The sequence below is a fragment of the Halobacillus dabanensis genome, from assembly GCF_900114165.1.
GTDB lineage: Bacteria > Bacillota > Bacilli > Bacillales > Halobacillaceae > Halobacillus > Halobacillus dabanensis.
The window spans coordinates 230,687-612,782 of the sequence record NZ_FOSB01000001.1; the positions used below are offsets into that span (position 1 = coordinate 230,687).

402 protein-coding genes, 5 tRNA genes, 1 rRNA gene, 3 pseudogenes, 4 riboswitches and 1 other annotated feature (1 of these 416 only partly in view) are annotated in these 382,096 nt (G+C 41.2%); of the genes and pseudogenes, 320 read left to right on the plus strand and 91 right to left on the minus strand.

Annotated features, from left to right (window positions below):
* The 9 genes from ruvX to BMZ58_RS01145 form a co-directional block, all read left to right on the plus strand.
* Positions 1-309: the 3' portion of a Holliday junction resolvase RuvX gene (gene ruvX / locus BMZ58_RS01105; RefSeq protein WP_075034716.1), read on the plus strand. The gene continues 108 nt to the left of window position 1, outside the view; only the last 309 of its 417 coding nucleotides appear in the window; its start codon lies off the left edge, out of view; its stop codon occupies positions 307-309.
* Positions 310-323: 14 nt separating this feature from the next.
* Positions 324-608: a DUF1292 domain-containing protein gene (locus BMZ58_RS01110; protein ID WP_075034717.1), complete on the plus strand. Its 285-nt coding sequence runs from the start codon at positions 324-326 to the stop codon at positions 606-608.
* An 859-nt stretch (positions 609-1,467) separates the two neighbouring features.
* Positions 1,468-2,592 (plus strand): endolytic transglycosylase MltG, encoded by a 1,125-nt coding sequence (gene mltG, locus BMZ58_RS01115; RefSeq protein WP_075034718.1) that lies wholly within the window; start codon positions 1,468-1,470, stop codon positions 2,590-2,592.
* Positions 2,593-2,700: 108 nt separating this feature from the next.
* A complete protein-coding gene (locus BMZ58_RS01120) occupies positions 2,701-3,330 on the plus strand; it encodes an O-methyltransferase (protein WP_075034719.1) in 630 nt (209 codons plus the stop codon).
* 57 nt (positions 3,331-3,387) lie between these two features.
* Positions 3,388-4,041: a uridine kinase gene (udk, locus tag BMZ58_RS01125; RefSeq protein WP_075034720.1), complete on the plus strand. Its 654-nt coding sequence runs from the start codon at positions 3,388-3,390 to the stop codon at positions 4,039-4,041.
* A 161-nt stretch (positions 4,042-4,202) separates the two neighbouring features.
* Positions 4,203-4,679: a transcription elongation factor GreA gene (gene greA, locus BMZ58_RS01130; RefSeq protein ID WP_075034721.1), complete on the plus strand. Its 477-nt coding sequence runs from the start codon at positions 4,203-4,205 to the stop codon at positions 4,677-4,679.
* Positions 4,680-5,003: 324 nt separating this feature from the next.
* A complete protein-coding gene (locus tag BMZ58_RS01135; RefSeq protein WP_075034722.1) occupies positions 5,004-5,696 on the plus strand; it encodes a YrrS family protein in 693 nt (230 codons plus the stop codon).
* A gap of 14 nt (positions 5,697-5,710) precedes the next feature.
* Positions 5,711-6,400 (plus strand): 5'-methylthioadenosine/S-adenosylhomocysteine nucleosidase, encoded by a 690-nt coding sequence (mtnN, locus tag BMZ58_RS01140; protein WP_075034723.1) that lies wholly within the window; start codon positions 5,711-5,713, stop codon positions 6,398-6,400.
* A gap of 68 nt (positions 6,401-6,468) precedes the next feature.
* Complete coding sequence (locus BMZ58_RS01145; protein ID WP_075034724.1) at positions 6,469-6,681, plus strand: YrhC family protein; 213 nt, start codon at positions 6,469-6,471, stop codon at positions 6,679-6,681.
* Positions 6,682-6,740: 59 nt separating this feature from the next.
* Here BMZ58_RS01145 and sigK read toward each other — a convergent pair whose 3' ends face one another.
* The 8 genes from sigK to sda form a co-directional block, all read right to left on the minus strand.
* The gene (gene sigK, locus BMZ58_RS01150; protein WP_075034725.1) at positions 6,741-7,454 is read right to left on the minus strand and encodes an RNA polymerase sporulation sigma factor SigK; all 714 of its coding nucleotides are present in this window, start codon (positions 7,452-7,454) and stop codon (positions 6,741-6,743) included.
* Between the two features lie 136 nt (positions 7,455-7,590).
* Positions 7,591-7,977: a monovalent cation/H(+) antiporter subunit G gene (gene mnhG / locus BMZ58_RS01155; protein ID WP_075034726.1), complete on the minus strand. Its 387-nt coding sequence runs from the start codon at positions 7,975-7,977 to the stop codon at positions 7,591-7,593.
* Positions 7,958-8,269 carry a Na(+)/H(+) antiporter subunit F1 gene (locus tag BMZ58_RS01160; RefSeq protein WP_075034727.1) on the minus strand — a complete coding sequence of 104 codons (312 nt, stop codon included), beginning with the start codon at positions 8,267-8,269 and terminating at the stop codon, positions 7,958-7,960. The genes mnhG and BMZ58_RS01160 overlap by 20 nt, the downstream gene beginning before the upstream one ends.
* Complete coding sequence (locus tag BMZ58_RS01165) at positions 8,270-8,746, minus strand: Na+/H+ antiporter subunit E (RefSeq protein ID WP_075034728.1); 477 nt, start codon at positions 8,744-8,746, stop codon at positions 8,270-8,272.
* A gap of 6 nt (positions 8,747-8,752) precedes the next feature.
* Positions 8,753-10,237, minus strand: a complete 1,485-nt coding sequence (locus tag BMZ58_RS01170; protein ID WP_075034729.1) for a Na+/H+ antiporter subunit D — start codon at positions 10,235-10,237, stop codon at positions 8,753-8,755.
* Positions 10,230-10,568 (minus strand): Na(+)/H(+) antiporter subunit C, encoded by a 339-nt coding sequence (locus BMZ58_RS01175; protein ID WP_075034730.1) that lies wholly within the window; start codon positions 10,566-10,568, stop codon positions 10,230-10,232. Before BMZ58_RS01175 ends, BMZ58_RS01170 begins: the two co-directional genes overlap by 8 nt.
* 3 nt (positions 10,569-10,571) lie before the next feature.
* The gene (locus BMZ58_RS01180; protein ID WP_075034731.1) at positions 10,572-12,908 is read right to left on the minus strand and encodes a Na+/H+ antiporter subunit A; all 2,337 of its coding nucleotides are present in this window, start codon (positions 12,906-12,908) and stop codon (positions 10,572-10,574) included.
* 278 nt (positions 12,909-13,186) lie between these two features.
* On the minus strand, positions 13,187-13,354 hold the full coding sequence (gene sda / locus BMZ58_RS01185; RefSeq protein WP_425268628.1) for a sporulation histidine kinase inhibitor Sda: 168 nt from the start codon (positions 13,352-13,354) through the stop codon (positions 13,187-13,189).
* 323 nt (positions 13,355-13,677) lie between these two features.
* Between sda and BMZ58_RS01195 the strand changes: the two genes are divergently transcribed.
* The 8 genes from BMZ58_RS01195 to BMZ58_RS01230 are packed head-to-tail and all read left to right on the plus strand — an operon-like array spanning position 13,678 to position 18,699.
* A complete protein-coding gene (locus BMZ58_RS01195; protein ID WP_075034733.1) occupies positions 13,678-14,202 on the plus strand; it encodes a YqeG family HAD IIIA-type phosphatase in 525 nt (174 codons plus the stop codon).
* The gene (gene yqeH / locus BMZ58_RS01200; RefSeq protein WP_208601383.1) at positions 14,202-15,302 is read left to right on the plus strand and encodes a ribosome biogenesis GTPase YqeH; all 1,101 of its coding nucleotides are present in this window, start codon (positions 14,202-14,204) and stop codon (positions 15,300-15,302) included. Before BMZ58_RS01195 ends, yqeH begins: the two co-directional genes overlap by 1 nt.
* A gap of 11 nt (positions 15,303-15,313) precedes the next feature.
* Positions 15,314-16,150, plus strand: a complete 837-nt coding sequence (aroE, locus tag BMZ58_RS01205) for a shikimate dehydrogenase (protein ID WP_075034735.1) — start codon at positions 15,314-15,316, stop codon at positions 16,148-16,150.
* 1 nt (position 16,151) lies between these two features.
* On the plus strand, positions 16,152-16,442 hold the full coding sequence (gene yhbY, locus BMZ58_RS01210) for a ribosome assembly RNA-binding protein YhbY (RefSeq protein ID WP_075034736.1): 291 nt from the start codon (positions 16,152-16,154) through the stop codon (positions 16,440-16,442).
* Between the two features lie 12 nt (positions 16,443-16,454).
* Positions 16,455-17,027: a nicotinate-nucleotide adenylyltransferase gene (locus BMZ58_RS01215; RefSeq protein ID WP_075034737.1), complete on the plus strand. Its 573-nt coding sequence runs from the start codon at positions 16,455-16,457 to the stop codon at positions 17,025-17,027.
* On the plus strand, positions 17,011-17,571 hold the full coding sequence (gene yqeK, locus BMZ58_RS01220) for a bis(5'-nucleosyl)-tetraphosphatase (symmetrical) YqeK (protein WP_208601384.1): 561 nt from the start codon (positions 17,011-17,013) through the stop codon (positions 17,569-17,571). Before BMZ58_RS01215 ends, yqeK begins: the two co-directional genes overlap by 17 nt.
* 44 nt (positions 17,572-17,615) lie before the next feature.
* Positions 17,616-17,969: a ribosome silencing factor gene (rsfS, locus tag BMZ58_RS01225; RefSeq protein WP_075034738.1), complete on the plus strand. Its 354-nt coding sequence runs from the start codon at positions 17,616-17,618 to the stop codon at positions 17,967-17,969.
* 16 nt (positions 17,970-17,985) lie between these two features.
* Positions 17,986-18,699 (plus strand): class I SAM-dependent DNA methyltransferase, encoded by a 714-nt coding sequence (locus BMZ58_RS01230; RefSeq protein WP_083412494.1) that lies wholly within the window; start codon positions 17,986-17,988, stop codon positions 18,697-18,699.
* A gap of 116 nt (positions 18,700-18,815) precedes the next feature.
* On the opposite strand, the gene comER is transcribed toward BMZ58_RS01230, so the two are convergent.
* Positions 18,816-19,625 carry a late competence protein ComER gene (gene comER, locus BMZ58_RS01235; protein ID WP_075034740.1) on the minus strand — a complete coding sequence of 270 codons (810 nt, stop codon included), beginning with the start codon at positions 19,623-19,625 and terminating at the stop codon, positions 18,816-18,818.
* A 165-nt stretch (positions 19,626-19,790) separates the two neighbouring features.
* On the opposite strand from comER, the gene BMZ58_RS01240 reads away from it, so the two are divergent.
* The 3 genes from BMZ58_RS01240 to BMZ58_RS01250 are packed head-to-tail and all read left to right on the plus strand — an operon-like array spanning position 19,791 to position 23,243.
* A complete protein-coding gene (locus tag BMZ58_RS01240; protein WP_075034741.1) occupies positions 19,791-20,369 on the plus strand; it encodes a ComEA family DNA-binding protein in 579 nt (192 codons plus the stop codon).
* 55 nt (positions 20,370-20,424) lie between these two features.
* Positions 20,425-20,988, plus strand: a complete 564-nt coding sequence (locus BMZ58_RS01245) for a ComE operon protein 2 (protein ID WP_075034742.1) — start codon at positions 20,425-20,427, stop codon at positions 20,986-20,988.
* Positions 20,988-23,243, plus strand: coding sequence for a DNA internalization-related competence protein ComEC/Rec2 (locus tag BMZ58_RS01250; RefSeq protein ID WP_075034743.1), 2,256 nt, complete (start codon positions 20,988-20,990; stop codon positions 23,241-23,243). The genes BMZ58_RS01245 and BMZ58_RS01250 overlap by 1 nt, the downstream gene beginning before the upstream one ends.
* A gap of 43 nt (positions 23,244-23,286) precedes the next feature.
* Here the strand turns inward: BMZ58_RS01250 and BMZ58_RS01255 are convergent, their stop codons facing one another.
* On the minus strand, positions 23,287-23,421 hold the full coding sequence (locus BMZ58_RS01255; RefSeq protein ID WP_075034744.1) for a YqzM family protein: 135 nt from the start codon (positions 23,419-23,421) through the stop codon (positions 23,287-23,289).
* A 347-nt stretch (positions 23,422-23,768) separates the two neighbouring features.
* Between BMZ58_RS01255 and holA the strand changes: the two genes are divergently transcribed.
* Positions 23,769-24,788: a DNA polymerase III subunit delta gene (gene holA, locus BMZ58_RS01260; protein ID WP_075034745.1), complete on the plus strand. Its 1,020-nt coding sequence runs from the start codon at positions 23,769-23,771 to the stop codon at positions 24,786-24,788.
* A 356-nt stretch (positions 24,789-25,144) separates the two neighbouring features.
* Here the strand turns inward: holA and rpsT are convergent, their stop codons facing one another.
* The gene (rpsT, locus tag BMZ58_RS01265) at positions 25,145-25,405 is read right to left on the minus strand and encodes a 30S ribosomal protein S20 (protein ID WP_075034746.1); all 261 of its coding nucleotides are present in this window, start codon (positions 25,403-25,405) and stop codon (positions 25,145-25,147) included.
* Between the two features lie 161 nt (positions 25,406-25,566).
* Here rpsT and gpr point away from each other — a divergent pair, with 161 nt between their 5' ends.
* From gpr to BMZ58_RS01445, 36 genes are all read left to right on the plus strand, one after another.
* A complete protein-coding gene (gpr, locus tag BMZ58_RS01270; protein ID WP_075034747.1) occupies positions 25,567-26,658 on the plus strand; it encodes a GPR endopeptidase in 1,092 nt (363 codons plus the stop codon).
* A gap of 79 nt (positions 26,659-26,737) precedes the next feature.
* Positions 26,738-27,889, plus strand: coding sequence for a stage II sporulation protein P (gene spoIIP, locus BMZ58_RS01275; RefSeq protein WP_083412466.1), 1,152 nt, complete (start codon positions 26,738-26,740; stop codon positions 27,887-27,889).
* 16 nt (positions 27,890-27,905) lie between these two features.
* Positions 27,906-28,223 carry a hypothetical protein gene (locus BMZ58_RS01280; RefSeq protein WP_075034748.1) on the plus strand — a complete coding sequence of 106 codons (318 nt, stop codon included), beginning with the start codon at positions 27,906-27,908 and terminating at the stop codon, positions 28,221-28,223.
* Positions 28,224-28,320: 97 nt separating this feature from the next.
* A complete protein-coding gene (gene lepA, locus BMZ58_RS01285) occupies positions 28,321-30,135 on the plus strand; it encodes a translation elongation factor 4 (RefSeq protein ID WP_075034749.1) in 1,815 nt (604 codons plus the stop codon).
* A 72-nt stretch (positions 30,136-30,207) separates the two neighbouring features.
* Positions 30,208-31,347: a radical SAM family heme chaperone HemW gene (gene hemW, locus BMZ58_RS01290; RefSeq protein WP_075035083.1), complete on the plus strand. Its 1,140-nt coding sequence runs from the start codon at positions 30,208-30,210 to the stop codon at positions 31,345-31,347.
* Between the two features lie 300 nt (positions 31,348-31,647).
* On the plus strand, positions 31,648-32,670 hold the full coding sequence (gene hrcA / locus BMZ58_RS01295; RefSeq protein WP_075034750.1) for a heat-inducible transcriptional repressor HrcA: 1,023 nt from the start codon (positions 31,648-31,650) through the stop codon (positions 32,668-32,670).
* 120 nt (positions 32,671-32,790) lie between these two features.
* Positions 32,791-33,321, plus strand: coding sequence for a nucleotide exchange factor GrpE (grpE, locus tag BMZ58_RS01300; protein WP_075034751.1), 531 nt, complete (start codon positions 32,791-32,793; stop codon positions 33,319-33,321).
* Between the two features lie 41 nt (positions 33,322-33,362).
* Positions 33,363-35,195 carry a molecular chaperone DnaK gene (dnaK, locus tag BMZ58_RS01305; RefSeq protein WP_075034752.1) on the plus strand — a complete coding sequence of 611 codons (1,833 nt, stop codon included), beginning with the start codon at positions 33,363-33,365 and terminating at the stop codon, positions 35,193-35,195.
* Positions 35,196-35,368: 173 nt separating this feature from the next.
* Positions 35,369-36,499 (plus strand): molecular chaperone DnaJ, encoded by a 1,131-nt coding sequence (dnaJ, locus tag BMZ58_RS01310; protein WP_075034753.1) that lies wholly within the window; start codon positions 35,369-35,371, stop codon positions 36,497-36,499.
* 187 nt (positions 36,500-36,686) lie between these two features.
* A complete protein-coding gene (locus BMZ58_RS20915) occupies positions 36,687-36,836 on the plus strand; it encodes a hypothetical protein (RefSeq protein WP_167360001.1) in 150 nt (49 codons plus the stop codon).
* Positions 36,823-37,761, plus strand: coding sequence for a 50S ribosomal protein L11 methyltransferase (gene prmA / locus BMZ58_RS01315; RefSeq protein ID WP_075034754.1), 939 nt, complete (start codon positions 36,823-36,825; stop codon positions 37,759-37,761). The genes BMZ58_RS20915 and prmA overlap by 14 nt, the downstream gene beginning before the upstream one ends.
* A 4-nt stretch (positions 37,762-37,765) precedes the next feature.
* On the plus strand, positions 37,766-38,515 hold the full coding sequence (locus BMZ58_RS01320) for a 16S rRNA (uracil(1498)-N(3))-methyltransferase (RefSeq protein ID WP_075034755.1): 750 nt from the start codon (positions 37,766-37,768) through the stop codon (positions 38,513-38,515).
* A gap of 91 nt (positions 38,516-38,606) precedes the next feature.
* Positions 38,607-39,278: a deoxyribose-phosphate aldolase gene (gene deoC, locus BMZ58_RS01325; RefSeq protein WP_075034756.1), complete on the plus strand. Its 672-nt coding sequence runs from the start codon at positions 38,607-38,609 to the stop codon at positions 39,276-39,278.
* A 198-nt stretch (positions 39,279-39,476) separates the two neighbouring features.
* Positions 39,477-39,650 carry a 30S ribosomal protein S21 gene (rpsU, locus tag BMZ58_RS01330; RefSeq protein ID WP_008638284.1) on the plus strand — a complete coding sequence of 58 codons (174 nt, stop codon included), beginning with the start codon at positions 39,477-39,479 and terminating at the stop codon, positions 39,648-39,650.
* A gap of 20 nt (positions 39,651-39,670) precedes the next feature.
* Positions 39,671-40,117, plus strand: a complete 447-nt coding sequence (locus BMZ58_RS01335; RefSeq protein WP_075034757.1) for a GatB/YqeY domain-containing protein — start codon at positions 39,671-39,673, stop codon at positions 40,115-40,117.
* 277 nt (positions 40,118-40,394) lie between these two features.
* Entirely contained in the window at positions 40,395-41,726 is a 1,332-nt protein-coding gene (locus BMZ58_RS01340; RefSeq protein WP_075034758.1) for an NfeD family protein, read from the plus strand.
* A 37-nt stretch (positions 41,727-41,763) separates the two neighbouring features.
* Positions 41,764-42,738, plus strand: a complete 975-nt coding sequence (floA, locus tag BMZ58_RS01345) for a flotillin-like protein FloA (protein WP_167360016.1) — start codon at positions 41,764-41,766, stop codon at positions 42,736-42,738.
* 28 nt (positions 42,739-42,766) lie between these two features.
* Entirely contained in the window at positions 42,767-43,261 is a 495-nt protein-coding gene (locus tag BMZ58_RS01350; protein WP_075034760.1) for a hypothetical protein, read from the plus strand.
* A gap of 71 nt (positions 43,262-43,332) precedes the next feature.
* Positions 43,333-43,626, plus strand: a complete 294-nt coding sequence (gene yqfC / locus BMZ58_RS01355) for a sporulation protein YqfC (protein ID WP_075034761.1) — start codon at positions 43,333-43,335, stop codon at positions 43,624-43,626.
* Between the two features lie 4 nt (positions 43,627-43,630).
* Entirely contained in the window at positions 43,631-44,812 is a 1,182-nt protein-coding gene (yqfD, locus tag BMZ58_RS01360) for a sporulation protein YqfD (RefSeq protein WP_075035084.1), read from the plus strand.
* Between the two features lie 2 nt (positions 44,813-44,814).
* A complete protein-coding gene (locus BMZ58_RS01365; RefSeq protein WP_075034762.1) occupies positions 44,815-45,777 on the plus strand; it encodes a PhoH family protein in 963 nt (320 codons plus the stop codon).
* 403 nt (positions 45,778-46,180) lie between these two features.
* Positions 46,181-46,654 carry an rRNA maturation RNase YbeY gene (gene ybeY / locus BMZ58_RS01370; protein ID WP_075034763.1) on the plus strand — a complete coding sequence of 158 codons (474 nt, stop codon included), beginning with the start codon at positions 46,181-46,183 and terminating at the stop codon, positions 46,652-46,654.
* Positions 46,629-47,009, plus strand: coding sequence for a diacylglycerol kinase family protein (locus tag BMZ58_RS01375; protein WP_075034764.1), 381 nt, complete (start codon positions 46,629-46,631; stop codon positions 47,007-47,009). Before ybeY ends, BMZ58_RS01375 begins: the two co-directional genes overlap by 26 nt.
* A gap of 71 nt (positions 47,010-47,080) precedes the next feature.
* On the plus strand, positions 47,081-47,986 hold the full coding sequence (gene era / locus BMZ58_RS01380) for a GTPase Era (RefSeq protein ID WP_075035085.1): 906 nt from the start codon (positions 47,081-47,083) through the stop codon (positions 47,984-47,986).
* A 69-nt stretch (positions 47,987-48,055) separates the two neighbouring features.
* Positions 48,056-48,232: a YqzL family protein gene (locus BMZ58_RS01385; RefSeq protein WP_167360002.1), complete on the plus strand. Its 177-nt coding sequence runs from the start codon at positions 48,056-48,058 to the stop codon at positions 48,230-48,232.
* Positions 48,233-48,251: 19 nt separating this feature from the next.
* Positions 48,252-48,998, plus strand: coding sequence for a DNA repair protein RecO (gene recO / locus BMZ58_RS01390; protein WP_075034765.1), 747 nt, complete (start codon positions 48,252-48,254; stop codon positions 48,996-48,998).
* A 332-nt stretch (positions 48,999-49,330) separates the two neighbouring features.
* Positions 49,331-50,218, plus strand: coding sequence for a glycine--tRNA ligase subunit alpha (gene glyQ, locus BMZ58_RS01395; RefSeq protein WP_075034766.1), 888 nt, complete (start codon positions 49,331-49,333; stop codon positions 50,216-50,218).
* Positions 50,211-52,295 (plus strand): glycine--tRNA ligase subunit beta, encoded by a 2,085-nt coding sequence (gene glyS / locus BMZ58_RS01400; RefSeq protein ID WP_075034767.1) that lies wholly within the window; start codon positions 50,211-50,213, stop codon positions 52,293-52,295. The genes glyQ and glyS overlap by 8 nt, the downstream gene beginning before the upstream one ends.
* An 82-nt stretch (positions 52,296-52,377) precedes the next feature.
* A complete protein-coding gene (ccpN, locus tag BMZ58_RS01405) occupies positions 52,378-53,007 on the plus strand; it encodes a transcriptional regulator CcpN (RefSeq protein WP_075034768.1) in 630 nt (209 codons plus the stop codon).
* Between the two features lie 20 nt (positions 53,008-53,027).
* Positions 53,028-53,840 (plus strand): pyruvate, water dikinase regulatory protein, encoded by an 813-nt coding sequence (locus tag BMZ58_RS01410; RefSeq protein ID WP_075034769.1) that lies wholly within the window; start codon positions 53,028-53,030, stop codon positions 53,838-53,840.
* Between the two features lie 256 nt (positions 53,841-54,096).
* On the plus strand, positions 54,097-54,552 hold the full coding sequence (locus BMZ58_RS01415) for a YaiI/YqxD family protein (protein WP_075034770.1): 456 nt from the start codon (positions 54,097-54,099) through the stop codon (positions 54,550-54,552).
* 38 nt (positions 54,553-54,590) lie between these two features.
* Positions 54,591-56,402 carry a DNA primase gene (gene dnaG / locus BMZ58_RS01420; RefSeq protein WP_075034771.1) on the plus strand — a complete coding sequence of 604 codons (1,812 nt, stop codon included), beginning with the start codon at positions 54,591-54,593 and terminating at the stop codon, positions 56,400-56,402.
* A 37-nt stretch (positions 56,403-56,439) separates the two neighbouring features.
* Positions 56,440-57,573: an RNA polymerase sigma factor RpoD gene (rpoD, locus tag BMZ58_RS01425; RefSeq protein ID WP_075034772.1), complete on the plus strand. Its 1,134-nt coding sequence runs from the start codon at positions 56,440-56,442 to the stop codon at positions 57,571-57,573.
* 723 nt (positions 57,574-58,296) lie between these two features.
* Positions 58,297-58,662 (plus strand): cytochrome c550, encoded by a 366-nt coding sequence (gene cccA / locus BMZ58_RS01435; RefSeq protein WP_075034774.1) that lies wholly within the window; start codon positions 58,297-58,299, stop codon positions 58,660-58,662.
* A gap of 67 nt (positions 58,663-58,729) precedes the next feature.
* Positions 58,730-59,440, plus strand: coding sequence for a tRNA (adenine(22)-N(1))-methyltransferase (locus BMZ58_RS01440; protein ID WP_075034775.1), 711 nt, complete (start codon positions 58,730-58,732; stop codon positions 59,438-59,440).
* The gene (locus tag BMZ58_RS01445) at positions 59,433-60,551 is read left to right on the plus strand and encodes a Nif3-like dinuclear metal center hexameric protein (protein ID WP_075034776.1); all 1,119 of its coding nucleotides are present in this window, start codon (positions 59,433-59,435) and stop codon (positions 60,549-60,551) included. The genes BMZ58_RS01440 and BMZ58_RS01445 overlap by 8 nt, the downstream gene beginning before the upstream one ends.
* A 74-nt stretch (positions 60,552-60,625) precedes the next feature.
* Here the strand turns inward: BMZ58_RS01445 and BMZ58_RS01450 are convergent, their stop codons facing one another.
* The gene (locus BMZ58_RS01450) at positions 60,626-61,582 is read right to left on the minus strand and encodes a 4-hydroxy-3-methylbut-2-enyl diphosphate reductase (protein ID WP_075034777.1); all 957 of its coding nucleotides are present in this window, start codon (positions 61,580-61,582) and stop codon (positions 60,626-60,628) included.
* 277 nt (positions 61,583-61,859) lie between these two features.
* Here BMZ58_RS01450 and BMZ58_RS01455 point away from each other — a divergent pair, with 277 nt between their 5' ends.
* Positions 61,860-63,179 (plus strand): DEAD/DEAH box helicase, encoded by a 1,320-nt coding sequence (locus tag BMZ58_RS01455; protein ID WP_075034778.1) that lies wholly within the window; start codon positions 61,860-61,862, stop codon positions 63,177-63,179.
* 16 nt (positions 63,180-63,195) lie between these two features.
* A complete protein-coding gene (locus BMZ58_RS01460; RefSeq protein WP_075034779.1) occupies positions 63,196-64,089 on the plus strand; it encodes a deoxyribonuclease IV in 894 nt (297 codons plus the stop codon).
* Between the two features lie 115 nt (positions 64,090-64,204).
* Here the strand turns inward: BMZ58_RS01460 and BMZ58_RS01465 are convergent, their stop codons facing one another.
* Positions 64,205-64,489 carry a DUF2624 domain-containing protein gene (locus tag BMZ58_RS01465; RefSeq protein ID WP_075034780.1) on the minus strand — a complete coding sequence of 95 codons (285 nt, stop codon included), beginning with the start codon at positions 64,487-64,489 and terminating at the stop codon, positions 64,205-64,207.
* 190 nt (positions 64,490-64,679) lie between these two features.
* Between BMZ58_RS01465 and BMZ58_RS01470 the strand changes: the two genes are divergently transcribed.
* Together BMZ58_RS01470 and BMZ58_RS01475 are read left to right on the plus strand one after the other, a co-directional pair.
* Entirely contained in the window at positions 64,680-65,408 is a 729-nt protein-coding gene (locus BMZ58_RS01470) for a transglycosylase SLT domain-containing protein (protein WP_075034781.1), read from the plus strand.
* Between the two features lie 119 nt (positions 65,409-65,527).
* On the plus strand, positions 65,528-66,103 hold the full coding sequence (locus BMZ58_RS01475) for a hypothetical protein (protein WP_075034782.1): 576 nt from the start codon (positions 65,528-65,530) through the stop codon (positions 66,101-66,103).
* Positions 66,104-66,138: 35 nt separating this feature from the next.
* Here the strand turns inward: BMZ58_RS01475 and ispG are convergent, their stop codons facing one another.
* Positions 66,139-67,263 carry a flavodoxin-dependent (E)-4-hydroxy-3-methylbut-2-enyl-diphosphate synthase gene (gene ispG, locus BMZ58_RS01480; RefSeq protein ID WP_075034783.1) on the minus strand — a complete coding sequence of 375 codons (1,125 nt, stop codon included), beginning with the start codon at positions 67,261-67,263 and terminating at the stop codon, positions 66,139-66,141.
* A 245-nt stretch (positions 67,264-67,508) separates the two neighbouring features.
* Here ispG and BMZ58_RS01485 point away from each other — a divergent pair, with 245 nt between their 5' ends.
* From BMZ58_RS01485 to phoU, 15 genes are all read left to right on the plus strand, one after another.
* The gene (locus BMZ58_RS01485; RefSeq protein WP_075034784.1) at positions 67,509-68,129 is read left to right on the plus strand and encodes an NfeD family protein; all 621 of its coding nucleotides are present in this window, start codon (positions 67,509-67,511) and stop codon (positions 68,127-68,129) included.
* 421 nt (positions 68,130-68,550) lie between these two features.
* Positions 68,551-70,188 (plus strand): Na/Pi cotransporter family protein, encoded by a 1,638-nt coding sequence (locus BMZ58_RS01490; RefSeq protein ID WP_075035087.1) that lies wholly within the window; start codon positions 68,551-68,553, stop codon positions 70,186-70,188.
* A 1,160-nt stretch (positions 70,189-71,348) separates the two neighbouring features.
* Positions 71,349-71,425 (plus strand) — tRNA-Met (locus BMZ58_RS01495).
* 25 nt (positions 71,426-71,450) lie between these two features.
* A tRNA-His gene (locus tag BMZ58_RS01500) sits at positions 71,451-71,526 on the plus strand.
* A gap of 3 nt (positions 71,527-71,529) precedes the next feature.
* Positions 71,530-71,606, plus strand: a tRNA-Ile gene (locus BMZ58_RS01505).
* Between the two features lie 13 nt (positions 71,607-71,619).
* A tRNA-Ser gene (locus BMZ58_RS01510) sits at positions 71,620-71,712 on the plus strand.
* Positions 71,713-71,756: 44 nt separating this feature from the next.
* Positions 71,757-71,829: transfer RNA gene (locus BMZ58_RS01515), tRNA-Phe, on the plus strand.
* Between the two features lie 172 nt (positions 71,830-72,001).
* Complete coding sequence (locus BMZ58_RS01520; RefSeq protein WP_075034785.1) at positions 72,002-72,616, plus strand: superoxide dismutase; 615 nt, start codon at positions 72,002-72,004, stop codon at positions 72,614-72,616.
* Between the two features lie 98 nt (positions 72,617-72,714).
* A complete protein-coding gene (locus BMZ58_RS01525) occupies positions 72,715-73,950 on the plus strand; it encodes an MFS transporter (protein WP_075034786.1) in 1,236 nt (411 codons plus the stop codon).
* An 87-nt stretch (positions 73,951-74,037) separates the two neighbouring features.
* The gene (locus BMZ58_RS01530) at positions 74,038-76,182 is read left to right on the plus strand and encodes a peptidoglycan D,D-transpeptidase FtsI family protein (protein ID WP_075034787.1); all 2,145 of its coding nucleotides are present in this window, start codon (positions 74,038-74,040) and stop codon (positions 76,180-76,182) included.
* 200 nt (positions 76,183-76,382) lie between these two features.
* Positions 76,383-77,378: a PstS family phosphate ABC transporter substrate-binding protein gene (locus BMZ58_RS01535; protein ID WP_075034788.1), complete on the plus strand. Its 996-nt coding sequence runs from the start codon at positions 76,383-76,385 to the stop codon at positions 77,376-77,378.
* A gap of 77 nt (positions 77,379-77,455) precedes the next feature.
* On the plus strand, positions 77,456-78,403 hold the full coding sequence (gene pstC / locus BMZ58_RS01540; RefSeq protein WP_075034789.1) for a phosphate ABC transporter permease subunit PstC: 948 nt from the start codon (positions 77,456-77,458) through the stop codon (positions 78,401-78,403).
* Positions 78,403-79,281 (plus strand): phosphate ABC transporter permease PstA, encoded by an 879-nt coding sequence (gene pstA / locus BMZ58_RS01545; protein WP_075034790.1) that lies wholly within the window; start codon positions 78,403-78,405, stop codon positions 79,279-79,281. Before pstC ends, pstA begins: the two co-directional genes overlap by 1 nt.
* 22 nt (positions 79,282-79,303) lie before the next feature.
* Entirely contained in the window at positions 79,304-80,152 is an 849-nt protein-coding gene (gene pstB, locus BMZ58_RS01550) for a phosphate ABC transporter ATP-binding protein PstB (RefSeq protein WP_244151465.1), read from the plus strand.
* Positions 80,153-80,174: 22 nt separating this feature from the next.
* Complete coding sequence (phoU, locus tag BMZ58_RS01555; RefSeq protein WP_075034791.1) at positions 80,175-80,831, plus strand: phosphate signaling complex protein PhoU; 657 nt, start codon at positions 80,175-80,177, stop codon at positions 80,829-80,831.
* A 165-nt stretch (positions 80,832-80,996) separates the two neighbouring features.
* Here the strand turns inward: phoU and BMZ58_RS20630 are convergent, their stop codons facing one another.
* Together BMZ58_RS20630 and BMZ58_RS21395 are read right to left on the minus strand one after the other, a co-directional pair.
* Positions 80,997-81,443, minus strand: coding sequence for an endolytic transglycosylase MltG (locus BMZ58_RS20630; protein WP_083412467.1), 447 nt, complete (start codon positions 81,441-81,443; stop codon positions 80,997-80,999).
* Entirely contained in the window at positions 81,440-81,817 is a 378-nt protein-coding gene (locus BMZ58_RS21395; RefSeq protein WP_075034792.1) for a hypothetical protein, read from the minus strand. Before BMZ58_RS21395 ends, BMZ58_RS20630 begins: the two co-directional genes overlap by 4 nt.
* Positions 81,818-81,999: 182 nt before the next feature.
* On the opposite strand from BMZ58_RS21395, the gene rpmG reads away from it, so the two are divergent.
* The 5 genes from rpmG (at position 82,000) to BMZ58_RS01590 (ending at position 86,026) form a co-directional block, all read left to right on the plus strand.
* A complete protein-coding gene (gene rpmG / locus BMZ58_RS01570) occupies positions 82,000-82,149 on the plus strand; it encodes a 50S ribosomal protein L33 (RefSeq protein ID WP_035509116.1) in 150 nt (49 codons plus the stop codon).
* 283 nt (positions 82,150-82,432) lie between these two features.
* Complete coding sequence (locus BMZ58_RS01575; protein ID WP_075035090.1) at positions 82,433-83,002, plus strand: 5-formyltetrahydrofolate cyclo-ligase; 570 nt, start codon at positions 82,433-82,435, stop codon at positions 83,000-83,002.
* Between the two features lie 88 nt (positions 83,003-83,090).
* Positions 83,091-84,074, plus strand: coding sequence for an L-lactate dehydrogenase (locus BMZ58_RS01580; protein ID WP_075034793.1), 984 nt, complete (start codon positions 83,091-83,093; stop codon positions 84,072-84,074).
* A gap of 30 nt (positions 84,075-84,104) precedes the next feature.
* The gene (locus tag BMZ58_RS01585) at positions 84,105-84,290 is read left to right on the plus strand and encodes a hypothetical protein (RefSeq protein WP_075034794.1); all 186 of its coding nucleotides are present in this window, start codon (positions 84,105-84,107) and stop codon (positions 84,288-84,290) included.
* A 203-nt stretch (positions 84,291-84,493) separates the two neighbouring features.
* The gene (locus tag BMZ58_RS01590) at positions 84,494-86,026 is read left to right on the plus strand and encodes a rhomboid family intramembrane serine protease (RefSeq protein ID WP_075034795.1); all 1,533 of its coding nucleotides are present in this window, start codon (positions 84,494-84,496) and stop codon (positions 86,024-86,026) included.
* On the opposite strand, the gene BMZ58_RS01595 is transcribed toward BMZ58_RS01590, so the two are convergent.
* Positions 86,020-86,880: a hypothetical protein gene (locus BMZ58_RS01595; RefSeq protein ID WP_075034796.1), complete on the minus strand. Its 861-nt coding sequence runs from the start codon at positions 86,878-86,880 to the stop codon at positions 86,020-86,022. The genes BMZ58_RS01590 and BMZ58_RS01595 overlap by 7 nt on opposite strands.
* Positions 86,881-87,043: 163 nt before the next feature.
* Between BMZ58_RS01595 and BMZ58_RS01600 the strand changes: the two genes are divergently transcribed.
* From BMZ58_RS01600 to BMZ58_RS01625, 6 genes are all read left to right on the plus strand, one after another.
* Entirely contained in the window at positions 87,044-88,495 is a 1,452-nt protein-coding gene (locus BMZ58_RS01600; RefSeq protein WP_075034797.1) for a spore germination protein, read from the plus strand.
* 67 nt (positions 88,496-88,562) lie between these two features.
* Positions 88,563-88,778: a YqgQ family protein gene (locus tag BMZ58_RS01605; protein ID WP_075034798.1), complete on the plus strand. Its 216-nt coding sequence runs from the start codon at positions 88,563-88,565 to the stop codon at positions 88,776-88,778.
* A complete protein-coding gene (locus BMZ58_RS01610) occupies positions 88,775-89,734 on the plus strand; it encodes an ROK family glucokinase (protein WP_075035091.1) in 960 nt (319 codons plus the stop codon). The genes BMZ58_RS01605 and BMZ58_RS01610 overlap by 4 nt, the downstream gene beginning before the upstream one ends.
* Before the next feature lie 463 nt (positions 89,735-90,197).
* Positions 90,198-92,078: an LTA synthase family protein gene (locus tag BMZ58_RS01615; protein WP_075034799.1), complete on the plus strand. Its 1,881-nt coding sequence runs from the start codon at positions 90,198-90,200 to the stop codon at positions 92,076-92,078.
* A gap of 267 nt (positions 92,079-92,345) precedes the next feature.
* Positions 92,346-93,032, plus strand: coding sequence for an ABC transporter ATP-binding protein (locus tag BMZ58_RS01620; RefSeq protein ID WP_075034800.1), 687 nt, complete (start codon positions 92,346-92,348; stop codon positions 93,030-93,032).
* Positions 93,033-93,046: 14 nt separating this feature from the next.
* Positions 93,047-93,835 (plus strand): ABC transporter permease, encoded by a 789-nt coding sequence (locus tag BMZ58_RS01625; RefSeq protein WP_083412468.1) that lies wholly within the window; start codon positions 93,047-93,049, stop codon positions 93,833-93,835.
* A 106-nt stretch (positions 93,836-93,941) separates the two neighbouring features.
* On the opposite strand, the gene BMZ58_RS01630 is transcribed toward BMZ58_RS01625, so the two are convergent.
* Positions 93,942-94,115 carry a DUF2759 domain-containing protein gene (locus BMZ58_RS01630; protein WP_341864763.1) on the minus strand — a complete coding sequence of 58 codons (174 nt, stop codon included), beginning with the start codon at positions 94,113-94,115 and terminating at the stop codon, positions 93,942-93,944.
* A 153-nt stretch (positions 94,116-94,268) separates the two neighbouring features.
* Here BMZ58_RS01630 and BMZ58_RS01635 point away from each other — a divergent pair, with 153 nt between their 5' ends.
* Entirely contained in the window at positions 94,269-94,892 is a 624-nt protein-coding gene (locus BMZ58_RS01635) for an MBL fold metallo-hydrolase (RefSeq protein WP_083412469.1), read from the plus strand.
* A gap of 49 nt (positions 94,893-94,941) precedes the next feature.
* On the opposite strand, the gene BMZ58_RS01640 is transcribed toward BMZ58_RS01635, so the two are convergent.
* Positions 94,942-95,187, minus strand: a complete 246-nt coding sequence (locus BMZ58_RS01640; RefSeq protein WP_075034802.1) for a DUF2626 domain-containing protein — start codon at positions 95,185-95,187, stop codon at positions 94,942-94,944.
* 244 nt (positions 95,188-95,431) lie between these two features.
* On the opposite strand from BMZ58_RS01640, the gene BMZ58_RS01645 reads away from it, so the two are divergent.
* Positions 95,432-95,815 (plus strand): Spx/MgsR family RNA polymerase-binding regulatory protein, encoded by a 384-nt coding sequence (locus BMZ58_RS01645; protein ID WP_075034803.1) that lies wholly within the window; start codon positions 95,432-95,434, stop codon positions 95,813-95,815.
* Positions 95,816-95,850: 35 nt separating this feature from the next.
* Here BMZ58_RS01645 and BMZ58_RS01650 read toward each other — a convergent pair whose 3' ends face one another.
* The 6 genes from BMZ58_RS01650 to comGA all read right to left on the minus strand — a co-directional run bounded on the left by BMZ58_RS01650 (position 95,851) and on the right by comGA (position 99,676).
* The gene (locus tag BMZ58_RS01650; protein ID WP_075034804.1) at positions 95,851-96,240 is read right to left on the minus strand and encodes a hypothetical protein; all 390 of its coding nucleotides are present in this window, start codon (positions 96,238-96,240) and stop codon (positions 95,851-95,853) included.
* Complete coding sequence (gene comGF, locus BMZ58_RS01655) at positions 96,200-96,607, minus strand: competence type IV pilus minor pilin ComGF (protein ID WP_075034805.1); 408 nt, start codon at positions 96,605-96,607, stop codon at positions 96,200-96,202. The genes BMZ58_RS01650 and comGF overlap by 41 nt, the downstream gene beginning before the upstream one ends.
* A gap of 302 nt (positions 96,608-96,909) precedes the next feature.
* Positions 96,910-97,392, minus strand: a complete 483-nt coding sequence (gene comGD / locus BMZ58_RS01665) for a competence type IV pilus minor pilin ComGD (RefSeq protein ID WP_244151466.1) — start codon at positions 97,390-97,392, stop codon at positions 96,910-96,912.
* A complete protein-coding gene (comGC, locus tag BMZ58_RS01670; protein ID WP_279626112.1) occupies positions 97,334-97,642 on the minus strand; it encodes a competence type IV pilus major pilin ComGC in 309 nt (102 codons plus the stop codon). Before comGC ends, comGD begins: the two co-directional genes overlap by 59 nt.
* A gap of 17 nt (positions 97,643-97,659) precedes the next feature.
* The gene (locus BMZ58_RS01675; protein WP_244151467.1) at positions 97,660-98,688 is read right to left on the minus strand and encodes a type II secretion system F family protein; all 1,029 of its coding nucleotides are present in this window, start codon (positions 98,686-98,688) and stop codon (positions 97,660-97,662) included.
* A complete protein-coding gene (gene comGA / locus BMZ58_RS01680; protein ID WP_075034809.1) occupies positions 98,666-99,676 on the minus strand; it encodes a competence type IV pilus ATPase ComGA in 1,011 nt (336 codons plus the stop codon). The genes BMZ58_RS01675 and comGA overlap by 23 nt, the downstream gene beginning before the upstream one ends.
* Positions 99,677-99,862: 186 nt before the next feature.
* Between comGA and BMZ58_RS01685 the strand changes: the two genes are divergently transcribed.
* Positions 99,863-100,345: a shikimate kinase gene (locus tag BMZ58_RS01685; protein WP_075034810.1), complete on the plus strand. Its 483-nt coding sequence runs from the start codon at positions 99,863-99,865 to the stop codon at positions 100,343-100,345.
* A 52-nt stretch (positions 100,346-100,397) separates the two neighbouring features.
* Positions 100,398-100,583 (plus strand): YqzE family protein, encoded by a 186-nt coding sequence (locus BMZ58_RS01690; protein WP_075034811.1) that lies wholly within the window; start codon positions 100,398-100,400, stop codon positions 100,581-100,583.
* A 110-nt stretch (positions 100,584-100,693) separates the two neighbouring features.
* Here BMZ58_RS01690 and BMZ58_RS01695 read toward each other — a convergent pair whose 3' ends face one another.
* Together BMZ58_RS01695 and BMZ58_RS01700 are read right to left on the minus strand one after the other, a co-directional pair.
* Positions 100,694-101,500: a YqhG family protein gene (locus BMZ58_RS01695; protein WP_075034812.1), complete on the minus strand. Its 807-nt coding sequence runs from the start codon at positions 101,498-101,500 to the stop codon at positions 100,694-100,696.
* Positions 101,497-103,140, minus strand: coding sequence for a DEAD/DEAH box helicase (locus BMZ58_RS01700; RefSeq protein ID WP_075034813.1), 1,644 nt, complete (start codon positions 103,138-103,140; stop codon positions 101,497-101,499). The genes BMZ58_RS01695 and BMZ58_RS01700 overlap by 4 nt, the downstream gene beginning before the upstream one ends.
* A 167-nt stretch (positions 103,141-103,307) precedes the next feature.
* Positions 103,308-103,397, plus strand: a riboswitch (glycine riboswitch).
* 3 nt (positions 103,398-103,400) lie between these two features.
* A riboswitch (glycine riboswitch) is annotated at positions 103,401-103,493 on the plus strand.
* 63 nt (positions 103,494-103,556) lie between these two features.
* On the opposite strand from BMZ58_RS01700, the gene gcvT reads away from it, so the two are divergent.
* The 3 genes from gcvT to gcvPB are packed head-to-tail and all read left to right on the plus strand — an operon-like array spanning position 103,557 to position 107,482.
* Positions 103,557-104,657: a glycine cleavage system aminomethyltransferase GcvT gene (gcvT, locus tag BMZ58_RS01705; RefSeq protein WP_075034814.1), complete on the plus strand. Its 1,101-nt coding sequence runs from the start codon at positions 103,557-103,559 to the stop codon at positions 104,655-104,657.
* A 19-nt stretch (positions 104,658-104,676) separates the two neighbouring features.
* Complete coding sequence (gcvPA, locus tag BMZ58_RS01710) at positions 104,677-106,026, plus strand: aminomethyl-transferring glycine dehydrogenase subunit GcvPA (protein WP_075034815.1); 1,350 nt, start codon at positions 104,677-104,679, stop codon at positions 106,024-106,026.
* Entirely contained in the window at positions 106,019-107,482 is a 1,464-nt protein-coding gene (gene gcvPB, locus BMZ58_RS01715; RefSeq protein ID WP_075034816.1) for an aminomethyl-transferring glycine dehydrogenase subunit GcvPB, read from the plus strand. Before gcvPA ends, gcvPB begins: the two co-directional genes overlap by 8 nt.
* A 568-nt stretch (positions 107,483-108,050) precedes the next feature.
* Here the strand turns inward: gcvPB and BMZ58_RS01720 are convergent.
* Positions 108,051-108,431, minus strand: a complete 381-nt coding sequence (locus BMZ58_RS01720; protein ID WP_075034817.1) for a rhodanese-like domain-containing protein — start codon at positions 108,429-108,431, stop codon at positions 108,051-108,053.
* Between the two features lie 373 nt (positions 108,432-108,804).
* On the opposite strand from BMZ58_RS01720, the gene BMZ58_RS01725 reads away from it, so the two are divergent.
* The 3 genes from BMZ58_RS01725 to BMZ58_RS01740 all read left to right on the plus strand — a co-directional run bounded on the left by BMZ58_RS01725 (position 108,805) and on the right by BMZ58_RS01740 (position 113,485).
* Positions 108,805-111,378, plus strand: coding sequence for a vitamin B12-dependent ribonucleotide reductase (locus tag BMZ58_RS01725; RefSeq protein WP_075034818.1), 2,574 nt, complete (start codon positions 108,805-108,807; stop codon positions 111,376-111,378).
* A 647-nt stretch (positions 111,379-112,025) separates the two neighbouring features.
* Complete coding sequence (gene mntR / locus BMZ58_RS01735) at positions 112,026-112,457, plus strand: transcriptional regulator MntR (RefSeq protein ID WP_075034820.1); 432 nt, start codon at positions 112,026-112,028, stop codon at positions 112,455-112,457.
* Between the two features lie 140 nt (positions 112,458-112,597).
* Entirely contained in the window at positions 112,598-113,485 is an 888-nt protein-coding gene (locus BMZ58_RS01740; RefSeq protein ID WP_075034821.1) for a patatin-like phospholipase family protein, read from the plus strand.
* 165 nt (positions 113,486-113,650) lie between these two features.
* Here the strand turns inward: BMZ58_RS01740 and BMZ58_RS01745 are convergent, their stop codons facing one another.
* A complete protein-coding gene (locus BMZ58_RS01745) occupies positions 113,651-114,055 on the minus strand; it encodes an SA1362 family protein (RefSeq protein ID WP_075034822.1) in 405 nt (134 codons plus the stop codon).
* 349 nt (positions 114,056-114,404) lie between these two features.
* Between BMZ58_RS01745 and BMZ58_RS01750 the strand changes: the two genes are divergently transcribed.
* From BMZ58_RS01750 to BMZ58_RS01890, 28 genes are all read left to right on the plus strand, one after another.
* Complete coding sequence (locus tag BMZ58_RS01750; protein ID WP_075034823.1) at positions 114,405-114,920, plus strand: YqhR family membrane protein; 516 nt, start codon at positions 114,405-114,407, stop codon at positions 114,918-114,920.
* 45 nt (positions 114,921-114,965) lie between these two features.
* Positions 114,966-115,427, plus strand: coding sequence for a type II 3-dehydroquinate dehydratase (aroQ, locus tag BMZ58_RS01755; RefSeq protein ID WP_075034824.1), 462 nt, complete (start codon positions 114,966-114,968; stop codon positions 115,425-115,427).
* Complete coding sequence (locus BMZ58_RS01760; protein ID WP_075034825.1) at positions 115,424-116,485, plus strand: M24 family metallopeptidase; 1,062 nt, start codon at positions 115,424-115,426, stop codon at positions 116,483-116,485. The genes aroQ and BMZ58_RS01760 overlap by 4 nt, the downstream gene beginning before the upstream one ends.
* A gap of 18 nt (positions 116,486-116,503) precedes the next feature.
* Positions 116,504-117,061 carry an elongation factor P gene (efp, locus tag BMZ58_RS01765; protein ID WP_075034826.1) on the plus strand — a complete coding sequence of 186 codons (558 nt, stop codon included), beginning with the start codon at positions 116,504-116,506 and terminating at the stop codon, positions 117,059-117,061.
* 338 nt (positions 117,062-117,399) lie between these two features.
* Positions 117,400-118,377 (plus strand): stage III sporulation protein AA, encoded by a 978-nt coding sequence (gene spoIIIAA / locus BMZ58_RS01770; RefSeq protein WP_075034827.1) that lies wholly within the window; start codon positions 117,400-117,402, stop codon positions 118,375-118,377.
* The gene (gene spoIIIAB, locus BMZ58_RS01775; RefSeq protein ID WP_075034828.1) at positions 118,322-118,831 is read left to right on the plus strand and encodes a stage III sporulation protein SpoIIIAB; all 510 of its coding nucleotides are present in this window, start codon (positions 118,322-118,324) and stop codon (positions 118,829-118,831) included. Before spoIIIAA ends, spoIIIAB begins: the two co-directional genes overlap by 56 nt.
* A gap of 16 nt (positions 118,832-118,847) precedes the next feature.
* Positions 118,848-119,054, plus strand: a complete 207-nt coding sequence (gene spoIIIAC / locus BMZ58_RS01780) for a stage III sporulation protein AC (protein ID WP_008637060.1) — start codon at positions 118,848-118,850, stop codon at positions 119,052-119,054.
* Positions 119,055-119,057: 3 nt separating this feature from the next.
* Positions 119,058-119,450 (plus strand): stage III sporulation protein AD, encoded by a 393-nt coding sequence (gene spoIIIAD, locus BMZ58_RS01785; protein ID WP_083412471.1) that lies wholly within the window; start codon positions 119,058-119,060, stop codon positions 119,448-119,450.
* A gap of 22 nt (positions 119,451-119,472) precedes the next feature.
* Positions 119,473-120,642, plus strand: a complete 1,170-nt coding sequence (gene spoIIIAE, locus BMZ58_RS01790; protein ID WP_075034829.1) for a stage III sporulation protein AE — start codon at positions 119,473-119,475, stop codon at positions 120,640-120,642.
* Positions 120,643-120,647: 5 nt separating this feature from the next.
* Positions 120,648-121,256, plus strand: coding sequence for a stage III sporulation protein AF (spoIIIAF, locus tag BMZ58_RS01795; RefSeq protein ID WP_244151468.1), 609 nt, complete (start codon positions 120,648-120,650; stop codon positions 121,254-121,256).
* A complete protein-coding gene (gene spoIIIAG / locus BMZ58_RS01800; protein WP_075034831.1) occupies positions 121,249-121,878 on the plus strand; it encodes a stage III sporulation protein AG in 630 nt (209 codons plus the stop codon). The genes spoIIIAF and spoIIIAG overlap by 8 nt, the downstream gene beginning before the upstream one ends.
* Before the next feature lie 12 nt (positions 121,879-121,890).
* Positions 121,891-122,442 carry a SpoIIIAH-like family protein gene (locus BMZ58_RS01805; protein ID WP_075034832.1) on the plus strand — a complete coding sequence of 184 codons (552 nt, stop codon included), beginning with the start codon at positions 121,891-121,893 and terminating at the stop codon, positions 122,440-122,442.
* Positions 122,443-122,796: 354 nt separating this feature from the next.
* Positions 122,797-123,303 carry an acetyl-CoA carboxylase biotin carboxyl carrier protein gene (accB, locus tag BMZ58_RS01810; protein WP_075034833.1) on the plus strand — a complete coding sequence of 169 codons (507 nt, stop codon included), beginning with the start codon at positions 122,797-122,799 and terminating at the stop codon, positions 123,301-123,303.
* A gap of 16 nt (positions 123,304-123,319) precedes the next feature.
* Positions 123,320-124,678 (plus strand): acetyl-CoA carboxylase biotin carboxylase subunit, encoded by a 1,359-nt coding sequence (accC, locus tag BMZ58_RS01815; protein ID WP_075034834.1) that lies wholly within the window; start codon positions 123,320-123,322, stop codon positions 124,676-124,678.
* A gap of 15 nt (positions 124,679-124,693) precedes the next feature.
* Positions 124,694-125,098 carry an Asp23/Gls24 family envelope stress response protein gene (locus BMZ58_RS01820; RefSeq protein WP_075034835.1) on the plus strand — a complete coding sequence of 135 codons (405 nt, stop codon included), beginning with the start codon at positions 124,694-124,696 and terminating at the stop codon, positions 125,096-125,098.
* Between the two features lie 184 nt (positions 125,099-125,282).
* Entirely contained in the window at positions 125,283-125,660 is a 378-nt protein-coding gene (nusB, locus tag BMZ58_RS01825; protein ID WP_075034836.1) for a transcription antitermination factor NusB, read from the plus strand.
* Positions 125,661-125,683: 23 nt separating this feature from the next.
* Complete coding sequence (folD, locus tag BMZ58_RS01830; RefSeq protein WP_075034837.1) at positions 125,684-126,535, plus strand: bifunctional methylenetetrahydrofolate dehydrogenase/methenyltetrahydrofolate cyclohydrolase FolD; 852 nt, start codon at positions 125,684-125,686, stop codon at positions 126,533-126,535.
* A 12-nt stretch (positions 126,536-126,547) separates the two neighbouring features.
* The gene (gene xseA / locus BMZ58_RS01835) at positions 126,548-127,900 is read left to right on the plus strand and encodes an exodeoxyribonuclease VII large subunit (RefSeq protein ID WP_075034838.1); all 1,353 of its coding nucleotides are present in this window, start codon (positions 126,548-126,550) and stop codon (positions 127,898-127,900) included.
* Positions 127,884-128,126 (plus strand): exodeoxyribonuclease VII small subunit, encoded by a 243-nt coding sequence (locus tag BMZ58_RS01840; protein WP_075034839.1) that lies wholly within the window; start codon positions 127,884-127,886, stop codon positions 128,124-128,126. The genes xseA and BMZ58_RS01840 overlap by 17 nt, the downstream gene beginning before the upstream one ends.
* A gap of 3 nt (positions 128,127-128,129) precedes the next feature.
* On the plus strand, positions 128,130-129,008 hold the full coding sequence (locus tag BMZ58_RS01845) for a polyprenyl synthetase family protein (RefSeq protein ID WP_075034840.1): 879 nt from the start codon (positions 128,130-128,132) through the stop codon (positions 129,006-129,008).
* A gap of 704 nt (positions 129,009-129,712) precedes the next feature.
* Positions 129,713-130,312, plus strand: a complete 600-nt coding sequence (locus BMZ58_RS01850; RefSeq protein ID WP_075034841.1) for a CNNM metal transporter family protein — start codon at positions 129,713-129,715, stop codon at positions 130,310-130,312.
* 18 nt (positions 130,313-130,330) lie between these two features.
* On the plus strand, positions 130,331-132,223 hold the full coding sequence (gene dxs, locus BMZ58_RS01855; protein WP_075034842.1) for a 1-deoxy-D-xylulose-5-phosphate synthase: 1,893 nt from the start codon (positions 130,331-130,333) through the stop codon (positions 132,221-132,223).
* A gap of 5 nt (positions 132,224-132,228) precedes the next feature.
* Entirely contained in the window at positions 132,229-133,053 is an 825-nt protein-coding gene (locus BMZ58_RS01860) for a TlyA family RNA methyltransferase (RefSeq protein ID WP_075034843.1), read from the plus strand.
* Between the two features lie 62 nt (positions 133,054-133,115).
* A complete protein-coding gene (ahrC, locus tag BMZ58_RS01865) occupies positions 133,116-133,565 on the plus strand; it encodes a transcriptional regulator AhrC/ArgR (RefSeq protein ID WP_075035096.1) in 450 nt (149 codons plus the stop codon).
* Positions 133,566-133,582: 17 nt separating this feature from the next.
* Positions 133,583-135,304: a DNA repair protein RecN gene (gene recN, locus BMZ58_RS01870; RefSeq protein ID WP_075034844.1), complete on the plus strand. Its 1,722-nt coding sequence runs from the start codon at positions 133,583-133,585 to the stop codon at positions 135,302-135,304.
* Positions 135,305-135,652: 348 nt separating this feature from the next.
* Positions 135,653-136,900, plus strand: coding sequence for a SpoIVB peptidase (gene spoIVB, locus BMZ58_RS01875; RefSeq protein ID WP_075034845.1), 1,248 nt, complete (start codon positions 135,653-135,655; stop codon positions 136,898-136,900).
* A gap of 276 nt (positions 136,901-137,176) precedes the next feature.
* Positions 137,177-137,956 carry a sporulation transcription factor Spo0A gene (spo0A, locus tag BMZ58_RS01880; protein ID WP_075034846.1) on the plus strand — a complete coding sequence of 260 codons (780 nt, stop codon included), beginning with the start codon at positions 137,177-137,179 and terminating at the stop codon, positions 137,954-137,956.
* A 588-nt stretch (positions 137,957-138,544) separates the two neighbouring features.
* Positions 138,545-139,894, plus strand: coding sequence for an aspartate kinase (locus BMZ58_RS01890; RefSeq protein ID WP_075034848.1), 1,350 nt, complete (start codon positions 138,545-138,547; stop codon positions 139,892-139,894).
* A 150-nt stretch (positions 139,895-140,044) separates the two neighbouring features.
* Here BMZ58_RS01890 and BMZ58_RS01895 read toward each other — a convergent pair whose 3' ends face one another.
* Genes BMZ58_RS01895 through BMZ58_RS01905 form a run of 3 tightly spaced genes read right to left on the minus strand, consistent with a single transcriptional unit; the run spans position 140,045 to position 142,955 of the window.
* On the minus strand, positions 140,045-140,788 hold the full coding sequence (locus tag BMZ58_RS01895; RefSeq protein ID WP_075034849.1) for a 3'-5' exonuclease: 744 nt from the start codon (positions 140,786-140,788) through the stop codon (positions 140,045-140,047).
* Positions 140,788-142,695, minus strand: coding sequence for a DUF294 nucleotidyltransferase-like domain-containing protein (locus tag BMZ58_RS01900; protein WP_075034850.1), 1,908 nt, complete (start codon positions 142,693-142,695; stop codon positions 140,788-140,790). Before BMZ58_RS01900 ends, BMZ58_RS01895 begins: the two co-directional genes overlap by 1 nt.
* A gap of 14 nt (positions 142,696-142,709) precedes the next feature.
* Positions 142,710-142,955 carry a DUF2627 domain-containing protein gene (locus tag BMZ58_RS01905; RefSeq protein WP_083412473.1) on the minus strand — a complete coding sequence of 82 codons (246 nt, stop codon included), beginning with the start codon at positions 142,953-142,955 and terminating at the stop codon, positions 142,710-142,712.
* 134 nt (positions 142,956-143,089) lie between these two features.
* Between BMZ58_RS01905 and BMZ58_RS01910 the strand changes: the two genes are divergently transcribed.
* From BMZ58_RS01910 to BMZ58_RS01960, 11 genes are all read left to right on the plus strand, one after another.
* On the plus strand, positions 143,090-145,165 hold the full coding sequence (locus BMZ58_RS01910) for a sigma-54 interaction domain-containing protein (protein ID WP_075034852.1): 2,076 nt from the start codon (positions 143,090-143,092) through the stop codon (positions 145,163-145,165).
* Between the two features lie 101 nt (positions 145,166-145,266).
* Entirely contained in the window at positions 145,267-146,169 is a 903-nt protein-coding gene (gene yqiS, locus BMZ58_RS01915; RefSeq protein WP_075034853.1) for a phosphate butyryltransferase, read from the plus strand.
* Positions 146,170-146,180: 11 nt separating this feature from the next.
* On the plus strand, positions 146,181-147,284 hold the full coding sequence (bcd, locus tag BMZ58_RS01920) for a branched-chain amino acid dehydrogenase (protein ID WP_075034854.1): 1,104 nt from the start codon (positions 146,181-146,183) through the stop codon (positions 147,282-147,284).
* Between the two features lie 15 nt (positions 147,285-147,299).
* Entirely contained in the window at positions 147,300-148,385 is a 1,086-nt protein-coding gene (gene buk / locus BMZ58_RS01925) for a butyrate kinase (RefSeq protein WP_075034855.1), read from the plus strand.
* Positions 148,386-148,400: 15 nt separating this feature from the next.
* Positions 148,401-149,822: a dihydrolipoyl dehydrogenase gene (gene lpdA, locus BMZ58_RS01930; protein ID WP_075034856.1), complete on the plus strand. Its 1,422-nt coding sequence runs from the start codon at positions 148,401-148,403 to the stop codon at positions 149,820-149,822.
* Between the two features lie 19 nt (positions 149,823-149,841).
* A complete protein-coding gene (locus BMZ58_RS01935; RefSeq protein ID WP_075034857.1) occupies positions 149,842-150,834 on the plus strand; it encodes a thiamine pyrophosphate-dependent dehydrogenase E1 component subunit alpha in 993 nt (330 codons plus the stop codon).
* A gap of 15 nt (positions 150,835-150,849) precedes the next feature.
* Complete coding sequence (locus BMZ58_RS01940) at positions 150,850-151,833, plus strand: alpha-ketoacid dehydrogenase subunit beta (RefSeq protein WP_075034858.1); 984 nt, start codon at positions 150,850-150,852, stop codon at positions 151,831-151,833.
* Between the two features lie 18 nt (positions 151,834-151,851).
* On the plus strand, positions 151,852-153,162 hold the full coding sequence (locus tag BMZ58_RS01945) for a dihydrolipoamide acetyltransferase family protein (protein ID WP_075034859.1): 1,311 nt from the start codon (positions 151,852-151,854) through the stop codon (positions 153,160-153,162).
* 203 nt (positions 153,163-153,365) lie between these two features.
* The gene (locus BMZ58_RS01950; RefSeq protein WP_075034860.1) at positions 153,366-153,797 is read left to right on the plus strand and encodes a BrxA/BrxB family bacilliredoxin; all 432 of its coding nucleotides are present in this window, start codon (positions 153,366-153,368) and stop codon (positions 153,795-153,797) included.
* 158 nt (positions 153,798-153,955) lie between these two features.
* Positions 153,956-154,906: an aromatic acid exporter family protein gene (locus BMZ58_RS01955; RefSeq protein WP_075035097.1), complete on the plus strand. Its 951-nt coding sequence runs from the start codon at positions 153,956-153,958 to the stop codon at positions 154,904-154,906.
* Positions 154,907-154,951: 45 nt separating this feature from the next.
* Positions 154,952-155,461 (plus strand): L,D-transpeptidase, encoded by a 510-nt coding sequence (locus tag BMZ58_RS01960; RefSeq protein ID WP_075034861.1) that lies wholly within the window; start codon positions 154,952-154,954, stop codon positions 155,459-155,461.
* Between the two features lie 460 nt (positions 155,462-155,921).
* Here BMZ58_RS01960 and prli42 read toward each other — a convergent pair whose 3' ends face one another.
* Positions 155,922-156,035 (minus strand): stressosome-associated protein Prli42, encoded by a 114-nt coding sequence (gene prli42 / locus BMZ58_RS20920; RefSeq protein WP_237417008.1) that lies wholly within the window; start codon positions 156,033-156,035, stop codon positions 155,922-155,924.
* 177 nt (positions 156,036-156,212) lie between these two features.
* On the opposite strand from prli42, the gene BMZ58_RS01970 reads away from it, so the two are divergent.
* The 11 genes from BMZ58_RS01970 (at position 156,213) to BMZ58_RS02020 (ending at position 166,816) form a co-directional block, all read left to right on the plus strand.
* The gene (locus BMZ58_RS01970) at positions 156,213-157,868 is read left to right on the plus strand and encodes an acyl-CoA mutase large subunit family protein (protein ID WP_075034863.1); all 1,656 of its coding nucleotides are present in this window, start codon (positions 156,213-156,215) and stop codon (positions 157,866-157,868) included.
* Between the two features lie 15 nt (positions 157,869-157,883).
* Entirely contained in the window at positions 157,884-158,696 is an 813-nt protein-coding gene (gene mce, locus BMZ58_RS01975; RefSeq protein ID WP_075034864.1) for a methylmalonyl-CoA epimerase, read from the plus strand.
* A 2-nt stretch (positions 158,697-158,698) separates the two neighbouring features.
* Positions 158,699-160,246 carry an acyl-CoA carboxylase subunit beta gene (locus BMZ58_RS01980; RefSeq protein WP_075034865.1) on the plus strand — a complete coding sequence of 516 codons (1,548 nt, stop codon included), beginning with the start codon at positions 158,699-158,701 and terminating at the stop codon, positions 160,244-160,246.
* A 71-nt stretch (positions 160,247-160,317) separates the two neighbouring features.
* Positions 160,318-161,442 carry a M20/M25/M40 family metallo-hydrolase gene (locus BMZ58_RS01985; protein WP_075034866.1) on the plus strand — a complete coding sequence of 375 codons (1,125 nt, stop codon included), beginning with the start codon at positions 160,318-160,320 and terminating at the stop codon, positions 161,440-161,442.
* Positions 161,443-161,623: 181 nt separating this feature from the next.
* Entirely contained in the window at positions 161,624-162,871 is a 1,248-nt protein-coding gene (locus tag BMZ58_RS01990; RefSeq protein WP_075034867.1) for a DNA polymerase IV, read from the plus strand.
* A 59-nt stretch (positions 162,872-162,930) separates the two neighbouring features.
* Positions 162,931-163,059 carry a YpzI family protein gene (locus BMZ58_RS01995; protein ID WP_075034868.1) on the plus strand — a complete coding sequence of 43 codons (129 nt, stop codon included), beginning with the start codon at positions 162,931-162,933 and terminating at the stop codon, positions 163,057-163,059.
* A 21-nt stretch (positions 163,060-163,080) separates the two neighbouring features.
* The gene (locus BMZ58_RS02000; protein WP_075034869.1) at positions 163,081-163,230 is read left to right on the plus strand and encodes a small acid-soluble spore protein P; all 150 of its coding nucleotides are present in this window, start codon (positions 163,081-163,083) and stop codon (positions 163,228-163,230) included.
* A gap of 172 nt (positions 163,231-163,402) precedes the next feature.
* The gene (locus tag BMZ58_RS02005; RefSeq protein ID WP_208601386.1) at positions 163,403-163,627 is read left to right on the plus strand and encodes a DUF3892 domain-containing protein; all 225 of its coding nucleotides are present in this window, start codon (positions 163,403-163,405) and stop codon (positions 163,625-163,627) included.
* Between the two features lie 196 nt (positions 163,628-163,823).
* Complete coding sequence (locus tag BMZ58_RS02010) at positions 163,824-164,576, plus strand: ABC transporter ATP-binding protein (RefSeq protein ID WP_244151469.1); 753 nt, start codon at positions 163,824-163,826, stop codon at positions 164,574-164,576.
* Complete coding sequence (locus tag BMZ58_RS02015; RefSeq protein WP_075034871.1) at positions 164,573-165,070, plus strand: hypothetical protein; 498 nt, start codon at positions 164,573-164,575, stop codon at positions 165,068-165,070. The genes BMZ58_RS02010 and BMZ58_RS02015 overlap by 4 nt, the downstream gene beginning before the upstream one ends.
* Positions 165,071-165,415: 345 nt before the next feature.
* On the plus strand, positions 165,416-166,816 hold the full coding sequence (locus BMZ58_RS02020) for an ABC transporter permease (protein ID WP_208601387.1): 1,401 nt from the start codon (positions 165,416-165,418) through the stop codon (positions 166,814-166,816).
* A gap of 109 nt (positions 166,817-166,925) precedes the next feature.
* Here the strand turns inward: BMZ58_RS02020 and BMZ58_RS02025 are convergent, their stop codons facing one another.
* The 4 genes from BMZ58_RS02025 to BMZ58_RS02040 form a co-directional block, all read right to left on the minus strand.
* The gene (locus BMZ58_RS02025) at positions 166,926-168,287 is read right to left on the minus strand and encodes an aldehyde dehydrogenase (RefSeq protein WP_075034873.1); all 1,362 of its coding nucleotides are present in this window, start codon (positions 168,285-168,287) and stop codon (positions 166,926-166,928) included.
* Between the two features lie 12 nt (positions 168,288-168,299).
* Positions 168,300-169,226 carry a ribonuclease Z gene (gene rnz, locus BMZ58_RS02030; protein ID WP_075034874.1) on the minus strand — a complete coding sequence of 309 codons (927 nt, stop codon included), beginning with the start codon at positions 169,224-169,226 and terminating at the stop codon, positions 168,300-168,302.
* A gap of 312 nt (positions 169,227-169,538) precedes the next feature.
* The gene (gene namA, locus BMZ58_RS02035; RefSeq protein ID WP_075034875.1) at positions 169,539-170,555 is read right to left on the minus strand and encodes an NADPH dehydrogenase NamA; all 1,017 of its coding nucleotides are present in this window, start codon (positions 170,553-170,555) and stop codon (positions 169,539-169,541) included.
* 400 nt (positions 170,556-170,955) lie between these two features.
* On the minus strand, positions 170,956-171,702 hold the full coding sequence (locus tag BMZ58_RS02040) for a glycerophosphodiester phosphodiesterase (RefSeq protein WP_075035099.1): 747 nt from the start codon (positions 171,700-171,702) through the stop codon (positions 170,956-170,958).
* 84 nt (positions 171,703-171,786) lie between these two features.
* Here BMZ58_RS02040 and BMZ58_RS02045 point away from each other — a divergent pair, with 84 nt between their 5' ends.
* A complete protein-coding gene (locus BMZ58_RS02045; protein WP_075034876.1) occupies positions 171,787-173,400 on the plus strand; it encodes a M20/M25/M40 family metallo-hydrolase in 1,614 nt (537 codons plus the stop codon).
* A gap of 172 nt (positions 173,401-173,572) precedes the next feature.
* Here BMZ58_RS02045 and BMZ58_RS02050 read toward each other — a convergent pair whose 3' ends face one another.
* Positions 173,573-175,099: an AbgT family transporter gene (locus BMZ58_RS02050; RefSeq protein ID WP_075034877.1), complete on the minus strand. Its 1,527-nt coding sequence runs from the start codon at positions 175,097-175,099 to the stop codon at positions 173,573-173,575.
* 220 nt (positions 175,100-175,319) lie between these two features.
* Between BMZ58_RS02050 and BMZ58_RS02055 the strand changes: the two genes are divergently transcribed.
* The 10 genes and pseudogenes from BMZ58_RS02055 to BMZ58_RS02090 all read left to right on the plus strand — a co-directional run bounded on the left by BMZ58_RS02055 (position 175,320) and on the right by BMZ58_RS02090 (position 182,207).
* Entirely contained in the window at positions 175,320-176,282 is a 963-nt protein-coding gene (locus BMZ58_RS02055; protein WP_075034878.1) for an MBL fold metallo-hydrolase, read from the plus strand.
* Between the two features lie 9 nt (positions 176,283-176,291).
* Entirely contained in the window at positions 176,292-177,086 is a 795-nt protein-coding gene (locus tag BMZ58_RS02060; protein ID WP_075034879.1) for an SDR family NAD(P)-dependent oxidoreductase, read from the plus strand.
* A gap of 211 nt (positions 177,087-177,297) precedes the next feature.
* Complete coding sequence (locus tag BMZ58_RS02065; protein WP_075034880.1) at positions 177,298-178,572, plus strand: Y-family DNA polymerase; 1,275 nt, start codon at positions 177,298-177,300, stop codon at positions 178,570-178,572.
* A gap of 66 nt (positions 178,573-178,638) precedes the next feature.
* A complete protein-coding gene (locus tag BMZ58_RS02070) occupies positions 178,639-178,971 on the plus strand; it encodes an iron-sulfur cluster biosynthesis family protein (RefSeq protein WP_075034881.1) in 333 nt (110 codons plus the stop codon).
* Entirely contained in the window at positions 178,968-179,192 is a 225-nt protein-coding gene (locus BMZ58_RS02075; protein WP_075034882.1) for a YqkE family protein, read from the plus strand. The genes BMZ58_RS02070 and BMZ58_RS02075 overlap by 4 nt, the downstream gene beginning before the upstream one ends.
* 822 nt (positions 179,193-180,014) lie before the next feature.
* Positions 180,015-180,254: a hypothetical protein gene (locus tag BMZ58_RS20925; protein WP_167360004.1), complete on the plus strand. Its 240-nt coding sequence runs from the start codon at positions 180,015-180,017 to the stop codon at positions 180,252-180,254.
* Positions 180,255-180,330: 76 nt separating this feature from the next.
* On the plus strand, positions 180,331-180,780 hold the full coding sequence (locus tag BMZ58_RS02080) for a hypothetical protein (protein ID WP_075034883.1): 450 nt from the start codon (positions 180,331-180,333) through the stop codon (positions 180,778-180,780).
* A gap of 79 nt (positions 180,781-180,859) precedes the next feature.
* Positions 180,860-181,621: pseudogene (locus BMZ58_RS02085) on the plus strand (class I SAM-dependent methyltransferase).
* Between the two features lie 14 nt (positions 181,622-181,635).
* The gene (locus tag BMZ58_RS20930; RefSeq protein WP_167360005.1) at positions 181,636-181,809 is read left to right on the plus strand and encodes a hypothetical protein; all 174 of its coding nucleotides are present in this window, start codon (positions 181,636-181,638) and stop codon (positions 181,807-181,809) included.
* On the plus strand, positions 181,806-182,207 hold the full coding sequence (locus tag BMZ58_RS02090; protein WP_075034884.1) for a VOC family protein: 402 nt from the start codon (positions 181,806-181,808) through the stop codon (positions 182,205-182,207). The genes BMZ58_RS20930 and BMZ58_RS02090 overlap by 4 nt, the downstream gene beginning before the upstream one ends.
* A 118-nt stretch (positions 182,208-182,325) precedes the next feature.
* On the opposite strand, the gene BMZ58_RS02095 is transcribed toward BMZ58_RS02090, so the two are convergent.
* A complete protein-coding gene (locus BMZ58_RS02095) occupies positions 182,326-183,435 on the minus strand; it encodes a DUF2515 family protein (RefSeq protein ID WP_075034885.1) in 1,110 nt (369 codons plus the stop codon).
* Between the two features lie 140 nt (positions 183,436-183,575).
* Between BMZ58_RS02095 and BMZ58_RS02100 the strand changes: the two genes are divergently transcribed.
* The 10 genes from BMZ58_RS02100 (at position 183,576) to BMZ58_RS20935 (ending at position 192,874) form a co-directional block, all read left to right on the plus strand.
* Complete coding sequence (locus tag BMZ58_RS02100) at positions 183,576-184,034, plus strand: helix-hairpin-helix domain-containing protein (protein ID WP_075034886.1); 459 nt, start codon at positions 183,576-183,578, stop codon at positions 184,032-184,034.
* Entirely contained in the window at positions 184,035-184,511 is a 477-nt protein-coding gene (locus BMZ58_RS02105) for a GNAT family N-acetyltransferase (RefSeq protein ID WP_075034887.1), read from the plus strand.
* Between the two features lie 12 nt (positions 184,512-184,523).
* A complete protein-coding gene (locus tag BMZ58_RS02110) occupies positions 184,524-185,153 on the plus strand; it encodes a putative glycolipid-binding domain-containing protein (RefSeq protein WP_075034888.1) in 630 nt (209 codons plus the stop codon).
* Between the two features lie 271 nt (positions 185,154-185,424).
* Positions 185,425-186,414, plus strand: coding sequence for a biotin synthase BioB (bioB, locus tag BMZ58_RS02115; RefSeq protein ID WP_075034889.1), 990 nt, complete (start codon positions 185,425-185,427; stop codon positions 186,412-186,414).
* A 173-nt stretch (positions 186,415-186,587) separates the two neighbouring features.
* A complete protein-coding gene (locus tag BMZ58_RS02120; RefSeq protein ID WP_075034890.1) occupies positions 186,588-188,162 on the plus strand; it encodes a long-chain-fatty-acid--CoA ligase in 1,575 nt (524 codons plus the stop codon).
* Positions 188,163-188,357: 195 nt separating this feature from the next.
* Positions 188,358-189,113 (plus strand): polysaccharide deacetylase family protein, encoded by a 756-nt coding sequence (locus tag BMZ58_RS02125; RefSeq protein ID WP_075034891.1) that lies wholly within the window; start codon positions 188,358-188,360, stop codon positions 189,111-189,113.
* Positions 189,114-189,761: 648 nt separating this feature from the next.
* Positions 189,762-191,024 (plus strand): ammonium transporter, encoded by a 1,263-nt coding sequence (locus BMZ58_RS02130; RefSeq protein ID WP_075035100.1) that lies wholly within the window; start codon positions 189,762-189,764, stop codon positions 191,022-191,024.
* A 25-nt stretch (positions 191,025-191,049) separates the two neighbouring features.
* The gene (locus tag BMZ58_RS02135; RefSeq protein WP_075034892.1) at positions 191,050-192,018 is read left to right on the plus strand and encodes a DUF294 nucleotidyltransferase-like domain-containing protein; all 969 of its coding nucleotides are present in this window, start codon (positions 191,050-191,052) and stop codon (positions 192,016-192,018) included.
* A complete protein-coding gene (locus tag BMZ58_RS02140) occupies positions 192,015-192,737 on the plus strand; it encodes an exonuclease domain-containing protein (protein ID WP_083412474.1) in 723 nt (240 codons plus the stop codon). The genes BMZ58_RS02135 and BMZ58_RS02140 overlap by 4 nt, the downstream gene beginning before the upstream one ends.
* Positions 192,734-192,874 (plus strand): hypothetical protein, encoded by a 141-nt coding sequence (locus tag BMZ58_RS20935; protein ID WP_167360006.1) that lies wholly within the window; start codon positions 192,734-192,736, stop codon positions 192,872-192,874. Before BMZ58_RS02140 ends, BMZ58_RS20935 begins: the two co-directional genes overlap by 4 nt.
* A 51-nt stretch (positions 192,875-192,925) precedes the next feature.
* Here the strand turns inward: BMZ58_RS20935 and BMZ58_RS20940 are convergent, their stop codons facing one another.
* On the minus strand, positions 192,926-193,063 hold the full coding sequence (locus BMZ58_RS20940; protein ID WP_167360007.1) for a hypothetical protein: 138 nt from the start codon (positions 193,061-193,063) through the stop codon (positions 192,926-192,928).
* Between the two features lie 134 nt (positions 193,064-193,197).
* Here BMZ58_RS20940 and BMZ58_RS02145 point away from each other — a divergent pair, with 134 nt between their 5' ends.
* On the plus strand, positions 193,198-193,392 hold the full coding sequence (locus BMZ58_RS02145) for a hypothetical protein (protein WP_075034894.1): 195 nt from the start codon (positions 193,198-193,200) through the stop codon (positions 193,390-193,392).
* 19 nt (positions 193,393-193,411) lie between these two features.
* Entirely contained in the window at positions 193,412-193,903 is a 492-nt protein-coding gene (locus BMZ58_RS02150; RefSeq protein ID WP_075034895.1) for an HIT family protein, read from the plus strand.
* A 73-nt stretch (positions 193,904-193,976) separates the two neighbouring features.
* Here the strand turns inward: BMZ58_RS02150 and BMZ58_RS02155 are convergent, their stop codons facing one another.
* Positions 193,977-194,975, minus strand: a complete 999-nt coding sequence (locus BMZ58_RS02155; RefSeq protein ID WP_075034896.1) for an LLM class flavin-dependent oxidoreductase — start codon at positions 194,973-194,975, stop codon at positions 193,977-193,979.
* 131 nt (positions 194,976-195,106) lie between these two features.
* On the opposite strand from BMZ58_RS02155, the gene BMZ58_RS02160 reads away from it, so the two are divergent.
* The 9 genes from BMZ58_RS02160 to BMZ58_RS02195 all read left to right on the plus strand — a co-directional run bounded on the left by BMZ58_RS02160 (position 195,107) and on the right by BMZ58_RS02195 (position 201,583).
* Positions 195,107-195,601, plus strand: a complete 495-nt coding sequence (locus BMZ58_RS02160) for a hypothetical protein (RefSeq protein ID WP_075034897.1) — start codon at positions 195,107-195,109, stop codon at positions 195,599-195,601.
* A gap of 70 nt (positions 195,602-195,671) precedes the next feature.
* A complete protein-coding gene (locus tag BMZ58_RS20945) occupies positions 195,672-195,833 on the plus strand; it encodes a hypothetical protein (protein WP_167360008.1) in 162 nt (53 codons plus the stop codon).
* Positions 195,834-196,134: 301 nt separating this feature from the next.
* Entirely contained in the window at positions 196,135-196,827 is a 693-nt protein-coding gene (locus tag BMZ58_RS02165) for a DUF1538 domain-containing protein (protein WP_075034898.1), read from the plus strand.
* On the plus strand, positions 196,824-197,594 hold the full coding sequence (locus tag BMZ58_RS02170; RefSeq protein WP_075034899.1) for a DUF1538 domain-containing protein: 771 nt from the start codon (positions 196,824-196,826) through the stop codon (positions 197,592-197,594). The genes BMZ58_RS02165 and BMZ58_RS02170 overlap by 4 nt, the downstream gene beginning before the upstream one ends.
* The gene (locus BMZ58_RS02175; protein ID WP_075034900.1) at positions 197,548-198,276 is read left to right on the plus strand and encodes a P-II family nitrogen regulator; all 729 of its coding nucleotides are present in this window, start codon (positions 197,548-197,550) and stop codon (positions 198,274-198,276) included. The genes BMZ58_RS02170 and BMZ58_RS02175 overlap by 47 nt, the downstream gene beginning before the upstream one ends.
* Positions 198,277-198,280: 4 nt before the next feature.
* The gene (locus BMZ58_RS02180; protein ID WP_075034901.1) at positions 198,281-198,802 is read left to right on the plus strand and encodes a GNAT family N-acetyltransferase; all 522 of its coding nucleotides are present in this window, start codon (positions 198,281-198,283) and stop codon (positions 198,800-198,802) included.
* Between the two features lie 74 nt (positions 198,803-198,876).
* Positions 198,877-199,083 (plus strand): DUF6199 family natural product biosynthesis protein, encoded by a 207-nt coding sequence (locus BMZ58_RS02185; protein ID WP_075034902.1) that lies wholly within the window; start codon positions 198,877-198,879, stop codon positions 199,081-199,083.
* 29 nt (positions 199,084-199,112) lie between these two features.
* Complete coding sequence (locus tag BMZ58_RS02190) at positions 199,113-199,484, plus strand: hypothetical protein (protein WP_075034903.1); 372 nt, start codon at positions 199,113-199,115, stop codon at positions 199,482-199,484.
* 74 nt (positions 199,485-199,558) lie between these two features.
* Positions 199,559-201,583, plus strand: coding sequence for an ABC transporter permease subunit (locus tag BMZ58_RS02195; protein ID WP_075034904.1), 2,025 nt, complete (start codon positions 199,559-199,561; stop codon positions 201,581-201,583).
* Between the two features lie 89 nt (positions 201,584-201,672).
* On the opposite strand, the gene BMZ58_RS02200 is transcribed toward BMZ58_RS02195, so the two are convergent.
* Positions 201,673-201,858, minus strand: coding sequence for a hypothetical protein (locus tag BMZ58_RS02200; RefSeq protein WP_075034905.1), 186 nt, complete (start codon positions 201,856-201,858; stop codon positions 201,673-201,675).
* 316 nt (positions 201,859-202,174) lie between these two features.
* Here BMZ58_RS02200 and BMZ58_RS02205 point away from each other — a divergent pair, with 316 nt between their 5' ends.
* The gene (locus tag BMZ58_RS02205) at positions 202,175-202,420 is read left to right on the plus strand and encodes a hypothetical protein (protein WP_075034906.1); all 246 of its coding nucleotides are present in this window, start codon (positions 202,175-202,177) and stop codon (positions 202,418-202,420) included.
* A 143-nt stretch (positions 202,421-202,563) separates the two neighbouring features.
* Positions 202,564-202,878, plus strand: a complete 315-nt coding sequence (locus BMZ58_RS02210; RefSeq protein WP_075034907.1) for a hypothetical protein — start codon at positions 202,564-202,566, stop codon at positions 202,876-202,878.
* Between the two features lie 110 nt (positions 202,879-202,988).
* On the opposite strand, the gene BMZ58_RS02215 is transcribed toward BMZ58_RS02210, so the two are convergent.
* Positions 202,989-203,495 carry a GNAT family N-acetyltransferase gene (locus BMZ58_RS02215; RefSeq protein ID WP_075034908.1) on the minus strand — a complete coding sequence of 169 codons (507 nt, stop codon included), beginning with the start codon at positions 203,493-203,495 and terminating at the stop codon, positions 202,989-202,991.
* A 12-nt stretch (positions 203,496-203,507) separates the two neighbouring features.
* A complete protein-coding gene (locus BMZ58_RS02220) occupies positions 203,508-204,482 on the minus strand; it encodes a glutathione S-transferase family protein (RefSeq protein WP_075034909.1) in 975 nt (324 codons plus the stop codon).
* 479 nt (positions 204,483-204,961) lie between these two features.
* Between BMZ58_RS02220 and BMZ58_RS02225 the strand changes: the two genes are divergently transcribed.
* The 6 genes from BMZ58_RS02225 (at position 204,962) to BMZ58_RS02250 (ending at position 210,888) form a co-directional block, all read left to right on the plus strand.
* Complete coding sequence (locus BMZ58_RS02225; protein ID WP_425268634.1) at positions 204,962-205,411, plus strand: P-loop NTPase family protein; 450 nt, start codon at positions 204,962-204,964, stop codon at positions 205,409-205,411.
* Positions 205,412-205,465: 54 nt separating this feature from the next.
* The gene (locus BMZ58_RS02230; protein WP_075035101.1) at positions 205,466-206,227 is read left to right on the plus strand and encodes a putative hydro-lyase; all 762 of its coding nucleotides are present in this window, start codon (positions 205,466-205,468) and stop codon (positions 206,225-206,227) included.
* A gap of 297 nt (positions 206,228-206,524) precedes the next feature.
* Positions 206,525-207,469 (plus strand): ribose-phosphate diphosphokinase, encoded by a 945-nt coding sequence (locus tag BMZ58_RS02235; RefSeq protein ID WP_075034910.1) that lies wholly within the window; start codon positions 206,525-206,527, stop codon positions 207,467-207,469.
* Positions 207,470-207,867: 398 nt separating this feature from the next.
* Entirely contained in the window at positions 207,868-209,448 is a 1,581-nt protein-coding gene (locus tag BMZ58_RS02240; protein ID WP_075034911.1) for a BCCT family transporter, read from the plus strand.
* A 451-nt stretch (positions 209,449-209,899) separates the two neighbouring features.
* Positions 209,900-210,418 carry a DUF6241 domain-containing protein gene (locus BMZ58_RS02245; RefSeq protein WP_208601389.1) on the plus strand — a complete coding sequence of 173 codons (519 nt, stop codon included), beginning with the start codon at positions 209,900-209,902 and terminating at the stop codon, positions 210,416-210,418.
* Positions 210,419-210,543: 125 nt separating this feature from the next.
* Positions 210,544-210,888: a hypothetical protein gene (locus BMZ58_RS02250; protein ID WP_075034912.1), complete on the plus strand. Its 345-nt coding sequence runs from the start codon at positions 210,544-210,546 to the stop codon at positions 210,886-210,888.
* A 48-nt stretch (positions 210,889-210,936) separates the two neighbouring features.
* Here the strand turns inward: BMZ58_RS02250 and BMZ58_RS02255 are convergent, their stop codons facing one another.
* Positions 210,937-211,506 carry a DJ-1/PfpI family protein gene (locus tag BMZ58_RS02255; RefSeq protein WP_075034913.1) on the minus strand — a complete coding sequence of 190 codons (570 nt, stop codon included), beginning with the start codon at positions 211,504-211,506 and terminating at the stop codon, positions 210,937-210,939.
* A gap of 207 nt (positions 211,507-211,713) precedes the next feature.
* Between BMZ58_RS02255 and BMZ58_RS02260 the strand changes: the two genes are divergently transcribed.
* The 9 genes from BMZ58_RS02260 (at position 211,714) to BMZ58_RS02300 (ending at position 217,351) form a co-directional block, all read left to right on the plus strand.
* Positions 211,714-212,574, plus strand: a complete 861-nt coding sequence (locus tag BMZ58_RS02260) for an AraC family transcriptional regulator (protein WP_075034914.1) — start codon at positions 211,714-211,716, stop codon at positions 212,572-212,574.
* 196 nt (positions 212,575-212,770) lie between these two features.
* Entirely contained in the window at positions 212,771-213,142 is a 372-nt protein-coding gene (locus BMZ58_RS02265; RefSeq protein WP_208601390.1) for a VOC family protein, read from the plus strand.
* Positions 213,143-213,165: 23 nt separating this feature from the next.
* The gene (locus tag BMZ58_RS02270) at positions 213,166-213,672 is read left to right on the plus strand and encodes a GNAT family N-acetyltransferase (RefSeq protein ID WP_075034916.1); all 507 of its coding nucleotides are present in this window, start codon (positions 213,166-213,168) and stop codon (positions 213,670-213,672) included.
* Positions 213,665-214,093 carry an NUDIX hydrolase gene (locus BMZ58_RS02275; RefSeq protein ID WP_075035103.1) on the plus strand — a complete coding sequence of 143 codons (429 nt, stop codon included), beginning with the start codon at positions 213,665-213,667 and terminating at the stop codon, positions 214,091-214,093. The genes BMZ58_RS02270 and BMZ58_RS02275 overlap by 8 nt, the downstream gene beginning before the upstream one ends.
* A complete protein-coding gene (locus BMZ58_RS02280; protein WP_075034917.1) occupies positions 214,090-215,121 on the plus strand; it encodes an SDR family oxidoreductase in 1,032 nt (343 codons plus the stop codon). The genes BMZ58_RS02275 and BMZ58_RS02280 overlap by 4 nt, the downstream gene beginning before the upstream one ends.
* Before the next feature lie 195 nt (positions 215,122-215,316).
* Positions 215,317-215,481: an isochorismatase family protein gene (locus BMZ58_RS21400; RefSeq protein WP_244151470.1), complete on the plus strand. Its 165-nt coding sequence runs from the start codon at positions 215,317-215,319 to the stop codon at positions 215,479-215,481.
* A 225-nt stretch (positions 215,482-215,706) separates the two neighbouring features.
* Positions 215,707-216,060 carry a VOC family protein gene (locus tag BMZ58_RS02290; protein WP_075034918.1) on the plus strand — a complete coding sequence of 118 codons (354 nt, stop codon included), beginning with the start codon at positions 215,707-215,709 and terminating at the stop codon, positions 216,058-216,060.
* Between the two features lie 10 nt (positions 216,061-216,070).
* The gene (locus BMZ58_RS02295; protein ID WP_075034919.1) at positions 216,071-216,784 is read left to right on the plus strand and encodes an alpha/beta fold hydrolase; all 714 of its coding nucleotides are present in this window, start codon (positions 216,071-216,073) and stop codon (positions 216,782-216,784) included.
* A gap of 159 nt (positions 216,785-216,943) precedes the next feature.
* Positions 216,944-217,351: an NUDIX hydrolase gene (locus BMZ58_RS02300; RefSeq protein WP_075034920.1), complete on the plus strand. Its 408-nt coding sequence runs from the start codon at positions 216,944-216,946 to the stop codon at positions 217,349-217,351.
* Between the two features lie 318 nt (positions 217,352-217,669).
* Here BMZ58_RS02300 and BMZ58_RS02305 read toward each other — a convergent pair whose 3' ends face one another.
* A complete protein-coding gene (locus BMZ58_RS02305) occupies positions 217,670-218,308 on the minus strand; it encodes a YczE/YyaS/YitT family protein (RefSeq protein WP_075034921.1) in 639 nt (212 codons plus the stop codon).
* Between the two features lie 397 nt (positions 218,309-218,705).
* Positions 218,706-220,262 (minus strand): ABC-F family ATP-binding cassette domain-containing protein, encoded by a 1,557-nt coding sequence (locus tag BMZ58_RS02310; RefSeq protein WP_075034922.1) that lies wholly within the window; start codon positions 220,260-220,262, stop codon positions 218,706-218,708.
* Positions 220,263-220,555: 293 nt separating this feature from the next.
* Between BMZ58_RS02310 and BMZ58_RS02315 the strand changes: the two genes are divergently transcribed.
* The 5 genes from BMZ58_RS02315 (at position 220,556) to BMZ58_RS02335 (ending at position 224,887) form a co-directional block, all read left to right on the plus strand.
* Positions 220,556-221,440 carry an NAD(P)/FAD-dependent oxidoreductase gene (locus BMZ58_RS02315; RefSeq protein WP_075034923.1) on the plus strand — a complete coding sequence of 295 codons (885 nt, stop codon included), beginning with the start codon at positions 220,556-220,558 and terminating at the stop codon, positions 221,438-221,440.
* A gap of 195 nt (positions 221,441-221,635) precedes the next feature.
* The gene (locus BMZ58_RS02320) at positions 221,636-223,150 is read left to right on the plus strand and encodes a potassium/proton antiporter (protein WP_075034924.1); all 1,515 of its coding nucleotides are present in this window, start codon (positions 221,636-221,638) and stop codon (positions 223,148-223,150) included.
* 111 nt (positions 223,151-223,261) lie between these two features.
* On the plus strand, positions 223,262-223,687 hold the full coding sequence (locus tag BMZ58_RS02325; RefSeq protein ID WP_075034925.1) for a DMT family transporter: 426 nt from the start codon (positions 223,262-223,264) through the stop codon (positions 223,685-223,687).
* Between the two features lie 15 nt (positions 223,688-223,702).
* Positions 223,703-224,398, plus strand: a complete 696-nt coding sequence (locus tag BMZ58_RS02330; RefSeq protein ID WP_075034926.1) for a Crp/Fnr family transcriptional regulator — start codon at positions 223,703-223,705, stop codon at positions 224,396-224,398.
* A gap of 12 nt (positions 224,399-224,410) precedes the next feature.
* Positions 224,411-224,887, plus strand: coding sequence for a DMT family transporter (locus tag BMZ58_RS02335; protein WP_075034927.1), 477 nt, complete (start codon positions 224,411-224,413; stop codon positions 224,885-224,887).
* Between the two features lie 87 nt (positions 224,888-224,974).
* Here BMZ58_RS02335 and BMZ58_RS02340 read toward each other — a convergent pair whose 3' ends face one another.
* The 3 genes from BMZ58_RS02340 to BMZ58_RS02350 all read right to left on the minus strand — a co-directional run bounded on the left by BMZ58_RS02340 (position 224,975) and on the right by BMZ58_RS02350 (position 227,903).
* Complete coding sequence (locus tag BMZ58_RS02340) at positions 224,975-226,816, minus strand: terpene cyclase/mutase family protein (protein ID WP_075034928.1); 1,842 nt, start codon at positions 226,814-226,816, stop codon at positions 224,975-224,977.
* A 252-nt stretch (positions 226,817-227,068) separates the two neighbouring features.
* The gene (locus BMZ58_RS02345) at positions 227,069-227,569 is read right to left on the minus strand and encodes a peroxiredoxin family protein (protein WP_075034929.1); all 501 of its coding nucleotides are present in this window, start codon (positions 227,567-227,569) and stop codon (positions 227,069-227,071) included.
* 247 nt (positions 227,570-227,816) lie between these two features.
* Complete coding sequence (locus BMZ58_RS02350) at positions 227,817-227,903, minus strand: YjcZ family sporulation protein (RefSeq protein WP_075034930.1); 87 nt, start codon at positions 227,901-227,903, stop codon at positions 227,817-227,819.
* A gap of 145 nt (positions 227,904-228,048) precedes the next feature.
* Between BMZ58_RS02350 and BMZ58_RS02355 the strand changes: the two genes are divergently transcribed.
* The 5 genes from BMZ58_RS02355 (at position 228,049) to BMZ58_RS02375 (ending at position 230,200) form a co-directional block, all read left to right on the plus strand.
* Complete coding sequence (locus BMZ58_RS02355) at positions 228,049-228,657, plus strand: hypothetical protein (protein WP_075034931.1); 609 nt, start codon at positions 228,049-228,051, stop codon at positions 228,655-228,657.
* 157 nt (positions 228,658-228,814) lie between these two features.
* Entirely contained in the window at positions 228,815-229,240 is a 426-nt protein-coding gene (locus tag BMZ58_RS02360; protein WP_075034932.1) for a DUF4871 domain-containing protein, read from the plus strand.
* Positions 229,241-229,252: 12 nt separating this feature from the next.
* Complete coding sequence (locus BMZ58_RS02365; protein WP_075034933.1) at positions 229,253-229,441, plus strand: hypothetical protein; 189 nt, start codon at positions 229,253-229,255, stop codon at positions 229,439-229,441.
* Between the two features lie 13 nt (positions 229,442-229,454).
* The gene (locus BMZ58_RS02370) at positions 229,455-229,754 is read left to right on the plus strand and encodes a hypothetical protein (RefSeq protein ID WP_075034934.1); all 300 of its coding nucleotides are present in this window, start codon (positions 229,455-229,457) and stop codon (positions 229,752-229,754) included.
* Positions 229,755-229,765: 11 nt separating this feature from the next.
* On the plus strand, positions 229,766-230,200 hold the full coding sequence (locus BMZ58_RS02375; RefSeq protein ID WP_075034935.1) for a GNAT family N-acetyltransferase: 435 nt from the start codon (positions 229,766-229,768) through the stop codon (positions 230,198-230,200).
* A 293-nt stretch (positions 230,201-230,493) separates the two neighbouring features.
* On the opposite strand, the gene BMZ58_RS21405 is transcribed toward BMZ58_RS02375, so the two are convergent.
* Positions 230,494-230,721 (minus strand): VOC family protein, encoded by a 228-nt coding sequence (locus BMZ58_RS21405; protein ID WP_244151471.1) that lies wholly within the window; start codon positions 230,719-230,721, stop codon positions 230,494-230,496.
* Between the two features lie 297 nt (positions 230,722-231,018).
* On the opposite strand from BMZ58_RS21405, the gene BMZ58_RS02385 reads away from it, so the two are divergent.
* Complete coding sequence (locus BMZ58_RS02385) at positions 231,019-231,360, plus strand: MerR family transcriptional regulator (RefSeq protein ID WP_075034936.1); 342 nt, start codon at positions 231,019-231,021, stop codon at positions 231,358-231,360.
* A complete protein-coding gene (locus BMZ58_RS02390; RefSeq protein ID WP_075034937.1) occupies positions 231,360-231,818 on the plus strand; it encodes an SRPBCC family protein in 459 nt (152 codons plus the stop codon). The genes BMZ58_RS02385 and BMZ58_RS02390 overlap by 1 nt, the downstream gene beginning before the upstream one ends.
* A 247-nt stretch (positions 231,819-232,065) precedes the next feature.
* Here the strand turns inward: BMZ58_RS02390 and BMZ58_RS02395 are convergent, their stop codons facing one another.
* Positions 232,066-233,313 carry a DUF4153 domain-containing protein gene (locus BMZ58_RS02395; RefSeq protein WP_075034938.1) on the minus strand — a complete coding sequence of 416 codons (1,248 nt, stop codon included), beginning with the start codon at positions 233,311-233,313 and terminating at the stop codon, positions 232,066-232,068.
* 586 nt (positions 233,314-233,899) lie between these two features.
* Between BMZ58_RS02395 and BMZ58_RS02400 the strand changes: the two genes are divergently transcribed.
* Positions 233,900-234,772, plus strand: coding sequence for a cupin domain-containing protein (locus BMZ58_RS02400; protein ID WP_083412477.1), 873 nt, complete (start codon positions 233,900-233,902; stop codon positions 234,770-234,772).
* A 179-nt stretch (positions 234,773-234,951) separates the two neighbouring features.
* Here BMZ58_RS02400 and guaC read toward each other — a convergent pair whose 3' ends face one another.
* Positions 234,952-235,935: a GMP reductase gene (guaC, locus tag BMZ58_RS02405; protein WP_075034939.1), complete on the minus strand. Its 984-nt coding sequence runs from the start codon at positions 235,933-235,935 to the stop codon at positions 234,952-234,954.
* A 132-nt stretch (positions 235,936-236,067) separates the two neighbouring features.
* Between guaC and BMZ58_RS02410 the strand changes: the two genes are divergently transcribed.
* Positions 236,068-236,625, plus strand: coding sequence for a GNAT family N-acetyltransferase (locus BMZ58_RS02410; protein WP_075034940.1), 558 nt, complete (start codon positions 236,068-236,070; stop codon positions 236,623-236,625).
* A 14-nt stretch (positions 236,626-236,639) separates the two neighbouring features.
* Positions 236,640-238,100 (plus strand): MDR family MFS transporter, encoded by a 1,461-nt coding sequence (locus BMZ58_RS02415; protein WP_075034941.1) that lies wholly within the window; start codon positions 236,640-236,642, stop codon positions 238,098-238,100.
* A 112-nt stretch (positions 238,101-238,212) separates the two neighbouring features.
* On the opposite strand, the gene BMZ58_RS02420 is transcribed toward BMZ58_RS02415, so the two are convergent.
* Positions 238,213-238,848, minus strand: coding sequence for a FusB/FusC family EF-G-binding protein (locus BMZ58_RS02420; protein ID WP_075034942.1), 636 nt, complete (start codon positions 238,846-238,848; stop codon positions 238,213-238,215).
* A gap of 177 nt (positions 238,849-239,025) precedes the next feature.
* Here BMZ58_RS02420 and BMZ58_RS02425 point away from each other — a divergent pair, with 177 nt between their 5' ends.
* The 4 genes from BMZ58_RS02425 (at position 239,026) to BMZ58_RS02440 (ending at position 241,464) form a co-directional block, all read left to right on the plus strand.
* The gene (locus BMZ58_RS02425) at positions 239,026-239,862 is read left to right on the plus strand and encodes an alpha/beta fold hydrolase (RefSeq protein WP_075034943.1); all 837 of its coding nucleotides are present in this window, start codon (positions 239,026-239,028) and stop codon (positions 239,860-239,862) included.
* A gap of 60 nt (positions 239,863-239,922) precedes the next feature.
* Entirely contained in the window at positions 239,923-240,210 is a 288-nt protein-coding gene (locus tag BMZ58_RS02430; protein WP_075034944.1) for a hypothetical protein, read from the plus strand.
* 124 nt (positions 240,211-240,334) lie between these two features.
* Entirely contained in the window at positions 240,335-240,601 is a 267-nt protein-coding gene (locus BMZ58_RS02435) for a hypothetical protein (RefSeq protein ID WP_075034945.1), read from the plus strand.
* A 185-nt stretch (positions 240,602-240,786) separates the two neighbouring features.
* Positions 240,787-241,464, plus strand: a complete 678-nt coding sequence (locus BMZ58_RS02440; protein ID WP_083412478.1) for a DUF421 domain-containing protein — start codon at positions 240,787-240,789, stop codon at positions 241,462-241,464.
* A gap of 53 nt (positions 241,465-241,517) precedes the next feature.
* On the opposite strand, the gene BMZ58_RS02445 is transcribed toward BMZ58_RS02440, so the two are convergent.
* Positions 241,518-241,820, minus strand: a complete 303-nt coding sequence (locus BMZ58_RS02445) for a DUF3243 domain-containing protein (RefSeq protein ID WP_075034946.1) — start codon at positions 241,818-241,820, stop codon at positions 241,518-241,520.
* A gap of 446 nt (positions 241,821-242,266) precedes the next feature.
* Here BMZ58_RS02445 and BMZ58_RS02450 point away from each other — a divergent pair, with 446 nt between their 5' ends.
* From BMZ58_RS02450 to BMZ58_RS02465, 4 genes are all read left to right on the plus strand, one after another.
* Positions 242,267-242,782: a hypothetical protein gene (locus BMZ58_RS02450; RefSeq protein WP_075034947.1), complete on the plus strand. Its 516-nt coding sequence runs from the start codon at positions 242,267-242,269 to the stop codon at positions 242,780-242,782.
* 65 nt (positions 242,783-242,847) lie between these two features.
* Complete coding sequence (gene uvsE / locus BMZ58_RS02455) at positions 242,848-243,816, plus strand: UV DNA damage repair endonuclease UvsE (protein ID WP_075034948.1); 969 nt, start codon at positions 242,848-242,850, stop codon at positions 243,814-243,816.
* A gap of 286 nt (positions 243,817-244,102) precedes the next feature.
* Positions 244,103-245,023 carry a DUF6612 family protein gene (locus BMZ58_RS02460; protein WP_075034949.1) on the plus strand — a complete coding sequence of 307 codons (921 nt, stop codon included), beginning with the start codon at positions 244,103-244,105 and terminating at the stop codon, positions 245,021-245,023.
* Between the two features lie 62 nt (positions 245,024-245,085).
* Entirely contained in the window at positions 245,086-245,724 is a 639-nt protein-coding gene (locus BMZ58_RS02465; RefSeq protein ID WP_075034950.1) for a class D sortase, read from the plus strand.
* A 308-nt stretch (positions 245,725-246,032) separates the two neighbouring features.
* Here BMZ58_RS02465 and BMZ58_RS02470 read toward each other — a convergent pair whose 3' ends face one another.
* Both BMZ58_RS02470 and BMZ58_RS02475 read right to left on the minus strand, forming a co-directional pair.
* The gene (locus BMZ58_RS02470; RefSeq protein WP_075034951.1) at positions 246,033-247,220 is read right to left on the minus strand and encodes an acyl-CoA dehydrogenase family protein; all 1,188 of its coding nucleotides are present in this window, start codon (positions 247,218-247,220) and stop codon (positions 246,033-246,035) included.
* Positions 247,221-247,231: 11 nt separating this feature from the next.
* The gene (locus BMZ58_RS02475; RefSeq protein ID WP_075034952.1) at positions 247,232-248,419 is read right to left on the minus strand and encodes a CaiB/BaiF CoA transferase family protein; all 1,188 of its coding nucleotides are present in this window, start codon (positions 248,417-248,419) and stop codon (positions 247,232-247,234) included.
* 260 nt (positions 248,420-248,679) lie between these two features.
* On the opposite strand from BMZ58_RS02475, the gene BMZ58_RS02480 reads away from it, so the two are divergent.
* From BMZ58_RS02480 to BMZ58_RS02525, 10 genes are all read left to right on the plus strand, one after another.
* Complete coding sequence (locus BMZ58_RS02480; protein WP_075034953.1) at positions 248,680-249,846, plus strand: aminotransferase class I/II-fold pyridoxal phosphate-dependent enzyme; 1,167 nt, start codon at positions 248,680-248,682, stop codon at positions 249,844-249,846.
* A 5-nt stretch (positions 249,847-249,851) separates the two neighbouring features.
* Entirely contained in the window at positions 249,852-251,501 is a 1,650-nt protein-coding gene (locus tag BMZ58_RS02485; RefSeq protein WP_075034954.1) for a thiamine pyrophosphate-dependent enzyme, read from the plus strand.
* Positions 251,498-252,994 (plus strand): aldehyde dehydrogenase family protein, encoded by a 1,497-nt coding sequence (locus BMZ58_RS02490; protein WP_425268635.1) that lies wholly within the window; start codon positions 251,498-251,500, stop codon positions 252,992-252,994. Before BMZ58_RS02485 ends, BMZ58_RS02490 begins: the two co-directional genes overlap by 4 nt.
* A gap of 27 nt (positions 252,995-253,021) precedes the next feature.
* Positions 253,022-254,173, plus strand: coding sequence for a saccharopine dehydrogenase family protein (locus BMZ58_RS02495; RefSeq protein ID WP_075034955.1), 1,152 nt, complete (start codon positions 253,022-253,024; stop codon positions 254,171-254,173).
* A 193-nt stretch (positions 254,174-254,366) separates the two neighbouring features.
* Positions 254,367-255,305, plus strand: coding sequence for an Ltp family lipoprotein (locus tag BMZ58_RS02500; protein WP_244151472.1), 939 nt, complete (start codon positions 254,367-254,369; stop codon positions 255,303-255,305).
* A gap of 403 nt (positions 255,306-255,708) precedes the next feature.
* Positions 255,709-256,161, plus strand: coding sequence for a MarR family winged helix-turn-helix transcriptional regulator (locus BMZ58_RS02505; protein WP_075034956.1), 453 nt, complete (start codon positions 255,709-255,711; stop codon positions 256,159-256,161).
* A 25-nt stretch (positions 256,162-256,186) separates the two neighbouring features.
* Entirely contained in the window at positions 256,187-256,708 is a 522-nt protein-coding gene (paiA, locus tag BMZ58_RS02510) for a spermidine/spermine N(1)-acetyltransferase (RefSeq protein WP_075034957.1), read from the plus strand.
* A 16-nt stretch (positions 256,709-256,724) separates the two neighbouring features.
* Complete coding sequence (locus BMZ58_RS02515) at positions 256,725-257,336, plus strand: FMN-binding negative transcriptional regulator (protein WP_075034958.1); 612 nt, start codon at positions 256,725-256,727, stop codon at positions 257,334-257,336.
* A gap of 152 nt (positions 257,337-257,488) precedes the next feature.
* Entirely contained in the window at positions 257,489-257,827 is a 339-nt protein-coding gene (locus BMZ58_RS02520; RefSeq protein ID WP_208601391.1) for an avidin-fold protein, read from the plus strand.
* A 241-nt stretch (positions 257,828-258,068) separates the two neighbouring features.
* The gene (locus tag BMZ58_RS02525) at positions 258,069-258,347 is read left to right on the plus strand and encodes a hypothetical protein (RefSeq protein ID WP_075034959.1); all 279 of its coding nucleotides are present in this window, start codon (positions 258,069-258,071) and stop codon (positions 258,345-258,347) included.
* 321 nt (positions 258,348-258,668) lie between these two features.
* Here BMZ58_RS02525 and BMZ58_RS02530 read toward each other — a convergent pair whose 3' ends face one another.
* A complete protein-coding gene (locus BMZ58_RS02530) occupies positions 258,669-259,598 on the minus strand; it encodes an SDR family oxidoreductase (protein ID WP_075034960.1) in 930 nt (309 codons plus the stop codon).
* A gap of 148 nt (positions 259,599-259,746) precedes the next feature.
* Here BMZ58_RS02530 and BMZ58_RS20950 point away from each other — a divergent pair, with 148 nt between their 5' ends.
* The 3 genes from BMZ58_RS20950 (at position 259,747) to BMZ58_RS02545 (ending at position 261,463) form a co-directional block, all read left to right on the plus strand.
* Positions 259,747-259,920 carry a hypothetical protein gene (locus BMZ58_RS20950; RefSeq protein WP_167360009.1) on the plus strand — a complete coding sequence of 58 codons (174 nt, stop codon included), beginning with the start codon at positions 259,747-259,749 and terminating at the stop codon, positions 259,918-259,920.
* A 709-nt stretch (positions 259,921-260,629) separates the two neighbouring features.
* Positions 260,630-260,908, plus strand: a complete 279-nt coding sequence (locus BMZ58_RS02540; protein WP_075034961.1) for a hypothetical protein — start codon at positions 260,630-260,632, stop codon at positions 260,906-260,908.
* A 225-nt stretch (positions 260,909-261,133) separates the two neighbouring features.
* Positions 261,134-261,463: a DUF4257 domain-containing protein gene (locus tag BMZ58_RS02545; protein WP_075034962.1), complete on the plus strand. Its 330-nt coding sequence runs from the start codon at positions 261,134-261,136 to the stop codon at positions 261,461-261,463.
* Positions 261,464-261,930: 467 nt separating this feature from the next.
* Here the strand turns inward: BMZ58_RS02545 and arr are convergent, their stop codons facing one another.
* The 3 genes from arr to BMZ58_RS20955 form a co-directional block, all read right to left on the minus strand.
* Positions 261,931-262,347 (minus strand): NAD(+)--rifampin ADP-ribosyltransferase, encoded by a 417-nt coding sequence (gene arr / locus BMZ58_RS02550; protein WP_075034963.1) that lies wholly within the window; start codon positions 262,345-262,347, stop codon positions 261,931-261,933.
* A gap of 163 nt (positions 262,348-262,510) precedes the next feature.
* Positions 262,511-263,560 (minus strand): homocysteine S-methyltransferase family protein, encoded by a 1,050-nt coding sequence (locus BMZ58_RS02555; RefSeq protein WP_075034964.1) that lies wholly within the window; start codon positions 263,558-263,560, stop codon positions 262,511-262,513.
* A gap of 172 nt (positions 263,561-263,732) precedes the next feature.
* Positions 263,733-263,837: riboswitch (SAM riboswitch) on the minus strand.
* A 173-nt stretch (positions 263,838-264,010) separates the two neighbouring features.
* Positions 264,011-264,178 carry a hypothetical protein gene (locus tag BMZ58_RS20955; protein ID WP_167360010.1) on the minus strand — a complete coding sequence of 56 codons (168 nt, stop codon included), beginning with the start codon at positions 264,176-264,178 and terminating at the stop codon, positions 264,011-264,013.
* Between the two features lie 206 nt (positions 264,179-264,384).
* On the opposite strand from BMZ58_RS20955, the gene BMZ58_RS02560 reads away from it, so the two are divergent.
* The 8 genes from BMZ58_RS02560 (at position 264,385) to BMZ58_RS02600 (ending at position 270,010) form a co-directional block, all read left to right on the plus strand.
* Entirely contained in the window at positions 264,385-265,059 is a 675-nt protein-coding gene (locus BMZ58_RS02560) for an HAD family hydrolase (protein ID WP_075034965.1), read from the plus strand.
* Between the two features lie 119 nt (positions 265,060-265,178).
* Complete coding sequence (locus tag BMZ58_RS02565) at positions 265,179-265,646, plus strand: GNAT family N-acetyltransferase (RefSeq protein WP_075034966.1); 468 nt, start codon at positions 265,179-265,181, stop codon at positions 265,644-265,646.
* A gap of 724 nt (positions 265,647-266,370) precedes the next feature.
* On the plus strand, positions 266,371-266,556 hold the full coding sequence (locus BMZ58_RS02575; protein ID WP_075034968.1) for a glycine zipper domain-containing protein: 186 nt from the start codon (positions 266,371-266,373) through the stop codon (positions 266,554-266,556).
* 99 nt (positions 266,557-266,655) lie between these two features.
* Positions 266,656-266,934 (plus strand): YesK family protein, encoded by a 279-nt coding sequence (locus BMZ58_RS02580; protein WP_075034969.1) that lies wholly within the window; start codon positions 266,656-266,658, stop codon positions 266,932-266,934.
* A 191-nt stretch (positions 266,935-267,125) separates the two neighbouring features.
* Entirely contained in the window at positions 267,126-267,383 is a 258-nt protein-coding gene (locus tag BMZ58_RS02585; protein ID WP_075034970.1) for a SunI/YnzG family protein, read from the plus strand.
* Between the two features lie 340 nt (positions 267,384-267,723).
* On the plus strand, positions 267,724-268,029 hold the full coding sequence (locus BMZ58_RS02590) for a PadR family transcriptional regulator (RefSeq protein ID WP_075034971.1): 306 nt from the start codon (positions 267,724-267,726) through the stop codon (positions 268,027-268,029).
* Between the two features lie 15 nt (positions 268,030-268,044).
* Positions 268,045-269,244, plus strand: a complete 1,200-nt coding sequence (chrA, locus tag BMZ58_RS02595; RefSeq protein WP_075034972.1) for a chromate efflux transporter — start codon at positions 268,045-268,047, stop codon at positions 269,242-269,244.
* A gap of 397 nt (positions 269,245-269,641) precedes the next feature.
* Positions 269,642-270,010 (plus strand): hypothetical protein, encoded by a 369-nt coding sequence (locus BMZ58_RS02600; RefSeq protein ID WP_083412480.1) that lies wholly within the window; start codon positions 269,642-269,644, stop codon positions 270,008-270,010.
* 164 nt (positions 270,011-270,174) lie between these two features.
* Here the strand turns inward: BMZ58_RS02600 and BMZ58_RS02605 are convergent, their stop codons facing one another.
* The gene (locus BMZ58_RS02605; RefSeq protein ID WP_208601392.1) at positions 270,175-272,373 is read right to left on the minus strand and encodes a YhgE/Pip domain-containing protein; all 2,199 of its coding nucleotides are present in this window, start codon (positions 272,371-272,373) and stop codon (positions 270,175-270,177) included.
* Positions 272,374-272,613: 240 nt separating this feature from the next.
* On the opposite strand from BMZ58_RS02605, the gene BMZ58_RS20960 reads away from it, so the two are divergent.
* Entirely contained in the window at positions 272,614-272,778 is a 165-nt protein-coding gene (locus tag BMZ58_RS20960) for a hypothetical protein (protein WP_167360011.1), read from the plus strand.
* 182 nt (positions 272,779-272,960) lie between these two features.
* On the opposite strand, the gene BMZ58_RS02610 is transcribed toward BMZ58_RS20960, so the two are convergent.
* Together BMZ58_RS02610 and BMZ58_RS02615 are read right to left on the minus strand one after the other, a co-directional pair.
* Positions 272,961-273,620, minus strand: a complete 660-nt coding sequence (locus BMZ58_RS02610; RefSeq protein ID WP_075034973.1) for a hypothetical protein — start codon at positions 273,618-273,620, stop codon at positions 272,961-272,963.
* A 58-nt stretch (positions 273,621-273,678) separates the two neighbouring features.
* The gene (locus tag BMZ58_RS02615; RefSeq protein WP_075034974.1) at positions 273,679-275,094 is read right to left on the minus strand and encodes an alkaline phosphatase; all 1,416 of its coding nucleotides are present in this window, start codon (positions 275,092-275,094) and stop codon (positions 273,679-273,681) included.
* Positions 275,095-275,476: 382 nt separating this feature from the next.
* Between BMZ58_RS02615 and BMZ58_RS02620 the strand changes: the two genes are divergently transcribed.
* Positions 275,477-275,767, plus strand: coding sequence for a hypothetical protein (locus BMZ58_RS02620; protein WP_244151473.1), 291 nt, complete (start codon positions 275,477-275,479; stop codon positions 275,765-275,767).
* Between the two features lie 182 nt (positions 275,768-275,949).
* Positions 275,950-276,654, plus strand: coding sequence for a DUF459 domain-containing protein (locus BMZ58_RS02625; protein WP_075034975.1), 705 nt, complete (start codon positions 275,950-275,952; stop codon positions 276,652-276,654).
* A gap of 142 nt (positions 276,655-276,796) precedes the next feature.
* Here the strand turns inward: BMZ58_RS02625 and BMZ58_RS02630 are convergent, their stop codons facing one another.
* Positions 276,797-277,171 (minus strand): fluoride efflux transporter FluC, encoded by a 375-nt coding sequence (locus BMZ58_RS02630; protein ID WP_075034976.1) that lies wholly within the window; start codon positions 277,169-277,171, stop codon positions 276,797-276,799.
* Positions 277,171-277,548: a fluoride efflux transporter CrcB gene (gene crcB, locus BMZ58_RS02635; RefSeq protein WP_075034977.1), complete on the minus strand. Its 378-nt coding sequence runs from the start codon at positions 277,546-277,548 to the stop codon at positions 277,171-277,173. The genes BMZ58_RS02630 and crcB overlap by 1 nt, the downstream gene beginning before the upstream one ends.
* A gap of 127 nt (positions 277,549-277,675) precedes the next feature.
* Between crcB and BMZ58_RS02640 the strand changes: the two genes are divergently transcribed.
* From BMZ58_RS02640 to BMZ58_RS02655, 3 genes are all read left to right on the plus strand, one after another.
* Complete coding sequence (locus BMZ58_RS02640; protein ID WP_075034978.1) at positions 277,676-278,815, plus strand: FtsW/RodA/SpoVE family cell cycle protein; 1,140 nt, start codon at positions 277,676-277,678, stop codon at positions 278,813-278,815.
* A gap of 628 nt (positions 278,816-279,443) precedes the next feature.
* Positions 279,444-279,902 (plus strand): hypothetical protein, encoded by a 459-nt coding sequence (locus BMZ58_RS02650; protein ID WP_075034980.1) that lies wholly within the window; start codon positions 279,444-279,446, stop codon positions 279,900-279,902.
* A complete protein-coding gene (locus BMZ58_RS02655) occupies positions 279,902-280,402 on the plus strand; it encodes a GNAT family N-acetyltransferase (RefSeq protein WP_075034981.1) in 501 nt (166 codons plus the stop codon). The genes BMZ58_RS02650 and BMZ58_RS02655 overlap by 1 nt, the downstream gene beginning before the upstream one ends.
* Before the next feature lie 193 nt (positions 280,403-280,595).
* Here BMZ58_RS02655 and BMZ58_RS02660 read toward each other — a convergent pair whose 3' ends face one another.
* Positions 280,596-280,991, minus strand: coding sequence for a sporulation protein (locus BMZ58_RS02660; RefSeq protein ID WP_075034982.1), 396 nt, complete (start codon positions 280,989-280,991; stop codon positions 280,596-280,598).
* Between the two features lie 270 nt (positions 280,992-281,261).
* On the opposite strand from BMZ58_RS02660, the gene BMZ58_RS02665 reads away from it, so the two are divergent.
* Both BMZ58_RS02665 and BMZ58_RS02670 read left to right on the plus strand, forming a co-directional pair.
* Positions 281,262-281,516, plus strand: a complete 255-nt coding sequence (locus tag BMZ58_RS02665; RefSeq protein WP_075034983.1) for a hypothetical protein — start codon at positions 281,262-281,264, stop codon at positions 281,514-281,516.
* Between the two features lie 11 nt (positions 281,517-281,527).
* Positions 281,528-281,782 carry a hypothetical protein gene (locus BMZ58_RS02670; protein WP_075034984.1) on the plus strand — a complete coding sequence of 85 codons (255 nt, stop codon included), beginning with the start codon at positions 281,528-281,530 and terminating at the stop codon, positions 281,780-281,782.
* 169 nt (positions 281,783-281,951) lie between these two features.
* Here BMZ58_RS02670 and BMZ58_RS02675 read toward each other — a convergent pair whose 3' ends face one another.
* The 3 genes from BMZ58_RS02675 to BMZ58_RS02685 form a co-directional block, all read right to left on the minus strand.
* A complete protein-coding gene (locus BMZ58_RS02675; RefSeq protein ID WP_075034985.1) occupies positions 281,952-282,722 on the minus strand; it encodes a TerC family protein in 771 nt (256 codons plus the stop codon).
* Positions 282,723-282,743: 21 nt separating this feature from the next.
* Positions 282,744-283,142: a sporulation protein gene (locus tag BMZ58_RS02680; protein WP_083412481.1), complete on the minus strand. Its 399-nt coding sequence runs from the start codon at positions 283,140-283,142 to the stop codon at positions 282,744-282,746.
* A 400-nt stretch (positions 283,143-283,542) separates the two neighbouring features.
* Positions 283,543-284,160, minus strand: a complete 618-nt coding sequence (locus BMZ58_RS02685) for an acetate uptake transporter (RefSeq protein WP_075034986.1) — start codon at positions 284,158-284,160, stop codon at positions 283,543-283,545.
* A 406-nt stretch (positions 284,161-284,566) separates the two neighbouring features.
* Here BMZ58_RS02685 and BMZ58_RS02690 point away from each other — a divergent pair, with 406 nt between their 5' ends.
* Genes BMZ58_RS02690 through BMZ58_RS02700 form a run of 3 tightly spaced genes read left to right on the plus strand, consistent with a single transcriptional unit; the run spans position 284,567 to position 285,734 of the window.
* Positions 284,567-285,115, plus strand: a complete 549-nt coding sequence (locus tag BMZ58_RS02690; RefSeq protein ID WP_075034987.1) for a GNAT family N-acetyltransferase — start codon at positions 284,567-284,569, stop codon at positions 285,113-285,115.
* 4 nt (positions 285,116-285,119) lie between these two features.
* A complete protein-coding gene (locus tag BMZ58_RS02695) occupies positions 285,120-285,302 on the plus strand; it encodes a hypothetical protein (protein WP_075034988.1) in 183 nt (60 codons plus the stop codon).
* Between the two features lie 6 nt (positions 285,303-285,308).
* The gene (locus BMZ58_RS02700; RefSeq protein WP_075034989.1) at positions 285,309-285,734 is read left to right on the plus strand and encodes a hypothetical protein; all 426 of its coding nucleotides are present in this window, start codon (positions 285,309-285,311) and stop codon (positions 285,732-285,734) included.
* 720 nt (positions 285,735-286,454) lie between these two features.
* Here the strand turns inward: BMZ58_RS02700 and BMZ58_RS02705 are convergent.
* Positions 286,455-288,155 carry a GMC family oxidoreductase N-terminal domain-containing protein gene (locus tag BMZ58_RS02705; protein WP_075034990.1) on the minus strand — a complete coding sequence of 567 codons (1,701 nt, stop codon included), beginning with the start codon at positions 288,153-288,155 and terminating at the stop codon, positions 286,455-286,457.
* A gap of 1,268 nt (positions 288,156-289,423) precedes the next feature.
* Here BMZ58_RS02705 and BMZ58_RS02715 point away from each other — a divergent pair.
* Positions 289,424-289,717: a PadR family transcriptional regulator gene (locus tag BMZ58_RS02715; protein WP_075035113.1), complete on the plus strand. Its 294-nt coding sequence runs from the start codon at positions 289,424-289,426 to the stop codon at positions 289,715-289,717.
* Positions 289,714-290,838 (plus strand): DUF2812 domain-containing protein, encoded by a 1,125-nt coding sequence (locus tag BMZ58_RS02720; RefSeq protein ID WP_075034992.1) that lies wholly within the window; start codon positions 289,714-289,716, stop codon positions 290,836-290,838. Before BMZ58_RS02715 ends, BMZ58_RS02720 begins: the two co-directional genes overlap by 4 nt.
* Before the next feature lie 185 nt (positions 290,839-291,023).
* Here BMZ58_RS02720 and BMZ58_RS02725 read toward each other — a convergent pair whose 3' ends face one another.
* Positions 291,024-291,635, minus strand: a complete 612-nt coding sequence (locus BMZ58_RS02725; protein WP_075034993.1) for a class I SAM-dependent methyltransferase — start codon at positions 291,633-291,635, stop codon at positions 291,024-291,026.
* A gap of 329 nt (positions 291,636-291,964) precedes the next feature.
* A complete protein-coding gene (locus BMZ58_RS02730) occupies positions 291,965-293,509 on the minus strand; it encodes an FAD-dependent oxidoreductase (RefSeq protein ID WP_244151474.1) in 1,545 nt (514 codons plus the stop codon).
* 589 nt (positions 293,510-294,098) lie between these two features.
* Here BMZ58_RS02730 and BMZ58_RS02735 point away from each other — a divergent pair.
* The 7 genes from BMZ58_RS02735 to BMZ58_RS02765 all read left to right on the plus strand — a co-directional run bounded on the left by BMZ58_RS02735 (position 294,099) and on the right by BMZ58_RS02765 (position 303,639).
* Positions 294,099-294,704 carry a DedA family protein gene (locus BMZ58_RS02735; RefSeq protein WP_075034995.1) on the plus strand — a complete coding sequence of 202 codons (606 nt, stop codon included), beginning with the start codon at positions 294,099-294,101 and terminating at the stop codon, positions 294,702-294,704.
* 33 nt (positions 294,705-294,737) lie between these two features.
* Entirely contained in the window at positions 294,738-295,562 is an 825-nt protein-coding gene (locus BMZ58_RS02740; protein ID WP_075034996.1) for an undecaprenyl-diphosphate phosphatase, read from the plus strand.
* Between the two features lie 312 nt (positions 295,563-295,874).
* Positions 295,875-297,974 carry a heavy metal translocating P-type ATPase gene (locus tag BMZ58_RS02745; RefSeq protein WP_075034997.1) on the plus strand — a complete coding sequence of 700 codons (2,100 nt, stop codon included), beginning with the start codon at positions 295,875-295,877 and terminating at the stop codon, positions 297,972-297,974.
* Positions 297,975-298,280: 306 nt separating this feature from the next.
* Positions 298,281-298,898 carry a YdhK family protein gene (locus tag BMZ58_RS02750; RefSeq protein WP_075034998.1) on the plus strand — a complete coding sequence of 206 codons (618 nt, stop codon included), beginning with the start codon at positions 298,281-298,283 and terminating at the stop codon, positions 298,896-298,898.
* Positions 298,899-299,186: 288 nt separating this feature from the next.
* Positions 299,187-299,448, plus strand: a binding site (T-box leader).
* 75 nt (positions 299,449-299,523) lie between these two features.
* The gene (locus BMZ58_RS02755) at positions 299,524-300,783 is read left to right on the plus strand and encodes an MFS transporter (RefSeq protein WP_075034999.1); all 1,260 of its coding nucleotides are present in this window, start codon (positions 299,524-299,526) and stop codon (positions 300,781-300,783) included.
* A gap of 164 nt (positions 300,784-300,947) precedes the next feature.
* Positions 300,948-301,724 (plus strand): HAD-IIB family hydrolase, encoded by a 777-nt coding sequence (locus BMZ58_RS02760; protein WP_075035000.1) that lies wholly within the window; start codon positions 300,948-300,950, stop codon positions 301,722-301,724.
* 445 nt (positions 301,725-302,169) lie between these two features.
* On the plus strand, positions 302,170-303,639 hold the full coding sequence (locus BMZ58_RS02765) for a flavin monoamine oxidase family protein (RefSeq protein ID WP_075035001.1): 1,470 nt from the start codon (positions 302,170-302,172) through the stop codon (positions 303,637-303,639).
* A gap of 417 nt (positions 303,640-304,056) precedes the next feature.
* Here BMZ58_RS02765 and BMZ58_RS02770 read toward each other — a convergent pair whose 3' ends face one another.
* Positions 304,057-304,245: a YjzC family protein gene (locus tag BMZ58_RS02770; protein ID WP_075035002.1), complete on the minus strand. Its 189-nt coding sequence runs from the start codon at positions 304,243-304,245 to the stop codon at positions 304,057-304,059.
* A gap of 676 nt (positions 304,246-304,921) precedes the next feature.
* Between BMZ58_RS02770 and BMZ58_RS02775 the strand changes: the two genes are divergently transcribed.
* The 4 genes from BMZ58_RS02775 to BMZ58_RS02790 all read left to right on the plus strand — a co-directional run bounded on the left by BMZ58_RS02775 (position 304,922) and on the right by BMZ58_RS02790 (position 307,777).
* Positions 304,922-305,413: a spore coat protein gene (locus tag BMZ58_RS02775; RefSeq protein ID WP_075035003.1), complete on the plus strand. Its 492-nt coding sequence runs from the start codon at positions 304,922-304,924 to the stop codon at positions 305,411-305,413.
* Positions 305,414-305,654: 241 nt separating this feature from the next.
* Positions 305,655-306,095, plus strand: a complete 441-nt coding sequence (locus BMZ58_RS21560; protein ID WP_279626114.1) for a CBO0543 family protein — start codon at positions 305,655-305,657, stop codon at positions 306,093-306,095.
* Positions 306,096-306,315: 220 nt separating this feature from the next.
* Entirely contained in the window at positions 306,316-306,606 is a 291-nt protein-coding gene (locus tag BMZ58_RS02785; RefSeq protein WP_075035005.1) for a DUF1292 domain-containing protein, read from the plus strand.
* A 538-nt stretch (positions 306,607-307,144) separates the two neighbouring features.
* On the plus strand, positions 307,145-307,777 hold the full coding sequence (locus tag BMZ58_RS02790; protein WP_075035006.1) for a hypothetical protein: 633 nt from the start codon (positions 307,145-307,147) through the stop codon (positions 307,775-307,777).
* A gap of 292 nt (positions 307,778-308,069) precedes the next feature.
* Here BMZ58_RS02790 and BMZ58_RS02795 read toward each other — a convergent pair whose 3' ends face one another.
* Entirely contained in the window at positions 308,070-308,330 is a 261-nt protein-coding gene (locus BMZ58_RS02795; protein ID WP_075035007.1) for a WGxxGxxG family protein, read from the minus strand.
* A gap of 832 nt (positions 308,331-309,162) precedes the next feature.
* On the opposite strand from BMZ58_RS02795, the gene BMZ58_RS02800 reads away from it, so the two are divergent.
* Both BMZ58_RS02800 and BMZ58_RS02805 read left to right on the plus strand, forming a co-directional pair.
* The gene (locus BMZ58_RS02800) at positions 309,163-309,396 is read left to right on the plus strand and encodes a hypothetical protein (RefSeq protein ID WP_244151475.1); all 234 of its coding nucleotides are present in this window, start codon (positions 309,163-309,165) and stop codon (positions 309,394-309,396) included.
* A 120-nt stretch (positions 309,397-309,516) separates the two neighbouring features.
* Positions 309,517-310,242, plus strand: a complete 726-nt coding sequence (locus BMZ58_RS02805; RefSeq protein ID WP_075035008.1) for a sulfite exporter TauE/SafE family protein — start codon at positions 309,517-309,519, stop codon at positions 310,240-310,242.
* 201 nt (positions 310,243-310,443) lie between these two features.
* On the opposite strand, the gene BMZ58_RS02810 is transcribed toward BMZ58_RS02805, so the two are convergent.
* The gene (locus tag BMZ58_RS02810; RefSeq protein WP_075035009.1) at positions 310,444-311,466 is read right to left on the minus strand and encodes a DUF3231 family protein; all 1,023 of its coding nucleotides are present in this window, start codon (positions 311,464-311,466) and stop codon (positions 310,444-310,446) included.
* A gap of 395 nt (positions 311,467-311,861) precedes the next feature.
* Here BMZ58_RS02810 and BMZ58_RS02815 point away from each other — a divergent pair, with 395 nt between their 5' ends.
* The 3 genes from BMZ58_RS02815 (at position 311,862) to BMZ58_RS02830 (ending at position 314,188) form a co-directional block, all read left to right on the plus strand.
* Positions 311,862-312,206, plus strand: coding sequence for a hypothetical protein (locus tag BMZ58_RS02815; RefSeq protein ID WP_075035010.1), 345 nt, complete (start codon positions 311,862-311,864; stop codon positions 312,204-312,206).
* A gap of 497 nt (positions 312,207-312,703) precedes the next feature.
* Positions 312,704-313,558, plus strand: a complete 855-nt coding sequence (locus tag BMZ58_RS02825) for an MBL fold metallo-hydrolase (RefSeq protein ID WP_075035011.1) — start codon at positions 312,704-312,706, stop codon at positions 313,556-313,558.
* 264 nt (positions 313,559-313,822) lie between these two features.
* Positions 313,823-314,188, plus strand: a complete 366-nt coding sequence (locus BMZ58_RS02830; protein ID WP_083412484.1) for a hypothetical protein — start codon at positions 313,823-313,825, stop codon at positions 314,186-314,188.
* Between the two features lie 271 nt (positions 314,189-314,459).
* Here BMZ58_RS02830 and BMZ58_RS02835 read toward each other — a convergent pair whose 3' ends face one another.
* Positions 314,460-315,638, minus strand: a complete 1,179-nt coding sequence (locus BMZ58_RS02835) for a cation:proton antiporter (protein ID WP_075035116.1) — start codon at positions 315,636-315,638, stop codon at positions 314,460-314,462.
* 373 nt (positions 315,639-316,011) lie between these two features.
* Here BMZ58_RS02835 and BMZ58_RS02840 point away from each other — a divergent pair, with 373 nt between their 5' ends.
* Positions 316,012-317,373, plus strand: coding sequence for a DUF2254 domain-containing protein (locus BMZ58_RS02840; RefSeq protein WP_075035013.1), 1,362 nt, complete (start codon positions 316,012-316,014; stop codon positions 317,371-317,373).
* A 70-nt stretch (positions 317,374-317,443) separates the two neighbouring features.
* Here BMZ58_RS02840 and BMZ58_RS02845 read toward each other — a convergent pair whose 3' ends face one another.
* Positions 317,444-317,629 carry a hypothetical protein gene (locus BMZ58_RS02845; RefSeq protein ID WP_075035014.1) on the minus strand — a complete coding sequence of 62 codons (186 nt, stop codon included), beginning with the start codon at positions 317,627-317,629 and terminating at the stop codon, positions 317,444-317,446.
* 361 nt (positions 317,630-317,990) lie between these two features.
* Entirely contained in the window at positions 317,991-318,698 is a 708-nt protein-coding gene (deoD, locus tag BMZ58_RS02850) for a purine-nucleoside phosphorylase (protein WP_075035015.1), read from the minus strand.
* Positions 318,699-318,995: 297 nt separating this feature from the next.
* Between deoD and BMZ58_RS20965 the strand changes: the two genes are divergently transcribed.
* The 20 genes and pseudogenes from BMZ58_RS20965 to BMZ58_RS02950 all read left to right on the plus strand — a co-directional run bounded on the left by BMZ58_RS20965 (position 318,996) and on the right by BMZ58_RS02950 (position 338,468).
* Positions 318,996-319,166 carry a hypothetical protein gene (locus tag BMZ58_RS20965; protein ID WP_167360013.1) on the plus strand — a complete coding sequence of 57 codons (171 nt, stop codon included), beginning with the start codon at positions 318,996-318,998 and terminating at the stop codon, positions 319,164-319,166.
* A 409-nt stretch (positions 319,167-319,575) separates the two neighbouring features.
* Complete coding sequence (locus BMZ58_RS02860; protein ID WP_075035017.1) at positions 319,576-320,415, plus strand: MerR family transcriptional regulator; 840 nt, start codon at positions 319,576-319,578, stop codon at positions 320,413-320,415.
* A gap of 60 nt (positions 320,416-320,475) precedes the next feature.
* Positions 320,476-321,810: an MATE family efflux transporter gene (locus tag BMZ58_RS02865; protein WP_075035018.1), complete on the plus strand. Its 1,335-nt coding sequence runs from the start codon at positions 320,476-320,478 to the stop codon at positions 321,808-321,810.
* Positions 321,811-321,945: 135 nt separating this feature from the next.
* Positions 321,946-322,935 (plus strand): annotated as a pseudogene (locus BMZ58_RS02870) (zinc-dependent alcohol dehydrogenase family protein).
* Between the two features lie 321 nt (positions 322,936-323,256).
* Positions 323,257-323,589 (plus strand): hypothetical protein, encoded by a 333-nt coding sequence (locus BMZ58_RS02875; RefSeq protein WP_075035019.1) that lies wholly within the window; start codon positions 323,257-323,259, stop codon positions 323,587-323,589.
* Positions 323,590-323,627: 38 nt separating this feature from the next.
* Complete coding sequence (locus BMZ58_RS02880) at positions 323,628-324,389, plus strand: class I SAM-dependent methyltransferase (protein ID WP_075035020.1); 762 nt, start codon at positions 323,628-323,630, stop codon at positions 324,387-324,389.
* 210 nt (positions 324,390-324,599) lie between these two features.
* Entirely contained in the window at positions 324,600-325,307 is a 708-nt protein-coding gene (locus tag BMZ58_RS02885; RefSeq protein ID WP_075035021.1) for an SAM-dependent methyltransferase, read from the plus strand.
* Positions 325,308-325,654: 347 nt separating this feature from the next.
* A complete protein-coding gene (locus tag BMZ58_RS02895) occupies positions 325,655-326,905 on the plus strand; it encodes an MFS transporter (RefSeq protein WP_075035023.1) in 1,251 nt (416 codons plus the stop codon).
* Positions 326,906-326,984: 79 nt separating this feature from the next.
* Complete coding sequence (locus BMZ58_RS21410) at positions 326,985-327,245, plus strand: NUDIX domain-containing protein (protein WP_244151476.1); 261 nt, start codon at positions 326,985-326,987, stop codon at positions 327,243-327,245.
* Between the two features lie 48 nt (positions 327,246-327,293).
* A complete protein-coding gene (locus BMZ58_RS21565; RefSeq protein WP_279626113.1) occupies positions 327,294-327,416 on the plus strand; it encodes a hypothetical protein in 123 nt (40 codons plus the stop codon).
* Positions 327,417-327,490: 74 nt separating this feature from the next.
* Positions 327,491-327,802 (plus strand): MazG nucleotide pyrophosphohydrolase domain-containing protein, encoded by a 312-nt coding sequence (locus BMZ58_RS02905; protein ID WP_075035024.1) that lies wholly within the window; start codon positions 327,491-327,493, stop codon positions 327,800-327,802.
* 204 nt (positions 327,803-328,006) lie between these two features.
* On the plus strand, positions 328,007-329,050 hold the full coding sequence (locus tag BMZ58_RS02910; RefSeq protein ID WP_075035025.1) for a DUF2332 domain-containing protein: 1,044 nt from the start codon (positions 328,007-328,009) through the stop codon (positions 329,048-329,050).
* A 261-nt stretch (positions 329,051-329,311) separates the two neighbouring features.
* The gene (locus BMZ58_RS02915) at positions 329,312-331,714 is read left to right on the plus strand and encodes a M14 family zinc carboxypeptidase (protein WP_208601393.1); all 2,403 of its coding nucleotides are present in this window, start codon (positions 329,312-329,314) and stop codon (positions 331,712-331,714) included.
* Positions 331,715-332,071: 357 nt separating this feature from the next.
* Positions 332,072-333,121, plus strand: coding sequence for an ArsR/SmtB family transcription factor (locus tag BMZ58_RS02920; RefSeq protein WP_075035027.1), 1,050 nt, complete (start codon positions 332,072-332,074; stop codon positions 333,119-333,121).
* A 15-nt stretch (positions 333,122-333,136) separates the two neighbouring features.
* Positions 333,137-334,369: an MFS transporter gene (locus BMZ58_RS02925; protein ID WP_075035028.1), complete on the plus strand. Its 1,233-nt coding sequence runs from the start codon at positions 333,137-333,139 to the stop codon at positions 334,367-334,369.
* A gap of 191 nt (positions 334,370-334,560) precedes the next feature.
* Entirely contained in the window at positions 334,561-334,884 is a 324-nt protein-coding gene (locus BMZ58_RS02930) for a hypothetical protein (protein WP_075035029.1), read from the plus strand.
* Positions 334,885-334,906: 22 nt separating this feature from the next.
* Entirely contained in the window at positions 334,907-335,230 is a 324-nt protein-coding gene (locus BMZ58_RS02935) for a hypothetical protein (protein ID WP_083412486.1), read from the plus strand.
* Positions 335,231-335,464: 234 nt separating this feature from the next.
* On the plus strand, positions 335,465-335,728 hold the full coding sequence (locus BMZ58_RS02940) for a hypothetical protein (RefSeq protein ID WP_075035030.1): 264 nt from the start codon (positions 335,465-335,467) through the stop codon (positions 335,726-335,728).
* 1,200 nt (positions 335,729-336,928) lie between these two features.
* Positions 336,929-337,933: a DUF3231 family protein gene (locus tag BMZ58_RS02945; RefSeq protein WP_075035031.1), complete on the plus strand. Its 1,005-nt coding sequence runs from the start codon at positions 336,929-336,931 to the stop codon at positions 337,931-337,933.
* Positions 337,934-337,976: 43 nt separating this feature from the next.
* Positions 337,977-338,468: a hypothetical protein gene (locus BMZ58_RS02950; RefSeq protein WP_075035032.1), complete on the plus strand. Its 492-nt coding sequence runs from the start codon at positions 337,977-337,979 to the stop codon at positions 338,466-338,468.
* 307 nt (positions 338,469-338,775) lie between these two features.
* Here BMZ58_RS02950 and BMZ58_RS02955 read toward each other — a convergent pair whose 3' ends face one another.
* Positions 338,776-339,279, minus strand: coding sequence for a peroxiredoxin family protein (locus BMZ58_RS02955; protein ID WP_075035033.1), 504 nt, complete (start codon positions 339,277-339,279; stop codon positions 338,776-338,778).
* A 384-nt stretch (positions 339,280-339,663) separates the two neighbouring features.
* Here BMZ58_RS02955 and BMZ58_RS02960 point away from each other — a divergent pair, with 384 nt between their 5' ends.
* From BMZ58_RS02960 to BMZ58_RS02990, 7 genes are all read left to right on the plus strand, one after another.
* A complete protein-coding gene (locus BMZ58_RS02960) occupies positions 339,664-340,092 on the plus strand; it encodes a PH domain-containing protein (protein WP_075035034.1) in 429 nt (142 codons plus the stop codon).
* 143 nt (positions 340,093-340,235) lie between these two features.
* Positions 340,236-340,607, plus strand: coding sequence for a hypothetical protein (locus BMZ58_RS02965; RefSeq protein ID WP_075035035.1), 372 nt, complete (start codon positions 340,236-340,238; stop codon positions 340,605-340,607).
* Entirely contained in the window at positions 340,604-341,050 is a 447-nt protein-coding gene (locus BMZ58_RS02970) for a hypothetical protein (RefSeq protein WP_075035036.1), read from the plus strand. Before BMZ58_RS02965 ends, BMZ58_RS02970 begins: the two co-directional genes overlap by 4 nt.
* 345 nt (positions 341,051-341,395) lie before the next feature.
* On the plus strand, positions 341,396-342,481 hold the full coding sequence (locus tag BMZ58_RS02980) for a hypothetical protein (RefSeq protein WP_244151477.1): 1,086 nt from the start codon (positions 341,396-341,398) through the stop codon (positions 342,479-342,481).
* A gap of 25 nt (positions 342,482-342,506) precedes the next feature.
* Positions 342,507-342,809, plus strand: coding sequence for a hypothetical protein (locus BMZ58_RS21725; RefSeq protein ID WP_425268637.1), 303 nt, complete (start codon positions 342,507-342,509; stop codon positions 342,807-342,809).
* The gene (locus BMZ58_RS21730; protein ID WP_425268638.1) at positions 342,806-343,090 is read left to right on the plus strand and encodes a GNAT family N-acetyltransferase; all 285 of its coding nucleotides are present in this window, start codon (positions 342,806-342,808) and stop codon (positions 343,088-343,090) included. The genes BMZ58_RS21725 and BMZ58_RS21730 overlap by 4 nt, the downstream gene beginning before the upstream one ends.
* A gap of 28 nt (positions 343,091-343,118) precedes the next feature.
* On the plus strand, positions 343,119-343,325 hold the full coding sequence (locus BMZ58_RS02990) for a hypothetical protein (RefSeq protein ID WP_083412487.1): 207 nt from the start codon (positions 343,119-343,121) through the stop codon (positions 343,323-343,325).
* Between the two features lie 71 nt (positions 343,326-343,396).
* On the opposite strand, the gene BMZ58_RS02995 is transcribed toward BMZ58_RS02990, so the two are convergent.
* The 5 genes from BMZ58_RS02995 to ectA form a co-directional block, all read right to left on the minus strand.
* Positions 343,397-343,639 (minus strand): hypothetical protein, encoded by a 243-nt coding sequence (locus BMZ58_RS02995; RefSeq protein WP_075035038.1) that lies wholly within the window; start codon positions 343,637-343,639, stop codon positions 343,397-343,399.
* Positions 343,640-343,925: 286 nt separating this feature from the next.
* Positions 343,926-344,474, minus strand: coding sequence for a DUF420 domain-containing protein (locus BMZ58_RS03000; protein WP_244151478.1), 549 nt, complete (start codon positions 344,472-344,474; stop codon positions 343,926-343,928).
* Positions 344,475-344,669: 195 nt separating this feature from the next.
* On the minus strand, positions 344,670-345,062 hold the full coding sequence (locus BMZ58_RS03005) for an ectoine synthase (protein WP_075035039.1): 393 nt from the start codon (positions 345,060-345,062) through the stop codon (positions 344,670-344,672).
* Positions 345,059-346,354 carry a diaminobutyrate--2-oxoglutarate transaminase gene (gene ectB / locus BMZ58_RS03010; RefSeq protein ID WP_425268640.1) on the minus strand — a complete coding sequence of 432 codons (1,296 nt, stop codon included), beginning with the start codon at positions 346,352-346,354 and terminating at the stop codon, positions 345,059-345,061. Before ectB ends, BMZ58_RS03005 begins: the two co-directional genes overlap by 4 nt.
* Before the next feature lie 9 nt (positions 346,355-346,363).
* A complete protein-coding gene (gene ectA / locus BMZ58_RS03015) occupies positions 346,364-346,843 on the minus strand; it encodes a diaminobutyrate acetyltransferase (RefSeq protein ID WP_244151479.1) in 480 nt (159 codons plus the stop codon).
* A 356-nt stretch (positions 346,844-347,199) separates the two neighbouring features.
* Here ectA and BMZ58_RS03020 point away from each other — a divergent pair, with 356 nt between their 5' ends.
* Positions 347,200-347,541, plus strand: coding sequence for a hypothetical protein (locus tag BMZ58_RS03020; protein ID WP_075035041.1), 342 nt, complete (start codon positions 347,200-347,202; stop codon positions 347,539-347,541).
* A 354-nt stretch (positions 347,542-347,895) separates the two neighbouring features.
* Positions 347,896-348,908, plus strand: a pseudogene (locus tag BMZ58_RS03025) (S66 family peptidase).
* 157 nt (positions 348,909-349,065) lie between these two features.
* On the opposite strand, the gene BMZ58_RS03030 reads toward BMZ58_RS03025, so the two are convergent.
* Positions 349,066-349,611: a hypothetical protein gene (locus BMZ58_RS03030; protein ID WP_139207270.1), complete on the minus strand. Its 546-nt coding sequence runs from the start codon at positions 349,609-349,611 to the stop codon at positions 349,066-349,068.
* Between the two features lie 277 nt (positions 349,612-349,888).
* Between BMZ58_RS03030 and BMZ58_RS03035 the strand changes: the two genes are divergently transcribed.
* Positions 349,889-350,308, plus strand: a complete 420-nt coding sequence (locus tag BMZ58_RS03035) for an RDD family protein (protein ID WP_075035043.1) — start codon at positions 349,889-349,891, stop codon at positions 350,306-350,308.
* 127 nt (positions 350,309-350,435) lie between these two features.
* Here the strand turns inward: BMZ58_RS03035 and BMZ58_RS20970 are convergent, their stop codons facing one another.
* Positions 350,436-350,579, minus strand: coding sequence for a hypothetical protein (locus tag BMZ58_RS20970; RefSeq protein WP_167360014.1), 144 nt, complete (start codon positions 350,577-350,579; stop codon positions 350,436-350,438).
* 244 nt (positions 350,580-350,823) lie between these two features.
* Positions 350,824-350,927: riboswitch (purine riboswitch) on the plus strand.
* A gap of 328 nt (positions 350,928-351,255) precedes the next feature.
* Between BMZ58_RS20970 and BMZ58_RS03040 the strand changes: the two genes are divergently transcribed.
* Together BMZ58_RS03040 and BMZ58_RS03045 are read left to right on the plus strand one after the other, a co-directional pair.
* Complete coding sequence (locus BMZ58_RS03040) at positions 351,256-352,455, plus strand: phosphoglycerate dehydrogenase (RefSeq protein WP_075035044.1); 1,200 nt, start codon at positions 351,256-351,258, stop codon at positions 352,453-352,455.
* Between the two features lie 313 nt (positions 352,456-352,768).
* Positions 352,769-353,248, plus strand: coding sequence for a GyrI-like domain-containing protein (locus BMZ58_RS03045; RefSeq protein ID WP_075035045.1), 480 nt, complete (start codon positions 352,769-352,771; stop codon positions 353,246-353,248).
* A 305-nt stretch (positions 353,249-353,553) separates the two neighbouring features.
* Here the strand turns inward: BMZ58_RS03045 and BMZ58_RS03050 are convergent, their stop codons facing one another.
* Entirely contained in the window at positions 353,554-353,736 is a 183-nt protein-coding gene (locus tag BMZ58_RS03050) for a hypothetical protein (protein ID WP_075035046.1), read from the minus strand.
* Positions 353,737-353,887: 151 nt separating this feature from the next.
* Here BMZ58_RS03050 and BMZ58_RS03055 point away from each other — a divergent pair, with 151 nt between their 5' ends.
* Both BMZ58_RS03055 and BMZ58_RS03060 read left to right on the plus strand, forming a co-directional pair.
* A complete protein-coding gene (locus BMZ58_RS03055) occupies positions 353,888-354,187 on the plus strand; it encodes a hypothetical protein (RefSeq protein WP_075035047.1) in 300 nt (99 codons plus the stop codon).
* Between the two features lie 379 nt (positions 354,188-354,566).
* Positions 354,567-354,794 carry a WYL domain-containing protein gene (locus BMZ58_RS03060; protein WP_075035048.1) on the plus strand — a complete coding sequence of 76 codons (228 nt, stop codon included), beginning with the start codon at positions 354,567-354,569 and terminating at the stop codon, positions 354,792-354,794.
* 106 nt (positions 354,795-354,900) lie between these two features.
* Here the strand turns inward: BMZ58_RS03060 and BMZ58_RS03065 are convergent, their stop codons facing one another.
* Entirely contained in the window at positions 354,901-355,080 is a 180-nt protein-coding gene (locus BMZ58_RS03065; protein ID WP_075035049.1) for a hypothetical protein, read from the minus strand.
* Between the two features lie 303 nt (positions 355,081-355,383).
* On the opposite strand from BMZ58_RS03065, the gene BMZ58_RS03070 reads away from it, so the two are divergent.
* The 12 genes from BMZ58_RS03070 (at position 355,384) to dnaB (ending at position 373,519) form a co-directional block, all read left to right on the plus strand.
* On the plus strand, positions 355,384-356,379 hold the full coding sequence (locus tag BMZ58_RS03070) for a LacI family DNA-binding transcriptional regulator (protein WP_075035050.1): 996 nt from the start codon (positions 355,384-355,386) through the stop codon (positions 356,377-356,379).
* A gap of 106 nt (positions 356,380-356,485) precedes the next feature.
* Positions 356,486-357,838: an ABC transporter substrate-binding protein gene (locus BMZ58_RS03075; RefSeq protein WP_075035051.1), complete on the plus strand. Its 1,353-nt coding sequence runs from the start codon at positions 356,486-356,488 to the stop codon at positions 357,836-357,838.
* Positions 357,839-357,930: 92 nt separating this feature from the next.
* Positions 357,931-358,914, plus strand: a complete 984-nt coding sequence (locus BMZ58_RS03080; RefSeq protein WP_083412489.1) for a carbohydrate ABC transporter permease — start codon at positions 357,931-357,933, stop codon at positions 358,912-358,914.
* A 5-nt stretch (positions 358,915-358,919) separates the two neighbouring features.
* Positions 358,920-359,774, plus strand: a complete 855-nt coding sequence (locus tag BMZ58_RS03085) for a carbohydrate ABC transporter permease (protein ID WP_075035052.1) — start codon at positions 358,920-358,922, stop codon at positions 359,772-359,774.
* A gap of 88 nt (positions 359,775-359,862) precedes the next feature.
* Positions 359,863-361,338: a glycoside hydrolase family 32 protein gene (locus BMZ58_RS03090; protein ID WP_075035053.1), complete on the plus strand. Its 1,476-nt coding sequence runs from the start codon at positions 359,863-359,865 to the stop codon at positions 361,336-361,338.
* A 21-nt stretch (positions 361,339-361,359) separates the two neighbouring features.
* On the plus strand, positions 361,360-361,968 hold the full coding sequence (locus BMZ58_RS03095; protein WP_075035054.1) for a YesL family protein: 609 nt from the start codon (positions 361,360-361,362) through the stop codon (positions 361,966-361,968).
* Positions 361,969-362,068: 100 nt separating this feature from the next.
* Positions 362,069-367,732, plus strand: coding sequence for a GH32 C-terminal domain-containing protein (locus BMZ58_RS03100; protein ID WP_244151483.1), 5,664 nt, complete (start codon positions 362,069-362,071; stop codon positions 367,730-367,732).
* Positions 367,733-368,187: 455 nt separating this feature from the next.
* Positions 368,188-369,468 (plus strand): glycoside hydrolase family 68 protein, encoded by a 1,281-nt coding sequence (locus BMZ58_RS03105; RefSeq protein ID WP_075035056.1) that lies wholly within the window; start codon positions 368,188-368,190, stop codon positions 369,466-369,468.
* A gap of 90 nt (positions 369,469-369,558) precedes the next feature.
* On the plus strand, positions 369,559-370,893 hold the full coding sequence (locus tag BMZ58_RS03110) for a glycoside hydrolase family 68 protein (protein ID WP_075035057.1): 1,335 nt from the start codon (positions 369,559-369,561) through the stop codon (positions 370,891-370,893).
* 325 nt (positions 370,894-371,218) lie between these two features.
* The gene (locus BMZ58_RS03120; protein WP_075035059.1) at positions 371,219-371,953 is read left to right on the plus strand and encodes a DnaD domain protein; all 735 of its coding nucleotides are present in this window, start codon (positions 371,219-371,221) and stop codon (positions 371,951-371,953) included.
* Positions 371,950-372,282, plus strand: a complete 333-nt coding sequence (locus BMZ58_RS03125; RefSeq protein ID WP_075035060.1) for a hypothetical protein — start codon at positions 371,950-371,952, stop codon at positions 372,280-372,282. The genes BMZ58_RS03120 and BMZ58_RS03125 overlap by 4 nt, the downstream gene beginning before the upstream one ends.
* Positions 372,272-373,519, plus strand: a complete 1,248-nt coding sequence (gene dnaB / locus BMZ58_RS03130) for a replicative DNA helicase (RefSeq protein ID WP_075035061.1) — start codon at positions 372,272-372,274, stop codon at positions 373,517-373,519. The genes BMZ58_RS03125 and dnaB overlap by 11 nt, the downstream gene beginning before the upstream one ends.
* A 223-nt stretch (positions 373,520-373,742) precedes the next feature.
* On the opposite strand, the gene BMZ58_RS03135 is transcribed toward dnaB, so the two are convergent.
* Together BMZ58_RS03135 and BMZ58_RS03140 are read right to left on the minus strand one after the other, a co-directional pair.
* A complete protein-coding gene (locus BMZ58_RS03135) occupies positions 373,743-376,238 on the minus strand; it encodes a restriction endonuclease-like protein (protein ID WP_075035062.1) in 2,496 nt (831 codons plus the stop codon).
* Between the two features lie 13 nt (positions 376,239-376,251).
* The gene (locus BMZ58_RS03140) at positions 376,252-378,642 is read right to left on the minus strand and encodes an McrB family protein (protein ID WP_075035063.1); all 2,391 of its coding nucleotides are present in this window, start codon (positions 378,640-378,642) and stop codon (positions 376,252-376,254) included.
* A gap of 255 nt (positions 378,643-378,897) precedes the next feature.
* Between BMZ58_RS03140 and BMZ58_RS03145 the strand changes: the two genes are divergently transcribed.
* From BMZ58_RS03145 to BMZ58_RS03160, 4 genes are all read left to right on the plus strand, one after another.
* The gene (locus BMZ58_RS03145) at positions 378,898-380,232 is read left to right on the plus strand and encodes a D-serine ammonia-lyase (protein WP_075035064.1); all 1,335 of its coding nucleotides are present in this window, start codon (positions 378,898-378,900) and stop codon (positions 380,230-380,232) included.
* Positions 380,233-380,548: 316 nt separating this feature from the next.
* The gene (locus BMZ58_RS03150; RefSeq protein ID WP_075035065.1) at positions 380,549-381,061 is read left to right on the plus strand and encodes a DUF1643 domain-containing protein; all 513 of its coding nucleotides are present in this window, start codon (positions 380,549-380,551) and stop codon (positions 381,059-381,061) included.
* Between the two features lie 55 nt (positions 381,062-381,116).
* Entirely contained in the window at positions 381,117-381,464 is a 348-nt protein-coding gene (locus tag BMZ58_RS03155) for a DUF4260 domain-containing protein (protein ID WP_075035066.1), read from the plus strand.
* A gap of 553 nt (positions 381,465-382,017) precedes the next feature.
* A 16S ribosomal RNA gene (locus BMZ58_RS03160) occupies positions 382,018-382,096 on the plus strand; the annotation flags it as partial.

A 382,096-nucleotide genomic window follows, 5' to 3' on the forward strand; every position in this document is an offset into this window, starting at 1 on the left:
GATTACGAGACAGCTAAAAATCCTTTAAAAGAAGTCATCCGTGATCACGATGTTTCGGAAGCAGTAGTCGGATTTCCAAAAAACATGAACGGAACGGTAGGCCCCCGTGGAGAAGCCAGCCAGAAGTTCGCCGCATGGCTCGAAGAAGAATTTCATCTTACAACACACCTGTGGGATGAACGCTTAACTACGATGGCAGCTGAGCGAGTCTTACTTGATGCAGATATCAGTAGAAAGAAGCGGAAAAAAGTAATCGATAAAATGGCTGCTGTAATGATTTTACAGGGTTACTTGGATTCGAAACAATAAGGAGGATGTCACATATGGCATTAGAAAAAGAAGAACGTATCATTATTCCGGATGAAAACGGAGAAGAGCATTTATTTGAGGTTTTGTTCACGTTTGATGTGGAACAAACGGGGCATTCTTACATTGCTGTGATTCCTGCTGAGCAAAAGGAAGGGGAAGAAGTTGAAGTGTTCGCCTTCCGCTATGAAGAAAAAGGTAATGAAGAAGATGACCTGGCGCTGTTCCAAATTGAATCAGATGACGAGTGGGAAATGGTTGAGGAAATGCTCAACACATTGACAGACGAAGATTTGACATAATAAAGAGGCTGCAGCCATACGCTGCAGCCTTTTTTAACTTTAATGCACCCACATCCAAGCCCTTATTGAATTAAATGGCAGTATTCTGGAAGACTCGATTTCGAGACTTTTATTGGGAATAAGGATCGGTGGGGGATAAGTCGCTTTCCGTGGGGAAGACGGCAAGCCTCCTCGGTCACTTCACCTTGATTAGCGGCGTATGGACTGGACATTCAAATGTGGAGGTGTCTTGGTGAGCCTCGACAAGCTTAAGAACAATCATTACAGGGAGTGTTCTTCTTCCTGAAATGAGTAGTAAAGAAGTTCGGTTAAGTTCGCAACGTCCTGTTGCAACACCGAACGACCCCGCTTCCTGTGAGGCCTAAGACCTCGAGAGGCTAGACACCGGAACTAGGCTAGAGCTGGAGGAGATAAAGGAAACACGAGGAGCATAGCGATTCGATGTTGACTTATCGTACAGAAGCGAGGGAAGTCTCACTAGCCGCTAGGCACTGGAGCTGGATAGCACTCGTATGGTTTAAGATTCCAAAATAAGATTTAATCTTAAATGGTTTAAGTGGGATCTGCGGGACAGGTGAGATCCCGCAGAGCTTTAGCTCGAGGAGGCTCAGCGCCCGCACCACGGAAAGTGTTCAAATGTGGAATCACCCTGGGCGATGAAACTGGACGAACCTTTTCCCGCAGCCACTAAACTCCCCCTAAAGTCTCGAAAGTGAGTCTTAAGGAATAGGGAGTTTTTGTGGGATAGAGATATGGAAAAATTAGCTATAACATTGCATCTGTGTAGAAAATTGAGGGAATATGTAGAAAGATTCTCTCATCTTATAGTATAATGTACCGGATGGAAGGGGGAAGTCCGTTGTCTAACTCTGACTTTAAAAAACAATACAAAAAAAGACTGAAAAATAGAATAGAAGAAGCAAGTACAGTGAGAAAAATTGTTGCCACTATTCTCACCGTTTTGGTACTTGTGCTTGTCATCGGGGGCGTTACCGGCTATTTTTATGTGAAATCGGCATTGGAGCCAGTCGATCCTGATAATAACAAACAAAAGAATGTTGAGATCCCTATGGGCTCGTCAACTTCTAATATCGCATCAATATTAGAAGAGAATGATATTATAAAAAATGATTTAATATTTCGGTTTTATACCAAATTTAAAAATGAATCTGGTTTTCAAGCCGGAAATTACCAATTTACACCTTCAATGACTATTAACGAAATAATTGAAACATTGAAGACAGGTAAACTTGTTAAAGAGCCTGTTCTTACCGTCACAGTTCCTGAGGGCCGACATTTGGAACAGATTGCTGATATTTATTCAGAAGAATTTTCTTTTACAAGCGAAGAGTTCATGGAGCGTATAAATGATGAGGAATACGTCCAGGAACTTATGTCCCAATATCCACAGTTACTTGGTGAAGATATCCTAGCTGAGGAGATACGTTATCCGTTGGAAGGTTATTTGTTTGCAGCTACTTATGATGTGTATGTGGAAAACCCGACCATCGAACAATTGATTACGAAAATGCTGGATAAGACACAGGCAGTTGTACTTCCATATTTCAATCAGTTAGGAGATTTGAACGGAATTGAAAATGTCCATGATTTGGTTACGATGGCCTCCTTACTAGAGAATGAGGCTCGTACAGCAGAAAGCCGTCAGAAGATTTCCGGTGTTTTCCAAAATCGTTTGGAAAATGATATGCCACTTCAGACGGACCCCACAGTTTTGTATGCACTGGGAGAACACAAAGATCGTGTCCTTTATGAGGATTTAGAAGTGGAATCTCCTTATAATACGTATTACGTTGAAGGTTTACCAATAGGACCGATCTCCAATTTCAATGAAAACTCATTGCAAGCAGCAGCAGAACCGAGTGAGAATGATTATAAGTACTTTCTTGCTGATGGTGACGGAAATATCTACTATGCAGAAACGTTAGAAGAACACAACCAATTGAAGGAAGAACATATTAACTAAGTTTTTAAGAAGGAATGCGACCATCACTCGCATTTCTTCTTTTTTTTATGTTAAAATAATGGGGTTGTAAAATAGATGTAAATATATATTGTGAAGGGATGAAATTTGATGAAGCAAGAAGACTATTTACAATCATTGCTTCCAGAGCCTTCCACAGCGTTCAGTAAAATGGAATCCTATGCGAAAGCTCAAAAGGTACCCATTATGGAACCCTTGGGGATAGACTTTCTCATGCAACTCATAAGAATCCAAGAACCCCGTAACATTCTGGAAATTGGAACAGCGATTGGTTATTCTGCATTACGCATGCTGGAAGCTTTTCCAGAGTGTAGAATAACAACGGTGGAGCGGGATCAAAGTCGTTATGAGGATGCTTTAAAATATGTAAATCAATTCGGCGCAGAGAAAAGAATACATGCGATCCAAGGTGACGCCCTTGAGGTTGCAGGTGTCGTGGAAAAAGATGGACCTTTCGATCTGTTGTTCATTGATGCAGCCAAGGGAAAATATGAAGAGTTTTTCCATCTTTATGCTCCCATGTTAACGGAAAAAGGTATGATTGTATCCGATAACGTCTTATTTAAAGGGTTTGTAGCTGATGATTCTAATGCTAGTCCAAGAATGGCTAAAATCGCCCGTAAAATTCGCACATTCAATGAATGGCTTGTCCAGCACCCTGATTTTCATACAACTATTGTTCCGGTTGGAGATGGGGTTGCCATAACGAAAAAGAAATAATGCACTTATTAGGTTTATATAGATTAGATCTGAACGATGAAAGGAGCACCTAGAAGCATGAGTGACAAACCAGTAGTAATTGGAGTAGCAGGGGGATCAGGGTCCGGGAAAACGAGTGTTACAAGATCCATTATCCAGCGCTTCACGGATAAAACTTTATTAATGCTAGAACAAGACTATTATTATAAAGATCAAAGCGATCTCCCCTTTGAGGAGAGATTACAGACCAATTATGATCATCCTCTAGCTTTTGATAATGATCTTTTCATAGAACATCTGAAAGATTTACTTGAACAGAAACCTGTTGAGAAACCTGTATATGATTATAAAATGCATACTCGTTCAGATGAAACCATCCACGTCGAGCCGAAAGAAGTTATTATCGTGGAAGGGATTCTTGTATTAGAAGACGAACGTTTACGTGACTTGATGGACATTAAAGTATTTGTAGACACGGATGCTGATGTTAGGATCATTCGTCGGATGATGAGGGATATTAATGAAAGAGGTCGTTCGCTTGATTCTGTTATCGAACAATATATTAATGTAGTCCGTCCTATGCATCTACAATTTGTGGAACCAACGAAACGATATGCAGACATCATTATTCCTGAAGGTGGTCAAAACCACGTAGCGATTGATTTGATGGCTACGAAGATACAAACAGTCCTTCACGAAAAAGGACTATCCATGACGAAAGAAAATAGTTGAAATACTACCAAAAATCTGGCATAGTTTTCAATAGTAGTTCTAAATCAGTATGTCCTCGGGTAAAGTATAGTAAATCATCAACAATGAGCGTACAGGTGTACTGCTCATTTCCTATATAAGGGCATCTCATTTTTTCTTGTACAAAGGAGTGTAATCGGACCATGGCAGAAGAGAAAAGTTATTATATGACAGAAGAAGGTAAACAAAAATTAGAAGAAGAATTGCACCATCTGAAAACAGAAAGACGTAAAGAAGTGGTTGAACGTATAAAAATCGCTCGAGGCTTCGGGGACCTTTCTGAGAACTCTGAATATGATGCAGCTAAAGATGAACAGGCGTTTGTTGAAGCTCGCATTACTCAAGTAGAGAATATGATTCGAAACGCTGTCATTATTGAAAGTGACAATGAGAATCCAGACACCGTTACAATGGGTAAATCGGTTACTTTCCAAGAACTCCCTGATGGAGATGAAGAAACTTACACGATTGTGGGAAGTGCAGAAGCAGATCCTTTTGAAGGTAAAATTTCTAACGATTCTCCGATGGCTCAAAGCTTAATTGGACATGTTGTCGGTGACAAAGTAAAAGTGGCGACACCAGGCGGCGAAATTGATGTTAAAATTATTACAGTAGAATAATACTCAAAAGGCAGGGACACTCCCTGCCTTTTTTAGTTCATTAAACTATTGTTCAACAATCTGGCAGTATTACGGAAGACACGACTGGCATAAGCAGAACAATTTTTATTCCTTTGATGTTCTGCTTATGACGCGAGTGTCTGGGCGATGGAACTGGACGAACCTTTTTCCCGTAGCACTTAAACTCCCACTAAACTCTCGAAACTGAGTCTCCAAGAATAGGGAGCTTTTATGGGATTGGGAAATGAGATAGGTCTAAGAAAGCATTGGTAAGTGCATTAACATGATGTATAATATACGGCGAGTCAAAAGGAGGAAAAAATCATGTCAAACAAAAAATCCCCCCAATCTCGTTCAAGTCGATTTGAAAAGAAGAGACGAAGCACCAAGTGGTTGACTTGGCTTGTCGGGGCCGGCAGTGTTTTCATGGTGTTATTTATTTCTTTATGGGTTTTCGGTGATGATGAACAGACAGGGAAAGCACAAGAAGCAGAGGAAGTAGAGACCGAAACTCATCAAAATGAAGACGAAACACAGGATAACAAAGATAAAAAGAGTGATTCAGAAGCAGCTGATGGAAAAGATGCGGAAAAAGAACAAGAGGAACAGTCTGACAAGCATCAAGTTTCAATCGAAGACTTTGATGAATTGAAGCCGATAGAAGATGAAGAAGGGCTTAAAATACAAAAGAGTGACGATCCTAACGTTGAGAGGGTTATTACTAAAGATTGGCCTGTGATTCCTACAGAAATGGAAACAAATGCGGAACATAGTATAACCTATCAATCAGGCTCTCAAGATTATAAAGAATTACAACAGGCGATCAGAAGTGCTGTGGGCTTGTCTGAGGACAATATTATCTATTGGACTGTTGAGAACCGGGGTGGTCCTCAAAAAGCAATAAGCGTGGTTTCTGACAAAAATAAAACAGGATATTTGAGGGTCCATGTGAATTGGGTTGATGGACAAGGATATAAACCTGTGAAATTAGAAGTATTAAATGATTATAATGGCTAGGAGATGAATTAGAAATGGCAATAGGGATTATCGGAGCAATGGATGAAGAAGTAGAATTACTAAAATCTAATATGGATGCGACTACGGAGAGGGAAGTAGCGGGAAGTCTTTTTGTCGAAGGAATGCTGTATGGACAAAAAGTAGTTTTGCTAAAGTCAGGTATTGGGAAAGTTAATGCTGCTATGTCGACGACGATCCTTCATGAACAGTTCGATATTAATGCAGTCATCAATACTGGATCTGCCGGGGGCTTTGCTAAGGAACTTGAAGTGGGAGATGTGGTGATATCTTCTCTTGTCACCCATCATGATGTCGATGTTACAGCATTTAAGTATGCGTATGGTCAAGTACCTGGAATGCCTGCCATGTATGCAGCTGATCCTCAATTGATCGAAAAAGCAATGGACGCTGTTAAAAAGACAGATGCAAAGGCATCCAAAGGGATCATAGCAACAGGTGATTCCTTCATGCAAGAAGAAACAAAGGTGGATTTTGTAAGAGGAAAATTTCCGGAAATGATAGCAGCAGAAATGGAAGCAGCTGCTATAGCACAAGTTTGTTTTAAATATGGAACACCCTTTGTAGTAATCCGTGCATTATCAGATATTGCAGGTAAAGAATCATCCATTTCATTTGACCAGTTCTTACCGAAGGCAGCAGAAAATGCTGCTAACATGATTATCGAAATGGTCAGAAATTTTTAGTACCAAATATTCCCACCGACACAGTCCTTATGCTATGGTAATATAGCATAAGGCAGGGGGGGAGCTGTATGGAAACTTCCGATTGGCTAAAAGAAAAAATCAGAGATTATCGTAGATTTGTCTCCACTCTATTAATCATTAGCTGTTATCTTTATGCTGGAACATTGATCAGTATATTTGAATACGGAACAAAGGCATATTTATATTTATATCCGATTCTTGGTGTGTTTCTACTAACAGCCTTCATTATGACTTTGAAAATCAGAAAATGGAATCGATAAATAATAGAAGAATAAATGATCCAGCCACTCCATTCTAATGAGATTGTAGTGGCTTCTTTTTATCCTTTTTTACCTTGTTTACTTTGTTTATAGAATTCGTGGAAAATTTTCATCAATGCTCTCTTTTCAATTCTAGAAACGTAACTTCTCGAAATGCCTAATTCTTTTGCGATTTCTCGCTGGGTCTTTTCTTCCGTCTGGTTCAAACCATATCGGAAGATGATCACTTCTTTTTCTCTTTCATCCAATACCGTGATGAAATCTTTGATTTTCTCTAGTTCCATATGCAGTTGGATTTCCTCGACGATATCTGTTACGTCAGCTTGTAGAATGTCTAGGAGATTGAGCTCATTTCCTTCTTTATCATGCCCAATAGGGTCTTGTAAGGAAACATCTTTACTCATTTTTTTGGTCGATCTGAGGTGCATGAGGATCTCATTTTCTATGCAGCGGGCAGCATATGTCGCAAGCTTTGTTCCTTTCCCTGTTGAATAGCTCTCAATTCCTTTAATTAAACCAATCGTTCCTATCGAGATTAAATCCTCGAAGTCTTCTTTCGTATTCTCAAACTTCTTAACAATGTGGGCGACAAGGCGTAGATTGTGCTCGATCAATTTGTTGCGAGCATCATGGCTTCCTTCAGCCATCAACTGAAGTTGTTTGGCTTCCTCTTCAGAAGACAGAGGGTTGGGAAAAGCTTGGTTTTTGACGTAGGACATAAAGAAGAGGGACTCTTTGAAAAAGTAAAGGATGGAAGCGATCAGACTGCTCATAGGACGCACCTCCTCAAGGATTAGGCATTCGCCTACAACATACTTATGTCCTTAAGAAGTTGTCTGTGCTTGTCTTTATATAAAAATAATCTTTAATAATAAAAACATGCCTCCAAATGGATGGAGGCATGTTTTATCAGGAATCTCTAGCCTGGCGTTTTTGTTCTTCTTTTAAAACATCCGCATATTCATCTTTAACACTATTCTCCCAAAGAGGGACTCCGGCACGATAAGCTGCTCTTGAAATCATATGACCGGAAACAGGGGCTGTAAGCAGAACAAAAGCAATGCCTAGTAATAACTTGCCACTGACAATATCATGTTCCACATAGTGAAAAAGGAAAGCGCCAATCATAATTCCTGATACACCCAGGGTAGAACTTTTAGTAGCTGCGTGGAGGCGGGTGTAGACATCTGGAAAGCGCAGAATACCAATGGACCCAGAGATGAGGAAAAAGGCACCAATCAACAGCGACAGACAAATGGTGATGTCGAAAATTAAATTAATCCAAGTCCCGCTCAATGATAACACCCTTTTCTAAGAATTTCGCCAATGCAACGGTACCAATAAACAGAAGGATACCAATTAATAATACAACATCGTTGAATCTGGTAGTGACAAGCAGGATGGCGATCAATCCTGCCAAAGCCATTAAATTAATACCGATAATGTCCAATGCCACAGCCCGGTCAGGATTCGTAGGACCGAGAATCGCTCTGTATAGAAGAACTATAACGGATGCGGCAACGGTTATGACGGCAATGGTTGCTGAAATTTGAATCAATGTTTGTGTGAAGTCAAGGATGGCATCCATTTAACGGGTCACCTCCATGATTCGTTTTTCGAAAGTGTTCTTAATATCGTCCACAGATTCTTGGACATCGGGCATGTCCATAGCGTGAATGTATATTTTCGTATGGTCTTCGCTGACTACAACTGATAAAGTTCCAGGAGTCAGCGAGATTAAGTTCGCGAGTAAGGTGATCTCGAAATTTGTTTTCACATCTATAGGTAATGCGAATATACCTGGCTTCATATCCATTTTCGGTTTATAGACATGTTTAACAATATCAATGTTAGAGAGAATAAGCTCTCTAACGAATAAGAGTATTAGTAAAAAGAACTTCCATGTACGCTTCATATAAAATGAATCAGGGACGAATCGTTGTAATACAAACAGTAGAATAATTCCCAATATATAACCTACAAGAAACGATGTGAAGTTATACGTTTCACTCAGGAACATCCACATGATGGCAATAATAATGTTCAATACGATTTGTAATGGCATCAGCTTCTACTCCTTTAGCACAGAATCAATGTAGATTTCCGGATCCATAATATATTGGGAAATGGATTGGATTGTCGGGAAAAACCACTCGGCTCCGACACCTAGTAAAACAGAGAGTGTTAAAAGGGCGGCGGCGGGAAGAGCCATTTTTTTCCCTTTCTTCTCCCGTTCCGGAACGGGGATCTCGATTTTATCTCCCCAATAACCGCGAATAAAGATACGGATCATAGAGAAGAGGATAAGAAGACTGGACAGCAAAGCCACAAGGACGATCATGATTTCTTCCTCACCTAAACCACCGCGGATCAGTTGAAGTTTTCCAATAAAGCCACTGAAAGGCGGTATGCCTGCCAGTACTAAAGAAGCAAGGAAAAACAACCAACCTAGCACCGGATAATGGTGGATAAGACCACTCATTTTTCGGAGGTCCGAGGTCCCTGCGACATAAGCGGTAGCTCCTACAAGGAGAAAGAGTACACCTTTGATAATCATGTCATGGACGAGATAATAAATGGTCCCACTGATAGAAACCTCTGTAAAAATCCCAATTCCCATCAGCATGAAACCGACAGCAGGAATGATATTATAAGCTACTATCAATTTGATATTGTTAGTGGAAATTGCTCCGATTACTCCGAAGATCATCGTCAATGCTGCTAAATAGATAAATAAGCTATGCGTCAGTCCCACTTCATGATTGAAGATTAATGTGAAAGTACGAAGTATGGAGTATACTCCTACTTTCGTAAGCAATGCTCCGAACAAGGCGGATACCACTGGGTTCGGAGAAATATATGGACGCGGCAACCAATAATACAACGGGAAGACGGCTGCTTTCGTTGCAAAAACAAAAAAGAACAGTATTGCAATTGTCGTTAAGACACCTTGCTGTTCAACCTCTTGTACCCGTTGTGCAGCTTGGGCCATGTTAACAGTTCCCACAACAGAGTATAGAAATGCTATCGTCGTGACAAATAGCATGGAAGAGAATAAGTTGATCAGCACATACTTGATTGATTCGCGGAGCTGTGCTTTTCCATTCCCAAGTACAATTAGTCCATAAGAAGCCATTAAGAGGACTTCAAAAAATACGAATAAGTTGAACAAGTCACCTGTCAAAAAAGCTCCGCTTACGCCGGAAATCAGCATGAAAAAGAAAGTGTAGAAATAAAACGATTCTTCTTTTTCAGTTAAAGATTGGGGGGCGAAAAACACACAAGCAACAGCAATAATATTTGTGGTCAAGACTAATGTCATGGCAAGAAGGTCACCAACAAGGACAATACCGAATGGGGCCTCCCAGCTTCCCATCTCAAGCACGAGCGTTCCTTGATTTTTCACATGCAAGAAGACCCAGCCAACGATTAAGAAGTTTACGACAGCAAAAACTTTGGAAAGGTTTCTGGTGAGTGTCGTTTTTTTGTGAATAAATGCTACGATAATGCCTGCCACTAATGGCAGTAGAATAGGTAGTACGGTTAAATTACTCATAATCGGTTCCCCTTAGTTCCTCCATATTATCAGTTCCATTGATCTTGGCTGCCCGGTATGCTAACACGAGTAAAAGGCTTGTTACACCGAAACTGATGACGATTGATGTCAAAATTAAAGCTTGGGGGAGTGGATCGGTGTAATTTTCGACCCCTTCCGTCAATACTGGTGGGGCTCCTGTTTTCAGCTCACCCATTGTCAGTATGAACAGGTGGGCCCCATGAGAAATGAGGGCAGTTCCAATGATAATGCGTAACAATTGTTTTTGAAGGAGGTTATATACACCAGTTGTAAATAGAATGCCGCCCAATACGGCCATAATCAGTTCCATCTGTTACTCCTCCCCCTTATTCTTTCTATATCGGATCAACCCGAAGATCGCCATGGCTGCAATACCTAATACGACAACTTCAAATAATGTATCAAGACCACGGAAATCGACTAAGATGACGTTAACGATATTATCTCCACCACCCAGTTTGTACGAGTTATCGACGAAGTACTCTGATATGGAGTCGAAAAACTTACTGCTGTGGGAAGAGATTGCAACCATTGTCATCAATGCACCATAACCAATAGAGATAATCCAGTTCAATGTCCTTGTACTTAATGGTTCATCTTTTTTCTGCAGTTTAGGAAAATGGTAGAAAACAAGTAAAAATAGTGCAACCGTAACCGTTTCTACAATTAATTGGGTCAGTGCCAAGTCTGGTGCTCTATATAATACGAAGAGCATGGATAACCCATATCCTACAACTCCTAGAATAAGAATTGCAGCAATCCTGTTATTTGTTAATACTGTTCCAATTGCGGCAATCACCATAGTAATAGCTACAAGTATTTCTGGTATCGTGATTTCAGCTATGTTAGATGTATCAATAGTGAATCCACCTGTGATGGCCATGAAAGCAAATGAAATCACTACGATAGCCGCTAGAATCAAACGGACATAACGGCCGATAGAGCCATTCATATACCCTTTTGTGATGGTAGCCGAATAGCGTTCGACCCTGTCAACTGTTCCATCATAAAATTTATTCATACTTAAACGACCTGGCACGAATCGATAGACAGGTGTCCATACATTCCTGGATATTGCTAGAATACTACCGAATACAACGACTGCAAGTGACATAATAAATGGTGGAATGAATCCATGCCAGAAATAAATGTCTTTCTTTTCAAGTACTGCACCCTTTACGGACTCAGCTGCATGTGCAATGAATGGTTCATTGACGAGACTAGGAAACAGACCGATGATGATTACTCCAGCTACAAGAATAATTGGAGATACAAGCATACCAATTGGCGCTTCGTGTGGTTTTTTTGGAAGTTCCTCTAGATGGGATTTACCGCGGAACGTACCAAAAAAGAAATACATGGAGTATACGAATGTAAAGATACTTCCGAACACGGCTAGATAAGGGATAGCGGTTTGCATGAACCCAGTAAAGCCGGTACTTGCAGCTTCTAAATGCAAGGATGATTCGAAGAATATTTCTTTACTATAGAATCCGTTCAGGAAAGGTAAAGGCAATCCGGCCATCGAAAAGGAAGCCAATACAGCTAACGTAGCTGTCATAGGCATATATGTCATCAAACCGCCGAGTTTTCGTATATCTCTTGTGCCAGCTTCATGGTCTACAATACCAGCGACCATAAACAAACTTCCTTTGAATGTTGCGTGGTTAAGAATGTGGAATACGGCACCAAAAATAGCTGCTTTTGTCCCAAAACCAAGCATGGCCATGATCATTCCGAGTTGACTGATGGTCGAAAAGGCAAGAATCCCTTTCAAGTCTGTTTGTCTGACAGCCATATAAGAACCCCAACATAAAGTTACAATTCCTGCTGTCGACACGATAATGAAAAACCACTCATTTGCTGATAACATTGGAGAATAACGAGCAACTAAATATATTCCCGCTTTTACCATTGTTGCCGAGTGCAAGTAAGCACTGACTGGAGTTGGTGCTTCCATTGCATCAGGTAACCAGATATGAAATGGAAACTGAGCAGACTTTGTAAATGCACCTAATAATACGAGTGTAAGGATCAATGGGAAGTAATCACTGTTCAAAATCAACTGCTGCTGGTCTATCATACCTTGAATACTCGTTGTATTAGTAAGGACACTCATGAATATGAGCGCACCCAACAAACTCAATCCACCAAACACGGTGATTAACATTGATTTTAATGCCCCATAACGCGACTCTTTCTTGTAGTTCCAAAACCCAATTAATAAGAACGAGGATAAAGAGGTGAATTCCCAGAAACTATAGAGAGCGAAGACGTTGTCAGATAAAACAACACCGAGCATCGACCCCATGAAAATTAGGAAATACACATAAAAATGTCCCAGTTGCTCCGACTTATGTAGGTAGTAAATCGAATAAAAAGCAACCAGGGTACCGATCCCGCTAATTAAAAGTACAAATAGTAAACTTAAGCCATCTAAATGGAAAACCATATTTATACCTAGTGATGGAATCCATGAATACTCTTGTACGACGGGTTCAAATCCTGTCCCTAAAAAGCCAGCGAAATATATGAAAATAAGTGCTGGCACGATTGTCACAAAGAAACCAGGGTGTACTTTATCTTTCCATTTACTAAGGAATGGAATGAAAATAGCAATAATAAAAGGCAATAATACAGCCACCAACATGTGGGATGTTCCTCCTTTGACGTAACTTTCCACTACTTTTATAGATTTTTTTACTGGTTGTAATAATGTATCCACTCAATTGTAATCAAAAAAAGGCTGATTATTCAACTGTAGCATACTCCTTATAAGCAAAGATAGATTACATTTAGTCTACCCTTATAAATAAGAAGAAAGACAACAATTCAGCAAATAAAAAATGTCATAAAAAAACTCGCCCTGCAAAATTGGGGCGAGCATTTCTAGTGAATAATTGTAAGTATTTGTCATAATGTGTAAAATCAACCCACTTGAGAGATGTGTTTATCTACTAGATGCTGTATGGATCGTTTTTTGATTTCAAGTTTGATTTGTTCTATGAATTCTTCTGAAAGATTGAGTTCGATCGCTTTGTGGTAAGATTGTAAAAGTAGGGAATCAGATAATTGCTTCATACCGCTGTCACACATGTGACAGTCACCTCCCGCTTAATTTAAATCGAAAGAACGATGCTGAATTAATGTATTCTAACCTTATCATGACCCTTAATTCGCCACAATATGGAAGTTATCTACATAAAAATGTAGATAACTTTTACAAATCTGGCGATTGAATGAGTAATAACAAAGAAGTAACTGTGTGGAAATTGTGTATAAACTTATCCACAACCTGACTTTGTCGGTAATTGTCGAACGATTTTTGTTCTTAGGAAGAGACTTTTTGAAACATGTCTCAATTTTGTATATGATGGTGAAGGAGATTTTGCCGTTGTATGAGGAGATGAATGGAATAGATGCTAAAAAATTTTTTACCAGATGAACATGTAGAGAGCGTTTTTCATATTGACCCAAAAGAATTGAAAGAAAAAGGGATTAAAGGAGTAATCACGGACCTTGATAATACTCTTGTCGCATGGGATGTTCCTGATGCGACTGAAGATATTAGAGAATGGTTTAAAGAGATGAAAGATTACGGCATTCAAGTAACCATTGCTTCAAATAATAATGAAGCAAGAGTGAAGCTTTTCTCTGAACCTTTAGGTGCGACATTCATTTTTAGTGCAAGGAAACCGCTGGCGAACGCCTTTAAGAAAGCACAAAAACAAATGAACCTTAGAAAAGAAGAAGTGGTGGTTGTCGGTGATCAATTACTTACAGACGTCCTAGGAGGTAACGCAGCTGGTTTTCATACCATTTTAGTCGTTCCAATCGTACAGACGGATGGTTTTATAACAAGGTTCAACAGAAAAATTGAGAGAAGGATACTAAATTGGATGAGAAGAAAAGGGAAGATCACATGGCAGAGGAGAGATCAATGATGGCAGAAATACAATGCCAGGGATGCGGAGCTACCATTCAAACTACTGACCCAGAACAGCCTGGCTATGCGCCTGCTTCTGCACTGGAAAGAGAAGATATCATCTGTAAGAGATGTTTTAGACTGAAACACTATAATGAAGTGCAAGATGTTCCATATCAAGATGACGATTTTTTAGAGATGTTGAATCAGATCAGTCATACAAAGGGACTTGTCGTTCAAATCGTTGATATATTTGATTTTAATGGTAGTTTTATTTCAGGTATGAAGCGTTTAACAGGAAATAATCCTGTTATTCTTGTAGGAAATAAAATGGATGTCCTTCCGAAGTCAGTCAACCCTGGAAAAGTGAAACTTTGGCTGAAACGGTCTGCTAAGGAGCATGGATTGGAGGTAGAAGATGTTTATTTGATTTCCGCAGAAAAAAATCAAGGAATTGAAGAATTATCCCGAGCAATCGATCGCTACCGTAACGGTAAGGACGTTTATGTAGTGGGGACTACAAATGTAGGAAAATCAACGTTCATCAATACTCTAATTTCTAATACTTCCGGTGTGAAAGATGCAATCACTACCTCCTATTTCCCAGGGACAACTTTAGGGTTCATCGATATTCCACTTGATGAACAGAGTTCGTTGTTTGATACGCCTGGAGTCATACATCGTCATCAAATGGCTCATTATGTTTCTGATAAAGATTTGAAAATAATTACGCCAAGAAAAGAAGTGAAGCCAAAAGTATACCAACTTAATGAACAGCAGACTCTCTATTTTGGAGGATTAGCTCGTCTTGACTTTGAAGCAGGTGACCGCACTTCATTTGTATGTTACTTTTCCAATGAACTGAATATTCACCGGACGAAGCTCGAAAAGGCAGATGAACTCTATGACCAACACTTGGGTGAGTTGCTTTTCCCACCTGATAAAGAAACGATATCACAGCTTCCTCCATTGAAACGTCAAGAGCTTAAGATTAGGGAAAATAAAACGGACATTGTTTTTTCAGGCCTTGGTTGGGTGACGGTACCTGAAGGCGGCATTTCAGTTACGGTGCATGTGCCTGAAGGTGTAAAAGTGTCCTTAAGGGATTCATTAATATAGGAGGGGATCATTTGTACAAACTAGGGTTAATTGGTCATCCAATTGGTCACTCTCTTTCCCCCTGGATTCATAACCAATTGATGGACCAACAGGGGATTGAGGGAAAATACGAACTGTTAGATATACACCCCGACGAGTTTGATGAAAAAATGAAAGCTTTAAAACAAAAGGATTTACATGGATTCAATGTAACTGTTCCTTATAAGGAAAAAGTCATTCCATACTTGGATGTACTTGATAAGAGTGCTGAGCAATTAGGAGCGGTGAACACAGTAAAGAAGACCGAATCAGGATGGGTCGGTTATAATACGGATGGTCAGGGTTTTGTTCACTCCTTAAGAGCTCGATTCCCAGATTTGTTTGAAAAGGGGAAAAAGGCACTGCTTTTAGGGAGTGGGGGAGCTGCAAGAGGTATTTATGAGGCATTGTCACGTACGGAGTTGGATACCGTTGATGTGGCTAACCGCACAATGATACGGGCAGAAGAGCTCATTAACCAAATCCCTGTAAATTCTCAGGCTGCAGCAATCACACTTGAACAGGCGATGCACTCTGTAGGAGAATATGATTTAGTCGTACAGACGACCACGGTGGGGATGAGCCCTGATATAAACAATACGATTCTTTCCCTCGAACACTTGACAAAAGGCACGGTTGTGAGTGATATTGTTTATCGGCCTATGAAGACAAAGTTCTTGGAAGAAGCCGAAAAAAGAGGCGCCCGTTTACATTACGGACATGAAATGTTATTGCAACAAGCAGTATATGCATTTCAAATTTGGACAGATACAGTACCCGAAGCCTTACCTTTGCTTGAAAAGTTCGAACAAAAATTGAAAGGGGTATAGAATGTTAACAAGCAAACAAAAGAAATACTTGCGTGCGGCCTCACACAATATTCAACCGATTTTTCAGGTTGGTAAAGCTGGCGTAAATGAAAATATGACAACACAAATCAATGAAGCACTAGAAAAAAGGGAATTAATAAAAGTAAGCATCCTGCAAAATTGCTTTGAAGATAATCATACTGTTGCGAACGAAATCGTCGAAGCTACGGATGCTCATATTGTACAAGTGATTGGCAACACGATCATCCTCTATAAAGAATCAGAAGAGAATAAGGAAATAGATTTACCATAAAGGGGTAACGTTATGAAGAAAATCGGCATACTTGGTGGTACGTTCGATCCTCCTCATCTAGGTCATTTGATTATGGCTGAATTTTCCCTAGAAGAAATGAATCTGGATGAGATTTGGTTTATGCCCTCCTATATACCCCCTCATAAACAAGAGTCGTCAACAGATCCCGATACCCGGCTTATGATGGTCAAGGAGGCAATCAACCAGCATCCTGATTTTAAGATGTGCGATGTTGAATTAGTTAGAAAAGGTACTTCGTACACAGTTGATACGATGGCGTTTCTAAAAGGGGAATATCCGGATGTCCACTTTTATTTCATTATAGGAGGGGATATGGTCGAACATTTACCCAAATGGCACAGAATTGAAGACCTGGTAGAAATGGTAGATTTTATAGGTGTTCAACGTCCTGGATTTGGGTGGAATAAAGCGATACCTGTCCAGTTTGTAGATATTCCTTCGATCGAAGTATCTTCGACAATGATTCGAAAACGGATCTATAAAGGGAAGAGCGTACGTTACTTGGTTCCGGAAAATGTAAATTCTTTCATAAAGGAGCGTCACTTGTATGAATATGACTCGTGAACAAGCGCTGGACTATGTTCGTCCTGCATTGAAGACTCCGAGGTATGAGCATACAGTGAGAGTGGTTGATCAAGCTGTTGTACTAGCTGAGCGGTTCGGCGCCGATACAGAAAAAGCAGAATTGTCTGCCGCTTTTCATGATTATGCCAAATGTATGCCATTAAACCTTTTGAAACGTTGGATCGAAAAGGATCGCCGCTTACCGAAGGATTTATTGGATTATCATCATGAATTGTGGCATGGTCCAGTAGGCGCATTAATGCTTGAGCAGGAAATCGGGCTGGAAGATGCGGATATCCTGTCTGCGATTAGCAGTCACACAACAGGAAAGAAACATATGTCGATTTTGGATAAAGTCGTCTTTTTAGCGGATTATATAGAACCTTGTCGGGACTTTCTCGGAGTGGAAGAAGTTCGTGCACTAGCAGAAACCGACTTGGATCATGCCTGTACTTTAGCTTTGAAAAATACCATTGTTTTTCTTGTAGGTAAGGGAAGAACCGTTTATCCGGACACGTTTCATGCATATAATGATTTAATATGATCTTTTGATTTTAGAGAGATAAGGATGAAATAGGGAGGAAACTCATGGAAAGCAAAGAACTTTTAACTCTAGCAGCACAAGCGTGTGATGAAAAGCGAGCAAACGACATTGTCGTTCTCGATATGTCGGAGGTTTCTTTAATTGCTGATTATTTTTTAATCTGTGAAGGATCCAACGAACGCCAGGTGCAAGCAATCGCTAGGGAATTGAAGAATCAAGCAGAAGAACATGGAATTGAAGTGAAGAGAATGGAAGGATTCGAACAGGCGCGATGGGTGCTTGTTGATCTGAATGACATTGTCTGCCACATTTTCCATAAAGATGAGCGTCATTATTATAACTTGGAGAGACTTTGGGGCGATGCAGATACAGTTACCGTTGAAGGGTTAGATAACTAATATGAGCTATGGTCAAATGGCTCAGGTATATGACCTTTTGATGGAGGATGCCCCTTATGGTAAATGGGTGGAATTCACCAAGAAAATGGTTCATAGGTTTAAGCCTGATGCACACACAATGCTTGATGTTGGTTGCGGAACAGGGGAAATCACCCATCGTCTGCAACAGGAAGGTTTTCAAATGACAGGCATTGATTTATCATCTGACATGTTAACAGTTGCCCAACAGAAAGACCCTCGGTCGAATATCAAGTGGATGCACCAAGATATGACCGCATTGGAGGGATTGAAGGGATATGACTGTGTCATTAGTTACTGCGATGTGTTCAATTATCTAATGGAAGATCATCAAGTACAGCGAGCTTTTGACAATATTTATCATTCGTTAGATACTGGTGGGCTATTTATGTTTGATGTGCATTCTTTAGATCATATTCAAGAAGATTTAAGTGGTGCTACTTTCGCTGAAGTAAGGGATGATTTGTCTTACATTTGGTTCTGTGACCAAGGCGAAAAACTAAATAGTGTTGTTCATGATTTGACTTTTTTCGTACAAAACGGGAAAAATTTTCAAAGGTTTGATGAAGTTCATGAACAGCGGGGTTACGAAAGAAAAGTCTTAGAATGTTGGCTGAACCAAACAGGCTTTGAACTTCTTGGACTATATTCTGATTTTAGTGAAAAGCCTTCTTCAGATGGAGAACGTTGGTTGTTCATCTGTAGAAAATGAGTAGAAAGAGTCCGGATTATACGGACTCTTTTTTTATGGCAATAAAATCCAAACATTAGAATAAGGGAGTTTTTTGTATAGAGAAAGGAATTTAGTAACTTTTGTCGAATATAAACCTACAAGTCAATATGCTTCTTATCTTCTTTGTGCTTCGCTTGAGTAGCTTCAAACATTCTATGGAATAACAAACCGATATGGTCTTCCAAAGCTTGTAATCCCTCTCCAGTCACTCCACCTTTTACTGTTACTTTTTCCATCAATTCCTCTAATGTCATTATTTTTTTTGCAAGTAGTTCTCCTAACCCGACCATCATATTTTCTGTTAGTGCTGTTGCTTTTTGCTGAGGAAGCCCTGCAACGTCCCCTGCTGCCGCAATCCACTGGCTAAGTAGATAGCTAATAAAAGCTGGTCCGCAGGATACGATATCGGACGCTACCCGGATATGTTCTTCTTCCACTTCTATGGGAGTAGAAATATGTTGGAAAGTGGTCTTCAATAGTTGCCGGTTTTTTTCATTAATTCTAGAACCAAAAGTAAATAAACTCACCCCTGCCCAGGCATGATTAGTTATTGATGGAACTATCCTCACAACTTGGCAAGGGGTGGCTTCCTCTAATTGATCAACCGCTACTGGACTTGTTATGGAAACCAAGCATTGATTCTCCGACCAAGAACCATCAAGAGTATCAATAATTTCTTTATAGTGGTGAGGTTTAACGCAAATAAAAAGGATGTCACTCTCAGACTGTATAGAGGACAGATTTTCAGCTATGTTAATATTAGGAAATGATTCTTGTAAAACTTCTGCTTTGCTTCTTGTGCGATTGAAAATCGTCAATTTTTCTTCAGCAACAGCCCCACTCTCAATGAGAGAAGTCGTTAGCATACTCCCCATATTTCCAGTCCCGATGATTCCCCACTTCATTGGAATCCCTCCCTTAATGCTTACCTATACATCCTTATTCCTTGTAGGGTTAAGATATACTTTGGTTTTATGAAAAAAATGAATTCTAACTGCTAACTCTCAGGCAGTAAGATCCAATCATTTAGGGCTGGTTTTCTAAAATGGAATAGGAAAGAAGGAACTTATATGCGAAAATTGAAAAAGTACGCTTGGATTGGTTTCATTGTTCTTATTTCAATCATTATCTTTATGCAAAAAACTCCGGAAAATCTTACAGAGCCAATCGTCGAGGAAGGGTCAGTCGTTGAAGCGAAACAAGGTGATAAGGTTCAAGACGATACAATGGCTGAAGTAGTGAAAGTCGATATAAAGGGAGAAGTACAAAAGCCGGGAGTTTACACATTATCCTCAGATAAGAGGGTAGACGATGCGATAAAAGAAGCAGGTGGTATGAAAGATTCTGCAGACAATTCAAGTGTCAATCTAGCTCAGAAACTTCAAGACGAAATGGTCATTCATGTAACAGCCATTCAAGAAGGCGGGCAGGTAGAGATAGCATCCACCTCGGAGGCGATTATTAGCATCAATACTGCCACCCTCAGTGATATTGAATCATTGAAAGGGATAGGTCCGTCAAAAGCAGCGGCTATTATTGCTTATAGAGAGGAGAACGGACCTTTTTCATCCATAGAAGAATTAGTAGAAGTACCTGGAATAGGTGAGAAAACCTTAGAAAATATAAAAGAAACTATTCGTATTCCATAAGATTGACGGAAGTGGATAGTCAGAGTAAACTGAATGAAAAAACAGGGGGAACATCATGGAGCGCATTACATGGAATCAATATTTTATATCACAAAGTTACTTACTTAAATCACGAAGCACTTGCCAAAGATTAGCTGTAGGTGCTGTGGTTGTCCGAGATAAACGAATGATTGCCGGAGGATATAATGGGAGTGTTTCCGGTGGTGTTCATTGTATAGATGAAGGGTGTTATGTAGTGGATGGCCATTGTGTTCGTACCATCCATGCAGAAATGAATGCACTTCTTCAATGCTCCAAGTTTGGAGTGGCTGCAGAGGGTGCGGAGATTTATGTGACCCATTTCCCCTGCCTGCATTGTACAAAAGCCATTATCCAAGCAGGAATAAAGGCTGTTTATTATAGTGAAGATTATAAGAACAATCCCTATGCCATTGAATTATTACAGCAATCAGGTGTAAGGATGCAAAAAGTTCCAATAGAAGTGGAGCCAATGAATGTAGATCAGCATCAATTGGTAACAAAGCTATTGGAAAAGCTTGAGAGTTATAATGATCCGGAAGTTGAACAGTTGAAAGAAGAAGTAGATCTTTCCTTTGCTTACAATGATAGAGGGCAGTGATGAAAGGTTTTTGGCATGCTCCCGCCCTGGCATTTGTCCTTGGCGGGGTGCTATCAAACCAGAGCGGTTTTACATTCTTTATCATCCTTATTTTTCTTTCTTATTGGATCTATTCTTATCGCCTCAATAGAAAATCCCTCCTTTTCATCGCCTCTTTTTTAATAGCGGGATATTTTTATTTACCCCCACTTGATAACGGTTGGGATTCATTCACTCAAAAATCCCCATGGATAGCTACCATTATTTCAAACGTAAAGGAAACGCCTCATGCATACTCGATGACATTACAACATGATAGTGGAGAGAAATTCATTGTTCGCTTTTTTAAAGAAGATAATGATTTTTATCCCTCGGATTGGCGGCATGGGGCAATTTGTACATTAGAGGGTTCAGTAGAATCTTTTGCTGAGGCGAGGAATCATGGACAATTTGATTATCAATCCTATATGGCAAAGGAAGGCATTTATAAACAAGTGATCATTGAAGAAGAGGACAACCTTCATTGTGAAGGCGGTTCATGGTTAAGTTTGTTATATGATGCTCGAAATTTCATGAAAGATAAAGTTGAAAAAAATACTACACCAGAAGCTTTTGCATGGATGAAAGCATTGGTGTTCGGAGAGACGGATCATTTAGATGAGACGACTATTCAGTGGTTTAGGGAGTATAATCTGTCTCATATTCTTGCGATATCCGGATTGCATGTCGGCTTGACTATTGGAGGAATTTATTTTCTGCTCTATCGTACAGGTTTTGCTACAAAAACACAGGTCCAAGTATTCTTGTTGTTATTATTACCCTTTTACACTTTTTTGGCGGGTGCAGCTCCATCGGTAATTCGAGCAGGCCTTATGGCCGTAATCCTGATCCTAACGACTTCCTTGAAGTGGAAGTTCCCACTTACGGATATCCTTTCTATTGCCGCAATAGTTTTACTTCTGACATCTCCTTCTTACTTCCACCACATTGGTTTTCAATTCTCTTTTCTAGTCACATTTAGCCTTGTACTATCTATGCCGATTCTGAAGCGATATAAAAATGCTTGGATACAATCTTTGGTGATTGGTCTAATTAGTCAACTGTCTATACTTAGTCTTCAGGTTCATTATTTCTTTGAATTTCAACCTCTTTCTTTATGGGTGAATTTTATTATGGTCCCTTATTTTTCGTTTATTGTTATTCCATTTTTAATGTTCACTTTATTGCTTGTTTTCCTTATTCCTTCTCTAGCACAAGTTTTGTCCTCTATTTTTATTACTTTTCACGAGCGTTTCTTATCATTCGTCCACTCGTTAACTTTATATATGGATTTTTCGTGGGTTATTGGAAAGCTCCCGCCACTATTTATCATTCTTTATACAATTTTTTTGGTCGTTATGATGAGGTATTGGAGTGAGGGTAAAGATCAAAAGGCGTTTGTCTCCTCAATGATAGCAGTGGGAGTAATCATGGTACACTGCGCCATTCCTTTTATTTCTGACAAAGGTACAGTAACAATGTTAGATGTAGGTCAGGGAGATTCCTTTGTCATTGAGTTGCCGAATCGTAGAGGAGTAATTTTAATCGATGCAGCAGGACCTCCGATTTTTTCTTCAAACAGCAAGAAGACAGCGGAGGATATAATTATTCCTTTTTTGAAATCTCAGGGGATTGGAGCTTTAGATGCCTTATTTATTTCCCATAAGGATTCTGATCATAGTGGAAGTGTGCGGTATTTATTGGAAGAATTCAACATATCTCATGTTATTGTGAGCCCTTATTACAATGAATTTTATAAGGAAGTGGAAGTGAAAAGAGTTATGGGGGGGCAAAAGGTGGTGATAGAAGGGCAGGAGTTCAATGTTCTTCATCCTGCTGAACAAGATTATGGGGAACCGAATGACAATTCTCTCGTCTTAGAAAGTAATATTGGAGGTAAAAAATGGCTATTTACTGGGGATATTTCTACAAATGTTGAAAACCAAATAATCGAATCTTATCCTTCATTAAAAGTAGATATATTAAAAGTAGGTCACCATGGGAGCAATACATCAACTTCAAATGATTTTTTAAATAGTACACAACCTGAGGTAGGGCTAATTTCTGCAGGGGTCGATAATCGTTACGGTCACCCTCATGATGAAGTAGTGCAACGATTCAAAGAGAGGGGGACTCCTTTATTGCAAACAAAAAGGCATGGAGAGGTACAGTACATTTTTTCTGGTCAAAGTGGAACGTTTTCGACGTTTTTACCGTATAATGCGAGCAGAGAATAAAAAAAGACTGCCGATGACAGCAGCCTTCCGGTTTGGTATTCACTTATTGTCCGATAAAAGAAAACACTACGCCGATAAAGAAAATGACGAAGAAGAAAACAAATGAAAATACAAACCCTAATCCAGAGTCGATCACATCATTAGTTTTGGATTGAATATCGTTTTTGAACTCGTTCATTGTTACCCCTCCTATATCAATTACTAAGTATAGTCCATTCTCATTCAAAAATCTACAACCACCAGGCATGAAATCGAATTTCATCGAAGATTCATACCATTCCCACAGCTAGCAAGACTTGTCACCGATAATTCTGACGGAAGCGGTCAAACTAAACGCAAGAGAGGAACAACATCGTCCTCTTCAAAAGCGTCCGGGGCTTTTGGAATGGCGTTTATATAGATGGTTCATACGGCGTTATCAGTACACTATTTTGACAGATATTCCAATCAGACATAAAATAGTGACACTGAGTCCCCGAATCGGGGGCGCCGTATTCTTTTGTATGAAGGAAGGACAACCACTTTATGGTCAATGTAAAACAATCACAGGTATACTTATTATATGGTGAAGAATCCTATCTAATTCAGGAACATAAAAATAAAATTATCCAAAAAACGTTAAAAAAAGAAGATCGGGAGTTCAACGTGTCGCAATATGACTTGGAGGAAATCCCTATTGAGGATGTTGTTACAGATGCAGAAACATTTCCGTTTCTTGGTGATGGGAAAGTAGTCATAGCCCAACATCCAGTCTTTTTGAAAGCAAAGCCAGATAAATTACCGATAGAACATGATGTTGATGCATTATTGGATTATTTGCAAAATCCTGCAGAGTACACGGTTCTTGTATTAATTGCACCATACGAAAAGCTTGATGAAAGAAAAAAAGTGTTTAAGCAATTGAAGAAATATGGAGAAGTAATAAACTGTCAGCCTGTCAAGGAGTGGGATATTGATAAATGGGTTCAGACCCTTGCCAATGACTTACATATCACAGTTCCTCAAGAGATTCACGAATTGTTCACTCAGGAAATTGGAGCCAATTTGATGGCTTTAAGAAAAGAAATGGAAAAACTTGCGTTATATGTTGGGGAAGGTGGAGTGGTCACAAAGGAAATTGCTGAACAATTATTGTCCCACAGTGCAGAAGCCTCAGGGTTGAAGCTTGTAGATGCAGTAATGGAAAAAGACTTAGGGCGTGCGATAACGATTTATAAAGACTTGGAAAAACTTAACGAAGAGCCGATCGCTTTGACGGCACTCCTTGCTTCACAATTCAGGATCATTAGTCAGGCAAAAGTGTTGAAACAAAAGGGGTATGGGCAGAATCAAATGAAAGGTTATATTAAAGCCCATCCTTACGTGATCAAAATGGCGCTCAAGCGAGAACGTTATTTCACTAATCAAGAACTTGATCAAATAATGGACCAATTAGCTGAAACGGATTATTCTCTAAAGCAAGGTAGAATGGAAAAATCACTTGCTTTTGAAATGCTTTTGTATCGATTGATTCATATCAAACAAAATTCCACCGTCACATCTTAATATTTCAATATAGGAGCCTTTTCATGATAGCTCCCTGTCCTTTATGCCAGGCAGTTTCGAGATACAATAAGGTAATGGGGGAAGGGAAGCTGCGAGACTCCTCCTGCGGGAAAGAATAGACTGGCGAGACCCCGCCGAGCTTTAGCACGAGGAGGCTTGCTTCTTCCCCGCGGAAAGCGAGTAGCTTTCAAGACCCCATTCGCACTTCACCAGATATTTCGAAACTGAGTCTTACAGAATAGGGAATTTTTGTGGTAGATACATTAAAGAAGCCCTCCGGCGTCCGGAGGGCTTCTTTAATGTAAAAACGACCCGTTCAGAGAAGGATCGTTTGTTGGTCATAAATTACGAATGAATTATAATGCGTTAACTAATTTAGTTAGGCGGGATTTTTTGCGGTTCCCTGTATTTTTAGGAAGAGCACCACGTTGAACAGCTTTGTCAATCTTTTTAACAGCTGTAGGTAGAGCTTCTTTCGCGCTCTCTACATTTTTGCTATCAACAAGCGTTTCTACACGTTTAACCGCTGTACGCATGTCAGATTTGAAAGCTGCATTCAAAGAACGAGCGTCATCATTCAAACGTACACGTTTTTTCGCTGATTTAATGTTAGGCATAGTTTCACCTCCTAGGTAAAAACAAAAGACTCATTCATATCGAACAAGAGACATTTTACCAGAGCAGTGCACGCTTTTCAATACTTATATCCATCCAGTTTATATGTTTTGCATAGTTTTGTACTGCTTGGGAGAAGATTGTTTTAAGGAGGTTGAAGCGAATGGAGGAAAATATTAACTATACATTAAGAACGGACTTAGCTCTTGAAGCACAGGAAATGAACGTGAAGGATGATCCTAAATCGTCGGATTCCGACGGTGTTGAGGTTCATGAAAACGAAAAGAATGATATAAAAATAACTTATGTGACAGTTGATGAAGCAGGGTCTGAGCGAATCGGAAAAAAAGCTGGGCATTATGTAACGCTTGAATCACTTGCAATCCGTAAGCAGGATAGAGATTTGCAAGTGAATCTGTCCAAAACATTGTCTGGTCAACTGAGGAAGCTTATGAATGAATGTGGGATAAAAGAAATGGATCGTGGTCTTATCGTCGGTCTTGGTAACCAAAATGTCACTCCTGATGCTTTAGGACCTCTGGTTACAGAAGAAGTTTATGTGACGAGCCACTTATTTGAACTTCATCCAGAAACGGTGTCAGAAGGTTATCGTCCGATTTCTGCATTCACCCCTGGAGTTATGGGGGTAACAGGTATTGAAACGAGTGATATGGTGCATGGGATCATTGAAAAGACAAAACCTGACTTCGTATTAGTAATAGATGCACTTGCTTCTCGTTCCATTAACCGTATTAACGCTACCATCCAGTTATCTGATACAGGGATCCACCCTGGTTCAGGAGTCGGTAATAAACGGAAAGAAATTAGTAGAGAGACTTATGGCATTCCAGTTATTTCGATAGGTGTTCCGACAGTGGTCGATGCTGTCACGATCACTAGTGATGCGATTGATTATGTTTTAAAACATTTTGGTCGAGAGTGGCGGGAAAAAGACCGCCCTTCTAATGCTCTATCACCAGCTATGAATCCTTTTGAAAGAAAAACTTTATCAGAAGAAGACCACCCTGATGATGAGCAAAGTAAAGCAGTGATGGGAATGTTTGGTCAGTTAGAAGAGGCAGAAAAGAAACAACTGATTAAGGAAGTCCTTACTCCCCTTGGGCATAACTTAATGGTTACGCCAAAAGAGGTAGACAGCTTTATTAAAGATATGGCCCATGTAATAGCTACCGGTATCAATGGAGCACTTCATCCGGGCGTAGAAGATGGCGAAGCGCAAACATATTTCAAATAATAAAATCAATAGAGGTCGGTTCTATTAAAATCCTCTCTTTCATACCATTTACTAGATAGAGTATGAGGGGAGGATTTTTATGTCTCGTTATCCGATGTTGAAAAAGCAAAAGTCCGGCTTTATGAAACAAGGGACACGGTGGACAATCATCGCTGTCACCGTATTGCTTTTATTATTTATTGGTATTGGAATCCTCACAGGAGCGAAAACAACCTATCGTGTGTATTCCAGCACGATTCAGGAATGGACTACTAAGCTTGAAGGGAGTGCTTTTCTTTATTTGTTTGAAATGGAAAATCGTTCATTTAAGGATGCGCATCCAGAAGGCAACCGCATACCTGGTTTAGGGGCGTTATCTTTTCAGCTTCTCACAAGCTTAACACCCAATGATCCAAGAAGTCTTTTAGGGAGAGAAATTCCGGGATTATCCTCTTATAACAGTCAAATTATTATTGCCGGGGAAGGGACCGATTACTCTACACTCCCCGTAGAATCAGAACCTCCGATGGTAGTGGATGACAGAGGGGAAGTAGGGGAAGTTGAAGAAGAGAAAGAAGATAAAGGTCAAACAGGGGAAAAACCTTTAGGAGAAGAAGATGTTTATATTTTTCATACCCACAATACAGAGTCTTTTTACCCCCACTTGCCGGATAAATCTACTAGTTACGATGGAAAAGTGAATATTACTCTTGTTGGTGAACGATTAAGTGAAAGTTTAGAGGAAAGAGGAATAGGTTCTATCGTGGATAAAACGGATATTGCATCCATTCTGCAAGAAAAAGGGATGAAGCATTATCAATCCTATGATGCGATGAGACCCATAGTAGAAGAAGCTATAAGTCAAAATGACAACCTTAAATATTTCTTTGATTTGCATAGGGATGCACTGTCCAGAGAGCATACGACCAAAACGATAAACGGCAAGGATTATGCCCGCTTTGCATTCGTTATAGGTGCGGAACATCCGCAATACGAACAAAATTTGAAGTTTGCGTCTGAATTGCATCAACGACTCGAAGAGGAATACCCGGGGATCAGTAGAGGGGTTATTACTAAAAAGGGGTCCGGTGTAGATGGTGTTTATAATCAGGACTTGCATCCGAATGCAATCGTTATCGAGTTCGGCGGTGTCTATAACCATCTTGATGAACTATACCGTTCCGCGGATATCATGGCAGAAGTTTTCAGCGACTATTACTTCCAGGATGAAAAAGTTACAACGGAGGAATAGAAGGGAGAGGCTTTGAGTGAAGTGGATGGCAGCTGTTCTGGTAGTTATTATAGTGTTCGTAGCAGGAGCATTGTATGGGATTGAAAAAAACAATGAAAAGTTGAATGATCAACCAATGATAGTGACTCCAGAACAGGACCAACCACCTCGCCCTGAACCTGAAGAAAAGATAAAGCATGGAGGAACAAAAATAGAGGCTTACTGTCCTCCACCTGGACGGGAAGAAAGGGTGCCGTGGATTTCCCAACTAGCTGGTGGTGTAGGGGAAGGAGTAGCTACAAGCTTCAATGGTTTGATTGTAGTTTTTTCAGAAATTATCCAGTCAGGGTCATGATCTTACAGGGGTTCGTATGCTTAACATTGAATAATCCATTCTGTATTGCTATAATCAAGCTAGATATTTGTGTCGAATTCAGTAGGAGTGATTTAAGTTGACAGCACAAAACAAACAAGAAAGGGTCCGCAATTTCTCGATTATTGCCCATATCGACCACGGTAAATCGACACTTGCTGATCGCATATTAGAGAAAACAAAAGCTTTAACCCAAAGAGAAATGAAAGAGCAGTTCCTCGACGCGATGGATCTCGAACGTGAACGTGGAATTACAATTAAATTGAATGCCGTTCAATTAAATTATGAAGCTAATGATGGTCAGGATTATACGTTTCATTTGATCGATACACCAGGACATGTCGATTTTACATATGAGGTTTCCCGAAGTTTAGCTGCCTGTGAAGGGGCGATCCTCGTTGTAGATGCGGCCCAAGGTATTGAAGCCCAAACTTTAGCGAACGTTTATTTAGCATTAGAAAACGATCTGGAAATCATTCCTGTCATCAACAAAATAGATTTGCCTGGAGCAGATCCTGAGCGGATCAAGCAGGAAATTGAAGATGTCATCGGCATTGATGCTTCTGACGCTATCCTCGCTTCGGCTAAAGAAGGGGTGGGAATAGACGAAATTCTAGAAAGAATCGTTACGGACATACCCGCTCCTGAAGGGGATGTCAAAGATCCTACCAAAGCTTTGATCTTTGACTCCCTTTATGATTCGTATCGTGGTGTTATTGCCTATACATGTGTCCGGGAAGGTTCCATCAAACTCGGTGACAAAATTAAGATGATGGCAACGGGTAAGGAATTTGAAGTTAATGAAGTTGGGGTATTCCGTCCGACACCGACCCCTTTAAAAGAATTGACTGTCGGTGATGTTGGTTATCTGACCGCTTCCATAAAAAATATTGGCGATAGCCGTGTTGGTGATACGATAACTTTAGCTAATAACCCTGCTGCAGAGCCGCTTCCAGGGTATAAGAAAATGAATCCAATGGTTTTTTGCGGAATGTACCCCGTAGATGCCAGTAAGTATAATGACTTAAGAGATGCACTTGAGAGGCTAGAGCTTAACGACTCTTCCTTGCAGTTTGAACCAGAAACATCCCAAGCCCTTGGGTTCGGTTTCCGTTGTGGCTTCCTTGGAATGCTGCATATGGAAATCATTCAGGAACGGATTGAGCGTGAATATAGGATAGATTTGATTACGACCGCTCCAAGTGTCATTTACAAAGTAACCATGACGGATGGTACAGAGATTAATGTCGATAACCCATCTATGATGCCCGATAACCAAAAGCTTGAAGAAGTTCAAGAGCCGTTTGTCAAAGCGACCATTATGGTTCCGAACGATTATGTTGGCCCTGTAATGGAAATTTGCCAGCGTAAACGTGGTAATTTCATGGATATGCAGTATCTTGATGACAACAGGGTGAACATCGTATATGAAATCCCGCTTTCCGAAATTGTCTACGATTTCTTTGATTCCTTGAAATCCCAGACTAAAGGATACGCTTCCTTTGATTATGAGCTTATTGGCTACCGTGCTTCTAATTTGGTTAAAATGGATATTTTGTTGAATGGGGATACCATCGATGCCTTATCCTTCATAGTGCACCGCGACTTCGCTTATGAACGCGGGAAGTTGATTTCAGAGAAATTGAAGGAACTGATTCCTAGACAACAATTTGAAGTACCAGTCCAAGCAGCCATTGGTAACAAAATTGTTGCCCGGACGACAATCAAAGCAATGAGGAAGAATGTTTTATCCAAATGTTACGGAGGAGATATTTCCCGTAAGCGGAAATTGCTTGAGAAACAGAAAGAAGGGAAAAAGCGCATGAAGATGGTTGGTTCGGTCGAAGTACCACAAGAGGCCTTCATGTCTGTCCTGGATTTGAACGAAGATTAATTGATAAAGAAGCAAAGTTGAAACCGCAGGAGGACCTCTCTTGCGGTTTTACTTATGAAAGGTGGAACATCCATGAACATCCCATCCGCATATATACACATCCCTTTTTGTCAGCAAATTTGTCACTACTGTGATTTTACAAAGTTTTTTTACAATGAACGTTTAGCTGATGAATATTTAGAAGCTCTGGAAAAGGAGATCCATACCTATATCCCTGATGAGAAAGCAAGAGTTCGGACAATATTCGTCGGTGGAGGGACTCCGACTGCTGTAAATCATCAGCAACTAGAAAAACTTTTGCGCATGATTGATGATCATTTTGATATTGCAAGCTGTGAGGAATATACCTTCGAAGCAAACCCTGGAGATTTAGATATGGAAAAAGTTTGGTTGTTAAGAGACTTTGGTGTGGATAGGATTTCACTCGGAGTGCAGGTTTTCGACGATGAGATGCTTGAAAAGATCGGACGCGTCCATAAAGTGAAGGACGTTTACACCAATATCGATCGTCTTCTACAGGCTGGATTATCAAACATCAGTATTGATTTAATGTATGCACTTCCTGGTCAAACAGTAGAGGACTTTGAAAAGACGATTGATGAGGCTATGCAATTCGGTCTTCCGCATTATTCTTCATACTCTCTACAAATTGAACCAAAGACAGTGTTTTATCAAAGGTATATGAAAGGGAAGCTCACAAAAGCGAAAGAAGATGATGAGGCAGAGATGTATGAGCTTTTGCAGCGGAAATTGACTGCTGCGGGAGCCGTTCAATATGAGATCAGTAACTTCGCGAAACCAGGGTTTGAAAGTAAGCACAATTTGACATACTGGAATAATGAACACTACTACGGCATCGGTGCTGGAGCACACGGGTATCTTCCTGGGAAAAGGACGATTAATATACGTCCGCTTCCTGCTTATGTAAAAAAAGCTGAGGAAGATGGTAAACCCCTCCTCCACGAAGAACCAATAGGTATCAAAGAAGAAATGGAAGAAGAAATGTTCCTTGGATTAAGAAAGACGCAAGGAGTGTCCACAGAAAGGTTTTATCAGAAATATGGAAAAACACTAGTCGATGTTTTCGGCAATAGATTGACTCAATTGAAAGAGCGGTCCTTGATAGATGAAGAAGCAGGCCATATTCGTCTTACTTCCAAAGGGCGGATATTGGGAAATGAGGTCTTTCAAGAATTCCTGTTGGATGATTAGGGACCTTTTACCCGGTGATGAATAGATTCTAGTAATTCTGAAAGGACTGTTTTTTATAAAAGGGGGAGAACTTTTGAGTCTTTACAAAAATAGAGATATCAAGACAACAGAGTGAGGACAACCATTATCCTTTGACCGGATTCTATAAAGAAGATGCCTCCCCCAATTTTAAAAATATGAAATCAGTAAAGAACAGAGAATAAAAAAAGACTTTTTCCGTTGACATCCCTGGTCCCTTTTGATAATTTATTATTAGATTTAGCACTCACTGATAAAGAGTGCTAACAGAGGTGATCATCGATGTTAACAAATAGACAGTTGCTCATATTGCAAGTCATAATTGATGATTTCATTTTGACCGCCCAACCTGTTGGTTCACGGTCTATCGCTAAGAAAGAAGCTGTTACTTTCAGTTCGGCGACTATCAGAAATGAGATGGCCGATTTGGAGGAGATGGGCTTCATTGAGAAGACCCATTCTTCATCGGGAAGGGTACCATCCGAAAAAGGGTATCGCTTTTATGTCGACCATTTACTTTCTCCATTGCGCCTTTCCAGTCAAGAAATCTTAACCATAAGGGATGCGTTTGATGACAAGATGATGGAATTTGAACGTGTCGTTCAGAAGTCGGCAGGAATACTGTCTGATCTGACGAACTATACATCCATCATTCTAGGGCCTGAAGTCTTCGAAACGAAATTGAAGCAATTGCAAATCGTTCCTCTCTCGGAACAATCAGCCATTGCGATTTTGGTTACGGATACAGGTCATGTTGAGCATCGTGCTTTTAATGTCCCTGTGGAAATGAAGGGTGCCGATTTGGAAAAAATGGTAAACATATTAAACAGCCGTCTCCAAGGTGTCCCTTTAGTTAAATTGCATGAAAAACTTTATTCTGAGATTCATGAGCTTTTAAAGACACATACCGACCAGCACGAAGAAGCTTTTCAATATTTGCATGCCGCTCTTGTCGATGACCATCCCACAAAGTTGTATATCGGTGGGAAGACAAACATTCTCATGCAGCCTGAATTCCGTGATCTTGATAAAGTAAGATCATTGTATGCTACCATTGAACAAGAGAGTGAGATGGCTGACCTTCTGAGAACAGATCAAAAAGGCATTCAAGTGAGAATTGGTCAGGAAAACCCATTTGATGCCATGCAAAATTGCAGTCTTATTACAGCGAGTTATCACCTTGGCAATGACCAGGTTGGAACAATAGCTCTTTTAGGACCTACACGCATGGAATATAACCGGATGTTTTCCTTAATGAATGTATTATCCAGGCATATGACAGATACGTTCCGTGGCTGGTATTAACGTGGAAACCAAAGTCGGATGGGGAAAATTACCCGTCGCTTCTTTTTGTCTATTGCTTTTTCAGGATATTGATTCATGTTATAGTCAGTAACGGTGTAATGGAAAGTAGGAGGTGGAGTCATGGAAGAGAACAAGCAAGAAATCATTGATGAAAAAGAGGAAACTCAAAATGAGGACACTCATCAAGACGTAGTGGAAGAACCAAATGAAATGGAGCAGCTACGTCAGGAAAAAGAGGAAATCAATAATCGACTGCTTCGTCTGCAAGCGGATTATGATAATTTCCGCCGCCGAACTCAAAAGGAGAAAGAGGCGGATAGGAAATATAAATCCCAAAGCCTTGTTGAGGAATTAATTCCTGCTTTGGATAATTTCGAAAGAGCCCTTCAAGTCGAAGTGGATGGTGATTCAGCCAAAAACTTCGCTGACGGCATGAAGATGGTTTATGACCAATTCAAAGCTGCTCTTGAAAAAGAAGGTGTCGAAGAAATCCCTTCTCAAGGAGAAGAATTCGACCCTCATATGCACCAGGCAATCATGCAAGTCCAGGACGATAATTATGAAAGTAATATCGTTGTGGAAGAGTTGCAAAAAGGGTATCGATTGAAAGACCGTGTCATTCGACCGGCTATGGTGAAAGTAAATCAATAAAATCTTGAAATGAACGAGTATGTAAAGGAGGACATTTAACCATGGGTAAAATCATTGGTATTGACTTAGGTACAACAAACTCTTGTGTAGCAGTAATGGAAGGTGGGGAAGCGAAAGTAATTCCTAACCCGGAAGGAAACCGCACCACTCCATCTGCTGTAGCATTCAAGAATGGTGAGCGTCAGGTAGGGGAGGTCGCTAAACGTCAGGCGATCACTAACCCGAACACGATTCTTTCCATCAAACGTTACATGGGTACAGATCACAAGGTAGAAGTTGAAGGTAAAGAGTACACACCCCAAGAGGTTTCTGCAATTATCCTGCAATATATCAAAGGCTATGCAGAGGACTATCTTGGTGAAACCGTAGATAAAGCGATTATTACTGTTCCTGCATACTTTAACGATGCGGAACGTCAGGCTACGAAAGACGCTGGTAAAATTGCAGGTCTTGAAGTCGAGCGTATTATTAACGAGCCGACTGCAGCGGCGCTTGCTTACGGTATTGACAAAGAAGACCAGGATCAGACAATCCTTGTATATGACCTTGGTGGCGGTACCTTCGACGTATCCATTCTTGAAATTGGAGATGGCACATTCGAAGTAATTTCTACAGCCGGTGACAACCGCCTTGGTGGAGATGACTTTGACCAAGTTATTATCGATCACATGGTAGCTGAATTCAAAAAAGAAAACGGCATAGACTTGTCCCAAGATAAAATGGCGAAACAGCGCCTGAAAGATGCGGCTGAAAAAGCGAAGAAAGATCTTTCTGGTGTAGCGCAAACTCAAATTTCTCTTCCATTCATCACTGCTGGTGAAGCTGGACCGCTTCACTTGGAAATGAACTTGACTCGTGCGAAATTCGAAGAGCTTGCTTCTGACTTGGTTGAACGTTCTATGAAACCTACACGTCAAGCTCTTAAAGATGCAGGTATGAGTGCTAGTGATATCCACAAAGTCATTCTTGTAGGTGGATCTACCCGTATCCCAGCGGTACAAGATGCAATCAAGAAAGAAACAGGTAAAGAGCCTTCTAAAGGTGTAAACCCTGATGAGGTTGTAGCTCTTGGTGCTTCTATCCAGGGTGGCGTACTACAAGGTGATGTCAAAGATGTTGTATTACTTGACGTAACACCACTATCTCTAGGTATTGAAACAATGGGTGGCGTAACAACGAAACTGATCGAACGTAATACAACGATCCCGACAAGTCACTCTCAAGTATTCTCTACTGCTGCAGACAACCAGACAGCTGTGGATATCCACGTCCTTCAAGGTGAGCGCGAAATGGCTCAAGACAACAAGACACTTGGACGTTTCCAGTTGACTGATATCCCACCAGCACCACGTGGTGTACCACAAATCGAAGTAAGCTTCGATATTGATGCAAACGGAATTGTAAACGTTCGTGCGAAAGATATGGGTACGAACAAAGAACAATCCATTACAATTAAATCTTCTTCCGGCCTTTCTGATGAAGAAGTAGAAGAAATGGTACGCCAAGCGGAAGAAAACGCAGAAGAAGATAAGAAAAAGCGTGAAGCGATTGAACTTCGAAACGAAGCAGATCAGCTGATTTTCACGACTGACAAGACAATCAAAGATCTTGGCGAGCAAGTAAGTGAAGAAGAAAAACAAAAAGCTGAATCAGCTAAAGAAGAACTTCAGACAGCATTAGAAGGTGAGGATCTTGAAGTCATTACAGAGAAGAAAGATGCATTGCAAGAACAAGTGCAGGCACTATCTGTAAAACTTTATGAGCAAGCACAAGCTCAGGCGGAAGCTGCTCAAGGGCAAGAAGCTGGCGGTGCTGAAGATGATGTCGTCGATGCTGACTATGAAGAAGTGAACGAAGACGAGAACAAGAAGTAAGATAAGGTAGAAAAAAAGTCAAAGTCAGGATCTTCTTGACTTTGACTTTTTTCATGAGTTGTAGAGGACCAAGAGAGGAATGGAAGAAGAACGGTTACCTTTCTTGTTGCCTGCCCTCACCTTCAATGTTAATATAAACGTTATGTAATAGCGTCCGGGAGAGTGATTGACAAGTGAGTAAACGTGACTATTATGAAGTCCTTGGTGTGTCTAAGGATGCATCTAAAGATGAAATCAAAAAAGCATATCGTAAGCTGGCACGTAAATATCACCCTGATGTCAGTGAAGAAGAGAATGCTTCAGAGAAATTTAAAGAAGCAAAAGAAGCTTATGAAACATTAAGTGATCAGCAGAAGCGTGCTCAGTATGATCAATTTGGTCATGCCGGCCCTAATCAGGGTGGTTTCGGAGGTTTCGGTGGAGGCGCAGAAGATTTCGGCGGCTTCGGCGATATTTTCGATATGTTCTTTGGCGGCGGTGGTCGCCGACGTGACCCGAATGCTCCGCGGAAAGGGGCAGATCTTCAATACACGATGACCCTTCAGTTCGAAGAGTCCATTTTTGGAAAGTCGACAGATATTGAAATCCCGGTAGAAGAAGATTGCGACACATGTGATGGTTCTGGAGCTAAACCTGGAACTTCTCCAGAGACTTGCCCTCACTGTCAGGGTGCAGGCCAGGTCAATCAGGAACAAAATACACCATTTGGTAGAGTAGTTAACCGACGTGTTTGTCACCACTGTCAAGGAAGCGGAAAAATCATCAAAGATAAATGTAATACTTGTGGTGGCGATGGCCGTGTGAAAAGTCGCAAGAAAATCCACCTGGATATTCCTGCGGGCATCGACGATGGACAACAAATCCGTGTTCAAGGAAAAGGAGAAGATGGTGTGAACGGAGGACCAGCGGGAGATTTATTCGTAGTGATCCGTGTCCAACCGCATGAATTCTTCCAAAGAGAAGGAGATCACATATTCTGTGAAATTCCTTTGACCTTTGCCCAGGCAACACTTGGTGATGAAATCGAGGTGCCGACTGTTCATGGTACGGTTAAATTAAAGATACCAGCAGGAACACAGACAGGAAAGACATTCCGTTTGAAAGAAAAGGGTGCTCCTAATGTTCATGGTCGTGGTCAAGGAGACCAGCATGTGAAGACAAAAGTGATTACACCGACGAATTTGACCGAGCGCCAGAAAGAACTGTTGCGTGAATTTAATGATATCAGTGGCAATGAAGCAACAGATGAACAACATGGAAATTTCTTCGAACGCATGAAACGTGCATTTAAAGGTAATAGCTAAATTTTGAAACAAGTGTCTGTACGAATCGGTTTGCAGGGTTTTTAGCTGAATTCCCGTTCCATCGTGCAGGCACTTTTTATCTTTGCCCTCATCTATCTGTATGAGTGGACAGTTTTATTTACTTAAGAAACTAAAGGGAATGGGAACAGAAGATCAGTGCGTACAGTGGTTCAGTCTTGAAGAATGAATGGCAGATAAACGCTCTTCTTCCCCCATTTACGACTCCATTATTTATGACATAATATCAACACTGGATTTTATTATAGGTAGTATGGTAAAGCCTGGCGTTGTTAGAGAAAATATTTATAGAAGAGGTGGACATAATGAAGTGGTCTGAAGTTTGTATCCATACGACGAGTGAAGCGATTGAGCCAGTATCAAATATTTTTCATGAGTCCGGTGCAAGTGGTGTCGTGATCGAGGACCCAGCCGACATGAAAAAAAAGAAAACGAAGCTTGGAGAAATCTACGAACTGAATCCAGATGATTATCCAGCTGAAGGGGTATATGTAAAAGCGTATTTACCCATGAACAGTTTTCTTGGAGAAACAGTGGATGGAATCAAACACTCGGTAAGCAATTTGCAAGAGTTTGGCATAGACATCGGTCAAAACGAAGTGTCTATTCATGAAATCCACGAAGAAGACTGGGCCACTGCATGGAAGAAATACTATAAACCCGTGAAAATCTCTGAAAAAATAACCATTATCCCCACATGGGAAGATTACAAGCCGGTATCCAGTGATGAAATCATCATCGAGATGGATCCTGGTATGGCGTTTGGGACTGGAACGCACCCAACCACTGTTTTGAGTATTCAAGCATTAGAACAATACCTTGAGAAAGGGGATAAGGTGCTGGATGTTGGGGCAGGATCGGGAATATTAAGTGTAGCTTCTGTCTTATTAGGCGCTGAACATGTCCATGCTTACGATCTGGATGATGTGGCCGTTTCCAGTACGAAAAACAATGCAGCTTTGAATGGTGTCGAAGCGAAAATCACAGCTGAATTAAATGATCTTCTCGATGGAGTGGATTGGGAAACAGATTTGATTGTTTCAAATATTCTTGCAGAAATCATCGTCAAGTTTACAGATGATGCCTTCCGTGTCGTCAAACCTGGTGGTTATTTTATTACGTGTGGAATCATTTCTGGTCGTAAAGAAATGGTCCGTGACCGTTTAATAGAATCAGGGTTTGAAATAATTGAGACAAACCGAATGGAAGATTGGGTAAGCATTATCGCGAAAAAACCGGAGTGATCCTATGCAACGTTATTTTGTAGAAAAGCATTTTTGGGAGAGGAACACTCTTCAGATAATTGGAGAAGATACTCATCATATTTCCCGGGTTATGAGAATGAACGAGGGTGATGAACTGATTGCTATTCATCCCGACAAAGGACCAGCGCAATGTTTTATTACGGAAATAACAGATGGTACGGTACATTGTAAGGTACAGGATTGGTTGCATGAAGATAGAGAGCTGCCTGTTCATGTAACAATTATTGCAAGCCTTGGAAAAGGTGATAAACTGGAGCAAGTCGTTCAAAAAGGGACAGAGTTAGGAGCATCAACAATTATCCCGTACCAGGCTGATCGTTCTGTTGCTAAATGGGACAAGAAAAAAGAGCCGAAAAAAATACAGCGCCTGCAAAAAATTGCAAAAGAGGCCAGTGAGCAATCTGAACGCTCTGTAATCCCTGAGGTTTACCCTGTGTATGGGATAGAGCAACTGCTTCAGTTAGGAGAACAATATGATCATTGCTTCTTTGCTTACGCGAATGAAGCACGTGTCAGTCAATTCGGTACTTTGGGTAAAGCTCTCAAAAATGTCCAAAAAGATGGAAAGGTTCTTGCTGTTTTTGGTCCAGAGGGTGGTTTTTCGGAAAGAGAAGTAGAACGGCTGGAAAGCAAAGGTTTTTCCTCCATACGGCTTGGGCCCCGGATTCTACGTATGGAAACGGCTCCCCTTTATTTTCTCTCCAGTCTATCCTACCTCCTGGAAGAAGCGTGAAAGATCAAGGATGTTATCGATTTTTAATCGCTTTCATGCTATGATGGTAGAGATGTACGAACAACTCAAATTTTGAAAGGACTGTTCAACCATGGAACAAAATTTAGCTAAAATGATTGATCATACACAGTTGAAACCTGATACATTAAAAGAGAAAATCACACAGGTTTGCCAAGAAGCAAAGGAACAAAACTTCGCTTCTGTTTGTGTTAACCCTCATTGGGTTTCTTATTGTGCTGAACTTCTCGATGGGACAGATGTGAAGGTCTGTACTGTTATCGGTTTTCCGCTTGGGGCGACCACAATGGAGACGAAAGCTTTTGAAACAAAACAAGCCATTGAAAAAGGGGCAACGGAAGTTGATATGGTCATAAATATCGGTGAACTGAAGTCTGGGAATAAAGAGTTTGTGCAACAGGATATAGAAGCTGTTGTCCGCGAAGCCCAAGGGAAAGCGATTGTGAAAGTGATCATTGAGACATCTTTATTATCAGAAGATGAAAAAGTAGTTGCTTCAGAGCTTGCAAAAGCCGCTGGTGCAGATTTCGTTAAGACTTCTACAGGCTTCTCAGGTGGCGGGGCTACTGTAGAAGATATAAGCCTTATGCGTAAAACAGTGGGACCAGACATGGGTGTGAAAGCCTCTGGTGGTGTTCGTGATTATGAGGGAGCAAAAGCTATGATCGAAGCAGGTGCCACTCGAATTGGTGCAAGTTCAGGTATTGCCATTGTGAACGGGGAACAAGGATCATCTGATTATTAATATGGTAACTTAAAGCCGCCTCCTCTTTAGGTGGCTTTCCTATATTTTTAATAATAATGCAGATCTACTTTTAGAAGAAGAAACTATCTTTTAAAAAAAGTTGACCATATCTTATGCATATAATATAATTATCAAAGGTATGGGGGGTTCCCATACAAGAGAAACAGTTTTGTTTGCTTCGGAGGGAGGGAAATTAGCATGTCAAAAACAACTCGCGTTCGTAAAAACGAGTCTCTTGAAGATGCTCTTCGTCGCTTTAAGCGTGATGTATCAAAAAGTGGTACATTAGCGGAATATCGTAAGCGTGAATATTACGATAAGCCTAGCGTACGCCGTAAGAAAAAGTCTGAGGCGGCTAGAAAGCGTAAGTAATCTAAGAGGGTGTTGAAAAGATGACAATTACAGACCGTCTGACCCAAGATATGAAAACGGCTATGAAGGCTCGTGATAAAGAAAAATTATCGACGATCCGCATGGTTAAAGCTTCTATGCAAAATGAAGCGATCAAATTGGGGAAAGACTCATTATCTGAAGAAGAAGAATTGACTGTTTTATCTCGTGAGGTAAAGCAGAGAAATGATTCCCTCCATGAATTCAAAGAAGCTGGACGTGAAGATCTTGTAGAAGGACTCGAGCGTGAAATTGAGATTTTACAAGTATATATGCCGAAACAGCTGACAGATGAAGAACTCAAGCAGATCGTGGAAGAAACGGTTCAGGAAGTAGGAGCTACTTCTAAGAGTGACATGGGTAAAGTCATGAGTGCCGTCATGCCTAAGATTAAAGGCAAGGCCGATGGATCCAAAGTCAATAAGGTCGTTCTTCAACAACTATCGTAAATATAAAGACCTCTCTATAATGAGAGGTCTTTTTATATAGGTTTGCTTGAAGGCTCTACAATTATAGGTTGGGGTATTAGAAAATTTGGCATAAAAAAATGGGGGCAGTTCATATATTGCCAATTGCAAGTGGGCTACAAGGTAAGCGGTTTCGCATTGTAATACCTCTCGGGAAATCACTCTTTAAATGGAACGATTTTTTTGAAACCTTTACTTAGCATTGTTCGTAAGGATAATATGCGATGGGAATGCTAATGGCTGAGGAGGTGAAGGATTAATGAAAAAATCTTGGCGCCTGTCTATGTGGATTGCAATTATGTTATTCAGTGTATTACTATCATTGAATCACCTCTATGCTGTCGTTCAAGCGGATGGTGATGGGAAGACGGTTTATGTCATTCCTGTTAAAGATACGGTTGAGAGAGGGATGTCTTCCTTTTTGGAACGCACAACAAGCGAAGCAGAAGAAAATGGTGCGGATCATATCCTATTTGAAGTCGATACTCCAGGTGGGCGGGTGGACGCAGCAGGGGAAATCGGAGAGATTTTTCAGGATTTAGAGATTCCAAATAGTGCTTTTGTGACGAATAGAGCCTATTCTGCAGGTTCCTATATTGCTTTGAATGCAGATGAAATATATATGAAGCCTACAGCAACAATGGGGGCATCAGGGGTCATCAATTCAGATGGAACGGCAGCTGATAAAAAAGCACAGTCTGCTTGGATCTCTTCCATGGTTGCTGCTGCAGAAGCTAATGGGCGTGATCCGTTGTATGCACGTGCCATGGCTGACCCGGATGTTGATTTATCAGATTATGGAGCAGGGAAAGGAGAATTTTTGACCCTTGGACCAACAGAAGCGGAGGAAGTCGGCTATGCGGAAGGAATCGTTGATGACCGTAACGAATTACTTAGTGTGCTTGGCTTGTCAGATGCAACCATAGTAGAAGAGAATCCCACAACTTCTGAAAATATTGCCCGCTTCTTAACAAATCCGGTGGTTATACCGATACTATTATCGATTGCAAGTATTGGATTGGTGGTCGAATTATATTCGCCTGGTTTTGGTATTCCTGGTACAATGGGGCTCCTGGCTCTTGTACTCTTCTTTTATGGACACATAGTTGCAGGACTGGCTGGATATGAAGCAATTATATTGCTCGTTTTAGGGATTGGGCTAGTCATTGCTGAATTTTTCCTGCCAGGCGGGATAGCTGGAATTGCTGGTGTAGTCGCAATTGTGTCTTCATTGATGCTATCCTCCGCTGATTTGGGTCACATGGCTATGAGTATTGGGATTGCCTTAATTGTCACCATTATTGTATCCATTATCCTATTCAAGACGCTTGGTATGGAAAAAGGTTTCTTTCGCCACATTATTTTGAACGACTCCACTTCCTCAGATCTAGGGTATGTATCATCGGTTAATAGACTGGAACTGATCGGTATGGAAGGGACAACATTGACACCTTTGAGGCCAGCCGGCACAGCTGATTTTAATGGGGAACGTTTAGATGTAGTCACTGAAGGTGGGTTTGTCGATCGCGATCAACCAGTCGTAATCAAGAAGACGGAAGGCTCCAGAATTGTTGTAAGAGAAAAAAATTAGAATATGAGGAGGAAACAGAGTGACACTAGAAGAATTAATGCCGATTATTATTATTGGTATCATCATCATCGTTGTTGCTGTATTATTCACATTCATCCCTGTCATGCTATGGATCAGTGCTCTAGCTGCAGGCGTGAAAATCAACATTTTTACACTAGTCGGAATGCGATTAAGGAGGGTAATTCCTTCCCGTGTCATTAATCCGTTGATCAAAGCCCACAAAGCGGGAGTCAACGTCAATACGAACCAATTGGAGAGCCACTATTTAGCAGGTGGTAATGTAGACCGTGTTGTGAATGCCTTAATTGCTGCTCAGAGAGCGAACATTGAATTGAGCTTTGAACGTTGTGCGGCGATTGATTTAGCAGGACGTGACGTCTTAGAAGCCGTACAGATGAGTGTAAACCCTAAAGTCATTGAAACACCATTCATCGCCGGTGTTGCTATGGACGGGATTGAAGTAAAGGCAAAAGCACGTATTACAGTCCGTGCCAATATTGACAGACTCGTCGGTGGTGCAGGGGAAGATACAGTCATTGCCCGTGTAGGGGAAGGTATTGTATCCACTATTGGTTCAAGTGAAAACCATAATAAAGTCTTAGAAAACCCTGATAGGATTTCGCAAAATGTTCTAGGGAAAGGCCTGGATGCTGGAACAGCGTTTGAAATTCTTTCTATTGATATTGCTGATATTGATATTGGTAAAAACATTGGCGCAATTCTGCAGACAGATCAGGCGGAAGCGGATAAAAATATTGCGCAAGCGAAAGCGGAAGAACGTCGTGCTATGGCAATCGCCCAAGAACAAGAAATGCGTGCACGCGTACAGGAAATGCAAGCAAAAGTTGTGGAGGCAGAAGCACAAGTACCTCAAGCACTTGCAGAGGCTTTACGTTCAGGAAAAATGGGAGTCATGGATTATATGAATTATCAAAATATCAATGCAGACACCGATATGAGAAATACACTCGGTAAGATGTCAGATGAAGATGGTGAAGGCGAAGAAAATTAATCCTTGATCAACCAAAAGGAGAATTAATATGGGAGATCTAATAGACCTTATTTTCAGCAATTTTCTTATCATCGCAGCGATTATTGGTGGAATCGTAAGTTGGTTCAGTGGGATGACAAAAGAGAATGAAACGAAACAAAAAAGGTCCGATCGAAGTCAATCTCCTAAACCGTCACCTTATCCAAGTGGGCCTTCCCAGGAACTAGAACAGAAGGAAAGGACAGGAGAAGAGCGGTTGAAAGAGTATTATGAAAATAAGCAACAAAAATTGAAGGAGATGACTGATAGCAATAGTGAGCGTGAAAGAGGTGTATGGGAACCGATGGAACCCAACACTCATTCAGCATTACAGGGACAAAAAAATAAGTCATCGAAAGCAAGTCAGCTTGCTGAAAATGGCCCACTTATTGAAAGCGCAAGAAAGTGGGATAAAAAAAGGTTGGCAGAAGGAATCTTGATGGCTGAAGTGCTGGGTCCGCCCCGTGCTCGTAAGCCTCACAGTTCTCATCCTCGTAAAAGATAAACAAAACGCACGAATTGTAGTGATACAATTCGTGCGTTTTTCGTATAAATGAAAAGAGGGGAGGACGTCTCATGTCAAAATGGCAACAGCATATTCGTACCTGGATCGGTCGTTACTTTGATTTGCCATCTGATGTCATGTTGGATTTGCCGAGAATTACTACGATCGGTTCTATTCACGTGTACATAGAAAATCATACAGGCCTCCTTCATTTTTCAGATCAAGAAGTGAGAATCCAATACAAAAAAGGTCAAGTCCGTATTTTGGGCAAGGATCTTGGTGTGAAGATGATGTTGAAGGAAGAGTTATTGTTAGAAGGCGAATTGAAGTCAGTAGAGTTTTTGCCAGATTCCCAAGGGGGGTGAGATGATGAAAAACCAGCATGATTTCTTCCAGGGAAGCATTACGGTGCAAGTGGAAGGGCCGTTAATTGAACCATTCCTGCAAGCTTGTACAAAACGTGGATGTCAAATAACTGATATGAAAAGAATCGGCGATGCTGTTGTTATTTTGACTATTCGACTTAAGGATTGGAAAGTCTTAAGAGAATTACGGAAAAAGTATCGGTGCAAATTATCGATAAAAGGCGGTAAAGGTGTCCCTTTCATCGTTAGGCACCTAATGAGGAGGGTTTCTGTACTTCTAGCATTCGTTGCTGCTATCGTGGTTATTTTCTTATTGGCAAACACTCTTTGGTCAATTAAAGTGGACGGGCTCTCCCCGGAATTAAAAGCAGATGTTGAAGGGAAATTGAATAGTTATGGGGTATCTCCTGGTAAACTAACGATAGGGATGAAAGACCCTAATGAAATCCAACAACAATTATTAGATGATATTCCTGATCTGCTATGGATTGGTGTAAAAAAACAGGGGACAAGCTATCACTTGTATGGTGTAGAAAAAATCAGGCATGATACAGATAAGAATACACGTCCATCCAATCTGGTAGCTTCTAAAAAAGGAATGATTATCGAAACGTTCATAAAAAAAGGACGTCCGATGGTAGCCGTTTATGATGTGGTGGATAAAGGGCAAATTTTAGCCACAGGCCAGCTTGTTGAAGAAGAAGATACCTTTGTCCATTCGGATGGAGAAGTAATTGCGGAAACTTGGTACCGTGTCGAACAAGATTTGCCGATGAAACAAGTTCTTATGTTAACGGATGGTACAGTAGAAAGTGAATATTCACTTAAGGTTGGAAAACTCACCATCCCATTGTGGGGTTTTTGGAAGGGAAAAGAAGGGAACTTCAGAGAGGAAACGCATTCTTCTAACTGGAGTATATTCGGAATGAAAATTCCATTCCACATAAAGACTGTTGATCACTATTCGATTGATCAAAAAAGTTATGAGTCCTCTAAGGAGGAACTGGAGGATATGGGACTCTCTGCAGCAAGAAGCGGTCTTCTCCAAGAGTTGGATGAGGAGGCTGAAATAAAGGAAGAAAAAGTTTTGCACCTCAGTGAGGAGAATGGTAAAGTAAAATTAATCCTATTGTACAAAGTTTATGAAAATATAGCAGTGACCAAGTATATAAGCCAAGGAGATTGAGTATGCCAGAAGATATGAAAACAATGGACATTCAATTGGATAATACAACCGAAGCATTAGCTTTATTCGGTACTGAAGATCGAAACTTGAAGCAGATTGAAGAGCATTTGCAAGTTACAATCATTTCTCGTGGCGAGCAGGTGCGTGTATCCGGACAAGCGGAACATGTACAATTGGTGGAGGATATCCTTCATAGTGTCCTAGCTCTCATCCGAAAAGGTTTGACGATCACAGAGAGGGATATTGTTTATGCTGTAGAGCTTGCTAAGAAGGGGAAAATCAATCAATTCGAAGCCCTTTTCGAAGATGAGATTACGAAAAATTCCAAAGGGAAATCCATACGTGTGAAAACGCTAGGGCAAAGAAACTATATTGCCGCTATTAAGAATAATGATTTAGTTTTCGGAATTGGACCAGCAGGAACGGGGAAAACCTATTTGGCAGTCATCATGGCTGTAAATGCATTGAAAAACGGGGATGTGAAGAGGATTATTCTGACACGTCCAGCTGTTGAAGCAGGGGAAAGTCTAGGTTTTTTACCTGGTGATTTGAAAGAAAAAGTGGATCCTTATTTGCGCCCACTATACGATTCTTTGCATGATGTTTTCGGTGCAGAGCATACCGCTCGATTAATTGACCGAGGTACGATTGAAATTGCTCCACTCGCTTATATGAGGGGGCGTACGTTAGACGATGCTTTTGCTATTCTTGATGAAGCTCAGAACACAACTCCTGAACAAATGAAAATGTTTCTGACTCGCTTAGGGTTTGGCTCAAAGATGATTATCACGGGTGATATCACACAAGTAGATCTTCCGAAGGGTGTTAAGTCTGGTTTGCGTGTAGCGGAGGACCGGTTGGCTAATGTGAAAGGCTCTGCTTTCATTCACTTGGATCAGTCTGATGTTGTTCGCCATCCACTTGTGCAGCGAATCATTGATGCCTACGAAAGTGAAAAACAATAAGACCCAATTTCTTGGGTCTTATTTCATGTTCATGCATGGAATAAATTGGAAGAGGTATGGGCGGAGGAACAACAGATGGTAAAAACGAGGCAACATGAGAATTTGCTAACTCGACAATTATTTCTAACACACTTACCATCCCCGTTTTTTGCGCTCTCCTTATCGAATGTTTATACTCAAACTTATAGTAAAAAAATATGCAGGCCTTGAAGTCATTCGCTACACTATGAAGATAAAATGTGGAAAATTGAATTTGAAGCGGATATAGTAACGGGCAACTCGTAAATAGCAACCGAAAGTTTAACGAAATGCAAACTTTGGAACATGCTATATATGAGACTTTGCATGGTATTTTTTTCTAAACATTGGAAAAACGAAAAAAGACACTGGTCAAGGAGGCAAAATAATGATTACCATTGATTTTCAAGACGAAACGAATTCAGTGGATGAAGCGTTTATCGATATGATTCACCGCATCATCCGCTTTGCAGGAGAAAAAGAAGATGTGGCTGGGGATGCAGAAGTGTCAATCAGTTTTGTTGATAATAATGAAATCCAGGAAATCAATAGAAACTATCGTCAAAAAGATCAACCAACGGATGTCATCTCGTTTGCTATGCAAGAACTTGGTGATGGAGAAATGAATGTCCTTGATGAAAATATGCCGAAAATGCTTGGTGATATCGTCATATCTGTGGATAAGGCGAAAGAGCAGGCGGATGAGTATAACCACTCGCTAGAGAGGGAGTTCGGTTTTTTGGCATTACACGGTTTTTTACATTTATTAGGTTATGATCATATGAATCAGGACGATGAAAAGAAGATGTTTGCACGACAAGAGGAAATTCTTCATGAATTCGGACTACAACGGTCATAAAAAGAAGAAAGAAATCGGCTTCCGTTATGCGTGGAATGGGATAAAAGAAGTTTATAAATCGGAGAAAAACTTTCGTATTCATTTAGTGTTCGCATTAGTTGTAATAGGTGCAGCTTTTGTTATGGAGTTGTCACCCCTTGAGTGGACATCCGTCATTATGATGATAGTCATCGTTCTGTCACTGGAAATGATCAATACAGCTATTGAGAAATTGCTTGATCATTCTGCGCCTGAGCAACACCCAGTGATCGGAGCTATTAAGGATATAACTGCCGGTGCTGTGCTTGTTGCCAGTATCGGATCTGTTTTCATCGGATTTATTATTTTTCTACCTAAGCTGCTAACATTGTTTTAGTAGTGAAATGGTTGTGGCGATGTAGTAAAATGGGGACTACAACTGTGCAAGAAATCATTGGAGGAACAAATATGACAGAGAATTTTAAATCGGGTTTCGTCACTATTGTAGGACGACCGAACGTTGGTAAGTCGACATTTATGAATCGTGTTATTGGTGAAAAAATCGCGATCATGAGTGATAAACCCCAAACAACCAGAAATAAAATCCAGGGAGTCATGACAGATAAAGAATCCCAAATCATCTTTATAGACACCCCCGGGATTCATAAACCGAAACATAAACTTGGCGATTACATGGTCAATGTAGCAGAAAACACGTTGAATGAAGTGGATGCTGTCTTGTTTATGATCAATGCAGAAGAAGGGTATGGCCGTGGGGACCAATTCATCATTGATCGATTGCAACGGGTAGATCAACCTGTTTTTCTAATTATTAATAAAATTGACCAAGTTCACCCTGATGATTTATTACCATTGATCGATCAGTATAAAGAAATGCTTGATTTTGAAGAAATCATTCCGATTTCAGCTCTCGAGGGTAACAACGTCAATCATTTAATCGGGGTTTTGAAGGACCACCTTCCTGAAGGTCCACAATTTTATCCTGAAGATCAAATAACCGACCACCCGGAACGTTTTGTGATCAGCGAATTTATCCGTGAAAAGGTTTTACACCTTACCCGTGAAGAAATTCCTCATTCCATTGCAGTGGTAATCGAAGGGATAGAACCGCGGAATGAACACGATAAAGTGCAGATTCAGGCGGCTATAATTGTGGAGCGCAAATCTCAAAAAGGCATTATTATCGGGAAACAAGGAAGTATGCTAAAAGAAATCGGAAAAAGGGCAAGAAGAGATATTGAATCCCTTTTAGGTAGCAAAGTGTACTTGGAGCTCTGGGTTAAAGTGCAGAAAGATTGGAGAAATAAACAAATTCAATTAAGCGATTTCGGCTATCGCGAAGACGAATATTGATGTTTGGAAAAATTTAAGCCTTATGTTTTCGGGGAGAGGAAGCATTCTAGTAATGTAACTCGTTTAGCGATGATAAGAAAGGCGGTGTTTCTTGTGCGCGACAAACTTTCATGGAACGTTTTCAGTCAAACAGGTAGTGTGGAAACATATTTATTGATGAAAGAATTGGAGTCTCAAGATCAACAGTCTCAAGAGCAACTCGCTTCCTCTCCTGAGCCAATTTCTACGGATGATCTTCATCCGTAAACGGAGTAGGTGATCCATTTTGATGGACAAAGTGGAAGGGGTCGTCATCCGGACGAATAATTATGGGGAAACACACAAAATCGTCACGATGATGACAAGAGAAAAAGGAAAAATCGGGGTAATGGCTCGCGGTGCAAAAAAACCGAAAAGCCGAATGTCATCCATTACCCAACCATTCATACACGGTACATTTCTTATTCAAATGGGATCCGGTTTAGGATCAATGAGCCAGGGGGAGATGTTATCTTCCCTGAGGTCGATTCGTGAGGATATCGTAAAGACTGCTTACGCCTCCTATATTGCAGAATTGACAGACAAACTCGTTGAGGAAAAACAACCGGATCCTTTTCTTTTTGAGCAATTGCTGCAAACCTTGGTATGGATGAATGAAGGAAAGGACCCGAATATCCTCACATTGATGTATGAATTGAAAATGTACAAAAAAGCAGGTTTTGCTCCAATAGTGGATTATTGTAGCCACTGCGGTAACCAAGATGGACCTTTTTCCTTTTCCATGTCCGAAGGTGGTCTTCTATGTTTCCGCTGTAAGCAAAGAGATCCTGAGGCATACGGTTTGCCAGACCCTTTACCGAAATTACTCCGTGTATTTTTACATATGGATGTAAAGCGTTTGGGGCAAATTACCATGAAAGAAGAAAATAAGAAATTGTTGCGTCAAATCATGGATGAATATTATGATCGTTATGGTGGATATTTCATCAAATCGAAAAAGTTTTTAAAACAACTTGATTTATTTTCAGACTAATGTTTGACATATTTATACGGATTAGAGTATGATTCTATTACCAAATAACGTGTTGTGTCGAAGGAGAGTAGTAACTGGTAGTTGCATCCTGTAGCGAGCTTGTGGTGGTGAGAGACAAGCGGAAGCAGTCCAGTGAAGGCGTTCTGGAGCAATGTTTCAAAGTGGCTTCTTGAAAGATCCAAGAAGCAATTAGGGTGGAACCGCGGAGACCCCGTCCCTATGTCTGTGACCAGACGTAGGGACGGGGTCTTTTTCATTGGCAAAAGATAATACGTAGGTAACTGAAGCTATACTAGTGGACAGGAGCCTATAATTTTTAGAGGAGGGAAATCATGAATATTCAAGAAATGATTTTAACACTGCAGAATCACTGGTCAAACCAAGGCTGCTTACTTATGCAAGCATATGACACTGAAAAGGGGGCAGGAACGATGTCCCCGATGACCTTATTGCGAAGCTTAGGGCCAGAACCCTGGAATGTCGCCTATGTAGAACCATCTCGCCGTCCTGCTGATGGTCGTTATGGCCAAAACCCAAATAGGTTATACCAGCATCACCAATTTCAGGTGATTATGAAGCCTTCTCCAGATAATATTCAAGAGTTATACTTGGAGTCATTAGAAGCACTTGGAATTGATCCAAAAAAACATGACATTCGCTTTGTAGAAGATAATTGGGAAAATCCAACTTTAGGTGCAGCTGGACTTGGTTGGGAAGTATGGCTGGATGGAATGGAGATTACTCAATTCACTTATTTCCAACAAATTGGCGGACTGGAAGCTCGTCCTGTCTCTGCGGAAATCACTTACGGGTTAGAACGTTTGGCTTCTTATATTCAGGATAAAGAAAATGTTTTTGAATTAGAATGGACAGATGGAGTTACTGTTGGGGATATCTTTGCTCAACCGGAATATGAACATTCTGTGTATACATTCGAGGCATCTGATGAAAAGATGCTCTTTGACCTCTTCTCTACTTACGAGCAAGAAGCACAAAGGATTATGGAGCAAGGGCTTGTCTTCCCTGCATATGATTATGTTTTGAAATGTTCACACACTTTCAACCTCCTTGATGCTAAAGGTGTGATCAGTGTGACAGAAAGAACCGGATATATTTCGCGAGTACGAAACCTTGCAAGAAAAATTGCAAAAACTTATGTAGAGGAAAGGGAGCGTCTTGGCTTCCCGATGTTGAAAGAGGAGGAGAGTAACCATGAGTAAATCCGTACTGTTCGAACTTGGTGTTGAAGAATTGCCTGCCCGTTTTATTGACGATGCCTTAGCGCAACTAAAAGCTAAAACAGTTCAATGGATGGCGGACAACCGCATTCCTTATACTGATATCATCGGATATGCTACTCCACGTCGTTTAGCAGTAAAGATAACCGGTGTAGAAGAAAAGCAACCGGATATTGAGGAAGAGGCGAAAGGACCAGCAAAGAAGATTGCTCTGGATGAAGAAGGGAATTGGACAAAAGCAGCTATCGGTTTTTCTAAAGGGCAAGGAAAAGATGTCGATGATATTTATTTTAAAGAAGTAAAAGGAACAGAATATGTTCATGTCAACAAATTTATAGAAGGAGAGGCTACATCTCAGCTACTGCAGAACTTCCGGGAGGTTTTTCTAGCTTTGACTTTCCCGAAAAATATGAGATGGGGAAGTCGTGACCTTCGCTACGCCCGGCCGATACGTTGGATGGTTGGACTTTTTGGTGATGAAGTTATTCCTTTCTCCATTGAAAGTGTAGAAACGGGAAAAAGGACGTTTGGACATCGGTTTCTCGGTGAAGAAATCGTCATAGAGGAAGCGGATCGTTATGAAGATACATTAGTTGACCAATATGTAATTGCCTCTGTAGATAAGCGGAGGACCGAAATACTTAACCAATTGAAACAGCTTGAGAGTGAACAAGGTTGGAAGCTTATTTTGGATGAAGAACTATTAGATGAAGTAACTCATCTGGTGGAGTATCCAACAGTTTTCAGTGGCTCTTTTTCCAAGGAGTTTCTTGAAGTTCCAGAAGAGGCTTTGATTACTTCAATGAAAGAACATCAACGTTACTTCCCTGTTCGGTCGGTCCAGGGAGACCTGATTCCATATTTTGTAGGTGTTCGAAATGGGGATGAACAATACTTGGATGTAGTAGCGAGAGGTAATGAAAAAGTATTGAAAGCTCGTTTGAAAGATGCGCAATTCTTTTATGAGGAAGATCAAAAGGGGAGCATCGATGGAAAATTAGAAAAGCTTTCCCGTATGGTCTATCAAGAAGAATTAGGTACGCTGGCAGATAAGGTGCAGCGTATTATTGCCATTACTGGAAAACTTAGTGAGTGGCTTGGACTGGATGAGGAACAACAGCGTAAAGCTAAAAGAGCTGCAGAAATCTGTAAGTTCGACCTTGTCACCCAGATGGTGGACGAGTTTACTGAACTTCAAGGTGTGATGGGTGAAAAGTATGCCCATATATTCGGTGAAGATGAAGAAGTGGCGAAAGCGATTAACGAGCACTATATGCCAAGACAAGCAAATGGGGCGGTTCCTTCAACTACAATTGGATCTATTGTTAGTATCGCTGATAAACTAGATACAATTGTAGGGAGTGTCTCTATCGGGATTATTCCTACCGGATCCCAAGATCCATATGGCCTAAGAAGACAGGCATTGGGCATACTTCAAACATTGACGGCCCATGGCTATTCCGTTCCAGTTGAAAAACTCATTGACCTTGTTCACCAGTTCTACTTTGAGTTGGATCTCCCTACACGGAATGAAAAAGAAGTGCGGGATGATCTGCACGAATTCTTCCGTGTGCGCGCGGCTTATTTGATGAGAGAAGAACGTATGGATCCAGACATTGTAGAAGCTGTGCTGAATTCAGGGATTGGTATTTTCTCTACCACAAAAGAAAAGGCGTCCCTATTAGTAGAAAAGCGGTTCGATCCCACGTTTAAACATGTCCACGAAGCATTAGGACGTGTTCTGAACCTTGCAGAGAAAGCGGAATCCTCAAATATAGACGAGTCATTATTTGAAAATGAAAAAGAGAGAAAGTTATATGAAGTATATCTAAGTATCCATGAGCCATTTATTAAGGAAATCCAGGAGGGTCGACCATCTTCAGCGTTGTCAACTTTATCAGAGTTGGCTGGACCGATCCATGAATTCTTTGATACCACTATGGTTATGGCAGAGGATGAAAAGGTTCGTCATAATCGCTTAGGTTTACTGAAGCTGATTGCAGATGATGTTTACACCTTCGCTGATTTGAATGCAATTGAGTGGAAACAACAGTTTTGATTCACCTCCTTTTACCCGTGAATAAAAATGGGCTATAATTAATGAATAGTATGTCACAGTCAGTAATCAGGGTGGTGAAAGATTGGAACTATCGAATCGGCAAGAGCAAATCATTCAGATTGTGAAAGACAATGGACCGATTACTGGTGAGAATATCGCAGATCAGTTAAATTTAACGCGGGCAACATTGCGTCCTGATTTAGCCATTTTAACAATGGCAGGGTTCCTGGATGCACGGCCACGTGTAGGGTATTTTTTTACTGGAAAAACGGGTTCAGAGCTTTTTACAGAGAAATTGAAAAAGTTCAAAGTAGATGAATATCAATCCCGTCCAATTGTTGTAGAAGAGAACGTCTCTGTATATGACGCTATTTGTTCAATGTTCCTTGAAGATGTTGGCACGCTTTTTGTGACCGATGAGAGGTCCATGCTGACAGGAGTTGTATCTAGAAAAGACTTATTAAGAGCAAGTATCGGCAATCAGGATTTGACTTCGGTTCCCGTCCATATCATTATGACGAGGATGCCTAACATTACAATTTGCAATCCAGAAGATTTATTGATGGATGCAGCACAAAAGTTAATAGAAAAGCAAATAGACGGCCTTCCTGTCGTCATCCCAAATGAAAATGGACTAGAAGTAGTAGGTCGACTAACAAAGACAAGTATCACAAAAGCACTCGTTGAACTGGCTCGCGATCAACATTTGTGAAATTGAAAGGGGAGGGGAATATGGAGAAACCTTTAATCTACGTACTATCCGATTCAGTAGGCGAAACGGCTGAACTTGTGGTCAAAGCATGTCTTAGTCAATTTGATGATGGACCTTTTGACTTGCAGCGTATCCCTTATGTTGAAGATAGAGGCACAATAAATGAAGCGGTTTTGCAGGCGAAAGAGCACAATGCTATGATTGGTTTCACCCTGGTTATTCCCGAATTCAGACATCATTTATTGAAAGAAGCTGAGAAGCACGAAATTCAATGCGTCGATATCATGGGGCCGATGATGGAAGTCATGGAAAATCACTTGCAAATAAAACCAAGACTCGAACCTGGGCTTGTCCATAAGCTTGATGAGGATTACTTTAAACGAGTGGAAGCGATTGAATTTGCTGTCCGATACGATGATGGTCGTGATCCACGTGGGATATCAAAAGCAGATATCGTTTTGATTGGAGTATCTCGTACCTCCAAGACCCCATTATCACAATATTTAGCCCATAAACGTCTGAAAGTGGCGAATGTTCCGATCGTTCCAGAAGTGCAACCACCATCCGAATTGTTTCGTGTGGATCCTGAAAAATGTGTTGGTCTGAGTATCAGTGCTGAGAAATTGAATGATATCCGGAAAGAAAGGCTGAAGTCTTTGGGACTAGGTGACCAGGCAAGTTATGCAAACCTTAATCGTATCCAACAAGAGATTGACCACTTTAACAGGATCGTCGATCGGATTGGTTGTCCGGTCATAGACGTATCAAATAAGGCGGTTGAAGAAACAGCGAATATCATTATGAATAAATTGCGTCAAGATGCCCAAGAATAGTACAAATTAACGGAAGTCGCGCTATGATTAAGCGCGACTTTTGTTGGGAAGAATGAAATTAGGTAATATTGGACATAGCATTAATGGGAGGAATGTATTATAATATCTATTTGTGGTAAAAATCCTTGTAGTAAAGAGAGTGTGCATATTTCTAAATAAGTTACGAGTTTTATTGGAAATCTCAGAAACTTTTCAGAAAAATAAAACATTCGTTTTTTAGGAGGATTCTACTTCTTATTGTAGAAATATTGATACTATGCCAAATGTAAATGTTTATGTAGATGCAGACAGTTGTCCTGTACAAGATGAAATCTTGGAAGTTTGTCAGCTTTTTGGAGTAAACCCTAACTTCATAGCGACTGTTAATCATTATAGCTCAGAAAAAGCAGAGGCTGGATGGATGTTTGTCGATGATGGTTCACAGTCCGTGGATATTTACATCCTTAATAAAGTCCAGGATGGGGATGTGGTCATCACTCAAGATCTTTCTTTGGCAGTATTGTTGACCTCTAAAGGGGTTTATGTAATGACTCCAAGAGGTAAACTGGTAAAAGAAAATGATGCTGAGCAAATCATGAACCAAAAATTTATCCGTCAACAAGCTATGAAGCGGACGAAAAAGTGGAAAGGTCCTTCAGCGTTCACAGATAAAGATAGGAAAAAGTTTCAAAGTATTTTCCAACATTTGTTGTCAAAACATGAAGGGATTTAATCTTTTGTCGAGAATAATTGAAGTAGAATGGTGATCATATGGCTGGACATATTCCAGAGGAAAAAGTAGATGAGATCAGAAAATCGACAGATATTGTTGAAGTGATCGGGAACTATGTCGATCTAAAAAAGCAGGGTCGAAACCATTTCGGACTTTGTCCTTTCCATGGAGAAAACACTCCTTCTTTTTCCGTTTCTCAAGATAAGCAAATCTTTCATTGCTTTGGTTGTGGAAAGGGAGGGAATGTATACACCTTCCTGATGGAGATGGAAGGCTTTAGTTTTATTCAGGCATTGAAGCAGTTGGCAGAACAAACAGGCATCGATCTTCCTGAACAAATGGGAGATGAGCCCCCTACAGAACGTAGTCAGGAATCTCAGGCGATGCTTGAAGCTCATGAATGGTTGACTAAATTATACCATCATTTGTTAAAGAATTCCAAAGATGGTCGGGAAGCCTATCAATATTTGATTGACCGGGGCTTCACCGATGAGACGATTCAAAAATATCAAATGGGATATTCTCCAGACTCCAAAGACTTTGTAGTCACTTTTCTTGAAAAGAAAGGTTATCATCCGCAGACGATGGTCAAGGCAGGACTGCTAAGCACGAATGACCACGGAGAATATGCGGATCGATTCAGGGGAAGGGTGATCTTCCCGCTTAGAAACCACCTTGGAAAGACTGTAGCATTTGCCGGCAGATCGCTCGGGGCACAAGAACCTAAGTATTTAAACAGTCCTGAGACGGAACTTTTTCATAAAGGAAGGCTTTTGTATAATTTCGACCTCGCCAGATCTTCTATTAGAAAAGAGAAATCGGTCATTCTTTTTGAGGGATTCGGTGATGTTATTTCTGCAAACCAGGCAGGAATTCATCATGCTGTTGGTACGATGGGAACTTCGTTATCGAGTACTCAGGCGAATTTATTGAAAAAGTACGCTGATCAAATCATCATATGCTACGATGGAGATCGTGCCGGTATTGAAGCTGCTGTGAAGGCGGCGAAATTAACGAAGAGTGTTGGGTGTCAAACCTATGTCGCGCGTGTACCAGACGAACTGGATCCTGATGATTTTATACAAAAACACGGCGGAGAAAGATTCAAACGTGAAATCATTGATACGAGTGACACGTACATTTCATTCATGATGAGTTATCTTCGTAGGGGTTATAACCTTCAAGTAGAAGGAGATCGTATCACTTATATAGAAGAGGTATTAAAAGAGATAGCTGGCCTCGACAGAGCGGTAGAACGGGAACATTATCTCAATGAATTGGCTTCTGAGTTTCAACTTTCCACCGCCACCCTCAAAGAAGAAGTACAGAGGTTGAGAAGCCAAAGTGGTCAAAAGGATAAGGAACCGAAGAACCGTTATACTAATGATACAAGACGACCGACAGTTCAGAAGAAGCTCCTTCCTGCTTTTCACAACGCAGAAAGGAAGCTGATTGCATATATGTTGAAAGACCCGTATATTGCTGATAAAGTTCAGGAAGAAATCGGGGGGGCTTTCAATATTGAAGATCATCAGGTCATTGTGACACATCTTTATGCATATTATGAAGACGGCAATGAATCGGATATCAGTCAGTTCGTCGAAATGATCGGAGATCGTTCGATTAAAGATCTTGCCATTGAACTCGCCATGGCCCCTGTTAGTGAAGAAGTTTCTGATCAAGAAATCCATGATTATATCGAAAGGATAAAATCAGAACAATGGGATCGAACAGACATAAAAAATTTAGAGGCTGAGTTAAAGAGAGCGGAGCAACAAAATGAGCCGATCAAAGCAGCTGAAATTGCAATGGAGATCATTAGACGAAAAAAAGAATTGAAACACCATTAGGAAGAGTTTGGATAGATTGTTGGAAGGAGGGGGACTTATGGCAGATAAGCAACAACAGCCATCACGTTCTAAAGAAACTGAGAATCAGACGGAATTGACACTTGAACAAGCGAAAGAGCAAGTAGTAGAGTTAGGGAAAAAACGCGGAATCCTCGCATATGAAGAGGTAGCAGAAAAGTTATCTAGCTACGAATTGGATTCAGATCAAATGGATGAATTTTATGAACACCTCAATGAACAAGGGGTAGAAGTCATCGGTGACTCTGAAACTGATCCTAGTATGAAACAGTTGGATAAAGAAGAGGAATTCGATCTTAACGATTTAAGTGTACCACCAGGGGTGAAAATCAATGACCCTGTACGTATGTATTTGAAAGAAATCGGTCGTGTAAACCTCCTTTCTGCTAAAGATGAAATCAGTTTGGCGCAGCGGATCGAAAATGGTGACGAAGAAGCCAAAAGAGATTTAGCTGAAGCAAACCTGCGACTAGTTGTCAGTATTGCAAAGCGATATGTAGGAAGAGGAATGTTGTTCCTTGACTTGATTCAAGAAGGTAACATGGGCTTGATTAAAGCTGTCGAAAAATTTGATTACCGTAAAGGTTATAAGTTCAGTACGTATGCTACATGGTGGATCAGACAGGCAATTACGCGTGCTATTGCCGATCAGGCTCGTACCATCCGTATTCCGGTCCACATGGTGGAAACAATCAATAAATTGATTCGTGTTCAACGTCAACTGTTACAAGACCTTGGCAGAGAACCTACACCTGAAGAAATTGCGCAAGACATGGATCTAACTCCAGATAAAGTACGTGAAATCCTAAAAATAGCTCAAGAGCCGGTTTCTCTTGAAACCCCTATTGGTGAAGAAGATGACTCCCATTTAGGTGATTTCATTGAAGATCAGGAAGCTACATCTCCTTCTGACCATGCCGCCTACGAACTTCTGAAAGAGCAATTGGAAGATGTACTTGATACATTGACGGATCGTGAAGAAAATGTTCTACGTCTTCGTTTTGGATTGGATGATGGACGTACAAGAACATTGGAAGAAGTAGGGAAAGTTTTCGGAGTTACTCGTGAGAGAATCCGTCAAATCGAAGCTAAGGCTCTTCGGAAACTGCGCCACCCAAGTCGAAGCAAACGATTAAAAGACTTCATGGAATAACAGTCTTCCGACTCAGGGAACCTTTCATATATAATGAAGGGGGACCTGAGTTATCTTTTGCTTTTGGAGGGTGCTATGAAAGAGGAACGTACGAAAACGATCGTAAATGAAATAAGGTATTGGAAACAAAACCGGTTACTCCCCACTGAATATTGCGATTTTTTGTTAGCGCTTTATACACAAGGAGAAAGCCAGGATGGGCATGAAAATCAGTACACTAATAGTTCTTATGGATATCTATTTTACTTATGGCTGGCGTTAAGTTTGTTTTTGATACCCCTTTCATTTCTTGTCATTTATTTTACTGAAATGGGCATCATAATGCAAACAGGGCTTTTGTCGAGTTTTGTAGCAGTCGAATGGATTCATGTAAACTGGTTAAAATATAAGGAGTCCGACTGGTTGTTGATTCCGTTAACCGTCGTTATACTGGTTTTTCTTTTAGCATCGATAACGTTGGTTCAATATTTTTACGGATCTGGGTGGAGTTTATACATAACCCTTACATTAAACTGTACATTATGGGTGGTAGTGGGAAGAGTATGTAGAGTACAAGCTCTCTTCTATTCAGGTATACTAGGTACAATATTACTGTTCATATATATTGTTTTATAAGTTTTCACATGTTATCTCTTTAATAAGTAACGGTTTTCAAGTAAAATAAATATAGTCGAATAGACACGAAAAATTAATAAGAGGGAATACATAAGGAGGTAGCAACAAATGAGAAAAAACCCTGTGATTCCATTCGCAATCATCGCAGCATTAGGTATTGTTGTTATGATCATCGTTTCTGCAGCTGGTCTCAATCAGCAGGAAGCTATCCAAAATGAAGAAGAAGGCGGCGGAGAGCAACAGGAAGAAACGGCAAATGCTGACCCGGAAGAACTCTTCCAGAACCAATGTGCAAGCTGCCACGGTGGCGATCTTAGTGGAGGGGCTGGACCGAACCTTCAAGAAGTAGGTAGTCGTTATTCCGCAGAAGAAATCGAAGAAATCATCCTCAATGGTAAAGGTTCCATGCCGCCTGGACTGTACACCGGAGAGCAAGCAACTCAGGTAGCTGAATGGTTAGCTGAACAAAAATAAGAAGTTTGAAAGAAAAGCTTTCTGTTCCTATCAGAAAGCTTTTCTTTATTATGAGAGGGAAGATATTATGAATGTCAATCAATTATCCCAACGCCTGGCAGTAGTTGCAAATTACTTGCCAGAAGAGGCTTACTTTGCCGATATCGGCTCAGACCATGCTTACTTACCGTGCTACGTTTGTTTAAATGACCCAAAGGCGCGTGCTGTAGCTGGTGAAGTAAATCAAGGCCCCTATGAGAGTGCGTTAAAAGAAGTGAAAAAGCACGCCTTAAACGAGCGTATCGATGTCCGACTTGGCGATGGTCTCGACGTGGTGGAACCAGAAGAAATAAAACAGGTGGTCATTGCTGGCATGGGTGGTCCGTTGATCCGGGATATACTAGAGCAAGGAAGGAATAAACTATTTGCGGTCAATCGTATTATTACACAACCTAACATTGACTCGAGATCTGTTCGCAAGTGGTATTACGACCATGGTTATGCTCTTGTGGATGAAGCGATTGTTGAAGAAGGTGGACATATTTATGAGATTTTGGTAGCAGAAAAGGGTGAGGCCGATTCCGCTTATCAAAAAGATAAATTGGAAAAACAAATGTGGTTGGGACCTTTCCTGATAGAGCGTCGACCGGATGCATTCCTTAATAAATGTAAAGAGGAACATAAAAAGAAAATGTATATTATCAATCAAATGAAACAAGCTTCACTTCCAGATGAAGAAAAGTTGAAGCAACACCAAAAAGAACTCTATTGGTTAGAGGAGGTATTGCACAATGAATGAAACAATGACAGCGCAGGAAGTTATTAATCAGTTTGAAAAATGGGCGCCCAAGCATTTCGCATACGACTGGGATAATGTCGGCCTTCAAGTAGGCACACTCCATAAACCTGTTCATACCATTATGGTTACGTTAGATGTACTGGAAAACGTGGTGGATGAGGCTATCGAAAAGGGGGTCGATCTAATTATTGCTCACCACCCATTGTTATTTGTGAAGCTTAGTCAAATTAACTTGGATACTCCTAAAGGAAGAGTTGTCCAGAAATTAATCAAACATGATATCACCGTATATGCGGCGCACACAAACTTAGATGTTGCAGCAGGCGGAGTAAATGATGTAATGGCAGATCTTTTAGGTGTGAAACAGACGAAGCCATTGATTGAGACAGAAAAAGACTCTCTTGTAAAATTGACTGTATTCGTTCCTGAAAGCCATGCAAACGAATTGCGGGAGGCAATCAGTGAGGCGGGCGCGGGCCACATAGGTAATTACAGTCACTGTACGTACCAATTATCTGGACAAGGGACATTCAAGCCTGAGAGCGGAACCGATCCTTATATAGGCGAACAAGGGAAAATGGAATATGTCGATGAAAAACGCATCGAGACGATTGTACCCAAGACAAAATTACCAGCTGTATTAAAAGCGATGGAAGACACTCACCCTTATGAAGAAGTGGCTTATGATTTATATCCATTACTGAATGAAGGAGAGCAAATGGGGGTCGGTCGAGTTGGTAAGCTGGATGAACCTGTCCTTTTAAGTACGCTAGTGGAAAGAGTGAAGAAAGAATACCAAGTACCTCATGTTCGCGTCTCAGGCAACCTTGATAAAAAAGTGAAGAAAGTAGCCCTCTTAGGAGGGAGCGGAGAAAAATATATTCATGCAGCCAAGCGAAGTGGTGCAGATGTCTATGTAACAGGAGATATGACATTCCATATGACTCAGGATGCGGCAGAAATGGGGCTTTCTGTCATTGACCCAGGTCACCACGTGGAAAAAGTAGTTTGTCCCAAAGTGAAACAATATCTGGAAGACCATTGTAATGGAGTTGGAAATTTAAATATCATTATTTCTGAATCAAATACGGAGCCATTTAAAGTCATATAATGTAATTCAATTTAGGTTTTATTATAATGGTCGACAATAAAAGGGGGTGAAAGCTTTTGCTTCACCCCTTAAATTTATCTTTTTACTTTTTTCTTTGCTCTGACCGGTGGCAGGATCTTTTTCTGTTCTACTTTCGATTCCCGAATCCATGTGTCCTCATTTTCATGGTCAAATTGCTCAATGAACTTAATCACTTCTTTGGTAATCGGTGTCGGAGTGGAAGCACCAGCTGTTACTGCTACTTTTTGGACTCCTTCGAGCCATTCCAATTGAATTTCTGTGACATCGGATATACGATGAGCCGGTGTGCCTGCCTTTTCCATAGAAACCTGTGCAAGGCGATTGGAATTATTGCTCATCGGGTCTCCGACGACAAGTGTCAAATCTGCTTCACTGGCTTGTTCCGATACAGCTTCCTGGCGCACCTGGGTTGCCATGCAGATTTCTTGTTGTTTTTCAAGTTGTGGAAACCTTTCTTTAGCTTTTTCCATCACATCATAAACGTCCCATTGACTCATGGTCGTCTGGTTAGTGATCATCAATTTATCATGATTGAGTTCAAGTTCCTCAACATCTTCCTCTGTTTGGACAAGGTGGACTTTTCCTGGTGCTACACCCATAGCGCCTTCTGGTTCTGGGTGACCTTTTTTCCCAACATAAATGACCTCAAATCCTTCGGCTACTTTTTTTCTAATTAAATTATGAGTATTGGTAACATCAGGACAAGTGGCATCTAAAGCGGTCAATCCTTTAGCTTCCGCACGTTCTTTCACTTGGGGGGATACACCATGGGCAGTGAAAATAACAGTGCCCTCATGAATTCCTTCTAACATGTCATTTCGATTCTTTCCATCTACAGTGATGATTCCTTCTTCTTTGAAGGCTTCTGTTACATGAGAGTTATGAACAATCATGCCTAAAATATATATTGGGCGAGGTAAATTCGGGTCTTTGGCTGCATTTCGAGCAATGACCATTGCATCAACCACACCATAACAATAACCGCGAGGGGCGATTTTAATGACTTCCATTGATTAACGTCCTCCTCTATATCCAATCCAATAACTTTTAAGATACCATTATCATTATAAAGGGTAAAGGGAAAGATGACAAAGAAAGTCATTATAAAACAACGTTATCGTGCATTTTACCTCCTGCTCTATTATAATAGGGAAGGAACATTTTACAATAAGGCAGTAGTTAGTAAATGAAGGGAATTTCCGACTCTCCTATGGGAATGGACTACCAGTTCCGTAGAGGGGAAGTAGTTGTCTTGTTATACAAAGCCTATATTAAAGGAGAAAGTTTATGAGTAAGCATACATTTGATCAATATGCCATCACTACGACGGTCAGTAAAATAGTCGAAGGGTTAGGCTTCAAAAAACCGACACCTATTCAAAAGCAAGTCCTGCCAGCGGCGTTAAGAGGGGAAAGTCTCATTGGACAGTCCCACACGGGTTCTGGAAAGACACACGCTTATTTACTTCCTATGTTTAATGATTTGGATGAAACTTCGGATCATGTTCAATTTGTCATTACGGCACCCACACGAGAATTAGCGATACAGATTCAAGATGAAGTGAAGAAGGCAATTCAACTAGCTGGAAAAGAGCAAGTATGGCGTTCGAAGCTTTTAATCGGCGGAACAGATAAGCACAAGATGGTGGGTAAACTATCTTCCAACACTCCCCATATTGTTGTCGGTACACCGGGTAGAATCCTCGATATGGTAAAGGAAGAAGCCATTGATCTTTACCAGGCAAAAGCGTTCGTTCTTGACGAGGCGGACTTGATGCTCGATCTAGGTTTCATAGAAGATGTCGATCAAATACTGGTTCGCATGGATCAGGATGTCCAGATGCTTGTTTTTTCCGCGACCATTCCTGAGCGTCTCCAGCCTTTTTTGAAAAAATATTTGACGAACCCTACACATATCCAAATTGAAGATGATAAGCCCTCACCCGAAACGATGGAGCATCGTCTAATACCGTTGCGCCATAAAGACCCGGCTGATGTTATAGTTGAAGTCTCTAAATCCATTCAGCCATATTTAGCGATCATTTTTACCAATGGAAAAGAACACGCAAATGAACTCGCAGACAAACTGATGACCCGCGGCTTAGAAACGGGAATCCTTCACGGAGGCCTCTCACCAAGAGAAAGAAAAAGAATGCTAAAAGAGATCCAAAATCTCCGTTATCAGTATATTGTCGCTACAGACCTGGCATCCCGTGGAATAGATATTCAAGGGGTTAGTCACGTTATAAATGCTCAAATGCCTAAGGAAGAAGAGTTCTATATTCACAGGGTTGGGAGGACAGCCAGGGCAGGGTTGCAGGGCACTGCCATCAATCTGTATAAAGAAGCTGATCTACCATTGATACAGAAGCTTGAGAAAAAAGGACTTTCCTTTGAATTTTACGAAGTGAAGAACGGCGAGTGGAAAGAAGTCAATGCTTACAACGAAAGACAAACAAGAGAGCGGAAATCATCTGACGTGGAAAAGAAAGCGAAGCAAATGGTCCGTAAACCTAAAAAGGTCAAACCAGGGTATAAAAAGAAAATGAAACAGGAAGCAGACAAAAACATGAAAAAGATGAAACAAAACAGATACAAGAAGAGGTAAAGAAAGGGTAGATTTGATGTTAAAGATTGGTTCACACGTATCGATGAAAGGGAAGAAAATGCTTCTTGGGGCTAGTGAAGAAGCAGTCTCTTATGGTTCAGGCACATTCATGATTTATACAGGAGCACCCCAAAATACTAGACGTCGCCCAATTGAAGAATTAAATATCGAAGCAGGCACGGCACATATGAAGGAAAATGGAATCGATGATATCGTCGTTCACGCTCCGTACATTATTAATATTGGTAACACGACGAAACCGGAAACTTTCCAGCTTGGAGTGGACTTTCTAAGAAATGAAATCGAAAGGACAGAAGCACTTGGAGCAAAACAAATTGTCCTTCATCCAGGATCTCACGTTGGACAAGGTGTTGATAAAGGATTACCAAAAATAATTGAAGGATTAAATGAAGTGCTCCATAAAGACCAGAATGTTCAAATCGCTTTAGAGACCATGGCAGGAAAAGGATCGGAAATTGGAAGAAGTTTTGATGAGCTTGCCCAAATTATCGATGGGGTCACTTTGAATGAGAAACTGTCTGTATGTATGGATACTTGCCACATCCACGATGCTGGTTATAATGTAGTGGAAGATTTTGATGGAGTTTTAAATGAATTTGATAAAATCGTTGGCATAGACCGCTTAAAGGTCGTGCATGTAAACGATAGTAAAAACACCAAAGGTGCAGGGAAGGACCGTCACGAGAACATCGGATTCGGTCACATTGGTTTTGATGCCCTCCACAAAGTCATTCATCACCCTACATTGAAGGACCTACCAAAAATTTTAGAAACACCTTATGTAGGAGAAGACAAAAAGAACAAAAAGCCACCATATCGTTTTGAGATTGATATGGTCAAAGAAGGAAAGTACGATAAAGAACTTAAAGAAAAAATCATGGCACAGTAAACGAAAGGAAGCATAGAGGCCCTCTCTAAGCTTCCTTTTTTCTTCACAAAAACCTCCTCCTGAACCAAATTGAATCGTCTTCTGCAGCCTACTACTAACTCAAAATTGGAATTGTTTATTTTAACCAGTGTTCTACTCCGTGTTCTTTCGCCATTTTCATAAGTAATTGATAAACAGAACGAGCCGTATCTTTTGAAGTGATGCTGGCAAGCTTTTTGAACATCCGCTTCCTTCCAGCTGGATCGAAGGGATTATCCTCATTTTTTTTCAATGCTTTAACAATGGCAGCAGCTTCATCCCTCGAAATCTGGATTTTGTACTTTTGACTATAAAAAAGAAGGTCTTTGACGGTTAGATGCTTTAATTTTTGGGTAATTAACTGTTGTGCCACATTTTTCATAGGCTTATACTCCCTCTCTCCGTATTTAGTACACCATATGAATGTCGGGGAGGATTTGTGTTTTTAAAAAAATTCCCTTAATGAGTGTTTCTATTGAAATACATATTCTGATCGATTAGTATAAGCCAATGGATTCAGGGCGGCATTGGACAGAAGTACCAATTCGCAGGGAACAAAAGGAGTGAATGAAATGAAGGAACAAAAGCCTTTTTGGACAGCAGGTTTGGCATTGCTGCTAATTGCGTTTACATTCTTTACTGTAAATCAGTGGAACCAGAAGCAAGAAAAAGCCTTAGCTGATGAAAATAAGCATCTACAAAATAAGAATGAAGAAATGGAGAAGGAGATTGACCGACTCACCTCCACAAATGAATACCTGAAAGAAAAACGACTAAAGGAAGTTGAAAAAAACGGCTTTCATACATGGCCCGTAGTCGAAAAAAAGGCCAATCGTCTAGTGGAAGAAAGTAATGGGAAGTTTAAGAAATCATGGGCCATGTATCTTGTGCGTGAAGCTGACCAATATGAGATAAACCCTTATCTTGTTTACGAATTGTTGAAGGTGGAGACTGGGGGGACATTCGACCCAGACCTCGTTGGTCCAGAAACGAAGTATGGACGGGCTTATGGAATGGCTCAGTTCATGAAAAATACTGCCCCGTGGATTGCTGATATGGCTGATTTGCCATACGAAGATGAGCTGCTTTTCGATCCTTATTATTCCATGCAATTATCCTTAGTTTATTTAGATTTCTTAAAACATGAATATAAGAATTGGGACGAAGCTTTAACAGCCTATCACAGAGGGATGGGTGGTCTGAAGGAATACAAAAAAGAAAATGGTCATGCAGAAAGTTGGTATGCCGTGGAAATTCAAGAAAATGCGGAAAACCATAAAACTGTAGCCGTAGCGAATTAGAAAGAGCGCCTGATACTGCATCAGGCGTTTATTTTTTTGCCATCAACTCCCTTAAGTAAAAAAAGAGTGTTTCCCACATAATAATCTTGATTCTCCAAACAGAAAGTGAGGGTATATGTATGAATGATCCGAAGGATACTGTTGAGAATCAAAGGACAGAGAAAGCTCCACAACATGGGGATGAATTAGAACAAGTCCATGCGGAAGCTGCTGAAGAACAGACTCGCGCAGAACCGTCGACAGAGCAAGTAATTAATGAAGCTTTTGATGAAATACAAGACCAGGATTTACGAAATGAAGCAGGGAATAGTGAAGCAGGTGCTTCCGATTTTGATGATCCGGTCGAGGCTGATGATCATGGACGTGGACCAAACCAACCAGTCTATGGAGATAGTTATGAGGAAGAGTTTGCTCAGGAAGCTGCAGTAGGACCAATGGACCAACCAATGAACAACACGGAAAAGGAAACGACCATGGAAGATGATGATGTGAAAGTCGGTATGGGGTGGCTAGGTTTGTCTGCTGCTATCTTATCCTTCTTCTTTGCTCCGTTAATTCTTGGAGCGGCAGGAATAATCCTGGGCATCATCGGAAAAAGACGAGGCGCGGATACTTTAGGAAATATGGCGATTATCATCAGTATTGTATCCATTGCATTTTCCATGTTCTTCGCACCCTTTTTCAACGTGATATAGCAAATAAAAAGTGGACCCTTTTTGGGGTCCACTTTTTATGATTGAGATTGCTCTTGTTTTAATTTTTCTTTTTCCAAACGTTCTTTTTCATAATGTTCTTCTGCAAGCTTATCCACTTCTTTTTTCAATTCTTCAACCATGATGTCTTCTGGTACTTTTCGGATAATTTCGCCGTGACGGAACAATAGTCCTTCTCCACGTGCCCCTGCGATTCCAATATCTGCTTCACGGGCTTCACCAGGCCCGTTTACTGCACAACCAAGTACTGCCACTTTAATTGGAGCTTTTATTGTCTGAATATACTCTTCCACTTCATTTGCTATGGAAATTAAGTCGATTTCAATCCGGCCACAGGTAGGGCAGGAAATCAAAGTAGCTGCATTGGAAGCGAGACCGAATGATTTAAGCAGTTCCTTTGCTACCTTCACTTCTTCTACAGGGTCGGCACTTAAACTGATTCTAACTGTGCTTCCGATTCCTTTGCTAAGAATAGCACCAAGGCCGGCTGCACTTTTGACGGTACCTGCAAATAGTGTTCCTGATTCAGTAATCCCAAGGTGAATAGGGTAATTGAAGGCAGCTGCTGCTTTTTCATATGCTTCAATAGCCAATTTCACATCAGAAGCTTTTAGGGAAACGATAATATCGTGAAAGTCTAGATCTTCTAAAATCTTGATATGGTGGAGGGCACTCTCAACCATTCCATCAGCTGTTGGATAACCATATTTTTCTAAGATATGGCGTTCTAGAGAACCGGCGTTAACTCCTATGCGAATAGGGATTCCTTTTTCTTTCGCCGCCTTGACGACAGCTTCTACTTTTTCGCGTTTACCAATGTTACCAGGGTTAATACGTATCTTGTCTGCTCCACCTTCGATAGCCTTAAGTGCTTTTTTATAGTCAAAATGAATGTCCACGACAAGCGGTATATTAATACGTTTTTTAATTTCAGGAATCGCATCAGCAGCACGGTCATCTGGACAAGCAACACGGACGACTTGACAGCCTGCCTCTTCTAAGCGCTTGATTTCTGCCACCGTTGCTTCTACATCGTGCGTTTTCGTTGTTGTCATGGATTGGATGACGACTTGATCCGATCCACCTATTGTAATGTCCCCGACTTTGACAGGACGTGTATCTTTTCTGTGCGTAATTGCCATTAATATCGCTCCTTTATATATTCAAAAAAAGGTATGCAAGATGAATTTCCAACCTTCATTATAAGGGCTTATGCTTTAAATGAGAAGTCAAGACCCTTAATAATTGAAGACATCACGTTAAAATTTTGTAAACCTCAGTTAATTTCCTTTATATCATGGGAAGCAGGGGAATAAAATTATTGGCACTTGAAACAAATCGCCCCTTTTGTTCGTATACATATTAATCATGGAAGGGTGTGACTAAAATGTTTACTTATGATTGGATTGTTTTGTTCATAACATTCCTCGGAACAATGTTTTTAATTGGAGAACTACTCGTAAACATGCGTGGAATTTTTGCGATTATCGGTTTTGGTTTTATTACTGTTTATTTTTCGCGTTTTTTAGAGACGGAAATGTTCATTGTTATGATGCTTGTTTATTTTCTAGGCATTCTCTTGATGATTATAGATGGAAAATTAATTAATGATGGTACACTTGCCACCATTGGAGCGGTGACAATGATTATAGCTGTAGGATTCAGTGCGCCTAATTGGGTGGCTGGTTTGTATAGTGTAATCGGTGTTATTTTAGGTGGAGCCGCCTCTCTATTGTTTTTAAAAGTATTCAAACGGCGGAAAATGTGGTCGAAGATGGCGCTGAACGATCAATTGTCTACAGAGATGGGGTATAACTCAATGAATGAAAAATACCAGTTCCTTCTGGATAGGGAAGGGGAGGCTGCTACCGATATGAGACCGGTCGGCACGATAAAGATAGATGGCGAAGAATATAGTGCAGTATCAAATGGTCAATGGGTAGAAAAAGGAGATAGCATACGAATTGTCAGTGTGGACGGGACTAAAATATTGGTTAAAAAGGTTTAGCCAATGGTTTAACTAATACTGAACACTCCATTTCCTTTGTATTTAGAAATAATACAAAGGAAATGGAGTGTTTTTTTAGTGGGAAAGATTATGGTAGATGGTCTCAACATTGACAGTTTAAGACCTGGTTTCCCCTCTCACGCTTAGTGACTAACAAAAAGCACCATAATGATGATTTACAAAGCTTCTGCAAGGGGTATAAGAAGGAATAAGCACCCTTTCCTCCACGTATTAAAATGAGAGAAAGGGGGGAAGTCTAACCTTAAAGACCATGTGGTTTTCGAAGTGGATTAGTGGATTGTAAATTTAATGTTAAGATTCAACAATTGCCTTTACAAAAGGATTTTCCATCGTTAATATGAATGAGGTTGTTTTAATAAAGAGAAAAATGTTGAACTTGGATGAAGAAAGGGTGGAGGAAATGGAAGTCGATGTGCAACAGATGATATTTGAATTCATCGGTGGACTCGGTATCTTTTTATTTGGGTTAAAATTTATGGCAGATGGACTGCAGCGAACAGCGGGAGACCGGTTGAGGGAACTATTGGATCGTTTTACGAGCAACCCTTTGATGGGAGTCATTGCAGGTACTGTCGTTACAATTTTAGTGCAGAGTAGTAGTACAACAACTGTATTAACAGTGGGGCTAGTTAATGCAGGTTTTATGACATTTAGACAAGCCATTGGTGTTATTATGGGTGCCAATATTGGTACGACCATGACCGCATTCATTATAGGTATTGATATTAAGGCATATGGCTTACCGATTCTAGCTGTAGGAGCATTCCTTCTGTTCTTTTTCAAAAGTAAAAAAGTTGAAAATTTTGGACAAACGATATTTGGTCTGGGGGCATTGTTCTTTGGACTCGAAGTTATGAGCGGGGGAGTGAAGCCGCTTAGATCCATTCAAGCTTTCCAAGATTTGACGGTAAGTATGAGTGATAATCCAATCCTGGGAGTTATTGTTGGTACCTTATTCACAGTTATAGTCCAAAGTTCCAGTGCTACCATTGGTATATTACAGACTTTACTAGGTGAAGGGCTAGTGGATTTGCAAGCAGCTATTCCTGTACTGTTCGGGGATAATATCGGAACTACCATTACTGCAGTACTTGCTTCTATCGGAGCTAGTGTTGGAGCAAAGCGTGCTGCTTTCGCTCACGTGATTTTTAATGTTTTAGGTGCCACTGTATTCTTAATTTTCTTAATTCCCTTTGAAAGGTATGTGAATTGGTTACAGACAAGCATGGAATTAGGACCGGAAATGACCATTGCGTTTGCACACGGTTCTTTCAACATTGCAAATACGATTGTACAATTCCCGTTTATTGCAGTTCTTGCATGGGTTGTTATTAAACTTGTCCCAGGTGATGAATCTTTAATTGATCATAAACCGCAACACCTTGACCCGATTTTTATTGAGCAATCTCCATCCCTTGCATTAGATCAGGCTAAAGAAGAAGTATTGCGCATGGGAGAGTATGCGTATAAAGGACTTGAAGAAACCAGTCTTTATTTAAATAATAAGCAACAAAAGCACTCTGAACTTGCGATGCAAATCGAAGATGCACTTAACAATCTTGATCGTAAAATTACAGACTACCTTGTGGATCTTTCTCAAGCCTCTCTTACAGATGAAGAAAGTCATAAACACTCTGCTTTGATGGACTCCGTAAGAGATTTAGAAAGAATCGGAGACCATTTTGAAAATATCATTGAGCTCATCGACTACAAGAACTCCAACAAAGTATATCTGACACCGCAAGCGATAGAAGACTTGAATACAATGTTTGATCTTACGTTAATGACAGTCAAACAAGCTACAAAATCTCTACAAACTATGAGTAGGGAAGAAGCGTTAGCGGTTGTTCAGAAGGAAAATGAAATAGACCGTATGGAGCGTAGTTACCGTAAGAAACACATTATTCGTCTAAATGAAGGTGTATGTACTGGACAAGCAGGTATCGTGTTTGTCGATATGATCAGTAACTTAGAGCGTATCGGTGATCATGCGGTAAACATTGCAGAAGAAGTCCTTGGAGAAAAAGAAAGTTTATAGTAAGTAAAAGCAGCGGCTGAAGTTTCCAGCCGCTTTTTTTATTCCGATTTATTAAACGAAGTGGCAGTATTCTGGAAGACTCGATTTCGAGACTTTTATTGGGGATAAGGGGAGGTGGGGGATAAGTCGCTTTCCGCGGGGAAGACGGCAAGCCTCCTCGGTCACGCCCCTTTCCATGATAAGTATTTCGAAACCACTTTCAAGTACAGAGAGCTGTATGCAGAGGACATTGTTGTAGTAACAGGCCTGAAGTGATATTTCGCCCTTCTCATGGCAAAGTTGTTGGTGGCTGATTTCAAGTAACTCATACGGCAAGGGGAGGTGGGGGATGAGGAGACTCCTTCGGGAAAGGATAGACTGGCGAGACACCAAAGGTCATGAAATTAGGGAACCGGTGAGACTCCTATTTTGAAAGCGGAAGTGCCTTGATCAGCGGCGTATGGACTGGATATTCAAATGTGGAGGTGTCTTGATGAGCCTCGCCAAGCTTAAGAACAATCATTACAGGGAGTGTTCTTCTTCCTGAAATGACTAGTAAAGAAGTTCGGTTAAGTTCGCAACTTCCTGTTGCAACACCGAACGACCCCGCTTCCTGTGAGGCCTAAGACCTCGAGAGGCTAGACACCGGAACTAGCCTAGAGCTGGAGGAGATAAAGGAAACACGAAGAGCGTAGCGATTCGATGTTGACTTATTGTACAGAAGCGAAGGAAGTCTCACTAGCCGATAGGCACTGGAGCTGGATAGCATGGTTTATGATCTCCCACTGAAAATAAAGACTCCAATGGTTTAAGAACTGGGATCTGCGGGACAGGTGAGACCCCGTAGAGCTTAGCTCGAGGAGGCTCACCGCCCGCCCCATGAAAAGTGTTCAAATGCGGAATCGCCCTGGGCGATGGAACTGGACGAACCTTTTCCGGTAGACCCTAAACCCCCCCTAAAGTCTCGAAACTGAGTCTTAAGGAATAGGGAGCTTTAGGGGAGGGTGGGGTTATTGGATAAATAAAAAGGGATTTTTAAAATAAATTCCTAAAAAATCCTTGAAACCAATTTAAAGCCATGCTATATTATTTTTGTCGCTGATTTCGTAACAGAAAAAATGTTGACAGAATCAATAAGGCATGTTATATTAATTAAGTCGCTTACAGAGGACAAAAGAAATGGCGGTGTAGCTCAGCTGGCTAGAGCGTACGGTTCATACCCGTGAGGTCGGGGGTTCGATCCCCTCCGCCGCTACCATTACATATTCCAATATAAAAACATGGCGGTTGTGGCGAAGTGGTTAACGCACCGGATTGTGGTTCCGGCATTCGTGGGTTCGATTCCCATCAACCGCCCCATGTGGACCCTTAGCTCAGCTGGTTAGAGCTATCGGCTCATAACCGATCGGTCGCAGGTTCGAGTCCTGCAGGGTCCACCATTTATATAGATACGGAGGAGTACCCAAGTTTGGCTGAAGGGAGCGGTCTTGAAAACCGCCAGGGGCTTTACGGCTCGCGGGGGTTCGAATCCCTCCTCCTCCGCCATCTACATAATAGTACTGCGGATGAAAATTGAAACATAATAATATGGCTCGGTAGCTCAGTCGGTAGAGCAACGGACTGAAAATCCGTGTGTCGGCGGTTCGATTCCGTCCCGAGCCACTCTTAAACAATCAGTTAATCTGATTGTTTTTTTATGTTTGAAAATAACTTGTGAGGGAATTGTTAATATCGTGATGCAAATAATTTGCAACTCATTTTGGGGTTTGATAATGTAAAATGTGAAGCGGAAAGGCTTTCCGTTTTACATATTATTTAAAGGAGGAGTTACATTATGGCTAAATTTGAACTACCAGAACTACCTTACGCTTATGACGCTCTAGAACCTACTATCGATAAGGAAACAATGAACATCCACCATACGAAACACCATAACGGCTATGTTACGAAATTGAACAATGCTCTTGAAGGTCACGCAGAGCTTCAGGATAAATCATTGGAAGAACTATTATCCAATAATCTTTCCGTTGTTCCGGAAGATATCCGTACAGCTGTGCGCCGTAACGGTGGAGGCCATGCAAACCACAGCCTCTTCTGGACGATTATGTCCCCGAATGGTGGCGGAGAACCTACTGGTGACCTTGCTACGCAAATCAATGATACATTCGGAGGTTTCGATCAGTTCAAAGAAAAATTTGAAGAAACTGCTAAAGGTCGCTTCGGCTCAGGTTGGGCTTGGTTAGTAGTCAATAATGGTAACCTTGAAGTAATCGATACACTTAACCAGGATTCTCCGATTATGGAAGGTAAAACTCCGATTTTGGGTCTTGATGTATGGGAGCATGCATACTACTTGAATTATCAAAACCGTCGTCCTGATTATGTTTCAGCGTTCTGGAACGTTGTTAACTGGGACGAAGTAGCGAAGCGTTACGACGCAGCTAAATAAGTTTTTTTAGAGAGGTACGGATTATATCCGTGCCTCTCTTTTTGTATATCTCCTTTTGTTCTGAAAACACTAAAGAAGAACAAAAAGGAGACATGGTTATGGTGAGTAAGCTGCGCGCGTGGCTCAGCCGCGAAAATGTATCAAAGGATTTACTGCTGTTACTGCTTATTGGAGGCTTATACTCCCTAGGCATATTTCTATCCAGTACTTTTGTGAATATTTATTTATGGAAGCAATCCAATAGCTATACCGATATTGCTCTCTATAATTTAAGTATATATATACTTCAACCATTGACCTTCATATTAGCTGGGAAGTGTGCCAAGCGAATCGATCGTGTCATCGTATTGAGGACAGGAGTAATCGTTCTCTCTTTGTTTTTTTTAACTGTACTTCTCGTAGGCGAAAGGGCGGCAACATTCAATATATTATTGGGTTCATTGTTAGGTGTAGGTTACGGATTTTATTGGCTGGCCTATAATGTATTGACTTTTGAAATTACTGAACCTGATACAAGGGATTTCTTTAATGGCTTCCTGGGAGTACTTCAATCCCTTGGCGGGATGACAGGTCCTCTCTTGGCTGGTTTTATTATTTCTCGCTTGAATAATTTCACAGGGTATACCGTTATCTTTGCCATATCTTTCGGCCTCTTTATTGTCGCAGTTATGGTCAGCTTTGGTTTGTCCAGAAGAAAAGCCAGAGGTAATTTTTCTTTTCGAAGAATTGTTATGGAAAGAAAACATAATCCGAATTGGAACAAAATTTTGAATGCCCACATTTCTCAAGGTTTTCGTGAAGGGACATTTTTATTTGCTGTATCTATTTGGATTTTTTTAATGACGAATGATGAGCTCTTCTTAGGTGTATTTAATTTGGTGTATTCAGCTTTCTCATTCTTATTCTTCTTTTTAGTAAGTCAATGGATTAAACCCCGTCGCCGAAAAAAAGCAATATTTATTTCAGGCTTATCCCTATATTTGAGTGTGTTAATTTTATTAATTGGTGATTCCATGTCACTTTTACTTGTTTATGCGGGTATTGCAGGAATTTTCTTCCCTTTGTTTTACGTTCCTTATTTGTCCCTAACATACGATGTGATCGGAAAATCATGGAATGCAGGGGAAATGAGAATAGAGTATATTGTAGTTCGGGAAATTTTCTTGGATTTAGGGAGGATATTGTCTATTCTGACTTTCTTAATGGCGATTACTATGATTCAACCTGAAACAGGTATTCCGTATATATTACTTCTTGTAGGTGGGGGGCACTTTTTTATCTACTTCTTTATCAAAGGAATTGACACGAAAATGGCTGGGACTTCACACAATTGACACCAATATCCCTTGAGCTTCGTCTATCCTGTAGTGTTGGAAAGATGCTATAATGGATAAAGGATTTTTAATGAAGGAGAGGAGCTCATGGGAAAAAAGAACAAAAATAAATGGAAACATAAATCACACCTTCCTTTCCGGTTGAACGTGGTGTTTTTTGTTGTGTTTCTTTTATTTGCAGGGATTATTTTACAACTAGGTGTTGTTCAGATCCTTAACGGGGAAGAGGCGCAGGACGAAATTGATCGTACCGAAAATACAACAACGAGCATCCCTGTACCAAGGGGGGAGTTTTATGATCGGTATGGTCGTGTCGTTGTAGACAACGAGCCCCTGTATTCCATAACTTATACTCCGCCAAAAGGTGTACAAGCTAACGAAAAGTTGGAATTGGCTGAGGAAATTGCTCAATATATCGATATGGAATATGAAGGGAAACTGACAGATCGTGACCTTAAGGAATACTTCTTCCTAAAGAATAAAAATGAGGTAGTAGCTCGGATTGAGGATGAAGATACCTCGGAATTAGATAATGGAGAAGTATATCAACTGCAATTAGATAGTATTACAGAAGAAGAAATCTCAGGTTATGATAATCAGACCAAAGAAATCATCGCTATTAAAAAGGAACTAGATAAAGCTTATGCCTTAGCTCCACATGTGTTGAAGAACTCAGATATAACAGAGAAAGAATATTCTGTCGTTGCGGAACACTTGGCTGAATTACCTGGAATTAATGTTACTTCTGATTGGGAAAGAACTTATCCTTTTGGATCAACTTTTCAGAGTTATATCGGTAGCATAACTTCAAGAGAGCAAGGAGTACCACGTGATGAGTTAGATTATTTTATGTCCTTAGACTATAGCCGGAACGACCGCGTGGGAACTAGTGGTCTTGAGCAACAGTATGAAGATGTACTAAGAGGAACGAAGGAAAAAGTACAATATGAGACGGACAAAAATAATAATGTAATAAATTCAAAAGTTATTCGCGAAGGGCAACGGGGTAAAGACCTTGTTCTTACTATAGATATGGAGCTTCAAGAAAGAGTGAACAAGATTGTCCAGGAAGAATTAGAAAAGGCGATTCGTAAGGCACCGGCAGCAAATCGTCATTTAGACAATGCGATAGCTGTGGTTTCTAACCCGAACACAGGAGAAATTCTGGCTATTAGTGGACAAACATATAATCGTTCCCCTGAAGATGGGGAGGGAAGGTTCTCAGATACCTCTCACCAGGCCATCTACAATGCTTATATGCCTGGTTCCATTGTCAAAGGTGCCACCGTTTTGACGGGGCTGCATGAGGGTGCCGTATCCCCAAGTACGTGGATTAATGATAGACCGATCACGATTGGCGGGAGTCAAAAAGGTTCTTATACATCCAACATAGGTACAGTCAACGATATACAAGCATTGCAACAATCGTCAAACGTATATATGTACTTTCTTGCCATGTACCTCGGAGGGGAGTATAGCAATCAATATAATATGAATGGTCTTTCATTAAAGGATAATACTTTTGAAAAGTTCACGTACAATTTTAATCAATTTGGTTTAGGAATAAAAACAGGAATCGATTTTCCTTATGAGGGAATAGGGGTCACAGGAAACCAAACATTACCAGGTCAAATTTTAGACTTTTCCATTGGGCAGTTCAGTTCTTATACAGCTATGCAATTGAATCAGTATGTATCGACAATTGCTAATGGGGGGGACCGCATGCGCCCTCGTTTAGTTAAGAGCATACACGACCCTTCTATGGATGGTGATTTGGGTCCTGTTTATAAGGACTATTCACCGGAGGTATTGAATCAACTGGAAATGGATTCTTCCTATATAGATAGGGTACAGGAAGGGTTCAGGCAGGTAGCTCAAACGAGTCAAGGAACAGCCAGTCATGTTTTTTCCAAAGATCCGTACGCCAAATACCGAATGGCGGTCAAAACAGGTACAGCACAATCATTCAAAGCCGTTTTCGATGAGGATGGCGGAAGGACGACTTATGGAGATCTGTTGAACAAAACATTAGTGGGGTATGCTCCTCACGACGATCCTGAGATAGCTTTTTCGATTGTAGCTCCTTACCTTGGGGAAAATGCTACAAGTACATTTGATATTAGTAACAACATCGGCGCTAGGATAGGACAAGCTTACTTTGAACTGAAGAAAGAAAGAAATGAGCAAGGTGTAGAGATGAATAATAATGAAGAAGAAGCAACTGAGGAGTGATACGACACGTATCACTCTTTTTTTTGTTTTAAATAAATAGGGCTCTCCAAAAATACCAATCATATTCAACAAAAATCGCCAATTTACAAAACCTTTACGTTTGATTCATATGTCATTAAAACTCCCTCGTTAGTATAGAAAATGTGAGTTGGCCAAGCCGTCAACGATAAAAAATTCAGATGTAATAGGGGGAGAAGGAAATGAAAAACTTTAAGAGGTTCGCACTTATGTTTATGTTCATCCTAGTGCTAGGAGTACTTGCAGCATGCGGAGGATCTGATGAAGATACTGCTGCAGATGAAAGCAACACAGAAGAAGGTACTAATGCCGAAGGTTCTGAGGAAGTTTCCGGACCAATCGCTATTGATGGCTCTTCTACTGTATTCCCGATTATGGAAAACCTGACTTACACATACAATCAGGAACATCCTGATGTAAATGTGACAGTGAACTCATCTGGTTCCGGCGGTGGATTCAAAAAATCCACAGTAGGGGAAATTGATCTAAGTAATGCTTCTCGTCCTATCAAAGAAGAAGAAATGGCAACTGCTGAAGAAAACGGCATTCAGTTAGAAGAATTAGAACTAGCTTACGATGGTCTTTCCGTAGTTGTTAGTCAACAGAATGATTTCGTCGATGAATTGACAATTGATCAGCTGAAACAAATCTTCCTTGAATCTTCAGATGCTACAATGTGGTCTGATATCAACCCAGAATGGCCAGAAGAAGAAATTAAAATTTTCAGCCCTGGACATGATTCCGGTACATTCGACTATTTTAATGAAGTAATTCTTGAAGAACAGCCGATGAAAGAAGGCGAAAATACTACGCTTTCTGAAGATGACAACGTACTTGTTCGTGGTATAGAAAACGATCCTAACGCTATCGGTTTCTTCGGTTATGCCTACTATGCTGAAAATGAAGACGTATTGAAAGTTCTTGGAATTTCTGAAGATGGTAATGAAGCTGTAAAACCAAACCCTGAAACAATACAAGATGGCTCTTATACACCACTTTCCCGTCCACTATTCACTTATGTAAATGTGAATGCATATAAAGAAAAAACACAAGTTCGTGATTTCGTAGAATACATGTTAAACAACGCTGGAAAAGCTGCGGAAGAAGTAGGGTATGTAGCTCTTCCAGAAGATAAGTATCAAGAGCAACTTGAAACAGCAAAAAGCTGGGCTGAGTAATTGATTTGAAAACCTAACAAAGGAGGTGGGACTTATCTAAGTCTCACCTTGCCTTATGGATGAGAGGAGTTTTTAACATGGACAAGGGGTTACAATCAGAGGGGAAAATGATTGATGTTCAACAAATGATTGAAAAAAATAAGAAGAAGAAAAGTTTCGGGGAAAGAATAGAGAGAATCATCCCTTTTTTCTTGCTTCTTTGTGCTGCAGTTAGTGTCCTTACAACTGTAGGGATACTATTTACTTTGTTGAGAGAGTCTATTGGCTTCTTTTCCAATGTGTCTTTATTTGATTTTTATACAGGTACAAGCTGGTCACCATGGTCTGGTGAGTATGGTGTTGCTCCATTGATTGGTGGCACATTACTCATCACTTTGATTGCTACGCTGGTAGCTGTTCCACTCGGACTTATGTCTGCCATATTTTTGAGTGAATATGCAAATGATAAAGTAAGACGTGTGATTAAACCTGTTCTTGAAGTCCTAGCAGGAATTCCGACTGTCGTTTATGGGTACTTTGCATTGACGTTCATTACTCCAATGTTTCAATCCTTCATTCCTGATTTAGGGATTTTCAATGCCTTAAGTGGTGGGTTTGTAGTCGGTATCATGATTATTCCTATGGTCGCATCTCTATCAGAGGATGCTATGAACTCTGTTCCTAATGCGTTAAGAGAAGGAGCATATGGGTTAGGTGCAACAAAGTTAGAAGTTGTATTTAAAGTGGTTTTACCTGCCGCCTTATCTGGAATCATCGCATCTATTGTTCTTGCTATTTCAAGAGCCATTGGAGAAACGATGATTGTCACCATTGCAGCAGGGGCGACGCCTAATCTGACTTTCAATCCCACAGAATCAATCCAAACGATGACTGCTTTCATTGTGCAAGCAGCAACAGGGGATACCACATTTGGATCTACCATTTATTACAGTTTGTATGCAGTAGGTATGACGTTGTTTATCTTTACACTTGTTATGAACCTAATTGCTCAGTACATTTCTCGTAAGTTCAGGGAGGAATATTGATGCTTGGCCAAAATGAACAAAATATCAAGAAGCGTATGGAAGGGAGAGTAGCCATCAACAAAATCCTTATGGTTTTGTTTGGCTTGGCTACTGCAGTTGGATTAGTTTTTCTTGTCTTACTTTTTTACCGTGTATTGACTCAAGGAATTGGTTATTTAAGTCTTGATTATATTTTGAACTTTCCAGCTCCATATCCGGAAGAAGCAGGTATTTATGCTGGATTGATTGGTTCAGTTTTCTTAATGATTATCGTCGCTATTGTCTCCGTGATCATTGGTGTTTCGACAGCAATCTATTTGGAAGAGTACGCACCTAAAAATAAATTTACGGAGTTTATCAGAGTAAATATTCAAAACTTAGCGGGTGTGCCTTCCATTGTATTTGGACTTTTAGGGTTAACTTTCTTCGTTTACATGTTTAACTTTGGCTATACACTTATTGCTGGTGGTTTAACGATGGCCTTGTTGATTCTTCCAGTAATCGTAGTTGCCGCTCAGGAAGCTGTCCGTTCTGTTCCGGCAGAAATCAAGGAGGCGTCCTATGGGATGGGAGCTTCTAAATGGCAAACCATTGCACGTGTTATTTTACCAGCTGCTATTCCGGGAATCCTGACTGGTGCAATTATCGCTTTGTCACGTGCCATTGGTGAGACTGCACCATTGATTATCGTAGGAGCAGCCACTGCTATATACACGCTGCCGGAGTCATTACTTGCTAAATACACGGCCATGCCGATTCAGATCTATAACTGGACAGGTAGACCGCAAGAAGAATGGCAGTATGTGGCAGGAGCAGGAATCATTGTTCTATTAGCAGTGCTACTAATCATGAATTCAATTGCTGTATTGATCAGAAACAAATTTCAGCGTCGTCTTTAATTAAGATGAGGAGGGTTTCAATATGAATGGAGTAATGGAAGAAAAAACAAATAAAAAAGTAAATCAGGGATCAGCGAAGCCTGAGGTGAATAAAGAGGGAATAAAAAAAGAGAAAGCCAATAATATTATCGAAGTCAGTGACTTAAACTTATGGTATGGATCAGATCAAGCTTTATATGAAGTAAGCATGGATGTACCAGAGAAACAGGTGACAGCGATTATCGGGCCATCTGGTTGCGGTAAGTCGACTTTCTTGAAAACATTAAACCGTATGGTGGAGATGGTGCCGATTGTAAAAACTTCCGGCTCAATCAAATATCGTGATCAGGAAATCTTTAGCAATAAGTATAAAGAAGAATACCTCCGTACAAAGGTAGGAATGGTTTTCCAAAAGCCTAACCCGTTTCCTAAGAGTGTTTATGATAACGTAGCCTATGGACCAAGAATCCATGGTATAAAAAAGAAAGAAGTATTAGATCAAATCGTTGAGAAAAGTTTAAAAGGTGCTGCGATTTGGGATGAGCTGAAAGATCGTCTAAATGAAAATGCCTACGGGCTTTCTGGCGGACAGCAGCAGCGTGTTTGTATCGCACGTGCATTGGCGGTTGAACCGGATGTCATCTTGATGGACGAGCCGACTTCAGCATTAGACCCGATTTCTACAGCAAAAGTAGAAGAGCTAGTTCAGGAGTTGAAAGAAAAATACAGCATAATTATTGTTACACACAATATGCAGCAGGCCGCACGTATTTCAGATAAAACAGCTTTCTTCTTGAATGGAGAATTAATTGAGTTTGCTGACACAGATGACTTGTTCCAAAATCCTCACGACAAGCGAACAGAGGATTATATTACTGGACGCTTCGGTTAATATTTTCAGGGAGGGGATATCCATGTCAATGCGTGTTCATTTCGAAGAAGAACTCGAGGATTTAAAGAAACAAATTAAAGAGTTAGCACTTGAGGCTAAGTATTCACTTGACCAAGCGATCCATGTGTTATATCAAGGGGATGTGGAGGCTGCTAAAAAAATACTGGATGATGATTCATTGATCGATCGTAAGGAAGAAACGATAAACGATGATGCTATTTTGATGCTTGCGAAGCAACAGCCAGTAGCAGGGGATTTGAGAAGGATCATCATTGCCATTAAAATTTCTAGCGATCTAGAACGTATGGCCGATCATTCTACAAATATTGCTAAAGCAACGATTCATTTAGGGGAAAATCATGGGATTGAAGTAGATCCTGAGTTGCGTGAAATGGCCATACTTGCAATGGATATGGTCGATGTGGCAATCAAGTCTTTTGAATATGAAGACATTTCGTTAGCGAAGAAGCTTGCTGATATGGATGATGTTGTAGATAAGAAATACGGATCCATTGTAAAGGAAATGCTGGAATTGACGGCAAATAATCCTGAGCAAATTCAGCACATCATGCAAATGGCTTATGTAGCTAGGTATATTGAGAGGTTCGCTGATCATATAACGAACATCGGTGAAAGTATTTTTTACCTGGTGAAGGGAAGAACCTATGATTTGAATTAATAGAAATGAAGGCATGAATCGAATGTTTCGATTCATGCCTTTTTACGATTTCATTTAACAAAGGGTTTATTTTCATAAGGGGCAAGTTAAAGACACGAGCTAGACCTTTAACATAGAAAGCTCCCTTCATTTACAATGGAAAAGCCACAGCTGGCGCGGTTTTTTCTATTTGGATGTAATGGCTTCTGCAATTTCCTTGTGAGACATTTCAGAAGTTAGAGTAACTTGTCCGATTTGAATATATCGGCTGTAATCATTCTCTTCCATGAAAATTTCGAAAGCTTCAGCATCCTCGATGATATTGGCCTGGAGAAGCTTTTGGCTGATTTTATCCATTGTAGCTCCTGGTGCTATATCAGTGGAGAAAGTATTCACGGAAGTTTCTCTCTTTTTAGAATCATCAGCGGATTCTTGTTTCGACTGAAAATCTTGCCACTCCTCCTTCGTTACAACCTGATACCCTTGCTGTTCAAGTTTTGAAATCATATCTTCTTCACTCATTTCTTCCTCAACAACTTCGGTTACGGAGGGTTCTGTATTCCAGAAAGTGATAGCCATCGCGACTGCTGCGGTGATTAAACCGAGAGCATATGTCCTTATCCAGGGTTTCATGTTCGTAAACCCTCACTTTGCTGTTGTTTTACCATAGAGTGTACGTCGTGTTCACTCAAGTTGGTTTGTTTGGCTATGTAATGGATTTTATAACCTTTGTTGTACATGGATTGTACCGTATCCACAAGTGGCAATGCCCTCGAAGAGTCGTGCTTTTTCAAGGGTTGCTTCATGATCTCTTCCGTAAGATCCTCTGCTAGAAGTTCTTCTTCTAGCACTTTCATTTTCTTTTTCATTTGATAGTTGTGTTGCATCATTGTCATGTTTACTTGTTCCACCTGGTTCTCCAGCTCTTTCATACGGTCATTCATAAAGAAAGATAGAATGAATAAAACAATACCGATTGATGCAATGGTTGCAATGGTGTAGATCAAATTGAATCACTCCTTATTATTCCAAGTTTATTTATAACACACATATAGAAGCGTGGCTATGGGATTTTTCGCTCGTTTTAGATGAATATCTACTTGAAAGGACGTAACGTTTTTGATATTATAAATGAGTCTGATAATGTGGATGAGACAGTGAAAAGTTTTTATGATTAGGAGGAATTACAATGCGCGTAAATATTACACTTGCTTGCACCGAAACTGGTGACCGCAATTATATTAGTACAAAAAACAAGCGTAAAAACCCTGAGCGTCTGGAGCTTATGAAATACAGCCCACGTGTTGGGAAGCACACGCTTCACCGTGAAACGAAGTAAGCAGTAGGATTTTTTCCTACTGTTTTTTTTATACATAAGTCATGTTATATTGTTTTATTTTTTTCATATTACTTTTATTCAACAATATGGCAGGATTGTTAAAGACTCGATTTCGAGATAACCGGGGATTCGTTGCCGTATGAAGAGTCAGGAGTGGTCGGGAAGCTACTCGCTATCCTGTGGGGGATCTGGCGAGCTCCCCCCCCATCCACTCACAAAATATCTCGAAACTGAGTCTTCAAGATAAGGGAGCTTATTAGAAAAAATGAAACGGGGTGGGAAGATGGATAAGACAGAACTAAGGTTCAAGGGTAAACAGATCCTTAGTACCATAAGTGTAAAAGAGCGCCAGGAAATGGAAGCGAAAATGCATCGTCACTTATTTGCAAGCGAACTTTGGAAAAGAGCTAAGGTCGTTGGTGTCACTTTATCTCAATCCCATGAATGGTCGACTGAACCGATTATCGAAGAGGGATGGCGGGCGGGAAAGAAAATGGTAGTCCCCAAATGCTCGCCTAAAGAAAAAGAGATGCAGTTTTATCAATTGGATAGTTATGACCAATTAGAGAGAGTGTACTTTGGGTTAAGAGAGCCGAAACCGAATGAAGATTCCAAAATAGAGAAAGATGATATTGAACTCCTACTTGTACCTGGGCTTCTATTTGATATAAAAGGATATAGGATTGGATATGGTGGGGGCTACTATGATCGTTTCATCGAAGGGTACCGTGGTAAAACCATGATGGTGGCTTCGACCAAACAAAAAATTGATAAATTGCCTATGGAAGAATATGACCAAAGGGTTGAATACATCCTGACAGAGGCTGGGATACAATCTACTTATCAATTTTAACAATGTGTTCACATATTTTCATTCTTTGTGAAATATTGAGCAATGTTTTGTTGTAAAATTAGGATAATCAAAAAAGGGAGTGGTAGTTGTGGAACGTGTTAATCGTGTAGCATTAATTGGTACAGGTGCGGTTGGATCTAGCTATGCATTCGCTTTATTAAATCAAGGAGTAGCTGATGAACTTGTTATGATTGATTTGAATAAAGAAAAGTCTGAAGGCGATGCTATGGACTTGAATCATGGGTTAGCGTTTGCTCCTGCCAATAAGAAAATATGGTTTGGTGATTATAAGGATTGTGCTTATGCAGATATCGTTGTTATTACAGCAGGTGCGAACCAAAAGCCGGGAGAAACTCGTCTGGATCTATTAGAAAAAAACACTGCTATCTTCCACTCCATCGTGAATAATGTTATGGAAAGTGGGTTTGATGGGATCTTTATAGTAGCTACAAACCCGGTTGATATCCTTACTTATATGACAAGGACATTTTCAGGTCTACCTGCTAACCGGGTAATAGGTTCAGGGACTATTCTGGACACGGCTCGCTTACGTTTTCAATTGAGTGAGTACTTCAACATCGACACTCGTAATGTACACGCCTATATTATAGGAGAGCATGGGGATTCTGAGCTACCTGTTTGGAGTCATGCAAATGTTGCAGGTCGTTCTGTTTTCGACAGAATACAGGATCACCCTGATTTGTACGATATCCAGGATCTTGACACGATTTTCGCACAGGTTAGGGACGCCGCTTATCATATTATTGAGCGGAAAGGAGCTACCCATTATGGGATCGCCATGGGTCTTGTCAGACTGACAAAGGCAATACTTCATAATGAAAATGCTGTATTAACAATCTCCGGATATGTTGATGGACAATACGGTGTTGATGATCTTTATATCGGGGTACCTGCGATTGTGAATCGGCAAGGGGTGATGGAAATCATCGAGCTGAACCTTGATTCTGAAGAAAAACTTAAGTTCGAGAAATCCGTTTCCGTTTTAAAAGAAACAATGAAACCGTTGAAGGAAAGCTCCATGTATAAGGATTCGGAAATAAGTAGAAAATAAACGCATCCCACAATAAAAGAGGTGGATGAGATGCGTCAATTGTTCAAATGGGTTCTATTGGTAGGATCCATTACGGCCACTGTTTATAGATATCGGTATAAAGCTTTGGATATGGTAACTAAAGTTCCTTATCTTCGAAAGTTGCTTGTCCGCTTATCCATGAACATTCCCTGGATTCGGCAGAGGTTTCTCTCTCAAATGTTTCATGGACGTTGAATACAATAAGCTGTCAGGGTTTTATCCTGACGGCTTTTTCAATGTCTGGAAAATTACTGGGATAATGTATTTCTTATGGATATAAACTCGTCACTTTTTGTTGCATAGGTTGTTGGTGAAGCTCCTCAGCTTTGAATCATGCTCATCAATAGCTCGACAGTGAAAGCAAATGATATCATGAAAATAGTGAAGGGGGATGGAATGTGTTCATTAAACAAGAATATTACCTTTGGAAGCTGACGTATGATCTAGTTGTCGCTCAGGATTTCCAAGTTTTAAATTTGAATACAGAGCGTGGGGAAATATGGTTGGAAAAAGAGCACGAATGGCAAACACATGTGATTCGGTTAACACATAAACAGATGAATTGGAGAAACGAGTTAAGACGAGATCTTGAAAAAACATACAGGCAGTTAACTCAAAATAAGAAACTGTTTCGCGGTGGAAAGGTTAAGTTACATTCTTTTTATATTTCAGAATATCCACCTGTAGAAGAATGGGAGGATGTTACAGAACATATATCTTCCAGTAAACTTCCTGTTCATGTGTATTACTTAGATGATGAAAATAAAAAAGAGAATCTAGTTCCATTTTACGATTTATTTCAAATGGAAGTACCAATCGTTGATTTTGAAGTGGGCGAAACGGAAATAGAGGCTATGCTTCCTTATTTGAAGCACCAGATTGTGAAACAACAGCAAGAACAACGGAAGCGTGTCATGTCCATTTTTGACTATGGGAAGCCGCGGGTCACCTATTTTTTACTTGCAATTAATATACTTATCTTCCTTTATATTGAATGGGTAGGCGAAAGTACATCTGTATTGACTTTAATTGAATACGGAGCGAAGTACAATCCTGCAATCATAGACGGGGAATGGTGGAGGATCGCCACGTCGATGTTCCTCCACATAGGTGTCCTTCACTTGTTCATGAATATGTTTGCACTATTCTATTTGGGTACCGCAGTGGAAAAGCTTTACGGTACATGGCGGTTTGTCTTCATCTATATGTTATCTGGATTGTTTGGAGGAGTTGCTAGCTTCATGCTTAATCCTCACGTAGCTGCAGGTGCATCTGGTGCTATCTTTGGTTTGTTTGGAGCTTTGCTCTTTTTTGGCGTTCAATATAAGCAATTATTTTTCCGTACGATGGGATGGAATTTAATTTTCATTGTCTGTCTGAATATTGCTTTCGGACTTCTTGTCCCTCAGGTAGATAATGGAGCTCATATCGGGGGGATGATCGGAGGTTTCCTTGCAACTGCAATAGTGCGTATGCCGAAACAAAAAAAGCCACAGATGCAGATTATTGCTCTGGTCACTTATGGAATAGCTCTAAGTAGTATGTTCACCATCGGTCATTTCGGATGGATGAACGGAGAACAAACATTATCTCAAGTCCAGGAAACTCAGGAGTTAAATCAGCAAGGTGCTTATGAAGAGGTCATTGAAAAGACGAGTGAAGCATTAGAATCTCCAGGTCAGTACGAAGCTCCTCTTCTATTCAATAGGTCTTTCGCTTATATGCAGAAAGGAGAGTTAGGTGCTGCGGAGGCTGATTTGCTCCATGTAGTGGAGCTTAACTCGGAAATGGCGGAGGCGCACTACAACTTGGCTATCTTATACCAGGAAAAGAAAGAAAAGGAAAAAGCGACTGAGCATGCTGCACGAGCCGCTGAACTTAACCCGGAAGAAAGTGATTTTCAAAAACTATATAATGAACTACGTCAATAAGCCTGGATCAAACGGTGTTTGGTACCTGTATCATCTTCATAAAGGACAATCAAATGTTTTCCTTTCTTATCAAATAGGATTAAGGGAATATAACTTTGAATGGGATGGGACGATTTTGTATCCGTAATCCCCAATACGTAATTTTTATACAACCCTTCCCAAAGTTGGCCCTTGATCCGTTCGGTGTTTTCTTTTTTAGTCCCTGGGAAAGGCTTGTCTTCATATTCAACTAGTTCCGTCAACGGCACGGGAGTGTATTTCTGTTTATCTATTCCATAGTGAGTAAGAAGTTCATCCCATTGTACTTCAATTTGTTGACGGATAGTATGATCGAGCCTTTCCTGCCATGCTTCCTCTTCTTTATTTGTTGGCGTTTTGAATGCCTTGTTCTTCGAATGAGGAGAGTCAATAACATATAAGTGGTCTCCGGAAGTTGCTTGAATGCTTGTGATCGGATCATCCTTTTCATGAATTTCTCCATGGTGGAAAGAAATGGCTTGGAATCGTTGACTATCTTCGCCATGCAGGGAGGTCTCTTTCTCTATTTCCGTAGCGTTTTCTTCCCATTTAGTCACAACACCCTTCAACCTTCCATTTACATATAAAAGGGAGACGTCCTGTCTTAAGTACATCGGTTTGTCACTTTCGGACGAAAAACTCCATAACACTTCATATTCATCCTCATCCTCCCTCGTATCGAGATTCAACGATGTTCCAAAGGAATGGAACTCACTTTGGTCGTTTAGAGGGAAAAATTTAATCACAGATTCTTCCTTATAATAATGCGTATATAATGCAATCATGATCGCAAGAACTAATGGCCCCAATACCCAATATAACCACACCTTTTTCACACAACCATCTCCTTAAGGGATCCTATCGTTCTGTCGGGTATCTCTATTGAAAGATATGAATGAGCTGGATGGGACATGCTAAGGAATTCAGAAAATGGGCGGATGTATGTTTCTCCGTGATTAGATAAAACTAATCGATAGCATGGCTCGAGGGGGAAGTGATATGGAAAAACAGCACTTGTTTGACAGTTACGATAAAAATGTTTCCTACATGAGAGATCGACTCGGTGTAGAGGAAAGCTTTGATGTCATCCATTTAGATCTCGTTTATGCTGGTCGAGGTATGTCATTGTTTATGGTCGATGGTTTTGTGAAAGATGAAATTCTACAAAGAATTATGAAACTTTTATCGCGGCTGGATGAAACTCAATTAAATCCAGACCCATTGGCGCAATTGTTAAAAACGCACATTCCATATGTAGAACTAGATCAAGAAAAAGATTTAAATAAAGCAGCTGACATGGTTCTGGCCGGTCCTACCGCGTTAATCGTTGAGGGTGTAGATGAAGTTATCCTTATCGATGCGAGGACATACCCCGTCAGAAGTCCTCATGAACCGGATTTAGAAAGGGTTGTTCGTGGTTCAAGGGATGGTTTTGTAGAAACACTTGTTTTTAATACAGCACTTACTAGACGAAGGGTTAGAGATCGCTCATTAAGAATGGAATATTCTCAAATTGGGCGTCGTTCTCAAACAGATATTTGTGTTTGTTATATCAAAGATATTGCTGATGAGGAACGTGTAAAGCATTTGCAAGGTGTCTTGAAGGAAATCGATACGGATGGCTTACCGATGGCCGAAAAAACCATCGAAGAGTATATCAGTGGGCAGTACTGGAATCCGTATCCAGTTATACGTTATACAGAACGACCTGACACGGCTGCAGCCCATTTATATGAAGGCCATATTCTTGTAATCATTGACGGATCGCCAAGTGTCATGATCACCCCTGCTACTTTTTGGCATCATATGCAACATGCGGAGGAATATAGGCAGAAACCGTTAGTTGGTGCTTACTTGCGGTGGGTTCGGTTTTTCGCTTTCTTTGCATCTATTTTTATTCTGCCTTTGTATTTCTTGTTCTCCCAGCAACCTGATCTGTTACCTGAACCTTTATCTTTTATAGGCCCTGCAGAAACGGGTAAGGTTCCTATAATTGTACAGTTTCTGGTTGCAGAAATTGGAATAGATATGTTGAGGATGGCGGCCATTCACACTCCTTCTTCTTTAGGTACGGCACTTGGACTAGTGGCTGCAATTCTTATGGGACAAGTGGCGGTAGATGTTGGTTTATTTTCAAGTGAAGTTGTTTTATATTTGGCGCTTGCTGCGATCGGGACATTTGCAACGCCGAGTTACGAAGTGGGACTTGCAGATCGAATCTCACGGATTGCTTTATTACTTGTGACAGGTATGTTCGGGTTGAAGGGTTATGTCATTGGAGTGACTTTCTGGCTTATTTACTTAGCACGCATGCAAACGTTTCGTACCCCTTATTTATGGCCTTTTCTCCCCTTTTCCTGGAAACCATTACGAGATGTTCTAGTACGCTCGCCCATACCCCTTAAAAATCGCAGGCCTGCATTCTTGCACCCGAAAGACCCTGATCGTTGATCGATCAGGGTTCTTTAACGTTTTCAATTATAACAGGTATTGGTATAATGATAGCAGGTGATAAAACATGAAAACGATTTACGATATTCAACAATACTTAATGAAATTCGGCACGGTCATATACATAGGTGATCGTTTAGCTGATCTCGAATTGATGGAAGAAGAAGTGCGTGAGTTATATAAATCTCAATGTATGACGACAGAAGATTATCAAATGGCGATGCTATTGTTACGAGGCGAGATCGCTCGCCAAAAAGATCGGCAATCAGGGGAGGAATCATAGTGGAACAACTTTATATTGGAGCGGATATTGGCGGGACTACGGTAAAACTCGCTTTTATTAAAGATGACGGATCGATAGTCGAGAAGTGGGAAATTCCAACCAATACGGAATCTGAAGGGAAGTCCATTCCTACAGATATATCCCAATCAATCGATGAAAAACTAAAAGAAAGGAATATACATAAAGAAGCGATTATGGGAATTGGCGCAGGAGCACCAGGTTTTGTAGACACCAGTTCTGGGTTCATCCATGAAGCCGTGAATATTGGGTGGAAAAATTTTGATTTTGGTTCCCATCTAGAAGAGTTGACAGGATTTCCGGTCTGGGTGGATAATGATGCGAACCTGGCTGCTCTTGGAGAAAATTGGCTCGGTGCTGGAAAGGGTTGTACAGAGTTGATTGCTGTCACACTCGGCACAGGTGTCGGTGGAGGAATCATTGCCAATGGTAACGTATTGAATGGGGCAAATGGTACAGCAGCAGAACTCGGTCACGTAACAGTCGTCCCGGTTGGTGGAGTGCCTTGTAATTGTGGAAAAACAGGCTGTTTGGAGACAGTTTCCTCAGCAACAGGTATCGTTAGAAAAGCGAAAGAGATAGCAAGGTCATATCCTGATTCTTTATTGCAAACATTATTAAAGAATGGAGAATTGACCGCCAAAGATGTGTTTGACGCAGCGGATGATGGGGATGAAGCGGCGGAAAAAGTCATTCATGAAGTTACGGATGTTCTTGGTATGGCAATAGCGAATATGGCAATAGCGATCAATCCAGAAAAAATCGTGGTCGGAGGCGGGGTTTCCAAAGCGGGAACTCAATTGCTTGCACCTTTAGAAAAAGCTTACCGTAAATATGCATTAAAGAGAACCGCAGAAGCCTCGAATTTTGGGATTGCAGAATTAGGTAATGATGCTGGCGTTATCGGAGGCGCTTATTTAGTCAAAAAGAATAAATAGTAAAAATAATGAACGTCAAAAAGAGGACGAAATCTATATCAGATTTCGTCCTCTTTTTGACGTTCTGATCAGACTAGTCGGGGGATGGTTTCTCCAATTTTATTGGAATGCAGTTTATTGGTTTTTGCTAATGAAGAGAGGGCTCAGGAGGGAATACCAGTAATCATGTAGGTGTATAGATGGAGGAAGTCCTATTTTTCAACGTTTTATAAACTGTAAAAGAATAGTAATCCTAATGTCATTCCTACATCATTTGCATCCTTTATAATATTATTGTGGACATATCCAATATATTTGCAATTCATTAAAAATAAATTTATTGAAACTTTTGTGGTACAATTTACGTCATATAGTAAGAGGCAGTTTAATATTGATTATAAGTGGAATTTCTTAAAGAAGATAAGGTATTCGGTTAAACTGTGTAAAGTTTAACCTTCAACGTACTACTAGAGGAGGAACGATCATGCTATGGAGAAATAGAAGCATGCCTTTGTTTATCATTGCGACATTGTTATTCGGCTTGAAAACATATGTTGTTTATAGGTTCATGTTTGATTTATCAATAGAAAATCCGATGCAAGAGTTTATACTGCTATTTAATCCAATGGCAAGTGCTTATTTGATATTTGCTATAAGTGTTTGGCTGAAGCCTAAGAATCAAATGAAGTATTTACGTTGGACGACACTGATTGGTTCCCTGATTTTATTTTTGAATTTAGTCTTTTACCGCAATTTTACGGACTTTATCACAATACCCGTTTTATTTCAGGGGAATAATGCCGCAGATCTTACGGGAAGCTTTTTAACACTTCTTCATATAGAAGATATTTTCATATTTGCAGACGTTGCGCTAATTTGGTATTTGAGCAAGAAAAAATTTGACCTTTCCGTAAGACTACCCAAACGCGGGAAAATTGCGGTTACTGCTGTTACGTTTTTACTCTTAGCAGGAAACGTTGTCCTTGCTGAAATAGAGCGCCCAATGTTATTCGTTCGCGCATTTGACCGGGAATACTTGGTGAAGAATATTGGGATTTATAATTACCATCTTTATGACGCAACGATGCAGACGAAAACGAAGGCTCAACGTGTGTTTGCTGACGGAAGCGAAATCAGTGAAATCGAAACCTACCTGGAAGAAACCTCTCCTGATAATCCCGATGAAAAAACGGATTTATATGGAATCGCTGAGGATAAGAATGTGATATTTGTAAGTATAGAATCATTTCAGTCTTTCTTGTTTGATACCAAGATCAATGGTACAGAAACTACACCATTTCTGAATGATTTGAGACACAGTGATGACACGATTACTTTTGAGAATTTTTATCATCAAACAGCTCAAGGGAAAACATCTGATTCTGAATTTATCGTGGAAAACTCGTTATACCCGTTAGGTAGAGGTGCTGTATACTTTACACATGCAGGTAATGAATATAATGCTCTTCCAGAAATTCTAAATGAGGAAGGTTATGAAACATCCGTATTTCATGCGAACAACGGTAGTTTCTGGAACCGTGACGTTATGTACGATAACATTGGATATGATGAGTTTTATGATGAAAAGTCTTATCAAATCACCCCGGAGAATTCCTTCGGGTGGGGGCTGGAAGATAAAGCATTTTTTGAACAATCGATTAAATATCTACAATCACAGGAACAACCATTTTACAGTAAGTTCATAACTCTGACACACCATTTCCCGTTCGAATTGCCGGAAGAGAAAGCGAATATTGATCAATATGATTCTAATTCTAATACACTCAATGCCTTTTTCCAGACAGCCCGTTATACGGACGAATCTTTAGAACTATTCTTCCAGCAGTTGAAAAATGCAGGCTTGTATGAAGATTCCATTATAGTCTTAATGGGAGATCACTATGGCATTAGTGATTTCCATAATAAAGCAATGGGACAATTCCTGGGCAAGGAAGTTACTCCATACGAACAGGTACAGTTACAGCGAGTACCATTCATGGTGCATATCCCAGGCTATGATGATGGAGAAATCAAAGAAAAAGTTGTTGGACAGATTGACGTTAAACCGACATTACTCCACTTACTTGGAATAGAAGAAAATGGTGATATGACGTTTGGCGGTAATATGTTTGCAGAGGATCGAAAAGATTTTATCGCACTGAGAGATGGAAGCTTTATCAGTGAAAATTATGTTTATACGAATGAACTTTGCTATGATCGTTCCACTGGTGAACAATTGACAGACGAAGCTGCAAAAGGTTGCCTGCCAATTAAAGAAAAAGTCGATCAAGATCTTCATTACTCTGATAACATCATTTATGGTGATTTATTTAGGTTTTATGATTTTAATGAAAATGAAGAATGAGGAAGAAGCCGTTATGACTATGTCATAACGGCTTTTTTCCTATGTTCTATAGTTTATATTTATAAAAATCTTTGATTGAAAAGTTCTGGCTATTCTCCGGTGCCTTAGATTACGTTGAATAGGGTTTATTTATCTTGCCTGGTATCTCGTAGTCGAGTAATTATTGAATAAATGATAACATCAAAGTTAGCTTATCAATATTTCATCATAATTTTATACGTGTAAGGGTAATGATATGGACATATATGTTTTTGGAGGGAGAAGCAAATGTTTCGATTTGAAGATGTGTACCAAGGAGTACTGCGTGATTTGAATTTTACAATTGAAAAACAGGACAAGGTCATTCTATTTGGGCCCTCCGGGGCGGGGAAGAGTACATTATTATTTTTATTGAATCGGCTCAATGACCCTGATGAGGGAAAAATTTATTTTAATGACAAACCTCTGGATGCTCAACCGATCACTGAGTTACGTAAAAAAGTAGGGTTGGTTTTGCAAGCACCCAACTTGTTCCCGGGGACGGTGCTGGATAATATTAAATATGGTCCATCTCTTTTTGGAGAATGGGAGGAAAAAGAAGGAAAGAAGTTGTTGGACTATGTACAACTACCTTCAAGCTATTTAGATAGAGATGTTGAGCAACTTTCCGGAGGAGAAAAACAGAGGGTATCTTTAGCGAGGACGTTGGCCAATTCTCCGGAAGTTCTATTGTTGGATGAGCCGACAAGTGCATTGGATTATCGGACCGCCGAAGAAATTGAAGAAGTACTTGAAGAATTGATCGAAGAGCATCGCCTGACAATGTTGATGATCACTCATAATCTTAACCAAGCACGTCGTTTAGGGAATAGGGGTTTGTTCCTAAGTGATGGTCGGCTACTTGAAGATGGCAAGATTCCCGATATGCTCGATAACCCAGAACAAAAGGAGCTTGCCGAATTTCTAGATCAGTAAGGAAGTGACTTTATTTGGCACCAGAAATTTCAAACCAATCATTAATCTTTTTAATTATTTTTGTAATCGTACCCTTAGCTCTCTCTTACTATTACCAATTAGGCGTAAGTAAGAGTGTTATATGGTCAACACTTAGAGGTACAATTCAACTTTTTGCCATTGGCTACATATTAACATTTCTTTTTGATTTGCCGGCATTGTACGGAATTCCATTTATGCTGACAGTAATGATTATTATAGCCACTTTTCATGCTCGACAAAAAGGAAAAGAATTGCCATATGTAGGGTTTATTATATTCTTTGGACTTGTAGTTATTGAGGCAGGTGTACTTTGTCTTTGGCTCATATTTGATATGATTGAATTTAAACCGTCTGAGGTTGTTCCTATGAGTGGGATGGTGATTGGAAATAGTATGACAGCCATGGGATTGGCATTAGAAAGAATGAAGACAGAGTTTAAAGAAAATAATGGTCGCTTACTTGCCTCCTTATCCCTTGGAGCAGAACCGAAACAAGCTTCTCATTTGATTATCCAGAAAACTTTGCATGCATCATTAATTCCCAACGTGGACCGGTTAAAGACGATCGGTCTGGTTCAGCTTCCCGGTATGATGACTGGTCTCATTCTTGGTGGTGTTTCCCCCGTAATGGCTATTAAATACCAACTAGTCATTTCCTTGAGCATTTTTTCCTCTGTTTCTTTAAGTGCTATGTTCATCACATTATGTATGTACAGGTACTTCTTTAATAAAAATAAACAACTACTACAAAATGATGAAGAAATAAGTAACTCAAGGTCTTAATTAAAAGTGAAAATGACTTGGTATGTTTTAAAAGCTATGGTCTTTTAAATGTCCAGCTAATAAAAAAAGCAAGCAGGCACCAAGGGCCGCTTGCTTTTTTTATTTTTTAAGCAAATAAATTGTACCAGATTGTCATGACGGAGAACCAACCGAAAATCAATGCTGATATACCTGCAAAGAGTACGGCGAAGAAGTTCTTCGTTTTAAGTTCGCGAAATACAGCGAATACGCAAAGGATTGTAACGAGTAAAAGAAGAATGGCTGTTACCAAGTTCAGCACCCCCAATATCTCTTTTCATTATTATCATCCAGAAGTGATGGATGTTATACTATATGTAGCGAGTATTCGTACTCATTTATTTTATAGTAAATAAAGAAAAATGTCGAGTTATCTATCCTCATTTTATAAAAATCTCAAAGAGGTGTTTAGTCAATGATGAAAATTTCACGTTTACCATTGGGTCCGATGGCCACGAACGCTTACGTTGTTCATGAGAATAAAAAAGCCCTAGTGATCGACCCGGGTGGAGACTTTGAAAAACTGCAAGAATATTTGAAAGAAAGAGAGCTCGAGGTAGAAGCTATACTACTTACACATGCCCATTTCGATCATATCGGAGCAGTCGATGCTGTAAGGGAAGCTTATGATGCACCTGTCTACATACACGAAAAGGAAGCAGAGTGGCTTGGGAATCCTCAGAAAAATGGTTCGGGTTTATTTGGATTAGGGGAAATTACCGCTGCTCCGGCAGATCACCATTTTGAAATTGGTCAAGCAGAGATCGGTGGCTTTCCTTTTGAAATTCGTCATACGCCAGGACATTCACCTGGAAGTGTTTCTTTTGTATTTAGAAACCAACGCCTGACGATAGCGGGAGATACCCTGTTTCAAAGTGGAATTGGGCGTACGGATCTTCCGGGTGGAAGTAGGGAAGAACTGGAGCGGAGTATCAAAGAACAGTTGTTCACTCTCCGTAACGATATGAGGATTTTTCCGGGACACGGATTGCCAACAACCGTAGGAGAAGAAAGAGATACAAATCCTTTCTTTCAATAAATATCTATACAAAAGAAGAACCTGTCATCCGAGGATGACAGGTTCTTTTTTAGTGGCCACCAAACCCTGGTACTAAGATGAAAGAACAATAATACGTAAACCCAATCATAAAGACTGTCAAGTATGAGAAAAATATGTACACATACATACGCTCTGACAGCTTAAGGTAACCAACAGTAAGGAAAAAAGCCGTTTGAACTAAAGATAATAATGATGCTTCCATCATATCGCCTGTATAGAACATGACAGCGAAGATACCTGTCCAAAAGGCTAGCACTCGAAACATACGATCCATGCTTTTTTCCCCCTCCTTTTCTCTCGTTAAACTATCATCCATATTATAAACGACCCTGTAACAATTGTAAATAAAACGTCTTCATCTTTACTTTTCTCAGTATTTGTATTTCCCTTTACTCGTATTCCTAAAAGTAAGATTATCGGCGATTTATTTCTTTATGAAAAAAAGAGTTTAATTTATTGTACAAAGGTTATACAACAACTATACAATAAAGGTGTTAAATTAGCGAGGAGCGGTGAAGATGGAAGATATAATATTTTATACGTACCCAAGTTGTACATCCTGTCGACGCACGAAGTCATGGTTAAACAAGCAGGGGGTGGATTTTAACGAAAAGCATTTGTTTCGTCAGACTCCTTCCGCCGATGAGTTACGAAGAATTCTTTCTCTTACAACACACGGTATAGATGAAATTCTGGCCAAACGGAGTAAAGAATACAAAACCCTTGAGGTGGATGTAGAGGACTTATCCTTGAATGAGTTCTTAGATCTACTCATTGAAAAGCCAAAGCTTTTGAGAAGGCCTATTTTAACCAACGGAGAGAGTCTTGTGGTCGGTTATGATGTTGACGGTTTACGGGGGATAGTAGATGTACGAATGGATTACAAAGCAAATATTTCCTAACTTATTGCGAAACGCATCTCTATAATTGAGATGCGTTATTTGCTTAGAGAGTGAAAAGTCATGGTATGCTTTATACCTCCAAAACGATCAGTGATAATCCAATCACAAGCCCAGTTCATTTCTGATTCCCTGATACAATTCGCTGTTCCTTCTCCATTTGGTGTAGAATGAATAAAGTCATGCTGAGCTGATAGTTCTGGAAGGATGACTAACTCCTCTTCCAGAGGATTGCGTGATTGTTCTAGTATATGTTGTTTTACAACTGCTGACTTATGAGTGCTTGTCTGTATTAATTGGCTTTTCAATTGTTGAACACCTGTGAAAGTTACAAGCAGAAGTAAATAACAAACCATCAGCACCCATGGGAAAATACTACCTTTTTCATCACTTAGGAAGGTGAATGAGGTATTTGTATATCGCACCATTCATCATCTCCACTTTCATTTGGATAGAAGATTCTTTTCTACTAAAGTGGATATTCCTTACTCCTTGGATCATAACTTCATGTCCCTTCCGATCCACCCTTCGTCGTACCACCGATTCATACTGGTCAATAACGACATGCCGCTGTTGTTGGTCGATGAAAGATAATATCTCCGAGCGCACCATAAAACTTCTTGATTGGTTTAGTTCCTCTTGGATGATTGCTGATAATTGGCGTGCAGAAGTTTCTGTATAATAATCCTCCGTCTTAAATAATGAAATAAGTGGTACAGAAATGGAGAGAATAGTCATCGTCAATAATAGGGTGATTATGACTTCCAAAAGAGTAAAGCCCACTTCATTCCGCATAAAGACAAAACTCCTTATATGAGTTCTTTTGGTCTTTCCATTTTGCACACCCCTTGGTCCATTGATCTTCATATACGATCGAAAAAGTTACCGTGGTTCCTATATCATAAGTGTGAGGAAAGCTATGGAGAGTCTCACTGTGTATATAGTCATGGAACTCATCGTGTAAGCGTGTGATTACTTTCTGTTCCATATGCAAGTATTTCAAGGAAAGTCTTATGTCCATATAGAGAGGAAGGACACTCATTATAGCCATAAGAAGTAAGCTGAAAGCTGTGATGGTCTCTATCATTGTGAATCCATCAGCTTTCTTCAATACGGACCCTGCTCGCGCCAAATGGAAACACGATTGTGAATGTTTTGTTAGGAGCCACAAACTGCATGGAGCCTCCTTGATAAATCATACCTTTCTGGTTAAAGCGGACAGTAGGTTCTAATGTCAACATATTGATACTCCATCCCTTAGGTAATTTTCTTTTGAAAACATTACGGCGGTTCTTCCTATCATGGAGAATATATTCTGTTGAATCCTCGTTGAAAAGAAGTTGGTAGTAAATGTGGTCATTCATTGTCAATGTTTGGGTTAATAACACATCCTCTTTGAATTGTTGTACAGTTTTAGATGATTGAACATTCAGATATGTCCGATGGTGAAGTGGTAAAATACATGCTAATAGAACAGACCAAAGAAGGAGGACGATCAGCATCTCCGATAATGTATAGCCTTCATTCGCTGCTCGCCGGGGCAGAAACGACACCATCTTCATATTGGAGTTCACTTCCATCTGGGCAAGTACTCTGGGTAATATACCCCTCTGTAATAAGTGTTTGGAGACTTTCAGGGCGTTTAGAGTTATCGATAAAGTAGGCTTCCACTTGGGCTTCTGTCGTTTTGAGTAATGCCTCACACCCTTTATCTTTGACGGTCGTACTATTTTTCGACATGTTAGGAATAGTGATGATCAAAAGTACAGAAATGACAAGCAGGACGATGAGCATTTCAATCAGGGTAAATCCTCTTTCATTATTCAACATGATGTAAACTCCTTTTTTTATATTTGATTCATCCATTGGTAGAGAGGGAGCATGATGGATGCATAGATACTGATGATCACAATAGCGATAATAATAAAAAATATGGGTTGAATTAGATGGAGCCACGAATTGATTTTTTGCTCGATATATTCCATGAAGAAATCGGAGAGCATCTCTAATTCATCTTTTAAAGCCTGGATATCATTCGTATGATGAAAAATGTTAGTGAGTTCTTTTCTGAACAAGGAACATTGATAAATTGCTTGAGCAAAGCTCTTTCCTTGGGATAATTCAGCCAAAATGATATTGCTGTAATGGGACAATATGTCATATTTTTTATGTTGTTCCATCAATTCTATCGCTTCTTTTAGTGTCAACCCGGCTTGGAGGAGTGAGTAGAGGTGAGTCGTAAACAACAACGATAACAAAAAGGATTGGTAAATTTTTAGTGGAGGGATATTCTCGTACAGAGAAATTTTTTTTGATAAGTCTAAACGGGGTAAAATAAACACAAATGCTAACAGTAAGAGGATAATAAATACTGCTATTCCTCCTAGTGTATTTAATACAAAGATCATGGCGTTCATGAGTGTTAGGTTTTGATTATTTTGACCTTCGAAGAGAGTAATGAAATTCGGCATCACTGTTTTTTGCATTACGGTGAAAGCTATGACTAAGAATATAAAAAGGAAAATGGGATATCGGATAACTCTTAATAATTTTTGTTTGTATTTTTGTTTCATTTCTAACAAGTCTTTGCACTGTATAAAGCATTTCGGCAAATCGTAATGGGTATGGCTAAAATAAAGGAAGTTAGTCACGGTCTGGGATAAATGAGCTTTCTCACAAGCGATATGAAAAGGAGCGCCAGCACGAAGGTGAGCTTCAATTATTGCTGACGTAGGCTTTAGCTTTATATCCCATCCTGTCATTTTCAAAGCATCGAGTAATGGATAGCCTTTTTCTAATATGTGACTCAAACGTTTGAAAAAATTGATTTGGTGCTGAATGGATAAACGGGGATTATTTTTTTGGTTCCACTTCATTTTCAGGAATGAAGCCGAGAGCATATGCTTTCCTCCTTAAGTGCATGAAATCTGAAAAGATTATGTTGGTAGATGGGTCTCCTTGAATCGCTTTTTGAAGGGTAGAGCCTTCTAACAATTCTAAGATGGCTGCTCTATTCGGTAAATGGTCACCCCCTTCAACCGGGACTAGTTGCTGCGAGGCGATAGCGATCATTGATTGTTCCAATTCTGCTTGTTGAATGTTCATCTCCTTAAGTCGATGGATTGTACCTATTGCGTTCCGGGCATGGATGGTACTGATGACCAGATGTCCACTTAATGCAGCTCGGAAGGCAAACTGTGCTGTGGCTCTGTCGCGAATTTCACCAACCATTAAGAGGTCAGGATCATGACGTAAGGCCGCCTTTAAACCAGTATCATAGGTAATGCCGGCCCTTTCATTTACTTGAACCTGTATTATGTTGTTTAAATTCTTTTCAATTGGATCTTCTAAGGTGATAGCTTGGAAGGAACTTTGGGTTATGAGAGATTGAAGAAGAGCATAAAGGGTAGTGGTCTTCCCGCTTCCTGTCGGTCCAGTGAAGAGGATCATACCGCTTCTATAATGTAGCCATTTCTGGATATTCATCAATTGGTAAGGAAAAAGGAAGAGCTGTTCGAGCGGAGTGTGGTCCATTGGGCGAAGGATACGGATAGCAAGACTCTCTGTACCGGTGATCGGTAGGGTAGATAAACGAAGGTCGAAGATGGATTGATTAGATCGATGCTGCAAGGTACCATTCTGCGGACGTTTTTGTTCGCCAATATCCATTCCTGATGTGAATTTGAAATAGGAAAGCATTTTTTCGTACATTGGTAAAGGTAAGGCGGAATGGAAAATTCTGTTGCCATGGATGCGGAAGTGAACGGAGGTGGTTTCCCCATAAGGAGAAAAATGGATGTCTGAAGCGCTCTGCTGGATTGCGGATACAATCAGATTATGAACGTGGTTGGCAATGGAATTCAAATACAAATCACCCCTTTTTTATATTTTGACAATATATATCATTCGACATAAAAGGTGAAATTCCTGCTCTATTTTCAATATTGTTATAACAGAGGACATTTTCTTCAACAACCCTCGCATATTTCTCTACTTCCATATACAATAACACCAACATTATTATACATTATTTATATAGGAGGAGTTTTTTTGATTTATCTTGTAGGATTTATGGGCAGTGGAAAATCAACAGTTGCCGAACAGCTTAGTCGCAAATTGGGCATGCCGTACATAGAAATGGATGAGGAAATAGAAAAACAAGAGGGGCTCAGTATATCAGAAATGTTTGCAACACAAGGGGAGTCATTTTTCAGAGAAAAAGAGACATCTTTCTTGAGAGGGATATCAAAAGATGTAATCGTATCAACCGGTGGTGGTATCATCCTTTCAAAGGACAATCGGCATCTTTTAAAATCAGGAACAGTCATATATTTAAAAGCTGAGTGGGAGACCATTGTTAAGCGCTTAAGGGAGGATACAAATCGTCCTTTATGGAAGGGAGACGAACAAGAGAAGAAAAATCGCTTTGAATCTCGCTTGGCACTTTATGATGAAGTGGCTGATGAAATTGTTTCTGTGGATGAGCGAACCCCGTGTGAAATTGCTGTAGATATTCAGAAACGTATAAAATGAGGAAATTCCTAGCATACTAAAAGCAAAAGTATGTACAAAAGAGGGGATTTTCATGAACCAGAACGACTATGTAAAATTTTTGACAGAAGAAATGGTCAAGTATATGCACATGTCCAAAGAAGAAAAACAAAAAAGGAAGGATGCTAAACCTTCAAAGAAATCTTCTTTCTATTGGTTTGGAATCCTTCCCTTCGCTTTCAAGATGCTCAGGAGAAAACGCAAAATCACCAATCATTGAAAAGGTAAGAAAAGCCGCTGATTTATTTCAGAGGCTTTTTTTGTCTTCACTATTTCCTCTGTGCAGGGTTTTTCCGTGTTTGATGGAATTTACAAAAACTTAAAAGAATGTTAATGGTAAATCCATTGAGCACTCGTATCTTGAGAGATGTAAAAGAGACCTCCATTGATTACCTCCATTTCTATATAAGGTTTATACCGGTTATCAATTTGCTCTCGTTCTTTCGTAAAAGATTCCAGATCGATATCCTCTGATTCATAAAAAGACTCAAGAAGTTTTTTTTCTTTTTCCAAGTGATGGAGAGAGTCTATAGCCCATTCATTATCAAGAGAGGAGACATATGTTTCGATGTGTCGCTCCATACGCTTATATGCACTTGTGAGGGATATCACTGGTGACATCGGAAAGGTGTAATCAGAGACTTTTGTTTCGAAATCGATGTTTTGAATCTTATCCATCATCCCGAGCATCATTGTCCCATGGATTAAATTGATCCCTATCGAAATTGGCTCATCTTTCGCTTTTTTACCTCGATAGTGCAGGAGAGCATTAACGATGAGCCAAGGACTCATCGCCTTGTTTCGGCCACTTATTTCCCGAACAACCTCATAAAGGCGGGCAGTTCGGCCTTTTTGGATGGCCGTATTATAAAGGGTGTGTAGTTTAGGAGTTCCAGCATGTAAGTAGATACCGCCGTTTTTCTTTTGTTCTGTATCCGTGAAGGTAAGCTGCATAGGAGCTCCTTCTCTGTTCATTTTTTTCATGTAATGCCAGTAAAAAGGGCGGTTCATAATTTCTTCATCCATCTCACACGTTAACTGGATGGTAAAGTGGGAATGATGATCGTTGACAATGGAACATCCATAAGATAGAAAGAATTGCTTCACAAATGATGTGTAGCGGTTGGCGGTGTTCAACTTGATTCTCTCCTTTCATTAACCGTATGCTCAACATAACTGACAAGGTTGCTCAATTTGATATCGACTTCTCCTTGACTGTCCGATTGTTTTAAAATGGATTGGATTTGTTGATCAAAGCTTCCTCCTGGAATCTGCTCCAAAATATGATCTAAATCACCAACAGCATTTTTGAACATCTCGATTTTTTCATAAAGCATTTTCATAATGTGATCTTCTATTGTATCTTTGACAGCGAAATTATAGATCTTCACATCGTGCTCCTGACCAAATCGGTGGATACGACCAATTCGTTGTTCCAGCCTCATCGGATTCCAGGGTAGGTCGTAGTTGATCATATGATGACAGAATTGCAGGTTGATTCCCTCACCGCCAGCTTCTGTAGCTACCATTACTTGAGCTTTATTCTGGAATAGTTGCTTCATCCAATCCCGTTTGCTTTTATTGAATTTACCATTGAATGGAACCGAGGTAATCCCATGTTGTTGTAGATACCACTGCAAATAAAATTGGGTAGCCCGGTACTCAGTGAATATTATGAATTTCTCCTCTGTTTTTTCAATCAACTCTGCCATCTTTTTGGCTTTTACATGGTGAGGAAGTTGACCGATGGCTTCAATGTATTCATCATATACCTTTGCTTTTTCCTCTGGGGCATTTTTTTTCAGTTGTTTTAATGACATATAACAAGCCTCTCTCGAAGAACAAAGTTCTTTGGCTAAAGTCAGCCATGTAAAAGAAGGATGGTTTGCTTTTAGGGCTTCTAGTTTCTGATACATCGCTGTTTCCTCTTCTGTAAAAGAAAGGAGCTCATTGACGACTTTTCTTTTGGATGAGTCTAATCCGGTATCTTTTCTTCTATTACGGATCATCAAGTGGCCAACAAGAGAGTGAATATGTTGGATGTTATCCTCTTCCTCCGCATTCTTTTGGTATTTCTTTTTAAAATCAGTCAAATTGCCTAGATATCCGGGTTTTAAAATGGATACTAGATTAAAAAGGTCACTCAGCTTGTTTTGGATCGGTGTCGCTGTCAGCAATAAGCAATATGTTTTCTTTAGAGATTGGACAAACTGATAGTTCTTTGTTTTATGATTTTTTAGTTTATGAGCTTCATCGATAATAATGAGGTCATAATCGATAGATAGAATCTCTTCTCGATGATTTTCCCGCTTAGCCATATCAATAGAAGTGACCGTTACATCCCATTCTTTCCATGAGGCCTGCTTTTTGCGAGGGGAAGCGGCCTGGATGTAAAATTTTTCGTTAAGCTCCTGAATCCATTGGTTCACAAGCGACGCAGGTGTCAATATAAGTATTTTTTTCGCTCTCCCTCTCACCATATATTCTTTTAGGATGAGCCCTGCTTCCAGTGTTTTCCCTAAACCTACTTCATCTGCAAGAATTGCACGCCCATTCATTTGATGGACAACTGTTTCTGCAGCTTCTACCTGATGCTCCATAAAATTGACATGTGGTAGGTGGTCAAGAGAAAGTAAACCTTCGAACTTTGGTACTGTTTTAAATTGAGCCGCTTGATGCGCAAGCTTAAAACCATCCCAAGTTGCTAATTTGTCGGGGTGGTCTAAGTTTTCTTGAAGTGTTTGAATAAATGAATGGTCTGGACGTATTTCTAACATGCGTATATCCCCTCCATCATTCTGAATGATAAAAGATTGTGAATAATTGTAGAATTTTCATGTCTTTTGTGAATGCTGCGTGATATAATGGGGCTGCAAATAACCATAATCTATGGAAACGTTACACATTAGTATGCCCGGTAAAATCTAGAAGAATACGAAAGCGAATGACTGTAGAGGGAGAGACTACTTTTGTAGCGCCGAAGGAGCAAACAAGGAATTGTGAATCTCTCAGGCAAAAAGACCTCTATAGGACGCAACTCTGGAGAGTGTTTGCAAAATGTATGCAAACCACCCAAGAAGCAAGCGCCAGGGATTTTCCGGCGTGAAACTTTCTGGTGAAATGGACAGAGACTCCCGTATAAGCGGAAGAGTCTCTTTTTTTATGGGCTAAAAAGTTCTTAAGGAGTGGTTGGATGACAGATTTGAAGCGCACACCTTTATTCCATGAATATAAGAAGCTTGGTGCGAAAACGATTGACTTCGGCGGATGGGATTTGCCTGTTCAGTTCTCAAGCATCAAGGAAGAGCATGAGGCAACTAGAACCGCTGCAGGATTGTTTGACGTATCCCATATGGCTGAAGTGATGGTCGAAGGTACGGACAGTTTGAACTTTTTACAAAAAATGCTTACGAATGATGTTTCTAAACTTGAACCAGGAAAGGCGCAATATACGATTATGTGCTATGAAGATGGAGGCACAGTCGATGATTTAATCGTCTATCACCTGGCTGAGAATAAATATCTACTAGTTGTCAACGCAGCAAACCGTTCCAAAGATTTTGAATGGCTGAAGGAACATCAGGAAGGCGATGTTACGATCGAAGATGTTTCGGATGAATACGTACAGCTGGCGATCCAGGGGCCAAGGGCGGAAGAAGCTCTCCAAACCCTTACGGATGTCGATTTATCCAGCATTAAATTTTTCCGGTTCCGTCAAGATGTCTCTTTAAAAGGAATCAAAGGAAAAGCTCTTGTTTCCCGGACAGGATACACAGGCGAAGACGGATTTGAAATATATTTGCAGGCAGACTCTGGAGCTGACCTGTGGCAAGCAGTTTTGAATGCGGGAGAACCTCTAGGTTTGAAGCCTGTTGGGCTTGGTGCCCGCGACACCCTTCGGTTTGAAGCGAACCTTGCGCTTTATGGTCAGGAGTTGAGTGAAGACATCACACCGATTGAAGCAGGATTGAATTTTGCTGTGAAAATTAAAAAAGATGGCGACTTTATCGGTAAGGAAGTCTTGAAAAAGCAAAAGGAAGAAGGACCATCCCGGAAACTTGTCGGCATTGAAATGATTGATAAAGGGATACCGCGGACGCATTATGATGTTTTAGATGGAGAAGAAGTCATCGGCTTCATAACAACTGGTACACAATCGCCAACACTAGGTAAAAACGTCGGCCTTGCTTTGATTAAGACTGCATACGCAGAGGAAGGTACGGAGGTAACTGTTCAAGTTAGAAAACGGCGGTTAAAAGCAAAAGTCGTAAAGACACCATTCTATAAACGATAAACAGAGAGGGAGACTCAGTATGGAATTCCGTTATTTGCCAATGACAGAAAGAGATAAAAGCGAAATGCTTAAAAGAATCGGAGTGGAACATTCAGATGATTTATTTTCCGATATCCCTGAAAATGTCCGTTTTAAGGGAGACCTGGATATACAGGAACCAAAGAATGAATATCAGCTGATGAGAGAATTGACAGAATTAGCTTCCCGGAATGTAAATCTGAAATCACATACTTCCTTTCTAGGCGCAGGGGTATATGATCATTACATTCCGTCCATTGTTGATCATGTCATTTCCAGATCAGAGTTTTATACGGCTTACACCCCTTATCAGCCTGAGATCTCCCAGGGGGAATTGCAGGCGATTTTTGAGTTCCAGACGATGATTTGTGAATTGACAGGCATGGATGTTGCAAACTCATCGATGTATGACGGCGGTACAGCTTTAGCGGAGGCAGTGAATCTTTCAGCAGGTCAGACAAAGAAAAAGAAGGTGCTCGTATCAAAGGCCATTCATCCAGAATCCCTTGCAGTCATTCATTCTTATGTGAAGGGGCCTGGAGTGGAAGTGGTGGAAATCGAACACCAGGACGGAAAAACCGACCTAGAACAATTGGAGCGGGAGCTTGATGAAAATACTGCAAGCGTCGTAGTTCAATACCCGAATTTTTTCGGCCAAATTGAACCATTAGATGAGATTCGCTCGCTTGTCGACACTCAGAAGAAAGCAATGATGATTACCTCAAGTAACCCATTAGCTCTTGGGTACATAACACCTCCAGGAGAGTTTGGCGCGGATATCGTCGTAGGTGATGCCCAAGTGTTTGGTATTCCAGCACAATATGGAGGACCTCACTGTGGGTATTTTGCGACAACGAAGAAACTTATGCGTAAGGTTCCTGGGCGTCTTGTCGGGCAAACAGTTGATGAAGAAGGGCGCAGAGGGTTCGTACTAACTCTACAAGCACGAGAACAACACATCCGCCGTGACAAGGCTACCTCCAATATTTGTTCAAACCAAGCACTGAATGCACTCGCTTCATCTGTTGCTATGTCCTCATTAGGTAAGCAAGGTTTGAAAAAGGTGGCCTGGATGAATATCCAAAAAGCTTCTTATATGAAAGAACAATTAAAACTAAACGGTTTTGATATCGCTTATAATGGAGCGTTTTTTAATGAAATTGTTGTTGATTTAAAACGTAATGTGTCGGAAGTAAACCGAGAACTCCTGACTCGTGGAATCATTGGTGGATATGATCTAGGGCAGGTGGATGAGCAGTTGGAAGGTTTCATGTTAGTGGCGGTTACGGAAATACGTTCGAAAAAAGAAATAGACACATTCGTCAAGGAGATGGGGGATCTACATGAGTAATAAGGACTTTCCATTAATTTTTGAATTGAGTCAAGAGAGCCGCACAGGTTTTAGCTTACCAGAATTCGATGTCCCGGAAGTGGATGTTGATGAGATGATTGGTGACTCATATGTAAGAAAAAGTGAGCCGGATCTTCCTGAGGTGAGTGAACTACAAATTATGAGGCATTACACAGCTCTCTCTAAGCGCAATCATGGTGTTGACTCAGGCTTCTATCCACTCGGCTCTTGTACAATGAAATACAATCCGAAAATGAATGAAGATGTTGCACGCCTTACTGGCTTCAGTCACATTCATCCATATCAGCCATCGGAATCCGTTCAGGGAGCTCTACACTTAATGTATGATTTACAAGAATCCCTTGCGGCCATCACAGGTATGAACACTGTGACACTTCAGCCGGCAGCAGGTGCTCATGGCGAATGGACAGGTTTAATGATGATCCGGGCTTTTCATGAAGCGAATGGAGACTATAATCGGACGAAAGTTATCGTGCCGGACTCCGCGCATGGTACAAACCCGGCCTCTGCTACGGTGGCTGGATTTGAAGCTGTGACCGTAAAATCTGATGAAAGAGGGCTTGTTGATCTTGAAGATTTGAAGCGAGTAGTCGATGAACAGACAGCTGCCTTAATGTTGACAAACCCGAACACGCTTGGACTTTTTGAAGAAGATATTGAGGAGATGGCGGCCATTGTGCACGAGGCGGGTGGGAAGCTTTATTATGATGGGGCTAACTTGAACGCTATTCTTGGTTATGCGCGTCCAGGGGACATGGGCTTCGATGTTGTCCACTTGAATCTTCACAAAACGTTTACCGGGCCGCACGGAGGAGGTGGGCCTGGTTCTGGACCTGTAGGAGTTACAGCAGAGTTCGCTGCTTATTTGCCAAAACCGATTTTAACCAAACAGGATGGTGTCTATGTATTTGATTATAACCGTCCGCAATCCATTGGCAGAGTCAAGCCTTATTATGGAAACTTCGGAATCAATGTCCGGGCTTATACGTATATAAGGACGATGGGCCCTGAAGGCTTGAAAAAAGTAAGCGAATATGCCGTCATCAATGCAAACTATATGATGCGTCGTCTCCAAGAAGAGTTTGATCTTCCTTTTGATCGCCATTGTAAACATGAATTTATACTGTCAGGAAGGCGTCAGAAAAAATTGGGTGTACGTACTTTGGATATGGCGAAGCGGTTGCTTGATTTTGGATATCACCCGCCAACCATATATTTCCCGATTAATGTCGAGGAAGCGTTAATGGTGGAGCCGACAGAAACGGAATCCAAAGAGACTCTGGATGACTTTATCGATCGTATGATTCAAATTGCCAATGAAGCTAAAGACGACCCTCAGATGGTCCAGGATGCTCCTCATACGACGATCGTCAGTCGAATGGATGAGACACAAGCTGCACGAAAACCTGTTTTACGATATCAGAAAGAAGAATAAAAAGAAACCGGAGTCTACATATAGCTGGACTCCGGTTTCTTTCAGTTATATGGCAGTCTTATGTAAGACTCTAATCCGAGATAACCGGGGTTCGTTGCCGTATGAAGAGTCAGGGTTGGTGGGGAAGCAACTCGCTTTCCTGTGGGGGACCTGGCGAGCTTCCTCGGGCGGTCTATCGCACTAAGGGATCTCGCCTACCTCCTTCTCCCACGGGAGTCTCGCAGCTTCCCAACCACCTCATTCGAAGTAAGGGAGAAACGAATGCCCTTAATAGAAAGGAGCGTCCTCCATCATCCCTGTCCTATGGGAATATAACGCTCTATAGCAAGGTTTCCAATGTATGCTCACCAGCATACTTCCATTCATTACCACCTTTTCGAGCAGCGGTGTCGAGAATCGATTTTGGCAAGGTGCAGAGGGGAATGACTCCCGCGGAAAGCGAGAGTCTTTCCCCGCCACAATTATCCACTCACAAAATGTCTCGAAACTGACCCTTACAGAATTCGGAGCTTTAGTTGGAGAAGTTTAACAGAAAAAGCCCGATTCTGGGATTGAACCGGGCTGGGTATTACTTTTTGGTTTTAATTTTACCTGTCCACTTTTTGAAGCCGCCTTCTAGCATGTTTAAATCTTCATAGCCTTTTTTGTGAAGCATCATCGCTGCACGGGCAGAACGGGCACCACTTTGGCAGTACAAGTATACGGGCTTGTCTTTGCGAATTTCAATAAGACGGTTTTTCATTTGCGATAATGGAATATTCCTTGCACCTAGAATGTGTCCGCCATCGAATTCTTTTGGTTCACGAACATCGATCAGCTGCGCTTTTCTGTATCCTTCTCGGAATTTGTCCTCTGATAATGTAGTCATAATTTTTCTTGCTTTGAAGAATCTATACACACCGAAGGCAATAACCACTACAAGTGCCCCGATTAAGATCCATAATTCCATGATTCCATCCCCCTCATTTCTCTATTCCTCTATCTATTATAGGAGGGAACGGAGCGTATTTCAAAAAAATTTTATTATGTTATAGTAAAAAATATTGATTTGTCGAGCTTTGTTACTTAGATTATGATGCAACTGATGAAAAAAGGAAAGAGAAACAGAATAGGCTGGGTTTTCTTTTGATCGCTTTATTTTTTGGCTGATTTCTCATGATTCATAAATTGACAAAGTTCTACATGATTGTTCAACAATACAATATATGGTGACAGAAAATTAGGTAAACACAATATATTGATTATTTTTCTGTATATGTGGTATGTTACATATATCAAATGCAAAAAAGCTATAGCTTTTCTATATAAGGGAGAGATGCATAATGCAGTTAAAAACCTCCACAGATGGTCAACTGAAAATTAATGTGGAGCGCCTGAATGCAGATATCAGGCAGTTTCCTCAAGTACATGAAATTACTGATTCTATGTCCATAACTCACAAGGGTGTTTCAAGACTTGTTATGTTGGACAGGTATGCTTTTAAGGATACGGAAAAATTGACCTTGTCAGAAGGGGACTTTGTTGTTCTTACAGTCAAAGATGATCCTAAATTTCCGGCAAGGGGCTTCGGATTCATACAGTCGATAAACTGGGAATCTCATCAAGCTGTTGTTCGGGTTGAGGATGAGTTTGTGAATGTTCTTGATCATGAGAATGAGCGCGAGACAGGTTTGATCACTCGTAACCTGGATACGATTGATAAGCCGCTGGAAGTGTACTACGAGCAAATAGCGCTTCGGAACGCTACAGGGCTGGCAGAAGTGGAAACAGACCCAGAACGGAAACAACAGAGCTTTAAAGAGTTCTACGAGGAATTGTCTGAATTAAATTTCATTCCAGCAGGTAGAGTATTATACGGAGCGGGTTCACAAACAGATGTGACCTATTTTAACTGCTATGTCATGCCTTTCATTCAGGACTCTCGTGAAGGAATCTCTGACCACCGTAAACAAGTGATGGAGATTATGTCCCGCGGGGGTGGTGTGGGTACAAACGGTTCGACACTCCGCCCAAGGAATACGCTTGCACGTGGGGTGAACGGAAAATCCTCGGGTTCTGTATCTTGGCTCGATGATATTGCCAAGCTTACACACCTCGTTGAACAAGGAGGTTCCAGGCGTGGTGCTCAAATGATCATGTTAGCAGACTGGCACCCCGATATTTTGGAATTTATCATTTCAAAGATGCAAAACCCAAGAATCCTCCGATTTCTTATTGAAAATACAGAGGATGAAGTGATTAAACAACTAGCTAAAGACAAGTTGAAATTTACGCCACTTACAGAAACAGAAAAAGATTTATATCAAAGTGTTGTGAATTATAAACATATTCAAGGTCAAGGTGGCTTTACAGATCAAAGCATTCAGGAAGCGGAAGAAAAGCTGCATTTAGGTGGGACGTATACGGTCCACAATTCCGAATTTCTTACTGGTGCTAATATTTCAGTTTGTATTACAAAAGAATTCATGGATGCCGTAGAGAATGACACGGAATATCAGCTGCGCTTTCCAGATGTAGAAAATTATACCAAAGATGAAATGGCTAAATACAACGAAGAATGGCATCAAAGTGGCGATGTCCGTGAATGGGCTGAGCGTGGTTTTGGTATTCGTACGTATCGTACAGTAAAAGCGAGTGAGCTTTGGAATTTAATTAATATTTGTGCAACCTATTCTGCTGAGCCAGGTATTTTCTTTATCGATAATGCCAATGAGAAAACGAATGCGACAGCATATGGTCAGAAGGTTGTAGCCACCAATCCATGTGGTGAGCAGCCACTTGCACCTTATTCTGTTTGTAACCTTGCAGCAGTCAATTTGGCTAGTGTTGCAGATAAGCAAAATAAACAAGTCGATTATGAACGACTTGAGCAGACCGTGCGTCGGGGTGTGCGCATGCAGGACAACGTCATTGACGCAACACCATATTTCCTTGAAGAAAACAAGGTACAGGCTTTAGGAGAACGACGTATTGGTCTTGGTGTCATGGGGCTTCATGACCTCCTCATTTATTGCGAAACGACTTATGGTTCGCAGGAAGGTAATCAGCTTGTGGACGAAATCTTTGAAACAATAGCGACTACGGCTTATCGTGAATCAATAGAGCTTGCGAAAGAAAAAGGAAGCTTCCCATTCTTAGTTGGAAAAACTGACGCAGAAACTCAGGAACTGCGTGAGCGATTTATCAATACGGGTTATATGAAAGAAATGCCGGAAGATATTCGTCAGGATGTGCTCACTTATGGAATTCGTAACTCCCACTTGCTCACAGTCGCACCGACAGGAAGTACAGGTACGATGGTAGGGGTGAGCACAGGGCTCGAGCCTTATTTCTCCTTCTCCTATTACCGAAGTGGACGTCTCGGAAAGTTCATTGAAGTAAAAGCAGATATTTTACAGGAATACTTGGATGCACACCCGGACCAGGACTCTAATAATTTGCCAGAATGGTTCGTAACAGCTATGACGATGAGCCCTGAAGCTCATGCTGATACACAATGTATCATTCAACGGTGGGTGGACAGCAGCATTTCGAAAACCGTCAACGCGCCAAAAGGGTACACGGTCGAAGAAGTGGAGCGTGTCTACCAGCGCCTATACCGTGGTGGGGCTAAAGGAGGCACCGTCTACGTTGACGGAAGTCGTGATAGCCAGGTACTTTCTCTGAAAGCAGAGGAAAACGATTTTGATGGAGAGCAAACGGAGTTGTTTGAAGCCGAAGAAAAGAAACCTCATGTTGTTTTGATGGATACGATTCAAGAATTAGATAAGACGAATGTAACCATTGGATCTGAAGTCGGTGATACATGTCCAGTTTGTCGCCAAGGAACAGTCGAAGATATCGGAGGCTGTAACACTTGTACCAATTGTAATGCCCAATTGAAATGTGGTTTGTAATAATATGAGTGAAGCACCGGATGTATATAATCCGGTGCTTCTTTTTATAAAATGATTATGTTAAACTCCTGTAATCCTCCTTATTCCATTAGAGTTACAATTCTTGAATCCCCAGTTCCGAGATGCTTGCGGGGTTCGTTGCCGTGTAGGGCGTCAGGGATGGTTGGGAAGGAGGAGATAAAGGAAACACGAAGAGCGTAGCGATTCGATGTTGACTTATCGTACAGAAGCGAGGGGAGTCTCACTAGCCGCTAGGCACTGGAGCTGAATAGCACACATATGGCTTATGTAAACTTTTTTTAAATGTAGGTCCGTTCAGGTGTAAGAACGGGAAAAGAGTGCTTGGTGAGACCCCACAGGAGGCAGCCGAGAAGGCTCACCGCGCTCCCACGGAAAGCGAGTCATTCCCCACAGCTCCATCCACTTTATACAAAAGTCTCGAAACTAAGTCTTCCCAGAATACTGCTGTTGAACGATTCTCATTAGAAACACGAGTGTATGACTTGGGTTTGCTTGTCAGTGGGGAGAAACTAGTGTATCATTTGCATGTGGAAACATATGCTATAAAAACGTTTAAAAGAGGGATACCCCTCTGAATTTTAAAAAATGCGAGCTTTTACATAAAGATAGGGTATTGGGGGTTCAACATGCCGACACCTAGCATGGAAGATTATATTGAACAAATATATATACTAATAGAAGATAAAGGATATGCACGAGTATCTGACATTGCTGAAAACCTTCAGGTGCATCCGTCTTCCGTTACAAAAATGGTGCAGAAACTCGATCGTGATCAATATTTGAACTATGAGAAATATCGTGGGCTCATTTTAACACCCAAAGGGAAGAAGGTCGGAAAAAGGCTTGTTTATCGCCATGAGTTGCTTGAACAATTCCTGGAAATCATCGGTGTGGACCATGATAATATCTATGAGGATGTAGAAGGAATTGAACATCATATGAGCTGGAACTCTATTGACCGCATCGGCGATCTCGTTCAATATTTTGATGAAAATCCAGGGCGTGTTGATGCATTAAGAGAAATTCAGAAGAAAAATGAAGAACAAAATGAAGAATGAAAGAAAGGTGCATGGGAGCATGTGCCTTTCTTTTTTGTTTGACTGAGTAAAAGATCATGTTCCTTTGCAATTGTCTCCTGCCTATACGTTCTATTTCACTTCTGCAGCGTTTATAATGAAGTAAAGTGGGGTGAGGCAGCGTGAAGGTGGATGGTGTCTTTTCAGGTGGGGGTGTGAAAGCCCTGGCGTTTATCGGAGCTCTGGAAGAACTGGAAGAACGAGGGTATTCGTTCAGTCGGGTCGCAGGCACCTCGGCAGGGGCAATCCTCGCATGTTTGACAGCGGCTGGTTACACAGCGAAAGAGTTGAAGGAGCGTTTGAAAAGCATATCGTTTGAAGAATTGGTTGATGTCCCCCTATCCGATCGTCTATTTCCCTTCATGAAATGGTTGCTTTTGTATTACCGGCTCGGGTTATATAAGGGAAATCAATTGGAAAGGGTTTTAGAGGAGTGGCTGGAAGATAAGGGGGTACGAACATTTGCTGACCTTCCTCCTGGGTCACTGAAGGTGATTTGTTCGGATTTGACACTAGGACGTATCGTTGTCTTACCAGATGATTTGAAGAAAGTATATGGTATTGATCCGGCTACATTTTCGGTAGCCAAAGCAGTACGCATGAGTGCGGGGTTACCTTATTTTTTTATTCCAGTTAAAATCCATGGAAAAAAAGGGCGTTCCGTAATTATAGATGGCGGAGTGCTCAGTAATTTCCCGCTTTGGATATGGGAAAAGAAGAGTGGTTGTCGAACGCGTCCGATTATAGGGATGAAGCTTAGTGATGAACCAGATAAATTGCCCGAACAGAAAATTAAGAATGCCATCCAAATGTTTCATGCATTATTTAAAACCATGCAACAAGCGCATGATGCAAGATATATATCGAAGACGATGAGTAAGGATATTATTTTTATTCCGGTTAATGGGGTTGAAACGACAGATTTTGATATGAGTGATGAGCAAAAGGAAGCATTGATGAATTTAGGGCACGAACATGCGAGTGACTTTTTGCGCCGTTGGAGTCGTTAACTACCAAAAAAGCGGAAAGGTCATGAATCATTGCACACCATTGACAATCATAAGCCGTCACTCGACGTGACCATATGCAACAGAGATGATTGACTTAAGGTTCCGAAGGGGAAGGACGCTGGGGTTATTCACAATATAATTTACAGGATAAAAAGAATCGAGCCATTAAAAAGTGGCTCGATTTTTGTCTTTACTTTTGTTTCCTTCGATAACGCGAAGTTGGGGTCCATTTGCCCGTTTACGATTTTTCCCCCCGAACCCTGAAGCTTTAGATTGGGCTTTAGTTACAGTACTCTTTTTAACGGCTGGGGTTGGTTGTTTATATTTCTGCTTGGATTGTTTGACTGCTTGCTTGTATTTCTTCATTTCGTTTCCACCACCGGCAGCGCCACCAAAGCCGCGGTTACGGAGGAAGAAGAAGTAAATCGCTCCATAAATGAGAGCAGCAATTCCGATCATCGTAACGATCGAAGTTAAAAAGCCGGTCGTGTTTGTAAATAGCTGGATACCGACAAAAAAGACAGCGAGGCCAATCAAGGTGTAAATAACAGGAGTCATCCAATTACGCATGACTAGTTTTCCTCCCTTCTAGTATTGGTCGACTATGAATATTTTGTTATGGAACTATACCCTTGTTGAAAGAGAATTCATCATTGAATGGGGATGTACTACATTGGATATGTTATTTAAGATTGTTTCCTTTATAGAATATAATATGCACTATCATTTAATAAATTGTGTCCTGAAAGAATGCTAGTAATAATTCATTTCCTTCTTGAGTGCCATTTTAAACACTGGAACACATAATAAATGGTTGGACTTTTATTTTACCTCAAATTGCCAAGAATCACTAGTCTCTCTCGCTGAAATTAGCATGAAAAATGAGGGGTTGGTTAAAAATAAGACCGAGGTGATGGAAATGGCTGAAAAACAAAAGGACCAAAGACAACAAGAGCCACAACAGAGTGTAATTGGAAAAGCTTTAATAACAGGATTCATAGCAGGGATTTTATGGAGTGGTTTAGGCACAATCGCGTATTATTTTAATTTTACACAGGTCTCACCAGCATCATTCATTTTCAGGTCATTTTGGCAGACGGATTGGACTGGTACATGGCTAGCAGAAGTTTTAGCTGTCGTTATCATTGGGATTTTATCCTTAGGAACGGCATTGTTGTATTATTTGACAATGAAAAAATTAAATGGGATTTGGCCTGGAATGCTTTTCGGGATCGCCTTATGGGCTGTTGTGTATTTAGTCTTGACCCCGGTGTTTCCAGCGATTCCCACTTTTCTGGATCTGAATAGCGACACATGGGTGACTACAGGGTGTCTATTTATATTATATGGGGTTTTTATCGGGTATTCCATTTCCTATGAATATCGTGAATTCAATGAAACAGCGAATTCTTATTCAAATGAAGGGAGAATATGATAAACTTAAAGTGTATGACAATTTTGGAAACGGTGGGATGGAATTATGGGGACTAAACGGCTGTATCTGCTTAACGGGCCGAATTTGAATTTACTCGGTAAACGGGAACCTGGAACTTATGGCAAACAAACACTTGAGGATGTCGCCAAGTTAGTAAAAGATACAGCTTGGGATCACGGATATGAAGTGGTTGCTTATCAGTCCAATCATGAAGGGGATCTTGTGGACTGGATTCAAGAAGCAGACGGAGAAGCGGCAGGTATTATCATTAATCCAGCTGCTTATACGCATAATAGTATCGCTATCCGTGATGCTGTCAGTGCAGTTTCCTTGCCTGTCATAGAGGTCCACATTTCAAATGTCCATAGCCGGGAATCTTTTCGCCACTCCTCCATGATAGCACCCGTTTGTGCAGGTCAAGTAGTCGGATTCGGAATAGATGGATACCGATTAGCAACACTGGGGATGATCCAAAAGATAGAAAGTGAAGGGAGACATGATTCATGAGTAAACTTTCCAATTTAAGAAAAGCGATCGCTTCAAAAGAATTAGATGGACTACTTATAATGAGCCCGAAAAACAGGAGATACGTTTCCGGATTCGTAGGCTCTTCTGGTGCGCTTTTAGTCACAAGGGATCAGGCCATACTAATCACAGATTTCCGATATACAGAACAAGCAGCTGAACAGGCGGAAGAATTTGAAATTGTAGAACACAAAACTCCTATGCCTAAAGCTATAGCGGAAAAAGTAGCAGATCTTGATCTGAGCCGGATAGGTTTTGAAAAAGACCATGTTACCTACACGCAATTTGAACAGTATAAAGAATCCTTAGACGCTGAGCTCATCCCTACTTCCGGGATTGTTGAAAAATTACGCTTGATTAAGACGGAAGAGGAGATTAGTATATTAAAGGATGCTGTTAAAATCGCCGATGATGCTTTTGAACATATTCTCGGTTACATAAAACCCGGCGTCAAAGAAATTGATGTATCCAATGAGCTGGAATTTTTCATGAGGAAGCAAGGAGCGACATCATCCAGCTTTGATATTATTGTAGCCTCCGGATACCGATCTGCATTACCTCACGGTGTAGCATCGGAAAAGGAGATCCAAACTGGAGAGTTGGTTACACTCGACTTTGGTGCTTTGTATAAAGGGTACTGTTCTGATATTACGAGAACTGTGGCTGTCGGTGAAATTAATGATCAATTAAAAGAGATTTATGACACAGTTTTACAAGCACAGTTAAAAGGTATGGAAGGAATAAAAGAGGGCATTACAGGTAAACAGGCAGATGCATTAACACGTGATTATATCAAAGGAAAAGGGTATGGAGAATACTTCGGTCATTCTACTGGACACGGTATTGGTCTAGATGTCCATGAAGGTCCTGGACTTTCTTTCCGTTCTGATGTACCCCTTGAAGCGGGGATGGTTGTTACAGTGGAACCAGGGATCTACGTGCCTGAAGTAGGCGGATGCCGCATAGAAGACGATACGATTGTAACTAAAACAGGTAATGAGCGGTTAAGCAAGTCTACCAAAGAACTAATCACGTTGTAATTGAAGGAGGAACAATAAATGATTTCAGTAAACGATTTTAAAACAGGTTTGACAATTGAAGTAGAAGGTGACATTTGGCAAGTGATGGATTTCCAACATGTTAAGCCAGGGAAAGGAGCGGCTTTTGTCCGTTCCAAACTTCGTAACCTTCGTAACGGTAATATACAGGAGAAAACGTTCCGTGGCGGTGAAAAAGTGGAGCGCGCGCATATTGAGAACCGTAAGATGCAGTACCTTTATGTTAATGGAGATATGCATGCCTTCATGGATATGGAAACATACGAACAAGTGGAAATCCCGACAGCTACGATCCAAGAACAATTGAATTATTTGAAAGAAAATATGGAAGTGCAAATTCAATCGTATGAAGGGGAAACCATCGGTGTTGAATTGCCGAAAAATGTGGAACTTGAAGTAACGGAAACAGAGCCTGGAATTAAAGGTGATACAGCAAGTGGTGGTACAAAGCCGGCGACACTTGAAACAGGCCTTACTGTACAAGTACCATTCTTCATCAACCAGGGAGAGGTCCTTGTGATCAGTACAACAGATGGTAAGTATGTGTCACGTGCGTAAATAGTAAGATGAAGAACTTGGCCCTCCTTGGGTCAAGTTTTTTTTGTTTGAAGACTTTTTCTCCTGTAATCCAAATCGAATATGGTCTTTAACATCTCCTCTCCTACAAGGGATAACACCAACCAATGAAAAATCCCTGAAACAAAAAGATTAAACGATACTTCTGCATAGATAATTTCTTAATAGGATGAGTATAGGTTAGGGAACGTTTCTACTAAGTGCTCTATTATTTCCTCTATCGGCTCTCTCAAAATCTTCTACTTTTATATCATTCGACTGTCATAAGCGTTGAAGAGGCACATACATATGAAGTAAACCAAATAAAGGAGTAAGAGAGGATGAAGGAGATAATACGATTGTTTCCGCCTTCCTTCCAACAACTCTTAAAAAAACAGGTCGGTTGGGAGAAAGTGCAGGAAATCCGCCTACGCGTAGGGCGTCCGATAGAAATTTTGGATAACACTCATCATAGGTTGGTTGGATCACCGGTCATGACACCAGAAAATCTATCTTTTGTGCTAAACCAGATCAGTCAATTTTCCCTCTATCGATTTAAAGACGAATTAAAAGAGGGGTTCATAACAATTGAAGGTGGCCATAGAGTCGGTTTAGCCGGAAAAGCGAATACAAATCACGATCAAGTCGAAACATTGAAACACATATCATTCATGAATATACGAATAGCAAAAGCGACTTCTGGTCATGTGGAAAGATTGGTACCTTATTTATATTCTGATGAGCGATGGCTAAGTACGATGATCATTGGACCGCCTCATTCAGGTAAGACAACATTACTCCGGGAATTAGCTCGATACATCGGTTCGCACCGTCCAGGATATTCCGCAGCTAAAGTAGCGATTGTGGATGAACGTTCAGAAATCGCTGCAAGCATGAGGGGGATTCCACAACTGGATGTAGGAGATCGCACAGATGTAATGGACGCTTGCCCGAAAGCAGAAGGTATGATGATGATGATTCGATCGATGTCTCCTGAGGTTATAATCGTCGATGAAATCGGTGGGAAAAAAGATGCGGATGCCGTTCGTGAGGCTACTTTTACTGGGGTAGAAGTTATATGCAGCATACACGGTCAAGGGTTATCGGGTGTGGAAAAAAGACCTTCAGCTAAATCTTTGTTAGAAGAAAAAATCTTCGATCGTTACATCGTGTTAGAACGATTGACTCCAGGAAAAGGAGGGGTTTGGGAAGTGTTAGATGAGTCAGGACAAGTTCTCGCTCAGTGGAAGGGGAGAGGGAAAGATGCAATGGATCGGAGCCGTCATCATATTGACCGTCACTACATGGGCAGGGTTTGATATTGCTTCCCGGTTTAAAAAAAGGCCAGGACAAATCAGGCAATGGAAAAATGCTTTGCAAATGATAGAAGCAGAGATGGTTTTTGGACAATCCTCCTTAATAGAAGTGTGTGAAAATCTGTCACTAAACCTCCCAAAGCCCATTAACATGTTTTTTAGAGAAATCCTCAAGGAGGAAGAGGTTTGGGAGGACTTTTCCTCTGTATGGTCCAAGCATTTAAAAAAACACTGGTCACTAAATGCTTTAGCGAAAACCGAATTAGAAATCTTGATACAGTTCGGCCGCACACTTGGCCAACATGATTTAGAACAACAGCAGAAACAAATACAATTGACGCTTCACCATCTCGATCGTGAGTTGCAGGAAGCTCTTGCAGCAGGAGAACAATACCAAAAGATGGCCAGGGGGATGGGGATCCTTAGTGGATTGCTTGTGATCATATTAATCATATAAAGGGGGAAGAACCATTGTGCTTCAAGATGCAACGATCTTATTCCAAATAGCTGGTGTCGGAATTATTGTCGCTATGATACACAGTATTTTAAAGCAGATGGGAAAAGAAGAGATTGCGCAAGCGGTGACATTGACAGGCTTTATCATCGTACTGTTCATTGTCCTGCACCGTCTTGCCGATCTTTTTCAACAAATTAAGTCGGTTTTTCTCTATCAGGGGTAACCGATGGATATTATACAAGTTGTATCTTTAGGGCTGGTAGCGGCTTTATTGATTTTACTCTTGCAAGAACAAAAATCAAGCGTCGCCTTCCTGCTTCTTTTGTTCACGGTCATCATCCTGTTTTTATCGATTCTGGATCAGGTCAAACATATTTTTACATTATTATCTTATATGGCAGATAAAGCTAATGTGGAGCCGGTGTATTTTAAAACGATTCTGAAAATAATCGGCATAGCCTATATAGCTGAATTCGGAGCACAGCTCATAAGAGATGCTGGATTAAATGCCCTTGCTTCTAAAGTAGAGCTCGCTGGAAAACTGTTCATTCTAATTCTCGCAATTCCTATAGTTACGGCGGTGATCGAGACGATATTGAACTTCATACCAGGTACCTAGGAATAAGGTCGGGAGGGATGCCATGAAACAGTTGATGAAACTATTTTGCCTGCTTATTATCGGTTATTTTAGCTTTCCTATGATCTCATTCGCTTCCACTCCTGCTCCCGATGCTGTTCCTTCAATGTTGGATCATGTGACAACAGAAGAGTTGGAGGAGAACTGGAATGAATTGAATCAACAGTATGGGGATTATTTGCCATCCTTCCATACTAATAACTTCCGGGAATTCATCGAAAGTGAAAGCTCAGTAAAATCTTCTGATTGGTTCTCAGGGATTATAGAATTTTTCTTTCATGAGTTACTAGTGAATGGCAAATTGTTGGCTTCCTTATTATTTTTAACATTATTCAGTACATTGCTCCACTCGGTCCAGTCAGCTTTCGAAAATTCTGTAGTCAGTAAGATCGCTTATATGGTTATTTATCTTGTCTTATTAACGCTTGCATTGGAAAGTTTCCATCAAGTCATTGATTATACGCTCGGAACTATCGAGAGGATGAGCAGTTTCATGATCGGTCTCATCCCGTTGTTGCTAGGGATCATGGCTTCGTTCAGTCATCTGATGTCGATTTCTTTTTTTCATCCGATCATTATAGCATTAGTCCAATCCAGCGGGCTTATAGTTAAATATTTGCTTATTCCCTTATTTGCATCGTCTGCACTATTACTTATTGTAGGGAGTTTGAATGATACGTATAAAGTCGATCAATTAGCTGAACTCCTGCGAAAAACCGGGATGGCGATCATGGGAGTTTTTCTTACCATCTTTCTAGGTGTCATATCGGTGCAGGGGACCGTAACAGCTGTACAGGATGGAATAACAATGAAGACTGCACGTTTTGTTACAGGGAACTTTGTTCCAGTAGTCGGACGATTGTTTACAGATGCTACGGATACCATCCTCGGTGCGTCACTTGTATTGAAGAATACGTTAGGGATTGCCGGAGTGGTCATTCTACTAGGGATCGCTGTTTTTCCAGCCATTAAGGTATTAGCTATAGCATTGATTTATAAGATTGCAGCTGCTTTATTGCAACCGCTGGGGGATGGACCGATCATCAAAGCAATGGATGTCATCAGTCGTCACATCCTATATATCTTTGCAGCTTTACTAATGGTCTCCATGATGTTTTTTCTAGTAATCGTCATCATGGTAGCTGCGAGTAACATTACAATGATGGTCAGATAAGGGGGATGGACGTGGAGTACTTTATAGATTGGATAACAAAAATTGTTCTCTTCCTGTTATTGGCAATGGTCGCGGATGCCCTGCTACCTTCTGGTGTGATGAGAAAGTATGCACGACTTGTAATGTCAATATTGCTCCTATTGATCTTCCTTGGACCATTGCTGCAAATATTGAACATTGATCCGGAACGTCTCGTCCAGCATGCAAATACAACAATGGAACAGCAATGGGACGCCGAGACTCTTGATGAAAATATAGAATCAAAGAAAAATGAAATACTCGAGGGACAAGATGCATATAAATTAGAACAGGTTACCCAAGCTTTGACTGCTGAGCTCGCGACCCCCCTGAAAGAAGAGCAAAATTTAGCACTTGTCCATGTGGAGATGAGTTTCCAAGAAGAGCCTTATAGTCTGGAGACTTTGAACAACCTGACCCTCACGCTTTCTCGAGATGAAGAGAGACAGGCTGTTGAGAATGTAGAGATTTCAATAATGGATGAAGTGGCGACAAAGGAAGACGACCAAGATCCTGAACTGTTGCAATGGATCGCTGACTACCTCGACTTGGACAAAGAACAAATCAGTATCCGCTGGGAGGAAGAGGATGAATAAATGGTGGGATAAGCTGTTGCAACCTCTGTCTAATAAAGATGGAAGAAAATTGAACAAGCCGAAGTATTTGATTGCACTGGGTATAATTGGAGTCTTGATCATATTGACGAGCAATTGGTTCCAGCCAAATGAGCCTTCTGCACCCGAGCTTGGTGAAGAGAACATTGGGTCTCAGTCTGAGGGGGCGCCTTCGGCTTCGCAAACACCAGAAATGACAGACTCGATTTCGCAATTGGAAAAGGAGTATGAAAAGCAGCTGAAGCCTTTACTTGAAAACATACAAGGGGTAAGTGCAGTCGACATCATGATTAACCTATCGTCTACTCATAAAAAGGTGTATGACAAAAACTTGATCATAGGAAAACAAACGACTAACGAAAGCGATAAGAATGGAGGGGAACGTGAAATTGAGGATTATTCGAGAGAACAGCAGTTAGTCCTCGTCCGCCAAGGTGATCGCGAAGTTCCTTTGCTCACCCAGACATCCAAGCCGGAAGTGAGTGGGGTTTTCGTGACTGCCGCGGGGGTCGATCAGATGCAAGTGAAGGCGTGGGTGGTCGAAGCTGTCTCTAGAGTGTTGGATGTGCCGACCCACAGAATTTCTGTGTTGCCTAAACAATAAGGAGGGGTTACCTTGGTTAAAAAGCAAACGGTTTGGTTGTTGACGATGTTGAGTCTATTGATTGTATTAAGTGTCTATTATATGACTTCACCGGATAATGGAGAGATGGCATTTATTCAAGAAGATGAGTGGGCAGAAATCACAGGGGAAGCAACTGATGAAGAAGGGGTAGAAACAACGGGGGATGGGACGGTCATTTCCCAAGTCTCTACAGATGAGCTTTTTACAGCTATCCGCATGGATATGCAAAACCAACGGGATCAAATGCAAGAACAACTTTCTGAAATTATGGCCTCCAGTGATTTCAGCACAGCAGAAAAGAATGAAGCAATAGAAAAAATGGAAACGATCAAAGCTACTCAATCCAAGGAATCCATCATTGAAAATACAATTCGCGCAAGTGCCGCCTATGATGATGTTCTCGTCCGTGCAGAAGATGACGTCGTCCACGTAACTGTAAAGGCAGAAGAATTATCCAAAACAGAAACAAACCAAATCATTCAAATGGTTTCTGATGAGTTTGGTGAAAAACGAGTCCAGGTCCAGTTCCAACCAGCAAGTTAATCAAAGAAATAAACCCCATTTCTTTCATGGAATGGGGTTTTTAATTTTGTGAAGTGTTAGTAATGTTTGGTAACATATGGGTAATTTTGCAGAAATAACAATCGCTTTAATAGGGTTATTTTATTTGGTGGAATAATGATCGCGTAAGGTTTAATACATGAAAATCTTGTTCATATAGAAAAAATATTTATTCTTAACTATGATTAGAATTCGCTCTGAAGGGGAGAGGCCTTTCACAAGACTGCTTCTCTATTTTTGTCGTAAGTTGCAGGGAAGTGGCATTGTATAATAGAATGTTAAGAGGAGTTATTAGTACCAGTTATAAAAGTAATTATACATAAAGGGGTGCCGTAAATGTTGAAGGTACAAGAAATCCGAGAAATCATAAAGTTGATCGATAAGTCTAATATCGATGAATTTTGCTATGAAGCGAATGGAACCAAAGTATCCATGAAGAAACAACAAGAACAAATCGTTAAAGAGCCAGTCCAGGTTCAACAACCTGTTCAACCGAAACCTGAGCCGAAGCAGGAGCCTGCTGAGCATGCACCACAGCAAGAAGTGAAGGAAGAATCAGCTAAACAAGAATCTCCGAAAACAGAAGAAAGCACTGCTGATTTTGATGCGGAAGTGAAGTCTCCGATGGTTGGGACATTCTATTCATCGCCATCACCAGAACAGGATGCGTATGTAAAAGTAGGAGATCAAGTGAAAGAAGATTCCGTTGTGTGTATCGTCGAAGCGATGAAACTTTTCAACGAAATTGAAGCGGAAGTATCAGGGGAAATCGTCGAGATTCTTGTTAAAGACGGCGAGCTAGTGGAATATGGACAGCCGTTATTCCGTGTAAAGTCTAAGTAACGGAGGATGAGACGTTTTGATTAAAAAAGTTCTTATAGCAAACAGAGGAGAAATAGCCGTCCGAATCATTCGTGCATGTAAAGAAATGGGCATTGAGACGGTCGCTGTGTACTCCGAAGCAGATAAAGAAGCATTGCATGTACAAATGGCTGATGAAGCGTATTGTGTCGGCCCAACACTAAGTAAAGATAGTTATTTGAACTATACCAACATCATGAGTTTAGCGACTTCCACCGAAACAGACGCCATTCACCCGGGTTATGGATTTTTATCAGAGAATGCAGAGTTCGCGGAAATGTGTGAAGAATGTAATATCACATTCATTGGTCCTTCTTCCTATGCTATCCAAAAAATGGGGACAAAAGATGTGGCCCGTGAAACAATGAAGGAAGCTGGAGTTCCAGTAGTGCCAGGATCAGCAGGTATCATAAAAGATGAAGAAGAAGGTCTTAGAGTTGCTGAAGAAATAGGCTACCCTGTCATTATTAAAGCGACTGCAGGTGGTGGCGGTAAAGGAATTCGAGTAGCGCGTGATGAAGAAGATCTGAAAAAAGGGATCCGTATGACTCAACAGGAAGCAGAAACAGCTTTCGGAAACCCTGGGGTATATATTGAAAAATTCATTGAAGATTTCCGCCATGTTGAAATTCAAGTGTTAGCAGATAACCACGGAAATGCAGTTCACTTGGGTGAACGCGATTGTACGATTCAGCGCCGCCTTCAAAAATTGATTGAGGAGACACCTTCCCCAGCAATTTCTGAAAAAATGCGTGCGAAGATGGGTGACGCAGCAGTCAAAGCTGCACTTGCTGTTAACTATTCTGGCGCCGGTACAGTAGAATTCATTTATGATAAGGAAGACGATTCTTTTTATTTTATGGAAATGAATACAAGGATTCAGGTCGAACACCCAGTAACGGAAATGGTGACAGGTGTGGATTTGATCAAAGAAATGCTGTTGATTGCTAATAACGAACAGCTTTCCTTCAAACAGGATGATATTACGTTCGAAGGGTGGTCTATCGAATGCCGGATCAACGCAGAGAATCCATACAAGGATTTCATGCCTTCGGCCGGGAAAATCGAGATGTATTTACCACCAGGAGGGCTTGGCGTCCGCGTGGATTCCGCCGCTTATCCAGGTTATATGATTCCGCCTTATTATGATTCAATGGTTGCCAAACTAATAACTTATGGTCGTGATCGTGATGAAGCTATTCGTCGCATGAAGCGGGCGTTAGATGAGTTTGTCATTGAAGGCGTACACACAACGATTCCTTTTCATCAGCGAATGATGGAACATGAAGTATTTGTCGAAGGTGACTTTAATACAAAATTCTTAGAAAAATATAATATAATGAAAGATGAATCTTAAAAGGAGTGGTCATTTGTGAGTGATAAGCAATTGTTGAATGTGACGGACGGATCGACATTAGGCAACATCGAGATTGCTCCTGAAGTAATTGAAGTGATCGCTGGTATCGCTGTTTCTGAAGTGGCAGGTGTCGCTTCTATGCGTGGTAACTTCGCTTCTGGCGTAGCGGAACGCCTCGGTAAGAAAAACCACGGCAAAGGGGTCAAAGTAGAATTGACAGATGATGGGATTTTGATCGATGCGTACGTAGTCATGGATTATGGTATTTCAATTCCCGATACAGCACAAAAAATCCAGGACAACACAAGGCAAGCGCTTAAAAACATGACAGCACTGGAAATCAATGAAATCAATGTCCACATTGTTGGAGTCCAAATGGAGACAACTAAAGAGGAAGAATTGGAAACAGAAGAATATTAAAACTAATCAGAAAGGGGGTATCCCTTTCTGATTTTTTCTTGAACAAATAAAAAAGTAAAAGAGGGAAGGTATCGTAGGGAAATGATCAGTCCATTTAATTCATGATTAATGCTCTGATCATAATGGCTTTTGTTCCATTAAAATGTTATTATTCTAACGGATATCACCTTAAAGGAGAATGAACATGAAACGACGCACAGCACGTGAGAAAGCCTTCCAGGCGCTTTTTCAAACGATTACGAATGAAATCGATACCGATGAGGCGATTGAGCACGTAGTCGAAGGAACGGAAGTAGACGACTTCTTATACGATTTAGTCCATGGGGTCATGCAAAAACGCGATGAATTGGACGAGTGGATTTCAGATCATTTAGATCACTGGACGATAAAGCGATTAGCCAAGGTCGAAAAGACAGTGCTGAGAATGGCTGCTTATGAAATGAAGTATAAGGAAGATGTTCCGACACAAGTAGCAATAAACGAAGCGATTGAGCTTGCCAAAATATTCGGAGAAGAAGAATCAGGCAAGTTTGTCAATGGCGTACTATCTAAAATGGTTTAAGTATTTACTAGGGGGAATGGGAAATGTCAGCAGAAGTCATTTACGGAAAACAGCTCGCCGAGGATCTTCGTCAAGAAATGAAAGAGGAAGTAAGTGATTTACATCATAGAGGTATTCGACCGAAATTGGTTGTAGTGATTATCGGGGAAGATCCTGCTTCTATGTCCTACGTGAAAGGTAAGCAGCGTGCTTCGGAAAAAGTGGGGATGGACTCTGATTTAATCGAATTATCAGAAGATACATCAGAAAAAGAACTTTTGGACTTGATCAGCCGCTTGAATAAGGATGAGAGTGTCCACGGTATCCTTGTTCAGTTACCAGTTCCTGATCATATTTCCGATCAAAAAATCATTGAAGCTATTGATCCAAGAAAAGATGTCGATGGTTTTCACCCAGAAAACGTCGGGAAAATGCTGACGGGACAAGACACCTTTTTCCCGTGCACCCCATATGGAATCCTTGTTATGCTAAACAGAGTTAATATTACGCTCGAGGGTAAGCATGTGGTGATCGTCGGCCGTAGTAATTTGGTCGGGAAGCCGGTGGGGCAACTACTGCTTAACGAAAATGCGACCGTTACCCATTGTCACTCACGAACCAAAGACTTACAATCCCATACAAAAAAGGCGGATATCCTGATTGTTGCAGCAGGAAAACCTTCCCTTATAACGGGAGAGGATATTAAAGAAGGGGCTGTCGTCATTGATGTGGGTGTCAATCGAGTGGACGGTAAATTAACCGGAGATGTCGACTTTGAGTCAGCAAAAGAAGTAGCCTCTCATATCACACCTGTTCCTAAAGGGGTAGGTCCGATGACGATTACTATGCTTCTTCATAATACAATCAAAGCCGCCAAGCGTATTCATAACCAGTAAGGAGGTTCTAAAGTGCAGGATCAATATTTGACCGTTACGGCATTGACAAAATATATAAAACGTAAACTTTCCGGTGATCCTCACTTGAAATCAGTTTGGCTCCGTGCGGAAATATCCAATTTCAAACATCACAGCAGGGGCCATATGTACCTTTCATTAAAGGATGAACAGGCTAGAATCCAAGCGGTAATGTTTGCTGGGAATAACCGTTCCTTAAAGTTCATTCCTGAGAATGGGATGAACGTGCTCGTCAAAGGGGAAGTCAACGTTTACGAACCGATGGGGCAGTATCAGCTATACATCAAAGAGATGCAGCCGGATGGCATCGGCGCCCTGTATTTTGCTTTTGAGCAGTTGAAAGAGAAGCTCGAAAAAGAGGGGTTATTCGCTTTTGAACGCAAAAAACCTCTACCTACATATCCGAAACATGTCGGAGTTATAACTTCACCGACAGGGGCAGCTGTGCGTGATATTATGACAACGATTCAAAGACGTTATCCTATCGTACCTGTGACAGTTTTGCCAGTGCTAGTACAAGGAGAAAAAGCAGCGGATTCGGTTGTGAGGGCAATAGAGTATGCAAATGAGCACATGGATTTCGATGTATTGATTGTCGGCCGTGGCGGAGGTTCTATCGAGGATTTGTGGGGCTTCAATGAGGAAAAGGTGGCACGAGCGATTGCGAACTCTGGCACACCTATTATTTCAGCGGTCGGACATGAAACAGACACGACCATAAGTGACTTTGTAGCAGATGTGAGAGCGGCAACCCCGTCGGGAGCAGCTGAGCTTGCTGTGCCGTCTATAGCAGAATTAAAAGAGCAGGTTCGAAACCTGGATCTACGCCTAGTACGAGTGATGAATGTTCAGAAGTCAGAAGCTATGCAAAAGCTGAATCGCATGAAAAAGTCCTATGCGTTTAAATATCCCGAACAGTTGATGCGTCAGAAAGAGCAGGATCTCGATAGAGTGCTTGAGCGTCTGACAAGGCAAATGAAAAATGTCCATTCAAACCGTAAAGAGCAGTGGACCAATATGGGGAAACGTCTGCGACAGCAGGGACCAGGAACGAAAATAAAGGATGGTTCTGATTCACTAGTCAAACAAACAATTCAGTTACAAAAAAGGTTTGAAAATCTTTTACAAAAGAAGAAAGAGCGGTTCCACACAAATATCGATAAATTAACACTCGTGAATCCATTAGATATCATGAAACGGGGATATGCTATTCCTTTTGATGAAAAAGGAGATGTCGTCAAACGTGTTCATCATGTGGAACGTGGAGATTCACTCTCACTTAAGGTGCAAGATGGAATGATCGCCTGCAAGGTGACCGCTGTAAAGGAGGATGAAGATGACGGATAAAAACACAGAAATCAGTTTTGAAGAAGCCATGAAGCAGTTGGAAGATATCGTTGAGAAGTTGGAAACAGGGGAAGTCCCTTTAGAAAAAGCTATCCAGTACTACCAAGAAGGTATGAAACTCTCCAAGCTTTGCAGTGAAAAGCTGGGGAATGTGGAAAACCAGATGCAGCAGATTATGAACGAACATGGGGAACTCGAACCTTTCTCTGTACAGGAGGAAGAATGAGTCGTGCAGTTATCGGAATATCTTATTGAAAAACGACAACTGATCAACAAGCAACTTCAACTATTCGTCCGTGATTACACGGTTCCAGGCAGATTGCAGGATTCGATTATGTATTCCATAGAAGCAGGAGGTAAGAGACTTCGTCCTGTATTGCTATTAGCCACAGCTAAAGCATTCGGAGCTTCTGAAGAGAAAGTGTTGGGAGTGGCCTCTGCTCTTGAAATGGTCCACACCTATTCGTTAATCCATGATGACCTTCCAGCGATGGATGATGATGATATGAGAAGAGGGTTGCCAACAAATCATAAACGCTTTGATGAGGCAACTGCAATTCTTGCTGGTGACGCTTTATTGGCACTGAGTTCACAAGTGATTGCAGAAGACGCTCATTTAAATGATCGGGAGCGTGTCTTTTTAATAAGTGAGCTAACAAAGGCAAGTGGAGCCAGAGGCATGGTCGAAGGTCAAATGCAAGATATGCTAAGTGAAAATACACAAGTCAGTTTAGAAGTACTGGAAAGCATTCATAGGAATAAAACAGGCCAGCTATTAAAATTCTCCATTATGGCAGGTGCTTATCTTGGGAATGCTTCAGAGGAAGCCTTGAGTGAGATGAAAGAAATGGCAGAAGCCCTGGGTCTTATTTTTCAAATACAGGATGATATCCTCGATGTAACAGGCGATTCGGAAGTGATCGGGAAGCCGGCTGGCAGTGATGAAGGAAACCATAAAAGCACATACCCCCAACTGCTCGGACTTGAAGGGGCTATCGATCAAAAAGAGAGATATGTACAAATCGCCCTCCAGGCTTTAACAAAGGCAGGGGTGGAACAAACAAGGTTAGCCGAGTTGATTCAATATTTAAGTACCCGTGACCATTAAGGAAATTCATTTCCATTGAGTCACATGCCAAAATGTGATATATTATGATTACAAAAGGAATGGTGCAGTATTCTAGTCGGCCCTCCGTTCCTGAAGGCGGGCCTAAAAATCCGCCAAAGGGCACATCGATGAAGTTCCTTGTGTCGGCTTGAGGCGCCCAGCCTTGGGTTGATGCTGGGAGTTAAGGTCGCAGGGCGATCCACAAAGGCATGTGGGCGTTGACCCTGCTTCCGCGGAGGCCCATTCTTGTAATGGTATCTGAGCCAGATGCCGTTATGAAATGGGGTATGAACCTGCAGTATATGGATGAATTTCTATATGCGCAGCGTAGCCTGCCTTGAGTGGTTTTGAGGGGATTATAGTCATTGAACACCATGTGACTTCAGATGGCCACTGAGGCCCTGGTGCGTAAACTATATGAAATCAAGACTGCAAAAGAGGCTAAGGAACGGCCAAAGGCTGTCGGGGAAATCCCCTAGACTGTTCTATGGACATGGATTAGGAATTATAGTGCGGACTAAGTGGCAATCTAGTCCAGTCACCGGAGACGGGGCTGAGGCGAGTTTAAAGGGGAACCGCCAGAGTGGTGACACTCGGTACTCGCCTGGGAAAACCTACTAGACCTAAGCCGCAATTTTTACTTAATACATGACCATTCCTTTCCTTACATATGATTTTATAAATTACTGATATAGAGGTTTGAAATGGACAATAAATTTAAAAAATCCGTACAATTCAGTTTAAGTATTGCCGTTATCACATTCGTGTTAGCGGCTATTTTTTCAGTTATATCTTCTTCCGTTTTAAGTGGAGTTATATGGATTTTCGGCCTTGTTATCGTATTAATTATCGTTTTTACAGGGGTCGTATTTGATATGCTCGGTATCGCTGCCACTGCGGCAGCAGAACAACCATTTCATGCTATGGCTTCGGAAAAAGTGAAAGGCGCTAAAGAAGCGATTGCTATTGTCAGAAATGCAGACCGATTTGCAAGTTTCTGTAACGACGTTATAGGGGATATATCTGGTATAGTTAGTGGGACGGCATCCGCCGTGGTTGTTATTCAACTGGCTAATTCTTTCGGCTACAGTGACGGTTCGACAATACAGATTGTCATATCTGTAGTATTAACAAGCATTGTCGCAGCATTGACAGTCGGCGGAAAAGCACTGGGTAAGTTTCTGGCCATCAATAAATCTACGGATATTATATTTTTCGCGGCTAAAATCATTGCATGGTTAGAAAATCGCCTGAAAGTAAGAATAGTAACAAGTGCACCGTCGTCCACTAAAAAATCAAGATAAATACAAGGGGGTCCTTTAATGGATCTGTGTAAAATCAAAGACCCTTCGATCCTGAAGGATATGAATACAAATCAATTAGAAGAATTTGCAGAAGAAACGAGACAATTTCTTATTGAAAATCTGGCAGCTACAGGTGGGCACCTCGGCGCTAACCTGGGAGTTGTCGAGCTTACTTTAGCTTTGCACAAAGTTTATAAAAGCCCGGAGGATCGCTTTCTTTGGGATGTAGGTCATCAATCATACATCCATAAAATATTGACCGGACGTGGAGGCCAATTTGATTCTCTTCGTCAATATAGAGGTTTATGCGGTTTCCCTAAGCGGGATGAGAGCGAACATGATGTATGGGAAACAGGGCACAGTTCGACCTCTTTATCAGCAGCAATGGGAATGGCAATTGCCCGTGATCTAAGAAAAGAAACCCATTCGATTTTACCGATTATTGGTGACGGTGCTTTGACAGGTGGTATGGCTCTGGAAGCATTGAACCATATCGGACATGAGAAAAAGAATGTAACCGTTATCCTTAACGACAATGAAATGTCGATCGCTAAAAATGTAGGTGCTCTCCATGGGGCATTAGGCCGCATGAGAAGTGCCGGTAAATATCACCGTGTTAAAGATGATTTAGAATGGATCCTTAAGAAGATTCCTGCAGTAGGAGGAAGAATTGCACAAGCTGCTGAGCGTCTTAAAGACAGTATGAAATATTTCGTCGTTCCTGGAATGTTTTTTGAAGAACTAGGATTCACTTATTACGGTCCAGTGGATGGTCATGATTTCAACGACCTTCTTGAAAACCTGAATTATGCCAAAAAGACAGAGGGGCCTGTAATTGTTCACGTAATGACTCAGAAGGGGAAAGGTTACCATCCTGCTGAAACGGATGTGAAGGACAAATGGCATGGGGTTGGTCCGTATAAAATCGAGTCAGGTGAAAAAATCAAACCTGTAGATGCACCACCTGCCTGGAGTTCTGTTATAAGTGAATCTCTTCGCAATGAGGCGAGAAAAGACACACGTATCGTTGCGGTTACCCCTGCAATGATCCTCGGGTCCAAATTAGAAAAGTTCGGGGAAGAATTCCCTGATCGATTATTCGATGTAGGAATTGCTGAACAACATGCAACAACAATGTCAGCAGGACTAGCCACCCAAGGCATGAAACCATTTCTTGCGATCTATTCAACTTTCTTACAACGTGGGTATGATCAGGTTGTCCATGATGTGGCCAGACAAAAACTGAACGTTATTTTCGGTATTGACCGTGCGGGTCTTGTAGGTGCAGATGGGGAAACACACCAAGGGGTATTCGATATTGCCTTTTTACGTTCTGTACCAAACATGATTATCACTATGCCGAAAGACGAAAATGAGGCACAGCATCTTGTGCATACAGCAGCTCAATATAATGACGGACCATTCGCGATTCGTTATCCACGAGGAAATGCTAAAGGTGTGAATACGGATAAGGCACCTTATACAATTCCTATTGGTAGTTGGGAAGTGTTGAAGGATGGCAAAGACGCTGTCATCCTTACATTTGGAACGACGCTCGATATGGCCTTAGAAGCTAGTGAACGGATGAAGAAAGAAGGACGTTCGGTACGTGTTATTAATGCAAGGTACATCAAGCCGCTGGACGATGGTATGTTGCATGACATCATGAAAGAAGGGTTGCCGATTCTTACCGTTGAAGAAGCAGTTTTGCAGGGTGGATTCGGCTCAAGTATACTTGAATTTGCAGAGGAACATGGATACTCTTCCCAATGGGTGAAACGAATGGGAATTCCTGACCGTTTCATTGAGCACGGAAGTGTAGACAAATTGTGGGAAGAAATTGGTTTAACACCAGATAATATGGTTCATCACCTGAAGCATATGGTGCCGACTAAACAGCAAAGGGCTTAACGGATATGGGAAGAAAAATAAGACTAGACGTTTTACTTGTTGAAAAAGGGTATGTAGAAACACGGGAAAAAGCAAAGCGGACAATTATGGCAGGGTTGGTATTTCATAACCAGGTGCGTTTAGACAAGCCGGGTCAGAAAATAGACGAAGACACAGAACTAACCGTAAAAGGAAAGGCAATCCCATACGTAAGTCGTGGAGGCTTGAAACTTGAAAAAGCCTTGAACGTTTTCGATCTTTCAGTAGAGGACAAAATTATGGTCGATATTGGTTCTTCCACTGGGGGTTTCACGGATTGTGCCTTGCAAAATGGAGCGAAGTTGAGTTATGCGATTGATGTCGGTTATAACCAGCTTGATTGGTCACTTCGTAACCACGAGCAAGTGGTTGTTATGGAACGGACGAACTTTCGTTATGTAACGAAAAGTGAACTGACAGAAGGCCAACCGCAATTTGCATCGATCGATGTTTCATTCATTTCATTAAAAATCATCTTACCTGTTCTGGCGACCATCCTTGAGGAACAGGGAGATGTGATTGCTTTGATTAAACCTCAATTCGAAGCTGGTCGTGAGCAAGTAGGAAAAAAGGGAATTATCAAAGACCCTGAAATACATAAAGAGGTCGTTGAAACAATTCTTGATTTTGCAATGGATCACGGCTATTCTGTTTATGGACTCACTTTTTCTCCGATAACCGGTGGAGACGGAAATATTGAATTTCTCGTACACTTACGATTAACCACAGAAGGTAAAGGAGTAGTTTTAGACGGGATAAATATTGACACTGTCATAAGTGAAGCGCATGAAGAGCATAGCAAAAACGCATAATGTACGTAAAAGGGCTTATGATAGGCCCTTTTCTTATGGAAGGACTGAAACGGAGGATGGTCATGAATAAAGGACAACGTCATATCAAAATCAGAGAATTGATTACGAATGACGATATTGAAACCCAGGATGAGTTAGTCGATCGTTTAAAGGGTATGGGCTATAATGTAACACAAGCCACTGTTTCCAGAGACATTAAAGAATTGCATCTTGTAAAAGTGCCGATGATGGACGGTCGTTATAAATACAGTTTACCTGCTGATCAACGCTTCAATCCATTTGAGAAGCTGAAACGTCTGATGATGGATGCTTTCGTTAGTATAGATCGCGCTGGGCATTTTATTATATTGAAAACTCTTCCTGGGAACGCCAATGCTGTCGGTGCGCTTGTCGATAATTTAGAATGGGACGAAATAATGGGAACCATATGTGGTGATGATACATGTTTGATCATTTGCCGTAGTGCAGATCATACGGAAACGATAAGCGAGCAATTGCTCAATATGCTATAAGCTGAGGTGGAAGTTTCATGCTAACAGAATTGTCTATTCGTGATTTTGCAATTATTGATCGAATTTCAATCACGTTCAAAGAAGGATTAACGGTCCTTACCGGTGAAACAGGAGCAGGTAAATCGATTATCATTGATGCGATTCAACTGCTTTCCGGAGGGCGAGGGTCTGTTGAGTTTGTTCGTCATGGAACAAAGAAAGCCGAAATTGAAGGGTTATTTACTGTGGAACCTGATCATCCGATTTACAAAACGGGCCAAGAGTTTGGCGTTGATATTAGTGAAGACGGGATGGTGGTGTTGCAGAGGACGATTACTCATCAGGGCAAAAGTATATGTCGAGTCAACGGCAAGCTCGTAACATTAGGGATTATGAAAGAGTTCGGTCATACGTTGATAGACATTCACAGTCAACATGAAACACAATCGTTAATGGATCCTGATCGTCACATAGAGCTATTAGATGTTTTCGCCAGCAGTGATATAAAACCTTCTAAGGAAGAGTATCATCAAGTTTTTGAAAAGTATCGCGCCCTTATGAAGCGTTATAAAGAACTGAGTGAAAATGAGCAAGAAATGGCACAGCGTCTGGATCTGCTTGAATTCCAACTTCGTGAATTACAAGAAGCTGAAATGGAACCGCTCGAAGATGAGAGCCTGGAAGAAGAACGGAAAAAGTTGATGAATTATGAAAAAATTTACCAAGGTATCCATGATGCATATTATTCTTTATATGGAGAACAGAAAGGATTAGATTGGCTGAGTCATGCGATGACCTCGCTTGAAAGTACTTCGGATGTCGATGATCAGTTAGCAAAGCTTTCTGAAGAAATGTCGAACGCCTACTATATTATTGAAGAAATGACTTTTCAACTGAGTAATCAAATGTCTGCACTCGAATTTGATCCAGAACGATTAAATCAAGTAGAAACTCGTTTAAATGAACTGAACCGATTGAAAAAGAAGTATGGCGCAACAGTCGACGATATGCTCCAATATGCCTCGAAAATCGAGGAAGAGATTGACGAAATCCGACATAAAGATTCCCATTTGAGTAAAATGGAAAACGAAATCCATGAACTTGCTCAAGACGCGGTGATGGAAGCGAAAGCAATTCATGACATACGAAAGGAATCTGCTCAAACCCTCTCGGATTATATACATGAGGAGTTAAGAGATCTTTATTTAGAAAAGGCTTCCTTTGATGTTGCTATTGATATGAAAGAAGGGAAAAGTACTGATCCTACGTTGGACGGACAACCTGTGCAGCTCCTTCCGAATGGTATCGATATTGTTAAATTCCTTATTACAACAAACCCCGGCGAACCACTCAAAGAATTACATAAAGTCGCTTCTGGCGGTGAAATGTCACGAATTATGCTTGCATTAAAGCGGATCTTTTCAAGGCACCAAGGTGTTACAAGCGTCATTTTTGATGAGGTAGATACCGGTGTAAGTGGACGAGTGGCGCAAGCAATTGCAGAGAAAATATATGGAATCTCTGAAGGGTCACAAGTCCTCTGTATTTCTCATTTGCCACAAGTAGCAGCGATGGCTGATACTCACGTTCGAATTGAAAAACGTGTGGATAATGCTCGTACACATACTGTTGCAAAAGAGTTGGACCATGACGAGAAGGCAGACGAAATATCCCGTATGATAACAGGAGCAGAACTTACCGAAACAACAGTGGAACATGCAAGGGAATTACTGGTTATGGCAGATAAACATAAAAAATAAATAATTGATAAAGCCTAAACGCATGGGAACATTTCCATGCGTTTTTTATATGGCTTAAAGTATGAAACAACGTCTGGGGAGAGAGCTAACTGTCGTTACCGCATTCTACGCGGTGGATCATCTATTTTTGTCGATTCTGTTTATTCGGCTCGCCTGAAGTAGGTGATCCATGATGTAGCGCCATTTTGGCCAGAATATCCAATCTTTTCATATACCTTGGAGAATGTTTCATTACAAGGGAATCGGTACTATAATTACTGTGATTATGCTCGTTTAAAAAAGGCTGTCCAAGACCACATTATAAGTAAGCCATTTAGTTGGTACTGGAGTGATAAGGAGTGTGAATCCGTGAAACAACAGACATTTAAATATATTTGCGGTTCCGTTCTCCTGCTGTTCATGCTCATTTTACCTTTCATTGCCCCTGTCCATAACTATCTGTCCATCCCTACAGAAGTGAAAATCAGTGCTGCAGATGATGGAGAATCAATAGCAGTAAATGAAGATACAGAAGCTTTGACGGCTTTTTCATCTACTGATGATCATCAAGTATTTTACGAATTCGCCGGGGTTCCCGTTAAGAAAACAGACGTAAATCAAATGCGTGATATACGTTTGATCCCTGGTGGCCAGTCCGTAGGTGTTGAGTTGCATACAAAAGGCGTCCTCGTTGTAGGACATCATTTAGTGACTGGCAAAGGCGAAGAGAAAACTTCCCCAGGAGAAGATGCTGACGTTTTAGTTGGTGATATCTTACTGGAAGGAAACGGTCAAGAGCTCAATAGTATGGAAGAGCTATCGTCAATCGTGAAAGCATCAGGTGAGGAAGAAAAGGCGATTGACTTCAAAATTAAGCGAGGAAAAGAAATTATTAGCACCACTTTAACCCCTGCTTTCAATAATCAAGAAAAAGAATACCAAATTGGTCTTTACATTCGCGATTCAGCAGCAGGGATTGGTACGATGACCTTCTATGACCCAGAATCAAAGAAATACGGTGCTTTAGGTCATGTAATATCCGATATGGACACTAAAAAACCGATAGAGATTCATGAAGGAACGATCGTAAGATCGCATGTAACATCGATTGAAAAAGGAAGTCAAGGCGTCCCGGGGGAAAAGAAAGCAAAATTCTCGTTAAGGGATGATCGCTTAGGAAATATTACGAAGAACACTCCATTTGGAATTTTCGGTAAGTTGGATGGGAAAATTCAAAATGAAGCATATCCAGACGGAATTCCAGTAGGATTCGCTGAACAAGTGGAAGAAGGACCTGCTCAAATAATGACCGTCCTGGATGGAGAAGAAATGCAGACCTTTGATGTTGAGATTGTAAGTAACACACCGAAGAAGTCAGCTGTGACGAAAGGTATGATTGTAAAAATTACCGACCCTGAACTACTGGACAAAACTGGAGGTATCGTTCAGGGGATGAGTGGAAGTCCTATTATACAAAATGGAAAAATAATTGGTGCAGTCACTCACGTGTTCGTCAATGATCCGACAAGCGGATATGGGGTACACATTGAGTGGATGCTACAAGAAGCCGGTATCAATATTTACGAAGAAGACAATAAAGATCAAAAAGCAAGTTAGAAGAGCCCTTATCAAGGCTCTTCTTTTTGTTGTCTATGGATATATATACTAAGTATTAAAAACACCTGATATCATATTTAATTTAATTCGACATATTTCGACAAACTGTATGTATATAATGTCGAATTGCTACGAATAATTAAGTATTTCAAAGCATTTTCAAGATAATCTCAAATTATGAAAATTTTTTGTTATAATAAAAGAGGGTTAAAATTGTTGTTGTCGAATATGTGAGTTACAGAAAAAAGAAGGACCATTTTGTAAGGAGGAAAATAAATGGAAAAGATTCAAGTATGTTTGGCTGATGATAACCGCGAGCTGGTAAAGCTTCTTGAGGAATATTTTGAAGATACGTCCGATATTGAGGTCGTTGGCACTTCCTACAACGGTAAAGACTGTCTCCAAATGGTGGAAGAAAAACAGCCTGACGTTTTAATTCTTGATATTATTATGCCGCATTTGGATGGGCTGGCTGTATTGAACAAGTTGAAGGGTATGGACAAGCACCCGGAAGTTATTATGCTTACTGCATTCGGTCAGGAAGAAGTGACGAAAAAAGCAGTTGAACTAGGTGCTGCATACTTTATGATGAAGCCATTCGATTTGGATCACCTTGGCGAACAAGTCCGACAAATCAAGCATGCTGGAGATCCGATCAACCGTGCGCTCGGTAACAGTTATACTTCTACGAAGGCGAAGAAACCTGATTTAGACACTAGTATTACTCATATAATTCATGAAGTTGGTGTTCCTGCTCACATCAAAGGTTACCAGTATTTACGTGAAGCAATCACAATGGTGTACAGTGATCTTGAATTACTTGGATCGATTACAAAAGTCCTTTATCCGGATATTGCTACAAAATATAATACGACAGCTTCCCGAGTAGAACGTGCTATCCGCCATGCCATTGAGGTAGCCTGGAACAGGGGAAATATTGATGCGATATCTTCACTATTCGGCTATACCATATCCAACACGAAAGCAAAGCCGACAAACAGTGAATTCATTGCCATGGTCGCTGACCGTTTACGTTTAGAACATAGAGCGAGCTAAAAAGCGCACGTGCCCTGAAAAAGACACAAAACGCATAAGTGAACCAGCCGGATGGAGCTGAATAATAACACAAGCCCGAGAGTTTCAATGCTCGGGCTTGTGTTTTTGCTGGCACATTTTCTGTATTATTTTTAACGCAAGTTCATCGTCATCATAGAAACCGGAGTCTATTCTTTCGAGCTCGCTACAGAGGAAGTCATAAAGCTTTGGCTCTAAAAAACACAGACCGTCTCTATTTACTTTTCTATAGCTGAAAGGGAGGTCTAAATATTGGACGATGACATATCTATGTCCAATGCTCTTGTATGTGCATACTATTGTTAATTCGCTGTTTTCGGGATAGTAACGAGTTCCCCCGAATCCATCCATACGCAAAACCATAGAACCACCCTTCCTCTTACTTCCATCATATCGAAAAAAAAGAAAACATGTAACACATTTATATAATTAATGTAAAAATTCCCAAACTCATGTCGTAAAATGAAGAAAAAAACGATTATTTGAAAAAAGTTATTCATTTCCTTCCTGCATTTGTGATACAATTCTTAATTATTAATTACTTTGTTTCTTTAATGGGGTGTCGTTTATATGAAAGTTGTCAAATTTGGAGGCAGTTCACTTGCTGATGCAAGTCAGATTGAGAAAGTCAGAAGTATTATCGAATCAGATGAACAACGGAGGGTAGTGGTTGTTTCCGCACCGGGTAAACGGTTTAGTGGAGATACGAAAGTGACAGACCTTCTTATCGCTTTAGGTGAATCAATCCAAACAGGAGATATGGATGACGCTATTTACAAACAAATCATTGATCGTTTCCGGACAATGGCGGAAGAATTAAACCTTCCGCTACGTGTCGCAGAAATGGTGAGAGATAAAATTGATGAAGCGGTAAAGCTTGTCGAAAAAAGCTCTCCACATGCACTCGATGCACTTAAAGCATGTGGAGAAGATGGATCCGCACTCTTAGTCAGCTCTTATCTGCATTCAAAAGGCTCAGCTGCTTCTTACGTTAATCCGAAGGAGGCAGGTATTCTTGTCCGGGATCAAGTAGGAGGAGCCCTTGTACTTGAAGAAAGTTTTGAACAACTGTATGCTTTGCGCAACAGAAATGAGATTCTCGTTATCCCTGGATTCTTTGGTTTTACGCCCGAAGGCCAATTAGTCACATTCTCGCGAGGGGGATCTGATATCACGGGTTCCATTGTAGCTGCAGGATTGAAGGCAGATATGTATGAAAACTTTACAGATGTAGATTCGGTTTATTGTGTCAACCCAATGTACGTCGATCAGCCGAAACAACTGACATCACTTACATATAGGGAAATGAGGGAGCTTTCTTATGCTGGATTTTCCGTATTCCACGATGAAGCACTCATACCTGCTTTTAAAGAGAAAATCCCTGTATGTATTAAAAATACCAATAACCCATCAGCACCAGGTACGATGATTGTTGCTGATCTTCCAGAGCGGGAAAGTCACGTGGTAGGTATTGCCAGTGATGAAGGGTTCTTAAACTTGTATGTAAGTAAATACTTAATGAACAGGGAAGTCGGTTTCGGTCGGCGTTTACTACAAATACTTGAGGATGAGGGAGTTTCCTTTGAGCATGCACCTTCTGGAATCGATGATATGTCCGTCGTCCTCAGAGAGCATCATCTCCCGCCAGAAAAAGAAGAGGTAGTTGTACAAAGGATCAAAGAAGAGTTGCAGGTAGATACAGTAATGATCGAACGTGATATGGCAATGATCATGATTGTTGGTGAGGGAATGAACCAAACAATCGGGATTGCCAGTCGTGCAGCTGTAGCCTTTCGTGAAGCTGATGTCAACATTGAAATGATTAACCAAGGATCTTCTGAAGTCTCTATGATGTTTGGAGTGAAATCCTCGAACTTGAGTAAAGCGGTCCAATCTCTGTATCATACTTTTTTTGAATAATATTATGAGTCGATAGGAGAAGAAAAGGTACTCAGAAGGGGCGGTAACCGGAAGGAAGAGGTCGGTTTGTCTTTCTGTCTGTTGCCTTCTTTTATGAAATTCGCTCATCACACCTTTCTCTAATAGTCTGAAAGGAAAAAGGCAAAGCAGTTATTTCTGCTTTGCCTTTTTTTGCTGAGCTAATTTTTGATTTAAATGATGTAAAGTGTGGACATTCTGATCAATAGTTCTTGATAGTAAATATCGAAATAGTTCTGCAGTCATAATGGCGTCGTTTAAGGCATGGTGCCTGTCCCGCTTGTCGATTCCCACATACTTCAACAATGGATCCAGTTGATGACGTACGTTAGGGAGCAGCCATTGGGCCATCAGTTGGGAATCAATGACATGTGGGGTATAATCGGGAAGTTTCCACCTTTTCAACATTGTCCGTAAAAAGCGCATATCAAATTTTGCAGGATGAGCAACGAGGACAGAACCCTCGCTGAACGACATGAAATTTTGAAACCCATCAATGAAAGGGCTGGCGTTTTTCAGGCGTTCTTTAGTAAGTCCAGTAAGTTTTAATGTCTGGTTGTTCACTGGACGAATCGGCCGTATGACCTGGTGGAATTTTTCCCGTCGACAGGCATGAAGTCCGTTTAGTCGAATGGCTCCTATTGAAATGATCTCATGACCGATTTCAGGGAGGAAGCCAGTCGTTTCTAAATCGAAAATGGTGAAATCCAGTTCTTCTAAAGGTTTCTGATCCAGTCCTTCTCCTTGCGTGTGTTCTAAAAGATTATTTTGTAACTGTTCGTAACTGTGCCATTTCAAATACGGTTTTATTTTAAAATGATAGATAGGTTTTTCAAACAAAAGATACTTAAGAATTTGTAAGTCAACAGGTAACATCAAACCACCCGATTTCGGTTATAGCTCAGTTCCAATACTTGTTGAAGACGCTTAGCAATAATCAGGGCCTCTCTTAAGGAGCGACGTTCTTCTTTTTTCAATGGTCCCAGCTTCAGGTCATTGCTAAGAGGTTCATCTTCCTCAAGCTGATTCAAGTTTGTTTTTAAGCGGAAAAGCATCAATCTGTGCAAAGCTGTCTTAGCATTCTCGACATCGCGCGGGTGGAAGCGCTCTTGCTCTGCTAAAGCTTCTAACCGGTTAACCGTATTAATTTCTTCAATGCCATACTTCATGCTATAAATGCGGATGGCATTGACGATCTGCATGATGGCTGACTTTTTCAAGTTCAGTGTCCGTTTTTTTCCAATCCCGGAAATACGACCAAATGGCTGGACAGGAACGCGGAATCGAAGTGTGTCTTTCATGAGCAGCTGGTGCAGGTTCAAAGATTTTTGGACACGTTTTGTTACATACTTTTTTAAGTCGTAGGCAAGGGAGTAGTCGCCGAAAATAGGACGAAAATCCATGAAAATCGTAAAGTCCCGTATTTCTTCGGCATCCATCCTGTTAATCCAACGATCGATGCTCTCGTGCCACTCGGTCGTTTGCTGACGCCATTTATCTTCTTTAGCCATAATACCGCCAGTGCAATAAGGAAAACCACACTCATCGAGCATATCGTTAATTTTCTTCGTGAATAATACGAAATATTTTTCTATTTTATCTTTCTGTTTGCTGTTTTCATAATCGGCCAGGATTAATGCATTATCCTGATCCGTAGAAAAAGCCTGCTCTTTTCTTCCTTCACTACCCATTACAAGAAAGCAATAGTTGACGGGAGGTGCTCCGTGCCCTTCCCGTATCATTTCATCTTCTGCGATTTGCACCACTTGCTTATGGATACGGTCATTATAGTTCGTCATCAATTCTGCGATATCAAAAGCGAACATGTGCTCTTTAATCAGGCTGAAGACAAACTTTTGGAATCGCTCGTTGTATATAGGGGATAAGGGTTTGATTTCTTCAATACTTGTTGCATTGGAAATCTTATAAGTTAAGTCAAAGTAAACGGAATTTTTAATGGTGAAAAAGGATGATTGTCTCAAAATGCCAACCACTTTGTCTTTGTGAAGCACTGGGATGATCTCCGTTGGATGGTGTTTTAAATAACTTAAAGCGTCATAGATGAACTCTTGCTCATTGATCTCATACGCTTCCTCTGCCATATAGGCTTTGACAGGATTGTTGTGATCGTTCTCAAAATAAGCTTTTAAAATCTGTCCATAGCCGATCATCCCAAGCATTGTCTGATCATCGTCACTGACTATGAGTGCTTCTATCTTTTGTTGTTGGAGCATCCTCGCTGCTTTTTCAATAGGAGCTTCTGGATGTATGAACGTCGGTGGCTCCATATAAGCATCGGCTCTTTTTTTATAAAGCTCCCGATCATCCTGTTCATCGGTAGTAGAACTTTTATATTTCACTTCATCATATAAACTCTTCATTAAATGACTAATCCCATCCATTACTACTTTGGAGAAATGGTGGTTGTTTGACATTACTTGCAGAAATGACTCGCGTTCAAAGCAAATGGTTTTAATAGGTTCTAACGCTTGTACCGAAAACCTCATCTCTCCACTTGTGAGTAAAATCATCACTCCGACCAGATCACCTGGATAATAAAAACGGACGGAAAGCTGACGTCCGTTCGACCGGTGCATGATATTTTTAGCTAAGCCGGATACCATGAAGTGGATATCAATCGTATCGTCCTCCTGGTCTTCATGGATGATGAATTCGTTTTTTGTGAACTCTTTGACCACCGCTTTTCCGAATACATCATCAAATTCTTCGTCAGTAAGCAAATCGAAAGGATATTGCTTCCTGAATAATTCAAACTCTGTCACAGAGCAAAACTCCTTCATTTCGGTTCTTTGTTTTGTTTGAAACGGCCTTTTGTCAAATTGCGCTTTTTATCTCGGTGAAGGATGAAGCCTCCGATGAAAGCGAGACCTCCTATGACAAACACGACTCCTAAAAGCCCTTGAATCGCAATATGGAAAAAGACGTCATGAAATTCACCAAACAAGGTGTCGCGGATTAACTTGATTCCATAAACAGCAATAATACCTGGGGTGACTAACACTAGCAAGGCAATTAAACGCATAATCGTAACTCCTTTATTTCAATCCATGATAAGTATATCAAATGGTAAAGCGAGAGGGAACTGTCAACGTACTTGCTAAATAGTGCAGATTGATGTACGATTAAGTTACGCAAAAAGTTGCAGGGTGTGGTGAAATGAAACGAGTATTGATTGTTGGGGCAGGAAAAGGTGGAACAGCTCTGCTGAAATTGTTGAATCAAATGGACCGTATGGAGGTTGTAGCTGTGACAGATATAAACCCTGAAGCGCCTGGGCTCTTATTAGCTGAAACGTATGGAATAGCCACAGACCGCCGATGGGAAGATTGGATACATAAAGAGATTGATATCGTTATTGAAGCTACAGGGGAAGAAGAAGTCTTCGACGAGATTCTCGAGGCAAGGAGTCATTCTACAGTAGTCATTCCTGGATCAGTTGCTTATGTGACTGCTGAATTGCTGGAAGAGAAAGAAACACTTGTTCAGAAATTGAAACAGCAGACAGAAAACCAACACCTGATTCTGAACAGTATCCATGACGGAATGATTGTTATTGATGCAAAAGGCAAAGTTAGCTTTATCAATAAAAGCGCCGAACGTATCGTTGAGAAGGATAAGTCGGATATAGTCGGAGAATCGGTCAATGAAATTATACCGGCGTCAAGACTGCCGCAAATTTTGACATCCCGAACAGAAGAAGTTAATCAGAAACTGACCCTTGAAAATGGAAAAAAAGTCATTACAACCCGCATCCCGATGATTGGGGAGGATCAGAAAATCATTGGAGCATATGCGGTTTTTAAAGATATAACGGAAGTCGTCAATCTTGCCGAAGAAATCACTGATTTAAAAGAAGTGAAAACAATGCTTGAAGCGATCATCCATTCTTCGGATGAAGCGATTTCCGTTGTCGACGAAAATGGAAGCGGTTTAATGATCAACCCTGCCTACACCAGGATTACCGGTCTTTCTGAAAAAGAAATTGTCGGAAAACCAGCAACTGTTGATATTTCAGAAGGCGAAAGTATGCATATGAAAGTGCTGAGGACAAGAAGAGCGGTACGCGGTGTGCGCATGAAAGTGGGTCCGGCCAAAAAGGATGTCTTAGTAAATGTCGCTCCTGTTATTGTGGATGGCAAACTGAAAGGGAGTGTCGGTGTCCTTCACGATGTCTCAGAAATTCAAGCATTGACAAGTGAATTGAAAAGAGCACGCCAAATCATTCGCAGTCTTGAAGCTAAATATACCTTCGATGACATTATAGGGGATTCATCGGAAATGACATTAGCACTGGAACAGGCGAAGGTGGGGGCACGGACGCCAGCTTCCGTGTTGTTGCGCGGTGAGTCTGGTACAGGAAAGGAACTTTTCGCCCATGCTATTCATAACGAAAGCAAGCGGCGCCATAATAAGTTTATCCGTGTCAATTGTGCTGCCATCGCAGAATCATTACTAGAAAGTGAATTGTTCGGCTATGAAGATGGTGCTTTTTCAGGTGCAAAACGTGGGGGTAAGAAAGGTCTGTTCGAAGAGGCTAACAATGGTAGTATCTTTTTAGATGAGATTGGAGAATTGACCCTGCCGATGCAAGCGAAATTACTCCGGGTTCTCCAGGAAAATGAAATCATCCGTGTAGGTGGGACAAAACCTGTACATGTGGATGTCCGGGTGATTGCTGCTACAAATATAAATCTTGAAAAAGCAATCATGAACAAAAACTTCCGTGAAGATCTTTATTATCGTCTTAATCGACTTCCTATCTATATTCCTCCTCTTAGGGAGAGGAAAGGGGATGTAGGTTTGTTAACAGAGCATTTGATTCAAAAGTTGAATGAAGATTACGGACGGCACGTGACCGCAGTAAGTGAAGAAGCTTTCCGGAGGTTGGAAGATTATGATTGGCCAGGGAACGTAAGAGAGCTTGAAAATATCATCGGAAGAGCGATGATTTATATGGAAAATATGGAAGACACCATTAAGGCTGAACATTTACCGCGGTTGAATAAAGAGCCAACAGTGGACGGTTCTATGGACCATGGAACAGCTTGGCTTGGAGAGACGTTGCAGCAGGCTGTTGATGAATATGAGAAAAAAATGCTGGCCGACGCCTATCGTTCTCACGACTTCAATAAAACACAAACAGCCAAAGCACTGGGAATCTCCATCCGTAACTTATATTATAAATTAGAAAAATATAAATTAGATAAAAGTAGCATGCAAAATTTTTCGTAATGCAAGTTTTTGCAATCACTGGAACATCTTTAAAATAGACTTTTCGACAATATATAAGTTGGCATGAATGTTGCATATAAAAAGAGGGAAGAGGTGAGTGCATGAAATCATTAGACGAATTGGTCGATAAAATCGATCGTCAAGCACTGAAAACTGTAGCCATTGCCCAGGCAGCAGATTCAGAGGTACTTAAAGCTGTAAAACTCGCCAGGGAATCAGAGCTTGCCGAATTTTTCTTAGTAGGTGTGGAAGATGACATAAGAAAGGAAGCAAGAACAGTCGGATTAGACTTGGGTCAAAAAGGGGTTGAAATTATTCCCGCCTCTGAGAAAGACTCAGCTCTTACAGCAGTTAAGGCCGTCCATAAAGGTGAGGCTCACGTGGTCATGAAAGGCCACATAGACACAAAGACACTGTTGAAGGCTGTTTTAAATAAAGAATATGGCCTTCGGAAAGGGACTGTCTTATCCCATGTGGCTTTATTCGAAGTACCTGGAAGAAATAAGTTGATTTTTCTAACGGATGCAGCGATGAATATAGCTCCAAGCTTGGAAGAAAAAGTACAGATTATAGACAATGCAGTAGAAGTTGCGAGAGAGGCCGGATGGGAAAATCCAAAAGTAGCACCATTAGCGGCAGTAGAAGTTGTCAATCCAGCTATGACAGCGACTCACGACGCGGCTGTACTTTCACAGATGAATCGGCGGGGTCAAATTAAAGGGTGCATCGTGGATGGTCCACTTGCTTTTGACAATGCGGTGGACCCCGATGCAGCCGAACAAAAAGGAATCACTTCGGAAGTGGCTGGCAATGCGGATATTCTTATGGTACCCTCCATTGAAGTCGCGAACGCTTTATATAAATCGTTTATTTATTTTGCACAGGCCAAAGTAGCTGGCGTCATCAGTGGGGCACGCGCTCCAATTGTATTGACGTCCCGTGCAGATGACGCTCAAAGTAAAATTTATTCACTGGCGCTAGCTCTAAAAGCCAGTCAATCTTAGGAGGATATACTATGCAAATTTTCAGTTATATGCAAGAGTACGATTATGAACAGTTGTTATTTTGTCAGGATGAACAGTCTGGTTTGAAAGCTATCATTGCAATTCATGATACAACACTCGGTCCGGCGCTTGGTGGTACGCGGATGTGGACGTATGCTTCCGAAGACGATGCAGTTGAGGATGCCCTGCGTTTGGCAAAGGGAATGACGTACAAAAACGCAGCTGCGGGTCTTAATCTCGGCGGAGGTAAAACAGTCATCATCGGAGATCCGAAAAAGGATAAGAATGAAGAAATGTTCCGCGCCTTTGGTCGTTATATCCAGGGGTTGAATGGCCGCTACATCACAGCAGAAGATGTTGGGACGACTGTACAGGACATGGACCTCATCCATGAAGAAACGGACTATGTTACGGGTATTTCACCGGCTTTTGGTTCCTCAGGAAATCCTTCCCCTGTAACTGCTTACGGCGTTTATCGTGGCATGAAGGCGGCTGCTAAAGAAGGATTCGGCACAGATTCCTTAGAAGGAAAGACGGTTGCTGTTCAAGGTGTCGGGAACGTAGCTTTCACTCTATGCCGTCACCTACATGAAGAAGGGGCAAATTTGATTGTGACAGACATCAATAAGGAAGCTGTGCAACGCGCCGTCGAAGAATTCGGAGCTAAAGCAGTCGATCCGGATGATATTTACAGTGTGGACTGTGACATTTATGCTCCTTGTGCTCTTGGTGCGACGATCAATGATGAGACCATTCCTCAACTAAAAGCGAAAGTGGTTGCAGGTGCGGCTAACAACCAATTGAAAGAAACAAAACATGGGGATATCCTTCATGAAAAAGGGATTGTTTATACTCCTGATTATGTTCTTAATGCAGGTGGTGTCATTAATGTAGCGGATGAACTGCATGGATATAATAAAGATCGTGCGATGAAACGGGTAGAAACGATTTATGATAACGTCTCCCGCGTTTTCGAAATTTCTCGTCGAGATGAAATACCTACTTATGTAGCAGCAGATCGAATGGCAGAAGAACGCATTGAACGTATGCGTCGTTCTCGGAGCCAGTTTTTACAGAATGGACACCACATTTTAAGTAGAAGACAGAACGGTTAATGGAGGTTTAGGGAATTGCTTACACATCGGATTCTTGTCATCAATCCAGGGTCGACTTCCACGAAAATCGGCGTCTTTGATGACAAGGAAGTTGTATTCGAAAAAACAATCCGTCATAATGCGGATGAAATCAGCCAATATAAACGAATCATAGATCAATATGAATTTCGTAAAAAAGTAATACTAGATGAACTGGATCGTGAAGGAATCAATATCAGTAAATTGAGTGCTGTATGTGGCCGTGGTGGCCTCCTCCGTCCAATCGAAGGTGGAACATATCAAGTTAACGATGCCATGCTAGAGGACTTGAAAAATGGATATAATGGGGAACATGCTTCCAATTTGGGCGGAATCATCGCACATGAAATCGCGCAGGGCTTAAACATCGGAGCTTATATTGTAGATCCTGTTGTAGTAGATGAACTGCATGAAATCGCCCGTGTTTCCGGTGTGCCGGAGATCCCGAGAAAAAGCATTTTTCATGCTTTGAACCAGAAAGCCGTTGCAAGAAGAGCTGCAGCTGATCTTGAATTGTCTTACAAAGATGCACGACTAATAGTCACTCACATGGGTGGCGGTATAACTGTCGGTACTCACATTGGTGGTCGTGTGGTTGATGTTAATAACGGTTTACATGGAGATGGTCCATTTTCACCAGAACGTGCTGGTACAGTTCCGGCTGGGGATTTAGTTTCCCTTTGCTTCTCTGGGCAATATTACCGTGACGAAGTGATGAAAAAGCTTGTTGGACAAGGTGGTTTGATGGCATATCTTGATACAAATGATGCCCGGGATGTGGAGCAGATGGTAGCGGATGGTGACAAGAAAGCGAAGGTTGTCTTTGACGCTATGGCTTACCAAATTGCCAAAGAGATCGGTAGTATGAGTGCCGTGATGGAAGGGAAAGTAGATGCTATCGCCCTCACTGGTGGGCTGGCATACGGAAAAGCATTCGTGGAGGAGATTTCTAAACATGTCCATTGGATTGCTGACGTCCTCGTTTATCCGGGAGAAAATGAACTGGAAGCGTTAAATGAAGGAACATTACGTGTCTTGAATAATGAAGAAATACCGAAACAATATCCTAACTTTCAAGAATAGGAAGGAGAGTCCAAATTGGCACAAGAATACGATTTGGTCGTTCTCGGGGGCGGAACCGGCGGATATGTAGCTGCCATCCGAGCTTCGAAATTAGGCCTGAAGACCGCTATTGTCGAAAAACGTGAACTCGGCGGGACATGCTTGCACAGAGGTTGTATTCCTTCAAAAGCCCTCTTGCGTAGTGCGGAAGTGTTCCGTCAGACAAAAGAAGCGGACCAATACGGAATAACAACGGACACACCGACACTTAATTTTACAAAGGTGCAGGAACGGAAACAATCGATTGTGGACACATTACATAAAGGTGTTCAAGGTTTGATGAAAAAAGGGAAGATTGATGTATACGAAGGGTTCGGACGGATTTTAGGTCCATCTATTTTTTCTCCGACAGCTGGAACCATCTCGGTAGAAATGAATAATGGAGAAGAAAATGAAATGTTGATTCCTAAAAATGTCCTTGTTGCTACAGGATCTAATCCTAAATCATTGCCAGGCCTTGAAATTGATGGAGACTTCGTCATGAGTTCAGACGAAGCGCTGCACATGGAAGAACTGCCAGAGTCGATCGTAATCGTCGGTGGTGGAGTCATAGGAATCGAATGGGCCTCTATGCTGGCCGATTTCGGGGTTGAAGTTACAGTCCTTGAATACTTGCCACATATCTTACCGACAGAGGATGAAGATATTTCCAAGGAAATGTTGAAGCAGATGAAGAAGAAAGGCGTCAACATTGTAACAAGTGCAAAGGTACTTCCAGATACCATTGAAAAAGACCATGGAATTACCATTCAGGCAGAAGTGGCTGGGGAAACTGTTTCGTATAAAGCGGAGCGTATGCTTGTTTCCGTAGGGCGTTCGGCGAATGTGAAGAATATCGGATTAGAAAATACAGATATACAGGTGGATGATGGTGTCATTCAGACGAATGAATATTATCAGACAAAAGAAAGCCATATCTATGCAATCGGTGATGTCATTGGTGGCATGCAACTGGCTCATGTAGCGTCTCATGAGGGGATTATTGCTGTAGAGCATATGGCAAATAATGAGCCACACCCACTGGATCCGGAGCAAGTACCTTCTTGTATCTATTCAAATCCTGAAGTAGCCAGTGTTGGGTTAACAGAGAAGGCTGCTAAAGAAAAAGGTTATGATGTTAAAGTAGGTAAGTTCCCATTCCAGGCTGTCGGGAAAGCGCTTGTGCACGGGGAAACAGATGGTTTTGTGAAAATTATCGCTGATAAAGAAACCGATGACTTGTTAGGCGTCCATATGGTCGGACCACACGTGACGGACATGATTTCAGAAGCAGGTTTAGCTAAAGTTCTTGATGCAACTCCTTGGGAGATCGCAGAAAGTATACATCCTCACCCGACACTTGCTGAAGCTATCGGAGAAGCTGCAATGGCTGTGGACGGCAACCAAATTCACGGATAAGAACTAAGGAGGGATCTATATGGCTGAAAATCGCCATAAATCACTTGGATTAAGTGATGAGCAAGTATTGGACATGTTTCGTACCATGTTGTTAGCAAGAAGAATCGATGAGCGGATGTGGTTGTTGAACCGTGCCGGTAAAATACCATTCGTTATCTCCTGTCAAGGACAAGAAGCAGCCCAGGTAGGTGCCTCGTATGCCCTTGACCGTGAAAAAGATTATGCACTTCCTTATTACCGGGATATGGGTGTCGTTCTTTCCTTTGGCATGACGGCCCAGGACTTGATGTTGTCTGGATTTGCAAAAGCTGAAGATCCGAACTCAGGCGGTCGCCAAATGCCTGGCCATTTCGGGCAGAAAAAGAACCGGATTGTTACAGGATCTTCTCCGGTAACAACGCAAGTCCCGCATGCTGTCGGTATTGCTCTTGCAGGAAAAATGGAGAAGAAAGATTTTGTTTCGCTTGTCACTTTCGGGGAAGGTTCTTCCAACCAGGGAGATTTTCATGAGGGTGCAAACTTTGCAGGTGTCCATAAGTTGCCAGTCATCTTTATGGTTGAAAACAATAAATATGCTATTTCTGTACCTGTTTCCAAACAGCTTGCATGTGAGAAAGTCTCTGACCGTGCCATTGGTTATGGAATGCCTGGGTACACCGTAGACGGGAATGATCCACTTGCTGTCTATGAAGCAGTTAAAGCTGCAGCAGATCGTGGGCGTAACGGAGACGGCCCGACATTAATTGAAACCGTTTCTTATCGTCTTACTCCACACTCCAGTGACGATGATGATCGCACATATCGGGAACGGGAAGAAGTGGACGAAGCAAAGAAAAAGGATTCCATCGTAACTTTTGCCAATTACTTGCGCGAACAAGGCATTTTGACAGAAGAAAAAGAAACAGAAATGAACGACGAAATCAATAAAATCGTCAATGACGCGACGGATTACGCTGAGAATGCAGCGTATGCGGAAGCGGAATCTGCACTCTCGTATGTGTACGAAGAGTAAGGAGGGGGAGAAATTATGGCAGTAATATCTTATATTCAAGCCGTCACTCAAGCTTTAAAAGAAGAAATGCAACGCGATGAAAAAGTGTTCGTCCTTGGTGAAGATGTAGGAAAGCGCGGAGGAGTTTTCCGTGCAACAGATGGACTTTATGATGAATTCGGTGAAGATCGTGTCCTGGATACACCATTGGCTGAATCAGCGATTGCTGGTGTCGGAATTGGAGCAGCCATGTATGGCATGCGTCCTGTTGCCGAAATGCAGTTTGCCGATTTTATTATGCCTGCAGTAAACCAGATCATATCGGAAGCGGCTAAAATCCGTTATCGTTCCAACAATGATTGGAGTGCACCAATCACCATCCGTGCGCCATACGGTGGAGGTGTGCACGGTGCTCTTTACCATTCTCAATCTGTAGAAGCTGTTTTTGCTAATCAGCCTGGGCTTAAAATCGTTATGCCTTCCACACCGTACGATGTGAAAGGGCTACTGAAAGCCTCGATTCGTGATAATGATCCCGTCCTTTTCTTTGAACACAAGCGAGCGTACCGGCTTATTAAAGGAGAAGTCCCTGATGAGGATTATACTCTTCCGATAGGGAAGGCAGATGTGAAGCGTGAAGGTTCTGACATTACCGTCATCACTTATGGCCTTTGTGTCCATTTTGCCTTACAAGCAGCAGAAAAGTTAGCAGAAGAAGGCATAGACGCGCACATCCTTGATCTTCGTACCGTCTATCCGCTTGACAAGGAAGGCATTATTGAAGCCGCGTCTAAAACCGGGAAAGTTCTCCTGGTAACCGAAGATAATAAAGAAGGTGGCATCATTTCAGAAGTATCGGCAATCATCAGCGAAAATTGCCTATTTGACCTGGATGCTCCTGTGAAACGATTGGCTGGACCGGACGTCCCATCCATGCCTTACGCACCGACGATGGAAAAATATTTCATGATGAATCCAGATAAAGTTGAAAAAGCGATGCGCGACCTAGCGGAATTTTAATAGAAGGAGGAAATCCTTGTGGGTTTAGAAAAAATCAATATGCCTCAACTTGGTGAAAGTGTCACAGAAGGTACAATCAGTACGTGGCTCGTTCAACCAGGAGATCAGGTGAACAAGTATGATCCAATTGCAGAAGTAATGACAGACAAAGTGAACGCAGAAGTCCCGTCTTCTTTTTCCGGTGTAATTAAAGAGCTCGTAGCATCAGAAGGAGACACAATCTCCGTCGGCGACCTGATGTGTTATGTGGAAGTAGAAGGAGCTGGTTCGGAAGAAGAATCTCCAACAGAAGAGAAAACGGAAGCACCTGCTCAAGAAGAGCCGGTTGCTGAAAAGAAAGCTCCTAAAGCGGAGAAGCCTAAAAAGGAAAAGGGAAGTAAAAAGCGGTATTCTCCTGCAGTTATGACGCTTGCCCAAGAGCATGATATTGATTTGAATCAAGTGGATGGTACTGGACGTGGTGGGCGAATCACACGTAAAGATATAGAGAATATCATTGCAAGTGGCGACATTCCTAATGCAGATGCATCCACACAAGAAGTGCCGGAAAAAGAAACACCACAGCAAGAAGCTTCTGCTCAACCGGCAACAACAGCAGCTTCTAAAACACCGAACGTTCAAGCAGGGGAAGGGGATGTGGAAATCCCTGTGACAGGAGTCCGCAAAGCGATTGCTGCTAATATGGTCAAATCGACAACGGAAATTCCACATGCATGGATGATGGTAGAAGTGGACGTTACGAACCTGGTGGAACTTCGTAACGCGAAAAAGAACCAGTTCAAACAGCAGGAAGGATTCAGCCTTACGTATTTTGCCTTCTTTGTAAAAGCTGTTGCTCAAGCTTTAAAAGAGTATCCGCAATTGAATAGTACATGGGCAGGAGACAAGATCATTCAGCGTAAAGCGATCAATTTGAATATCGCAGTCGCTAAGGATGATGAACTTTTCGTACCTGTCATCAGGGATGCAGATGAGAAAAGCATCAAAGGCATCGCTAAAGATATTACCGACCTCGCTGGTAAAGCGCGACAAGGTAAATTGACGTCTAAAGACATGGAAGGCGGAACATTCACGGTTAACAACACGGGATCTTTCGGCTCTGTTCAATCCATGGGGGTCATCAATCATCCTCAGGCAGCTATCCTGCAAGTCGAATCGATCGTCAAAAAACCGGTCTATCAGAACGGCATGTTTGGTGCGCGTGATATGGTAAACCTATGTTTATCTCTGGACCATCGTATTTTAGATGGGTTAGTTGCAGGAAACTTCCTTGCACGAGTGAAAGAAATACTAGAGAAGATGTCTGAAGATAATACATCCGTATACTAATAGGAAAGCTGTCTTCTGTTCATGGAGGACAGCCTTCGTCTTTTTAGAGGATAGCAAATTCATGGGTTGTGAGATTCCTCTCCTGCCTCTTGATGTCTTTAACAATTCTCTAACGATCAGGCAAATAACATGATCAATTAATTGAAAGATGTCAGATATGTTGGTAAAATGTTCATAGTAATTATAAAAAGGGGCCATGTAAAATGGATTTCAATATTTTTATGAACGATGTAGTTTCAAAAGCACGGGATGAGATTACACAGGCAGGCTACACAGAGCTTACAAGTCCAGAAGAGGTCGATGAAGCACTGAATAAAAAAGGTACGACACTAGTGATGATCAACTCCGTTTGTGGTTGTGCAGGTGGAATTGCTCGCCCGGCAGCCGCTCACGCTATTCATTATGATAAGCGCCCGGATCAGTTAGTCACTGTATTTGCCGGGCAGGATCGCGACGCAACAGACAGGGCTCGTGAATACTTCGAAGGATATCCTCCATCTTCTCCATCCTTTGCACTATTGAAAGATGGTAAAATCCAGACAATGGTGGAGCGTCATGATATCGAAGGTTTCGAACCGATGGAAGTGATTGGAAAGCTGCAACGCAGTTTTGAAGATTACTGTGAAGAGGTATAATAACACCATAAGCTTAGGATCTTTGTTAAAAAAGCAAAGATCCTTTTTTACGTCATCCACTTACATAATTTAACGCATTTCCAGAACCTGATCAGAGCGGATTCTTCAGGGGGAGGTGATGTTGTTGTTAGTGTATAGGATCGGAGGTGAAGAAAACTGTGAAAATCGGGTATAGGACGATCAAAACAGCGCTAGGGACACCTTTCGCTATATGGATCGCTCAAATGTTACAACTGGAGAATTTCGCATCGGCAGGAATACTGACGATCCTTTGTATACAGATCACTAGAAAACGTTCATTTCTTAGTGCTTGGCACCGCTTTTCTGCCTGTTTATTAGCAATGATTTTTTCTTTTATTTTCTTCGAGCTGATCGGTTACAATCCAATAGCCATAGGTTTAATGTTGTTTGCATTCATACCTGCGACTGTTTGGTTGAAAATCACACCTGGGATCGTAACCAGTTCTGTCATTATCCTTCATCTATATGGATCGGGGGCCATCGGATGGGGAATTGTTTGGAATGAGGTTTTATTGATCATTGTTGGTATCGGAACTGCTTTGCTGCTTAATTTATACATGCCAAGCCTTGAGAATAAATTGAATCACTATCGCAATCAAGTGGAAGAAAACTTTTCAATCGTTCTCAAAGAAATTGCCAAATACTTAAGAGAAGGTGACAATGACTGGACAGGAAAAGAGCTGACAGAAACAGCAGACCTATTAGAGAAAGCGACATCTTTATCTTATAGAGATGTTGAGAACCATTTGTTACGGTCACACAACCATTTTTATCATTACTTCCATATGCGGACAAAGCAATTCGAATTGCTTGAGCGGATGCTTCCACTTGTGAGTCGAATCTCAACCTCAGACGTTCACGGGTTTAAAATCGCCGACTTTTTCGATGACCTTGCCGATGCTGTCCACCCTGGAAATACAGCGTTGATTTATTTACGGACCTTGAAGGCACTGAAAGAAGAATTTCGTCAGGACCCACTTCCAGAAACCCGTGAAGAATTTGAAGTGAGGGCAAGTCTTTTCCACCTCTTGAATGAGATTGAAGATTATCTGATTATTAAACGTTCGTTCAAGAAGAGTGACGTATAGAGATGTTTGTGGTGGGGAAACTTTGAATAAAAGAGGAGTAGTGCTATGAACGTCATCGTTCTTTTATTAGGTTTGTTCAGCCCCCTGTTACCGCCACATACCCCGAGTGAGCCTGTGATCATTGTCAACAAAGCGACCCACGAGGTGGTCCTTTTACAAAACGATGAAATTATCTTTGAAGCTTCCGCCGCAATAGGGAAAACGAAGGAATTGACTCCAGAAGGTCAGTTCGACGTGAAAGTGAAAGCAAAGGATCCATATTACCGAAAAAAGGACATTCCAGGAGGGGATCCTGAGAATCCGCTCGGAAGTCGTTGGATCGGTTTTGATGCAAAAGGGACAGATGGACGAATTTATGGTATACACGGGACAAATCAGCCGGGATCTATAGGGAAGTCTGTGTCTGCTGGTTGTGTAAGGTTGAAAAATGCCGATGTAGAGAAGTTATTTACAATGATTTCGTTGGAAACGGATGTCCTCATTGTTGATAGTAAGCAAAGTTCAAAGGAAATCTACCGTAGATGGGAAGAAAAGAAACTACAAAGCCAACTCTAGAATCCTTTCTTCTTCCATAAAAGCTCCCTATTCTTGAAGATTCAGTTTCGAGACTTTTGTGGGGTGCGAATGGTTTGTGGGGGACCACTCGCTTTTCCGTGGGCATGTGGTGAGCTTCCTCAGACATTGAAAAGGCTCCATTATAAGCTTTTCCTACAATATTGCATCAGTATTATGGCAAATATCATGACCAATGATTTCGAGATTCTCATAGCGCAAGGGTCGTGGGGGAAGGGGGAGACTCCCGCGGGAGAAGGAAGTAGGCGAGATCCCACAGGGTAATAGCCCGAGGAAGCTCGCCGGTTCCCCCGCAGGAAAGCGAGCCCTTCCCCCACGACCCTAAACCTCCACAAACATCTCGAAATCAAGTCTTCCATTATCCTGCCATATTGTTTAATGAAACCAAATACTAAGAAAGCCGAAAAGATGGGTGGGCCATCTTTTCGGCTTTTTGCTTTTTTTATAGGAAGAAACTCGCGCCTGCCAATGCACTGGATAGAAGCATAGACAAAATCATGACATAGATCACAATTTTCATACGGCGTTCGCGTTTTGAACGTTTTTTTGTAGCCAAGGTGTGTAACCTCCTTCTCAGTCAATCCTACTGATATTTTACCTAAAAAAGATAGATTGGACAAGGGAGTGAAATCATTTACAATATAATTGTGAATTATAGTAATTTTTAGATAGGTAAGCGCTTCATTTCTGGTATGCTAGAAGAGAGAATGGACTGATTAAGGAGGGCTTTCTAATGAACCGTTCATCAAGTGATCATCACCCGAAAAACAAATGGGAAGAGGACGTTAAAAAAACCAGCCAACGTTTCCCTGAAAGAAAAGAAACCTTTCATACAAGCTCGGACATTCCAATTGACCGGTTGTACACCCCGGATAATATGGATGAAGACTACATAGAGGAAATTGGTTTTCCAGGCCAGTATCCTTACACTAGAGGTATTCAACCGACCATGTACCGAAGCAGATATTGGACGATGCGTCAGTATGCTGGTTTTGGTTCTGCAGAGGAAACGAATAGACGCTTTCGTTATTTATTAAAACAAGGGCAGACAGGATTATCTGTAGCTTTCGATTTACCGACACAGATCGGCTATGATTCAGACGATCCCATGGCTGATGGAGAAGTAGGGAAAGTCGGGGTCGCGATTGATTCATTAAAAGATATGGAACAGCTTTTCGATCAAATTCCGCTTGATCAAGTAAGTACGTCAATGACGATCAATGCCCCGGCGAGCATCCTTCTCGCGATGTATATTGCTGTCGGTGAAAAGCAGGGTGTTGCTCCTGAAAAGCTTACTGGCACAATTCAAAATGATATTTTGAAAGAATATATTGCACGGGGAACTTACATTTATCCACCAAAACCGTCGATGCGTCTGATCACAGATATTTTCGGTTACTGTCAGGAAAACTTGCCGAAATTCAACACAATCAGCATTTCCGGTTACCATATCCGTGAAGCAGGGTCGACGGCTGTCCAGGAAGTCGCTTTTACTATCGCAAACGGAATGGCCTACGTCGATGCAGCTATCGAAGCAGGACTGGAAGTGGATCAATTTGCTCCCCGCCTCGCTTTTTTCTTCAATGCTCATAATGAATTCTTTGAGGAGGCTGCCAAGTTCAGAGCTGCTCGTCGAATGTGGGCTAAAATCATGAAAGAGCATTATGGAGCTGAAAATCCGAAAAGCTGGAAGCTGAGGTTCCATACACAAACTGGAGGCAGTACTTTAACAGCACAACAACCGGATAATAATATTGTGCGGGTAACATTGCAAGCGCTTTCTGCTGTTATGGGTGGCACACAAAGTTTACACACGAACTCCCGGGATGAAGCACTTGCTTTACCAACAGAGGATTCGGCTCGTATTGCGCTCCGCACCCAACAAATCATTGCGAATGAGAGTGGTGTTGCGGATACGATTGATCCGCTTGCAGGCTCTTATTATGTCGAGTCATTGACCGATCAAATAGAAAAAGAGGCAAATGCGTATATAGACCGTATAAAAGAGTTCGGAGGTGCCGTTCAGGCTGTCGAAGAAGGGTACATGCAGCGTGAAATTCACAAGGCAGCATATGAGGCCCAGAAACGGATCGAATCAAAAGAGGATATTGTCGTGGGCATGAATGAGTTCAAGCTGGAAGAAGAAATTCATGCGGATTTACTACGAGTGGATGAGGCATTAGAACAGGCACAAATTGAAAAGACACAGCAAGTGAGAAACACTCGTGACCAACAGGCTGTCGATCAATGTCTCTCTGAATTAAGAGAAGCAGCCCGGAAGTCGGATAATGTAATGCCACACATTGTTTCAGCGGTCAAAGTCTATGCGACGGTCGGTGAAATCGCCAATGTGTTACGGGAAGAATTCGGTGAATATACCGGAATGTAGGAAGGGATGATCAGGATGAAACCAATACGTGTACTAATAGCGAAACCAGGCCTCGATGGGCATGACCGTGGTGCGCTTATCATTGCTCAAGCTTTACGGGATCATGGGATGGAAGTGATTTATACAGGACTAAGGCAATCGGCAATCCAAATAGCTCGGGCAGCCATCCAGGAAGATGTAGATGTAATCGGATTGTCATCTCTTTCCGGTGCTCATAAATCCCTATTCCCTAAAGTGGTGGAAGCGCTCAAAGAACAAGGTGCATCGGATATTCCTGTCATAGGTGGTGGAGTCATACCCGCGGAGGATATTCCGTTTCTTGAAGAAAAAGGGGTCGATAAAATCTTCACCAGCGGGTCACCGACCGATGCGATTGCTGTTTATATAAAACAATTGATCCATAAGGAAACGATAGAAGCTCCTAGTAAAATCGCGCATATCGGGATTGCTGTAGAAAGTATTGATGCCACTTTACCTTTTTATCAGCACACCCTAGGTCTTGAGCTGCAGGCAGTTGAAAAGGTGGAGTCAGAACAAGTGAGAGTCGCATTTTTGAAAATCGGTGGAACAATGTTCGAACTTTTAGAACCGCTCAGCGAAGATTCACCGATCCAATCCTTTTTGATGAAAAAAGGCGAAGGAGTCCACCACATTGCATTGGAAGTAGATGATATCCATAAGAGGTTGAATCAATATAGGGATCAGGGAATTCGTCTTATACATGAGCAGCCTAAAACTGGGGCACATAACAGTCAAATCGCCTTTTTACATCCGAAAGCGGCGAATGGTGTTCTGTTTGAATTATGTCAGCACGGGGAGGAGGAATAAATATGGACATTTTCGATAAAATCAATGAATTGTACGACAAACGCAGACAAGTGGAATTAGGTGGTGGAGATGACCGGATTGAAAAACAACATGAAAAAGGAAAGTGGACAGCACGCGAACGAATCGACTACTTACTGGATGAAGGCACTTTTATTGAATTGAATCCATTCATGGAACATCGTCATGATGCGTTCGGGATGGACGGTAAGGCGGCACCTGGCGAGGGGGTTGTCACAGGCTTCGGTAAAATTGATGGACGGAATGTGTATCTATTCGCTCAGGATTTCACTGTCTACGGGGGAGCACTGGGAGAAATGCATGCAAAGAAAATCGCTGCAGTGATGGATCTTGCTGCTAAGAACGGAACTCCTTTCATTGGATTGAACGATTCTGGAGGAGCGCGGATTCAGGAAGGGGTCTCTTCTTTAGATGGTTATGGGCAGGTGTTTTATCGTAATTCTATCTATTCAGGGGTGATTCCGCAAATCTCTGTTATATTAGGGCCTTGCGCTGGCGGGGCAGTCTACTCACCGGCGATAACGGATTTTGTCATCATGGTCGAAAAGACATCACAAATGTTCATTACAGGCCCTAAAGTGATTGAGACAGTAACAGGAGAACAGATTTCTGCAGAAGATCTTGGCGGGGCAGGCGTACACAATTCTCTAAGCGGAAATGCTCACTTGAAAACATCGGATGAAGCAAGTGCCCTGGATGCTGTTAGAGATTTAGTAAGCTATCTTCCACAAAATAATGAAGAACGGACGCCGGAAGTAGAAGTAGATCTTTCCGATGATTTCCGCCCTGATATTACAGACAAAATCCCTTTCGATCCGATCCGTCCTTATGATGTAAGGGTAATTATCGATGAAGTCGTCGATGATAACTCCTTCTTTGAAATTCATAAAGATTTTGCTAAGAATATCGTCGTCGGTTTTGCGCGTTTGCAAGGGAAAGCGGTCGGACTTGTCTGCAACCAGCCGAAATATATGGCAGGCGGTCTTGATATCGACTCAAGTGATAAAGCGGCACGTTTTATCCGGACCTGTGATTCGTTCAATATTCCATTAATTACTTTTGAAGATGTTACTGGGTTTTTCCCTGGAATCAAGCAGGAGCATGGAGGAATCATCCGTCATGGAGCAAAAATTCTGTACGCTTACTCGGAAGCAACAGTTCCGAAGCTAACTGTCATTACAAGGAAAGCATATGGTGGAGCATATGTAGCTTTGAATAGTAAATCAATCGGTGCGGACCTCGTTTACGCATGGCCTAATGCAGAAATAGCAGTCATGGGTCCTGAAGGTGCTGCGAATATCATCTTTGCAAAAGAAATCCGAGAAAGTGAACAGCCAGAAGAAACACGTAAAAATAAAGTTGATGAATACAGGGAACGATTTGCCAATCCTTACGTCGCTGCAGGCCTTGGGATGATCGATGATGTGATCGATCCGAGAGAAACACGTTCGACGCTCATCAAATCACTGGATATGCTGAAAAATAAACACGAGGACCGTCCATACAAAAAGCATGGCAATATCCCTCTCTAATTGACACCTCACCTCAGTTCCGCTAACGTACTAAGAGGAAACGTGTTTACATATGAAGGAGGAAGACATCTATGGTAGCCATTAACAAAGAGCGTTTATTAGAAGAATTTCTGGAATTGGTTCAAATCGATTCGGAAACAACACAAGAAGCGGAAATCGCAAAAGTATTGAAGATTAAATTTGAAGGATTGGGCCTTGAAGTCATTGAGGATGAGGCTGCTTCGATTACAGGGCATGGAGCTAATAATCTGATTTGTAACTTGAAAGGGACAAAAGAAGACGCCGAGACGATTTATTTCACTTCCCACATGGATACGGTTGTTCCTGGAATCGGTGTAAAGCCTACAGTAGAAGATGGTTATATCGTGACAGATGGTACCACCATCCTAGGTGCTGATGATAAAGCAGGTGTCGCTGCCATTCTTGAGGCGATCCGTTCCTTAAAAGAACAAAATATCGAGCATGGGGACTTGCAGTTTGTGATCACTGTGGGGGAAGAAAGTGGACTCGTTGGAGCAAAGGCGTTGGATAGTACATTGCTGAAGGCGAAATACGGATATGCATTAGACAGTGATGGTCAGGTAGGAAACATTATCGTAGCCGCGCCAACACAAGCGAAAATAAATGCAACCGTCAAAGGAAAAACAGCTCATGCCGGTGTAGCTCCTGAAAAAGGAATTTCTGCAATCACTCTTGCAGCGCGTGCCATTGCAAAAATGCCGCTTGGCCGCATTGATGAGGAAACGACAGCTAACATCGGACGTTTCGAAGGTGGTCAGAAGACGAATATCGTTTGCGATCATGTCGAAGTATTAGCAGAAGCACGATCCCTCGACCCGGAGAAAATGGAAGCACAAGTGGAGAAAATGAAACAAGCCTTAACGGAAACAGCAGAAGAGATGGGCGGAGAAGTCGATATTGATGTTGATATCATGTATCCTGGCTTTAAGCAACAAGCAGGAGATCAGTTCGTGGAAGTCGCTCGCTCTGCTGCTAAAAGAATCGGACGTGAAAGTGAACTGTTGACAAGCGGTGGCGGCAGTGATGCAAATGTCATTTCTGGTCATGGTGTTCCAACAGTTAACTTGAGTGTTGGATATGAGGAAATTCACACGACGAATGAGCGCATGCCTGTCAGTGAACTAGAAAAAATTACAGAGTTTGTAATTGCGATTGTAGAAGAAGTTGCGCAATAAACAGAAAGGTGCTCCCTAACATAGGGAGCATCTTTTTTTGGAAGGAACAAAGTATCCAATACATTATGAGAGAAAAGGGCCGAATACTGTGCAGTTCATAGAGAAAAGACCTTTTCTGGACAGATTGTACCTGTTTCATGATATAATAATAGAACAAATGTTCCAATGGAGGAAGTAGGCTATGCACTCGAACTGGTACCCAAAGAAGGGGCGCGTCATTTTTCATGTGGATATGAATAGTTTCTATGCCTCTGTCGAAGCTGCCTTCGATCCAAGCCTAAAAGGCAAGCCGCTCGCTATTGCAGGAAACCCCGAAGAACGGCGGGGAATCATTGTTACAAGTAGCTATGAAGCCCGAAAGTATGGAGTGAAAACGACTATGCCTCTTGGGGAAGCAAGACGTTTGTGTCCTGATTTGATTGTGATGACCCCGAGGTTCGATCGGTACCGGACTGCTTCCAAAGAAATGTTCAAGATACTTGCAGATGTGACCTCACTCGTACAACCTGTTTCCATTGATGAAGGATATATGGATATCACGGAATGTGCCGATCAAGGGTCTCCTCCTGAAATTGCCGAGCGGATTCAGCAACGTATTAAGAATGAGCTTGACCTCACTTGTAGTATCGGCATTGCCCCGAACAAATTTTTAGCCAAAATGGCATCAGATATGAAAAAACCGATGGGGATCACAATTTTAAGAAAGCGTGACCTGGAAGCCAAATTATGGCCGCTGCCTATTGAGGAGATGTATGGAGTCGGAGGGAAAACAGCAGATAAGTTGCGGAAAATCGGTATCGAAACGATTGGTGCACTTGCTGAACATCCGGTCCTTGAATTGAAAGGCATTTTAGGTATCAATGGCGAACGGTTGAAAAACCGTGCAAACGGGATGGATGATCGCCCAGTAGACCCTGATGCTGTCCATGAATTTAAAAGTATTGGTACATCGACCACTCTGCCTCACGATACCACGGACGATAGCGAGGTTCAGACGGTAATTCGCAGGCTTTCAAATAAAGTAGAAGCACGGATGAAAAATAAGAAAGTGCTCGGAAGAAATATTCAGCTAACCATTCGATATCATGATCGGAAGACGGTAACACGGAGCCGGCAATTGCAGGAGTTTGTCCATTTATCTGATGACCTTTTTAATGTGGCGATGCAGTTGTTTGATGACCATTGGAATCAACAACCTGTCAGACTCCTAGGTGTTACCGCGAGTGACCTTGCTGAAAAATCCGAAATCACCCAACAGCTTGACCTTTTTAACTTTGAACAATACGCTAGTAAAGAGAAGCTTTACAAAACGATGGAAGACCTCGAGGATAAATATGGAAAGAACACTTTTCTTAACTTGAGCAATCCGAGTGATCCCCAGGTGACGACCAGCTTTCAAAAGGATTTTCTTGATGATTTCAAAAAATGATTACCAGGCATGACCTTTCGCCTTCCATCCCATACTAATCGGGAAGGGAGGCTTTTAACATGGGTAGAGATCGTCAAGAAAAAAAGTTGAAGAGATCCGGTAAAGTGCAGTCTGATCGCGATCAACAATTGAGTTATCCAGGCGCAACTGCCTTGGAGGGACCAGAAGCAGCCAGGGAACGAAGGTAAGCAAATGAGGAGGCAGATGTTATGGGAAGACGGATGGGACCAAAACAGCAGGAGCAACCGAATTTACCCCTTGGACCGAAGCAAGCGTATGGCGAGCCGGCCCAGGGTTCTCATAAAGTGAAAAACGCGAATCACTCGCGACAAAAGCAAAAAACTTCTCACGACATGTGATTCAAAAGGCAGCCGCTAACGGCTGCCTTTTATTTTGGAGACTATTTTACTGCACCTTTATACTGGAAGGAATTTCTATATTAAAATTACTGGCACAATGCTGGTTATATCTGAATGATGATCATAAAAATCTGTGTTTTGCACAAGCTAGTGGGTGAGGAGGTTGAGAACTATGCCAGAACGAATTGTCGCAGTTAGAAAAAACGGGCAAGGAAGCATTATTGAAATGCAGCTGTCGTCAGGTCAAGTGGTTGATTATAAGCAAGCACACGATATGGCGCGCAGTGGTGAACTGGAACACGTGAACCTCATCCGAGGCAAAGATGGAGAAGACCATCTGCGCAGTGAACCAGATGGCATACAATCCAACAACTTGGACAACCTTCCATCTTTTTAAGAGAAAACCCAGGCAAAGCCTAGCGCTTGTCTGGGTTTTCTTTTTCGTTTTATATACACACATTACCAGACGGTGATAGAAACTCTATTGTTGGTTTTTATCCGTGAATCGGGAAATTTTATGATAAATAATGAAATATATACATAAAAATATTTCAAAAGTAATTGACTTATCTTTTCATTGTTGTACACTGAAAATGAAATATATAATGGTATTTATTACAAAACTTTTAATTGGGGATGATGGGATGACAATCTTCGCGGATCAAGTCAATAAAACATACCAAAGCGGAGAAGTGACGGTGAAGGCATTACGAAATGCTTCGCTGGAAATACCAGACAATAAGATTGTTACTATTCTTGGTCCTTCGGGTTCAGGGAAATCAACTTTATTAAACGTTATCGGAGGCATCGACCGTTACGATTCTGGATCCATAAAAGTTGGAGAAACTGTATTAGAGGATTTGAAAGAACGTAAACTTACTGATTACAGAAGAAAATATGTCGGGTTTATTTTTCAACAGTATAATTTGATCCCCACACTTACTGTGGAAGAGAACGTAGAAGTTGGCCTGGAATTGAGTCAACAGCCGCTTGAAATGAAAGATATATTACAAAAAGTAGACATGTGGGATAAGAAAGCCAAGTTTCCATATCAATTAAGTGGCGGGGAACAACAGCGTGTGGCAATTGCTCGTGCACTGATCAAAAATCCAGAGATTTTATTGTGTGATGAGCCGACTGGAGCTTTAGATGAAGAAACTGGAAAAAACATTTTAAAATTATTGAAGTTTGTAAATGAACAATATGGAACGACCGTTTTAATTATCACCCACAACCAGGGTATCGGTGAAATGGCTCACTATGTCATCCGGATGAAAAGTGGCGAAATCGTGGAATCTTATGAAAACGAAGAACGCCTCGATCCAGAGCAGGTGACATGGTCATGATTCTGAGAAAGTCGGTTTATCGTACTTTAAAAGAAAAGAAATTCCAATATGCAGGTGTAACGGTTCTCCTTGTTCTATCTGTTATGTTGTATGTTTCACTTTCCATAGCCATATCAACACTCGAGGAGAGAAATAGTACATTTTCAGCCGATTATAAGCAGGAAACTTTTCATTTCGTAACCGGTGAAGAAGTGACAGAAGACCAGCTGAGCTCATGGGAAAAGGAATATGATGTAACTCTTGAAAAACGAAATTCTACAGATCTTACCGTTGATGGGGCCACCCTTCGTTTATTTACCGAAACAACGGAAGTAAATATACCTTATATTTCAGAAGGAGAGCTTCCTTCTCAAGAGGGGGAAGTGGCTCATCTAAAGTATTCGCTGAAAAAAACGGATATAACATCGGAGACTCTGTTGCTCTTGGAGACCCTGAAGCAGAGGTCACTGGGTTTGTCTACTTGCCTGATTATATTTACATGGTCGAGCAAATGAATGATTTACTGGCTGATGCGGAAAAGTTCGGGGTTGGATTGGCTTCCCCCGATACTTTTGCCCAATTAGATAATCAAGTTCAAACCGGAGTTTTGGGATGGTCGGATCATGGACAAATACCGAATGGTTTCCAGGAAGCGATAGGCGAAGAGGTCTCTTTACTACAATTCGTAAAAGCAGAGGATAACCCTCGCATCGGTTTCGTGGAGACAGAAATCGAAGGCGCAAAGAGTATGAACACGACACTGCCATTGTTCATTCTCGCTTTGTCGATTGCAATGGTACTGATGCTTATGAAACGTCGTTTAGAAATGCAGCGCAAAGAGATCGGAACCCTGATGGCACTTGGATACAGAAAAAATGAGTTACAACGCCATTATTTTAGGGTATGCGTGGGTGATCGGATTAGTAGGAACCCTCGGGGGTCTGATTGCTGGAGCTGGTCTTTCTGTTCCTTTATCCAACATTTATGCGAACTATTTCAATTTACCAGCCCTTTCCTTGTTCGATTGGAATCCGATGGTGCTCGTAATCGGGCTTGTCATACCTCTTTCATTACTTATGGTTCTAACGGCATTCGTCATCCATCGTTCTTTGAAAACCGAACCGTTGACATTGCTACGCCCAAAAGAAATCCCCACAGGTAAGAAATCATGGCTGGAAAAGCTGCCATTTTTTCAAAAGGGTGGATTCATCCGTCGTTTCCGCCTCCGGCTAATGGTAAGGAGTAAAGCCAGGAGCTTCTATATTTTTATTGGTGTGATGTTCTCTACCATACTCCTTCTGTTTGGTTTGATTACCTACAATAGTATGGATCAGTTGGTGGAGACGACATATAAAGATATCCAAACATACCAATATGCGGTCCACTATAAATCATTGCAAACGGACAATACAGAAGATGCTGTGAGTCCTTTTACAAAGAATGAATTGAGTGTGGAAGACAACGAAGTGAAGATTAATGCCTTTGGTATCGAAAAGGATACGGAGTATGTTCAACTTCTTGCTGAGGAAGAGCTTCTAAATCCTCACCTATCTGAGGGAGTCGTTATCAGTGCCCCATTAGCTACGATTCTTGGTGTGAGTGAAGGAGATTCAATCACCTTGGAAAATTCGCTTAATGATGACACGATTACGGTCGAGATCGCAGGAATAGCTGATCTTTACATTGGCAATAATCTCTATATGCCTCGTAGTGAGCTGAACAGTTTTCTAGGATTTCCTGGTGCTGCTTATTCAGGAACCTTTCAAGAAGAAGCCCCGACGGCATCGGAAGAGATTTATATGGTAGAAGATAAACAAAAGGCGATTGCCAGTTTTGAGTCAACAACAGGCGCGACACGTGCATCGGTTGCAGGAATGGCCGTATTCGCCATTTTAATCGGGGTTATTGTGCTAACATTGCTTACCAATTTAATCGTAGAGGAAAACTCGCCATCCATTTCCCTTTTCAAAGTGATGGGATATCAAGATAAGGAAATATCAAAACTTGTATTGAGTGTGTATACCCCTATAGTTTTGCTTTCTTATTTCATATCCATTCCGCTGGCAAGTTTAAGTTTGGAACAGACTATGAATACACTAGTTAAAGAGACCGGTTTCCTTATGCCGACAGATGTAGCCTGGTGGATGGCAGCGATAGGTTTCGTTGTTATTATGTTGACTTATTGGTTGTCCCTCACTTTATCTAAACGGAAATTGAAGAATGTTTCTTTGCAGGAAGCTTTGAAAAAGTATCAGGATTAGAGAATATCTAAGTCGCACGCAAAAAGGTTGAATCGCGCGCAAGAAGTCTGAGACACGCAAAAACGCCAAGTTGCACAAAAAAAGCGAGCTCCCTATGCTCGCTTTTTATTTATCCAAAAATTCTTTTCAAGACTGCCATCCCTAGCTGCGAACCAGGGTATCGGAAGTTTTGATCAAAACGGGTAGTCTGTTTTGTAATACTTTTTTCGTGTGTGAAAGTATCAAAACTTCTTTTTCCATGATAGCTCCCCATCCCGCTTTCGCCTACTCCTCCAAAAGGAAGGTATGGATTGATAATATGATAGAGGGTGTCGTTGATGCAACCGCCGCCAAAGGAAATAGAATGGAGAATTCGCTGCTGATCTACTTCATTTTCACCAAAATAATAAAGGGCGAGAGGTTTCGGTCGATCATTGATTTGGTCAATCACTTCATCAAGGCTACTATAAGTTAGGATAGGAAGGACAGGACCGAAAATTTCCTCTTTCATGACAGGATCATCCCATACGACTTGATCCAGAACCGTTGGTGTTATTTTGCGTGTCGCTTCATCTGTCGATCCTCCGACCACAACCGTGCCAGAATCTAAGTAGGAAGATATGCGCTCAAAGTGAGATTGGTTGACGATTTTTGTATAATCCTCGTTATCTAACGGATTTTTTCCATAAAACTGTTCGATGTACTTCTTCATCGCATGAATAAGGTCAGTTTTCACTTCATGATGAACATAGAGATAATCCGGAGCGATACAAGTTTGTCCAGCATTGGTGTATTTGCCCCATACGATACGTTTCGCGGCCAGCTCGATGTTCGCATCTTTATGGACGATGGTTGGACTTTTACCGCCAAGTTCAAGCGTAACAGGGATGAGTCGTTTGCTCGCTTTTTCCATAATGATTTTACCGACAGGCACACTTCCCGTGAAGAAAATATAGTCAACAGGCTGTTCCAATAGTTCCTGTGTGACATCTTTATCTCCCTCAATGACAGAGATATAGTGAGGGGGAAAGTATTGCTCTATCATCTTTTTCAGCACCCAGGAGACGGTCGGTGTCAGTTCAGATGGCTTGATGATCACTGTGTTTCCAGCAGCAATCGCTCCGATTACCGGTGCAAGGGCTAATTGCACAGGGTAATTCCAGGGAGCGATGACGAGTACGGTACCATAAGGTTCTTTACGGATAAAGTTTTTGGACCCTGTATGAGTGAGCGGTGTTTTTACTTTTGTCGGTTGCATCCATGATTTCAGCTGTTTCACATGGTGATCGATCTCACTTTTCAAGAAGGCGATTTCGGATGCGTAGGCTTCATACTCGGACTTGTTCAGGTCAAATTTCAGTGCATTCAAAATCGGCTTTTCAAACGTTGTCAGCATTTTTTTCATTGTCAAAAGCTGTTCTTTACGGAACGCATAACTTTTCGTCTGTCCCTCGTTGAACCAGGACTTTTGTAACTTGACTGTTGCGTGCATGAGAAGCCTCCTTCATTGATTGCGTTTGATGGTGTGTTGATAAAAGTCAAAAGCAATGGTCGTGTTCGGAAATATGGTCCGTGCTTCATCGCTCAGCTGTTGGACAGCATCTCCTTGATAGCGGGAAGACAGATGGTTGAGAATCAATTCACCGACATTCGCTTCTTTCGCTAACATGGCAGCCTGCTTGATCGTCGAATGGTAATAATCATGAGCCATTTCCTCTTCATCCCCTGCGAAGGTTGCTTCATGGACCAGGACGTCAAAATCCTGCAACACTTCTGCAAGCGGAGGCAAGTATCTTGTATCTCCGAGAATGGCAATCTTACGGCCTTTTTTCGGTGGTCCAATAACATCATCACGCCGAATGATTGTCCCATCCTCAAGCTGGGTGCGGGACTGACTTTTTATCTTTTGATAAATGGGGCCAGGTTTGACACCGAGTTCTTTTAGCTTGTCTGGCTGCAGTTCTCCAAGTTTATCTTTTTCTTTTAAAATGTATCCATAACTATCAAGTCCATGTTCTAATTTAATCGCTTCTACTACAAATTGCTCGTCCTCGAACAATTCTCCTTCTTCTACTTCTTCCACGTGTAATGGATAACGAAGGTGGGTCCCGCTTATTCGCAGGCTAATATCAATGTATTCTTTTAACCCACGAGGACCATATACCGTTACAGGTGTTTCGCCACCCTGGAAGGAGCGGCTGCTTAGTAATCCGGGCAGTCCATAAATATGGTCACCATGCAAATGAGTAATGAAAACAACTTCAATCCTTCGTGGTCGTATGTTCGTATTCAATATTTGTTGCTGTGTTCCTTCCCCACAATCGAAGACCCATGTGGTTCCGCGTTCTTCAAGTAAGCAGAGAACAAGGGAAGAGACGTTACGTTCTTTTGAAGGGACTCCAGATCCCGTACCTAGAAAAAATAGTTCCATAGCCAACACTCCTACTCCTAACATCATACCACCAGAAAGGGAAGAACACACTTGAAAAGGAAAGAAAAAAGTGTAAGGAGAGTTCATCAATAGAGGTTTATCAGAATCTTGCCGTCCGGAGTGTTGGATGCAGGAGAGGACGAAGAACGGAGTCGTTTGTGATATGTCCCCGTCCGCTCCCAGAATGGACCCAATACCGAGATGTTTCCTGAAAAATAAAAAAACTGCCGGAAATGCTCCAGCAGTCAATATAAATATTCGATTTTCACCACAAAACGCTTGTTTTTCATTTTCAATAGAAATCCCTCATGATTACCAGGCTCTTGTATACTGTCTCGGACCTTCTAGATCATAACCGAGTTCATCAGCTGCTTGTTTAGGCCAATATGGATTTTTCAGCAGGGCACGGGCAAGGAAGATAAGGTCGGCACGTTCATTTTGCAAAATTTCTTCCGCTTGATTTCCGCTGGTGATCAAGCCGACTGCTCCCGTATCGATACCGGCGCCATGTTTAATGCTTTCTGCAAAGTTCACCTGATAACCAGGGTACGGCTCGATCGTTGCAGGAACCACACCCCCGGAGCTCACATCAATCAAATCGACGCCCTGGGATTTCATTTCTTTTGCGAAAAAGATGAAATCCTCCATGGTATTGCCTTCTTCATGATATTCTTCTCCAGATATCCGGACGAACAATGGGCCATCCCATTCTTGTTTCACAGCAAAAATCGTTTCTTTCAAAAAACGATAACGGTTTTCACGGGAGCCTCCATATTCATCGGTCCGTTTGTTTGTAAGAGGGGAGAGGAACTGGCTGATCAAGTATCCATGTGCTCCGTGAAGTTCAATCAAATCGAAGCCAGCAAGTTTCGACCGACGGGCACCCTCACGGAAAGCCTCGATGGTCCGTTGAATATCAGAGACCGCCATTTCCGTCGGCACCTTCATTGATGAACTGAAGGCTTCCGGACTCGGTGCGAATATCTCATCCTTAAGGTTCGCTTTACGTCCGGCGTGGGCCAGCTGAATTCCTGCTTTTGCGTCATGGCGGTGGATTCCTTCATTTATCTTTTGTAAACTTTCTATATGAGCATCATCCCATATACCAAGATCTTCATGAGAAATTCTTCCCTCAGGTAAAACGGATGTCGCTTCTGTGATGATTAATCCTACTTGTCCGGCTGCCCGGCTTTCATAGTGGGCAAGATGGAATGGCTGGGCATGACCGTTCTGGTCATATGCAGAATACATGCACATGGGTGACATGACGATACGGTTTTTTAATGTAAGGTCTTTTACTGTATAAGGTTCGAATAATTTGTATTTCAAAGTCTGTCCTCCTCAGAGCTTCGGAAAAATTGTTTCCGTTCTTTTAGTGAGTAGCGGTTTCCCTGTCATTGGATGTTTCCACGAAACTATTTAAAGAACGAGTGCTCACGTCACCATATGAATGAGCAAAAAGATGAAAAACGATAACATTAGGATTGGTTCTTGAATGAATGAGTGGTTAAAACCATATAAACAAAATAACAAAACAAGGTTGATTGCGCTAATGATTTGAACATTAGTGTTTGCAATATTTGCTGGATCAATGATTTTTTTCCTTCAGCTGACAGGGTTGGCGGTTACCGGGATAGCGCCAAGCCGGACTGTGGATCTATATCTTTCGATTGTGCGCTTGTTCCCATTCCTATTGCATCAAAAAGGGTTAAACTTAAAATCATAGCTCTTATTTATTTCGCCGCTTTTTGGAAAGCTCCCGATATTCAATGGCCTGATGAGGAACATCTGTGAATATTCCGTGCACCCCTAGTTGAAAGCACTTCTTCATCATAGCAGGACGGTTGACCGTATAAATTCTCAAGCTAAGGTTTTCTTTATAGCAGCGTTTTACTAATTTTTTATCCAGCAAACGATGCTTTACATGTAAAGCGTTACAATCGAGCGACCTTGCATACTGAGGGAGATTACGCATATTCGTCGATGTCAAAAAAGCCGTTTCAATGGATGGGTTGATCTCTTTCATGCGGAGGAGGGAATCAGAATTAAAACTTGAGATTGTGGTGCGTTCCAGGACGTGATATCTCTTGAGAGATTCATAAACGATACGCTCAATATTTTTATATTCGATGACATTCGTCTTCAGCTCGACATTCAGAAACATCGGCTGGTCGCGAAACCAGCGTAAAAACTCGTCCAATGTTACAATATATGTGCCAGAAAATTTAGTGGAAAACCAGCTTCCTGCATCAAGCAGGCGCAGCTGAGCATATGTATAGTCTTGTACAAACCCTGTACCATTCGTGGTGCGACGGAGGTTTTCATCATGGATGAGAACGGGAATTTGGTCTTTAGTAAGTTGGACATCGGTTTCGATTCCATCAGCCCCGGCAGCTCGTGCCAATTCGAAAGCAGGCATCGTATTTTCAGGAGCCAGCTTACTTGCTCCACGGTGAGCAAAAATCATTGTTTTCACCAAGTGACATTCACCTCTTCCAAGTAGCTTATGAGTTTGATTGTGTTTGATAATCCAGTAAAAGTCAATAAGGAGTGTGGTCTCATGGCTGTATGGCAGACAAAAGATCAGTTGACAGAATTGCTATGTTCTCTCGTTGAATACCCTAGTATCACGAATAGTGACGAAGAAATAGCTATCATTGAATACTTATATTATATTTTAGAAGATCGTGATTATTATAAAAAACGACCAGAGCATCTTAATTTGCACCCTCTGGATGATGGTCGTCAACTACTTACCGCATTAGTGAAAAAAGGGGAAGCAAAAGAAACGCTCGTATTGATTTCTCATGTCGATGTTGTGGGTATAGAAGATTATGGGTCCTACCAGAACCTTGCTTTCTATCCGCGCGAGCTCACCCAGGAGCTACATAAGAATACCGATGATCTACCGAAAGAAGCAGTACGTGACCTGGAGTCTGGCAGCTGGCTGTTCGGACGTGGAACGATGGATATGAAAGCAGGCCTGACAGTACAGCTTTCTCTATTAGAAAAAGCGATGGCAGGGGAATTCGAGGGAAACCTTTTGCTGGTAGCGGTTCCCGATGAAGAAGTCAACTCAGAAGGGATGTTGGCGGCATTGCCGGCTCTCGCTGAAATTAGAGACAAAGAAAACCTTACCTACAAAGGCGCCCTCAATGGAGAGCCGATGTTCAGTAAATACCCCGGCGATCCTGCTTATTACTTATATACAGGATCCATTGGCAAAGCTTTGCCTGGCTTTTTATGTTACGGAAAAGAAACGCACGCAGGGGAGCCATTTGGAGGCTTGAATGCAAACTTGATGGTCAGCTACCTGGCTCAGGAAATGGAGTTGAATGAAGCTTTTATTGAAAAAGTGGGAGGAGAACGGACACCACCACCGCTCAGTCTCATGCAGCGTGATTTGAAGTTTGAATACTCAGTGCAGACGCCACAAGCGGCTGTCGCTATGTATAACGTCCTTTATATGAAACAGACAATCAAGGAACTCAATGACAAACTATTACAGGCGGCTCAGCGTGCTAAAGCGAAAATCATCAACCATTATCATCACCAGGCCTCTTTTTACCTGGAAGGCTCCCAAACATCCGCATTCAATCCGGATATTACAATATTGACTTATGATCAACTGTACAAAGAAGCTGTCGATCGGTATGGGAAAATGGAGGTCGATCGTCGTCAAAATCGTCTCGTTAAGCTAAGGGACCAGGGCGACCGTGATTTTTCTACAACCCTTGTTCAAAGTCTAGCGTCTTTATGTAAAGATATCAGTCCGATGATTGTGCTTTTTTACAGTCCGCCTTTTTATCCGGCGGTGTCATCCCATGATGACCCTTTTATCCAGCAAGGTGCTAAAGTAGCAATGGATTATGCGAAAGAAACCTTTGATGAAGACATCGAAGTCGTAGAATATTTTACTGGCCTTTCGGATTTAAGCTTCATTGGCCCGACATCTGCAACTTCTTCCTTGTCTGATTTGACAAAGCAAATGCCGATTCATGGCAATGGTTTTGAGTGGCCGACAGAAGTGATGGAATCGATAACAATGCCGATCATCAACATTGGTCCGCTTGGGAGAGACCCGCATCAATGGACCGAACGGCTGGAACTTTCGTACAGTTTTGAAAAACTTCCTAAAATCTTAACAAAAGTCATCCATGAAATGTTCAAATAAAATTCCTTTACAATGGGGACTAAGGGGAGGTGGGGGATGGGCCGCTTTCCCGGGGGAGACGTCAAGCCTCTGAATGGAGAGATGAACTGACCATGATTAATATATTATTGATATAATAGCCAACCACAAAAAAGAGTCCGGAAGTTAACTTCCGGACTCTTTTTAAGATGAATTAACCATTGTAATAGAAGCCTGCTCCAGGTCCGATTTCGGCACCAGGAATGAGCATCCAAATGAGCAGCATAAGAATCCATACGATGGAGAAGATGATGGAATATGGAAGCATTGTCGAGATCAGTGTACCAATTCCGACTTTCTTATCATACTTCTGTGCGAACGCGATTACGATCGCAAAGTATGGCATTAATGGTGATATAATATTCGTTGTAGAATCGGCAATCCGGTAAGCGAGTGTTGTAAGTTCCGGAGAGTAGCCGAGCTGCATCATCAATGGAACAAATACTGGAGCCATGATTGCCCATTTGGCAGATGAACTTCCGATAAACAAATTGATGAAACCAGCAACGAAAATGAACGCAATGATCAACCCTATACCTGTAAACCCAACAGAATCAAGGAATTCCGCACCGCTGACGGCTATGACTTTTCCTAAATTCGTATGGTTAAAGTAAGCAACGAATTGACCGGCAGTGAAAGCGAGTACGATGTAAATCCCCATGCTCGCCATCGTTTCTGACATTTGGTTTGCTACATCTTTATCATTTTTGATTCCTCCAGTGATTTTACCATAGACATAGCCAGGTACGAAGAACATGATTAGAATGACTGGCACTAAGCTATGGAAAAATGGAGAAGCTAAGAAATCATCAGGGTTGCGCAATGGTCCCCAGGATGGTACGACAAGAAGGGACATAAGTCCAAGTGTCACGATAAGTGCGATCAGCGCACCGATCATACCTTTTTTCTCAATTGGAGAAATATAATCGACTTCTTCTTTTACGCCACCTTTGTATTCACCAAGACGTGGCTCAACAAGCTTGTCTGTGACGAGTGTACCGACGATCGTCAATACGAATACAGATGCAATCATGAAGTAGTAGTTCATCGTATAAAGAATTGTATCTGCGTATTCAGGGTCGATGGTTGCCGCTGCCTGGATTGTCAAATCTCCAAGCAATGGGTCTAGAGAGGTCAAAAGTAAATTCGCACTGAAACCTGCGGAAACACCGGCGAAAGCAGCTGCTAGTCCGGCTAATGGATGGCGTCCTAGTCCAGCGAAAAGAACGGCACCAAGTGGAGTCAGCACAACATAACCGGCGTCAGCAGCCATACTGGACATAATTCCGCCGAAGACAAGAGCCGCTGTCATTAGCGAGCGTGGTACGGATGTAACGAGCCCGCGCAGCATTGCACTGATAAGACCAGAACGTTCAGCGATCCCGATACCGAGCATTGTGACAAGCACGGTTCCAAGTGGAGCGAAGCCTACGAAGTTTTCGACCATACTTTCAAAAATATATTGAATGCCGTCATTGGAAAGTAAATTGACGACTTGCAAAGTCTCGCCAGTAGCTGGGTCTTCGACTTCCACGTTCATTGTGGAGAAGATCCAGGAAGCGACGATGACCATGAGTGCAAATATTGCGAACAATGTGACAGGGTGAGGCAATTTGTTACCGACTCGCTCAATCCAGTCGAGTATACGCATTGTCAGCCCTTTCTTTTCTTGTTGTTCCATGATCTTCCTCCTTGTTGACCTTAACATTAATCTAAAATTTACAATAACGCGTTAAAGTATAATGAAAAATAATTTGTATTTGAAGTCTTTTGTTAAAAGTCCCACTAGTAAAAGAATTACTAATTATGTGACGAGTGTGATTTTTGTAATAAGGAAGAAAATATCTGGCAATCATGCTACAATAGAATAAATGAATGATCATTCAGTATGGAGGAAGTGTATGAAAACATTGAAGGATACAATCACACAATTGACGTTGCCAACCCCATACCAGGTCGGTGATGTGCATGCTTATCTATTGAAAGGGGACCGACTTTCTTTAGTCGATGCCGGGGTGAAAACAGAAGAAGCATGGGAAGCGCTTGTACACCAATTGAAGGACGCAGGATGTCGACCTGATGATATTGAGCAAGTGATCCTGACCCATCATCATCCTGACCACATGGGATTAGTAGACCGGTTACCAAATGTCGAGGCTATCGCGGGCCATCCGAAACTGAAACCGTGGCTGGAGCGCGAGGAGGCTTACCTTAACCGTTACGAAAGTTTTTTCCAAAGCATGTATGAGGAATCAGGAGTCCCTGAACATTTTTTCCCATTGCTTAAAGGTCTGAGGAAAACTTTGAAATGGACATCAGAAGGAAAGTTAACCCATGAACTGGTGGAGGGAGATCGTTTACCTGGTCACCACGAATGGATGACGATTGAAACGCCAGGTCACGCTCAGAGTCATATTTCCTTTTTGCGTGACGGAGATGGAGCTTTTCTAGGGGGGGATCACCTTCTTGCCCACATTTCTCCAAATCCGTTGCTGGAGCCGCCTTTTGAAGTGGGGGAAGAGCGGCCCCGTCCGTTATTGCAGTATAGAAGCTCATTGGAAAAATTATTGGATAGAAAAATCGGTACCGTTTATCCTGGACATGGGGAGGTATTCGATTACGCTCATGAACTCATTCCTCAACGCTTGAAGAAGCAGGAGCAACGAGCAGAAAAGGTCTTTGCGATGTTTAGCAATGGCTCGTTACGTGCATATGACGTATGTAAGCGTCTCTTTCCGAAGCATTTCGAATCCCAGTTCGGTTTGACAATGTCCGAGACAATCGGTCAGCTCGATTACTTAGAAAATAGAGGGAGACTGACCACTTCCTTTAAAGACGGAGAGAAATTCTATACAGCGAAATAGGTGATACCAATGAATGAACGAGTCAAAGGAAAGAAAGTGCTGATTACGGGGGCATCAAGCGGAATTGGTGAATTTTTAGCTATTCACGTGGCACGCGAAGGTGGAACACCGATCCTTGCCGCCCGGTCTGCTCACAAACTAGAAATCATCGCAGAAAAAATCGAAGAAGTGTTCGGAATCCAAACTCCATGGTATAAAGCTGACCTATCCAATGATGCGGAATGGAAAGACACGATTGATAGGATTTGTTATGAACATGGATCCATCGATGGACTGATTAATAATGCGGGTATTGCGGTTTTCGATAATGTAGTGGAATCAAATTGGCAGGACATCGACCGGATGTTATCTGTCAATGTAAAGTCCCTATTCCGCACTACACACCAGCTGCTTCCTCACCTGTTACATCATGGAGAAGGGCATATCATCAATATTGCCTCTCAAGCAGGAAAGATTGCTACACCGAAGTCAGCTGTATACTCAGCGACAAAGCATGCCGTAATCGGTTTTACGAATGCTTTAAGAATGGAAGTCGAACCGAAAGGCATCTATGTTACCTCGGTTAATTTAGGACCCGTCCGGACGAAATTCTTTCAACAAGCGGATCCAAGTGGCAAGTATGAAAAGTCAGTCGATAAAATCATGCTGGACCCCAACCGTGTGGCAAGGACGGTCGTCGACTGCCTGTTTACAAAACAACGTGAAATCAATATGCCCTCCTGGATGGATTCAGGAAGCAAAGTATACTCTCTTGCCCCTGTAACAATGGAGAAACTTATGCAAAAACAATTCAATAAAAAATAATCCCCCCTCTTTCCCAAACGGAAAGAGGATTTTTCAAGCGTTGCATTGGAAAAAAATGGGTGACCTGGTACGTAAGTATATGGAAACCTGGTTGTTTGGAAATATTTGTATGACCTGGTCTGACAGGAAGTGGTAGAAAGAATTGGCACTTGAAAAAGGGAACATATATTCGCATAATGGTTGTATACTAATAAAAGGAGGTGGAGACGACATGGACAATCCGAGCATCGACTATAGCAGATACCAGGACAGGGGGATTCTGTGTGTCGATATGAAGAGCTTCTATGCTAGCTGTGCTGCGATTGATCGCGGACTTGATCCGCTCGAAGTTCCGCTTGCTGTTGTCGCGGATACGAACCGGAAAGGAAGCGTTGTACTTGCGGCTACTCCTATGATGAAAAAGAAATACGGCATCCGCACAGGCAGCCGTCTATTTGAAATTCCTTCTGCACCGGAAATCGTCATCGTCTCCGCGCAAATGAAAAAATATTTAGAAGTATCGACCCAGGTGACAAACCTTTTCCACAAATTCGTCCCGAAAGAAAACATCCATACGTACAGTGTAGATGAAAGTTTTCTTGAAGTTGGGGATAACAAAGGGAAGTTCGGCATTCCCGAAGAAACGGCCCAAATGATTGTATATGAGCTGAAGGAGACGTTCCATCTGGATGCAGCAATCGGAATCGGGCCGAATATGTTACTTTCGAAATTGTGTTTGGACTTAGAAGCGAAAAAAGAAGGAATTGCGCGCTGGACGTATAATAACTTTCAAGAGAAGTTGTGGCCGGTCGCACCGCTGTCTGAAATGTGGGGCATCGGTCCGCGTCTCGAACATCGTTTGAACCGGATGGGAATCTGGTCTGTCGGTCAACTGGCAAAATTCCCTCTCAATCGTCTGGAAAAATCCTTCGGGGTCATGGGCAACCAGCTGTACTATCACGCGAATGGTATTGACATGTCCGATCCAGGTGCACCGATCATCCATGGCCAGGTGAGTTATGGAAAAAGTCAAATATTGCTTCGTGATTACCATAACCCGGAGGATGTGAAATATGTCATCCTTGAAATGTGCGAAGAGGTCGCGCGACGTGCCCGTAAGAAGGGGCATGCCGGACGAACGATTTCACTCGGCATCGGCTACAGTAAAAGCGAGGGAGCGGGAGGTTTTCACCGATCCGTATCCATTGAGCATCCGACAAGCATCACGATGGATATTTATCACGCTTGTCTCACCTTGTTCCAACGCTTTTATAATGGCGGAGTCGTCCGGCGCATCTCCATCACTCTCGGAAACATTACGGAAGATGGAGATATACAACTGAACTTGTTCGAGGATGGGCGCGATAAGAAACGGGACCTTGGCTATGTCATGGATGAAATTCGCGAACGTTACGGCCAGGATATGCTGTTGCGTGCTGTGTCCTGGACAGACGCCGGAACAGCCCTTCACCGTAGTCGTCTTGTTGGTGGGCACTACGCGGAATAAAAAAGCAGAACCGTTGCCTCGAATGCAAGGTTTTTTTTACAATAGAAGAAACAGGAGGGATGACCGATGAAATTACGCATTACCAATGAAGCGAAACAACAACTGGAAAAGATTCAGGATCCTGAACGCCCGCTTATCCGACTATTTTATGATACAGAGGGGTGTGGCTGCGGGGTGAACGGGCTGCCGACCATCCGTTTAGAAAAAGAAGAGCGGGATACTGACCGAACAGTGGAAAATGACGACTATTCCGTAATCATTGATCAACAACAAGCAATCTTTTTCAAAAAAGAGATGAAACTCGATTTTATAAAAGGTACCTTCCGTTTGTCGAGTCCCGATGGCATTCTGAACCCGATCATCCCAATAAAAGATGTGAAAGAAGGAGCGACCGTATGAGCAAAAAAAAGCAACAGTCCGGTTCCCTTGGCGACCAGTTGAATGCGGATGTATTGTCTAAGCTCCAGTCTAAAAAGTCGGAGCTGAAACAACAGGCAGTTGAGCGTGAAGAACAAGAGAAGAAACGTCGAATGGAAGAGCGTAAACGCCGGGAAGCGAACAAAAGTTTTGAAGAATTGCTGAACGAAAGCGATCTTGATTGGAAGTCATTCAAAAAATAAGCACTCCGCCATAGGGGTGCTTATTTTTTGTTTGATAGAAGAATTATTCAACAATATGGCAGTATTCTGGAAGACTCGATTTCGAGACTTTTATTGGGAATAAGGGTCGGTGGGGGATAAGTCTCTTTCCGCGGGGAAGACGGCAAGCCTCCTCGGTCACTTCATGATCTTTGGTGTCTCGCCAGTCCATCCTTTCCCGTTCTTACACCTGGATGACCCCACATTCCAATGGATTACATAGGTCATACGTGTGCTATCCAGCTCTAGTGCCTAGCGGCTAGTGAGACTTCCCTCGCTTCTGTACGATAAGTCAACATCGAATCACTACGCTCTTCGTGTTTCCTTTATCTCCTCCAGCTCTAGGCTAGTTCCAGTGTCTAGCCTCTCGAGGTCTTAGGCCTCACAGGAAGCGGGGTCGTTCGGTGTTGCAACAGGACGTTGCGAACTTAACCGAACTTCTTTACTAGTCATTTCAGAAAGAAGAACACTCCCTGTAATGATTGTTCTTAAGCTTGTCGAGGCTGACCAAGACACCTCCACATTTGAATGTCCAGTCCATACGCCGCTGATTGAGGCGCTTCCGCTTTTAAAAAATTAGGAGTCTCCTCATCCCCCACCTCCCCTTGCCGTAAGAGTTACTCGAAATCGCCCACCAACAACTCTGCCATGAGAAAGTCGAAATACCACTTCAGGCATGTGATTACAGCAATGTCCTCTGCATACAACTCTCGTACTTGAAGGTGGTTTCGAGCCCCTAAACTCCCATTAAAGTCTCGAAACTGAGTCTTCCATTAAAGGGAGCTATTATGTTAGAGCTTTATGGTGAGTTTTTTCAGAAAAGTTGAAACATCCGGTGTGGATCGCTCGTATGGAAAGGTAGGAGTGATTAAGTTGGTCGATTTTATTCTTGTATTTATCATCGGAACCGTGGGTGTAGGACTAGCTGTCATTGGTTGCATACTAGCCTTCCTAAACAATGCGCGGAGACCTGATCACGAAGAGCGGATTAGGCAGTTGGAGGAAGAAATAGAAGGATGGAAGAGTGACCAGGATGACGTGTAAAACATGCAATCGCAGGTGGACGTTCGGTCAAATCTTTTCAAAGATGCATCCAGCATATTAGTAAAAGGGTGAGACAATGAACTTTCAATATAGCAATACAACTATTTGGAGAAAAAAAGCGATAGGGTCTTTGCTAAACACAGTTACAAGTTTAGTACCTCTGGGATTAGCTCTTTATTTGAATGGGCGTGTCGAGAAATTTATAGTTATTATGACCGGGGCTATTTTTCTATTAGGCCTCTGGCAGATGGTCCATTATATGAGAATGCCCGAGCGTGACTATGTTCATTTGGAGGAAGGCATCATTGATATCCGTATTGGAATCGCCGACCCAAACACCCGTCTTTCAAATGAAGAAATTAAACATATCCAGCAGATCGATGATGTTATTTCTCTTCAATCCGATAGAGGGGAGGAAGAAAACATTTACTTAGAAAACTTATCAAATGCAGATAAAGAGTCTTTATTGACCGAATTGGAATATCGGTACGGAAATCGCATGCATAGAAGTAATCAATCAGCATGATAGACATTCATTTACGTAGGCATTTGTAGACATCCTTGCTGCTTTATACGGTGGACCTTACTGGGAGAGGGAGAAAAATATGAACAAAACGACAGAACATAACAGTAAAGCGTGGGATAAAAAGGTAGAAGAAGGTGTACGTTACACGAAGACTGCCCCCCGCGAAACGATAGAAAAAGCAAAAAAAGGAGAATGGTCGATTGGAGTTACAGCTGACCGCCAAGTACCAAGAGAATGGTTCCCAAAATCGATGAAAGGCGTGAGCGTGCTTTGTCTCGCATCGGGTGGCGGACAGCAAGGGCCTATTCTCGCTGCAACTGGCGCAGCCGTTACGGTTTTCGATTTGTCAGAGCGCCAATTACAACAGGACCAGCGGGTAGCGGATGAAGAAGGACTTGATCTCTAAATAGTAAAAGGGGACATGACAGATTTATCTGCGTTTGATAATGAATCATTCGATATAATCGTCCATCCGGTTGCTAATGTGTTCATTGAAAACGTCCGTCCCGTTTGGAAAGAAGCGGCTCGTGTTTTAAAAGAATGAGGGACCCTCATTTCTGGTTTTATGAACCCGGTTTTGTACCTTTTTGATGATGAAAAAGAAGAACAGGGGGAACTGGAAGTGGCACATACGATTCCTTATTCTGCACTTGAGGAAGAAGAAGTGGTGGAAGGGGAGGCGCTTGAGTTTGGCCATACATTAGAAGATCAGCTACAGGGTCAGACGGATGCGGGGTTTGTGATTGCCGGTTTTTACGAAGATGACTTTGGTGGCGGACGGACCATCGATCAATATATCAAAACAATGATAGCGACAAAAGCAGTTAAAACCAGGTTATAAAAAAGGACACTACAATGAAGGTCAACTCATCTGTGAGAGTTGGCCTTTTTTATGATTTTAGGCACATCCATGTTAATAAGCTGGAAAATCCAAAAAAAATAGTGAAAAATGGATTTGATATATTGAGGAGAAGAAGGGATTTCAGGCTTTTAAAAGAATATACAACAGAAGAAGGAGGGAGAGAATGATGACAAAATTAATCCGTATCGGAACTATTTATGTACCAGTCCTGGATGTCGACTTTTCTGCTGCATGGTATGAGGAAAAGCTGGGGGCATCGGTCAATTATAAAGATAAGGAGAAGGCGATTGTTGACCTTGCCAATGTGAGTGTCTTTTTAGTGAAAGCAAACAGGAATCAATCAGCCAATTTTAAAGACAATCAGGGGAACGAATGTTTTTCAGCGACCTTTGAAGTAGATGGAGAAGAAGAATTGGTGGCCCTACATAAAGATTTACGAGAGAAAGAGGTTAAGACAGGTGCAATCGAGGATCGCGGACACCCAGGAAGAAACTTTGTGTTTTTTGACCCGGATGGAAATATGTTTGATGTCTGGAGTGAGCTAAGTAGGAATTCTCAAAAATGATCAAGAGAAAAAATCCTGAGTCAGGGAGAGATAAGTTTTCACAATAGTAGTTATTCCGCGTTCTTCCCGTCGCAGTCTCCGCATGCGGTCCGTAAATTGATATGTTTTTTACCGAACACTACTCCCGTGAAATCTTAAACTTCGCCTGTGCAGCGAATTCAATCTCCTCTAACGTTCGACAGTACACAGGTTCAATCTCTCCACTGAGTTCTTTCGTGTTTTTTTTCATCAAATCAAGTACTTGGACACTAGAAAACCAATCCCCAGGCTCCGCTACTGCATGCACCCAGTCTGCCCAAGCATCCGTAAGAAAAGGACTGTAAATCTTTGGTCCAGATTGTTGTCTCCGGCAAGGGCTGACAGGCATTTCATGGATCTGCCCTGGTGGAGTCTCACTCACTGTATTGAAAAGCTGCGGCCAGAAATCCTTTCGTGAGCCAGTATGCGGATGTGTAGAGCACCATTGCACGATTTGATTCAAGCGACTCCGGACACTATAAAGCAACTCATAGAGAGAACGTCCCAAATAAACCCGTTCTTCGACAGCGGAAAAATGGTGGACCGTGCCTCCGACAAGCTTTGTCTTTTGTTGAATAGGAGTTACATAGGGAAAAAGGATATGATTCATTGCGAGCACATCCTGTAACTTGAACATCATTTTGTCTGTAACCGTGGTCATATATTGATGGTTCCGAACCACCCGTTCCTCGATATAATGTTGTTCATTGACAATCAATGCTTTCGTCAATTCTTCGCTCCGCCCATTTTTCCAAAAGCGGTCCCAAAATGGGCGCATGAACTTTGATACTCCCAGAGCATCCAGGAGATGAAAAAGAGGCCTTCCATGATGGAGGCTTGCTTCATAAAGGAGGAGCTGAGGGTAAGCATCCTGAAAAATCAACCAATTGCCGCGCTCTAGAAACACAAAGAAATCCCTCTTCTCTTTTCCAGTGAGAAGCTTTGGCAAATATTCGCCTTTCAGGTCAGTCATGTTCCATCCGGCGTTTCTTGAGACAAGATGAGCGAGGAGTGCCCAGTCGATTTCCTGGTGTTTGGAAAAATAATGAAAGTAGGCATTTGTCCGTGTAACATTATTTTGATTCGCTTGTTTTGTATCTTTCCGAATTTTTTCTACAAGCTCGTTTTCTTTTTCCGATAAAACGACAGGCTTCGTTTTCCAAGCCGCTTTCAATTCCTTCTTCAATGGACGCCATTTGGATGAGAACATACCGATACACCTCCTACTATGAATGTATTCTAGCCATTGGATAACATGATTATCTTAGTATTCGCCCCATCCTTTTTGCTATGTAAAAAAAGGAAGGAATTACAAGATAGATAGCGAATTTACAAAAGAGGAGGAACGAAATGAAAATTCCTTTGACGAAAGAAGAGAGGGTCAAACTTAGGCAGCATAAAATAAAAATAGCAGCACTTGCGGATTTATCGACTGACCAATTGACTGCTGTATTAAAAACGACGGAACAGCGTGCCAAAACAGTAAGGGGGCTTGCTTCGTTCCAGAGTGTACCTTCCGTCGGTCTTCAGCTTGCCGAAAAAATGGTTGATCATCTAGGGTTCACTTCCCTTGATGAATTAAAAGGAGAAGATGCCGCCGAATTATTCGATCAACTGGAAGCCAGTATGGGAGTATGGACAGATGCTTGTGTGGAAGACCAAATCCGCTGTCTTGTCTATCATGCTGAGAACCCGGACAGCAAGAAGGTATGGCACGAATTCACGAGAGAACGGAAAGCGTATCGTAAACACCATGGATATCCTTCTACAAGACCCGGAACCCCATGGTATGAAAAAGAGGAATGCTAAATGATTACGTTCCGGACGATTGATTTAAACAAAGACCGTACTTCTCTTATCAACTTTCGGAAAGATTCCTTTATTGTCAGTTTTGGCAATCTGGTGGGATTTCATGAAGGATCCTATTTAGCTTATGTTCTCGAAAAAATTGAGCAGTACCCAGACGGGTTCGTGATGGCGGAGTTGGATGGAAAAGCAGTTGGCCAGCTTGAACTATCTGTCAAAGAGTATCAGGGGCGGAAGATAGGATATGTTCATTTGTTCTACTTAGTTCCAGCACAACGCGGTTCAGGAATCGGGAACGAACTTTTCACCTATGCGATGAATTTTTTCAAAAAACTTGGCTTGGATGAATACCACTTGCGTGTGGCGCCACAAAACCATAGAGCACGTCGTTTTTATGAGAAGCATGGGATGAAAGAAATCGGTCCTGAACTTGATGGGAAAGTGATTCGAATGCAAGGGTTTATCACAACATCCATTTAGGAGGGAAATGACATGGAACAACGAGTCATTTGGGATCATATCGAATCGGCAGGAGCAGAGTACCTGACTTTGAAAAAATTTGCACGCCATATGGAAGTCCGGGGAACCGTATTGCTTGTAGATCAGGGAACACCGCACCAGCTGACATATGATTTGAAGGTAGGCCTTGATTGGAAAACCAAAAAAGTGAAAATATTTCGAGACGGAGATACGGAGCCATTTGTCGTCCAGGTGGAGAATCAGGATAAGTGGTGGGTCAATGGCAGGTATGATGAGAACCTGGATGGAGCTACGAACGTAGATTTGACGATAACGCCTTTTTCTAATTCCTTGCCAATTAATCGTGTCTCCTGGAATATCGGAGAACGTCGTACATTTAAGATGGTGTACATTGATGTATTGCGAAAAGAAGTAATGCCTTTATTACAGGTCTATACTTATTTAGGAGACACTAATGGCCATCGGATTTTTCAATACCGGTGTAGAGAATATGAAAATGCCCTCGTGATTGATAAGCAAGGATGGGTGGTCGAATATCCAGGGGTTTTCAATAGGGAATCTATCATTACTATAGGTAGCGAGGCATCCAGCGAACAATCCCATTCATTCTTAACGAACGCACCAACCACCGAGTCGTTTTAATAATACTGTCCCACTCAATAATATAGAAGGGTATAATTCTAAGAGCTGTTTGTCAGCTCTTTTTTACATAATGGAAATAATCGAATGATTGCAATAGGAGGATGTTGATGATCGAAGATGGATTGTCCAAGTTTGAGAGGGGATAACGATACTGAAAATACAGATGATCTGGGAAAAAGGGTGCTTTTTCTGAACGGCTATGATAACCTTAAAATAAATGTAAACCTAATTATTTTAAAGTTAACAAAAGTCGTCAGAAAGGGGAATCTGTATGTGGCTTGAACTAGCAACAAAAGTATTAAGGGGAGAAGAAATCAACGATCAGGAGGCTATTAGAGTTTTAAACTGTCCGGAAGATGAGCTGTTAGACCTTTTACATAGTGCTTATCAAGTAAGAAAGAAATATTACGGGAATAAAGTGAAATTGAATATGATCATCAATACTAAATCAGGTTTTTGCCCGGAAAATTGTGGATATTGTGCACAGTCAAGAGATTCAAGTGCTCCCATACAAAAATATCGGATGATGGATAAGGAGACAATTGTCGAGGGTGCAGAAAAAGCATATCGAATGGGTTCTGGAACATATTGTATCGTGGCCAGTGGCCGTGGTCCATCCAATCGTGAGCTTGATATCGTCACATCTGCAGTCCGCGAAATCAAACAAGACTATGATATGCGCATATGTGCTTGCCTTGGGTTGTTGAGAGAAGAGCAAGCGGTACAATTGAAAGAGGCAGGTGTCGATCGTTATAACCATAATATCAATACCTCTTTGCGTCATCATGATCAGATCACCACAAGTCATACCTATCATGACCGCGTAGGAACAGTGAATAATGCTAAGGAAGCGGGCCTTTCCCCTTGTTCTGGTGTTATTGTAGGGATGAGAGAAACACAACAGGATGTTATCCAAATGGCACGAGCTTTGAAGGCGATGGATGCTGACTCGATCCCTGTAAACTTTTTGCATGCCATTGACGGAACGGCATTGGAAGGAACGGATGAATTGTCCCCTTCCTACTGTTTAAAAGTACTATGCTTGTTCCGTTTGATCAACCCAACAAAAGAAATCCGAGTATCAGGTGGGCGAGAAGTGAATTTGCGAAGTCTGCAACCATTAAGTCTTTACCCGGCGAATTCCATATTTGTAGGGGATTACTTAACAACGGATGGTCAGGAAAGTACGGAAGACCATCAGATGATCAAAGATTTAGGATTTGAAATTGATGTCGTCAACGAAGATAAGATTACGATGTGAAAAAGTCGCCTGCAGGTGGCTTTTTTAGTCTATCCCAATGCTTCCATATCTGAATAACTTCCCTTTGGTCCAACTGTTATTATCAGGTTGACCTTCTATCTGTTGATATAGTACAGAACAACGATTACAATTATATGTAAGCGCTTTTAAATCATGGAGGGGGAGGGTAACGGATGCATGTACCATTGGTTTTGACGGAGTTTTTGGACAGGGCAGTCGATCTTTACGGGGAAAAGCTGGCGATTATTGATGATGATCGGACATTGACTTACCGACAACTCAATGCCCGTGTTAATCAGCTGTCACGAGGGCTGCAGTCCTTAGGGGTGAAAAAAGGTGACAAAGTGGCTTATTTAGCCCCGAACTCCACAGAAATGCTCGAAGGATTCTATGGTGTTTTTCAACTTGGAGCCATCATGACTCCATTGAACACAAGGTTGAAACCGGCAGATTACCGTTTCATATTAGAACATAGTGAGAGTAAAGTGCTTCTTGTTGATCATACGCTGTATCCATTAGTAGAAGAGGTTATTGAGGACCTTCCAAGCGTTGAGCATGTCATCATACATGGGGATGAGTCTCTGTCAGGTTACGAAACATGGTTATCGGGTTTTGCAAGTGAAAAATTTGACCGTGAAGTTATGGAAGAAACGGATATTGCCTCCTTGCTCTACACGAGTGGTACGACTGGTAATCCAAAGGGAGTATTGCTAAGTCATCGTTCCAATTATTTGCACGCACTGTCCTCCATGCATCACCTGCGCGTGACAGATCAAGATACCCTTCTGCATGTGTTGCCGATGTTCCATGTCAATGGATGGGGCTCACCTTTTTATTATACGGCGAACGGGGCAACACAAGTGATGCTCCGAAAAACAGATCCTGCGCTTATTTTAGAAAAAGTGGAGAAGTACAAAGTATCCGTGCTACATATGGCCCCGACTGTATTGAATATGGTCATACAAACATTTGAAGAGAAGCGCCCGGAAATCAAACAGGATGTCAGGGTTGTCATTGCTGGATCTGCCCCGCCTCCAGCCTTTGTCCGCCGAGTAGAGGAAGACTTGAAGTGGAAATTCGTCCAAGTGTATGGCATGACTGAAATTTCACCTCTAATAACCACTTCCGAACTGCGGTCTATGGACATCGACCGCCCGGCAGAGGAACAGTACCGTCTAAAAGCGAAGGCCGGGTATAGCATGATAGGAAGTCAGGTTAAGGTTTTCGACGAAGTTGGGGAAGAAGTAGCGCATGATGGAAAGACTATTGGTGAAATCGCCACGCGCTCTAATAATGTCATGGAAGGTTATTATAAGAATGAAGAAGCGACGAATGAAACGATTCGGGACGGCTGGCTTTATACAGGAGATATGGCAGTCGTCGATTCCGGTGGTAATATAGAAATCGTCGATCGAAAAAAAGATGTCATTATAAGTGGTGGAGAGAATATTTCTTCGATTGAAGTAGAGGCAACTTTGTATGAGCATCCCTCCATATTAGAAGCGGCTGTTGTTGCTATTCCGGATGAAAAGTGGGGAGAAGTACCCCATGCCGTAGTTGTTTTACGTGAAGAAGAAACACTGTCGGAGGAAGAAGTGATCCTATTTTGCAGAGAAAAACTAGCCCATTTCAAAGCACCAAAAAGTGTTGCTTTCATCGCAGAATTACCAAAGACTGCTTCGGGGAAAATCCAAAAGGTGGTCATTCGTAAGAAGTATTGGAAGGACCATAATCGATTGGTTAATTGACAAAGTGACTCGTCCGGAGAGGGCGGGTTTTTTTGTAGTCTTTTAGTGATAAATGCCATTCACCCATGGATGGAGAATGGCAAAGTCCCTGGTACTTGTTCAAGCCTTTGTTATGGGTTATTTTACCGTAACCAAAGCAGCATAAGAGTTTCACTATACCTGCAAACTAAGGTAAAAAGCGAAAGGGTGCTTCTGTTGAAGAACCTAAAATTATATGTTGCACTCCTTATGGTTTGCGTCTTACTTCTCCCTGTAAGCGTTTACGGTAAAAACCATCCCCGACATTATTATGAAGAACAAGGAACTGCAATCTGGGATGTCCCGATTTCATCAAAGTATATAGCCATCACTTTTGATGATGGTCCAAGCCCGAAATATACTCCCGAAATACTCGACATTCTAGAGGAATATGATGCAAGAGCGACTTTCTTCGTAGTAGGTTCACGAGCACAGGAAAATCCATCGATCATTAAATCGATGGTAGAGGATGGTCATGAACTAGCGAACCATAGCTATCACCATCCTGATTTTACGGGCATATCTAAACAGGATCTCATTAGTGAAATGGATAATACCGCTGCGGTTTTGGAGAACCTTACAGGTGTTCCACCGAAATTGTTCCGACCACCGGGTGGTGTATATAACGACATCATAGTGAATACAGCAAATGAGGAAGGGTATATGGTCGTCATGTGGTCGTGGCACCAGGATACGCGTGATTGGAAGAGTCCAGGTGTACACAAAATCGTCAGCACTGTTTTGAATAATACACGAAATGGGGACATCGTACTTTTTCATGATTACGGTGGCGACCGTTCTCAGACAGTCAAAGCTTTGAAGCAGATCCTGCCGCAATTGAAAGAGGAAGGGTACGAATTTGTTACAGTGTCAGAACTGATGCAGAAACATTCTAAATATAATCTTCTTCATGGTGTGAATGGTGTAAAATGATCAAAACCTGACCCGAAATCCCGGGTCAGGTTTTTTTACATAAGCTCGCATATCTTGAAGACTCCGTTTCGAGATATTTCATGAGTGGATAGGTACTGCGGGGGATGGATCGCTTTCCGCGGGAGCGCGTTGAGCCTCCTCGTGCACTCCGGGGTCTCACCAAGCACTCTCTTCCCGTAGGAGCCTCACCATCCCCCGCCGCCCCTTGCCAAATAAGTATCTCGAAACTGCACCAAGAATAAGGGATCATAAATGCTAATATGTGATTTTCAAAATATGAGTCCATGTCGAAAACTTGCTATATCGTGCTTATTCTCCTGGAACAGTGAGGATGGAAGCCGCTCCTTCTTGGTAAAGGGGTTCGCTTCTCTTCTGCTCCGAATGGGGTGGTGGGGAAGCTCGCCAGTTCCCCCCGCAGGAAAGCGTGTAGCTTCCCAACCACAACCTCTTCATATGGTCGAACCCGTTATATCGAGATCAAGTCTTACGGAATAATGCCATATAGGGGAAGAAATTCCTGATGGAAAAGCCTATTTATAAATCATGTTAAGAAATCTGACATTTATAGTTGTTTAAATATTTCGACTTTGATACAATATGAATTAACATAAAATGTTATAAAACCTAACATAAAGGAGCTGGGGAATGGTGGACGCTACATTTTTAATGAACAATCTTTGGATCGTGGTCTGTACGGTATTGGTATTATTGATGCAAGGCGGATTTATTTTACTGGAGGCAGGTTCCACCAGGATGAAAAATGCTGGGCACATTGCTGGCAAGACAGTATTCACTGTTGGAATTGTTTCCGTAGTTTTCTGGGCTGTAGGTTATGGGTTGATTTACGGGGAAGGTAATGGCTTTATTGGATTTTCTAATTTCTTTTTTGGTGACGCAACGACAATGGGGGAAGGGCTTGCTGGCTCGACTGATTTCATGTTCCAACTTGCCTTCGCAGCAATCGCCATGACAATTGCGTTCGGCGGTTTTGCTGAAAGAGCAAAATTGGTCGCTTATGTTATCTTCGCAGTTTTGTTCTCTGTATTAGTATATCCGGTCATTGCTCACTGGATCTGGGGAGGCGGCTGGTTAGGTGCACATGGGAAGCAAGATTTCGCCGGTTCCACAGTGGTCCACTTGACAGGGGCGATGGCGGCACTAGCGGCGACGATTATTTTGAAACCTCGTATTGGTAAATACAACAAAGATGGTTCCTCCAATGAAATTGCTGGTCACAACCAGGTTTTCACAGCTTTAGGCGTATTGTTGTTATGGATTGGCTGGTTCGGTTTTAACGCTGGAAGTACTTTCGGTGTCGCGGATGCGTTCTTTGGCTATGTTGCATTGAATACTCAATTAGCTGCAGGTGCCGGAGCGATTGGTGCGATGTTGATGGTATGGGCTGTCACAGGAAAAGCGGATGTACCGACAACATTGAATGGTGCACTGGCCGGGCTCGTTGCAATAACTGCTTCTTGTGCTTTCGTTGAGCCATGGGCGGCCGTTTTGATCGGTTTAATTGGTGGAGGTATTGTATTTTTCAGTATGCGTTTCTTCGATAAGAGAAAAATCGATGATCCTATTTTCGCCCTTTCTGTTCATGGAATCGTAGGGGTATGGGGCACATTGTCTAATGGGTTGTTTGCGACACCTGAACTTGCTACGGTCGGACGTCCAGGGTTGTTTTACGGTGGAGGTTTTGAACAATTGTGGGTTCAGACGCTTGGAGTTGTGACCAGTGGACTTTATGCTTTCATCGTATCCTTTATCATCTTGAAAGTAATGGATAAGGTTATGGGTGGATTGCGTGTCTCTGAAGAGGAAGAGATCATGGGACTTGATTTGAGTGAACATGGCGGTTACGGCTATCCAGAAAATCTAACTCCACCAAAAACGAAGACAGGTGCATAAGGTTAAAAGAAAAGGGTGGAAACGAATGTTTAATAGTTATAATGACATCAGGAAGTGGCGTGAAAATAGGATGGACTCTGTTTCAAGGGATCATTTCCAACTCAACGCTTTTCACGATCAAATGATTCAGCATGCTTTCCATCTAGCTAAAGAAAAAATAGAAAGAGAGCAGGGGCCACCTCCTGCTCCTTTTGCATTTTATTTAATGGGAAGTGCTGGAAGGTTTGAACAATCGATTTGGAGCGATCAGGATCATGGAATCGTATTTGATGGAAAGCAGGAACATCAGCATTATTTTTTAAAATTGGGAGAAGAAATAAGGGAAGGTTTGGCTGCCGTCGGTTATGAAAGGTGTGAAGGGAATGTTATGGCTTCGAACCCCCTTTGGTGTCAGTCAGTAGAAGTTTTACAAACGCAAATATCTGATTGGTTGCGGGAGGCAAGTTGGCAGAAGCTGCGTCACTTCCTTATATTCTTTGATTCCAGAGTATTAATAGGGGATAAGGGATTGTTGTTTCAAGTGAAAAAACAGGTTTTCTCCATTTTAGAAGAAGAGCCATGGCTGTTTTCAAGGCTTGTCGAAAATGTAAACCATGTGAAAAAAGGGGTCGGTATTTTTGGGCAACTTTTACCTGATTATAGTGGGGGGAAGAAAGGGAATTTCAATTTAAAGCAGACGGTTTATTTTCCATATGTCAATGCTTTAAGGATGTTAGCACTTTTGCATCATGTCAGTGCTCCTTCTACATTATCCAGGTTCGAAGCTATAAGGTCTATCTATCCATCAGTCGCTGCTTATGAAGAAGATTTCCACCAGTTGCTTCAGCATCGATTGCAATGGAGAAATGAAGCAGAGAGCTATGAGAATGTACACATGCTGAAAGTCGACCAACTTCCGAAAAAAGATAAGCAGCAGCTGAAAACAAGTGTAAGGCGAGGTCAAAAACTTTACAGTATTGCTAAATCTATCGTTAAGGAAGAGGGATGGTCATGAATCCGTTTGTCCAATTTGTCAAGGATATATCAGGAAGAATCGGAAATGGCTTCTCTTCCTTGAACCACCAGGACCCCTCGAATATGGCATACTTAAGAAACTTAGAGCGGGAAATGAAGAGCAGAGATGTTTTGGATATCCCATTTGAAGAATTGAATATTACCGTATTCGATCTTGAAACCACTGGCTTTTATCCTTATAAAGGGGATAGAATCCTATCGATTGGTGCTGTGAAAGTGGAAGGTTTGAAGATACTGGACCAAGAGGAATTCTACTCCGTCGTTCACACCGATGCTGGTCCTTCTCGGGAAATAACGAACCTTACAGGGATTACTAAAGAAATGGTTCAGGACGCCCCGTTTCTCGGAGATGTGTTAAAAGATTTTTTTGGGTATGTAAAAAATGATTTGCTTGTCGCTCATCATGCTAATCATGAAAAGCAGTTCATGAACCATGCTACATGGTTTTCTTTGAAAAAGAAATTTCAGCAACGCATTGTGGATACCACTTTTCTGACAAAAGTCCTTGAAGGACACGATCAGCTCCTATCGTTAGATGAGTGTTGCAATCACTTCAAAATAAGTAATGAAAAGCGTCACCACGCTTTATACGACGCTAAGGCGACTGCGGAGTTATGGGTAGCTTGTGTGCGGGAGATACAACAACAAGGCTTTACTGATTTGAAAGATGTGTACACTAAGCTTGCGACGTTAAAATGAGAATTCTTTTAGAAAAAAGACTCAGTATGCTTGAGTGGGTAACCATCCATAAAGGAATTGGAGGATCTGTGTATCGATCCTCCATTGTTATTGTTGAAAAATTTCACAGCATTCTGTACCGAAATGTCTTTTACTGACTTTGAGCGCTTTCAAGGAAGCAGAGGTAAGGACAAAAATTCCCACAGGTGTTATTCGCCTGACCCTGGTCCTTGTGCCGGGCGGTTTTTATTGGTGCGGTGTCCGATTTCTTCTTCTATAGGTAAGCTTTCTTTTGGTGTTTTGTTATTAGTCTTTGCTGCATTCATTTGTGAAGTTCTTTTTCCCATGATAGTCAGCCTCCTTTTTATAAAAATAGTTTGCTTTCGTGTTGGAAAGGTATCCGAGGTATTTTTTGTATGATACGAAACCTTCCCGACTTCAATGACGTATAGGTAAGTGGCCGAAACGGAGGTGCTGGAGAATGAAGGGATGGAGGCGAAGTAAAAGAAAAATATTCAAACACCAAAGCCGAAGGGAGGAAAAATACAAGTTCTTTGATTTAGTTATAGAGATTTTGTTCTGGATTCCAGAAATATTGATTTTTCCATTCCGCCTGCTCTTCTGGATGCTAAGAGGGATAGGGAGAATCATCGGTCATATTCTTGATTCGATTTGAGAGTTGGGAGGGCTCCAATGTGAAGGAAGTTACCTTAGCGAACGGAAAAATAATAAAGGTTGACTGCTTGAGTTGTGCCATAACGAGTGGGAAGGTCGAACCGGATGGAGGAGTGATCGTTGAAACAGATCATTTTCATGCCCATCAGGATGTCGCTTATCCAATAAAAGGATTAGTCATTGTAGCTTCTAAGCGTCACATCAAATGCATGGATGAGTTGACAGAGGAGGAACAACTCGATTACATAAAATTAATTGCTAAAATCAGACAAGCCCAACGAGACATTTTGGGAATCGAGTATGTGTATTTTTTTTATAATGAAGACACGACCCACCACTTTCATTTATGGATGGTACCGAGATATGGATGGATGTATGAGTTTGGTCGTTCAGTCGAATCTGTCCGGCCCGTATTGCTTCATGCGAGGAAGGAGAAATCCAATCGTGAGGAAGTCATGGAGGGGATTCGACTATTGAAGGAAGAACTGAAGAGGAAAGGGCGAGAGGGATAATTTTCTCACTTTTTTATAATAAAAAAGAGGAAATTCCCTTAGTGGGAATTCCTCTTATGAGTGCAAGGCGGATTTAGTCATTCAATAACTCAGAAATAATTTCATAGGAACGCAAACGGGCATCATGGTCATAAATTTGGGAGATGACCATCATTTCGTCGGCCCCTGTTTCTGATTGGAATTCCTCCAGTTTTGCTTTCACGGTTTCTTTGCTACCGATAATGGATGCGCCTAGTTGTTGCATGAGTGCAGCTTTTTCCTGTTGTGTCCATACTTCATCCATATCATCCACAGGGGGCTGCAACAAATGGTTCGTGTTGCGTACAAGATTTAGGAACTGCTGTTGCAAGGAAGTCGCTAATCGTTCAGCTTCCTCATCTGTGTCGGCAGCAACAACATTGACACCTATCATTACATAAGGTTTGTCCAACGATTCCGAAGGTTGGAAGCTGGAGCGGTATAAGTTCAATGCGCCTCTTGTGTTGTTCGGTGAAAAATGACTCGCAAACGAAAAAGGAAGTCCGAGTTGGCCAGCAAGTTGAGCACTGAATCCACTAGACCCAAGTAACCATATCGGAATATCAAGCCCTTCTCCAGGAATCGCACGGATATGACTGTCACCTGTAAAGTAGCCGCGCAGTTCATCTAACATCTCAGGGAATTCGTTCGGATCGGAGTCCAGGCTTCTGCGCAATGCTCGGGCAGTCATTCCATCTGTACCAGGTGCACGACCGAGGCCGAGATCGATGCGACCCGGGAAAAGCGTTTCGAGCGTACCGAACTGTTCGGCAATGATTAAAGGGGCGTGGTTTGGAAGCATGACACCTCCAGAACCGACACGGATAGAATCGGTATGATGCAAGACGTGACTGATCGCTACCGAAGTTGCCGAGCTGGCAATGAATGGCATGTTATGGTGTTCCGCCATCCAATATCTTGTGAATCCCCATTTTTCAACGTGTTGAGCTAAATCTACCGTGTTGCGGAAAGAATCTGCCGGTGTGCCTCCTTCGACGACTGGAGCTAAATCAAGTACGGAAAATTTTGTATTTTGTAATTCACTGTTAGACATATGATTGAACCTCTTTTCTTTGGAATCTAAAACGGTATAGTTTATATTACCAATTTTATTTCGGGTATCAAAATAATCTGTTTTGAAACTTCCTCGACTAGTAAAACGCTATATTGGTAAGGAGGAGGATCATGCGAATTTTCATCGTGTTGCTCTGTAGCTTACTGTTCCCATTTTTAGCTTATCCGACTATTACTTCAGGCACATCATGGGCTTATAAATTCGTTGTTTGGAATGATTTTATCTATGTAGTGGATGAAGATAAGACTGAAAATCGAGTAGAAAATGCCGGAAAGCGGATCGGAGAAGTGACCGTATATTCTGACATGAACCAACACAAAGGGAATTTTTCAAATGCGTATGAAGAAGGGACAGGTTATTACAAAATTATTGGTGTTCCTACATCCGATACGATTGCTGTTGAAGTGAGGAAGGGAGTGTACCTGAAAGCTGAAAGGGAAGGAATATACGGCTTCAAAGGTGAACAAGAAGCTGTCACCGGTCATTATTTAGAAAATGGCGTGAATGTTGAGCGCAATGATTTGTTAATAGGAACCCTTGTATTCTTTGGTTTCTTAAGCCTCCTGGTTCTCCTCGTATATCACTTTCAAAAGAATCGAACATGAGCATGGAAAAGGGATAACATACCTTTTCTTTAGTAAAATGGAATCACTGTAATAATATGGAGGATTTTAAATGTTCGAACGTTTGAAGCGTCTATTCATTCCAAAACAGTGCGCCATCTGCAAAATGAAACCAACACAACCACAGAAATATATCAACGACCAGAAGGAAACGGTTCTCGTATGCAGAAAGTGTATATCATACGCCGAGCGCCGCGCTATGAGAAAAATGTAGAAAAGAACAGGAATAGTATAAAATCACTCTCTCATTTACGTTGCTTATCATACAGCACAAACCTCCATGATATACTGAATATAGTAATACTTTTCCTGAATTCTATTATTGTTTTTTATATAACCATCCTTACATGAACAAACAATATCGAGATATTTTGAAATATAACTAAAAAATAGGCTTTTGGTAGTTCTTTTAGAATTGTAATAATGGACAGTCTACTGATTGATTCCGTAGCCCGTAACTCTCATTTGTATCTCGGAATCGACTCCTCACTACACATTAAAAAAGGGGGTTTTATATGGACAACATTAAAGAAACCATCCTTGAAGTCATCCTCTCCATTCTCCCCATCACGATTGTCATAACGATACTCCAATTTACGCTGATTTGGCTTCCGATGGAAATGTTCTTGCAATTTCTCATCGGCGTTCTCATGGTAGGAGCAGGTCTTATATTATTTCTGCTTGGTGTGAATATCGGTTTGCTCCCGGTCGGAGAAATGATCGGTTCCGCCTTATCTAAAACGAAAAAAGTATGGCTGATTGTATTTTTTGGGTTTCTTCTTGGACTTGTCGTCACCATTGCTGAACCGGATGTCCGCGTTCTTTCCTCACAAGTGGATCAAGTTTCCGGTGGTCAAATCCCAATGGATATCCTTATTTTAGCTGTCGCCATTGGTGTGGCTATTTTCGTTGCGCTTGCCATGGTCAGGATTATTTTCAGCATCAATATTGTTTATCTTCTTGCCGGAGGGTATGCTCTCGTTTTTCTCCTGGCTGCTTTTACACCCTCTGTATTTGTTCCGATTTCCTTTGATGCAGGTGGAGTTACTACAGGTCCGCTTACGGTTCCTTTCATTCTGGCTTTAGGGGTCGGGGTGGCATCTGTCATGAAAGGGAAATCATCCTCCAGTGATGGATTCGGGCTTGTTGCATTAGCCTCGATCGGACCTATTTTATCTGTGCTCCTCTTAGGGGTGATCTACGGGTGACAATTCAATTTTTTGAAGGTTTCTGGCACGTACTCCTGGACGTTGCTTCCGCTCTCATTCCACTTTTTTTCCTATTTCTCATCTTTCAATTCATCTTTTTAAAACTTCCATGGAGTAAATTACAAGATATTCTCATAGGTTTTCTATTAACTTATGTGGGCCTTGCTTTATTTTTACAAGGCGTGCATATCGGTTTTTTACCTATTGGTGCGGCCATGGGAGAGAAACTGGGTATGATTGATCATCGTTGGTTGTTGATACCAGTTGGATTCGTACTCGGCTTTGTCGCCATTTATGCAGAGCCGGCTGTCAGTGTACTCACCCATCAGGTTGAGAAGGTATCCGGTGGTTACATCCCACAAAAAGTCCTGCTTTATACATTATCCTTTGGTGTCGGGCTATCGATCGCTCTTTCTATGGTGCGGATCATTGTTGGTATTCCTATTTGGTTTTTAGTCGTCCCTGGATACGTGCTAGCTTTGATCATCATTAAATTTTCTACCAAAACATTTACCTCTATCGCTTTTGATTCGGGCGGAGTGGCTACAGGTCCGATGACAGCCACCTTCCTTTTGGCAATGTTCGTAGGTATTGCATCGGTCACCGAAGGACGGGACCCTTTATTGGACGGATTTGGTATGGTTGCTCTCGTCGCCTTAGCTCCTATCTTATCCGTACTCACCCTTGGAGTCATATACAAAAGAAAGGAGCGGGAGCAATATGTCAAAGAACAAATCCGGCCAAAAGCTCATAGTAACGATCGTTAAAAAAGAAAAAGCGAAAAAAGTCGTCCATGCCTCCACATTGGCAGGAGCGCAAGGGGGGACGACCTTTTTTGGAAAAGGGGTCCGCATGGATGAAAAAAAGCGGTTCCTCGGAATTCCGGTGGAGCGGGGACGGGAAGTCATATTGACACTCGTTTCTGAATCGATTTATCCGAATGTAATGGAAGCGATCATCGAATCCGTGAAACTTAATAAGCCGAAACATGGTATTGGTTTCGTCATAGATACGAAAAAAATAAGTGGAATCAATCATATGATTGGACTAGGACTCGAAGCAGAACAAAACGGGGAGAAGGAAGGGATGGAAGTGGAAAAACAGAAACGTTCCTACGACCTGATCGTAACTATCGTTAATAAAGGAGATGCCGAAAAAGTGGTGGACGCTTCCAAAGATGCTGGGGCGGAAGGCGGAACAATCATCACGGGACGCGGAACAGGCATCCATGAAAAAGCAAAACTTTTCAATATACTAATAGAGCCGGAAAAAGAAGTCGTCCTTACCCTGATCATTAAAGAAAAGAGTGCCGAAGTATTACGTGCGATCGAACACGGCGCACGTTTAGATGAACCTGGACGTGGGATTGCTTTTGTAGTGGATGTAGAACGAACTGTAGGCATCAACCATTTGTTGAACCAGCAGATGAAGGATGAAATGAGGGAGTAAGCCGATGGTAATCAGACAAGAACAGGAAACAGAATATCAGATGATTGAACGAGTGATCATTAAAGCTTTTGAAAATTTGGAACGGAGTGATCAAACAGAGCACAAACTTGTTACGAAGTTAAGAAATACAGAAGGTTATATACCAGAGCTGGCTTTAGTGGCTACAGAGGATGGAGAAATCGTCGGTCATATTTTATTGACAAAAATCCAAATCAATAACGGAACACATTCCGTAACTTCGCTCGCCCTTGCTCCTGTATCTGTATTACCGAGAGAACAAAACAAAGGGATCGGTAAAAAGTTAGTTCAAAAAGGGTTACAACATGCAAAACAGCTTGGATTCCCATCTGTCATCGTACTCGGCCACCCGGATTACTATGTAAAATTCGGCTTTGCGAAAGCTTCAAGTTTTGACATCCACGCACCTTTTGAAGTACCTGATGAGGCGTTTATGGCCCTGGAATTGGAAAAAGGAGCGCTGGAGAAAGTATCTGGCATAGTGGATTATCCACCAGCTTTTTCGTAAGTGTAATAAATAAGGAGAGTAAAAGGATCATCAACTTTCTGATAAATAGAGAATTAGAAGTAGGAGGGTTTCGTTTGGCTGGAAGTATTTTTTTGGCGGTCATTTTTCTAATATTCGGTTTCTGGATGATAACAGTGCCGTGGCTTTTATGGTGGATCACAGAGAGCTGGCGCTCGAAAGACGCTGAAGGACCCTCCGATCTATATATCCGGATCTCTAAAATTACCGGTGTTCTGTTTATGATTTTTGGCGCATTGAATATTGTTGATATATTTGTTTAGGTGGAAGAGCATAGTTTGGAGGGGATCAGATGAAGAGGATGCCAGTCTTTGTCTTTGTTTTGGTTCTGTTTCTATTTGGCTGTTCATCCCAACAGGAAAAATTAATAAACGACTTAAAACCTCGAGTCGATGATCGGTATAGTGTGTTTGCTTTTAAAGATGAAGAGACCTCCTCTGAAGAATTCCAATCGAAAATAAACGAGGTATTCAATGATGCTGAGGTTTGGGAAAACAAACTGTACGCTTTTGAGATCTATGACCGTATCCCGACAGAACCTTATGATTATCAAAAACTATTAAAAATTGAGAAAAGACCAGCGTTTATCGTCATTGATTCAGAAGGGATCGCTTTCCGGACACATAATCTGACGGAATTGGAGAACTTTTTCTTTGAAGAATAGACGATAAATATGAAACTTCCGATGAAGGTATCCGTATAGGAGAATAAACAGACTAGAAATCTGGATGTGGTTAAATGAAGGTAGTCAATGGGTTCACAAAATATCTTGTTAGTGTTCTAGGTATTATTCTCCTCAGTTGTGTTCCAGTGTTGTTTAAGCACGGGTATCGTTTTGACTTTCTTTACTATTTACAGACCGTTTGGGGTGTCCTTCGAAATATAGGCTCTCCTTCTGAATGGGTTTTTCAACATCGTGTTGGTACTCAATACGTGGAGAAGCCTTTATTCTCTTATATTTTTGACAACTACCTTTACTCCATGACTATATTATTTTCCGCATTATTGATTGCAATCATTTTTGGGATGGCCCTTGCATTATTTTGTATGGGCATACCTCAAAAGTGGAAGCGGGGAATTCATACATCATTAAATAGCTTAGAAGCAATGCCGGATATTTTATTCTTGTTTTTGTTACAAATGTTAGTGGTTTGGTATTTTAATACATTTGATGTTCTCCTGTTTCCGTTTGTCTATTTGGGAGAAGAAAAGCTTTATTTATCGCCAATATTATCTTTATGCATTTTACCAATGGTCTTGTTTTTTCGCCTGTTTTTACTTTTGTTGGAAGAGGAATGGACTAAGGATTATGTGCAATTGGCAAGAAGTAAAGGGTTCAGTAAAACATATATCTTGTTGAAACATTGTTTCAGGAATATAAAGACAAGTTTTGTTATCCAATCTAAACCGATTGTCTGGTTCACTTTATCGAGTTTATTAGTTATCGAGTATTTACATAATATTTATGGAATCGTCCGGTTAATCTTTTTTGATACTCGTCCCTTTATTCTTGCTGTAGCTCTTATTTTAATCTTCACCCCGTTTTTTCTTATTTATACTTTTCTTGAAGGTCTCATAAAAACGGAACCAGTCTCCCAGCAGGTTCGTCCGCCTAAAATGTTGACAGCTGCAAATGCCTTTTCAAGAAGAGGTGGCAAGCAAATTTTTAATATGGAATTAATATTTGATTCTATTAAGCGAATGGTTTCTGCTTTTAAAGATGTAAGCAGGAAGCCAACGTTTCTTTTAGGTTGTGGATACATGATAGGTATTACTGTCTTAAGCATTAGTTACACGGTAAGTGCAGAAGTCCCTGTTGAACCTTATGGAATATACCAGGATGAGGCTGGTGAATATCAAACCCCTCCTCATCGACCCGACGATGGAATCTTATGGTTAGGAAGTAATTTGAATGGCTATCCCATATGGACAATGTTGCTCACTGGTGCTAAATATACGGTAGGGGTGGTATTGTGTATATCTTTTGTAAGGATATTATCAGGATACCTATTCGCCTTTCCATATGTGTTTTGGTTCGGGGAACGTACGAAAAAAATCATCAACTATCTTGCTGATGGCATGCAGTTTTTACCACTATCCTTAGTTACCTATTTATTATTGATCGACCGCATTAGGTTTCATGGGAATGAGAGGATGACAGCTGAGAACCTGATGGTGCCGAATTTTATACTAGAGGTAGTCATTCTTGTCGTTTTTTCGATCCCGGTTGTCCTCCATACTATAGGTGAAGAATCAGATGAATTGGTAAAGAAAGAGTTCATCCAAGCATCCATTTTATTAGGAGCTAGTAAAAGTAAGGTTTTCTTTAAACACATGACCTTACATTTGATACCGAGGTTAATTCATTTGTCTGCCCAACAAATGATTCAGGTACTTCAGGTATTAATGCATCTGGGGGTATTAGGGATATTCTTGGGAGGAACTATCATTGGTAATAGAGAAGGAGCTTCTCAATCTTTGCTTTATGAATGGACGTCCATGTTTGAAACGATGCGGATCGGCATCATGACGGAGCGATATTGGCTCATACTTCCCGTTTTAGTTGCTTATGTATTATTAATATTCTCTATTCAAACTATTAGAAACAGACTAATAGAACATCAACAACGAGCTATCGGATTGCACGAGGGTAAGAAGGGGATAAAACGAATGGGTAAGGGGGGAGTTGGTAATGAACAAAGAAAGTTATCCATAGATGAAAATAGCTTTGAATTTGCCCATAACAAAACGGGATTTGAATGACTTTCCAAGCCTAGTTTCTTTGTAATGAAAAGAGTTCCTTTCCCTCTCCTATTTAGATAGTGGAGGGGAAGGAACTCTTTTGTTATTTATTAAAATGGCTTACTATGTTTCGGGTCTGCAGATTTTGTACCGGCACCTTCATTATTGTACATTTCTTCAAAAGCAGCTCTTTCTTCCTTAGCCATATTCACATGAGGTTGTTTTTTGCGTTTCCGCTCAAAATAAATGGATAGGCCAATCAATACGATAGGGATCAAGAGTAAAAGCCATAACATTGGAATATCCTCCTTGAGTTTTTGGCTTACAATTACCCTATTCCCCTTAAGAAACTATTTATTCTTATGTATCAAAAAACCAACATATGGAACTATGGAATGTAATGTGTGTTATTAGATTGTCACAGAGCCCTGAACTAATTGATTATGGTATTAATTTTATCAAAGGGGCTATGATGATAGCGGTCTATTAACTCAAGCGTCCTTATTCAAACTTGGTCAGGGATACCCAGGGTGTTTGAATAATTTTTCGCCTATACATCAAAACCCATCTGCTCATACCCTAGGATGAACGAGTAAAAGGGGGGGCGATGATTTGGATCGAATCTATCACCACGGGCATGGCACATACATTCCAGGTTACGGGTACCACCACGGACATGGCACCTATGTCCCGGGATACGGGTATCACCATGGCCAAGGAACATATGCTCCGGGCAATGGGTTTCAACATGGACATAGCACCTATGCACCAGGCTACGGTTATCATCATGGTCACGGAGGGTATTCTCCATGGTACGGAGGAGGCTTCCATCATGGCCATGGAGGATTCTACGGATAATAATCCACTTAATCTTTATTAGAAAGGTTATACTCTCATTATTTCTTGCCAAAGAAGGGGCGTTCGTTATGAATGTTCCTTCTTTTATGTTTTCCTTCTGCATAAGATGCTTGTACATAGAGTTTTTGCTGGAGGTTGATGCCTTGAAAAAATATTTCCCTTTCCTTATGTTATTGTTTATATTTCTCTTTGCCGGGTATCTGGATTCACACGACAGCACTTCATTGGAACCTTCAAATTTACCGGGAAGTGTAGATACGGATGACACAGAAACTAGTTCATCCGAAGGTAATTCCCCTTCCACTACATGGGAATTGGGAATGATCTTGGAAGGTACAAAAATTGTTGATGGGACGAAAGTGGAAACCTATCGTGAGTATGAGGTTTATAAAGATGAGAATGGCAATATCGTGAAAAGGGTGCCTACGTCCAATTACAATTATTTGCGGTATGAGTAGGAATATTAAACAAAAGACACTCCGGTAACAGAGTGTCTTTTGGGAGGTGCCTGACCCCCGCTGAGTTACTGCTTTAGTAAGGTGGGGGTCTGGCACTTAGTAGATACTATTTATATAGTCTTTCGGAATGCTTTGACGATAATGCCGTCATCGGCTGGTTCGAAGTCATGTTGCGGCAACCGCTCAAATCCATATTTTTGATATAAAGCGATTGCATCTTTCATGAAATCCCCTGTGTGAAGGCCGATTTCTTTGAATCCTTTCGCTTTTGCACGAAGGATACACTCGTCAATTAACTTAGAGGCAATCCCTTTGCCTCGTGCCTCTGGTGAAACTGCAAGCACGCGGATCTCCGGATAATCGAGCTGATCTACAAATCCTTCGTAGGCATCTGTTTTAGCCGGAAAAAGAGCGACACTCCCCATGATTTCTCCCTCTACTTCAGCAACAAGCAAATCTACGCCGGGCTGTTGATCAGCTTCAGAGGAAATCGCCTTTTTTAATGCTTCCCAGTGTCCGGCTGGTATGGACTTGGTATGATCTTCATAAGCAGCCACACGTTGTCGACGGACTTCTTTTAATTCTTCTTTTTTAGCTTCTCTTACAATAATCTTCATCAAGCTTCTCCTTTAGTAACGGAACATTTTCTTACTATTACTCATTTCTTCCCGGTTATGTGGTGTTTCCCATACAGACAAGTCAGGTCCTTTAGGTAAAATCTTTTCTTCTGTACTGTCCGGATTAATGGTGATCGACAAGTGGTAATGCTGCTTGATCGCATCAAAATCTGTCGTGTCACCGAAGCCTTCTGTCTGATATAAATCACGTGCGTACCCCCATAAATTAGGGAATTCGCGGATCAAATTACGGTTTGTACGGAAGCCATTATAGTAGGCAGCATCAAAGCGGGCAAGCGTCGTATATAACCGCACATCGGAGTCTGTAATATAATCGCCGTGCAGGAAGCGGTTGTGGGACAGCCTTTCCTCCAGCTCATCGAGACGGGCGAAAAGACGGTCGAACGCCTCTTCATAGGCAGCCTGGGAGTGGGCGAATCCACATTTGTATACACCATTATTGATGTCATGGAATATTGCATCGCTCAGCTCATCAATAGCATCGCGTAAATCTCCAGGGTAAAGGTCTGGAGCACCTTTTTTATGAAAAGGGGACCAGACTGTTTCAAAATAGTTGGTCAAGTGGAAGTAATCGTTGTTGACTGCTTTCTTTTCTTCGACATCGACCATGACTGGAACAGTAGGGCGGCCAGCATACTCAGGGTCAGCATTCAAGTAAACTTCGCTGACATACTGGATGCCGAGCACAGGATCCTGATTGTCCTCATCCAGGGAGAATTCCCAATCGACCCGGCTGATTTGTGGTCGCATCGGACTGACCGTGCCAAGACTGATCGCGTCTTCTAACCCTAGAATCCTCCTAACGATCACAGCACGATGGGCCCACGGGCATGCGGGGGACCATATCAGCCGATATTTTTCGGTATCGATGGGAAGCTCTTCTCCGAAAGGGGCTGTAAAGCGATTGGTCTGACGTTTGAAGGAACCATCTTTGCTTATTTCTGCTGGCTTTTTCGTAGAACTCATCAAAAATCCCTCACTTTCAAGATATTTATTGTATCTTGTTTATCGCACGTTCTCCTACTACCGTCAAGAAATTAGCCTTTTAATCTTTTAGGTTTTATCCTATCCAGCACTCTTGTAATGTTTGAATTTTATCACCTCTGTACAGACGATCTGCATTTTGAAATCTACCCCATATGCGGTTGGCCAAAGTGATTCCCCATTAGTTTCAGGCCGGCCAAACCCCTAATTAAAATAGAAAATAGGAAGGTGGTATACGTACAGATCAGGAGCATCCAGGGCCCTGTTCTACCATAAGGTTGAAAATTTCTTTTTATCTGTTTTCTTTTTATGATGGTTTGATAAGCTTTAATAGAAAGAGTGAATAAGAGGTGTATTTCTTTGTATAATAAGGAGGTTACAGTGCACAAATATAAGCGAATACATATCATTGGTTCTGTAGCGAGTGGAAAGACTACTTTGGCAAAGCGACTATCCTCCACATGGAACATCCTTATTATGAATTGGACAACGTTGTGTGGGAGCGACATAATTCAGGCGACAGGAGAAGAACAGAAAAGGAAAGGGAAGAATACTTAAGAGAACTACTTCAATCGGAAGAATGGATTGTGGAAGGTGTGCACAACGAATCATGGGTAGCAGAAAGCTTCCATAAGGCAGATTTGGTTATATTCCTGGATACGAAATATTCAGTCAGAACCTATCGAATCATCAAACGATTCATTTTTCAAAAACTTTGTTTAGAGAAGTCGAATTACAAGCCGACGATAAAAATATTTTTTAAGATGTTCAAGTGGAACAAACAATTTGAAGAAGGCGGCAAGCCAAATTTTTTTAATGTGTATGCAGACCTTCAGAACAAAGTCTTCATTGCCCGAACTAACAGGTGCATCAATAGGTTCTTTAAGGATTCTACTTCGGCTGTCAATTGATAAATGAATAGTTAGTTATCCATAACATTTTTATAAAGGGGAGATTGTATGGTTATGAAGCCTTCAGATATACGAATGAGTTTTAGAACAGAAGAAAATACGGGGACAACTTCAGGGATGTGTGAAAAATATACTCAGGCGAACCTCGTCACACTGCCTAAAGCTTACGCATTCGATTTCTTATTGTTCTGCATGAGAAATCCGAAGCCATGTCCATTAGTGGAAGTGATGGAAGCGGGACAGACCGTTCCAAAGGTTGCTGAAGCAGATATCCGGACAGACTTGCCGCGCTATCGGATTTACCGGGATGGGAAGTTCACAGAAGAGGTTTTGAATATCTCCGATGTATGGCAGGAGGATTTTGTCACATTTCTGATCGGATGCAGCTTCACTTTTGAACAAGCACTTTTGGACGAAGGCATTCCATTGTTTCACCAGGTGCAGAAAAAAGTGGTTCCGATGTTCGATACGACGATTCCTTTAGAAACAGCCGGGATTTTTAAAGGGAATATGGTCGTAAGTATGAGAGCGGTACCTAATGAGTTAGTACAGCGTGCACTTTCCATTTCTGATCGTTTTGAACAATCGCACGGAAGCCCTGTCCATATCGGTGATCCGGAAGAGATAGGGATTACAGATTTGCAAAAGCCAGATTATGGGGAAGCGGTCGATTTTGATCCTGCCAAAGTCACCCCTGTATTTTGGGCATGTGGAGTGACTCCGCAGAACGCCGCATTGCAGGCGAAGCCCACCATCATGATTACTCATGCTCCTGGTCATATGCTGATTACAGATCAAATGGATGCGAATTACTAGTCTGGTTATTTCTTCGAGAACACTCCTGGACAAACAGGATGTAAGGAAATGGATGATATTTTTTATGTGAAGCGGTTAATTGAGTTTGCTGGGCAAGCATGGAAAAGAATTTAGTATCCCGATGGAATAACTTCTTTTTATTGAGGGGAAGCTGAATGAATGGATGCTTCTGAACGTAAATTATTGCAATTTAAGCTATGAGGATTAAAATAGATATAGGTGAAAAACGTTTGCTTAGAATCGAAGCAAATGATAAGTTTTTCTTTAATAACTTCTTTTAGCACAGGAGAGATACATATGGACACACAATCAGAAATGAAGCTCTTTACTTTGAATTCCAACGAACCATTAGCCCAAGAGATCTCGGAGATTTTAAAAGTGCCTTTAGGAAAAAGTTCTGTCGTCCGTTTCAGTGATGGCGAGATGCAAGTCAACATCGAAGAAAGTGTACGTGGAGATGATATTTATCTTGTTCAATCCACTTCCCAGCCTGTCAATGAACACGTGATGGAGCTTTTAGTCATGGTAGATGCTTTGAAGCGAGCGTCTGCTAAAACGATCAATGTCGTCATCCCTTACTACGGGTATGCGCGCCAGGATCGCAAAGCCCGTCCACGTGAACCGATTACAGCGAAGTTGATCGCCAACCTACTGGAGAAAGCAGGCGTATCCCGAGTGATCACTTTAGATTTACATGCCCCACAAATCCAGGGCTTCTTCAATATTCCGGTGGATCAGTTGCAGGGAATCCCGATTTTAGGGAAGCATTTTAAAAAGAAAGATATTGATGATCTGGTTGTCGTCGCGCCTAATACAAGTGGGATGAATCGGGTCAGGAAGATGGCCAACATATTGGATGCCCCACTCGCTTTCATCGATAAGCGAAAAGCGGAGCCAGGCATGCCGGAAATAAGAGATGTAGTCGGAGATGTGGAAGGGAAAAACGTCCTTATCGTCGATGACATGATGGATACAGCAAGTACGGTTACGGTAGCAGCTGACATCCTTCATGAAAACGGCGTCAACGACATTTATGCTTGCGGTACACACGCCGTTTTATCTGACCCTGCTGTAATAAAAATTGAACAATCTCCGATAAAAGAATTAGTGATCACAAATTCCATTTTCCAGCCGGAAGAGAAGCAGATTGATAAAATGACGATTCTTTCTGTCGCTCCTTTGTTAGCAGATGCATTGGTACGTGTCCAGCACGAATATTCTGTGAGTGTACTGTTCGACTAATATATATTTTAGAAGCACTTCCTGCTAGTGAACAACAAAAAATTCCCGTTTTATCCAATCTAGCAGCTCATGTACTGACATGAGCTGCTTTTTTCATGTCCTTATTTTTTACAGGCATAAATAGTAAATGTATGGCGTGCTGTACATGCTGGATTCACAGCTCACAGTCAGTTAGGCTACCACAGCCCCCATTTGCTTCCACATCCTATCATTCCTTGCCAAACTGTGACTTTGACGTGATGTACGGACATCTCTATAATTAATCTTTATGTGAAAAAAGTCGAAGAACAAGAGGAGTATTCGTTTTCTGAACGTGTAAAGAACAAAACCATTTATATTCGTAATAGATTTACAAATAATCTTAACTATAGCAGGTTAAATAACCTAGGAGGAAAATAATGAACGAAAAAACGAATAGGAGAACGAGGATGGACTGGATCACATTCAGTATCAGTGGAGGCTTTCTCGTGTTATTTTTATTGATGTCTCTTTTAAACAAAGACCTGATGGGAGAATGGATCTCAAGCTCGTTCGACTTTTCCGTTACATTCTTTGGAGCCTTTTGGCAATTGCTACTGCTCGCTACATTTGTAGTTGGTATCTCGTTAGTATTGTCGAAATATGGAAAAGTGAAATTAGGAAAATTGGACCGTCCTGAAAACGGATGGTTCCGTTGGGTATCCATGATTCTTTGTACATTGCTGGCAAGTGGCGGGGTTTTCTGGGCTGCCGGGGAACCGATTTATCACTTCTTGACGACGCCTCCGCTTTTTGCAGATGAGGGGATGACAAGTGCTCAGGCAGTCGTACCTGGTTTAGCTCAAAGCTTTTTCCATTGGGGATTCACCGCATGGGCTTGTTTAGGGACGGTAGCTACGATTGTACTTATGTATGCGCACTATCATAAAGGCTATCCTTTAAAGCCACGGGCGATTTTGTATCCGATGGTAGGGGAGAAGATTTTCAATAAGAAAAGTTTCATCGGAGCGACCGCCGATATTGTTTCTGTCATTGCCGTAGCAGCAGGTACGATCGGACCGATCGGCTTTTTAGGATTACAAGTCGGTTATGCGCTCAATTATTTGTTCAATATCCCGGATACTATTTTTACTCAGTCACTGGTGATCATTTTCCTTGTGACGATTGCTGCCATTTCTGCTGCTTCTGGAGTGGATAAAGGTATTCAACTTCTCAGTCGTCTGAACGTCGGTTTTGCAGTCGTATTAATGATTGCCATGCTCATTCTAGGACCAACCATGTTCATCATCGATTCATTCATCGCTGCGGAAGCTTTTCAAATTCAAAACTTTCTCCGTATGAGTCTTTACCGCGGAGATAGTGGTTGGCTCGGTTACTGGACTGTATTCTTCTGGGGTTGGTTCCTCGGTTTCGGACCGGCGATGGCGATGTTCATCAGTCGTATTTCCAGAGGACGTACAATCCGGGAACTGATACTTGCAGTAGCGATCATTGCTCCGATTGTCAGTAACTTCTGGTTCGCCGTTGTAGGAGGATCTGGTCTGTTTTATGAGTTAGAGGCCCCTGGTGCTGTCTCTACGGCCTTGAATGAAACAGGAATGCCTGCTGCCGTCATGGCGATTATGGAACAAGTACCATTCGGGATGGTTATGGCAGCTGGATTTTTAATCGTTACGATCATCTTCGTCGCAACCACAGCTGACTCAATGTCGTATTCTGTAGCAGTCACGATCACAGGTGACACCCATCCACCACGTGGCCTTCGTGTGTTTTGGGCATTGTTGTTTGGCGGTATCGCTGCCACCCTGCTCGGTATTGGGGAAAGCAGTATTCAAACATTGCAAAACTTCATCGTGGTCACCGCAGTTCCTGTTTCTTTGTTATTATTACCGCCTGTCTGGTTAGCACCGAAAGTCGCTAAACAGATGGCGAAGGAACAAGGGCTTATCAGGGAAAATAGTGTTCCAGTAGAAAAAGAAAATGACCGTAAAATATCATAAATAAATGAAAGCCGCTTTCTATCCCTTATTCAGATTAGTAAAGCGGCTTCTTTATTATGTTTTACCACCTGATTTCAATTATTTTAGTGTAATAATGTACCCGTGATAAGGCAACTGATTAGTGTTAATATTGGATTATTTCCATTGGATTACCGCCCTTTTTCCTTTTAAGTTCGTCTAATTATTAAGATGTACAATAAGATCGGAAAATGGTTTCTGGAACAAAAATCACAAAGTGTTTTATGAGGTGATATTTTACCAGGTCTCTCCAATCTCGTGGTAGATGTTTTTTATTTACAGGAAATTTATGGTTTGGTACGTTGTACTATATACGATATCCTTTGGGGGAAAATAGTGAAGTTAGAAAACGAGCCTGCTTTTGCAGTAATGATGTGAAAATTGAAGTGACAAAGTGACAAATACTTCCGAAAAAGGGGTTGGAAACCATATGATGGGGAAAATTTTAAATTGGTCATTATATGCATTGGGGGCATTATCTCTTATTGTAATTGGGGTGATTGCTTGGGGTGTCATTTCAGGATTACATAGTGCAGAATCCATCACGGAAGAACAGGAACAGAAAATGCAGGAGGTCAACAAACCTACGGAACAAAAAGAAATTGTCAAAGTCCACGAAGATGGTATTCCTACAGAAGAAACTTTCCAACAACAAATTCACAACATGACACACCAAAAAGTCATAGCGGCAGAGAAATGGGGGAAACAGCAAATCACCCCTGAACAAATCGATCGGTTGCTTGGAATTTTGAAAACGATCGAAGAAACCGAACGCCATTACGAACATTTCGATTTTTACAAGAAAACGTTGGAAGCGTGGGATGGAGGCAACTTTTCAAACTCCGTTATGGTTCACAATACAATATGGGAATGGCAAAATGGTTCGGTCGGAAAAGCAACGGGCCTTCTATCTGAAGAAGAAGAACGCCAATATATTGAAAATAATTTTTAATAAAGAAAAAACGAAACGGAGTGTTTTACTTATGCTTAAAAATATCGAACAATAAATTTAGGTTTCTTCCACCTCCTATAAGGGAAAATGACACTTATATTACAAGATAAACAGGAGGAATCATTATGCCTAACGAAACTAAACAAACCTTCCACATTACAGACTATAACGACTTCAACCGTGTCTGTGTTGAAAACGACGGATTAGCTTTTCCGGAACTTAAAAAAATGATGGAAGACTACATATTAAGTCAGGACAGCATGGGGTTTAAAGAATGCTGGATCCAGGATGAGCAGGTGGAACAGGGAGAGGTAAGAGCGGTTCAAGTTAATTTCCTGGATACGAATACTAATAACTTCATACGTCTTTGGGGTTCTAAAAATAAAGATAATGATCAAGTATTGGATATGAAAGTGGATGCGATTGACTTGAGTACGGAAGAAGTTGTTTATGAACGTCAATTAGTATAATAAGAAAGAAGGAGATTAGTCTGATGTGCTAATCTCCTTCTCTATATCTTATGAGTTAACAGTCGTCCCTTTAACCTGCTTCACGAATTCTTTCATAATCGAGGGTAAGTCTGGCCAGGCGTGACCGGATACGAGGTTATGATCGACGTAATTCATTTCATCCATATATTCGGCTCCGATACTCTCTACTTCAGGTCGGCAAGCATGATAGGCGGTCAATTTACGTCCTTTGACGATTTCTGCAATCGTGGTCAAAACCAGGCTTCCGTGGCACATGACTGCAATCGGTTTTTCTGCAATGAAGAAATGGCTGACGATTCCTGGTAGATCATCGTGCATGCGGATGTGTTCAGGAGCGCGGCCACCCGGAATGATGAGTGCATTGTAATCGTTGGGATCGACATCTTCAAAGGTTTTGTTGGCATCAATCATGTATCCCTTTTTCTCTGTGTACGTCTCCCAATCTTCAAAATCGTGAATCACTGTGTTCAATTTCTTTTGATGGGGAGCAGCGATATCCACTTCAAAACCTTCCTCCAAGCAACGGAAATAAGGGTAATACACCTCTAAAGCTTCGACGGCATCACCGGTGACAATCAAGACTTTCTTAGCAGCCATTTTTTCAACCTCCTAAAGTAGAATTACACACACTGTTTATTCCCTGATAGTATCCAAATTCAAACCTATATTTGAAAAATCATCCGGAGACGATTAAAGGGGTGATCCGTGGTAGAAATATGACATGAAAACTAACAGGGAGAAGCATTAGCTGTCATGTTTTCATGATAAATTATTGGTAGAGTGAAAATAAGGGAGGGAAACGCCATGACTTGGGTACAATCGATGCAAAAGGCGATTGATTTCATGGAACAACATTTACTGGAGGACATCTCCATGGAAGAGATCGCGCAAGCTGCTCATACATCACCTTTTCATTTTCAGCGCATCTTCAACCTTCTTACCGATACGACGGTGGCGGAATATTTGAGAAGGAGAAGGTTGACGCTTGCTGCGCAGGAATTGAGAAAGGGAGAGCAAAAAGTCATTGATCTTGCCTTCCAATATGGCTATGAAACTCCTGAATCATTTTCCCGGGCGTTTCGGAAACAGCATGGAATCTCCCCTAGGGAAGCAAGGGGTTACAACGGGAAGATGATGGCATATAACCGCCTGGTCATACAGGTGAATTTGAAAGGAGCCGATCCAATGGAGTATGAAGTGGTAGAAAAAGAAGCATTTCAAGTTGTCGGTGTGAAAGAGGAATTTTCATGTGTGAACGGGGAGAACTTGAAGGGAATCCCGCAAATGTGGGGCAAGGTAAATAGCAATGGGACAGACCAGAAATTACTGAAACAAAACAATGGTCCAGTAAAAGGTTTGTTAGGCATATGTGTCGATAAGACTGCGGTAAAGGAGAACCATATTGACTATTGGATTGCGGCCGCTCATGATGGTGGGGATGTGGAAGGTTTGAAATCCCTTGAAGTACCGAAAGCGAAGTGGGCCATTTTCGGCGTTCATGGTGCCATGCCACATGCGATGCAGGACACATGGAAAAAGATCTATTCTGAATGGTTCCCATCAAGCGGCTATAAAAATGCTGGTGGTCCCGAGCTCGAAGTCTATCATGATGGGAATCCAGACAGTGAAAATTATTACTCCGAAATATGGATTCCGGTTAAATAGTTGAAGGAAGCGCAGTCCTTTTGTCGGGTTGTGCTTTTTCTTTTGCAATAAAGGATTTTACTGTAAAATGTAGAATTTTATTTAAAGGTAAAATCAAGCGGATTTTTCTAGTATTATACAATGCAAGAAAAATCGGTCATATTTAAAAAGACCATAAACGAGGGGGATGAACTGTACGGTGAGCTGTTTTTCAGGAGTGTATCAGATTAATGTGAGGGTAAAGGAAATCAAGAAGGCAATCGAGTGGTATAAAGATATTCTTGGCTTGAATGTCCAGAAAGATCACGGGAAAACCGTCGTCCTTGGGCAAGAGAAAGGAATTCCGGTTTGTTTGATTGAAAAAGACTCACACCTTCCGCTTCCTGACAACCTCGAAGGAACCCATCCTGTCTTCATCATCTCATCCAACAGTGTAGAATATTGCAAGCAATCCTTGATGGATCAGGGCGTCACTGTTCTAGAGGGTGGAAGTGAGGGGCACTTCAAATTCAGAGATTTGGATGGCAATCTCTTAGAAGCTTATTTACCCGGTCTGTATGAGGAGGACCGGTTCAAACCATATCGCTAAAAAAAGAAAGGAGAGAAGCGACGTTGTTGCTCCGTGAACTAAGACAAGAAGATTGGAAGAGTATCCATACATATGCCTCAAAAGAAGAGGTCTCTCGATACCAGTCGTGGGGGCCGAACACGGAAGAAGATACCCAGGACTATGTCCAGCACCTGGTCCATGAAGTCAGGCAGGCTGAACCTCGAAAATACGTCTGGGCGATTCTGCGTGAATCCGATGAAGAGCTGATTGGCGTGGCGGAATTGAAAATTCTTGATGAATACCACCAAACAGGCGAAGTGGCTTATATTTTGCACCCGGATGAATGGGGGCAGGGGATTGGAACGGAAGTAGCGAAGCGGTTAATTCAAGAGGGTTTTGAAACATTTGACCTTCACCGGATTCAAGCGACCTGTCATCCAGAAAACAAGGGATCGATACGGGTGCTGGAGAAGTGTGGCATGCAGATGGAAGGAAGGTTGAGGGGCCATTTGAAAATGAAAGAAGGGCGGCGGGATTCCTTTCTTTTCAGTGTGCTGAATGATGAGTAAGTGGCAAGGATCCGCAGCGATCTGTATTAATGACAAGAACGAACTTTTGATGGTGCTCCAAGGAAAACCACAGGAAAAGAAAACCTGGACCGTTCCATCAGGTGGGATTAAAGAAGGAGAAACCCCTGAACAGTGCTGTAGAAGAGAAACTTTTGAGGAAACAGGATACATTGTAAGCGTAAAAGAACGACTGAAGATAAAAAACGGATTCATAGGAGAAATAGCTGTTGAGGTCGCTTACTTCTCGGTCAGTAGGACTGGTGGTCAGATGCAAATCCAGGATACTGACAGTCTGATCCATGAGATTCGCTGGGTGTCCCAAGAAGAACTTTTACACTTGGAACTCTCTTTTCCAGAAGATTTGTCTTTTTTGATCGCTGTTTTGAAAACAGAAAAGAATGAAGGGGTGGAACGGGCGTGAAGCTGCTTATTATCGGAGGAACGAAATTTCTAGGAAGACATATCGTGGAATCAGCTTTGAAGGAAGGGCATGAGGTGGCATTATTCCACCGAGGAAAGACCAATCCAGGTTTATTTGACGATGTAACTTATATTTATGGCGACAGGGAAGAGCGAGAAGATTTGCAAAAGCTGGGAGACCAGGAATGGGACGCCGTCATCGATACGTGTGGGTATAAACCTTCGACCGTTTCCAAAAGTCTGGATGCCCTTAATGGATGTACGAAAAAGTATGTCTTCATCTCCACTATTTCCGTCTATCCCGATTTCACTTCTGTGCAGAACTTGGATGAATCTGAAGAACCGATGACGCTTACGGATGAAGGACTTGAGAAGGCGGAAAGGTTGAAAGAATTCGATCCAAGTCTTTATGGTCCGTTGAAAACTCATTGCGAACAAGAAGTTCAACAACAAATGAAAGAGAAAAGCATCATCATTCGCCCAGGCTTGATTGTTGGTCCATATGATCCAACAGACCGTTTTACCTACTGGCCTACCAGGATTGCTGAGGGAGGGGAAGTGCTCGCTCCCGGAAGGAAAAATCAACAGGTTCAGTTCATAGACGTAAGGGATTTGGCGGAATGGGTGGTCAACCTTTCCGCAACAGCGCATTCAGGTGTCTTTAATGCCAATGGTCCTGACTACAAGTTGACGATGAAAGATTTTCTGGAGAGTTGCGCTTCTTCGCTGAACGAAGAAGTGACGTTCAGATGGGTTCCTGCAGAGTTTCTAATGGATGAGGGTGTCAAGCCCTGGATGGATCTCCCTGTATGGATTCCGACAGAAGATGATTTCAGCCAGGATGTGTCGAAAGCAATTAAGAGTGGACTGAAATTTAGACCGATTCACGAAACAATTATAGATACGTATCAATGGGACAACTGGAGGACTAATGAGGAAAGAAACGCTGGGTTAACAAAAGAGCGGGAAAAAGAGATATTGAAAAAATGGGATAGGAAGGGGGAAAATGCTGGCATTGATCCTGATTGATGTCAGAACGGCCTCGTCGAGCAAGGGGATTTCAATATAGAGTTGAGTTAGGATGGAAAAGCTGATTCATATATTCAGAGATCGAGATCTTCCTGTTGTTTTTATGAAGCATGAGGATGAGGAGGAAGAAAGCCCGCTTTTTAAAGGGAGTAGGGGGCAGATATTGATTCCTCCTTAAAAGAATATGCGGATGTAGTGATAGAGAAGAAAACCCCAAGCTCCTTTTATCAAACGTCATTAGATGATTTTCTTACAGAAGCTGGGGTCGATCAAATTTTTATTACAGGTCTAAATTCAGAGTATTGCGGCCTGTTCCCGAGTATCGCTGGATTTGATCTGGGGGGCACGAGGTCACGGTGATTGAAGAGGCAACAGGTACGGTGTATAGATTGAACTTATGACATGAAGGGCATAGACATTAAGGATTTTATCGGAACGGTTCTGGATAGTCCGAAACTGTTGAAGTCATTGATACTTCGGGGTTTGAACACTTGTATAGGGCATGTGATGTCCTTAAAGCATTTGGAGGTTTTATGGTAGGGGTATGGAAAAACATAAACACTCATTACAAAGGAGGAAAATCGTATGAAAAGCCCGATTCAAAACGAGGTGGGAGCTATTTTTGTTCCGGTCCGAGATATTGAAAAAGCTCGCGACTGGTATTGCGATTTACTTGGTGTGCCAGCGGACGGAGATATTCCAGGTGGGCATCTCTATGTGCTGCCGATGAAGCATGCAAGAGTCGTCCTGGATAGTAAGATTTATTCTGATGAAGCAGTATACCAGATCCCTGCTTTTCATTTTAATACAGAGGATATCGAGGCAGCTTATACATTCATGGAAGAGAAGGAGGTCGAACTGGTCACTGATATTCAATTCGATCACTTTTTCAATTTCAAAGACCCTGATGGAAATCTGTTGATGATCTGTCAATGTTAGGAGGAAAACGATGATTTTACATACAGAGGTATTAGGAGACGGGGAGCCTCTCGTCTTTCTACACACAGGGTTACAAACAGGTTTGACTGACTTTGAACAACAACGGGAGTACTTTCGCTCAAAAAAACAAGTTATTTTACCGGATTTAAGGGGACAAGGAAAGTCAACGGCAGATGATCTGAATGACTATTTCCGAAAGTCTGCGGCTGATTTGGCTGACACTTTGACATCTTTACAGGTGGAATCAGCCCATATTGTCGGTTGTTCATTCGGAGCGTTGGTTGGATTGATCTTTGCTAAAGAATTTCCAGAATTTGTCCGGACTTTAACCATCTCTGGAATAATTCCTGAGAAGCCGGCCAATTGGGAGGAAATGAACGCAGAAGAAGCGGAGTTTCGTAACCAGCTTTTAGCAGACAAAGAGGCCGTCGCTCATTTTAATCAGCTTCACGGGGAAGGGTGGAAGCAGTTCATACAACTAGGAGGAGATTCGGGCTGGTATCCATTTGATGAAACAAACTCCCTGGAAACTTTGAAGATGCCCGTTTTATTTATGGTAGGAGAAGGACTCACTCACGAGGTTAATGGTGTTACACTATATCCGCAGCAATCAGAACTTGTTCATGTTGCTGTAATTCCTTTTGCATCCCACCTCGTTCATACTCAACAGCCTGAAATATATAACAAGGTATTGGAAAGGTTCCTATTGGAAGAGAAAGCATAGATATGTTTCCATTGTCTTTATAGTTTTTTCATTATCAAGGCTTAGTGTTTAGAGACTTATAGGAAGCAAAATTTTGATCATCTAGATACATAATGAAAATAGTCTATCATTTCTGAGTAAAGTCTTGGGAAGTTTTTGAAAGAAGCAGGAGGAGCATCCATGAATATTCCGAAGCACATCGTTTCAGCAGCAACTATTATTCTGAATGAAAACAAAGAAATATTATTAATCAAAGGACCTAAACGAGGGTGGGAGATGCCAGGTGGGCAAGTGGAAGAAGGAGAATCCCTGAAAGAGGCGGCTGTTCGGGAAGCGAAAGAAGAATGCGGACTTGATATTGAAGTGAGCAAGTTCTGTGGGGTATTCCAAAATGTCGAGCGTTCCATATGTAATACGCTTTTCCTTGCAAAGCCTGTTGGAGGCCACCTGACAACGACCGAAGAAGCGCTGGAGGTAGGTTTTTTCTCATTGGAGAAAGCCCGCGACATGGTGACATGGGGTAATTTTTGGCAGCGGATCGAACTTTGTTTAGAGGAAAGCAGCCAGCCATTTTTTGTAAGTTTCTAAAAACAAAAGCGCATGCGCCCTGAAAGACACGACACGCATAAGCAAAACGGCTGGAGGAAGCGATCTTTCTTCCACCGGACGGATTGCTTATGTCGCGAGTGTCTGGGCGCAGGAGCTGGATAAAAACAAAAGCGCATGCGCCCTGAAAGACACGACACGCATAAGCAAAACGGCCGGAGGAAGGCGACCTTTCTTCCACCGGACGGATTGCTTATGTCGCGAGTGTCTGGGCGCAGGAACTGGATGAAAACAAAAGTGCAAGAGCCCATTTTGTAAAGCTAAAGCCATTGCAACAAGAACATCGCAATGGCCTTTATATTAAACAGCTTCCTGATAAGCACGCTCTCCGGAAGGATGCAGCCGATAATACAGCGGGTAGAACCTTGTATAACAAAGTTGGATGATAGGACCGAGCAAAATCATTGGTGCGAGCGTTCCTAACCCGACCGGTCCCCCTATAATTAAAGCGAGGCTTGTCATGATGACCGCCACCACAGTTTGACCTGTCTGGAGGCTCAATTTGAAACGGGCACTGACAGCCAGGAATAACTGATCGACAGGAGCGCGCGGGAATTGCGGCAAAATATAGATGGCGACACCTAAACCGATGAAGGCTACGCCGGCTAATAGAGTTGTGACTTGCAAGAAAAATGGAGCTGTCGTCAAATCGACACGCGCGAATACGATTTCCAACCAAAAGTCTAAAATTAAACTTTCCAATATGACAGGAATAACTGCCCTTGCTTCCGGGAGATTGTTCATTAGCTTTGCATTTATAAAAATGATGAGTAGTTGAAATGCTCCGTACCAGAATCCTACCGTATAACCAAGGTGATCGCTGACTCCGATAAAGAAGGAAGTCCAAAATCCAGCCCCTAATGTAGCATTGATCAAAAGGGCTACACCGAAAAAGTTAATGAACATTCCAACCAAGTAAATCGTGGCACGATAAAACATGACAAACGCCTCCCTTCCATAAAAAAGTGATCACGACCGAGATATATCTCAGAATCGTGATCACATTTTATTAGCGATTATTTTATAGGTCAATCAAAAAAATCAATATAAAATAAAAAAATCAAAGTAAACGATTTCACTGTTTTCAGGTGGATGAAAAGTACAGAAATCGAGCTTTTAATAAGGATAAAGGGGATTATGCATGTATCTCTTTATTTTCCGGGATTATAAATAGAATTTCATATGGTTGCAAGCGATTATCAATAGTTGGATTTGCAATTGGAATCCGCTCACTTCTCTTACATCCTATGTGTGGATAGGTAGTCGCTCGATTTCGAAGTAGTTATTATGGCAAGGAGCCGTTTCCTGTAACCCTTCGCTCCCATAACCGATAATATTAAAAGACTTTTGTTGTCCAGTCTTCACAGTTCCATACATCTGTAACCACATCCTGATAAAACTCAGGTTCGTGAGAGATGAGCAGGACGCTGCCTTTATACTCTTTCAACGCACGCTTCAATTCCGCTTTAGCATCCACATCCAGGTGGTTCGTCGGCTCATCCAAAACAAGCAGATTCGTTTCCTTGTTGATCAGTTTACATAAACGGACCTTCGCTTTTTCACCACCACTCAACACCTGTACTTTACTCTCGATGTGCTTTCGAGTCAGACCACATTTGGCTAGAGCTGCACGCACTTCGTACTGGGTGAAATGGCGAAACTCTTCCCAGACTTCTTCGATACACGTGTTGTCACTGATATTCTTCAATTCCTGTTCAAAATATCCGATGTGAAGGTGATCCCCGAGTTCAACCGTGCCTGACACAGGTTGGATTTCACCTAGAATGCTCTTCAGTAGTGTAGTTTTTCCGATTCCATTGGCGCCGGATAAGGCAATTTTCTGTCCGCGTTCCATAGATAAGTTCAGCGGTCGGGACAAAGGTTCGTCATAACCGATGACAAGGTCTTTCGTTTCGAACAAATACTTACCAGGAGTCCGTGCTTGTTTGAAATGGAACTGTGGTTTCGGCTTCTCTGCGTCCAATTCAATGACATCCATTTTATCAAGCTTTTTCTGACGGCTCATCGCCATTTTACTTGTCGCGGCGTTCGCTTTATTGCGGGCGACAAAGTCCTTTAAGTTAGCGATTTCTTTCTGTTGCTTCTTGTATGCAGCTTCTAATTGTTGTTTTTTCATGTCATACACACGCAAAAACTCATCATAATCGCCAGGGTAGCGAGTCAATTCTTGATTTTCCATATGATAGATCAAGTTGACGACACTGTTCAGGAACGGAATGTCATGCGAAATGAGGATGAAGGCATTCTCATATTCCTGAAGATAAGTGCGGAGCCATTCGATATGTTCGACGTCAAGATAGTTGGTCGGTTCGTCCAGAAGCAAAATATCCGGCTTTTCCAGAAGAAGTTTTGCGAGCAGCACTTTTGTACGCTGACCGCCACTGAGGTCATGGACATCACGTTCGAGTCCGATTTCATTCAGACCGAGACCATTCGCCACTTCTTCCACTTTGGCATCAATGGTGTAAAAATCATTGTTTGTCAATGCATCTTGCAGGACGCCTGTCTCTTCCAGCAATTCTTGCAGTTCATCTGGATCCACTTCGCCCATCTTAGCAAACAAGTCGTTCATTTCTTGTTCCATATCGAACAAATATTGAAAAGCCGTACGCAGGACATCCCTGATGGTCATGCCTTGCTTCAGGTCGGCATGCTGATCCAAATAGCCGATACGGATTCGTTTTGACCATGTGATACTTCCTGCGTCCGGTTCGAGTTTGCCTGTAATGATATTCATAAATGTCGACTTGCCTTCACCGTTTGCGCCGATCAAGCCGATGTGTTCACCTTTTAATAAACGGAATGACACGTCTTCGAAAATCGCACGATCTCCAAAGCCGTGACTTAAGTTTTTGACTGTGAGTAAGCTCATTGTAGTTAACACCTTTTCCTTCTGAGAGTTAATCCTTTCTTATTATAATGCTCTTCTTACTTAAGCGACAGGGATAAGAGTAAATTGGTAACTATTTTTCTCGTTGTAAATGTTTTTCTTTTTTGCCCTTCCTATTGGATGACAGCTACTATGGTTTCATTTTCTGAACAGATGCTTCAGTGGCCCAGTCCCCTCATACCTTTTACGGCCATTGGTTGCAGCGAATGGAAAAGGGAGAGTAAAACATGCAGAGCAAGGGTAAAGTAGAAGAAAAAGCGGGAGGGTGAAAGTTGATGACTTATGACTGCATTATCGTCGGTGGAGGAATAGCGGGATTGCAAGCAGCCATTATGCTCGGAAGGTTCCAGAGGAAAGTGATGATCATAGATGGAGGGGAAGGACGTTCCTCCTTATGTAAGCAATATAACAATATACTCGGCTTTCCAGAAGGTGTTAGTGGAGAAGAGCTGCGCACACGAGGTTTTGCTCAAGCCCGGAATTTTGGTGCAGAAAGGCTGCAAACAGACGTAGATTATGTACATAGTGGATTTAATGTGGGGACAAAAGATGGCAATACCTATAATGCTAAGACGATTTTATTCGCTACAGGGATAGAGGAACGATTTCCGGATATACCAGGGATTAAGCCATGCCTTGGAAAGTCTGTTTATGTCTGTCCTGATTGTGATGGTTACGAAATCATTGGCAGAAAAACAGTAGTGGTGGGCAATGGTGATGCGGGAGCAGGTTTGGCGATCGCTCTCAAGTATTGGAATGAAGAAATCACTTTTATTAACCACGGTGCAGAACCCTTGTCTCTTGAAATGCAAGGAAAGCTTCGTGAAAATAGAATATTTGTTCAACAAGTGAACGTGAAAGAACTCGTCCATACGGATGGGTTCATGGAAAAAATAGAAACAGAGGGAGGGCTTTTAATCGATGCGGAGAAAGTTTTTCTAGGGTTCAGCGGGAATCGAGTGCGTTCTGAACTAGCGGTCAACATTGGCGCGGAAACGAATGAGAAGGGTCATCTTCTTGTCCACCCCCGGACAAGGATGACGAATGTGGAAGGAGTCTGGGCGGCGGGGGATGTGGTCGATCATTCACAACTAGTGACAACAGCGATGGGAGACGGCTCCCATGCAGGGGTTTGGATTCACAAGTGGTTACATGGGTAAAAGCTGTTTTTTTTGATTTTACCTTGTTGATATAGGATAATTTTAACTATATTAATTTTTTCGTATTGGTAATTCTCATGTTTTATGGAAGGTATGTGTACATTATTTCAGGAATCAGGGTGAGTTTTTTACTGAAGCCAGGAACAATGGATATTAAATATAATAGCAAGAACGAATAGGGGAATCTAATTTTTCATGTTTTTTGACACTTTTGGTACGGATTCATTTTTATTACTCACCGCTTTACTCTTATTCAGCGGTGTTCTAGTGGCTAAATTCTCTAGTCGCTGGGGCATCCCTGCACTGATTTTATTCATCATGGTCGGGATGGCTTTCGGCAGTGAAGGTCTTGGGATCGTGTATTTCAGTGATGCGGGGACCGCGCAAATTATTGGCGTATTCGCTCTCGTCATCATCCTGTTTGAAGGTGGTCTACATACGAAGTGGGCGACAGTGAAAGCCGTTTCTGTTCCGTCCTTATCGCTGGCGACGTTTGGAGTGCTGATAACATCTTTGCTCGTCGGTCTCGCTGCTTTTTTATTATTTGATTTGACATGGCTTGAGAGTTTTCTTTTTGGTGCTATTGTCGGTTCGACGGATGCGGCCGCTGTTTTTGCTGCACTGAAGGAGAGAAACATCAAGGCAAAAATGGGGGCGACACTCGAAGCTGAGTCGGGAACGAACGATCCGATGGCCGTTTTCCTGACTTTGTCTCTCATTGAGTTGATTACAACACAAGAGGCTTCTTTTTGGATGTTGATCCCTACGTTTTTCATTCAAATGGGGCTTGGTCTTCTCATTGGTTTATTGCTGGGAAAAATCGCTTCCTTTTCTATCAACCGAATCAAACTGGATTCGAGTGCTTTGTATCCGATTTTCTCCGTAGCTTTTGCCCTTGCCACTTATAGTCTCACTGCATTTATGGGTGGTAGTGGATTCCTCGGTGTTTATGTTGCTGCATTGGTCATCGGAAACAGTGAGCTGACCTACCGCTATTCCATCTTTCAATTCAATGAAGGATTTGCCTGGATGGCTCAAATCCTCATGTTCGTCATCCTTGGATTATATGTATTTCCGAGTGAATTGTTCACCGCCTCCATCATGTTGAATGGCATCCTGCTTTCGATCGTGCTTATATTGATCGCAAGGCCTATCGCCGTCTTTTTATCGATGATCAAGATGAACTACTCGACGAAAGAAAAGCTGTTCATCTCATGGGCAGGCTTGCGAGGGGCTGTACCGATCGTTCTGGCAACGTTCCCAATCGTGGAAGGGCTGCAGAACAGCCAGGATTTGTTCAACTTGGTTTTCTTCGTTGTCTTGACTTCAGCACTTGTGCAAGGTTCCACGATTTCTCTTGTCGCGAAAAAAATGAACCTTGTTGGACCGAAAAAAGATGTGCCTCATCATAGTATCGAGCTCATTTCGATGGGGAAAGCGAAAGCGGAAATGATTCAATATCAAACAAATTCAGAATCAGCCGTGGTCGGCAAGAAGCTCCACGAAGTGAGTTTTCCAAACCGTGCGAACATTAGTGCAATCATCCGTAATAATGAAGTGATTACACCGTACGGGGAAACGGAAATCAAGGCAGGGGACTTCTTGTATATTTTAGTGGAAGAGAAATATAAGGAACAGTTGAAAAAGACGCTGGAACAACGAGTGAAAAATAGTAAAGAAAGACAAAAAGAGAAAGACGCTTCTTCGTGAAGCGTCTTTCTCTTTTGTTTTTTTGATTAATATGGGAACGTTAGGACATATGTCCTTTCTCAAACATGCATCTTCCTTTTAAATTGATTTCAGAGAACAGGAGGATGAACGATGAAAGGTGCTTTATTTTCATTACTTGGAGGCTTGTGCATCACGATGCAGGGCATCTTTAATGCAAGGATGAGTGATTCAATCGGGGGCTGGCATACGACTTCTATGGTCCATCTCGTCGCCTTTTCCATTTCCATTCTTGTCTATTTCTTTGTGAGAGATGGCAAAGGAAAAAGCTTTAAGCAAGTTCCGTCCCTTTACTTGATTGGAGGGACGTTCGGTGTCATTGTAGTATTTGCAGAGCTGACTGCAATCCGCATGATCGGCCCGGCGGGTGCCATCGCGATTTTACTCGTCGCACAAATCGGCACCGCGTTTGTGGTTGAATCGAGAGGTTGGTTCGGTGAAAGCAAAATTCCCGTCACTAAGAGACAAGGACTCGGAATTGCAATGATGCTGGCAGGAGTCATTCTTTTCCAACTATAAGAAGGAGTTCGAAACATGAAGGAAACAAAGGAGATCCAAACAGAACCTTACATGCATCAATATGAACTGAACCGGTTATTTCCAGGAGAATTTAAAAACCAGATGAAAGCCTATCATTTTTCTAAAGGGGATGACCTTTTTACAACAGGCGAAGAGTTGGAAGAGCTTTATTTTCTGGTGGAAGGCAAAATCAAAATCTATACACTTACGCCTGAAGGGAAGTCACTGATCAACCGATTCAAGCGGCCGCTTGGGGTCATCGGAGATGTGGAATACGTAAAAGGGAGTCCTGTCATCAATTCGGTCGAAGCGGTTACCGATGGAGTGATGCTTGCCATCCCATTTGCTGACTTGAAGGAACTGGAAGCGATGCATCCGCAGGTGATCCGCTTTTTATTAGAAACGGTGGCCCATAAGTTTTATTCGGAATCACAGGCAACAAGCATGCACATGCTTTACCCTGTGGAAGTACGGTTAGCAAGTTACTTACTGTCCATTTCTTCGGATGGCGAAGGAACTCTTTTTCATCAGGAGATGAGGACTGCCAATCTGACAGAGCTTGCTGAATGGATCGGCACGAGTTACCGACATTTGAACCGTGTGTTAAAAAAGATGGCATCAGAAGGAACGATTGAACGGTCGAACGGAATTATCCAAATAAAGAATCTCGAAAGTCTCCGGACACTAGCGAACGGAAACATCTATGAATAAGGAGTGGATGACATGATTGGTGTGTTATTTTCCGTTGTGGCTGGTATTTTAATCAGTCTGCAAAATGTTTTTAATGCGAGGGTCAGTGAAAGGACGGGAGCCTGGGCGACGACCTCCCTTGTACTGGGGCTTGGTCTCGTCTGTTCTTTGCCTGTCTTTTATTCGGTCGAGCAAACAAGTTTGTTCAACTTTGGTGATGTTGACAAAATCTTTTTATTCAGTGGAGTCTTCGGTGTCGGCATTGTTTTCTGCCTGATGCGTGGAGTGTCTTTGATTGGTCCTGCTTATGCGATATCGATTGCGCTCATTTCTCAAATCCTCATCGCGTTTGTCATCAACACAGGAGGCTGGTTCGGCTTTGACGCATCACCGCTATCTATTACGAAACTTCTAGGTATCGCGCTATTGATCGGTGGTGTGCTTGTCTATAAACTAGAGAAGCCAAAGGAAGAGGAGCAGGAGGAAGAAGCAGAAAAAATGAGAGCGTGACCTCACTAAAGGGCACGCTCTAAGAAAATAGATGGTCATTAGTAAAAATATCAAGGGGGTTTTCCGAGTTATTTTTCAAGGCTGAAATTATTCAGAGGAATCATCTAACGAAAGGTATTTCTTCAAAACGAGCAATGGCCAAATATAGTTATAACTGTGATAATAAATATAAAAATTCCTTGGTAAACCGGCACCGGTCGGGTATCGATAGGTCCAGTCCTTCACCTCGAGTTGTCTCAAAAGACTCCTTACTCCCTTTTCGATGGTAGAGGTTACGTTTCCTTCTACACTCATCAACGCGTCTAATGCCCAGGCTGTCTGGGAAGGTGTACTTGCTTTTAATGGAACATATGTTTTAACTACATCACTTCGACATGACTCTCCCCAACCTCCATCCTCATTTTGGCATTTTCTTATAAAATGGATACCTTTTTTAACGGTGTGATCATCAGCACTGACTCCAACGGCTCGCATGCCAGTCAATGCTGCCCATGTCCCGTAAATATAGGTGACTCCCCAGCGTCCATACCAGGACCCGTCTTTCTCTTGATGGTTGCGTAGCCATTCAATCCCTCGTTGGATGTTCGGGTCATTCAGCGTAAATCGGACGTCAGCCCCTAAGAACTCGAGTGTTCGTCCCGTCAAGTCAGCAGTGGAAGGGTCGATACTCGCTGATTCCGCACCATCCATCGGGACATATTTCAAAAAAGGATTGGTTTTCCCTTTTTCAAAAGCGGGCCATCCCCCGTCTTCATTTTGCATGGCAAGGACCCAATTCAAACCACGGGTAAAGTTGTTTTGCAGATGCTTATCTTTGTGTAATGCCCTTAATGCCGCAGTCGTATCATCCACATCAGGATGGATGGTGTTGCTTTTTGAAAACCCCCATCCACCAGGCATCGTGTTTGGCGAATTAATCATCCAGTCTCCGAACTTTGTGTGTTGATGGTGAGCTAAAAATACTTTTGAGCTATTTATCAAACTAGCATTCTGCTGCAAAACATCAGCGAGAAGAGCGGTATCCCAAATGGTGGAAGGAGAATTTTGGATATGGGGACCGCGATCTGTTTCACATAGATGGCTTTTCAACCCCTGGATCGCATGCTTGATAAGAGGATCATTTTTCCGGTATCCAATACTCATGAGGGCATAAATCATATAGAAGGTGGAGGAAAAATAGCTATAAAGCGTACCGTCAGTTTCAATCCGTTGCAGCATATAGGTAGTAAGACGTTGTCTTGCGAGTAAATACATTCGGTGAGGGATACCAGCGAGATCTTGTATCGCTGTTTGGATATTGGAAAGTAATCCCCGTGTTTCTGCTTGTAATGGTTCCATTTCCATGCGTAATAATAAGTCACTCAAATCTGGTATCTCTTTGTTTTTTATGATAAACCTTCTGTCAGAAAGGAGGAGGATCGGCGCCATATGGACACGAGCATAACTGCTGAAATCATAAAAAGAGACAGGGGACGCGGGTGGGAGCAAGATAAGATGAATGGGCAGGTGATGAAAATTCGGCCATGGATATTGGCCGTGAATGGCCAGCATGATTTTCGTGAGCGAATGTGCTTTACCCAATCCACCATTAGCTAAAATAAACGTATACGCTTTTTTAACCTTGGGGTCATTCTTTTGGTAATACCCACAATATAACAGGGCGAACACGGCTTCAATTGTCGCTGAAATGTTTCCTTCTTCATCCTCATACAATTGCCAATATCCGTCATGGTGTTGTAATGACGCTAACCGGTCGGCAAGGTCATTGATTAATGCTTTTTCTTTCGTGAAAGTCTTTAACAATAAGATCATATTGGCATCAGTCATCAAACTATTTTCGAAGCAAAAGTGGAAACTCCCATCATCGGCCTGTCGGGACTGGATTTCTATGGTGAGTTCATCAATCATCTTACCAACATGCCCCTTCATAATCACCCATCCTTTCAATCTTTCTCATATGTATGACCAAAGGGGAAAAATATGAAAAAAACGAGCTTTCCTAAGAAAGCCCGTTTGCTACTTGTGGGGGGGGCAAGGCGCTTTGCGCTTTTTTTTGCATCCAGCTCCAGCGCCCAGCCACTCGCGACATAAGCAACCCGTCCTGTGGAAGGGAAGGTCACCTTCCACTGTCCGTTTTGCTTATGCGTTTCGTATCTCCCAGGGCGCCTGCGCTTTTGGTCCTCATTTCAGATTTTCTCTGATATATTCGATGATTTTGCGTAATTCATCTGGATGGGGGCGGCCGAATGGGCTGGTTTGTCGTTGTTGATAAAGAATCCGTCCATCTTCGTCGGTCAAAAAGTACGCAGGTTCTGCGTGCGTGCCGTGATCTTTATAAGGGGCATGCTCATCATGATAATGAACATTGTAGGCTGATAAGAACTCGAGATTTTCGTCTATTAAAACCGGAAAGGTGAAATCATGCTCGTCCACCATTTTTTCAAGACTGTCCTGGCTTTCATGGGTAATCGCTGCGAAGTCAATATTGTTATTCTCGAAAAAGTCCATGGCCTCTTGAAATTCATCCAGCTCTTTCATGCATGCAGGACACCAGGAACCGCGAAAATAGACGAACAAATGCCATTCATCGTTTTCTTTTAGTTCTTCGGAGAAATGAAATTCGTTTCCTCTTATCGCTTGCAACTTGAAATCTGGCGCATGTTGGTTCAATTTGAATGTCATAGGTTCACATCCTTTCTATTATTCCTCATATCGTTCTATACCCTAATACGAAGAAGTTTAAAATTAATTATTCATTACAAACTAAGCTTTCTTCAATCGAGATAGGAGTTGTGTGGATCCTGTCTATCCTTAACTCTATAAAGTGTGTGGTTCCCAGCACCCAGTAGCAGTTAATACGAGCATCAAAGTTTTGGTATGTAATAAAGGAAGAAGAAAGCGACCCCAACATGGGCTCGCTTACGAATAACTAGTAGACAAATGCTGATCCGACAATGATAAGCAGGATGAAAAGCACAATAATCAATACAAAGTTGCTACCATAACCATAACCCATGTTCAACAACTCCTTCAGCAAAAAATTTGAGGATGATCCTCATTACTTTCATTCTATGAAAAAAAGCTAGAAGAGAGTGTGTGCTCGTCTAGAAGGTTAAAGATTAGTCATCCATTTTTTGGTACAATCAGGGAGGAGGCTTAGTATGAAACAAATTCTATGGATTGTGGTCAGCCTTGTAGTGCTCGTTTTAGGCTGCATTCTATTATTCATCTTTGCTATGATACCTGACAATAGCGAAGAAGAAGCCGAAAAAATGGGAACGGCTTATATCGATGAACGTTTTCCGGATCGAGCAGAAGTCTACGGCACACTTTTTGATAACATGGGAAACCATGAGTTTGAATATGCGGCCGAAGCAGGGCACGAAAATGGAGTGGACTTTTTAATTTATGAGGATTCTCAACAGAAGGTAGTGAAAGATAATTACGCGACAAGATATTATGAAGAGCAAATAGAAAAGGAGCTGGACTCTTATATAAGCCGCGAAATAACAAAGGTAGAGGCGATGGATGTTTTTATCATTAACCCTCTTTCTCAATACCAGGGGGAAGATGATTTGCCGGAGTTCACAGAAGTCGCGTTCGACCCGCTGGTGGATATCAGTCTAGGGCGTGGGGCGGAAGAAGGGGATGAGGACATGCTGAGAAGTCTCCTTTCTTTTATGAAAGAAGAAATTGGCCTCGATCAAGGAGGAGCACGTTTCGTCTATGAATTCACCTCGGGGGATGAGATGCTCCTGGTCGACTATTGAACATTCAGTTTAAAAAAGGAATCCACTAAAATTGCAAGAACTAAGTAAGGAAGAGGAATGTATGAATGTAATTAAACAAAAGTTGAACGAGCAGTAATTATTCAAAATTCCGCACAGGAACAACAGGAAGAAAAAGAAATCGCTTAAGGAGGTCATGATGAAAAAGTTTCTGATTGTTTGTTCTATCATTTTCCTTGTCGCCTGTCAGCAACAGGACAGCAGAGAACATTCCGACGAAAATAAAACAGAGAAATTCGAGGCTGGATCATATACTATGCTTGGAATTGAGGAAAAGGTCGGATTAATCTATGCGCCATTCATTGCCGGGGAAAATCAGAAATATATGTGGCATTTCTGGGGAGAGGAAGAGGAGCTCGAAGGAGAATTCATCGTGAAAGGAAAGCATGTAGATTCAGGGGAAACAGTGGAGGTTTTCAAAGCTCAAAGCTTGACAGGACCCCATAATGGAGCAGATGCCTCTATTCCTTCCTTGATGAGTTTACCGGAAAGTGGGGAATGGCGCTTGAACACGTCTATTGGAGGGGAACACTTCGGCACTATTACTGTAGAGGTGAAAGAATAAAGGGGGAAGAAAATGGAGGTGCAGATTGTTGTTATCATCCTTTTGCTTAGTGTGGTCCTCGATTATCTGTGGTTCGACCAAGATGGAAAACGCTGGGGATGGCTAAAACATTGGACACGTATGCAAAAGACACTATTTCTTTCAAGTTTCCTTCTTGCTGCCCTGGTCATCTATATCGGTTTAAGTTTAGAATATTTATAAAGAAGGGTTTATTTTGAGAGTTGGTTTGGAATTGTTGCGTATTGTACTGACTTTCGTTTTGGTCGGAGCCGCTGTGTGGTTGCTTCTCGGGCCCTTGTATACCATACATGAAACAGCTGAACGGTACCAATGGCTCGGGGCATCAGGCGTTTATTTGCTTTTGTTTGTCATGTATCGGAATCGCTGGCGATTTTCCGGATGGTATCAAGGGGAAGGAAGAACGAGATTACCAATGTTGATCACGAAACTCCTGGTTTCATTGGGTATCATTTTAATCCTTCTCCCCTGGATGTTGGCAAGTTTGATTGGTTAAGGAGGTTAAGGATGTCTGAAAAAGTTGTTAGAGAATTAAAGAAGGATCAAGAAATAGTATCTGCATACCCGGTCATGAATGAGCTACGGACACACCTTAAAAAAGCAGAGTTTCTATCGCTTGTAAAAGAAGCCATGGAAGTGGAACGTTATAAGCTTTTCGCTATGGAAGTAGATGGTAGAATCGTTGCTGTTACTGGCTTTAAAGAAATGACCACCTTATATTACGGTCGATTCGTCTGGGTTTGTGATCTAGTCACTTCTGAACAATACCGGTCGCATGGTTATGGAGAAGAGTTGCTCCGATTTGTAGAAAATTGGTCTAAGAGTCATGGATATGAGCGGATTGCCTTATCCTCAGGCTTGAAACGGACAAGGGCTCATCAATTTTATGAAAGTAAAATGAATTATGACCGTGTCAGCTATGTGTTCAAAAAGGAATTTTGATCATACAGGTTTGAGGGGAGTATACATATGCGACCAGTCATTTCTTTCGCAGAAGTTAACAGACGAGATGTTTTTTACCAGGCTCTGTTCTTATTCATCGTCCGACTTTGCACCTGTTTCACGAACAGTGGGATCGGCAATTACCCATGTCGCTAGTCTTTGATGGTTGATTTCTACCCGTACACCTGTCGTTTTACATAAGAAAAGAAGAACATGGGAAAGTTGTGGCCGTGTTTCTTCTTTTTATCAACACTACTTGAGCTACAAGGTAATACTTTTCCATGTAGTCAGGGTTAGCCGTTACATATCATAATCACATTTCCATCAGGATCTTTAATTTGGAAAAAAGCGATATCTCTAAAACGCACAACGTCTTGGGAAATCTCATAGCCGAGTTTTTGAACAAATAGATAGGCTGCGTCGATGTCATCCGTATGGAAGTTGAATAGAGGGTGCGGGGAAGGGGCGACTTCTTCCATGCCGGCATCGAGAGCAACACCTGTAGAATGGCCTATTGGCATATTGTATTACAGGTGGGGTTACATTCTCTAAATCAAAAGGCTGCCCGATCAGATCACTATACCAACGTACGGATCGTTTTAAGTCTGAGACGGGGATGAATATAGTATTCACCCTGTTTGATATTGGGCTTTTCAAGATCGATCACTCCTTTAATAAATGTATAATTCTACCATACCATGAAAGGGAGAATAGGAATGGGATTCTTGGAGTTTTTTTTACAAAGGAAATGATAAGAAGGATAAAGTGTTGACTCTGTGGTGCACCCCGCAGTTTAAGATAGGAAGTGGGAGGACATCGTGTACAAAATCAGTGAGTTTTCTGAAATAACAGGACTAAGTAAAGAAACTCTCCGTTATTATGCCGAAGTCGGTCTCCTGGAGCCGGCATACATCAACCCGGACAATCACTATCGGTATTATGATGACGGCAGCTATTTTCTGGCTCTTTTACTCGGTAAATTGCGGGGATTCGGATTTACTATCCAGGAAATGATTGCCGTCATGGGAGACGAATCGTTCACCCATTTAGAAGATTTAATATTGGAAAAGAGGGCGAACATTCAAAATCAAATTCAAGACTTGCAAGAACGGCTGTCAGAGATTGATGCGTTTTTGCAATCAGGTCGGGAGGAAGAATAATGATTCAATGGGAGCAGGATCGTCTTATAGAAGCACCGTTGGAAGAAGTATGGGAACTGTTCAAAGATAGGAACATCAAGCGGATCATGCCGAAAGTGGAAGAACATGAGCTGATGGAAAAGACGGAAACAGAAGTAGGAGCAAAACACCGCCAGACCTACAGAGAAGGTAAGAGACTGGAAACATACACCGTCGAAACGCTTGCCTATGAAGAAACGGAGGAAAGAAAACATAAGAAAATCGCATTTGTTATCGGCAAAGCCTTTGAGGTTACAGCAAGTTTCACCCTGGAAAAAGTCGATCCAAACCAAACGCGCCTTATTTATGCAGGGCAGAACAAAGGGGTCAATTTTATCGGAAAAGCGATGATGAAACTGGCCAATAAAAAAGGGAATGAACGTGTCGTCGAAGAATTCCTGGACCGCGTCGAGCAAGAAGCGACACATACGAATGTTTAAAATTCGTCTCAAGTTTCTGGAACCTATAACAAAGTAATTCATATACATGTAGCTTGAATGCGAAGGATCCTCATGCTGTGCAGGAATGACTTTGTTGGATGTTATTATTTTGTGATCAAACGTTTAGATCAAAAAATGCGTACCTTTAAAAAATGAAAGGTACGCATTTTTGTGTCGTTACACGGAAACGTATCTGTATGTCAGGGATTTCCGGATTTTATTTGTTATTTCTTGCGGACAGACCTTTCTAATTAAAAATTATGGGGAAAGTAAATAGTACGAATGCTGCCCAGAGTCCGTACACAGGCAAATACTTAGTAACGGCATCCTGGATCGTTGAAGGGCCTGTTTTGTTTCTTAGAAAACCCATATAAGAAAACATGATCCAAATCAGATTTGCAAAGATAAGTATATTTACTCCTGTAACAGCAACTCGATTAGGCGTAATCCCATAAGATGAAAGTCTGAACACGATGGCTGACAATGCCACAATGTTAATGATAAGGGAAAGAACGATTAAGGCAAAATTTATATAATCTGAAATGCGCTTTTTATCATCTGATTCGCTTTCCGTAATGGAAAATATGGTAACTGCCAATACACCAAGAAGAATTCCGTTAAAGACGATCAGGAAATTGCGGTCCAGAAATGGATTTTCCCCGACCCATAAAACAGTGATCAGATAGACCAACAATGTCACCAGAACAAGAGGACTAAAGATTTTAGCTATATATGGTGTAATATTCTTAGCAAGTTTAAGATTCATCGATACCAGGTATGCAGCCACAACAGCGAGGGCGGCAGCACCAAATAAAACGACATTACTAAAGTAAAAATCTTCTATATCTAAGCCAACGAAATTAAACAATTGCATGGTTAATACAGCCAGCACCATTCCGCTAACCGCCATGCTGGCGTAGAGAATACAATATTCCAAATTGAATTTAATATAGGCTAACCTTGAACTGCTTTTTGAATAATCATTTCCTGTATAGCCAAGCCCTGTTAATACCCATAAAAATATAGGAAGGTGTAAATAGGCAAGGACAATACTGTCATCATCATTTAATGGCAGCAGATTAAGATAAAAGACGGCAGATAGGTACAGCGCTGCAAGGGAATAAATAATCCTTTTTTTCGGCGTATTTTTGTAAACAAAATAGGCAGCAATAAAGGGAATGATACCAAAGACCAGGTTGATTGGAGCGATTACTTCCTGTTCGACGTAATGAAAAATGATCCTCGTGCATACCCCGGCCAGCAAAGCCAAAATGCTCATAATTAAGAAACCTTTTTGAAGCAAGGGATATTTCCCTGTATTTGCAGCCTCCGTGAAATACAACCTTTCATACCAAATGCTAAGAACCTGAGAATCAGGATGTTGTTCCCATGCTAGTGAGAATGACTTTTCAAAAGCTTTCGGATCTTTTCTATACATTCTCTCAAGCTTTTGAGGGTTATCCATGTTTTCAATAATCAAATTGTTCATACCCACAGTTATACCTCCTCTTATAATTGTTATATTAAGTTTTCTCACCACTGTTTGATCTAAATGCCGTCAATCATTTTCTGATTTTATACCAACTGCTTCTTGCAAAATTTCTTCAGCTCCTTTCAGGTACTAAAAAATGCTCAGAAGCAAGAAAATGGAACTTATTTAAAGAACGACGCTAATTTTCAAAAACAATGTTGGGACCCTCTCAAAAAAAGCAACACACAACTTATTATGATTTCGATTTTAATACAATGTTTATCGAAAATCAATAAATATTTATTAAATAGTATGGCTTTTTTGTTGTTATATCTTATTTTCACCAAAAAAGCATTTCTCGTTCAAAGACAAGCTTCATGTCGTATGTGCGCATGGCTCTTGTCTCTTGTGCATCTTTTCTAAGACATTCTATATTCAATATTGGAGGGCATTTCCCGAAAAAAGCCACATGCTATGACTAATCCGTCTAGAGGTGTCCTCTTCGATATGCTTTTTCCTTAAATGTTCTCCGAGCCTTTTCCTATGAATAGTATGTTTCGTTGGTTTCTTGCATAGGATGTGTGGATAGTTTTTAGGAGGGGATGAGCGGATGTATCAAGTTCCACAGGGATATCCTTACATGCAAACAATAGATAGGGAGAGTAACGAATCTTTCAATGAAGCGATATTAGAGGGAATCAAGAAGAAGGAAGAAGCGGTCGACCTGTTTCGTCGTTTAGCGGACCTATCACCGGATGAAGCGCATCAACAGGAGATTCTTCATGTGTTAGACAACGAGCAGCGCCATTTAGACCATTTTACAAATCTCTACAACACATTTACTGGAGAAAAGCCAGAGTATGAGGTCCAGCAAGCTTCTTTTGATACTTTTGAAGAAGGATTGAGAAAAGGGTACGATGCAGGGGTCGGGGAATTTCAAAATTATCAAGATATGTACATGCAGGCTCGTCAACATGTGTTGGGGAATGTGTTTTACAGAGCATGCCATGACAAAATGGTTACAACGAATCGATTGGTTGCCATCTCGAGAGGGGAAGGCCGCGTCGTTCTGAAGGATTATGGAAACAATCCTTTTGTCGTCGATATTGAGGAAGTGACAAAGCAAAACCGGACATTCCGTACTGCTTTGTGGACGGGAGAACACCTGCAGGTCACTTTGATGAGTATAGCGGTAGGTGAGGACATCGGTTTGGAGGTTCATCCGGATGTAGATCAATTTTTACGTGTAGAACAAGGACAGGGTCTCGTCCAAATGGGAGATCGGAGGGATCAGTTGGATTTTCAGCAAAGGGTTGCGGATGATTATGCGATTATGGTCCCTGCAGGGAAATGGCATAACCTTACGAATACAGGACAACGACCATTGAAGATCTATTCTATTTATGCACCGCCAGAGCACCCATTCGGTACGGTTCATAAAACGAAAGCGGAAGCAATGGCAACGGAGAATGGTGAATCGTAAGGCGTCCTTTTCCGGAAGGGCGTTTTTTTATGAGAATCCTCTTCGGAAAAGGGGCTGGCGGATATCTTAACAAAAGTGGCGGATATATTCAGAATCTCGCGGATATCCCACAATCCGGCGAGAGAATCAATCGTTATATATGAAAAAAAAGGAGCCAGCGATCGGCTCCTTTTCTTATATTAATAGACCTTATCTCCATTGAAGATCGAGTTCTTTACAATAACATAATCAACGTGACGGATGCTGTCTAATTCTGTCCCGCCTGCATAACTGATGGCGGATTGGAGATCCTGTTCCATTTCAGACAACGTATCTTGAAGGGCGCCTTTATGTTCGACGTACATTTTCTTTCCTTCTACGTTCTTCTTTTCCCCTTTTTGAAATTCTGAAGCGGAGCCGAAGTATTCTTTGACCAGTTTGCCATCTTTTTCAACTGTTTCACCAGGGGATTCTTTATGTCCGGCAAAAAGAGATCCGATCATAACCATAGTTGCCCCGAAGCGGATGGATTTAGCGATGTCTCCATGTGTACGGATCCCTCCGTCGGCGATGACAGGTTTACTAGCGGCTTTTGCGCACCAGCGGAGTGCAGCCAATTGCCATCCTCCTGTACCGAATCCTGTTTTGATTTTAGTGATGCAAACTTTTCCTGGACCGATGCCTACCTTCGTTGCATCTGCCCCCGCATTTTCCAGTTCACGGACGGCTTCCGGTGTCCCGACATTTCCAGCAATGACAAACGTTTGAGGCAAAAGCTGTTTGATGTGTTGGATCATTTCAATGACAGCTGTGGAGTGGCCATGGGCGATATCGATGGTGATATATTCCGGGTGAAGTTCCTGCGCTGCAAGTTGCCGGACGAATTCATATTCTTCTGTTTTGACGCCAACACTGATGGAAGCAATCAAACCTTGTGATTGCATTTTTTCTGTAAAAGCGAGACGCGTTTCTGGTTCGAATCTATGCATAACATAAAAGTAGCCTTCTTCCGCTAACTTTGTGGCAATGGATTCATCAATGATTGTCTGCATATTAGCTGGTACTACAGGAAGTTTAAAAGAATGGTTTCCGAGAGTTACACTCGGGTCACACTCAGAACGGCTATTAACGACACATTTTGCGGGAATCAATTGCACATCTTCATAATCGAATACATTTTCCATTATATACACCCCTAAAACCGAATGATTATTAGTTTATAATTTATTATTGTTCGTACATTGTTAATTTACATCAAATTCCTCCGGTTGTCAAAGGTTCATGATAGAATGTTGATAGGAAAAGGGGGAAGGTAAATGTTTTTACATACAATTGATGAAGAGGTATCATTAAAGCTTGCCAGTTTGGAAGATGCAGAAGAATTATTCCAGCTGACGGATACATCCAGAAACCATTTGCGCGAATGGCTGCCCTGGTTAGATCATAGTAAGACACTGGAAGATACAAAGGCTTTTATACAAAATGGCAGGAAGGGTTTTGCAGAGAACAAAAGCTTAACAACATTGGTGATCTATCATGGGAAAATTGTCGGGACCGCAGGATTTAATGAAGTAGATCATACAAATAAAATCGTCAAGATCGGTTATTGGCTGGGCAAAGATCATACCGGGAAAGGAATTATGACTCGGGTGGCGCGGGCACTGACCGAATATGCGATCAATGATCTTCATATGAACCGTGTGGAAATCAGAGTAGCAGACGGTAATCAACGAAGTTCTGCGATACCGAAGCGACTCGGATTTCAGAAAGAAGGACGAATCCGGGAGGCAGAGTGGTTATATGATGATTACGTGGATCATGTCATTTATAGTGTTCTCGCCTCAGAATGGGAAGGTAAAAAAGAGATAAAATAATTTGGAGGATGGAAATGGAACAAACATACAATAAAAAAATCATACTCGTTACCTTCATGATCGGAGCATTTTTCGCTATATTGAATGAAACATTGCTCAATATAGCGCTGACCGAACTCATGGAGGTATTCAACCTTGAAGCGCCGACTGTCCAATGGATGGCTACCGGCTTCATGCTGGTCATGGGTGTATTGATGCCGATATCCGCCCTGTTGATCCAGTGGTTCACAACAAGGCAGATGTTCCTCGGTGTCATGACAATTTTCTTGGCTGGTACGATAATTGCTGCTTCTGCGTTCAACTTTCCAATGTTATTGACCGGCCGGATGATCCAGGCAGTAGGTACGGGTTTGCTTATCCCGGTTATTATGAATGCACTGCTTTTGCTTTATGAACCGGAAGTGCGTGGAAGAATTATGGGGACGTTTGGGCTTGTCATCATGTTCGCTCCAGCTATCGGACCGACGTTATCAGGTGTGATCGTCGACTTCTTAGGGTGGAGGTGGCTGTTCATCACTGTCATCCCGTTCGCTGTATTCTCCATATTGTTTGCATGGAAATATCTGCAGAACGTAGGAGAGATAACACGTCCGAAAGCAGATGTTCTTTCCATCATTCTCTCCTCTATCGGAATCGGTGGAATTGTTTATGGTTTTAGCAGTGCCGGAGAAAGTGGGGAAGGCTTCTCATCTATCTCTATTTTAGTCATTATCGGTATAGCTCTTCTTAGTTTGATCCTCTTTGTCATCAGACAGTTGAAACTGGAGGAACCACTCCTTGACGTGCGAGTGTTTGCCTATAAAAGCTATGCCAGAGGAATTACGATTTTCGTCATTGTCATAATGGGTATGTTCGCATCTGAAATCGTCATGCCGATGTACTTACAAGGACCGCTTGGTTTTTCTGCTAAAATGGCGGGGTTATTATTGCTGCCTGGAGCACTGTTGAACGGTTTAATGTCGCCGGTGATGGGGACATTATTCGATAAGTTCGGGCCAAGAAAGCTGATCATTCCAGGGACACTCGTATTTGTGTGTGTGATGATTTTCTTCAGTAATATCGGGCCTTCAGTTCCCGTATGGTCCTTTGTCCTTGCGTACGTTTTATTGATGCTTTCGATCTCAGCTATTCTAATGCCATCGCAAACGAATGCATTGAATGAGCTGCCGAAACACCTTTACCCGCACGGAACAGCAATCGCCAATACGCTTCAACCGATCGGCGGAGCGCTTGGAGTTTCTATTTTCGTAAGTATCATGAGTCAAGGAGAAAGAAGCTACTTGAACGGACAAAACGGTCCGGTGACAGAGGAATTAGCACATCAGGCAATGACAAACGGTGTCCATCATGCCTATTGGTTTGCACTTGGGTTAAGCATCCTAACGTTTGTTATTGCGCTTTTCATTAAAAAAGCAGTGGCGCCCGATTTTAATCAAGAAGGTGCAGATAAAAAGGACCCTGTTACAGAAACATGAACGAAAAGGCTGTACCTAAGTCAGCATAAAAAAGAAAAAAGCGTGAAATCAAAGGGGAGACTGCTGATTTCACGCTTTTTTTCTGTGATTATATGGATGCAATCACTTTTAGTTATTTCATACGTCGGATAAATGTTTCTAAGTTTTCACGGGATTTGATATTTTCGTTGCATGTGTGACTATCGTGACAAATATAATTGCCCCGGCTGATTGTTTCTTCTTCTTTGTTGCTTTTAATGGTAGATGTAAACAACCCGACTTTTTCTTGTTCATGACAAATGGAGCAGACACTCTTTTGGTGTAATGGCCTATAGTGACCATAAAGACTGGTAAGCTCGCCATCTAAATAAGTGATGATATATTTACGGTTAGCACCAGGATCATTCCAGCCTATATAGGATAGTTCAGTCAAATCCTGTTCGCGGAAAAACGGTACTTTCAATTTTTTCACCTTAGGAAACAATTGTTTAATGTCCTCTTCACTGAGCTTTGGAAATGGGAGGACATATTGCTTCAATCTAGAAAAGTAAAGAATAGCATCCGTGTCATCTTTCACTTCACTCGCTTGCGCAAGAAGTTGTTCTTGCTCAGATGTGAGATCAGAAAAAAGCTGGAGGATTTTTTCGTTCGTGAGTGATTGTAATGCCTGTTTTACAGCTGTGTCATTGGATGTCATATGACCATTCAACAAGTTTTGTGATTGATTTTTTATATAATGGTATTGATCTGATCGGATAAAACGTTCCATGTGACAAACCTCCGTCCGTGTTAGTGTGGTCTTATTATTTCAGAGCAAGCGCATTCTATCAAATTTTTTGACTTCCACAGACAAGCAGGAAAACAAATAAGTGCCTGCTCCTAGAAAGACGCTCCGTTTGAAACATTTTAGGAGGAGTAACGTAATTAAAATTTTGGGAGGAGTTTTATGACCTGGTCCAAGCGTGTATTGGAAACAAATCGAGGAACATTTGAGTTTTTTGAAAAAGGAGAAGGTCCGCCACTAGCTGTCACCCATTTATATTCAGAATTCAACGAATCAGGAGATTATTTTGCCGATTCATTGATAGAGAATCATCATGTCTATCTCATTAATTTAAGGGAATGTGGGGGTTCTGAGAAAGCTTCCGCTCCACATCAACTTACGATGCTTGAAACCGTGTTAGATTTAGAATCGATTCGTAATGCTTTAGGGTTTGACAGATGGAAGTTCGCCGGACATTCGACGGGTGGTATGATCGGGATTCTTTATGGTATTTATTTCTCTGATTCCTTAACAAAATTGCTTCTTGCTAATACAGCAGCACGTGAATACATGACCTTTTCCAAGGATTGCATCTATAATGAAGGGCACCCGGAGTTTGTGCGAATGCAGGATTTGATGGCAACATTGAAGAGAGGGGACTTGACAGATAGGGAGCGCGAAAGTTATACAATAGAGCGTACGAAACTCTCTCTTTTTCGTCCACAAGACTACCATATGACGTTTAATAAAAATATCAATAAAAAACTATCTGCCAAACGGCTGGATTTTTTCTCTCGCGAATTACACACATTTGACGTAACAAAGAAATTATCATTGATAAAGGCACCGACCTTAATTATAGCAGGCAAGCATGATGTTCAATGCCCACTTCTTTATTCACAAGAATTAAACGAGGCGATTCCACATTCTACATGCATCGTTTTTGAACAAAGTAATCATTACCCTCACCTGGAGGAAGTGGGTAAGTTTTCAAAAGTGATCGCCAGAGATTTTGACTAGCATAATATGGAAGTGGTACAGTATTTTGTGACATCGCGGTTTTAGGAAAGGAGCAAAGAAATGCATCAAGATGGTAAACACCAAAGAAGAGGAGATTTGACTAAATTCAAGGAATACTGGTTTCTTATGTTCATGCTTTTGTTCACTTTGCTGCATAATTTCATGGTCCTTCTTATGGGAGATGGGTGGAGTGTAGTAGGATACAGTGTATTGTTTCTCCTTCTGTATGGATTGTTCCGTTGGATGAGGCGTTCGGTTGCTTTTTTGAGAAGAGAGCTTTCTTGGGGCGCTTTAATAGGCTTTTATCTTGCCGGTGTTTTTGTTTTTGGATCCATTTTGGTCCCTTAGTCTGACATACCATCTTTATTGGAAAAAGGGAGAGGAGTAATGGGGATGAATTCTAAACTCGCTGATGATATCGGTATAATTTTTGTCCTTTCTAGAAGGGATAAAAGGGAATAGAGGTGTGGGAATGCTTAAGATTTTTATGGTTATCGTAACAGTGATCCTCTGTGTCGGTTATACATTCGTTCTATATAAAAAAAGAAAAGACATGGAAAATCCCCATGGTTGGAAAAGCTATGTGACTCCATTCGTCTTTATTTTTGCGCCGGTTTTCGCTTTGCTATCATACATATTCGGTTTTGTTGGAATCGTAACATGGTTAGTCTTGGGAGTTGGTTTCATCACCGCTTCTTTTTTCACAAAATACCTGCCAGAACCTAAAGGAAGCCAATAACCGGCTTCCTTTTTTTGTAGCATCCTTGTAATGGTGATTATCCGTCCTGTCTGTACAAAAGATTTATAGTGAGATTTTCCACGAAGTTCGTGTCAGTCGGGAATGAGTCGTCTTCTGCGTGAGCACCAAACATATTTCTATTGGGAAAAGGGATAATATAGTTAGTGTGCGAAGGAGGATGCCAAGTGGGATTAGGTGAATTTATCTTACGTGGAATCATGATATTTTTCATACTCTATATTCTAGCCCGAATCCTTAGTAAAAAGTTGATATCCCAAATGACATTATTTGATTTCATTGCTGGTATTACTTTAGGATCGATGACAGCTACCACTTTCCTGTCAACGAGTCTGCCATTTAACCGAGGCGCGTTGGCTCTGGTTTTATTTTCCTTACTGGTCCTTGTGATCGACTATTGGACAATGAAGTCCTTATTCATAAGAAAGTTTTTCAATAGTGAGCCGACACTTTTAATGGATAACGGGAGGATTTTAATAAAAGAAATGAGGAAGGTTCGGTTTACCATTGATGAATTGATCGCTGAGCTGAGGAAAAAAGGGGTATTCCTTTTCAGTGAAGTACAAACGGCTGTTCTAGAAACGGATGGTTCGGTAAGCGTTTTAAAAAAGGCTGATTATTCCCCTGTAACACCGGAAAATATGAAGATAGTCACAGACCCGGTAACTTTTCCGCAAATTGTAATTCTGCAGGGGAAAGTCCTGGATGAACCGTTGAACCAAAGCGGATACAGTAAAGCGTGGTTGGAAAATCAAGTTCATAGTCAGGGATTTGGAGATTATGAAAATATCCTTGTCGCCCAGGTGAATCCGGATGGTACATTATATATCGAAAAAAATAAATGAGGGAAGAAAAAGGCGCTTACTATCATGAGTAAGCGCCTTTTCACTCTTTAAAATTAATTGGTTTGTTGACTTAGTTTGACAAGTACGTGAGCCATATGCTGACGCTCTTCTTCATTAGCAACGTTCCATAGCTCATTCAATACTTTTTCCTCACGGTTGCGAGGCTCTTCATTTTTAGCAAGATAATCTGCAACACGCTTGGCACCTTTTGTTAAACCTTCTTCCCCTAGACCGAGTTTTTCACCTTTATGAACTTTATCTCCTAAGAAATCTTTGAATGAGTGGAAGTTGTTCATAATATCGTCTTTCTTATCTTCACTCATTTCAGCAGCAATATTTTTTGGATCGTGTTTCATTTGAAAATCCTCCTTTATAATGATGAATTACTTTGAAAACTTTGTTTCTACTTTGGATTTATCCTCTGAGGATGGTGCTCAAACATTACAATGTGTTGAAAGCATTTTTGAACGGAATTTTGAATGTTGATTCTCAGGGATAGGCATTTTTATGGGGCTTCTGTGATGGAGATTGACATGGATAGGGAATGGTTGAAGGCAAGAAGGGTTCCGAGCTCCTTGTGAATTTGCAGGCAGAAATGTGTATCTTCATACGAAACTTGCAGTTGGGGGAACATTGGCGCCTTTTGTAAATATACCGTGTCTTTCTTCCTATGAGGTTAATGAAACTTTATTCAATTTTATTCGTATTATTAAACAAAGGTGGTTGGTCTAAATAGAAACGGATAAATAGGTAGAAGAAAGTGTTCGACTCCATCACTTGTATTTTTGAAGGAGGTTTATGGATGAAGAAAGTCATTTTTGGTGTCTTAATTTTTTTATTGGTAGCTACTGGCTGTTCGGAGTCTGTAGAACAAACAGAAAAAGACTCGAAAATTAATGAATTCGAGGCAATGTTGAAAGATTCACTCACTGGTCCTTCCGAGGAGCTTACTGCGATTTATAAACAGTTTGCCAGTGAAGATGTCGATGAAACGGTGGAAGCATTGAAAAAACTTGATAGCTATCATAAAGACAAATATGGAAATTATTTCAAGGATGAATATTTTCAAGAAGTTTTGAATAAATCCATGTATTTTACCGTTTTTCAAGAGAAAGCATATCGGGAAGGCATGAAAATAAAAGCCGAAGATATACAAGTGGAGAGAAGTGAAACGAATGATACTGCTTACGATTTCTCAGTGAATGTGCACCTCTCTGATTCAGAAGAGGTGTGGAATGTAGAAGGGAGAATAAATACAGATGAAAATGGAAAAATCACCCGGATTCGCTACACGAATGGAATGGAGTGGCTTCAATAAAAATTCCCACATAATGTCACCGATGTTCGCCAAAACTAAATAAAACGAGGGGGGAGGTGAACAAAGTGACATTATACCGGCTTGGCTATGTAGCGATGAGTGTACATTTGCAGAATGCTTCACCATCACAAACACTGACATACAATCGATTTTCCCAGATTCGCGACGAAGAAGCGGCAAGGAGGAAATTAGAGCGGATTGCCATATCGAATATACAAAACTGTATCCGTCTTTTGAAACACAATAAAGCGAACGATATCCACTTTTTTCGGTTGAGTTCAAGGCTTGTTCCCCTTGCTACACATGAGGCGTTACAAGGTTGGAATTACATAGCAGCGATTAAAGAAGAATTGAAGGAACTTGGCGATTTCGCGAAAGGGCAGAAAATGCGTCTGGATTTCCATCCTGACCATTTTGTCGTTATCAATTCACCGAAGAAAGATATTTTCAAAACATCGATGGGTGTGCTTAAATATCATTACTTATTGCTTCATTATATGGGAATCGATACGACACACCGCTGCGTTTTCCATCTTGGTGGCAAGTATCAGGATAAAGAGAAGTCACTTGAGCGGTTCATTGAAAACTGGGCACTTGTGCCATCATCCATTCAGAAGATGGTAATGATCGAAAATGATGATACCTCCTATACACTTATGGACGGTCTCTATGTTTGTGAAAAGCTGAATATACCGCTTGTTTTTGACGTTCATCATCACTATGCGAACAATAATGGGGAGAAGTGGCCAGATCACTGGGATCGTGTGGTTGCCACATGGTCTCATTCTCCGCTACCTGTGAAAATGCATATATCAAGCCCGAAAAGCGATCAAGAATACAAAAGCCATGCAGATTACGTAGGTCTTGATATGTTCCTCGATTTTGTCAAGAAAACGAATGGGTCTACACAACAGATTGATTGTATGATCGAAGCGAAGCAGAAGGATGATGCGTTGTTCCGTTTAGTAGAGCAACTGAAGCAGCACCCGAATGTAGAAATGCAAGATGATAGCTCTTTTATATGGAAAGAATGAAAAAGAGTGCGGAAGCCATTCAGCTTCCGCACTCTTTTTGTGTGTGAATGGAAATATCTGTATGACCTGGTCAGCCAAAAATTCCCATTGTATGGGAGGTTCATTTGTATATAATCCCTGCTTATTAATGGAAGAAAACAATAAAAACTTTCCAAAGAAATGTGTTTAACGGTGTCGAGAGAAGGTTATATAGGAGTAGGTGGAAAATAGTGGATGGTCTGTCACCTTAGTGCAGTACATAATCCCATCTTTCTTTTTTTGCCGAATTCAAAGTGGGAGTGTTCCGATGTTGAAAAAAATCTCCATGTCAATTATTGCGTTTGTGGTGTTGTTCTTCATGCCAATGCAAATCTCTGCTGCTGATATGAGTCCGGAAGAAGTTTTGCAAAAGTCGAATGAAGCGATGATGAATTTAGATAGCTATTCTATTACGCAAAGTACCGAAAGTGAAATTGGTTCGATGGGGGACGACAGTCAGACACAGCCGCTTATGACGGAAACGAAGGCCGATGTTACGTTAGATCCTCTTGCCTTTTATGTACAAACCAACGTGGCAAATAAGACGATTGAAGCTTACCATACAGAGGAAGGCTACTTCAGCAAAACGGGGGACCAGGGCCGGATGAAACTTTCGGGTGATTCTTCTGAGCAAATGATGCAAATGATGGCAGAAGGTCAAATCAAACAAGCGATGCCTGTGGCTGATAACATGAGTGTCGAAGAACAGGATGATGCTTATGTACTCACATATGAAGGGGACGGGGAAGCACTTCTTGAAACATCGATGAACATGTTGCAGCAAAGTTTGAATGGATCAGATGGGGAACAAGGTATGCAGGGAATGAAGGGGGAAATACTCGAAAATACCACCATCAATGAGGTGTCCTATCAAATCACGATAGATAAAGAAACCCATTACTTTACATCAGCCGTCATGAATCTGGATATGGAAGCAGCAGAAGGGGCTGAAGGTTCCGGCCTTTCCATTTCGACAAAAACAGATGTTACAATTGATAATATCAATGGAGTAGGCACGATTGAAGTTCCGCAAGAAGTCTTGGACGAAGCCAAACCGATGGAAGACACATTAGGTGGCGGGGAACTGCCTGATACGGCTTCTTCTAATCCTGTCTATGCGATGCTTGGTGCAATTCTTGCTTTTGCTGCAGGATGTGCCTGGTTGTATAGAAGAAAAACGGCCGCATAAATATTTATGAGGAGCCGGTCCAGTGCCGGCTTCTCTTTAACCATAATCAAGGGGGTTACACATTGAACAAAATTCTCCTATTTCTTGTCGTCGCTGGACTCAGCATCACATGTTTCTATGGATTTCAATGGTGGAACTCCACTCAAGCAGTAGAAAAGGTGACAGAGGAGGAAATGGATGACTGGCATAGTTCACCTGAAGAGAAAGTCACAATTGGTTCTAAAAAAGGAGAAGAAACAGAAGAACAGGGGAATGCCGTTTACACGGAAGATATCGATACATATGAAAAGGGAGAAGAGACAGGAAGGCTCATCATCCCCCACTTGGAGAAGGGGTACACAACATATTGGGGAGCAGACGATGAATCGCTGGACCGTGGGGTCGGAATGTACGTCAGTGAGTGGACGACCACACCTGATCAAAAGCGACATACCGTGCTTAGCGGTCATAGGGAAACAGTATTTACGAATTTAGGGGATATTGAAGAAGGGGAATCGATTTTCTATGAGTTTGATGGAAGGCGGTATGAGTATGAGGTGGAAAAGAGCTGGGTGACAGACGAAGATGATCGGACAGTCATCGTCGATAAGGAAGACCCTACGTTAACACTGACGACTTGTTATCCTTTTGATTTTGTCGGCAATGCTCCGGAACGTTATATTCTCCAATCCACGCTCGTTTCTGTACAGGAAATAGAATGATAGAAGCAAGTGATTTATCAGCTTCTACGCATTGGATAGGAATCCTTTGTTAAACGGCTTATGTAATTGTGCTGACATCCAAGATGAAAAGTTTTTTATATTTTATATGCAAAGGAGTGCGGAAGAAATTCAGCTTCCGCACTCCTTTTTGTGTGCAAATGGAAAAAATTGCATGACCTGGTCATCCAATAATTTACTTTAAATGGGAGTATTTGTATGACCAGGTCACCGCCGGTATGGAAAATAATGTATGACCAGGTCCGGCAAATACGGCCAATACGACTAGTATGGTCAATAAAAAGGATCGATCATTGGTTCCATGGTGGCAGGGTTCTGTTCAGGGGTTTGTCTTTTCGGTATCCGAGAACATATTCCGCTTGCATGATTGTATGGATTTCGCGCGTTCCTTCATAAATAACAGGTGCTTTGGAGTTGCGTAAATAGCGCTCGACAGGGTATTCATTCGAATAACCATAAGCGCCATGAATTTGGACGGCATCATCAGCTGCCTTGTTTGCAAAGTCACAGGCCTGCCATTTAGCAAGAGAGGTTTCCCTTGTGTTTCGTACGCCTTTGTTTTTCAGTTCTCCTGCACGATAGACAAGGAGACGGCTCATTTGCAGGCCTGCTTCCATTTTGGCAATCATTTGCTGGACCAACTGATGTCTGCCAATCTCTTTTCCGAATGTTTCCCGCTCATGGCAGTAATCGACGCTTGCTTCGAGACAGGCCATAATTTGTCCGCAGGCTCCTGCTGCAACGGTGAAGCGCCCGTTATCGAGGGCGGACATGGCGATTTTGAACCCATCTCCTTCCTCCCCAAGCAGGTTCTCTTTTGGCACTTTCACTTGATCGAAAAATAACTCTCCTGTATTGCCGGCACGGATACCGAGTTTCCCTTTGGTCGCTTTTGATGAAAAGCCCTCATAAGTGCGTTCGACGATGAAGGCAGATATTCCATGGTGTTTCTTACTTTTATCAGTGTAGGCAAAAACAAGAAAATGATCGGCTGCGTCGCAAAGAGAAATCCATGTTTTTTGGCCGTTCAGGATGTAATAGTCATCATTCCTTGTCGCTGTTGTCTGCAGTGCGGCGACATCCGATCCAGCCGCAGGCTCAGTTAGGCCAAATGCACCTATTTTTTCTCCTTTAGCTTGTGGAACTAAGTATTTTTGTTTCTGAGTTTCATTGCCCCATTGCAACAAGGTCATACTGTTCAACCCTGTATGGACAGAGACGGCTGTACGGAATGCTGTATCTCCGCGCTCGAGCTCTTCACATACAATGGCGAGCGAATTATAATCCATTCCGCTCCCTCCGTAGGACTCTGGAATGCAGACTCCCATCAAGCCGATGTCAGCCAATTTTTTCATCGTCCCGTGATCGAAATGACCTTTCGCATCCCACTCGCCAATGTATGGCATCACTTCTTTATCGACAAAATCTCTTACCGTTTTCTTGAGCATCTGCTGTTCATCACTGTATTCGAAATTCATGGGCTCCCTCCTTAAATCCTCTTCATTTCCCTTAATGATCGAATCGTTTCTTTGTCATAACCAAGCTGTAATAAAATTTCCTCTGTATGTTCGCCCGGTTCTGGGGGATGGCGGTCCATCGTCACAGGTGTGCGGGATAGTTTCAACGGACTGCCAATCATTTCAACCGGTCCTGCTTTCGGGTGGAGGGACGTGATGAACATATCCCGCGCCTGCAGTTGCTCATCGTTCCTTACTTGATCAAGGGTCTGGATCGGCCCGCATGGAATTTTGTTTTTATGACATTGTTCCTCCCAAAAAGCGACCGTCTTTGTCAAGAAACGCTCTTGCAGCCATTCCGTCAACTCATCTCTATGCTGGACGCGGTTTGCGTTGGTGGAAAAGCGGGGGTCCTCATTTATTTCCGCTTGTCCGAGTATTTCGCAAAGGTTGCGGAATTGCCGATCATTTCCGACAGCGATCACCATTTCGCCGTCTTTAGCGCGAAATGTTTGATAGGGGACGATATTTGCATGATGGTTGCCGAGTCGTGAAGGCACTTTTCCTGTCATTAAAAAGTTGCTTCCTATATTGATGAGCGAGCTGACAGCAGAATCGTAAAGCGAGAGGTCGATTTTCTGCCCTTTACCAGACTGCACGCGCTCGAGTAAGGCGGCCTGAATGCCGATACAGGCGTATAATCCTGTCAAAATATCGGAAATGGCGACCCCGAGCTTTTGCGGTCCCGATTGTTCGTCACCCGTGATGCTCATCAGTCCGCTCATCGCCTGGATGATGAAGTCGTAACCCGGAAGGTGACTGGAGGGCCCTGTTTCTCCAAACCCTGTGATCGAACAAAAAATAACTTCAGGGTTCACTTTTTTTAAGTGGTCGTAATCAAGACCGAGCCGTTCCATCGTGCCCGTCTTGAAATTGTGTAAAAGGACGTCACTCTTCTTCACCAGTTTTTCAATCATTTGCTTGCCTTCCACGCTTTTCAAGTCGACGGTCAGGCTTTTTTTGTTGCGGTTGGCACATAAATAATAGGCACTCACACTTTCTTTGAACGGAGGCCCCCATGTCCGTGTTTCATCGCTTCCACCCGGAGCCTCCACTTTGATCACTTCTGCCCCAAGGTCCCCGAGAATCATAGAGCAGTAAGGCCCTGCTAACACGCGTGTCAAATCGAGGATCCGGATTCCTTCCAGTGCGGCAGTCATATCGAATCACAACCTTCCTCTATAGAAAAAGCCAGAAGAACCCATACGACGTATGAATCCAACTGGCTTGGGAAACAAAAATCAATGTACGAGAGTTGTCCTTTTCGGGTTACACCACATTGTATGTTTCAACAGTATAAGTTAAGAACCAAAAATCCGTCAGAAACTCTTATTCATAGAATCCTTTCTGCACCAATAGGATAGAACAATGGGACAATCCTGAAGGTTCGCGATCTATGAAGTTAGGGGGTCTGGCCATCATGCAAACCTCAAAACAGGTACAGAGTTTACCTGCCTATCTGTTTTCGGTTTTTCATAAAAAGAAAGTGGCGCTTATGGCGCAAGGAATAGATGTCATCGACCTTGGCATCGGTGCACCTGATCTACCGACACCACCGTTTATCATCGACACACTGGCAGAAGAAGCAAGAAAACCGGAGAATCATAAATACTCTCCGTACGGAGGCTGTCTGGAGTTCAAGTCAGCTGTCGTCGCTTTTTATAAAAATCATTATGAAGTCGAATTGAACATCGATTCCGAAGTTTTAGCATTAATCGGTTCCAAGGAAGGGATCGCCCACTTGATTCGAGCGGTTTTGAACCCTGGGGATGGTGTGCTCACCCCCGACCCTGGTTATCCTGTCTATCAATCAGCGATCCATCTTGCCCACGGCGCGACGGTCCGCTTCCCATTAGATGAGGAGAATGGGTATGTGCCGAAGTTCGATCATATTTCGGATAGGGACATCGATCGTTCCAAAATGATGCTCCTCAATTATCCGAACAATCCCACGGGAGGGACGGTGGGAATCGAAACCTTTGAAGAAGCGGTCCGTTTTGCGAAAAAACATAAATTGTCACTGATCCATGATGCGGCCTATGATCTTGTCACATTCAAAGACTATCAAGCTCCGAGTCTTATGCAAGTCCCTGGGGCTAAACAGCGGAGCGTGGAATTCGGTTCCTTGTCGAAGAGCTTCAACATGTCGGGGTGGAGGATTGGATATGTCGTCGGAAATCAAGAGCTGATTCGGGCCTTGAGTGTGGTGAAAAGTAATATGGATACAAGCCAGTTTTTGCCGATTCAAAAAGCGGCAGCGAAGGCACTGCAGAGTGATTTTTCATCGGTTCGTTCGAATAATCTGACCTATGAACAAAGGATCGATATGATGATGGATGCCTTAGCCGATATGAATATTTCTGCAACGAAACCGCGGGGAACATTTTTTGTATGGGCAAAAGTCCCAGAAGGATATACATCCCAGGGGTTTGCAGAAAAGATGCTCGATGAAGCGGGCATCATTATTACTCCAGGAACAGCTTTCGGACAAAACGGGGAGGGATATTTCCGAATCAGTCTCTCGGTACCGATCGAACGGCTTCATGAAGCAACGCTCCGTATGAAGAAAGCGATGAAAGGAGGGTGATTCTGATGGACGAAAATCGGATGACGAGTGCGGAGGCTATCGTGAAATGCCTGGAACGGGAAAAGATTCCAAAGGTGTTTTGTGTGCCAGGCGAGAGTTATTTACCGGTGATGGATGCAATTCTCGACTCTTCCTCGGTCGAGCTTATTTCCTGTCGGCATGAGGGGGGGGCGTCCTTCATGGCCGAGGGCTATGCCAAGGCTGGTGGGAAGCCTGGCGTGGTTATGGCTACAAGAGGTGTGGGAGCAGGAAACTTGGCCATTGGTGTCCATACTGCATTCCAGGACTCGACACCGCTCGTCGTTTTATTAGGACAAGTCCATTCAAGTTTCCGAGGTCGCGAAGGTTTTCAGGAAGTGGACCTGGAAGCTTTCTTCCGTCCGATTGCTAAATGGGTAGCGGAAATCCGTGAACCACCCCGTGTCCCTGAATTGATGCAGCGGGCATTGCGGATTGCCATGAGCGGGCGACCTGGACCTGTCGTTCTTGCGCTCCCGGAAGATATGCTGAAAAAACAAGCGGAGATGTCATTCGGACCTCAGCTTCGAAGGCCTGCTCCTAAACCATCCACAGACGAAGTGACAATCATTGTAGAGGAATTGAATAAAGCGGAGCGTCCTCTCTTTATCGCGGGAGGCGGAATCAAACTGGCAGGTGGAGAAGCAGCATTAAGAACGTTTGCCCATCATACAGGGATTCCTGTTGTCAGTGCGTTTCGGCGCCACGATGTTTTTCCGAATCAGGATCCTTTTTATTGTGGCCATCTCGGACTCGGGACACATAAGAATATTTTGCAGACAGTTGATCAGGCAGACACGATTTTTGCTGTCGGAACAAGATTATCCGAAGTGACGACACAGGATTATACGCTTTTAAAGAAGCATCATACACTGCTCCACATGGATATAGACGAAGACACGTTAGGAAAAGTGTATGCCCCTCATATAGGCATTGTTGCTGATGCGAAAGAGGGGTTGAATGAGTTATTGACAAGGCCGCTGAAGCGTCATGACAGCAAATGGAGTACAGAGCGGAGAAAAGCCTTTGAAAAGACATATGAAACCACAGGGGCGGATACACAGATCGGAAAAATTATTGCTTATTTACAAGAAAAATTGCCGGCGAACAGTGTGTTGACTAACGATGCGGGTAATTTCGCTGGATGGTTGCATCGTTATTTTTCATTCACTGATCACAAGTATATCGGTCCGACTTCTGGTGCGATGGGGTATGCCATGCCGGCAGCACTCGGAGCAAAATTAGCCTTTCCGGATCGAAAAGTCATTTCCCTCTCCGGGGATGGCGGATTCATGATGACCCTTCAGGAGTTGGAAACCGCCGTCCGATATGACATCCCGGTCATCAGTATCGTCTTCAACAACCGGATGTATGGCACGATCAGGATGCACCAGGAAATTCATTATCCTTTCAAAGTGATCGGAACGGATTTAGGGGAGGTCGCTTTTTCGAAAATAGCGGAAAACATGGGGGCCGAAGGCTTCCATGTCCGTACAGCGGAAGAATTTAAAAAAGCTTTAGATGAAGCGTTGCTATTGCAAACACCAGTCGTCATTGAAGTGGAAACAGACGGCGAGCAAATATCATTATCGAAGACGATCGAACAATTGAGGAAAAAAGGGGGAGAATCAAGTTGAAGTTGATTCAGGAGGAACGGTTGAAAAATTTTATTGATGGAATATGGAGAAATCCTTCCACAGGGGAAGCAACAGACGTCATTAATCCGGCTACATCAGAAACACTTGTCCAAGTACCGCTCTCTAGTGCGGCAGATGTAGAAGCGGCTACAGAAGCAGCGAAAAAAGCACAAAAACAGTGGGCGCTCGTACCAGCTCCTCAACGTGCAGAAGTTTTATACCGGGTCGGTTTGATTATGAAGGAGAGGAAAGAAAGGCTCTCCCAGCTTTTGACGATGGAGAACGGAAAAGTGATCGAAGAGGCTCGTGGCGAAGTACAAGAGGGAATCGACATGGCGTTTTACATGGCAGGAGAAGGCAGACGATTATTCGGACAGACGACACCTTCCGAGTTGAAAGATAAATTTGCGATGAGTGTACGCGCCCCCGTTGGAGTTGTCGGAATCATCACCCCCTGGAACTTCCCGATTGCTATCGCGACGTGGAAGTCGTTTCCAGCCATCGTTGCAGGAAATGCAGTCGTTTGGAAGCCAGCAACAGAAACACCGATCATGGCTTTTGAACTTGCGAAAATTTTTGAAGAAGCAGGCTTGCCGAAGGGCGTTCTGAACGTCGTCTTCGGTTCAGGTTCGACGGTCGGGGAAGCGATGATCGACCAGGAAGACATCCGGGTCATTTCTTTTACCGGTTCCAATGAAGTCGGCCGGGGAATCGCTGGTAAATGCGGGCAGCGTCTGAAGAAAGTCTCGCTTGAGATGGGCGGAAAAAACGCTGTCATTGTCATGGATGATGCGGACTTGTCTCTTGCTGTTGAAGGAATCCTTTGGAGTGCTTATGGAACAAGCGGTCAACGTTGTACCGCATGCAGCCGGGTCATGGTCCATGAAAAGGTGAAAAATGAGCTGGAAGAACGGTTGCAAAAGGAAATTGCAAAACTGTCGATCGGTGATGGTCTTGATGAATCGATCAAAGTCGGCCCGATCATCAACCGGAAAGGGTTAGAAAAAATCAAAAGCTACATCAGCATCGGGAAAGAAGAAGGGGCGAAGCTTTTGACTGGCGGCTATATCATGGAGAACGGAAGTCATAAAAAAGGGAATTATTTTGCACCAACACTATTCACCGATGTGAAACCGGATATGCGTATTGCTCAGGAGGAGATTTTCGGTCCTGTCGTTTCCCTCATCCCGATCCAAAGCTTTGAAGAAGCCGTGGAAATCAATAATAGTGTCGAGTTCGGATTATCGAGTTCCATTTTTACTCGTGATGTGAACAAAGTTTTTGCTGCCCAGCGGGATTTGGATACAGGAATCGTCTATGTGAATGCAGGTACAACCGGTGCAGAGATCCATTTACCTTTTGGTGGAACAAAAGGAACAGGGAATGGACATCGCGATTCGGGAGTTGCGGCTCTTGACGTGTTCACAGAGTGGAAAGCGGTGTATGTTGATTTCAGTGGCAAACTTCAACGCGCCCAAATTGATGTGGAGTGATTTTACAGAGATAAAGGAGTGCGGACGATGAAAGTAGCTGTACTAGGGTCTGGCTTAATGGGGAAGGAAGCGGCTCGTGATTTAGTCCATAGTCCGGGAGTAGAGAAGGTCGGTCTGGCAGATATTGACGAAGCGCGAGCGAATCAAGTTTGTCAGTCACTCGGTTCACCAAAGATTCAAGGGTATAAAGTCAATGCAGGTAATCAGAAGGAACTTGCCAAATTCATCAGGCAGTATGATGTCGTCATCAACGCTTTGTTTTATTCATTCAACGAAATCGTCGCCAAAACAGCCATTAGGGAAGGGGTCCATTCCGTAGATCTCGGGGGGCACATCGGTCATATCACAGACAAAGTGCTTGAACTGGATGAAGAAGCGAAAGCAGCTGGCGTGACCGTCATCCCTGATCTCGGCGTAGCTCCGGGAATGATCAACATCCTTTCCGGCTATGGTGCAAGTAAGCTTGATAAACTAGATTCGATCCGTCTATTTGTCGGGGGTATTCCTGTCCGTCCGGAGCCGCCGCTTGAATATAATCATGTCTTTTCGATGGAAGGTTTGCTCGATCATTATTCAGATCCCTCTATGATCATTCGAGAGGGAAGACTTCAAGAAGTGGAATCATTGACAGAGACGGAAAACATTTATTTTGAGCGCTTCGGTCCACTGGAAGCTTTCCATACATCGGGAGGTACTTCGACATTACTGAAGTCCTACCCATCGATTGATACACTGGAATATAAAACGATCCGCTATCCGGGACATGCGAAGAAAATGAAACTGCTCGTCGACTTGAACTTGACTGGTGCTGATAAGGTTGTCGAGGTTGATGGAGTGAAAGTGAAGACGAGAGATGTCCTGTTGAAAAGCATTGACCCGATCTTACAGCTGAAAGAAAAAGATGATGCCGTTTTATTACGAGTCATTGTCGGAGGGGAAGCAGAAGGGGCCAGAAGAACCTATCAGTACGAAATGATCACATACAAAGATCGTACGACCAACGTAACCGCGATGGCCCGGGCAACTGCGAACACTATCTCTGTAGTGGCGCAAATGATTGGGGCAGGGCACATTGCGAAACGTGGTGTATGCCCGCCGGAGCAAATCGTAGCTGGTCACATATATATCGATGAGATGAAAAAACGAGGAGTGGTCATCAACGAACACATAGATGGATAGAATTGGGCATGACACTTAAACAGGAAGCAGGACAACTCGTTCAGCTTCCTGTTTTTCGTTATAAAATTTCTTTTTCCTTTCATAGTCCAAGACAAGGAGTAGATATATATAGAAAGTTGATATAAAGTGCACTGCTAAAGCGGTAACGGGATGGAGGCAGGAACCAAAAAACTTAATAAGGGGAGATCAATCAGTGGAAACATTTTTAATGATCTTAATGTTAATGGCTTTGGCAGGTATGTTAGCCTTTGTCGTCTTAGCCTTCGTGAAAGGTAAGGGTAACAGGGGCAAGAACTTTGCTATGTCAGGTGGATGCCTGTTCGCATTTTTAGTTTTAGCACTGATTTTGGGATCCATGGTTGAAGAAGCACCTGTTGCGGAAGAAGCTGCAACTAAAGCCTCTTCAGAAGATGAAGAGGCGGAAGAGAAATCAAAGCAGGAAGAGGAAGCTAAAAAAGCTGAAGAAGAAGTACAGAAAGAGCAAGAAGAGCAAGAAGCGGAAGAGGCTGAGGAACAGGCAAAGAAAGAGCAAGAAGAACAAGAAGCGAAAGAGGCAGAGGAACAGGCGAAGAAAGAGCAAGAAGAACAAGAAGCGAAAGAGGCAGAGGAACAGGCGAAGAAAGAGCAAGAAGTCAAAGAAGCTGAAGAACAGGCGAAGAAAGAAGAAGAACAGAAAGCTATGGAAGCTCAAGAAAAGAGCCTGACGGTGTCCCAGGAACAAGCGGTTAAAATGGCTCAAGACTATCTTGATTACACGGCCTTCTCCAAAACAGGTTTGATCGAACAATTAGAGTATGAAGGGTTCCATTCAGAGGATGCAGCATACGCTGTCGAGAATATTACGGTAGATTGGAAAGAACAGGCGGTTAATGCGGCACAAGACTATGTTGATTACACGGCTTTCTCTAAAACAGGCTTGATCGAACAATTAGAGTTTGAGGGGTTCCGTTTAGAAGATGCAGCGTACGCTGTCGAAAATATTACGGTAGATTGGAAAGAACAGGCGGTAATGGCGGCACAGGATTATCTTGATTACACTTCCTTTTCAAGACAAGGTTTAATCGACCAATTAAAGTATGAAGGATACAGCACAGAAGATGCAACCTACGCTGTAGATCAGGTTGGTTTGTGATAGATAAAGGGAGCAGTCATTTATTTGCTGCTCCCTTTATTTATATTTTAGCACAGAGCGATACTCATCACCGTTAAAATTGCTGTGCACAATTCCGAAACTACGGGTTTTTGTCTTTTCTAGAAAGGAATTACATCCAATGTATAAAAGTAATGGCTATTTCCAAACTTCCTACAGTAAAACCTGCATGGATGGACAGTCCTGGCAAAAAGGCCGTCTCCCAAGCTCAAACTTTACCGTAAAAGCACTGAGAGTTTAATTGCAGGATTCTAATACATACAAGAAGTACTTCTCATTCATTTAATTGATATTTTTGTTGCAAATACAATAATATTAAGTTAAATTAAGTATATGGTAATTTATGTTGTATTTGCAACTAAAAATATTTTTCAAGGAGCTTAATATGAAGGAAATACTTCGTGAAATTGGAATGATAGCAAGAGCTTTAGATTCAATAAGTAATATCGAATTCAAAGAATATGACCTCACTAGAGGCCAATATTTATATCTTGTGCGCATTTGTGAAAGCCCAGGCATCATTCAAGAAAAAGTAGCTGAGCTGATAAAAGTAGATCGTACCACTGCAGCTCGTTCTATTAAGAAACTTGAAATGAATGGCTTTATTGAGAAAAAAGAAGACGAACATAACAAAAAGATAAAAAAACTCTATCCAACAGAGAAGGGAAAGAAGATTTTTCCTTTTATTAAGAGAGAGAATGATCATTCCAATGCTGTTGCGTTAGAGGGTTTCACCGAAGAAGAAATAGAAACCATTCTTGATCTTCTCCAAAGAGTAAGAAGGAATGTAGAAAAAGACTGGGAATTCGTTAAAAAAGGAAACAAGAGAAGTTATTGAATATAGAAAGGAGCTAAAGGATTATATGGGTATAAATTTGAAAAGATGTACTTTGGAAGATTCCCTGAAACTTCAAGAAATTGGTTATAAAACATTCAAGGAGACATTTGAGGATCAGAATTCTCCAGAAAATATGAACGCCTATTTGGAAGAGGCATTTAATATAAAGCAAGTCGAAAAAGAGTTATCCAACCCTTCCTCACAATTCTTTTTTGTTTCTTTTAATGAGGAAATCGCTGGATATTTAAAAGTTAATATGGGGGATGCCCAGTCGGAAGAAATGGATGATGGCTCCCTTGAAATCGAGCGGATTTACATTATAAATCATTTTCAAAAGCATGGACTTGGTAAATATCTTTTTAACAAAGCTATGGATATTGCTATGGAACAGAATAAAAAGGAAATCTGGCTGGGTGTATGGGAAAAAAATGAAAATGCCATTTCTTTCTACAAGAGATTGGGGTTTGTGCAAACAGGATCGCACACTTTTTATATGGGGGACGAAGAACAAACGGATTTAATCATGGTGAAAAGACTCCAATATTAACTAAAGAGGTGATGAGATGTATATCCCAAAACATTTTAAAGTCACAGACTTCGATGAAATCAAAGATTTTATACAGAAGAACTCTTTTGGAACAATCGTATCAACAGAACAAGGAAAGCCGATATCGACTCACTTACCTTTGCAGTTACATAAGCGAGGGGATGACTACTTTCTCACTGGGCATTTGGCTTATGCGAATCCCCAGTGGAAAACTTTCGGGGAAGATCCTGTTCTTATTATGTTTCAAGGCCCGCATGCTTACATTTCATCCTCGTGGTACCAGTCTGAAAATGTGCCCACATGGAATTATCAAGCTGTCCATGTATATGGAGCGGCTAGTCTTATGAGTGATCAGGAATTGCAGGAAGACTTGAAATCTCTATTGCAAAAATATGAACAACACCGTGAAAACGCAGCGTTATGGGAGTACTTCAGCCCAAAAACTAAAAAGCGAATCAAAGGTATTATTGGATTCGAAGTAAAAGTGCAAGAAATTCAAGCAGCATATAAGTTGAGTCAAAATCGCAAGGAAGAGGACTATGACAACATCATTGACAAATTATATAAGGAGGAAGACTTACACTCGCAACAGTTAGCGGAAGTGATGAAAGCTAGAAAAACTGATTGAGCGTTTCTATGTTTCAATGATTTATATGTTTATATGTTGTAGTCGAGTCATAGAGGATAGGGAGCGATTCATAAATAGTGGCTCTCTTCCTTTTGTTTTTTTTCTGAATTGTGTGATAACATTTCAACTTACATTTCAAGGAGGGATATAAAATGATTAATTATAATAATCGCCAATTTGTTTCAGTGGAGAATACGGAAAGTGGTGAGGTCTCTTCCAAAACATATTTTGACTACTATCAAGAAGGAAATATCCTCTATGCTGATTATTCCGGGGGAGAGATAGTCAAAGGAAAGTTAGTAGGGATCGTACATAACGATGACACTTTAGAATTCCGATATAACCATGTGAACAAGTCAAACGAAATTAGAGGAGGGAAATGCAAATCTGTTCCACATAAGACCACTACGGGGAAAATTGAACTTCATGAAGAGTGGCAATGGCTTGATAAAAATCAAACCAAAGGAAAATCGATAATTAGAGAAGTTTAAGATCGTTGTAAGCGTGTGGGATGGTTTCATAAACTTCCTAAGCTTAAAAGTGTGAAAAATTTATATAAATGATTAGGAACTAACAATATCCGTTAGATAATCTTGTATAATGGGTATGAAGTATAAATCAGTGTTCAAAACAAAATACATCTAGTTTTAGAAGGAAATCTTGCTTTTTCGTAGTATTTTCTTTTCAGGATTATGGGCCCGTTCAGCAAGAAGCCAGAGGAGGTGCCGATGATTGATCATGATGGACGAAAATGAAAAAGACACCTATGAAGATCTGATGAATTCCTTTAAAAATGCTGAATCGATAGAGGAAATCCGCTATTATTTTTTCGAAATACAACTGTACTTAGACAATCTTCCATCAACCAATGGGCTATCCATACCGACGTCTCAATTGGAAGAGTATCAACGGTTGAGAAAAGGATTACTTGATTCTACGTCAGTAAGAGAAGTCAGCTATTATGAAGGTCAGATCCATGAATGGTTAAATAAAATCCACCCTCTAAGCTGACATAAGTTGTTAATGCATCCAGTACTTTGCAAAAAGATAGTATTTATTTTCTGATAATAATGGAAACTATAGGTAAGGTGTTCATTTATGTAACTCTGTAACTTAGAAAAAGTCTAAAAATCTATTTTTGTTTCAAGATAAATAGGGAATTTATGTTCTCCTAATAAGACACTTCATTTTGGTTTGCATGGATTAGGGGAAGTACAAGAGTCTTCCCCAAGCTTACGGAGACATCTTCCTAATAATGTTCCTTGAAGGTTCACCCATGAGATATTATGCTGGATAGCTCATGTAAAAAGGTTACCACAAGCTATGCTAATGTTAGGAAGAAGTCCATTCCCCTCCGTTCACATGAAGCGTTTGACCAGTGACGAAACGTGAATCATTGGAGGCTAAGTAAACATAAGTAGGTGCAATTTCAAACGGTTGCCCTTGACGTTGCATCGGATTTTCTACTAGTGGAACCTGATCTGCAGAAAAACTTGCTGGAATGAGAGGGGTCCATACCCTTCCAGGAGCAACTGCATTTACTCGGATTCCTTTATCTACAAGGTTATTTGCTAAAGCACGGGTGAAACCAACATTAGCTGCTTTAGTCGATGTGTAATCAATTAATTGCTTATTCCCAATATATGCCACTACGGAAGCTGTATTAATTATGGAACTTCCTGCTTTTAAATAGGAAAGGGCTGCCCGGGTGGTATAAAAATGGGAATAGATGTTGACCTTGAATGTATCATCAAATTGTTCATCCGTGATATCCAGTAAACTTAATTGTTGAAACTGGATTCCTACATGGTTACATAGAATATCAAGTTGCCCGTATGTTTGAAAGGTTTTCTCTACGATATGGATACATTGCTTTTTTTCTCTCAAGTCACCTGGAAGTAATAAGCATCGTTGTCCAAGCTCTTCAATCCTCCTTTTTGTGCGCTCTGCGTCCTCTTGTTCGTTTAAATAAGAGATAGCTATATCTGCCCCTTCTTTAGCAAAAGAAATGGCGACGGCTGCACCAATCCCACTGTCACCTCCTGTAATTAATGCGACTTTTCCTTCTAATTTTCCGGATCCTTTCTCATTAGGGTTTTCAATGATTGGCCTGGGTGCCATCAATCTCTCTACACCAGGCTGGCGAAGCTGACGTTGTTCAGGAACAGTTAGTGGAACGTCTTCATAACGAGTTATCTTACCATAGTTGGGATACATTGGATAACTGTTATTAGTGGGATTATTCAAGTCATCTTTTGACATAGACACTCCTCCTATAAATCGAACTCCAAGTTACTTTATGTAAGATAGGCTTAAGTAGTGCCAAGGAATAAAAATGAAAGCTGCTTGTACGGGCTCCAACTCCCGACAGTTGAATATGGTAAGATAAATAACCTTTAGGAGGGTGATCATGCAAAGTTTTCAATACAATCCAGAAGTGAAGTTGCTGTTAGTCGGTCATTCAGATGAAAAAGTTCAAGTGTTATACGATGCCAACCCAAATACCTGTTCGATGCCCAAAATAGGACCAAGACCTCCCTATTATTGCAATCCAAGATACGAACAATATTTCCCTTTAACTTAATCGGAGGGATAGGAATATTAGCGGGAATGTACCCAGTGATGAAAAATTTGTGAGGTCAACATTCAAAAGTGAATCAGACGTTGGTGTGTGAAAATCTGATAGCTGCTGAAGGGGATAACTATATCGAATTCGGGATCGCAGTTGGTAAAGAACTGACAATTTTCGAAGCCCGTGAAGACTAGTTAGAAATGGCATTGTTCTTTAAAAATCAATTAAATGGTTAATGGTCAACCACTGGGGTTGGCCTTTTATATTTCTAAAAGGAAGGTGAAATTAAGTCAAATAAAGTTCCAATAAATCCTAAAAATATTTATGTTTTGCAAACATTTTTAGGAAGAACAAATTATCCACCATATAAGCTTCTCTTTTAAAGATCGAATGAAATAGGAGCGTGGATTTTATTACACTTCTTTGTAAACTTGAAACGGCAATATTATATGCTATATAAGGGTAAAGATAAATAAGCAAAAACCAACAACAAAATTAATAATTGTGATGTCACGACTTGTTATTAAAAGTGTGAAAAATTTATATAAATGATGAGGAACTAACAATATCCGTTAGATAATCTTGTATAATGGGTATGAAGTATAAATCGGTGTTCAAAACAAAATACATTTGGTTTTAGAAGGGAATCTTGCTTTTTCGTAGTATTTTCATTTCCGTGTTATGGGCCCGTTCAGTAAGAATCCAGAGGAGGTGCCGATGATTGATCATGATGGACGAAAAAGAAAAAGACACCTATGAAGATCTGATGAATTCCTTTAAAAATGCTGAATCGATAGAGGAAATCCGCTATTATTTTTTCGAAATACAACTGTACTTAGACAATCTTCCATCAAGCAACGAGCTATCCTTACCGACGTCCGAATTAGAAGAGTATCAACGGTTGAGAAAAGGATTACTTGATTCTACGTCAATAAGAGAAGTCAGCTATTATGAAGGTCAGATCCATGAATGGTTAAATAAAATCCACCGTCTAAGCTGACATAAGTTGTTAATGCATACAGTATTTTGCAAAATAGTATTTATTTTCTGATAATAATAGTGTAAACTAAAGATACGGTGTTCATTATAGTGGGACACTTGTCTCTGAATAAAATAATGGACTTAAACGGAGCGGCGAGCTTGGTTGAGGATTTAGTGCATAGTAGTTTATGTTTCTAAGTTTCCACCAACTGCCGCTTCTTTTAGTCTAGGGGGAAAATTTCTTATGAATACGCTAATTATTGCTGGGTGTATTGGAGGGATTACAGGCATTGTCTCTCATTTAATGAGAAATGGAAAAGTACTGATCTTCCCTAAAAAAAGAGCCCGCCCCAAAGGGATTTATTTAGGGTTCCTGGCTGACTTCCTTATTGGGGCGGCAGCTTCAGTTTTCGCCGTTACTTATATAATCCCTGAGCCTGAGGTATTAAGAACGCTTATTGGAATTTCTATATTAGCGGGGATGACAGCAGAAAATGTTTTATTAAAAAGGGAATTGAATATAGAAAAGGCGAAGGTAGAAGGATTGGATCGTATCAACAAGAGATTTAAATGAATTTTTTCTGCTCCAATCCTTATTTTTTCTTCACCATTGATTTCCTCTCAAATCCTCTAGTCGGGAATAATGCTTGACTAAGAGGGTTATTTGACCTGTGAAAAAAGGTAATATAAATGAAAAACAAATGGTCCTCAAAGAGAATACATATGGAAACATCTGTTCAAAGTCGAAAAAGTAATAGCGAGAGTTAGTTTGTTAATGCTCAACTTTAAACGGGACAATCTGCTTTTTTACATTAGCCATGCTATTAATTATAGATTTTATAAGATACGGAAGTTGTGGCTGAGCACTCCTTTTTCCATAATAGGAGGTGATTATTCAACTGGAATAGTCGCCTTTTATTGAGCGAGTATGTGTAGACTCATTGGAGGCGACGCTTAAGTTTTTATCTTTGTGTGTTCCGGAGTGGGAACGGAAGCCAATGGTAAAATTGTTCTGAGTCAACATTTTATGGATGTTGAGAGTCAATCGTATATTACAGCTTTTCCTTGTTCCCGTAACTTTTTTAGAGATGTAAGCATATGATTTATTTCTTCATCGGAATGTCTTTCCCATGTCCTTAATTCAGCTACTATTTTCAAAGGTGATGTAGATCTATAAGAGCGTGTCGGGTTTCCAGGGAATTTTTTATCCGTTAAGTTCGGATCGTCTTCAAAATCCCCTATTGGTTCCACAATGTAAATTCTCTCTTTTGACTTAGATGTTGCTAATTCAGCCCCCCATTTAGCAGCATCTAATGTTGCAGTGAAATAAATATAGTTGGATTTTTTATCCTGGTAATTTGATAAGTGCTGCGGTTTTAATAGATCACCAATTTTCAGTTCTGCTTTAGTACCATGAAAGAAAGGACCTTTATCTAAGACCTCTTTTTTATCACTCATACTTTCACCCCATATATTTAGATTTGTATATAACAGTATAGGGCAGGAACTACAGAAAGAGTAGTCTATGAATAATTTATAATCAGGAGTATAATGAAAGTAGAGAGAAGGATATCGAAGCTTTGAAAAACGCCTGTCCGTATTTAGGGACAGGCGTTTTCACTTATGCTTTCGTCTTATAGGATGTATTGTGATCCTGCAGCGTTTCGTCACTGCCGAACAGGAAGTGTTTTTCCATATTCGGGGAATACGTAGAGTTTACAGCTGTACGGCCGACGGTTTCGGCTACTTCACGAAGCATAGCCGGAGAAGCTCCACAGCAGAGTCCCAGGTAGTTCACGCCAATACCGTGCGCTTCTTTCGCCCACTCCGCAAGCTCATAACGGTTCGTGTAAAGCGGATCCAAAGATGTTGGGAATGTTGTTTCCGTTGGAAGTGTACAAGCACAGCCTCCGTCCGGCAGGTTGAAGAAGGTAGGGTGTTCTTCCGTTGTACGGTAAGGAATCGGAAGGGCACCTACATAACCGTCCACCGTATGACGGATTCTCTCCACATAGGGCTGCATCGTTGCTGGTCCGCGGAAACAGTTCATCCCCACAACAAGCGCACCTTTCTCTTCTAACAAGCGGCAGGCTTCTTCTACTTCGTAGCCATCTCGCAGAATATTTTCTCCCATCAGACCGAATGTGATCACGGCAGGGAGGTCTTGTTTTTGGATTTCTTCCAGAGCGATCAGCGCTTCTTCATAATAATAGAAGGTTTCGCCGTTCACAAAGTCTACGCCTTCTTCCTTGCACCAGCCGATCATCTCTGCAAACATGCTCCTTGTTTTTTCGATGGATTCTGGATCATCCGGGTTGAACAGGTTCGTGTTGGAAACGTTCCCAGCTACGAGTGCTTCTTCCTCAGGGTGCTCCTGGGCAACCTCTTTGGCTAGACGGATGGCCTGGCGGTTAAGCGGCTCTAATAAATCTTCTTTACCGATGATCCTCATTTTTTCGCGGTGGCCGTTATAGGTGAAGGCTAAGACAACGTCGGAGCCTGCGAGCATATAGTCACGATACGTCTGTTTTAGTGCCTGAGGGTTATCCAGGGCTACTTCAGGTACAAAGGACCCGGCCTGTAAATAGCCACGGCGTTCCAGCTCAAATAAGTAACCTTCTCCACAAATAACGGGTCCATCCTGTAATCTTTGTTCTAATGATCTTTTCATTTCATTCAACAACCTTTCCATAATGAATAATATTTTATTAGAAAGCTAATGCCCTTTTTACAGGGACAAGCTGACTTTCGCTGGTACGGGTTTGATCGTTTCAAAACTAGTGATCAATCTGAAAAAAATAAAGGACCTCCTTGGATAAGGGGTCCTTTATGTATAAAGAGTCTCCTTATCTTCAAGGTATAACTACTACCTTCTGGATTTAGCACCGTGCCAATTGCTGGTTGCTGAGGTATCAAAGGGCCAGTCCCTACACCTCTCTGGATAAGTTTTACTATTATGTGGTTTTTGGAAAAACAGTTGAACACTTTACTTAATCAAGAATCGATTTGGACATCCTTGTTGAAATTCAGCTGTTTATTATTTCGCTTGCGATTTACAATACAGGAAAATGAATTAAGAATCAATGGAATTTTCAGAAAAAGTTCCAGGGTTGATGATGATTCATTTGAGGGTGCCTGCAGGAGTATTGACTAACCACTGAATGGTCCCTGGCTCAAGAACTTTAATAAATGATTTTGATGCTGCATTTAATAAGGCGTTGTTAATTGAATGGCTGTTATAATATGTATTGAATTGAAAGCTTAAAGGATCTGGGTGATTTTTGTACATAGGGATCGCTCCTTAATTATTAGAGAAGGTGTATTTGAAATAATGATTCGGTTTGAATCGATTTAATACAAGTTTAATTAAGGGATGGTCTAGTTAAAGATTCGTAAAGAAATGTCATTAAATCAAGTTATCAACAAATTGGTAGCATTTTTTCCTAAGTTTCCGAGTGTATAAATCATAAAATAAAGTCGATAGGGGGATTTCCTATTATTAAAGCAATTGTTTTTGATTTAGATGGGACATTATTGAACCGAGATGAATCAGTAAAGGTTTTTATAGCCGAACAATATGAGCGACTGCATAAGTGGCTTTGTCATATTTCTAAAGAAGAGTATATACGAAGGTTCATCGAACTAGATAAACGTGGATATGTGTGGAAGGACAAGGTTTATAAACAATTAATAAAAGAATATTTTATTCAGGAAATTACGTGGGAGGAATTACTAGAGGATTATTTAACTTACTTTAAGGAACACTGCGTACCGTTCCCTAAACACTTGGAAACGCTGAAGAAATTGAAACAGGATAACTTTCTTGTCGGAATGATAACTAATGGAAAAGGTCAGTTTCAAATGGATAATATAAAGGCTTTGGAGATGGACAGCTACATAAACACTATTCTTATATCAGATTGGGAAGGGGTTAAAAAGCCTGATCCAGCCATTTTTAAAAGAGCATCAGAAAGACTCAGAGTGCATCCGGAAGAATGTGTGTTCATAGGAGACCACCCAGTGAAAGATGTGAAGGCAGCACAAGATGTCGGAATGATAGGTATATGGAAAAGGGATCATCAATGGAATGCAGTCGAAGCAGACTATGTGATTGATGAATTAGATGAAATACCAAAAATAATTCAACAGTTAACTTCTGTTTCCACTTAAATTATCTTGTTTTAGGTTCATCATGTAACGGGACATTTTGCGGAGCAAGCATCCGCCCTGTACTATACTAATATCAAGCAGCATTGATTAATAAAGTGAAGGTGAGAAGGTGCGAGAAAGTGATAAACTTTGAAACTAATGAAATAAATAAATGGAAGATTGAATTAGAAATCATGAATTCAAATCCATCCTATAATAAGATGTCCAAAAATAAAAGCACTATTAACTACAAGGACATACTTGATGAGTATGAAGAATCTAATAAGCTGAAAACTACCCGGCTACTAATCAAGCAAGAAGAACATTACATAGGTTTAGTCGATTACTGCATAAATAATCCCTCAGATCATACTCCTTGGATTAGTTTATTTGTAATTCATAAGCAATTCCAAGGGGCGGGAAATTCTCTTAGAGTGTTTCAACGTTTAGAACATCTTATTAGACAAGAAGGGAAGAAAAAAATACGCCTGGCAGTTCATCAGGAGAATGAGAAAGGCTTATTGTTTTGGAATAGGTTAGGTTTTAATAAGTTCAAAGAAGTAATTTTTGAAGGAAAACCACATTATTGTTTAGAAAAGGATTTATAAAGAATTATAAAAAAAGAATTATAAAAAACGGGGTATAAAATCTTTTAATGCTTAATTCTAAAGGGATAAAGACACGTAAACGCTACGTGTCTTTTTTTAAAAGGTAATTCGAATACTGCAGCAGAAGAAATATTTAGGAGATTTTGTCATATTAAACAAACAGAGTGTTAGTTAAACTCGTTTAAGTATCTCGATATCATCTTCCATTATAGGGGCTTATCTATAGGAAAGGTATGTTTCTTATTTTATGTAAAACCATTGAGTTCTTTGGTTTTATTTGAAATAATTGGTAATTGTAATGGGGCTTCTGGGTATTTTATTCATTACATAACGGGTGGAACACTATAAAGACTATGTGGGTGTTATATTGCATTCCAGTCTCACGGGCTCAGGGGGAATTTTCACAAATAGTAGGACAGTATTTCAATTGTGGAGGTTCTATATGTTCAAAAATGAAACTGTTAATAGAATAGTGAATATTGTAGGAATGATCCTTTTTTATGTAACATTCAGTATTTTTTATTTTCCATCTTCTTCGGATGACTTAATCACAAAGGTTTTTTTCTTCCTAGTCAGTTTGGTGTTCATTGGGATAGTTATTCACAAAATTTATAAATTCAAACAATAAAAACAAAATGCAAGGCAGCTGATTGCTGATTTAAAAGCGAAACACCCTGATACCAAGTCGATAAGTCTCAAGTTACGTTAAAGGGGACGGTAAAGGATGAACAAAAATAAAAAAACAACAGGGGATACTTATCTCGCGATTGGAATTGGTTTAGGATTACCCTTAGGAGCAGTGGTTGGATTAATCATATTTGATAACCTGGCAATCGGGGCTGGTATAGGTTTGGTCCTCGGAATAACTGTTGGAACCGCAATGGACTCCAATAAAACTAAAAAAGAATAACACATACGTATCCATTCTTAATTAGAACAGAGTTTTTAAGACAAGAAAATGAACGTTATCCTTATTAACGGGATAATCTAATAAAAAGGAGACATTCTGATGATGCTTTATGGACCTTTCTTAATGTCTTTACTACCAGGATTAATTGTATTAACGCTTACGTGGTGGTTCAGTAAAAAAGGTTTCTCCCGATTTATCAGGATGTTGCCTGGATGCTTTTTAACTATTGTTGCTGCCATTCTCTTTTATCACGGTTATGTTAACGTCAGGGGATTTGAAGGTGCAGCATATGGTATTCTGAGTTTCTTTTTACTCATTTTTGTTATTATATCTTTTGCAATCGGGGTCAAGATGAAAGTCAATACGGAAAATCATTAAATATCCTGAAAATAAATATATTATAGGGGGGCAATTCTGAAACAAAGGATCGCCCTCTTTTTAATGTTTGGACAGGATTGTAGATACTCAGTTCCGGAATGTGTAGAAAGTTTGAAACGAATTTGGTTTAGTATCGTACCTGTAATAGGAAGTTTATAATCCCGAATCAATTAGGTTTTGGAGGGTTGATTATGATAGGAGTAAATGTAAAAGAAAGTAGCGAAAATATTATCGTTTCATGGCAGCTTAGCAAGGTTGAGATACCAAAAAATGAAATCATAGAAGTTATAGGTGATGACACTTATGGTGGTGAAGAGCAAACTGCTATGAGAATCGGATACCCTTATGCTACGACGGAAAGGATTGTAATAAAAACAAGAAAACAGAATTACATTCTTTTTACTAACGACACGTCAATTAGAAACAAAATAGAGCGCATGATTTCATAAGTACATCGTTTGTTAAAAAAATACATAATTAATCAACACCATACTAATCCCACTAGGAGATAAGTAAGAAATGAAGAGGTACTTCCATAAAATTGGAAGTGCTTTTTTGTGCGTAAGATACACACCAAATAGGGTTGGTGCAATTATATAATCAGAATCGAAGATAAGGCACTGTTTATTGTTATCTTCATGTTCATTTAGATGTTTATTTGAAGTGATTTTGTTAAGTTAGTGTAAATTTTCAGTGATGGCGTTGCTTATCCAAAATGGTTGTTTTATAATGATTTCGGAAATCAATATTGAATTTCGATATCGATAATCTTAATGAGGAGGCATGTACTTGGATAATAAAGTATTAAGAAAACTTTTCTTAGGGTTCATACAAATTCATATCTTGCACCATGCGAAAGAAGAAGCTATTTATGGGTCCTGGATGCTTGAAGAGTTGCAAGAACACGGGTATGAAATCAGTGCTGGAACTTTATATCCAATCCTTCACAATATGGAAAAAGATCAACTTCTTGATAGGGAAGATGTAAATGTGAATGGAAAAATCAGAAAGTACTACCGGATTACTGAAAAGGGAGATTCTGTCCTTCAGGAAGCCCGGGCCAAAGCCTATGAACTCTTTAAGGAAATTAAATGATCAGAGGTGAAGAAGTTGAGTCAAGAGCATAACAAAAATAAGATACAAACCCTTTTGGAAATCCTGCTTGCATCGACTAAACTCGGGTTGACTTCTTTTGGTGGGCCTGTCGCGCACCTTGCTTACTTCAAGGATGAATATATCGATCGACGAAAATGGTTGAATGACAAAACCTATGCCGACTTAATAGCATTATGTCAATTCCTTCCTGGACCAGCAAGCAGTCAGGTTGGAATTTCTATTGGAATATTACGTGGGGGCATTCTCGGGGGGATTACTTCCTTCTTAGGTTTTACGCTTCCTTCTGTTATTGTCCTTGTCATTTTTGCTTTGCTTTATCAAAGCTTTACACTGGATGATGCAGGTTTTATCCATAGTCTAAAAGTGGTTGCAGCAGCTGTTGTTTTACATGCCCTCATTGGCTTAGGTAAAAAACTGACACCGGATAAAAGCAGGATGGCCATTGCTCTTGCGGCTGCTCTCATTATGTTGCTCTATCCTTCCGCATGGATACAGATCATCATTATTTTAGCAGCTGGAATGATAGGTCTGACTATATTTAAGAATAAAGCAGAATCAAAAATTGAACCTTTCCCTGTTAATATCTCGAAGAAGACAGGTATTATCTCGTTAACTATTTTGGCTGTTTCTCTCCTTTCACTGCCTATCCTTACTAACGCAGTTAACAACCCGTTATTGAATATTTTTGATATCTTCTTCCGAGTTGGTTCCTTGGTCTTCGGTGGTGGTCATGTCGTATTGCCCATGATCGAACGGGAGCTGGTCCCTCAAGGCCTTCTGTCTCCAGATGCGTTCTTAGCAGGTTATGGTATGGCCCAGGCCGTGCCAGGACCATTATTCACTTTTTCAAGTTACCTCGGGACTATGATGGAAGGAGTAACAGGTGCAGTGGTCGCTACCATAGCTATTTTCCTGCCATCTTTTCTGCTTATTATCGGAGCATTGCCTTTCTTAAGTGAACTGCGTAAGCGTGCTTCTTTCCAAGGCATTTTAATGGGAGTGAATGCCAGCGTAGTAGGAATCCTACTGGCTGCCTTCTATGATCCAGTCATTGAAAGTTCCATTTTTGAGGCTTCTGATTTTGCCTTAGGTGTTATTTTATTTGCTTTATTGAATATCTGGAAAACCCCAGCCTGGCTTATAGTGATCTTAGGTGTCGCAGGAGGATATATCCTAAATCTATTAGGTTTCTAAAAGTGAAAAAATTTGAGCCCTCATCGTTCATGGTGAGGGCATTAATTTTTTATAAAGGGAATATATGGACGAAGGAGAATTGATAGGGGGCTTACTTGTAGTCTCTATGATCTTCAAGGTAAGAACTTTCCCGTCAGGTCTCCTTTAGATCTTATTCGTAATAGGGTACTTATTTTTTATCTAGCTATTTTAACTTTTGGTGTATGAATAAAAAAGTATCTCTTTCAGGATAGATATACTTTTTTTCACCCTTATTCAAAAACTGAAAAGCAACAATGATATGGTGTTTAATAGTAATTATTTATTGAAAAACAATAAGGTGCGTTTTACAATAAAGCTAATTGAATGGGGTGTTTTCTGAGGCTGATGCAGGTTTTTTGAAAAATTTTGAAGGGGAGTGGCCATCATTGGATTATCAATAATATTTTTACTGGGTATAGGCATCATTGCAATAACATCCATTTTTATCCGGAATATAGCTGTTAGAAAAAACGGCAAAGGAAAATCACCTCGAAAAATTTCTTATGTAATAGTCGGCTTGTTGGTTTTGCATTGGGCATTTTTCTTAACTAGCGGTTACGCTTTAGTACCAACGAACATTGCAGATGCTATTTTTATGCCTGTATGGTTAATGTTATGTGCAGCAGGAGTAGTCACAGCATTATATGAATTTAAAAACAACAAAGGCTTTGCCATTCCAGTTGCCGGATTAACAACAATCAGTTTATTATTTGCCATTTTCATTAATGGAATATCGGAAATGTAAATACCTTTTCAATATCGACGACAGAAGCCGGGAACCCCTGCCATGATTTATGTTCTATCATGTAGTGGTTTTTAGTATCCAAGAATAGGAGGGATCTTTCGTAAGTATATCGTATGTAGTTATAAGAAACCCCTCAGATTTCTTAAATCTGAGGGGTTTTGAGACTAATGGAATAATCCGGATTCCCTTGATTTCTTCATCAATTGGTTGGTTCCCTTTTGCAAAGGCCCTTTTAAGAAAGCTCCTATACCCAGGAACACTGCAGCAAAAATTGCTAAAAACAGGAGATCTCTTTCTACTCGAGTACCTACAATTCCACCTACCGCTTCTCTCATTAAATCAACCGCGTATGAGAAAGGCAGGAATGGGTGGATCATTTGGAAAAATTCAGGCAATAACGCGACAGGATATGTCCCGCCAGATCCGGCGATTTGCAAAACTAACATAACGATGGCACCGGCTTTTCCTACATCTCCAAATACGGAAACGAGGGTGTAGACGATCGTCATGAATACAAAGCTGATGCCTATCCCAAATAAAACAAAGGGAACAGATTCTGCAATTCCGATATGGAGCACGAAAAGATTTCCCAGTGTTACGACAAGCGCTTGTAGAACACCTATACTAACAAACGTCGCCAGCTTACCGAAATATTGCTCATAAGTTCGGTAACCTCTCATTTGAACAGGGTCTGTGGAAAGTAATGATACTAGTAATAGGGCGCCAACCCACAGGGAGAGAACCGTGTAAAATGGCGTCAGCCCTGTCCCATAGTTATCAATGGGGAATAATGAATTTTTATTTAGTTTAACAGGCTCTTCAAAGAAGCTCTGCTCAGCACCAGGATCATTTTTCAAGAGCTCAATAATATCATTGATATCGGCATCTCCTTGAATATCTCTGATTCGATCCGCCATCTGGTTGACCTTATCATTGATATAAGGGTATTCATTAAGCATATATTCAAGGATATCTTGTCCCTCTGTGATGTTTCCTTCTGTGTTGTTTAAAATGCTTTCCACTTCTGGAATGGTGGATTGAACCTCGGAAAGAATGCTGCGAGCATTATTCAACGTTTGTTCCGCTTTATTTACTTCCTCTAAAACTGCTGGCTCAATGTCCTCGTTATACTCTTTTAAAAATGCATCAATCCTGCCAGCGGTCTGCCCGGACTTTTCTTCTAAACTGGAGAGTGTTTGATCGATCTCCTCCTGTTTTTCGGTTAACAGCGAATCGATTTGATTGCTGTCATTTTGCACCGTTTGTAAGGATTCTTTAATCGTCTGGATATCAGCAAGCGCCTGATCAATGGCTTCCTGAGAGACAGTCGAATTTTCCTCATTGTTCTGGTCTGGGTCGGTTTCATTGTCTTGCTGCTGTTCTTTTACTTGCTCAAGTATTTGTTCTACATTCTCCAGTTCTTGTATGGATCGGCTCGTTCGCTCGTTAATCCCGTCCTTAATTTCACTGACGGTACTTAAATTCAAATTGATAGACTGAATATCCTGCAGAAAAGCATTCACATCTTCAGCCGTTTGCTGTGCTGTTTTCAAATCTTCTTTAACCTTTGGCGAAAGCTCATTCAAACGCTTTTCTGCATCATTAATAAAAGCTGTCGTTTGATCGATCGTTTCTAAACCTTGATCTGTCGTCCGTTCTGCCTCCGGGATCAGGCTTTGAACATCATTAATGATAGAAGCAGCACTTTTCGAGTCTGAGTACGCATCAGATATCAAGCCATGAATTTCAGGCAAGTTTTCTTCTAATTTAAATACATAGTCTTCAAACCTCTTTATGTCAGGAAGATCATTTTCCAGTTCCATTCCAAGGTTATTAAAAATTTCGGCAACCGTTCCATTCACTTCAGATATAAAACTACTGGCAATTTGATCGACAAGGACACTTGCCCCTTTTTCAGTGATCTTAGGCGCAATTGCATTGATTTTTTCATTCACATAGTATTCGATTTCCGACTTTTTCGGTTGATCCGATATCACCGTTCCAAGTCGGTTAGAGAAATTTTCTGGAATTACAATCACCGCGTAATAATCGCCATAGCGGAGTTTGTCCATCGCATCTTCCCGTTCAGACATATGCCAATCAAAGCTGGCGTTTTCCTCCAGCTTCTCAACGATGTCATTTCCTACATCTATTTCTGTACTTCTTACCGTTGCCCCTGTATCTTCATTGACGACGGCAACAGGTAGCTGATCCGTCTGGCTGTAGGGGTCCCAGGATGCCTTGATATTAAACCAGGCATACAGCGATGGGAGAATAATTAATCCTCCGATAAGAATAAGCGCTACCCAGTTCTTCGTAATGTTTTTCCAATCTTTGCTGAATATTCTCCAAATATGTTTCATAAGCATTCTCCTGTACTTAAATAATGAACAATTATTCATTATAATACTTTTTCATGAAATTTGATAATAAGAGTGGGAACATATTTGAATGTGCAAAAGTGCCTGACCCCCGTTCTACTATAGTGGTGACAGGCAGGGGGCAGGCACCGAATGTAAAAATTTCCAGGTTGTTCGAAACCGATTTCTTTTTCAATCGTATATAAAGGTACCGACCGATAAGAAGGAAAGGAGTCATTTCAAATGTTTCCATGGATTGTCTTTGGCATCATAGGCGCTGTACTCACGATTGCCGTGTGGCTCGACCGAAATCCCCGTGTGAAGAAATTCGAAGAACAAATCGAATATAATGAAAGACGTACGAAAGCCTTCGACGAAGCATCTCGTTACAACAATATGAACTCATGAGCGCGAGGAAGGTTCGTGCGCTTCCTATGCAAGTAAATGAAACATGATTGTTCCTCATTTTGAAAAAGGAGCATGCCCCCGTTCTGCTTAAGTAGTAACGAGCCGGGGGTCAGGCACCTGTTTTTAAGAAATATTTGTAAAGAAAAAGACTGTCCCACAAAGGAACAGTCCAAAATTTCCGACTATAATTCAATTTTGAAAGTGGTAGGTCCGTGGATGGAATCCTTTTTATCACTAAGGACATTGCTCGTTTTAATCTTAATGGATTGAAGATCTGAAATGTCAGTTTCATTCAACACAAAACCCATGTTTCCAACCTTCTCTTCCCCTGGTTTAATGGATCCTGTAAGATGTTCCAGGTAAAAATCATCATTAAAATCTTTCTTCTCCCCAGTGTTTGTTTCCAAAAGATCTACTGGTGCAAAATTCACCGTCTGCTTTCCCGTATTCTTAATTGCTACGGTAAATTTGATATAATTGAAATTCATCTCATTGTGCGTATAAGCATGGAAATAATCGATCAAGTCTGGAGAAGGAGTGTAATTCATCACTTTCACATCCTTTACCATCACCTTGACAGGACCTGCTTGCTTAAACTTCTCTACTTCTTTTATCGCTTCTAAAGTCAGCTGGCCATTTTCATCTTCGGTCCTGTCTCCAACCTTTAATAGTTCCCGATCATCGGCTGCCTGAGGGTTGTTTGGGTATTTTTCTTTCGCTGGTATCTCAAAAACAGCTTCCGGATTATTCTTTACTTCCGCCTTACTCTGTTGACTTTGTCCAGATATTGAACAGCCTGCCAGCAAGATGAAGCTAATTAGAATAAGCGTGAACTTTTCCATATGTGTCCCTCCTCAGGATACTGAAAATGAGGACAGAGGAAGTGATGATTTAATTTTTTCACTCTTTATTATCTTCTTCACGTTTTCCATCCTCATAATCTTTATGATTTGACTTATGGCTATCTAATACTTCCATAACCTTTTGCCCAACTTCATGGTTGTCGTGCAGCCCAGCAAATAAATCAGACTTCGGTCCATAGCCATACACGATTACATCTTCACCTGTGTGACCGCCTGTCGTCCAGCCTGTACCGGAACGAATGTCAAAAATGTGCTCGATCGCATTATCAATCTCCGTTGTTGAACCATCCTCTGCTGCATCTTTAACTGATTCGATCTCTTCATTAGTCAAATCTAAATCAATATATTTGGATAATGTTCTTTCTACATTTGCTCCATCGGAGATTTCAGCAGCCATGAAATCAGGTGTCCGTTTTGCTGCTTTAATCGGCTCTGGATTCCACTGGTATTCACCGTCGCGTCCCATCGCCATGCCGCCGGTAGAGTGGTCAGCTGTTGTAATAACAAGGGTATGTTTGTCTTTTTTAGCAAATTCAATGGCTTCCTTGTATGCTTCTTCAAAGTCCTCCATATCACTCATCGCAGAAACGATATCATTATCGTGACCTGCCCAGTCAATCTGACTTCCTTCCACCATCAAGAAGAAACCATCTTTGTCTTCGCTTAACCGGTCAAGCGCAGAAGAGGTCATATCTTTTAAGGATGGCATATCCTCTGGACGATCGATCATTTTATCCATTCCTTTGGGTGCGAATAAACCTAGAACCTGATCGTCATCATTTTCCAGCAATTCTTGTTTTGTATTCACATGACTGTAGCCGTCCTCTTGGAATTCCTTCGTTAGATTGCGGTCCTCACGCTCAAAATAAGACGTACCGCCACCGAGAATGACGTCGATTTTGTGCTCTCCATTTACTCTTTCATCAAAATAATCATCAGCAATGTCATTATAATTATGGCGTGACTTATCGTGGGCGCCGAAAGATGCAGGCGTCGCGTGGTTTACCTGTGAGGTAGCGACAATCCCTGTAGACTTTCCATTCTCTTTTGCTAATTCAAGCGCTGTTTTCACTTCCTTTTGTTCCATGTCTACGGCTATAGCGTTATTGTATGTTTTGATACCAGCAGCCATGGATGTTGCAGCAGCTGCAGAATCTGTAATGCTTTCTTCTTCATCCCAAGAATACGTTTCCTGCATACCAATTAAATCCTTATCAAACGCTGTATTTTCCGTATAAGGGGTCGATGGATCATCCTTTAGATAACGATAGGCGGAAGTATAAGACGATCCCATTCCATCTCCTATTAGAAAAATGACATTCTTAACTTTTCCATTTTCATCCTTTGGCTTAGCCGCTGCTTCGCCTGTAAATGAAGCAAGTGATCCTCCTAGTACGACAGATGTCGAAAGAGCGATTGGCATGATTTTTTTTACGAACTTTTTGCTGAACATGATGAACCTCCTAAATTTTTATGTAATCTCACTTTTAAGATAATAAAAGAGAATCTTAAATAATAGATTAATAGAATGTTAAGAATATGTAATTTTCACCAAACTCTACGTAAGTAATAAAAAACATACAATAAATGTTGGTCCCGCTTCTGACTTACCAGGTAATTTAGAATGAATCAGTAATCAACAGCACCAATGGCGATCAAAATCTCATAAGGTATCTTTTACATGGGATTCATGTTAAAAAGAGAGAGAAGAAAATATAATAGGAAGGCATCAGACAGTTTGTGAAAGTTTTTTGAGAATTACACAATAAAGGGCATTTTTGGTTTGAAAGGACGTAGGAATAGGTATGTAAATCAAAAACAGGGAGTGCGTTCTTTTGTATATTAGTGAAATCGTGAACTTGAATTTCCATAGCCAGCTCAGTTTAAAGCAGGTAGAAGACAGGTTATTGATCACGGCGGATTTTCCGAAAGAAGTGTTAAAGGAACTTGGGATGAGAGATCCTTTTTTATATGTCACACTTTATGTGCGGGGCGGGGAAATAATCAAAATCATCGATGAAGATAATGCCAACCTCCACATACCTTCCAAGAAAGATTTTGAGCAGAAAACGTACAATGCGATCATCGATTTTGCTAAAAAACATGCCAAACAGTTTTCTTCTTAAAGAAATTAGGATGATGGAAATAGCTGTTCCCCTTCACAAACGGGGAGCGGTTATTTTTTTTGGTCCGGTTGTGCTCAAACTAAGAGGTTTGCTAAGGGTAAAATTTAGGTAATGATTTTCTTTTAATAGTTTCAGAAGGATGTACCGGGGGAATAGTTGCTTCATATTCGGAGGTGCAACTTATGAAACGACACAAAAAATGGTGGATTAGCGGATTACTAGTAGGAACCATCATCATCGGGGTGCTGGGTTTTCAGTCAGCCCTGTCTGATAAAGAGGAGAAAGTTGTCGCTCTCGGCGATTCATTGACCTTTGGAGTAGGAGATGGAACAGGGAATGGATATGTGGAAAACCTGAAGCAATGGCTTGAGCGACATCATGATGGAGATACCACCGTTGATAATTATGCGATTCCTGGTCAGCAAAGTGATGGTCTGCTTGGTCAAATGAATGAGGCTGTTGTATTGAAGTCGATCGAAAACGCGGATTATATCCTTCTTTTTATCGGGACAAATGATCTCATCAAAAGTAATGGAGGCGATTTAGCACCATTAAATAAGGAACAGATCGCCCGTGGTAAAAAAGATTATCAGGCCAATATAAAGGAAATATTGGACACTATTCGAAAGGAAAATCCGGATGCACCGGTATTGTTCCTTGGGCTGTACAATCCTTATCCAGACCAGCCTGAGATCAACAAAGTGATTACGGACTGGAATGATACAAGTAAGGAACTGCTGCAATCCTATGAACATATTACTTTTATAAAAACGAACGATTTGTTTCAAGAGAAGTCAACACACTACTTCAGTGATGAGATTCATCTCAATGAAGAAGGATATGAAAGACTGACGAAGCGGATTATAAAAGCTTATGACTTCCAATAATTTTTCAAGAAACGGCGTGCGCTCCAGATGTTGCTTCACCTTGAATGCCGTTGCAGTAGGAAATGAAAATGCTTAAAGAAAAAGTGGGACTTCCTTTTGATCGGAAGTCCCACCTTTTCATGATACAAGGAAAAAGGAAATTTTAGCTCAAAGAGGATACCCATTGTGCGATTTGGAAACCAGCATAGGCTAGACCTATTCCTGCACCATAGCTGGTAATGATATAGACAGCGAAGGTTTTCCACTTTTGTTGGAAGTGGAGTTGAATAGCTTCAAGCTTAAAAGTGGAAAAAGTCGTGAATGCTCCTAGGCCCCCTGTGCCGCACAACAATACCCAAACCTCAGATAAATCCAAGCCAGTGACAAGTCCGAGCAGAAAGGAACCGAGTCCATTTACGAAAAGGGTGGCTACAGGAAGATCAGATTCAGAGAAACGGTGGATCCACTGACTGATCTGATAGCGGAAGATCGCACCGACAAAGCCTCCGATACCGACAAGCAGAATTTTCAGCAGCATTAGGAGGAAATCCTCCTTTCTCCGACGAAGTGGCCAAGCCAGGATAAGAAAAAGCCACCGAAGATAATGAGGATGATATACGAAAGACTGAGTAGGAGGTCTCCTCTTTCATAAAGATGAACGGCGTCCATACTGAGAGTGGAGAATGTCGTATAAGATCCGACAAGCCCCGTGCCGAGTGCGGCTTTCCATTTGGAAGAAAGCGAGTATTTTTCAATGATTTCAATGGTGAACCAGGAGAGGATGAAACTTCCGGTCAGATTGACGAAAAGGGTGGAGTACGGGAACCAACGATCTGGTTCTGAGAGGAATATCCCAACTAAATATCTGAGAGATGCGCCGAAGAACCCACCAATTCCGACATAAATATAAATCATTCCACAAACCTCCTACGAATCTAATCGTTATTATAAAGACTTTCGAAGTAATTTGAAAGGAATGCTTTTTTTACGCGGCAAGAAGCCTTATAATTTACATAATAGCAACAATGAAAGAGGGTTACGCATGTTAGTCAGAATTTTAAAGAAGGTCGATTTCTCAATCCTATTCGCTGTTTTGGCCTTATCTGCTTTTGGAACCGTCATGGTATACAGTGCTAGTATGGTCAGCGGCGTCATGGTCTATGAAGTAACCTCTGATTTCTTTTTCAAAAGACAGGCTATTTCCTGGGGGTTAGGTTTAATTGCTTTGTTTATGGGAATGATGATCCCTTACAAACTATATGGAAAATTATTTAAGCCGATCCTCTTTGTAACGATTGGTCTATTGATTTTAGTATTCTTCTTCGGTCATACATCGAACAATGCACAGTCCTGGTTACCGATTCCCGGTTTAGGAAAATTCCAGCCGGCAGAAATGGCAAAGATGTCTTTAATTATTTATTTGGCAACGATTTTTACAAAAAAGAGTTCCTATATTGAAGATTTCACAAAAGCTTTGTTACCTCCGATCATTTTAATGATGTTAGTGGTCGTGCTGATTTTGAGACAGCCGGACCTCGGAACTGCTCTCATTACACTCGCTGTTTCCGGGCTGATAATCATGTCCAGTGGATTACGGAAGGTCCATCTTTATTCCATGCTTGGTATTGCGCTTACGGCGGCAGTCCTTATGTATAATGTCGGGCTTAGTGAAGAACAATTGTCCCGCTTTGATGGTGCCTATCAACCCTTTGAATATGCAGACAATGAGGGATATCAGCTGATCAATTCTTATCTTGCTATCAACAATGGCGGCTTGTTTGGTACGGGTCTTGGTGCAGGTATTCAAAAATTAGGATACCTGCCTGAAGCGCATACGGACTTCATTATGGCTGTGATAGCAGAAGAGCTTGGTTTCATCGGTGTTGGAGTCGTCCTTCTTTTGTTAGGACTTATTGTCATACGCGGCTTTTACGTCAGTATGGAAACCCATGATACATTCGGGCGATTACTTGCGATTGGTGTGGCAGGGTTAATTGGTATTCAATCGATCATTAACCTCGGCGGCTTGACTGGATTGCTTCCTTTGACAGGTGTTCCATTACCATTTGTGAGTTATGGTGGGACGTCGTTACTCATGATGATGTTTTCTGCTGGTATACTTATTAACATCCATATCATTTCTAAGTTGAAAAAAGAGCAAGAAGAACAAGCGGCAGCCTAGCAATAAAACGTCACCTTCCAAAGGTGGCGTTTTTTGTTAAACGAGAATTTCTATTAATCAGCTTACAACAATATGGCATTATTATAGAAGACTTGGTTTCGAGATAACCGGATTCGTTGCTGCATAAAGAGTCAGGGGTGGTTGGGAAGCAACTCGCTTTCCTGTGGGGGACCTGGCGAGCTTTCTCGGGCTACTGCCCTGCGGGATCTCGCCTACCTCCTTCTCCCACGGGAGTCTCGCAGCTTCCCCACCACCCCATTCAAAGAAACGAATACTCTTAACAGGAAGGAGCGTCTTTCACCATCCCTGCCCTATGGGGAAATACCACTCTATAGCAAGGTTTCCAACAGGCGGCATCTTAGGTGATCATCAGCATGCTCCCATTAATTCTCATTTTTTCTTGGAGCGGTTTCGAGAATCGATTTTGGCAAGGTGCAGAGGGGAATGGAAACTGAGTGAAATGGATGAAACGAAAGGTTTTTTAAAATCGTATGGAAAGAAAAGGAGGGAGAGGATGAATTTATTGATAGCCATATTGATGATTGTAGCACCAGCCATGTTTCTCATCTATTGGGGAAAATCCGGATATGACTATGATGGAAAAAGGAAAGACAAGGAGTAAAGGATTATGGACAAAACAAGATGGTTAGTCCTCGGCTGCCTTTTAATTGTCATCATCTCTATCGGCCGAATATATGAGAATCACAGAGTACAACCAGTAACTAGATTGATCGATTATCAAGAAGAACGCTTCACAGGAATGCTTTTTTCATCAGGACAAAAGCCCCTCCCTGAAGACCAGTTGTATCAATGGTACAGGGAGGATCCGAGGGTGGCAGCCGAGCTTTATCAATTTTTAAGAGATTATGAAGTGAGAAAAATCGATGAAGATACATATAACGAACTATGGAGTGATGAAGAGAACACGTTCCGCTTTGAAATTCAGCAAGAGGGAAAGAATCCAATCATTGTACATGGTACTCCTGCCAAAGTTCATATTTTGGTCGGTGATTATTATGAAATCGTCGGGGAACCGATTGATAAAGGCTGGTTGAGAACTTTCAGTGAACGTTATGGAGGGGAATAATGAAGATAAGAAAAGCAGTGCAAGAAGATGTTGCTGGTATTGCAAGGGTTCATGTAGATTCATGGTTGGAAACGTATCAAGGAATTGTTCCAGATGCTTACCTTAATGGTCTCCGTTATGAAAAAAGGGAGCGTTTATGGAAAAAGAATTTAAAAGAGTTCGAGGTTCTGGTGGCAGAAACAGATACAGGCCATGTGGTCGGGTTTGCATCCTGGGGTTTAAGTAGAACTCATCCCCAGTATAGTGGAGAGCTTAACGCAATTTATCTACTGCAAGGTTACCAGGGAAAGGGACTCGGAAGGAAATTATTCGAAGAAGTCGTAGCAGTTTCAAAGAACCATCATATTCATTCAATGATGGTCAAAGTGCTGGAAGACAATAAAGCATGCTCTTTTTACGAAGCGATGGGGGGAAGGGAAATAGATACAATCATGATAGAAATAGAGGGAGAACAGTTGAGAGAATGCATTTACGGATGGGAATATATTAGCAATCCATAATAGTGAGCGGTAATAATATTATGTAAACAAAAGGAGGTCTTGTATCTTTTCCGGCTCTCCACTTTCTAACCTTTTAGCGGGCAGAAGACGTCACCCAGAGAATTATCTCTGGTTTCAAACATAAGAAAGAGAGAGTAGATGCCTCTGGGAAATCTTCGTTTATTCAGCGATTACAAAGTTCTACGTCCTCTGATCACATCGCATCCAGCCGGATTTGTATTTGGTCTGTATCTGTCGTTTTTATATCATTTTTTAATACGAGCTTTGTTTGTAAATGATAGGTCGCTTCTTTATCTGTATCTTCCATTTCTTCCGGGAGCAAAAAGTGAAAAGGATATTCTGTTTGCTCTTTCGCATCCAACTCCCTGTTCATGAGTACCGTCATAACGGGTTGGACGAAACGGGCTTTCTCCCCAGGGGTCTTTTTCATAAGATCACATTCAAGTCTCTGGATGGTTTGTTGACGGATCCCGCCTTGTAAATGGAAAGCTCCTGTCACTTTTTCTCCAGGTTCGTATTCGCCTTTGGATAAAACCAGATCGACTTTTGGGAAACCTGGTCCGAACCAACGGAATAGCTTTTCTAACATGTGTTTCAACCTCCTTCATTTCTCTTTTTGAAAACTCCACAGATCGATGGGGAAGGTTTGGTTGTCTGGATCAAAACCTGCATCATAACGGTGGCAAAAGGTCTCTTAACCTATTTGACTCGGGAGTCTTACTATTTATATTTGTATCATATGCGATGCCCTCCAGCCCGTCAATCTTTTTTGAATGTTCAACCACCCAGTTTAAGTAGATACATAGAGGGGGGATATTGGAAAAATCTATGATAAAGTTAAGGAGAAGGAGTGCTTGCAATGAATGGCTTTGTCCGTTTGATCAGACAGCTGATATCCAGGAAGAAGAAGCTTGTGTATACGACTTTCATGCAAAAAGAATATTTTAAGGTTGCTTCAAGATTGACAAACAGGGCGGTGAACTATCGGGTAGCGACTATCAGGAAAAAGCCTTCAAGATTTTCAGAGGTTACTACATACGATCATGGAGACGAATATAGGTTCTATGTTAAAAAAGAAGATTACCATAGAGCAGTGAGCGCTATCCATGAATAGGGAGTGATGAAGTGGGAAAAAAGGATTGGATGGGTATCATCTTCTTTCTAGGCGGGATATTGTTATATGGGTTGACTGTTGTAGGAGTAGCCGTGTATATGCCGCAAATGACAGGGTGGAGTGATCCACCAGGGAAGTATTGGGCAGCTATACAGGAAATGAGAGCGATGTTTCCGTTAGTTTTAAGTTGGATATTAATACTGTTAGGCTTAATTTTATTGTTTTGGGAAAATATGGATCATCTATTAAAAAAGTTCTCAAATTAGATTTTCTTCCGCTACTCCTTAATTGTCTTTGGCAGGAAGTGAAACATTTTGGCCAAGTTAAAACGGTTGCTTACCTAAAGAGGAAAGCAACCGTCAACTTCGATCTATTCACCAACTACCAATGAAAGCCTGCAAGGAAGCTATTCGGTGGTTTGTTCGAATGTTTATCTTAAACAGCTTGTGATTCTTCGTCCTGCTTCTTCTCTTGGGAAGTGAACCATCCAATGACCGCAATCGCCAGCAGGACTCCCCAGAAGATACTCTTCCATAGAACACTTTTCGCAAAACCTTCCTCGAGTACCGAAAGCTCTGGATGGGATAGGGTGTAGACAGCAAGCTTGACGCCTACCCAGCCGACAATCATGTAAGCTGTGGATTCAAGTCCTGGACGCTTGTCGAGCAGGACGACGAAGTAGCTGGCTGCAAACCGCATCAATACGAGACCGATCAGACCACCAGCGAGGATGACGGCGAAATGACCACCGTCCATACCGCCGATTTCCGGCAAGCTTGTGACAGGCAATGTAACAGCAAGAGCGACAGCGGCGAGGATGGCGTCAACGGCAAAAGCGATATCAGCAAGTTCCACCTTTACGACAGTCATCCAGAAACCAGAGCCTTCTTTTTTGTTCTTTGTTTTCTTTTCGTGAACTTTCCACACGTGTTTTTTCAAAAGGTGATAAATGGCGATTCCCAGTAAGTAAAGGGCACCGACTGCTTGCACTTGCCAGATGTGAATCAAATAGGAGATCAGGAACAAGGAACCGAATCGGAATACAAACGCCCCGGCAAGACCGTAGAATAGAGCCTTTTTCCGCTTATCTTCTGGAAGGTGTTTGACCATTGTGGCAATAACAAGCGCATTATCCGCCGCTAAAATCCCTTCCAATCCAATCAAAATGAGCAGCACCCAACCATATTCAATCAATAAACTTTCCAATGTTTCTTCTCCTTCTTTTGATTAAATGGAACTCATCCGGATATGGATTTCATCCGTATCCGTCGTCTCCACATCATTCTTCAGTACAAGTTTTGTTTGTAAATGGTAACTCGATTCATCGGCCTCTTCTAAAAGTTCCTCCGGCAATAGAAAGTGAAAGGGGTATTCTGTTTCCGCTTTGGAACCCAGCTCACGGTTCATGAGGACAGTTGTGACCGGCTGGATAAACCGTGGTTTCCGGCCGGGAGTTTTCTTCACCAAATCGCACTCCAGCCGGTGGATTTTTACTTGGCGCAGGCCGCCTTGAAGGTGGAAGGATCCCGTCACTTTCTCTCCAGGTGTGTATTCTCTTTTGGCTAAGACGAGGTCGACTTTCGGGTATCCGGGCCCGAACCAGCTGAATAATTTGGCTAACATCATTTTCCTTCTCCTTTAAAAGACATATAAAAAACCTTCACCGCATGAACGATGAAGGTTTGTGTGTACATGTTTAGCCTTCACCGCATTGTGGGCAAAGGTCTCGCAAACAACGTTTCCGTTGCCAGCTATGCCGGTGATTCGCATCACGTATTGTCGACATAACTGTCAGCTACTCCCCTTTGGAGTGGAACTTTATACTTGTATCATAATCGAATAAACGTTCCCTGTCAATCTTTTTTTAGAAAATTCAGCAACTATTTTTTGCTGGCTTCATAGAGGTTAATCATGGCATACGGATATGATAAAGTAGCATTAGGAAATCGTTGTCTTAGAGATGGGACGGAAGCATGCAGGGCGATTTTCAAAGAGCTTTTGCGGAAGGGAATTTTGAAAAGCCCTCTTATTTGAAAATACCGAATGGTTTGCCGACTGGTAAAGCCACTTTTCCGAAGTGAACGTTCAAGACACTCGCTGCTGAGCCGTAAAAACTCATGAGGGCGATCAGCAGTTCAGCAACGGCCGCGACCATATGCATCGCATGCGGGGCAATCCCTAATGTCGATAAGGACAAACCGATGAACAAGAAGTCGATCAGGACGAAGATGATGAATAATACTTTATGGGTTTCCATCGCACCAATCGTCATGAAAATCGAAAAGATCAAATAGCCGATGTAGGCGACCCCTAGTTGATGAGGATCGACAGCAGCTGCAGCAGCTTCTCCGAAGACACCGAAGTCGATCAGCCAGGAAGATCCGACACCGAACCAGAAAAGACCAAAGGCAGCAAATGCTGTGGTACCGAATGTATTGTTATGTTTCGCATCCTGGACGGCTGCAAATAATTGTGCAAGACCTCCAAGGAAAATCGCCCAGGGAAGGACGAATGACACGCCGTCTGTCCAGCCGAGCTTTGCAGATGAAGCGACAAGTGTGACCATAGCCAGGCCGAACAATCCGATCGCAGAAGGATCAGCAGTTGCTATTTGGACACGTTGAGTAGTTGATGGTTGATTCATAGATGATACCTCCTAAAAAACATACTTGTCTAATTTACATAAAAAAGAACCCACTCGCAATGAATTTTTATATGTAAGCGAAACTTTCATAGAATGATAGCGTAATCAGGGGAAATCGCTGAATAAAATATCCTTCTTTCGCAATCCTCATGAACGGTTCAAGCTTTGATGTACGGTTGGAGAGAAATTGGCTGGTTGGATTAACAAAAGAGGAAAAGGGGGAGTTTTTATGGGATTTTGGCCATCGTTCATCGTCGGCTTCCTTTCTTTGATCGGTTGGGTATCCATATCTTACTTTATAGGGATAAAAGGAAAAGACGAGGATAAATAATGGAAGGCAATTCAGTCGGTCCTACATTCGGGTAAGGGGTTGCACATAAAAAATCCATGTTAGAGGGGGAAGGAAATGGACTTTCCAGTTTTAGAAACCAAGCGTTTGCAACTGACAAATATCACGGAACAGCATATCGATCGTTATTTTGAAATCATGTCAAAAGATGAAGTGACGAAATACTACGGAATGCCATCATTAACAGACAGGGAACAAGCCCGCAGCCTCATCCATTCATTCAGCGAACGATTTGCAGAGAAAAAATCAATGCGCTGGGGCATCATTTGGCGTGATACAAACGAGTTCATCGGTACAGTCGGGCTTAACAATTGGAGTCCTTATAGCCGGAAAGCGGAAGTCGGATATGAGCTGCATCCGGATTTCTGGGGGAAAGGCATCACAACGGAAGCAGTCTCTGAAGTCATCGCTTACGCATTTACAAAGTTGGAGCTGTATCGGATCGGTGCGGTCACCTTTCCTGAAAATCATTCCTCATCGAAGTTGTTGGAAAAACTCGGCTTTCAAAAAGAAGGGGTATTGCGAGGCTATCTATATCAAAAGGAACAAAATCATGATGCTTTCATGTTTTCCATCTTAAAAAGAGAGTTTTTGGGGGAGGAATAACAAAGTGACCAATCGATTCTTTTTACTATTCGGGGCGATGATGGTTCTCCTATTTGGAGGCGTTTTCGTCATTCGTTATTTTCGTACAGGAGAATTACTTGCCGATCAATTAATCGGAGTGGCAGTAGGAGCAATAGTATTCATTTGGGCATTCATTTGGAGACAAAGAAATAAAATCAGGGAGTGAAATAGGATGGGTAGATTCATACTTTGGATAGTACTGATAGGAGTGATCTTCGCAGGTGGGTATGTCGTCGGTATCATAACCTCCGATGATCCTTCACTTATCGTGACAATCCAGGCAGAAAGCGGAAAGACGCCTCCAGCAGGAACCGTTATTACAGACACAGAGGACATGGCAAGTATGGATTCCTTACTAGGCATTTTATTAAGGAAAGAGTCCGCAGATAAAGTTTCGGTGGATAAGGAAAATCCAGATGCTTCCTTGAAGGTACTGAGTCAGGAAAGGTCCATCGGGTTGGCCGATTACCAGGTTTGGTATACAGAGGAAGGGGCAGTTTTGGGCGAACAACAAGGGAATGCAGCGGGAAACTTTCGCTATTATTCCATAACAGAAAGGGATAGAGATTACATCAGGTCCCTGATTGGTAAGGAGTGATTTTTTTGGGATGCTGGAGAGACCGTATTCACTTTCGCGGTTTCTGCATTTTATTTCCAAATTTGCTGCTCCGGGAGCAGGAAATGATACACCAAACGATTATTCTCCACAATTGGAAGGTATTCAGAGTGAAGTACATAGTTAAGACAGAAAGTGCAGGAACTTAATACAGTCCTGGTGGAAAAATAGTCTTTCGATACATCAAGAACAAGTAAACCAATAACATATTAAGAGAGAATAGCAACCGATTTTAAGCCTACTTTTGGAGGTATTTTCAGTTAATCTTCTCTCCATTGTTCTTCCTTGCAATTCCCCGTCTTATTTCCAATTCCTTTGCTGAAAGGGAAATTTATGGTTTATTAATTTTGTAGATGTCTCATGTTCTTACAACAATCGATAAAACAAAATTGTGACGGATAAGTGTACACAGTTAGGGAGGCGCCCCTTCATGAAAAATAGTGGTGTTAAGGAATATTTGTTGTGTAATACTAATTAACCAAATGGAATAGCAAAGGAGCTTATTATTTAGTACATAACTTCAGATGGATACCCGATGTTGGAAAACTTGCGTGTCCATGGTGTGGAACAGGTGGGGGGGAGACGGAAGTAATAAAAAATGTTTACGATTGTTAAATAGGAATGGCGATTTTTCACTAATGATAGATGCTAGTGAAAATACAGATAGCTTATGGAGCTGTCATAAGCTATCTGTATTTTATATCAAAAGTATCTTTTATAGATCTTACCGGCAGTCCTGACCGCTAAAGCCTGAGTTGTTAGGGTGGGGTTGGCACCTCCGAGTCCATTAGTTAGTATACTATTATCCGCTATATATAATCGGCCAACTTGATAGGACTCACTGTTTTGATCAACGACATAACCCATTCTCATTGTACTCATTATGTGAATCATCAAACCGTTTGGCCAATTTGAATGGACCACGTTTCTTGCTCCAGCTTGAAGTAGAATGTCTGCTGCTATTTTCACCAATTTCCTTTTCCTAATTTGAGTAATTCTTGTAGGGGCATAATGGATGGATGGTATGGCTCCATTTTCATCAAGTTGGGAGGGTAAAATGGAGACACGGTTCTTCCTATCCACTTCATCGTCCGTTACAATTAAGATACTAGACGATTTTTGATAATCTGCCATTAACCCTATTAATTCTTCCCCGGTAACACGCCCTTTTCCATGCGAGTTATGAATAGGTGAAGCATGGGACTTCTTAGTTCCTGATTGACTAAACGCATAAGCAAAGCTCGCCATTAATCCTGGACTCACCCCATTTACTTGAATGGATCCTAGCCCTGGAAAATCTAATCTGGCACCGGATGTATGACCGACAAATGGGTTTATGACATTGCTTCCTAATATAGGAACTAGTTTCTTTCCGCTAAAAACTCCAGTAACCATATCCATATTATGGTTCACAAGGCCCCTACCAATCCATGGATTATAAGGCAAGGAAGAATTGAGCCACAGACGCGGAGTTTCAACCGCCCCAGCCGCTACAACAATACAGTCAGCAAATAGTTCGTCCCTTTCACCTGTCCATGTGTTTCTTACTTTCACTCCAATTGCCCTTAGCCCTTCCTTAGGATGTTTTTCAGTGATCACTTGATATGAAAATGTATTTGGACGAATCTCCACGTTACCTGTCTTTAAAGCTAAGGGTACATAACTGACATTTGTGGATCGCTTAGCAATTTTTGAAACAGATGGACCATGGGGGCAGCCATTTATACAATGACCTGCAAGTGTACAACCTTCCATCCAAGATAACTGCTTCTCTGAGTAAGCAGGATTAAGAAGGTTTGCATTGGGTGGTAAAATCGCATTGGGTTGAGGACGAAATCCTGGGGAGACCACATTGAGAGTATTTAATAGATTCCAGCCAGCTTTTTTTGCTCCAAAGTAAAATAATTCTTCCTTGGATGTAGTGGGAGCGAATTCTACTGGTAACTCGTCTTCCACTTTCTCGTAAAATGGAATTAGTTCACGATAAGTTAGAGGCCATTTCCTATCAATAGCAGATGGAAAAGCACGAGGAGAATTTGCAAGATAGTGTTGAGTAGTACCTCCTACTCCTGCAATTTGCCACACGAAACCTCTTTGTTGAAATGATCTTTCCCAAGGAGGATGTTCCCGATTAGCAGGTCCCCAACGTAGTTTTCCGGCTATTAAATCATTCATATTATTTTCTAATTTATTGTAACTTTCCTTAAAGAGGCTGACATCTAAATCATCAGGACTTCTGCTGTAAACTCCACCTTTCTCGCTATTTGGATTCGGCCATTTTTTATTCCCATACCACGGTCCTGCTTCAAGCATCAGAACATTCAACCCTAATTCTCCTAGTTCCTTTGCTATTACGGCACCACCGCCACCTGATCCAATTACAAGCACATCCGGTCTTTGCATATTAAATCACTCCGATTTCAGGTTACTCATATTTAATAAAAAGCCTCTAAAATCCCTATAACCAAAGGAAGGTCCTGGATAGCCCGTATAGGCCCAGCCTACTGGATAAGTACAAAGGTGTCTGCAACTGGGGCAATGGTATCGAGTACAACCATACCCATACCATTCAGAGTAATAGCCAAAAACAGTTAATTGGTATAGAGAATCGATCGTGATCTGCAACAAGGTAGGATTGTTTTTATAAGGGATAGGAAGAATGTGGAGCGGAACTTTTAGGTTTTCTAAATGGGTGATAGCCGTTAATCGGTCTTTCCGGGATAAAGTCGCAAATATACCTTTGCAGATATGTGGGTTATAGATGGAAAAAGGTGAGTGGTAATGTCCCTTATGGATATATAAAGCTGATAAGTCTAGCAGTTGAGAGACCTCATTGGATAAGGGGGTGGGCAGGTTGTCAAAGGACATTAGAAGATACTCCCAAATAGACAACTCCACTCCCCCGCATTGAAATCTCCATCCCGATTTGAATATAACCACACTAGATGGAATCAACGTATCAACAATAGCCATGAAATTTATTTGTGTGGTATATGGCCATTTAAGAGACTTAGATGACGGTGTCATATGACATCTCCTTCTTAAACTATCTAATTACAAATTACCCTCAGCAATCGAGGTGCATACTTAATAAAGTGATCACCCATTTTGCTTAATAATTAAGCAAAGTGATGGTTAAAGCCATGTAAGGTATGATTCATATGCCTCATTCCTCTTCCTTTGTGAAGCTTAGAAGGAACACTCCTAGAATGACAACTCAAGGGGAGTATAAGTGTTCGAGATTAGCTCAATGAAGATATGAGACTACTAATCCAAGAACTTCATATATTCACTGAATGTGTTATCGATATTCCAACTCACTCCGTTATTGTTTACTACGCATACTAAATCTATATGCATGAAGATATTAAGGATGTGCTTTAGGTAATCCATTGGTGCAATTAAATCGATAAAGGGATTCTTTTTGATCGTTCGTTTTTTGGAAAGTTAAACCAGTTTGATGAACAATAAGCTAATCTTGTAGGGCGTCCAATATTTAACTGGCTTATTTGAAATATAATTCTAGAAATACTACTTTGATTGACACCGTATTATTTTGGAAGATTAATAGCCTGATGTGTCACGATGTGATATAGTCGAGGCGTGACATACTTAAAACAGGAAAAGGTGTGGACTCCATTGAAAAAAAACTAGAAAAAGCATACATACCAATGACGGAAACGGCGTATTACATCCTTTTGTCCTTGACTGAACCCCGGCATGGCTATGGCATCATCAAACATGTCGAGCAATTGACTAAAGGAAGGATCAGCCTCGGGTCAGGCACAGTCTACGGCACATTGACGAAGATGCAAAGGGATGGATTGATCGTAAAATATGCAGATGAGCAAAGAAAAAAAGTCTACGAAATCACAGAAGATGGAAAAACAATCATTCGAATAGAAATGGGAAGGCTGAAAGAACTTTACGACAATGCCCTCCACTATGGGGAGGAGTTTTTATGAAAGTGTCGTTTTTTCGACCGCTTTGGAGTTATGACACTAGGAAAACAGAACAGTGGCTGCAAGATAAAGCGAGCAATGGTCTTTTTCTGACAAGCTTCAATCGTTGGACACGGAAATTTTATTTTAAAGAGGCTCGTTCTAATCCTTGTACCTACAGAATCCAATACGAAAAAGTCGACTATTTTCCAACTTCTCTAGCCGAGGATGGTTGGAAGACGATTTTGAAAGAAGGGCGTTGGAGGTTTATACGCCATGATCATATACCAGCGAAGAAGCCCCTTCCTGATGGAATCATTGCAAGGAATAAAATTCATCTTTACTCCTTCCTGGCAATTTTCCTTTATATGCTTCTTTCTGCTTCCATGGTCGGTTTATTAAGTTTTTTCGCAATAATGGGCGGTGGTGGAGCTCCTACATTTGTTCCGAGTCCATACTGGGCCATTACAATTACTGCCGGATTAACTCTTTGGTCTTTCGTACCATACTCCACGTATACAATACATAAAGGGTTGAAAAAATTGAAGAACACACCTGAGCCTGTTGCGGAGAAGAATCATAACCCCATTACACTGACAAAATGGCGATTCGGCTGGCAGTATGCCCCTGATCGTTTAGAGGAATGGCTCGAGACAAAAGAAGAGGAAGGCTACCATTTAGAAAAGGTAAGCAGATTTGGATTTCGTTTTTCCTTTAGCAAAGGAGAGCCAAGAAAAGTAAGCTATGCAGCGGATTTTCAGAGAAGTATTGAGTCTGACTACTTTTATTTGCATAGTGAACGTGGCTGGCGAAACTTATTCCATACTTCTTCTACTTTTCTGTCATGGACCTTGTGGGCGAAAGGATACGGTGGGGAAGAAGGAAAACCAGAGTTATACAGTGACGGCTATCACAAACTAAGACATGCGAAACGGACAGCAATCTGGAATGGGGGCATATTTTTCCCTTTGACGATTCTATATGTATGGCTGATCACTCTGAATATGGATGGGATTTTTAGTGGAGATACTTTTGATGCCACCTTTTGGCTAGTGGCAGTGCAAACCGTCGTAGTTATCGAATTCGGTTATTTTTCTGTCCGGTCGTTACGGTACTATTGGCGAGTAAGGAATACGGTTCTGTGATGATTGGCAGGAAAACGCTGCATTTTAGCTTGAATAATGGATGATCTGGACAGAACACAAAACTTCTCTGCTTAAAAAAAGTGTAATTGGCTGGATTATTGGTTTGTTCAGCTAGGTCCAGTTATTTTTCGGACAGAAAATAAAACAGAATAACAAAAAAGTAGGGACTCTCGTCAAGAGAGCCCCTACTTTTTGCATACCACGACACCAAGAGGATAATGAACCTCTTCTCGTGGCGGTTCGATCGTGACACCGCGCTGATAATAGACTTCTTTTTCAGAGAAATCGTCGAATGATGCTTCGAATTCTTCTGGTGTAAGCTGGAAGTAATGAAAAGGAGAGCCGCATGGATAGTCTCGACCTTTCCCGAACGGGGTAGATAAGATGAGAGTACCCCCGGGTTTCAATAAATCATACATCCGTTTGATGAAAAGCCGATCATCTTTCACATGCTCAATCGTTTCAAAGCTGAGAATCGTATCGAACTGTCCGATTTCCTGAGGAAGGGCAGAATCCATCGCATCTCCTTGTTTAAAGGTGAGCAAAGGATGGTAGTAATTGTGGACCGCATAGTGGAGCGCATCTTCACTGATATCGACACCGATTATTTCGTCGATATGTTCTTTTCTGTCTTTCGCTACTTTCAGACTGCCATAACCGCTGCCGCAAGCAATGTCTAAAACTCTTCCAATTACATAAGGGGTGGAAAAGGTGTAACGGGCGATGTGCTCAAGTAGCATATTGTTCATCGGGTTCATTTCCTTTGGTATGACTCGTTCGCCTGTGTCTTCTAACATACGTCACTCACCGCTTTAATAAATTTTAGTTCCTTCCATTATATCACAGGGGATCATCCTTTGTTTTTCTTATCCTTTGAGCTATATGTATAAAAAATACGTATTATAAAATTACTCAAGTATGCTTTTGTTGTTTTCTCCTATCTTAATAAAAACTTGATCAATCAAAAAGTTCGTGTGAATCTTTAGGTAATTGGAAAAAAGGATCCATTTATTTTAAAGAGTCATTTTATATTTTCAATAAAATGATACAACTGCCTACATAAAAAGAAAGCCCTCAAGCCCATGCGTTACGGCATGGGCTTGAGGGGGGGAACAAGAATGAACTTTCAATCCAGTTCAATTTTTTTCAATGGCTTAGTGGCTGGTCCTTCGATGACTTCTCCTGTAACAGAAAATCGGGAGCCGTGGCACGGGCAGTCCCAGCTTCGTTCTGCATTGTTCCATTCCACTCCGCATTTCATATGGGTGCATGTGGAATCGACGAGGTGGAGCTCACCACGTTCATTTCTGTAAGCACCGGTCCGTGTTCCTTTAACATTGACGATGGCACCTTCGTCGTTCTGAAGATCTTCGATATCCGTTTTTCTGCCACGCTCAAGCCGTGACTTTACCAACTCGGCACCATCACCAAGACCTTCTTTGATAATGTTTTTGCTGTCTTCTCTTTTTAGATGGGAGCGGGTCGGATCGAAAAGGTTCTCGTATGGGTTTTTCTTGCCTGTGATTAAATCCTTCAACAGTACGGCAGCTGCCATGCCGTTTGTGATTCCCCATTTTTTAAATCCTGTTGCAAGATAAACATTCGGCCGTCCTGTCACCGACTGGCCTATGAACGGTATGTTATCCGGTGTCATCAAATCCTGGGCTGACCATTTGTATGGCACATCCACTACTCCGAAATGTTCCTCCGCAAACTCCGTCAGATGTTTGTAATGTTCCTCTGTATTTTCACTTTTTCCTGTTTTATGGTTTTCTCCACCGATAATGGCGAGCTTTTCACCGTTCACTTCCGTGTGTCTCATGGAAAAAGCAGGGGTGTCGATCCCTAAATACATTCCATCAGGCACTTCTTTTTCCGTTCTCGCCGCAATGGTGTACGACCTCTCCGGGTGAAGACGTGAAAAATACAGTCCTTTTGCATCCTCAAAAGGGAAGTGGGTGGCCATTACTGCCTGATTACAAGTGATAGAATATCCATCCCTCGTTTCAACCCGAATAGGCTCCTTTCCTTTAATATCAACCGCGGTCGAGTTTTCGTAAATGATTCCGCCATTTTTCTCGATCTCAGTCACGATGCTTTGAAGAAACTTGACGGGATGGAAATGAGCCTGGTTTTTCATCACTAAAGCTGCTTCCGAATTAAAGGGAAGATCCGTTTCCTCGAGAAATTCTCCGTCGATATTTAATTTATCATATGCCTCTTTCTCTTTTTCCAGCTGTTTTCGTCCTCTTTCCGTGCCCGCATGGAGGTAAGCATCCTGGATTTTATAATCACAGTGGATGCCATGCTTGTCGATGAGGTCTTTCAAATCATTCATCGCTTCCACCTGGGCTTCATAATACAGTCTTGCTTTTTCTTCTCCATCTTTATTAATGAGCTGATCATACATGACGTCATGCTGGGCGGAAATTTTTGCTGTTGTATGTCCTGTTGTACCATCCAAAAGTTTGCTGCCTTCAAGCAGAACGACACGCTTTCCTTCGAGACTCAGCAAATAACTTGTTAAAATGCCGGCCATTCCGCCTCCGATCACTGTTACATCTGCCTCCACCTCTTCTTTCAGCGATGGAAAGGATGGGGTATCCTGATGTTCTTTCCAGTAAGAAGATGAGTAGTGAGGAAGAGTGTTTGTCCTATTAGAATCTTTCATCATTATTCCTCCTTCCGTCTAATTGGTTTGTACCCTTGTAAGCTTAAAGTCAAGCCTGTAATTAATGTCCTAATGCTGGAGGGATGGAACAATAATAAAAAAACATTAGACAGGTGTCGGAAAATTCCTATAATAAGATTTATAAGTATTAATTTAATATCATACTATTTATTGACATATGTACTTCTGTCACCCTATGACTGGACGAATAGAAAGTTAACAGACCAAGGAGAGGAATGTGATTCCTTGGATAAATGCTTTCTTCCTTTTGATGGAGATTGGATTAATCTTCAGACCATATACTTAATTAATGGAAATCGATAAATCGTATATATAAAACTGCATAAGAAGCAAATGGACAGGTTAGCTGTTTTTTGTATTTCCCATTTGCCTATCCAATAAAAAGATGTGCTTCAGCTATTGAGTGAAGGGAGGAGAGGAAACGGGAATGCTTAATGAATACTTATAAAACTTTTTTTGAGCTTCCACTATGTTAAGCCTATGGATGTAATTATTAAGCAGTGTTGGTTTCACAAAAAAATTGGAGTCTCTTTACTGAATTTACGAAAAGAGACCTTAGGAGAACATGATGGAAAACTGGCTGATCGATATTATGAATGAATATGGTTACACAGGAATCTTACTCTTGATCGCGTTTGAAAATATATTTCCTCCCATCCCATCTGAAATCATCCTTACCTTTGGTGGGTTCATGACAACTACAACATCTCTAAGTGTCACGGGTGTGGTTATTGCTTCCACAATCGGTTCCGTTTTGGGGGCAATGGTTTTATATGGAATAGGTCTCTCGCTGGATGTAGAACGGCTGGAGAAGCTCGTTGACAAATGGGGACATATTATAAGGTTAACAAACTCTGATATAAGAAAAGCCGATCGATGGTTTGATAAGTATGGCCCGTGGACGGTTTTCTTTTGCAGATTCATCCCACTCGTAAGAAGCTTGATCTCCATTCCTGCGGGGATGTCTAACATGAATTTCGGCTTATTTATTCTTTTGACGACTTTAGGGACATCGATTTGGAATGTTGTGCTTGTGAATTTAGGGGCTTCCGTGGGTGGATCGTGGGCAGAAATAGTTGCCTATATGGATGTTTACTCAAAAATCATTTATGTGGTGTTGATGATCTTGCTTTTATTATTTATAACAGTCCTTTATAAAAGAAAGAAAAAGTGATTTTTAATAGATGGATAGGGAAGAGGGGAACCGATGGAATTTTGGGGAATCATTGTTTCCATTATATTGGGGTTTGTCGAAGGGCTTACAGAATTTGCTCCTGTTTCTTCAACAGGACACATGATCATTGTTGATGAAATGTGGCTCCATTCCAAAGAGCTATATAGTGAGCCTGTAGCAAACACATTTAAAGTCGTGATTCAATTAGGATCAATCCTGGCAGTTGTCGTGATTTTTAAGGACAAGTTTATCCAAATGCTTCACCTGAACAAAGAGGAGAAAGTAAATAGAAGAAAATTAAAACTGAGCCAAGTGATTGTTGGTATCATTCCAGCTGGAGTACTGGGATTTGCCTTTGAAGATTATATCGATAATTATTTGTTTTCAGTGGAAACGGTGATCGTAGGTCTCGCCGTTGGTGCGATCCTTATGGTTTATGCCGACTGGTTTCAGCAAAAGAGAGCCTATACGACAAACACCGTAGATCAAATCTCGTATAAACAGGCTTTTGGTATGGGATTATTTCAATGCATCGGTTTGTGGCCGGGCTTTTCCAGATCAGGTTCCACCATTTCCGGCGGCGTCTTACTCGGGATGAGTCACCGGGCGTCCTCGGATTTTACATTTATCATGGCGGTACCAATCATGCTTGGAGCTAGCGGTCTCTCGTTCATCAAGAATTTTCAATATTTCACGATGGATGCCATGCCTTTTTTTATAGTAGGATTTCTCAGTGCCTTCGTTTTTGCCTTGATTTCCATCCGTTTCTTCCTAAAGCTGATCAATCGCATAAAGCTCGTTCCGTTTGCTATATACAGAATCCTTTTAGCTGGATTCCTATATATGTTGTATTTTTGATTAATGGTTAGATTATGTACAATAGCATTTCCGCTGTTTCCAGAGAGGATTTCAAGCCATTTTATAAATCCAATACATTCCATGATGGAAATGGCACTGATTCTTTATAGTTCTTTGGCAACATGTTCATTTGAAAAGCGGTATAAAAAATCAAACTAATTAAAAGAATTTTTCTCTAAAATTATCGAAAGATCCTTACAGACCAGTTTTAACACTGGTCTGTTTTTTTATTTACATACTACGTTTAATTATACCCCTGCACGGTAAAGGTATAATTAGCTAATATTTATATTTATAAAAAGGAGGAAAATAATGCCGCATCATCAAAATCAGCAAACAAAGCACAAGAATGATGAAAAGCATAATCATGAGCACCACCATGACAACCATCATGAACATGACCATGATGATAAAGGGCATGAACATCTTAGTCATGCTGGTCATGGGCACAATGACCATGAAGGACATGATCACGGGGATATGGTAGAGGAGTTTAAGCGAAGGTTTTATATTTCTTTAATTGTAACCATCCCTATTTTGCTGTTATCGCCAATGATTCAAGATTTTATCGGCCTGGCATTTTCCTTCCCCTTTGACCAATATGTATTATTCGCTTTAGCTACTTTTGTTTTTTTCTATGGGGGCTGGCCTTTTCTTACAGGCTCTGTGGATGAGCTGAAACATAGAAATCCTGGAATGATGACACTTATAGGTTTAGCGATTGTCGTCGCCTATGGGTATAGTTCGCTTGTCGTATTTGGATGGTCAGGCAAGAACTTCTTCTGGGAACTGGCGACTCTCATTGATATCATGCTCCTCGGTCACTGGATTGAGATGAAATCAGTCATGGGAGCATCTAATGCTTTACAAGAACTTGTAAAACTAATGCCGAATGAAGCCCACCGCGTAAAGGAAAATGGGAAGACAGAAGATGTCCCGCTCAGTGAATTAGATGCAGAGGATCTTGTCCTTGTCAAACCAGGGGAAAAGATTCCGGTGGATGGTATGATTACAGAAGGAAAATCAGCCATAGATGAATCCATGCTGACTGGGGAATCGGTCCCTGTCGAGAAAACAGAAGAGGATGAAGTGATTGGGGGTTCGATCAATAAAGAAGGAAGCCTTACGATTCAGGTGAAGAATACGGGTGATGATACGTATCTTTCCCAAGTGATAACATTGGTAGAAGAAGCTCAAAATTCGAAGTCACGAGCTCAGAATTTTGCTAATCGAGCAGCCAAGTGGCTGTTTTATTTGGCTCTTGGAGCAGGAATTACAACCTTTATTATATGGATGGCCTTAGGGTTCGCTTTTGATGTTGCCTTGGAGCGAATGGTAACGGTCATGGTTATCACATGCCCACATGCCTTAGGATTAGCTGCACCGCTTGTTGTTGCTGTTTCTACTTCCTTGTCAGCAAAACAGGGGTTACTTATAAGAAATAGAACCCAGTTTGAAAATTCCCGTAATATCGATGCTGTTATTTTCGATAAGACAGGTACATTGACAAAGGGTGAGTTCGGTGTGACCAATGTGATTCCAACAGAAGGAAAAGAAGAAAACGAGGTCCTATATTGGGCGGCAAGTGTAGAGCAGAATTCCGAGCACCCGCTGGCTCGGGGCATCTTGGAAAAAGCACATGACCAAGAAATTTCGTTGGATAAAGTAGAAGATTTCGAGTCAATTACCGGAAAAGGGCTGAAAGGGAAAATAGATGGTAGAGAAGTTAAAGTGATGAGTCCTGGATATATGAAAGACAAGAATTATTCTTATGATACAGCATCCTTTAATAAATTATCAGAAGAAGGGAAAACGGTGGTATTCGTCCTCCTTGATGAGGAGCTGTTAGGAATGGTGGCTCTTGCAGATATGGTTCGTGACTCAGCGAAAGAGGCGATCGCTGAATTGAAAACTAAGAATATCCATTCCGTTATGCTTACGGGAGATAATGAAAAAGTCGCAAACTGGGTAGCAGAACAATTAGAGATAGAAGAAGTCTATGCGGAAGTGTTGCCTGATCATAAAGCAGACAAAGTCAAGGAAGTACAAGGTAAAGGAAGAAAAGTGGCTATGACGGGTGATGGAATTAATGACACACCAGCTCTGGCTACGGCTGACGTTGGAATAGCAATTGGGAGTGGTACAGATGTTGCCGTAGAAACTGCAGATATTGTCCTAGTAAAAAGCAACCCTAAAGATATCGTATCCATTGTAAGTTTATCGAAAAACACGTACAGAAAAATGGTGCAGAACTTATGGTGGGCAGCTGGTTATAACATTTTTGCCATCCCTCTGGCCGCAGGGGTGCTGGCTCCTTTTGGAATTGTGCTCAGTCCTGCCATTGGAGCAATTTTAATGAGTTTGAGTACTGTTGTAGTGGCTATTAATGCAAAACTATTAGAATCAGAATAAAGACCAATCATAAAAGACGATGCAGTGGTTGTCCTGCATCGTCTTTTTAACATGAAGGATGATTAGGAAGATGACTTGTATTATTCACCGGTGATCAATCAACATACTCCCCCGCAAAAAGGAAACCTATAACAAAGAATAAGCTCAAAGGCTTTAAAAGCCATTTATCGGATTTAATATGAGGACTTTTTCACTTTCATCCTACCCATACTTATATTTTATTAAAGAGGATTTTTTCCCATTGTAGGTATGCCCGATAGGAAATATAATTACGAGGGAGGGGTATATTTTAAGGAGGTACATATAATGGAAAAGAAAAAGCTGTTATTATTAGGTGTAACCTTGCTAGTGTTTACAGTATTCATTACTGCGTGCTCAAATAACGAGGGGGTAACGAATACTGAAGAAAATACCGGATCCAATGAAGAAACTAACGAAGATATGAACAATGAAAACCCTGATTCGGAGGAAGAAATGGACCATTCCGATATGAACCATTCCAGTTCGGGAGAGGTTCCCAAAGGCCTGGAGGAAGCAGATGACCCGACTTATGAAGTAGGTGACACAGCTACCATTACGGAAGGGCATATGTCCGGGATGGAAGGTGCAGAAGCTGCTATTAAAGGAGCTTATCATACCATAGCTTATGTAGTGTCTTATACCCCGGTTAATGGTGGGGAAAGAGTAACAGACCACAAATGGGTGATTCATGAAGAAATTAAAGAAGCAGGTGAAGAACCATTTGAGCCAGATGATAAAATTACACTTGATGCTTCCCATATGGAAGGTATGAATGGGGCCACAGCTACAATTGAATCTGCAGAAGAAACAACGGTCTACATGGTTGACTTTGAGAATATGGATAATGGAAATAAAATAGAAAATCATAAGTGGGTAACCGAAAGTGAGCTAAGTGTTGAGTGAAATAGTAGCCCCCTTTGAAAGGTAAAGTCATCTCATTTTAAAAAGGAGGCAGAAATCTCCATAATTCTGCCTCTTTTTTTCTGTTTTAAGAGGTTATAACAGTTTCAAGCTTTCAGGATTAAGCGAAGGGACGGATCTCGCGCTTCCTAAAAAAGGATAAGGACGATCCATCGCTTTTTCGCTAACGGGCAGGGAATGTGGAGAATGGACTTCAAAATATAGCAGAGATTCATCTAGAAAAATACTATTTACAAAAGTGGTAGATAAATGGATAATGTAGAGAAATATTAAACTGCGATGAAGAGAAGAGTAGGTGAATGAAGATTCTTTCCAGAGAGCCCCGTTAGGTGGAAAGGGGTAAGAATTAGTTGCTGAACCAAACCTCAGAGCATCACATTGGAACATTTTCAGGGGATAATGTGACGGGAGCTCCCGTTATAGAGCTAGGGTATAAACAACGGAAAAAATTTGTCGTACCTGACAAGATTAATATGGTGACATATTAGTAAACTGGGGTGGCACCGCGTTAAACTATAATCTCGCCCCCAAGACAAAATAAATGTCTTGGGGGTGGGATTTTTTATTTGCCAAAATCAAATCATTCAAAAATGAGGGAGGATTTGGTGTGGATTTAAAGAAAGTATTTTATTCGTGGAGAAACCCTTTACTCTTACTATTCGGTATAGGATTATCAAATATAGGAGATTGGATTTATTTAATTGCATTTAACTTGATCGTATTAGATATGACTGGATCACCATTGGCAGTTGCAGCCCTATATATCCTGAAACCATTAGCGGCATTGTTCACTAATTTCTGGTCTGGAACAATCATCGATCGTTTAAATCTGCGAAACCTTATGGTGGGATTGGATATATTTAGGTCTGCGCTAATCTTCATTCTTCCTTCCTTACCATCCGTTTGGCTTATATACCCAGTTGTCTTCTTGATCAATATGGGAAGTGCAGTTTTTGAGCCTGCTTCTATGACATACATAACTAAATTGATACCTTCCGAAAAGAGAAAACGGTTTAATTCTTTCAGAAGTCTAATCGATTCTGGTGGCTTTTTGATCGGTCCTGCCATAGCTGGTTGGCTTTTTATATTAGGAACTCCATACATGGCGATCTATGTAAATGCTTTAACATTTCTAGGTTCAGGATTAATTACTTTATTACTTCCTCCACTAGAGGATTCAATATTGAAACAAAAGAACCTTCCTGAGATATCCTTGCGACTTTTAAAGAAAGACTGGAATGTAGTTAGGCTATTTACTCGTAACTCTCCTTATGTGATGGTGGTTTATTTCTTGTTTAGCCTCATGATGGTTATGGCTGCGGCTTTAGATTCATTAGAGGCAGCTTTTTCTAAGGAGGTTTTACAGTTATCTGATACGGAGTACGGTTTTTTGGTGAGTATTGCGGGGGGCGGTATTGCAGTAGGAGCAGTTGTAAACACCGTACTTGCTAAGAAAATGACTACATCATTATTAATTGGACTGGGTTCATTATCTGTTTCCGTAGGATATATTGTTTACGCCTTTTCAACAAGTTTCGACGTTGCTGCGTTAGGGTTCATAGTTTTATCATTTTCACTCGCATTTGCAAATACTGGATTTCATACCTTCTATCAAGAAAACATTCCTGTTAATGTAATGGGGAGGGTAGGAAGTATATATGGTCTTATCGAAGCTTTCTTTATCATACTAGCAACCATTTCCATTGGTTTAACTGCTCAATCATTGTCTATTAAGTCAGCTGTAATGGTGGGATCATTTTTGATGCTTTTGGTTACAGGTGCATTATGTTTTACCAGCTTTTACTTTGAGAGAAAGTCTGAGGAACAAGTATATGATACTGAAACCAGTAAAGTTTATGGTAAGTGATTTTTCCTCTCTTAGTCAGGCTTAATGGAAATCCCTGGTTTGATTTATCTTGAGTGCAAGTTTTAATGAAACGGGGGATGATAGCAGAAATATTAATTTAAGAGGAAAAGATACTTAAGTCTTCAAAATATAAATTAAAATTTTCATGAAAAAGGGTGTAATAAATGAAATTCGTTTTTGACCTGGATGGAACAATCTGTTTCAAGGGGCAGCCGATTGCCAAGTCGATACTCAATTCTCTTTCAGAATTAACCCGAAGAGGGCATGAAGTAATTTTTGCTTCTGCTAGACCGATTAGAGATATGTTGCCAGTAATAGATGAGGAGTATCATCCGTACACAATGGTTGGTGGTAATGGTTCCCTTATTTATAAAGATAAAAAAATAATTTCTTCAAAAGCATTTCCAGATGAAGTTGTATTTGAGATCAAAAGTCTTATAAAAGAATTTGATGCTACATATTTAATTGATGGAGGATGGGATTACACCTATACGGGACCCAACAACCATCCAATATTACAAAACGTTGATCCAAATTGCCTGGCGGAATCAGTGGGTATTGATAGATTAAATCCAATAATTAAAATATTATTCCTAACCTCCAACAATTTTGAGAAACTAGAGAAAAAACTAACCCAGCTCAATGTGTTCGTCAATAAACATAGAAATGAAAATATGCTTGATATCAGCCCTAAGGGGATAAATAAATGGAATGCACTAAACGAATTGGGAGTAAAGGAAAATGATTATATTGCATTCGGAAATGATTCAAATGATATTCCAATGTTCGAGAAAGCTTTACATACCGTAATGATAGGTAACCATAAAGAATTATCCCCTTTTGCAAAAGAAATCATTGACAATGAGAGTGGAATAGAACAAGTTATCGTAGACAAAATTACCAAGTTATCAATGGATTATAGTGTTAACCAGATGAGTTAATAAACGGATTGACTTTTAACTAATGGGTGTTTAAGTAAAGGACATTTTAATACCCTTGTGAGCTGTGTATAAGATCCTTGCACTTATTGTTGGCAAACAGATTGATTAAAGTGTTAAAAGAGAGATGGGTTGTTTCTAAATAGATTTATCTTGGAATCAAGTCTTTCTGTATTGGGGGCGATTGTTCAATAAGAGCAATCGCTTTTTTGCTAACGGGCAGGTTTCTGGAAGACTCAACTACAAAATAACAGGTTTAAACCTCTAAATTCTTGTAACCTCCTCACTTAGGTTAAGGTTAGGCTGGCAGCCAATTAGAAAGGGGAATATAAGAACAACAATTACTTTTTAGTTTTCAGCATTTATAATACCTTTTTCTTATCTAAAAAAATACTGTCCTTCCCTTTTTTTACATATATATGAACTGAAGAAAGGGGGAGGATTTTTGATGAGAGAGATTGAAAATGAAAATCTAAGATACCCAAAAGATATGATTCGTATTATAAAAAATGGATTAGAAAAAAAGTCACACCCCAAAAAAGTACTTATTATAGGAGGGGGGATGGCAGGTCTTGTTGCTGCCTCATTGCTTAAAGAAGCCGGTCATCATGTGACCATACTAGAAGGTAATGATCGTATTGGAGGAAGGGTTTATACGGTGAGAAAACCGTTTACTTCAGGGAATTATTTAGATGTAGGGGCAATGAGAATTCCCGACAATCATGCATTGGTGTTTGAATATATAAGACGTTTTCAATTGCCAGTTAATCCTTTCATTAATTCCTCACCTGTCGATTTGATTTATGTAAATAATGTTTTAACTACGAGAAAAATGTATGAGGAAAACCCCGATATTTTAAACTTCCCAGTTAATGAAAATGAAAAAGATAAAACGGCCACTGAGCTCTTTCTAGAGGCTACCCAACCATTTCTTGAACTTTATTCAAATAGTACTCCGAAGGAACAGGAGAGATTAAAAGCCCAATACTCTGAATATTCCATGGGAGAGTTCCTTGAATTTAATCCTATTGGTAAACCTTTGTCGAAGGATGCCATAAGGAGTATAGGTGTCTTATTAGGACTTGAAGGGTTTCCGGAGTTTTCATTTGTGGACATTTTGACTGATATTATATTTCCGATTTTTAGTAAAACGGTTAAGTTCTTCGAGATTGACGGAGGGAATGATCGATTACCTTTATCCTTTATGAAGGAGCTGCAGCATAATATTCATTTGAACCGGAAAGTGGATAAAATATACCAGCTAGACAATGAAGTGAGGATACAAGCAATAAACCCTAAAACTGGAAGATGGCACCATTATGAGGGGGATTTTGCAATCGTTACAGTCCCTTTTTCAGTATTCCAATTTATAGATGTCTTTCCTTATCATTCGATATCCTTTGAGAAATGGCACATTATTCGAGAACTTTTAAACCTCCCTGCTGTTAAAATTGGTATAGAATTTAGGCATCGTTTTTGGGGGAAGGCAGGGGTAGGAAATGCCCTAACGGACCAACCCTCAAAGTTTTCTTATATTCCAAGTCATAAGATAGGGTCAAGTGGTCCAGCGGTTTTATTGGGAAGTTATAGTTGGGGATACGATGCGATTCTTTGGGCTAGTTTACCTTATAATGAGCTGGTTCGCGAATTGCTGGATGATTTAGCCCGAATCTATGGCAATGTTGTATATAGAGAATACATGCAGGCCTTTTCATATAACTGGGGCTTGAATCAATTTTCCGGAGGGGCTTTTACTCTCTTTCTTCCCGGCCAAGCGGAAAATTTTTCTAAAATTATACGTCAACCTGAAGGTAGGCTACATTTTGCAGGAGAGCACACTTCTTCTTTTCATGGATGGATAGAAGGGGCAATTGAATCAGGCATAAGAACAGCTAATGAAATTAATGAAAAAGACTGATTTGATGTTGAATAATAATGTGGATGTAAACTATATTAGAAGTTGATTTATCCATAGAAGATAGGGAGAAGCTGAATTTTATACTCTTAACATTGCTAAAATAACGGGAGATCTGGGTAAATATGACAAGCTGGTGAATAAATTGTTAATAAATATAGAAAATGAGGATGACAAGGATGAGTTAAAAAGAAAGTTTCCCCTTAGCTGTGAGGAGGAGTAACAGAATGCAAAAAATAAGAGTTAGATGGAAGACATTCCTTGTTTAGTGTTCTGTGAGAATATAAGGCGCTAAAGAAATAAACGGCAAGTGATACACCGAAAGGTAAGTTGTAAACAAACAGTGATGCAACTATTTACATCTCAATATAAAGAAAGAAGCACAAGCTATAAACTCGTGCTTCATCTTTATATGTTTTTTTATGAAACTTTAACCCAGTGAGCCGCTTCGTTGCTTGAAGGAGAAGGTGGGAATTGTTCCCCTTCTTCTAACTTGATTTCCGTATCATCATTTTCGGTAGATCCACCACTGACAAGGCTATCTACTTTATATGTTCCACTTTGTTCTGCTTTTTCTCCAGTTTTGTAGGTCTGCTTATTGTTAGACATTGGACTCCACCTCCGAATGAAATTTAGAAAGACTTTTTTCTCTTTCTATATTAAATAGATTACCGTTTAGGTTTACCTCTAAACATAGAATCTTATTGGGGAATTAGACCGTTTTTATTAGTTGATATGAGCACCTACTGAAAATAAAATGCTACTCACTTCCCTGTTACTTTTTTATCGTGTCTCAAAGTAAGGAGAAGCATTACAATACTAAAGATTGTAGATATTATAGTGCTGGTAATGTGTAACCCTATAATTACATTTAACTTATTATTCAAATTCTTCACTCCTTTTTCTGCTTATTATGTACTAAATAACAAACTATTATCAATGGGATTATATTTAAGAGTACACAGCTTTTGCGATGGGGAGATAAACAATGGGAGAAACAGCTGAAATGCAGAGAGGAAAACAAATGCTATCTTACACTGTATCGCAAAGGGAGGTTGTTAAGAGACCCAATAAGGTACTTACAAAGAAGGAAGTAGATGATTCACCTGGAAATATGTGCTTTATGTAAAAATTTTATACAAAAAAGCCAGAGAATCCCTGGCTCGGTTAAAAGATGGAGGAGTTGTTTATTAAATCCTCATACGCCTAAAATCTAAAGGACAATTTCCAGATGATACCCACTTGTGTAAGATAGTAAAGACTAATTTTGGGAGGGAAATACATCATGGAAAACGAGCAGCATAGTGAACAGCACCTTGCATGGCATGAAACACTTGAGATACATGAACTAGTGGCATTCCAATCGGTAGGATTAATGAAATTAAAAAAAGCTTATCAGAATATAACAGACCCCACACTACAACAGCTATATACCAATGCAATAAATGGGTTAACCAAAAACCTTGAGGAATTAATTGCATTTTATCCCATGGCTCCAGGGTATCGGGCGGATGAAAATCGTAAAGGAGATATCCCTTTTTATGCCGGTGATTTACTTGCCTTATTTAAAACAGGGATTAGGAATTATGCAATAGCTATTACAGAAACAGCAACACCGGCGCTAAGGAATGTATTAAAAAAACATCTGAATAACGTTATCGACATTCATGCTGAAGTATACACTTATATGTATAGGACTGGATACTATCCTTCCTATGATTTGAAAGCTCTATTAGCCAATGATTTAACACTTGCACAAAACGCAATAGAAAAATAAATACACGGTAACAAAAAAGCTCTGGCATCATGCGGGGCTTTTATTTGTGTTTCAACTCTTTTTTACCTTACTCACTTGTTCTTTCCAATCTGTTAATATCTTCGATTGCATCACAAGCCCCCATAGAGGTGAGTTTTTTGAGCCTTAAGAGGTTATGTTTTTCTTAAGTAGATGGAAGTTTATTAATAGGCGGTTATGACAAAGATAATACAGAAAGAGGTGATAAAATGTGATCCATAATGTGATTTTAGCTTTTGTATTGCCTTGGACTTTTGGTATATTACACCTTTATAGAAAAGATAAAAAGGTAATTCCCCTAATCGGATCTATATTTAGCATAATGGCATTTATAATCAATGAAATGGGCTTATATTTTGGATTTTGGGAGGTGGCTCCTTTTCCAAAACAGAAAACATTATCTGTGATCCCTTTTAATATGGGGGTTTATCCCATTTTGGCAAGCTACCTCATATTTTTTATTAAGTGTAAAGGGAATCCCTATATAATCATTCTTTTAATGACTTTGTTCACTACTGCACTTGAATGCATATATGTATTATTGGGGAGAGTAGTGTATGGGAATGGATGGAATCTCTTATATACTTTTATCTCCTATTTGATACCATACATTATAATATATCAGTATCACTTATTTTTAAGCCGTTTTATGTTTGCAAAGTAAACTTGTTGGTAGAAAATAATTTTTAGGGATAGCTTTGAATACAGGCACTCCCTTTGTTTCGATTAATAGTCCATTTGATTTAACGTTGAATGGAGAATAAGTGGCTGCAAAGAATAAAATGAACGATGAATGAAAAAATAGGATGGTCGTGACAATACGACTATCATAAAACTATTTCGAAAAGTAACGAAAGAAAACGATAAATAAAGGAGGAAACAGGATGTCCTTAGAAAAAGAAGAACGAATTATTATCCCTGACGAGAATGGAGAAGAACACTTATATGAGGTATTGTTCACATTTGATTTAAGTCAAACAGAAGAAACCTATGTGTCGGTAGTGCCTGCCGAACAAAACGAAGACGAGGATGAGGAAGTAGAAGTATTCACTTTTCGCTATGAGGAAAAAGCGAATGATGAGGATGAGCTTGCCATATATCATATCGAATCCGATGAAGAGTGGGAATTGGTCGATGAAAAGCTGAGAACTCTAATAAATGAGGAATCCATTTAAGAATGAAGCTTACGGTTTTAATCCGTAAGCTTTTTTTCTTTCCAAATATTTAAAAATATGTTTTTCCAACCTACTCTTTAAGGGATTTAAGTATATTTAACAAGGGCTCTACCAAAAGGAAAAGCAGTTGAATGCTCAAGGTTGGTTAATATTTTTCAGTTTAAAGAATATTTTGGGACCGATTAAACGAAGAAAGACGATGGTAAAATGAAACAGTTAACTAGAGTTGTGCCTGGACATGAAGTACTGATTGATAATAAGAGTCGGTTGTACCAAATTTAAACCGTTCAAAGATTCGAGTTAATAGCACGCATCACCAGGCTATTGACGAACTCCTTTCACTTTAAACCAGTAGCCTTCCTTCCAGCTGGCTGGTGTGATGGAATCCTTTGAAGGAAATCACCAAAACCTCACTTGATCTAGTGGCTAGTGAAGATCCAAGTTTGGCGCAACTATTTAAAGAGTTTGTAGCTGGGTGTCCAAATGAGATAAAATAGTTTATTGCTTAGGGAAAACATAAGTTGTGAGGATGGTGAGGATGTTGGGATTAGAAAAGGTGAACTATGTTTGGTATGCAAGTTTTGGTTCTAATTTAAATAGGGATCGATTTTTATGTTACATAAAAGGTGGTAAGCCTGAAGGATCAGATAAAGTGGAAGTAGGCTGTAAAGACCCAACTCTGCCTATTGGGGAAGAAACCTATATTATGCATTATCCATTGTACTTTGCAATGGAATCGGATCGTTGGCAACACCAAGGTGTGGGATTTATAGGGTTGAAAAAAGATAAAAAGCAGCGCACTTATAGTAGAAAGTATTTAATAACGATAGAGCAATTTAAGGATGTCGTTAAACAGGAGAATAATGGTGTCCCACTGGATATCGATTTAGATGAAATTATGGAGCAGGGGTATAAGACAGTAGAAGACTCATGGTATGGAACCATTTTATATCTGGGTGATGAGGAGGGGTATCCAGTTCTCACTTTTACAGCTAATTGGGATTTAGATGTACCATTTCATCACCCGTCGAAAGAGTATCTAAGTATGATCATTCATGGTTTAAAATCGACATTAGGGCTGGAAAATAAGGAAATCATTGATTATCTCAGCTCAAAACCAGGAATAGAGGGTTATTACGGAAGGGATGATATTGAGAAGTTAATTAAATAACTATCAGACACCTGTTTTTTCCAATATGGCCAAAATGACTTGGCCTGGGGGGAACCGCCTGCTGTATTTAGGGATGCCTAATACTTTGATCGGAAACATTTATTCTGTAAATGCCATTGGTGAATCCCGAATAATGATTATGATGACTTCTCAAGTAAAGAAACGAGCCAAACTGAACTTTGTAAAAATGATATATTATCCCACACTTGATTAAGGACGCTTTGCATAATGTCATACCTATTGAAGTGTATTTTTACTGGCAAAAAGAGGCCCTAGAGGCCCCTTCATGTAATTAGTCTTTATTATCCCGACGGCGCAACCCAAGTAACCCAGCTAAACCGATCAGGCCAATCCAGCCCCAATCGGTATCATCATCGGTGTTATTGTCTGTTGTAAGGTTTGTAACGTCCTCATTCACGTCATTTCCAATATTATGAACATCATTGTTCCCGTTGTTGTTATTCTGCTCACCTGTGTTTGCTAAAACAGACCCACCAAAAATCACTGAGGCTAAGGTAAAAGAACAGAGTAAGTAAGTCACTTTTTTAATCATGGATATCTTACCTCCTTAGTTTGAGTTCAGGATTATATTCTCTCAAATAAAGGGAAATATTCATTTACTTTTAGAAAAGTATGATAGGTGAATTGAAATAGAGAATGATTTAGTAGTAGGTAATCCTAAAATCAGCCGAAAAAGTTGTGATTAGTAATCATAAGGCAAGTAATATTTCAAACTCTGTATGACTGAAATGCTAGAAATATGGGGATGGTACCAATTTTATGGGCCTAGGGTACGTTGGTGAAAGAACACTGTAGAAGTTAAAACGACCAGGAGCTACGTGGATCTGAGAAGAAAGTATTGTGGTAACCGCCTGAGAAAAAACTTCTTAGAATTAATTATGATTAGATGAAGTATGAAAAAGCGGACTAGAAATTCCTACTGGATAAATGGTAATATATATGCGCTCTGTTTTATTAAATAAATTCGCGAACGAGTTACTTACAGAGCAATCCCCACCATCAAAAGAAGGTGGGGATTTTTCTTGTGTGCCCGCCATGGGTATAAATTTTAGGGTTCAAGTCCCGAACGGCGCGTTGTAGCCGCTATTCATAGGCAATGGTGTCCAGGATGACTCAGCCCTGAGGAATACGAATCTCATAGAAGGCTTTCAGTCTGGGATGAAACTGTAAAACAAGACAGAGTCACAACGACCAAAGGGATAGGCAGTAAATGGGACAAAGATATGGAAAGGAAGTTGATCCTTTAACCAGAAGGTCGGATGGAAAAATCCGAAAGAATAGCTGAAAACCTAATTTCTGAAAAATGACAAGTTTTGAAACTAATTTGGATATGAATCGTATGTGTAATAAGAGGAATTTCAAAAATGGTGAAAGAAGATTACGGAATTTCTATAGGAGGTTGTGAATCGTTTATGAATAAGGGAAACCAGCATAAACCGTTCAATGATGCGATAGCACATAAACAAAATATAGAAGGTTATCCTAAAGCGAACGGAGGAAAACTGCCACTACCAATAAAGCTAATTGGATATTTTTTGTTTGGAAGCTTTTTCTTAATGATTTTAATTGGGTTTATAGGAAATATTCTGTTCAACTAAAGGCGGGATAGAGGACTGTGACTACCGCTTATTGTGCTAACGGGCATCATTGAGTTAGAGTGGGGAGGTATGATAGCGATAAAATAATACGGATTCAATTTGATAACTAGGAGGTCTGGTTTGGGGACGGCATTGATTTTCATATGTATTATATTAGTAGCTTCCGTACTACAGACAAGTACAGGTTTCGGTTTTTCCATAATGGCGACACCTTTCTTGCTGTTGTTATTCCAGCCACAAGAAGCTATACAAATAAATATAATTTTATCTTTAATTATCTCCATATCACTAATTTGGAAAATAAGAACGGACATTGATTTTATACTACTAAAAAGGTTTACTTTAACAAGTATAGTTGGTGTCTCTTTTGGTATTATATTTTTTATTTCCATTAACATTAGCATCTTTAAATTAGTAGTCAGCATCCTTCTCTTAATATTAACCATGTTACTGATGTGCAATTTTAAGGTTGAACCAACAAAATTCAGGGATTACATAGTTGGTGGGCTATCAGGGCTTTTAACGACAAGTATCGGTATGCCAGGACCTCCGTTGTTGCTTTATTTTACAGGAACTGATACTGAAAAAGGTAAGTTGAGAGCAACAACTTTAACTTTTTATCTGTGGATATATTTCATTAGTTTAATTACTCAAATAATCTTTACTGGAACTAATAAAATCATATGGGAATCAAGTCTATATGCGATTCCAATAGTGTTTCTCGGTTTATTTATAGGTCAAGTTCTTTTCAAATGGCTTAATCAACGGATTTTTAGATTATTTACATATATCATTTTGAGTTGTACAGGTATTTTTCTTCTTATTGAAAGTTTGAGTTCGTTATAGCTAAGGTTTGTTAACCTGAAGGGAGCGAGAGCTGAATACCAATAAGATGATTTTCAGCTCTTTATTTTTCGATAATCGGGAAGTTTAACATGATTATTGGTCATGTTATATAGAAAAATTTGGATTGAGTGTCTCTAATCGCTTTGATCGGTAACCTTTAAGAGTATTTAAACAACCGAAGCAGTTATATCGTGAAAATAATTATTTCTTATTCTTTGTTTTAGAGAGCTTATGTTTATCAATCGTCCCAGGCGGTTCTTCAAGCCATCCGTTACGTACCATGATATCACCGCCATCTTTCGCATACCGGGCAATTTCCACGGATAAACGTTCATAATTTACCATAAGATCATTCCTTTGACTTGCTGCTGCCGCGGTTGAATAGTTACCTGCTCCAGCCCCACTTAATAATCCCATGTGAAAAAGGATAAGCTTATCTGAAAATGGTGGTGTAGTGGAATCTGTAATGCTAACATCCGATGAAGCAGGAGCTTGGATGTCGTTATCCAAAAGCAGTTTCGTAAATATCTCAACATGTTTTTTTGAAATGTCCGCTCCTCGTAACAACCATTTTTGAACCTCTTCATTCGGGGATGTTTGAGCAAAACTAAGTGCTAGTTTATTACCTATCAAGTTGGTTTGGACATTCATGAACAGATGAGATATTTCCACTGTATTCAGTGGCCTTTGGTTTCCGAGCAGAGCATACCCATTGAAATACTTTTTTGATTCTACAAAATCCGTTTTTGTTGGATATTCAACATATGGCGCTCGAACAAATAAACCTTTTGAGAGAAGTACGTTTGAACTATTGTCGTATAAATCAGAGGTTTCCTTTAGTCCTTCCATAAAGTAGTCCCTTATATCTTTTCGAGCACTCATCGCGATAAAGCTGCTATAAGCAAGTAATCCTACTTTAGCCATATGATTGATATAGGTAAGTATAAACATGTCTGTATATAGTCTAGGAGCATTTAGATTTAAATCCTGTTCCTCCGTAAAACCAGTAGGGATGGGTAAACCTTCTTTTCTGAAAATATCAGTTAATTTCTCTACATGGGTCGTTGAAAGATCATAAGAGAACTGTATAACAGATCGAATTTCTTCATCTTCTGCATGTTTTAAAAAATGGCTCAATATACAAATAGACATAGTATCATTCATATACGAAGTCCAGATAGAACTTAATTCAGAAGAAGTTAGCATCGTATGATTTTGAGTCATAAAGGGCTGCCTCCAATGGATGATTTTTCAGTTAAATATATTCTTTACAAAAAAGGCTATATTATCCAGATGAAAGTTAGATTATCCTGGGTTGGGTTTTCCAAATAAGTGATTATTGTCCAGCAGGGGATAATGGATCCTCTTTATATTTGTAAATCATTGAAACTATATAGCAAGACAATGTTGTAGTTGGATTACCATTTTAAAAGCTGGTTTACGTGATGAACCTTATAATAGTGTCACCGAGGATAGCGAGAGAATTAATGAACATTCTGAATTACTGGCGAGAGTTCGTGTGAATTTTCTCCATGTCGAGTCCTGAATAATTGGGACGATTGCTTAATAGAGCAACTGACAGAACAGGATCAATGGAATAAGTACAAGGGGTTTTTTTAATGTCCAAAAGCAAGGTGTTTTTCATTATTGCAATTTCAGCTATTACTTTGATGGGTTGTTCCCAGAGCAATGAAGGAACTTTTCTTCTTGGGGATATAAAGGAAATCAACGAAAAAAGTGGGGATATGGAAATCGGAATTGTAGGATCGTTTACAGTTGGCGATGCAGAATCCTTTACAGAGTCCTATCCATTTGAAAAGAAACCAAATGCACTAACTATACGAGTTTCCAATCCACAAGAATACGAGGAAGGACAAAAAGTCCAAGCAAAAGTTATCAAAAAATATGAAGAAGATGTATGGGATTTAGATAAGTTAGAATTTGAAGTAGAAGAGGTAACCTAGAATACTAATCTAATAGCTCCCGTCAGGAACCAGGTATGTGGTGACATAAAGTAAAATGTAATAACTGGATAAACGGGTCTGCGAGGTGATAAGGATGAAAATAAGTGTGAATAAGATGCCTAGGAAAGATATCATACTCGGTTTGATATTTATTGTAGTTCTATACATAACCTTACCTTATTTCGGAATCGACAGTTTTTCTGTAGTGTTAGCTCTGATAAGTATAGTGGAATGGGGGACAAAATATATACTTCCTTGGATTGTCTTATACTGGGGAGTGAGGTTAATAAAGAGACTGGAATCAAAGTAGCTTATTAGCCTAAGTATCAAACATATAATTTACATTAATCTTAATATGGAGTGTTCTTTAAACAGGGCGATTGGTCAATAGGATCAATCGCTTTTTCGCCCAGAGTACAGAAATGTTAAAAAAGATGATCACTGAAACTACATAAATGTTATACTTTGGAAAATATTGTTCAGGAGGATGGTTCGAAATGGAAATTGAATTTCTTGGAACAGGTGGTGCGATAACTATACCACGACCACTTTGTCATTGTAATGTATGTTCAGAAGCAAGAAATAAAGGGATACCATTTAGTAGAATGGGTCCAAGTATATTTGTCCATGGGCCAGATTTATTGATAGATACACCAGAAGATATTTACCATCAAATCAACCGTTCTACAATTGAGGATGTCAAGGGAGTTATATATTCTCATTGGCACCCGGATCATGTAATGGGAAGAAGAATTATAGAATCTTTAAGTGCGGACTGGATTAACCATCCTCCTCAAAATAAGAAAATAGATGTTTATATCCCAGAACAAGTAGATATAGATTTCCAAACATTTCTTGGTAGTAGTGACCATTTAAACTTTTTTGAATCACAGGGGTTTGCTGACATAAATCGACTAAAAGATGGAGCGAGTTTATTCTTAAATGATACAAAGGTTCTTCCGTTCAGGTTGGCGGAGGATTATGTTTATGCTTTCTTAATGGAAAGCGACAATAAAAAAGTCCTTATAGCTATGGATGAGTTGAATAATTGGAAACCACATGAAAGTGTAAAAGGTGTGGACCTTGCTATATTACCAGTGGGTATATTTGAATTTCATCCAATAACCGGGGAAAGATTATTACCTGAAGACCATCCTGTTTTTCAGGAGGAAGCGACATTTAATGAAACATTAGAAATTGTAAAATCTCTTGAAGCTAAACATGTAATCCTAACACACATCGAGGAACCAAATGGGTTAAGTTTTAGCGAATTTAGAGAGCTGGAAATGAAATTGAAAAGTTCTGGATTGAATGTAGAGTTTGCTTATGACACGCAATTGGTAAAAGTATAATTAAAGCTGACAGGTGCGACTAGGATTTAAGGCCATTATGTTTTAATCACAGTAGATCGAAATTAATTTTTACATAAACGGGGGCGATAGTTGCATTGTCCCTCTACTTATAAAGCAAAGGAGCATGTTATTGAATCGTCGCTTTTACTCAAGTTGAAAGGGAGATGTATATTGATCCGTTCATTGTTACCTATAGTAAGTTTATGTTGTATTTTATTACTGACCGCCTGTATAGGGGAAGATTATGACTTCTCTCCCCCAACGATGACAGTATCTTATTCTCATCTAATGAACATTGAAACCTATGAACTTAAGAAAGCTTCCGTGGATTGGGAAGGGGCGGACCAGGACTACATAGAGACAGTGGATGACTTCCAATCACTTGCTATGGACCAGGAGGAAGTTGACGTCAATGCTGATTCTGAGGGTTCTTTTATATTAGGGCATGGTGACTTTGAATTAAAAGATCTTCAACTATCCCTATGGCAAAACAGTGAAGAGATTGAATTATATGTTAATCAATCCAACGAGTTTCAATTCCCGGATAACAAAGGAAATTACACCCTGGAAGTGAACCTTTTTACTGATAGCGGAAATGTTCAGTATGTAGGGAATGTTAATCTTAATTAACACTATTCGCGATAGGAACTAGTAACCTAATTAAAAGTTCTATATGAGGGGATACGAGTGAAGAACCACCTAATCCAAGGCAAACTCATACTCAACTGGAGAATTTGTTGAAGGAACTGACCCCTTATTAGCCATGATGATCATGAGTATCACCGACAATACGGGGATGTAAGTGATTTCTGTTATCAAAGATAGAATATTAATTTCAGGATTATTGAAAGAATTTGAACCCCCCTGGAAAGAATTTAGACTCTCCGAGGGGGGGTCTTTACTATTTTGTTAATTTTTGGGAAAGGGGATAGACACCGAGACTTTGGACTATTAGCGAAATTAATACGGCCGCAAATCCTAACGACAATATCATATCTACTTCCCCAGAGCCTTTAGATTGAAGGTTCAATATGAGATAGACCGACATGGTTCCCTTTAAACCAGACCATGTAAGCAAAATTGATTCTCTTGAACTAATCTTATTTTTCCAGTGGGGAAAAATCTGAGTAGTTCCGAATATAATTAGAAAACGTATGACCAGAGAAAGCAAAAAGATGATCAGGGCAAAACCCCAAGCGTTAAATACAAGGTATTGAGCAGACTGAATGCCAATTAATAGAAAAATCAAAGATAATACTGTCAGTTCAATAATATTCCAAAATCCATCCAACTTGTCGCGCAAGTTATCCTCTTTAATGGATCTCCCGAATTCAAATGAAAGCATAATTCCAGCGAAAACAGTTGCCAAGACACCAGAGAGGTGTAACAACTCTGCCAGATTGAAGACCCCGAAGGCTAAAACAATAGAGAGCATAACTTGATATTCACGGTTATGGGTGAAATGAACTGCCTTACTGACGAGCCATCCAAATAATACTCCGAGAAGAATACCTCCAAGCGACACGACCAGGAATTCTCCAAAAAAGGAAAGAAGCCCGGATGATTTTCCTTTGGTCAACATTCCGGCCAGAACCGTAAATATTACAATGCTCGTCCCATCATTGATTAATGATTCTCCTTCTACCACATCCGCCATTTTTTCATCACCAGTTGATTTCTTTAGGATTGATGTCACGGACACTGGGTCTGTAGGCGTCAATATTGAAGCAATCATTAAGGCGCCTATAAATGATAACGAGACAAATGGTCCACTGAGCGCGAAAATAGTGGCGCCAAGCAAAGCTACCGTTAGCATGATACCTATGGTGGCCAGAAAACTGATAATACCCGCATTCTCTTTAAATCCCTTGGCTGGGAATCTATAAGCAGAGGAAAATAGCAAGGGAGGAAGGAAAATATGGTAAATCATATACTTGGTTACTTCCAGCGATGTAAAAAATGGGATGAAGGAAAGACCGATTCCAAGGATCAATAATACAGTTGGAACTGGAAAATTCTTTTGCTTTTTATCAATAGTAAAAATAATATATCCAATGAATATTAAAAGGATATAGGCCATTGAGTGCAAATTAACAAACCTCCTTCCATTGATATATATGCCATGAACAGGGTGTAGTTCAAGAACTATAATAATGGATTATCCGTTATTCCAATGTATAAAACTTCAATAATTTAAAGGAAAGTAAGATGGGGAAATGGTGGAAAGTTGAATGATATGCTCTATGGAAGTTTAAAGCTGGATTAGGAAGTGAAAAGTATCACGGAATGGGCCTGTTAGGGGAAAGGAAAAATGTACAAGAATCAGGATTTGCTTATGGAAAAATGCTGGATAAATATTTTAAAAGGTAGGTGATGAACCATTTTCAATAAAATATTTATGCAAATAAAAGAATATAAGAAAAAAACACCAAGGGAGAAAAAACTTAAATTATATGCTAACCTTTGGGCCACTCCAATTGCCTATACAGGGGCTTCTATTTTACTTTTTTTTCTTAGCCACTCTTGCAGATTTACAAATGGATGCAGGAGACCATCTACCTAAGGTCATAACCATACAATATCAACTGACGCAGACAATACTCAGTACATTGACTGCAGGTATTCTTTCGTTGACTACTTTCACTTTTTACGGCGTGCTAGCTGCATTGACAACATTTTCCGTGCAGTTTTCGCCGCGAATTTTAAAGAATTTTATGATGAATTCAGTAACCCAAAGGACATTAGGGATCTTTATTGGAAGTTTTCATTATATACTACTATGCTTATTGTTTATTAATAAAGAGACCAGCTTCTTTTTCATTCCGATTCTAGCAACCGGTCTTACAATGACATCTATGGTCACATTTATTATTTTTATTAATCATATCGTGACATGGCTCCAAGTATCCAATATGACAGACGATATGAAAAATGAGTCGGTTATCACCGCAAAAAAATTCTTAGAAAAAGAGATCAATAATTATATAGTAGAAAACCCGGAGTCTATAAGACATCAAATACCTGAATCTGATACTCAAAGCCAAGCCATTAAGGTAAATAAATCAGGTTATATTCGGACCATTAATTATCATGCACTTCTTACACAAGCAGAAAAAGATGATATAGTAATTCAACTGGAATATAAAGTAGGTAATTATGCTTTCCAATCTACCCCATTATTCAAATATTGGAAGAACAGAGAAAACACCATTGATGAATCGAAATATAATGCGTTGTTTGAAATAGGAAAAAATCAAAGTGAAGTACAAGATATAGAATACAGTTTAAATAAATTAGTAGAAATAGCCATAAGAGCTATAGGGAATAATGATCCTAAAACTGCGACGCGAACGATCTATCAAATTGGAGATTTATTGATCGAGATTTCGAATTTAGCGGTATTTACCCCATACTTGACCGATGACAAAGGAGATTTACGGCTGATTATCCAAAACATGGTTTTTAGAGATTATCTTTATATTGGTCTAGCTTCCATAAGGCACTATGCACGGAAAAATGTAATCCTTACTGTGGAAATATTAAAAGTTCTAAATGCTATAGCAGAAGTAGAGAAATTGAGTCATAAGGATACGATTTGGGAATTTGCCGAGTATACGACAAGAACATTAGAAGTTGACTTTATCCATAGCTTAGACAGGGAAAAGTTATATTTTACTCTCTTAAACATCGCTAAAGTAACAGGACATCAGGATAAATATGAAAAGCTGGTGAATAGAATGTTAACAAATATAGAAGATGAGGAAGACAGGGATGAGTTAATAAGAAAGTTTCCCCTTAACAGCGAGCAGGAGTAACAAAATGGTGAGAGTTATAAGGAATCCAGGTAGACACCTTTCTTGCAGAAGTAAGCAGGCATAAACCTGGTTACTTCTGTTGAACACTCCAATGCATTCTTGAATGGGTGTTAGAATTAAGTTTTTGTGCAAGCATATGTGCGGTATAAAAATCATTAAAGGTTTTCTTCACACGGCTGTTTGATTTTTTTAAGGTTTCCGTTGCGCCATTATTTTTACGGACGATAATATACATTTCGGTTACCCCTTTCTTCAATTCAGCCCTCTTTTAACTACTTTTTATCACAAAACTAGATGAAAAACTTAAATGTTTTAATGGTTTAACTGAACTGTCATTAACTTGAAAAATATATTATCCTTTTTTCACATAATAACCACTGCTAAGGAAACTTTGATACAGGGTCTTTAGAAGAAGGTTTATATACGAGCTTTTAAATATGGAAAGGTATTCCCTGTTTCTGATTTTTATAGTAAGTAATTGCTCTTTTGAAGAGGATGAGGAATGGAAAAACAGCCAAGCGTTAATTTCGGCTCGGCTGTTTAATGAGGGATTTTCCTAACAAAATAAGACGAAAAATTTGAACGCACTATTTATGAAAGGTTATTCCAACCCATCTTTATTTGGATGTTGCAACTTCTAATGCAATGGAAATCATTTCATTAAATGTAGTTTGTCTTTCTTCGGACGTAGTTTCTTCACCAGTGAATATATGATCACTGACGGTTAAAATGGATAAGGCGTTAACACTATATTTTGCTGCAAGAGTATAAAGGGCGGCTGTTTCCATTTCAACGCCAAGAACGTCATATTCCGCTAACTTTTCAACTAGTTCCATACTATCTCTATAAAATACATCGCCTGTAAATACATTTCCAGCTCTAGCCTGCAAACCTTTCTCTCTGCTCGCAACGTATGCCTTGTTTAACAGGTCAAAGTTCGCACATGGGGCAAAATTAACCCCCGGAAAAGAAAGTCGGTTCATATTAGAATCTGTACATGCAGTCATAGCTAATAGGACATCTCTGACATTTACATCCTTTTGTATTGCACCACATGTTCCTACTCGGATTAAGTTCTTTACCCCGTAATTATGGATTAATTCATTTACATAAATAGAAATCGAAGGGATACCCATCCCAGTTCCCTGTACGGATATAGGTTTACCATTAAATGTCCCTGTAAAACCTAACATTCCGCGTACATTGTTATAGCAATGGATGTCCTCTAAGAACGTTTCGGCAATATATTTGGCACGTAGCGGATCACCTGGCAATAGAATATCTTCTGCAATTTCACCCTGTTCAGCTTCAATATGAGTACTCATAAGTCGACCATTACACCTTGGATTGAAATCAACCCGATTGTAATGGTGTTCACCTCCCTAACTTTGCTATTTTAAAAAAAGTACACCAAAAAATTTCCATACTTATTTCATCACTTCATTGCTTTTAACCAAAGACATCGATTTGAATTCCCCCTTTAATAGTTGAAATTGTGATCGTTCCTAAAGCTGAGAGTATAAAAAGGGGGCCAACTATTGTATTTGATTCCACAGAAGCTAATACATTTCCTGACAAGAATACAAATCAACTACACAATTAAGCGCTTACGTTATACCTTTGTGATAGTTAATAACACGGGTGCTGCAATCGAATACATGAGCGGAAATGTCGTGATAAGAAAACCCGTTCTTCCTGGATTGATGCCTGAATCACCTGATATCAAGTCTGATGTTCCACCAATAATCGGTTCGGCCATCCCTACAACAAGCGAAGCGATCTATAATAAATAAACATGTTTATCCATATATCGCTTTACCCTCCTTTCTATTTAGGTTACCACTACAATGGTAACCTAAATAGAAGGGCTAAACAATCATTTTTTTCTGATAGAAAAGAGATTGAAAAACATAGAGTTGTTAACAATCCAGGAATTTATAGTTTGTTGAAAAAGTGTCTGAACAAAAATTTGGAGAAAGAATTACGTGGACTAATAAGATATCCTGATCATACTTCTAAGTACTTTTAGATTGTTAAGTGGTATTTTAAAATGGCGGAATAGAATCATGTTATTTTTTTATAATGCAGGGATAATTCTTTTTGAGAAAAAATCTACAACGTGGTTAATGATTTCGTACATATTATGTATTTTTAAATGGACTTGAAGAGGAGAAATATATAAAAGAAGAAGGTGGAAATTGAATGAAGAACCGGTTCCGTGTCGGGGAAGTGGCCAAGCTATTCCAACTCTCACCCTCGACACTTCGTTACTATGATGAGATTGGGCTTTTCCAGCCAAAATATACAGATACTGACACTCGTTATCGTTACTATACCGTTGAACAATTCGCCGTACTCGATACGATCATCTTTTTGAAGAAAAACGGATTTTCCATGAAAGATATCATGCAGCAGCTGGAAAATCGTACTCCTGAGAACACGAAAGGCCTGCTGGAACGAAAGCTTGGTGAAATCGAGGAAGAAATGGAGCGGTTGAAGAAGGTTTCCGAGGAAATCAAAAGTAAGATTTCTACCATCGAGGAGGGACTTTCCCTTAGCGCTACCCCGTCGTTGGTGTATCGCTGGTTTCCGGAACGTGCGATTTCTTACCTGTATAATGATACGCCGATCGATTTGATGAAAGAATCGGAGGCTTTGATTGTAAAGGACTTAGAGGATCTCTCATCAGCCGGAGTCGGTTATGATGGATTTTTCACAGGCGATTTTGGGGCTGCTGTCGAAATAGATAGCCTCAACAAAGAAGGATCTGTAAAATATCAGTCCGTCTTTGAATTGCTTCATCATGAGAAGGAAGGTTTAAAGACATCCTATCTGGATTCGGGGATGTACGCTTGTTATCCCCATCGCGGACCATATGAAACGATCAAATCCAGCTACTCTTTTGTCATAAAACGTGTACAGGAAGATGGCTATCGAATAACAGGGGCCCCAGTCGAAATAGCATTGCTCGATGAGTCAGTCATCCAAGACAAAACAGACTATATTACTTGGATTCAAATCCCCGTTAGTGAAAAAGATTGACCTTCAAGTTACTTGAAGGTTTATACTTTCTCTTGTAAGAAATTGCAGGAGGAATAATCAATGAATGGAACTCATGAAAGTTTAAAACATCAACCAGTTAAAAAAGTATTTGTTCAATATTTAGTTCCATCTTTATTAGGGATGATGCTGATGTCGGTGAACATCCTGATCGATGGAGTCTTTATCGGTAACGGGGTGGGATCTGAAGGGCTTGCTGGAGTCAATCTTGCTATGCCAGTGTTCTCGCTGATTTTCTCAATCGCCCTGTGGATCGGTATCGGTGGTGGTACAATTTATTCGATCCGTATTGGAGAGGAAGATGTGGTAAAGGCGAGAAGCGTATTCTCGTTAGCGGTTGCCAGTTCATTGGTGCTTTTACTTGTCATCGGGGTCATCGGTTACTTTAACATAGAGTTAATTGCGAATTTGCTTGGCGCAAACGCCTCGACACTTCCTTATACTACCGACTATTTGATGGTTTTGTTTTTATTCGGTTGGCTGATTTCTGTACAGCAGCTGCTCAGCATTTTTGTGCGTAATGATGGTAGCCCGACTTTGGCGATGGTTGCTCTCGGCTTTACTGCAATCGTAAATATTGGCTTGAACTATTATATGATTTTCATCTTAGAACTAGGTGTTTTTGGCGCAGCGCTTGCCACGGTTCTTGCAAGCTTCTTAGGGTTACTCGTTCTCTTACTCCATTTTTTCAAAAAACACTCGAACCTGAGGAAGCTTTCCTTCCAATGGTCATGGAAGACACTAGGGAGCATTTTCACCATAGGGTTCCCGAGTTTCCTTGCAGAAGCTGGAGTTCTTGTCTTTGTTGCCGGTTACAACCTGGCGATTGTTGGCTTGCTCGGTACGGAAGGAGTCGCCGCTTTTTCGGTCGTCAATTATTTGCATGGCTTCATGTTTCTAACATTCTTCGGCATTGAGTCAGCACTGCAGCCGATGATCAGTTACTATCACGGTGCAAAAGAAAAAATCCGTATCAAAGAGAGTGTGAAGATTGGTGAGAAGGCAGCATTCACGCTTGGGGGAATCCTCCTTATCACCGGTTTGCTTGCTGCCCCATTGCTAGTTTCGCTTTTTGGATTGGAATCAGAAGAAGTTCGTAAATTGGCAGTTCAGGGAATTAGGCTGTTTTTCGTCGGTTATCTTTTCCTTGGTTTTAATTTCGTTTACATGACTTATTTTCAGTCCATTGGAGAAATTCGTCCATCGATCATCATCATTCTATTAAGAAGTTTTGTTTTCATCTTGGTGCTACTATGGGGGCTGCCAAAACTTGCAGGCATCGCTGGTGTCTGGCTCGCACTTCCACTTGCGGAAATGATGGTTTCGGTGCTGCTCTTCCTCTTCACCAGAAAACACGTGGTAAGACAAACGTTATAAAGGTGCTCTCTTTTTATGATCTGTCAGTTTATTTCTTTTTAGCTTCGATAGCTGCTCGCGCTATCGAAGAAGTTTAGAGAATATGGTATAACCAAAAACACAAATAACTTACTTTATAAAGGAGGACTTATAGTTTTGGTTGCTAATTGTATTAAATTTTACGAATTTGGAAGACCTCAAGATGTATTAAAAGTGGAAAGCATTGACATTGAACCACCAAAAGATGATGATGTCCTTGTCCGCATGGTTGCTCGCCCTATCAATCCTTCTGATTTAATACCAATTAGAGGGTCTTATTCTCATCGAATATCCTTACCGAATATCCCTGGCTATGAGGGGGTTGGAATTGTAGAAGATGTGGGGACTTCCGTATCTCCAAATCTTATTGGTAAACGTGTCTTACCCTTAAGAGGGGAAGGGACATGGCAGGAATATGTTAAGACAAAAGCAGAATTAGCAGTTGTTGTACCACATTCTATTGATGATTTTACAGCTTCACAGATGTATATAAATCCAATTACAGCGTGGGTTGTATGTACGGAAGTTTTAAAGTTAAGAGCAGATGATGTTCTATTGGTAAATGCTTGTGGTTCGTCCATTGGGCGTATCTTTGCTCAATTATCAAAGGTGATTGGATTTCGTTTAATTGCTGTTACAAGAAATAATAAGCATACAGATGACTTACTTCGACTAGGTGCTTCTGATGTGATTGATACTTCGGAAAACTCCTTATATGAAACAGTTATGGAATTAACAAATGGACTTGGTGCTGATGCTGCGATCGATTCAGTTGGTGGGGTGCCTGGTACGAATTTAGCTTTTTCTGTTCATCCTAATGGTGTTTTTTTAACGATAGGCCTATTATCGGGGATACAAGTTGATTGGCGAGTAATTAAAAATAAGGCGAGAGTGAATGCAAATATTTTTCACTTGCGGCATTGGAATCAAAATGTTTCACCTGAAAGATGGCAGGATACTTTTAATCATGTGATGACATTAATAAATGATAGAAGATTACATTTACGAAGTGTATATTCACAATAAGACTTATCACATGTAAAAGAGGCAGTTCATGTTGTTGAATCTTTAAATAATATCAATGGTAAAGTGTTTTTGAAGGGTTAAAAACTTCTTAACTAGCTAGTGCGTTTCAGGGGGGCTTAGTTTTGTAAATCTTTTAGTAGTAATATTAATAGGCTTGGCGGTTTTAGCAGCAGGGTATATTCTGAAAAAAAGATGGATTAAATTCCTATCTATCATTCCATTTGCGTTTGCAGGTTGGGAAATTACTCGTCAAAGCTTTATGTAAGATTGTTAACAACGGTTCATTAGTATAAGGATTTGCTTCCATGTATGAGTAGTATGGGAGTAGCAATCGTTGAATGAAGACGATCGATTTTTCCTGAAGAAGCAGTTCACTTTGATAAATGGGGGATGGAATACAATATGAAATGTCTATGTGAACAAGGAGTAACAAATGAATTAAAAGTGGAGGGAGACGTGGGTGCAGATCCTATTTGGTGTAATCGCTGTCACTGTAACCTTGACATAGAAGAAGTTCCAATTGAACTGGATTTGAAGTTGGAGTTAATGAAATGGATTAAGAAGTATGGTGATTGGATGGATTGGGATGAAGATAAAATAGTTCCTAGCGGCGTCGAACTGGAAATAGAGCATAATAAAAAAGGATGGAAACTAACAGAAAAAGTACAGAAACAACTGGAAGGTAAATATAAAGTTTCATTTTCACCTTCGACATTTGCGAATACATATAAATAGAATAAAGATTATGTAATTACTACGGAAAGAGGGTTTTTATGAAGGTTACGGATTACTCACAAATAGCTGAAGTTTATGATAGGAACCAATTTAGATTGGAAGAAGTAAAAGTAGATACAGATTTAGAAAATTACATACAAAATAACCCTAAATCATCCTACAGTTTCCTGGATCTAGCTTGTGGAACAGGTATTTACCTTGATCACCAATACCATTCTTTTAAGGGATTTAACATTGACTGGCACGGGCTTGATGCCTCACAAGCTATGCTGAAGGAAGCGGAAGACAAAGTGGAAAATGTAGCATTTGAGAAAGGACTTGCGGAAAGCATGCCTTATGAAGATGAGTCCTTTAATGTCATTACGAATAACTATGCTTTTCATCATTTTGTGGGGAAAGAGAAAGTGCTGGACGAAATCCATCGAGTCTTAAAAAGAGATGGTGTTTACAAATTACATAATATCGATATCTACGGAATGAAAAATTGGTGGATTTATCATTACTTTCCATCTGCATTATTAGAGGATTACAAGCGGTTTTGGCGTAAAGAAGTTATATTCAGAGAGCTATCTCAAAGAGGTTTTGATGTCAGGATAGATTGTACGTATCAAATGGAAAATATCAAAATAGCTGACTATTTAGGCCACGTGGAAAACAGGGACATATCTGTACTCACCCTCATTGATGACGAGGAATATAATCAGGGACTTTATTGGATGAAGCAAGATTTAGAAAGATCTCCTGAAAAGAAGGTTACTAATGACTTTTCAGAGTTGATTTGTATAGCTCGAAAAAAGTGAGCTTTCTTAAGAGACTGGATAATTTTCAACGGACGTTATTATCTTGAAACTGAGTCTTAAACAAAAGGGTGCAATTCTATATATACAACTTTTACTATTCCTTATAGAACTTATGGATGGATGGAATAAAATTTTCCCATGAAAACGCTTGTTTTAATAATCCAAGTTCCGTGCTACGATGGAAATATTCTTTAGAAGAGGTGAGTATAGATGAGTAGAGTCGAGACGAGAACAAAATTAGATTTGGAGAAGGTCATCTTCATTGGTAGAACATATGAAGAATACATGGACATGTTTTTACTATCAGAAGAAGAGTTGAAAGGGAAGAAAGTATTAGATTGCCCATCTGGAGCGTGTTCGTTTACAGCGGTAGGTCAATCGAGAGGGTTGGATATTACCGCATCTGATATTGCCTATGATCACTCTGCAGAAGATCTTAAAGCTAAGGGGCAAGAGGATATTCAACATGCCATGGCTCATATGGATAAGGCTAAAACTAATTACGTTTGGAAGTATTTTGAGGACATCGATCAGTTAAAAGAACATCGGGAAAAAGCTTTACTTGATTGCACTGAAGATATGAAAAAGAATAGCGAACGATATACACAAGTTCATTTACCTTCCCTGTTATTTAGTGATAATGAGTTTGACATCCTTTTATCTGCGCACTTCTTATTTACTTATGCAGATCGTCTGGATTTACTATTTCACATAGACACTCTTAAAGAATTACTTAGAGTAACAAAAGAGGAAGTAAGAATATTCCCTTTGGTTGATTTACAAGGAAATAGATACGAACATTTGGGTCATGTTATAGAATACTTGAAGGATAATGGATATTCAGTCAAAGAAATAAGTGTTCCATACGAGTTTCAAAAAGGTGCCAATACGATGTTAAAGGTGAGTGAAAGGCATTAAGCCGCGAGGGCGACGTACTACGTTGTCCTCTTGTTCTATACTCAAACTTTTACAAGATACAATCCAATATGAGGACGGATCTATTATTTTCGTGGCTTCCGCATAAGAGGGAAAATAGGCTAAAATAGTAGAATGAGTGGGAGTAAAATACATAGTGCTGCAAAACGAAATAATATTTCATATACATAAAAAGCCCTCGAAGCAAAACTGTTACTTTGAGGGCTTTTTCATGTTGGAGATTTCTCAGTCTAAAGTTGTAGGAAAATTCCATACTTTCATTGAGGTGCCTCATTCATTCCTATTGGTAAGATGGATTTACGAAATTATCTTTTTAGGAGATGGCAGCCATGAAGTTGTATAAAGAGTTATTGACCAATAAAAATTTTTTATTAATAACTGCAGGGAGGCTTTTCAAACGGAGTGCATTAACCCTGTTTACATTAGAACTCATCTGGCTGACTATGGAATTGACCAGCAATTCGCCTTTGTATTTATCCATCATGACGATGGCAGAGACGTTACCATTTATTATTTTTGGCCTCTATGGTGGAGCGAAAGCAGATAAATGGAACAAGAAAAAAGTGATGGTAATAGGTAACAGTTGTAGTGCATTGTTATTGTTAAGTATTCCTTGTTTGAATGCTGTCAACTTATTGAATTACTATACCCTTCTGATGATTGCCATTGCGATCACCATCTTCAGTTGTTTTTCCGAACCTTGTTACCGAGCAATACTTCCGGAATTACTGTCTAAAACGAAGTTAAAAGAAGCAAATGCACTTTTAGATTCCGTCCAAAGAGGCGTTACTATATTTGTTCCAGCATCCATCGGACTCCTCCTTAAGTTCTTTTCGGAAATTCATTTATTCAGCCTGGCTTTCCTATTGATGGCGACGGCTGTGGCTTTTCAACTTATGGTTGAATATCGCCCATTCAATCATTCTGCTGAGGAAACTCAAATAAAGAGCACGACGTTCCATGGTATAAAGGATAGTTTGAGTTTTCTAAAAGGCCATCCGGAAATTACTTTTATAATTGCAGGGCAAGGATTAAGCATTTTAATTAATACAGGCTTGTGGAGGGTCGGTTTACCGATTTATCTTGAAGGTTACTTAAATGAAAATATTACCACTTTTGGTTACATAACCGGGATGATGGGAGTCACCTCTTTTATTACCTCCTTGGCATTGGGGATATCAAAAAAATACAACCCTCGGGTAGTTTTCAACGTTGGAATGGGGTTGTGGGGATTAGGACTGCTTATGATCGGAACACTTCCTACCATGCCGATCATTTACATAGCTACTATTTTAATCGGAGTGGGTCAGGCCTCGGAAGGTTTATCTCGGGTGGTTATCCTTCAGGAAAAAGTCCCTGCTAATATGCTCGGCAAAGTGTTTAGTACCTCGTCTTCTATAAATTATACCAGTGATACGATTTCATTAGGGGCAGTAAGCTCTCTTCTAGGACTTTTCACAATCGCAACGCTTTTTAGTGGGGGAGGGACTCTCATTTTAATGATTGGGTTACTGGGTGCTGTTTTTGGAAGGGTCCATAAAAATGGCAGGAGGCATCTTCAAACAAAAAAATCAGGGTGATAATGAATTGGATTTCAGCGCACTGGTTAGTGTTATTAGATGCTAACGGATCCGTTTAATTTTATAAGGAGGGAGTAGTTTGCAAGGGTATAATGTTTTGATGATATACAACAAAGATATGGATCAATTGTTAATGTGCAAACGTCTAAAGAATCCATATAAAGGATTAAGTAATTTAGTTGGAGGAAAAATCGAAACCGAAGAAACAGGAATAGAATCTGCTTATAGAGAACTTACTGAAGAAACAGCTATTTCAAAAGAGGACATTATCTTTCATCACTTAATGGATTTAAAATATTTTAGCAAAATTGTTATGTGGAAGGATATGTTGGCAGATTAAAACGAGATGTAGATGTTCAGGTGATGAGAATGTTTATACTGGTCTGATTTGAATGAAGACTTTTTTGATATGTCTTCATATGCTGGAGAAGGTAATATTGGTCATATGGTTGAACAAGTAAATATGGTAAAAGATAATTTATTTTATGATGAAAAATACATTGGAGAGTAGCCAGATCATTACTATTTTCCTTATTGAACTAACGGAGGCCTAGCGAAATAGAAAAATTAAAGTGAGGAATTTATATGAAGCAATTAACATTCCATGAGCTACAGAGTTACCTATCACTAAAATACAAAGAAGGAGGAACTTCCTCTGCCTTGTTTATGAAACTTGTAGAAGAAATTGGCGAGGTAGCTGAGGTACTTAACCAGTTAGAAGGTCGAAAGGAAAATTCAGGGAACACTTCTTTAGAGAAAGAGTTAGTTGATGTTATTCACTACGCAGTGGCCATTGCGAGCATAAACAATATTGATTTAACAGATGCCATTATTAACAAGGATAAACAAGCTGCAATTAAATATAATCAATCTCCAAATTTAGAAGAGTTTTTATGAGTAAAAAATGAAGAATATTAGTATGAAAGTACAGAAAACGGGTGGCAAAAGTAAAAAGACCCCCAAGATTTTTTCGCACTCAATTCTTAAACAATCATGAGCAATAGCTGAAGATTATATAGAAGATCTTCGGCTTTTTTCCTATGCGCTAAATTTACATAATATTGGAAATCGTTTAAAATTGTAAGGGAGGGAGAAGATAGTATGAATAAAAATAGTTTGGCGGAAAGATTTAATGATTTCGTGGTCTTAGAATGTGAAGGGTCCAGCGAATTCTATAGACGTTTGGCCTCAGAGATAGCTGAAGATGATGACTTATTAGAATTATGTCTGAATGCAAGAGAAGGACAACCTGTTCCAAATTTACTCTTGGGTGCGGTACATTATTTACTTCTTAAAGGGACTGATCATCAACTCCAGGAATATTACCCGAGCATAGTAAAAGAACCCCAAAAAGACAGCCATTTGTTCGAGACATTTAAAGACTTTTGTTTCAGAAACACAAGCAAAATAAAGAACATTTTAAAGAATAAACGTGTACAAACCAATGAAGTCCGCCGTTGTGCTTATTTATACCCCATATTCGGATTCATCTATCAACAAACCAACAAACCATTATCCCTTATTGAAATAGGAACAAGTGCGGGGCTTCAGCTTTTGTGGGATCAGTATTCTTATTCCTATGGAAATGAACAGGTCTATGGTAATAAAGATTCTTATGTCCATTTAATATCCAACGTTCGTGAAGGAGAAGTTCCAACTCATTTGCTATCATCCATCCCTCCAGTAAATGATCGAAGAGGAATGGATTTACATGTTAGTGACCTTACAAACATAGAAGATTACTTATGGTTGAAAGCTCTAATATGGCCGGAGCATGAGGACCGACTTTCGAACTTTGAAGCTGCTGTAAAACAACTAAGATTACACCCTCCTCACCTTATTGAAGGGGATGGTGTTGGACTATTGACTGAAGTAATCGAAGAAATACCAACTGATACAACACTTTGCATTTTTCATACACATGTAGCTAATCAGATGCCGAACACAGTTAAGGAGAGTTTGATACATAAAGTGAAGGAAATAGGGAATCAGAGGGATGTTTTTCATATTTACAATAATATGGAGGATAGGAACTTGCATGTAGATTCAGTCGTAAACGGAGAATTTAAAAAAAGAACAGTTGGTGGAACGGATGGACATGGTCGATGGTTTGATTGGAAACTATCAAATGAAGATTTAGCATAACTTTTCAATAATGGGGCGATAGCTTGGAGAGTACTCGGCCTTATTACATAAGCATAAGGGATGATGAATTTCGTTTTTTATTATTGGTGCAGGTTATTATTTGGTCTATGCTTGATTAAAAAGGTAGATGGGGTAGACTAACAGTTTAATTGATTAACGTAGTACAAAAGCACTCTCTTTAAACAGTTAAATCGGTTTATACAGTTTGTGTTACTAATGGTATAAACTAGTAATTATATCTTATAAACTAGGGGGTAAATAATGAAAAAGACATTAATGAGTGGTATGGCAGCCATTACGATGCTTGCTGCGCCTATAACGGCGGCAGCAGAAGCGCCGAAATGGCACAATGTCAATGTAAACGAAACTCTGAAGGAGGAAGATGGCAGCCTTTTTAACAATGAGAACTATGAATTTTTGAAGTACTCGAAGGTAGACGACAAACTTGCGGAAATTGCTAAACATAGTAATCGGATTACAGTAGAAAGTTCAGCGGAATCTTCCGGTGGTCATGACCTTTATACGGTAACCATTTCCGATCCAACCTCCAAAGGGAAATATGGGTATCAAAAATCATTGCGAAAGAAGATGTTCAAGAACTCTGAAAAGGCTCAGGCATTTATTGAAAAACACCCTGACTTTAAAGTGCCGGTGATGATTAATGCGTCTATTCATGGCACTGAGTTTGTGGGTTCAGATGCTGCGCTGCAATTGATTGAGCGTTTTGCAACAGCCAATGATCAACAAACGAAGAATCTGCTTGAAAATCATATTCTTATTTTTAATGTGGTAGCTAATCCTGACGGTCGGATTGATGCGACACGTTTTAACAGCAATGGCATTGACTTGAATCGGGATTTTATTACACAATCTCAAGCGGAAACCAAACATACAGTTGAGTTGATCAAAGAGTGGAATCCAATGGTCTTCCTTGATTTGCATGGCTATGTGAAAAGTTATGGCGGCCCAGATCAGCCAGGTTTAATCGAGCCGTGTACACCACCGCACAATCCGAACTACGAGTATGATCTATTTTCGAAATGGGCGCTAGATCAGGCTGAAGCCATGGAAGGAAGCATTGTAGAAAACCGTACAGACTATGAAAATACAAATACTGATGCTTCAGGTGTCGACTATCAATCGATGACAGGTACATATATTCCGCAGCGGGATGATCAAGCAGGATGGGATGATTATCCACCGATTTTCACACCGATGTATGCGATGTATCACGGGGCTTATGGGTATACGCTTGAAGCACCGACGAATGATTGGGATGGCGTCCAATGGCATTATGATACAGTTATGGGAGCGCTTGAATTTTCCAATGATAACAAAGAACAAATGATCAAAGACCAAATCGAAGTATTCAAACGAGGCATCCAATTTGATCACCCATACCATAAGGAAGGGTTCTTCCCGCAAGCGTATATTTTACCAGTAGATGAAACAGACCCAACGGCAACCGAAAAAGCAGTTGAGCATCTGATGTTCAATGACATTGATGTCTCTGAGGCGAAGAAAGCATTCGAATATGAAGGTGTCTCGTACCCGGCGGGAACGTATATCGTAGACATGAGTCAGGCGAAAGCTGGACTTGCGAACACGATGCTGTGGGATGGAGAAGATATTACCGATCGCACACCATCTATGTATGATATCTCTGCCTGGAATTTACCAGAATTATGGGGTTTTGAAGCGGTAGAGGTTGAAGCTGACAGCTCCTTTAATGTAAAGACTAACGACGTGAAAAAAGTAAAAGCCGATGGGGAGTTAAACGGAAACGGTCCATATGTGATTCCTAACTCTTCTGTAAAAGCTATTAATCTAGTTAACACTTTGGTAAAGAACGGATTTAAAGTGACCATGGATGGTGAGCAATTCTATGTGGATGCAAACAAATCGCCGGAATTGAGAAAACTTGTGGAGGCGTCTGGCATCACCGTCAAATCGGTCGAGGCTGTTGATGGTGAGCCATTAACTTCTCAGAAGGTAACGATTCTAAAAGACGGCGGGATGAACAAAGGTCAATCTCACGCAGGCACACGTTTAGCTTTGGAACGATTAGGGTTTGAAGTACAGGAAATCACCCCAAGAGAACTGGCAGAAAAAGGATTAGGAGATACAGAGGTCTTTTTCTACAGTGGCACGTCTAACTTGATTTCGTATGATAATTGGACTCCGAACGCTGAATTTGGTCTCGAAAATGAGGCACAGTATAATGCCTTTAAAGATAACATCCACTCCTTTGTTGAAGATGGAGGGAAATATATTGCTGTTGGAGCTGGCGCTTCCGATGCCGCTACGCAACTGGGGCTGACGGATGTCACCGTTCATAAAGGTAGCAATAATAGTAATGGGATCGTCCGAGTGAATTACGATTCTGTTTCCCTAACTTCTGGTTATGCAGAAACTGATTATGGTTTCGTCTATAGCCCTGTTTGGTATTCGGATGTGGAAGGAGTAGATGTCCATGCCACTTATAAAGACAGCAGTAACTTCTTTATGGCGGGACACTGGGAAGACCGCGCTGATGCCCAAGGGCAGCCGGTCATCATTAAAGAACAGGATCAAGACGTAACGCTTATTGGACTTGAAGCAGGCTTCCGTGATCACACGGATTACTTATTCCGCCTCTTCTCAAACGCCATTTACACCAAATAGCAATTAGGTATATCTACCACTTTCAATCAACCAGACTCTGGATGATTGAAAGTGGTGTTTTTTGGTGAAATATCAATCGGTTATCCATTTAATCGAGTCTTCAAAAGTTGTGGGCGATTATTCCAAAAGAATAGTTGCCTTTTCTTTACTTAAGAATTGGGCAGGAATATGGAAGTTTCGGGATAATATAGGAGTTAATTGGATATAGGGGATTTTTTGGTCTATTAAAATAGAATATACCGGAAAGCTTTATGTATTTGAAAGAGCCATTCTTAACAAAAGAAGGCTCTTTTTTAATTGACTAAAAACATTGAACATATCGTTCTAATAATATAGAATATATGCAGGAGGGGTAATATGGAATTATTTTCTGCAGGGACCAAGATCTCTAGAGAGAAATATAGTGTTGAAGTCAAATGCTCTCTTTTATGGGAATCAGCTTTAGGTATAGCAGCTATAACCAATGAATCTTTGATTAATACGTTAGAAATATCGAAAAAGAATAGAAAATCAATCGAACAAGCATTATCACCGATGATGGTGGAGCATCTCGAATATGTAAAAGAACACAACACTTGGAAGACACTTCTCCAGATTCTTCACCAGGAAGACTTTGAACATCTGACTTCTTTTATAGACTATGTAAATAGCTTATCCTCAAAACGTCTAAAGTCTATTGCAATTCCTTACTTAGGGGAGGAATACAATGATTTGATAAGTGAACTATTGGAAGGGTCTGAGAAAGGACTAAAAAAGTTGCAAAAAATCACAAAAAATCATCCCTTTCTTCCAAGTTACCTTAAATATATAAGGGACGTTTCCGCTGAGGAATTAAAGAGTCACTTAGTTGAAGTTATGGCTGGATGGTTTGAAACAGTGATTGAACCTGAAAAAGATAAGCTGAGCGCAATACTTTTAACGGACAAGGATTCCAAAGAAAATATGCTCAACAATTTAGAACCGGAGGAATTTATTGAGTGGGCTACGGATGGTATTAAATATGCACCTGAACCAAATGTGCATAAGGTCATTCTCATACCTCATTATTTTTACAGACCATGGAACGTGGAAGCAGATCTGGATGGTGTTAAAGTATTTTATTATGCGGTGGCAAATGAAAGTATCTCCAATGAGAAGTTTGTTCCGAATAAACAATTGGTCCAAAGATATAAAGCATTAGGAGATGAAACACGTTTAAAAATACTGAAGATGATAAAAGAGGAGCATTTATCTCTGCAGGAATTAACGGCTGAACTGAAGTTAGGCAAAACAACCGTTCATCATCACTTGAAAATCTTAAAGTCAGCAAGGTTGGTAACTCAGGTTTCAAACAACAAATATGACATTAATCAAAGCGCCATTGATTTCTTACCTACCGATTTAAGCCTGTATCTGGATAGTGAATAAAAAGGGGAGAAGCTTATGAATCATTCAGACGTACAAGTGGAATCGAAAGAGAAAGTTCCTGAGTTCAAAAAGAATTTTCAAGTATATAGATTTATTGGCGGTAACTTGGTTTCCTTCTTCGGCGATCAAATATATTTGATTGCACTCCCTTTGATTGTATTGGCTATCACCGGATCACCGCTGAGCATGGGGATAGTAGCAGCTCTCGAGCGATTGCCTATTCTCATCCAGCCCTTTACTGGAGTATTGGCTGATAATTTTAATCGGAAAAGAATCCTGTTGCTTTGTGATTCAGGTAGATTTCTAACGGTTGGTCTCTTAGGTTTTTTATACATAATAAACCACTTAACCATTTGGGAAATATATGTTGGGGCGTTACTCGTAGGCTTGTTAACCCAGATATATAACACTTGTCAATTTGCTTCCATTCCAAAACTGGTCCGAAAAAAAGATCTACAGCTGGTTAATTCCATAAACACAGGCATATTTCAAACGGCAGTATTTATTGCACCTGGGTTAGGAGGAATCATAATCAGTATGTTTAATCCTGGTATAGGGTTAATTATGAACAGCTTTTCCTTTTTGGTGGGTTTTGTAGTTGTATTAAGTCTTAGAATAGATGATAGGATACAAAAAGATAGAATGACCAGGGCAAAAGTATTTACAGATATAAAGGAAGGGTTCAAGTTCGTTATTGCGGTGAAACCAATTTTTTACACCAATTTAGCTATGCTCTTTTCCATCTTTGGAACCACTCTTTTCTTAACAATGCTAGTCATACACTTGAAATCCACCGTAAGTTTAGATGCTGTGCAAATAGGTTACCTTCTCTCGATCGGTGGTATTGCCGCTATTGGTGGCGCTTTAACTACTAATTGGTTGAAAAAACACTTTTCTTACAGAAGCATTCTTTTTTCTGCTGGTGTTATAGGAGGATTTTCCATAATCGCTTTTGCAATGGATGACTCATTCCTATGGTTGGCACTAATGAATGCCATAGGTACTGTTTCTGCGTCAATCATGAGTCCATGCATTGTCACTATACGCCAAAATCTCAGCCCGGATCATCTTTTGGGGCGTGTTCAAGCTACGAGTCGCTTTATGACATGGGTATCAATGCCAGTGTCAGCGTTAGTTGCAGGGATCGTAGCAGAGCAATTCGGTACTACTTTTACTTTGCTAGTAGGTGGAGTGATTGCTACTATTGCTTCCTTCATCTATTTACATCCGTCTTTAAAAACTGCTTGATTAAGTGCGATACTAATAAGATTACTGTGATTCCCATAAAAGGTTATGCCAACGATTAGAAGCAGCAGAAAAAGCGTCTCTTTATAGGAGCTTTTCATGATGGATTGCGCCAACCATCTACCCGGTTTAATTTTACACTGGAAAAAGTGAAAAGCCTTAACTGGGTTCACTTAATAAAGGAGGGGTATATAATGACTATGCTTGTATTCAGTGGTCTATCTATACTTATTTTGTTAGGCGCATTATTAAGCTATTTTACAGCAAAGCAAGGTTTGAGGAAAAATAAAAAGGTGTTGGAAAATGTTTTTTTAGCAACTTGCGTCATTATTTTCTTTGGTCTCGTCAGTGCCTTGTTATGGTTCAAGTATGCAGGACCAATCAGTGAATTCTTATTATTTGGTGGAATCATCTTCATCATTGGAATCACTTTAACCTTTATAGTTATTCTTGCTGTAACTTTATTAGTAAGAAAAAGAAAATTTATTCAAAGTACGGGAGCTTATATGGAATCTTAGCCGTGACGAAAGGGTTTTTTGATTGTTAAAAAAAGTAATATCTTTGGTTTGTTTAGCAATTGTTGTGTTGGTTTTTGGAATGGTGGTAACTACACCATCCGAAGCAGCTTTTAATAGTTGGGTATCAGAAAAACACCATATTAATTGTGAATCAGATGGAAGTTGTTTGAATGGAGAAAGCCAAATAAGGTTTCGTTCCTCCCATTTTAAAAACGCTGGACTATTTGCATCGCAGGAACTAAAATTTGAAGATCCACATGGAGGGGAGAAAATAGTTAGAACTTTAGGGGTATTCGGTCAGCTAATTGAGATGGAGAAGAGTAAATTATGGGATATACTCAATTAGTTTTTCTTTAACTGAACTGTAAATTCATCTCTCGAAATCAAGGCTTAAACAAACGGCTTTCCTTATAATAGGAAGGCCTTATTTTTTGGACGATATCACTATCAAACTTCTTTAATAAAACCTTTTTGAAGGCTGGTCATTCATTCGTTTCCGAAGGGGTGTGTGCTTTCTGACTCCAGCGTTTATATAATTTTGCCGATTGGAATAAACTATCTCCATAAAGGAGTTGGTAGCGTGGATGTTAATGGGAAAATCATTAGGGGAGAGTTTGATCGTATCAACGATGAATTTGTTTTAAATCAAGTGAAGCACTTTACGACTCAATCCACCCTTAATAAAGACCAATTGGATGCGATTTATGACTATTTGGATAATCATAAAGAGGAACGAGATGGTCAAATCCTTACATTGAATGAACAAATGCTGATTCGGTTGAGTCAAAAAGAGTCGAGTCAATTTATAGAAGACTTAAATCAAATTCGTGACTTGTACCGATAAATTTGATAAAGGATGGTGCATCCTCAAAATATATCCGTTAATAGGGTATGGACATTCCACAGTAACTTACTTAGTATGAAAAAGGGAAAATTTGTATGCAATATATTTAGATCTTTAAAATAATACGCCCCTCCGAATATTTTCCCTGAAGATTTAATAAGCGAAACGGCAGTCTTACGGCTGCCGTTTCGCTTATTAATTAAATCCAACCCTCCAGGATCTTCTTCTAAGATTTTTCTCCGTTTCTTCTTAATTTATCAACTGCCTTCATTTAATAAATTCTGTCCATGACCTATAAGGGGAAAAAGTCTTCTTTTTTTAACAATTAGCACATATTTATTCTCGATGTTTGGAAACTTTCTGGTTCAAGATACCCCTTCTAACTAGGATACGAATGTTAACAGGAAATTTATCGCTCTTATGGACGATTTGATTAGTAGGGAAGTATTTGTTACTCTATTTTTTGTTGCAAGAAACGACAATTTTTTTATATGAATGATCAAGCGTAATGAGGTGGGTAAACAGCTTTCTTTATTTGACTTTAGAGATATAAAATGAGGAGTGATTTTGTGAATAAAAAGATATCTACCGGGATTGCTGTCTTTTTTGTTCTATATACGATTGTTAGTTTATTCGAATACATTGGGTAGAACCGATTGGACAACGCCATTCCAAAGAGGTACTTAAGTCTATAATGGTCAACACTATCAAAAATGAAAAATGAACCACACAGAGTTGACCTGCATGAAGAACATTTTCACTTTCAATGAACGGTTAGCTTTGGATGGGGTGATTCTACTTACGGAAATGATTACCCAAGGGTATGACTAAGGAAGGAAGAACGGATTCATTCCAATCAAAGCTGCCTCTATTCACTTATAAGACGACTGGATATTTTATGATTTTTTAAGACCACTCCTCAGTAACTGAGCTTAGGGGTGGTCTTTTTTCCTGCTTAATAACAATGATTTTCCGAAAGAAGGAAAAAAGCGGCGCATATTCCAACACAAAATCATGGTTAAAGGGCATAGCTCCTTCATCCAAATACATATTTTCTGAAAAAGGCTTACACATGTAAAAATTCCTCTACCAATCCAATCATTTGCCCCAAGTGAACTTTACATACACCATGACCAATTTGAACTTATCCAGCCAAATAAAACCTTCTTACTTTGGGAAACATTAGGAAGAGGTGATTTTATGGATAAAGATCAATTGAAACTCACATCAGCTGAAATAGGAACATTGTGGGGAGAGTATGTAAATGGATCGGCTATCGATGTTGTGAACAAATATATGCTGTCCATTATAGAAGATGAGAAGATAAAACAAATCTTTGAAGATGCAATAAAAGTTTCAGGTAAGCAAAAGCAGCAAACAAAACGGTTTATTGAGAACGAAGGATTCCCTGTTCCCGTTGGATTTTCAGAATCAGACCTCAATAAAGGAACCGATCGATTGTTTTCTGACATATTCTGTTTACACTATTTGCATATTATGACACTGCACGGCTTAATAGGACATACTACAGCACTTAGTTCCTCTGTCAGAAAGGATTTAAGATTATTTTATGAACAAACAAGTAATGAGGCTATGACTATGTATCAGCAAACGACTGATTTACTATTGGAGAAAGGGCATTTTCAAAGGGATCCTTACTTTTACCCCGAAAAAGTACCTGAATTTGTTTCAGGTCAAAAATTTGTTAATGGGTTTACAGGAAATAAACGGCCTCTAGCTGCTACAGAAATAATTGCTGTATCCCTTAATTTGAAGAAGAAAATATTGGAAAAGTCACTTTCTATAGGATTTAGCCAAGTGGCCCAATCAAAAGACGTTAGGAAATTTTTAGAGAGTATGCAAAATGCATCCGACAAACAAATTCAATCACTGGGAAATATATTGAAAGGAGATAACCTGCCTGTTCCAATGTCTTGGGAGTCAGAGGTTACTTCTTCTAAGGATTCTCCTTTTTCAGACAAATTAATGTTGTACCACATGGGTTTCCTATTACAATCTTCCCAATCATACCATGGGGCAGGTCTAGCATCCGCAATGCGAGTAGATATAGTAACTGCTTATGAAAAAATCATATTAAAAAATATAATGATTACAAAAGAATGGTTTAATTTAATGACCAAATATAAATGGTTGGAACAGCCGCCACTTGCCCCAAACAGAAAGGAACTATCAGAAGATAAGTAAATAGAGCTAATGGAAGAAAAGGAATAGCGAATTAGGTGAAGTGATGGGAATAGGATGTTCTGAAAAAAGTAAGAAATTAGAAGTTTTATTATGGAGTATTGCTTTTCCGGGGTTTGGACAATTGCTAAATGGAAAATATATAAAAGGATTTTTGTTAATTATCTTAGAGATTCTTGTTAATGTAATGGGAAACTTTAATAAAATCATTATGTTGAGTTTTCATTTTAGGCTGGAGGAAGCGATCGCCGAAACCAACTATATGTGGCTGATGTTTTATCCTTGTTTATATTTCTTTTCTATTTGGGATGCATATAAGGATGCGGGTGGGGGGATGGACAAACCCTTTGCCTATTTGCCTTTTGTATTTTCGGCCTATTTTGTTACAGCCGGCCTTATATTTTCATCCGAATTCACATTTTTTGGATACTTCATTGGTCCATTATGGCTGCCCATGTTATTTTTGCCGATTGGTTTAGGTACAGGGGTAATCATAAGAAGAGTATTGTTGAAAAAATATTCAAAGGAATCAATCTAAGCATTTATTTTAAATAAAGAAAGATCATGGTTAGGAAAAGTTGTATTTTGTACGAAAAACATAAGCACTCCAAGCCAATAATTAAAAAAGAAAATAGGGGCGGATACGGGGATACATATTATTCGCTCCTTCCAGCATGGGTTATGGAGGCTATAAGTGTCTGTAGTTTTTGGTTCAGTAGATGGATTATGCGGATTGCGAGCAACATCCTTTAACCTTCCTTCGCATTAAGCTAGAAGCTGAACAACAATTAAAAAAAGGAATGCACGCAAATAAGTGCATTCCTTTTCTTATAGAGGAAGTGCTATTACGAGGCATTTCCTCTTTTTTGTCTCTGTTCTTTTATATATTGGACGTTTTGGATCAAGTCCTTTGGTGAAGGGCGTCCGAATGGTCCGGTTTGCTTTTGTTGAAAAATCAGTTCACCGTGTTCGTTAAGGATGAAGGATGCAGGCTCTCCGTGCTGGCCATGATGATTGATAAAGACACCGAACGCATCAGTGATGGAGAAGAATTCATCGGAGAGCACAGGAAAAGATAGTCGTTCTTGTACGACCATTTGTTCCAATGCGTCCTTATCGTCTGCTGAAATTGCTGTCAATGTAAGGTTTTGGGTGTGGAAATCGTTTAATTCCTCTTCCAGTTCCCTAAGTGTGAGTCTGCATTCCAGAGACCAGGATCCCCGGAAGAAGACGACGACATGCCATGCGTCCCTATGTTTTTCCAGATGAGACTCCAATAAGAACTGTTCTCCTGTCACGCCAGGGAGTGTAAAGTTAGGAACCCGATTTCCCAGCTGCAGATCAGCCATAGCCGCTCCTCCTTCATTTGAAACACGATCCCCATCTATACATAAGCAACCGAACAGTTTTGCCGAGTAAACAGTAGTAAGAAAGGGAATGTTTTTTTCCTAGAATAACCAATTTTTCGGATAATTATAACAATAGGTGATGAATTTTTTTAAAATACTATGAAACTTTTTCTATTTCCAAACCGTAATTATAGTAGAAAGGAATAATGAAAGAGTTCTTCCATATGAAAGCAAGTCGCGTAATCTAGGAAGTGGTCTCCTGCAAAAATACATGGAGAATTTTCTTCGGAGGATGGACGTTTCGTGAATTCTGTTCTACTAATCCAGTAGTAAACAGACCGTAGGGATTCTTGTTGGTAAACCCAACAAGAAGGAGGGAGGTTGATGAACATCTATTACCCATCAAAAAAAGATAGTTGGATCGCCGTCATCATCTGGGGAGTGATCGGGATCATGCTTGCTGATGGGATTTTCGGCCTGCAATGGGGTGTTTTCATGGTTCCAGATCCCATTTCTAATCCGCTATTCAAACTGTTGTTCCTCCTGGCTGTCCCGGCTTTGCTCCTTTGGATTTGGTTCGGTACCGGGTATTACATAGATTCTGAAAGTTTGAAAGTCCACTATGGTCCATACAAAAAGCAAATCCGTCTAGAGGAAATCGAAAAGGTCGTACCGAATAGAGACCCTTTCCTTGCTCCCGCATTATCAGCCGATCGGTTAGAAATCCATTATGGTCCTGGAAAGTTTATAAAAGTATCCCCGAAACATAAAGAGGAGTTCTTACAACGGTTGAGAAAAAATATTAAAAAGTAAATCTTAAATCCTATCATTTTTTTACAAATTATGACTATAAACCCATACCAGTATTTTCAAATAATTCCATTCGTGGTACGCTTTTTATAGAGTTGACGATTGTAAGTCGAGTGTACTCGATTTTCGGAGAAAGGTGAGACATCGTGAAGAAATTACTTATATTCCTATTAGTGTTCATTGTCGGTTGCAGTGTTTCAGGTCAAGGTGTCCGTGCATTTGAAGGTCATGTAACAGCAGTGAAACTCGGTGGTCTTGAAGTCGAGTGCTCTTCGGCAGTCAAACGGAATGAAAACAGTGCCGTGACCGAGGAAGGTTATCCATGCCTCGTCCTCGTGCCCCATGATACCCCTGTACTCACGGAAGGTGGGGAAAAAATACAAATGGATGAATTCAGACAACAAGCAAAAGATGAAGAATTGTTAGAAATAAAAGTAACACTTCCAGAAAGTAAAGATATCAATAAAGATCCTGAGAGTCGTAAAGTGAGAGCTTCCGAAATCACGGTTCTCGAATGAATGTCATATACTTAGAAAAAAAGCGAGGGATTGTGATGAAGAGGTTCGGCTTTTATCTCGCCTATAGTCTAGGGATGATCGCTTTTCTTACCGGAGCTTTGACTTATCGGAAACATCTGCAGGAGTGGGCAGAAATGGAATTTGACGTTGTACCGCTTATGATATTCGACCATGTGTATCCTGTCCTTTTCGGCATGCTGTTTGCAACATCTTTCTTATGGAGACGTTACAAAGAAAAACGTCTGAAGGGCTTTGTTTGGGCAGAATTCCTGGCATTAGGTATTCCAAGTCTTTACATCGCACTGACTCCATGGTTATTTTATACAAATGTCCCCATGCTTCCACTGATGAAGTTTTTCGCCACACACCATCTCAACGGACCGACGATGTTCGGATTCATCTTCGGTTTCACCATCATTCACAGCATAAGGAAAAAAACGTGATACGAAAATATTTCCCATCCTTATTCTGCTTTGTTGCTGCCTGCTTGTTATCCTCGTCAAGGGAGGGAGGCTGAGAAAAAAACAGGTGCTGAACTTGAACCCTGATGCGGAAGTTATAATGCTTGAAAATGATACCGTTTTCAAACTGGAGGTTGATTTGTCAGAAGAAAAGAATAGAACGAAAGGTGATAGAGTCGGAAAAGTAAACAAGGTATGGCAAACGTCCTTCTTGAAGGAACCGAGCTTTATTTTGCTGACGAACTTGAAGTCATTTTTATTGCAGAACTGGATGGGAAAACGAAATAGGATCTCCAGACGATGGGTGAATAGGGAAGAGATGGGGTAATGTCCTTAAAAGGAAAGTTTATTTATGATGGACAAGCGATCGGAAAATCAAAAGCTTTTTGTGCAGTGAGGAAGCGTCCTTCATTACATAGAAAAATATTCATTAATGGAGGAAAAAACTTTTTAGGGGAGCGGATGAGGATGAACCTAACAAAAGATAGGATAGCACAAACGAGCAATTGGATGAAACGCAATGCCCGGCCATTAGAAAGAGCCAGGTGGCATGCTCTTCTGGAAGGTGGCCTGAAAAGTGATGTGATTCCTTATATCCGGGCCTTTCAAAATGATGACGGCGGATTCGGGCACGGGATCGAACCGGATTTTTGGCTGCCAGCTTCTTCTCCTATGGCGACATGGGCAGCAGGGCAGTATTTATACGAACTTGATGTGGCGTCCAAAGAGCCGGTTGTTTTGGACATGATCACATACTTGATGGAAACATACGAGCCTGACACTGGCATGTGGCCGACAGTCCTTCCTGAAACGAATGATTACCCCCATGCTCCCTGGTGGCACTGGAAAGAAGGAGTCCAGGAAAACTGGATGTTCAATCCTGCAGCTGAGCTCGCCGGTTTTCTCATTCACTGGTCGTACGAAAACAGTGAAGCGGCCGAAATAGGGTGGTCCAGTGTAGAGATGGCCCTTCCAAGACTGATGGATATCGATATGATGGATTTTCATGAAGTGAACTGCTACCAGCAGCTCATGAACGTTTTGTTTCATTACAGGGAAACATTGAAAGAGCGCACCTCTTATTCTTATGAGGACGTGAATGCGAAGGTGTTCCTTCTTGCAGAGCGTTGTATAGACAAAGATGTCAGTCAATGGGGAAAAAGTTATAAGCCGCTGCCCTTGGACTTGATCACGAGTCCGAAACACCTGTTAGCGGAAAAATATGCCCGGCTTGTCTCTGAAAATCTGGACTTTTATTTGGAGACGATGAATGAAGAAGGTGTGTGGGACATCTCGTGGGACTGGGGAGAGCCGACGGAAGCTTTCCATATCAGTAAAAGGCAGTGGCAGGGTATTCTTGCTGTCGATCGCTATCAAAAGCTGAAACGGTTCGAACGTCTTCCTGAAAAATGATAGCTTATAAAACTTTTCCTCTCCCATGATTGAGCGTTTAGGGTTGGTGATTCAGCGTCACCAACAAGGGAAGAGGCTTCGTCCATCTTTTTTACCGATTTATTATTTACATGCGTTTGAAGGAGACACAAGGATGGAACTGAAAAAGATGAGTACATTACCAGAACAAATGAAAGTCGATTTCTTCACCCAGCACTGGGGAAGCCCTCAAATGGTCCTGTCCAGCGGGGTTTTCGATTGTCATACGCTTGATGATTTTTTCGCTTTCGATGGTACTCAAATCGCAGGCGTTATAACTTATGTCATTGAGGGAGAGCGTGTGAAGTGATATCCCTCGACAGCCTCAAAGAAAACAAGGGTATTGGTACATTACTGTTGAGGAAAGTGGAAAACGCGGCTCAAGAACACGGGTGCAACAGTATCAAACTAGTAACAACGAATGATAACCTTCATGCTTTGGAGTTCTATCAAAAAAGAGGCTTCCGGATGGTGGACATTTTACATGATGCGGTTAAAAAAGCCCGTAAAATCAAACCGGAGATTCCTCTGATGGGTTCACATGACTTACCTGTGCTGGATGAAATCGTACTTAGAAAAAGCTTGGCGTAAGGTAAAGAAGAGAAAGGGAAATTATCCGATGAAAGAGTTTCTGCAATATTTTATAAGTTTTTTGGTAGCAAGTATCCTCTCCGATTTGGTCTTTGGAATTTTCGGATTCGAATACGACATGTTCCGGGACGATTTTGATTTGTTATCCCTGATCATTGATGTTGGTGTGTTCCTGGCGATTGGTCTGTTTACGCTTCATTTGTTGAAGAACTATGTAATCAAAGATGAGGGGTAAAGGCTGGGTTTAATAGAGAGGAATAGAAGAGAAGCCGGATCACTGTCACTGTAATCCGGCTTCTTTGTCGTTTATGCTTTTATTAATTGTAGTTTCAAAACGCTTTCGTCGTGAAGGCAATTCATATAACAAACCATGTATGGCACACGCTCATAGGGGTAATAGGAAATGGAAGTAGGGGTGATGTTCATCCATTCATATAAATCCTCTGTGGAAGCCAGGTCCTTTAATATTAATTGTATATTTTCACCATCAAGCGAGGCAAAACTTGCTGAGACGTATCCTTCATTTTTAATGAATTGAAGTAAGTCCATTGTATGCTCCTTGTAGTGTGACCTCACAATAAAATTTTCCCTGTATAGCTTATCAATAAACTTGTTCCGAAAAGAGCATTGTCTATAAACTGGAATATTCTTTTATTATTATTTCACAATAACAAAGATTTCTATAACTGGCTAGTTATATTTGTGTTACGTTATTCTTCCTTCCTATATATGAATCATGTTCCCCATTAATCTGCCTTTTAAAGGCCCTCTCCAATACCATCCCTGAGAGGACCAAGAAACACCCTCCTACCTAGTAAAGTATAAATCCCCTTCTTTAATAGTAAGGCGAAATCATTAAGTAGACGATCACACCGGTCAAGCTGACATATAACCATAGAGGCATCGTCCAGCGAGCGATACGGCGGTGTTTGTCCACTTTCATTGCCAGGCCGCGGAATAGGGTGAGAAGTGCGAGCGGTACAATTAACGCAGCAAGTACGATGTGCGTGATCAATATAAAGTAATAGATTGCAGCTACGATTCCTTCTCCGCCGAAAGAGGTCGACTCTGCCATCGAATGATAGGTAAGGTAGGAGACGAGGAACAAGGCCGTTGACGAAAATGCTGCGAAAATGAACCGCTTGTGCCAACGAATGTTTTTTCTAAGGATCATGAACAGGGCTGCCAGTAAGAAAACGAAAGTGAACGAGTTCAGCACCGCGTTCAATAATGGAAGCAATTTGATATCAAAACCTGTGTCGCCATCCATTTTCGGCAAGAACAACAGGGCGACAACGATCAGGTTGATTGCAATCGATAGTCCCACGACCCATGGGACATAGTTGAAGTCTTTCTTCATAGAATCGATCCCTTCTATTTTCATTATTAGAATCCTAGACTAGTATAAATAAAAAGCAGGGGAAATGCTATGACAGAAATGGAACAATGTGTTTATCAAACAAAAGTGCCTGACCCCCAGTGCATTAACACTTTAGCGAAGCGGGGGTCAGGCACCGATAAAAAAAGCCTGGAACCCTCCAATTAGCAGAGTACCAGGCTTTTTAAATTGTTCCGTTTTTTACTTGCTTTCCTCCGGCAGTTTATACACACCTTCTTCGTCGTGGATTTCATCTCCTACAAGCGCCGGGTTGAACACACACACGACGCGGAAGTCTGTTTTCGCACGCAGGTAGTGTTTTTCATGTCCGTCGAGACAATACATCGTCCCAGGCTTGATTTGATATTTCTTGCCGTCATCCACCGTTTCGATCTCCGCTTCCCCTTCGATGCAGTAGACCGCTTCGATATGGTTTTTATACCAGATGTACGTTTCTGTTCCGGCATAAAGGAGGGTATCATGGAGACTGAACCCTACGTTATCGTCTTTCAACAGAAATCGACGGCTCTCCCAATTATCATCTTTCACAACACGTTCCGTTCCTAGCAGATCTTCCAATTTAATGACATTCATACGGTAACTTCCTCCTTGCCTAACACGGCTTTGATACTTTCTTCAATGATATCCAACCCTTTTTCAATACCTTCCTCATCAATCATCAGCGGTGGGAGCATTTTCAATACTTCATCGTCTGGTCCGGACGTTTCAACGATCAGACCTCTTTCGAAGGCGGCTTCTGCCAATTGACCGGATAATCCTGCTTTTGCACTTGCGATGCCGAGCATGAGACCACGACCGCGGACTTCTCCCTGTAGTTCAGGATATTCATCTACAAACTGATTCAGACGTTTTTTGAAAAGCTCACTTTTACTCAGGATCGACTCGCTGAATGCATCGGTTTTCCAGTGGTTCAACGCTTCCGCAGCTGTCACGAAGGCCAGGTTGTTGCCACGGAATGTGCCGTTATGCTCTCCAGGTCCCCAAATATCATATTCCGGCTTGATCAACGTGATCGCCATCGGCAGTCCGCTTCCGCTGATCGATTTGGACATGCAGATCACATCTGGAGAAATGCCTGCTTGTTCAAAACTGAAGAATGTACCAGTACGCCCGCATCCGGCCTGGACATCGTCGACAATCAACAGGATGTCGAGGCGGTGACAAAGTTCTTCCACTCTTTTCAGCCATTCGAAACTCGCTGCATTGATTCCGCCTTCCCCTTGTACGGTCTCCAAAATGACAGCTGCAGGCAGATCGATGCCACTGCCACCATCTTCGATCATTTTTTCGAGATAATCGAGCGAATCGATACCATCCATATAGTCATCGAAAGGCATCGCCATGCTGTAGGTGAGCGGAATGCCGGCACCGTGACGCTTGAAGGCATTTCCAGTTACAGATAAAGCACCGATCGTCATGCCATGGAAAGCATTCGTGAACGTCACCACTTTTTCACGGCCCGTCACTTTTCTGGCGATTTTGAGCGCACTTTCAACCGTATTGGTTCCAGTAGGGCCTGGGAACATGATTTTATAATCCATCTCTCTAGGCTTTAAAATGACCTCATTGAACTTCTGCAAAAACGCTGCCCGGGCATTTGTCGCCATATCCAGACTATGTAAGAGTCCGTCACTTTGAATATATTCGATCAACCTTTGCTGCATAGCATCATCATTGTGGCCGTAGTTCAACGCGCCGGCTCCTGCGAAGAAATCGATGTAATCCTTTCCTTGCTTATCCCACAATTGATATCCTTTCGCCTTTTCAAAAATGGTAGGGAAGCTGCGGCTGTAGCTGCGCACCTCTGATTCATAATTTTCGAATACACTCATGTCTGTTTTCTGATTAGAAATAGTCATTAAGATTAGGTCCTCCTAGTTTTTTAGTGGTCCAATTCTGAATGTGTTTTCTTGCTCATGTTCTTCTCCTGGAAAATCATCTTCTTTGAAGCAGACACTAATGTTGCAGGGTACCTCTTTCTTCTCAGCAAATCCTTTGAACAGTTGTTGGGAAGGTTGATTCGAGGGGGAAACCGTTGCCTCGATGAATGCCACATCATGCCGGTCCAAAATATGATCGATCATTCTTGTCGCAAGCCCATTTCCCCGTTCCGTTTCAGCGACGGCTACTTGCCAGATGAATAAAGTATCAGGGGAAGACGGGTCGATGAATCCGGAAATGAACCCGACTGTCTCCTCGCCATCTTTCACCACCACCGAGGTGTCACTGAAAAATTCACACCACAGCAGGTAACTGTAGGATGAGTTCAAATCAAGGATCGGGATATTCTCGATCAGCTCATAAACAGAAGCCCCGTCTGATTTTTCTGGTACGGAAAATTGATAGTGTTTCACATCTTCAGTCGTCGTAGGAATGAAAATCACCTCTCTTATTTTTTTCTGAAAGTTCTGCCATCTGCTCAAGTTAGACATTAATAAAGCCTCACCAGAAAGTCAAAGCCGCTTAACAACGGTTTTTAAGGCAAAGACGTGCTGAGTCGGACTGAATGGAAAATTTTAAGGGGCATTCTTTAGCAAAGTACCGAATAAGCCTTCATTCTCTATTTTTTAAAAAGCCGTGGTCTAAAACCCTTATTGTAGAAAGGGTTTAGATATTTGGAACTATACGATAGAATTTTTTGAAATGATTCTATCGGCTTATATGCCTGCGGGGACGTTTCTCACCGTATTTGCCGCAGGTTGGAGAGGTGATGATAAAGGTGCTTTTTACCTATGAAAAAAAAGCGGCTGCCTTTTTAAGTCAGGCAGCCGCTTTAAGGTTATATGATTTTTTCTTCGAGAAACTAATGTACCTTCCATCAACTAATCGCCACACGCGAGGTCAGCTGTCAACGTTCCCGCCCTATACAATTACAACAGGGGGGAGGGGCCTCTCCGAGATGACAAAGGGTGAAAAAGGTAGGGGAAATCTCAAGCTAAATAGAACCATTACCGCGGAGGAAACCAAAATAACAGGGGATATGCTAAAACACACGTTGTTCAGCGCGATAAGCAACTATATAATCAGCAAACAAAAACGCCTGGATCAATAATAGGAACGGGTTCTGTTTTGAAGTACAAAAGTGAAATAGCCTATCTAATAGCAGTACAATTAGCAATCGGTTTGGGCTGCTTGTTTTTATTGATTTAAAGGACTTTGCTTACTAAAACAAACACAAATAAGCATAAAATTTAACACCCTATTTAGCAAGATAACCCAATCTTTTGGCGCGTATCGGATTAGTATGTCAAATAGAGTGTTAATTTTCTTTCTTTCGAGAAGGCTTTCAGGATATATATGTTAAGGGAGGAAGTTATTCAACTAACGAGCAGTTTAACGCAAGAAAAAGGTACTTTCTAACTAAAGTTTAATGTTAAAATAATACAAAACATGGAGGAGGTATAACATGATAAAATATCCATCCTTGAAAAAAGGTGCAACGATAGTGGTAACGGCACCATCATCTGGAGTTCCAGCTAATTACATAATTTGTTGAATTTGGCATTTGAAAGTATGAATAGGAAAGGCTTCAATGTCATCAGTGGCGAAACTGCCTGGACTCAACATAAGGCAAAGTCTGCATCTGCTGAAAAGCGTGCAGAAGAAGTTAATAACATGATGGTTAATGAAAATATTCAACTTATTATTCCTCCTTGGGGCGGAGAATTACTTATTGAGGTACTTGAATATATTGACTTTGAGAATATACAGAACAAGTGGGTATTAGGTTATTCTGATATTAGTTTGCTATTGTTAGCAATAACTTTGAAAACTGGTGTCGCTACTGCACATGGAACAAATTTAGTGGATTTACGAGGAGAATATTCAGATGATACAACAGAAATGTGGCAATCTGTTTTGTCTACCAAAATAAGGGAGTCAATACTCCAATATTCATCAGAAAAATATCAAAAGGAATGGCAATTTGATAACCCGACTCCTCATATTTTCAATCTAACAGAACAAACGTGCTGGAAATCAATTGGAAATGATAATGTTAAGATGCAGGGACGTTTACTTGGTGGATGTATTGACACAATTAGGCATTTAGTTGGTACGCCATATGGGGAAGTACAAAAATTTAAAGAGAATTATATTAAAGGAGATTCTGTTATTTGGTTTCTCGAGAACTGTGAGTTATCCACTACTGACCTGCGTAGGTCTCTCGTACAAATGAAATTATCAGGTTGGTTTGATGATTGTAGTGGGGTTATGTTTGGTAGAAGTTCGGCTAATACACCTGTTGCAGATTATACAGTTGAAGATGTCTATAAAGAGCTTTCAGAAGAGCTTCAAATTCCTATTTTATACGATGTTGATTGCGGTCATGTCCCACCACAGATTACCTTCATAAACGGAGCATATGCTGAAGTTGAATTGGATAATGGTCGAGGTACTGTGTTACAAACTTTTAAATAAAATATGTTTGATATTAAATAACTATTGTTAAGCTAACGGTTGCTTTAGTTGAATAAGAGGTCGATTAGTTCATCACAAAAGGAGCTTGGGTTTCCAAGCTCTTTTTTATTGTGCTATTTTCACTGTCAAATATGGTTAAACGAACGCACCCGTTAGCTTAATGATCTTCCTTCCAACCAATTTGCTCAATAATAACAGCTATAACTTCATTTTCATTAAATCCGAACTCTATATTGATCCTATTACCTTTATCAAAATATCCAACCGTATCTAAGCCGCTTTCAACCCTTTCATAATAGTTCTCACCGTATTCTTTCATTACTTTTTCTTTTGTATCCCCGATCTTAATTTCTTTAGCAGTTTGATATATTGTGGAGCTTTCGTGTGTTCTCCGAATGAAAAATCGAATAACCTCTTCATCTTCAACACCAAACTCCACACCATCATAGCTTAAATATTTTGACTTTGTATCTTCTATTTTTTCGACTTCATTTGGTTTGCCAAAAGTGTTTATTACATCGCCCTCCGATGAATTTATTGATATAGAATGGATATTCTCATCAGAGAGGTCAATACTCTCTGTGCTTTCATAAAAATCCATCGTTTCCTTCGCTAATGGGTCACATCCTATTAAAATTAAAAACATGATTACAGTTGAAATCTTCAGATTTATCCTCAAAATAATTCCCTCATTTTTATGCATTAGGATATTTTACCAGAAAAACAAATACCCTTAATCAATAATACTGCACCGTTAGTTTTAGTATGTTCCTTCACAAATTCTATATATTTCAACATAAAATAACAATCAACTTACTGGTTTTAAAAATTCATTCTGACTATGTTATTTCTTATGTTTCCCTCTAGAAATGAAAAAAAGATGGGGTTCCATGTTCCAGCTCTTTTCCATGCCCTGGGTGAATAGGCAAACAACTCTTATCGAAATCCATACGATAGTACAAAGGGAGGAGTGTTTGCTTATGGAAGGGAGAAACCTGTTCCAGCGCTTTATCGGTGTCGGACTGGAACTGAACATTGCCGGAGCTTTAGCTGTCTTTTATACATCACTACAGGATACAGGCAGAGGATTTGAACCGAATCCCGTGTTTTGGAAGGCGTTCCTCATCATCCAGATGACGTTCCTGATTGTCATTCCGCTTGTAGCGAAAGGAAGAACGTTAGCGATGTTGTTGACCAATCTGACGGTCACATCGAACAATGGGAAGAAACTGAATTTCATCCAGATTCTTTTACGAGCCATATTAGGCTTCGGTCCTGTCATCTGGACCGGCGGACTCTGGTATATGGTGTCCTTGATCACAAGCCTGATGGACCCAACTGGACGTGGCTGGGGCGAGCTTGTATCCTACACGACGATAAAACAAAGAAATCCTGATTGAGTACGGCCCTTCGCCCGTGCTCTTTTTTATGTAAGGACAACTTTTCTTTTTTGGAAGAGGGAAACCCCGATGGTAATGAATATCACCGTAATGTGGAGCACCGATCACATTATTGTCGATCTTCTCCTTACTTCAGACTTTTTCTTATTGATTCATCCCAATAATCATCGACAGGGTTGCTTCTCCCGAAATTCCGGAGACCATTTCCGATGAAATAGCCAGCAAGAGCGATGCCGGCCGCTAAAATGACAAAATCTAAATTGACTTCCATGACTAATCCTCCGTTCCTTGATTTTCCCCTATTCCATACGTCTCATTACGGCTAAGGTTTCATTCTCCTCTGGGAATTCTTGTATTTTTTGCGTGCCTGACCCCCAGTACGTTAATACTTTAACGGAGCGAGGGTCAGGCACTTTGCACGATCACAAAAACGAACATTATTAATTTTCACCCAATAAAAGTTCGACTTTCTGTTGATTATGGAGAATATGTCTGCTATATTATCATCTAAGCAATAACATAAAAATATCGTTACTCGTATATCCTCGGTAATATGGTCTGAGTGTCTCTACCTGGTTCCCATTGAAAGAACTAGACTACGAGTTGAAGTGTCCGGCTGTTCAGCTTTTATTTGCTGTGGCTAATTTTATAATTCGGCATTCGCTATACTTATGCTTAATTATGTATGCTTTGACTTTCGTAGGTCTGGAAGGTAGATATCATTCTACATTTCCAGGCCTTTTTCTTTTCGACCAAAAAATTACGGGGATCTCAAAGAAGGGGGGCGGAAGGACTGCTTGCAATGCACTTTGGTGATTTTTTCAGGAGAGTGAGTTGTGAAACCTAGAATGCGGGGGAGTCCTTTATATCTCGATTAAGGTAGGGGGCCTCCAGTAATTGATTTATGAAAACATGGAGAATCGTCATAATTCGAAAGGGGAAGTAAAATGACCACACTAACTTTAAGCAGAAAGAGCACAATAAAGACGTTGAATAATATTGCTGCATGCGGTCTGGATGTATTCGGTGAAGAGAGTTATACAATCGATCAGGACAGCGAGAATCCGGATGCCATTATTGTACGCAGTCATAACATGCATAACATGGAACTTGATGAAAATATTAAGGCAATCGCCAGGGCAGGTGCGGGTGTCAATAATATTCCAGTAGAAGAGTGTACCGAGCGTGGGGTTGTTGTTTTCAATACCCCTGGTGCTAATGCGAATGCCGTAAAAGAGATTGTATTAACTTCCTTGATGGCTTTATCCCGCAATATCTTTTCCGGAGTGAATTGGGCGAAGACATTGGAAGGAGAAGGAGATCGAATTCCGGCCCTTGTAGAGAAGGGGAAGAAACAATTTATCGGAAAAGAAATCAAAGGAAAAACGTTGGGCGTCATCGGTTTGGGATCGGTCGGTTCTCTAGTAGCAAATGATGCCCTCGATTTGGACATGGATGTGATCGGTTTTGACCCGTTCGTTTCTGTCAATACAGCCTGGAATCTGTCCAGCAATGTACAACGCGCCATGACGATCGAAGAGCTGTTCACCCGTTCTGATTATATTACCGTACATATTCCGTTAACCAATGACAATAACGGGATGTTCAACGAAGAAGCATTCAACATGATGAAAAAAGGTGTCAATATTTTAAACTTTTCCCGCGGAGAGTTAGTAAATGAAGAGGATATGGCAACTGCACTAGAAAGCGGAAAAGTAGATAAGTTTGTGACAGACTTTCCGAATGAAAACGTGTTGAAAATGAACAATGCTATCCCGCTCCCACATCTTGGTGCATCGACGAAAGAATCGGAGGAAAACTGTGCTGTAATGGCAGCTCGTCAGGTTCGGGATTTTCTGGAAACAGGCAATATCAAAAACTCCGTGAATTTCCCGAATGCTTCTCTGCCTTACACAGGGAAACGCCGTGTGACTGCTTTCCACGATAACGTCCCGAACATGGTTGGCCAGCTCACTTCTGTTTTATCTGATGATAGCTTGAATATCGCGGATATGGTCAACAGAAGTCGAGGAGATTCTGCTTATACAATGATCGATATCGAAAATGAAGTAGAGGATACGGTTATTCCTGACTTAGAAGAGAAAATCCGCCAGATCGAAGGGATCGTTACTGTCCGGATTATTTAAAATCAAGATGGTAAAAATGACTACCTGAAGGCAAGCATTCGATGGAGTGCTTGCTTTTTTTATATGAATGTATTTTTCCATGAACCCTGGAAGTTTTGCATTAGTTAGGAATTCGACATTTTTGTTTTAGTATTCGACACGGGAGATTAGGAATCCGACAATGTTATTTACATTTTCGACACCACTTTTCCAGACATCGACACAATTTTTTAGGGATCCGGCAAAATTGCAAAGGAATAATCATAGAGGAAAAATTAACCTTTCGCAGAAGTGTTATATATAAGCAATAAGCATGAGAAAGGGGAAGGTGGATATGGAAAAAATCAACCCTATAACCTTAAAAGGTATAAGAGAAGTCGAAGAAAAGAAACTGGTTGGATTTCGTGTAGTGTGTGAAGATATGGCGGGTTATGGGCAAGAGATCCCGAAAGCATCAATGGCATTACACCGCCGTAAAAATGAAGTGAAACAAATCGTGGAGCCGGTTAAACTGATCGGGGCATTTAAAGCTGCAGAAACTTCCGAAGAAGACGACGGATATTGGGTGTGTTATGAGGTTCATGATTTTGAGGATATTCCAGACGGGATGGTTACCCTGGTGATCCCTGCACAAAATTATGCGGTTCTGAACTTTAAAGGCCATGCATCAGAAATTTTCAAGGTATATACTCATCTGCATAAATGGATCGAGGAGAATGGACATACAAGAGTGCCGGATAAGTGGTCATTAGAAATTTACTCAAAATGGACGGAGAATGAGGATATTGTCGATTTATGTGATCCGGTCGTTTAGTTAATATAAAAAAGGGATTAAGTTCTGTCACCTCAGGAGTAGAGAGGACTTATATTGTCTTGCCCGTAGTCAAAGGTGATGACTTGTTTCGCTTATTTTATCCCAACTAAAGATACTACATATGCACATTCACAGTTTATGAGGAATCAGCTTTCGATTTTACGAATCCTGAATTAACTAATTTTCACCAACATTTGATAACAGTAAGCCCCACCTTTCTTTGAGAGGGTGGGGCTTTTTCTGTATTACCACATCTATCTTTAGTGGGAAATATGCATCAATAGCTCTCTTTTAAGAAAGGATTTTTATTTCCCATTAAAATTCGGAATTGCATTTTGCATGCTTTGGGCAGGCTGACTATTTTGTGCTCTTTGAGCCATTTCCTGTGCCCCGCCATTTTGATTCATTCTATTTATTCCATACATAGCTGCTGCTCCGATGGCCCCTGCTGCTCCTAATGCTAACCAAGAGTTTCCTCTGCCTGCCATTTATATCATTCCTTTGAAGTGGATTTGGTAAAGGGAGTACACGACTATTCTGCCACGAGTAAAGCATTTTATAATGGTTTATTTAGGTAGTGCCAGATGTATGATACATGCCTTTTTGTAAATATTAGAGGTTGAAATAGGAGGTGAATAAATGAAGATAAAAGGAACGATTTTGCTGGGCTTATTACTCTCATCTGTTTTGCCTGGTTGCGCAGTCAACGAACAAGAGGAACCAAAAGACGTTAACTTCCAACCGACACGTTATGAGCAAGGCGATCAAAGAAATCGTCTGGACAGAGACAATCGCGAGGATACGAGACCTGATGTCGACTATCCAATCATCGACCGGGAGAATGAGGAGATCGATTTTGGTGACCGGGAGATCGAACTTGACGAAGGACCTTTGGATGAAAGAAACAATAATGATAATAACCGGGAAATGGATGAATAACTGATATAAAGCGTCATGCACATCTGAAAAAGCCCTGGTCGGTGCCAGGGCCTATCTAGACCTGATGAATTTTATTTAAGGAACATCGACGGTTGACTTCGAAATACTCCATACCTTCCCTTAATTCCATAAGCAACCTCTAATATTCAGCGACATCAGGAGAGTCCCCACTCGAGAACCCATACCTGCTTTGCCGTAGCTGTGCTCCCGGCTTTTTCATTCCTATAGCATTTTAATCATAAAAAGGGGCATCACAAAATACCTGATTATTCTCCTTTATTGAGACCTTCATTTACCAGTTTACTTCTAATGCCGTTGTGATATCATATATATTAACAGAACAAACGTTCGCATTTTGTGTTAAGGGATGTGATGATAAATGAATGGAATTTTGAGAAGAGCTTTAGAGGAGAAGCAGACACTTGAACTGATCTACATGGCTGACAAAGGGAAGATATCTCAGAGGGTGATCCGGGTGGTATCGCTAAAAGAGGAGACAGTCCTGGCTTACTGTTATACTCGAAAAACTGTCCGGTCATTTAAGCTTGCCAATATTTTGTCTGTAACCCCTTATAAAGAAAGGGAGAGATATAGAAAGACACCCTGAAATCAAGGTGCTAGGAAGCGACAATAGGTGGAACGTTATAATAGGAGAAAGCAGCAATATAGGAAAGTTATATATGTAGAAAAAGAACCACACAAATAGTGGTTCTTCAATCTCTCATCGATCCCGCCTCACGGGATGTCATGCTTCCTATCCCTTCGCTTACATCCTTTTGAATTTCCTGCTTTACTTTATTTGGGTCTGTCCTGGAATAACCTGGTGCCATCATTGATTTCTGATTCTCTTTTCTTCCTTCTCCAACCTCAGTTCCTGTCTGGTTCTTTGGCATTGCCAATCACCTCCATACGCTTAGGGTTAACAATAATTCAAATCTTAATCGGGTGCATAGTTCTTGGCTACAGTGCCTAATCCCAAAAAAGGGGAGCGTCATTTTTTAAGAAACCATTTTTTTAATAAAAAGGCAACTGTTGAGTAGAAGGCGTTGATGGCATTCCTATTTCTGTTTGATAAAAAGAAAAATAACAAAATATTTCTAAAAACACATTGACGAAAGCGTTTGCAAGGAGTATAGTCTACTTAAGGTAATCGATTACGTAAACGATTAAGTTAGTTTTAGAAATGAGGATTAACCATGGTTTCCATTAAAGATGTTGCAAAAAAAGCCCAAGTCTCTACAGCAACTGTATCTCATGTAATCAATGAGACAAGATTTGTAGCAGATGAAACCAAGCAAAAGGTATACCTGGCGATGAAGGATCTGAATTACCAGCCTAACCGGATTGCAAGAAGTCTCAGGAGCCGTAAATCGAATACGATCGGACTTTTGGTTCCATTAGTTGCAGAAGATACATCCAATTTTTTCTTCATGAGTATTGCGAATGGAATTGAAAAGGTGTTGAAAGAGAATGGATATAACTTAATACTTAGTAATTCCAATGAAGATGAAGTAACGGAAAAAAATCAAATTCGCGTTTTTAATACGCAATTGATTGACGGATTGGTCATTGCTCCTGTAAACGGGGAAGATTCAGCGTACAATAAGGAACTAACAGGTGACTATCCAGTCGTTTATATTGACCGTCATCCGAGTGGTGTGGAAGGGGATATAGTTCTTGTTGATAACCTGCGAGGGTCATATGAAGGTGTCCGCGCTCTACTGAACAAAGGATATGAGCGGATTGGCTTTATCACAGGGACCCTGGGGATTACTACTAGTGATGAGCGCTTGAAAGGATATAAACAAGCCCTGAAAGAAAAAGCGATACCCGTAAGGAAAGAGTTCATTAAAGAGGGGCCAGCTACATTTGAACAAGGATATCAATTAGCGAAAGAGCTTCATGAAGCAGAAGTAACTGCTTTGTTTGTTGCAAATAATGTCATGACGATGGGAGCTGTTTCTTATCTTAATGAACATCAGGTTAAAATTCCTGAGGAAATCGGCATCATAGGATATGACGATTATGACTGGATGAAGATCACTTCTCCCCCTTTATCTGTCGTCAGGCAGCCGGCGTTTGAGATTGGTAAAGTAGCTGTTGAGCAACTGCTTAAGAGAATAAACGGGTCAAAAGAGAAATTTGCAGAAGTCATGCTTGATGCAGAGTTGGTACAGAGAGGTTCCTTTTAAAGTGAGCCTTCTCTTTTTAACCATAAGGTAAACGATTACGTAAACGTTTTTATGTAGTGGAAGGTTATCTGTGAGCGTTCAATTATGAAAATGGGAGGTACGGAGAATGAAAAAATTATTGTACTTGCTGGCAGGGGTTCTATTGGTGCTGATGATGGCGGCTTGTTCGAGTGACAGTTCCACTAATTCAGAAGGAAGTAGTAGTAGTTCGGGGGAGAATGCAACAAGTGACACAGTGGAGACTGGTTCTGTTGATACAAGTGTTGAAGCTACAGGGGATGAAGATGTAATGCTTGATTTCTGGATTCACCAAACAGGAGAAGATGAGACAAACGCGTACATTGAATTGATTGATGCATTCAACAAAGAGCATGACGACATACATGTGAACGCAGAAGTCATCATTGATGACGGAGCAAGTGCTTACAGTGACAGTATTAATGCTGCGCTTGTAGCAGGAAACCTGCCGGATGTGATGGCAGTGGATGGTCCTTACGTCTCAAGCTTTGCTGAAGCTGGAGTGATTCAGCCGATCGATAATTACATTGACGAAGAAACGAAAAGCCAGTATGTAGATTCGATCATTCAACAAGGCACATACAACGATCAATTGTATTCCTTAGGAGCAATGGAAGCTTCCGTCATGCTTTATTACAACAAAGACTTGCTGGAGGAAGCAGGGATTGAGCCGGCTAATTCTTTAGAAGAAGCCTGGACGTGGGATGAATTGATGAAGAATTCTAAGAAACTGACCACAGAAGACCGTTATGGACTGAACTTGTTCATGAACTACGGTGTTGGTGAATGGTTGACGTTTATGGGAGCACCGCTTGCCTGGTCTAACGGAGGCGCGTTGATTTCCGAGGATGGCACAAAAGTGGATGGCTATTTAAATAGTCCGGAAACCATTGAAGCTTTAAACTATGTGAAAGATCTATTTGCTGAAGGTGTTGTTACAGATAGTCCTGGTGAGATGCAGTTTGAAGAAGGAAATGCAGCCCTTGCTTTAGGCGGTCCATGGATTGCTGTTTCTGCTGAAGACGCAGGTTTGAACTGGGGGATGATGCCGTACCCTTACAAAGACGAAAAAGTGTCTCCATCTGGAAGCATGGCTTATGCGGTAACAAATAATACAGAAGATCCTGAAGCAGCTGTCGAGCTTATGAAGTGGATGACGAATGAAGAAGCAACAATCAAAATCTCGAAAGCTACAGGCATGCCGCCGGCACAGAAATCTGCATTCGAAACCATGGAGAAATTCAATGAGCTTCCATGGAGCATCATGAAGGAGCAAGTCATCCAAACAGCCCATGCCCGCCCGGCTACCCCTGCTTATCCGGTATTGACAGATGCGTTTGCTCAATCCTTCCACGCCGCTGCTCTGGGAGAAGATGTAGAGAGTGTGGTGGAACAGCAGGTTCAGCGTGTGGAACGTGAATTGAAACGTTTTGAAGAGTAGTCCGACCAATCATCGGAGCCTGGGGGTATCCAGGCTCCAGATGATTTTTAAAGACCGGCCGTCCAAGCATTTGAAAGAGAGGGTGAACAAATATGAAAGGGAATAGTTCTTCTGCGAAACAACTGACCGATCAGGATCATTATGAGGCTCCATCTGAACCATCGATCAAAAAGGTGCCGCCAAAGAGGAAGAAAAGAAGAAAGTCACAGGCATTCCAGGAAGCTTTGACAGGATACTTCTTCTTAGCTCCTGCCTTAATCCTTCTGGGAGTATTCCTTTTGTATCCGATGGGAGCTGCTTTCTATTATAGTTTTACAGATTTCTATATTTTAAAACCAGATGATATTTCTTTTATAGGGTTCGAGAATTTCTCTTATATATGGCAGGATGCTCAATTCCGACAAGCCTTTTGGAATACCGTTTATTTTTCTGTCATTGTCGTTCCTGTTCAGCTGGCGGTCGCGTTAGGGCTTGCGTTGCTCATTAATAAGAAATTGAAGTTCCGCGTGTTTTTCCGAACGGCATTTTTCTCACCTGTCGTGATGTCTTTGGTTGTGGTATCGATTCTATGGACATTTATGTACAATCCGAATGAAGGTTTGATCAATCAGCTGCTCGGCGTCATAGGAATTTCCCCGCAACCATTTCTGACAAGCCCTGATCAGGCAATGAATTCAATCATTGTCATGTCTGTCTGGCAGGGGGCCGGTTTCCAGATGATGATCTTCCTGGCTGGCCTGCAAAACATTCCGAACCATTTATATGAAGCGGCAGATATTGATGGTGCAACCAGTTGGCAGAAATTTTTACATGTGACTTTGCCAGGTTTGAAAAACATTGCCTTGTTCATTTTTATTACGATCAGTATTGCTGCCTTTAAATTACTTGTCCAGCCGATGATCATGACACAAGGGGGACCGCTTGGGTCTACCAAGTCCCTGGTTTATCACATCTATGAAACTGGATTTAACTATAGAGATGTGGGTTATGCATCAGCAATGGCTGTCGTATTTACAATGATTGTACTTACTATCACCATTATTCAGCGTGTGCTCATTCGTGAGGAGAGGGGGTAAAAGCTATGAAAAGAAAGAAAAGGATTCAGAGAGTCGTCTTATATGTTTCTTTGATTATACTCACATTCATCTTTCTCTTTCCCTTAGTATGGATGCTTGTTTCATCGTTGAAAGATGAGTTTCAAATCTTCAGGGATATGAAATCACTGAAAGCCTTTCTGCCTCCGGCTCCCAATGAAGTAGAAGGAGGATACCTGCACAATTATATCGCAGCTTTTCAACGTGTAGACCTTTTGAAGTACATTATGAACAGCTTGATTTATACGACCGGCATCATTTTCTTCGGGCTTATTGTCAATTCAATGGCAGGTTATGCCCTCGCCCGGTTCCGTTTTCCACTGGCTGGTTTTTGGCTTGGAGTCATTATCGCGACCCTGATCATCCCGCCGGAAAGTATCTTTCTACCTCTCTACGTTTTGGTGTATGACCTTGGGTGGGTGAATACGTATACCGGTTTGATTGTACCGTTTATCGCGAATGCTTTTGCTATCTTTTTATTCCGGCAGTTTTTCCTCGACTTTCCTAAAGAATTGGAGGAAGCGGCCAAAATCGATGGCTGTTCTCAAATCGGAATCTTCTTCCGGATTATTGTACCGCTTTCTAAACCGGTGTTTGCTACGGTGGCGATCGTCTTATTTATCAATCACTGGAATGACTTCCTCTGGCCGCTTGTTGTAGCTTCGGATGAGAGTATGCGGACAATCCAGATTGGACTTCAATACTTCATGAACGAACCACCAATCAAGTGGGGGCAGGTGATGGCTGCTTTAACGATTGCCACTGTACCAATGCTGTTGATTTTTGCTTTCCTGCAAAGGTACTACGTACAAGGATTAACACACACAGGTTCAAAAAATTAAATGATTGTTCCGCAACTGTCAGGCGAAAAGGGGAGAACCTTCGCCTGACAGGAAGGATTACTTATTGTTGGAAGGAGTGCCATAACATATGATTCAAAACCAGTCGTTGATGACGAATGGATATTATCAGGAGAGGTATCGGCCTCACATCCATTTCACCCCCGAACAAATGTGGATGAATGACCCCAATGGTCTTGTTTACTTTGAAGGGGAGTATCATCTCTTTTATCAATATCATCCAGATAGTAAACAGTGGGGGCCGATGCACTGGGGACACGCGGTAAGTAAGGACCTGATAGCGTGGGAACATCTTCCTGTAGCACTATATCCGGATGATCTTGGCATGATATTTTCAGGGAGTGCGGTGGTCGATCAGAAGGATACGAGTGGGTTTTTTGATGGAAAACCGGGACTTGTTGCTGTTTATACCCATGCAGATGGAGATTTACAAAGGCAGAGCATTGCTTACAGCAAAGACCGGGGACGGACATGGGTGAAATATGACGAAAATCCGGTGATTCAAAACCCTGGCATCAAGGACTTTCGGGATCCAAAGGTTTTCTGGCATGAGAAGACAGAGAAGTGGGTGATGGTGCTTGCTGCAGGGAGAAAAGTTCAATTCTACACCTCCCCTGATCTGAAGCAGTGGACCTATGCTAGTGAATTTGGAGAAGGATGGGGCGAACAAAAAGGGGTTTGGGAATGTCCGGATCTGTTTCCTCTCACGAATGAAATTTCCGGGGAAAAGAAATGGGTGCTGCCGATCGGGATTGATGCAGGCGCTCCTTCAGGTGGATCTGGCACGCAGTATTTCATCGGATCCTTTGATGGGAAGCACTTTGTTCCTCATCAGCCGAAAGAAGCGGTCCGCTGGCTTGATTACGGCAAAGACTTTTATGCGTCGCAGTCATTTTCCGATGTCCCGGATAGAAGGGTGATCCTTGCCTGGATGAGCAATTGGCAATATGCCAATGACGTGCCGACAGATCCGTGGAGAAGTGCGATGACGATCCCAAGGGAATTGACTTTATCTATGGTGGAAGGTCAGGAACGACTTATTCAAAAGCCTATCGCAGAGCTTACAAGTTTGATAGAAAAGCGAATGGAGAAGGAGCCTTTCTTTCTGAACGAAAAGCAGTCCATCGAGATCATCCAGCCTGCTTCCCCTTTCTTATGGGAAATGGATGTGGAAATAGAAAAGGGAGGCGTATTCGAAGGACGGTTATTTGCAAATGAGGAGGCAGGTCTTAGGGTTGGAATTGATCGTGAAAGAAATGTTATATACGTTCAACGAGACAGGGCGGAAATTGATTTCTCAAAGGAATATGTTTGTACTTGTCAGGCACCTTTGAGTGGGCATCATTCGTCCTTCCATCTCAAGCTGGTATGCGACCATTCCTCGGTCGAATTATTTCTTGGCGATGGAGAAATAAGCATGACGAATTTATACTTACCGGCAGCTGATCATGAAGCTCAGTTAAAGATGGAAGCTGTCCGCGGAACGGTAGAAGTGAAACAATCGTCTGTTAGTGAACTGACATCTGTCTGGAGACCGAACGCTTAAAGAAAGAACAGGAGGATGAAAATGAAAGGGACTGGGAATCTGATCTACCTTGTATGTGACTGGTTGATGCGGCTTGCGATTTTAAATGTATTGTGGATCACTTTTACACTTATGGGTGGCGGATTCTTCGGTATCTTTCCTGCTTCTGCCGCCTGTGCAGCTTTATTGAAAGAGTGGATAGCGGAGCGGCGTCCTCATCCGGTAGCATTTTATTGGAATATCTATAAACGATCCTTTCTTTCTGCGAATGTTGTGTTCCTATGTACGTTTGTTTTACTGATGCTTTTAGGGTTCAACATCTATACAAGTCTGCAATTCACAGGGATATGGTTCTACCTTTTCTTCAGCGGTACCGTGTTTTTGGGGGGAGGTGTGTTGATGACGGCAACTTTATCGTTCATCCCTCTAAGTCATGGAAAGAAGGCAAAAGAAGCGTTGAAAAACGCCCTTCATCTTCTACTGCTTTCCCCTGGTCGTCTGCTTTCTTTTATCGCCGGGTTTGCCCTGCTTCTACTGTGTATTCGGTTCATCCCTGGCATCCTGCCGTTGTATTCCGTAAATATCATCCTTCTGTTAACCGTCCTTTTGTTTCCTTTTCAACAAGAGGCTCAAAAGCCCGTCTCACTGTAGGAAAGAACAGACGGGTTTTCTTTTTACCTTGGTTTTAAAGCGAACAGCGCACAGTTTTGACAGCGCTTACATTTTAAAGGAGGAAAATTATTTGAGAAATGTGATCCGTCGGTGCCCCACCGTTTTGACGATTGTCCTATTAATAATAGCTTTGTTTCCGACCTATACGATGGCTGAGGAAGGGGGGCAGGAGAGTCAAGGAGCTTCGCTTGATCCATACCGGTCCCAATTTCATTATTCACCAGCTGAAAATTGGATGAATGACCCAAATGGAATGGTCTATTATGATGGGGAATATCATTTATTCTATCAGCATAATCCCACGGGTAATCAATGGGGACCGATGTATTGGGGACATGCGGTCAGCAAAGACTTGATCAACTGGGAGGAGCTCCCTATAGCGTTGTATCCCGATGAAAAAGGGTTCATCTGGTCAGGGAGTGTAGTCGTAGATAAACAGAACACAGCAGGGTTCCAAACGGGTGATCAAGCGCCTATGGTCGCTGTCTTCACTCATGAAAAAGCAGGACACCAAACCCAAAGCCTTGCTTACAGCAATGATAAAGGACGAACCTGGACGAAGTATGAAGGAAATCCGGTCATGGAAATGCCCGAAGATACGGACGTTTTCAGAGATCCAAAAGTATTCTGGCATGAAGGGACAGGTCAATGGAACATGGTTGTGTCCGCGGGGCAGCGTATCGAATTTTACCAATCTGATAATCTAAAAGATTGGCAGCATACCGACACCTTCGAACGTCCGGCAGATGCTACAGGGGTTTGGGAGTGCCCGGATCTTGTAGAACTGCCGGTAGACGGAGGTGGAAACGGAAAGAAATGGGTGCTGATGATGAGTGTGAGTGAAGGTTCTTCTGCCGGCGGCTCTGGTATGGAGTATGTCGTAGGCGATTTTAATGGAGAATCTTTTTCCGCAGAAATGAAACCGCTTCCTTTGGATTATGGGGCTGACATGTATGCCGGAGTAACGTGGAACAACCTGCCGACAGAAGATGAACGTACGATTTTGCTTGGCTGGATGAATAATTGGCAGTATGGGCAGGACATACCGACAGAAAACTTCCGTGGAGCTATGTCTATTCCGCGCGAATTGAATCTTCGTACAGCAGAAGATGGCACATACCAACTGCAACAGCAGCCTGTCGCTGAATTCGAACAGCTGAGAGGAGAAACCGTAGAGCGAAAAGATGAAATAGTGAAAGAAGGAAGTCAGAAGCTTGGCGATCCTGTCAATGACTTGCTTGAAATAAACGCTACTTTTGATATCGATCAGTCGTCTGCAGATTCCTTCGGGTTTACGTTGAGAAACGAAAACGATCAATCGACGACGATTGTTTATCACACAAAAGAGGAGAAGATCGCTGTTGACCGTACTTCATCAGGGGAGGATGACTTCTCAGAAGATTTTGCAGCCGTCCATGAAGCTCCGCTAAAAGGGCAGGACGGGAAAGTCCATATGAGAATCCTTTTGGACCGGTCTTCTGTGGAAGTGTTCGGGAATGGAGGGACCACCGTACTGACCGATCAGATATTCAGAGATGCGTCCTCTTCCACACTGGAAATGTTCAGTACTGGAGGAGAGGCGTACCTTAGTCAATTGAATGTGACAGATTTGGATAAGGCGACCGTGGAACCTGTGAAAATGACTATTCCTGAAGATGTTCCGAACACCTTGGAGAACGGGGACTTCGAAACTGGCGATTTAACAGGATGGACAGCGAGCGGAAGTGCCTTTACCCACGGAGTTTCTCAAACAGAAACGTACTGGGACGGCATACCTTTTGAACAGGAAGGAAAATCCCACCTCTGGGGTTTTTCGGAAAACGTCAGTGATTCCGATTTCCGGACAGGAACGCTTCAATCTGAACTTTTTCAATTAAGCGGAAAAGGACAGGTGGAATTTCTTATCGGCGGTGGGCAGGATAAGGAACGCTTATATGCAGCCCTTGTCCGGGCGTCAGACGGGAAAGAACTCTTCAAAGCTACAGGAGCCAATGACGAGAAATACCGCCGTGTCTCCTGGGATGCCAGTGCCTACCTTGGTGAAACGCTATACTTGAAAGTAGTGGATTACCATAATGATGGATTTGGCCATATTAATGTCGATGATTTTCAAGTGTATACAGAAGGAGAGCCGGTGGGAGATGAGCTTGAGAACGGTGATTTTGAAACGGGTGATTTAACAGGATGGACCGTCGTTGAGGGAAATGCTTTCAGCCCTGCTGATGTAACCAATGATACGGATTGGGGCTGGGGTGGGCCGTTCAATCACCAGGGAGACTACCATCTGTGGGGCGCCAAAGACGGTGGGGACGGGCAAACCGGCGTCCTGCGTTCCTCTTCCTTCATCCTATCTGGAACAGGGACGATTTCTTATTTGATTGGTGGAGGAAATGATCCTGACCACTTGTATGTAGCCCTGGTACGGGCGTCCGATGATCAAGAATTGATGAAGGCAACCAATACCGAATGGAACGACTCTGAGGAATATTCGAAAGTCGTTTGGGATGCTTCCGAGTATTTAGGGGAAGAAGTTTATCTGAAAGTCGTTGACAGCTCTACAGAAGGGTGGGGGCATATCAATGTGGATGACTTCCAGGTGAAGCAGACCGGCCCGCTTGCTCATTGGCCGTTTGATGAACAAGGAGGAATGACTACGAAAGAAGAAGTCAGTGGACAATCCGACCCTGTGCACTACGTGTTTAATGACGCGGTGTATAAACCATCCACGGATCCGTTATGGCGGCCAGGATTGGTAGGAAACGCCTTATTATTTGATGGCTATTCCACGTGGGTCACTAAAAAGGAAGACCAATTTGTCCAGCCCAAAGATGCCCTTACCATAGAAGGATGGGTAGCTCCCCGAGCGTATGAGTGGGGGGACCTCAATCAAATATCAGCGATCGTCAACCAGCATGATAAGTCAAAAGGCGAAGGATTTATTTTAGGGATGGGCCGGCACGGGAAACTTTTCTTCCAGGCAGGTATTAATGGCGATTGGCAAGAGGTTTCCACAACGGCTGATCAAGGGTTGGAAAAAGATCAGTGGTCCCATGTGGGGGCTACTTTTGATCGCAGCGACCAATCAATGAAACTTTACTTGAATGGAAAACTGGTCGGAGAGACAAAAACAAGCAATGGAAGGATCACACCGTCCAGCGAAGATCTATTAATTGGTAAACACAACCAGGCTGCACTTATTAATGGGGTGTTTGATGCCAATATGTTCAATGGTTTGATGGATGAAGTGAAAATAGCAAATGAGGCGAAGTCACAAGAAGAGATTAAAGAAGCGTATCAGTCTATGGTAGATAGCTTTGACGATAACGCCCTCCCTGAACCATCCCTGGACTGGGACCGCACGCGTTACGATGGCGATCAGCATCGACCACAATATCATTTCATGCCTCCGGAACATTGGATGAACGAACCACACGCACCGATTTTTTATAATGGAAAATATCACATCTTCTATCAAAAGAATCCACAGGGACCGTATTGGCACCATATCCATTGGGGACATGCGGTGAGTGAGGATCTTGTGCATTGGGAAGAGCTTCCTACCGCTCTGGCACCGGAAGCGGGCTCCGTAGCTCCAGACGGGGTATGGTCCGGCAGTGCCACCCTCGATGAAAGTGGGGAACCGGTCCTATTCTTCACGGCAGGGGATGATAGTAAATTCCCGAATCAAATGACAGGGCTTGCTGTTAGTGAGGATCCAAGTGACCCGGAATTGAAGGAATGGCGCATGCTTGATGAGCCAGTAACGGTACAGGAAGAAAACCTTCCGGCAGAAGTGGGCGAAGTGATGTACGGACAGTTCCGCGACCCATTTGTCTGGAAAGATGGAGACACCTGGTATCAGCTTATGGGGTCAGGAATCGATCAAGTTGGTGGAACAGCACTGTTATATTCCTCGAAGGATTTGGAAAACTGGACCTACGAGAAGCCTTTCTTTACCGGAGATTCAGAAGCCTATCCGAAAACGGGCGATGTATGGGAACTCCCTGTATTTCTGCCGCTCGGAAAAGATGACTCCGGAACGGAAAAATATGCGTTCTTTATTAATCCATGGTTCGATGGATATAGTCCGCATAATGTCAAATACACCTTCTACTGGGTAGGCACGTGGGATAAGGAAAACCTGGAGTTTGTACCTGATCATGAAGAACCGAAAATGTTTGATTATGGTGAGCATTTCACAGGTCCAAGCGGCATGGTGGATGAAGACGGCACGCCGATTTTATTCAGCATTGCTCAAGACAAACGAAGTGAGCAGGAACATTATGACGCAGGCTGGGCGCACAATGCTGGACTGCCTGTGGAACTTTCCTTGAGAAACAATCATGATCTCGGAGTGCAGCCGATCCAGGAACTGGAATCTTTAAGAGGCGATTCATTGGTATCCTTTGAAAATAAAGGAATCAAAGAAGCGAATGAGATGCTACAGGGTGTGGAAGGCGACATGCTTGAAATCATCCTGGACATTGATCCGAAACAAGCAGATAAAGTGGGCATTAAAGTACGTCAGAGTGAAAATGGCGAAGAAGAAACACTGGTGTATTACGATACAACGAAAGAAACGTTTGCGATCGATCGAAATCAATCCAGCCTGGACCCGGATGTGAGTAAAGGGGTCCAAGGTGGAGAATTGAAATTGAACGGCAACCGTTGGCAACTTCACCTTTATTTGGATCGTTCGATGGTGGAAGCGTATGCAAATGGACAGAAGAGCATCACTTCCCGCGTCTATCCTACAAGTTATCAAGCTCTTGGCATAGAGCTTTGGAGTGAGGGAGGCGATCCAGAGGTTGTTTCCATGGATGTCTGGAAAATGAACGGTGCCTTCGGTGATACCGTCCCTGTTTATGAAAAAGAAACAGAAAAGGTCCCGCCTCATGGGGAGCTTGAAAATCATGACTTTCAAACCGGTGACTTAACGGGCTGGAACATCGTAGAAGGGGAAGCCTTCTCTGATGCACATGTGACAGCGAAAGACGATTGGGGCTGGGGTGGCCCGTTCGACCAGGCCGAAGACCAGATAGACCCTGAGCGATATCACCTCTGGGGATTCCTTGATGCAAGCGGTGGCGATGCAGCCACAGGTATTTTAGAATCACAAGTCTTTGAGCTTGGCGGCAATGGAAAGATTGACTTTCTGATTGGCGGTGGCAACAACATCGACCAACTATCTGTCTCCCTTATTCGGACCTCGGATGGGAAAGTACTGAAGCAAGCGACAGGAAGAAATCAGGAAACGTACCGTCGAGTCGAATGGGATGCTTCTGAGTTTGTGGGAGAAAACCTCTTGATTCGCATTACAGACAAGGCAGAAGGAGGCTGGGGGCATATAAATGTGGATGATGTCAACGTCCCTGTGGCCTTGAGTGAAGAAGAGAAACTTCTCGGTCAGCTGAAGGCGATGGATCTGCAAACAGGAAAAGATCTTGATGAGAAACTGGAACTTTATCAGGATGCAGAAGAGAAAATAGTGGAGAAAAAAGAGACTTTAATTTCGATCAAGAACGAAATGATCGACTTTCTGGAGAAGAAATTAGATTTGAAGAAAAAAGATTATTCGCTCAGTTCGATCCAGCTACATTTTCTTGTAAAGCATGCGATGGAAGAAACCGGAGCCCATCAACCTTCCGATGCAGGAAAAGTCCAGGGGTATGTGATGGAGAGAGTGAACAAACATGCGACAGGAAAAGAAGTTCGCGGTGTCATCGAGAAGTACTTGAATTAAACGAAAAGGTTCTGTTCCCAATCGGGACAGAACCTTTTTTTGAGCAAACCGTCATGTCTTTTTCAAACGCGTTTTCATCATAGAACCGCTGTGCATACAAAGGTTTTTATAAATCAAATAGATGGCAAATGGCGGTTTGTACCTTTACACCCTACAGGGGACTTTTTTGTTTTCAACCTCGTTCCAATGGCCAGTTTTACACAAATCCGACGCTTCATTTTTATGGATTATTTTTCCATAACATCTATGAATTTTCTCTCATTTTAGAAAATTCTGTAACCCTTTCCAACAGTAAAGTAAAACGTTACCAATGTATCATTCATAAGCTCTTTGTGACTTTTTACTCCTTCGAGACAAGGGGCAAATCCACCGTTGACCATGACTTTCCGCTTCCTTAGAGTTAAGGTGTGTTCCGGAGCACACCCCCAACTACAACTATCAGGAGGTTAAGTAAAATGAAGACGAAGCAATCATCTATTTTATCCAAACTAGCCCTTACAGCCCTTGTAGTGTCTAGTGCTATCACAACATTTCCTGCAGCTTCTTCCGCACAAGCAGCTGAGGATACTCCAACATGGTCCCGGGAGGATGCATCAAACTTTACGTTGACAGACGAAAACACCGTACCGAACATCGATTCTTTTACAGATGTGGCCCCGGATTACTGGGTATGGGACACATGGCCGCTGCGTGAGCGCGACGGTTCTCTTGCTAAGATCAATGGTCATTATGTCCAGTTCGCTCTTACCGCAAGCAAAGAGTATACATGGGGAGGCCGTCACGATCATGCGGTTATCCGTTACTTCTATTCTAAGAACGGTAAAGATTGGGAAATGGGTACCGTACCTTATGACGAAGATAAAGCGCTTGGTTTCCGCCAATGGGCTGGATCTGCGATGATCGACGAAGACGATAAGATCCACTTGTTCTATACAGCGGCCGGTCGTAAAGAGGAAGGTCCTACATTCGAACAGCGACTGGCGAAAACGACATTCGAAATGGATTATGACAACAAAGAAGGTTTCCAAGTAACCAATAATGGGGAGCACCAAATCCTTGCAGAAGCTGACGGCGTTCATTATGAAACACAAGCACAGAAAACGGGAGATATCATTTATTCCTTCCGTGATCCTTGGTTCTTCCAGCACCCGGAAACAGGAGAAGAATACTTAATTTTTGAAGGGAACACAGGTGGTACAGATAAGTCACTAAATGCAGACAACATAGGAAACGTGGATGGTCCTATTCCTGATGGTGCAGAAGATTACAATGGAAACGTCGGAATCGCGAAAGCAGAAAACGAGGACCTGACAGAATTTGAATTGATGCCACCGCTTCTTGAAGCAAATGGGGTGAACCAGCAGCTTGAGCGTCCGCACGTAGTACAGAAAGGGGACGATTTTTACTTGTTCACCATTTCCCACCAGTTCACGTTCGCGCCCGGCCTTGAAGGTCCAGACGGGCTGTATGGTTTCCATGCTAACTCTCTATTCGGAGATTATCAGCCGATGAACGGTACAGGTCTTGTAGTTGCCAACCCTGAAGAAGATCCATTCCAGGCATACTCCTGGGCGGTTCTTCCACACGGACAAGTCATCAGTTTTGTCAACGAATTCCATGACGAAAATGGCGACTTCCAGGTTGGCGGATCTTTTGCGCCGACATTGAAGCTGAAGCTTAAAGACGACACTTCGGAGATCAAAGGTGTTATGGGGGAAGGCGAAATCCACGGATAACGATGGAAAAAGAAGCTGGCTGTGATTGGCTGGCTTCTCTTTCCCACTAACCATTACTGTAACTTTATTGTGATAAAAGGAGGAAGAACAATGAACGGAAAGAAATTTACACCAAGAAAAGTGTTGCTGACAACGGCTATCGTATCGACGTTATCCTTCGTGTTTGCTCCAGCTGCTTCTGCTGAAACAGCCGGTACATCCAACTGGACGATAGAGGATGCATCCAAGATCGAGCGTACCGATGATACAACAGCCCCTTATATTGAACCGGATTTTGAAAAAATGGCTCCTGAACTGCACGTATGGGACACATGGCCACTTCGCGAAAAAGACGGCTCTATCGCGAAGGTGAACGGCTACTACGTGATTTTCTCATTGACGGCCGATTCTGACTTGCTTCCTGGTAAACGTCACGACGTAGCCACCATTCGCTACTTCTACTCGAAAGACGGCAAGAACTGGGAGCTTGGCGGTAAGGCTTTTGATACAGAGCAGGCTTATGGTTCCAGACAGTGGGCCGGTTCTGCGATGATAGAAGACGGGAAGCTGAACCTTTTCTATACAGCAACGGGACGTAAAGGCGAGGAAAACGTCACCTATGAACAACGCTTAGCGCTTGCTACAGGCGACGTGGAAGCGAACGGAAAAGGAATCTCTTTTGCTAACTTTGATCATTCGATCATCCTTGAACCAGAAGGCAAGTACTATCAGACTGAAGAGCAGGCGGAAGCTGGAGACATCGGCTATACGTTCCGTGATCCCTGGTTCTTTGAAGATCCGAAAACAGGCAAAGAGTATATCCTCTTCGAAGGAAACTCTGCAGGTACACCCGCAGAAAGAACACTGGATCCTGCCTACATCGGCAGCGAAGATTTCCAAAGTTCCTTTGATTTTGTAAACCAAGACTTTGCCAAACGGTTCAACGGGGCGATTGGAATCGCAGAAGCGACCAATGACAGCTACACAGAATTCGAAGCAATGCCGCCGATTCTTGAAGCGAACTACGTGAACCAGGAGCTTGAGCGTCCCCATATCGTGACCAAAGGCAACCAGTACTACTTGTTCACCAACACGCACGAGCACAAATTCGGTCCTGACTTGACTGCTCCAGACGGATTGTACGGCTTTTCTTCTGATCAGCTTACATCTGGCTATGAGCCCCTGAATGAAAGCGGCCTTGTTTTAGCGAACCCGGAAGATCACGCGTATCAGGCCTATTCCTGGATGGTCCTTCCAAATGGAAAAGTCATCAGCTTTTATAACTTCCATGATTTAGATGGTAAAAATATTGCTGATCTTGGAGGCACATCTCCGGAGTATCAAATGGCTCATTTTGGCGGTACGTTAGCGCCGACATTGAAGCTTGCTATTCAAAATGACCGGACGAAAATTGTGAACGAACAAGCTCCCGGCAAGATTAAATAAACGATGAAAGCCTTGATCCAGCATTGGATTAAGGCTTTTTCTTTTTTAATTGGGAGAAAGGATGATAAGCCTCCAATTGGAGATGCCCTAAAATTCGGGAAGAATATCGATGATGACGAAAAAATCGTTACAAGAGGGGCAAGTGCTTCTTACGGATGTATCAGCAAATTGAAGAGGCACCAGTTTTTGATCTTTTTTCTAAAAATAATAAAAAAACTTTTCTTTTCATAGACACCTAAACCCACACTTCCTTCGATTATAGTCATGAGGAAGTGTTTTTTTATGCACAAATCCTCCATCTTCCCAAAAGAATAGGAGAATATAAATGAACTATATCAAAGCCATCAACGCTTTCTACGATCACCAGGAATTCAACCCTCTGTCATCCGCGGCCATCAACCTTTGGTACAGCCTCATGCATGTGAATAACAAATCCCGTTGGAAAAAAGAGTTCATTGCTTCGATGAACGTCCTTTGTATGAAATCCAACTTGAGCGAAAGCAGCATCCGTAAAGCACGCAAGGAACTTGTTGAGAAAGGATATATCACATTCACTTCGAGATCTGGCAACCAGGCTCCCATTTATCGGATACTCCCTTTATATGTAGAAATGGACAACGAGAACGATAATGTAGACGAGAACAGTGGCGGCAAGTCGAACGGCAACGATAGCGGCAAGTCGAACACATTAATTAAACAAAACGAAACGAAAGAAAAAGAAGAAGTAGTAGTGGAAAAGCAAGGCGAGAATCCCCACCATTTTTACGAAAACAATATCGGGCTGTTGTCACCGTTCATCGCAGAAAAAATCACCGTGTGGTGTGAAGAGATGTCGGATGCACTCGTGATGGAATCGATGAAGCTTGCGGTCAAGAGCAACAAACATTTCTTCAGCTATTGTGAAGGCATTCTGAAAAAGTGGCAGCAAGCGGGAGTCCGTACTTTGAAAGCGGCAGAACGAGCTCAAGCGGAGCACAAGAAAAAGAACAAGAGGACGATTTGGAAGCAGGATAAAAACAAATCCTTGTTCGATAAGTTGAGAGAGGGGGTGCAAGTATGAAGAGGGAGGAAGCCATCGAGGTGCTAGAGACGATCAGTGAATTGTATCCACAAAAATTCGATATCACCGAGCGTGTCGCGAACATGTTGATTCCAAAGCTTTTGGAGATGGATTACCAAGGAGTACTGGCGAAGCTCTCCGATTTCGCTGTCCGCAGTCCGTTCCCGCCGACCATCGGGGAGATCGCTGTCTATCAACCGGAGAAAAACCGTCACTTGGAGCAGATGAAAGAGTGGGAAGCAGAAGCAGCCGAAGTGTCTGATGAAATCCGTCAGCGGTTCATGAACAAGCTGCAAACACTCGTAGAGGAGAAGTCCGATGAGTCATAATCTACAGACAGAACAAGCATTGTTGGGCATTTTTCTTGTCGACGGTGAAAAAATCAAGCAGACAAGTCTTGAACCTATCCACTTTTCTGAAAGAGAACACAGACGTATATTCTCAGCAATCCAGCAGGTTGACAACAACGGAACACCGGTGGATATGGTGACGGTAACCACGAGTCTCGGACAAGAGATCTCTGATGTCGGGGGAGTGAGTTACCTGTTAGCGCTGGCCGAATCCGTCCCGACGACCGAGAACTTCCACGTCTATGAAAAACTGCTCATCGAATCCTATACGTACCAGCGAATGAGACAGTCGGCGATGAAATACATCGAAAATCCGAGTGCTGATGCGCTGCTTGGCTTGAAACAGCAGCTGCACCTGATGGATAAGGACAAGGAAGCGGATGAGCAAACGGTGAAAGAGCAACTCAGTGAAATCGCCATGGAGATGACCTCCTCACCCGGACAGACCGGCTTCTCAACAGGTTTCGTTGACTATGACAAAATGACCGGAGGAGCACAGCGCGGCGATTTGATCATCGTCGCCGCCCGCCCTTCGATGGGGAAGACAGCCTTTGCCTTGAATATTGCGAGGAACCATTGCAAAAACAGAGGAGCCGTCGACCTGTTCAGTCTGGAAATGGGATCCAAGCAGCTGTTGCAGCGGATGATTTCCTCCGAAGCACGTATCGACGGACAGAAGTGGCGCTCGATGTGTTTCTCCACAGACGACTACAAACGCTCCTTCAACATAATCGGAGAAATCGCCGAATGGAACCTGTCCATCCACGAACGAGAACAATCCGTCCAGGACATCACATCAAAAATCCGCGCCTCCGTCGTCAACGACCCAAATCACGAGCATCTCATCATCATCGATTACTTGCAGCTGATGAGTGTCAAAGGCCGCTATGAACGCCGCGACCTCGAAGTCGGAGCCATCACCCGCGAACTGAAACTCCTCGCCCGTGAACTCAACATCCCGATCATCCTTCTCTCCCAGCTCTCCAGAAGCGTCGAACAACGCCAGGACAAACGACCGATGATGTCCGATTTGAGAGAATCCGGAAACATCGAACAGGACGCTGACGTCATCAGCTTTTTGTATCGCGATGACTACTATTCACAGGAAGGCAGTGATGGGGTGGAGGTGATATTGAGGAAGCAGAGGAATGGTCCGGTGGGGACGGTGATGTTGGGGTTTGAGAAAGAGTTCGGGCGTTTTGTTGATTTGATGTAAAATCAGAAAGAGTGCCTGCGCCCCACTTTGCTAAGGTGTTAACGCGACATAGGTCAGGCACCGTTATATTCTATATCTAAGAAACAGATTGATTCGTTCAAGAAGTGCTAGGAGTTAGTTGTTCAACAAGATTATTAGTTCCAGGACCTAGTCTAGTTTTAGATAGGAAAGAAAAAGAGTTACTGCTTCTAGGTCCTGGCAAACTATTGTAGGTTATTAAGTCTTAGTTGCTTAACACCTTTTGAATTTTCTTATAAATAGGTACAGGAGTCCGTTTGAAATCTTTTAATGACTCCACAGTTTGGTTACCATGTGAGTCATGAATCACAAGACGGTTATGATTTTCATCCAATTTGATTGTGTTATTGCCTATGCCAAAGGATTTTACACCTGTGGAATTGTCTAAGTGCGTATGATCGAGTATGGTCTGAACCTTATTTGAATACCTTCGTAGGAACCTCCACAATTTTAGTTCGGTATTTGATTTCATAAATAATTCGGGGAGATCCTTTGCGTGCTGCAACATGCTCAATGTCGTTAAAGTATAAACTTGGATCCCGTATCCCACAGGTCGGATGGTCTTCGGTAAAGAACCCCATTCTTCGACTTGGAATTTAACATAGAGTTCTTGGGAGCGACTAGGGACCTCTCTCAGTTGTGAACGTTTTACGATATCTACATTTGTTATTTGCCCGTAATAGGTAATACCGTTGGATGATCCATTTTCGGTAGCCTTTTGTGTAATATAGAGAGCAATATGTTTGGCTTCTTGCCACCCTTTTTTTAATTGCTTTAAGGGAATATGGTAGAAACGATGTTGCAAATGCGCTGTTAACCTCCTGTAGTCGTTAACCACCCCAACAAGAACTTTTTCATCGAGAGAGGACTCCCAGTATTCATACGACCCTTTTGGTAGAATGCCTTTGTTTTGTAAGTCTTCCGGACTGCTTTCAATTAAGTGTTCTAGAAATTCTTCCACCAACCGATTTGTATTCGGTAAAAATGGGAGGCCGCCAATATTGACTTCATCAATGCTTTTATAAAAAGGATGGGATTCATAATTCTCTTCATCCATCCACGGAAATAGCACATAAGCACCGAAGGCGTAACGTTCGTAGGGGCCTTCATTTTTATAAACCCAGGCGTCCCGGTAACGGTGCATCGTATTAATATCCTCTTCCATTGGACTAGGGGTAGACGCCTCGTTCTCTGAATGGCCAAAATCGATCCGGTATTTCGCATCAAAAATATACTGATAAGCATAAGGGTGGCCATTCTTTTCTACGGTCAACATAATATCTGGTTTTTGCCGTACTGTAGGAGACGACGGATGTCTTTCCTGAAAGCTAAGCGTGATTTGTTCTTTTGTAAAGGGATGCTTGAACCTTCGTTTAGCAGATTTGCTTTGATCAAGATCCACAAAAAGTCCATTTTGATTAACCTTTATAATATCTTGGTCAATGGCTTCATATTTCTTATGCAAAATTTGCCCCATCTTTAAATACGTCCAATATTCGTACAGGGTTGCTACATCCTTTACAGACATCTTAAAGATCTCCCCTTGGAGGGAGAGCCCTTGCGATAATACTAAATAAATCATATAAGCATCCCGATACCCTTGCTTCATTTGCATGACTAACGTGAGTACGGATCGATCCAATCGACTGATTTGACGCCAAAAGGGGGACTTTTCAATAGTATACAGTTTCCCTTGCATGAAGGTTAATGTATTCAATATAGTACGATCAGCAGCAGGAGAATTGCTCAGATAACGCTCCACCTGATAGTTTAAGGATTTTATTTTCTCTTGCAGTCGGATCATCATGAATTTCACAAACCGATTTTCCAACGTATCGAAGGAAAGATTCTTTTTAGCGTGTAATCCTCGTTCTGGCATCATTTGTTTTTCATTTATCGTAATTCCATAGTTGGTCTCTTTGAACAAATGGGGCCTCTTTCGTAAATATTTACGAGACTGATTATCTGTTTGTCTTAGCTGATTGCCTCTTACCTTGTGATATTCTGTTATCAACTGATGGTGCGGTTGCCTCTCGATGAGATGAATGGCGTTTACAAATCGATCAAAATAATGATGAAGCAACCTGTGAAATTCTGCTTGAGAAGGTGACTTTGATGAAATTTTTGATGCTCCAATAAACGTCTTTTTCATAAAATGAAAAGCCAAGTTATACACTTCTTCACTTACTTCCTCTAATAAACGCTTATAGTCCTCTTTGTAATCAAGTTTTGTTGGGAACAGTTCAATTGTTAGGTCTGCTAGCTTATCTTTACCATCTAAAATACTAAATTGCGTTAAGCCAACCTCATTCATAAATTGAAGTTGTCCCATTAAAAAGGTGATATCTCCGACTTTTTCTTTGCTTACCGATCTTTGAATTAATGGATGTTCATGGTAGAAGGAAAGTTCTTTCCCGGTTTTAGAAACGACTACAAGCTGATACACTTCATTTTCAAAAAAGATAGGTGGAAATGGTCCATCAGATAAGTCTACCATTCTTTCTAGAACAGGATGAAAGACTTGTACATCTGTCCCTTCTAACGCTTGCACTTTTAAGGTCATCGCTTGTTCTTGTACATTGACTTTTTTCTTATAGCTTTTTAAATTTTCGAACCTACTGTTAAATGGCCTGCCCTTCAAATGAACGGAAAACTCTTCATGTTCAATGACCAGTAGATTCGTATCATTGGCGTGAGACATGTGTACCCACCTCTTAACCTAGCCAAAATGAAGTGAAGCCGTGTTGTTTTTGATTATTATACATAGTGGCTAATTTTTCAGCTGATTTTGGGAAATGAGCATGTTCGATCGTTTGCTCATAGTGCTCCATATCAAGGGCCTGGCCTGTGCAGTAAGTAAATAACTCCTCGATAATCTCAGCCGTAGCAAAATCACTTCCATTTATCTTTGGCAGGACTTTCTGTAATAGTTGTCGGTCAAATGCTTCTCTTGGTGTCATCAATTGACCTAGTTGGTTGTAAATCATAAAGAAACAAATTTCATCGCGAATACGATATCCAAAATGAGTCTTATTCTTTTTTAAAATTGCGTTGATGTCTATTAGCCAATTCGTTGTGTGCTCAATGATCGACTGATGATCAGTTAAAGCATCTTTTAATGTTAAGTACTTTGTTTGAAGGACATCATTTGTAACAGGGTAATCCTCAACTTCTTGATGGTCCTGTAGATTTGGAAAAAAGCTAAGATCCACTTCATTAAATTCCATCGTATTCGCACGATCTAACACCTTCGAACTGAAAGGATGTGTCGTCTCGTCCATATTGACAGTCCCTATTATATAAACATTGTCAGGAATGATCACGCGTTGATTAAAGCTTTCTGGCGTAGGAATTTGAGAAGTGACAATCCGATCACCTAACCTTTTCCGGCTTTCCATCACACTCAATAAATCGCTGAAGTAATATTCAACTCTCGCTAGATTCATTTCATCTAATAGAACAAAATATGGAAGTTCAGGGTTCTTTTCTGCTTTAAGTAGTACCTTTGTTAAGGGGCCAGGTTTGAAATCTCCTTTAATATCTTCAAACCCAATCAATTCTGAACCATCACTCCAATCCGGACGCACAGGAATGAGGTGAAACTGTCCATTTTCTTCGGTTGCCCCGATACTATTGGCAAACTTCTCAACGATTTTTGTTTTTCCAGTCCCAGAGATACCTGAAAGGATCACAAACGGTTTTGTACGTAAGGAGAGGTAAAGACTTTTCACTTCTTCTTCTTTATAGTAGAACCCTTCATTCTTAATGTAATTATAGATATGATTGACCAATCTTTTCTCTGAGAGATTGGTTGCTTTGCGTGTTGATCTTTTAAGTTTGAAAGTTGCTGGAAAGCTTTCTTGAAACGAACTTAAAAGGTATTCAGCAAATTCTTTCGATACCGAAAAAAAGTAGCCTTGCTTCACATTTCCATTTACATCAAAAGGTCCAGTTTCCTGTTTGCGTTTATCCTCTGGAATAGAAACCTTTTTTAATTTAGGATCTAGTGGGGAATATTGTACGCGGAGGAGGTTTCCGTCTTCTTCCCACTGATCTGTAGTAAACGTAGAAGGTTTCTTACTAGTCACAGCATTCTCCATGACTTCACAGATGGAATGGATAACTCCTTGCGAATAAGCAAATACAACATCACCAGGATTAGCTTTGAGTAAGTCTGTATGATGGGTGAGGGGAGTGCCTTGTTTGTTTCTCTTAGGGGCCCATAGGAAACCGCCCTCTATTTCATCTTTTGCCGTTTGACCTTGGTTCACCCACCAGTAATTCCGAGTCCTATTTACATTTTCAGTCATCTCTATCACATTCCCGTCTCCATCAATTAGTTCTGCATGTTTTAGCCAGTTGAAAATGTTCCTAATGCCTCTATCAGCCACAGACTCTTTAATGGTTGTTTGATCTGTTGAACTCACAACAGTTAAATAAGCTATTTCTCGCAAGACTTCTAGCTTTTCCTTGGAGTTATACATGTACATAAACTTTAATAATTTATATATCATATGTACAAATGGAATTTGAAGTATTCTGTTTTTAACTTCTTGAATGGAATTATCTTTATTCACCAGTTTATTGTCTTTATTTAAGTAACCAAGTAATCTTAAATTTTGACGAGCATGCGCCTTTAGCCGTTTCATATTGTCATCTTTAAAATTTTGGGCTATAGAATCTGCTGTATATTCACCATTGATCAATTCTTGAAGCATTGTCATGGTTTGGTCCACAGTACTAAATGGAATGTCTAGTGTAGTGAAAGTTCTTAGATGAACTTGGTTATCTTTCAGTTTTTCTACGAAGGGAAGGGAGGACAAAAACCCAATTATAAAAGATTGCCTTCTTCCTAAATCCACAAAATCTTGCTCATTAACGGTTCTGTTATTTAGTAAGATCCCTAACGCTTGTTCCAGCCAGTCGCTACGAATAAGAACGTAAGGAACATTCTTTTTACCTTCATTAAATTTATTGCGGGAAGAATTGGTTTCTACATGGATACCTTTTTCACTTGATGAGACTATGTAATTGGGGGCATTTGTACTTAAGGTATAAATAACCTCTGATTGCTTAGCAAAATCTAAAATAAATCTATTAAGCATGGAAATCCTCCGGTCAGCGATATTTTCCTTTCATGGTATCACAAATGGGAGGGGTTTCTAATGTTTGTCTTTCTATACACCGATGTATTTAGGTGAAAAGGGGGTATATATAATTGTGCAGTTAATGTAAAAAACAGTATACCTAGTTAAAGTTGACTGGTTCCTTTTTGAAAGAATGTGCCTGAATGCATTAATTGCATTAAATATTCTCTAAATTTAGGTGTCTTAATTATAAATCAACAAAAGGAGGATTTTATGTGTCCCGAAAGTACTTATAGCAGCGAGGAAGAATTGATCGAGCAGTTGAAAAACAAGAAAGAAACGTTTTGGTCCAATGAATCACTTAAACCTTATCACACGCTTGGAAAAAATCTGCCTATCCCAACTGAAGACCTTCATGAAGCAGAAAAGCTTCTCCAAAGGTTCTCTCCATATTTAGCTGAAGTATTTCCGGAAACCAGGAAAATGAACGGGATCATAGAATCTCCCATCCGCGGCATACCTTCTATGCAGCAGGAATTGGAAAAGCGAATCCAACAATCCATCCCGGGCCATTTGTATGTAAAGTGTGACCATGAGCTTCCGATAGCTGGGTCCATAAAAGCACGAGGAGGCATTTATGAAGTATTAAAATACGCGGAAGGGCTGGCAATAAAACATGGAAAGCTTACAAAAGATGACGACTATTCCAAATTAGCTGATCCCGAATTCAAGCAGTTCTTTTCTAACTTCTCGATCGCTGTAGGATCCACAGGTAATCTTGCTTTAAGTATAGGCATCATGAGTGCAGCCTTAGGCTTTCAAGTAACTGTTCATATGTCCGTGGAAGCGAAAGAATGGAAGAAAGAGTTACTCAGGGATAAAGGTGTAGTGGTGGTGGAGCATGATAAGGACTTTTCTTTTGCCGTAACTGAAGGACGAAGACAATGTCAGGAGAAAAGTAACTGCTATTTTATTGATGACGAAAATTCCAAGGATTTATTTTTAGGCTATGCAGTGGCTGCTTTACGCATTAGTGAGCAATTAAAGCAGGAGAATATCACGGTTGATGCGGATCACCCCCTGGTGGTCTATTTACCTTGCGGTGTAGGAGGAGGTCCTGCGGGTATCACTTATGGACTGAAGTATGTTTTTGGGGATCATGTGCACTGTTATTTTGCAGAGCCGACTAGCTCTCCTTGCATGATGCTTGGTCTTGCCACAGGAAAACACGAGGACATTTCTGTTCAGGATATCGGGCTTGATAATAAGACGGAAGCGGATGGATTAGCTGTTGGGCGACCATCAGCCTTGGCTGGCCGGCTGGTAGAAAACATGGTGACCGGCATTTATACGCTCAACGACGAAAACTTGTACAAACTATTAGCCCTTTTGCATGCATCAGAAGGCATTTCCCTCGAGCCATCAGCACTTGCTGGGATGTATGGTCCTGCTTCCATTGACATTCATCAACAGTTAGACCGCATCTATGGCTCTCGATTAAGTAATGCTACTCAATTAGTCTGGGCAACAGGAGGAAGTTTGGTACCAAAAGAAATTATGGAAGGTTTTGTTTCTAAAGGGACATCATTTCTTCGTCAGGAGGAATAGAAGAAACTAACCTGTTGAAGTGATCCTGTGAAATGAGTTGGCGAAAATTTTGCCCCCATGGTTCTATGGTGGGGTGCGAATATATAAGGTATTAAAGGACTGATTAATTTATTGGGAGCTCATGGCGAACACATTATTAAGCTCTTAAAAAAACACGAAGCTGGGACACAACTCCGTCTATGAAACAAAGAAGAGCTCTACGAACCAAAATAGTTTGTAGGGCTCTTCTTTGTTAGCTGTTTTAATAATAAGGAAGGAATTGATTTAGGTTTGGCGTATTAGCTACATTAAGGCCATTTTTTAAAGGGGTGAAAAAGTGTCTTTACCATCAGGTTGTAGATACTGGCATGCTCATGAAAATGTAAACGCCGTTTTGGATGCAAGTAAACAGTATAGGTACCTTTTGGAGTGTGTATGGGATGCAGATAATAAAGTAGTAACCTTTGTTATGTTAAACCCCAGCCATGCAGACACAAACATTTGTGATCGAACAATAAATAGATGTGTGAATTACTCCAAGTCATGGGGATATGGAAAGATGAATGTAGTTAATTTATTTGCCCTTAGATCAAAAGATCCCAAGTATCTAAAAGTGCACCCTAATCCAATTGGAGACGAGAACGACCGTTATATATTGGATGCTGTCAATGAATCGGATTTGCTGTTACTTGCATGGGGAGGAAAACATAGTTCCATAAAAAATAGGAATAAGGAAGTTCAATCAATTTTATCTCCGTATGAACCTTATTGTCTCAAAAAAACAGTGAAAGGAAACCATCCAAGACATCCTTTGTATTTGAAAAAGGATTTAAAACCAATTCCATACTAAACGAGCTGTTCGTTTTGTAAGGAAAAAACTTATGAGCCATAGACGAGGTGATTGTATGCCAAAACTTTTCCTCCATATAGAAGGTACTGTTATTTTTATCGCAAGCTTGTATTTCTATCAGCAAAACAATTTCAGCTGGCTCGCATTCATTTTTATTTTGTTCGTTTTTGATTTTTCTATGATCGGCTATGTCATTAATGATAGAGTAGGGGCCATTGTCTACAATATCTTTCATAGTTACATCCTTCCGGTCACTCTTATACTTGTTTCTACCATTATAACGTCGGATGGGTTATTGATGATCGGTCTGATTTGGACGGCTCATATCGGGATGGATCGGATGATTGGTTACGGTTTGAAATACAGGAGTGGTTTCAAAGATACACATTTTCAAAAAGTCTAAGAGAGGAGAGATGGTCGAATCTTTTCTCGAAGAAATAAAATGAAGGAAATAAGTTGGTAGGTGTATATCTGCATGGCTCTCTTGTCCTGGGCAAAAAAAGCGATGTTGAACTCAGCGTGACGGAAAAGCAGATGACTTGGGAAGACGAGGATCTACTTACAGCCTTTTACTGCATAAATCACAATCTCCATTTCCGATAGAGTTATCAATCCTGAATCGGAATCAATGGAACCAATGGCAGCCTCCTAGTCTCTATGACTATATTTTTTTATAAAAACCTATTGCATCGTTTCGAATCGCATGATATATTATTACTTGTCGCTTTAAGAGAGTGGCAAGCCGCAAACAGCTTAACAAAATAAATTATAAAAAGTTGTTGACGAAAACGACAAGAAATGATATATTTATTAAGTCGCTGTTTTGAAGCGGCAAACAAAACATTTGATCTTTGAAAACTGAACGAACCAACCAGTACGTCAAGAAATTCCTTCTATTATAGAAGTGAATCAAAACAAGCACATTCGGTGTGCAAATGAGCAAGTCAAACTTAACTTTTATGGAGAGTTTGATCCTGGCTCAGGACGAACGCTGGCGGCGTGCCTAATACATGCAAGTCGAGCGCGGGAAGCGAG

Coding starts and splice junctions, on each gene's coding strand:
- BMZ58_RS01110 (WP_075034717.1), top strand. CDS start 324: ATGGCATTAGAAAAAGAAGAACGTATCATTATTCCGGATGAAAACGGA.
- BMZ58_RS01120 (WP_075034719.1), top strand. CDS start 2,701: ATGAAGCAAGAAGACTATTTACAATCATTGCTTCCAGAGCCTTCCACA.
- udk (WP_075034720.1), top strand. CDS start 3,388: ATGAGTGACAAACCAGTAGTAATTGGAGTAGCAGGGGGATCAGGGTCC.
- greA (WP_075034721.1), top strand. CDS start 4,203: ATGGCAGAAGAGAAAAGTTATTATATGACAGAAGAAGGTAAACAAAAA.
- BMZ58_RS01135 (WP_075034722.1), top strand. CDS start 5,004: ATGTCAAACAAAAAATCCCCCCAATCTCGTTCAAGTCGATTTGAAAAG.
- mtnN (WP_075034723.1), top strand. CDS start 5,711: ATGGCAATAGGGATTATCGGAGCAATGGATGAAGAAGTAGAATTACTA.
- BMZ58_RS01145 (WP_075034724.1), top strand. CDS start 6,469: ATGGAAACTTCCGATTGGCTAAAAGAAAAAATCAGAGATTATCGTAGA.
- sigK (WP_075034725.1), bottom strand. CDS start 7,454: ATGAGCAGTCTGATCGCTTCCATCCTTTACTTTTTCAAAGAGTCCCTC.
- BMZ58_RS01160 (WP_075034727.1), bottom strand. CDS start 8,269: ATGGATGCCATCCTTGACTTCACACAAACATTGATTCAAATTTCAGCA.
- BMZ58_RS01165 (WP_075034728.1), bottom strand. CDS start 8,746: ATGCCATTACAAATCGTATTGAACATTATTATTGCCATCATGTGGATG.
- BMZ58_RS01170 (WP_075034729.1), bottom strand. CDS start 10,237: ATGAGTAATTTAACCGTACTACCTATTCTACTGCCATTAGTGGCAGGC.
- BMZ58_RS01175 (WP_075034730.1), bottom strand. CDS start 10,568: ATGGAACTGATTATGGCCGTATTGGGCGGCATTCTATTTACAACTGGT.
- BMZ58_RS01180 (WP_075034731.1), bottom strand. CDS start 12,908: ATGTTGGTGGCTGTATTATTGCCTTTTATTATTGCTATTTTCATTCCA.
- sda (WP_425268628.1), bottom strand. CDS start 13,354: ATGTGTGACAGCGGTATGAAGCAATTATCTGATTCCCTACTTTTACAA.
- BMZ58_RS01195 (WP_075034733.1), top strand. CDS start 13,678: ATGCTAAAAAATTTTTTACCAGATGAACATGTAGAGAGCGTTTTTCAT.
- yqeH (WP_208601383.1), top strand. CDS start 14,202: ATGGCAGAAATACAATGCCAGGGATGCGGAGCTACCATTCAAACTACT.
- yhbY (WP_075034736.1), top strand. CDS start 16,152: ATGTTAACAAGCAAACAAAAGAAATACTTGCGTGCGGCCTCACACAAT.
- BMZ58_RS01215 (WP_075034737.1), top strand. CDS start 16,455: ATGAAGAAAATCGGCATACTTGGTGGTACGTTCGATCCTCCTCATCTA.
- yqeK (WP_208601384.1), top strand. CDS start 17,011: ATGAATATGACTCGTGAACAAGCGCTGGACTATGTTCGTCCTGCATTG.
- rsfS (WP_075034738.1), top strand. CDS start 17,616: ATGGAAAGCAAAGAACTTTTAACTCTAGCAGCACAAGCGTGTGATGAA.
- BMZ58_RS01230 (WP_083412494.1), top strand. CDS start 17,986: ATGGCTCAGGTATATGACCTTTTGATGGAGGATGCCCCTTATGGTAAA.
- comER (WP_075034740.1), bottom strand. CDS start 19,625: ATGAAGTGGGGAATCATCGGGACTGGAAATATGGGGAGTATGCTAACG.
- BMZ58_RS01240 (WP_075034741.1), top strand. CDS start 19,791: ATGCGAAAATTGAAAAAGTACGCTTGGATTGGTTTCATTGTTCTTATT.
- BMZ58_RS01245 (WP_075034742.1), top strand. CDS start 20,425: ATGGAGCGCATTACATGGAATCAATATTTTATATCACAAAGTTACTTA.
- BMZ58_RS01250 (WP_075034743.1), top strand. CDS start 20,988: ATGAAAGGTTTTTGGCATGCTCCCGCCCTGGCATTTGTCCTTGGCGGG.
- BMZ58_RS01255 (WP_075034744.1), bottom strand. CDS start 23,421: ATGAACGAGTTCAAAAACGATATTCAATCCAAAACTAATGATGTGATC.
- holA (WP_075034745.1), top strand. CDS start 23,769: ATGGTCAATGTAAAACAATCACAGGTATACTTATTATATGGTGAAGAA.
- rpsT (WP_075034746.1), bottom strand. CDS start 25,405: ATGCCTAACATTAAATCAGCGAAAAAACGTGTACGTTTGAATGATGAC.
- gpr (WP_075034747.1), top strand. CDS start 25,567: ATGGAGGAAAATATTAACTATACATTAAGAACGGACTTAGCTCTTGAA.
- spoIIP (WP_083412466.1), top strand. CDS start 26,738: ATGTCTCGTTATCCGATGTTGAAAAAGCAAAAGTCCGGCTTTATGAAA.
- hemW (WP_075035083.1), top strand. CDS start 30,208: ATGAACATCCCATCCGCATATATACACATCCCTTTTTGTCAGCAAATT.
- hrcA (WP_075034750.1), top strand. CDS start 31,648: ATGTTAACAAATAGACAGTTGCTCATATTGCAAGTCATAATTGATGAT.
- grpE (WP_075034751.1), top strand. CDS start 32,791: ATGGAAGAGAACAAGCAAGAAATCATTGATGAAAAAGAGGAAACTCAA.
- dnaK (WP_075034752.1), top strand. CDS start 33,363: ATGGGTAAAATCATTGGTATTGACTTAGGTACAACAAACTCTTGTGTA.
- BMZ58_RS20915 (WP_167360001.1), top strand. CDS start 36,687: ATGGCAGATAAACGCTCTTCTTCCCCCATTTACGACTCCATTATTTAT.
- prmA (WP_075034754.1), top strand. CDS start 36,823: ATGAAGTGGTCTGAAGTTTGTATCCATACGACGAGTGAAGCGATTGAG.
- BMZ58_RS01320 (WP_075034755.1), top strand. CDS start 37,766: ATGCAACGTTATTTTGTAGAAAAGCATTTTTGGGAGAGGAACACTCTT.
- deoC (WP_075034756.1), top strand. CDS start 38,607: ATGGAACAAAATTTAGCTAAAATGATTGATCATACACAGTTGAAACCT.
- rpsU (WP_008638284.1), top strand. CDS start 39,477: ATGTCAAAAACAACTCGCGTTCGTAAAAACGAGTCTCTTGAAGATGCT.
- BMZ58_RS01335 (WP_075034757.1), top strand. CDS start 39,671: ATGACAATTACAGACCGTCTGACCCAAGATATGAAAACGGCTATGAAG.
- BMZ58_RS01340 (WP_075034758.1), top strand. CDS start 40,395: ATGAAAAAATCTTGGCGCCTGTCTATGTGGATTGCAATTATGTTATTC.
- floA (WP_167360016.1), top strand. CDS start 41,764: ATGCCGATTATTATTATTGGTATCATCATCATCGTTGTTGCTGTATTA.
- BMZ58_RS01350 (WP_075034760.1), top strand. CDS start 42,767: ATGGGAGATCTAATAGACCTTATTTTCAGCAATTTTCTTATCATCGCA.
- yqfC (WP_075034761.1), top strand. CDS start 43,333: ATGTCAAAATGGCAACAGCATATTCGTACCTGGATCGGTCGTTACTTT.
- yqfD (WP_075035084.1), top strand. CDS start 43,631: ATGAAAAACCAGCATGATTTCTTCCAGGGAAGCATTACGGTGCAAGTG.
- BMZ58_RS01365 (WP_075034762.1), top strand. CDS start 44,815: ATGCCAGAAGATATGAAAACAATGGACATTCAATTGGATAATACAACC.
- BMZ58_RS01375 (WP_075034764.1), top strand. CDS start 46,629: ATGAATTCGGACTACAACGGTCATAAAAAGAAGAAAGAAATCGGCTTC.
- era (WP_075035085.1), top strand. CDS start 47,081: ATGACAGAGAATTTTAAATCGGGTTTCGTCACTATTGTAGGACGACCG.
- BMZ58_RS01385 (WP_167360002.1), top strand. CDS start 48,056: ATGATAAGAAAGGCGGTGTTTCTTGTGCGCGACAAACTTTCATGGAAC.
- glyQ (WP_075034766.1), top strand. CDS start 49,331: ATGAATATTCAAGAAATGATTTTAACACTGCAGAATCACTGGTCAAAC.
- glyS (WP_075034767.1), top strand. CDS start 50,211: ATGAGTAAATCCGTACTGTTCGAACTTGGTGTTGAAGAATTGCCTGCC.
- BMZ58_RS01410 (WP_075034769.1), top strand. CDS start 53,028: ATGGAGAAACCTTTAATCTACGTACTATCCGATTCAGTAGGCGAAACG.
- BMZ58_RS01415 (WP_075034770.1), top strand. CDS start 54,097: ATGCCAAATGTAAATGTTTATGTAGATGCAGACAGTTGTCCTGTACAA.
- dnaG (WP_075034771.1), top strand. CDS start 54,591: ATGGCTGGACATATTCCAGAGGAAAAAGTAGATGAGATCAGAAAATCG.
- rpoD (WP_075034772.1), top strand. CDS start 56,440: ATGGCAGATAAGCAACAACAGCCATCACGTTCTAAAGAAACTGAGAAT.
- cccA (WP_075034774.1), top strand. CDS start 58,297: ATGAGAAAAAACCCTGTGATTCCATTCGCAATCATCGCAGCATTAGGT.
- BMZ58_RS01440 (WP_075034775.1), top strand. CDS start 58,730: ATGAATGTCAATCAATTATCCCAACGCCTGGCAGTAGTTGCAAATTAC.
- BMZ58_RS01445 (WP_075034776.1), top strand. CDS start 59,433: ATGAATGAAACAATGACAGCGCAGGAAGTTATTAATCAGTTTGAAAAA.
- BMZ58_RS01450 (WP_075034777.1), bottom strand. CDS start 61,582: ATGGAAGTCATTAAAATCGCCCCTCGCGGTTATTGTTATGGTGTGGTT.
- BMZ58_RS01455 (WP_075034778.1), top strand. CDS start 61,860: ATGAGTAAGCATACATTTGATCAATATGCCATCACTACGACGGTCAGT.
- BMZ58_RS01460 (WP_075034779.1), top strand. CDS start 63,196: ATGTTAAAGATTGGTTCACACGTATCGATGAAAGGGAAGAAAATGCTT.
- BMZ58_RS01465 (WP_075034780.1), bottom strand. CDS start 64,489: ATGAAAAATGTGGCACAACAGTTAATTACCCAAAAATTAAAGCATCTA.
- BMZ58_RS01470 (WP_075034781.1), top strand. CDS start 64,680: ATGAAGGAACAAAAGCCTTTTTGGACAGCAGGTTTGGCATTGCTGCTA.
- BMZ58_RS01475 (WP_075034782.1), top strand. CDS start 65,528: ATGAATGATCCGAAGGATACTGTTGAGAATCAAAGGACAGAGAAAGCT.
- ispG (WP_075034783.1), bottom strand. CDS start 67,263: ATGGCAATTACGCACAGAAAAGATACACGTCCTGTCAAAGTCGGGGAC.
- BMZ58_RS01485 (WP_075034784.1), top strand. CDS start 67,509: ATGTTTACTTATGATTGGATTGTTTTGTTCATAACATTCCTCGGAACA.
- BMZ58_RS01490 (WP_075035087.1), top strand. CDS start 68,551: ATGGAAGTCGATGTGCAACAGATGATATTTGAATTCATCGGTGGACTC.
- BMZ58_RS01520 (WP_075034785.1), top strand. CDS start 72,002: ATGGCTAAATTTGAACTACCAGAACTACCTTACGCTTATGACGCTCTA.
- BMZ58_RS01525 (WP_075034786.1), top strand. CDS start 72,715: ATGGTGAGTAAGCTGCGCGCGTGGCTCAGCCGCGAAAATGTATCAAAG.
- BMZ58_RS01530 (WP_075034787.1), top strand. CDS start 74,038: ATGGGAAAAAAGAACAAAAATAAATGGAAACATAAATCACACCTTCCT.
- BMZ58_RS01535 (WP_075034788.1), top strand. CDS start 76,383: ATGAAAAACTTTAAGAGGTTCGCACTTATGTTTATGTTCATCCTAGTG.
- pstC (WP_075034789.1), top strand. CDS start 77,456: ATGGACAAGGGGTTACAATCAGAGGGGAAAATGATTGATGTTCAACAA.
- pstA (WP_075034790.1), top strand. CDS start 78,403: ATGCTTGGCCAAAATGAACAAAATATCAAGAAGCGTATGGAAGGGAGA.
- pstB (WP_244151465.1), top strand. CDS start 79,304: ATGAATGGAGTAATGGAAGAAAAAACAAATAAAAAAGTAAATCAGGGA.
- phoU (WP_075034791.1), top strand. CDS start 80,175: ATGTCAATGCGTGTTCATTTCGAAGAAGAACTCGAGGATTTAAAGAAA.
- BMZ58_RS20630 (WP_083412467.1), bottom strand. CDS start 81,443: ATGAAACCCTGGATAAGGACATATGCTCTCGGTTTAATCACCGCAGCA.
- rpmG (WP_035509116.1), top strand. CDS start 82,000: ATGCGCGTAAATATTACACTTGCTTGCACCGAAACTGGTGACCGCAAT.
- BMZ58_RS01575 (WP_075035090.1), top strand. CDS start 82,433: ATGGATAAGACAGAACTAAGGTTCAAGGGTAAACAGATCCTTAGTACC.
- BMZ58_RS01585 (WP_075034794.1), top strand. CDS start 84,105: ATGCGTCAATTGTTCAAATGGGTTCTATTGGTAGGATCCATTACGGCC.
- BMZ58_RS01600 (WP_075034797.1), top strand. CDS start 87,044: ATGGAAAAACAGCACTTGTTTGACAGTTACGATAAAAATGTTTCCTAC.
- BMZ58_RS01605 (WP_075034798.1), top strand. CDS start 88,563: ATGAAAACGATTTACGATATTCAACAATACTTAATGAAATTCGGCACG.
- BMZ58_RS01615 (WP_075034799.1), top strand. CDS start 90,198: ATGCTATGGAGAAATAGAAGCATGCCTTTGTTTATCATTGCGACATTG.
- BMZ58_RS01620 (WP_075034800.1), top strand. CDS start 92,346: ATGTTTCGATTTGAAGATGTGTACCAAGGAGTACTGCGTGATTTGAAT.
- BMZ58_RS01635 (WP_083412469.1), top strand. CDS start 94,269: ATGATGAAAATTTCACGTTTACCATTGGGTCCGATGGCCACGAACGCT.
- BMZ58_RS01640 (WP_075034802.1), bottom strand. CDS start 95,187: ATGGATCGTATGTTTCGAGTGCTAGCCTTTTGGACAGGTATCTTCGCT.
- BMZ58_RS01645 (WP_075034803.1), top strand. CDS start 95,432: ATGGAAGATATAATATTTTATACGTACCCAAGTTGTACATCCTGTCGA.
- BMZ58_RS01650 (WP_075034804.1), bottom strand. CDS start 96,240: ATGGTGCGATATACAAATACCTCATTCACCTTCCTAAGTGATGAAAAA.
- comGF (WP_075034805.1), bottom strand. CDS start 96,607: ATGCGGAATGAAGTGGGCTTTACTCTTTTGGAAGTCATAATCACCCTA.
- comGD (WP_244151466.1), bottom strand. CDS start 97,392: ATGGAAGTGAACTCCAATATGAAGATGGTGTCGTTTCTGCCCCGGCGA.
- comGC (WP_279626112.1), bottom strand. CDS start 97,642: ATGTTGAATAATGAAAGAGGATTTACCCTGATTGAAATGCTCATCGTC.
- BMZ58_RS01675 (WP_244151467.1), bottom strand. CDS start 98,688: ATGAAGTGGAACCAAAAAAATAATCCCCGTTTATCCATTCAGCACCAA.
- BMZ58_RS01690 (WP_075034811.1), top strand. CDS start 100,398: ATGAACCAGAACGACTATGTAAAATTTTTGACAGAAGAAATGGTCAAG.
- BMZ58_RS01700 (WP_075034813.1), bottom strand. CDS start 103,140: ATGTTAGAAATACGTCCAGACCATTCATTTATTCAAACACTTCAAGAA.
- gcvT (WP_075034814.1), top strand. CDS start 103,557: ATGACAGATTTGAAGCGCACACCTTTATTCCATGAATATAAGAAGCTT.
- gcvPA (WP_075034815.1), top strand. CDS start 104,677: ATGGAATTCCGTTATTTGCCAATGACAGAAAGAGATAAAAGCGAAATG.
- gcvPB (WP_075034816.1), top strand. CDS start 106,019: ATGAGTAATAAGGACTTTCCATTAATTTTTGAATTGAGTCAAGAGAGC.
- BMZ58_RS01720 (WP_075034817.1), bottom strand. CDS start 108,431: ATGGAATTATGGATCTTAATCGGGGCACTTGTAGTGGTTATTGCCTTC.
- BMZ58_RS01725 (WP_075034818.1), top strand. CDS start 108,805: ATGCAGTTAAAAACCTCCACAGATGGTCAACTGAAAATTAATGTGGAG.
- mntR (WP_075034820.1), top strand. CDS start 112,026: ATGCCGACACCTAGCATGGAAGATTATATTGAACAAATATATATACTA.
- BMZ58_RS01745 (WP_075034822.1), bottom strand. CDS start 114,055: ATGCGTAATTGGATGACTCCTGTTATTTACACCTTGATTGGCCTCGCT.
- BMZ58_RS01750 (WP_075034823.1), top strand. CDS start 114,405: ATGGCTGAAAAACAAAAGGACCAAAGACAACAAGAGCCACAACAGAGT.
- aroQ (WP_075034824.1), top strand. CDS start 114,966: ATGGGGACTAAACGGCTGTATCTGCTTAACGGGCCGAATTTGAATTTA.
- BMZ58_RS01760 (WP_075034825.1), top strand. CDS start 115,424: ATGAGTAAACTTTCCAATTTAAGAAAAGCGATCGCTTCAAAAGAATTA.
- efp (WP_075034826.1), top strand. CDS start 116,504: ATGATTTCAGTAAACGATTTTAAAACAGGTTTGACAATTGAAGTAGAA.
- spoIIIAA (WP_075034827.1), top strand. CDS start 117,400: ATGAAGGAGATAATACGATTGTTTCCGCCTTCCTTCCAACAACTCTTA.
- spoIIIAB (WP_075034828.1), top strand. CDS start 118,322: ATGCAATGGATCGGAGCCGTCATCATATTGACCGTCACTACATGGGCA.
- spoIIIAD (WP_083412471.1), top strand. CDS start 119,058: ATGGATATTATACAAGTTGTATCTTTAGGGCTGGTAGCGGCTTTATTG.
- spoIIIAE (WP_075034829.1), top strand. CDS start 119,473: ATGAAACAGTTGATGAAACTATTTTGCCTGCTTATTATCGGTTATTTT.
- spoIIIAF (WP_244151468.1), top strand. CDS start 120,648: ATGGACGTGGAGTACTTTATAGATTGGATAACAAAAATTGTTCTCTTC.
- spoIIIAG (WP_075034831.1), top strand. CDS start 121,249: ATGAATAAATGGTGGGATAAGCTGTTGCAACCTCTGTCTAATAAAGAT.
- accB (WP_075034833.1), top strand. CDS start 122,797: ATGTTGAAGGTACAAGAAATCCGAGAAATCATAAAGTTGATCGATAAG.
- nusB (WP_075034836.1), top strand. CDS start 125,283: ATGAAACGACGCACAGCACGTGAGAAAGCCTTCCAGGCGCTTTTTCAA.
- folD (WP_075034837.1), top strand. CDS start 125,684: ATGTCAGCAGAAGTCATTTACGGAAAACAGCTCGCCGAGGATCTTCGT.
- BMZ58_RS01840 (WP_075034839.1), top strand. CDS start 127,884: ATGAAGATGACGGATAAAAACACAGAAATCAGTTTTGAAGAAGCCATG.
- BMZ58_RS01850 (WP_075034841.1), top strand. CDS start 129,713: ATGGACAATAAATTTAAAAAATCCGTACAATTCAGTTTAAGTATTGCC.
- dxs (WP_075034842.1), top strand. CDS start 130,331: ATGGATCTGTGTAAAATCAAAGACCCTTCGATCCTGAAGGATATGAAT.
- BMZ58_RS01860 (WP_075034843.1), top strand. CDS start 132,229: ATGGGAAGAAAAATAAGACTAGACGTTTTACTTGTTGAAAAAGGGTAT.
- ahrC (WP_075035096.1), top strand. CDS start 133,116: ATGAATAAAGGACAACGTCATATCAAAATCAGAGAATTGATTACGAAT.
- recN (WP_075034844.1), top strand. CDS start 133,583: ATGCTAACAGAATTGTCTATTCGTGATTTTGCAATTATTGATCGAATT.
- spo0A (WP_075034846.1), top strand. CDS start 137,177: ATGGAAAAGATTCAAGTATGTTTGGCTGATGATAACCGCGAGCTGGTA.
- BMZ58_RS01890 (WP_075034848.1), top strand. CDS start 138,545: ATGAAAGTTGTCAAATTTGGAGGCAGTTCACTTGCTGATGCAAGTCAG.
- BMZ58_RS01895 (WP_075034849.1), bottom strand. CDS start 140,788: ATGTTACCTGTTGACTTACAAATTCTTAAGTATCTTTTGTTTGAAAAA.
- BMZ58_RS01905 (WP_083412473.1), bottom strand. CDS start 142,955: ATGCGTTTAATTGCCTTGCTAGTGTTAGTCACCCCAGGTATTATTGCT.
- BMZ58_RS01910 (WP_075034852.1), top strand. CDS start 143,090: ATGAAACGAGTATTGATTGTTGGGGCAGGAAAAGGTGGAACAGCTCTG.
- yqiS (WP_075034853.1), top strand. CDS start 145,267: ATGAAATCATTAGACGAATTGGTCGATAAAATCGATCGTCAAGCACTG.
- bcd (WP_075034854.1), top strand. CDS start 146,181: ATGCAAATTTTCAGTTATATGCAAGAGTACGATTATGAACAGTTGTTA.
- BMZ58_RS01935 (WP_075034857.1), top strand. CDS start 149,842: ATGGCTGAAAATCGCCATAAATCACTTGGATTAAGTGATGAGCAAGTA.
- BMZ58_RS01940 (WP_075034858.1), top strand. CDS start 150,850: ATGGCAGTAATATCTTATATTCAAGCCGTCACTCAAGCTTTAAAAGAA.
- BMZ58_RS01950 (WP_075034860.1), top strand. CDS start 153,366: ATGGATTTCAATATTTTTATGAACGATGTAGTTTCAAAAGCACGGGAT.
- BMZ58_RS01960 (WP_075034861.1), top strand. CDS start 154,952: ATGAACGTCATCGTTCTTTTATTAGGTTTGTTCAGCCCCCTGTTACCG.
- BMZ58_RS01970 (WP_075034863.1), top strand. CDS start 156,213: ATGAACCGTTCATCAAGTGATCATCACCCGAAAAACAAATGGGAAGAG.
- mce (WP_075034864.1), top strand. CDS start 157,884: ATGAAACCAATACGTGTACTAATAGCGAAACCAGGCCTCGATGGGCAT.
- BMZ58_RS01980 (WP_075034865.1), top strand. CDS start 158,699: ATGGACATTTTCGATAAAATCAATGAATTGTACGACAAACGCAGACAA.
- BMZ58_RS01985 (WP_075034866.1), top strand. CDS start 160,318: ATGGTAGCCATTAACAAAGAGCGTTTATTAGAAGAATTTCTGGAATTG.
- BMZ58_RS01990 (WP_075034867.1), top strand. CDS start 161,624: ATGCACTCGAACTGGTACCCAAAGAAGGGGCGCGTCATTTTTCATGTG.
- BMZ58_RS01995 (WP_075034868.1), top strand. CDS start 162,931: ATGGGTAGAGATCGTCAAGAAAAAAAGTTGAAGAGATCCGGTAAAGTG.
- BMZ58_RS02000 (WP_075034869.1), top strand. CDS start 163,081: ATGGGAAGACGGATGGGACCAAAACAGCAGGAGCAACCGAATTTACCC.
- BMZ58_RS02005 (WP_208601386.1), top strand. CDS start 163,403: ATGCCAGAACGAATTGTCGCAGTTAGAAAAAACGGGCAAGGAAGCATT.
- BMZ58_RS02010 (WP_244151469.1), top strand. CDS start 163,824: ATGAAATATATAATGGTATTTATTACAAAACTTTTAATTGGGGATGAT.
- BMZ58_RS02015 (WP_075034871.1), top strand. CDS start 164,573: ATGATTCTGAGAAAGTCGGTTTATCGTACTTTAAAAGAAAAGAAATTC.
- BMZ58_RS02025 (WP_075034873.1), bottom strand. CDS start 168,287: ATGCACGCAACAGTCAAGTTACAAAAGTCCTGGTTCAACGAGGGACAG.
- rnz (WP_075034874.1), bottom strand. CDS start 169,226: ATGGAACTATTTTTTCTAGGTACGGGATCTGGAGTCCCTTCAAAAGAA.
- BMZ58_RS02045 (WP_075034876.1), top strand. CDS start 171,787: ATGGCTGTATGGCAGACAAAAGATCAGTTGACAGAATTGCTATGTTCT.
- BMZ58_RS02050 (WP_075034877.1), bottom strand. CDS start 175,099: ATGGAACAACAAGAAAAGAAAGGGCTGACAATGCGTATACTCGACTGG.
- BMZ58_RS02055 (WP_075034878.1), top strand. CDS start 175,320: ATGAAAACATTGAAGGATACAATCACACAATTGACGTTGCCAACCCCA.
- BMZ58_RS02060 (WP_075034879.1), top strand. CDS start 176,292: ATGAATGAACGAGTCAAAGGAAAGAAAGTGCTGATTACGGGGGCATCA.
- BMZ58_RS02065 (WP_075034880.1), top strand. CDS start 177,298: ATGGACAATCCGAGCATCGACTATAGCAGATACCAGGACAGGGGGATT.
- BMZ58_RS02070 (WP_075034881.1), top strand. CDS start 178,639: ATGAAATTACGCATTACCAATGAAGCGAAACAACAACTGGAAAAGATT.
- BMZ58_RS02075 (WP_075034882.1), top strand. CDS start 178,968: ATGAGCAAAAAAAAGCAACAGTCCGGTTCCCTTGGCGACCAGTTGAAT.
- BMZ58_RS02080 (WP_075034883.1), top strand. CDS start 180,331: ATGAACTTTCAATATAGCAATACAACTATTTGGAGAAAAAAAGCGATA.
- BMZ58_RS20930 (WP_167360005.1), top strand. CDS start 181,636: ATGAAGGTCAACTCATCTGTGAGAGTTGGCCTTTTTTATGATTTTAGG.
- BMZ58_RS02090 (WP_075034884.1), top strand. CDS start 181,806: ATGATGACAAAATTAATCCGTATCGGAACTATTTATGTACCAGTCCTG.
- BMZ58_RS02095 (WP_075034885.1), bottom strand. CDS start 183,435: ATGTTCTCATCCAAATGGCGTCCATTGAAGAAGGAATTGAAAGCGGCT.
- BMZ58_RS02100 (WP_075034886.1), top strand. CDS start 183,576: ATGAAAATTCCTTTGACGAAAGAAGAGAGGGTCAAACTTAGGCAGCAT.
- BMZ58_RS02105 (WP_075034887.1), top strand. CDS start 184,035: ATGATTACGTTCCGGACGATTGATTTAAACAAAGACCGTACTTCTCTT.
- BMZ58_RS02110 (WP_075034888.1), top strand. CDS start 184,524: ATGGAACAACGAGTCATTTGGGATCATATCGAATCGGCAGGAGCAGAG.
- bioB (WP_075034889.1), top strand. CDS start 185,425: ATGTGGCTTGAACTAGCAACAAAAGTATTAAGGGGAGAAGAAATCAAC.
- BMZ58_RS02120 (WP_075034890.1), top strand. CDS start 186,588: ATGCATGTACCATTGGTTTTGACGGAGTTTTTGGACAGGGCAGTCGAT.
- BMZ58_RS02135 (WP_075034892.1), top strand. CDS start 191,050: ATGTTTAATAGTTATAATGACATCAGGAAGTGGCGTGAAAATAGGATG.
- BMZ58_RS02140 (WP_083412474.1), top strand. CDS start 192,015: ATGAATCCGTTTGTCCAATTTGTCAAGGATATATCAGGAAGAATCGGA.
- BMZ58_RS20935 (WP_167360006.1), top strand. CDS start 192,734: ATGAGAATTCTTTTAGAAAAAAGACTCAGTATGCTTGAGTGGGTAACC.
- BMZ58_RS20940 (WP_167360007.1), bottom strand. CDS start 193,063: ATGGGAAAAAGAACTTCACAAATGAATGCAGCAAAGACTAATAACAAA.
- BMZ58_RS02145 (WP_075034894.1), top strand. CDS start 193,198: ATGAAGGGATGGAGGCGAAGTAAAAGAAAAATATTCAAACACCAAAGC.
- BMZ58_RS02155 (WP_075034896.1), bottom strand. CDS start 194,975: ATGTCTAACAGTGAATTACAAAATACAAAATTTTCCGTACTTGATTTA.
- BMZ58_RS02160 (WP_075034897.1), top strand. CDS start 195,107: ATGCGAATTTTCATCGTGTTGCTCTGTAGCTTACTGTTCCCATTTTTA.
- BMZ58_RS20945 (WP_167360008.1), top strand. CDS start 195,672: ATGTTCGAACGTTTGAAGCGTCTATTCATTCCAAAACAGTGCGCCATC.
- BMZ58_RS02165 (WP_075034898.1), top strand. CDS start 196,135: ATGGACAACATTAAAGAAACCATCCTTGAAGTCATCCTCTCCATTCTC.
- BMZ58_RS02175 (WP_075034900.1), top strand. CDS start 197,548: ATGTCAAAGAACAAATCCGGCCAAAAGCTCATAGTAACGATCGTTAAA.
- BMZ58_RS02180 (WP_075034901.1), top strand. CDS start 198,281: ATGGTAATCAGACAAGAACAGGAAACAGAATATCAGATGATTGAACGA.
- BMZ58_RS02190 (WP_075034903.1), top strand. CDS start 199,113: ATGAAGAGGATGCCAGTCTTTGTCTTTGTTTTGGTTCTGTTTCTATTT.
- BMZ58_RS02195 (WP_075034904.1), top strand. CDS start 199,559: ATGAAGGTAGTCAATGGGTTCACAAAATATCTTGTTAGTGTTCTAGGT.
- BMZ58_RS02200 (WP_075034905.1), bottom strand. CDS start 201,858: ATGTTATGGCTTTTACTCTTGATCCCTATCGTATTGATTGGCCTATCC.
- BMZ58_RS02215 (WP_075034908.1), bottom strand. CDS start 203,495: ATGAAGATTATTGTAAGAGAAGCTAAAAAAGAAGAATTAAAAGAAGTC.
- BMZ58_RS02220 (WP_075034909.1), bottom strand. CDS start 204,482: ATGAGTTCTACGAAAAAGCCAGCAGAAATAAGCAAAGATGGTTCCTTC.
- BMZ58_RS02225 (WP_425268634.1), top strand. CDS start 204,962: ATGGAACATCCTTATTATGAATTGGACAACGTTGTGTGGGAGCGACAT.
- BMZ58_RS02230 (WP_075035101.1), top strand. CDS start 205,466: ATGAAGCCTTCAGATATACGAATGAGTTTTAGAACAGAAGAAAATACG.
- BMZ58_RS02235 (WP_075034910.1), top strand. CDS start 206,525: ATGGACACACAATCAGAAATGAAGCTCTTTACTTTGAATTCCAACGAA.
- BMZ58_RS02240 (WP_075034911.1), top strand. CDS start 207,868: ATGAACGAAAAAACGAATAGGAGAACGAGGATGGACTGGATCACATTC.
- BMZ58_RS02245 (WP_208601389.1), top strand. CDS start 209,900: ATGGGGAAAATTTTAAATTGGTCATTATATGCATTGGGGGCATTATCT.
- BMZ58_RS02250 (WP_075034912.1), top strand. CDS start 210,544: ATGCCTAACGAAACTAAACAAACCTTCCACATTACAGACTATAACGAC.
- BMZ58_RS02255 (WP_075034913.1), bottom strand. CDS start 211,506: ATGGCTGCTAAGAAAGTCTTGATTGTCACCGGTGATGCCGTCGAAGCT.
- BMZ58_RS02260 (WP_075034914.1), top strand. CDS start 211,714: ATGACTTGGGTACAATCGATGCAAAAGGCGATTGATTTCATGGAACAA.
- BMZ58_RS02275 (WP_075035103.1), top strand. CDS start 213,665: ATGAGTAAGTGGCAAGGATCCGCAGCGATCTGTATTAATGACAAGAAC.
- BMZ58_RS02290 (WP_075034918.1), top strand. CDS start 215,707: ATGAAAAGCCCGATTCAAAACGAGGTGGGAGCTATTTTTGTTCCGGTC.
- BMZ58_RS02295 (WP_075034919.1), top strand. CDS start 216,071: ATGATTTTACATACAGAGGTATTAGGAGACGGGGAGCCTCTCGTCTTT.
- BMZ58_RS02300 (WP_075034920.1), top strand. CDS start 216,944: ATGAATATTCCGAAGCACATCGTTTCAGCAGCAACTATTATTCTGAAT.
- BMZ58_RS02305 (WP_075034921.1), bottom strand. CDS start 218,308: ATGTTTTATCGTGCCACGATTTACTTGGTTGGAATGTTCATTAACTTT.
- BMZ58_RS02310 (WP_075034922.1), bottom strand. CDS start 220,262: ATGAGCTTACTCACAGTCAAAAACTTAAGTCACGGCTTTGGAGATCGT.
- BMZ58_RS02315 (WP_075034923.1), top strand. CDS start 220,556: ATGACTTATGACTGCATTATCGTCGGTGGAGGAATAGCGGGATTGCAA.
- BMZ58_RS02320 (WP_075034924.1), top strand. CDS start 221,636: ATGTTTTTTGACACTTTTGGTACGGATTCATTTTTATTACTCACCGCT.
- BMZ58_RS02325 (WP_075034925.1), top strand. CDS start 223,262: ATGAAAGGTGCTTTATTTTCATTACTTGGAGGCTTGTGCATCACGATG.
- BMZ58_RS02330 (WP_075034926.1), top strand. CDS start 223,703: ATGAAGGAAACAAAGGAGATCCAAACAGAACCTTACATGCATCAATAT.
- BMZ58_RS02335 (WP_075034927.1), top strand. CDS start 224,411: ATGATTGGTGTGTTATTTTCCGTTGTGGCTGGTATTTTAATCAGTCTG.
- BMZ58_RS02340 (WP_075034928.1), bottom strand. CDS start 226,816: ATGAAGGGGCATGTTGGTAAGATGATTGATGAACTCACCATAGAAATC.
- BMZ58_RS02345 (WP_075034929.1), bottom strand. CDS start 227,569: ATGACATTCAAATTGAACCAACATGCGCCAGATTTCAAGTTGCAAGCG.
- BMZ58_RS02350 (WP_075034930.1), bottom strand. CDS start 227,903: ATGGGTTATGGTTATGGTAGCAACTTTGTATTGATTATTGTGCTTTTC.
- BMZ58_RS02355 (WP_075034931.1), top strand. CDS start 228,049: ATGAAACAAATTCTATGGATTGTGGTCAGCCTTGTAGTGCTCGTTTTA.
- BMZ58_RS02360 (WP_075034932.1), top strand. CDS start 228,815: ATGAAAAAGTTTCTGATTGTTTGTTCTATCATTTTCCTTGTCGCCTGT.
- BMZ58_RS02365 (WP_075034933.1), top strand. CDS start 229,253: ATGGAGGTGCAGATTGTTGTTATCATCCTTTTGCTTAGTGTGGTCCTC.
- BMZ58_RS02375 (WP_075034935.1), top strand. CDS start 229,766: ATGTCTGAAAAAGTTGTTAGAGAATTAAAGAAGGATCAAGAAATAGTA.
- BMZ58_RS21405 (WP_244151471.1), bottom strand. CDS start 230,721: ATGCCAATAGGCCATTCTACAGGTGTTGCTCTCGATGCCGGCATGGAA.
- BMZ58_RS02390 (WP_075034937.1), top strand. CDS start 231,360: ATGATTCAATGGGAGCAGGATCGTCTTATAGAAGCACCGTTGGAAGAA.
- BMZ58_RS02400 (WP_083412477.1), top strand. CDS start 233,900: ATGTATCAAGTTCCACAGGGATATCCTTACATGCAAACAATAGATAGG.
- guaC (WP_075034939.1), bottom strand. CDS start 235,935: ATGGAAAATGTATTCGATTATGAAGATGTGCAATTGATTCCCGCAAAA.
- BMZ58_RS02410 (WP_075034940.1), top strand. CDS start 236,068: ATGTTTTTACATACAATTGATGAAGAGGTATCATTAAAGCTTGCCAGT.
- BMZ58_RS02415 (WP_075034941.1), top strand. CDS start 236,640: ATGGAACAAACATACAATAAAAAAATCATACTCGTTACCTTCATGATC.
- BMZ58_RS02420 (WP_075034942.1), bottom strand. CDS start 238,848: ATGGAACGTTTTATCCGATCAGATCAATACCATTATATAAAAAATCAA.
- BMZ58_RS02425 (WP_075034943.1), top strand. CDS start 239,026: ATGACCTGGTCCAAGCGTGTATTGGAAACAAATCGAGGAACATTTGAG.
- BMZ58_RS02430 (WP_075034944.1), top strand. CDS start 239,923: ATGCATCAAGATGGTAAACACCAAAGAAGAGGAGATTTGACTAAATTC.
- BMZ58_RS02435 (WP_075034945.1), top strand. CDS start 240,335: ATGCTTAAGATTTTTATGGTTATCGTAACAGTGATCCTCTGTGTCGGT.
- BMZ58_RS02445 (WP_075034946.1), bottom strand. CDS start 241,820: ATGAAACACGATCCAAAAAATATTGCTGCTGAAATGAGTGAAGATAAG.
- BMZ58_RS02450 (WP_075034947.1), top strand. CDS start 242,267: ATGAAGAAAGTCATTTTTGGTGTCTTAATTTTTTTATTGGTAGCTACT.
- BMZ58_RS02460 (WP_075034949.1), top strand. CDS start 244,103: ATGTTGAAAAAAATCTCCATGTCAATTATTGCGTTTGTGGTGTTGTTC.
- BMZ58_RS02470 (WP_075034951.1), bottom strand. CDS start 247,220: ATGAATTTCGAATACAGTGATGAACAGCAGATGCTCAAGAAAACGGTA.
- BMZ58_RS02475 (WP_075034952.1), bottom strand. CDS start 248,419: ATGACTGCCGCACTGGAAGGAATCCGGATCCTCGATTTGACACGCGTG.
- BMZ58_RS02480 (WP_075034953.1), top strand. CDS start 248,680: ATGCAAACCTCAAAACAGGTACAGAGTTTACCTGCCTATCTGTTTTCG.
- BMZ58_RS02485 (WP_075034954.1), top strand. CDS start 249,852: ATGGACGAAAATCGGATGACGAGTGCGGAGGCTATCGTGAAATGCCTG.
- BMZ58_RS02495 (WP_075034955.1), top strand. CDS start 253,022: ATGAAAGTAGCTGTACTAGGGTCTGGCTTAATGGGGAAGGAAGCGGCT.
- BMZ58_RS02505 (WP_075034956.1), top strand. CDS start 255,709: ATGAAGGAAATACTTCGTGAAATTGGAATGATAGCAAGAGCTTTAGAT.
- paiA (WP_075034957.1), top strand. CDS start 256,187: ATGGGTATAAATTTGAAAAGATGTACTTTGGAAGATTCCCTGAAACTT.
- BMZ58_RS02515 (WP_075034958.1), top strand. CDS start 256,725: ATGTATATCCCAAAACATTTTAAAGTCACAGACTTCGATGAAATCAAA.
- BMZ58_RS02520 (WP_208601391.1), top strand. CDS start 257,489: ATGATTAATTATAATAATCGCCAATTTGTTTCAGTGGAGAATACGGAA.
- BMZ58_RS02530 (WP_075034960.1), bottom strand. CDS start 259,598: ATGTCAAAAGATGACTTGAATAATCCCACTAATAACAGTTATCCAATG.
- BMZ58_RS20950 (WP_167360009.1), top strand. CDS start 259,747: ATGCAAAGTTTTCAATACAATCCAGAAGTGAAGTTGCTGTTAGTCGGT.
- BMZ58_RS02545 (WP_075034962.1), top strand. CDS start 261,134: ATGAATACGCTAATTATTGCTGGGTGTATTGGAGGGATTACAGGCATT.
- arr (WP_075034963.1), bottom strand. CDS start 262,347: ATGAGTGATAAAAAAGAGGTCTTAGATAAAGGTCCTTTCTTTCATGGT.
- BMZ58_RS02555 (WP_075034964.1), bottom strand. CDS start 263,560: ATGAAAAGATCATTAGAACAAAGATTACAGGATGGACCCGTTATTTGT.
- BMZ58_RS20955 (WP_167360010.1), bottom strand. CDS start 264,178: ATGTACAAAAATCACCCAGATCCTTTAAGCTTTCAATTCAATACATAT.
- BMZ58_RS02575 (WP_075034968.1), top strand. CDS start 266,371: ATGAACAAAAATAAAAAAACAACAGGGGATACTTATCTCGCGATTGGA.
- BMZ58_RS02580 (WP_075034969.1), top strand. CDS start 266,656: ATGATGCTTTATGGACCTTTCTTAATGTCTTTACTACCAGGATTAATT.
- BMZ58_RS02585 (WP_075034970.1), top strand. CDS start 267,126: ATGATAGGAGTAAATGTAAAAGAAAGTAGCGAAAATATTATCGTTTCA.
- BMZ58_RS02605 (WP_208601392.1), bottom strand. CDS start 272,373: ATGAAACATATTTGGAGAATATTCAGCAAAGATTGGAAAAACATTACG.
- BMZ58_RS20960 (WP_167360011.1), top strand. CDS start 272,614: ATGTTTCCATGGATTGTCTTTGGCATCATAGGCGCTGTACTCACGATT.
- BMZ58_RS02610 (WP_075034973.1), bottom strand. CDS start 273,620: ATGGAAAAGTTCACGCTTATTCTAATTAGCTTCATCTTGCTGGCAGGC.
- BMZ58_RS02615 (WP_075034974.1), bottom strand. CDS start 275,094: ATGTTCAGCAAAAAGTTCGTAAAAAAAATCATGCCAATCGCTCTTTCG.
- BMZ58_RS02625 (WP_075034975.1), top strand. CDS start 275,950: ATGAAACGACACAAAAAATGGTGGATTAGCGGATTACTAGTAGGAACC.
- BMZ58_RS02630 (WP_075034976.1), bottom strand. CDS start 277,171: ATGCTGCTGAAAATTCTGCTTGTCGGTATCGGAGGCTTTGTCGGTGCG.
- crcB (WP_075034977.1), bottom strand. CDS start 277,548: ATGATTTATATTTATGTCGGAATTGGTGGGTTCTTCGGCGCATCTCTC.
- BMZ58_RS02640 (WP_075034978.1), top strand. CDS start 277,676: ATGTTAGTCAGAATTTTAAAGAAGGTCGATTTCTCAATCCTATTCGCT.
- BMZ58_RS02650 (WP_075034980.1), top strand. CDS start 279,444: ATGGACAAAACAAGATGGTTAGTCCTCGGCTGCCTTTTAATTGTCATC.
- BMZ58_RS02655 (WP_075034981.1), top strand. CDS start 279,902: ATGAAGATAAGAAAAGCAGTGCAAGAAGATGTTGCTGGTATTGCAAGG.
- BMZ58_RS02660 (WP_075034982.1), bottom strand. CDS start 280,991: ATGTTAGAAAAGCTATTCCGTTGGTTCGGACCAGGTTTCCCAAAAGTC.
- BMZ58_RS02665 (WP_075034983.1), top strand. CDS start 281,262: ATGAATGGCTTTGTCCGTTTGATCAGACAGCTGATATCCAGGAAGAAG.
- BMZ58_RS02680 (WP_083412481.1), bottom strand. CDS start 283,142: ATGATGTTAGCCAAATTATTCAGCTGGTTCGGGCCCGGATACCCGAAA.
- BMZ58_RS02685 (WP_075034986.1), bottom strand. CDS start 284,160: ATGAATCAACCATCAACTACTCAACGTGTCCAAATAGCAACTGCTGAT.
- BMZ58_RS02690 (WP_075034987.1), top strand. CDS start 284,567: ATGGACTTTCCAGTTTTAGAAACCAAGCGTTTGCAACTGACAAATATC.
- BMZ58_RS02700 (WP_075034989.1), top strand. CDS start 285,309: ATGGGTAGATTCATACTTTGGATAGTACTGATAGGAGTGATCTTCGCA.
- BMZ58_RS02705 (WP_075034990.1), bottom strand. CDS start 288,155: ATGCAAAGACCGGATGTGCTTGTAATTGGATCAGGTGGCGGTGGTGCC.
- BMZ58_RS02715 (WP_075035113.1), top strand. CDS start 289,424: ATGACGGAAACGGCGTATTACATCCTTTTGTCCTTGACTGAACCCCGG.
- BMZ58_RS02720 (WP_075034992.1), top strand. CDS start 289,714: ATGAAAGTGTCGTTTTTTCGACCGCTTTGGAGTTATGACACTAGGAAA.
- BMZ58_RS02725 (WP_075034993.1), bottom strand. CDS start 291,635: ATGTTAGAAGACACAGGCGAACGAGTCATACCAAAGGAAATGAACCCG.
- BMZ58_RS02730 (WP_244151474.1), bottom strand. CDS start 293,509: ATGAAAGATTCTAATAGGACAAACACTCTTCCTCACTACTCATCTTCT.
- BMZ58_RS02735 (WP_075034995.1), top strand. CDS start 294,099: ATGGAAAACTGGCTGATCGATATTATGAATGAATATGGTTACACAGGA.
- BMZ58_RS02740 (WP_075034996.1), top strand. CDS start 294,738: ATGGAATTTTGGGGAATCATTGTTTCCATTATATTGGGGTTTGTCGAA.
- BMZ58_RS02745 (WP_075034997.1), top strand. CDS start 295,875: ATGCCGCATCATCAAAATCAGCAAACAAAGCACAAGAATGATGAAAAG.
- BMZ58_RS02750 (WP_075034998.1), top strand. CDS start 298,281: ATGGAAAAGAAAAAGCTGTTATTATTAGGTGTAACCTTGCTAGTGTTT.
- BMZ58_RS02760 (WP_075035000.1), top strand. CDS start 300,948: ATGAAATTCGTTTTTGACCTGGATGGAACAATCTGTTTCAAGGGGCAG.
- BMZ58_RS02765 (WP_075035001.1), top strand. CDS start 302,170: ATGAGAGAGATTGAAAATGAAAATCTAAGATACCCAAAAGATATGATT.
- BMZ58_RS02770 (WP_075035002.1), bottom strand. CDS start 304,245: ATGTCTAACAATAAGCAGACCTACAAAACTGGAGAAAAAGCAGAACAA.
- BMZ58_RS02775 (WP_075035003.1), top strand. CDS start 304,922: ATGGAAAACGAGCAGCATAGTGAACAGCACCTTGCATGGCATGAAACA.
- BMZ58_RS02785 (WP_075035005.1), top strand. CDS start 306,316: ATGTCCTTAGAAAAAGAAGAACGAATTATTATCCCTGACGAGAATGGA.
- BMZ58_RS02790 (WP_075035006.1), top strand. CDS start 307,145: ATGTTGGGATTAGAAAAGGTGAACTATGTTTGGTATGCAAGTTTTGGT.
- BMZ58_RS02795 (WP_075035007.1), bottom strand. CDS start 308,330: ATGATTAAAAAAGTGACTTACTTACTCTGTTCTTTTACCTTAGCCTCA.
- BMZ58_RS02800 (WP_244151475.1), top strand. CDS start 309,163: ATGGTGAAAGAAGATTACGGAATTTCTATAGGAGGTTGTGAATCGTTT.
- BMZ58_RS02810 (WP_075035009.1), bottom strand. CDS start 311,466: ATGACTCAAAATCATACGATGCTAACTTCTTCTGAATTAAGTTCTATC.
- BMZ58_RS02815 (WP_075035010.1), top strand. CDS start 311,862: ATGTCCAAAAGCAAGGTGTTTTTCATTATTGCAATTTCAGCTATTACT.
- BMZ58_RS02825 (WP_075035011.1), top strand. CDS start 312,704: ATGGAAATTGAATTTCTTGGAACAGGTGGTGCGATAACTATACCACGA.
- BMZ58_RS02830 (WP_083412484.1), top strand. CDS start 313,823: ATGACAGTATCTTATTCTCATCTAATGAACATTGAAACCTATGAACTT.
- BMZ58_RS02835 (WP_075035116.1), bottom strand. CDS start 315,638: ATGGCCTATATCCTTTTAATATTCATTGGATATATTATTTTTACTATT.
- BMZ58_RS02840 (WP_075035013.1), top strand. CDS start 316,012: ATGCTAACCTTTGGGCCACTCCAATTGCCTATACAGGGGCTTCTATTT.
- deoD (WP_075035015.1), bottom strand. CDS start 318,698: ATGAGTACTCATATTGAAGCTGAACAGGGTGAAATTGCAGAAGATATT.
- BMZ58_RS02860 (WP_075035017.1), top strand. CDS start 319,576: ATGAAGAACCGGTTCCGTGTCGGGGAAGTGGCCAAGCTATTCCAACTC.
- BMZ58_RS02865 (WP_075035018.1), top strand. CDS start 320,476: ATGAATGGAACTCATGAAAGTTTAAAACATCAACCAGTTAAAAAAGTA.
- BMZ58_RS02875 (WP_075035019.1), top strand. CDS start 323,257: ATGAAATGTCTATGTGAACAAGGAGTAACAAATGAATTAAAAGTGGAG.
- BMZ58_RS02880 (WP_075035020.1), top strand. CDS start 323,628: ATGAAGGTTACGGATTACTCACAAATAGCTGAAGTTTATGATAGGAAC.
- BMZ58_RS02885 (WP_075035021.1), top strand. CDS start 324,600: ATGAGTAGAGTCGAGACGAGAACAAAATTAGATTTGGAGAAGGTCATC.
- BMZ58_RS02895 (WP_075035023.1), top strand. CDS start 325,655: ATGAAGTTGTATAAAGAGTTATTGACCAATAAAAATTTTTTATTAATA.
- BMZ58_RS02905 (WP_075035024.1), top strand. CDS start 327,491: ATGAAGCAATTAACATTCCATGAGCTACAGAGTTACCTATCACTAAAA.
- BMZ58_RS02910 (WP_075035025.1), top strand. CDS start 328,007: ATGAATAAAAATAGTTTGGCGGAAAGATTTAATGATTTCGTGGTCTTA.
- BMZ58_RS02915 (WP_208601393.1), top strand. CDS start 329,312: ATGAAAAAGACATTAATGAGTGGTATGGCAGCCATTACGATGCTTGCT.
- BMZ58_RS02920 (WP_075035027.1), top strand. CDS start 332,072: ATGGAATTATTTTCTGCAGGGACCAAGATCTCTAGAGAGAAATATAGT.
- BMZ58_RS02925 (WP_075035028.1), top strand. CDS start 333,137: ATGAATCATTCAGACGTACAAGTGGAATCGAAAGAGAAAGTTCCTGAG.
- BMZ58_RS02930 (WP_075035029.1), top strand. CDS start 334,561: ATGACTATGCTTGTATTCAGTGGTCTATCTATACTTATTTTGTTAGGC.
- BMZ58_RS02945 (WP_075035031.1), top strand. CDS start 336,929: ATGGATAAAGATCAATTGAAACTCACATCAGCTGAAATAGGAACATTG.
- BMZ58_RS02950 (WP_075035032.1), top strand. CDS start 337,977: ATGGGAATAGGATGTTCTGAAAAAAGTAAGAAATTAGAAGTTTTATTA.
- BMZ58_RS02955 (WP_075035033.1), bottom strand. CDS start 339,279: ATGGCTGATCTGCAGCTGGGAAATCGGGTTCCTAACTTTACACTCCCT.
- BMZ58_RS02960 (WP_075035034.1), top strand. CDS start 339,664: ATGAACATCTATTACCCATCAAAAAAAGATAGTTGGATCGCCGTCATC.
- BMZ58_RS02970 (WP_075035036.1), top strand. CDS start 340,604: ATGAATGTCATATACTTAGAAAAAAAGCGAGGGATTGTGATGAAGAGG.
- BMZ58_RS02980 (WP_244151477.1), top strand. CDS start 341,396: ATGTCCTTAAAAGGAAAGTTTATTTATGATGGACAAGCGATCGGAAAA.
- BMZ58_RS21725 (WP_425268637.1), top strand. CDS start 342,507: ATGATTGAGCGTTTAGGGTTGGTGATTCAGCGTCACCAACAAGGGAAG.
- BMZ58_RS02990 (WP_083412487.1), top strand. CDS start 343,119: ATGAAAGAGTTTCTGCAATATTTTATAAGTTTTTTGGTAGCAAGTATC.
- BMZ58_RS02995 (WP_075035038.1), bottom strand. CDS start 343,639: ATGGACTTACTTCAATTCATTAAAAATGAAGGATACGTCTCAGCAAGT.
- BMZ58_RS03000 (WP_244151478.1), bottom strand. CDS start 344,474: ATGAAAATAGAAGGGATCGATTCTATGAAGAAAGACTTCAACTATGTC.
- BMZ58_RS03005 (WP_075035039.1), bottom strand. CDS start 345,062: ATGAATGTCATTAAATTGGAAGATCTGCTAGGAACGGAACGTGTTGTG.
- BMZ58_RS03020 (WP_075035041.1), top strand. CDS start 347,200: ATGATAAAGGTGCTTTTTACCTATGAAAAAAAAGCGGCTGCCTTTTTA.
- BMZ58_RS03030 (WP_139207270.1), bottom strand. CDS start 349,611: ATGCATAAAAATGAGGGAATTATTTTGAGGATAAATCTGAAGATTTCA.
- BMZ58_RS03035 (WP_075035043.1), top strand. CDS start 349,889: ATGGAAGGGAGAAACCTGTTCCAGCGCTTTATCGGTGTCGGACTGGAA.
- BMZ58_RS20970 (WP_167360014.1), bottom strand. CDS start 350,579: ATGGAAGTCAATTTAGATTTTGTCATTTTAGCGGCCGGCATCGCTCTT.
- BMZ58_RS03040 (WP_075035044.1), top strand. CDS start 351,256: ATGACCACACTAACTTTAAGCAGAAAGAGCACAATAAAGACGTTGAAT.
- BMZ58_RS03045 (WP_075035045.1), top strand. CDS start 352,769: ATGGAAAAAATCAACCCTATAACCTTAAAAGGTATAAGAGAAGTCGAA.
- BMZ58_RS03050 (WP_075035046.1), bottom strand. CDS start 353,736: ATGGCAGGCAGAGGAAACTCTTGGTTAGCATTAGGAGCAGCAGGGGCC.
- BMZ58_RS03055 (WP_075035047.1), top strand. CDS start 353,888: ATGAAGATAAAAGGAACGATTTTGCTGGGCTTATTACTCTCATCTGTT.
- BMZ58_RS03060 (WP_075035048.1), top strand. CDS start 354,567: ATGAATGGAATTTTGAGAAGAGCTTTAGAGGAGAAGCAGACACTTGAA.
- BMZ58_RS03065 (WP_075035049.1), bottom strand. CDS start 355,080: ATGCCAAAGAACCAGACAGGAACTGAGGTTGGAGAAGGAAGAAAAGAG.
- BMZ58_RS03070 (WP_075035050.1), top strand. CDS start 355,384: ATGGTTTCCATTAAAGATGTTGCAAAAAAAGCCCAAGTCTCTACAGCA.
- BMZ58_RS03075 (WP_075035051.1), top strand. CDS start 356,486: ATGAAAAAATTATTGTACTTGCTGGCAGGGGTTCTATTGGTGCTGATG.
- BMZ58_RS03080 (WP_083412489.1), top strand. CDS start 357,931: ATGAAAGGGAATAGTTCTTCTGCGAAACAACTGACCGATCAGGATCAT.
- BMZ58_RS03085 (WP_075035052.1), top strand. CDS start 358,920: ATGAAAAGAAAGAAAAGGATTCAGAGAGTCGTCTTATATGTTTCTTTG.
- BMZ58_RS03090 (WP_075035053.1), top strand. CDS start 359,863: ATGATTCAAAACCAGTCGTTGATGACGAATGGATATTATCAGGAGAGG.
- BMZ58_RS03095 (WP_075035054.1), top strand. CDS start 361,360: ATGAAAGGGACTGGGAATCTGATCTACCTTGTATGTGACTGGTTGATG.
- BMZ58_RS03105 (WP_075035056.1), top strand. CDS start 368,188: ATGAAGACGAAGCAATCATCTATTTTATCCAAACTAGCCCTTACAGCC.
- BMZ58_RS03110 (WP_075035057.1), top strand. CDS start 369,559: ATGAACGGAAAGAAATTTACACCAAGAAAAGTGTTGCTGACAACGGCT.
- BMZ58_RS03120 (WP_075035059.1), top strand. CDS start 371,219: ATGAACTATATCAAAGCCATCAACGCTTTCTACGATCACCAGGAATTC.
- BMZ58_RS03125 (WP_075035060.1), top strand. CDS start 371,950: ATGAAGAGGGAGGAAGCCATCGAGGTGCTAGAGACGATCAGTGAATTG.
- dnaB (WP_075035061.1), top strand. CDS start 372,272: ATGAGTCATAATCTACAGACAGAACAAGCATTGTTGGGCATTTTTCTT.
- BMZ58_RS03135 (WP_075035062.1), bottom strand. CDS start 376,238: ATGTCTCACGCCAATGATACGAATCTACTGGTCATTGAACATGAAGAG.
- BMZ58_RS03140 (WP_075035063.1), bottom strand. CDS start 378,642: ATGCTTAATAGATTTATTTTAGATTTTGCTAAGCAATCAGAGGTTATT.
- BMZ58_RS03145 (WP_075035064.1), top strand. CDS start 378,898: ATGTGTCCCGAAAGTACTTATAGCAGCGAGGAAGAATTGATCGAGCAG.
- BMZ58_RS03155 (WP_075035066.1), top strand. CDS start 381,117: ATGCCAAAACTTTTCCTCCATATAGAAGGTACTGTTATTTTTATCGCA.